The sequence below is a fragment of the Lutimonas halocynthiae genome (genome assembly GCF_030409835.1).
Classification (GTDB): Bacteria; Bacteroidota; Bacteroidia; order Flavobacteriales; family Flavobacteriaceae; genus Lutimonas; species Lutimonas halocynthiae.
Genome location: NZ_JAUFQO010000001.1, coordinates 57,672 through 519,044 on the forward strand (window position 1 = coordinate 57,672; position 461,373 = coordinate 519,044).

General features: G+C 35.6%; 415 protein-coding genes and 4 tRNA genes (1 of these 419 cut by a window edge). 227 read left to right on the forward strand and 192 right to left on the reverse strand.

The window, feature by feature from the left end:
* Nucleotides 1-24 precede the first annotated feature (24 nt).
* Nucleotides 25-663 (forward strand): polysaccharide deacetylase family protein, encoded by a 639-nt coding sequence (locus QWY87_RS00245; RefSeq protein ID WP_290287213.1) that lies wholly within the window; start codon nucleotides 25-27, stop codon nucleotides 661-663.
* 218 nt (nucleotides 664-881) lie between these two features.
* Here the strand turns inward: QWY87_RS00245 and QWY87_RS00250 are convergent, their stop codons facing one another.
* Complete coding sequence (locus QWY87_RS00250) at nucleotides 882-1,178, reverse strand: thioredoxin family protein (protein WP_290287216.1); 297 nt, start codon at nucleotides 1,176-1,178, stop codon at nucleotides 882-884.
* Between the two features lie 151 nt (nucleotides 1,179-1,329).
* Between QWY87_RS00250 and polA the strand changes: the two genes are divergently transcribed.
* The 12 genes from polA (at nucleotide 1,330) to QWY87_RS00310 (ending at nucleotide 15,613) form a co-directional block, all read left to right on the forward strand.
* The gene (polA, locus tag QWY87_RS00255) at nucleotides 1,330-4,164 is read left to right on the forward strand and encodes a DNA polymerase I (RefSeq protein ID WP_290287218.1); all 2,835 of its coding nucleotides are present in this window, start codon (nucleotides 1,330-1,332) and stop codon (nucleotides 4,162-4,164) included.
* A 293-nt stretch (nucleotides 4,165-4,457) separates the two neighbouring features.
* Nucleotides 4,458-4,913 (forward strand): 50S ribosomal protein L13, encoded by a 456-nt coding sequence (gene rplM, locus QWY87_RS00260; RefSeq protein WP_290287219.1) that lies wholly within the window; start codon nucleotides 4,458-4,460, stop codon nucleotides 4,911-4,913.
* Nucleotide 4,914: 1 nt separating this feature from the next.
* A complete protein-coding gene (gene rpsI / locus QWY87_RS00265) occupies nucleotides 4,915-5,301 on the forward strand; it encodes a 30S ribosomal protein S9 (protein ID WP_290287221.1) in 387 nt (128 codons plus the stop codon).
* A 157-nt stretch (nucleotides 5,302-5,458) separates the two neighbouring features.
* A complete protein-coding gene (gene rpsB, locus QWY87_RS00270; protein ID WP_290287223.1) occupies nucleotides 5,459-6,307 on the forward strand; it encodes a 30S ribosomal protein S2 in 849 nt (282 codons plus the stop codon).
* A 46-nt stretch (nucleotides 6,308-6,353) separates the two neighbouring features.
* Nucleotides 6,354-7,172 carry a translation elongation factor Ts gene (gene tsf / locus QWY87_RS00275; RefSeq protein WP_290287224.1) on the forward strand — a complete coding sequence of 273 codons (819 nt, stop codon included), beginning with the start codon at nucleotides 6,354-6,356 and terminating at the stop codon, nucleotides 7,170-7,172.
* 190 nt (nucleotides 7,173-7,362) lie between these two features.
* Nucleotides 7,363-8,070 (forward strand): UMP kinase, encoded by a 708-nt coding sequence (gene pyrH / locus QWY87_RS00280; protein WP_290287226.1) that lies wholly within the window; start codon nucleotides 7,363-7,365, stop codon nucleotides 8,068-8,070.
* A gap of 12 nt (nucleotides 8,071-8,082) precedes the next feature.
* Nucleotides 8,083-8,637 carry a ribosome recycling factor gene (gene frr / locus QWY87_RS00285; protein WP_290287228.1) on the forward strand — a complete coding sequence of 185 codons (555 nt, stop codon included), beginning with the start codon at nucleotides 8,083-8,085 and terminating at the stop codon, nucleotides 8,635-8,637.
* A 100-nt stretch (nucleotides 8,638-8,737) separates the two neighbouring features.
* Nucleotides 8,738-11,107 (forward strand): efflux RND transporter permease subunit, encoded by a 2,370-nt coding sequence (locus QWY87_RS00290; RefSeq protein WP_290287230.1) that lies wholly within the window; start codon nucleotides 8,738-8,740, stop codon nucleotides 11,105-11,107.
* Between the two features lie 15 nt (nucleotides 11,108-11,122).
* Nucleotides 11,123-11,983: a glucose-1-phosphate thymidylyltransferase RfbA gene (rfbA, locus tag QWY87_RS00295; protein WP_290287231.1), complete on the forward strand. Its 861-nt coding sequence runs from the start codon at nucleotides 11,123-11,125 to the stop codon at nucleotides 11,981-11,983.
* 54 nt (nucleotides 11,984-12,037) lie between these two features.
* Nucleotides 12,038-13,471 carry an asparagine--tRNA ligase gene (gene asnS, locus QWY87_RS00300; protein ID WP_290287232.1) on the forward strand — a complete coding sequence of 478 codons (1,434 nt, stop codon included), beginning with the start codon at nucleotides 12,038-12,040 and terminating at the stop codon, nucleotides 13,469-13,471.
* 75 nt (nucleotides 13,472-13,546) lie between these two features.
* Nucleotides 13,547-15,001 carry an RNA polymerase factor sigma-54 gene (gene rpoN / locus QWY87_RS00305; RefSeq protein WP_290287233.1) on the forward strand — a complete coding sequence of 485 codons (1,455 nt, stop codon included), beginning with the start codon at nucleotides 13,547-13,549 and terminating at the stop codon, nucleotides 14,999-15,001.
* A 3-nt stretch (nucleotides 15,002-15,004) separates the two neighbouring features.
* Entirely contained in the window at nucleotides 15,005-15,613 is a 609-nt protein-coding gene (locus QWY87_RS00310) for a phosphatase PAP2 family protein (RefSeq protein ID WP_290287235.1), read from the forward strand.
* On the opposite strand, the gene QWY87_RS00315 is transcribed toward QWY87_RS00310, so the two are convergent.
* From QWY87_RS00315 to QWY87_RS00340, 6 genes are all read right to left on the reverse strand, one after another.
* Nucleotides 15,601-16,257: a porin family protein gene (locus QWY87_RS00315; protein WP_290287237.1), complete on the reverse strand. Its 657-nt coding sequence runs from the start codon at nucleotides 16,255-16,257 to the stop codon at nucleotides 15,601-15,603. The genes QWY87_RS00310 and QWY87_RS00315 overlap by 13 nt on opposite strands.
* A gap of 109 nt (nucleotides 16,258-16,366) precedes the next feature.
* A complete protein-coding gene (locus QWY87_RS00320) occupies nucleotides 16,367-17,407 on the reverse strand; it encodes a DUF1611 domain-containing protein (protein ID WP_290287239.1) in 1,041 nt (346 codons plus the stop codon).
* A complete protein-coding gene (locus QWY87_RS00325) occupies nucleotides 17,404-18,600 on the reverse strand; it encodes a M20 family metallopeptidase (RefSeq protein ID WP_290287240.1) in 1,197 nt (398 codons plus the stop codon). The genes QWY87_RS00320 and QWY87_RS00325 overlap by 4 nt, the downstream gene beginning before the upstream one ends.
* An 18-nt stretch (nucleotides 18,601-18,618) precedes the next feature.
* Nucleotides 18,619-19,233: a flavin reductase gene (locus QWY87_RS00330; protein ID WP_290287241.1), complete on the reverse strand. Its 615-nt coding sequence runs from the start codon at nucleotides 19,231-19,233 to the stop codon at nucleotides 18,619-18,621.
* A gap of 159 nt (nucleotides 19,234-19,392) precedes the next feature.
* Nucleotides 19,393-21,702: a sodium-translocating pyrophosphatase gene (locus QWY87_RS00335; protein WP_290287243.1), complete on the reverse strand. Its 2,310-nt coding sequence runs from the start codon at nucleotides 21,700-21,702 to the stop codon at nucleotides 19,393-19,395.
* 127 nt (nucleotides 21,703-21,829) lie between these two features.
* On the reverse strand, nucleotides 21,830-22,357 hold the full coding sequence (locus QWY87_RS00340; RefSeq protein ID WP_290287245.1) for an inorganic diphosphatase: 528 nt from the start codon (nucleotides 22,355-22,357) through the stop codon (nucleotides 21,830-21,832).
* 211 nt (nucleotides 22,358-22,568) lie between these two features.
* On the opposite strand from QWY87_RS00340, the gene QWY87_RS00345 reads away from it, so the two are divergent.
* The 15 genes from QWY87_RS00345 to QWY87_RS00415 all read left to right on the forward strand — a co-directional run bounded on the left by QWY87_RS00345 (nucleotide 22,569) and on the right by QWY87_RS00415 (nucleotide 38,643).
* Nucleotides 22,569-22,823: an autorepressor SdpR family transcription factor gene (locus tag QWY87_RS00345; RefSeq protein WP_290287246.1), complete on the forward strand. Its 255-nt coding sequence runs from the start codon at nucleotides 22,569-22,571 to the stop codon at nucleotides 22,821-22,823.
* Between the two features lie 2 nt (nucleotides 22,824-22,825).
* Nucleotides 22,826-23,476 (forward strand): SdpI family protein, encoded by a 651-nt coding sequence (locus tag QWY87_RS00350; protein WP_290287248.1) that lies wholly within the window; start codon nucleotides 22,826-22,828, stop codon nucleotides 23,474-23,476.
* Nucleotides 23,477-23,520: 44 nt separating this feature from the next.
* Complete coding sequence (locus QWY87_RS00355) at nucleotides 23,521-23,970, forward strand: GNAT family N-acetyltransferase (protein ID WP_290287251.1); 450 nt, start codon at nucleotides 23,521-23,523, stop codon at nucleotides 23,968-23,970.
* Nucleotides 23,971-24,166: 196 nt separating this feature from the next.
* Nucleotides 24,167-25,636 (forward strand): serine hydrolase, encoded by a 1,470-nt coding sequence (locus QWY87_RS00360; RefSeq protein WP_290287254.1) that lies wholly within the window; start codon nucleotides 24,167-24,169, stop codon nucleotides 25,634-25,636.
* Between the two features lie 100 nt (nucleotides 25,637-25,736).
* Nucleotides 25,737-27,227 carry a YfcC family protein gene (locus QWY87_RS00365; protein ID WP_290287256.1) on the forward strand — a complete coding sequence of 497 codons (1,491 nt, stop codon included), beginning with the start codon at nucleotides 25,737-25,739 and terminating at the stop codon, nucleotides 27,225-27,227.
* Nucleotides 27,228-27,431: 204 nt separating this feature from the next.
* Complete coding sequence (locus tag QWY87_RS00370; RefSeq protein WP_290287258.1) at nucleotides 27,432-28,247, forward strand: 3-keto-disaccharide hydrolase; 816 nt, start codon at nucleotides 27,432-27,434, stop codon at nucleotides 28,245-28,247.
* 10 nt (nucleotides 28,248-28,257) lie between these two features.
* Nucleotides 28,258-29,595, forward strand: a complete 1,338-nt coding sequence (locus QWY87_RS00375; protein ID WP_290287260.1) for a Gfo/Idh/MocA family protein — start codon at nucleotides 28,258-28,260, stop codon at nucleotides 29,593-29,595.
* 192 nt (nucleotides 29,596-29,787) lie between these two features.
* Complete coding sequence (locus QWY87_RS00380) at nucleotides 29,788-30,411, forward strand: SGNH/GDSL hydrolase family protein (RefSeq protein ID WP_290287261.1); 624 nt, start codon at nucleotides 29,788-29,790, stop codon at nucleotides 30,409-30,411.
* Nucleotides 30,412-30,489: 78 nt separating this feature from the next.
* Nucleotides 30,490-32,481: a sialate O-acetylesterase gene (locus QWY87_RS00385; protein WP_290287262.1), complete on the forward strand. Its 1,992-nt coding sequence runs from the start codon at nucleotides 30,490-30,492 to the stop codon at nucleotides 32,479-32,481.
* 6 nt (nucleotides 32,482-32,487) lie between these two features.
* Nucleotides 32,488-33,474 (forward strand): aldo/keto reductase, encoded by a 987-nt coding sequence (locus tag QWY87_RS00390; protein ID WP_290287263.1) that lies wholly within the window; start codon nucleotides 32,488-32,490, stop codon nucleotides 33,472-33,474.
* A 30-nt stretch (nucleotides 33,475-33,504) separates the two neighbouring features.
* Complete coding sequence (locus tag QWY87_RS00395) at nucleotides 33,505-34,197, forward strand: HAD family hydrolase (protein ID WP_290287265.1); 693 nt, start codon at nucleotides 33,505-33,507, stop codon at nucleotides 34,195-34,197.
* A 46-nt stretch (nucleotides 34,198-34,243) separates the two neighbouring features.
* Complete coding sequence (locus tag QWY87_RS00400; protein ID WP_290287267.1) at nucleotides 34,244-35,674, forward strand: amidohydrolase family protein; 1,431 nt, start codon at nucleotides 34,244-34,246, stop codon at nucleotides 35,672-35,674.
* 10 nt (nucleotides 35,675-35,684) lie between these two features.
* Nucleotides 35,685-36,704: an SMP-30/gluconolactonase/LRE family protein gene (locus QWY87_RS00405; protein WP_290287270.1), complete on the forward strand. Its 1,020-nt coding sequence runs from the start codon at nucleotides 35,685-35,687 to the stop codon at nucleotides 36,702-36,704.
* Nucleotides 36,705-36,848: 144 nt separating this feature from the next.
* A complete protein-coding gene (locus QWY87_RS00410; RefSeq protein ID WP_290287273.1) occupies nucleotides 36,849-37,373 on the forward strand; it encodes a lipocalin family protein in 525 nt (174 codons plus the stop codon).
* A gap of 22 nt (nucleotides 37,374-37,395) precedes the next feature.
* Nucleotides 37,396-38,643 carry a serine hydrolase domain-containing protein gene (locus tag QWY87_RS00415; protein WP_290287275.1) on the forward strand — a complete coding sequence of 416 codons (1,248 nt, stop codon included), beginning with the start codon at nucleotides 37,396-37,398 and terminating at the stop codon, nucleotides 38,641-38,643.
* Between the two features lie 41 nt (nucleotides 38,644-38,684).
* On the opposite strand, the gene QWY87_RS00420 is transcribed toward QWY87_RS00415, so the two are convergent.
* Nucleotides 38,685-40,517 carry a pyruvate kinase gene (locus tag QWY87_RS00420; RefSeq protein ID WP_290287276.1) on the reverse strand — a complete coding sequence of 611 codons (1,833 nt, stop codon included), beginning with the start codon at nucleotides 40,515-40,517 and terminating at the stop codon, nucleotides 38,685-38,687.
* 241 nt (nucleotides 40,518-40,758) lie between these two features.
* Here QWY87_RS00420 and QWY87_RS00425 point away from each other — a divergent pair, with 241 nt between their 5' ends.
* Nucleotides 40,759-41,034: a hypothetical protein gene (locus QWY87_RS00425; protein WP_290287279.1), complete on the forward strand. Its 276-nt coding sequence runs from the start codon at nucleotides 40,759-40,761 to the stop codon at nucleotides 41,032-41,034.
* Nucleotides 41,035-41,217: 183 nt separating this feature from the next.
* On the opposite strand, the gene QWY87_RS00430 is transcribed toward QWY87_RS00425, so the two are convergent.
* The 3 genes from QWY87_RS00430 to QWY87_RS00440 all read right to left on the reverse strand — a co-directional run bounded on the left by QWY87_RS00430 (nucleotide 41,218) and on the right by QWY87_RS00440 (nucleotide 44,137).
* On the reverse strand, nucleotides 41,218-41,808 hold the full coding sequence (locus tag QWY87_RS00430) for a hypothetical protein (protein ID WP_290287281.1): 591 nt from the start codon (nucleotides 41,806-41,808) through the stop codon (nucleotides 41,218-41,220).
* Nucleotides 41,809-42,095: 287 nt separating this feature from the next.
* A complete protein-coding gene (locus tag QWY87_RS00435; RefSeq protein ID WP_290287282.1) occupies nucleotides 42,096-43,514 on the reverse strand; it encodes a M48 family metalloprotease in 1,419 nt (472 codons plus the stop codon).
* 62 nt (nucleotides 43,515-43,576) lie between these two features.
* The gene (locus tag QWY87_RS00440; RefSeq protein WP_290287283.1) at nucleotides 43,577-44,137 is read right to left on the reverse strand and encodes an HdeD family acid-resistance protein; all 561 of its coding nucleotides are present in this window, start codon (nucleotides 44,135-44,137) and stop codon (nucleotides 43,577-43,579) included.
* 426 nt (nucleotides 44,138-44,563) lie between these two features.
* Here QWY87_RS00440 and QWY87_RS00445 point away from each other — a divergent pair, with 426 nt between their 5' ends.
* The 9 genes from QWY87_RS00445 to QWY87_RS00485 all read left to right on the forward strand — a co-directional run bounded on the left by QWY87_RS00445 (nucleotide 44,564) and on the right by QWY87_RS00485 (nucleotide 55,615).
* Entirely contained in the window at nucleotides 44,564-45,547 is a 984-nt protein-coding gene (locus QWY87_RS00445; RefSeq protein WP_290287284.1) for a helix-turn-helix domain-containing protein, read from the forward strand.
* 411 nt (nucleotides 45,548-45,958) lie between these two features.
* Nucleotides 45,959-46,756 (forward strand): DUF1269 domain-containing protein, encoded by a 798-nt coding sequence (locus QWY87_RS00450; protein WP_290287285.1) that lies wholly within the window; start codon nucleotides 45,959-45,961, stop codon nucleotides 46,754-46,756.
* A 41-nt stretch (nucleotides 46,757-46,797) separates the two neighbouring features.
* Nucleotides 46,798-47,184, forward strand: a complete 387-nt coding sequence (locus QWY87_RS00455) for a CsbD family protein (RefSeq protein ID WP_290287287.1) — start codon at nucleotides 46,798-46,800, stop codon at nucleotides 47,182-47,184.
* Nucleotides 47,185-47,226: 42 nt separating this feature from the next.
* Nucleotides 47,227-47,937, forward strand: coding sequence for an HdeD family acid-resistance protein (locus tag QWY87_RS00460; RefSeq protein ID WP_290287288.1), 711 nt, complete (start codon nucleotides 47,227-47,229; stop codon nucleotides 47,935-47,937).
* A gap of 102 nt (nucleotides 47,938-48,039) precedes the next feature.
* Complete coding sequence (locus QWY87_RS00465) at nucleotides 48,040-49,212, forward strand: BamA/TamA family outer membrane protein (RefSeq protein WP_290287289.1); 1,173 nt, start codon at nucleotides 48,040-48,042, stop codon at nucleotides 49,210-49,212.
* 15 nt (nucleotides 49,213-49,227) lie between these two features.
* The gene (locus QWY87_RS00470) at nucleotides 49,228-50,232 is read left to right on the forward strand and encodes a SphA family protein (RefSeq protein ID WP_290287290.1); all 1,005 of its coding nucleotides are present in this window, start codon (nucleotides 49,228-49,230) and stop codon (nucleotides 50,230-50,232) included.
* A 37-nt stretch (nucleotides 50,233-50,269) separates the two neighbouring features.
* Complete coding sequence (locus tag QWY87_RS00475; protein ID WP_290287291.1) at nucleotides 50,270-51,781, forward strand: arylsulfatase; 1,512 nt, start codon at nucleotides 50,270-50,272, stop codon at nucleotides 51,779-51,781.
* 156 nt (nucleotides 51,782-51,937) lie between these two features.
* Nucleotides 51,938-53,584 (forward strand): ABC1 kinase family protein, encoded by a 1,647-nt coding sequence (locus QWY87_RS00480; RefSeq protein WP_290287293.1) that lies wholly within the window; start codon nucleotides 51,938-51,940, stop codon nucleotides 53,582-53,584.
* Between the two features lie 855 nt (nucleotides 53,585-54,439).
* Nucleotides 54,440-55,615, forward strand: a complete 1,176-nt coding sequence (locus QWY87_RS00485; RefSeq protein ID WP_290287295.1) for a tyrosine-type recombinase/integrase — start codon at nucleotides 54,440-54,442, stop codon at nucleotides 55,613-55,615.
* A 693-nt stretch (nucleotides 55,616-56,308) separates the two neighbouring features.
* Here QWY87_RS00485 and QWY87_RS00490 read toward each other — a convergent pair.
* On the reverse strand, nucleotides 56,309-56,698 hold the full coding sequence (locus QWY87_RS00490) for a hypothetical protein (RefSeq protein ID WP_290287297.1): 390 nt from the start codon (nucleotides 56,696-56,698) through the stop codon (nucleotides 56,309-56,311).
* A gap of 992 nt (nucleotides 56,699-57,690) precedes the next feature.
* On the opposite strand from QWY87_RS00490, the gene QWY87_RS00495 reads away from it, so the two are divergent.
* On the forward strand, nucleotides 57,691-58,242 hold the full coding sequence (locus tag QWY87_RS00495) for a hypothetical protein (protein ID WP_290287299.1): 552 nt from the start codon (nucleotides 57,691-57,693) through the stop codon (nucleotides 58,240-58,242).
* A gap of 256 nt (nucleotides 58,243-58,498) precedes the next feature.
* Nucleotides 58,499-59,146, forward strand: coding sequence for an NUMOD4 motif-containing HNH endonuclease (locus QWY87_RS00500; RefSeq protein ID WP_290287301.1), 648 nt, complete (start codon nucleotides 58,499-58,501; stop codon nucleotides 59,144-59,146).
* A gap of 118 nt (nucleotides 59,147-59,264) precedes the next feature.
* Here QWY87_RS00500 and QWY87_RS00505 read toward each other — a convergent pair.
* Nucleotides 59,265-59,348 (reverse strand) — tRNA-Leu (locus QWY87_RS00505).
* 212 nt (nucleotides 59,349-59,560) lie between these two features.
* Between QWY87_RS00505 and QWY87_RS00510 the strand changes: the two genes are divergently transcribed.
* From QWY87_RS00510 to QWY87_RS00525, 4 genes are all read left to right on the forward strand, one after another.
* Nucleotides 59,561-60,502, forward strand: a complete 942-nt coding sequence (locus QWY87_RS00510; RefSeq protein ID WP_290287303.1) for a ribose-phosphate pyrophosphokinase — start codon at nucleotides 59,561-59,563, stop codon at nucleotides 60,500-60,502.
* A gap of 19 nt (nucleotides 60,503-60,521) precedes the next feature.
* Entirely contained in the window at nucleotides 60,522-61,166 is a 645-nt protein-coding gene (locus QWY87_RS00515; protein WP_290287305.1) for a 50S ribosomal protein L25/general stress protein Ctc, read from the forward strand.
* A 126-nt stretch (nucleotides 61,167-61,292) separates the two neighbouring features.
* Nucleotides 61,293-61,859, forward strand: a complete 567-nt coding sequence (gene pth / locus QWY87_RS00520; protein WP_290287307.1) for an aminoacyl-tRNA hydrolase — start codon at nucleotides 61,293-61,295, stop codon at nucleotides 61,857-61,859.
* Nucleotides 61,860-62,536: 677 nt separating this feature from the next.
* Nucleotides 62,537-63,076, forward strand: coding sequence for a pyridoxamine 5'-phosphate oxidase family protein (locus QWY87_RS00525; RefSeq protein ID WP_290287309.1), 540 nt, complete (start codon nucleotides 62,537-62,539; stop codon nucleotides 63,074-63,076).
* Between the two features lie 27 nt (nucleotides 63,077-63,103).
* Here QWY87_RS00525 and glmS read toward each other — a convergent pair whose 3' ends face one another.
* The 3 genes from glmS to QWY87_RS00540 all read right to left on the reverse strand — a co-directional run bounded on the left by glmS (nucleotide 63,104) and on the right by QWY87_RS00540 (nucleotide 67,521).
* A complete protein-coding gene (gene glmS / locus QWY87_RS00530; protein ID WP_290287311.1) occupies nucleotides 63,104-64,957 on the reverse strand; it encodes a glutamine--fructose-6-phosphate transaminase (isomerizing) in 1,854 nt (617 codons plus the stop codon).
* Between the two features lie 109 nt (nucleotides 64,958-65,066).
* The gene (locus QWY87_RS00535; protein ID WP_290287314.1) at nucleotides 65,067-66,683 is read right to left on the reverse strand and encodes a DUF4270 domain-containing protein; all 1,617 of its coding nucleotides are present in this window, start codon (nucleotides 66,681-66,683) and stop codon (nucleotides 65,067-65,069) included.
* 28 nt (nucleotides 66,684-66,711) lie between these two features.
* The gene (locus QWY87_RS00540; RefSeq protein WP_290287315.1) at nucleotides 66,712-67,521 is read right to left on the reverse strand and encodes a glycogen/starch synthase; all 810 of its coding nucleotides are present in this window, start codon (nucleotides 67,519-67,521) and stop codon (nucleotides 66,712-66,714) included.
* Between the two features lie 102 nt (nucleotides 67,522-67,623).
* Between QWY87_RS00540 and panC the strand changes: the two genes are divergently transcribed.
* The 6 genes from panC to QWY87_RS00570 are packed head-to-tail and all read left to right on the forward strand — an operon-like array spanning nucleotide 67,624 to nucleotide 73,614.
* A complete protein-coding gene (gene panC / locus QWY87_RS00545; RefSeq protein WP_290287317.1) occupies nucleotides 67,624-68,466 on the forward strand; it encodes a pantoate--beta-alanine ligase in 843 nt (280 codons plus the stop codon).
* Nucleotides 68,467-68,499: 33 nt separating this feature from the next.
* Entirely contained in the window at nucleotides 68,500-68,850 is a 351-nt protein-coding gene (gene panD / locus QWY87_RS00550; RefSeq protein ID WP_290287319.1) for an aspartate 1-decarboxylase, read from the forward strand.
* Between the two features lie 3 nt (nucleotides 68,851-68,853).
* On the forward strand, nucleotides 68,854-69,825 hold the full coding sequence (locus QWY87_RS00555) for a lysylphosphatidylglycerol synthase transmembrane domain-containing protein (RefSeq protein WP_353959138.1): 972 nt from the start codon (nucleotides 68,854-68,856) through the stop codon (nucleotides 69,823-69,825).
* A gap of 35 nt (nucleotides 69,826-69,860) precedes the next feature.
* Nucleotides 69,861-70,775, forward strand: a complete 915-nt coding sequence (locus QWY87_RS00560; protein WP_290287321.1) for a GYDIA family GHMP kinase — start codon at nucleotides 69,861-69,863, stop codon at nucleotides 70,773-70,775.
* Nucleotides 70,772-71,992, forward strand: a complete 1,221-nt coding sequence (locus QWY87_RS00565) for a BaiN/RdsA family NAD(P)/FAD-dependent oxidoreductase (protein ID WP_290287323.1) — start codon at nucleotides 70,772-70,774, stop codon at nucleotides 71,990-71,992. Before QWY87_RS00560 ends, QWY87_RS00565 begins: the two co-directional genes overlap by 4 nt.
* Before the next feature lie 53 nt (nucleotides 71,993-72,045).
* On the forward strand, nucleotides 72,046-73,614 hold the full coding sequence (locus QWY87_RS00570) for a M20/M25/M40 family metallo-hydrolase (protein ID WP_290287325.1): 1,569 nt from the start codon (nucleotides 72,046-72,048) through the stop codon (nucleotides 73,612-73,614).
* A 28-nt stretch (nucleotides 73,615-73,642) separates the two neighbouring features.
* On the opposite strand, the gene arsB is transcribed toward QWY87_RS00570, so the two are convergent.
* The 7 genes from arsB to QWY87_RS00605 all read right to left on the reverse strand — a co-directional run bounded on the left by arsB (nucleotide 73,643) and on the right by QWY87_RS00605 (nucleotide 77,453).
* Entirely contained in the window at nucleotides 73,643-74,674 is a 1,032-nt protein-coding gene (arsB, locus tag QWY87_RS00575; RefSeq protein WP_290287327.1) for an ACR3 family arsenite efflux transporter, read from the reverse strand.
* The gene (locus tag QWY87_RS00580) at nucleotides 74,674-75,291 is read right to left on the reverse strand and encodes an arsenate-mycothiol transferase ArsC (protein ID WP_290287328.1); all 618 of its coding nucleotides are present in this window, start codon (nucleotides 75,289-75,291) and stop codon (nucleotides 74,674-74,676) included. The genes arsB and QWY87_RS00580 overlap by 1 nt, the downstream gene beginning before the upstream one ends.
* A gap of 15 nt (nucleotides 75,292-75,306) precedes the next feature.
* Entirely contained in the window at nucleotides 75,307-75,849 is a 543-nt protein-coding gene (locus tag QWY87_RS00585; RefSeq protein WP_290287330.1) for a DUF6428 family protein, read from the reverse strand.
* Nucleotides 75,850-75,890: 41 nt separating this feature from the next.
* Entirely contained in the window at nucleotides 75,891-76,361 is a 471-nt protein-coding gene (locus QWY87_RS00590; protein ID WP_290287332.1) for a GNAT family N-acetyltransferase, read from the reverse strand.
* 31 nt (nucleotides 76,362-76,392) lie between these two features.
* The gene (locus tag QWY87_RS00595; protein WP_290287334.1) at nucleotides 76,393-76,725 is read right to left on the reverse strand and encodes an ArsR/SmtB family transcription factor; all 333 of its coding nucleotides are present in this window, start codon (nucleotides 76,723-76,725) and stop codon (nucleotides 76,393-76,395) included.
* A 66-nt stretch (nucleotides 76,726-76,791) separates the two neighbouring features.
* Entirely contained in the window at nucleotides 76,792-77,028 is a 237-nt protein-coding gene (locus tag QWY87_RS00600) for a hypothetical protein (RefSeq protein ID WP_290287336.1), read from the reverse strand.
* A 74-nt stretch (nucleotides 77,029-77,102) separates the two neighbouring features.
* On the reverse strand, nucleotides 77,103-77,453 hold the full coding sequence (locus QWY87_RS00605; protein WP_290287338.1) for a MotA/TolQ/ExbB proton channel family protein: 351 nt from the start codon (nucleotides 77,451-77,453) through the stop codon (nucleotides 77,103-77,105).
* 194 nt (nucleotides 77,454-77,647) lie between these two features.
* Between QWY87_RS00605 and QWY87_RS00610 the strand changes: the two genes are divergently transcribed.
* The 5 genes from QWY87_RS00610 to QWY87_RS00630 all read left to right on the forward strand — a co-directional run bounded on the left by QWY87_RS00610 (nucleotide 77,648) and on the right by QWY87_RS00630 (nucleotide 82,572).
* Nucleotides 77,648-78,724, forward strand: a complete 1,077-nt coding sequence (locus QWY87_RS00610) for a sensor histidine kinase (RefSeq protein ID WP_290287340.1) — start codon at nucleotides 77,648-77,650, stop codon at nucleotides 78,722-78,724.
* Nucleotide 78,725: 1 nt separating this feature from the next.
* Nucleotides 78,726-79,442 carry a LytR/AlgR family response regulator transcription factor gene (locus QWY87_RS00615; protein WP_290287343.1) on the forward strand — a complete coding sequence of 239 codons (717 nt, stop codon included), beginning with the start codon at nucleotides 78,726-78,728 and terminating at the stop codon, nucleotides 79,440-79,442.
* Between the two features lie 34 nt (nucleotides 79,443-79,476).
* Nucleotides 79,477-80,568 carry a diphosphomevalonate decarboxylase gene (locus tag QWY87_RS00620; RefSeq protein ID WP_290287346.1) on the forward strand — a complete coding sequence of 364 codons (1,092 nt, stop codon included), beginning with the start codon at nucleotides 79,477-79,479 and terminating at the stop codon, nucleotides 80,566-80,568.
* 119 nt (nucleotides 80,569-80,687) lie between these two features.
* On the forward strand, nucleotides 80,688-81,614 hold the full coding sequence (locus tag QWY87_RS00625; protein WP_290287348.1) for a mevalonate kinase family protein: 927 nt from the start codon (nucleotides 80,688-80,690) through the stop codon (nucleotides 81,612-81,614).
* Nucleotides 81,615-81,627: 13 nt separating this feature from the next.
* Entirely contained in the window at nucleotides 81,628-82,572 is a 945-nt protein-coding gene (locus QWY87_RS00630) for a geranylgeranylglycerol-phosphate geranylgeranyltransferase (RefSeq protein WP_290287350.1), read from the forward strand.
* Here the strand turns inward: QWY87_RS00630 and QWY87_RS00635 are convergent.
* Nucleotides 82,562-82,702, reverse strand: a complete 141-nt coding sequence (locus QWY87_RS00635) for a hypothetical protein (protein ID WP_290287353.1) — start codon at nucleotides 82,700-82,702, stop codon at nucleotides 82,562-82,564. The genes QWY87_RS00630 and QWY87_RS00635 overlap by 11 nt on opposite strands.
* Nucleotides 82,703-82,816: 114 nt before the next feature.
* Here QWY87_RS00635 and QWY87_RS00640 point away from each other — a divergent pair, with 114 nt between their 5' ends.
* Nucleotides 82,817-83,719, forward strand: a complete 903-nt coding sequence (locus QWY87_RS00640; protein ID WP_290287355.1) for a pseudouridine synthase — start codon at nucleotides 82,817-82,819, stop codon at nucleotides 83,717-83,719.
* Nucleotides 83,720-83,793: 74 nt separating this feature from the next.
* Here the strand turns inward: QWY87_RS00640 and QWY87_RS00645 are convergent, their stop codons facing one another.
* From QWY87_RS00645 to QWY87_RS00660, 4 genes are all read right to left on the reverse strand, one after another.
* The gene (locus QWY87_RS00645; protein ID WP_290287357.1) at nucleotides 83,794-86,337 is read right to left on the reverse strand and encodes an alpha-amylase family glycosyl hydrolase; all 2,544 of its coding nucleotides are present in this window, start codon (nucleotides 86,335-86,337) and stop codon (nucleotides 83,794-83,796) included.
* Between the two features lie 67 nt (nucleotides 86,338-86,404).
* Nucleotides 86,405-87,715, reverse strand: coding sequence for a SusE domain-containing protein (locus tag QWY87_RS00650; RefSeq protein ID WP_290287359.1), 1,311 nt, complete (start codon nucleotides 87,713-87,715; stop codon nucleotides 86,405-86,407).
* A 20-nt stretch (nucleotides 87,716-87,735) separates the two neighbouring features.
* On the reverse strand, nucleotides 87,736-89,646 hold the full coding sequence (locus QWY87_RS00655; protein ID WP_290287361.1) for a RagB/SusD family nutrient uptake outer membrane protein: 1,911 nt from the start codon (nucleotides 89,644-89,646) through the stop codon (nucleotides 87,736-87,738).
* A gap of 11 nt (nucleotides 89,647-89,657) precedes the next feature.
* On the reverse strand, nucleotides 89,658-92,561 hold the full coding sequence (locus QWY87_RS00660; protein ID WP_290287363.1) for a SusC/RagA family TonB-linked outer membrane protein: 2,904 nt from the start codon (nucleotides 92,559-92,561) through the stop codon (nucleotides 89,658-89,660).
* 403 nt (nucleotides 92,562-92,964) lie between these two features.
* Between QWY87_RS00660 and QWY87_RS00665 the strand changes: the two genes are divergently transcribed.
* The 8 genes from QWY87_RS00665 (at nucleotide 92,965) to QWY87_RS00700 (ending at nucleotide 104,841) form a co-directional block, all read left to right on the forward strand.
* Complete coding sequence (locus QWY87_RS00665) at nucleotides 92,965-94,002, forward strand: LacI family DNA-binding transcriptional regulator (RefSeq protein ID WP_290287365.1); 1,038 nt, start codon at nucleotides 92,965-92,967, stop codon at nucleotides 94,000-94,002.
* Nucleotides 94,003-94,205: 203 nt separating this feature from the next.
* Entirely contained in the window at nucleotides 94,206-95,555 is a 1,350-nt protein-coding gene (locus tag QWY87_RS00670; RefSeq protein ID WP_290287367.1) for an MFS transporter, read from the forward strand.
* Nucleotides 95,556-95,558: 3 nt separating this feature from the next.
* Nucleotides 95,559-96,212, forward strand: coding sequence for a beta-phosphoglucomutase (pgmB, locus tag QWY87_RS00675; protein WP_290287370.1), 654 nt, complete (start codon nucleotides 95,559-95,561; stop codon nucleotides 96,210-96,212).
* 11 nt (nucleotides 96,213-96,223) lie between these two features.
* Complete coding sequence (locus QWY87_RS00680; RefSeq protein WP_290287372.1) at nucleotides 96,224-98,527, forward strand: glycoside hydrolase family 65 protein; 2,304 nt, start codon at nucleotides 96,224-96,226, stop codon at nucleotides 98,525-98,527.
* 19 nt (nucleotides 98,528-98,546) lie between these two features.
* Nucleotides 98,547-100,409: a glycoside hydrolase family 13 protein gene (locus tag QWY87_RS00685; RefSeq protein WP_290287375.1), complete on the forward strand. Its 1,863-nt coding sequence runs from the start codon at nucleotides 98,547-98,549 to the stop codon at nucleotides 100,407-100,409.
* A gap of 49 nt (nucleotides 100,410-100,458) precedes the next feature.
* Complete coding sequence (locus QWY87_RS00690) at nucleotides 100,459-101,262, forward strand: alpha/beta hydrolase (RefSeq protein ID WP_290287377.1); 804 nt, start codon at nucleotides 100,459-100,461, stop codon at nucleotides 101,260-101,262.
* Nucleotides 101,263-101,279: 17 nt separating this feature from the next.
* Nucleotides 101,280-102,950 carry an alpha-amylase family glycosyl hydrolase gene (locus QWY87_RS00695; RefSeq protein WP_290287379.1) on the forward strand — a complete coding sequence of 557 codons (1,671 nt, stop codon included), beginning with the start codon at nucleotides 101,280-101,282 and terminating at the stop codon, nucleotides 102,948-102,950.
* Between the two features lie 7 nt (nucleotides 102,951-102,957).
* Nucleotides 102,958-104,841, forward strand: a complete 1,884-nt coding sequence (locus QWY87_RS00700) for an alpha-amylase family protein (protein WP_435389474.1) — start codon at nucleotides 102,958-102,960, stop codon at nucleotides 104,839-104,841.
* 55 nt (nucleotides 104,842-104,896) lie between these two features.
* Here the strand turns inward: QWY87_RS00700 and QWY87_RS00705 are convergent, their stop codons facing one another.
* From QWY87_RS00705 to QWY87_RS00765, 13 genes are all read right to left on the reverse strand, one after another.
* Nucleotides 104,897-105,319, reverse strand: a complete 423-nt coding sequence (locus QWY87_RS00705) for a hypothetical protein (RefSeq protein WP_290287383.1) — start codon at nucleotides 105,317-105,319, stop codon at nucleotides 104,897-104,899.
* 63 nt (nucleotides 105,320-105,382) lie between these two features.
* Nucleotides 105,383-105,826, reverse strand: a complete 444-nt coding sequence (locus tag QWY87_RS00710; RefSeq protein WP_290287384.1) for an Hsp20/alpha crystallin family protein — start codon at nucleotides 105,824-105,826, stop codon at nucleotides 105,383-105,385.
* 142 nt (nucleotides 105,827-105,968) lie between these two features.
* Nucleotides 105,969-106,475, reverse strand: coding sequence for a nicotinate-nucleotide adenylyltransferase (locus QWY87_RS00715; protein WP_290287387.1), 507 nt, complete (start codon nucleotides 106,473-106,475; stop codon nucleotides 105,969-105,971).
* 532 nt (nucleotides 106,476-107,007) lie between these two features.
* Nucleotides 107,008-107,394, reverse strand: coding sequence for a hypothetical protein (locus tag QWY87_RS00720; protein WP_290287389.1), 387 nt, complete (start codon nucleotides 107,392-107,394; stop codon nucleotides 107,008-107,010).
* Nucleotides 107,395-107,396: 2 nt separating this feature from the next.
* The gene (locus QWY87_RS00725) at nucleotides 107,397-108,242 is read right to left on the reverse strand and encodes a universal stress protein (RefSeq protein ID WP_290287391.1); all 846 of its coding nucleotides are present in this window, start codon (nucleotides 108,240-108,242) and stop codon (nucleotides 107,397-107,399) included.
* A gap of 84 nt (nucleotides 108,243-108,326) precedes the next feature.
* Nucleotides 108,327-109,358 carry a response regulator gene (locus tag QWY87_RS00730; protein WP_290287393.1) on the reverse strand — a complete coding sequence of 344 codons (1,032 nt, stop codon included), beginning with the start codon at nucleotides 109,356-109,358 and terminating at the stop codon, nucleotides 108,327-108,329.
* Between the two features lie 40 nt (nucleotides 109,359-109,398).
* On the reverse strand, nucleotides 109,399-110,643 hold the full coding sequence (locus QWY87_RS00735) for a PAS domain-containing sensor histidine kinase (RefSeq protein WP_290287395.1): 1,245 nt from the start codon (nucleotides 110,641-110,643) through the stop codon (nucleotides 109,399-109,401).
* Nucleotides 110,644-110,754: 111 nt separating this feature from the next.
* Entirely contained in the window at nucleotides 110,755-111,624 is an 870-nt protein-coding gene (locus tag QWY87_RS00740) for a toxin-antitoxin system YwqK family antitoxin (protein WP_290287397.1), read from the reverse strand.
* 151 nt (nucleotides 111,625-111,775) lie between these two features.
* Complete coding sequence (locus QWY87_RS00745) at nucleotides 111,776-111,985, reverse strand: hypothetical protein (protein ID WP_290287398.1); 210 nt, start codon at nucleotides 111,983-111,985, stop codon at nucleotides 111,776-111,778.
* Nucleotides 111,986-112,068: 83 nt separating this feature from the next.
* Nucleotides 112,069-112,521, reverse strand: coding sequence for a GNAT family N-acetyltransferase (locus tag QWY87_RS00750; protein ID WP_290287399.1), 453 nt, complete (start codon nucleotides 112,519-112,521; stop codon nucleotides 112,069-112,071).
* Nucleotides 112,522-112,541: 20 nt separating this feature from the next.
* Nucleotides 112,542-113,816, reverse strand: a complete 1,275-nt coding sequence (locus QWY87_RS00755) for a cryptochrome/photolyase family protein (protein ID WP_290287400.1) — start codon at nucleotides 113,814-113,816, stop codon at nucleotides 112,542-112,544.
* 11 nt (nucleotides 113,817-113,827) lie between these two features.
* Nucleotides 113,828-115,252, reverse strand: coding sequence for an SDR family oxidoreductase (locus QWY87_RS00760; protein WP_290287401.1), 1,425 nt, complete (start codon nucleotides 115,250-115,252; stop codon nucleotides 113,828-113,830).
* A 10-nt stretch (nucleotides 115,253-115,262) separates the two neighbouring features.
* Complete coding sequence (locus tag QWY87_RS00765) at nucleotides 115,263-115,790, reverse strand: PH domain-containing protein (protein ID WP_290287402.1); 528 nt, start codon at nucleotides 115,788-115,790, stop codon at nucleotides 115,263-115,265.
* Between the two features lie 174 nt (nucleotides 115,791-115,964).
* Here QWY87_RS00765 and QWY87_RS00770 point away from each other — a divergent pair, with 174 nt between their 5' ends.
* On the forward strand, nucleotides 115,965-118,160 hold the full coding sequence (locus QWY87_RS00770; RefSeq protein ID WP_290287404.1) for a penicillin acylase family protein: 2,196 nt from the start codon (nucleotides 115,965-115,967) through the stop codon (nucleotides 118,158-118,160).
* A 9-nt stretch (nucleotides 118,161-118,169) separates the two neighbouring features.
* Nucleotides 118,170-119,219 (forward strand): ATP-grasp domain-containing protein, encoded by a 1,050-nt coding sequence (locus tag QWY87_RS00775; protein ID WP_290287406.1) that lies wholly within the window; start codon nucleotides 118,170-118,172, stop codon nucleotides 119,217-119,219.
* 10 nt (nucleotides 119,220-119,229) lie between these two features.
* On the opposite strand, the gene QWY87_RS00780 is transcribed toward QWY87_RS00775, so the two are convergent.
* On the reverse strand, nucleotides 119,230-119,436 hold the full coding sequence (locus QWY87_RS00780) for a helix-turn-helix transcriptional regulator (protein ID WP_290287408.1): 207 nt from the start codon (nucleotides 119,434-119,436) through the stop codon (nucleotides 119,230-119,232).
* Nucleotides 119,426-119,902, reverse strand: coding sequence for a hypothetical protein (locus QWY87_RS00785; protein WP_290287410.1), 477 nt, complete (start codon nucleotides 119,900-119,902; stop codon nucleotides 119,426-119,428). Before QWY87_RS00785 ends, QWY87_RS00780 begins: the two co-directional genes overlap by 11 nt.
* A 176-nt stretch (nucleotides 119,903-120,078) precedes the next feature.
* Between QWY87_RS00785 and QWY87_RS00790 the strand changes: the two genes are divergently transcribed.
* Nucleotides 120,079-120,888, forward strand: a complete 810-nt coding sequence (locus QWY87_RS00790; protein WP_353959141.1) for a M48 family metallopeptidase — start codon at nucleotides 120,079-120,081, stop codon at nucleotides 120,886-120,888.
* 13 nt (nucleotides 120,889-120,901) lie between these two features.
* On the opposite strand, the gene QWY87_RS00795 is transcribed toward QWY87_RS00790, so the two are convergent.
* The 3 genes from QWY87_RS00795 to QWY87_RS00805 all read right to left on the reverse strand — a co-directional run bounded on the left by QWY87_RS00795 (nucleotide 120,902) and on the right by QWY87_RS00805 (nucleotide 124,656).
* Nucleotides 120,902-121,957: a VOC family protein gene (locus QWY87_RS00795; protein ID WP_290287412.1), complete on the reverse strand. Its 1,056-nt coding sequence runs from the start codon at nucleotides 121,955-121,957 to the stop codon at nucleotides 120,902-120,904.
* 25 nt (nucleotides 121,958-121,982) lie between these two features.
* A complete protein-coding gene (locus QWY87_RS00800; protein ID WP_290287413.1) occupies nucleotides 121,983-122,777 on the reverse strand; it encodes an SDR family NAD(P)-dependent oxidoreductase in 795 nt (264 codons plus the stop codon).
* 166 nt (nucleotides 122,778-122,943) lie between these two features.
* On the reverse strand, nucleotides 122,944-124,656 hold the full coding sequence (locus QWY87_RS00805; RefSeq protein ID WP_290287415.1) for an amidohydrolase: 1,713 nt from the start codon (nucleotides 124,654-124,656) through the stop codon (nucleotides 122,944-122,946).
* Nucleotides 124,657-125,001: 345 nt separating this feature from the next.
* On the opposite strand from QWY87_RS00805, the gene QWY87_RS00810 reads away from it, so the two are divergent.
* Nucleotides 125,002-125,730 (forward strand): SdiA-regulated domain-containing protein, encoded by a 729-nt coding sequence (locus QWY87_RS00810; RefSeq protein ID WP_290287416.1) that lies wholly within the window; start codon nucleotides 125,002-125,004, stop codon nucleotides 125,728-125,730.
* Between the two features lie 148 nt (nucleotides 125,731-125,878).
* On the opposite strand, the gene QWY87_RS00815 is transcribed toward QWY87_RS00810, so the two are convergent.
* Both QWY87_RS00815 and QWY87_RS00820 read right to left on the reverse strand, forming a co-directional pair.
* Nucleotides 125,879-127,027: a N(5)-(carboxyethyl)ornithine synthase gene (locus QWY87_RS00815; RefSeq protein ID WP_290287418.1), complete on the reverse strand. Its 1,149-nt coding sequence runs from the start codon at nucleotides 127,025-127,027 to the stop codon at nucleotides 125,879-125,881.
* A gap of 256 nt (nucleotides 127,028-127,283) precedes the next feature.
* Nucleotides 127,284-127,356 (reverse strand) — tRNA-Phe (locus QWY87_RS00820).
* A 99-nt stretch (nucleotides 127,357-127,455) separates the two neighbouring features.
* On the opposite strand from QWY87_RS00820, the gene QWY87_RS00825 reads away from it, so the two are divergent.
* The 12 genes from QWY87_RS00825 to QWY87_RS00880 all read left to right on the forward strand — a co-directional run bounded on the left by QWY87_RS00825 (nucleotide 127,456) and on the right by QWY87_RS00880 (nucleotide 145,545).
* On the forward strand, nucleotides 127,456-128,187 hold the full coding sequence (locus tag QWY87_RS00825) for a type III pantothenate kinase (RefSeq protein ID WP_290287421.1): 732 nt from the start codon (nucleotides 127,456-127,458) through the stop codon (nucleotides 128,185-128,187).
* On the forward strand, nucleotides 128,184-129,452 hold the full coding sequence (gene bamG, locus QWY87_RS00830) for a BamG family beta-barrel-assembly machinery protein (RefSeq protein ID WP_290287423.1): 1,269 nt from the start codon (nucleotides 128,184-128,186) through the stop codon (nucleotides 129,450-129,452). Before QWY87_RS00825 ends, bamG begins: the two co-directional genes overlap by 4 nt.
* An 18-nt stretch (nucleotides 129,453-129,470) precedes the next feature.
* Nucleotides 129,471-130,955: a tetratricopeptide repeat protein gene (locus tag QWY87_RS00835; protein ID WP_290287426.1), complete on the forward strand. Its 1,485-nt coding sequence runs from the start codon at nucleotides 129,471-129,473 to the stop codon at nucleotides 130,953-130,955.
* 8 nt (nucleotides 130,956-130,963) lie between these two features.
* The gene (gene lptC, locus QWY87_RS00840; protein WP_290287428.1) at nucleotides 130,964-131,530 is read left to right on the forward strand and encodes an LPS export ABC transporter periplasmic protein LptC; all 567 of its coding nucleotides are present in this window, start codon (nucleotides 130,964-130,966) and stop codon (nucleotides 131,528-131,530) included.
* A gap of 196 nt (nucleotides 131,531-131,726) precedes the next feature.
* Nucleotides 131,727-132,986, forward strand: a complete 1,260-nt coding sequence (locus QWY87_RS00845; protein ID WP_290287430.1) for a hemolysin family protein — start codon at nucleotides 131,727-131,729, stop codon at nucleotides 132,984-132,986.
* A 95-nt stretch (nucleotides 132,987-133,081) separates the two neighbouring features.
* The gene (locus QWY87_RS00850) at nucleotides 133,082-135,217 is read left to right on the forward strand and encodes a peptidylprolyl isomerase (RefSeq protein WP_290287432.1); all 2,136 of its coding nucleotides are present in this window, start codon (nucleotides 133,082-133,084) and stop codon (nucleotides 135,215-135,217) included.
* Between the two features lie 164 nt (nucleotides 135,218-135,381).
* Nucleotides 135,382-136,791: an OmpA family protein gene (locus QWY87_RS00855; protein ID WP_290287434.1), complete on the forward strand. Its 1,410-nt coding sequence runs from the start codon at nucleotides 135,382-135,384 to the stop codon at nucleotides 136,789-136,791.
* An 80-nt stretch (nucleotides 136,792-136,871) separates the two neighbouring features.
* On the forward strand, nucleotides 136,872-139,643 hold the full coding sequence (locus QWY87_RS00860) for a PD-(D/E)XK nuclease family protein (RefSeq protein WP_290287437.1): 2,772 nt from the start codon (nucleotides 136,872-136,874) through the stop codon (nucleotides 139,641-139,643).
* A 23-nt stretch (nucleotides 139,644-139,666) separates the two neighbouring features.
* The gene (locus QWY87_RS00865; protein WP_290287439.1) at nucleotides 139,667-140,509 is read left to right on the forward strand and encodes an alpha/beta hydrolase family protein; all 843 of its coding nucleotides are present in this window, start codon (nucleotides 139,667-139,669) and stop codon (nucleotides 140,507-140,509) included.
* A gap of 253 nt (nucleotides 140,510-140,762) precedes the next feature.
* On the forward strand, nucleotides 140,763-141,674 hold the full coding sequence (locus QWY87_RS00870; protein WP_290287440.1) for a DUF4412 domain-containing protein: 912 nt from the start codon (nucleotides 140,763-140,765) through the stop codon (nucleotides 141,672-141,674).
* A gap of 242 nt (nucleotides 141,675-141,916) precedes the next feature.
* Nucleotides 141,917-142,888, forward strand: coding sequence for a ribonucleotide-diphosphate reductase subunit beta (locus QWY87_RS00875; RefSeq protein ID WP_290287442.1), 972 nt, complete (start codon nucleotides 141,917-141,919; stop codon nucleotides 142,886-142,888).
* 257 nt (nucleotides 142,889-143,145) lie between these two features.
* Nucleotides 143,146-145,545 (forward strand): ribonucleoside-diphosphate reductase subunit alpha, encoded by a 2,400-nt coding sequence (locus QWY87_RS00880; protein WP_290287444.1) that lies wholly within the window; start codon nucleotides 143,146-143,148, stop codon nucleotides 145,543-145,545.
* A 113-nt stretch (nucleotides 145,546-145,658) separates the two neighbouring features.
* Here QWY87_RS00880 and QWY87_RS00885 read toward each other — a convergent pair whose 3' ends face one another.
* Nucleotides 145,659-146,006, reverse strand: a complete 348-nt coding sequence (locus QWY87_RS00885) for a carboxypeptidase-like regulatory domain-containing protein (RefSeq protein ID WP_290287447.1) — start codon at nucleotides 146,004-146,006, stop codon at nucleotides 145,659-145,661.
* Between the two features lie 149 nt (nucleotides 146,007-146,155).
* Here QWY87_RS00885 and QWY87_RS00890 point away from each other — a divergent pair, with 149 nt between their 5' ends.
* Complete coding sequence (locus QWY87_RS00890) at nucleotides 146,156-147,913, forward strand: Na/Pi cotransporter family protein (RefSeq protein WP_290287449.1); 1,758 nt, start codon at nucleotides 146,156-146,158, stop codon at nucleotides 147,911-147,913.
* A 37-nt stretch (nucleotides 147,914-147,950) separates the two neighbouring features.
* Here the strand turns inward: QWY87_RS00890 and QWY87_RS00895 are convergent, their stop codons facing one another.
* Nucleotides 147,951-150,209 (reverse strand): inorganic phosphate transporter, encoded by a 2,259-nt coding sequence (locus QWY87_RS00895; RefSeq protein WP_290287451.1) that lies wholly within the window; start codon nucleotides 150,207-150,209, stop codon nucleotides 147,951-147,953.
* 188 nt (nucleotides 150,210-150,397) lie between these two features.
* On the opposite strand from QWY87_RS00895, the gene QWY87_RS00900 reads away from it, so the two are divergent.
* A complete protein-coding gene (locus tag QWY87_RS00900; protein ID WP_290287453.1) occupies nucleotides 150,398-151,741 on the forward strand; it encodes a deoxyguanosinetriphosphate triphosphohydrolase in 1,344 nt (447 codons plus the stop codon).
* 10 nt (nucleotides 151,742-151,751) lie between these two features.
* Here QWY87_RS00900 and QWY87_RS00905 read toward each other — a convergent pair whose 3' ends face one another.
* Both QWY87_RS00905 and QWY87_RS00910 read right to left on the reverse strand, forming a co-directional pair.
* Nucleotides 151,752-153,056, reverse strand: coding sequence for a DUF3078 domain-containing protein (locus QWY87_RS00905; RefSeq protein ID WP_290287454.1), 1,305 nt, complete (start codon nucleotides 153,054-153,056; stop codon nucleotides 151,752-151,754).
* Between the two features lie 22 nt (nucleotides 153,057-153,078).
* Complete coding sequence (locus QWY87_RS00910; protein ID WP_290287455.1) at nucleotides 153,079-154,929, reverse strand: 1-deoxy-D-xylulose-5-phosphate synthase; 1,851 nt, start codon at nucleotides 154,927-154,929, stop codon at nucleotides 153,079-153,081.
* Between QWY87_RS00910 and murI the strand changes: the two genes are divergently transcribed.
* Entirely contained in the window at nucleotides 154,924-155,712 is a 789-nt protein-coding gene (gene murI / locus QWY87_RS00915; protein ID WP_290287457.1) for a glutamate racemase, read from the forward strand. The two genes, QWY87_RS00910 and murI, sit on opposite strands and share 6 nt — an antisense overlap.
* Before the next feature lie 2 nt (nucleotides 155,713-155,714).
* A complete protein-coding gene (locus QWY87_RS00920; RefSeq protein ID WP_290287460.1) occupies nucleotides 155,715-156,164 on the forward strand; it encodes a nucleoside deaminase in 450 nt (149 codons plus the stop codon).
* On the opposite strand, the gene QWY87_RS00925 is transcribed toward QWY87_RS00920, so the two are convergent.
* Nucleotides 156,161-156,394, reverse strand: a complete 234-nt coding sequence (locus QWY87_RS00925; RefSeq protein WP_290287462.1) for a hypothetical protein — start codon at nucleotides 156,392-156,394, stop codon at nucleotides 156,161-156,163. The two genes, QWY87_RS00920 and QWY87_RS00925, sit on opposite strands and share 4 nt — an antisense overlap.
* Before the next feature lie 73 nt (nucleotides 156,395-156,467).
* On the opposite strand from QWY87_RS00925, the gene glpQ reads away from it, so the two are divergent.
* Nucleotides 156,468-157,433 carry a glycerophosphodiester phosphodiesterase gene (glpQ, locus tag QWY87_RS00930; RefSeq protein ID WP_290287465.1) on the forward strand — a complete coding sequence of 322 codons (966 nt, stop codon included), beginning with the start codon at nucleotides 156,468-156,470 and terminating at the stop codon, nucleotides 157,431-157,433.
* Here glpQ and QWY87_RS00935 read toward each other — a convergent pair.
* Nucleotides 157,423-159,210, reverse strand: a complete 1,788-nt coding sequence (locus QWY87_RS00935; protein WP_290287467.1) for a chloride channel protein — start codon at nucleotides 159,208-159,210, stop codon at nucleotides 157,423-157,425. The two genes, glpQ and QWY87_RS00935, sit on opposite strands and share 11 nt — an antisense overlap.
* 104 nt (nucleotides 159,211-159,314) lie before the next feature.
* Nucleotides 159,315-161,063 (reverse strand): aspartate--tRNA ligase, encoded by a 1,749-nt coding sequence (aspS, locus tag QWY87_RS00940; RefSeq protein WP_290287470.1) that lies wholly within the window; start codon nucleotides 161,061-161,063, stop codon nucleotides 159,315-159,317.
* Nucleotides 161,064-161,239: 176 nt separating this feature from the next.
* Here aspS and rsmI point away from each other — a divergent pair, with 176 nt between their 5' ends.
* Genes rsmI through QWY87_RS00955 form a run of 3 tightly spaced genes read left to right on the forward strand, consistent with a single transcriptional unit; the run spans nucleotide 161,240 to nucleotide 163,456 of the window.
* A complete protein-coding gene (gene rsmI, locus QWY87_RS00945; RefSeq protein WP_290287472.1) occupies nucleotides 161,240-161,938 on the forward strand; it encodes a 16S rRNA (cytidine(1402)-2'-O)-methyltransferase in 699 nt (232 codons plus the stop codon).
* A gap of 25 nt (nucleotides 161,939-161,963) precedes the next feature.
* Nucleotides 161,964-163,001 carry a dipeptide epimerase gene (locus tag QWY87_RS00950; protein ID WP_290287474.1) on the forward strand — a complete coding sequence of 346 codons (1,038 nt, stop codon included), beginning with the start codon at nucleotides 161,964-161,966 and terminating at the stop codon, nucleotides 162,999-163,001.
* A gap of 26 nt (nucleotides 163,002-163,027) precedes the next feature.
* Nucleotides 163,028-163,456 (forward strand): OsmC family protein, encoded by a 429-nt coding sequence (locus QWY87_RS00955; RefSeq protein ID WP_290287475.1) that lies wholly within the window; start codon nucleotides 163,028-163,030, stop codon nucleotides 163,454-163,456.
* Between the two features lie 27 nt (nucleotides 163,457-163,483).
* Here QWY87_RS00955 and QWY87_RS00960 read toward each other — a convergent pair whose 3' ends face one another.
* The 3 genes from QWY87_RS00960 to QWY87_RS00970 all read right to left on the reverse strand — a co-directional run bounded on the left by QWY87_RS00960 (nucleotide 163,484) and on the right by QWY87_RS00970 (nucleotide 166,228).
* Nucleotides 163,484-164,266, reverse strand: coding sequence for a polysaccharide biosynthesis/export family protein (locus QWY87_RS00960; protein ID WP_290287476.1), 783 nt, complete (start codon nucleotides 164,264-164,266; stop codon nucleotides 163,484-163,486).
* Nucleotides 164,267-164,339: 73 nt separating this feature from the next.
* Nucleotides 164,340-165,683, reverse strand: a complete 1,344-nt coding sequence (locus QWY87_RS00965) for a UDP-glucose dehydrogenase family protein (protein WP_290287477.1) — start codon at nucleotides 165,681-165,683, stop codon at nucleotides 164,340-164,342.
* Between the two features lie 2 nt (nucleotides 165,684-165,685).
* Entirely contained in the window at nucleotides 165,686-166,228 is a 543-nt protein-coding gene (locus QWY87_RS00970; RefSeq protein WP_290287478.1) for a UpxY family transcription antiterminator, read from the reverse strand.
* Nucleotides 166,229-166,367: 139 nt separating this feature from the next.
* On the opposite strand from QWY87_RS00970, the gene QWY87_RS00975 reads away from it, so the two are divergent.
* Both QWY87_RS00975 and QWY87_RS00980 read left to right on the forward strand, forming a co-directional pair.
* Nucleotides 166,368-167,462 (forward strand): glycosyltransferase, encoded by a 1,095-nt coding sequence (locus QWY87_RS00975; protein ID WP_290287480.1) that lies wholly within the window; start codon nucleotides 166,368-166,370, stop codon nucleotides 167,460-167,462.
* Nucleotides 167,449-168,564: a glycosyltransferase gene (locus tag QWY87_RS00980; RefSeq protein ID WP_290287481.1), complete on the forward strand. Its 1,116-nt coding sequence runs from the start codon at nucleotides 167,449-167,451 to the stop codon at nucleotides 168,562-168,564. The genes QWY87_RS00975 and QWY87_RS00980 overlap by 14 nt, the downstream gene beginning before the upstream one ends.
* Nucleotides 168,565-168,570: 6 nt before the next feature.
* Here the strand turns inward: QWY87_RS00980 and QWY87_RS00985 are convergent, their stop codons facing one another.
* Nucleotides 168,571-169,230 carry a cell division ATP-binding protein FtsE gene (locus QWY87_RS00985; RefSeq protein WP_290287482.1) on the reverse strand — a complete coding sequence of 220 codons (660 nt, stop codon included), beginning with the start codon at nucleotides 169,228-169,230 and terminating at the stop codon, nucleotides 168,571-168,573.
* A 348-nt stretch (nucleotides 169,231-169,578) separates the two neighbouring features.
* Here QWY87_RS00985 and QWY87_RS00990 point away from each other — a divergent pair, with 348 nt between their 5' ends.
* The 3 genes from QWY87_RS00990 to QWY87_RS01000 all read left to right on the forward strand — a co-directional run bounded on the left by QWY87_RS00990 (nucleotide 169,579) and on the right by QWY87_RS01000 (nucleotide 175,765).
* On the forward strand, nucleotides 169,579-170,868 hold the full coding sequence (locus QWY87_RS00990; RefSeq protein ID WP_290287483.1) for a peroxiredoxin family protein: 1,290 nt from the start codon (nucleotides 169,579-169,581) through the stop codon (nucleotides 170,866-170,868).
* Between the two features lie 136 nt (nucleotides 170,869-171,004).
* Nucleotides 171,005-174,022, forward strand: coding sequence for a tetratricopeptide repeat protein (locus QWY87_RS00995; protein WP_290287484.1), 3,018 nt, complete (start codon nucleotides 171,005-171,007; stop codon nucleotides 174,020-174,022).
* 21 nt (nucleotides 174,023-174,043) lie between these two features.
* The gene (locus QWY87_RS01000) at nucleotides 174,044-175,765 is read left to right on the forward strand and encodes a TonB-dependent receptor (protein ID WP_290287485.1); all 1,722 of its coding nucleotides are present in this window, start codon (nucleotides 174,044-174,046) and stop codon (nucleotides 175,763-175,765) included.
* 6 nt (nucleotides 175,766-175,771) lie between these two features.
* Here QWY87_RS01000 and rfbB read toward each other — a convergent pair whose 3' ends face one another.
* Genes rfbB through QWY87_RS01015 form a run of 3 tightly spaced genes read right to left on the reverse strand, consistent with a single transcriptional unit; the run spans nucleotide 175,772 to nucleotide 179,070 of the window.
* Nucleotides 175,772-176,830, reverse strand: a complete 1,059-nt coding sequence (gene rfbB, locus QWY87_RS01005; protein ID WP_290287486.1) for a dTDP-glucose 4,6-dehydratase — start codon at nucleotides 176,828-176,830, stop codon at nucleotides 175,772-175,774.
* 31 nt (nucleotides 176,831-176,861) lie between these two features.
* Nucleotides 176,862-177,878 carry a UDP-glucose 4-epimerase GalE gene (gene galE, locus QWY87_RS01010; RefSeq protein ID WP_290287487.1) on the reverse strand — a complete coding sequence of 339 codons (1,017 nt, stop codon included), beginning with the start codon at nucleotides 177,876-177,878 and terminating at the stop codon, nucleotides 176,862-176,864.
* A gap of 43 nt (nucleotides 177,879-177,921) precedes the next feature.
* Nucleotides 177,922-179,070, reverse strand: coding sequence for a DegT/DnrJ/EryC1/StrS family aminotransferase (locus QWY87_RS01015; protein WP_290287488.1), 1,149 nt, complete (start codon nucleotides 179,068-179,070; stop codon nucleotides 177,922-177,924).
* 93 nt (nucleotides 179,071-179,163) lie between these two features.
* Between QWY87_RS01015 and QWY87_RS01020 the strand changes: the two genes are divergently transcribed.
* From QWY87_RS01020 to moaC, 7 genes are all read left to right on the forward strand, one after another.
* Nucleotides 179,164-180,411, forward strand: a complete 1,248-nt coding sequence (locus QWY87_RS01020) for a 3-deoxy-D-manno-octulosonic acid transferase (RefSeq protein ID WP_290287489.1) — start codon at nucleotides 179,164-179,166, stop codon at nucleotides 180,409-180,411.
* Between the two features lie 25 nt (nucleotides 180,412-180,436).
* The gene (locus QWY87_RS01025; RefSeq protein ID WP_353959144.1) at nucleotides 180,437-181,072 is read left to right on the forward strand and encodes a Crp/Fnr family transcriptional regulator; all 636 of its coding nucleotides are present in this window, start codon (nucleotides 180,437-180,439) and stop codon (nucleotides 181,070-181,072) included.
* A gap of 63 nt (nucleotides 181,073-181,135) precedes the next feature.
* Nucleotides 181,136-181,693, forward strand: a complete 558-nt coding sequence (locus QWY87_RS01030) for a YeeE/YedE family protein (protein WP_290287490.1) — start codon at nucleotides 181,136-181,138, stop codon at nucleotides 181,691-181,693.
* 9 nt (nucleotides 181,694-181,702) lie between these two features.
* A complete protein-coding gene (locus QWY87_RS01035; protein ID WP_290287491.1) occupies nucleotides 181,703-182,116 on the forward strand; it encodes a DUF6691 family protein in 414 nt (137 codons plus the stop codon).
* Nucleotides 182,117-182,203: 87 nt separating this feature from the next.
* Nucleotides 182,204-183,196 carry a GTP 3',8-cyclase MoaA gene (moaA, locus tag QWY87_RS01040; protein WP_290287492.1) on the forward strand — a complete coding sequence of 331 codons (993 nt, stop codon included), beginning with the start codon at nucleotides 182,204-182,206 and terminating at the stop codon, nucleotides 183,194-183,196.
* 8 nt (nucleotides 183,197-183,204) lie between these two features.
* Nucleotides 183,205-184,413: a molybdopterin molybdotransferase MoeA gene (locus QWY87_RS01045; RefSeq protein ID WP_290287493.1), complete on the forward strand. Its 1,209-nt coding sequence runs from the start codon at nucleotides 183,205-183,207 to the stop codon at nucleotides 184,411-184,413.
* Between the two features lie 13 nt (nucleotides 184,414-184,426).
* The gene (moaC, locus tag QWY87_RS01050; RefSeq protein ID WP_290287494.1) at nucleotides 184,427-184,900 is read left to right on the forward strand and encodes a cyclic pyranopterin monophosphate synthase MoaC; all 474 of its coding nucleotides are present in this window, start codon (nucleotides 184,427-184,429) and stop codon (nucleotides 184,898-184,900) included.
* 72 nt (nucleotides 184,901-184,972) lie between these two features.
* Here the strand turns inward: moaC and QWY87_RS01055 are convergent, their stop codons facing one another.
* On the reverse strand, nucleotides 184,973-185,512 hold the full coding sequence (locus QWY87_RS01055) for a hypothetical protein (protein WP_290287495.1): 540 nt from the start codon (nucleotides 185,510-185,512) through the stop codon (nucleotides 184,973-184,975).
* A gap of 368 nt (nucleotides 185,513-185,880) precedes the next feature.
* Here QWY87_RS01055 and QWY87_RS01060 point away from each other — a divergent pair, with 368 nt between their 5' ends.
* From QWY87_RS01060 to QWY87_RS01070, 3 genes are read left to right on the forward strand one after another with little or no spacing between them, the layout of a single operon-like run.
* A complete protein-coding gene (locus QWY87_RS01060; RefSeq protein ID WP_290287496.1) occupies nucleotides 185,881-186,996 on the forward strand; it encodes an NTP transferase domain-containing protein in 1,116 nt (371 codons plus the stop codon).
* 11 nt (nucleotides 186,997-187,007) lie between these two features.
* Complete coding sequence (locus tag QWY87_RS01065) at nucleotides 187,008-188,084, forward strand: HesA/MoeB/ThiF family protein (RefSeq protein ID WP_290287497.1); 1,077 nt, start codon at nucleotides 187,008-187,010, stop codon at nucleotides 188,082-188,084.
* 31 nt (nucleotides 188,085-188,115) lie between these two features.
* Nucleotides 188,116-189,885 carry a MutS-related protein gene (locus QWY87_RS01070; protein ID WP_290287498.1) on the forward strand — a complete coding sequence of 590 codons (1,770 nt, stop codon included), beginning with the start codon at nucleotides 188,116-188,118 and terminating at the stop codon, nucleotides 189,883-189,885.
* On the opposite strand, the gene QWY87_RS01075 is transcribed toward QWY87_RS01070, so the two are convergent.
* The gene (locus tag QWY87_RS01075) at nucleotides 189,886-190,311 is read right to left on the reverse strand and encodes a molybdenum cofactor biosynthesis protein MoaE (protein WP_290287499.1); all 426 of its coding nucleotides are present in this window, start codon (nucleotides 190,309-190,311) and stop codon (nucleotides 189,886-189,888) included.
* Between the two features lie 8 nt (nucleotides 190,312-190,319).
* Nucleotides 190,320-190,562, reverse strand: coding sequence for a MoaD/ThiS family protein (locus tag QWY87_RS01080; protein ID WP_290287500.1), 243 nt, complete (start codon nucleotides 190,560-190,562; stop codon nucleotides 190,320-190,322).
* 229 nt (nucleotides 190,563-190,791) lie between these two features.
* Between QWY87_RS01080 and QWY87_RS01085 the strand changes: the two genes are divergently transcribed.
* The 8 genes from QWY87_RS01085 (at nucleotide 190,792) to QWY87_RS01120 (ending at nucleotide 202,679) form a co-directional block, all read left to right on the forward strand.
* Nucleotides 190,792-192,408, forward strand: a complete 1,617-nt coding sequence (locus QWY87_RS01085) for a 4Fe-4S dicluster domain-containing protein (protein WP_290287501.1) — start codon at nucleotides 190,792-190,794, stop codon at nucleotides 192,406-192,408.
* A gap of 43 nt (nucleotides 192,409-192,451) precedes the next feature.
* Entirely contained in the window at nucleotides 192,452-195,355 is a 2,904-nt protein-coding gene (locus QWY87_RS01090) for a molybdopterin-dependent oxidoreductase (protein WP_290287502.1), read from the forward strand.
* Between the two features lie 47 nt (nucleotides 195,356-195,402).
* Nucleotides 195,403-196,434, forward strand: coding sequence for a TlpA family protein disulfide reductase (locus QWY87_RS01095; protein WP_290287503.1), 1,032 nt, complete (start codon nucleotides 195,403-195,405; stop codon nucleotides 196,432-196,434).
* A 140-nt stretch (nucleotides 196,435-196,574) separates the two neighbouring features.
* Complete coding sequence (locus QWY87_RS01100) at nucleotides 196,575-198,296, forward strand: SulP family inorganic anion transporter (RefSeq protein ID WP_290287504.1); 1,722 nt, start codon at nucleotides 196,575-196,577, stop codon at nucleotides 198,294-198,296.
* A 55-nt stretch (nucleotides 198,297-198,351) separates the two neighbouring features.
* The gene (locus QWY87_RS01105; RefSeq protein ID WP_290287505.1) at nucleotides 198,352-200,085 is read left to right on the forward strand and encodes a SulP family inorganic anion transporter; all 1,734 of its coding nucleotides are present in this window, start codon (nucleotides 198,352-198,354) and stop codon (nucleotides 200,083-200,085) included.
* 82 nt (nucleotides 200,086-200,167) lie between these two features.
* Nucleotides 200,168-201,589, forward strand: a complete 1,422-nt coding sequence (locus tag QWY87_RS01110; protein WP_290287506.1) for an MBL fold metallo-hydrolase — start codon at nucleotides 200,168-200,170, stop codon at nucleotides 201,587-201,589.
* Nucleotides 201,590-201,672: 83 nt separating this feature from the next.
* Nucleotides 201,673-202,092 (forward strand): rhodanese-like domain-containing protein, encoded by a 420-nt coding sequence (locus QWY87_RS01115; protein WP_290287507.1) that lies wholly within the window; start codon nucleotides 201,673-201,675, stop codon nucleotides 202,090-202,092.
* A gap of 11 nt (nucleotides 202,093-202,103) precedes the next feature.
* Nucleotides 202,104-202,679 carry a Tll0287-like domain-containing protein gene (locus tag QWY87_RS01120; protein ID WP_290287508.1) on the forward strand — a complete coding sequence of 192 codons (576 nt, stop codon included), beginning with the start codon at nucleotides 202,104-202,106 and terminating at the stop codon, nucleotides 202,677-202,679.
* A 40-nt stretch (nucleotides 202,680-202,719) separates the two neighbouring features.
* Here QWY87_RS01120 and QWY87_RS01125 read toward each other — a convergent pair whose 3' ends face one another.
* The 7 genes from QWY87_RS01125 to QWY87_RS01155 all read right to left on the reverse strand — a co-directional run bounded on the left by QWY87_RS01125 (nucleotide 202,720) and on the right by QWY87_RS01155 (nucleotide 208,399).
* Nucleotides 202,720-204,903, reverse strand: a complete 2,184-nt coding sequence (locus QWY87_RS01125; protein ID WP_290287510.1) for a TonB-dependent receptor — start codon at nucleotides 204,901-204,903, stop codon at nucleotides 202,720-202,722.
* A 217-nt stretch (nucleotides 204,904-205,120) separates the two neighbouring features.
* A complete protein-coding gene (gene arfB / locus QWY87_RS01130; RefSeq protein ID WP_290287511.1) occupies nucleotides 205,121-205,525 on the reverse strand; it encodes an alternative ribosome rescue aminoacyl-tRNA hydrolase ArfB in 405 nt (134 codons plus the stop codon).
* 30 nt (nucleotides 205,526-205,555) lie between these two features.
* Nucleotides 205,556-206,152: an AAA family ATPase gene (locus QWY87_RS01135; protein ID WP_290287512.1), complete on the reverse strand. Its 597-nt coding sequence runs from the start codon at nucleotides 206,150-206,152 to the stop codon at nucleotides 205,556-205,558.
* On the reverse strand, nucleotides 206,122-206,745 hold the full coding sequence (gene pnuC, locus QWY87_RS01140; RefSeq protein WP_290287513.1) for a nicotinamide riboside transporter PnuC: 624 nt from the start codon (nucleotides 206,743-206,745) through the stop codon (nucleotides 206,122-206,124). The genes QWY87_RS01135 and pnuC overlap by 31 nt, the downstream gene beginning before the upstream one ends.
* A complete protein-coding gene (locus tag QWY87_RS01145; RefSeq protein ID WP_290287514.1) occupies nucleotides 206,729-206,989 on the reverse strand; it encodes a thiamine-binding protein in 261 nt (86 codons plus the stop codon). Before QWY87_RS01145 ends, pnuC begins: the two co-directional genes overlap by 17 nt.
* On the reverse strand, nucleotides 206,973-207,707 hold the full coding sequence (locus tag QWY87_RS01150; protein WP_290287515.1) for a phosphoglycerol geranylgeranyltransferase: 735 nt from the start codon (nucleotides 207,705-207,707) through the stop codon (nucleotides 206,973-206,975). Before QWY87_RS01150 ends, QWY87_RS01145 begins: the two co-directional genes overlap by 17 nt.
* Before the next feature lie 62 nt (nucleotides 207,708-207,769).
* Nucleotides 207,770-208,399: a 4'-phosphopantetheinyl transferase family protein gene (locus tag QWY87_RS01155; protein WP_290287516.1), complete on the reverse strand. Its 630-nt coding sequence runs from the start codon at nucleotides 208,397-208,399 to the stop codon at nucleotides 207,770-207,772.
* A 55-nt stretch (nucleotides 208,400-208,454) separates the two neighbouring features.
* Between QWY87_RS01155 and ahcY the strand changes: the two genes are divergently transcribed.
* The 6 genes from ahcY (at nucleotide 208,455) to QWY87_RS01185 (ending at nucleotide 213,978) form a co-directional block, all read left to right on the forward strand.
* Nucleotides 208,455-209,771 carry an adenosylhomocysteinase gene (ahcY, locus tag QWY87_RS01160; protein WP_290287517.1) on the forward strand — a complete coding sequence of 439 codons (1,317 nt, stop codon included), beginning with the start codon at nucleotides 208,455-208,457 and terminating at the stop codon, nucleotides 209,769-209,771.
* Nucleotides 209,772-209,861: 90 nt separating this feature from the next.
* Nucleotides 209,862-210,659, forward strand: coding sequence for a universal stress protein (locus tag QWY87_RS01165; protein WP_290287518.1), 798 nt, complete (start codon nucleotides 209,862-209,864; stop codon nucleotides 210,657-210,659).
* A 21-nt stretch (nucleotides 210,660-210,680) separates the two neighbouring features.
* Nucleotides 210,681-210,754: transfer RNA gene (locus QWY87_RS01170), tRNA-Ala, on the forward strand.
* 614 nt (nucleotides 210,755-211,368) lie between these two features.
* Nucleotides 211,369-212,115, forward strand: coding sequence for a hypothetical protein (locus QWY87_RS01175; protein ID WP_290287519.1), 747 nt, complete (start codon nucleotides 211,369-211,371; stop codon nucleotides 212,113-212,115).
* Nucleotides 212,116-212,342: 227 nt separating this feature from the next.
* Nucleotides 212,343-212,810 carry a cold-shock protein gene (locus tag QWY87_RS01180; RefSeq protein WP_290287520.1) on the forward strand — a complete coding sequence of 156 codons (468 nt, stop codon included), beginning with the start codon at nucleotides 212,343-212,345 and terminating at the stop codon, nucleotides 212,808-212,810.
* A gap of 118 nt (nucleotides 212,811-212,928) precedes the next feature.
* Nucleotides 212,929-213,978, forward strand: a complete 1,050-nt coding sequence (locus QWY87_RS01185) for a bestrophin family protein (RefSeq protein ID WP_290287521.1) — start codon at nucleotides 212,929-212,931, stop codon at nucleotides 213,976-213,978.
* 44 nt (nucleotides 213,979-214,022) lie between these two features.
* Here the strand turns inward: QWY87_RS01185 and QWY87_RS01190 are convergent, their stop codons facing one another.
* The gene (locus tag QWY87_RS01190; RefSeq protein WP_290287522.1) at nucleotides 214,023-214,955 is read right to left on the reverse strand and encodes a helix-turn-helix domain-containing protein; all 933 of its coding nucleotides are present in this window, start codon (nucleotides 214,953-214,955) and stop codon (nucleotides 214,023-214,025) included.
* Between the two features lie 76 nt (nucleotides 214,956-215,031).
* Here QWY87_RS01190 and QWY87_RS01195 point away from each other — a divergent pair, with 76 nt between their 5' ends.
* Nucleotides 215,032-216,696, forward strand: coding sequence for a sulfatase-like hydrolase/transferase (locus tag QWY87_RS01195; RefSeq protein WP_290287523.1), 1,665 nt, complete (start codon nucleotides 215,032-215,034; stop codon nucleotides 216,694-216,696).
* Between the two features lie 24 nt (nucleotides 216,697-216,720).
* A complete protein-coding gene (locus QWY87_RS01200; protein ID WP_290287524.1) occupies nucleotides 216,721-217,812 on the forward strand; it encodes an ABC transporter substrate-binding protein in 1,092 nt (363 codons plus the stop codon).
* Nucleotides 217,813-217,854: 42 nt separating this feature from the next.
* Here the strand turns inward: QWY87_RS01200 and QWY87_RS01205 are convergent, their stop codons facing one another.
* The 3 genes from QWY87_RS01205 to QWY87_RS01215 form a co-directional block, all read right to left on the reverse strand.
* Entirely contained in the window at nucleotides 217,855-218,598 is a 744-nt protein-coding gene (locus tag QWY87_RS01205; protein WP_290287525.1) for a protein phosphatase 2C domain-containing protein, read from the reverse strand.
* Nucleotides 218,599-218,683: 85 nt separating this feature from the next.
* Complete coding sequence (locus tag QWY87_RS01210) at nucleotides 218,684-221,026, reverse strand: serine/threonine-protein kinase (RefSeq protein WP_290287526.1); 2,343 nt, start codon at nucleotides 221,024-221,026, stop codon at nucleotides 218,684-218,686.
* Nucleotides 221,026-221,589 carry a sigma-70 family RNA polymerase sigma factor gene (locus QWY87_RS01215; protein ID WP_290287527.1) on the reverse strand — a complete coding sequence of 188 codons (564 nt, stop codon included), beginning with the start codon at nucleotides 221,587-221,589 and terminating at the stop codon, nucleotides 221,026-221,028. Before QWY87_RS01215 ends, QWY87_RS01210 begins: the two co-directional genes overlap by 1 nt.
* A 244-nt stretch (nucleotides 221,590-221,833) precedes the next feature.
* Between QWY87_RS01215 and QWY87_RS01220 the strand changes: the two genes are divergently transcribed.
* Nucleotides 221,834-222,667: a hypothetical protein gene (locus QWY87_RS01220; RefSeq protein WP_290287529.1), complete on the forward strand. Its 834-nt coding sequence runs from the start codon at nucleotides 221,834-221,836 to the stop codon at nucleotides 222,665-222,667.
* A 118-nt stretch (nucleotides 222,668-222,785) separates the two neighbouring features.
* Here the strand turns inward: QWY87_RS01220 and QWY87_RS01225 are convergent, their stop codons facing one another.
* The gene (locus tag QWY87_RS01225; protein WP_290287530.1) at nucleotides 222,786-223,163 is read right to left on the reverse strand and encodes a hypothetical protein; all 378 of its coding nucleotides are present in this window, start codon (nucleotides 223,161-223,163) and stop codon (nucleotides 222,786-222,788) included.
* A 231-nt stretch (nucleotides 223,164-223,394) separates the two neighbouring features.
* Here QWY87_RS01225 and QWY87_RS01230 point away from each other — a divergent pair.
* Nucleotides 223,395-223,469: transfer RNA gene (locus QWY87_RS01230), tRNA-Val, on the forward strand.
* A gap of 203 nt (nucleotides 223,470-223,672) precedes the next feature.
* Here QWY87_RS01230 and QWY87_RS01235 read toward each other — a convergent pair.
* Both QWY87_RS01235 and QWY87_RS01240 read right to left on the reverse strand, forming a co-directional pair.
* Complete coding sequence (locus QWY87_RS01235; protein ID WP_290287531.1) at nucleotides 223,673-224,539, reverse strand: tyrosine-protein phosphatase; 867 nt, start codon at nucleotides 224,537-224,539, stop codon at nucleotides 223,673-223,675.
* 96 nt (nucleotides 224,540-224,635) lie between these two features.
* Nucleotides 224,636-226,351, reverse strand: coding sequence for a sulfatase-like hydrolase/transferase (locus QWY87_RS01240; RefSeq protein ID WP_290287532.1), 1,716 nt, complete (start codon nucleotides 226,349-226,351; stop codon nucleotides 224,636-224,638).
* Between the two features lie 79 nt (nucleotides 226,352-226,430).
* Here QWY87_RS01240 and QWY87_RS01245 point away from each other — a divergent pair, with 79 nt between their 5' ends.
* Nucleotides 226,431-227,384: a helix-turn-helix domain-containing protein gene (locus QWY87_RS01245; protein WP_290287533.1), complete on the forward strand. Its 954-nt coding sequence runs from the start codon at nucleotides 226,431-226,433 to the stop codon at nucleotides 227,382-227,384.
* Here the strand turns inward: QWY87_RS01245 and QWY87_RS01250 are convergent.
* The 4 genes from QWY87_RS01250 to QWY87_RS01265 all read right to left on the reverse strand — a co-directional run bounded on the left by QWY87_RS01250 (nucleotide 227,334) and on the right by QWY87_RS01265 (nucleotide 231,508).
* Nucleotides 227,334-227,561 (reverse strand): MFS transporter, encoded by a 228-nt coding sequence (locus tag QWY87_RS01250; protein WP_290288015.1) that lies wholly within the window; start codon nucleotides 227,559-227,561, stop codon nucleotides 227,334-227,336. The two genes, QWY87_RS01245 and QWY87_RS01250, sit on opposite strands and share 51 nt — an antisense overlap.
* A gap of 100 nt (nucleotides 227,562-227,661) precedes the next feature.
* Nucleotides 227,662-228,987 carry a xylose isomerase gene (xylA, locus tag QWY87_RS01255; protein WP_290287534.1) on the reverse strand — a complete coding sequence of 442 codons (1,326 nt, stop codon included), beginning with the start codon at nucleotides 228,985-228,987 and terminating at the stop codon, nucleotides 227,662-227,664.
* A 19-nt stretch (nucleotides 228,988-229,006) separates the two neighbouring features.
* On the reverse strand, nucleotides 229,007-230,494 hold the full coding sequence (locus QWY87_RS01260) for a xylulokinase (protein ID WP_290287535.1): 1,488 nt from the start codon (nucleotides 230,492-230,494) through the stop codon (nucleotides 229,007-229,009).
* 3 nt (nucleotides 230,495-230,497) lie between these two features.
* Nucleotides 230,498-231,508 carry a GntR family transcriptional regulator gene (locus QWY87_RS01265; RefSeq protein ID WP_290287536.1) on the reverse strand — a complete coding sequence of 337 codons (1,011 nt, stop codon included), beginning with the start codon at nucleotides 231,506-231,508 and terminating at the stop codon, nucleotides 230,498-230,500.
* 530 nt (nucleotides 231,509-232,038) lie between these two features.
* Here QWY87_RS01265 and QWY87_RS01270 point away from each other — a divergent pair.
* Nucleotides 232,039-232,377 (forward strand): hypothetical protein, encoded by a 339-nt coding sequence (locus tag QWY87_RS01270; RefSeq protein ID WP_290287537.1) that lies wholly within the window; start codon nucleotides 232,039-232,041, stop codon nucleotides 232,375-232,377.
* Between the two features lie 327 nt (nucleotides 232,378-232,704).
* Here the strand turns inward: QWY87_RS01270 and QWY87_RS01275 are convergent, their stop codons facing one another.
* From QWY87_RS01275 to QWY87_RS01285, 3 genes are all read right to left on the reverse strand, one after another.
* The gene (locus QWY87_RS01275; protein ID WP_290287538.1) at nucleotides 232,705-233,772 is read right to left on the reverse strand and encodes a phosphotransferase; all 1,068 of its coding nucleotides are present in this window, start codon (nucleotides 233,770-233,772) and stop codon (nucleotides 232,705-232,707) included.
* 1 nt (nucleotide 233,773) lies between these two features.
* Complete coding sequence (locus tag QWY87_RS01280) at nucleotides 233,774-234,682, reverse strand: nucleotidyltransferase family protein (RefSeq protein ID WP_290287539.1); 909 nt, start codon at nucleotides 234,680-234,682, stop codon at nucleotides 233,774-233,776.
* A 78-nt stretch (nucleotides 234,683-234,760) separates the two neighbouring features.
* Nucleotides 234,761-235,651 carry a LysR family transcriptional regulator gene (locus tag QWY87_RS01285; RefSeq protein ID WP_290287541.1) on the reverse strand — a complete coding sequence of 297 codons (891 nt, stop codon included), beginning with the start codon at nucleotides 235,649-235,651 and terminating at the stop codon, nucleotides 234,761-234,763.
* Nucleotides 235,652-235,729: 78 nt separating this feature from the next.
* Here QWY87_RS01285 and hutH point away from each other — a divergent pair, with 78 nt between their 5' ends.
* A complete protein-coding gene (gene hutH, locus QWY87_RS01290) occupies nucleotides 235,730-237,277 on the forward strand; it encodes a histidine ammonia-lyase (protein ID WP_290287542.1) in 1,548 nt (515 codons plus the stop codon).
* 10 nt (nucleotides 237,278-237,287) lie between these two features.
* Nucleotides 237,288-239,312, forward strand: a complete 2,025-nt coding sequence (gene hutU / locus QWY87_RS01295) for a urocanate hydratase (protein WP_290287543.1) — start codon at nucleotides 237,288-237,290, stop codon at nucleotides 239,310-239,312.
* A gap of 44 nt (nucleotides 239,313-239,356) precedes the next feature.
* Here the strand turns inward: hutU and QWY87_RS01300 are convergent, their stop codons facing one another.
* The 4 genes from QWY87_RS01300 to QWY87_RS01315 form a co-directional block, all read right to left on the reverse strand.
* Entirely contained in the window at nucleotides 239,357-239,998 is a 642-nt protein-coding gene (locus QWY87_RS01300) for a thioredoxin family protein (protein ID WP_290287544.1), read from the reverse strand.
* Between the two features lie 4 nt (nucleotides 239,999-240,002).
* Nucleotides 240,003-240,515, reverse strand: coding sequence for a TlpA disulfide reductase family protein (locus QWY87_RS01305; protein ID WP_290287545.1), 513 nt, complete (start codon nucleotides 240,513-240,515; stop codon nucleotides 240,003-240,005).
* A 100-nt stretch (nucleotides 240,516-240,615) separates the two neighbouring features.
* Nucleotides 240,616-241,992, reverse strand: coding sequence for a sensor histidine kinase (locus QWY87_RS01310; protein WP_290287547.1), 1,377 nt, complete (start codon nucleotides 241,990-241,992; stop codon nucleotides 240,616-240,618).
* A gap of 4 nt (nucleotides 241,993-241,996) precedes the next feature.
* Complete coding sequence (locus QWY87_RS01315) at nucleotides 241,997-243,376, reverse strand: sigma-54-dependent transcriptional regulator (protein WP_290287548.1); 1,380 nt, start codon at nucleotides 243,374-243,376, stop codon at nucleotides 241,997-241,999.
* 426 nt (nucleotides 243,377-243,802) lie between these two features.
* On the opposite strand from QWY87_RS01315, the gene QWY87_RS17885 reads away from it, so the two are divergent.
* The 4 genes from QWY87_RS17885 to recJ all read left to right on the forward strand — a co-directional run bounded on the left by QWY87_RS17885 (nucleotide 243,803) and on the right by recJ (nucleotide 250,145).
* The gene (locus tag QWY87_RS17885; RefSeq protein ID WP_290287550.1) at nucleotides 243,803-245,062 is read left to right on the forward strand and encodes an efflux RND transporter periplasmic adaptor subunit; all 1,260 of its coding nucleotides are present in this window, start codon (nucleotides 243,803-243,805) and stop codon (nucleotides 245,060-245,062) included.
* 10 nt (nucleotides 245,063-245,072) lie between these two features.
* Nucleotides 245,073-245,768 carry an ABC transporter ATP-binding protein gene (locus QWY87_RS01325; RefSeq protein WP_290287551.1) on the forward strand — a complete coding sequence of 232 codons (696 nt, stop codon included), beginning with the start codon at nucleotides 245,073-245,075 and terminating at the stop codon, nucleotides 245,766-245,768.
* 16 nt (nucleotides 245,769-245,784) lie between these two features.
* Complete coding sequence (locus QWY87_RS01330; protein WP_290287552.1) at nucleotides 245,785-248,190, forward strand: ABC transporter permease; 2,406 nt, start codon at nucleotides 245,785-245,787, stop codon at nucleotides 248,188-248,190.
* Nucleotides 248,191-248,444: 254 nt separating this feature from the next.
* On the forward strand, nucleotides 248,445-250,145 hold the full coding sequence (gene recJ, locus QWY87_RS01335; RefSeq protein ID WP_290287553.1) for a single-stranded-DNA-specific exonuclease RecJ: 1,701 nt from the start codon (nucleotides 248,445-248,447) through the stop codon (nucleotides 250,143-250,145).
* A 4-nt stretch (nucleotides 250,146-250,149) separates the two neighbouring features.
* Here recJ and rpe read toward each other — a convergent pair whose 3' ends face one another.
* The 4 genes from rpe to rpsO form a co-directional block, all read right to left on the reverse strand.
* On the reverse strand, nucleotides 250,150-250,806 hold the full coding sequence (gene rpe / locus QWY87_RS01340; RefSeq protein WP_290287554.1) for a ribulose-phosphate 3-epimerase: 657 nt from the start codon (nucleotides 250,804-250,806) through the stop codon (nucleotides 250,150-250,152).
* A gap of 87 nt (nucleotides 250,807-250,893) precedes the next feature.
* A complete protein-coding gene (locus QWY87_RS01345; protein ID WP_290287555.1) occupies nucleotides 250,894-251,757 on the reverse strand; it encodes a sigma-70 family RNA polymerase sigma factor in 864 nt (287 codons plus the stop codon).
* 141 nt (nucleotides 251,758-251,898) lie between these two features.
* A complete protein-coding gene (locus QWY87_RS01350) occupies nucleotides 251,899-254,124 on the reverse strand; it encodes a polyribonucleotide nucleotidyltransferase (protein WP_290287557.1) in 2,226 nt (741 codons plus the stop codon).
* Nucleotides 254,125-254,368: 244 nt separating this feature from the next.
* Entirely contained in the window at nucleotides 254,369-254,638 is a 270-nt protein-coding gene (gene rpsO, locus QWY87_RS01355; RefSeq protein ID WP_290287559.1) for a 30S ribosomal protein S15, read from the reverse strand.
* 202 nt (nucleotides 254,639-254,840) lie between these two features.
* Between rpsO and QWY87_RS01360 the strand changes: the two genes are divergently transcribed.
* The gene (locus QWY87_RS01360) at nucleotides 254,841-255,719 is read left to right on the forward strand and encodes a hypothetical protein (RefSeq protein WP_290287560.1); all 879 of its coding nucleotides are present in this window, start codon (nucleotides 254,841-254,843) and stop codon (nucleotides 255,717-255,719) included.
* A gap of 62 nt (nucleotides 255,720-255,781) precedes the next feature.
* Here QWY87_RS01360 and accD read toward each other — a convergent pair whose 3' ends face one another.
* The 3 genes from accD to tamL form a co-directional block, all read right to left on the reverse strand.
* A complete protein-coding gene (gene accD, locus QWY87_RS01365) occupies nucleotides 255,782-256,642 on the reverse strand; it encodes an acetyl-CoA carboxylase, carboxyltransferase subunit beta (protein ID WP_290287561.1) in 861 nt (286 codons plus the stop codon).
* Nucleotides 256,643-256,767: 125 nt separating this feature from the next.
* Nucleotides 256,768-257,835 (reverse strand): class II fructose-bisphosphate aldolase, encoded by a 1,068-nt coding sequence (gene fbaA, locus QWY87_RS01370; RefSeq protein WP_290287562.1) that lies wholly within the window; start codon nucleotides 257,833-257,835, stop codon nucleotides 256,768-256,770.
* Nucleotides 257,836-257,889: 54 nt separating this feature from the next.
* Nucleotides 257,890-260,412 (reverse strand): translocation and assembly module lipoprotein TamL, encoded by a 2,523-nt coding sequence (tamL, locus tag QWY87_RS01375; protein ID WP_290287563.1) that lies wholly within the window; start codon nucleotides 260,410-260,412, stop codon nucleotides 257,890-257,892.
* Between the two features lie 39 nt (nucleotides 260,413-260,451).
* Here tamL and QWY87_RS01380 point away from each other — a divergent pair, with 39 nt between their 5' ends.
* Entirely contained in the window at nucleotides 260,452-261,174 is a 723-nt protein-coding gene (locus QWY87_RS01380) for a TrmH family RNA methyltransferase (RefSeq protein ID WP_290287564.1), read from the forward strand.
* On the opposite strand, the gene kdsA is transcribed toward QWY87_RS01380, so the two are convergent.
* Genes kdsA through gldA form a run of 3 tightly spaced genes read right to left on the reverse strand, consistent with a single transcriptional unit; the run spans nucleotide 261,175 to nucleotide 264,139 of the window.
* Entirely contained in the window at nucleotides 261,175-261,993 is an 819-nt protein-coding gene (gene kdsA, locus QWY87_RS01385) for a 3-deoxy-8-phosphooctulonate synthase (RefSeq protein ID WP_290287565.1), read from the reverse strand.
* A gap of 42 nt (nucleotides 261,994-262,035) precedes the next feature.
* A complete protein-coding gene (locus QWY87_RS01390; protein WP_290287566.1) occupies nucleotides 262,036-263,235 on the reverse strand; it encodes a porin in 1,200 nt (399 codons plus the stop codon).
* Between the two features lie 10 nt (nucleotides 263,236-263,245).
* Nucleotides 263,246-264,139 carry a gliding motility-associated ABC transporter ATP-binding subunit GldA gene (gene gldA / locus QWY87_RS01395; protein ID WP_290288017.1) on the reverse strand — a complete coding sequence of 298 codons (894 nt, stop codon included), beginning with the start codon at nucleotides 264,137-264,139 and terminating at the stop codon, nucleotides 263,246-263,248.
* Between the two features lie 323 nt (nucleotides 264,140-264,462).
* Here gldA and QWY87_RS01400 point away from each other — a divergent pair, with 323 nt between their 5' ends.
* From QWY87_RS01400 to upp, 6 genes are all read left to right on the forward strand, one after another.
* On the forward strand, nucleotides 264,463-265,299 hold the full coding sequence (locus tag QWY87_RS01400; RefSeq protein WP_290287567.1) for a prephenate dehydratase: 837 nt from the start codon (nucleotides 264,463-264,465) through the stop codon (nucleotides 265,297-265,299).
* 2 nt (nucleotides 265,300-265,301) lie between these two features.
* A complete protein-coding gene (locus QWY87_RS01405) occupies nucleotides 265,302-266,450 on the forward strand; it encodes a pyridoxal phosphate-dependent aminotransferase (RefSeq protein WP_290287568.1) in 1,149 nt (382 codons plus the stop codon).
* Nucleotides 266,447-267,304, forward strand: a complete 858-nt coding sequence (locus tag QWY87_RS01410; protein ID WP_290287569.1) for a prephenate dehydrogenase — start codon at nucleotides 266,447-266,449, stop codon at nucleotides 267,302-267,304. Before QWY87_RS01405 ends, QWY87_RS01410 begins: the two co-directional genes overlap by 4 nt.
* 2 nt (nucleotides 267,305-267,306) lie before the next feature.
* Nucleotides 267,307-268,386 carry a bifunctional 3-deoxy-7-phosphoheptulonate synthase/chorismate mutase type II gene (locus QWY87_RS01415; RefSeq protein WP_290287570.1) on the forward strand — a complete coding sequence of 360 codons (1,080 nt, stop codon included), beginning with the start codon at nucleotides 267,307-267,309 and terminating at the stop codon, nucleotides 268,384-268,386.
* A gap of 68 nt (nucleotides 268,387-268,454) precedes the next feature.
* Nucleotides 268,455-269,183 carry a glycosyltransferase gene (locus tag QWY87_RS01420; protein ID WP_290287571.1) on the forward strand — a complete coding sequence of 243 codons (729 nt, stop codon included), beginning with the start codon at nucleotides 268,455-268,457 and terminating at the stop codon, nucleotides 269,181-269,183.
* A gap of 25 nt (nucleotides 269,184-269,208) precedes the next feature.
* Entirely contained in the window at nucleotides 269,209-269,859 is a 651-nt protein-coding gene (upp, locus tag QWY87_RS01425) for a uracil phosphoribosyltransferase (RefSeq protein WP_290287572.1), read from the forward strand.
* Between the two features lie 2 nt (nucleotides 269,860-269,861).
* On the opposite strand, the gene QWY87_RS01430 is transcribed toward upp, so the two are convergent.
* Nucleotides 269,862-270,782: a DUF6427 family protein gene (locus QWY87_RS01430; RefSeq protein WP_290287573.1), complete on the reverse strand. Its 921-nt coding sequence runs from the start codon at nucleotides 270,780-270,782 to the stop codon at nucleotides 269,862-269,864.
* Between the two features lie 126 nt (nucleotides 270,783-270,908).
* On the opposite strand from QWY87_RS01430, the gene QWY87_RS01435 reads away from it, so the two are divergent.
* The 4 genes from QWY87_RS01435 to QWY87_RS01450 all read left to right on the forward strand — a co-directional run bounded on the left by QWY87_RS01435 (nucleotide 270,909) and on the right by QWY87_RS01450 (nucleotide 273,064).
* The gene (locus QWY87_RS01435; protein ID WP_290287574.1) at nucleotides 270,909-271,106 is read left to right on the forward strand and encodes a DUF6341 family protein; all 198 of its coding nucleotides are present in this window, start codon (nucleotides 270,909-270,911) and stop codon (nucleotides 271,104-271,106) included.
* A gap of 23 nt (nucleotides 271,107-271,129) precedes the next feature.
* Complete coding sequence (gene trmB, locus QWY87_RS01440) at nucleotides 271,130-271,801, forward strand: tRNA (guanosine(46)-N7)-methyltransferase TrmB (protein ID WP_290287575.1); 672 nt, start codon at nucleotides 271,130-271,132, stop codon at nucleotides 271,799-271,801.
* A 51-nt stretch (nucleotides 271,802-271,852) separates the two neighbouring features.
* Entirely contained in the window at nucleotides 271,853-272,188 is a 336-nt protein-coding gene (locus tag QWY87_RS01445; protein WP_290287576.1) for an MGMT family protein, read from the forward strand.
* 96 nt (nucleotides 272,189-272,284) lie between these two features.
* The gene (locus tag QWY87_RS01450) at nucleotides 272,285-273,064 is read left to right on the forward strand and encodes a THC0290_0291 family protein (protein WP_290287577.1); all 780 of its coding nucleotides are present in this window, start codon (nucleotides 272,285-272,287) and stop codon (nucleotides 273,062-273,064) included.
* Here QWY87_RS01450 and QWY87_RS01455 read toward each other — a convergent pair.
* Both QWY87_RS01455 and QWY87_RS01460 read right to left on the reverse strand, forming a co-directional pair.
* Nucleotides 273,061-274,206 (reverse strand): cystathionine gamma-synthase, encoded by a 1,146-nt coding sequence (locus QWY87_RS01455; RefSeq protein WP_290287578.1) that lies wholly within the window; start codon nucleotides 274,204-274,206, stop codon nucleotides 273,061-273,063. The two genes, QWY87_RS01450 and QWY87_RS01455, sit on opposite strands and share 4 nt — an antisense overlap.
* A gap of 10 nt (nucleotides 274,207-274,216) precedes the next feature.
* Nucleotides 274,217-274,672: a DinB family protein gene (locus QWY87_RS01460; protein ID WP_290287579.1), complete on the reverse strand. Its 456-nt coding sequence runs from the start codon at nucleotides 274,670-274,672 to the stop codon at nucleotides 274,217-274,219.
* A 64-nt stretch (nucleotides 274,673-274,736) separates the two neighbouring features.
* On the opposite strand from QWY87_RS01460, the gene QWY87_RS01465 reads away from it, so the two are divergent.
* Together QWY87_RS01465 and QWY87_RS01470 are read left to right on the forward strand one after the other, a co-directional pair.
* Nucleotides 274,737-275,084 (forward strand): arsenate reductase family protein, encoded by a 348-nt coding sequence (locus QWY87_RS01465; RefSeq protein ID WP_290287580.1) that lies wholly within the window; start codon nucleotides 274,737-274,739, stop codon nucleotides 275,082-275,084.
* Nucleotides 275,085-275,129: 45 nt separating this feature from the next.
* On the forward strand, nucleotides 275,130-276,827 hold the full coding sequence (locus QWY87_RS01470) for a hypothetical protein (protein WP_290287581.1): 1,698 nt from the start codon (nucleotides 275,130-275,132) through the stop codon (nucleotides 276,825-276,827).
* Here QWY87_RS01470 and QWY87_RS01475 read toward each other — a convergent pair whose 3' ends face one another.
* Nucleotides 276,828-277,517 (reverse strand): DUF8457 domain-containing protein, encoded by a 690-nt coding sequence (locus tag QWY87_RS01475; protein ID WP_290287582.1) that lies wholly within the window; start codon nucleotides 277,515-277,517, stop codon nucleotides 276,828-276,830.
* Between the two features lie 148 nt (nucleotides 277,518-277,665).
* Between QWY87_RS01475 and QWY87_RS01480 the strand changes: the two genes are divergently transcribed.
* From QWY87_RS01480 to mscL, 3 genes are read left to right on the forward strand one after another with little or no spacing between them, the layout of a single operon-like run.
* Nucleotides 277,666-278,289: a thymidine kinase gene (locus tag QWY87_RS01480; RefSeq protein ID WP_290287583.1), complete on the forward strand. Its 624-nt coding sequence runs from the start codon at nucleotides 277,666-277,668 to the stop codon at nucleotides 278,287-278,289.
* Nucleotides 278,279-279,379, forward strand: a complete 1,101-nt coding sequence (alr, locus tag QWY87_RS01485; RefSeq protein ID WP_290287584.1) for an alanine racemase — start codon at nucleotides 278,279-278,281, stop codon at nucleotides 279,377-279,379. The genes QWY87_RS01480 and alr overlap by 11 nt, the downstream gene beginning before the upstream one ends.
* A 45-nt stretch (nucleotides 279,380-279,424) precedes the next feature.
* A complete protein-coding gene (gene mscL / locus QWY87_RS01490; RefSeq protein WP_290287585.1) occupies nucleotides 279,425-279,835 on the forward strand; it encodes a large conductance mechanosensitive channel protein MscL in 411 nt (136 codons plus the stop codon).
* Nucleotides 279,836-279,838: 3 nt separating this feature from the next.
* On the opposite strand, the gene QWY87_RS01495 is transcribed toward mscL, so the two are convergent.
* The 9 genes from QWY87_RS01495 to QWY87_RS01535 all read right to left on the reverse strand — a co-directional run bounded on the left by QWY87_RS01495 (nucleotide 279,839) and on the right by QWY87_RS01535 (nucleotide 287,963).
* The gene (locus QWY87_RS01495; protein WP_290287586.1) at nucleotides 279,839-280,381 is read right to left on the reverse strand and encodes an MOSC domain-containing protein; all 543 of its coding nucleotides are present in this window, start codon (nucleotides 280,379-280,381) and stop codon (nucleotides 279,839-279,841) included.
* Nucleotides 280,382-280,383: 2 nt separating this feature from the next.
* Entirely contained in the window at nucleotides 280,384-281,889 is a 1,506-nt protein-coding gene (locus QWY87_RS01500; RefSeq protein WP_290287587.1) for a GH3 family acyl-acid amido synthetase, read from the reverse strand.
* 40 nt (nucleotides 281,890-281,929) lie between these two features.
* The gene (locus QWY87_RS01505; RefSeq protein WP_290287588.1) at nucleotides 281,930-282,787 is read right to left on the reverse strand and encodes a M23 family metallopeptidase; all 858 of its coding nucleotides are present in this window, start codon (nucleotides 282,785-282,787) and stop codon (nucleotides 281,930-281,932) included.
* 84 nt (nucleotides 282,788-282,871) lie between these two features.
* On the reverse strand, nucleotides 282,872-283,450 hold the full coding sequence (gene nadD / locus QWY87_RS01510; RefSeq protein ID WP_290287589.1) for a nicotinate (nicotinamide) nucleotide adenylyltransferase: 579 nt from the start codon (nucleotides 283,448-283,450) through the stop codon (nucleotides 282,872-282,874).
* Nucleotides 283,451-283,468: 18 nt separating this feature from the next.
* A complete protein-coding gene (gene gmk, locus QWY87_RS01515; protein WP_435389481.1) occupies nucleotides 283,469-284,044 on the reverse strand; it encodes a guanylate kinase in 576 nt (191 codons plus the stop codon).
* A 2-nt stretch (nucleotides 284,045-284,046) separates the two neighbouring features.
* Nucleotides 284,047-284,898, reverse strand: coding sequence for a YicC/YloC family endoribonuclease (locus tag QWY87_RS01520; protein WP_290287590.1), 852 nt, complete (start codon nucleotides 284,896-284,898; stop codon nucleotides 284,047-284,049).
* Nucleotides 284,899-284,972: 74 nt separating this feature from the next.
* Complete coding sequence (locus tag QWY87_RS01525) at nucleotides 284,973-285,866, reverse strand: DMT family transporter (RefSeq protein ID WP_290287591.1); 894 nt, start codon at nucleotides 285,864-285,866, stop codon at nucleotides 284,973-284,975.
* A gap of 100 nt (nucleotides 285,867-285,966) precedes the next feature.
* Nucleotides 285,967-286,575 (reverse strand): superoxide dismutase, encoded by a 609-nt coding sequence (locus QWY87_RS01530; RefSeq protein WP_290287592.1) that lies wholly within the window; start codon nucleotides 286,573-286,575, stop codon nucleotides 285,967-285,969.
* Between the two features lie 110 nt (nucleotides 286,576-286,685).
* On the reverse strand, nucleotides 286,686-287,963 hold the full coding sequence (locus tag QWY87_RS01535; RefSeq protein ID WP_290287593.1) for a hydroxymethylglutaryl-CoA reductase, degradative: 1,278 nt from the start codon (nucleotides 287,961-287,963) through the stop codon (nucleotides 286,686-286,688).
* A 264-nt stretch (nucleotides 287,964-288,227) separates the two neighbouring features.
* Between QWY87_RS01535 and QWY87_RS01540 the strand changes: the two genes are divergently transcribed.
* The 5 genes from QWY87_RS01540 (at nucleotide 288,228) to QWY87_RS01560 (ending at nucleotide 296,286) form a co-directional block, all read left to right on the forward strand.
* Nucleotides 288,228-290,432: a S9 family peptidase gene (locus QWY87_RS01540; protein WP_290287595.1), complete on the forward strand. Its 2,205-nt coding sequence runs from the start codon at nucleotides 288,228-288,230 to the stop codon at nucleotides 290,430-290,432.
* A 14-nt stretch (nucleotides 290,433-290,446) separates the two neighbouring features.
* On the forward strand, nucleotides 290,447-291,850 hold the full coding sequence (locus QWY87_RS01545; RefSeq protein ID WP_290287597.1) for a peptide MFS transporter: 1,404 nt from the start codon (nucleotides 290,447-290,449) through the stop codon (nucleotides 291,848-291,850).
* Nucleotides 291,851-291,914: 64 nt separating this feature from the next.
* Nucleotides 291,915-293,690: a peptide MFS transporter gene (locus QWY87_RS01550; RefSeq protein ID WP_290287599.1), complete on the forward strand. Its 1,776-nt coding sequence runs from the start codon at nucleotides 291,915-291,917 to the stop codon at nucleotides 293,688-293,690.
* Nucleotides 293,691-293,798: 108 nt separating this feature from the next.
* Nucleotides 293,799-294,347, forward strand: coding sequence for a thioredoxin family protein (locus QWY87_RS01555; RefSeq protein WP_290287600.1), 549 nt, complete (start codon nucleotides 293,799-293,801; stop codon nucleotides 294,345-294,347).
* 79 nt (nucleotides 294,348-294,426) lie between these two features.
* On the forward strand, nucleotides 294,427-296,286 hold the full coding sequence (locus QWY87_RS01560) for an ABC-F family ATP-binding cassette domain-containing protein (RefSeq protein WP_290287601.1): 1,860 nt from the start codon (nucleotides 294,427-294,429) through the stop codon (nucleotides 296,284-296,286).
* An 11-nt stretch (nucleotides 296,287-296,297) separates the two neighbouring features.
* Here QWY87_RS01560 and QWY87_RS01565 read toward each other — a convergent pair whose 3' ends face one another.
* The 3 genes from QWY87_RS01565 to QWY87_RS01575 all read right to left on the reverse strand — a co-directional run bounded on the left by QWY87_RS01565 (nucleotide 296,298) and on the right by QWY87_RS01575 (nucleotide 301,386).
* Nucleotides 296,298-297,023: a 3'-5' exonuclease gene (locus QWY87_RS01565; RefSeq protein ID WP_290287602.1), complete on the reverse strand. Its 726-nt coding sequence runs from the start codon at nucleotides 297,021-297,023 to the stop codon at nucleotides 296,298-296,300.
* Between the two features lie 64 nt (nucleotides 297,024-297,087).
* On the reverse strand, nucleotides 297,088-299,901 hold the full coding sequence (locus QWY87_RS01570; protein ID WP_290287603.1) for a TonB-dependent receptor: 2,814 nt from the start codon (nucleotides 299,899-299,901) through the stop codon (nucleotides 297,088-297,090).
* 90 nt (nucleotides 299,902-299,991) lie between these two features.
* Nucleotides 299,992-301,386 (reverse strand): beta-helix domain-containing protein, encoded by a 1,395-nt coding sequence (locus QWY87_RS01575; RefSeq protein WP_290287604.1) that lies wholly within the window; start codon nucleotides 301,384-301,386, stop codon nucleotides 299,992-299,994.
* A 197-nt stretch (nucleotides 301,387-301,583) separates the two neighbouring features.
* Here QWY87_RS01575 and QWY87_RS01580 point away from each other — a divergent pair, with 197 nt between their 5' ends.
* The 3 genes from QWY87_RS01580 (at nucleotide 301,584) to QWY87_RS01590 (ending at nucleotide 303,802) form a co-directional block, all read left to right on the forward strand.
* Nucleotides 301,584-302,270 carry a response regulator transcription factor gene (locus QWY87_RS01580; protein WP_290287605.1) on the forward strand — a complete coding sequence of 229 codons (687 nt, stop codon included), beginning with the start codon at nucleotides 301,584-301,586 and terminating at the stop codon, nucleotides 302,268-302,270.
* 195 nt (nucleotides 302,271-302,465) lie between these two features.
* Entirely contained in the window at nucleotides 302,466-303,326 is an 861-nt protein-coding gene (locus QWY87_RS01585) for a sensor histidine kinase (RefSeq protein ID WP_290287606.1), read from the forward strand.
* Between the two features lie 125 nt (nucleotides 303,327-303,451).
* The gene (locus QWY87_RS01590; protein ID WP_290287607.1) at nucleotides 303,452-303,802 is read left to right on the forward strand and encodes a toxin-antitoxin system YwqK family antitoxin; all 351 of its coding nucleotides are present in this window, start codon (nucleotides 303,452-303,454) and stop codon (nucleotides 303,800-303,802) included.
* A 10-nt stretch (nucleotides 303,803-303,812) separates the two neighbouring features.
* Here the strand turns inward: QWY87_RS01590 and QWY87_RS01595 are convergent, their stop codons facing one another.
* From QWY87_RS01595 to rnpA, 5 genes are all read right to left on the reverse strand, one after another.
* Nucleotides 303,813-304,880, reverse strand: a complete 1,068-nt coding sequence (locus tag QWY87_RS01595; protein ID WP_290287608.1) for a glycosyltransferase — start codon at nucleotides 304,878-304,880, stop codon at nucleotides 303,813-303,815.
* Nucleotides 304,881-304,923: 43 nt separating this feature from the next.
* Nucleotides 304,924-306,198, reverse strand: a complete 1,275-nt coding sequence (gene purD, locus QWY87_RS01600) for a phosphoribosylamine--glycine ligase (RefSeq protein ID WP_290287609.1) — start codon at nucleotides 306,196-306,198, stop codon at nucleotides 304,924-304,926.
* Between the two features lie 86 nt (nucleotides 306,199-306,284).
* Nucleotides 306,285-307,958, reverse strand: coding sequence for a DUF6909 family protein (locus QWY87_RS01605; RefSeq protein WP_290287610.1), 1,674 nt, complete (start codon nucleotides 307,956-307,958; stop codon nucleotides 306,285-306,287).
* A complete protein-coding gene (locus QWY87_RS01610) occupies nucleotides 307,945-309,579 on the reverse strand; it encodes a S41 family peptidase (RefSeq protein WP_290287612.1) in 1,635 nt (544 codons plus the stop codon). Before QWY87_RS01610 ends, QWY87_RS01605 begins: the two co-directional genes overlap by 14 nt.
* 10 nt (nucleotides 309,580-309,589) lie before the next feature.
* Nucleotides 309,590-309,970, reverse strand: coding sequence for a ribonuclease P protein component (rnpA, locus tag QWY87_RS01615; RefSeq protein ID WP_290287613.1), 381 nt, complete (start codon nucleotides 309,968-309,970; stop codon nucleotides 309,590-309,592).
* Between the two features lie 108 nt (nucleotides 309,971-310,078).
* Here rnpA and QWY87_RS01620 point away from each other — a divergent pair, with 108 nt between their 5' ends.
* The 20 genes from QWY87_RS01620 (at nucleotide 310,079) to QWY87_RS01715 (ending at nucleotide 328,784) form a co-directional block, all read left to right on the forward strand.
* Nucleotides 310,079-311,257: an acyl-CoA dehydrogenase family protein gene (locus QWY87_RS01620; RefSeq protein ID WP_290287614.1), complete on the forward strand. Its 1,179-nt coding sequence runs from the start codon at nucleotides 310,079-310,081 to the stop codon at nucleotides 311,255-311,257.
* Nucleotides 311,258-311,301: 44 nt separating this feature from the next.
* Complete coding sequence (locus QWY87_RS01625) at nucleotides 311,302-312,096, forward strand: hypothetical protein (RefSeq protein ID WP_290287615.1); 795 nt, start codon at nucleotides 311,302-311,304, stop codon at nucleotides 312,094-312,096.
* Nucleotides 312,097-312,176: 80 nt separating this feature from the next.
* Nucleotides 312,177-313,685, forward strand: coding sequence for a M61 family metallopeptidase (locus tag QWY87_RS01630; RefSeq protein ID WP_290287617.1), 1,509 nt, complete (start codon nucleotides 312,177-312,179; stop codon nucleotides 313,683-313,685).
* 60 nt (nucleotides 313,686-313,745) lie between these two features.
* Nucleotides 313,746-314,960 (forward strand): NADH:flavin oxidoreductase, encoded by a 1,215-nt coding sequence (locus QWY87_RS01635; RefSeq protein ID WP_290287619.1) that lies wholly within the window; start codon nucleotides 313,746-313,748, stop codon nucleotides 314,958-314,960.
* Between the two features lie 62 nt (nucleotides 314,961-315,022).
* Nucleotides 315,023-315,370: a TfoX/Sxy family protein gene (locus tag QWY87_RS01640; protein ID WP_290287621.1), complete on the forward strand. Its 348-nt coding sequence runs from the start codon at nucleotides 315,023-315,025 to the stop codon at nucleotides 315,368-315,370.
* 12 nt (nucleotides 315,371-315,382) lie between these two features.
* The gene (locus QWY87_RS01645) at nucleotides 315,383-315,904 is read left to right on the forward strand and encodes a GNAT family N-acetyltransferase (protein ID WP_290287622.1); all 522 of its coding nucleotides are present in this window, start codon (nucleotides 315,383-315,385) and stop codon (nucleotides 315,902-315,904) included.
* On the forward strand, nucleotides 315,901-316,551 hold the full coding sequence (locus tag QWY87_RS01650; protein WP_290287623.1) for an HAD family hydrolase: 651 nt from the start codon (nucleotides 315,901-315,903) through the stop codon (nucleotides 316,549-316,551). Before QWY87_RS01645 ends, QWY87_RS01650 begins: the two co-directional genes overlap by 4 nt.
* A gap of 80 nt (nucleotides 316,552-316,631) precedes the next feature.
* Nucleotides 316,632-317,246: a COG3650 family protein gene (locus QWY87_RS01655; RefSeq protein ID WP_290287625.1), complete on the forward strand. Its 615-nt coding sequence runs from the start codon at nucleotides 316,632-316,634 to the stop codon at nucleotides 317,244-317,246.
* A 16-nt stretch (nucleotides 317,247-317,262) separates the two neighbouring features.
* Nucleotides 317,263-317,748, forward strand: a complete 486-nt coding sequence (locus QWY87_RS01660; RefSeq protein WP_290287626.1) for a GyrI-like domain-containing protein — start codon at nucleotides 317,263-317,265, stop codon at nucleotides 317,746-317,748.
* Nucleotides 317,749-317,763: 15 nt separating this feature from the next.
* Nucleotides 317,764-318,300, forward strand: a complete 537-nt coding sequence (locus tag QWY87_RS01665; RefSeq protein WP_290287627.1) for a Crp/Fnr family transcriptional regulator — start codon at nucleotides 317,764-317,766, stop codon at nucleotides 318,298-318,300.
* A 54-nt stretch (nucleotides 318,301-318,354) separates the two neighbouring features.
* Nucleotides 318,355-318,900 (forward strand): DinB family protein, encoded by a 546-nt coding sequence (locus QWY87_RS01670; RefSeq protein ID WP_290287628.1) that lies wholly within the window; start codon nucleotides 318,355-318,357, stop codon nucleotides 318,898-318,900.
* Between the two features lie 122 nt (nucleotides 318,901-319,022).
* The gene (locus tag QWY87_RS01675) at nucleotides 319,023-320,000 is read left to right on the forward strand and encodes an NAD-dependent epimerase/dehydratase family protein (RefSeq protein ID WP_290287629.1); all 978 of its coding nucleotides are present in this window, start codon (nucleotides 319,023-319,025) and stop codon (nucleotides 319,998-320,000) included.
* A complete protein-coding gene (locus QWY87_RS01680; RefSeq protein WP_290287630.1) occupies nucleotides 319,997-320,746 on the forward strand; it encodes a DUF1295 domain-containing protein in 750 nt (249 codons plus the stop codon). The genes QWY87_RS01675 and QWY87_RS01680 overlap by 4 nt, the downstream gene beginning before the upstream one ends.
* A 23-nt stretch (nucleotides 320,747-320,769) precedes the next feature.
* Nucleotides 320,770-321,201 carry a DUF4174 domain-containing protein gene (locus QWY87_RS01685; protein WP_290287631.1) on the forward strand — a complete coding sequence of 144 codons (432 nt, stop codon included), beginning with the start codon at nucleotides 320,770-320,772 and terminating at the stop codon, nucleotides 321,199-321,201.
* Between the two features lie 172 nt (nucleotides 321,202-321,373).
* Nucleotides 321,374-322,741 (forward strand): FAD-binding oxidoreductase, encoded by a 1,368-nt coding sequence (locus QWY87_RS01690; RefSeq protein WP_290287632.1) that lies wholly within the window; start codon nucleotides 321,374-321,376, stop codon nucleotides 322,739-322,741.
* Nucleotides 322,742-322,913: 172 nt separating this feature from the next.
* Entirely contained in the window at nucleotides 322,914-325,115 is a 2,202-nt protein-coding gene (locus QWY87_RS01695) for a glycoside hydrolase family 3 C-terminal domain-containing protein (RefSeq protein WP_290287633.1), read from the forward strand.
* A gap of 68 nt (nucleotides 325,116-325,183) precedes the next feature.
* On the forward strand, nucleotides 325,184-326,572 hold the full coding sequence (locus tag QWY87_RS01700) for an ADP-ribosylglycohydrolase family protein (RefSeq protein WP_290287634.1): 1,389 nt from the start codon (nucleotides 325,184-325,186) through the stop codon (nucleotides 326,570-326,572).
* A gap of 32 nt (nucleotides 326,573-326,604) precedes the next feature.
* Nucleotides 326,605-327,183: an O-methyltransferase gene (locus QWY87_RS01705; RefSeq protein ID WP_290287635.1), complete on the forward strand. Its 579-nt coding sequence runs from the start codon at nucleotides 326,605-326,607 to the stop codon at nucleotides 327,181-327,183.
* Between the two features lie 124 nt (nucleotides 327,184-327,307).
* Nucleotides 327,308-327,910: a short chain dehydrogenase gene (locus QWY87_RS01710; protein ID WP_290287636.1), complete on the forward strand. Its 603-nt coding sequence runs from the start codon at nucleotides 327,308-327,310 to the stop codon at nucleotides 327,908-327,910.
* Nucleotides 327,903-328,784, forward strand: coding sequence for a polysaccharide deacetylase family protein (locus QWY87_RS01715; protein ID WP_290287637.1), 882 nt, complete (start codon nucleotides 327,903-327,905; stop codon nucleotides 328,782-328,784). Before QWY87_RS01710 ends, QWY87_RS01715 begins: the two co-directional genes overlap by 8 nt.
* Here the strand turns inward: QWY87_RS01715 and QWY87_RS01720 are convergent.
* Genes QWY87_RS01720 through porZ form a run of 3 tightly spaced genes read right to left on the reverse strand, consistent with a single transcriptional unit; the run spans nucleotide 328,781 to nucleotide 334,297 of the window.
* The gene (locus QWY87_RS01720) at nucleotides 328,781-331,234 is read right to left on the reverse strand and encodes a TonB-dependent receptor plug domain-containing protein (protein WP_290287638.1); all 2,454 of its coding nucleotides are present in this window, start codon (nucleotides 331,232-331,234) and stop codon (nucleotides 328,781-328,783) included. The two genes, QWY87_RS01715 and QWY87_RS01720, sit on opposite strands and share 4 nt — an antisense overlap.
* On the reverse strand, nucleotides 331,221-331,946 hold the full coding sequence (gene recO, locus QWY87_RS01725) for a DNA repair protein RecO (protein ID WP_290287639.1): 726 nt from the start codon (nucleotides 331,944-331,946) through the stop codon (nucleotides 331,221-331,223). The genes QWY87_RS01720 and recO overlap by 14 nt, the downstream gene beginning before the upstream one ends.
* An 11-nt stretch (nucleotides 331,947-331,957) precedes the next feature.
* Nucleotides 331,958-334,297 carry a type IX secretion system anionic LPS delivery protein PorZ gene (gene porZ / locus QWY87_RS01730; protein ID WP_290287640.1) on the reverse strand — a complete coding sequence of 780 codons (2,340 nt, stop codon included), beginning with the start codon at nucleotides 334,295-334,297 and terminating at the stop codon, nucleotides 331,958-331,960.
* A gap of 98 nt (nucleotides 334,298-334,395) precedes the next feature.
* Here porZ and QWY87_RS01735 point away from each other — a divergent pair, with 98 nt between their 5' ends.
* Complete coding sequence (locus QWY87_RS01735) at nucleotides 334,396-334,779, forward strand: hypothetical protein (protein ID WP_290287641.1); 384 nt, start codon at nucleotides 334,396-334,398, stop codon at nucleotides 334,777-334,779.
* A gap of 5 nt (nucleotides 334,780-334,784) precedes the next feature.
* Here the strand turns inward: QWY87_RS01735 and QWY87_RS01740 are convergent, their stop codons facing one another.
* The 6 genes from QWY87_RS01740 to QWY87_RS01765 all read right to left on the reverse strand — a co-directional run bounded on the left by QWY87_RS01740 (nucleotide 334,785) and on the right by QWY87_RS01765 (nucleotide 345,269).
* Nucleotides 334,785-337,688, reverse strand: a complete 2,904-nt coding sequence (locus QWY87_RS01740; protein ID WP_290287642.1) for a DUF8428 domain-containing protein — start codon at nucleotides 337,686-337,688, stop codon at nucleotides 334,785-334,787.
* A gap of 245 nt (nucleotides 337,689-337,933) precedes the next feature.
* Nucleotides 337,934-338,494: an OmpH/Skp family outer membrane protein gene (locus tag QWY87_RS01745; RefSeq protein ID WP_290287643.1), complete on the reverse strand. Its 561-nt coding sequence runs from the start codon at nucleotides 338,492-338,494 to the stop codon at nucleotides 337,934-337,936.
* Between the two features lie 236 nt (nucleotides 338,495-338,730).
* Nucleotides 338,731-339,636, reverse strand: a complete 906-nt coding sequence (locus QWY87_RS01750; protein ID WP_290287644.1) for a class I SAM-dependent methyltransferase — start codon at nucleotides 339,634-339,636, stop codon at nucleotides 338,731-338,733.
* A 25-nt stretch (nucleotides 339,637-339,661) separates the two neighbouring features.
* Complete coding sequence (gene mnmG / locus QWY87_RS01755) at nucleotides 339,662-341,530, reverse strand: tRNA uridine-5-carboxymethylaminomethyl(34) synthesis enzyme MnmG (protein ID WP_290288022.1); 1,869 nt, start codon at nucleotides 341,528-341,530, stop codon at nucleotides 339,662-339,664.
* Between the two features lie 41 nt (nucleotides 341,531-341,571).
* Nucleotides 341,572-341,985 (reverse strand): rRNA maturation RNase YbeY, encoded by a 414-nt coding sequence (ybeY, locus tag QWY87_RS01760; protein WP_290287645.1) that lies wholly within the window; start codon nucleotides 341,983-341,985, stop codon nucleotides 341,572-341,574.
* A 2-nt stretch (nucleotides 341,986-341,987) separates the two neighbouring features.
* Nucleotides 341,988-345,269: a coiled-coil domain-containing protein gene (locus QWY87_RS01765; RefSeq protein ID WP_290287646.1), complete on the reverse strand. Its 3,282-nt coding sequence runs from the start codon at nucleotides 345,267-345,269 to the stop codon at nucleotides 341,988-341,990.
* 80 nt (nucleotides 345,270-345,349) lie between these two features.
* Between QWY87_RS01765 and QWY87_RS01770 the strand changes: the two genes are divergently transcribed.
* Nucleotides 345,350-346,264, forward strand: coding sequence for a cation transporter (locus QWY87_RS01770; protein WP_290287647.1), 915 nt, complete (start codon nucleotides 345,350-345,352; stop codon nucleotides 346,262-346,264).
* 3 nt (nucleotides 346,265-346,267) lie between these two features.
* On the opposite strand, the gene QWY87_RS01775 is transcribed toward QWY87_RS01770, so the two are convergent.
* The 9 genes from QWY87_RS01775 to QWY87_RS01815 all read right to left on the reverse strand — a co-directional run bounded on the left by QWY87_RS01775 (nucleotide 346,268) and on the right by QWY87_RS01815 (nucleotide 358,465).
* Nucleotides 346,268-347,716, reverse strand: a complete 1,449-nt coding sequence (locus QWY87_RS01775; protein ID WP_290287648.1) for a hypothetical protein — start codon at nucleotides 347,714-347,716, stop codon at nucleotides 346,268-346,270.
* A gap of 16 nt (nucleotides 347,717-347,732) precedes the next feature.
* On the reverse strand, nucleotides 347,733-348,878 hold the full coding sequence (locus QWY87_RS01780) for a BamA/TamA family outer membrane protein (protein WP_290287649.1): 1,146 nt from the start codon (nucleotides 348,876-348,878) through the stop codon (nucleotides 347,733-347,735).
* 38 nt (nucleotides 348,879-348,916) lie between these two features.
* The gene (locus QWY87_RS01785) at nucleotides 348,917-350,071 is read right to left on the reverse strand and encodes a hypothetical protein (RefSeq protein ID WP_290287650.1); all 1,155 of its coding nucleotides are present in this window, start codon (nucleotides 350,069-350,071) and stop codon (nucleotides 348,917-348,919) included.
* 69 nt (nucleotides 350,072-350,140) lie between these two features.
* Entirely contained in the window at nucleotides 350,141-350,923 is a 783-nt protein-coding gene (locus tag QWY87_RS01790) for a hypothetical protein (RefSeq protein ID WP_290287651.1), read from the reverse strand.
* 142 nt (nucleotides 350,924-351,065) lie between these two features.
* Nucleotides 351,066-352,910 (reverse strand): amidohydrolase, encoded by a 1,845-nt coding sequence (locus QWY87_RS01795; protein ID WP_290287652.1) that lies wholly within the window; start codon nucleotides 352,908-352,910, stop codon nucleotides 351,066-351,068.
* Between the two features lie 114 nt (nucleotides 352,911-353,024).
* A complete protein-coding gene (locus tag QWY87_RS01800; RefSeq protein WP_290287653.1) occupies nucleotides 353,025-354,863 on the reverse strand; it encodes an amidohydrolase in 1,839 nt (612 codons plus the stop codon).
* A gap of 5 nt (nucleotides 354,864-354,868) precedes the next feature.
* The gene (locus QWY87_RS01805) at nucleotides 354,869-356,596 is read right to left on the reverse strand and encodes an amidohydrolase (protein ID WP_290287654.1); all 1,728 of its coding nucleotides are present in this window, start codon (nucleotides 356,594-356,596) and stop codon (nucleotides 354,869-354,871) included.
* Between the two features lie 319 nt (nucleotides 356,597-356,915).
* Nucleotides 356,916-357,602, reverse strand: coding sequence for an SGNH/GDSL hydrolase family protein (locus QWY87_RS01810; protein ID WP_290287655.1), 687 nt, complete (start codon nucleotides 357,600-357,602; stop codon nucleotides 356,916-356,918).
* The gene (locus QWY87_RS01815) at nucleotides 357,599-358,465 is read right to left on the reverse strand and encodes a hypothetical protein (protein ID WP_290287656.1); all 867 of its coding nucleotides are present in this window, start codon (nucleotides 358,463-358,465) and stop codon (nucleotides 357,599-357,601) included. Before QWY87_RS01815 ends, QWY87_RS01810 begins: the two co-directional genes overlap by 4 nt.
* Nucleotides 358,466-358,549: 84 nt before the next feature.
* Between QWY87_RS01815 and gltX the strand changes: the two genes are divergently transcribed.
* Nucleotides 358,550-360,082 (forward strand): glutamate--tRNA ligase, encoded by a 1,533-nt coding sequence (gltX, locus tag QWY87_RS01820; RefSeq protein WP_290287657.1) that lies wholly within the window; start codon nucleotides 358,550-358,552, stop codon nucleotides 360,080-360,082.
* 3 nt (nucleotides 360,083-360,085) lie between these two features.
* Here the strand turns inward: gltX and QWY87_RS01825 are convergent, their stop codons facing one another.
* Complete coding sequence (locus QWY87_RS01825) at nucleotides 360,086-360,634, reverse strand: acyl-CoA thioesterase (protein ID WP_290287658.1); 549 nt, start codon at nucleotides 360,632-360,634, stop codon at nucleotides 360,086-360,088.
* The gene (locus QWY87_RS01830) at nucleotides 360,627-360,998 is read right to left on the reverse strand and encodes a 6-phosphogluconate dehydrogenase (RefSeq protein ID WP_290287659.1); all 372 of its coding nucleotides are present in this window, start codon (nucleotides 360,996-360,998) and stop codon (nucleotides 360,627-360,629) included. The genes QWY87_RS01825 and QWY87_RS01830 overlap by 8 nt, the downstream gene beginning before the upstream one ends.
* Before the next feature lie 120 nt (nucleotides 360,999-361,118).
* Here QWY87_RS01830 and QWY87_RS01835 point away from each other — a divergent pair, with 120 nt between their 5' ends.
* Nucleotides 361,119-362,030 (forward strand): SPFH domain-containing protein, encoded by a 912-nt coding sequence (locus tag QWY87_RS01835; RefSeq protein WP_290287660.1) that lies wholly within the window; start codon nucleotides 361,119-361,121, stop codon nucleotides 362,028-362,030.
* 77 nt (nucleotides 362,031-362,107) lie between these two features.
* On the opposite strand, the gene QWY87_RS01840 is transcribed toward QWY87_RS01835, so the two are convergent.
* The 3 genes from QWY87_RS01840 to rnr form a co-directional block, all read right to left on the reverse strand.
* A complete protein-coding gene (locus tag QWY87_RS01840) occupies nucleotides 362,108-362,299 on the reverse strand; it encodes a twin-arginine translocase TatA/TatE family subunit (protein ID WP_290287661.1) in 192 nt (63 codons plus the stop codon).
* A 50-nt stretch (nucleotides 362,300-362,349) separates the two neighbouring features.
* Nucleotides 362,350-363,018: a head GIN domain-containing protein gene (locus QWY87_RS01845; RefSeq protein ID WP_290287662.1), complete on the reverse strand. Its 669-nt coding sequence runs from the start codon at nucleotides 363,016-363,018 to the stop codon at nucleotides 362,350-362,352.
* A gap of 81 nt (nucleotides 363,019-363,099) precedes the next feature.
* Nucleotides 363,100-365,244, reverse strand: a complete 2,145-nt coding sequence (gene rnr / locus QWY87_RS01850; protein ID WP_290287663.1) for a ribonuclease R — start codon at nucleotides 365,242-365,244, stop codon at nucleotides 363,100-363,102.
* Nucleotides 365,245-365,350: 106 nt separating this feature from the next.
* Between rnr and QWY87_RS01855 the strand changes: the two genes are divergently transcribed.
* From QWY87_RS01855 to QWY87_RS01870, 4 genes are all read left to right on the forward strand, one after another.
* Nucleotides 365,351-366,259: a diacylglycerol/lipid kinase family protein gene (locus tag QWY87_RS01855; RefSeq protein ID WP_290287664.1), complete on the forward strand. Its 909-nt coding sequence runs from the start codon at nucleotides 365,351-365,353 to the stop codon at nucleotides 366,257-366,259.
* 752 nt (nucleotides 366,260-367,011) lie between these two features.
* Nucleotides 367,012-367,446 (forward strand): ribose 5-phosphate isomerase B, encoded by a 435-nt coding sequence (gene rpiB / locus QWY87_RS01860; protein ID WP_290287665.1) that lies wholly within the window; start codon nucleotides 367,012-367,014, stop codon nucleotides 367,444-367,446.
* Between the two features lie 9 nt (nucleotides 367,447-367,455).
* A complete protein-coding gene (locus QWY87_RS01865; protein WP_290287666.1) occupies nucleotides 367,456-368,364 on the forward strand; it encodes a cation diffusion facilitator family transporter in 909 nt (302 codons plus the stop codon).
* Between the two features lie 11 nt (nucleotides 368,365-368,375).
* Nucleotides 368,376-368,819 (forward strand): GNAT family N-acetyltransferase, encoded by a 444-nt coding sequence (locus tag QWY87_RS01870; protein ID WP_290287667.1) that lies wholly within the window; start codon nucleotides 368,376-368,378, stop codon nucleotides 368,817-368,819.
* A gap of 32 nt (nucleotides 368,820-368,851) precedes the next feature.
* On the opposite strand, the gene QWY87_RS01875 is transcribed toward QWY87_RS01870, so the two are convergent.
* Nucleotides 368,852-369,196, reverse strand: a complete 345-nt coding sequence (locus tag QWY87_RS01875; protein WP_290287668.1) for a hypothetical protein — start codon at nucleotides 369,194-369,196, stop codon at nucleotides 368,852-368,854.
* 412 nt (nucleotides 369,197-369,608) lie between these two features.
* On the opposite strand from QWY87_RS01875, the gene recA reads away from it, so the two are divergent.
* Entirely contained in the window at nucleotides 369,609-370,613 is a 1,005-nt protein-coding gene (recA, locus tag QWY87_RS01880; RefSeq protein ID WP_290287669.1) for a recombinase RecA, read from the forward strand.
* A gap of 65 nt (nucleotides 370,614-370,678) precedes the next feature.
* On the opposite strand, the gene QWY87_RS01885 is transcribed toward recA, so the two are convergent.
* Genes QWY87_RS01885 through QWY87_RS01895 form a run of 3 tightly spaced genes read right to left on the reverse strand, consistent with a single transcriptional unit; the run spans nucleotide 370,679 to nucleotide 373,789 of the window.
* Nucleotides 370,679-371,422: a uroporphyrinogen-III synthase gene (locus tag QWY87_RS01885; RefSeq protein ID WP_290287671.1), complete on the reverse strand. Its 744-nt coding sequence runs from the start codon at nucleotides 371,420-371,422 to the stop codon at nucleotides 370,679-370,681.
* An 11-nt stretch (nucleotides 371,423-371,433) separates the two neighbouring features.
* On the reverse strand, nucleotides 371,434-372,096 hold the full coding sequence (locus QWY87_RS01890) for a DUF4271 domain-containing protein (protein WP_290287672.1): 663 nt from the start codon (nucleotides 372,094-372,096) through the stop codon (nucleotides 371,434-371,436).
* Nucleotides 372,097-372,109: 13 nt separating this feature from the next.
* Nucleotides 372,110-373,789 (reverse strand): ArnT family glycosyltransferase, encoded by a 1,680-nt coding sequence (locus tag QWY87_RS01895; protein WP_290287674.1) that lies wholly within the window; start codon nucleotides 373,787-373,789, stop codon nucleotides 372,110-372,112.
* Nucleotides 373,790-373,854: 65 nt separating this feature from the next.
* Between QWY87_RS01895 and QWY87_RS01900 the strand changes: the two genes are divergently transcribed.
* Genes QWY87_RS01900 through QWY87_RS01910 form a run of 3 tightly spaced genes read left to right on the forward strand, consistent with a single transcriptional unit; the run spans nucleotide 373,855 to nucleotide 376,363 of the window.
* Nucleotides 373,855-374,586 carry a polyprenol monophosphomannose synthase gene (locus tag QWY87_RS01900; protein ID WP_290287676.1) on the forward strand — a complete coding sequence of 244 codons (732 nt, stop codon included), beginning with the start codon at nucleotides 373,855-373,857 and terminating at the stop codon, nucleotides 374,584-374,586.
* Nucleotides 374,587-374,591: 5 nt separating this feature from the next.
* Nucleotides 374,592-375,935 (forward strand): dihydroorotase, encoded by a 1,344-nt coding sequence (locus tag QWY87_RS01905; protein ID WP_290287678.1) that lies wholly within the window; start codon nucleotides 374,592-374,594, stop codon nucleotides 375,933-375,935.
* Nucleotides 375,935-376,363 (forward strand): DUF4296 domain-containing protein, encoded by a 429-nt coding sequence (locus tag QWY87_RS01910; RefSeq protein WP_290287680.1) that lies wholly within the window; start codon nucleotides 375,935-375,937, stop codon nucleotides 376,361-376,363. The genes QWY87_RS01905 and QWY87_RS01910 overlap by 1 nt, the downstream gene beginning before the upstream one ends.
* Nucleotides 376,364-376,366: 3 nt before the next feature.
* Here the strand turns inward: QWY87_RS01910 and QWY87_RS01915 are convergent, their stop codons facing one another.
* Entirely contained in the window at nucleotides 376,367-377,368 is a 1,002-nt protein-coding gene (locus tag QWY87_RS01915; protein ID WP_290287682.1) for an SDR family oxidoreductase, read from the reverse strand.
* Between the two features lie 122 nt (nucleotides 377,369-377,490).
* Between QWY87_RS01915 and tyrS the strand changes: the two genes are divergently transcribed.
* Entirely contained in the window at nucleotides 377,491-378,786 is a 1,296-nt protein-coding gene (tyrS, locus tag QWY87_RS01920; protein WP_290287683.1) for a tyrosine--tRNA ligase, read from the forward strand.
* Between the two features lie 66 nt (nucleotides 378,787-378,852).
* A complete protein-coding gene (locus tag QWY87_RS01925) occupies nucleotides 378,853-379,224 on the forward strand; it encodes a YrdB family protein (RefSeq protein ID WP_290287684.1) in 372 nt (123 codons plus the stop codon).
* A gap of 52 nt (nucleotides 379,225-379,276) precedes the next feature.
* On the opposite strand, the gene QWY87_RS01930 is transcribed toward QWY87_RS01925, so the two are convergent.
* The 6 genes from QWY87_RS01930 to QWY87_RS01955 form a co-directional block, all read right to left on the reverse strand.
* Nucleotides 379,277-379,453, reverse strand: coding sequence for a hypothetical protein (locus QWY87_RS01930; protein ID WP_290287685.1), 177 nt, complete (start codon nucleotides 379,451-379,453; stop codon nucleotides 379,277-379,279).
* 236 nt (nucleotides 379,454-379,689) lie between these two features.
* Complete coding sequence (locus QWY87_RS01935) at nucleotides 379,690-379,857, reverse strand: hypothetical protein (protein WP_290287686.1); 168 nt, start codon at nucleotides 379,855-379,857, stop codon at nucleotides 379,690-379,692.
* A gap of 4 nt (nucleotides 379,858-379,861) precedes the next feature.
* Nucleotides 379,862-380,038: a hypothetical protein gene (locus QWY87_RS01940; protein ID WP_290287687.1), complete on the reverse strand. Its 177-nt coding sequence runs from the start codon at nucleotides 380,036-380,038 to the stop codon at nucleotides 379,862-379,864.
* A gap of 64 nt (nucleotides 380,039-380,102) precedes the next feature.
* Entirely contained in the window at nucleotides 380,103-380,468 is a 366-nt protein-coding gene (locus QWY87_RS01945) for a DNA-binding protein (protein ID WP_290287688.1), read from the reverse strand.
* A 25-nt stretch (nucleotides 380,469-380,493) separates the two neighbouring features.
* Entirely contained in the window at nucleotides 380,494-382,671 is a 2,178-nt protein-coding gene (locus tag QWY87_RS01950) for a peptidase domain-containing ABC transporter (protein WP_353959148.1), read from the reverse strand.
* Between the two features lie 10 nt (nucleotides 382,672-382,681).
* Entirely contained in the window at nucleotides 382,682-383,815 is a 1,134-nt protein-coding gene (locus tag QWY87_RS01955) for an HlyD family secretion protein (protein WP_290287689.1), read from the reverse strand.
* 263 nt (nucleotides 383,816-384,078) lie between these two features.
* Between QWY87_RS01955 and QWY87_RS01960 the strand changes: the two genes are divergently transcribed.
* The 12 genes from QWY87_RS01960 (at nucleotide 384,079) to QWY87_RS02015 (ending at nucleotide 392,752) form a co-directional block, all read left to right on the forward strand.
* The gene (locus QWY87_RS01960) at nucleotides 384,079-384,630 is read left to right on the forward strand and encodes a VanZ family protein (protein WP_290287690.1); all 552 of its coding nucleotides are present in this window, start codon (nucleotides 384,079-384,081) and stop codon (nucleotides 384,628-384,630) included.
* Between the two features lie 83 nt (nucleotides 384,631-384,713).
* On the forward strand, nucleotides 384,714-385,148 hold the full coding sequence (locus QWY87_RS01965; RefSeq protein WP_290287692.1) for a VOC family protein: 435 nt from the start codon (nucleotides 384,714-384,716) through the stop codon (nucleotides 385,146-385,148).
* Nucleotides 385,149-385,173: 25 nt separating this feature from the next.
* Complete coding sequence (locus QWY87_RS01970) at nucleotides 385,174-385,683, forward strand: lactoylglutathione lyase family protein (RefSeq protein ID WP_435389482.1); 510 nt, start codon at nucleotides 385,174-385,176, stop codon at nucleotides 385,681-385,683.
* Between the two features lie 73 nt (nucleotides 385,684-385,756).
* A complete protein-coding gene (locus QWY87_RS01975) occupies nucleotides 385,757-386,224 on the forward strand; it encodes a DUF6265 family protein (protein ID WP_290287694.1) in 468 nt (155 codons plus the stop codon).
* A 39-nt stretch (nucleotides 386,225-386,263) separates the two neighbouring features.
* The gene (locus QWY87_RS01980) at nucleotides 386,264-387,055 is read left to right on the forward strand and encodes a 3-keto-disaccharide hydrolase (protein ID WP_290287695.1); all 792 of its coding nucleotides are present in this window, start codon (nucleotides 386,264-386,266) and stop codon (nucleotides 387,053-387,055) included.
* Nucleotides 387,056-387,074: 19 nt separating this feature from the next.
* Complete coding sequence (locus QWY87_RS01985; RefSeq protein ID WP_290287696.1) at nucleotides 387,075-387,887, forward strand: sterol desaturase family protein; 813 nt, start codon at nucleotides 387,075-387,077, stop codon at nucleotides 387,885-387,887.
* Between the two features lie 33 nt (nucleotides 387,888-387,920).
* Nucleotides 387,921-388,787: a 3-keto-disaccharide hydrolase gene (locus QWY87_RS01990; protein ID WP_290287697.1), complete on the forward strand. Its 867-nt coding sequence runs from the start codon at nucleotides 387,921-387,923 to the stop codon at nucleotides 388,785-388,787.
* On the forward strand, nucleotides 388,784-389,731 hold the full coding sequence (locus QWY87_RS01995) for a TolB family protein (protein ID WP_290287698.1): 948 nt from the start codon (nucleotides 388,784-388,786) through the stop codon (nucleotides 389,729-389,731). Before QWY87_RS01990 ends, QWY87_RS01995 begins: the two co-directional genes overlap by 4 nt.
* Before the next feature lie 97 nt (nucleotides 389,732-389,828).
* On the forward strand, nucleotides 389,829-390,284 hold the full coding sequence (locus QWY87_RS02000; protein WP_290287699.1) for a hypothetical protein: 456 nt from the start codon (nucleotides 389,829-389,831) through the stop codon (nucleotides 390,282-390,284).
* 40 nt (nucleotides 390,285-390,324) lie between these two features.
* Entirely contained in the window at nucleotides 390,325-390,732 is a 408-nt protein-coding gene (locus tag QWY87_RS02005; protein WP_290287701.1) for a hypothetical protein, read from the forward strand.
* A gap of 3 nt (nucleotides 390,733-390,735) precedes the next feature.
* Nucleotides 390,736-391,065, forward strand: coding sequence for a cupin domain-containing protein (locus tag QWY87_RS02010; RefSeq protein WP_290287702.1), 330 nt, complete (start codon nucleotides 390,736-390,738; stop codon nucleotides 391,063-391,065).
* A gap of 103 nt (nucleotides 391,066-391,168) precedes the next feature.
* Entirely contained in the window at nucleotides 391,169-392,752 is a 1,584-nt protein-coding gene (locus QWY87_RS02015; RefSeq protein ID WP_290287703.1) for a beta-N-acetylhexosaminidase, read from the forward strand.
* Here the strand turns inward: QWY87_RS02015 and QWY87_RS02020 are convergent.
* The 7 genes from QWY87_RS02020 to QWY87_RS02050 all read right to left on the reverse strand — a co-directional run bounded on the left by QWY87_RS02020 (nucleotide 392,736) and on the right by QWY87_RS02050 (nucleotide 399,304).
* Entirely contained in the window at nucleotides 392,736-393,377 is a 642-nt protein-coding gene (locus QWY87_RS02020; protein ID WP_290287705.1) for an O-methyltransferase, read from the reverse strand. The genes QWY87_RS02015 and QWY87_RS02020 overlap by 17 nt on opposite strands.
* Nucleotides 393,378-393,386: 9 nt before the next feature.
* A complete protein-coding gene (gene cls / locus QWY87_RS02025; protein WP_290287706.1) occupies nucleotides 393,387-394,853 on the reverse strand; it encodes a cardiolipin synthase in 1,467 nt (488 codons plus the stop codon).
* 117 nt (nucleotides 394,854-394,970) lie between these two features.
* On the reverse strand, nucleotides 394,971-395,720 hold the full coding sequence (locus tag QWY87_RS02030) for a succinate dehydrogenase/fumarate reductase iron-sulfur subunit (protein ID WP_290287707.1): 750 nt from the start codon (nucleotides 395,718-395,720) through the stop codon (nucleotides 394,971-394,973).
* Between the two features lie 49 nt (nucleotides 395,721-395,769).
* Nucleotides 395,770-397,683: a fumarate reductase/succinate dehydrogenase flavoprotein subunit gene (locus QWY87_RS02035; protein WP_290287708.1), complete on the reverse strand. Its 1,914-nt coding sequence runs from the start codon at nucleotides 397,681-397,683 to the stop codon at nucleotides 395,770-395,772.
* 3 nt (nucleotides 397,684-397,686) lie between these two features.
* On the reverse strand, nucleotides 397,687-398,379 hold the full coding sequence (locus QWY87_RS02040) for a succinate dehydrogenase/fumarate reductase transmembrane subunit (protein WP_290287709.1): 693 nt from the start codon (nucleotides 398,377-398,379) through the stop codon (nucleotides 397,687-397,689).
* A gap of 85 nt (nucleotides 398,380-398,464) precedes the next feature.
* Nucleotides 398,465-398,725: a hypothetical protein gene (locus tag QWY87_RS02045; protein WP_290287710.1), complete on the reverse strand. Its 261-nt coding sequence runs from the start codon at nucleotides 398,723-398,725 to the stop codon at nucleotides 398,465-398,467.
* 9 nt (nucleotides 398,726-398,734) lie between these two features.
* Nucleotides 398,735-399,304: a sigma-70 family RNA polymerase sigma factor gene (locus QWY87_RS02050; RefSeq protein ID WP_290287711.1), complete on the reverse strand. Its 570-nt coding sequence runs from the start codon at nucleotides 399,302-399,304 to the stop codon at nucleotides 398,735-398,737.
* Between the two features lie 125 nt (nucleotides 399,305-399,429).
* Between QWY87_RS02050 and QWY87_RS02055 the strand changes: the two genes are divergently transcribed.
* The 5 genes from QWY87_RS02055 to QWY87_RS02075 all read left to right on the forward strand — a co-directional run bounded on the left by QWY87_RS02055 (nucleotide 399,430) and on the right by QWY87_RS02075 (nucleotide 405,084).
* The gene (locus tag QWY87_RS02055; protein WP_290287712.1) at nucleotides 399,430-400,089 is read left to right on the forward strand and encodes a succinate dehydrogenase cytochrome b subunit; all 660 of its coding nucleotides are present in this window, start codon (nucleotides 399,430-399,432) and stop codon (nucleotides 400,087-400,089) included.
* Nucleotides 400,090-400,100: 11 nt separating this feature from the next.
* Entirely contained in the window at nucleotides 400,101-402,104 is a 2,004-nt protein-coding gene (locus QWY87_RS02060; RefSeq protein ID WP_290287713.1) for a fumarate reductase/succinate dehydrogenase flavoprotein subunit, read from the forward strand.
* A 9-nt stretch (nucleotides 402,105-402,113) separates the two neighbouring features.
* Entirely contained in the window at nucleotides 402,114-402,854 is a 741-nt protein-coding gene (locus QWY87_RS02065; RefSeq protein WP_290287715.1) for a succinate dehydrogenase/fumarate reductase iron-sulfur subunit, read from the forward strand.
* Between the two features lie 245 nt (nucleotides 402,855-403,099).
* A complete protein-coding gene (locus QWY87_RS02070; RefSeq protein WP_290287716.1) occupies nucleotides 403,100-404,257 on the forward strand; it encodes a methionine aminotransferase in 1,158 nt (385 codons plus the stop codon).
* 29 nt (nucleotides 404,258-404,286) lie between these two features.
* Nucleotides 404,287-405,084, forward strand: a complete 798-nt coding sequence (locus tag QWY87_RS02075) for an amidohydrolase (protein ID WP_353959149.1) — start codon at nucleotides 404,287-404,289, stop codon at nucleotides 405,082-405,084.
* Here the strand turns inward: QWY87_RS02075 and QWY87_RS02080 are convergent.
* The 9 genes from QWY87_RS02080 to QWY87_RS02120 all read right to left on the reverse strand — a co-directional run bounded on the left by QWY87_RS02080 (nucleotide 405,081) and on the right by QWY87_RS02120 (nucleotide 418,718).
* A complete protein-coding gene (locus tag QWY87_RS02080) occupies nucleotides 405,081-405,692 on the reverse strand; it encodes a lysophospholipid acyltransferase family protein (RefSeq protein ID WP_290287717.1) in 612 nt (203 codons plus the stop codon). The genes QWY87_RS02075 and QWY87_RS02080 overlap by 4 nt on opposite strands.
* Nucleotides 405,693-405,872: 180 nt before the next feature.
* On the reverse strand, nucleotides 405,873-406,307 hold the full coding sequence (locus tag QWY87_RS02085; protein WP_290287718.1) for a hypothetical protein: 435 nt from the start codon (nucleotides 406,305-406,307) through the stop codon (nucleotides 405,873-405,875).
* A 103-nt stretch (nucleotides 406,308-406,410) separates the two neighbouring features.
* Nucleotides 406,411-409,185 carry a TonB-dependent receptor gene (locus QWY87_RS02090; protein WP_290287720.1) on the reverse strand — a complete coding sequence of 925 codons (2,775 nt, stop codon included), beginning with the start codon at nucleotides 409,183-409,185 and terminating at the stop codon, nucleotides 406,411-406,413.
* 120 nt (nucleotides 409,186-409,305) lie between these two features.
* Nucleotides 409,306-410,874, reverse strand: coding sequence for a glucose-6-phosphate isomerase (gene pgi / locus QWY87_RS02095; protein ID WP_290287722.1), 1,569 nt, complete (start codon nucleotides 410,872-410,874; stop codon nucleotides 409,306-409,308).
* Nucleotides 410,875-410,897: 23 nt separating this feature from the next.
* Nucleotides 410,898-412,166: a M23 family metallopeptidase gene (locus tag QWY87_RS02100; RefSeq protein ID WP_290287723.1), complete on the reverse strand. Its 1,269-nt coding sequence runs from the start codon at nucleotides 412,164-412,166 to the stop codon at nucleotides 410,898-410,900.
* A gap of 75 nt (nucleotides 412,167-412,241) precedes the next feature.
* Nucleotides 412,242-413,063: a DUF3108 domain-containing protein gene (locus tag QWY87_RS02105; RefSeq protein WP_290287724.1), complete on the reverse strand. Its 822-nt coding sequence runs from the start codon at nucleotides 413,061-413,063 to the stop codon at nucleotides 412,242-412,244.
* A gap of 33 nt (nucleotides 413,064-413,096) precedes the next feature.
* Nucleotides 413,097-415,127: a protein-disulfide reductase DsbD family protein gene (locus QWY87_RS02110; protein WP_290287726.1), complete on the reverse strand. Its 2,031-nt coding sequence runs from the start codon at nucleotides 415,125-415,127 to the stop codon at nucleotides 413,097-413,099.
* The gene (gene tilS / locus QWY87_RS02115) at nucleotides 415,124-416,458 is read right to left on the reverse strand and encodes a tRNA lysidine(34) synthetase TilS (protein WP_290287727.1); all 1,335 of its coding nucleotides are present in this window, start codon (nucleotides 416,456-416,458) and stop codon (nucleotides 415,124-415,126) included. Before tilS ends, QWY87_RS02110 begins: the two co-directional genes overlap by 4 nt.
* Nucleotides 416,459-416,573: 115 nt before the next feature.
* The gene (locus tag QWY87_RS02120) at nucleotides 416,574-418,718 is read right to left on the reverse strand and encodes a carboxy terminal-processing peptidase (protein ID WP_290287728.1); all 2,145 of its coding nucleotides are present in this window, start codon (nucleotides 418,716-418,718) and stop codon (nucleotides 416,574-416,576) included.
* 238 nt (nucleotides 418,719-418,956) lie between these two features.
* Between QWY87_RS02120 and surE the strand changes: the two genes are divergently transcribed.
* The 3 genes from surE to lpxB are packed head-to-tail and all read left to right on the forward strand — an operon-like array spanning nucleotide 418,957 to nucleotide 421,146.
* Nucleotides 418,957-419,727: a 5'/3'-nucleotidase SurE gene (gene surE / locus QWY87_RS02125; protein ID WP_290287729.1), complete on the forward strand. Its 771-nt coding sequence runs from the start codon at nucleotides 418,957-418,959 to the stop codon at nucleotides 419,725-419,727.
* Entirely contained in the window at nucleotides 419,727-420,005 is a 279-nt protein-coding gene (locus QWY87_RS02130; RefSeq protein WP_290287730.1) for a hypothetical protein, read from the forward strand. Before surE ends, QWY87_RS02130 begins: the two co-directional genes overlap by 1 nt.
* Nucleotides 420,006-420,036: 31 nt before the next feature.
* On the forward strand, nucleotides 420,037-421,146 hold the full coding sequence (lpxB, locus tag QWY87_RS02135) for a lipid-A-disaccharide synthase (RefSeq protein ID WP_290287731.1): 1,110 nt from the start codon (nucleotides 420,037-420,039) through the stop codon (nucleotides 421,144-421,146).
* Between the two features lie 38 nt (nucleotides 421,147-421,184).
* On the opposite strand, the gene QWY87_RS02140 is transcribed toward lpxB, so the two are convergent.
* Both QWY87_RS02140 and QWY87_RS02145 read right to left on the reverse strand, forming a co-directional pair.
* A complete protein-coding gene (locus QWY87_RS02140) occupies nucleotides 421,185-422,078 on the reverse strand; it encodes a hypothetical protein (protein ID WP_290287732.1) in 894 nt (297 codons plus the stop codon).
* Between the two features lie 63 nt (nucleotides 422,079-422,141).
* Nucleotides 422,142-423,479 carry an MATE family efflux transporter gene (locus tag QWY87_RS02145; protein WP_290287733.1) on the reverse strand — a complete coding sequence of 446 codons (1,338 nt, stop codon included), beginning with the start codon at nucleotides 423,477-423,479 and terminating at the stop codon, nucleotides 422,142-422,144.
* A gap of 70 nt (nucleotides 423,480-423,549) precedes the next feature.
* On the opposite strand from QWY87_RS02145, the gene QWY87_RS02150 reads away from it, so the two are divergent.
* The 6 genes from QWY87_RS02150 to QWY87_RS02175 are packed head-to-tail and all read left to right on the forward strand — an operon-like array spanning nucleotide 423,550 to nucleotide 430,517.
* Nucleotides 423,550-425,574: a ComEC/Rec2 family competence protein gene (locus QWY87_RS02150; RefSeq protein WP_353959153.1), complete on the forward strand. Its 2,025-nt coding sequence runs from the start codon at nucleotides 423,550-423,552 to the stop codon at nucleotides 425,572-425,574.
* Between the two features lie 52 nt (nucleotides 425,575-425,626).
* A complete protein-coding gene (locus QWY87_RS02155) occupies nucleotides 425,627-426,634 on the forward strand; it encodes a sugar phosphate nucleotidyltransferase (RefSeq protein ID WP_290287734.1) in 1,008 nt (335 codons plus the stop codon).
* A gap of 2 nt (nucleotides 426,635-426,636) precedes the next feature.
* Nucleotides 426,637-427,614, forward strand: coding sequence for a tetratricopeptide repeat protein (locus QWY87_RS02160; RefSeq protein WP_290287735.1), 978 nt, complete (start codon nucleotides 426,637-426,639; stop codon nucleotides 427,612-427,614).
* Between the two features lie 10 nt (nucleotides 427,615-427,624).
* Entirely contained in the window at nucleotides 427,625-428,392 is a 768-nt protein-coding gene (gene lolB1, locus QWY87_RS02165) for a lipoprotein insertase outer membrane protein LolB1 (RefSeq protein WP_290287736.1), read from the forward strand.
* Nucleotides 428,389-429,651 carry a murein hydrolase activator EnvC family protein gene (locus QWY87_RS02170; protein ID WP_290287737.1) on the forward strand — a complete coding sequence of 421 codons (1,263 nt, stop codon included), beginning with the start codon at nucleotides 428,389-428,391 and terminating at the stop codon, nucleotides 429,649-429,651. Before lolB1 ends, QWY87_RS02170 begins: the two co-directional genes overlap by 4 nt.
* Before the next feature lie 17 nt (nucleotides 429,652-429,668).
* On the forward strand, nucleotides 429,669-430,517 hold the full coding sequence (locus QWY87_RS02175) for a fructosamine kinase family protein (RefSeq protein ID WP_290287738.1): 849 nt from the start codon (nucleotides 429,669-429,671) through the stop codon (nucleotides 430,515-430,517).
* 6 nt (nucleotides 430,518-430,523) lie between these two features.
* Here the strand turns inward: QWY87_RS02175 and QWY87_RS02180 are convergent, their stop codons facing one another.
* Entirely contained in the window at nucleotides 430,524-431,033 is a 510-nt protein-coding gene (locus QWY87_RS02180) for an acyl-CoA thioesterase (RefSeq protein ID WP_290287739.1), read from the reverse strand.
* Between the two features lie 62 nt (nucleotides 431,034-431,095).
* Nucleotides 431,096-432,019, reverse strand: a complete 924-nt coding sequence (locus QWY87_RS02185; RefSeq protein ID WP_290287740.1) for an HU domain-containing protein — start codon at nucleotides 432,017-432,019, stop codon at nucleotides 431,096-431,098.
* Between the two features lie 116 nt (nucleotides 432,020-432,135).
* Between QWY87_RS02185 and dprA the strand changes: the two genes are divergently transcribed.
* Complete coding sequence (dprA, locus tag QWY87_RS02190; protein ID WP_290287741.1) at nucleotides 432,136-433,239, forward strand: DNA-processing protein DprA; 1,104 nt, start codon at nucleotides 432,136-432,138, stop codon at nucleotides 433,237-433,239.
* Nucleotides 433,240-433,254: 15 nt separating this feature from the next.
* Here dprA and QWY87_RS02195 read toward each other — a convergent pair whose 3' ends face one another.
* On the reverse strand, nucleotides 433,255-433,605 hold the full coding sequence (locus QWY87_RS02195; protein ID WP_290287742.1) for a hypothetical protein: 351 nt from the start codon (nucleotides 433,603-433,605) through the stop codon (nucleotides 433,255-433,257).
* Nucleotides 433,606-433,795: 190 nt separating this feature from the next.
* Here QWY87_RS02195 and kbl point away from each other — a divergent pair, with 190 nt between their 5' ends.
* The 4 genes from kbl to radA are packed head-to-tail and all read left to right on the forward strand — an operon-like array spanning nucleotide 433,796 to nucleotide 437,643.
* Nucleotides 433,796-434,989 (forward strand): glycine C-acetyltransferase, encoded by a 1,194-nt coding sequence (gene kbl / locus QWY87_RS02200; RefSeq protein ID WP_290287743.1) that lies wholly within the window; start codon nucleotides 433,796-433,798, stop codon nucleotides 434,987-434,989.
* Nucleotides 434,990-435,025: 36 nt separating this feature from the next.
* Nucleotides 435,026-435,481, forward strand: coding sequence for a 6-pyruvoyl trahydropterin synthase family protein (locus QWY87_RS02205; RefSeq protein WP_290287744.1), 456 nt, complete (start codon nucleotides 435,026-435,028; stop codon nucleotides 435,479-435,481).
* Nucleotides 435,482-435,512: 31 nt separating this feature from the next.
* Nucleotides 435,513-436,262, forward strand: coding sequence for a UDP-2,3-diacylglucosamine diphosphatase (locus QWY87_RS02210; protein ID WP_290287745.1), 750 nt, complete (start codon nucleotides 435,513-435,515; stop codon nucleotides 436,260-436,262).
* 19 nt (nucleotides 436,263-436,281) lie between these two features.
* Nucleotides 436,282-437,643 (forward strand): DNA repair protein RadA, encoded by a 1,362-nt coding sequence (gene radA / locus QWY87_RS02215; RefSeq protein ID WP_290287746.1) that lies wholly within the window; start codon nucleotides 436,282-436,284, stop codon nucleotides 437,641-437,643.
* 9 nt (nucleotides 437,644-437,652) lie between these two features.
* On the opposite strand, the gene mmuM is transcribed toward radA, so the two are convergent.
* Together mmuM and QWY87_RS02225 are read right to left on the reverse strand one after the other, a co-directional pair.
* Complete coding sequence (mmuM, locus tag QWY87_RS02220; protein ID WP_290287747.1) at nucleotides 437,653-438,573, reverse strand: homocysteine S-methyltransferase; 921 nt, start codon at nucleotides 438,571-438,573, stop codon at nucleotides 437,653-437,655.
* Nucleotides 438,574-438,592: 19 nt separating this feature from the next.
* Nucleotides 438,593-439,423 carry a DUF695 domain-containing protein gene (locus QWY87_RS02225; RefSeq protein ID WP_290287748.1) on the reverse strand — a complete coding sequence of 277 codons (831 nt, stop codon included), beginning with the start codon at nucleotides 439,421-439,423 and terminating at the stop codon, nucleotides 438,593-438,595.
* Between the two features lie 86 nt (nucleotides 439,424-439,509).
* Between QWY87_RS02225 and QWY87_RS02230 the strand changes: the two genes are divergently transcribed.
* Nucleotides 439,510-439,848, forward strand: a complete 339-nt coding sequence (locus tag QWY87_RS02230) for a toxin-antitoxin system YwqK family antitoxin (RefSeq protein ID WP_290287749.1) — start codon at nucleotides 439,510-439,512, stop codon at nucleotides 439,846-439,848.
* A gap of 10 nt (nucleotides 439,849-439,858) precedes the next feature.
* On the opposite strand, the gene QWY87_RS02235 is transcribed toward QWY87_RS02230, so the two are convergent.
* Entirely contained in the window at nucleotides 439,859-440,911 is a 1,053-nt protein-coding gene (locus QWY87_RS02235) for an endonuclease/exonuclease/phosphatase family protein (protein ID WP_290287750.1), read from the reverse strand.
* A gap of 147 nt (nucleotides 440,912-441,058) precedes the next feature.
* On the opposite strand from QWY87_RS02235, the gene QWY87_RS02240 reads away from it, so the two are divergent.
* Together QWY87_RS02240 and QWY87_RS02245 are read left to right on the forward strand one after the other, a co-directional pair.
* Nucleotides 441,059-443,857 carry a peptidase associated/transthyretin-like domain-containing protein gene (locus tag QWY87_RS02240; RefSeq protein WP_290287751.1) on the forward strand — a complete coding sequence of 933 codons (2,799 nt, stop codon included), beginning with the start codon at nucleotides 441,059-441,061 and terminating at the stop codon, nucleotides 443,855-443,857.
* Entirely contained in the window at nucleotides 443,854-445,242 is a 1,389-nt protein-coding gene (locus QWY87_RS02245) for a DUF5689 domain-containing protein (RefSeq protein WP_290287752.1), read from the forward strand. Before QWY87_RS02240 ends, QWY87_RS02245 begins: the two co-directional genes overlap by 4 nt.
* 20 nt (nucleotides 445,243-445,262) lie before the next feature.
* Here QWY87_RS02245 and QWY87_RS02250 read toward each other — a convergent pair whose 3' ends face one another.
* Nucleotides 445,263-446,207 (reverse strand): endonuclease/exonuclease/phosphatase family protein, encoded by a 945-nt coding sequence (locus QWY87_RS02250; protein WP_290287754.1) that lies wholly within the window; start codon nucleotides 446,205-446,207, stop codon nucleotides 445,263-445,265.
* A 76-nt stretch (nucleotides 446,208-446,283) separates the two neighbouring features.
* Between QWY87_RS02250 and hflX the strand changes: the two genes are divergently transcribed.
* A complete protein-coding gene (gene hflX, locus QWY87_RS02255) occupies nucleotides 446,284-447,507 on the forward strand; it encodes a GTPase HflX (protein ID WP_290287755.1) in 1,224 nt (407 codons plus the stop codon).
* Here the strand turns inward: hflX and QWY87_RS02260 are convergent.
* The 5 genes from QWY87_RS02260 to QWY87_RS02280 all read right to left on the reverse strand — a co-directional run bounded on the left by QWY87_RS02260 (nucleotide 447,504) and on the right by QWY87_RS02280 (nucleotide 451,005).
* The gene (locus QWY87_RS02260; protein ID WP_290287756.1) at nucleotides 447,504-448,580 is read right to left on the reverse strand and encodes a CNNM domain-containing protein; all 1,077 of its coding nucleotides are present in this window, start codon (nucleotides 448,578-448,580) and stop codon (nucleotides 447,504-447,506) included. The two genes, hflX and QWY87_RS02260, sit on opposite strands and share 4 nt — an antisense overlap.
* A 90-nt stretch (nucleotides 448,581-448,670) precedes the next feature.
* Entirely contained in the window at nucleotides 448,671-449,594 is a 924-nt protein-coding gene (locus QWY87_RS02265; protein ID WP_290287757.1) for a DUF3078 domain-containing protein, read from the reverse strand.
* Nucleotides 449,595-449,656: 62 nt separating this feature from the next.
* Nucleotides 449,657-450,166, reverse strand: a complete 510-nt coding sequence (locus QWY87_RS02270) for a DUF2480 family protein (protein WP_290287758.1) — start codon at nucleotides 450,164-450,166, stop codon at nucleotides 449,657-449,659.
* Nucleotides 450,167-450,189: 23 nt separating this feature from the next.
* The gene (locus QWY87_RS02275; RefSeq protein ID WP_290287759.1) at nucleotides 450,190-450,510 is read right to left on the reverse strand and encodes a DUF59 domain-containing protein; all 321 of its coding nucleotides are present in this window, start codon (nucleotides 450,508-450,510) and stop codon (nucleotides 450,190-450,192) included.
* A gap of 72 nt (nucleotides 450,511-450,582) precedes the next feature.
* Nucleotides 450,583-451,005: a SufE family protein gene (locus QWY87_RS02280; protein WP_290287760.1), complete on the reverse strand. Its 423-nt coding sequence runs from the start codon at nucleotides 451,003-451,005 to the stop codon at nucleotides 450,583-450,585.
* Nucleotides 451,006-451,047: 42 nt separating this feature from the next.
* Between QWY87_RS02280 and QWY87_RS02285 the strand changes: the two genes are divergently transcribed.
* The 3 genes from QWY87_RS02285 to QWY87_RS02295 are packed head-to-tail and all read left to right on the forward strand — an operon-like array spanning nucleotide 451,048 to nucleotide 454,381.
* Nucleotides 451,048-451,977, forward strand: a complete 930-nt coding sequence (locus QWY87_RS02285; protein WP_290287761.1) for a PfkB family carbohydrate kinase — start codon at nucleotides 451,048-451,050, stop codon at nucleotides 451,975-451,977.
* 12 nt (nucleotides 451,978-451,989) lie between these two features.
* A complete protein-coding gene (locus tag QWY87_RS02290) occupies nucleotides 451,990-453,882 on the forward strand; it encodes an amidophosphoribosyltransferase (protein WP_290287762.1) in 1,893 nt (630 codons plus the stop codon).
* Between the two features lie 22 nt (nucleotides 453,883-453,904).
* Complete coding sequence (locus QWY87_RS02295; RefSeq protein ID WP_290287763.1) at nucleotides 453,905-454,381, forward strand: hypothetical protein; 477 nt, start codon at nucleotides 453,905-453,907, stop codon at nucleotides 454,379-454,381.
* A gap of 1 nt (nucleotide 454,382) precedes the next feature.
* Here the strand turns inward: QWY87_RS02295 and QWY87_RS02300 are convergent, their stop codons facing one another.
* From QWY87_RS02300 to QWY87_RS02320, 5 genes are all read right to left on the reverse strand, one after another.
* Complete coding sequence (locus QWY87_RS02300) at nucleotides 454,383-454,811, reverse strand: DUF6646 family protein (protein ID WP_290287764.1); 429 nt, start codon at nucleotides 454,809-454,811, stop codon at nucleotides 454,383-454,385.
* Between the two features lie 697 nt (nucleotides 454,812-455,508).
* A complete protein-coding gene (gene amaB / locus QWY87_RS02305; RefSeq protein ID WP_290287765.1) occupies nucleotides 455,509-457,062 on the reverse strand; it encodes an L-piperidine-6-carboxylate dehydrogenase in 1,554 nt (517 codons plus the stop codon).
* 180 nt (nucleotides 457,063-457,242) lie between these two features.
* Entirely contained in the window at nucleotides 457,243-458,496 is a 1,254-nt protein-coding gene (locus tag QWY87_RS02310; protein ID WP_290287766.1) for an outer membrane beta-barrel protein, read from the reverse strand.
* 16 nt (nucleotides 458,497-458,512) lie between these two features.
* A complete protein-coding gene (locus QWY87_RS02315; RefSeq protein WP_290287767.1) occupies nucleotides 458,513-459,055 on the reverse strand; it encodes an RNA polymerase sigma factor in 543 nt (180 codons plus the stop codon).
* Nucleotides 459,024-459,482, reverse strand: coding sequence for a hypothetical protein (locus QWY87_RS02320; protein ID WP_290287768.1), 459 nt, complete (start codon nucleotides 459,480-459,482; stop codon nucleotides 459,024-459,026). The genes QWY87_RS02315 and QWY87_RS02320 overlap by 32 nt, the downstream gene beginning before the upstream one ends.
* A gap of 102 nt (nucleotides 459,483-459,584) precedes the next feature.
* Between QWY87_RS02320 and QWY87_RS02325 the strand changes: the two genes are divergently transcribed.
* Nucleotides 459,585-460,553 carry an acyl transferase gene (locus QWY87_RS02325; RefSeq protein WP_290287769.1) on the forward strand — a complete coding sequence of 323 codons (969 nt, stop codon included), beginning with the start codon at nucleotides 459,585-459,587 and terminating at the stop codon, nucleotides 460,551-460,553.
* Here the strand turns inward: QWY87_RS02325 and QWY87_RS02330 are convergent.
* Both QWY87_RS02330 and QWY87_RS02335 read right to left on the reverse strand, forming a co-directional pair.
* The gene (locus tag QWY87_RS02330) at nucleotides 460,550-461,122 is read right to left on the reverse strand and encodes a phosphatase PAP2 family protein (protein WP_290287770.1); all 573 of its coding nucleotides are present in this window, start codon (nucleotides 461,120-461,122) and stop codon (nucleotides 460,550-460,552) included. The genes QWY87_RS02325 and QWY87_RS02330 overlap by 4 nt on opposite strands.
* Before the next feature lies 1 nt (nucleotide 461,123).
* Nucleotides 461,124-461,373 carry the 3' portion of a Sec-independent protein translocase subunit TatA/TatB gene (locus tag QWY87_RS02335; RefSeq protein WP_290287771.1) on the reverse strand. It continues 35 nt past the right edge of the window, so the window shows 250 of its 285 coding nt (coding positions 36-285); the start codon falls outside the window, past its right edge — the gene reads right to left on this strand; it ends in the stop codon at nucleotides 461,124-461,126.

The window sequence follows — 461,373 nt, forward strand, 5'->3', positions numbered from 1 at the left end:
CATGTTTTTAATACATAATATCAAATGAGATCTTATCTTGTAAAAACACCTAGATTGGTGCAAAAATTTTTTAGTAATTATTCATGGCGAATCAAAACGAATGAAAAAGAGATTTATCTCACATTTGACGATGGTCCGGTACCTGAATTTACACCCTGGGTTCTTGAAACGCTTGAAAAATTTAATGCCAAGGCTACTTTCTTTTGTGTGGGTGAGAACATTAAAAAATACCCTCATATTTACCTGGAAATAAAGGATAAAAACCACAGCATAGGTAATCACACCTTTAATCATTTACAGGGATGGAAAACACCAACTACTAAATATGTGAAAAATATTCTAAAAGCTGAATCCTATCTGCAGGATGCTTCAGATAAACAGGGCAATAAGCTTTTTAGACCTCCTCATGGTAGAATAAGACCCATGCAAGCCAGAATACTTCGTAAAAAAGGGTATAAAATTATTATGTGGGACGTTTTAAGCGGTGACTTTGACCAGGGTCTGAGCAAGAAAGCCTGTTTGGAGCATACAATCAAACACATTAATAATGGTAGCATTGTCGTTTTTCACGACAGTGATAAATCATTTAAAAACCTTGATTATGTACTTCCCAAGGTATTAGAACATTTTACACAGAAAGGATATAAGTTTAAGGCTCTTTGATAGAGTTGGCCCGATAAGTATTGGTTTAATCCGCCTGGCGGCGAGGCAGGGATTGGAGATTTTTAATCTAAGATTTTATATCTAAACAGAGGTAGTTGCTGCTTTTTTAATCCTAAATCTTTCTTATAAATAATGTTTGATATTCTGTAGAAATAGAATATCAAAAATCTTAAATCGACAATCTTCAATCTTCAATCTTCAATCTTCAATCAACTGAATCAAACATACTGTTCCACCAGACTAATCAAAGTATTAGCGTCTTGTTGCCCGGTCTGTCGCCATTTCATTTCGCCATTCTTATAAATAATGAATGTAGGGTTGCCTTTAATACGCAAGGCTGCTGCCAATGTCTCGTTTTTAGAGACATCAATCTTTACAACTTTTGCCTTATCTCCAAGCGCTGCAGCTACATCACGCAGAATAGAGTGCAAATTCGTATTTTCTCCCTCCCAGTCTGCGTAAAAATCGATCAGGGTGGGGATTCTTGAACCAATTAATTCTCCAAACTTAGTCATACTTAAGTTTTTAATTCTATACTTACAAATATAGTATTTTATCTAACAAAATTTATAAAGTCCAAAAAATTAACGATTTAGCAATTATTTTAATATTTTTTCAAACGACATATACAAATTTGTACTTTTACATTGATCTAAACTATTTTTAATGGCCGAACAAAAAAGACTTTTTTTACTTGACGCTTTCGCCCTGATCTTTCGGGGTTACTATGCTTTTATTAAGAATCCTATAATCAATTCAAAAGGAATGGATACCTCAGCCATTATGGGGTTCACAAATTCTCTTTTAGATGTAATCAGGCGTGAAAAACCGGATCATTTGGCAGTAGCCTTTGACAAAGGCGGTTCACACCAAAGAACTGAAGCATTTCCTGAATACAAGTCAAACAGACTAGAAACACCTGAAGCGATCAAAATTGCAGTTCCCTACATACATGAAATCCTTAAGGCCATGCATATTCCCATAGTTGAATTAGAAGGATATGAAGCCGATGACCTCATTGGAACCTTATCAGTTCAGGCAGAAAAGGCAGGTTATAAAACATTTATGGTGACACCCGATAAAGACTTTGCTCAGTTGGTCACAGAAAATGTTGTGATGTATAAACCGGCACGAATGGGTAACGGCATTGAAATTTGGGATGTTGATAGGGTAAAAGAAAAATTTGAAATTGAGGATCCAAAACAAGTGATCGATTTTTTAGGTATGATGGGGGATTCAGTTGATAACATTCCCGGCTTACCTGGAGTAGGTGAAAAGACCGCCAAAAAATTTCTCAAACAATACGGCAGCATGGAAGTGCTGCTCGAAAACACGCATGAGCTGAAAGGCAAAATGAAAGAAAAAGTTGAGGCTAATAAAGAATTAGGAATTCTTTCAAAAGAACTCGCCACCATTATGCTTGATTGCCCTGTTGAATTTCATGAAGAAAATTTTGAATTGAATACGCCTGATATTGAAAAAGTTACAGAGATATTTCAAGATCTTGAATTCAGAAGGGCTCTGGAAAATTTACAAAGAATCTTTAAAACAGATCAATATGTTGAGATTCCTAAAACGGTTACTGAGAAAGTTACAACTACAGATCCTGAAACAGGTCATCAACTCGACATGTTCTCAGCAGCAGTAGCAGCGAATGAATCAGCCACTTCAGCGCAATCCGGTGGATACCAAAAAGCAGAAAATAAGGATCATTTTTATCAATCTGTTGCTACAGAATTTTCACAACAATTATTGCTTAAAAAATTACTGAAGCAAAACTCGGTATGTTTTGATACAGAAACCACAAGTTTAAACACGCTTGAAGCAAAACTAGTAGGAATCGCTTTTTCATATGAAAAGGGGAAAGGATATTATGTTCCTGTTCCTGAAAATAATGAAGAAGCTCAAATCGTTCTTGAAAGGTTTAGACCTTTCTTTTCAGATGAAAAAATTGAGAAAATAGGCCAAAACCTGAAATACGACATCAAGGTTTTGAAAAATTACGCAATGGATGTAAACGGGCCTTTGTTCGATACCATGATTGCGCATTATTTGATCAATCCTGATATGAGACACAATATGACAGTCTTATCGGAGACCTATTTGCACTATACACCTATCCCTATAGAAGCGTTGATCGGGAAAAAAGGAAAGAACCAAGGATCGATGCGAGATGTTGCTCTTGAGGAGCAAACCGAATATGCTTCGGAAGATGCTGACATCACATGGCAGTTGAAACAACTGTTTGAAAAAGAATTAGAGAAAAATTCATTGACCAGCTTATTTAAAGATATCGAGATTCCTTTGGTCGATGTGCTTGCTTCTATGGAAATGGAAGGCATCAATTTGGATAAGAATTTCCTTAAGTCTTTATCAAGCGACCTAAGTCATGATATAGAACATTTAGAAAATTTAATATACAAAGAAGCCGACACAGATTTCAACCTTGCTTCTCCCAAACAATTAGGTGTGGTTCTCTTTGAGAAAATGAAATTAATTGAAAAGCCCAAAAAGACAAAAACAGGTCAGTATGCTACAGGTGAAGAAGTGCTTTCTAAACTGGCAGCCAAACACCCCATTGTAAAGAATATACTGGAATGGAGAGGCCTCGTTAAATTGAAAAACACCTACATCGATTCATTACCTAACGAAGTGAATGCCACTTCTGGAAGAGTCCATACCACTTATAGTCAAATTGTAGCTGCTACCGGCAGATTGAGCTCGAACAACCCTAACCTGCAGAATATACCCATAAGGACTGAGCGGGGGAAACAGGTGAGAAAAGCCTTTATTCCAAGAGATAAAAATTACACTCTTTTAGCTGCAGATTATTCTCAAATTGAACTAAGACTTATTGCCGAAATGAGTGGCGATGAAGAAATGAAATCTTCTTTTATAAGAGGAGAAGACATTCACAAATCTACAGCAGCCAAAGTTTTTCAAGTGGCATTAGATGAAGTAACAAAAGAACAACGAAGTTATGCAAAGACGGTTAATTTTGGAATCATCTATGGCGTCTCTGCTTTTGGCTTGAGTCAACAAACTGATTTGAGCAGGTCTGAGGCCAAAGAATTAATCGAAACCTATTATGAAACCTACCCCACCTTGAAGTCATATATAGCAAAACAAATTGACTTTGCAAGAGATCATGGCTATGTTGAAACCATTCTTGGAAGGCGGAGGTATCTAAAAAATATAAATTCCAGAAATGCTATAGTTCGTTCGGCTGATGAACGTAATGCAGTTAACGCCCCTATTCAGGGAAGTGCTGCTGATATTATCAAAATAGCAATGATTCAAATTCATAAACTGCTAAAAACAGGTGCTTACAAATCAAAAATGTTATTGCAAGTTCATGATGAATTGGTCTTTGATATACATTGTGATGAAATGGATATTTTAAAACCGATTATTCAAGATACAATGGAAAATGCATATAAAATGTCTATCCCTTTAACCGTTGATCTGGGTCAGGGAAACAATTGGCTTGAAGCGCATTAATTACTGAAGGGTTCGCAGGTGAAGGCCTCACCTGCGAACCCTTCAGTTCTCAACCCCTCAGTTCTCACCCATTCAATGATTGGGAGTGAAACCACGGTCTTTTATTATTGTATTTCAGGATCATTGTTAAATATGGTTTGAAATTCTCCCTATTGGTCTAATTCTAAATAATTTGGACTCAACTTCTCTTTAATAAAATATCCCAATATCGTGCTTGCAGAATAAATAAATAGTTGTACTTTTGCAAACTCTTTGAACTGAAGAGAAGGAATGTTTAATTTTAATAAATACGTGTGAACACATTAAGTTACAGAACAGTATCAGCCAACAAAGCGACCGTGAACAAGGAATGGCTAGTGGTAGATGCTGAAGGAGAAGTGTTAGGGCGTTTGGCCTCAAAGGTTGCAAAACTTATCAGAGGGAAACACAAACCTAACTTTACACCTCACGTTGATTGCGGTGACAATGTAGTTATCATCAACGCTGAGAAGATCAAATTAACCGGAAACAAATGGAATGACAAAACTTACGTTCGTCATACTGGATACCCGGGTGGACAGAGAACGCTTTCTGCTATTGAATTATTTGGGAAAAGCCCAAGTAGAGTTGTAGAAAAAGCTGTAAAAGGTATGTTACCTAAAAACAAACTTGGAAGTGCCTTGTTTAGAAACCTTTATGTATATACTGGAGGTGAACATCAACAAGAAGCACAAAAGCCAAAAGTTATTAACCTAAATGATATCAAGTAATATGGAGACTATTCACAAAATTGGTAGAAGAAAAACCGCTGTTGCTAGAGTATATCTTTCAGAAGGAAAAGGAAATATCACTGTAAATGACAAATCTTATGATAGTTATTTTACAACTGATACACTTAAATACAAGGTTCTTCAACCTTTAACTCTTACTGAAAATTTAGAAGCTTATGATATTAAAGCTAAGGTATTTGGTGGAGGAATTACAGGACAAGCTGAGGCTATCCGATTGGCTATTACCAGAGCTTTAGTTGAGATTGATGCAGAACACAGAACGGTTTTAAAGCCTGAAGGTTTACTTACAAGAGATCCAAGAATGGTTGAACGTAAGAAATTCGGTCAGAAGAAAGCTCGTAAGAAATTCCAATTCTCTAAACGTTAATATTGGAAACTTATTCAATTTGTTTTGGATAAGAAGAGAAAAGTAAAAAAGAATAAAACAGTTGTCGTACAAGTCTAGCATCCAAATAATTAAGATCCATAATTTATCATGACTACTTAATTATTGCGAAAACCCACGGAACGTAAACTAAAACAAAATGGCAAACATAGAAATAAAAGATTTAATTGATTCTGGTGTACACTTCGGACACCTTACAAGAAAATGGAATCCAAACATGGCTCCTTATGTTTATACTGAGCGTAAAGGAATTCATATCATCGATTTATACAAAACTGCTGCAAAAATTGACGAAGCCGGTTCAGCTTTAGGAAAAATTGCAGCTTCTGGTAGAAAAATATTATTTGTTGCTACCAAAAAACAAGCAAAAGACATCGTTTCTGACAAAGCAAAAGAAGTTAACATGCCTTTTATCACTGAGCGTTGGCCAGGTGGTATGCTAACTAACTTCGTTACAATCAGAAAAGCCGTTAAAAAAATGGCCTACATTGATAGAATGAAGAAAGATGGTTCTTTTGAAGCATTATCAAAAAGGGAAAAACTACAAATCAATCGTCAAAGAGCAAAACTAGAAAAGAATTTAGGTTCTATTGTAGATATGACGCGTTTACCAGGTGCAATTTTAATAGTTGATATTAAAAGAGAGCACATCGCAGTTGCTGAAGCACAAAAATTAAACATTCCAATTTTTGCGATGGTCGACACGAACTCTGATCCAAGACCAATTGATTATGTAATTCCTTCAAATGATGATGCATCCAAATCAATTGAAAAGGTACTTTCTTATCTAACTACAGCAATCACTGAAGGATTAGCTGACAGAAAGAAAAGTAAAGAACAGGAAGCCGCTCCAGCTGCTAAAGCTGCTGCTGCAACTCCAGTTGCTCCGGCAGAAACCGTAGCCCCTGCAGAACCTGTAGCTCCTGCAGTGAAAGCAACAGAAGAAGTTGCCCCTGAAACTGCTGAAGCACCAAAGGAAGAAAAATAATTGTAGAACTTGTTATTAATGCAATAACGATTAAACATAGAATAAGATGACGAAAATAACAGCTGCTGAAGTAAATAATTTAAGAAAAACTACCGGTGCAGGTATGATGGACTGCAAAAAAGCCTTAGTAGAGGCTGAAGGTAATTTTGATTTAGCTATTGAAATTTTACGTAAACAAGGTCAAAAAGTTGCTGCCAAGAGAGCAGACAGAGAATCAACTGAAGGTGCTGCAATTGCAATAGTAAATGCAGACAACACTGAAGGTGCTGTAATTGTTTTAGGTTGTGAAACTGATTTCGTTGGTAAAAACGAATCTTTCGTAAACCTAGCCAAAGAATTAGCTCAAAGAGCATTAAACAGTTCTTCTAAAGAAGCGTTAATGAATGCTGATTTTGGCGGGATTACGGTTCAGGAAAAATTGATTGAACAAACAGGTGTAATCGGTGAAAAAATTGAGCTTTCTGCATTTGAAAAAATATCTGCTCCTTTTGTAGGATCTTATATTCATTCAGGAAAGATCGCTACGATAGTTGGTTTATCTGCTAAAGTTGATGGTGCTGAAGAAGTTGCTAAGGATGTTGCTATGCAAGCTGCTGCAATGAACCCATTAGCGCTTAACGAAAATAGTGTTGATCAATCAGTAATTGACAAAGAAATCGAAATTGCAAAAGATCAATTACGTCAGGAAGGTAAGCCAGAAGCTATGCTTGATAAAATCGCTGAAGGAAAAATTAAGCGTTTTTTCAAAGACAATACTTTGGTAAATCAAGATTTCATTAAAGACAGCAAAGTAAGTGTTGCCAAATACGTGAAGTCTATTGGCGATGTTGAAGTTGTAGATTTTAAAAGAGTAGCCTTAGGTTAATCTCTTTAATCATATTATATAAACCCTGGATTTATCCAGGGTTTTTTTTTGCTTTAAACTGAAGCTTATTCTTTATAACTGACAGAAAGCATATCTAATAAGCGTCTATATTGTCAGTATATTTTATCTTAATAACTTGAATTTATCATTGGTATAATTTATTATATTTGCACATCTCACAAAGTTATCTATGAAATATAAAAGAATTCTTTTAAAGTTAAGTGGTGAAGCCTTAATGGGCGACAGAAACTACGGTATCGATCCGGTTAGACTAGCCGAATATGCCTCAGAAATAAAAAATATTCTAGCTAAAGGTATTGAAGTTGCCATCGTTATAGGTGGTGGTAACATCTTTAGAGGCCTTGCCGGAGCCAGCAATGGGATGGACAGGGTTCAAGGAGACTATATGGGAATGCTCGCTACCATTATTAATGGGTTAGCATTGCAAAGTGCCTTAGAAGAGGCTGATTTACAGACTAGACTACTTACTTCAATAGAAATGAAACAAATTGCAGAACCCTTTATTAAAAGAAGGGCTGTAAGACATTTGGAAAAAGGCCGTGTTGTAATTTTTGGCGGAGGAACCGGAAACCCTTATTTTACTACTGACACCGCTGCAGTTTTAAGAGCTATTGAGATTGGTGCTGATGTTATCATTAAAGGAACGCGTGTAGATGGTATTTACACATCTGATCCTGAAAAAGATGCCTCGGCAATTAAATTTGAAAATATTACCTTTAAGGAAGTCATGAGCAAAGATCTGAAGGTTATGGATATGACAGCATTTACATTGAGTGAAGAAAACGATCTGCCCATCATTGTCTTTGACATGAACAAAAAAGGAAACCTGATGAAAATTGTCTCAGGTGAAAATGTTGGAACATTGGTTAATTCATAAATCTTTATTATCATGAATGAGGAAGTTCAATTTATTATCGATTCGACTAAAGAACAGATGGAAAGCGCTATCCATCATTTAGAAGCAGAATTTGTAAACATCAGAGCTGGAAAAGCAACTCCGTCTATGTTAAGTGGTGTAAAAGTTGAGTACTATGGCTCTTTAACCCCCTTAAGTCAGGTGGCAAATGTGAACACTATTGATGCGCACACAATTACTGTTCAACCTTGGGAAAAGCAACTCATCCCAGAAATTGAAAAAGGCATACTTACCGCAAATCTTGGGTTTAATCCTATGAATAATGGTGAGAGCATTATTATCAATGTTCCCATCTTAACCGAGGAAAGAAGAAGAGAATTGGCTAAACATGCCAAATCTGAAGGTGAACATGCTAAAGTTAGTATTCGAAATGATCGAAAAGATGCCAATAACGAATTGAAAAAATTGGATATTTCGGAAGACCTTCTTAAGAACACTGAACAAGATGTTCAAGATTTAACTGATGAATACATCAGAAAGGTTGATGATCTTTATATCATTAAGGAGAGAGAAATCATGAAAGTTTAATCAGATTATTCAATTATCAACTTTTTGGTTTAACCAGGCTCAAAAATTTCAAGATAATGTTGATTACAAATAAGGCTGTAAGCTTTAAATACCTTTATTTATGAATTTTTGGCAAGTTGTATCCCGGTTTATCCTAAAGCAAAGAATTTTTATTCTTATTGTTCTTGCGCTGGTTACGGTTTTCCTTGGAACGAAGATTCAGAATATTAAATTTTCACATTCCGAAGCGAATCTTCTGCCCAGAGATCACGAGGAAAATATTAAATATGACCACTTTCTTGACATCTTTGGTGAAGAAGGGAACATGATCATATTGGCAGTTCAGGATTCCAGTTTATTCCAAGTCGATAATTTTAATAAATGGAATGAATTCTCCCATAAACTCGACTCCTATCCAGAGGTTGATTTTTCAGTTTCGATCGGGGACATTAAAAAACTCAAGAAGGATAAAAAAAATCAAAAATTCATCACAGAACCGATCTACGAAAACGTACCTCAGTCTGATGAAGAAGTGGCCGCAATCCGAGACGAATTATTTGAAAAGCTTCCTTTTTTTGACAACCTCCTCTTTAATAAAGAAACAGGCACCGTTCAAACGGCAATTTATCTTGACAAGGCTATTGTCAATACTAAAAAGAGAGAACGCTTTGTTTTTGAAGTACTGAATCCTTACGTTGAGGCCTTTGAAAAGGATACTGGCTTAGATGTCAGGGTATCTGGAATGCCTTATATCCGAACCATGAATGCCCAAAACATCATAGATGAAATTGGTATTTTTGTCGGTCTCGCTTTGTTTGTTACTTCGCTTATTTTTTGGTTGTTCTTCAGGTCATACAGGGCCACATTTATCACGATGACAGTTGTGAGTATAGGGGTTGTATGGGCTTTAGGATTTATTGGCTGGTTCGAATATGAAATATCTGTTTTAATGGCGCTTATTCCTCCCTTAACCATTGTTATTGGAGTTCCAAATGCCATCTTCCTGATCAATAAATACCAGCAGGAGGTTAAAAAACACGGAAATCAAGCCAAGTCATTACAACGTGTCATTTCAAAGATTGGGAACGCAACCTTGATGACCAACATAACCACGGCATCTGGTTTTGCCACATTTATTTTTACAAATAGCCAGTTACTAAACGAATTTGGTATTATAGCTTCTATCAATATATTGGCCATTTTTGTCTTGTCTTTATTGATCATTCCGATCATTTATAGTTTTATGCATAAACCCAAGGACAAGCATCTCCGTCATCTTGAAAGAAAATGGATTGATGCTATTGTCAATTGGATGGAAAATACGGTAAGACATCATCGAATAGCCATTTATGTTTCTACCGTATGTATTATTGTAGCAAGCATCATTGGTGTTTATATGATCCGGGTCTCAGGAAGTTTAATTGAAGACATGCCTAAAGGAAAGCAATTCTACAAGGATATTGTCTTCTTCGAACAGGAATTTGGCGGTATTATGCCTTTGGAAATTTTAATTGATACCAAACGAAAAAATGGTGTCATGAGTCTTGCTACTTTAAAACGGATGAACAAGCTAGATGAAGAGATTGAGGAAATTCCTGAATTGTCAAAGTCTCTTTCAATCTTGAACATGGTAAAGTATTCTAAGCAGGCGTTTTATAATGGTAACCCAAAGTATTATCAACTTCCTACTGAGCAAGAAAAAAACTTTATTCTTGCCTATACTAAAAACTCCGATGCTACATCTGATCAATTAAAGAATTTTGTTGATTCAACAGGTCAGTATGCAAGGATAACAACCTTCATGAAAGACATCGGGACCGAGAGAATGGAGAATATTGAAAATCGTATTCAAACAAAGGTTGATCAGGTTTTTCCGAGCGAACGTTATGATGTTTCTCTCACAGGAAAAGCACTCGTTTTCTTAAAAGGAACGAATTACCTTGTTAAGAACCTGGTGATTTCACTGTCATTAGCCATTTTTCTGATCTCTTTATTCATGGCTTGGATGTTCAAGTCTTATAAAATGATCATCATATCACTGGTTCCAAATATCCTGCCCTTGTTGATTACTGCGGGATTAATGGGTTATCTCGGTGTTCCGATAAAACCTTCAACTGTATTGGTATTTAGTATTGCCTTTGGTATCTCGGTAGATGATACGATTCATTTCCTGGCCAAATACAGGCAAGAACTTGTTGCGCATAAATGGAATGTCAGAAAATCAGTATATGCAGCATTGAGAGAAACCGGAGTGAGTATGTTCTACACATCCATTGTTTTGTTTTTCGGATTCCTTGTTTTCACCGTATCAAGTTTTGGTGGAACAATTGCCCTTGGTGGTCTGGTTTCCGTGACACTGCTTTTTGCAATGGTGTCTAATTTATTACTGTTGCCATCGTTATTACTTTCATTAGAATCGAGAATAGCGAACAAAAAAACACTAAAAAAACCAGCTATTTCTATCATCCCAAAAGAAGATGAAGAAAACTAAAATTATCAATACACTATGAAAGGAATTATTCTAGCAGGAGGAAGTGGAACAAGATTACACCCTTTAACGCTGGCCGTGAGCAAGCAGTTAATGCCGATTTATGACAAACCAATGATCTACTACCCTCTTTCGGTATTGATGTTGGCCGGCATAAATGAAATTCTGATCATTTCTACACCTAATGACCTTCCTTTATTCGAAAGGTTATTGGGAGATGGTAAAAATTTGGGATGTCGATTTGAATACGCAGTTCAGGAAATTCCAAACGGTCTGGCCCAGGCGTTTGTAATAGGTGAAAGTTTTATCGGTGACGATGATGTGGCACTTATACTCGGGGATAATATCTTTTATGGTGCTGATTTAGAAAGAAGACTGAAAAAAGCAGCTTCTCCTGAAGGTGGTGTTGTTTTTGCCTATCATGTCAATGATCCTGAACGTTATGGAGTTGTTGAGTTTGATGATGATTTTAAGGCAATCTCCATTGAAGAAAAGCCAGACAAGCCTAAATCAAATTATGCTGTTCCAGGTGTTTACTTTTACGACAATACTGTGGTGGCCAAAGCTAAAAATGTCAAGCCTTCAAAAAGAGGTGAATATGAAATAACGGACATTAACAATGCCTATCTTGAGGATGGTAATTTGAGAGTAGCCCAGTTGGGTCGTGGAACGGCCTGGCTTGATACAGGAACCTTCTCCTCACTGATTCAGGCACAACAGTTTGTACAGGTTATCGAAGAAAGACAAGGGCTTAAAATCGGTTGTATCGAAGAAATAGCCTATAGAAAAGGGTTCATTAGCGCGGAGCAACTAAAGGCGGTGGCAGAACCATTGTTAAAAAGTGGTTACGGTCAATATTTACTGGAAATATTAAAATAATTAAACTTTCCCAATTTTAACGCTTTACGTATCTTTGCCACCAAAATTTTAAGGATGCAAAACTTAAGCATAGCTGAATTATTAGAGGCTAAACATATATTACAGGAAATTCAAATTAAAGGATGGGTTAAAACATTTAGAAGCAACCGATTTATTGCTTTAAACGATGGCTCAACTATCAAAAACATTCAATGTGTTATTGATTTTGAAAACACTCCTGAAGAAGTATTGAAACAGATCAATACAGGAGCTGCTCTTGATATTAAAGGGGTTTTGGTAGAAAGCCAGGGAAAAGGACAATCTGTTGAAATTCAAGTGTCAGAAATCATCATATTGGGTGCTTCCAACCCAGATGAGTATCCGATTCAACCTAAGAAACACAGTATGGAATTTTTGCGTGAAAATGCGCATCTAAGAATTCGTACCAATACTTTCAGTGCAGTAATGCGCATTCGATCAATATTGTCTTTTGCAATCCATCAGTATTTTATCACTAACGGTTTTCATAATTTTCACGCCCCGATCATTACAGGATCAGATGCAGAAGGAGCCGGTGAAATGTTCAGCGTTTCAACCTTAGACAAAAAAAATCCACCCCTGACAGAAGACGGAAAAATAGATTTTAAGGAAGATTTTTTCGGTAAGGAAACAAATCTAACTGTTTCCGGGCAACTAGAAGCAGAGACCTATGCTATGGCCTTAGGAAAGGTATATACATTCGGACCAACGTTTAGGGCTGAGAACTCAAACACTTCCAGACATTTGGCTGAATTTTGGATGGTTGAACCTGAGGTTGCATTCAATGATCTTGACGCAAACATGGACCTAAGTGAAGATTTTATCAAATATATTCTTGGCTATATTTTGGAACATTGTAAGGACGATCTTGAATTTCTTGAAAAAAGACTGATCGACGAAGAAAAAAGCAAGCCTGCTATTGAGAGAAGTGACATGCCTTTAAGGGAGAAATTAAAGTTTGTTATTGACAACAATTTCAAAAGAGTGAGCTACACCGAGGCCATTGATATCCTTAAAAATTCCAAACCGAATAAAAAGAAAAAATTCAAATTCCCTATCAATGAATGGGGTGCTGATCTTCAAAGCGAACATGAAAGATTTTTAGTTGAAAAACACTTCAAATCACCGGTGATTTTATTTGACTACCCGGCAAACATCAAAGCATTCTATATGCGTCTGAATGACGATGGTAAAACGGTAAGAGCCATGGATGTGCTATTTCCTGGGATTGGAGAGATCGTTGGGGGAAGCCAAAGAGAGGAAAGACTGGATGTGCTGATCGAAAAAATCAAGGCACTAGGAATTGATGAAAAGGAACTTTGGTGGTATCTTGATTTAAGAAAATTTGGAACTGCAGTTCATTCCGGTTTTGGCCTGGGATTTGAAAGAATGGTGCAGTTCGCCACAGGTATGGGCAACATAAGAGACGTGATTCCGTTCCCTAGAGCACCTCAAAGTGCTGAATTCTAGTGGTTGTTTGTTAATTGTGCTACAATCCTTTTAGAAGTTCTTTTTTTGTAACTTAGGATGGAAGTAAAATTTCGTATGTTAAGACAAAGTTTACAACAAAAATTACAACAGAAATTATCGCCTCAACAGATTCAATTGATGAAGTTGATACAATTACCTACGCAGGCTTTTGAACAAAAGCTCAGTCAGGAAATTGAGGAAAATCCTGCGCTGGAAAGCGGTAAGGAAGCAACAGATGAATTTCAGGATTCAAATGAGGAGGATTATGATGATACCGGGACCGAAACCATTGAGACGGATATAAACATCGATGATTATCTGAGTGATGACGAGATTCCAAGCTACAAGTTACAAGCAAACAATTACAGCAGTGATGACGAAGACAATCGAATTCCTTATTCTGGTGGCATCACTTTTAACCAACATTTAAGCAACCAACTTCATACTTTTAGTCTTGACGCTGAGCAAGAGTATATTGCTGAGTTTATGGTAGGCTGTATTGATGACAATGGCTATATAAGACGTACTATTGAAGATATTATTGATGACCTGGCCTTTTCGGAAAACATTTATACAACACCTGAAGCAGTTGAAAAAATATTGTTTCTGGTGCAACAATTAGATCCGGCAGGAGTAGGAGCCAGATCTTTAAAAGAATGTTTGATTCTTCAATTAGATCGAAAAGAAGAAAATAAAGAACGTGTCTTGGCCAAAGAAATTCTAAATACCTCTTTTGATCAATTTGTTAAAAAACACTATGCCAAATTAGCGCAGAAGTTCAACATTAACATGGAAGAGCTCAAGGGAGCAATCAAGGAAATCGAGAAACTAAATCCTAAGCCGGGAGGAGCCTTCTCGGGTAATTTGACTTTAATAGAACATATAGTTCCAGACTTTACCATACGGATAAATGAAGGTGTTTTAGAATTGAGTTTGAATGCCAGAAACGCCCCGGATCTGCATATATCAAGAGAATATGATAATATGCTTAAGGGTTATTCAGAATCTAAGGATAAATCAAAATCTCAAAAAGATGCGGTTCTTTTTATCAAGCAAAAATTAGATGCCGCGAAATGGTTTATCGATGCCATTAAACAAAGACAACAAACGCTGATGATAACAATGAATGCTATCATGCATTATCAACAGGAGTTTTTGCTCACCGGTGATGAAAGGAAATTGAGACCGATGGTCTTAAAAGACATTGCTGATCAAATTCATATGGATGTTTCAACCGTGTCAAGGGTTGCAAATAGCAAGTATGTTGATACGCCTTATGGCACGAAATTGGTTAAAGAGTTTTTCTCAGAATCGATGAAAAATGATCAAGGTGAAGACATCTCAACACGAGAAATCAAAAAGATTCTTCAGAATGAGATCGAGAAAGAAGACAAGAAGAAACCGCTTACAGATGAAAAATTATCAAGCGTATTAAAAGAAAGTGGCTATCTTATCGCCCGAAGAACGGTTGCTAAATATCGTGAACAATTGGATATTCCGGTAGCCCGACTTAGAAAAAAGATTCTTTAGTATATGTTTATATATAAACTCATCTCTTATGTATTTCACCCATTGTTGTTTTCATTTTTGGGAAGCTTCCTGTATTTATATCTGAGCCCGAAACATATCCTAAAAGAACAAGAATATATCATTTTGCTCATTGTTTTTGTGAGTACTTATATCATTCCCATACTCTTACTGGCCATATTGAAAAGGTTCAACATGATCAGTGATTATCACCTGAGAAATATTGAAGAACGAAAATTTCCTGTTCTATTTTTTATAATGCTTTCATTTCTTCTTGGGCGGGCAATGGTTAGCACCCAGATAGCTGATTTATTAGCTTTTTCCTTTTTTGGTGTCGCCTTTGCGCTGAGTTTTACCTATTTATTATTTAATATTAAGATCAAAACCAGCCTTCACACTTTAGGAATTGGCGGTATCATTGGATTTGTAATGGTGATGAGTTACGAATACCGATTAAATTTTAATTCGCTGCTGGCAGGATTATTTATTCTCGCTGGATTGATAGGCGTTTCCAGACTGGCCTTAAATGCGCACAGACCAAAAGAAGTTTATATTGGGTTTGTTCTAGGGCTCATTTCACAAGTCATAAGCTTTCAGATTTATCAGAATATATAGAATATAAGGCCTATTCTGAAGTCACTAATATTGATGTCATAATTGTTCACTCCTGTTTCGTTGAACAAGTTGTTTAAACCGTAATACAAGTGTAAATTCCATTTATTATAACCGGCAGAAAAAGTCAGTCCGTAAATGAAATCATTAATCTCGATAATTTCACTCACGTCAAAATCTTCCGTTTTGCCAAAACTTGTATTGTTTGCGAAAACGTAGGCTAATTTTATTCCAGGATAAAATCGCCAAAACTTATATTTCAATGCGGTTGAATTTCGAAACCTTAATTCAATTGGCAGCTCAAGGGTATGCAATATGATTTTATTGTTTTTAAGCTTTACTTCCGTTTCATTTGGGGTAGCTACGTCTAATTCAACATTAAAATAATAATTATTAAAGCCATATCCAAGGCCTGCGCCTAATCCTATGTTGCGCTTCTTACTCAAAGGAAAATCTTTGATAAAGCCCCCGCCAAGTCCAAAGGAGAAACCAGATTGAGAAATCCTATCCGGTAAATTTAACATATGAATATAAGTAAGGTTGAAATATAACTGGTCTTCCAGATACTTATTATCCACAAAAGTACTGTCTTTCTGAGCTTGAATAAAACCGGTAAAAAGTAGGAATAATATGGCGATCTTACGCATAGCACTTTATTGAGAAAATCAAAGGTAACTTATTTAAAGTAGAATTCCCAAAACCAGTTTTAGGCTTTATTATCACACAAAAAATATAGAATGTTATATAATTCAATGCTTAAAAAGCTTTGGTCATTTTATGTAATGACATGCCCAATTTTTCTGAAAGAATTCTCCTCAGTTCTTGCGCCGTTTCAGGATCAATCAAATTCAGTGCCTTAACCCCACAAAGTTTTTCTATCAAATCAGAACCTGCATAGGTATTTGTTGCAATACCACTAACGATATCAGGTCTAAGTTTAAAACTTTTCATTACCCCATAAACTGCGTAAGGGTCAGAAGCACACAATACTGTGCATTTAATACAGTCTTTAAGTTCTTCAAAAGCAATATCTCCGTTATAAGGTTCTAAGGGAGAAGCGCCCAACTCAATTACGGCTACATCTGCCTTTATTTCATAAATCTGACTCAATAGCTGTCTGAGTTTTTTTCTGAATTTTTCTCTTGGATAGATCGATGATGGCAAACCAATATCTACAAAATCAAAAATATGACTGGCCCCTACGTCTTTTAAAGATAAAGTATCCCGAAACCTGCTGGCTCCTGTCAATTTACCTGCTACAATTTTGAGGCCAGCTCTTTTTAACTGATTCACAATAATTCTGGCTACAGTGGTTTTCCCTGCAGACATTGACGTACCAACCAACAAGATCACAGGTAGCTCGAATTTTTTATAAGGGACTTTTGCTACAAAATCATCCATTTTACAAACCTCTTCATCTCTGATGACATGACCTGCGTATTCTATTTCAATTAAATTCGGAAGGTAAACCGATTTAGAAGTGCACTTGCCAAGCAAACCTCCTCCAGTGAGCAAATGCATTATACCATCCTCTTCTACTTCTCTCCATGAACCTGTGGCCTCCAGGGTTGCATATCGTTCTCCTAATGCACCCACCACCAGATCCTCTTTCATAAAGCTTCGCATCCTTCCGTTAATCAGCTCTATCTTCATTCTATCGTCACCAGGGTTGGTGATTTTACCCACCACGTAGTCACCCGTCTTCCATTTGATTTTTTCAAGTTTCTTGACTTCAAAGGGCCTTTTATCCAAGTCGCTTATTCTTAGTAGGGATGAAAATATATAATTTGAATTCATGCTATTTTATTTTTAGGTTCTACTCTCAATTCTTCTTCAATATTCTCGGCTGACAATAACATAGCAAGCAAGGTTGTTCTTTCAATTAGTTTGTCTTTGAAAATAAATTCATGCCGAGCATGGGCTCCATCTCCAACAGTACCAAGCCCGTCAAGTGTTGCGGTATATAAACTCGTTGTATTACCATCTGATCCGCCTCCTGCTGTGGCCTGATCAAGCGTCAAACTCATGTTTTCAGCTATATCCCTGGCCAATAACCATAACTTTTGATTCCTTAGGGTCCTTTCCATTGGTGGCCTTCCAAATCCTCCATCAATTTTAAGGCTTACTCCTTTATGCTTTGGTTTTAAGTTGAGGATTTCCCTTTCAATAAAGGAAGCATCTTCCATATTGTGAACCCTAACATCCACTATTGCTTGACTTTCTTCAGCAATTACATTGGCTGATGATCCACCCTGTATCATTCCAACATTCACCGTGATTCCCTTTTTGAAATCATTTAGCTTGAAAAGATCCTGAATATGATGGGACAACTCTATTATGGCACTAACTCCTTCATCTGGATTAAGACCTGCATGTGCAGGCTTGCCTGTTACATTAAGCGTGAATTTTCCTATCCCCTTACGTGCGGTCTTTAACTTCCCTTCAAATCCAAGAGGAGGTTCTAGAATAAACGCCCTACAGGCTATTCTCGCAATTCTCTTAATCGTATTTGACGATTCGAAACTTCCAATTTCTTCATCTGAATTAATCAGAACCATGGGACTCACATTGCATTCTATTTCCAGTTCTTTAAGTGCCTTTATCGCGAATATCATTTGCGTGATCCCCGCTTTCATATCAAATACGCCAGGACCAGACAACCTCTCTTCTGAATCATGAATCGGCATGTTTTCTAGGGTGTGTTTTTTCCAAACTGTATCGCAATGCCCCACCATCAATTGAACAGCTGCTCCTTTTTTATGCGTTTTGGGCCTTGCATAAAGAAAACCTCCCGTTTTCTTACCAGGAAAAACCTGTGCCTCAAAACCAAGAAATTCAAGCGTTTCCTTTAAAATTTTCATGATTTCTTTTTGGGATTCAGGATCATGAGAAGGGCTTTCACATGTCACAAGTCTTTTTAAAAAGTCGATCATTTCTTCTTGATGCGCTTTTAAAAATGCTTCAATATGTTTAGCGGTAGTAACCTTCATGCCAAACTGTTTTTTGCCTTATCTCTTAAAATCTTTTGGATAAGGATAACTCAATGTTTCCTTAATACTCGCGAATCTTCCTTGTGCTATATAAGCCAGTAAAGGATGATCATAAATCTGTTTTTGGTTCCCCTCGTTTGATACGATTTTATAATTCTTATGAACCTTAGCTTTATTAATCTTTCCGGTTATCAAACTATAGTCATCAAAGCCATCTATTATTTTATAAGAACTGCAATCGAGCATTACATAGGAATCTCTAAGAAAAATGGCTCCCCCATCATCACTTGTCACGGTTGGAATTTGATTTGTAATTTCTGTTGGAAAATCTTTAACTGCACATCTGGGCATTGCAGCTAAAGATGACAATAAGATTTGATCTGGTTTTACAAAACTGACTGAAAACCGTTGACTCTTTTTGATATTGTGATAAGTATTGTGTCGTGGTGTGCAAACAAAGCCAAAAAAATCTGAGAAGCCCAGTGGAGTGGCCATATGTTTAGGGGCGAGATCAAATCCATTGTCTTCTTTTGTGCCAATAACTACCAATGGAGCTACTGTATAAAAGTGTTCCCAAATTGATTCTTTAACATCTAAAGAAATGAAATCTTTAAAAGGATCTTTTTCTTGCATAATACTGCTTCATTTTAATCAAAACCCTATGACTTAAAGTTAGTGAAAAAGACAGCTTAAAACAACTTTTACGACCCTTAATTTACCAATGACATAAACGCAAAAAAAAGATGTCAACCTATGGCTGACATCTTTTTAAATGATTAAAAAAAGGGTTATTTACTCCTTTTCATTATTTTCAGTAGTAACAGCTTCTTCTGATACTTGTTCAATCTCTTCAGTGCTCGCTTCTTCTAGCGTGATAGTAGTTTCATCTGTTACAACTGTTCCTTCAGCAGATTCTGAAACAACAACTTGTTCAGTGATGGTTAATGATTCCATATTGTGCGCTGTAACAGCTTCAGCATCTAAAGCGATACTTGGGGCTATTACCAATGCCACTACAGACATTAACTTTAAAAGAATGTTTAATGAAGGGCCAGAAGTATCTTTAAAAGGATCTCCTACAGTATCACCTACTACGGCTGCTTTATGTGCCTCAGTACCTTTTTTACCTTGCTCCTCTATCATTTTTTTAGCATTATCCCATGCACCACCGGCATTAGATTGAAAGATTGCCATAAGCACACCACAGGTTGTTACACCGGCTAATAAACCACCTAGCATTTCCGCACCACCAATAAATCCGATGGCTACAGGCACAGCTAAAGCTAATAAGCCAGGAAATACCATTTCTTTAATAGACGCCTTTGTCGATATTTCAACACATTTATCATATTCAGCATAGCCATCAGCTGCATCGAAAATAGCACGCTCTTCTTTTGAAGCCTTTGACATATCTGAATCATGTTTTCTCATTACTTCGAGGGCAGCCTTTAATTGAGGAATATCCCTAAACTGTCTTCTTACTTCTTCAATCATTGCCATAGCTGCTCTACCAACAGCATTCATTGAAAGGGCTGAGAATACAAACGGAAGCATCCCTCCCACTAATAAACCTGCCATAATCTTTGGTTGCGAAACGTCAATAGCAGTTACGTTAGCCGTTTTCATAAAAGCAGCAAATAAAGCTAAAGCAGTCAAAGCAGCTGACGCGATGGCAAAACCTTTACCAATGGCAGCAGTTGTATTTCCAACAGCATCCAGTTTATCTGTACGTTCACGAACTTCTTTTGGTAACTCGGCCATTTCAGCAATACCTCCGGCATTATCAGAAATTGGACCATAAGCATCTACAGCCAATTGAATTCCAGTATTTGCAAGCATTCCAACCGCAGCAATAGCAATTCCATATAAGCCTGCAAAATGATGCGATACCATAATCGCCGCTGCAATTAATAAAATTGGAATAGCCGTTGACATCATCCCAACACCTAAACCTGCAATAATATTTGTAGCAGCTCCTGTTTCAGATTGCTTCACAATTGACATTACTGGTTTTCCACCAGTTCCAGTATAATATTCGGTTATTTTTCCTACGCAAAATCCTGCAACCAAGCCAGCCAAAGTAGCATAAAAAACACCCATAGCACCGAAGGGCAAGCCTTCAACGCTTTCAGGGATCATTTCCTGAATAAGGAAATAAGAAGCTACAATCATTAAAAATCCAGATCCAAATTCTCCAAGATTCAACGCATGATGTGGGCTGCCACCGTCCTTAACTCTTACAAAGAAAGTACCTATAATTGACATTAATATACCTACAGCAGCTAAGACTAATGGTAAATAAACAGCTCCTAAACCATCAAAACCTGGCGTTATGATGAAGGCTCCCAATACCATTGTTCCAATAATAGAGCCAACATATGATTCGAATAAATCGGCACCCATACCAGCAACATCTCCTACGTTATCACCAACATTATCTGCAATTGTTGCAGGGTTCAATGGATGATCTTCAGGAATTCCTGCTTCTACCTTACCTACAAGGTCAGCACCAACATCAGCAGCTTTAGTGTAAATACCTCCACCAACTCTTGCGAAAAGAGCGATAGATGATGCTCCTAAAGAGAAACCTGAAAGTACATTCAATACCATTGGAATATTTTCTTCACCTGGCCACATTCCTTGATAGATCATAAACAATCCGCTCAGACCTAAAACGCCAAGACCAACAACTCCAAGACCCATTACAGCTCCTCCTGCAAAAGCTACTTCCAGTGCTTTGCCTAAAGATGTTCTAGCTGCTTGTGTTGTTCTAACGTTAGCTTTTGTTGCGGCTTTCATTCCTATGAAACCGGCCAAAGCGGAGCAAATTGCTCCTACAATAAATGAAATTGCAACCATCCAATGAGATCCTTCCTCATTTGCTCCTTTAAAATAAAGCAATACAGCTACTGCGACTACAAAAATCGCTAATATTCTATACTCCGCTTTTAAAAACGACATGGCCCCATCAGCTATGTGTTTTGCAATTTTTACCATTTTTTCATTCCCCGCGTCTTGTTTAGCAACCCATGCATTTTTTGCGAATACAAATACAAGAGCCAAAATGCCAAACAACCACAAATAATTTACGATTAATTCCATTTTTAGTGTTAGTTTTTTAAGTGATTTGTTTTTTAAAGTGGCTAAATGTAAGCAATATTGAGAGATAAAAAAAACCACCATTAACAAATGGTGGTTCCTGTATTATATTCTAAAAGAAGCTTCTTAATTAAATAGTAAACGTTCTTTTTTTCTTATGCTCACTGTCATCATAACGCTTTACACATTCGGTATAAATTTTAACGGCCTCTTCAGCATTTCCCCATCCTCCAGTATCAACTTTTTTCTTTTCTAAATCCTTATAAACCTTGAAAAAATGTTCGATTTCTTTTAATCTGTGTGGATTCAAATCAGAGATATCCATTCTCTTATTGTAAATTGGATCATCAACAGGAACGCAAATTATTTTTTCATCTGGCCCTTTTTCATCCGTCATATGAAATACACCAATAGGTCTGACTTCCATAACTACCATAGGGTAACTAGGTTCAGCACATAATACCAAAACGTCTAAAGGATCCTTATCAAGTGCCAAGGTTTCTGGAATAAAACCATAATCACCAGGGTACATCATTGATGAGAACAACATTCTATCAAAGCGAATTTTATGTAACGTAAAATCGTATTCGTATTTATTTCTACTTCCCTTTGGAATTTCAATCAGAACATCAAATGTGACTTTTTTCTTAGCACTCATAAATTAATTTTTTTTGCAAAAATACAACTTTCAATGACTTTCTCGAATGAATTGTGCATAAATTGAGGCTTTTCATACTTATTAAGCGAAGGAAACTGCCAATTTTATAAGGTTATAGGCACAGATTAAATAATCGTTAACAATTTTTTTTTAAAAACATTTGCTCAAATTAAAAAGTATTTAGATATTTGTCTAAATAACTAAATATAGTATGAACTCTTTATTTAAAGCACTTAATGATGAGACACGAAGGCAGATTATTGAATTACTAAAAGATGAAGACCTGAATGCCGGAGAAATCTCCAATCACTTTAATATGTCAAAGCCAAGTATATCACATCATTTAGACATTCTAAAAAGAGCCGATCTCATTACAAGTGAGAAAAAAGGACAATTCATTCAATATTCTCTTAATACCAGCATATTAGAAGATTTACTTTCGTGGATACTCACCCTAAAAAAATAATTATGAAATTCAACTTTCAAAAAGAAGCGCCCCTTATCGCAATTGTATTTGCGCCATTTATTTATCTGGCTTATCTATGGAACAAATTACCAGATACTGTTCCACTTCATTGGAATATTGAAGGGGAAATTGATGATTATGGGGATAAATCAGAACTAATTCTCATCCCAATTTTACTGCCGCTTTTAATCTATATCATCTTTACTATTGTTCCCATGATAGATCCCAAAGGCAAGATCAATAAGATGGGAAATAAATATTTCACTTTGAAAATGGCTATGACCATTTTTATGTCCGTTTTGGCCATGATCATTATCTATTCCGTAAAAAATGAAACCCTTTATAACCCCAATTATATTGTTCTTTTAATGGGTGTTCTTTTTGTGATTTTGGGCAATTATTTCAAAACTTTAAGAGCTAACTATTTTATTGGCATCAAGACGCCCTGGACTTTAGAAAATGAAACCGTTTGGAAAGAAACGCATAAACTCGCCGGTAAAATCTGGTTTATAGGCGGGTTTATAGTAATCTTAAGCAGTTTGTTATTAAATCAAAAAACTAATTTTAGCATTTTCATAGCTATTACAATTATCATCAGCCTTGTGCCAGTTATTTATTCTTTTTTTAAATACAAAAGTCTTGTAAAGTCATGATACAAACATTGCACTCCAATTAAGCCATAACTCCCTACTAATCGATGATAAAACCCTTAGATCAAAAACAAATTGACATCAGTGAAAAGATTTATGACATTTTCCAGGTGTCTTACGCAGTCGAAGCAGCGCTTTTAAAATGTGAAGATTTTCCTCCTTTAAACAGGTCTGTTGAAGCAATTCAATCAAGTAAAAGTACTTTTTATGGGTACTTTACGCATCAGTCTATAGCGGCCGTAATGGAATTGGAAGAGAATCCAAATCATATACATGTTAGAAGTTTAACCGTTGATCCGAAATATTTTAGACAAGGTATTGGTTTTAAAATGCTACAGTATGTACTAGATAATTTTAGCGCCGAGTTAATTTCAGTTGAAACAGGTCATGACAACCATCCTGCGGTTCAATTCTATCTCAATTTTGGATTTAAAAAAAATAAGGTCTGGATGACAGAGTTTGGCATTGAGAAGATATCATTTATACTAACTCGATAATTCTGAGATTGTTTTAAATAAATTAAATCAAAATCCTTCTTGGCAAGATAAAGCTGCATAATCACGAACCAATACTCCACTAAAGCATTTTTATTTGTAACGTAAATGCAATTAATCAGTCAAACAATACACTATAGAGAGATGCCTGAAATTATGATGCATCTTTAAAATTAAAAACTAACTAATTCTAAACCAAATGAAATCTATTCAAAAATCAAGTGCGATTCTAACCTTCTTTATTCTCATTTTTGGCTTACTTACAATTAACGTATCCGCTCAATCCCATAAAAGCAAAATTGATGCCCTGCTCAAAAAATATAAAGAATACGAACAGTTTAACGGCTCAGTATTGGTTGCAGATCAAGGAAACCTCATCATTAATGGCGGTTATGGAATGGCCAATATGGAATGGGGTATAGATAATGATGCCGATACCAAACACAGACTAGGATCGATAACAAAGCAATTTACATCAATGTTAATCATGTTGTTGGTTGAAGAAGGGAAGTTAGATTTAAGTGTTCCCATTACTACTTATTTGACAGATTACCCTAAAACAACGGGCGATAAGATCACCATTCACCATTTACTCACACATTCTTCAGGAATTCCAAATTATACCTCTTTTCCAAATTTCTTTAATGAAAAGAGTCGTAATCCATATGAAGTTGATGTGTTTATCAAAGAATTTTCAGATATGGCTCTTGAATTTGAGCCGGGTAGCACGTATAAATACAGTAATTCTGGTTACTTCCTCCTTGGAGCTATTGCTGAAAAAGTGACCGGTAACACTTATGAACAAGAATTGGACGACCGAATATTTACTCCTTTAAAAATGGCAAATACAGGTTTTGATCACCATGCTACTATTTTGAAAAAAAGAGCAACTGGGTATCAGAAAAATGGCAGTAATTATTCAAATTCAGATTATTTAGATATGTCAATCCCGTATGCAGCCGGATCATTGTATTCTACAGCTGATGATTTATACATCTGGGACAAATCTCTTAGTGAAGGTCTATTATTATCTGAAGAGAATTATAAAATCATGATGACAGGGTATATCAAGGCCTGGGGCGGATCTTATGCCTATGGCTGGGGTGTTCGTAATGTGTATTCTGAAAAGAAAAAAGATAGCGTGATGGAATATTCTCATGGTGGCGGGATCAACGGATTTAACACATTAATCACTCGCGTTCCTGCTGAAAAAAACGTTGTTATTCTTTTGAATAATACTGGAGGTGCACCTTTAAATGAAATCACTGTAGCGATCAATGCGATTTTAGACGACAAACCATATGATTTACCAAAAATGTCTCTTGCAGATGCTTTACTCGAAACATTTAATGATGATGGGATTGACAAAGGAATGGCCCAGTATGACGAACTCAAAAATCACAATGAGTATAATTTAGATGAAGGACAAATGAATCGCGCCGGATATAGCTTGTTACAATCAGGTAAAGTGAAAGAGGCTATTGCTTTATTTACTATTAACGTTCAGGAATTTCCTGAATCATCTAACCCTTATGATAGCTTAGCTGAGGCGTATTTGGCAGATGGGCAAAAAGATTTGGCTCTTAAAAATTATAAGAAGGCATTTGAAATGGATCCAAAAAATGAGAATGCCAAAAAAATCATAGATGAACTTGAAGCCAATAAATAGTATTGGTGAATTGCTTTTATAGGCTGAAATATTTCTTGTATAAAAATGTATCTTGCATGGGACCAAATTGATTTTAGCTAATCAAAGGAATTCCCATAAAATGAAGAAATTTAAATTTCCAACAGCCCAAACTATTCTAATTATCATCGCTGGTTTGGTGACCCTACTAACCTGGATAGTCCCGGCCGGCGAATATGATAGTTTAAGTTATGATGCGGATAGTAATTCCTTTGAAAGAAGCAGCTCTCAGGGAACCACCAGCCTTCCTGCCTCTCAGGAGACACTCGAATCATTACAAATCAAGATTCCATTAGAGAAATTCACTAATGGCGACATTTATAAACCGATTAGTATTCCTGATACTTTTAAAAATTTGGAATCTAAACCCCAAGGTTTTGCTGCCTTCGTAAAATCTCCAGTAAGAGGGATTATCGAGGCTGCAGATATTATTTTTCTGGTTTTAATTATTGGTGGACTCATCGGAATTATGAACACTACAGGTGCTTTTGATGCCGGGATTTCGTGGCTTGGAAGAGCGTTAAATGGCAGGGAGTACTTACTAATTATTCTTGTAACTACATTGATTGCTGCTGGAGGGACTACTTTTGGTCTGGCCGAAGAAACCATGGCCTTCTTTCCTATATTGATTCCCGTTTTTCTAGCTGCAAAGTATGATGAAATGGTAGGCTTGGCCTGTATATTTTTAGGCTCTGCAATTGGTTCGATGTGCTCTACAATAAATCCATTTTCTGTAATTATCGCCTCTGATGCCGCAGGAATCAATTGGACAACCGGGCTCACTGGTAGAATCATCATGTTATTGACCTGCCTTATCATCACGATTATCTACATTTTGAGATATGCGAAACGCGTAAAAAACGACCCAACTAAGTCACTTATATATGAAGAAAAGAAAAACCTAAAACACGATTTTAAATCTCATGATGAATCGCTCAAACTGACAACAAGATTAAAGCTAATTATCCTGATCTTCTCTATGAGCTTTGTTGTTATGATAGTGGGCGTTTCGATACTAGACTGGTGGTTTGTTGAAATGACCGCTACATTTCTCGTAGGCGCGGTTCTTATCGGTTTTGTAGGAAGGATAAAGGAGACTGTGTTTGTAGATGCCTTTTCAAAAGGTGCAGCTGAATTACTAAGTGTGGCATTTATCATTGGTATCGCCAGAGGCGTTTCTGTGATTATGGACGATGGACTTATCAGTGATACCATGTTATATTATGCAAGTTCTATGACAGAAGGAATGAACAAAGGAATTTTTACAAATGCCTTATTGTTCATCTATGGTGGCTTATCCTTTTTTATCCCCTCTTCATCTGGAATGGCTGTTTTAACCATGCCTATAATGTCTCCATTGGCCGACACGGTTGATATTGGCCGAGAAGTTATCGTAAACTGTTACCAATACGGGATGGGCTTGTTTTACCTTTTCAATCCAACGGGTCTTATCTTAGCCTCCTTGGCCATTATAAAAGTTGGTTATGATAAATGGTTGAAGTTCGTTACACCACTGGCTATCATACTCACTTTGGTCACTATGGTGTTTTTGACCATATCTGTCTATCTATAAGTAATATGAAAGCAGTTCAAGCTCAACAACACTATCGCTTAAATGAGCTTGTCGCTTAACCTTATAAATCTGTTATTCGACCCCTGACAACTGGAGTCTAGCATATAAGGGTCTAATTATGACCCATTAAGGATTATTTTTTTGATTTTGATTTGTACTTTTACAAATAGAAGCATATCATTTTAATAAAAACAATTTATAATTATGAATAAATTTCTTGCCATTATTATATTGATCACCTTTTCTTTTGCCTGTAAAAAAGAGCAGAAAAAAGTGGCGGATGACCTTATAGATACTAACCTTGAGGAAGCTAAAATTGAAAAAGAATCTGGTGAATGGATCTATTTACTTGATGGAAACTCTACAGATGGATGGAGAGCCTATAATGGTGATGCGTTACCTCCAGGCTGGATCGTGAAAGACAGTGTTCTTACTTTTGATACAGAACTTGGTATGGAACAAGACTATACAGGAGGTCAAGATATCATTTATGCCAATGAAGAATTTGACAATTTTGAATTATATGTTGAGTGGAAAATCCCTGAAGGAGGAAACAGTGGGATTTTTTATCATTTAAAAGAAGGTATTCCTGATGCCGGGCCACCAGACATCTCGCCCGAATATCAGCTAATTGACGATGCAAATTATGCTTCAATTCACGACCTAACTTCGTATAACGAAAGTATGGGAGTTAAGGAGAATCTTGCTGATTTACAGGATTGGCAAAAAACTGGTTCTGACTATGCCATGCATCCTGCAGATGCATCACAAAAAGTATTATATCCTGTTGGAGAGTGGAATACAACCAGAATTATCTTCACACCTGAAAAAGTGGAGCATTGGCTTAACGGAAAAAAGTTGCTAAGCTTTGTTCCCTGGTCTGATGAATGGCAGACAAAAAAGAATGCCGGAAAATGGAAGGATGCTGACTTGTACGGTTCTTTTAAGTCAGGGTATATTGGGTTTCAGGATCATTCGAGCCCCATATGGTTCAGAAACATAAAAATTAAAAAACTTTAAAACTACATCAATGAAAAAAAGAGACTTTTTAAAGAGTACAGCAGCTTTGACAATGGGGGCATTCTTGCCTTCTCCCCTTTGGGCCATGTCAAAAAACGATACATTAAGAACTGCCCATATCGGCTTAGGAATTCAAGGGATTGCTGACCTTAAAGCTACAGCTGCCCATTCAGCAGTTAATGTAGTAGCACTTTGTGATGTAGATTCTAAAATGCTTGCTGCTGCCAAGAAGATGTATCCTGAAGCAAAGGTTTATGCGGATTACAGAATCATGTTCAAGGAAATGGAGAAAGATATTGACGCGGTAATTGTGTCTACTCCAGATCATACACATGCCCCTGCTTCAATGATGGCCATGGAAATGGATAAACCTGTTTATTGTCAGAAGCCATTGACGCATCATGTTGCTGAAGCCAGAGCTATGAGAAAAATGGCAAGCAAAAAAAACTTGGTAACCCAAATGGGAATTCAGGTGCATTCGTTTTATGATTATAAACTTGCCACTATTCTCATTCAAAGTGGTATCATTGGGAAAGTTAAAACAGTTAGGGCGTGGTCACCAAAAAATTGGGGATATGATGGACCGGAACCTCAAGGATCAGATCCTGTTCCAGATAATCTAGACTGGAATCTTTGGTTGGGTACTGCTGCTGAAAGAGACTATAAAGAAGGTTATTACCACCCTAGTAACTTTAGAAAAATACTTGACTATGGTTGCGGAACTTTAGGAGACATGGGCGTTCATATTTTTGATACACCTTATAACGCATTACAACTAGATGTGCCAAGAACCATTACAAATAACTGTAGAGAACCTAACGGCTTTGGATTTCCGGAAAATAATATTGTAACCTATGAATTTCCTGGAACCGACTATACAGCAGATACTTTAACCTGGATTTGGAATGATGGTCCTGGTGCTCCTCAATCACATGAGGATCTGAACCTGCCAAATAACGATGAATTACCTGAACAAGGTGCCATGTTTATTGGAGAAAAAGGAAGTTTATTATTGCCTCATTTTATGCAACTGCCAAGACATATTGTTGATGGAAAGTATGTTGAATTAGACCTTTCTCTGGTAAAAGACAAAGATGAATTAGGTCCTCCAACAAGTGATTATGGAAAAGAAAGTAACAAACATTATCATCAATTTGTGGACGCCTGTTTAGGTAATGCAGAAACCAGTGCGCCTTTCTCTTATGCGTCAAGATTAACAGAAACAATCCTACTGGGTGTGATTGCCGGAAGATTTCCGAACAAGACCTTGCATTGGGATAATGACAAAGCCAGATTTGCAGAGGAAGAAGCCAATGCTTTCTTAGATGCTCCATATAGAGAATTTTAATAGCTATATGCCTTAACATTTAAGGTCAGCTCTTTAATAAAGAAAGGCGTATGAACTAAGAGTTCATGCGCCTTTCTTAGATATAATAATCATTTATGAATTTACTGATTCTTAGCCTTTCTGACGAATGTAGCTATGGCTAGCAAACCTGTTGAATCAACCTTCATTTTTTGGAGGACTTAAATTGAGGAAATGAATACATACAAAGTATATTTAATTCTTTTTGCCACTCTTTTGATACTTGTGACGCCTTTAAAGGCTCAGGAAAAAACTGCATTAAAAGATTACAAAGTTCTCTTTGTTGGCAATAGTCTTAGTTACAGTAATAATTTACCATTATTGGTTTCACAGGCAGCTAGTGATAAAGACATTATCATTTCAACAGAAATCCTGGCTAAGCCAAATTATGCACTTGTTGATCATTGGGACGAAGGGGAATTACAAGCTAAAATTAGAAGTAAAGCCTTTGATTTTGTCATTGTACAACAGGGCCCTTCATCACAGCCCGAAGGCAGAAAATTATTATTTAAATCGATAAAAAAGTTGCATCAAATCTGTGAGGAAAATCAAATTAAGCTTGCCGTATTCATGGTTTGGCCCTCAAAACAATACTATCAGACTTTCGACAAGGTGATCAAAAACCATCGTGAAGTTGCTGAAAAATACAATACCATATTATGCCCTGTTGGTGAAATTTGGAAAGCGCATTTCGATAAAACCAACGATTTTGAATACTATAGCAGCGACGGTTTTCATCCTTCGCTAAAAGGTAGCCAGGTTGCTGCTCAAATCATTGTTGACAGCCTTTTTGAATAGTAATAATTCCAATAAATCAAGGCCCGCATCTATCAGATGATTTCTTACCTTTATAAACAACTTTAACTACAGCTAAAAATGAGATCCTCTTTTCTTTATTCGATTCTTGCTATGTCTCTAATCTTTTATTCTTGCGAACAAAAAGAGAAAATCGATTTACAAATACCCTATCTTTTTTCAGACCATATGGTTTTACAGCAAAATGAAAAAGTTTCAATTTGGGGTCAGTACAATCCGAACGATAAAATTGAAATTAAAGGTAGCTGGGGTGAAAAAGCGATAACTCAAACTGATGAAAATGGCGACTGGAATTTAAAAATTCAAACTCCTAAAGCAGGAGGTCCATTTACAATGAATATTACGACTGCTGACAGCACAATTGTCTTGAATGATATTCTGTTCGGAGAAGTTTGGCTTGCTTCAGGGCAGTCAAATATGCAGATGCCTTTAAAAGGATGGCCTCCTAATGATGTGATTAAAGACTCAAAAAATGAAATTGCTTCGGCAGCACATCCTGAAATTCGAATGTTTACGGTTCCTATGACGCTCTCACTGGTGCCTCTTGATGATATAAAAGGGGAATGGCTAGCCTCCTCACCAGAAACAGCAGGTGACTTCAGTGCAACGGCCTATTTCTTTGCAAAACGCTTACAAGAAGAACTCAAGGTTCCAATTGGTATCATTCATAGTAGCTGGGGAGGAACACCGGCAGAATCCTGGGCAAGCGAAGCGAGTCTAAGAAAACTCGGTGATTTTGATGATGCGTTAGATCTTGTAAAAGATCCTAAAACTTTTGAAGTTGTAGATAATTGGTTTGGTCAATTTCCTGCTCAGGACTTTCCTGAAACAAAGGAGCAATGGGAACAAATGGATTTCGCTGACATCGACGCAGCGAAACCAGAATTTGATGATTCCAATTGGACTAATATCGAAATTCCCGGCCCTATAGATCTCATGAAAAACGGTGCTTTCGACGGTGCGGTCTGGATTAGAAAAGAGTTTGAAATATCCGATACCTCTTCAGACTATTTACTACATATAGGCGCGATAGACGATATGGATGCCACTTATATCAATGGTGAAAAAGTTGGTGGTCTTGTGGGAAATGGATTTTGGAATGTACCGAGAGAAATGACAGTGCCTAAAAACCTGTTAAAAAAAGGGCAAAATTCAATAGCCATCAGGATTATTGATACAGGAGGCGGTGGTTCAGTAGATGGACCTGTTGAATTGAAAAACAAAGACGGTAAAACGATTAATTTAGCAGGAACCTGGAAATACCTTGTTATTGCTGAGATTTATCTAGGAAAATTTTATGGATATGGCCTCAAGAATTCAATTGAGAGCCGTCCGGAGGTGATGCAATTAAATCCTTATATCCCAAGTGTTTTGTATAATGCCATGATCAACCCATTAGTGCCCTATTCTATTAAAGGAGCCATTTGGTATCAAGGAGAAAGCAATGTGGGTAGAGATGCGCAATACAGGCGTCTTTTTCCAACCATGATAAATGATTGGCGTGAAAAATGGCAGGTTGAATTTCCTTTTTACTTTGTTCAAATCGCTCCTTACAACTATAGCCCTGATCCTGCTTCACATGTTTCCCAGAAACTTCGTGAGGCCCAGCGCCAAACTTTGAGTACCCCTAAAACCGGAATGGTTGTGACCCTTGATATTGGAGATGTTACAAATATTCATCCTGCCAACAAACAAGATGTAGGATCTCGATTGGCTGGTCTGGCACTTGCTAATGATTATGGAAAAGAGCTTATGCCATCAGGACCACTTTATAAAAGCATGTCAATAACGGGCAATAAAATAGTCCTTGAATTTGATTATGCTATGAACGGATTAATGGCTGGGGAAGATGGCTTATCAGGTTTTGAAATCGCCGGAGAAGATAAAGTCTTTTCTAAAGCAGCAGCTTCTATTGTGAACAATACAATAGTACTCACAGCTAGCGGAATTGATACACCGCTGCATGCCAGATATGCGTGGCGCGATAACAGCACAGCAAGTTTATTTAACGCAGAAGGGCTACCCGCTTCTTCATTTTCAACAAAAAACTAAAAAAAAATGGAATATAGAACACTTGGTAAAAACGGACCAAAAATATCGGAAGTTGGCTTAGGTTGTTGGCAACTTGGCGGAGATTGGGGTGACCCTTTATCTGAGGAAACCGGATTAGGAATATTACAAGAAGCTGTTAAGCAAGGAGTCACTCTTTTTGATACTGCTGATGTATACGGTGGTGGCAAGAGTGAATCTCTAATCGGAACGTTTCTTAAAACAGAAAAAAAACCGCTTACCATAATCAGCAAATTCGGAAGGGGAAATGGAGTGTACCCCGATAATTATTCTGAAAAAGTATTGTTCGAATCAGTTGAAAATTCTCTAGAAAGACTCGGTCTCAATTCTCTGGATCTGATACAACTGCATTGTGTGCCACAAGAGATATTAGTTGATGGCGCTATTTTTACCTGGCTAAGAAAGCTTAAAGACCAAGGTTTGGTCAAAAATTTCGGAGCCAGTATTGAAACCATTGAACAAGGCCTGATCTGCATGAAACATGAAGATTTATTATCCCTACAGGTAATTTTCAATATATTCAGGCAACGCGTGGTTACTGAACTACTTCCTAAAGCTTTGGAAACCGGCACTGGGATTATTGTCAGGTTACCCCTGGCCAGTGGCTTGCTTTCAGGAGCCTATAATGCTTCCACTCGATTCTCAGAAAATGACCATAGAAATTACAATCGTGACGGGCAAGCTTTTAATGTAGGGGAAACCTTTGCAGGACTTGAATTTAACAAAGGCTTGGAAATTGTTGACATCCTCAAAAAAGAATATTTACCAAAGGATTTACCGATGGCACAGTATGCACTTCGTTGGATTTTAGACCACCCTGCCGTTAGCTGTGTTATTCCTGGTGCCAGCAAGGTTGAACAAGTAAGATCAAATGCTGCGGCTTCGTCCTTAGCGCCTCTAGGAGATCGCACTCATGATGCCTTATATGAATTATATCAAAATGACATTGATCAATATATAAGAGGTGCATATTAATCGTACTTTAGAAATGGTAACAAATACAAAATGAAAAACATAAAAGTAATAGCCTTTGATGCAGATGACACGCTTTGGGTTAATGAACCCTACTTTAGGGAAGCGGAAGAAAAATTTAGCAACCTCTTAGAAGATTATTTACCGCATCATAGCGTACAAAAAGAACTGTTTAAAACTGAAATAGACAATCTAGGTTTATATGGTTATGGCGTTAAGAGTTTTATGTTAAGCATGGTAGAAACTATCGCTACGATAACTGATAATAAGGCAGACATAAAGCTTGTCAACAAAGCCCTTGACATAGGAAGAGAATTATTGAACAAACCCGTTATAATGCTTGACGGTGTTGAAGATGTCTTAAAGAGTTTAAACGGCAGCTACAAGCTTGTTATGGCAACTAAAGGCGACCTGTTAGATCAGGAACGAAAATTAATTAAGTCGGGGCTTGAAAAACACTTTCATCATATTGAAATCATGAGTGATAAAAAAGTGAGCGATTATGCCAAACTATTAAAGCATCTTGACTGCAAACCTGAACATTTTTTAATGATTGGCAACTCTGTTAAATCAGATGTGATGCCTGTGCTTGAATTGGGTGGCCATGCCATTCATGTTGCCTATCACACCACCTGGGCTTATGAAAAAGTTGATATCAAAATAGATAACCCTAAGTTTTTCGAGGCTGAAACTATTCAACATGTTGTAACTTTTTTAGAATCTTGACCTCTTATCTTGAAAATAATAGTAAATCAAAATCAGTATTATTTCTATGAAAATTATAAAACGTATCCTTATTGGCATACTTATCCTTATCACTTTAATTGTGCTTACCATTGTGGTTTTTTATGTGCTTGATACCTCTCGAGCTTCCTATCTTAAAACTAAAAATATGGAAGCCCCTTTGTCAAATGAATATTTGATAAAAAATGTCAATGTTATACCGATGACTAAAGACACAGTCTTAGCTAATAAAATGGTGCATATCAAGGCTGGCAAAATCTACAATGTTGACGATACGATTGAAGGGCAAGGTTTAGAGATAATAGATGGTCAGGGGAAATTCTTATCACCGGGTCTCATCGATATGCACGTTCATGTTTGGGATCGTTTTGAATTAGGTCTGTATTTGGCAAATGGGGTTACAACCGTTCGTAATCTTTGGGGTGTACCCCTGCATTTAAGGATTAAAAATGAACTTGCTGATGATGAACTAATTGGGCCTATGTTTTACACGTCAAGCCCGAAGTTAACGGGGCCTGATGATCTTGGCGACGATAAAGTCCAGATTCAATCTGTTGAACAAGCCAGAGCACTCATCCAGGATTATGATAAAAGGGGCTACGATTTTATAAAGACTTACGCAGGCATTACAGAACCCTTATTTGAGGCAATTGTTGAAGAAGCCACCTCTTTAGATCTTGATATTGTCTCCCATCCCAGTTTTCAAATGACCTATAGTAAAAACTTTATTGATCAGGTGGCTACCATTGAACACGCCGAAGATATAGTACAACAGCCTTTAAATTATCAATTGGACTCTGTAAAACTAGATTCAGTAGTAGCTTTAATGGCGACCTCGAAGGTGAATTTCAGCCCTACCTTATCTGGTTTCTATAATATTTACAGGATGTTGACCGAGGATGATCTGCTACAGAAAAAAAGTATAGGCTATATCAACCCCTTATTCAAATCGGTTGACACTGAGGTGCAAGTAGCCCGATGGCAGGGAGAAAAATCTCGCGATCCGGAAGTTGTGGAGCGAATCCTAACGCAACATAAATTTCATCTATATATCATAAAAAAACTTCATGAAGCGGGTGTGAACATTGTATGCAGTACTGATGCCGGAATTGCCATAGGTGCTCCTGGGTATTCCATTCATCAAGAAATGCAACACTATAGCGACGCAGGCCTTACTAATTACGAGGTCATCAAAACTGCAACAGTGAATCCAACAAGAGTTCATAAAGAATTTGAGGATATGGGGACCATTGAGAAAAGCAAATGGGCTAACCTCATTCTTTCTGATGAAAATCCGCTGGAAAACCTTAATACACTTAAAGAGCCGCACTGGGTTATGATTAAAGGCAGGCTATTGGATGGTAAAACCCTTGATACTTTTAAAAACAAGGCATTTGACAGGAATAATCTGACTTCTACAGCCTTGTATTGGATTGAAAATTTATGGATAGAACGTTAAAAATATAATCATGAAGAAAAGTTTATTTATGTTATTTGGGATCTTGTTACTATTTAGCTGCAAGGAAAAAAACACTAAGGTAGAACCCTTAATAAACTATTTGGAAGATGGCTCGATTGAAGTAATTGACGATGAATTACTTAAAATAGTAAATCCTGAAAACCGTCTGGAAATACTTTCAGAAGGGCATGACTGGACAGAAGGTCCGCTTTGGATCGAAGCTCAAAAAACGCTTTTATTTACTGATATTCCGCGAAATGCAGTCTACAGCTGGAACGAAAACACTGGCGTGCAGGTTTATCTTAAACCCTCTGGTTTTACGGGAGAAAATTTTCAAGGTTCAGAACCAGGAGCCAATGGCTTACTGCTTGACCCGAATGGCAATTTAATTTTATGTCAGCACGGAAACAGACAAGTGGCCCGCATGATCAACCCTACAACTGATCCAAAACCTGAGTATGTTGCTTTAGTCGAAGCATTTGACGGCAAGAGACTGAATAGTCCGAACGATGGTGTTTTTGATTCAAAAGGCAACCTTTATTTTACAGATCCACCCTATGGATTACCAAAGCGAATGGAAGATCCATCAAAAGAATTGAAATTTCAGGGTGTCTATAGATATGACGCTTCAGGAGATCTTCATATCATGGATGCTGAATTAAGCCGTCCGAATGGTATTGCTTTTTCTCCGGATGAAAAAACCTTATATGTTGCCAATTCAGATCCTGATCAGGCCATCTGGGTAGCTTATGGACTTGATGAAGAAGGAGGCATACTCTCCAAACGCATATTTTATGATGTCACTGCCTTAACTTCCAAAGAGAAAGGATTACCCGATGGATTAAAAGTGAATGATGCTGGATATTTGTTCGCAACCGGTCCGGGAGGTGTCTTGATCTTCAATCCGGAAGGAAAAAGATTGGGAACGATCAGAACCAATCGAGCCACGTCGAATGTGGCTTTGAATTCAGATCAAACTGAATTGTTTATTACAGCTGATTCATATGTGTTGAAAGTAAGTTTAAATTAATTACATAACGTTTTTGCTATGTTTATTCTATAGAAAAGTATTCGATCAAAACATTAACAAATTGATCAACTAAAAATGAGTTTGCTCGTTGCAGGCGTTTCAACGAATGATTAACTTTAGTTTTTTGAATCTAAACAGAGATCGATGTATAAAACAATTGGCTTCATATTACCATTCCTTTTAATTGCGGCTTCTGGGTTTTCCCAGTCACTGCAAACCGTAGATACGGTAGATTTAGATAAATATGCCGGAACATGGTACGAAATTGCCGCTTTCCCTCAACGTTTTCAAAAAGGTTGTCATGGCACTACTGCCACCTATTCCAAGACATCAAAAGACTATATCATCGTTAAAAACAAATGTAGAAAAGACAGCCTGAATGGCAAGGAGTCTTCAATTAAAGGAAAGGCTTTTATTGATCCAGGAACAGGAAATGCGAAACTAAAAGTTCAATTTTTCTGGCCCTTCAAAGGCAAATATTGGATTATCGATCTGGCTGAGGATTATTCTTATGCCGTTGTAGGTCACCCTGATCGTAACTACCTCTGGATTCTTTCAAGAACCCCACAAATGAAAGAAGGATTGTATCAAGAAATTGTGGCCAGAATAGCCAAAAAAGATTTTGATGTGTCCCAACTTGTGAAAACAGTACAAGCCATTCATAATTAAAACAAAACTCCCTGATAAGAAAATGAAACGTATTCTCAAAATAACCTTTATCCTATTATTCACCGGGTTCTGCACATATGCTCAAAATGATGCTGAAACCGCAACAGATATGGTCTCAAATCAAAAGAATTTAGATTCTTTGACACTGGAATTAGAAAAAATATACGCCCGAGGTCATATCAACGGATTTGGAGTTGCCATGGTGAATGAAAATGAAACTATCTATGAAAAAGGGTTTGGTTTTGCTGACAAAACTACAGAGAAACCTTATTCAAATCATACGATTCAAAACATAGCCTCTATTTCAAAAACTTTTTTGGGTCTTGCCTTATTGAAGGCCCAGGAATTAGGCAAACTACATTTAGATGAACCTATTAATAAATACTTGCCTTTTAAGGTACAAAATCCCTATTATCCTGAAGAAGAAATTACAATACGGCAATTAACAACGCATACTTCAAGCATTACCGATTCAAAGTATTACGATCAGAAGTCATATGTTTTAAAGGAAGTACAGGATAATGAAAGCCTTCAAAAATCAAAGCGGCCCGCAAATTTCAATGATCCTGAGGCATTCACTTCTATGGGTGTTTTCTTGAAAAAAAGCCTTGACAAAGATGGCGAATGGTATATCAAAAAAAGCTTCTTAAAATCTAAACCAGGTGCGCAATTTGAATATTCGAATGTAGGCGCAACCTTGGCTGCTTATGTACTTGAATTAGCTACTGATGAAAGCTATGATCAGTTTTCTAAAAAACACATTTTAGAACCGCTTCAAATGAATGATTCCGGATGGTCATTTGAAGAGATCGACATGGAGCAGCATACTGTGATGTATGAAAATATCAACCAAGCTTTACCTTTTTACAAACTTATTACTTACCCTGATGGAGGCTTAATTACTTCTGTACATGACATGGCCTTATACCTTAAAGAGTTGATTAAAGGTTATGACGGAAAGGGAAGCATTTTGTCTAAAGAGAGTTATCAGGAATTATTTAAAGAACAACTGAATGATTCTCATTTTGAAGAAAGAGATGCCGATAATCCTTATAATGATGAGTATAATATGGGTGTGTTTATGGGTTCTTCTGCCAAAGGAAATATAGGACATTCTGGTGGAGATCCTGGTGTGACAAGCCTTATGTTCTTCAATCCTGAAGCCAAAACCGGGCAATTATTTTTTGTCAATACCGGGATGGATGATGAAGGTTTTCAAGAATTTATAGATGTTTGGCTCAAGTTGGAATCTTATCGAAACAAGTTATAGTAAAGATTCATTAAAAAGCCTCTTATGCTTGCCGCCTTCTTTTAGATATTTTCGGCAAACTCAAGTTTAGGTAGTAGGGTCATTTTTTTCTTTTGAATTCTCTGCATCTTACGAATTACTTTGTCAAGCATTCTAACTGCCTTTTCTATATAAGGTCCTTTATTTAGCATGACACAATCTGCACGTTGAGCCATAGCCACGTCTGTAATTTCTGCTCTTGTTGGGATTCCTTTTTTTGCCAAATTCTCTAAAACCTGTGTCGCCCATATATCGGGTAAATGCGCTGCATCACAAAGCTGTAATATTTCTTCCTGGATAATCGCAAAATTTTTCCATCCGGCTTCTATAGCTAAGTCTCCTCTGGCGATCATCACACCAACAGGGTAATTTTCCATTGCTTTTAACAATATACTAGGTAAATTTCTATAAGCTTCTTTGGTTTCAATCTTTAAAATGATACCCATTTTCGCCTTTAACTTTTTTAATTCATCGAGTAATTCCTCAACATCTTGTTTGTTGTTAACAAAAGAAAAATTAACGGCGTCTGCATGCCTGGCCACAAACTTTAAATCTGTTTTATCCTTTTTGGTTAATCCGCTTACGCCCAGATCACTATTTGGGAAATTTATCCCTTTATCGGCTTTCAATTTTCCTCCTTTTTTCTTCGCATTGGTTATTCCAATAATCAAATGATCAGGATAGATTTCTTTTACTAGCCCACCAATTTTACCATCATTAAAATAAACCTCTTCACCTGACTTTACAGTATCAAATATCTCAGGTAAAGTACAAGAAATATGAGCCAATTCTATTAGATTACCCTCATGATCATATATTGCAGGTTCGCCTAAAATGGCTTTTTTATCTAACCTCAACAAATCACCTTCAAATAAAAAGATAACTTCTTCCAAAGGCAACAATTCTTGAACTGAATGTATTTCAGAAGTTGATTTCTTTTCTAAAAACACATTTAATAAAGTTCCTGTAATGACAAAAGCCGAATCACTGCACGATCCCCAACGACCTCTATCCTCTTTCCCCTTGATCTTAATTTTACATTTTTTATCACGCGAATCTCTAAAAATAATATAGGAACCTTTTTTAGTCTTTCGAAGCCATTTTTTGTTTACAGGAATAACAGCATCAACTTCTTTATTCAGAGGGGGCCTGACGCCGTAAGGAGCCAACCATATCTTAGCTGGTTCTATTACCTGACCCAATGTATTTTTTTTTGGCTTAATGTGAATGACTTTGGGCCCTGGTTTCATTTTACCTGTTCTCAACTTTGGACCTGCCAAATCCATCATAATTTTGCAGTGTTCTTCATTTGCCTTAATGTTGTCTATGATCTGTTTCCAAATAATTTCATCATCGTGCGCACAGTTTATTCTGGCGCAATCCATCCCCAGTTTTAAAAGCGTTTTTGTAAATTCTATATGATTTGCGGCATCCAAAGGTTGGGTAACTAAAATGGCTGTTTTTCTTTTATTTCTTATTTTTCCAAAAAGTGCTTGGTAATTATTTTTCAGAATTTTTTTAACCTCTTTATTATTGATATGCTCCTGTTCTTCCTCAATTAATTCATTATGCATCAAACTGTTAATCACAGTCCTGAAATTCAACATATTGTATAAAATATTATTTTGAGACTCGAGCGTAAATGGCAACCCTAAATCCTCTAATTTATCCTGGAAAATATTGATATTGAAGGAGCGCAGCGCCAAATAATGTACTAAATTTTTTGCGCTTTGCGCATAATTTGGATGTACACTGCTCAGTTGGTCCTCGTACTTGTGCTCAAATTCAGAAATTCTGTCAATTACTGAATCCAATGCAACAAGGATTTCTTGTAATTTGTCTCTTTGAAAAAGCATTACCAACAATTTAATTGTTCCCTAAAGTTACTAAGCTTTTTTTAATTTTATCGGTATTCTCATGATTATTTACCTCTTAATAAGAGCTTTAAGAGGATGTCTTTATACACCTTTGAAATTAAGATATAGGATACACAAAATGTAGCTTGAACTTTTCAACAACAAAAAATTAGTTTAACTTAGATTATTCTTGTGAAAGCATGATAAATCTGCCAATACAGTGAAACTTAAATAATCCTCAATGAAGACATATTATGAGATAAATACCTCAGGGATTAATGAATTAGCTGAAAGTAAATTCATACAGACTTATGATGAAACACAAAATCTTTATCTCTTGGATTTACAGGTTGAAGATCGACATGATTTATATGATGAACTAAAGGCTTTTGACATCAAAAAAGAAATTTTGGAATATGCGCAAAACCCTTCGCAACATATTCGCTTTGAAACCATCGATGCGATAACCTATGGAGAATTGGCCTTTTTTCAGAAAAGAGCAGTCTCCCTCAATTGAATTTATAGGTATCATAGCCAGAAAAAAATGGTTGGTTTGATTAATAGAATGGCTTTTTGATAGCAAAAAACTTGTTTCAATAATAACAAACCAAGACAGAAGGAGATAGACAAGCATCCTAACTTCACACATCTTTATTAAGTTTGTCTGAAATCAGGATGAATATTATTAAAGTGTATAAGGCTAAACCTCCTCCAAAACCACTCGAGCTGTATCGGTAACAATGATCATTTGCTTATCTGTAACAGAGAATTTTGCATTGGTCACATAGTCCTTACCTGTAAAAATGATGACGTCATCCACGATAGTATAACTTTCACTAAATGTCTCGCTTTTACCATCTTTGTTCAATACTATGGTTATTGCCTTTCTATCCGATTGAAAGGAAATAATCCAGGAAGCAAAATCATTCTCGCTCTTTGTCTCGTCAACGATACTGACTACCTTCCATGAACTGCCATTCAATACACCCGTACTCTTCGGTTTTGAAACTGGTTGAGGGACGGGTTGGCTATTTGCTTTCTCCATCATTCTTAATTCTCTTTCTTTTTGATCTTGCCTGACTTTTTTGTCATCAGCTGAATCAGCCATCAAGCCAACACCTCCACCTACTAATGCACCTGTGGCAGCTCCGTCCCAGCCTCCTACAAGACCTCCAATGAGTGCACCAGAAACTGCTCCATCCGCTGTTTTTGTACTTCCACATGAAGTGATCATTAATGATACGATGATTATCAAACTTACTCTTACTAATAGATTCTTAATTGTTTTCATTTTATACTATTTATCAGGTTAAATTATGCTTATACCTATACAAGGGAAGAAAGTAGGTGAAAACCCTAATGAGATGAAAAAAAAGTTCAGGAATAACAGAAATTGAATCAAAATATTCTGTTGGTTAGGGCTTCACTATAACCGTCCAATTGCTGTGAAGCCCTGACTATGGACGGTTTTAAAAATTATATTCTTACAGCAGAGAAAGAAAGCAAGCTTTTTGAATAAATATGCCCCTTGAAACCAAATTATTTCAAGGGGGCATATTCTCAATTGTTGCAGTCTTATTACTTTATTGCATAGGGATATTCACGTACTATTTTTACGAGTTCTCCATGTTTGAATTTTTCATTCTCCGACTTTGAATTAATAATCCGAGTCAGTTCCAAATTTAGCAGGTTTCCAGTTCGCTTGCTTAATTGCTCAATGCTTTCATTATTTTTAGCTTCAACGGTTCGCATAAAATTGATAGTAAAAGACTCTTTTTCCTCTTTATTTAATGCTCTCAGACTAGCTGCCGTAGCCTCAAGGTCAGATTTGTGCGTATCTGGTCCTATCCCTATTAACTTGAAGAGTTTTCCATCAAGAGGAACCCAAAGTATATAGGCATACATATTTATGCCCTCTACCTTATCTGCAAAAGACACCAAATAACCTTCAGTATTATTATTTAGATAAGGCGCTGCATCAATCATTTTTGACTCATATTCAGATTCCATGTTTTGAATGAAATATTCTCCCGCTTCTTTGGGGTCCACAAAATTTCCTTCAATAGAAACAAATGCCGCTCCTTGTTTGTCAGGACTATATCCTGCGACTTTCGATGGTTCGTTGTCTATTTGCCAATTAGAAGGAAAACGAATTCTAAAATTTAATGTAGGGTGAAGAAAGCTGTTATCACGAATAATTCCGGCCTCAGGGCTGTTTCCAAAAATGATACTATCCATTTCCTTCAAAAAATGAGCTGAAATTGGTTTCGCTTTCTTGGCTTCAATTTTAGAAATGGTTTTTTCAATGGCCTTCGCTCGATCAGGAGTATACGGATGATCGTTGAAATAGCTCTTTTCTTCTGACCTGCCGGTGGCAGCTTCAATAGATCTTGACATTCTGTTTAAGGCCCCAATCATGGCTTCCGGGTCATAACCTGCTCTGGCGGCGAGTTGTGTTCCCTGGTCGTCTGCTTCCGTTTCAAATGATCTTCCATAGGAAGCAAAAAGTAATTTATTTGAAGTTTCTATAGGGGCCGTTAGGAAATCTCCAAGATCTTTGTTCATAACACCAATTAAATTCCCAGGAACTTCTAACAATTTTGGCAGGATGCTTTTTTTCATTTGCTGGATGGTGTGCCGGTTGTTGGAATGTATGATCTCATGCCCGATAATACAGGCGAGCTCATCTTCACTTTCAAGAATTGGAATTAAGCCAGTCGTTATAAACAAATGACCGCCAGGCAAAGCAAAAGCATTTGGTGACATATCAGGTACAAGATGAATCTCGTATTCAAAAAGCTGTTTGTCAAGTTTAGACACCAATCTTGCCGTTACTTCACGTATGTACTTGGTCTTGGCCTCATCGTCATAGATTCCCATTTGAGCTTTTACCATTTCGGCATTTTTGGCACCAAGAGCTTTGTCTAATTCCACATTTTGACCTTGTAATGGGCTGAGCCATACAAGTAGCAAAAGGGCAAATAATATTATTCTCATATTAAATTTTTTCTGATATTGAATAAAAAATGAATGTTTCGTGTAGATAGTTTTCAAAGGCTTCAGCTAACCACCTCTGCTGTTTTTTTAATCGCCTTACCTGAAAGAAATAAAGTCAATCCATCCAATGCTAATTTGATACCTAAATAAATCCCGATAATATAATTACTGGATTCAGGCCATCTTGTGAAAATCATGATTCCTAAAATTAAGGTGATAATCCCGCTTATCAGCAAAAAGAATCCACCACCGATCGGCATCAATGAGAAGGAATAAATGACATTTGTGATTCCATCAATTATAAAGTAAACGGCCATAACCATCGTGAGTACTTCTAAGCCCGACTCAGGATTCATGATTATATAAATTCCGGCCAGAACCATAAATATGCCATATAAATATCTCATGAGAAGTGATCCCATTGAAGGTGAAAGTATGGCAAAAATAATTCTCAGAATCCCTCCTATTAATAGAAAAGAACCGATTATCATTACCGTGAATTTGCCAAATCCAAAAGGATAAACAATGGCAATAATTCCTATAACAAGTAAAAGAAGGCCAAATTGTATCGCAAATTTAGATCCTTTTATAATTTCATTCTGTAAGGTTGGTTGTGATTCCATTTTTTTAGGTTTAAGGTTGGTTAAAAGTTCTTCAGGTAAGATCTAAACAAATCATTTGATAAGAATATTTACCCAATTTTAATGGTTATTAAAAAGTAAATAAAGGTAAGCGATTTTATTTTAGGCAAACAAACAACTCAATACAATTAGCTTCTACAAAAGATATATTAGATAAGATTATTTTACATAACATACTGTATTTGAATATATAACGCAAGTAACTATGATTTAATTAAATCGTTAAAACAATATTGAATGAGTGACTTTATTAATTTTGTTTATATTTGCGAAGAATATGTTAGACATTTTGCGTCTGATTCTAGAGATTTTAATTGTCGTCAAATTTTCTTTTTAGATTAAGTTCAAAAGGTTAAAAATTATTGTCCAATGTTTCTCAAGGATTTTTAATCAATATATTCCCATTGGATGAAAACAAATTACCATGTTTACAATCAGTCATTTTTAACTCCCCTATTGCAGGGTTTTAGTAAATCTGGTGCAAATATTAACACCACTGCGAGTAAATCCTTGATCAAAAAAATTGATTTTGAACGAGAAGGCGCATATATCCCAATGAGTATTCTTTACGAGTTTCTTATTAATTTAAGTGAAGATCACGATGTCAACAACCTTGCGAATGAATTCTACATGCAAATGAACTTTAATGAACTAGGAGAATACGGAGAGTTTATTTCCCAATGTAATGACATGCTTACTGTGATCTTAGATGGTATTAGATACGAATCTATTTTCCAGACGAACACTAGAATGAATTTAGAAGTGAAAGGTCCTATGACTAGATTCTCTCAAATGCACATCGACCCCAATTCAAAAGGCAGAGAGTTTGCAGAGGATATTGCTTTCATCATGGCATTAAAGGGTTTTAAAATGGTACTAGGGAAAGACTGGAATCCCAAAATTCTTCATGTGCCCCGAACTTCTGTAAATTGGATTGACAGATTAATTGATGTAAGAAAAGTTAATATTACTTATTCTAATCCTTATTATGCCTGGGATTTTGATTCAAAATGGCTTTACTCTAAAAACCATACAACATCAAAAGATGTCGCAGCTCCATTAATTAGCAATTCAACTACTTCTGAAAGGATCATTAAAATACTTGATAGTTTTAAGACTGGGTACTTTCCAACTTTAGTAGATTTTTCTGATTTTTTCAACGTCTCACAAAGAACGGTTGTTCGCTCTCTTCAGCAAGAGGGTCTGAAATACTCCGCTTTATTAGAAAGAAGCTTATTCAAAAAATCATTAGAGATGATCAATGATGAGAGTATATCAATCAATGAAATAAGTGATTCTATTGGATATGCAAATGCTCAGAACTTTATACGGGCATTCAAAAAATGGACAAATACTACTCCGAATGAGTATCGGAAACTACTAATTGCATAAGTGATTTTAGTTGCTAACTCGTTCAAAAGCCATTTTGTCTTAAAATGATTATTGTAGGAATTTATTAATCCTCGTATATTAGATGACTCTGTTACAAGGCATTACCAACAGAGTAATTTGTGCATTAAAATTAAGCTCCATGAAATCATTGAAAAAGCCAACTTAATTTTTCAAAAGCTTTATGCGCGGATTATATTCGAAAAACAGATATAATTATTGCCATGAAGATCGAAAATTTTCAAAGTTACTTGAATTTGGCCCCTTCTTATTTTACTAAGCTCAGCTCAACAGCTTTTTTATAAATACAATGTTATGAGCTTATAAACTAAGAAAACCATTGACAGAACTGTTATTTAATAGTTGGTTTTAATTAGTTGTAAGAGCCCCTAAAATTTAACCTAAACATTTACCATGAACAAAATGATTATCACAGTTTTCGACTCAGAAAGCGAAGCTGCAAAGGGATTAGAAGCATTAAAAGGATTGAACAATAATGGAGACATCAGCATTTATGCTGAAGCTGTACTTACAAGAAATGAAGCCGGTGAAATTGCATTAAAACAGGGATCCGATCAAGGCCCTATCGGTACTGCTGTTGGTGCATTGTCAGGAGCACTTATTGGTATGATCGCAGGCCCTGCGGGCATGATGGCTGGTACCATCGCAGGAATGTATGGCGGTATGTTTTATGACCTTGACAATTCTGTAGTAGACACAAACTATATAGACGATATATCCAAATCTTTAGAGGAAGGTAAAACAGCCATCATAATTGATGCTGAGGAAGAATGGACTGCGCCATTGGATGCAAAAATGCAAGAAGTTGGCGCTACTGTCTACAGAAAAAATAAATCTGATATCATTAATGACCAATATCAAAGAGAAGCGGAAGAACTTCAAGCTGAATTAAATGAATTGGAAAATGAAATGAAGGAAGCTAATGAAGACATGAAAGCAAGTATTCAAAAACAAATTGACAAAAATAAAGCCAAAAGTGAAGCCCTGAACACTAAAATTAAAGCAAAAATAGATCACAATAAAGCTGTAAGAAAAGTAAAAATAGAAAAACTTAAGAGTCAAATTTCTGAAACTCATGAAGGCAATAAGCAAAAACTTGACAAGAGAATGGATAAGTTAAAAGCCAATCACAAAGATTCTAAAAAGAGACTTGAAAAAGCGGTTAAGAAGCTAAAGGCATCTTTGGTTTAAGAAAATTAACAATCTAAAAAAACGAGTAAAAATTTACAATTATGAATAATGAACAATTAGATGGAAAACTAACTCAAATTAAAGGTGATGCCAAAATATGGGTAGGTGAGTTAACGAACAATCAAAAAATGCAGTTAGACGGAGCGACAGATAAAATCAAGGGCGGTATCCAGGAAAAAAATGGTGACATCAAGGCGCAAATTCAAGGAGAATTGAAAAAATTTGAAGCGGCAAAGGCTGTGTTTGAAACACGGACTGAAGAAGTGAACACAGATATTAAAAATAAATGGAACAAACTCACTCATGATGATGTTCAAAGTATCAATGGAAGTTTTGAATCTTTTTCAAATCTAATCAAAGAAAAATATAACAAAACCAAAAATGAAGCTGACCAAGATGTAAGGGAGTTTATGTCCAAATTCAAATAAGAATTAATATTTAAAATTTAATTAACCTTAAAATCTATAACCTTGTCAAACTTAATCTCACAAACCGTATCAACAATAAAGAACTGGTGGCTCTTTTTAATTTCAGGGGTTCTATTTATCGCAGGAGCATTTTATGTTTTGCAGACACCTAAAGAAAGTTATGTAGCCCTGTCTTGGCTCTTCAGTATACTTGTGCTTGTCAATGGGCTCTCAAATGTTTTCTTTTCAATCGCCAATCGTGAATACCTGAAAGGCTGGGGCTGGTATCTTGCCAGTGGTATCTTTGAAATCCTATTTGGCATTCTTCTTTTAAAATATCCAGGTGTTTCAATGGTGATTCTACCTCTTTTCGTAGGCTTCTGGTTGCTTTTCAGAGGTATTCAAACCATTTCTAGCGCATTGGAATTAAAGGGTTATGGTATCTTGAATTGGGGCTGGATTATGCTACTTGGAGTTGCCATTACAATTTTTGCAACCTTCATGGTTCTATTTCCTTTATTTGGATTCTATAATATCATCTATCTTACTTTTCTGGCTTTATTCCTCACCGGAGTTTCGAATATCATGATTGCATTAAAACTGAAAAAAATCAAATCAAAAACACTTGATAAAGTAACAGAGTTCAAAAAAGCAATCAAAAGTGATCTAAAAGAATTAAAAAAACAAGTCATCAAAGCTTACGAGGAAGCTCCTGAGGCTGATAAGAAAAAAATTGATGCAGCCTTTGATGCATATGAAAAAGGCATGAACTGAAAAATTAGTGATTCATAACCTGGAATTATAATAATGAAAGAATTCAAATGATTTCATAAGGCTGGGACTCGATTTTACTTCAACAAACCTAACCTTAAAAACATGATAAATAAATTTATAACCCTCTTCATTCTCTTATTGTTGCTGTCTAATGTGATGAATGGCCAAACAGAAAAGCAACAGAACAAGGAGGATAAAAAAGCAAGAAAAGATTCTATTAAGGCTGTTAAAGTGGCCGAAGGCCGTTCGTTGATATCACCCTTGCTGGTTCCGGGATATACGCCTGAATTAGGAGCTTTGCTGGCAGTTGGAGGTTTATGGAGTTTTAAAACCGATCGAGATGATGATGAAATTCAACGGTCATCCATGCCTTTTACGCTTTCTTATACATCAACTGGGGCAGTCGTTTTTAATGCAAAACCAACCACATTCTGGTTAAAGGACAAATTGAGGATAACCGCCGATCTTTGGTATAAGAATATGCCTGACAATTATTGGGGCGTAGGAGCTGAAAATGCAATTAATACGCAGCAAAGTGATAGCACTACTGCTTACCAAAGGGAATGGTGGTGGATTAACCCACAGTTTTTGTATCAATTCAAAGAAAATTATTTTGCCGGACTAAATGTAGATTACAATTATACCAAAGGATCAGATCCAAGTGAAGGTGTTGCGGAAGATCCAAATTACCAAGTCTTTAATGACCGACCGCTCAATTCTGGATTAGGACTAATTCTTAGGCATGACAGCAGGGATATTCCGGTAAATGCCTGGGAAGGGTTTTACCTGGATGTATCGGCAACTGCTTATTCGACAGCCTTTGGAGGTGATAATGACTACCAGATTTTTTTAATTGATTATCGACAATATGAGCAAGTAGGTAAGCCCGGACAAACAATGACCTGGCAGGTTAAAGCCAGATTGGGTAATGGAGACATCCCTTATGGAGAAATGGGTCAACTGGGTAATCCTTTTGATTTGCGTGGATATACCTGGGGAAGGTTCAGAGACAAGAGCCTATTTTTCGTGATGCCTGAGTATAGGCATACATTTTATAAAAATGACGGAAAGATTAGTAAGCATGGAGCTGTAGCATGGGTAGGAACAGGTACCGTCTGGGATTTTGACAAAGTCGATTCTCAAAACATGGAATGGCTGCCAAATTTCGGGGTTGGTTATCGCTTTGAATTACAACCTCGTATGAATTTAAGATTAGACGTTGGTATTGGTCAGGAATCTTCTGGTATTTACTTCAACTTTAATGAATCTTTTTAAATCACAAATTGTTCAATGCCTCAAAGTTCTAACAAATATCGTTTTTTTAAAATTTACCTAAGCATTGCAGTCATTGGGTCTTGTTCCTTGGATTTGTTTGGACAAGTATCTCCATTTCAAAGTGGAGCTTATTTGCCAGGGATTATTGGCGTTAGAGATTATTCCTATCCGGAATTTAAGGGCATTACACTTGTTGACTACAACTTAGGAATAAATGCCAATGAGCTTACGGATCAAAACGGTGACCCACTGTCTCTTGATCAAAACTTTCCTGGACTAGATTCTCCAAATTTAGAAGTGGCTGCTTCTGGTTATATAAACAGCCTGATGATGAGTTACACTTCAGAGCCAATAAAATTTCTTGGAAATGCCAGATATATGGGGTGGATCAACCCAAGCTTTGTAACGGTCAATGTTCGGGTAAAAAATTTCTCTGCAACAAATTCTGATATTTTAATTCAGGCTGGTGATTCAGGTTTTGGAGATTTAAATATAGCACCACTTTATTTATCCTGGCGGTTGGAGAAATTTGATATCACTGCTGGTTATTTATTTACAGTTCCTACTGGTCGGTATGAAGCCGAAGCAGATGACAACATCGGAGTGGGATTTTGGTCGCATTCCTTTCAGGCCGTTGCTTATTATTATTTAGCAGATAAAGCAACAGCATTCATGTTATCCCCTACATATGAAATTCATGGTAAAATCAAGGATTCTGATGCCAAACCCGGGTCAAGGTTTGCTTTGGAATACGGTATTAGTCAATACTTCTCTGAAAGGTTTGAAGTAACCGTGCAAGGTGGGCATGCATGGCAAATTGGAGATGACACAGGAGATGATATCTATTGGGACGCATCTTATAAAGATCAACTTAGTACGGTGGGTATAGGTCTTGGATATTGGCTTGTTTCAAACAGGTTCTATGGTAACTTGAAAGGATCAACGACCTATTTGACCAAACAACATTTTAACGCTAATGCAATTCAATTGCAATTAATATATACAATACCATTTAATTAAATATTTTGAATATAATTATTAACCTAAATAAAAAACAATGAAAAAAATTAATTTACTCTTGAGCTTATTGCTCTTAGTAGCATTTTCTATAAATGCTCAAAAATCAAAAAAGCCAAATATTTTGGTCATCATGGGGGATGATGTTGGAATCCCTAATTTAAGTACCTATGGCCAAGGAATGATGGGTTATCAAACACCAAACATTGATCAAATTGCCAATGAAGGAGTAAAGTTTACTGATTATTATGGCGAGCAAAGTTGTACAGCAGGAAGATCTGCTTTTATTACGGGGCAGCACATCATCAGAACCGGACTTTCAAAAGTTGGCCTTCCGGGCGCACCAGTTGGAATACAGGATCAAACGGCTACTTTGGGCGAAATGTTGAAAGCCTTAGGTTATGCCACCGGCCAATTCGGTAAAAATCACTTTGGCGATCAGGATCGATTCTTGCCTACTAAACATGGATTTGACGAATTCTTTGGAAACTTATACCATCTTAATGCAGAGGAAGAGCCAGAGTCTGAAAACTGGCCAGCTGATGATGGAAATGGACGGGTACCAAGACCCAGAGGTGTCATAAAATCTTTGGCGGATGGTCCTATTCAAGATACTGGGCCTCTAACAAAGAAGAGAATGGAAACAGTTGATCAGGAATTTATGGCAGCAGCTTTCGATTTTATGGAAAGAAAAACAAAAGAAGGTACGCCTTGGTTTACATGGATGAACACTACTGGAATGCATTTTTGGACACATATTGATGATGAGTGGAAAGGAAAGTCAGGTTTAAATGCATACGCTGATGGAATGTTACGTTTAGATGACGTGGTTGGAAAATTTTTATTAAAACTAAAAGAATTAGGGGTTGATGAAAACACCATAGTAATTTTCACAACGGATAACGGAGTTCATCAAGCTACCTGGCCTGATGCAGGTGTAACATGGTTTCATGGTGAAAAAACAACCAACTGGGAAGGTGGATTTAGAGTGCCCGCTATGGCGAGCTTTCCTGAAAGATATGGTATTAAACCCGGAACTATTATCAATGATGTCACTTCACATTTAGATTGGGTACCAACCTTACTTGCTGCTGCAGGGGGGTCTGATATTCCAAATAAACTAAAAGCAGGCACCTTCCAATCAAATGGTAAAACCTTTAAAAATCATTTGGACGGACACAATATGTTACCTTTATGGAGCGGTCAAACCGAAAAGAATCCGAGAGAATACTTTATCTACGGAACAGATGCTGCAGAAATTTCAGCCATTAGATTTGGTGATCGATGGAAGGCAATGTATATGGAGCAAAAAGCCATTGGTCAAGAGGTCTGGATTTATAAATTAGAATCTTTAAAAGCCCCTTTACTGTTTGATTTAAGAATGGACCCTTTCGAAAAGGCAAGAGAAACCAATTCTTATCAAGACTGGTATGCACGAAATATCTTTATGTTTGGATGGGCAGGAAGTTATGTCGTGGAATTCAAGAAAACGTTTAAAGAATTTCCTCCGGCACAAGCTCCAGCAACCTGGAATGTTACTGAGATGAATTAAAGATTTCAATTTGTATCATGAATTAAAAGGCCTTATTTTCAAGAATAAGGTCTTTTAAAATTTAAAATGATGTGCCTATCGAGTCAAACTGACGCTATAGACAACTTTTTTATTTTAGAAATTTGTATTAAATATTAATTTACCAACACCTCTAATATGACCACAGCAAGTGATATTTTCAAAACAACAAGATTTCAAGAAATAGTTGGCACAATGGCCAAATACGGATTGGCTGACTGGCTTCAAAATGCAAAAATAGAATCTATTAGCGATTATTTAAAAACATCTTCAGGGAAGGATATCAGAAACTTTAGCAAGCCCGAAAGAGTAAGACTGGCCTTGACTGAACTGGGTACAACCTTTATTAAATTTGGTCAAATACTAAGTACGAGATCAGATCTTATCGGAACAGAACTTGCTCTAGAATTAAGTCAGTTGCAATCAGACACCCAGGCTGACGGAATCGCAAAAGTCAGGAAACGTATTAAAAAGGAATTCGGTGTTAAGAAGATAGATGAAATATTTGCCACTTTCACAACCAAACCCATCGCTTCAGCAAGCATCGCACAGGTGCATATGGCCAGTTTAAACACAGGCGAAAATGTTGTTGTAAAAGTGATGCATGAAGGTATTGAAGAAACAGTACTTGAAGATCTTAAAATCTTAGAGAAACTTTCAAAGTTAGCACAGAAACATGGTGGAGCAATCAAATATGCACAACCCGAACTTTTGGTGAAATTGTTCAACAAGACCATGAAGGATGAATTAGATTTTAGAAAAGAGCTTAATAATATTGAAACCTTTAGGAATAACTTTTCAGAAGATAACAGGGTTGAATTTCCCTTAACTTTTCCTGAAAAATCTGGCAGAACGGTATTAACAATGTCTTTCTTAGAAGGCAAGTCTTTAAGCAAAGTTAAAGAATTGGATTGGTCAGCTGAGCAAAAATCAAATTTCGCAGAAGAGAGTGCCGACGTTTTTATGGAAATGATGTTCAGGGATTTATTTTATCACGCGGATCCACATCCAGGAAATTTACTCATCCAACCAACGGGAAAACTAGGCGTTATTGATTGTGGAATGGTTAATAAACTAGATGGGAAAAGTCAAAAAACATTCGAAGAGCTGATTATTGGCGTAGCAGAAAAAGACGCTGAACACATTAAAAATACGATTTTAGGAATGTGTACATTCCCAAACGGGGTTGATTATGATACCCTTACTTTTCAAATAGACGAATTTATTCAACGGTTTTTAAGCCTTCCATTAAATGAATTTGATATGAGTGAGGCCATTAAAGAAGTTACCGGAATTATTCAACAGCATCGTATCACAATCCCTGCTAACATGTCAAATTTATTGAGGGTAGTAACATTGCTAGAAGGTTCGTCCAGATTATTAAATCCTGATTTCAACATTGCTGTCCTTTTCGAAAAGTACCAAGTTAAGATCATGCAAAGAAGATATGCTCCCGATGTGATGATCAAGAAAATTGCTAAAAATATGCATCAATGGCAACATGTTGCAGAATCTCTTCCAAAAGCAATTGATAAAGCAATTCACAAAATAGGTAGTGATAATTTCCAAATAAATATGGAGCATAGAAACCTTGAGAAATCAGTCAATAGAATTGTCATGGGGCTTATTTCAGCTGCGATATTTCTTGGTTCTTCCGTTTTGATGGCTTTTAAAGTACCCCCCACAATTGATGGAAACTCTGTCATAGGGATCATTGGACTAATATTTGCATCCATTCTTGCGATCAGCCTGATTATTCAAATTCAAAAGGAAAATAAAAGTTGATTTAAGACAAAAAGATTCATTGGCTATGGCTAATGTTCACTTCAAGCTGAGCCCTCCAAAGGCGGGTAAACTTTGAAAACCAAAAATAATAATCGCTTCACTTCGCTCCAAAAAGAAAGCGAGCTTCCGAAATAAAAAAGAACAACAAACTTATTTTTGGTGGGATTCATTGACTAACGTCAATGTTCCCTTCAAGCTACGCCCTCCAAAGGCGGGTAAACCAACCTTCGGCGGGTAAACTATACTGCAAGTCAGGGCTTCACTATATCCGTCCAGTTGCTGTGAAGCCCTGACTAAGAAAGGTTTTCCAAATTATATTTTTATAAAAGTGAAAGAAAGCGAGCTTCTCAAATAAAAAAGAACAACAAACTTATTTTTGGCGGGATTCATTGGTTTCACCAATGTTCCCTTCAAGCTACGCCCTCCATAGGCGGGTAAACTTTGAAAACCAAAAATAATAATCGCTTCGCTTCGCTCCAAAAAGAAAGCGAGCTTCTCAAATAAAAAAGAACAACAAACTTATTTTTGGCGGGATTCATTGGTTTCACCAATGTTCCCTTCAAGCTACGCCCTCCATAGGCGGGTAAACTTTGAAAACCAAAAAAAATGAACAATTCACTTACTTCTGAAAAAAAAAGCGAGCTTTCTTTTCAGAAGCCCGCTCTTGTTCAACCATTTTTTTTGGTTTGTTGTACCTTGGGTGGGAATCGAACCCACACGATCTTGCAATCACTGGATTTTGAATCCACTGTCTATCAATATGTTAACAATTTCAGTGCACGGTTGATAACTACTTAATCCAAAATTGTAGGTACAACGGTAGGTACAATTATCTTTATGTTAAAATCAATAATTATGGCATCAGTAACATATAGATTACGTGGAGGTAAAACACTGTATTGCAGGTTTATAAATGGTAGAGAAACAACTATAACACTCCGGTTACCCTTTAAAATAAATCCTCTAGAATGGTCTCAGAAAAAACAACAAATTAAATCCGTAGGTACAGAATATCAGATTGAAATCAATAATAAACTCATAGAGTATAAGACCTTTCTTTTAAACGAATCAGCTATAGCGATTGCTAATGGTCAACGAATTGATATCGTTTTGATAAAGCATTTACATAACCAATTTTTTAACCCTCCAGTACCAACCGAAGACTACACCTTCTATCAGTATATAGAAAAATACATATCAATTAAAGGAAGAAATAAGCATTTAGACTCTCTAAAATATTGGATAAATAAAGCTGAAAATGTAAAACTATTAGAAGTTAATTACAACTGGATTCAAAACTTTGCAGATTCTAAATTTAAAGATGGTTATGCGGAAAGTACCATTGGAAAGCAAGTCCAACTCATCAAAAATGTTATAAAATTTGCTGAACAAAACAATGTGAAAATAAATAGTAATATCTATGACTTTAAAGCCCCTTCCCCAAAGTCCCTTAACACCTATTTAAACAGCCAAGAGCTTGAATTGATATTCAACTATAATTGTAAAACCGAAAGGCTTGAAAACGTAAGAAGACTTTTTTTAGTTGGATGCACTACTGGGTTAAGAGTTTCAGATTTAATGAAAATTAAAAACTTCCCTATAAATGATAATTTCATTGAAATAACTTCCCAAAAGACTAACCAACCGTTACTTATTCCTATTGACCCAAGAGTCAAAGACTATATTCCAACCTTACGCCCTTTATCACATCCTGTTTTCAATAGATATATTAAAGAGTTATGTGAATTAGCAAAGATTAATAAGCCTATTAAAGGTTATGCAAGAGGAAAAGGTAACAAACGACTATTAGGTGTCTACCCAAAATTTAAGCTTATAACGTCTCATACTATGAGGAGGTCATTTGCTTCAAATCTTTATGGAAAAGTCCCTACAGTGGTTATTATGGCTATTACAGGGCATACTACAGAGAAGAGTTTCCTGACATATATCAAAAAACCTCAACGTGATTTTGCTGAAAGATTGAAGGAATATTATTTTGAAAAAGAAGAGGGGGAGAGACGGATTGCATAAATTTTACAGTCTTAATCCCAATAAAATCAAAGGCTCAGTATATCGGTATTCATAAAAAAAAGAAGTCAGTTTCTTTATTTTTCCTTGTGATGGTAATCTGAGCTATTGCCTATACTCATTGTTGCCTTTAGTTATTTCATGTTTACTTATTAAAATCATTCTGCACAAAAGTATTGAGTAAATGATGATTTCCACCAAGCTAAAAATTCATTTCATTCAACGCTTTTTTGATTCTGAATGAGAATCGGAAATATTATAAAACCTTTTAGTCATACTCTTAAAAACAAGAAATTGCGAAAAACCTAAAAATAAAGACATTGGAATTAAAGCAATAGGTATTTTCAATCCATAATTCTGAAATTGTCTTTCTGAATTAACTATTACATTTTCTTTTTCATCAAATGTAGCCAAATCGTTATGATCTTTTTCCCAATAGAAATACATTAAAATGTTTAGGCAGATATAAATAATCAATGATATGATTAAAGAGGATTTTATTTTATTACTAAAAAATTTATTCAGCATTTCATTTTTTCATTAAAGATTATTTTTTGGTAATTAATGGCAACGGTGTGGATATGAGCAGTAGCTCTCCCCCAATGTTGATTTATTTCTATTTGTTTATTCTTACTTTGATTTTAGTTGTGTTACGAATTGAAGCTATTGCTTATATGCGTTGTTGGCAAACGTTTTTTAACTCCAATCAACATTCAGTTTTTTCAATTCAATTTTAAGCTCTTCAAGAGATCTCTCATCAATTAAGTCAATATTGATTGTTAGTTTCTTTGTTTCTGATTTTAGAATATATTCTCCCGCGAAATGTTTGATTTGTTTAATTTCCTTTAAGTTCATTTCCTTTCCTAACGGCCAATTTTGCTTAATTACTCCATTCTTAATTGTTAAGTATTTTCTATTTTTTTGATTAAAATATAATGCAAAATAGACCCCTGACAGCACAAACCAAGCATAATTAAATGGATTTGAATCTTCAATAAAAATCGCCTGAACTGCACCGAATATTAGCCAAACAACTCCTAAAATCAGATTACTATTTACTATCTTTTTTCTGTAACGTATTTTCATTGTTTAATGTTTGCCAACTAGTTAATAAACGCTATATAGTGTTTATCTGCAATTACAATCACCCTCTGCTATCCCTTGTTATCATTTAGTTTAGATTCAATTAAAACTTCAAAAAGGCTTTTAATATTTGCAATAAAAAACTGACCTGAACATTTTATCAGTCGATTTAGAGAGTACTAAAAGTATGATAATTATTCCTGAATTTTAAGAATCAAATATACTAATTCGCATATGAATGATGCATGACATATATCAACTCCAATCTTAATTTTGAATGCTTTAAATATAATTGTACTGTTATGTTTTACCCCCGCTCGAGAAGAGCGTTATATTACTACATGCCAAACTACTTTCCATGGCTTCATCAACTTCCTCCATCTAAATCACAATTAAATAGACAATACTTATAACGGAGAGGGGCGTTAATAAGAAAATGGGTGTAAGTGACTGAAATACTGCAAATAAAGGACTGAATATTGGCTAAAAAGGGGGTTGAATTTCCTTAATCGCTCTTTTTGGCTTTTTTACATTTCTTTATTGTATTGATAATGTGCGATTTACAAATCATGTGAAACCAAATATACCGAGCTCCTTTAATCCTTTATTCAATCATTTAAACATCCTATCATTTTAGTAACTAATAAATAAGCATATCGTATGCGCTCCTTTAAGGATTATATATAAAGAATCGGTTCTTTACCAGAATCGAACCTAATCAATAGAATAAGGTGTTTCCGAATATAATTAGGTTTTTTGTGCCAACCAATGTACCAACATTCTTTATTTATTAGGAATTTTGATTAATTCTCAAAAAAAATGATGACTACACAATGTATATGGATTTTTTCTCGTTTAAGTAGGTAAGCGTTCATTGCATTTATATTTCTTCAATAATGTAGAAATTAATATGAGAGCATTGCATTAAAGCAATGACTAATCTTGAGCAGTTAATGCTAATAGAAATAAAATATTAATTTAAAAACATTAGAAGAATGAAAAAGAAAATTACACATGTATCAAAAAAAGGATTTAATCAAAGCTCTAAAATTATTGCCTATAAATTGGGAATCAATGCTTCCATTATTTTAAGTAATTTAATCTACAAACACAATTACTGGTACGATGAAAACAAATTAAAAAATATTGACGGGGAGTATTATTTCTACATCACTTATATCAATTTACAAGCTGAAACGACTCTTAATCAGTCTGCAATCAAAAAGGCTATCAAAGCATTGAAAAATGCTGACTTAATTAATGTCAAAAGAAAGGGAGTCCCTGCAACTAATCATTATTGTCTAAATCAAAAAGCTATTGACAACTTTGAATCCAAGTATGAATTTGAATACCTGTCTTGGATAGAAACTATAAATAATAGTGCCAAAAAAGATAGAAATAGATTTACTTATCAAAGTAAAATTAAAAGGTCAAGTCAAACTTTAGCTTCTTCTCTAAAAAATGTTACAGAAGATTCGGAAATGGCAATGATTAGTCAAATAAGAAATGCCATGGGTCAGGAAACTCATTTTTCAGGACTAAACTAAAATGACTTTTTAAGACTTAAATGTATTCCAGTTGGTAATTTTTACCCTATCTCTTATTTATTATAGTATTATTTATTTCTTGTTATTAGTTACAGTTAAATAATTAAAATCTAGATGTATAAATTTCAACTAACTGAGAGTAAAATTTAGTCTTAAATCGGCAACCTTTAATTAGACTTATTGAATAGACTCTAGTTTATTATTCTATTCTCAAATAAGTTCTTTGAAAAATTTCATAAATCAAAAATTCCATGCTATGATTAATATTATAACCACAGAAATATATCGAACTCAATTCACAAAAGAAGGAAAAACCTCATCAATCGAAACCTACAAAGATATCTTAGGCTATGAAGGTCATTATCAAATTTCCAACTTAGGAAATATCAAATCCTTAAAAAGGAATTGTGAAAATGTACTAAGTCCCAGTGTTGATAATACAAAAGGATATTATCGCATTTGTTTATACAAAAAGGGCAAAAGAAAATCCTATTATGTGCATCAACTTGTAGCGATTGCCTTTTTAAATCATGTTCCTAATGGAAATGGTCTTGTCGTAGACCATATAAACAATGATAAATCCAATAACAAGGAAGACAACCTTCAAATCATTTCAAATCGAGAGAACCTCTCTAAAGACAAATGGAGACATAATCCGTCAAGTTCTTATATTGGTGTCTCCTTGCATCTATTAAAGAAAAAATGGGAGTCTCGTATTGAAGTAAATGGAACATCCCATCATCTAGGGTCATTCAAAAAAGAATATGAAGCAGGGTTAGAATATTATATGGCTTTGAAACATATAAATAACCACTCAAATCTAGAAGACTTCAATTTTAAACCTAAAAGAAAAGGTAAATTTGTTCATATTGGTAAGACACAGCTAGAAATGAACTTCTGTTAATTCTAAACGATTCCAGAAGCAAAAAGTTATTAACAAGGAGGTAGGTACAACGGTAGGTACAGAACATAAAAAAAGTCACCTAACAAATTGAATGTTAAGTGACTGATTATGAGCTTTGTACCTTGGGTGGGAATCGAACCCACACGATCTTGCAATCACTGGATTTTGAATCCAGCGCGTCTACCAATTCCGCCACCAAGGCCTATTCTAGTAGTCCTATTAAGAATAGCAATGTGTTTCTTCAAAATAGGGATGCAAATATAATCTTTTTGTTCAAAATTGCATACATTTTTTCAGGTATTTCATTTCAAAACTATGGCAGTATTTCAAGTCTTAAATCTATAGTTTAATCAAAATAATTAATTAATTTTGCATACGCAATAATTCACACAAAATCCTTAAAAACAAATCTTTATGCAATCTGAATCACTAACACCAAAAATTTTCGCTTCTTCACAAAGTAAAGTATTAGCCGAAAAAATTGCTGAGGCCTATGGTATGCATCTCGGAAATGTTAGAAAAACGATGTTTAGCGACGGTGAATTTCAAGTTTGTTTTGAAGAATCGATTAGAGGAAGAAGAATATTCTTGATAGGCTCGACAAATCCTCCTAATGACAATTTAATGGAAATGCTGTTAATGATAGACGCTGCAAAAAGAGCTTCTGCCAGACATATTACAGCAGTTATGCCCTATTTCGGATGGGCTCGTCAGGATAGAAAAGACCAACCTCGTGTACCTATTGCTGCCAAAATGGTTGCCAAAATTCTACAAGCTGCTGGCGCAACAAGAGTAATGACAATGGATTTACACGCTGATCAAATTCAAGGATTTTTTGAAATCCCTGTGGATCATTTGTTTGCATCTACCATCTTTTTACCTCATGTTGAAGCTATGAATCTTGACAATATTACCATCGCTTCACCTGATATGGGTGGTTCTAAAAGAGCCTATGCCTATTCCAAGTTTCTTAAATGCGAAGTAGTGATTTGCTACAAACAAAGAAAAAAGGCAAATGTGATAGATACCATGGAAGTAATTGGGAATGTTGAAGGTAGAAATGTGATCCTTGTAGATGACATGGTTGACACTGCCGGAACCTTAACAAAAGCCGCAAATATTATGATGGAAAGAGGTGCTATTAGCGTTAGAGCGATAACAACGCATGCAATTCTTTCAGGAAAAGCTTATGAAAGGATAGAAAGCTCTGATTTAAAGGAACTTATAGTCACTGATACGGTGCCATTAAAACAACAGAGTTCTAAGATAAAAGTTGTAACTTGCGCCCCTTTATTTGCGGATGTGATGAAGATGGTTCAGTCCAATACATCGATCAGCGGTAAATTTATAATGTAAACTAAATAAATATAAAATAATGAAATCGATTACAATCAAAGGATCTAAAAGAGAAAGCGTGGGCAAGGTATCTACCAAAGCCTTACGTAATGCTGGAAAGGTTCCTTGCGTATTATACGGAGGAGACCAAGCATTGCATTTTGCAGCAGATGAACTAGCGTTCAGCAAATTGGTATATACTCCAAATGTATATACTGCAACGATTGAACTTGAAAGTGGTGAAAAATTGAAAGCAATTTTACAAGACATTCAATTCCATCCAGTTTCTGATAAAATTCTACACGTAGATTTTTATGAGTTATCTGAAGACAAAGAAGTTACTATGGACATTCCATTAAGACTTATTGGAAATTCTCCAGGTGTATTGCTAGGTGGAAACTTACGTAACCCTTTTAGAACATTAAGAGTAAAAGCAATTCCATCAAAATTGCCTGACTTTATTAATGCAGATATTTCTGAGATACAAATCGGAGATAAATTAACAGTTGCCGATCTTTCTACAGGTGATTTCGCAATTCTTCATCCTGACAATACAGTTGTTGTTCAGGTTAGAGTTTCTCGTCTTGCTGTTGAATCAGAAGATGAAGACGACGATGCTGAAGGAGAAGTTGCTGAAGGAGCAGAAGGAGAAGCTAGTGCAGAAGCTGCACCAGCCGCTGAATAAATCTCAACTTATCAGTTATAAAAAAGCTTTCCATAATTCGGAAAGCTTTTTTTTTATCTTTACAATATGAATTTCTTACAAAAACTAAGGTTTGTTTTTGAATCAAAAAATAATATTGAACCAGACATGAAAAAATACCTAATTGTTGGTCTTGGTAATATTGGCGAGAAATATCACAATACCCGTCATAATATTGGTTTCAGCGTATTAGACTCACTTGCTAAAAAGGAGCAAATTACATTTGAGACCAAAAAGCTTGGTGACATTGCCCGTTTCAGATATAAGGGAAGAACCTTCATCCTTTTGAAACCCAGCACCTTTATGAATCTCAGTGGAAAAGCACTTCATTATTGGCAAAAAATTGAGAACATCCCTCTTGAAAATGTTCTGGTTATTACCGATGATTTAAATCTTCCTTTCGGGACTTTAAGACTCAAGGCAAAAGGCAGTGCAGGAGGCCATAACGGTTTGACCAATATCAATGAAGTCATACAAACCCAAAACTATGCGCGATTGCGTTTTGGTATTGGCAGTGAATATGGCAAAGGACGACAAATAGATTACGTTTTAGGCCAGTGGGACAAAGAAGAACAAGAAATCTTAAATGACCGAATAGACAAATGCACCAAAGCAGTTACCTCCTTCGCTTTGGCTGGTTTGGCGAATACTATGAATACTTTTAATGGGAAGTGATGTTGGTTTCTCAAAGTGAGAAACTTTATTTTTGATGCCCCAAAAACGAGCTATACTTGCTTCGTGGCAGATGGATTCATTAAAAAACAAATTTTTTGATATTGTTTTTGTTCTTTTGCCTTGATGCAAAAGAACGAAAAGATCAAGGCTGATTTTATTTTCCTGTGCATCTCTTTAATAATTTTTGGCCAACGCAGCCTAAGTCGTTTCACTCGAAGGCTGCTACCTCTCGCCCTTCTAAAATTATCAGGATGCAATACGGAAAACAAAATAGGCCGCCTCGGATATATAGTAAAACCGTTGATCGGATCGAAGCTTTTGCGTCAGTGTAGTTGTAAAAGCGCGTAAAGAATTTTTGAAACCCTGCCTGTCGGCAGACAGGCTTGGAAAAAATTTAGCGCTTTGATAACGGTTTTTAGGCGTTCGATAGAAAAGCCTAAAAAACACCTCGTAAAAGTTACCTCCTTTTTTTTGGTTCGTTTTTTTTGGAGGAGCAAAAAAAGATGAACAAGTAATAATATTATATCCTTTTTATTTGATAAAGGAAAAAGGGGAAGAAATAAAATATCGCTATTCATCATTACAATCAAAAACCCCTAAATTAGACTAGAAATCATAGCGATAAAATTCAATACCTCTATTGAATTGAAATACTACTATAATAAAAGACAACATAAATGACGCTACAAAAAAAATATTTTAACATCCTTTTCCCAATTCTTCTACTTATATCATTCAATAGTTTCAGTCAAGAAACAGCACTTGAGGAGTTTTCAAAAGAAACACTACTAAGTGCAGCAAGGGATATCATAAAAGATGCTGGTGTTTGTGCCTTGATCACTTTAGACGAGCAGGGGCTTCCTTCTACAAGGGTAATGGATCCATTTCTTCCAGAAGATGATTTCACGGTTTGGCTTGGCACCAATCCACATAGCAGAAAGGTGAAACAAATAAAAAGTAATTCAAAAGTGACCTTGTATTATTTGGATAAAAATTCTTCGGGATATGTGGTGATTCAAGGAACCGCCTCTTTAGTAAATGATCAGGCAAGTAAAGACAAGTGGTGGAAAACTGAATGGGATGCCTTCTATCCAAATAACACAGATGCCTTTCAATTGATAAAAATTTCTCCTGAAAGGCTCGAAGTTATTAGCTATACCCACAATATTATAGGTGATCCTAAAACATGGGAAGTCCCTGTCGTGATCTTTAAATAAATGAAATCGTTTTTCTCTCGAACGGTTCTACTCCACCGTAACCGATTTGGCTAAATTTCTTGGTTGATCTACATTACAATTACGCATTACCGCAATATGATATGATAACAACTGCAATGGAATCGTTGTCAATAAAGGTGAAAACGCTTCTACCGTTTCTGGAATCTCGATTACGTGGTCAGCTATCTTTTTTACGGTAACATCACCTTCGGTTACAATGGCGATAATTTTACCTTTTCTTGACTTTATCTCTTGAATATTGCTCACTACTTTTTCGTAATGACCTTTATTTGTAGCGATTACCACAACTGGCATTCTATCATCAATCAAAGCAATCGGACCATGCTTCATTTCCGCTGCAGGATATCCTTCGGCGTGTATATATGAAATCTCCTTTAATTTTAATGCGCCTTCTAAGGCTACCGGAAAATTAAAACCTCTACCTAAATACAAACAGTTGGTTGAAAGCATGTACTCTTTGGCAATGTCTCTAACGCGATCGTCAATACTTAATAGTTGCTGCACTTTTGCCGGAATTAATTCCAACTCTTGTAAATGCATTCTATAATCAGCGCTTGACATAGTCCCTTTAGCTCTTGCCAACCTCAATCCCATTAATAACAATAATGTGATCTGCGTTGTAAAAGCTTTTGTTGATGCAACACCAATCTCAGGTCCTGCATGTGTATAAGCACCTGAATCATTTTCTCTTGAAATTGAAGAGCCAACTACATTACAAATACCAAATACAAATGCCCCTTTAGATCTTGCCAGCTTAATAGCAGCCAAAGTATCTGCTGTTTCTCCTGACTGAGAAATGGCAATCACAATATCCTTCTCAGAAATCACTGGGTTTCTGTATCTAAATTCCGAAGCATATTCTACTTCAACAGGAATCCTGGCAAATTCTTCAAATATATATTCACCAACAAGACCAGCGTGCCAAGATGTTCCGCAAGCCACTATAATGATTCTATCAGCATTAAGAAAACGCTTCATATTGTTCTCTAACCCGGATAATTTGATAATACCTTCATCAACGAGCATACGTCCTCTGAAAGTGTCTATAATCGCTCTTGGTTGCTCGTGTATCTCCTTCAGCATAAAATGCTCATAGCCTCCTTTTTCAATCTCCTCCAAATTCATTTTTAACTGCTGAATATTGGTGTCAATCAAAACATCATCCTTAATCTTTCTGACTTTTACTTCTCTACCCTTTTTGATGATAGCCATTTCTTCATCTTCAAGGTATATGGCGTCTTTGGTATATTCAAGAAATGGAGAAGCATCTGAAGCAATAAAAAATTCCTGAAAATCTTTACCTATTCCAATGGCAATAGGGCTTCCTAATTTGGCGACTACTATTTCATCCGGCTTAGTTTTATCAAAAACAGCAATCGCATATGCTCCGATTACCTGGTTTAATGCAATTTGAACTGCCTTTCCTAATTTGACGTCTTCTGTCGTTTTGATTTCTTCTATCAAATTGATCAAAACTTCAGTATCTGTATCGCTATGAAATGTATAACCCCTGCTGATCAATTCTTGTTTTATGGTATCATAATTTTCAATGATTCCATTGTGCACGATCACTAAATCACCTGATTGAGAAGTATGTGGATGTGAGTTAAGGTCATTTGGTATACCATGAGTTGCCCAACGAGTATGGCCTATGCCAATAGTTCCGTTTTCAGAGATTTCTTCTTGAACTCTTTCTTCTAAACTTGACACTTTCCCTTTGGTTTTTGCCAGATTCACCTGATTTCCATCAAACAACATCACACCGGCGCTGTCATAGCCCCTGTATTCTAACCTTTTTAAACCATTCATGATAATCGGATAGGCTTCACGATAGCCTATATAACCTGTAATTCCACACATTCTATTTGAGTATTAAAATATTATACAAAACGCAAATCCTGACAACTTATTATCTAGGGTGAGAATTCCTAAAAATTGTCAGGATCTAAATTTTGACGAATTTAGATAATTATTCCGAATAAAATATTTCCAATTTTATCCTTTTTGCGTCATCCGCTGGTAAATTTCCGTGTAAAACGACACCTTTAGGAATATAATTCCATTTCTGAATAATAGTGTCAATATTTTGAGTATTCAGTTCGTCCGTAGCAACACTATTTTTAAGTGCCAATTTAGAAAGTGCAACGGGCTCGTCTCCTTTAATCATCTTAGTAAGATAATCAGTAATTCTAAATTTGTAATAATCTGGATTCCCTTCATCATCATAAACCAGCCTTCCACCAAATACTTCAGGGCCAAATCTAAAATTATAAAAATCATTAATCATTGAATCAAAATCATATTTATATAGGTACAGCCTATCCGGAACAACACTTTGTTCTCCATCTACATAAAAAACCAAATTCGCTTCGTTAATAAGTAAACTCTGTTGTCTTAAAAAATCAAGTGTTTCATCATCAAACATGTCAATGATTACTTCAGAACCAGCGGCTCCCTGAACGTACAAACTGCTTTCTCCATTTTCAGTATCTGGATTAAATAAAGCTTCTTCTACTTTTGAACCAGCATAAGACCTTTCATAATAACCAGTACTAACGCCACCAAAAGAGTAAATTTGTCTTTGCTTTGTCTTTACTATTACATCCGACTCTCCTGTTACACCGTTATTATTAAGATCTTCATCTGCACCTTCAGTAGTTAAAACGTCATTCGTATAATAAATACTCATTGATCCATTAAAGGCTGGTATGTTAATCAGCGATCCATCAAAACCATCTGCATCTATATATAAGCCTCTAAAATACCGAACAAAATTATCGTTACTTAGAAAATCCGAAGGATTGTTATGGTTAATAAATCGTTCCGTAAAAAACTGCTCATCCAGATCAAACTTCATCGATGGTGATGAATTGGGTGATTGAATCGTATCTATATCGTCAACAGTACTTGGGTCACCATCTAAATACCTTCTTTCAACATACAAAACTGTATCATTTCTATTGGGTTTGAACATGCCCTCATGTAACTTGTCATTTTTAACATATTCTTTATCAGAATAATACTTATTTGACTGCGTCGGATCGTCAGGATCCAGTGAATTCAAAAAAGTTCCTAATTCAAATACGGCAATTGAAAACTCCAGGTCTTGATTTCCATAAATAGAGTCTAAACTAAAGTTTGGAACCTGAATGGTATCACCGTCATCATCCAATATTGGTGCTCCAGATATCGGATCTACCGCATCCTGGTCACCATCTCTTGTAGAAAAGTATGGGATGTCGAGTACTACCCGATCGATTATAGCATTATCCCCAAAATCAGCGCCAAAGGTTGGCAAATATACTTGCGATATTTGGTCACTTTTTAACGTTCCAAAGTTGGAGTTGCTATTAACACCCAATAAATACAATGGGTTGTATGAAGGGTCGTTATTATCGACCCTAGATGAATCGATATTCCGATGATATGCAACTACCTCAAGAATCGTATCCCCTATATTAAAGGGTCTTTGACCCGTAAGATCTACTCCAATATCTTCGAGATCTTGTTCACATGAAATTATTCCTAATAAAAATATGATTCCTACACCAATATTTCTAAAAATGGCAAATTTTTTAGATGACATAAATTATTCTTGAATGTTAAAGCAATATTTATAAAACTTTATTGAGATAAAAGTCGGAATACGCTTCGGTAAATCCTTCTATCGGTTGGTAGTCGAGTACAGGAATGTCAAGTTTGTCTATCGCCGCAGAGAGATCATCATTTAGTTCTTCACTCCCTTTAATAACAGCGTCAGAGTTTTCCATGGCAATTTTGACAAAACTATCACCATTTCCTTTCGAAAATGACCCTAATTTATCCTCGGAAATCTGATCAAACTTAATCTTATTAATCAGTCCCTGACCATCTAAAACACCTGCATTTTGGTAATTAAATGCCGAAGTGACGATCTTGCTATCTGCAAATAAAGGATCGTTTTTGTAATATTCTCTTAAATATAGTGGTAGCAAAGAAGCCATCCATCCATGAATATGAATAATATCAGGAGACCAATTTAATTTTTTTACCGTCTCTACAACACCCTTGGCAAAAAATATTGCTCTTTCGTCATTGTCAGCGAAAAGGTTTCCTTCTTCATCATAAAAAACTGCTTTTCTTTTGAAATACTCTTCGTTATCGATAAAATAAACTTGCATTCTTTCTTTAGGAAGTGAAGCAACTTTAATGATCAATGGCATATCCATGTCATTGATTATCAAGTTCATACCAGACAATCTTATTACTTCATGCAACTGATGTCTCCTTTCATTGATCACTCCAAATCTCGGCATGAACATCCTTATTTGCGCACCTTGATGATGCATTTCCTTTGGAACTTCAAATGCCATTTTTGACACTTCAGTTTCGGGTAAATAGGGGGTTAATTCAGACGAAATATAAAGGATTCTCTTATCTTTCATTTATCATTCTATTTTGGATCGGTGCAAAATTACGAAATTATATGCGAAATTCGAATTAAAATCTTAAGTTTGAGGCTCCAATTAACAATATTTAACAGCAAAATGGAGGTTTTCAAAACCATAAAATCTCTTCAGCAATCATTATCTCTTAAAGATGACCATTTAACTTTAGGATTAGTACCTACTATGGGTGCGCTTCACGAAGGCCATCTTTCAATAGTAAGGAGAGCCAAGGAAGAAAATAATTTGGTTGTTGTGAGCATTTTTGTCAATCCTACTCAGTTCGATAAAAAAGAGGATTTAATCAATTACCCAAGTACAATTGACGCCGATCTTGAGGCCTTAGAATCATTGGGTTGCGATTATGTATTCACCCCAACTGTTGAAGAAGTATACCAAGGGGATACGCGATCTGAAGCATTTAGTTTTGACGGACTCGATAGCGTGATGGAGGGTAAACACAGACAAGGTCACTTTGACGGAGTAGCTACTATTGTTAAAAAACTATTTCAGATCACCAAGCCGGATAAAGCATATTTCGGAGAAAAAGATTATCAACAACTTTTGATTATAAAGAAAATGGTTGATTTAGAATCTATTCCGATTGTCATCGTTCCTGTTCAAATTTATAGAGAAATAGATGGTTTGGCAATGAGCTCAAGAAACACAAGACTTACTGAAAATCAACGCAATGCAGCTCCTGAAATTTACCAGACTTTATTAAAAAGCAAAAAAATATTTAACAATAATGATCTTGACAGTGTTAAAAGTTTTGTTAAAAATGAGTTTATACAAAACAAGGACCTTCAATTAGAATATTTTGAAGTAGCTGATACAGAGTCGCTTAGAATCGCCACAGAAATCTTGCCTCATAAAAAATACAGAGGGTTTATCGCGGTTTTTGCCGGGTCGATCAGATTAATAGACAATATCGCTCTAAATTGAGTAACTTTGCACGGTTAAAATTCTAAGCAAAAAATGAATATTGAAGTTGTAAAATCAAAAATACATCGTGTAAGAATTACAGGGTCTGATTTGAACTATATTGGAAGCATCACAATCGATGAAGATCTTATGGATGCGGCTAATATTATTGAAGGAGAAAAAGTGCACATTGTTAATATAAACAATGGTGAAAGACTAATAACTTATGCTATTAAAGGAGAGAGACAAAGTGGTGATATAGTCCTTAACGGGCCAGCCGCTAGAAAAGTAGCTAAAGATGATATTATCATTATCATATCTTATGCTATGCTTGAATTTGAGGAAGCCAAATTGTTCAAGCCTTCTATCATTTTTCCGAATGAAAAAGATAATTCATTGACATAGTTTTTGAAAATCAATTCTAAAAAGATCATTTTTACCTTACTCCCTATTGCTTTGGGGGTTTTTCTCATTTGGTATTCTCTTTCAAAATTGAAGCCCAACGATATAGAAGCTATTAAAACTTCTTTTAAAACTGCTAACTATTGGTGGGTTGCCTGCTCTTTATTCTTAGGAATTCTAAGTCACTTGTCGCGGGCATACCGATGGCAATTTATGCTTGATCCTCTTGGATACAAACCCAAGTTTGCGAATAATGTTATGGCTGTTTTGGTTGCCTATCTGGTAAATTTAATCGTTCCTCGAGCCGGAGAAATTGCAAGAGCTACGACTGTAGCAAAATATGAAAACATACCATTTGAAAAAGCATTTGGAACCATCGTATCTGAGAGAGTAGCGGATGCCATCATGTTATTAAGTATTATGGCACTGGCTTTTGTATATCAAACAGAGCTTCTTTCGAGTTACCTATTTAGTAAGGAAGATTCTGGAACGGGCTATACTTGGTACATTCTGGGAATTCTGGGAATAGCTGGAGCGATATTTATATGGGTTCTAAGGAAATCTAAGAATCCTATGGTCCTAAAAATTCAGACTTTTATTCAGGGCTTGATTCAAGGCGTCATTAGTATATTTAGGATGAAAAAGAAATGGGCCTTTATCTTCCATACGGTCTTTATTTGGGTTATGTATGTCTTAATGTTTTACGTCGTGACCTTTGCATTACCAGAAACGACTCATTTAGCCTTTGGAGCCATTATTGTTGGTTTTGTAGTTGGAGGCCTAAGTATGGCATTAACCAATGGAGGTCTGGGTACCTACCCTATCTTTGTGGCCAGCGCGCTGACACTTTATGGAATTGATGAAAACCCGGCTCTGGCCTTTGGCTGGATTATGTGGACGGCTCAAACAATGATGGTACTTTTCTTTGGTGGCTTGTCATTCTTGATTCTACCGATTTATAATAAAGACAGAGCGTAGCCATTTTTAGAAAACTTGAATATTTGATTCATACAATGCATAAATTCTATAGTAACGGAAAATTATTGTTAAGCGGTGAATACCTGATTCTTGATGGTGCCAAAGGCTTAGCACTTCCTACACTGTATGGACAAGAGTTAAATGTAGAGAGAACTGAGCGGGAAAACACACTGAGCTGGACGAGTATTGATGAAAAAGGAGCCGTCTGGTTTAAAGCGCAATACAGCCTGCCAGAACTGACACTTTTAAGTTTCGACGGAGATAGAAAAGTGGCTGAAACCCTTCAGAAGATCCTTTTGCAGGCAAAAATAACAAATACAGCCTTTTTGAATGATGCGAATGGTATTCAAGTAACTACTAAATTGTCTTTCTCCAGAAACTGGGGCTTAGGAACTTCTTCTACACTTATCAATAATATTGCCCAATGGGCCAAGGTCGATGCTTTTGACCTTTTATTCAACAGCTTTGGAGGCAGTGGTTATGACATCGCCTGTGCGCAGCATGATCAAGCCATTACTTACCAACTTAAAGACAATACTCCTTCAATTGAAACAGTAGTTTTTGACCCTTCATTCAAAGACCAGCTTTATTTTGTTCATCTCAATAAAAAACAGATAAGCAGTGAGAGTATCAAAGCTTATAAAAGCAATAAGTTTGATGAAAAAGCTGTTCAAAGAATTACGGAGATTTCAAAGAGTCTTTTAATAGCAAACACGCTTTCTGATTTCAATGCGCTTTTGAAGGAACATGAATCAATCTTATCATTAATTCTAAAAGAACAAACAATACAGCAAAGGCTTTTTTCAGATTTTAAAGGGCAAATTAAAAGTTTGGGGGCCTGGGGTGGTGATTTTATTCTTGCCACTGGTGACCATACAACAACTGATTATTTTAGCTTAAAGGGGTATCAAACTGTTATTCCTTATGCATCGATGATAAAAACAATATGACAGATTCTAAAGAAGTAATTATTATTGGAGGAGGCGCAGCTGGTTTCTTTGCAGCCATAAATATGGCTGAATCTAATCCTGATTTAAAAGTTACTATTTTAGAAAAAAGTGGGAAAGTGCTTCAAAAAGTTAAGGTTTCAGGTGGAGGAAGATGTAATGTGACCCATGGCTGTTTTGATCCAAAAGAACTTATTGAGTTTTACCCACGAGGTAAAAAAGAATTACTCGGCCCGTTTCATTCTTTTATGACAGGTGACACCATTGAATGGTTTGAGAGAAAGGGTGTCCCTCTAAAAATTGAAGACGATCTTAGGATGTTTCCTGAATCAAACTCATCACAAACTATTTTAGATTGTTTTACTGAAAGTGCTGAGCAGGCAGGTGTAAAAGTCATGCTGAATGAAAACGTAATGAAAATTAGTAAAGCCGACGAGCAATTCATTATTGAAACTAAGAATGCACATTTCAAAGCTGACTGCTTACTCATTGCGTCTGGAGGGAATTCTAAAATCTGGGAGATTATCAAAAGCCTCGGGCATAAGATTATCGAACCTGTTCCCTCTCTGTTTACATTTAATATAAAGGATCCTATTCTTGAAGATATTCCAGGCATATCGGTACCTGATGCACATATCAGTATTGAAAGCGGACTTTACGAAAGTAACGGCCCTCTTTTGATCACCCATTGGGGGCTCAGTGGGCCAGGGATTTTAAAATTATCTTCACTTGCCGCGATTCATTTAGCGCGATTGAAGTATCAGTTTTCAGTGACTGTTAATTGGCTCAATGTGCCATATTCAGATGTATTAGAACATCTAAAAGCCCAAAAAAATCATAGCCCAAAAAAGAATGTGCTTCTTAAATCTTGTTTTGAACAAATTTCTAAACGACTTTGGTCAAAGCTTGTCAATTCAGCCAAAATAAATTCAAATCAAAATTGGTCAGATCTTTCTAATAAGCAGTTAGAAAATCTTGCTGAAAAACTCACCAAAACAGAATTCACCTCACACGGAAAAACAACCTTCAAAGAGGAGTTTGTAACAGCTGGAGGGGTAGATCTAAAAGAGATTAATTTTAAACGTTATGAAAGTCGTATACTCCACAACTTGTTTTTTGCGGGTGAGGTGCTCAATATAGACGGATTAACTGGAGGGTTCAATTTTCAAAATGCCTGGACTGGAGGATATATTGCCGCCAAAGCTATTGCCGATCAATAGATTATGATTGTTAGGTCTTTTTGTTATATTTATAGAAATCAAAAAACCTAATCATGCTTACACAATCTTTTCGCATCTTATGCTGCATTTTATTTCTGAATAGTTCACTCTTTGCCCAAGAAAATGCCTTGGCGAAAATTAATACTGAAGGGTTTCAAAATTCTCAAGTATTTCAACTTGTTGAAGAATTATCTGATTCTTACGGACCAAGACTTACAGGGACACGTCAGTATTATAGCGCTGCGCAATGGGCAAAAATAAAATTGGAAAGCTGGGGTCTCAATAAAGTTGAACTAGAACCTTATTGTGACGACTGTTTAGGTTGGGATCTTAAATCATTCAATATTGAGGTAACAGACCCTTCGTATATAAAGATTGAGGCTTATCCTTACGCCTGGACAAAAGATTCCCAGGGTGCTCAAGAAACTGAAATCATATTTATTGAGAATGTTAATGATCTGGAACAGGTTAAAAAAAATTGGGGAGGAAAGTTAAAGGGAAAAACGGTGCTTTTGGGTAAAAATATCCCAAAACTCAAAGGCTCAACATCTGGTAATAACATTATGTTAGATCCACTAAGCTCAAGACATTCAGAAGAGGAATTAACAGAAGCTGAGGGTAGTTTAGTTCCTAATCCAGATAATCCTTTAGGTCCATCTATGGGTAATGTATCCTTGCCCCAAATGCTTGCTTTTATGGATAAATTTCTAGCTTCAGAACGACCTTTGTTTGAATTTCTTGAAAAAGAAGGCACCTTAGCTGCCTTAGGAACAACAAACCTTCATCCGGGTATATTGCACCCAAGTGGAACATATAATAATAGAGAAGGTCAAAAACAAGGAATCCCATACTTTGCTATTTCCGTTGACGATTTTGGAAGGATTAGTCGCATGATCAAAAAAGGCACCACCCCGAAAGTAAAGTTTCATTTGGATTCTGAATTATACCTTGAACCTGAAAATAATGTAAATATTATTGGAGAAATTACCGGGTCAGATCCCAAATTAAAAAATGAAATTGTTATGATTGGTGCCCATTTTGACACCTGGCACGCGTCTTCAGGTGCTACTGACAATGGTGCAGGTAGTGCCGTCATGATGGAAGTAATGAGAATTCTAAAAGCCTCGGGCGTAAAACCCAAACGAACTATCAGAATTGGTTTATGGGGAGGTGAAGAACAAGGCTATATTGGTTCTTTAGCCTATGCCGAAAATCATTTTGGAAAGGTAGCTGATGATAAATTTAAAAAAGAATCGGAGCAGGTTTCAGTATACCTCAATATGGATAATGGAGCCGGTATGATGAAAGGTATATATCTTCAGGGGAATGAAGCAGTAAGACCTGTTTTTAAAGAGCTTCTCAAACCTTATGCCAGATTGGGAGTCGATCATCTAACAATTCAAAACACGAACTTTACAGATCATGACGTATTTAATCACTATAATATTCCTGCCTTTCAAATTATTCAGGACCCCTTGAATTATCAATCGGTTACCCATCATACCAATATGGATGTATTGGAATATGTCCCTGAGAAAGACCTCATGGTCAATGCAACTGTTTTGGCAGGATTGGTATATCAAATTGCACAACGTCCTGAAAAACTACCTCGCAAGCGTTAGGATTAAAGATTATTTTGAATGGATTGATTTAGAAATATTTCTTTTTTAACCAAAAAGAAACCTTTACCAACAAAATTAGTGCCGGGACCTCTACCAGAGGACCAATGACACCTGCAAAAGCTTGTCCAGAGTTTAAACCAAAAACTGCTATTGCAACAGCAATTGCCAATTCAAAATTATTACCTGCTGCGGTAAATGCAACAGCTGCCGTTTCATCATATTTGGCTCCTACTCCCTTGGTCACGAAAAAGCCAATAATAAACATTAGACTAAAATAAATAAGTAACGGTATTGCAATAATTACAACGTCCATTGGAATTTCTACGATTAACTCCCCTTTTAAGGAGAACATAATCACAATCGTAAACAATAAAGCAATTAAGGTTAAAGGAGAAATGGTTGGAATAAACTCTTCAGCATACCATTTTTCACCCTTAAGTTTTACTAAAATCAACCGACTCAATATTCCTGCTAGAAAAGGTATTCCCAAATAAATAGCAACACTTTCTGCAATTGTCCCAATTGAAATATCAACAATGGCTCCTTCAAATCCAAAATAAGGAGGCAAAACAGTTATAAATATCCATGCATAAAAACTATATGCAAAAACTTGAAAAATACTATTTAATGCGACCAAGCCTGCACCGTATTCACTGCTTCCATCAGCTAGGTCATTCCAAACCAGCACCATGGCGATACAACGTGCCAACCCGATCAAAATCAATCCCACCATATATTCAGGATAATCTCTTAAAAAGGTAATGGCAAGAATAAACATTAACACAGGTCCTATGATCCAATTCAATAACAAAGAAATTGAAAGAATTTTTGTGTTTTTGAATACTTTGGGAAGTAGAGAATATTTGACTTTTGCCAAAGGCGGATACATCATTAAAATCAATCCAATAGCTATCGGTATATTGGTTGTACCAGAACTGAATGAATTTACAAAGTCCGGAAAAGTTGGTATGAAGTAACCCAGACCCACCCCAATAGCCATTGCTACAAAAATCCATAGCGTTAAATTTCTGTCGAGAAAACTTAGCTTTTTTGATGCCATTATGATTGAATTTTAGAGAAAACGTAGAACATTTCAGTTGCTATTTGCATACTTCTTTCGGCATATTTATTAGTCTGAATCGGGGTATTATCATATGCTTTTGGATCTTCAAAAGTAATGGGTACCCTTGTTTCTGCACCCAAAACAATAGGGCATCCTTCATTGGCTTGAGAACATGTCATCACAGCAGCAAACTTAGACTTAGGATTGAATTCATCATCTAGTTTTTTAGAAAAACCAATAACAGGGTGCTCATTCTCCGAATATTTAATGCTATAAACAGGATTGTTACCCTCGGATAATTTTTTAATCTCAAATCCTACGCTTTTCAAAGTTTCTGCCACCATTGGAAACAAAGCTGTTGCTTCTGTTCCTCCAGAATAACAAAATACATTTTTGATATTAAAATAATAACTAAAGGTTTGAGCCCATACCTGTGACAAGTGACTTCTCCTTGAATTATGCGTACAAATAAAATTGATATTGATCGTTTCTTCTGTTTTAGAATATTCAGAAATATAATCGATTAGCAGCTGAAGCGTTTGCTTTCTCTCAACAGGTATCCTTTCAATATTTAAAGTAGAAACGAAGATATCCAGTTCTTCAAATAATGCCATAATTATGATTAATTTTTAACAACATCCACTATTGGGATTACATGAAGAAGCTTCTTGTAATTCCGAAAGTTTGGCTTTTGGTTTTTGCTGGTCAAATATAGGACTTTCTGTATCGATTTCAACCCCAGATATTCCGCAAACGTCATTCGCTTTACATCTCGTTGCCTCTGAAAACAGATTTATATAAACTCTTTTCTCATCAAATTCTATATGTTTTACCGGCATCACAGCAGTGGCAAAAGTATCATTTCCATATTCCATTTTTAAGTCAGTATCCTTTTTTATAGCTTTAATACTATCGACTCTATTTATAATAGCTAAGATCTTATCTGTTGTCATATAATCTCTCTTGCCCAGTTCAGTTGGACTTTCCCATAACTGAAAATGTGTCTCTTCCCAAAAATTAGTCTTACCTCCACAATCAGTCGTATCAAATTGTACATTTTTTACTTCTGTTAAATGATAATTGGCACCAACTAATTTATCCTTGGTATAAGAAAATAATAATTCTTTATTTTTTTGTTCTTCTAGTACTTTAATAAATTCACTTACTTTCATAATCTTCTATTTTATGTGTTATTATTTTTTATGGTTGCTTCTCAACCTGTTTCTTTACTCCGTTTCTCCATCAGTATATTATCCTTCCAGACACCATGTAACTGACCTATTCTTTCCCTAAAACCAATTTTTCGAAATCCTAGTTTCTCATGCAAACTAATACTCGCAACATTCTCAGGAAATATTCCAGATTGAAGTGTCCAATAGCCCTGCGCTTCACTTTCATCTATCAATCTGCTTAACAAACGCTCTCCTATCCTATTCCCTCTGGCCTCTTCGGCTATATAGACACTAACTTCTACCACACCTCCATATACACATCTTGAAGAAACTGCTGATAATGCTGCCCAGCCTAGAACCTTTTCTCCTTCCCTGGCAACCAATCTGCAAGAATCAACATGATGCTGATTCCAGTAGTCCCATTCAGGAACTTCTTGCTCAAAGGTGGCCATTCCAGTTTCTATCCCTTGTCGATAAATTCCGGATACTGCTGGCCAATCTGCCTTCTTCATTTGTGTTATTTGAATCGTTTTCATTTTCAAATCAGCAACAGTTAATCTTTGAAAAATCTTCTTTAAACAAGCTACTAAACAAGTTCTGAGCTAATAGCCAATTCTCAGTATTGATGCAATACTTTACTTTTGGAGGATCAACTTCACCTATAATAAGTCCAGCATCTTTCAATTCCTTTAAATGTTGTGAAACGGTAGATTGTGCCAAAGGCAATACTTCAAGCAAATCACCTGTAAAACAGCAACTCTGGTTACTCAAATGTTTTAGGATAATAATTCTAGCCGGATGCCCTAATGCTTTTGCAAATTTTGCAAGTAAAGCGGTATCATCAGAATAGTTAAAATCTTTTGCTGATCTTTTCATAATGCTCTCTTATTGTTCATCGCAAATGTACGATGAAACTAATTATAAAAAAAATTATTCTATAACTTATTTAGCAACTTCACCTCGATGAGGCATCAATGCATCACGATATTTAATCATATCTTCCTCTTTAACAGTGATATAGGCGATACAATACAATTCATTGACGGGTTCAATATCCGTCTCAAAAAAGAAAAGTTTATCCTTCACCGCAAACTCTTCGAGGTGAATCACATGGTGTTTGGCTATCTCGAGGGCTTCCGGTCCTCTAAAATCCCAGATCAGTTTAATTTTTCTTTCCATGGTTCTGTTTTACGCAAAGATATTCATTCTGCTTATCAAAATGAATATCTTTTATATTTAGAAAAATGTGCGCTTTAGTCCTTCTTTATCCATGTCAGGATGATGATACCTAATCTTCCCACGAGAAAAGTAAACATCCCTAAAACAGGTGCAAGAAAAGCGACCTTCAATCCGCCGGCCAATACGGCAGGTAAAACTTCTCCAGCAGATTCAATAGCATCAAAAGCACTAATCAAGCCAATGATCTGGCCCAAAAATCCCCATACAATTGCAAACAAGGCAATAGAGCTTATCAAACTCATGGTTTTTTCAACTGAACCTTTTTGCACAAATGCCTTTACAATAAGAATAATTATTAAAATAAGGATAAAAAACAGTGGATACATAAAAAATGGTCCCCCTTCATTCAAACGATCAAATATCATAATGTATAGTTTAAGATTAATTGATTCAAATGTAATAGAAAGATCGAATCGACTTAAAGAATTGCGACGGATGGTTCATAACATGCTTGATTCAACTAAAATAAGTAGTAATTTGCATATTCTTTTATTAAAATGGTAGAATCCTTATCAAATAGTGTCATCCAACCTATTAATTGTACTATTTCAAATAATATATGCAACTTGCAGCCATGAATCTTGCCAAACTAATCAATTCAAAATTCATTTCGATACACCTCTTGTTCTGGATAGGCGTATGGTTTTTCTATGTGTATTTTTTCAGCTACAATTCTACGGATTCTAATTTTGTCACCTGGTTTTCAGCTTTTCTCATCCCTGTGACAATGATCACTACCTATTTTGTGGTGTATTACCTTATTCCCACCTACCTGCTGACCAAGAAATATTTTCTTTTCTCATTATACAGTATCTATACAGTGATCCTTTCAACCTGGCTCATTTTAATGACCATCTTTGCCAGTTTGCTCTTTTTGTCTAATTTAAATGTAGACAAAATGCCTCCAATGAGCAGGAACTACATCTTTGTGCTTATTCTGGTTTATCTAGTGGTACTTCTGGTTAGTTTTGTCAATCTTCTCAGTCATAATTTTGCGACTGAATCAAAGAATAAGGAGTTACAAAACAAAATTCTGGAAACCCAACTGCAGATTAAAGACCAGGAATTGCAGTATCTGAAAAAGCAAATTCATCCTCATTTCTTATTTAATACACTAAATACAATCTATGGTTTTGCGCTAAAGCAATCTAAGAACACGCCAGATATTATTTTAAAGCTTTCCAATTTATTGGATTATATCCTCTATCAAGTGAACAAGCCCAAGGTAAGTTTAAAGGAAGAAATCATGCACTTGCAAGAATATATTGCCTTAGAGCGTATCAGATTCCAGGACACACTAAAGATATCCTTTACCTCAGATGAACTCTTTGAGGAAAAACAAATACCGCCCATGCTCTTAATACCTTTTGTTGAAAATGCATTTAAACACGGTAATTTAATCGATGGGTTTTTACAGGTAAATATTCTTATCGAAGTTGATGATGATGCTCTTCGGTTTGTCATCAAAAATACCGTAAAACAAGATCAAGGTCATGAAACAAAAACCGGAATTGGTCTTGAAAACATAAAGAAAAGATTGGATTTAATCTATCCTAATAACTATAACCTACAAATCAATCTTGTTGAAGATTGGTATATTGTAGAGCTTTATATTGAAAATATAAATAGCTTCTAACATGGCAAAAACCATAAATTGTATCATCGTAGATGACGAGCCGATGGCTCGCGAAATACTCGAAAATCATTTAAAAAGAATTGATTCAATTCATATTGTAGGTTCTTGTAAGAATGCTGTTGAAGCCTTTAATTTATTGAATTCCGAGAATATTGATTTGATTTTTCTGGATATTAATATGCCTGAAATATCTGGGCTGTCCTTTGCCAAGTCAATCAATAAAAAAATTAAAATCATTTTTACCACCGCCTACAGGGAATACGCTTTAGACGGATTTGATCTAAAAGCTGTCGATTATTTACTCAAACCGATTTCTTTTGAAAGATTGTTTCAATCAATCCATAAATTTAAAAATGAGAGTTTATCATTTAGACAAGATGAAGCGCGAGACATCCCTGATGAAAATGCCGATTTTTTCTTTGTAAGATCTGACAGGAAAATGATTAAGATTGATTTTTCAGAACTTGATTATATTGAAAGTTTGGCCGATTATGTCAAGATCCATTCTAATGACAGGGTGATCATAACCCGAGAAACCATATCAAGTATTGAGGCGAAACTTCCGAAAAAAGACTTTCTTCGAGTTCACCGCTCATATATCGTCTCGATAAACAAAATTGAATCCTTCACAAATGAATTTATAGAAATTCACAACAAGGCGATTCCAATTAGCCGGAGTTATAAAAATGATGTTAAACATAGATTAGATAATGTTTAGCTAAAGAATTATCTTTGCCAAAACCAAAATAATTTTGATCGAAAAGAAATTTATTTTTGAGCCCAGCCATAGCGATTCTCTCACAGAGGGCAGTGTCACATGGCAGAGTCCTAGCAATATTGCGCTAGTGAAATATTGGGGAAAAACAGATCCGCAAATTCCTAAGAATGCTTCTATTAGCTTTACTTTATCAAATTGCCATACAACTACTACTTTAATCTATACTCCTAAATCAGCACCTTCTAAGTCATTTGATTTTAATGTGTTTCTCGATGGAATTGAAAAACAAGATTTTGCTCCAAAGATTGAAGAGTTCTTTAAGCGAATCGAGATATACCTTCCGTTTATTACTGATTACACTTTTGAAATTCATACAGAAAATTCATTCCCACATAGTAGTGGTATTGCATCAAGTGCCAGCGGAATGAGCGCCTTATCGCTTTGTCTGATGAGCATTCAAAAAATCGTTGATCCCAATATTTCTGAAAGTGATTTCATAGAAAAAGCCTCCTTTCTTGCCCGATTGGGTTCAGGAAGTGCCGCAAGAAGTATTGAAGGACCCTTGGTTGTTTGGGGAGAACATTCAAATATATTTGGAAGTAGTGACTTGTTTGGTATAAAATACCCTGACGCTATTCATCAGGTTTTTACCACTTTTAATGACACCATTTTACTGGTTGACAAAGGCGTGAAACAAGTGTCTTCGACCATAGGACATAAATTAATGTTGGATCATCCCTTCGCCCAAGCCAGATTTGATCAGGCAAAAGACAATATGAGCAGGCTTATTCCAATTTTGGAAAAGGGAGACCTTGATGCTTTTATTGATATTGTAGAAAAAGAAGCATTATCTCTTCATGCCATGATGATGACATCTGATCCGTATTTTATTTTAATGAAACCGAATACCTTAGAAATTATTGAAAGCATCTGGGCCTTTAGAAAAAGCTCTGGCTGCCATATTTGTTTCACTCTGGATGCAGGAGCTAATGTTCATGTATTATTTCCGGAAAGAGATAAAAAACGTGTTGACGAATTTATTAAAGAAGAACTTGCCGGATATTGCCAGAATAAACAATTCATTAGTGACCACGTTGGATCTGGGGCAAAATCAGTTGCTTCTTAAGGAAATGAAGAAATAATAAATCGTTACACAAGTTTTATAGAATTTATGCGTTTATTATCAAGTACATAGATATAAACTATTTTTCTATTATATTTGTACCCAATTTATATATGGACGCAATGAATGGCCCACTTTTTTACGCTAAGATCCTTTTGTTTGGAGAATACGGCATTATAAAAGACTCAAAAGGTCTGGCGATACCATATAACTCTTATCAAGGAGCTTTAATTATTTCTGACGATACGACAGAAAAAGCTAAAGATTCAAATCGAAAACTAAGTGAATTCTATTTGTATCTCTCACAATTAAAAGATCCTGAAATTCAGCTAAGACTTGACGAACTTAAAGTTGATATAGATCGTAATATGCATTTTGATTCCAGTATTCCTCAAGGATATGGAGTTGGAAGCTCCGGCGCCTTAGTAGCGGCGATTTACGACAAGTATGCTGATGATAAAATTACCGTTCTTGAAAATCTTACAAGAGAAAAATTACTTAAATTAAAATCGACCTTTTCTAAAATGGAATCATTTTTCCATGGGAAGAGTTCAGGCTTAGATCCGTTAAATTCATATTTAAGTCTTCCGATCTTAATTAAATCTAAAAATAATCTTGAAGCTACCGGTATTCCATCTCAAAAGGAAGGAAAAGGAGCTGTTTTTCTTTTGGATTCTGAAATGATAGGTGAAACCCAACCTATGGTCAACATCTTTATGAACAAGATGAAGAATGAAGGATTTAGAAATATGATAGATCGTGACTTTGCAAGACACACTGACAATTGCATTGATGATTTTTTACACGGAAATGTAACATCATTATTTGGAAATGTAAAAAAATTGTCGAAGGTTGTATTGAAACACTTTAAACCGATGATTCCAGATTCTTTTCACCAACTGTGGAAAAACGGAATCGAAACTAATGATTACTATCTGAAGCTTTGTGGTTCAGGTGGAGGTGGTTATATTTTAGGTTTTACTGAAGATTATCAAAAGACCAAAAAACTACTTGAAGACTATAAACTGGAATTAGTTTATAGGTTTTAACCATTCCTAAACTATGGTTGATGTTACTAAAGGGCAGGTTCAAAAACCAAAACCCAAAAAACAGTATTCGCTTTTCTTTAAGTTTTTAAGCTTACTTTCAGTAGTAAGAGGCTATAATATTGCCATAATTGTTTTGGCTCAATACCTTGCCGCTATCTTTATTTTTTCACCTGAAAAGTCTTTGGGGGATGTCATTTTTAATCTTGACTTATATTTTCTGATCCTAGCAACAATTTGCGTCATAGCATCTGGTTATATTATCAACAACTTTTATGACAGCAAAAAAGACCTGATCAATAAGCCCATTAAATCTAAGATCGATAGTATCGTTAGTCAAAAAATCAAACTACGAATCTACTTCTTCTTAAATTTTGTTGGTGTAGTGTTTGGTTTCCTGGTGTCTTGGCGGGCAGCCTTGTTTTTTTCTGTTTATATCTTTTTAATATGGTTGTATTCCCATAAGCTGAAAAAGTATCCTCTTACAGGCTTGTTCTCAGCCTCAATTTTGTCAATTTTACCATTTTTTGCCATTTTTATTTACTACAAGAATTTTTCTGAGATCATTTTTACGCATGCTGCTTTTCTCTTTTTTGTTCTAATGATCAGAGAATTATTAAAAGATCTTGAAAATATTAAAGGAGATATTGTTCAGGATTATAAAACCATACCCGTAACATATGGGGAGCATTTTACGAAGATTCTCATCACCTTGCTTGTGCTGCTCACTATGAATCCGGTATATTTTCTTTGGGAATACCCTGAAATTGGTATGATGAAGTATTATTTCTATCTGGTAGGAATCGTCTTCGTTATATTCCTGGTATTTCTATGGAAAGCAAACACCAAAAGAGATTATGTCATTCTTCATAATACCATTAAGCTCATCATCATTATAGGCGTCCTAAGTCTTATGCTCATCGACACCTCAGTGATTATCAAAAGAATTCTTAAAGTCTAGACTTTTCTAAGAAGCCCACTCTTAATACAAACCCGCAAGACGTAGCCATAATAATAATGGCAATTTGTAAGGCTCTTCTCCACCAACTATCCTTCTTGGTCTTTTTACTTTTTAGTTCCGCTTGTTCCATAATTCAGTTTCATTTACTCAAGTCTGAATAAGTTACGAATTTTTTAATTAAGGTTATTGACGGATAATCAACTACTTATTGAAATGATTTCGTACTTTTGCAAAAAATTTACAAATGACCGCAAAAAACAACTCGTCGAGAGGACGACAGGAGCGAGGATCTGGCAGTACTGAAAAAGGAAGCCAATCAAAATCATCCTATTCAGGATCTTTTAAGGGAAAATCAAAGGATAAAAACTTCAGACCACATCCCGAAAAAGTAAAATCTTTCAAAAAAGGACCATCTAAACTGCCGAAAAAAGCGGAGTCAGATGAGATTCGTTTAAACAAGTACATCTCTAATTCAGGCGTTTGTTCTCGAAGAGAGGCAGACACTTATATAAGTGCCGGAAGTGCTACAGTTAACGGTAAAATAATTACCGAAATGGGTTATAAAGTGAAGCCCACTGACGAAGTTCGATTTGATGATGTGCTTATTACTCCGGAGGCTAAACGATATGTATTGTTAAACAAGCCAAAGAACTATATCACAACGATGGATGATGAAAGAAACAGGAAAACAGTAATGGAACTGATTCACAGGTCTACCAAAGAAAGGATTTATCCTGTTGGAAGGCTGGATAGAGAAACAACTGGTCTTCTATTGTTCACAAACGATGGTGATATGGCTAAAAAGCTTACGCATCCGAAGCATAACGTTAAAAAACTATACCACGTAACACTTGACAAAAAACTCTCAATGGTTGATCTGCATAAGATTGCTGAGAATTTTGTTTTAGATGGTAAAATGGTTTTTGTTGACAAAGTCTCATACATCGAAAACAAACCAAAATTCGAGGTGGGTATTGAAATTCATTCTGGAAGAAATAGAATCGTTCGTAGAATCTTTGAACATTTTGGATACAACGTCATCAAACTTGATCGTGTTATTTTCGCAGGCCTGACCAAAAGAAATCTTGGTCGTGGTGTATGGCGTCATTTAAACGAACAGGAAGTCAATAATTTGAAAATGATCTAATCTTTTTGGATTTAATTATATAAAAAAAGACTGCTTTTCAGCAGTCTTTTTTTATTCATTCTCACGAACAAATATTACTCAACAATTAACCTTTTGGAGCTGGTTCCTAACTCTGAACTAATTCTTAACAAGTAGATCGAAGGGGTTAAGAACGAAGCATCATAATCCTGGTCAGGATAAAAATCTCCCGAAAAACTAGTGATCAATCTACCTGTGTGGTCATAAACCTCTACTTTTTGTACGTTTTTATTTATTCTAAAAGTACTTGTCGCCGGATTCGGATAAATATTCAATCCGCTCAAAGGGTCGTACTCCTGAACTGGTAAAGTAACCTGACTACTTCCATAAACTATGAATTCTCCAGGCTGAAGCGATATCAATTGATTAACGTTTGTTACGTTCAGTTCACCATTGTCATTTAACAAATCATACCAGGTACCTGTTTCTTGAAAAGCAGGATTGATACTTTGGGTTTTAACCCCAAAATTACCTATTACATTCACATACTTTAAGCTGGCTCCATTGTTATCGTTTGTCAGCTGAATTTTTTTTAGACCAGTTGTAGCATCTGCATCAACCGTGAAATCAGCTGTTTGAAAAATATCTTCCTGTAATCTAAGCTTGATCAAATCGGCCCAGGCATCATAAATTGCCTTTCTTTCAGGATCTTCAAAATAATCCCATTTAATAGGCTTATTGGAAACCCTACAGTCTGGATTAATCGTTCCGTTAGGGCAATAGTTAATACTATAGTCATATCCTAATTCTCCAAACTGCCAAATCATTCTAGGACCAGGAACTGTAAAATAGAAGGCTCCTGCAATCTTTTCTCTATCTAAAGCTGTTGATAGGTCTTTTACACTATAACTGCCTTCAGCATTTCCGAATTCAAGATTTTTAACCATGAGTCTTTCCTCATCATGGCTCTCCATATAAGCTACATTAGCTGGAACTGTCCAGTTTCTGTTTTTATAATCGATCCATGAAAAATCAGATTTACCACTTTCGTGATAACCCATTGTGCTTTCATTATAAGGTTCAGTTAATTTGCTCCACATCATAATTCCTTTCCCTTCATTGAGTCTGTATTCAACCCATTGTGTCTCTTCAGCATTGGTGCCTAGATGTTCAAAGATGATATAGAATTCAGAATTTATGGCCCATTGGTAATCTGCATATTCTTTTAATACCGCTACCCTGTCGGCCTGAGCTGCATTGGTACAAGATTCACTACCTGTACAATTTTGTGTAAAGCCTTTGGTAAGGTCCCAACGGAATCCATCAATTCGGTATTCATCAATCCAATATTGAGTGGTTCTTTTTACATAATCTCTTGTGGCTTGTTTGCTGTGATTGAAATCATTAAAAACACTGTAGGAATGGGTGGCGACCTGATTAAAAAACGGGCTGTCTGCACTGGCCTGACCTCCATAACCACCTTCTGAAGTGTTCCACATCCGATAATAAGGATGCTGACCTGTAGCATGATTATAAACTACATCTAGAATTACAGCCATATTACGATTGTGACATTCATCTATAAGCTGCTTAAATGCTTTTGGGGTACCGTAGTATTTATCCAGGGCCATATGAAACGATGGATTGTATCCCCATGATTCATTCCCGTCAAATTCACTTACAGGCATCAATTCAATTGCATTCACACCTAGGTCTTCTAAATAATCTAATCGGGCCTTAAGCGCATCAAAACTATGTAATGCATCAAAATCACGCAATAGTAATTCATAAATCACAAGATCTGTTTTCTCAGGTAATTCATATGTGTTTGTTTGCCAGTTAAAATCATCATCCCCGGTTCTCAGTAAAGTAACTGCATGAGAAGTACTTCCCGTTGGATATTCTGGTAAATTAGGGTAGGTAATGTCTTCAATAAACTGATCGTTTGACTGATCTAAAATTGTAGTTGAATAAGGGTCTGCTATCCTGATTTTTCCATCGACAAAGTATTGAAATTTATGATCAAACTTTGGTGTCAAACCCGTAATTTCAATCCAAAACCTATTTTTAGCACTATCTTTTTTTAATAAATAGGCAGCTTCTTTTTCCCAATTGTTAAAATCTCCTATCACATAGACAAATTCCTTCATAGGAGCGTACAAAACAAGTGTGACCTTGGTATTGTCATTTTGATCTAAGTTGATCCCATCAAGCATCCCTGACGGAACAGGAGCCTCTGTAACTGGAGGTACATCGATAGTACCTACCAATACAACATTATCCTGGGATTTTTTATCTCCATCCCCATTTTTGGCCTTAACCAGAAAACCAATGCTCTCTAAGCCTGTACGGTTATAAAATTCTTTAGGTATAAATGAAATTGAATAGGTTCCGTCGCCATTATTTGTCAATTTTTGTGCCTCATTTGAGCTTGTCCAGATTCCGTTATTCGGGGCGTCCGCTTGAACTCCATTAGCTGTAGACCATGCCCATAAATAAACATCTGAAACGCCCCATACTGCAGGGTTAAAATCAGAAGCTGTTATGGTAATTAATTCATCCTCTTCAAAAGTAGATGGGACAACTGTAAAAGTGACTTCAAGTTGCTGAGAGAATATTGAACTAGAAATTAAAAAAATAAAAAGTAGAAGTTTTTTCATGCTTTATCTTATTAAATTGAAAAAAAGGGCTGTCAAAAACAGCCCTTTTTAATCCTTACAATCATATTTATTTCTTCGTCATAGTGTATGTAGGAACACTAGGGTTGGTAAAGTCGAGCATGATATCATAAGTTCCCGCTACTGAAGGAATATTATTATCATCTACTTGATCCAAAATATTATCCAACTCAAAGTCTCCATAATTATTTCCCCAATCATTATTGGTTCTAAATTTGATCTCTCCGTCTAGAATTGGTACACCATAGGCATGGTAAATTCCTTCATTACAATAGTCTGGAGTAAAAGGGAAATCAGGTGTGGCACCCCAATCGTTATATCCTGAACCAACTACACCCCAAATATCTGTTTTTTCAATAGTGTAAGTAGATGCATTGAAATCAACAACGATCTGATAGTATCCAAGGGTAACTGGGATATCTCCTCCGTTTGCCTGTAAATTACCATCTGCTCCGTCTGAACCTAAATTCACAGCCCAGTCATTATTCTGGCGAATTTTCCATACGCCTTCATTCAATTTCACTACAGCTTTCCAAGTATCAGAACAAGAATCATACATCAATGGTACATCTGGTCCGTCCCATCCATTTGGCGTGGCACTACCCACTAAGCCCCATGAATAAGCTTCTATAGCATAGGTCAATTTGTCCTCATCAAAAGTGATTTTGTAGGTACCGGCAGTCACTGCAATATTATCACCACCTTCTACTAAGTTAACTCCATCACTAGATCCGTAATTTAAGGTCCAGTCGTTGTCTTGTCTGATTTTCCATTCACCATCAACCATATTGATATAGGCCACATTGATACCAGGCTCACTTGTTTTAAAGAACGGTGTATCTGGTCCGTCACCCCAACCATTAGGAGTAGCACTTCCTACGACACCCCAAGTAGTTGTAAGATCAAGTACGCCTGAATAAGCAGTTGCAGTCAAACTAGAAACATCAGAAGCTCTTCTGTATTGCTTTGACATAATGATATCTATCTTAACTTCTAATTGAGTGGCGTCATCTGGTTCTGCCCCTAAATTCAAGAGAATCTTATTTAAATCTTCTGTATTAAATGATTTCTCTAAAGCTGAACCAGCTGAAACAGTTTCTGGGCTTGTAAAATCACCTCCTGAAATGTCAAACAGCACATTATATTCTGCCGCTGCATTATATCCGAAATCCGGTTGGGTCCATGTAACTTTTAAAGCTTCGGCCCCTTCGTTAGCTTCTTCTAAAACAATATTGTCTGATGAGAGGCTTACAGCAGTTGTAAAATCCTCGTTGATCACAACAATATCATCCTTTTCACAACCTACGATCAACGCAGAGAAGGTCAGTAAGAACAATATTTTATTTATATATTTTTTCATGATATATCTGTGTTTTTAAATTAATAACCTGGGTTTTGCGTCAAAGATGGATTTGCAATGATATCAGATGAAGGAATTGGATAAATATCTCTGAATTTTTCAGTAGTTTTTCCTTCCATGATTCCACCTTTCCAAGGCCATACTCCATTTTCAGTGAATTCGTTGAACCTCACTAAGTCAGTTCTTCTATGTCCTTCCCAATGCAATTCTCTTGATCTTTCAGAAAGAATAAAATCTAAAGTCAAATCTGTTGCATCGATATTTCCAGCTGTATTTCCAAAAGCTCTTTCTCTAACCATATTTACATAATTAGCAGCTTCACTGGCACTTCCTCCTCCACCTCTTAAAAAGGCTTCAGCATACATTAAATAAACATCTGCCAATCGAAACATTGGAAAATCTACATCTACAAAATCTCCAGCACCGTCTGATCCTTGGTTTCCGTTAACATCTACATTTCTGAATTTTTCTACAGCATAACCGTTTGAGAAATTAAATGGGTCTTCAATTTCAAGAGTTTGATCTTCTGTAAAGAAGTTTGCTCTTGTATCTCCAACGGGAGTTATTGAATATGTTGAATTTGCAGTGTTCAAAGAGATAAAATAACCTCCATCTTCTGCAATGGCAATATTATCACCTCCTGGTTCTAGGCTTCCATCAGCACCAGTATCACCAAGGTTAACACCCCAGTCATTATCAAATCTAAACTTCATTTCACCAGCTACCAATTGAGCAAAAATACCAAATTGGTCAGTTCCTGATTCATACATGATCATATCTGGTCCGTCCCAACTATTAACAGTTGAACTTCCAACAAGGCCCCATTTTGAAGCTGGCCCAATGGCAGCATTTAAAGCATCAAGATCTATTCCTGAATCAAATTGGAATACGAGATTCTTAGTGGTTCTGATACCACCCCAACCTCCGTTGACGCCAAATTCAGCAGCATTCATTTTTCCTCCAATAGCCGCATGCGTTAAGAAAGTTGTTCCACCATATCCAGTTGTATTTAAACCATCGAAACGAATTGGGAAAATGATTTCATTTTCTGATCCGTTGATATCATTGTCTGCAAGGAACAAGTCTGTATAGTTATCTGTTAATGAATAACCTGAATTGATAACCTTATTGATGTATTCCATTGCATCTGCTGATCCGTCAACACCAGTATATACTTGAGAATTCAAATACAACTTCGCCAACAACATCCATGCAGCACCTTGATCAGCTCTTCCATAATCGTTTTGACGTGCACCCAATAAGGTAGGTTCAATCGCCTTTAATTCTGCAACAATCCATTCAAAAACAACCTCTCTTTTGGCTTGTTCCGGGAAAAAGTTTCCAACAGGATCCTCTTCAGTTACAAAAGGAATATCTCCATAAAAATCAATAGCATGCCAATAACTTAGTGCTCTCAAAAATCTGGCTTCAGCCTTAAATATTTGAATTTCGGCTTTTAGCGTGCTCTCTACTCCTCTACTATCAAGTTTCTCATCAGTAGTTTCTCTTAAATATTGATTCGCAATACCAATTTGAAAGTAAATTCTATCATACATGGCTCTGACAAATTCATTACCTGAAGTCCAAACATGGTTATGAAGGTCATGGATCGTTCCATCATTCCAAGCGATTATAGCCTCATCCGTATTCAACTCCTGGTGTTTCCAAAATTGACGTGTGTAATTTGAGAAACCTTCATCAATTCCTTGAATATCAGGTCTACCTGCCGGTCCTTCTTGTCCACTTACCGCAAGACCTGCATATACTCTTGCAAGAAATTCAGTGTAAGCTTCAGGATCTTCAAAGGCCTGGCTTTCGGTTAGTTCAGTTACAGGTTGTTTGTCTAATGCATCTTCACAGGAAACAAATCCCATCGCAAGCATTAAAGCGACAATACCTACTTTAAATTTTAAGTTTTTAAATATTTTCATCATCAATGCTTTTAAAAGTTAATATTAAATCCAAGTAAGAAAGTTCTTGGTCTTGGATAAAAATTATTATCTATACCTCCACTTATTTCAGGATCCAATCCATCGTATTCAGTAATCGTAAATACGTTTTGAACAGTAGTGTAAAGTCTAAAGCCAACTGCTCCTTCTTTTAGGTTTTGGAAAGTGTAACCTAAGGCAATGTTATCCATCTTTAAGAAAGAAGCATCTTGAATATAGTAATCTGACCACAATTGTTGTGTGTCAAACCCCGTTTCTAAAATAGATGAGTGAACATTTCTCAGTGTTTCCAACTCATATACTGCTCCATAATACCCTCTTGAAGATCCTACGTTATTATATGCATAATTTCCTAGAGAAGCTCTCATCGTAAATGACAAATCAAAATTCTTATAATTCATATAAGATGAGAAACCAAATAAGTAATCAGGATTAGGATTCTTATAGATTCTTTTATCTGAATCGTTAATCACACCATCGCTGTTTTGATCGACATAAACACCTTCTAAAGGAGTTCCAATTTCATCATAAACCTGTTCGTAAACAAGGTAGGAAAATTGTGGATATCCTACTTTATGTGTTTGAACTGTGTTACCAACACCTCCACTAATTCCCCCTTGAGCTATTCCAGGAGATTCAGGATCTTCAACATTGTTCAGTTTTTTGATTTCATTACTTAACCAAGTTGCGTTAAAATTAACGTTCCAAGTAAAATTCTCTCTTTGAAAGATATCTGCGTTTAAAGTAAATTCAACCCCTTGACTCGAAAGATCACCAATATTTGTGTATAAATTATTGGTTAAGTTAGAGCCTGCAGGTGGTGCAATGGTACTTAAAATATCAGATGATTCTCTTTTAAAATATTCTATAGAACCAGTAAGCGCATCATTTATAAAGCCGTAGTCTAAACCAATATTATACGTATCAGACTCTTCCCATTTGATATTTTTATCATAACCTTCAGGTCTTAATGTATAATGGTATTCAGATCCGAATGGATATCTTACGCCTGCATCTCCAGGTGTGTAAATTGGTAGGTAGCCAAAATCTTTATCAATTTCTTGCTGACCTGTCTGACCAAATCCTAATCTCAATTTCAAAGTTGATACTGTCTCAGAATCTTTTAAGAAATCTTCTTCAGAAATATTCCAGGCTAAAGCTCCAGAGAAGAAGTTTGCCCATCTGTTTTCAGGAGCAAATCTTGAAGATCCATCTCTACGATAAGTGGCAGTCACTAAATATTTATTATTATAAGTATAATTTACACGGGTAAATAATGATTGCAGGGCATTTAATGAAACTGTTCCAAAATTACCGGTTGCTGGGCTACCTAAACCATCTTGGGTTACGTTGGTATCTTCACGATAAAAATCTTGAAATGAATGACCTACCATAACGTCAAGTTTATGTTTGTCATTAAAAGTATTCACATAGTTCAAATACACATCAGCCAAGGTGTTCCTCTTTAGGTTGGTCCATTCTCTAACAGAACCATTATCATTGAAACCTGATGCAGATTCAGGAGGAACAATAAAGTATCCTCGACCTTCTGAATAATCAAAACCAAGGTTCACAACCATATTCAATCCGTCTAAAAATCCAAATTTATAGTCAAATTTAGCGTTCCCACTATACCTCTCAGTATTCCCGTCATTAATATTCTGTAGCACTTGACCTACTGGGTTTCTTGGCGCCAACGTATTTACACTTCCGTCATTATTTAACCACTCCCAATAACCTCCAAATTCAGGCTGTCCGCTATAAACTGGTTTTGTAGGATCGAATGATACCGAACTTCCAATAGCGCCATCATCACCAAAACTATCACTTACCCACGATCCACGCAGGTTAAAATCCATTTTTAGTGAATTATCAAACAAATTTTGTCTGAAATTCAAAGAGATACTAGGTCTTTTAAAATCATTCGTCTTTAAAATACCTTCTTGATAATTATATCCAAACGCAACTCTATAGGAACTGTTATCAAAACCTTCTGATAAGATCAGGTTGTTATCTGTACCAAAAGCTGTTTGATAAATCTCTTCTTGCCAGTTTGTGTTTTCACCCGTTAGCAAAGCCGCCGCATCTGGATTATTTAAACTAAGTACAGCTGCTCTGTATTGATCTGGATCAAGAACATCAACAGTATTAGATTTAACACCAACAGAAAATTTACTATCTAATTCAACTCTAAAATCTGAATTCATTCTTCCAGATTTAGTCGTTATAAGAATAACACCATTGGTTGCTCTCGAACCATAAATGGCTGTTGCCGATGCATCTTTTAAGATGTTAAAACTTTCAATATCATTTGGATTGATAGAATTTAGTGCCGGTCCTTTTTGATCGATCGGTACTCCATCAATTACGTATAGAGGACTGTTAGTTCCCAAAGATGAAACACCACCCCTGATTTTTACAGTTCCTGATTCACCTGGTCGACCACTAGGAGGTGTAACATTTACCCCTGCCGTTTTACCTGTAATCAATTGTTCAGGTGAAGCAATAGCCCCAACGTTAAATTCTTTTTCACTTACTTTTTCTACAGCTCCTGTTGCGTCTTTCTTAGTTGTTTGTCCATAACCAATAAGAACTACTTCATCAAGGCTCTCTGCAGATTCCTGCATTACTACTTGCATGTTTGCACTCGCTGTAACTTCTAAATTGGAATATCCAATAAAAGAAAATACTAAAACTGTATTTGCATCAACTTCAATTTCGAAATTTCCATCGAAATCAGTTGCAGTTCCCTGTGTTGTACCCTGTACAATTACAGATACGCCAGGAAGGTCTATTCCTTGGTCATCTTTTACATTACCTTGAATGAGGTCTTGAGCAGACACCAACATTGGTAATGAAAACAAAATCGCAAAGACTAATTGTCTAATTTTTTTCATAAAAATGAATTTAGTTATTAAGCATAATGATTTGTAATTAAACTTGCTGTTTATTTAATATTTCACTCGCCGAAGTTACTTTGTTAACACCATTTTAACATAAAAATGGAGGCGCTAAATTTTCACGAAAACGTTTTCGTGTTGATAAGTTTAATTACGAAAACGTTAGAGTAGTTTTCCTTGAAGCCTTGCTGCTGTTAAGAATTTAAGAATTTGAGCTCCAATTATTAATAATCTGTTAAAAAAAATCTCTTTTAATGCGCAATCGATAGCTGACTATCTAAATATTTTTTTCACCCATATTATTTGATTACTTTTATAAACAGAATTAGCCCCCAAAAAATTTAATTTATCATTAACTTTATTTAAGCCTGGAACTAGGTTAATTCCACCTTTGCAGTATATGAAACAAAAAATAACACTTAAAAAAATAGCCAAAGAATTTGGGGTTTCAATTTCAACTGTTTCCAAAGCACTAAAAGATAGTCATGAGATAAGTCAAGAGCTTAAAAACAAGATACAGGCATTCGCTACATATTATCATTACAAACCAAATAGTTTAGCCCTAAACCTAAGGAATCAGAATACCAAAACTATAGGGGTTATCATTCCTGAAATAGTCCATCATTTTTTTACTACAGTCATTACAGGAATAGAAAAATTAGCCAATGATAAAGGCTATAATGTGATGATTTGCTTGTCAAATGAATCATATAAGAAAGAGGTACTAAACCTTCAAATGCTTGCTAGCGGAGTGGTAGACGGCATTATCGCATCAGTTGCAAAGGAAACCGAAGAAAAAGATGATTACAGACATTTTAACGAGTTGATCAATAATGGAATCCCGCTGGTTATGTTTGACAGGGTTGTAGATGAAATCAATTGTAGTAAGGTAATTGCTGATGATAAAGGAGGAGCCATTTTAGCTACCCAACAATTGATAAAAAATGGATGTAAACGCATCGCTTTATTAACCACACCCGATTATGTTACTGTGGGAAATGAAAGAAGAGAGGGCTATCTCATGGCGCTAAACGATCATAACATGGCAGTGGATCACGATTTGATTATTAAAATTGATGATAAACTAACCATAGATGAGCAATTATCTGTTCTTTTTGAGGATGGTAATTACCCTGACGGGATATTCGCAGTAAACGAGATCTACGCCGCAACAGTGATGAAAGTAGCCCGAGGATACGGTTATAATGTTCCAGAAGACATAGAGGTAATTGGCTTTACTGATGGATTGATTTCTGAATTCACAACGCCCTCTTTAACTACTGTAGCCCAGCACGGCAGAACCATGGGTAGAAAATCTTGCGAGTTATTATTAGACGAGATTGATTCTCAAGACACTGAATATCAATATAAAACAAATTTGATCAAAACGGATCTAACTATTAGAGACTCAACTAAAAAAGTTCAGCTTCACAATTAATAAATTAATTTTATATATTTGTCGCATATTAGTAAATATTTCACGACTTGCTAATTATTTAATTCTTCACATAATTGGGTCTGGTTTATATCAGTCCTTATTCGATTTTATTTTGCAGGATTTTTGGCTTGGATGGGCATATGAATAGTAGTATTCAATTTAATTCAGTTTAATAATTTCATTTCACCAATTAAAAATACATTATGGAAAAAAGACGTCTCAGTTTTTGGGAAATCTGGAATCTTAGTTTTGGATTTCTGGGTATTCAAATGGGTTTTGCCCTTCAAAATGCAAATGCTTCTAGGGTATTACAAATATTTGGTGCTGATGTCCACGAACTAGGTTGGTTTTGGATTGTGGCTCCCTTGACAGGATTGATCGTACAACCTATTATCGGTTATTATAGTGATAAGACTTGGACCAGGCTTGGAAGAAGAAGACCATTCTTTCTAACTGGAGCTATTTTAGCTTCTTTTGGTTTGATACTCATGCCAAATGCGGATATGTTTACAGCATTTATGCCTGCCTTATGGGTTGGTGCTGGAATGCTCATGATCATGGATGCTTCTTTTAATATCGCTATGGAACCTTTTAGGGCCCTTGTAGCAGATGTATTGCCAAGTGATCAAAGAACCTTAGGATTCAGTGTTCAAACAGTGTTAATCGGAATTGGTGCCGTTATAGGCTCCTGGTTGCCATATGTGTTGACCAATTGGGTTGGAATTTCTAATACCGCAGAACCCGGTAAGGTTCCTTTGAGTTTGATGCTCTCCTTTATCATTGGGGCAGCAGTTCTAATCATTAGTATTCTGATCACCGTCTTTACAACAAAAGAGTATTCACCTGAAGAAATGGAGTTGATAAATGGAATCGACACAGAAGAAAAGGTAGAAGAATCAAGTATCCTCAATATTTTTACTGATTTTAAGAATATGCCTACTACCATGAAACAATTAAGCTGGGTGCAGTTTTTTTCATGGTTTGGATTATTTGGCATGTGGGTTTTCTCAACCCCTGCCATTGCGCATCATGTTTATGGTTTGCCTTTAGAAGACACCCACAGTACAACTTATCAAAATGCAGGGGACTGGGTAGGAATATTATTTGGAGTTTATAACCTCATATCAGCAATTTATGCCTTCTTCCTTCCTGCCATTGCTAAAAAAATAGGTAGGATAAAAACACATTCTCTTTCATTAATCATCGGTGGACTTGGATTTATTTCAATTTATTTCGCACCAGACCAATATTGGTTATTGATTTCAATGGTTGGTATTGGAATAGCATGGGCAAGTATTTTGACAATGCCATACGCCATTCTAGCCGGCTCAATTCCGCCAAGAAAAATGGGAGTTTACATGGGGATATTTAATTTTTTCATTGTACTTCCACAAATTGTTAATGCATTAATCGGAGGTCCGATTGTAAAATATCTATACGGTGGAAATCCTATTTATGCGCTGGTTATGAGTGGTGCCTCGTTTTTGATCGCCGCAATATTGGTTTTCAAAGTAAAAGATGTAGATGATAAAGTAATACTCAAAACAGAATAAAACATGACTAAAAAAGCCATCATATTTGATTTAGACGGTGTAATAGTAGATACGGCAAAGTATCACTATTTAGCCTGGAGAGAACTAGCAATTCAATTGGGCTTTGATTTTTCCGAAGCGCAAAACGAACAGCTAAAAGGTGTAAGTCGTGTTCGATCACTTGAAATACTCCTCGACATAGGAAATGTGCAACTTGAGGAAGAACAAAAGACAAAATTATTAATTGAAAAAAATGCACAATACCTGGAATATATCGCAGAAATGGATCACACGGAGATCCTGCCAGGCATAGATGACGTTTTACATTATTTAAAACTTAACAAAATCCCGTTTTCATTAGGTTCAGCTAGTAAAAATGCTCGTTTGATCCTTGAAACACTTGATTTATTAAACCTTTTCGACGCTATTGTTGATGGTAATGATGTTAGCACAGCAAAACCAGATCCTGAAGTTTTTCTTATAGCGGCACAAAAATTAGGTGTTGAACCAGATAACTGTATTGTTATTGAAGACGCACAAGCTGGAGTTGAAGCGGCAAATAAGGCCAATATGCTAAGCGTTGGAATTGGTGATAAGGAAATTCTAAAAGAAGCTGATTATGTATTAAACAGTACAGCTGAATTGACTATTGATTTTTTACAGAAGTTGATTGATTAAACCAAAATACTATGAATTTAGATTATATAAAACCCGACGAGTGGAAAATAATTGAGGAAGGGTTTGACAAAGAAAACATAACGGCATCTGAAAGTATTTTCAGTATTGGTAATGGTGCCATGGGCCAAAGGGCTAATTTTGAAGAGCATTACAGCGGAGAAACATTTCAAGGAAGTTATATTGGAGGTATCTATTATCCTGACAAAACCAGAGTTGGTTGGTGGAAAAATGGTTATCCTGAATATTTCGCTAAAGTGCTCAATGCACCAAACTGGATTGGTATTGATGTCAAAATTAACGGGAAGCAACTCGACTTAAATACTTGTAGAGTGATTGATTTTTCTCGGGAACTCAACATGAAAAACGGCGTTTTAACGCGTTCTTTCATCGCTGAATTTGACGATGGTGACAGTGTAAAAATTCAGTCCACAAGATTTTTGAGCATGACTAGTACGGAGGTTGGAGTCATTAAATACAGTGTTACTCCTATCAATTTTAAAGGAGAAATAGAATTTTCTCCTTACCTGGATGCTGGAATTATAAATGAAGACTCCAATTACGATGAATTCTTTTGGGAAATTCTAGATAAAATAGAAACCATTGATGCGGGATTCATTTTGTCAAAAACACTGAAGACTGGTTTTTTGGTATGTACGGCAATGAAAGTTGAATTGGTACTAAACGATTACATCGTAAATATTGATAAAGAATCTCAGATTACTGATAAAAAAATAACCAATACTTACAAAACTGAAGTAAATAGTGGAGATACATTTTCGATAGTTAAATATGGTGGCTATACACAAGGAATGAACCATCCTGATGCGGAACTTTTAAATGTGTCTAAGCGAAGATTAAATGAAGCAGTTGAATTAGGTTTTGACGCCTTACTTGAAAAACAAAATAAAGCTTGGAACAAAATTTGGGATACCGCAGACATTATGATCTCCGGAGATATCAAAGCCCAACAAGCCATAAGGTTTAATATTTTTCAGTTAAATCAAACTTACTCGGGTGACGATTCAAGACTTAATATTGGCCCTAAAGGCTTTACAGGAGAAAAATACGGTGGAAGTACCTATTGGGATACTGAAGCTTATTGTATCCCATTTTATATGAGTACCAAGGATAAGGATGTAGCGAAAAACTTATTGATTTACCGATATAATCAATTGGACAAGGCTATTGAAAATGCTGAAAAATTAGGCTTTTCTAAAGGTGCAGCCCTTTATCCAATGGTCACTATGAATGGTGAAGAATGCCATAATGAATGGGAAATCACTTTTGAAGAAATTCACAGGAACGGTGCCATGGTTTACGCCATCTATAATTATGTAAATTATACAGGTGACAAAGATTATATTGCTTCACATGGAATGGAAGTAATTATTGCCATTGCAAGATTCTGGAGTCAAAGAGCTACTTTTTCTAAGGATAAAGATCAGTTTGTCATCTTAGGTGTAACCGGCCCTAATGAATACGAAAATAACGTCAATAATAATTGGTACACAAATTATCTGGCAAAATGGTGTTTGGAATATGCTCTTGAGAATATTGAGTTTTTAAAAGATCAATTCCCTGAAGATTTTGTGCGTATTGCAGAAAAGGTTAAGTTTAACGAAACCGAGACCCAAACATGGGAAAATGTTGCGGCCAAAATGTACTTCCCTTATAGTGAAAAGCATGGGGTATATCTTCAGCAAGATGGTTTCCTTGATAAGGAATTAATTCCTGCAGATCAATTACACAAATCAGAACGACCCATCAACCAAAAATGGTCATGGGACAGAATATTAAGATCCCCTTATATCAAGCAAGCGGATGTTTTACAAGGGTTCTATTTCTTTGAAAATCTTTTTGACAAAGATGTTCTTGAAAAACATTTTGACTTTTACGAACCGTTAACGGTCCATGAGTCATCCTTGTCTCCATGTGTGCATTCAATTCTTGCTTCAAAGCTGGAAAGAACTGAAAAGGCCTATGAAATGTACCTGAGAACTTCAAGACTTGATCTTGATGATTACAATCATGAAGTACATGAAGGGCTGCACATAACAAGTATGGCCGGAACCTGGCTTTCTATAGTTCAAGGTTTTGGAGGCATGAGGAATTTCAATAATACCTTGTCCTTTGATCCGACTATTCCGAAAAACTGGAAATCATATTCCTTTAAAATTAAATACAGGGATCATACGATTAAGGTGTTTAAAAATCATGAGGGATGTAAATTCTATAATGAATCAGATACGCCGATAGATATTATTGTCTCTAATCAACAAGTCACGATTCAGAATAAAGATTTAGTGGTCCTTTAGTCAATTTAAAACAGATTCTATGAAGCATATTATTTTTCTACTGGCATTGTTTTACAGCATTTCAGTTTCATCGCAAATTGAAAGGGTTGAACCCCCAAACTGGTGGGTTGGTTTTAAAGATTCTAAGCTGCAGCTTTTGGTTAAAGGAAATGATATTTCAGCATTGACTCCTGAAATTGAATATGCTGGTGTGCGTATCCAAAAAGTTCATAAGGCAAAAAGTCCTAATTACCTTTTTATCGATCTTCAAATCGACTCGGATGCAAAACCTGGAAGTTTTACTATTGTATTTAATGCAAAGGGCAAGAAGAAGTTAAAACATGAGTATACCTTAAAGGAAAAACAGAAGCCATCTGATCAATATATTGGTTTCGATAGTTCGGATGTAATTTATCTCATTACACCTGATCGTTTTGCCAATGCAAATCCTGATAATGACATTATTGAAGGCTTAAAGGAGACTGCGATTGATCGCAAGGATGATTATGCCAGACATGGAGGAGATATTCAAGGTATAACTGAACATGTTGATTATATTTCTGAAATGGGCTTTACGGCAATTTGGTCTTGTCCATTGCTCACCAATGATATGGATAGCTATTCTTATCACGGTTATGCCATAACAGATCTTTATGAAATTGACCCGCGATTTGGAACAATGTCAGATTATATTGAACTCTCAGCAAAGGCGAATCAAAATGGGGTGAAACTTATTATGGACCAGGTAGCCAATCATTGCGGAAGTGAACATTGGTGGATGAAAGACCTTCCATTTGAAGATTGGATCAATAACCAGACTAACTATGAGGCTGGGAAAAAAACAATATATTCTAATCATCGCAGAACCACTAACCAAGACATCTACGCTTCAAAAATTGATGCAATCGGTATGACCGATGGATGGTTTGTAGATTCAATGCCAGATTTGAACCAGAACAATCCGTTTATGGCGACCTATCTTATCCAGAATAGTATCTGGTGGATAGAATCAGCTCAATTAGGGGGAATCAGACAAGACACCTATCCTTATCCTGACAAAGTTTTTATGTCTAACTGGGCAGGTGCGATCATGAACGAATACCCTAATTTTAGTATTGTTGGTGAAGAATGGAGTTACAACCCATTACTTGTTGGTTATTGGCAACAAGGCGCTAAGAATCATGATGGATATGAGTCAAATTTAAAATCTACCATGGATTTTCCTATGCAGAGAAAAATCGTTGAGGCGCTTAAGGAAGATGAAAAATGGGACAAAGGATTGGTTAAAATCTATGAAGGACTTGCAAATGATTTTCATTACCCAAGCCCAAAAGATATCATGGTTTTTCCTGACAACCACGATATGGATAGAATTCATACCCAGTTTGATGAAGACCCTGTATTGACAAAGATGGCCATGGCCTATTTCCTGACACTTCCTCGAATTCCACAGCTTTATTATGGAACAGAAATCCTGCTGCAAAATACCGCTAAACCTGGGGATCATGGTTTGATAAGAACTGATTTTCCTGGAGGATGGGATGGAGATACTACAAATGCCTTTACAGCCACCGGACTCAGCGCTGTGCAACTTGACATGCAACAATATCTAAAGACTTTACTTCAATTTAGAAAGAACAGTACGACAATTCACGAAGGAAGAACTATTCATTTTTCACCAGAGGATGGTGTATACCTGATGTTCAGAATCATGGATGACAACATCGTTGTTTTAATATTAAATAAAAACGATGAAAGTTACGTGTTAGACCTCACTAAATTCAAAGAAATTGGATTGGAAGAGAAAAAACTAAAAGATGTAATAACAGGAAATGAAATCCTTTGGAAAGACAGCCTGAATCTGGAAGAAAAAGGAGCCACAATTTTAACAACTTTAAAATAACATGGCATTCAGAAGTTCAAATAGGATCTTCATTAGCATAATTTTCTTGATGACCGTCAACTTTTTGTTGGGCCAGAATAATTCTACTGCAAATCAAAATGTGGTTGTCCTTAACGATGCTTTTGAAATGGCCTCCTTAGACACAACCAGGAGAATTTGGATCTATCTGCCTGCTGATTATCAATCGAGTCAAGAGAAATATCCAGTTCTTTATATGCATGATGGGCAAAACCTATTCGATGATGAAACTTCCTATGTTGGAGAGTGGGGTGTTGATGAATCGCTTGACAATTTAGCCATTGATGAAAATATTAATTTAATCGTGGTAGGAATAGACAATGGAGGAATTCAAAGAATGGATGAATATACACCATGGTTGCTCAAGAATTACGATTCTAAGCCAAAAGGAGAAGCTTATATCAATTTCATCGTTCAATCATTAAAACCCTATATCGATAATCATTTTCGCACCTTGCCAGGAAATGAAAATACAGGTATCATGGGCAGTTCATTGGGAGGTTTGATCTCACATTATGCCGTTTTAAAACACCCCAATATCTTTGGGAAAGCTGGAATTTTTTCACCTTCTTTTGAAATGGCACCGGATAGTTTTCAGTTCACCGAAGCACATTGTAAAAATGTAAATTCTATGCTTTATTTCATGGCAGGTGACTCCGAATCTGGTGAAATGGCTCCCTTAATGTTAAAAATGGTTGATAAATTGCATGAATGTGGTTATCCTGCTGCTAATATTTACTCGAAAGTTGTTGAAGGTGGAGAACACAATGAAAAATTATGGCGAGATGGATTTAAAGACGCCATTCGCTGGTTGTATGGAAAAAATAATAATTAATAAAATTTAAAGCAAACATGAATAAGAAGCTATTAATTTTCGGATTGACCCTGCTATCAATAATCACTGCCTGTAAAGAGGCAAATCAGGAAACAGTAACAGCTGCTCCTGAAGTTCCCTTCTATTGGGAAAATGCAAGCATTTATTTCTTGTTGACTGACCGTTTTAACAATGCTGACACCAGTAATGATGTCAACTTTGATCGAACACTCGAAACAGCGCCACTAAGGGGTTTTAAAGGTGGAGATATTAAAGGAATCACTGAAAAAATAACTTCAGGATATTTCAATGACTTGGGTGTCAATGCGATTTGGTTTACACCAGTAGTGGAACAAATTCACGGAGGAACGGATGAAGGAACCGGTTTTACTTATGCTTTCCATGGTTATTGGGCAAAAGACTGGACGGCTTTAGATCCAAATTTCGGAACCATGGAAGACCTGGCAAACTTAGTTGAAGTGGCCCATGACAACGGAATTCGCATCCTAATGGATGCCGTGATTAATCATACAGGCCCAGTGACAGAGCAAGATCCTCAATGGCCGGATAATTGGGTAAGAACAAGCCCTAAGTGCGAGTTTAATTCTTATGAAACCGCTGTTCATTGCGCTTTGGTTGAAAATCTGCCTGATATCCTGACTGAATCCAATGACAATGTTGAACTTCCTGAGTCATTGATTGAAAAGTGGAAAAGTGAAGGACGTTACGAGCAGGAAATGAAAGAGCTTGATGCTTTTTTTGAAAGAACGGGTTATCCAAGAGCACCGCGATTCTATATCATTAAATGGTTAACTGATTATGTCAGAGAATTTGGAATTGATGGCTATAGAGCAGATACAGTAAGGCATATTGAAGAAGATGTTTGGACTGAATTCAAAAACGAATGTGAAATCGCTTTCAGCACATGGAAGCAGCAAAATACATCAGCGGTTTTAGATAACAATGATTTTTATATGGTTGGTGAAGTCTATGACTATGACATTATTTCTTCTGGCAAGCGCTTTGATTTTGGTGACGTTAAGGTGAATTATTATGACCATGGATTCGACAGTATGATCAATTTTGAATTCAAAAAAAGTGCAAACGAAGACTATGAAAAAATGTTTTCAACCTATAGCACTATTTTAAATGATGAAACCAATGGTTTTCAGGTCTTAAATTACCTCACCTCACATGACGATGGTTCACCATTTGATAAGACCAGAGAAAAAACCTATGAAACAGCCAGTAAGCTCCTGTTATCACCAGGAACTGCCCAAATCTATTATGGAGACGAATCGGCAAGAACACTTATCGTAGAAGGAACTCAAGGAGATGCAACCCTTCGATCTTTTATGAATTGGAAGGATATTGAATCAAACGATGAAACAAAAGCACTTTTGACGCACTGGCAAAAGCTAGGTATTTTCAGAAGTAATCATCCATCCATTGGAAAAGGTAAACATCAGATGATCAGTGAGGCTCCTTATATCTTTCAAAGAACATTTAACAAAGATGATTTTAGCGATGCAGTAGTCATAGGTCTTGAATTGGAAAAAGGAATCAAAAATATTGCCGTTGGAGAAGTATTTGAAGAAGGAACTCAATTAACTGATGCCTATTCTAATGTCTCAGCAAAAGTTAAAAATGGATCAGTGAGTTTGGATACACCATTTTCTATAGTATTATTGGAAAAAAGAAGTCAATAGTCAAATCATGATGAAATATTCTCAAACCCTTTTATTATTGTCAATATTCGGCTTATTTTTCAGCTGTGAAAAAGAACCAGTTTCAAAAACCCCTGAAATGACGAAAAAAGAACATAAAAAAGTAATATATCAGGTATTTACGCGCCTGTTTGGAAACGAAAACACAAACAATAAACCTTGGGGTACGCTCGAGGAGAATGGCGTAGGGAAATTTAACGATTTTACGGATGAAGCCTTATCCGAAATTCGTGAACTGGGCGTTAGTCATATTTGGTATACTGGTGTATTACATCATGCCATGGTAACAGATTATTCGAGCTATGGGATCTCAAATGATGATCCAGATATAGTTAAAGGAAGGGCCGGCTCTCCTTATGCAGTAAAAGATTATTACAGCGTTGATCCAGACATGGCTGTTGATCCTTCAAAAAGAATGGAAGAATTTCAAGCGCTGATTGACAGGACTCACGAACAAAATATGAAAGTTATCATTGATATCGTTCCTAACCATATCGCTCGAAAGTATGAAGGGATGAACAATCCTGAAGGCATTTCAGATTTTGGGGCACATGATGATACGAGTCAAGCCTATAAAAAAGACAATAACTTTTACTATATCACCGGAGAATCATTCAAGGTACCCAATTGGAAAGGAGGTTACCAGCCTTTAGGAGGTGAGGCCCACCCTATGGCAAATGGAAAATTCGATGAAAATCCTGCAAAATGGACCGGAAATGGATCCAGATTAGCGCAACCAGACCAAAACGACTGGTATGAAACAGTAAAAATTAATTACGGGGTAAGGCCTGATGGAACAAAAGATTTTGACTCACTTCCTGATGGTTTTAACAAATTAGCTTATCAGGATCATTTTGATTTCTGGAAAGATAAATCTGTTCCTGATTCGTGGATTAAATTTAGAGACATCGCCCTTTATTGGCTGGAAAAAGGTGTTGATGGTTTGCGATATGATATGGCCGAAATGGTTCCTGTTGAATTCTGGAGTTATATGAATTCATCGATCAAAGTAAAATATCCAGAAGCCCTTTTGCTAGCTGAAGTTTATAACCCAGGTCTTTATAGAGACTATATCCATTTGGGAAAGATGGATTACCTATACGATAAGGTTGGGTTCTATGATAGTATAAAACATATTGTTCAAGGTCATGGATGGACAGATCATATTCCTAAAGTTCAGGAAGAAATCATGGATATTGAGCATCATATGCTTCACTTTCTGGAGAATCATGATGAACAACGAATTGCCAGTCCAGACTTTGCCGGATCAGCTGAAAAAGGAAAGCCGGCAATGGTTGTCAGCACTACCATAAGCAGCTCACCTACTTTGGTGTATTTTGGGCAAGAAGTTGGAGAACCCGGAAATGAGAACGCTGGCTTTGGTTCACCTACCAGAACCTCTATTTTTGACTATATTGGTGTTCCTCATTTTCAACGTTGGACAAATCATAAACGCTTTGATGGCGCTGGTCTTTCTAAAGAAGAAAAAGATTTACGTAGCTTTTATAAAAAATTACTCCGATTTAGCCTTAGCAGTGAAGCCTTGATGGGAGCATATCGCGAAATTCATTACTTCAATAAAGATCAAAACCCAGACTATGACCATAGGGTGTTTTCTTTTGTTAGATGGTCAGAAAATGAACAAGTCATCATTGTTTCAAATTTTGACACAGGGAATCAATACGATCTGGATCTGATCATTCCGGAGGAGATTATTAACATCTGGAACCTTAAGGATGGTTCATATTCAGCAATAGACCAGCTCAATGAAACAACAGAAAGAACTATGCAGGTTAACAACAAAACAGGGAGAATTAAAATACAATTAAAGCCTCTTGAATCAAATATATTTAAACTCAAAAAAAATGAATAGGCCATTTTAAAAAAACAACCTATTCATTCATAGTGAGGGGGATATAGAAGTAATTTTATTGCTTATTAATTAATAACTTTTGTTTATGGGCAATCATGATATCCTTGACTAGTCCAAAAATTTTCTTTTTAACGTATCTGAATTTTAAAGAATAGTTTTCAAAATCTGTTTGAATGATACGCTGTTTTTTTAGCGAATCTGAGATTATATTTGTTTTTTTATCATCCAAGGAATTAGCAATCTGCTTATTGAATAATTGCACTTCTGTCATAAGATCGCTCCCTAAATGCTCAACTTCTTTAAGTTTTTTTATCAACTTTCTAGTGGTATCATATAAATCAGGTGCGCTTAATTCAAGAAAATGTGAACTAAGTAAATGTTCTAAAAATGACTGTTCATCCTTCATGAATTCCAATTCGTTCATGCGTGCTACGGATGTTTCATGAAGCTCATACAAGGTTTCGACTTTATCTTTCATAATATGCTTCTAATAATTAATGAATTAAGTAAAATAGGGAGCCTAGACTCCCTATTCTAACGATCAATGAACTTCAATGACTCGTTTTGGAGTAATTTCATCTATATGAACTTTATTCAAAACTAATTTCAAGATACCACGTTTGTAAGTCGCATCGATCATTTCTTCTTCATTCACATTTTCTGGTAATGTAAATGATCTTAAGAACGAATTATAATTAAACTCTTTACGAGTATAATCTTTCTCTTCTTCTTTGATTTCTTCGCTATTTTCTGCGGATATTTTCAACAATCCATTTTCAATGGATATTTCAAAATCTTTTTTGTTAAATCCTGGGGCGGCCATTTCAATTTCAAAGTGGTCTTCAGTTTCTTTAACATTCATTGCTGGGATCCATTTGTCTTCTAGCATAAAGTCATTGGTAAGCAGTCTGTCAGAACCTAATAGGTCTGTAAACATGCTGTCATACCGAGGTAGTCTGGGTTTTTTAAATTTTACAAGTGTCATGACAAAACATTTAAATTAATAACACATTAAAGCTATTTTTATTAGCGCTCGTCTGCAATGATTCTAATCAATCAAATTAATGATTCTAATCAAAAAAAGTTGCCCCGAAGGGCAACTCAATTTGAGCTCAAAATATCCCCTTTTATAGGAATACACCATCATCATCAACTTTTACTCTGATTCTTTTTTTACCGTTTTCAAGAACGATCTTATATTGCTTATTAGTTCCTGAATCTGCGTCATAATTCACTTTGTAGACATCCTTGGCAATCTTCCATCCAGGGAATCTTTCAGCGACTGACTCAGCTACATTATTTGGTAAAGCCACGTTATTAAATTTTTCAACGGTATAAAGAATTTTACCATCCTTATCATAAGCGGCTACAATTCTTCCATCAGGTATATAGAAATACACTTTATAGAAATCGTTTCCATCTTCGTAAAATTCTGAACTTCTAACGTCAAATTTTGCCACCATATCTTCAAGCAGTTTAACAGATACTGCGGCTTCTGTATTATCTATGCTGTTAAGGTATTTATAATTTGTGGCACGAACCTCTACTTCTGGTAACATGCCATCATTAATAACCTGAGCGTAGAATTGGGTGCTTAATCCAATAGCTAATAATCCTAACAATAATTTTTTCATGATGCTTTGGTTTTAATTAATACTGCTACTTCTAACTATAAAATTACTTGTAGAAATAAGAACCCGCAATGACGACGCTCAAAGGAAACAATGATTCTTATCAAAAATAAATGGCTAAAAAGGGATCTCAATAGGAAACTGGTTTAAAAGAAATAGCATAAAAGACTCAAGAGAAGATAAGAAAGCGAATATGATGTTGGTATTTAATCAAAAAAAGAACAGGAAGTGTTTAACTTCCTGTTCCCTCTCAAATCAAAAATACCTTTTATAATTTAAAAATATCCTTCACTAATTCCTTATCAATTCCTAATCAGAAAACAGATATTCGATAAGCTATAAAACCTACCTTTGATTTTAAAGACCCTACAGGTATCTACCTGAGCTGCCTTCTTAATGCTTCATAGAATTTGTTCCATTAAATGAGTGAGTAAATCATTCTTTCATTTAATACACCAAATTTATAATAGTAAATAAAGCAAATCAATGACGTAGATCAATGATTTGCTTGATTCTAATCAATTATCATATTCTTTTAATAAGGAACCCAGCCGTAGGCTTGATTCAACAAAGTCAAACCAACAATAAACATCAAAAACAGAAAAAACTGAAACCATTTAAAATCAATTTTTCGTGCCCACTTATAAGCAAACTCCGGAAAAGCAAATTGACTAATTCCCTTAATTAAACTAAACCAACCGAATAGGGTAATAATGACCCTCCAGTCTTTGACCCATAAATTATGGACCAGAATATTCAATAGACCAATAATTATCCCCAGGAAGGCCAAAATAATAATGAACTTATCGTCTTTCGCAAAAGAAAACATTTGTTTGATTCTTTTGGGATAGATCATAAAAAGTAAAAAAAATATGATAAAAAACCATCCCCAGAATTTGGCTAAAAATATAGAACTGACCATTTTCAATCATTTAAATGATGCATAACAAATAGAGGGATTTTGGCATGAAAACTAAGGGCCCTTACTTTGGGTTTAAAAAATAATCTTTCAAAAAAGTTATAATGTCTGGCCATTATAACTATCATGTCAATATTGCCTCTGCTTTGTGTAAAACAATTAAGTCCTTCTTCAAAATCACTATTAGAAAGTGTATGGCAACTATGTTGTACGTTCACCAAATAGGATTCCAGTTTTCTTTTATTACGCATCTGTGTTTCACTCAATTCATCCTTATCGCTAAAATGAACTATTCTAACAATGGCATCATTCAACTCAGCAAGATTTACCAATGGTACCAAATCATTAAAATCATAGTCAATAAGATAGTCAGTAGGAAAAACAAGCTCTTTAGGTGGCTTGAACTCATTATGTTCTGGCACAGCAATCACATGGCAAGAGTTTCTCATAATGACATCGCTTGCATTACTTCCCATGAAAATTTCTTTGGCTCCTGATGCACCTTTTGTACCCATGATGATCAGTTCGATATCTTTTTCCTTAACTACCTGCTCTACAGCTAAGCTAAACAGGTTATAGTCAGTAATTGCTTCAAAACTATGGTTTTCGTTTTGTGGAATTCCTTCAATTAATTTTTCTATTTCTTTTCTGGAATTTTCGTACATCTCATCCTCCACCAAAGCCAAGTTCGAAGCATTCTGATCCATTAATTCTTCATTAGTCAAATAAGGAATCCTAAAAACATTCAACATATAAAAGGTACAGGGAATATCTTTAAATAGTCTCGTGGCATATTGAATTGCATTAATAGAAATCGGTGAAAAATCGGTGGGCAATAGTATTTTTTTCATGATCAATATTTTAATTTTCACTTAAAAATAATAATATGCTTTGGCTCTTACATTGACAAGAATCAATAGCTGCCTTGATTAAGGTCATCGGATTCTTTGCAAACCTTCATGGTCAAGAATTTGAATTTCATTCTTAAAGGTTTCTATTAGCTTTTCTTCTTTAAAATCAGTCAAAGTTCTAGTAAGTGTTTCTTTTGCAATTCCCAGATAACTGGCAAGATCTGATCTGCTGATGTCAACAGTTTTTTTAAGTCCTACTTTTCCATGCAAATATAAGATAGCATCAGCCGTCTTACTGCGAACCGGGTCGTATACCAAGTGCAGTAAATGATGCTTCACATACTCAAGATCAGCTGAAAGAAGGTCCATGAAATTCAATCCTAACTTGGGATTGGTTTTAATCAGTTCAAATAATTCATGCTTCTGTATCCTGATCAGTGAGGTATCTTTAATCGCCTCGGCATTTTCGGTATATGGTTTATTCTCTAGTAGTGAAGTGAAGCCAAAAAAGCTTTTATCGAAAAAAATCTCCGTGATTAATTCTTTCCCTTCCTGATTCGTTTTAAAAGTTTTTACTTCTCCTTTTAGAATATAAAAAATATGATTACTTATGTTTCCTTCACAATAAATTGTTGTTCCTAGCTTATACTCCATTATCTCCTTATGATGAAAAGCTTTCTCAATTTCATTGATCTGCCACTTCTTGATTACCTCAGATTCCTTTGTTGGATCAGCAGCCAATAAATCACGTCTTTTCAATCTGGATGCTACCGCACTGAGTAATTCTGATTCCTCAAATGGCTTGGTAATATAATCAGAGGCCCCGAGATCCATACCTCTTCTTACGTCATCGTGTTTGGTTTTAGCAGACATAAAAATAACAGGGATTTTTTGCAGTAATTTATTTCTCATTATAATCTGCAATACTCCATAGCCATCCAATTCAGGCATTAATATATCGCAAATTACAAGATCAGGTTTGAAAAAGTTTGCTTTTTCAATACCGACCTTTCCATTTTCTGCTGTGATAACATCATAGTTGGCCAATTGTAATATTTCGGCTGTATTCTCCCTTACAATTTTATCATCCTCGATAATTAATATCTTTTTTTTCATCATAACCTAGTCTTAAACCAATTATCAAAAAACAAGTTTGTTAATTAACTTTATGAACCAATGGAAGTTTAATCGTTACTGTAGTGCCTTTATACTCTTCACTTTTCACCTCTACTGACCCATTAAGTTTCTCCATGTGCTTTTTTACAATATTCAAACCTATTCCAGTTCCCTTGATATGAAGCACATTTTTAGCCCTGTAAAACCTGTCGAAAATAAATTCCTGTGCATCTACTGGAATTCCAATACCCTGGTCTATAATAGCTATTTTCAAATTTTTACTTTTCTCTGTCTTAATTTTGATTGTTGAATCCTTTTCAGAATATTTTATTGCATTATAAAGTACGTTCCGAATAATGATGTCAATTACTTTTCTGTCTTGCATTAATTCAATGGATTCCTGGCAAGTTTCAAGCTCAATTCTTTGTCCCTCTTTGAGAATGATATTTGCATCCTCAATAAGCCTGTTGAGCAATTCACATATCTTGAATCTTGACAACTGGAAAAAATAATTATCGCTTTCAGTTTTTTCGAGAAACAGAAAATCATCAAGTATGCTGTTTAATTGATTTACCAAGGTTTTAATGGTGCGGGTATGCGCATGTATCTTTTCTTTTGAATTGATCTCATTGTACTTATCGATAAGACTTGCCGATGTTAAGATACCGCTCAGTGGTGTCTTAAATTCATGTGAAGCCAATGACATAAATTTGGTTTGCATGGCATTGAGTTCTTTCTCCTTTTCAAATGCTTTTTTCGCACTTTTTTCAGCTAAGATCCTTTCTTTTATTTCCTCCTTTAGCTTCAAATTGGATCTTTCCAGATCAGTCACTACACGAATTAATTGAACAGTTTGTTGCTTAACCTCCTTTTCAAGAATTTTGTTTTTCTCCTTTATTTGAATCTCGCTCTGTTTCCTTGTTCTAATGTCCGAAATAACAGCCTTTGCAAAAAATGCTCCCTCATGGATAAAGTGATTTAAACCTATTTCCAGATCTAGAATTGAACCATTTTTGTGCATGCCAAAAAACTCACGCCCTTTACCTTTTTTATACTTTTTAGGAAATTTTACATAGGTATTGAAATGCTCGAAATGAGCTTTGTGTAGCGACTTTGGAATGAGGAACTCAATTTTTTGACCTATTAATTCCCTTTTTTTATACCCAAAAATCTCTTCTATGGCAGAATTGATCATCACTATTCTACCTTCTTGATTTGCTATACAAATCCCTTCAACAAGAGAGTCAAAACAAATTTTATAAAAAACTTGATCACTTTTTACCATGAGACCCGTTTCTTAAAAATTAAGAATGTAAGTTACGAAAAAAGTGAATTGATTTTAGCTATTTCGCAGGATATGTGCCTATTACATATTGATTCTAAATAAGTGATTCAACTACAGAGAACTGATCTCTTGGCCATTTTTATAGGTTGCTTTATTTACCAATCGACCGTCTTCATCGTAGCTTTCAAATTCACCACTTAAACGACCATCTTTAAAATAACCTTTCCTTTTTAATTTTCCATTCTCATGGAAAATCTGGAAAGGTCCATTTTCTCTGCCTTGAGAATAAAATCCTTTTCTCTTTAATTGCCCATTCTCATGGTACATGCTGAATTCTCCTTCTTTTTCACCATTTTCATACTCCGTTTTAACATAGAGCATCATGTCTTCGTAGTAATTTTCATAAGAGCCGCTGAGCAAGTCATTTGAATACGTAGCACTTTCCTTTAAATCACCATTCTCATAATACCTAACAGAAGGTCCTTCTTTTAATCCATTGCGATAATTGACAATTGATTTGGCTTTACCATTTTCATAATACTTCTTTTGTACGCCATCAAAACTTCCTTCAATATGATTCCCTTCAGCTTCTTTCTGTCCGCTTTTATAAAACATCAGTAAAGCCCCATGGTATTTACCTTCTTTAAAACTAGTTCTAATAGCTAATTGCCCATTATCATAGTACTCTTCGTAGGCCCCATTATACTTGTCATCCTTAAAAGTAGTCTTCCTTTTAAGCTGTCCATTTTCATAATAAAGTTCGTAGGGTCCGTTTTTTTTACCTGCCTTGACAGTGTATTTGAGCTTAGGAAGGACATAATTTTCATACACTATCCCTTCAAATTGAGCATCATTGGCAAAAAGCAGCGTTTTACCATTTACATTCCTTTCTTCTATTTCCGAAATATGTATTTTCTCTTGAGCTTCTAACATCGTAACCCACAAAAACACAAGAAAAAGTATACTAATTTTTTCTTTCATTACATCAAGATTAATTTCACCAAACCGCTCAAAAATAAAGAATTATCCCGAAACATAAAATTGTTATAACAGCTTACTTATTATTTGTTTTAAACAAAATGGCTGAAAATGAGCTTATTGGCACTCATCTGATAGATGTAAAAAAATGTTTTTATTTTCTGAATCTCGAAATTTTAAGTAAATCAATACTTGATTTCGATATAATAACAAGACCCATTAAAAGAATAACACAAACAAAACCCCTTGCAGTAGAGGCGATTAAGCCCAATTCCGGAGCATGAAACTGTATTAAAGCCTCAAATATTAAAAACAACCCTATTATAAAGGTCATACCGATTAAACTCTTGAAAATCTCTTTCATCATTTCTGGTATTAGATTATAAATACAATCCAAATTTATACCTATAATGATGACATTACGCCGACATTCTATGTCTTGTTGACTCAATTCACTACTTTTTCAAAACAAATACTGTTCTCTATTCCTTTATACGGACCATAATTTGAGATTTTTAAATACCCTTTTTTCTCATACAGCGCTATAGCTTCTGGCTGTCTTTTCCCAGTTTCTAACCTACATTTATGGAAACCTAGCTCTCTGGCCCAATTTTCCAATTCAGTCAAGATGATTCCCGCAATACCCTTACCTCTCTGATTGTAAATCACATACATTCTTTTGACTTCAACAGCTTCATCGGTTAATTTCTTTATCGCTCCACAACCTACCGGAATATTATTTTCAATGGCGATTACGGCATGTTTTAAATCGGCTATTGCATTGAATTGATCATAAAAGGAATGATCCTCTCCATCTCTTTCAGCAAGCTCAGCATCTAGTAATCTTACCAATTCTATAAAATCTTTATTACTAGAATCTGTTCTTAATAATTTAATCATCTTACTAATTCATCTTTTGTTCACTCAAGACCCAATTTATAAACTTTTAATGCCCTTTCTCTTGCAAGTTTATGATCTACCATCGGTTCAGGATAATCAAATGTTTCATATTCCGGGATCCATTTTCTTATATAAACGAGTTCTTTATCAAATTTTCTAATCTGTTCACTAGGATTAAATATTCGAAAATAGGGTGCTGCATCGCAACCTGTTCCAGCTGCCCATTGCCAGTTTCCATTGTTAGAAGACAGTTCATAATCCAATAATTTTGAAGCAAAGTAGGCTTCTCCCCAGCGCCAGTCAATCAGCAGATGTTTGCATAAAAATCCGGCGGTTACCATTCTAACTCTATTATGCATATAACCCGTTTCATTCAATTCTCGCATACCTGCGTCTACCATTGGAAAACCTGTTTTACCAGATTTCCATTTTTCAAAATCTTCCTGATCATTTCTCCAAACAACGCCATCGTATTTCGATTTAAAATTCTCAAATACTACTTTTGGGTAATGGAAAAGAATCTGCATAAAAAACTCTCTCCAGATCAATTCACTCAAAAGCACTGGGCTTGATGACATCATTTGGGTAGTGAGTTCCCGGATACTAACTGTTCCAAATCTTAGATGTGGTCCAAGATTTGTACCTCCATCTTTCGAGGGATAATTGCGTTCTAACTCATAGTCAGCAGCAACAGACAAGTCATAATCCTTGACTTTGATTTTACTTTTTGAAAAACCAAGAGATTCAAGGCTAGGAAAAACAGTCTGTTGCGAATGAAATTTCTTAAAATCAATAATTCCATTCGAAGGGATCTCTTGGTATTTTTTTAGCCACTTGTTTTTATATGGCGTAAACATATGATAAGGCAGGCCATTGTCTTTAAGAATTTCCCCTCCCTCGAAAATTACCTGATCCTTAAATTGATGAAAACCTATTGATTTCTGCTTCAATAATTCAGCAACAGCAGTATCTCTTTTAGTAGCATAGGGTTCATAATCCTTATTCACATATACACCCGAAATTGATTCCTCATTTACTAACTCATTCCAAATATCTAATGGGTCTCCTTTTAGAACTAAAAGACCACTTCCATGAGCTTTGAGTGTTTTATCAATTTTAAATAAGCTTTCGTAAATGAATCCTACTCTTGGATCATCTTCTGGCAATTCGTTGATGATTAATTCATCAAATATAAAAATTGGGATGACCTCCTCATTTTCAGCCAATGCCTTTAATAGTCCTGTATTATCGTCTAATCTTAGGTCTCGACGAAACCAAAATACTGCTTTACTCATCGTTTACATTATTACTTGGGAGTAGAAGCAATACGCCTCAACATCCCATTAAAAATAAGGCCATGGAAAGGATATACAGCATACCAGTATAGGCGACCAAGCAAGCCAACAGGCCTGAAAGTTGCTGTTTGAACAAGAGAATTATTTTTTAATCTAAATTCCAACCATGCTTCTCCAGGCAACTTCATTTCGGCAAACAAAAGCAATCTTCCTTCTTTTTTATTAGCATACAAAACCCTCCAAAAATCAACAGCATCACCTGAATTCAATTCTATTTCACTCGTTCTTCCTCTTCTTAGTCCAACGCCGCCAACTAGCTTATCAAGGAACCCTCGAAATTTCCATAACCAATTGCCATAATACCAACCATTTTTCCCCCCTATTCTCCAAATTCTTTCCAATGCAGCATCAAAATCATCATAGGGCATTGCTCTTTGATCTCTAAAACATCCAAAAGACGGAACATTAATAAAATCTGAAATATTCATCTTCATATTCCCGCTACTCAGCGCATCTTTCCAACTCGAAACAATCTCATTACTCTCAATTCTATTAAAAGCCTTTTCCAATGACTCCCTATAGCCTATAGGTTTAATATCCAATATTTTTGCCCAATCATTATTTCTACAAATTACTTCTATTTTCATGCTATTGACCAATGCAATCGCCAAATTATAAGAGGTAGAAGTAACAAAATACAGCCAATATGAAGAAAGTCTAGGCGTCATTACCGGAACAATATAAATATGCCTTTTTAAATTTCTAACACGACCAAATTCAAGCAACATTTCCTTGTAACTTAATATGTCAGACCCTCCGATGTCAAAATCCTTGTTATAGCCTTTTTCATTGAACAAGGTCTTCACCAGAAACTGAACTACATCAGCTACACCAATGGGCTGGCATTTCGTGTCAAGCCATTTTGGCGTTATCATTACCGGTAATTTTTCAACCAGATCTCTGATAATTTCAAAAGAAGCGCTTCCAGAACCTATTATAATTCCTGCCCTTAAAGTGGTCAGCGCATAATTTCCTTTAGACAATTCTTTCTCTACATTCTTTCTGGATGACAAGTGTTTTGATAATCCTTCCGCATTAATAATCCCACTTAAATAAACCACATGTTTTACCTTAGTGGTATTCATCGCTTCCTTAAAATTAAGCGCAGATTCAAGCTCTAATTGCTCATAGTTTTTTGAAGAAGACATAGAATGAACCAGATAATAGGCACCATCTATATTTTCTGGAATATTTGTCATGGTTGATTTGTCCAACAGATCTAATTGTATGATCTCAATCTTTGGTTTTAATGACTCAGGCGGGTTAAATCTCTTTAAGTCTCGCACGCAACAAATCACTTCATGTCCGTTTTCCACCAAAACCGGCAGCAATCTCTTTCCTATATAACCGGTGGCACCTGTCAGAAGTATTCTCATTTCTATTTATTTATTTTTCCGCTTTAAAATCTTTCAACAGATCGCGGATTTCGCGAAGAACTGCTAAGGATTCATCTTTATCATTCGATGAACTTTCTATATTTGGTTTTCTTACAAGTACCTCCCTTTGATCTAAAACTTTTTGTTTAAATTTTTCTGCTTCATTGATGCCAATTAACTTCATATCACTTCCGTGAGGATTACTACTCCCGGCTGTTTCTATTTTTAGTACTCGAAGCTCCAATAAATTCAATATTGGATTTTCAATAAAAGTAAGGTCTTGAATATTCTCAAGTGGTATTGTCTTTTCAACTCTAAAAAAAGCACCCTTACTAAAGATTAAATGTTGTGTAGTTAATTGACATGTTAGGTTCTCATAATATCTTTTGCTATAATATTGACCAAACCCTAATAGCCATACTATCAAAACAGGTATTCCAATAATTGAGATTAAAAGAAAAAATCCAACAACCAACAGGATGTAGGTTTTAATTTTTAAACTAAAAACTGCTTTTTGAATTATTCTTGCTGCTTCCATCCCAAACTTATTCGTCTTGTATTGATTTGTATAAAAATAGTGAAATAATTCCAACGGTTCCTGTAAATAAAAAGCTATTCTTCTTCTATTTAAAAGGGAGAAGCCGATTGGTCTATCGAATCATAAAAAATTTATCTTTGCTTGTAAGAAGCAATTTCAAAACTCATCTCGAATATGAAAAAATTATTTGTCATTTTGTTCTTAAGCATTTGGAGTTGTGCTCCTAATCAACAAGAGAGTTCACAAAAAAAAGATTTAAACCGCTGGCGGGAACAGGCTAAAAATGTAGAAATCATCAGGGATGATTTTGGTGTTCCTCATGTTTATGGAAAATCAGACGCGGATGCGGTATTTGGCTTGCTATACGCACAATGCGAAGATGATTTTAATCGGGTTGAGCAAAACTATATATGGGCAATTGGTCGTTTGGCCGAGATTCAGGGAGAGGAAGCCATCTATAGTGATTTGAGAGCTAGATTATTTATGACCCAGGAAGAAGCTGTTCGCAACTACGAAAAAAGCCCTGAATGGTTACAAAAGTTATGTATCGCCTTTGCTGATGGTATCAATTATTATTTGGCTACACATCCGGAGGTTGAACCCAAACTTTTAAATCATTTTGAACCCTGGATGCCATTCTATTTTAGTGAAGGTTCGATAGGTGGTGATATTGAAAGGGTTTCTACAAAAAAGATGCAAAAATTCTATGAACCTGCCAGTGAGAGCAGGCTTGCCGAAGTTCATGACGGAATGCTGAGGTTAAAATACGGAGATCTTCAAGGATCAAATGGTTTAGCGATTTCAGGCCAACTGACCCAGTCTAAAAACGCGATGTTATTGATCAATCCGCACACATCATTCTTCTTCCGAGGTGAGGTTCATGTGGTCAGTGAAGAAGGGCTTAATGCCTATGGCGCCGTAACATGGGGTCAATTTTTTGTTTACCAGGGTTTTAATGAAACAACCGGATGGATGCATACCTCCACAGGAACTGATATCATTGATGAATTTGAAGAAACAATATTAGAAAGTGCTGATGGCCCACTTTACATATATGGAGATGAAAAGAGAGAGATTGAAAAAGTCGCTGTAACCCTAAACTATTTATCGGAGGAAGGCTCGAAGGAAAAATCCTTTGTCGGATTCAGATCTCATCACGGGCCGATTACGCATGCGAATGAAGATAAATGGGTGGCTACTGCCTTGATGTGGAAACCGATAACTGCTTTACAACAGTCTTTTATAAGAACCAAGCAGCAAAATCATAAAAGTTTTAAGGAGATGATGGACCTGCGAACCAATTCTTCTAACAATACTGTTTTTGCCGATGCAGAAGGGAATATTGCTTATTATCATGGTAATTTTATTCCTAAAAGAAATCTCAATGTAGATTATACAAAACCTGTAGATGGCAGTGACCCTGATACTGACTGGAAAGGATTACATGAGGTAGAAGAAAATATTCTTATTGTCAATCCTGATAATGGATGGATACAAAATTGCAATTCCACTCCTTTCAGCGCAGCTGGTATAAATAGCCCTAAACGTGACGATTATCCTAGTTATATGACTTCTTTTCCTGAGAACTATAGAGGTATTCATGCCATCGCATTGTTGGAACAGGCCCGAGACCTGACATTAGACAAGCTAATTGATTTGGCATATGACCCCTATTTACCTGGAGCGGAAGCATTGATCAAAGGTCTTTTAGAAGCCGGGAAATTAACAGATAATTTAAATGCAAAGCAAAAAGCCGTTTTAGAGATGCTGGGTTCATGGAATTTTAGAGTTGATGAAAATTCTATCCCAATGACCTTAACGCAGTATTATCTGAATACCTATTTGAATTCTGGTAAGGTGCAATATAACAGGAAGGGGTTTATCAAAATGATAAGTTATATGGCCAGTGAGTCGTCACCTCAAGAACGCTTAGACATTCTCTCTAAGGCTATAGATCAACTTGAAACAGATTTTGGAAAGTGGCAAACACCTTGGGGTGAATATAACAGATACCAAAGAATCAATGGTGATATCGTTCAGAAATTTAATGATAGTCTTTCGAGCCTTCCAATAGGTATGGCGAGTGGCTATTGGGGTGCTTTGGCATCATTTGGCACCAGGAAAGGAGAAAATACCAAACGTATTTACGGTGTTGGCGGCAACAGTTTCGTTGCAGTTGTTGAATTTGGAGATAGAGTCAGCGCCAAGACCTTGTTAGCCGGGGGGCAAAGCGGTGATCCAGAATCTGTCCATTTTGACGACCAGGCTGAGCGTTATGCCAAGGGCCAATTTAAAACGGTTGCTTTTTATAAAGAAGATGTCCTCAAAAGAGGAGTTAACACCTACCATCCTGGAGAAATTATAAAATAAATAATCCTATTGAAAAAAATAGCCATCCTATATCAAGCTGGCCCTGCTCCAACAATGGAGGGCGTTACGAAACCCATGAAACAAGGAGGTTATTCAGATAGTGGGGCTGATCTTGCCTTTGCCTTGTCAAAATCAGAAAAAATGGTCGTAACCCCGATAAATACACCACGAGAAAATGTGGATTTGGATTGGGTGTTTCCGGATACAGAAGATGGTATCAACTCAGCCCTCGATCAAAAAGTCGAAATTCTTTGGTTAAATACGGTGCTATACGCTGATCATCCCATCCAGAAATTTAAAAATAAAGGGCTTGAAATAATAGGTCAGGATGCTGAGATGGTTGAGATATATGATAATAAATGGACCACTAATCAATTGCTAAGTAAAAACAACATTCCCATTCCTGAAGCTTTTATAATTCACAAAGACACTACAAATCTTAGCAAGATCCCATTCTCATTTCCTTTAATCCTTAAACCGATAAGAGGCAGAGGTAGTCAAGGCGTAACATTTATTGAAGGGGAAAAAGAACTTAAATCAGGGCTGGAAAATTTGTTTGAATCAAAACTATTTGGAACTTCCGTTTATGCCGAATCTTACTTATCAGGAAATGAAATTACCGTCACTATAATGCCTCCAGGCAGCTACAATTTGAACGGTAAAAAGCAATTATTAAAAAAACATTGGTGTCTCCCACCTGTTTTACGTTATAACCATCAAAATGGTATTGCGCCCTATAGCGGGAATGTCGCAGTCATTCATAATTCAAAGGTTTTATCAGCCAAAGAGCGAAAGGAATCTAATATTCAGAAAGTGTTATCTCAATGTGCACAAGCTGCCTCCATTTTAAAGGTGAAAGCGCCAATAAGAATCGATTGTAGGGCAAATCAAGCTGGCGCATATTATTTATTTGATCTCAACCTAAAACCTAATATGACTGGTAACATCAGAATAGGCAGGAAAGATCAAAACAGTCTAAGTGCTCTAGCTGCATCGGCTATGGGCTGGTCTTACACTGATTTGATCATGAATATTTTTGATCAAAAATGGTCGTTTTAACTTGAGCTTATTATTCCCAGTCCTGGTTTTCTAAAACAAAAATTTTATCAACCTCTGTCTCAAAAATATTGGCAAGTTTAAGTGCCAAAACTGTTGATGGTACATACTTACCCAATTCCATAGCGTTGATGGTTTGCCTGCTTACTTTGGCCAATTTTGCAAGTTCTGCCTGCGTTATATTCTTTTTGGCCCGTTCTACTTTTATACTATTCTTCATGGCTCATGTTTTTATTTAAAGTTCTCACTTGCCAGTTGAACCTAATTATAAAGAAAAGAAGGATGGTAAACATGTTGCAGATCATTACCCAAAAAAACGAAATACCAAATACAAATAGCATTGAAAACAAAAGGACAGCATAGTTTGCATAAGTGGCCCACACCAAAGAATCCAGCCTGATTTTTTCTATCAATTCATCTTCTTGCTTTTCCTTTGAAAAAGCAACCATTAAAAAACAAATGATAAGTGCAACACCAATGATCTCATTGAGAATATTATTTTCAGTCAATCCAAACATAAATTTTTCTCCAAAGATTTCATCTACAAATAATGCAGGCACTTCAAAATCTAAAAATTCTGGTTCAACATCAAAATTAATGATAAACCAGCCAGCGATCATTAACGGTATGAGTAACATAAGCCCTATTCGCTTGTAAGGGTGTGGAAATAAGTAATTCAGTTTCATCTTTTTATTATTTAGAATATTCAAATGTAAGAAATATTTATCATAATGTAAAGAATATTTTACATTATGTAATAAATTTAAGACTTTTGGTTTTTAAAATTGTCTGCAACTTTTTACCGAATTCCTTCCTGAAACCTTAACTTTGCTCAGATTTGAAGTCTTAAACTATCTATAAAATGATGCGAAAAACGCTGACTTATTTTTTAACCTTATTTCTTGTAATAGCTTGTAGCACTGTACCTATTACTGAAAGAAAGCGTGTTAACATCGTAGACGATGCCGAAATTCTGCCTGCAAGTTTTGCCCAATATGATACTTTTTTAAAAGAAAATAAGTTGTCGACGAACAAAGAAAAGACTCAGGAAATTCGAGAGATTGGTCAAAGAATTTCAAAATCTGTTGATCGCTTTATGCGAGCCAACGGCATGATCGAAGAAGCAAATCAGTATAAATGGGAATTTAATCTTGTTGAAGATGAGCAAATGAATGCCTGGTGTCTTCCTGGTGGTAAGGTGGTTTTTTATACTGGGATTTTACCTGTTTGTGCCAATGAAGATGGAATTGCAGCGGTCATGGGCCATGAAATTGCGCATGCCTTTGCTAAGCACGGCCAAGAAAGAATGACCAGTTCTTATGGACAACAATTGGGAGGAGTCGCAGTTGCCTTAGGTACTTCAGGGCAAGACTATGAAACACAAGTGCTTTGGAATAGTATTTATGGAATCAGTTCTCAGGTAGGAATGCTTGCCTATAGCAGAACACATGAAAAAGAAGCTGATAAACTGGGTATGGTCTTTATGATCATGGCCGGTTATGACCCAGAAGAATCCATAGATTTATGGAAAAGAATGAAAGCTGATTCTAAAGGAGGTGCTCCACCAGAATTTTTAAGCACCCACCCTTCTCATGATACGAGAATCGCCGATTTACAAAGATACCTTCCTGTGGCAAGAATGAATGCCAGAGAATATGGAATTGATGAATAAATCTAGTAGCTTACTATTTGACTCTCTTAAATCGAAATAGCCTTAAGATCCAATTTGGCAGGGGGTGATTTCCTCTTTTTCTAAAATCGATATACCAGCCAAGTTTTTTTATCAATGGAATCTTATGTGTTTCAACGAATTCTATTAATGTCCCTTCTGGAGCTTGTATATAAGCAAAATTTCCTGCCGCATCACCCATATCAAAGGTATCCATTGCCCTGGCGCTATCAACAGTAAACGGAAATCCATTGGCCTCAGCCTTTTTTCTTAAGCCATCCATATCATTAATATCATAACACAAATGGATAAAACCTGGATCGCCCCAGATTCGACCTTCGTATATCTTTTTGGGCTCTCTGTCTTTCACTTGAACCAACTCAATTTCAGATTTTCCAAAGAGCGTACTAAAAGCGCCGTTCTTAACATCTGTATGACGTAATAATACCCTTCTAAATTCTTGCTCTCCTCCTGGAATTTTTGCAAAATCATCAAAAACTTCGGTCTCGTCATAAACCACCTCATCAAAGCCTAAGATGTCTCTATAAACAACTAGGCTCTCCTCAATATTGTTTACGCCAATAACAGTTCCAAAAACGCCACCATTGACTGAATTCTCTTTTTTAAACACTACTGGGTGTTCCTTCACTTCCCATAGATTATCATAAACATCTTTTAAATAGAAATGTTTAACATTAGCAGGTGTTGTAGAAATTTTACCCAGCAAATTCAATCCAGATTCTTTATATTTCTGATAAGCAGCGTCAATATTATCGGTTTTTAAAATCCCGATATTTATTCCCAAATCTCCAAGCAGAATTGGTGTGGTGATTTTAGCCGGTTTTTTATCGGTATGCTGCCAGATTTCAAATCCTCCACCGCCTTCCATATTTAAGGCTAAAATTGCATGTCTAGCTCTTGACTTCCCTTCTGTATGTTTAAGCATTAGTTCAGCCACGGCTTCTTCGTCGAACATCAGAATATCCATAGAAAAGTGCTCTCGATACCATTTCCAGGCCTCATGCACATCTTCTACTCCCACTCCCAATTGTTGAATTCCGTTAATTTTCATGTCAATTATACCTTTTTAGCTTTAATTAGAGGGGCTCAACCTTAGTTGACAAATAATAATACAATCTAGGAAAAAACCTCCGTATATGAACCATTATTAATTCACTTCCTCCTACTAATATTTCTTTTTTTTCCTTTTCTAATCGCTTTACAATTATCCCTGCGGCTTTTTCAGCCGACATTCCTTTATCCTGTCCTGCATCCATTTTGTTATGCGCATTTCCATCCTTATCTAAGGCGTTCACAGAAATATTTGTCTTTATCCGACCAGGAATAATCATTGATACCAACACACTATTTGAAACATTTTCAGCTCTTAAGCTTTCAAAAAAACCATGTAAAGCGTGCTTTGAAGCGGCGTATGACGAACGATAAGGAAATCCAAATTTTCCAACAATACTGCTCGTTACTCCAATCTGACCACCACCATTACTAATCATAACAGGCAGGACTCTTTTAGTCAGCTCAATGGTTCCAAAAAAATTCACTTCAAAAATTTTTCGATCAACAGAGATGGCTGTATCACTGACATAAGACCGTTGGCTTATTCCTCCGAAATGATATAAGCCATCAATATTGGTTTCATTTTCTAATACCCTATTTGCCGCTTTCTCAATAGATAAGGCATTCCCTAAATCAAAAGGTATTACAGAGGTGGTACTTCCGTTATTTTCACAGATAATTGCAACTTTCTCTAAGTCTTCCTTTTTTCTTGACGAAAGAATTAAATGGCATCTCTTTAAAGACAGTTCAATGGCAACAGCCCTTCCTATTCCTGAAGAGGCTCCTGTAATCCATAAAGTTTTTCCAGTAATTTGCATACAAGTCTTTTCAGAAAGCGACGAAGATAGCAGTAAAATTCTATTTTGCTAAATTTGTTTAGGAAAGAAAAAAGAATATTTCTACGCGTCTCATATTAACGAGTAAATCCATTTAAACTTAATAAAACTATACGAGCCTTTATTTTATTAGCCTTGTTGAATACCGCTATTTCTTAAAAATTGTTTTTCCTTCTTTTATGGTTTCAAGTACTGTAATATCTCTAATTTCCATCGGCTCAACCTTTAAAGGATTATGGTCTAAAATAACCAAATCCGCTAATTTCCCTTTAGCCAATGAACCTTTTATGTCTTCTTCAAAATACTGATAAGCTGCATTTGAAGTAATTGCTTGTAAGGCCTGATATGCCGTTACTCTTTCTTCAGCACCAATGATTTCACCATTTCTTGACACCCTATTTACAGCGGTCCATACTACCATCATTTGGTCAATAGGTGCTACATTAAAATCGGTATGGTTTGTTGGTTTTAACCCTTTTTCAATAGCTGTTTTCATTGGACTAATAAACGAAGCTTGTTCTAATCCTCTGTTTTTAATGTGGGCATCCGCAAAGAAGAAGGTATGCTCAGTGTAAAGCGATGGAATCATTTTGTATGCTACAAATTTATCAAGTTGGTCTAGGCGAACAAATTGCGAATGAATAATTGTGGTTCTTCGTTCTTGAGACAGGTTGTCGCTAGCGGCAAATTCATGTGCTTTAATACACATATCTATAGCCCCGTCTCCATTGGCATGAAAAGTAGATTGTAATCCCTTGTCATATATGTTTTTCAGCATTTGATTAACCTCCTCTTGTGAAAAAGTTGATTCTCCCAGCCAGTTTTCCTCTCCACTTGGGCCTCCAGTTAAATATGGAGTTGTGAATAATGCGGTTCTTCCCTGTGGGGAGCCATCTATTGTTATTTTTATACCACCTAATTTAAAGTGCTTATTGTATTTGCCGAAATCTTCAGCTTTATATATTTTAAAAATGGTATCAAATTCAGTTATAAACGGATAGGAAACAACATCAATAAATAAGGCATTATTATCTGCTCCTTTTTGAATAATTTCAACATCACCTATGTGAGAAGCCCCTTCTTGGGCTGTTGTAATTCCTGCGGATGCATAAATCATTTGACCATCTTTAAGTTGCTGAACCAATTGTTGGTCTGTTGGTTTGGGTAAGTTGGCGAAAATAGGTAAAAACGCGGTTTCCATAATGAGACCGTAGGGTTCATTTGTTCCTGGTTTTCTGACAATGATTCCACCTGGTGGTGTCTTTGTTTCAGATGAAATACCGAAATACTCCATAGCTTTTGAATTCAAAACAGCTCCATGCAATGATACGTGAAATACCATAACAGGATTATTTGGAAATGCTTCGTCCAAGGAGTCACGATTTAACAACTTACCCTCTGGCATAACCGTGTCATCATAGCCATAACCCATCATCAGTTTGCCCTCTGGAATATTTTTTTCCGTTTTTAGATTTGATAAAGCCTTAATCACCCCTGTCACATCATCAGCCTCACCAACAGGTGATGGCGAGCAGTTGGCTTGAGAACTCATGCCCAAAGAGTTTATAAAATGACTATGCGGGTCAATAAAGCTTGGCATTAAAGTGTTTCCCTTTAAGTCAATCATTTTATGGCCTTGCCCAGCTACAGTCATTGCTTCATCTGATGAGCCTACAAAAACAATACGCCCATCATTTATAACAAGTGCCTCAGCATACTGAGCTGTGTCACCTTCCATGGTAAGAATATCACCTCCAAAATACACTGTAGCATTGTTTTCTATTTCTTTTTTATTAGTTTCCTTGCAGGAGAATAAAAAAACAATCCCCAAAATTAGTAGTATACTTTTCTTTATTATCATCTATCTATTTTTATATGATTGCGAATGGTTTCAGCTCTAAGCAATTCTTTGACCTATTTAGGCCTCAATTTCATTTGCTGTAAATACAGTAGCATGTCTTATTAAAAACACTTTAAGCCTTAAAGATAATTAAATCTATTGGCATTGCTATCAGCAAACATGCAAGTATCATGATAAGTACTGAAGGAAAGAATCATATTAAGCCCAATAAAATTAATATCTTTAAGATCATTAAATAAAATAAATAGAGAACGAACCTTTGGGCAAATTATAAAGAAGAAAAGTGATGTGAGATCAATTTCATTCTTTTGGAAGCGCTGTAAACCGCAAACTCATCAGAATCATATGCTATTATTAAAAAAAACAATAATTATTTTTATCGGAATAATTATTTCTACATCGTGCGATGCTTATAAGAACACTAAATTAGAGTTAGAAGCTTCATATAAAATTGACGTTTCAGAACCTTCCGGTTTGTCAGTTAATAATTCAGGTACAGCATTATATACAGTTAGTGACAGAACTTCAACTGTTTATAAATTATCAATGACAGGGGATATTATTGAAACATATGATTCTAAGGGATCTAATCTCGAGGGGGTTTCAACCTATACAGAAAATAAGCTTTTATTAGCAGAAGAATCAAAGAAGAAAATTGTTGTTTTAGATATGCTAACAGGAAAATCTTCAAAGCATAAAATTAAGTATAAAAATAAAGATCGAAATAGCGGAATTGAAGGAGTTACTTTTGATAGCAATAGCAATACCATTTTTATTTTGAATGAAAAAAAACCAGGGAAATTAATGAGACTTCGCAATGACTTTTCTGTTTTAGCAATGCATGATCTTAATTTTGCAGCCGATTATTCAGGTATTTTCTATGAAAACACTACTAATCTACTTTGGATTCTCAGCGACCAAAGCAAAACAATAAACAAATGTACTTTAAGTGGTGAATTGATCGAGTCTTTTAATATTATGGTAGCACAACCTGAAGGCATTGCTGTTACAGACAACTATATTTACATAGTTTGTGATACAAACGCCAGATTATATGTCTACAAAAAGCCATAGGTTTATTAAACTATAAATTTATTAGAAACTGTATTTCCTCAGAAAAAAGAGGTGTCATTGAGAAGTAAACCTTTATTAAAAACTAGAAAAAACCCATAATTCTCCAAAGAAATATGGGTTTCAAATTTTACAAGGAACAATTGCAACATTAAGTCGCTGCCGAAAGTTCAAGATGTGGATATTCTTTTGACCTATTTTGAAAAGTTGTTATTTTTGGATTTTGAATAATGCCATCTTTAATCTCAATAGCGCGTCGGATGGTTTCACTTTTTTTCCAACTTTCAGGACCTTTCATTATGAAAGGTAAATAAGGAGTTAAACTGTTAGATATTTCCCAAGTGGCCGCATTCCATAAATATGAAGGTGAATGATCTACGGCATAATAAAATACTTTTCCTACCTGAAAAATCGGTGTCTCAAAATTTGTTGGCTTGGCAAATGAAAAGCCCATACCTTCATCGCAACTGATATCTACAATTAGACAACCTGGCTTCAGTCGATCATTTTGATCTTCCGGCACAAACATCAAAGGATGGTCGGTATCCTGAAGCTTACCATTGACTATAATATCTGCATCAATCAATTCTTCAACAAATGGACGCGGAAGGTGATCAGGGTGGAGAGACATGAGATTACCATTTTCATCTTCCTCAAATTGATAATAATTGACTCCGGCCATTTGATCGGCAACTAGAAAATAGTTTCGTTGGGTAAACACTGAAATATCTTGTATGCCTCGGGCTTGCAAGGCGCGCACGGCACCTCTGCTTACCGAACCGAAACTGATCACAACTGCTTTGCGAACTGGTCCGTAGTTTCCGTCAATTCCTACCAGATTCATAGCGTGGTTTACACCCGCATATCCTGCTATTTCATTATTTTTCTGAAAGATATGCATTTGCCAATCTCCGTGTGATGACCAGCGATGCATTGCCTCCCAGGCAATAAGCGTAAGTTTTCGATCAATAGCTGTTTGCGTAATTCCTTTTTGCTGCACGCAATGCGGCCATCCCCAATGGATGGTCCCTTCTTTCATATCATCAAAATCTGCTTGTACTGGTTTAGCCAGTAAAACAATATCGCAGCTTTTAAAAAGCTCCTCCCTACTAAGAACGCCTGCGGATAATGTAGAGAGTTTGTCGTCATCCATTCCAAATGGTAAGCCATAGCCTTCTTCAAATAGCAATTGGCTTCTGACCTCTTTATCTATCCAATTCAAATGACCTGGGTGAATGGGTACTCGTTTTTCCTGTTTTTTTCTAGAAGTTCCGAAAACACCTACTGTAAGTAAACTCATTGGTTTTTGTTTTATATTTCCTTTGACAAGTAATCTTAAAAGTGTCTAGATAATTTTGCCATCCTGCATATCAGGAACTCTATAAAGGTAGGTAAAACTGAAGGTATCCCAATGATTTTCCCTTTCTCATTTTAAAGAAATGCGGAGGGATAAATCTATTATAAAAATCATCAAACTTCTGTGATAACCGAAGCATTACTTACTATTTTGGAAAGAAAAAACCCTTAATTCAGCAACTGAATTAAGGGTTTTAAAGTGGTGCCTCCAAGAATCGAACTAGGGACACATGGATTTTCAGTCCATTGCTCTACCAACTGAGCTAAGGCACCATCGCTTTGAGCGGCTGCAAATATAAATTTATTTTTTATTCTTTTCAAAACAATTCATTAAAATTTCTATTGTACTTTCGCAATTCATTTCTTCCACCCATGAATTTAGTTATTGATATAGGAAACACACAGGTTAAAGTTGCTGTTTTCGAGCAGACAATTCTGCTTCTTAAGGATCAATTTCAACAAAACGAATTAATATCAGGTCTTCTTGATATAACCGAACAATACGATATCAAAAACGGGATCATTTCACATGTTGCAGGTCTTGATCAAGATATGTTGGAAGAAATAAAGAGCTTGGTTGGTAATTTGACTGAACTCAATCATGAGACAAAAGTTCCTTTTTTTAACAATTACCTCACACCCAAAACTTTAGGGGTAGATCGTTTGGCCTTAATTGCAGCGGCCAACGCTCAGTTTCCTCATAAAAATGTATTGGTAATTGATGCCGGATCTTGCATTACTTATGATTTTCTTGACGATTTGAACACCTATAATGGCGGATCAATATCTCCAGGAATCGAGATGCGTTATAAAGCTGTAAATCACTATACAGCAAATTTACCTTTGTTAAACAAAGCGGAAGTAATTCCAAGCCTTGGCAATTCAACTGAAAATGCCATTCATAATGGCATATTAAATGGCGTTATTAAAGAAATAGAAGGAGTGATAAGCCAATATTTAGCTAAAAATCAAAAATTAACAGTAGTTTTAACAGGAGGGGACACAATTTTCTTGGCAAAAAACTTAAAAAGTAGCATATTTGCCATTCCAAATTTTTTATTGGAGGGATTGAATAGTATTTTGATACATAATATAGACGAATGATAAAAGATATAATAGTAATTGCTATTCTTTTTATATCAACACTAAGTTTTTCACAGGCAACCAATTCATCTCCTTATTCTTTATTCGGAATCGGAGATCAAGCACATCTAAAAACGGTTGAGGAAATTTCGATGGGACAGATGGGTGGAGTATTAAATAGCGAATATCAATTGAGTTTTACGAATCCTGCTTCTTATGGATCGTTGAAATGGACAACCTATGTCTTCGCTGGGGGAAATAAAACTAACAATGTAGACGACGGAGAGAATAAGCAAACCAGCTCCGCAGCTGCACTTAGCTATATTGCTTTAGGTATTCCGATTCGTGGAAACCAGGGCCTTGTTATGGGTCTTCAACTCAATACGGCTGTAGGATATTCTCTGGTAGATCAGACTTTTGATGCTGACGGTGAATTGGCAGAAATTGACAGGTATTATGGAAATGGTGGGACAAACCGGGTTTTTCTGGGTTATGGTTATCAATTTCCGCATAATATCTCCCTGGGAGTTGAACTAGCGTATGTTTTTGGTGGGATAGATAATAATGTCTTGAATAGAAGGAATAATGTACAATTGGCAACGCAACATTTAACTGATTCTAGAATTACAGGAACTTCAGCCAAAGTAGGACTTCATTACGGTCCGAAAATTTCAGAAAACCTTAGGGTTAAATTCGGAGTGGCAGCTGATCTTGAATCTACTATGAATGAAGATGGTAATATTTTGTTATATACTATAGTAAACGATGAAGATGCAATCGGAATCCCTGTAGATACTATATCGAGCTCTGAATATAAAGCCACCATAACTTCTCCTCTAAAAACGGCAATTAGTGCTGGAATTGGTGAAGATAATAAATGGTTTATTGGGGCAGAATATACTTTTCAAAATCCTTTAGAATTAAGCGGCGGGATTTATGAAGATGTTGACTTTTATCGTTATGAAAATTTTTCAAACATCTCTGTTGGTGGTTTTTATACACCAAACCTGATGTCGCTTAGCAGTTATTTTAACAGGGTTACTTATAGGGCAGGATTCAATTATCAAAAGACTGGTTTGGTCGTAAATGATACAGACATTAATGAGTATGGCATATCTTTTGGTGTAAGTTTACCTATGGGTTTAAAAATATCTAACGTAAATTTGGGTTTTGAACTGGGAAAAAGAGGGACAACAGATAAAAGCTTAATCGAAGAAGATTTTTTCAATTTCAGATTGAGTTTATCACTTAATGATAAGTGGTTTAGAAGACAAAAAATTTATTAATATTAACAAATCTTAAAAATGAAATTAGCAAAGACGGTATTGATTGTAGTGATCCTTTTCCTTTCAGTGGGAAGTTTTACTGTGTATGGGCAAGACAAGTATGGTAGCGAACCAGACAAGTGTAAAACCAACCTGTCTCTCTTCCATGAGGCGGTAAAAATGGCAAACTATGATGCTGCTTATGAACCGTGGAAATGGTGTGTTGAAAATTGTCCGCAAGCTTCAAAAATCATTTATAGCGATGGGTTAAAGATGGCTGAAGCTAAATATGATGCTGCTGCTGCTGCAATACCCGTTAAAAAAGGCGAAAAAATTGAAACCAACGACTATATCGTAAAAGTTGGCAAAAAGTATTATGACAAGTCTAAGTTAAATAAAGAGGAAATGTCAAAATACGCAATCGAAGTTATTTTGGTTTATAACCTAAGAGTGAAAAATTTTCCTGAGAATCTAGGTAAAGTTTATAGTGATTGGGCAAACTTTCTATTCAAAAGAGCCGTGTTAGAAGATTTAATTCTAAAAGAAGAGATCTTTGATAAATTAAGCTTGTCATTTAAAGCTGATCCTACTGGGATGAGTGTTAAGAATCTTGGTAAATATTTCCAAACAGTTACAGATATTGAAAAAGATGTAAATCCTCAATTGGTTTTTGACACCTATGATGATATCAATGAAGCTGTTGGAATGAAGATGGATAAATATTCTCGTGAGCTGGATGTTATAAATGCTAAATTGGATAAAGGCGGCGAGCTTACAAAAAAAGAGAAAAGTCAAAAAAGAGCAAGAGAAGTAAACCTAAGAGCCTTAGGACAGGTTGAAGGATATCTTGACAACACTTTAACTGAGGTTGCAACTTGTGATAGACTGATACCTTTATATAAAGACAATTTTGAAAAAAATAAAAACAATGCTACTTGGTTAAAAAGAGCTGTTTCAAGATTGAATCAAAAAGAATGTACTGACAATCCTATCTACCCTTCAATGGTAGAAGCCTATGTTAATGCAGCTCCTTCATCAGATGCTTTTGTATTTTATGCTGGAATCTTAATGGAACAAGGTGAATCAAATAAGGCTATTGAATATTTCAATAAAGCAATTGATCTTGAACCAGACAATTATAAAAAAGCCAAATACTATTACAGAGTGGCGTTGATCTTTAAAAAGAAGGGATCAAGATCAAAAGCAAGAGAATATGCAAGACTTGCTATCAAAGAAAGACCAAGTATGGGAAGCGCTTATTTGTTAATCTCTAACCTTTATGCTTCTAGTGCGAACACTTGTGGTACAGATGAAATTTCAAAAAGAATGGTTTATGTAGCTGCTGCTGATAAAGCCAAACAAGCAAAAGCTGCGGATCCTGGAATTACTTCAACTGCAAACAAATACATAAAAAGTTATATGGCCAGTGCACCTTCTAAGAAATTGGTTTTCACTGAAGGACTTACTTCTGGAGCTACACATAAAGTAGGATGCTGGATTAATGAATCAGCTAGAATACCATAATATATTGAATGGCTAAAAATATTTCATATCGCTTAATAAACATTGCTACTATACTTATAGTAGCAATGTTTTTTTCTTGTGGTAATGACATTAAAGAAGTTCAAGATTTTTTAGCTGAAAAAAACCTTCCCATCGGTGCTGCTAAAAATGTACACCTTATTCATACCGACTCTGGTAAAGTAATGACAATTTTGACGGCTCCGGTAATGCATGATTTTTCAAACAGAGAAGACCATCCATACACGCTTTTTCCTGATGGGGTGAGGATTGTAAGTTTTGATGAAAAGGGTGACTCTGTAATACTGACGGCAGGCTATTCAATTTCCTTTGCCAATACAAATATCTCAGAAGTCAAAGACAGCGTAAAAGTGGTTAACCCGGCCGAAAAAACAAAATTATTCACCGACCAGCTTTTTTGGGATTCAAATGAACATTATATTTATACTGAAAAAAAATTCACATTGATCACCAAATTTGATACTATTCATGGACAAGGATTTGAATCTAATGAAGATTTGACCAGGGTTAACATGAAGTCAATCAAAGGCAGTGTTTATGTAGACGAATCACCTTAACTATGGCTAAATATTTTAAAATTTTTGAAATTGGTTATCTTATCCTTGCGATAATACTAATCGTTGAGTCTGTTCTTATGTGGAATTCAGAACCTAATAAAGCATATATTTTTTTAGCTTTATCAGTACTAGCCGTTTTCATGTATTTCTTTAGAAAAAAATACCGTAAACGTTTTGAAAAACACGAACGAAAAGAATGATCATAATACTTGTTATCATATTTATTTCGGTATTGTTATCAGCTTTTTTTTCTGGTATGGAAATTGCCTTTATCTCTTCGAACAAAATGCAACTTGAACTTGAGAAGAAAAAAGACACCCTACACGCTAAAATATTAAAACGACTTACTCAAAAACCTTCTAAATTTATTACTACCATGTTGGTAGGTAATAATATTGCTTTGGTGGTCTATGGATATTTCATGGGAGATCTCTTAATGGGCTTCTTTCACGATGTTATCAACAATGAATTTTTACTTTTGCTTACCCAAACCTTTATCTCTACCATTATTATATTAATTACAGCTGAATTCCTGCCAAAGGCTGCGTTTAGAATTTATGCCAACGAAAGTATGAGGTTATTTGCCTTTCCTGCTTATTTTTTCTATTTGCTTTTTTATATTATCTCAAGGTTCATTACCGCCATTTCTGATTTTTTCTTACGTATATTTTTCAATACCAGGGAAGATCAGGTTCAACTTGCTTTTTCTAAAGCTGAATTAGGGCACTATATTGATGAGCAACTTGAGTCTGCAGAAGATGAAATCGATTCAGAGATCCAGATTTTTCAAAATGCGCTTGAATTCCATAATGTTAAGGCCAGGGAGGCCATGATTCCAAGAACAGAAATCATAGCTGTTGAGGTACATGATTCTCCAAAGAATTTAAAACAACTTTTTAACGATACCGGGCTTTCAAAAATTATGGTTTACAATAACTCTTTGGATGATATAATTGGCTATGCTCATTTTTTTGATCTCTTTAAGAAGCCGAAAAATATTAGATCTATTCTTTTACCTATTGAGATTGTTCCAGAAACCATGATGATTCATGATATCCTTAATGATCTGATTCTTAAAAGCAAAAGTGTTGCTATCGTACTTGATGAATACGGAGGAACTTCCGGATTAATTACTATTGAAGATATTATTGAAGAACTATTCGGGGATATTGAAGATGAACACGATTCTATTACCCTGCTAGAAGAAAAAGTAAATGACAGAGAATACAAATTCTCAACTAGACTGGAGGTAGATTATATCAATGAAGTTTACGATCTTGAGCTAACTAAAGATAGTAACTATGAAACACTTGGCGGACTTATTGTAAATCATACTGAAAACATCCCTTCTACTGGTGAAATCATTCAAATTGACAACTACCAATTCACCATCCTAAAAGAATCTGCTTCTAAAATCGAAGAGGTCTATTTAAAAGTTTTATTTAAAGACACATAGCCCCATTTTAAGCCTAAAAAATTAGTCTTAAACTCCTTTCATTATTAAAAGGTAAATTGTATTTTCGCAACCTAAAATTTTTAATAGAAAAGAAAATGGCTGTATTATCGAAAATTAGAGAGAGATCATTATTTTTAATCATAATAATCGCATTGGCATTGTTTTCATTCGTATTAAGCGGATTATTCGATGGAAACTTATTTAACAAAACCGCTACGAGTATTGGTGAAGTCAATGGAGAACCTATTTCAAGAGAAGAATTTGCCCAGCAGGTAGAGTTCAATAGAAGCAGGTCTAATGGAAGGTCTTCAAACACACAAAATGTGAATAATGCTTGGAATACTCTAGTTCGTGAAAAAGTATATCAGACTCAATTAGAAAAATCTGGCGTTGTTGTTGGAGAGAAAGATGTTTGGGACGCTATGGTAGCACAAATATCTTCTCAGAATAGCCCTCAGTTTGCTAATGAAGCCGGGTTTTTTGATCCTGAAAAATTGAAAGAATATATTGCCACTTTACAAGATAATTCAGAAGAAGGAGAAAGTGGTTCTGCTGCTTGGTTAAGTTGGATTAACTATGAAAAAGGAATCAAAAAAAATCTAGAACAAACTACATATAATGCCCTGATCAGAGCTGGATTAGGTAGCACATTGAGTGAAGGAAAAAGAGATTATTATTTTCAAAACACGAGCGTCGACTTAGATTATGTTTACGTTCCTTTTAACAGTATTGCGGATAGCCTTGTTTCTGTAAATACGGAAGAGATAAAAACGTATATCAAAGCGCACGCTAAAGCATATACAGTTGAGGAGTCTAGAGACATTCAATTTGTTCAATTTAAAATTGAGGCAACTGAAGAAGATGAGAAGGCAATTCAACAAGAATTAATTCAAATGATTGAAGATCGTGAAGAATATAGTAATGCTGCGAAGGCAAACGTTACCGTTCAAGGATTCAAAAATGCGGTTGACATGAATGAATTCAATGCTGAAAATGAATCAGACACTCCTTATGATGCTAACTACTATAATGAAGTAGCGCTAGCCATAAACGCGCCAGATACGCTGTTCAATTTAGATCAAGGAACAATTTATGGCCCTTATAAGGATAAAGGGTTTTATAAATTATCTAAAGTAACCGGTATCAAACAATTGCCTGACTCGGTAAAAGCGAGTCATATCCTAATCTCATTTGCTGGTAGCGCCACTGCCGACGCAAGTATCACTAATTCTCCTGAAGAAGCTGAAAAAGTTGCGGATAGTTTACTGTCAGTGCTTAAAGCCGACCCAAGTAAATTTGAAGAATTAGCAGAAAACTTATCAGTTGATAAAGTTTCTGGTGCAAAAGGAGGAGATTTAGGTTGGTTTGTTTACAGAACAATGATCCCTGAATTCAGAGATTATAGTTTTGAAAACGCGGTTGGCGATATGGGAGTTGTAAAATCTCAGTTCGGTTATCATGTTATTCGCATTGAAGAACAAAAAAACAAACAAAAAAACGTTCAAATCGCTACTTTCTCAAGAAAAATAGACCCATCAGAAACAACTGAAAACAATGTTTTTGAACTAGCAGAAACTTTTGCCGCTGATCTTTCAGCTGGAAAAGACATCAATGAACTAGCAAAAGAAAAGGGATTTTCAGTAAGACCTGTCTTAAGTCTTGAAGTATTTGATGACAATATAGCTGAATTAGGTTCTCAAAGACAAATAGTTCGTTGGACATTTGAAGATGCTACAGAAGTTGGTGGCATCAAAAGATTTGATCTTGACAATGGTTATGCAGTAGTGAAATTGTCTGCAAAAAATAAAGCAGGATTATCCGGAAAAGGTCAAAATGTAAGAAATATCGTTCTCAATGAAAAGAAAGCTGCATTAATCAAAGAAAGATCTACCGGGTCAACTCTTGATGAAATAGCTACTCAGAACAACGTTACAAAGAGTAGTAGTTTGGCAGTTTCAAATACCAGCCCTGTATTTGCAGGTGTAGGGAGATTTGTTGATATATCAGGTGTTGTTACTTCTTTAGAGGAAAATCAACTGGCAAAAAACATTATTGGGAAAAGTGGTGTTGCTTTTGCGACAGTCACTAAAAAGACCTTGCCTGCTGAATTACAAAATTACAATGGAAATAAAAAGAATTTGGAGCGTACGTTATCGGGTAGAAGTTTACTCATTTTTGAAGCCCTAAAAGAGAATGCTGACATTGTAGATAATAGAGCGGTTTTTTATTAGAAATTTCCGCCGATTGCTTTTATTATCTGCCACTTTGAAAGTAGAGAAATAAAAAAAAAATGCTTAAAGTGAGTTATTTGGCAAGTTTTTATATATTTGTTAAATATTACTTAAAATTTAAGCTTACTTAACAATTAAAAGATTATAATTTAAAATTGATTACAATGAAACATTTAAAACGAGTATTATTAATCGCATTGGTTGTTGTTTTTGCGAACAATATTAGTGCACAGGATAAAGATAATCGGTGGATTATTGAGTTGGGAACCAACGCGGTTGACTTCTATCCTACCGGAGCAGATACAGATAGTGCTCCTATTGCTACACCATATGATGATGGTGATGATCCTATGGCCGTTGGTGGTTTTGGTGAAGATTTTTTCAACACTGACCATTGGAATACAGCTGGGCTTCTTTCTAGCCTAAGAGTAGGTTACTACGTAGGTAGTGGTTTCTCTGTTGGATTAACTGGATCTTACAACAAAATCACTAAAATTGGTGATGTAAGAGTTAGTAGTATGACTTATACAGCTGCTGATCTTGATGTTAAATTTGGTTTTGTAAAAGAACCAACATGGATTGATCCATACATCTTCGCTGGTGGTGGTTACACTTGGTTAGAAGGAGAAGGAAACGGAACAGCTAATGCTGGTTTAGGTTTGAATTTCTGGTTTAGCGAAATGTTCGGTGTTAATGTTCAAACAAAATATAAGCATTCTTTTGACGAAGATGTTTTATTACCTCACTTCCAACATTCTGCAGCCTTAGTATTTAAATTTGGTGCACGTGATGCTGATGGTGATGGAATTTATGACAAATATGATGCTTGTCCAGAAGTTGCTGGTTTAGAAGCTTTCAATGGTTGTCCTGATACTGACGGTGATGGAATCCAAGATTCTGAAGACGCTTGTCCTACAGAAGCTGGTTTAGCTGAATTTAATGGTTGTCCTGATACTGACGGTGACGGTGTACCAGATAAAGATGACGCTTGTCCAACTGAAGCTGGTCTTGTTGAATTAAACGGATGTCCTGATAGAGATGGTGACGGTGTTGCAGATAAAGATGACAGATGTCCAGATGTTGCTGGTCCTGTTGAAAATGAAGGTTGTCCTTGGCCAGATGCTGACGGTGACGGTATCCCAGACAAAGATGACGAATGTCCAAATATTGCGGGTGTTGCTGAAAACAATGGTTGTCCAATAGTTTCTGCTGAAGTTCAAAAAGAAATTACAGATTTAGCAAGAGCGATTTACTTCGTAACTGGTAGTTCTAAATTTACAGATGAAACTGAAATCAGAATGGAGCAGGTTAGTAAAATTGTTAACCAATACCAAAACTTAAGATTTGATGTTGAAGGTCATACTGATAGTACTGGTAGTGATAAAATTAACAATAAATTGTCTCAAGCAAGAGCTGATGCAGTTAGAGCCTACTTAGTTGATAAAGGTTTCCCTGCTGACATGATCACAGCTAAAGGATTTGGTTCTGCAAGTCCAATTGGAGATAACAAAACAAGTAAAGGAAGACAGCAAAACAGAAGAGTTGAAATATTCTCTGAATACGCTGAAAGATAATCTATCTTAGATATTAAAAATAAAACCATCGGTCATTTGATCGATGGTTTTTTTTATGCAATAATGTTTACATTTGAACTATGCAATCCTTCCTGTTAAAAGTAGTTTCTGAAGTATTAAAAGATCGGCACCCTGTTTCAGATATCACATTTGTACTTCCTAATAAAAGATCAGGTATCTTTTTAAAGACACTATTAAAGGAACAGCTTCATGAGGTTACTTTTTTACCACGAGTACTAAGCATTGAAGATTTCGTCAAAGAAATAACAGGTTTTGAAATCTTGGATACTGTCAACCTCTTATTTGAATTCTATGGAATTTACAAAGAGAATACAGCTCAACATGAATGTGATAGTTTTGAAAACTTTTCCAAATGGGCCAGCATTCTGATACAAGATTTTAATGACCTTGACAGTAATTTATTTGATACAGCATCGATTTTAAAATATCTCGGTGAAACAAAACGCATCGAGCAGTGGTTCCCTGATGAGCCCTCAGCAAGCCCTATGGTTGAGAAGTACTTATCATTCTTTGAGAAGATTATCACCTATCATTCCGCATTTAAAAAGCATCTTTTAGCAAAAAACACAGGTTATCAAGGGCTCGTGTATAGGCTAGCCTTGGAATATTTGCCTACTTTTAAATCAGAGAACGCTAATCATAAGTTCGTTTTTGCAGCCTTCAATGCGCTTAATAAAGCCGAAGAAGAAATCATTCAAGATTTGTTGGTAAGTGAGCTAGCCTCTATTTATTGGGATCATGATGAATTTTACGAAAAATCGAATAATCAATCAGCTCAATTTTTTAAAAAATACCAAAGATCCTGGCCTTATTATATCTCAAATGATTTTAAATGGAAAGAATCAAACATTAATACCCCAAAAACAATTCATTTTCACGGCTTACCCAAAAACATAACGCAAATAAAACATGTTGGGTCACTGTTAAAGGAACTTCATGCGGCAGGAGACATTGAAGACACTGCCGTTATCCTCGGAAATGAAAAATTGCTTCCTTCACTTTTGAATTCGATGCCCTTGGAAATTGCCAAAGCAAATATCACAATGGGTTATGAATTACAGAATATTTCTTTAAGCTCTTTTTTTCAGGCTCTTTTTAATTTACATTTAAACAAGACCAAATGGAAAAAAGAACAAACATACTACTATAAAGATCTTACGGCACTTTTAAACGATCCATTTTTAAAAAGTCATTGGATAAAGCATCCACAAGTTGAGATGCGCTTAAAATCCATTCTTTATACAGAAAAAACGATCTTTATCCCTGAAGCCAAAATCTTGTCTCTTGTAGAAGATTGTGAAGACCTTCAACAACTTTTCAATCTTATTTTTAAAGGTTGGGATCAACCGATTGATTTAATCATCAACAGTATCATTCAAATAATTGATGTTTTTAGAAAATCCAAGGATCAGAACAACCTTCATATTGAGTATTTATTCAGATACAATGATATTTTTATTCAACTGTCGAATCTCAACAAAGACTATGGCTTTATTGATAACCTTAGTTCCCTTTATCAAATATTTCAGCAAATACTTAAAACTGAAAAACTATCATTTCAAGGGGAGCCTCTCGAAGGACTTCAAATCATGGGCTTACTTGAATCCAGAGGACTTGATTTTAAGAATATCATTATCTCTTCGGTAAATGAAGGGTTCTTGCCTGCTTCAGGAACAAACAATTCCTTTATTCCCATGGATATCAAATTCGAAAAAAAAATTCCTACTTTTTTTGAAAAGGATGCCATATTTTCATTTCACTTTTTCAGGCTTTTTCACAGGGCTGAGAATGTATATTTGATCTACAACAATATTACAGATGATTTTGGTTCGGGGGAGCCAAGTCGTTTTATCAGACAATTGGAAGTAGCAAAGGCATTAGGGCAACTTGATCAGGTGACTTTTAAAAAGAAAACAATTCACCCTAAGCTTCAAGCTGATCCTACCCACTTAAATTCAATAGACAAGAATGAATCGATTGTTTTAAGGTTAAAGGAAATTGCATTAAAAGGGTTTTCCCCTAGTTCTTTGACCAACTATATCAGAAACCCTTTAGATTTTTACAAGAGAAGTATTCTTGGTATCAAAGAATTTAAGGAAGTAGAAGAAACTATTGCCGCAAATACGTTCGGAACGATAATTCATGACACTTTAGAGCAATTGTATACGCCTTATGTAAATCGTTTTTTAAAAACAGATGATATAAAACAAATGATTCAACATGTCGATGAGCACGTGAGTCAGCAATTCAGTAAAAGTTTTTCATTGACTTCTATTACCTCTGGAAAGAATTTTTTGGCCTTTGAAATTGCGAAACAATTTATTTTAAATTTCCTGGAATTTGAACTAAGTGAACTGAAAAAAGGTAAAAACATTAAACTTTTAGGACTTGAAATACCCATTAGTATGCAACATCAGGTTAAGGGTCTTGATTTTAAAGTAAAATTGAAGGGGAAAATTGATAGAATAGATCAGGTGGATGGTTCAATAAGAATAATGGATTATAAAACCGGAAAGGTTTCACCTACACAACTTAAAATCAAAGATTGGAGCCTTTTAGGTTCTGAAGAAAAATTTTCTAAGAGTTTTCAGGTCCTTACCTATGCGTACATGTATTTAAATCAATCAGACAGACCAATAGACGAGCTCAACTTGCAAAGCGGCATCGTTTCACTCAAAAACCTTAAGGCTGGGTTTATGGCCTTTGGAGGAGGTCAAATTACAGATGAAATTCTAAAATCATTTGTGCTTGAACTCGACAAGTTAATATTGGAACTATTTAATACGCACACTCCTTTTCTTGAGAAAGAACTACCCATTTTTAATTATTGAATAAAAACTTTTTAAACACAAAAATGAATACGATCAAAAATATAGAAATCCAAGGCAGGCATAATAAACCAATTTTAGCAGATGTTTACTTCAAAAAAAATGAGGCCCCAAAGAATATCGTTATTTTCTGTCATGGTTATAAAGGCTATAAAGATTGGGGTGCATGGAATCTGATTGCCGAGTCATTCGCCGAACAGGATGTTTTCTTTCTTAAAATGAATTTCTCACATAATGGTGGTACCAAAGAACAGCCAATAGATTTTCCTGACCTGGAAGCCTTTGGACAAAATAATTTCATCAAAGAATTAGATGATTTAGACAGTGTCATATCATGGGTCTATAATTCTAAAATTTATGAAAACGAGATTAATAAACAAAGTATTACCTTAATTGGTCATTCACGAGGCGGAGGCATTGTACTCTTAAAATCCGCATCAGATAAACGCATCTCAAGAGTGATCACCTGGGCCGGTGTTTCGGATTTTGCCAGCAGATTTCCAGTTGGTGAGCAACTTGAATCATGGAAAGAAAACGGGGTAGCTTATGTCACAAACGCACGAACCAAACAAGAAATGCCTCATTATTTTCAGTTTTATACCAATTTTAAAGAGCATGAATCTTCGCTCACCATAAAAACGGCAGTCAATTCATTATCTATCCCATATTTAATTCTACATGGAAGTAAAGATGAAACGGTATCATTGAAAGAAGCCCAGCTTCTTAATTCCTGGAATCCTAAAACACAACTTTCCGTGATTGATGACGCAAATCATTCATTTGGGAGTGCTCAGCCCTGGGAATCCTCATCAATACCTGAACATTTGTCATTGGTTCTTGAAAAATCTGCCAACTTCATAAACGCTTAGTTTATCCATCGTTTCCTTATTATTTTTAAAATAATTTCGATTTGATGTTTACCTCAAAGGACTACTGTGCACCAATCAATGCACTTGAATAAAATTTGAGTCAAAATATAAACCTAAGAGTATTTTGGATGTATTGTTTCTCTTGATAAAAGAGAATCATCAAGGAAGGGCCTGATAATAGGGCCCTTTTTAGGTTAAAGTCGTTCTTTTTCTTAACTTTATAGATGAAGTCAAACCCCCAAACCTATTTATTATGAGACTTTACAAATTGATTAGCCTATCCCTTTTGATTAGTATTATTTCTATCAATAACCTCGAAGCACAATTACTTAAAAAGCTTAAGAAAAGAGTTCAGGAAGCAACCGAAGAGGTTGTCATTGAAAAAGTAGCGGAGAAATCCGCCCAGGAAACTGGTAAAGCTATGGACAGTCTTTTGAATATAGATCCTGAATATCAATCTGATTACCAAAATCAATTAAATCAAATGATGCTTGCAGGAGGTGAGTCTATACCTGTAGAAGATTCCTATGCATTTGATAAAAAAGTAATGTATAAGATGGAAATCACTGGAAATGACAAACCTTCCATCGTAAATTATGAAATGTGGTTTTCAGATAATTCTGAATATATGGCAACTCGAGTTCAGGGTAATGAATCTCCTGATTCACGTGATATGCCAAGTTCAATGTTGAGTATTTTAGATGAAAAGAACAAAGCCATGATTGTAATTATGAAAGAGCAAAAAATGGCACAGGTTCTTTCAATGGACAAAATAAAAAATATTGCAATCGAAGAGAACGAAAAGGATTCTGTTCAAACTGATTTCAACTCTATTAAAAAAACTGGTAGAACGAAGAAAATTCTGGGTCATACATGTGACGAATTTATCTCTACCAATGAATCAAATACATTTTCTTTCTGGGTAACCGAAGATTTAGAGCTGTTTCAAAAGAATATGTTTTTCAACCTCAGTAAGTCATTGGGAGGGAATTCATTTAATACAATTCCTGAAGAAGCTAAGGGTTTTATGATGGAAATGCACTATGAGAATTCAGAAAATAATGAAACAACTACCATGACCGTAATTGATATTCAATCCATAAAAAACACAATTAATATGAATGAATACCAACTTATGAATCTTGGTCAATTCATGACAAAATAACTTAATTCGAAGAAATAATTTTTATTTTTATTGGTAAACACCTGTTCTTTTGGGAAGTACCTCTCTTGACTTATTTTCAATTCTTCATGCCAAAAGGGCCTAAAAAATACTTCTTAACTACTGTGTTAAAAACTTTCACATCAATGTGAATAACTAAGATTTTATATTCAAACAAAATGTGGAATCTTTGCCACATAATTCTCCCAATTATTTATTCATCATTTAAATAACAACCCAATAATATGTCAAATATTGAACCTATTTTACGTCCTAACAAAGACAGATTTGTCATTTTTCCAATTCAACATAACGATATATGGGACTGGTACAAAAAACAAGAAGCTTCTTTTTGGACAGCTGAAGAAATAGATTTAGAACAAGATGTTATTGATTGGGATAACAAACTAACAGATGATGAAAAGTACTTCATTAAGCACATTTTAGCATTTTTTGCAGCTTCTGATGGTATAGTTAATGAAAACCTTGCGGAGAATTTTGTGAGCGAAGTTCAATATACCGAGGCCAAATTCTTTTACGGATTTCAATTGATGATGGAAAATATTCATTCAGAAGTTTATTCTTTATTGATCGATACGTATATAAAAAACGAAAGTGAAAAAAATGAGCTTTTTAAAGCTATTGATGTATTTCCTGCGATCAAAAAGAAAGCTGACTGGGCTTTAAAATGGGTTGACAGTGATAGTTTTGCTGAAAGACTTATTGCTTTTTCGGCTGTTGAAGGAATATTCTTTTCCGGAAGTTTTTGTTCCATTTTCTGGATGAAAAAAAGAGGCCTTTTACCTGGTTTAACCTTTTCGAACGAATTGATTAATCGTGATGAAGGTTTACATTCAGATTTTGCTGTATATCTACATCAAAATCATATCATGAATAAAGTGCCTAAAGAAAGAATTACTGAAATTCTTGTAGATGCATTGAATATTGAAAGAGAATTTATTACTGAGTCTTTACCGGTTAGTTTGATCGGTATGAATTCAAAACTAATGACGCAATATCTTGAATTTGTTACTGACAGATTATTGCTTGAATATGGCTGTGAAAAAGTATATAATGCTACAAATCCTTTTGATTTTATGGAAATGATCTCCTTGGAGGGCAAGACCAACTTCTTTGAAAAAAGAGTTTCAGAATATCAAAAGGCCGGCGTAAAATCAGGCGGAACGGGAAGTATATCTTTTGATGCCGATTTTTAATCAATCAAAAATATTTTAAAAACTTTTAAAGGTAATTTGTTGACAGCTAGTGATTTATATAATTATTAACGATGAATTGTTAACAATATCTTAAAGTATTTACAGAATCGACTTGAGTTTATTCTATTTTAGAACTGATCAAAAGTCTATTCAAATTCAATGTAATATCGGTTTCAGATATTACAATATTAAACGAGTAATGTGGGCTCATGACTAAGGCATGAGAGTAACTAACCTTAAAAAAACATAATAAATAAATGTATGTAGTAAAGAGAGACGGCAAAAGAGAACCGGTAATGTTTGATAAAATTACCGCAAGAGTTAGAAAATTATGCTATGGATTAAATGATTTAGTGGATCCCATCAAAATTTCGATGAGGGTTATTGAAGGGATATATGACGGAGTTACGACTTCTGAATTAGACAACCTTGCAGCCGAGATTGCAGCCACTTTAACTACTACTCATCCAGATTTTGCAAAAGTTGCAGCGAGAATTGCTGTTTCCAACTTACATAAAAGCACAAAAAAATCATTTAGTGAAACTGTAAAAGACTTACATGTTTATGTAAATCCAAGAACAGGTAAGAAGGCTTCCATGATCGCTGAAGATGTTTATCAAATCATCATGGATAATGCTGATAAACTTGATTCGACTATTATCTATAATAGAGATTTCGGTTATGACTTCTTTGGATTCAAAACCTTAGAAAGATCTTATTTGCTAAAGATCAATGGTGAAATAGTTGAAAGACCTCAGCACATGTTAATGAGAGTTTCAATTGGTATTCACAAAGAAGATATTGATGCGGCCATCGAAACATACGAACTGATGAGTAAACGCTACTTTACTCATGCTACGCCTACTCTTTTCAATGCCGGTACTCCTAAACCACAAATGTCATCATGTTTCCTTTTGCAAATGCAAGATGATAGTATTGACGGAATTTACGATACACTCAAACAAACAGCCAAAATATCTCAGTCAGCAGGAGGCATAGGCCTTTCTATTCATAATGTAAGAGCTACTGGATCGTATATTCGAGGTACAAATGGAACTTCAAATGGTATTGTTCCTATGCTTAAAGTTTATAACGATACTGCGAGATATGTTGATCAAGGTGGTGGAAAACGAAAAGGTTCTTTTGCTATTTATCTTGAACCATGGCATGCAGATGTATTCCAATTTCTTGATTTAAAAAAGAATCATGGAAAAGAAGAAATGAGGGCAAGAGATTTGTTCTTCGCTATGTGGGTGCCAGATTTATTCATGAAGCGTGTAGAAGAGAATGGAGAATGGACCCTTATGTGCCCTAATGAATGCCCACATCTTTTTGATACTTATGGGGATGAATTCGAAAAGCTATATACGGGGTATGAAAAAGTAGGAAAAGGAAGAAAGACCATAAAAGCAAGGGAACTTTGGGAAAAGATTCTCGAAGCTCAAATTGAAACTGGTAACCCTTATATGCTATACAAGGATGCAGTTAACAGAAAATCGAATCATAAGAACCTGGGAACAATTCGTTCTTCAAACTTATGTACCGAAATTATGGAATACACTGCTCCTGATGAAGTTGCAGTATGTAATTTAGCTTCAATCGCAATTCCAATGTTCATCTCTGAGGATGCGAATGGTGTGAAATTTTTTGATCATAAAAAATTATTCAAGGTTACTAAAAAAGTGGCTAAGAATTTAGATACGGTAATCGATCAGAATTATTATCCTGTACCTGAAGCTGAAAATTCTAATATGCGTCACAGACCTGTTGGAATTGGAATTCAAGGATTAGCTGATGCTTTTATATTACTTAGATTACCATTTACAAGTGAGGAAGCTAAAAAACTAAATCAAGAAATTTTTGAAACCATATACTTTGCTTCACTGACAGCTTCAATGGAATTGTCAAAAGAGAAAGAACCATATTCAACTTTTAAAGGCTCTCCAATTTCTCAAGGTGAATTCCAATTTAACATGTGGAACATCAATGAAGATGAGTTAAGCGGAAGATGGGAATGGAAAAAACTGAGAAAAAACATTATGGATCATGGGGTGAGAAACTCTTTATTAGTAGCTCCAATGCCTACTGCTTCAACTTCTCAAATTCTAGGGAATAATGAAGCCTTTGAACCATATACATCAAACATATATACAAGACGTGTACTTTCAGGTGAATTCATTGTTGTCAACAAACACTTATTAGAAGATTTGGTAAATCTAGGCCTGTGGAACAATGACATGAAAGAAGAAATCATGCGTGCTAACGGATCTATTCAACATATTGAATCTATTCCTCAAGATTTAAAAGATCTTTACAGAACAGTTTGGGAAATGAGTATGAAAGACATTATCGATATGGCTCGCCATAGAGGTTACTTTATTGATCAATCTCAATCATTAAACCTATTCATGCAAGATCCTGATTATGCCAAATTGACTTCTATGCATTTCTATGCCTGGAAATCTGGATTAAAAACAGGGATGTACTATTTGAGAACAAAATCTGCAGTAAATGCCATTCAGTTTACGGTATCTAAAAAAGCTGATGCATTACCTGCCGGGGCTGTTGAAGAGAAACCATTGACTGGTGAAGAACTCAAAGAAATGGTCATTAAATCTAGAGAAAACCCTGATGATTGTCTCATGTGTGGATCTTAAATTTTAAATCTACTTTATAAAAAAAAGGAATCTGTTTAGATTCCTTTTTTTTATTTCAACTTTTAAGAAAAACTAGACTGCTTATACTTTTATAATTATCTTCTTGTTTTTTATTATTCCTGTTCTTCAATTGTTGCTAAATCATAGCTTAACCTTTTAGATCTCATCACTACAGGCTCTAACAATACATTCTTGTTTTTTATATTTACCTTTTGTAACTCCGCAGATTCATATCCAATAAAATCAACAACCAAAACATAGTCTCCATTCAATAAGGATAATTCAAAATTTCCATTTATATCAGTCTCTGTGCTGATATCTAAACCTTTCACCTTAACAGTTGCGAATACCATTGGTGCATTATCACTTGCTGCATCAAGCACATTTCCTTGTACCTTGATCTTTTGGGCCACAGCAATACTACAAGTTAAAAAGGCTAGAATTAGTGTTATTTTTTTCATCATAAATCTTATGATGCAAAGAAATGGTTTTTTGAAATTTTCAATGTTATCCCATTGTTAAGGAATCATAATAAATACGTTAATATATTTTGACACAGGGTTGTTAAATAGTGAGGTAATTAGTATGTTTATGATTGAAAATCAGCTTTATGATTAAAAGATGGATCTTTCTGATCGTTCTAATCATCCTTGCTATCGTCTTATTCTTCAATCCTAATTTTAAGACAATAGCAGCCGGAGTGTCTATTCTATTGTTTGGAATGATCACTTTGGAAGAGGGTTTTAAAACATTTACAAAAGGACCACTCAAAGCAATCCTGCGAAAAGCAACTGATAAACTGTATAAAAGTATTTCATTAGGAGCCATCGTTACGGCCTTTATACAATCAAGCTCGCTTGTGTCAGTGATTACAATATCGTTCATTAGCGCGGGCCTAATCACTTTAGCTGGCGGAATCGGTCTTATTTTTGGAGCCAACATCGGTACAACTGCAACCGCTTGGCTGGTAGCTGGCTTCGGATTAAAAGTTAAAATCTCAATTCTGGCGATGCCGATGCTCATATTTGGTATCATTTTCTCTTTCCAAAAAAGCGCAACATTCAAGGGTCTTGGCAATATACTAACCGGACTAGGGTTCTTTTTTCTTGGAATCTTTTTTATGAAAGAAGGTTTTGATGTTTTCAGTCAAGATTTTGATCTTACCATTTATGCCGTGCCGGGATTCTTAGGTATTATTATTTATACCGGAATTGGCATCTTTATAACAACAGTTCTCCAATCGAGTAGTGCTTCTTTAGCCCTAATTCTTACTGCATTATCAGCCGGTCAGATCGAATATGAAAATGCCTTAGCGCTGGCCATTGGAACGAACATCGGAACTACCATAACCGCACTGATCGGTTCTGTAGGATCTAATATTGCCGGAAGAAGATTAGCCTTAGCGCACCTTATCTTTAATTTAGTTACCGGTTTAGTAGCACTGGCATTTATTAACCCCCTAAGGCGATTAGTTGATCAACTTTCAATCGGTTTTGGCATTGCTGCAGATGATTTCACGCTCAAATTAGCCCTATTTCATACCATATTTAATGTGTTGGGAGTATTAATTATGATTCCATTAATTAAGAAACTGGAACGCTTCCTTCTCCGCTTTGTTAAAGACAATCGTGTGAAAGATATCGATGAACCCAAATTTCTTAACGAGTCTGGTCTGGAATTCCCTGGAACTGCCATTTCCTCTTTAGAAAATGAGACGAAATATCTATTTGAAAATGCTGTTTATGAAATTGTTACGCATGCCCTTAATATGCATCGCAGTGATATTTCATCGGATCTCAAGCCCAAGGAACTCGTCAAAAAATCAACAAAAGAGATCGATATAGACGTAAGAGATTTATACGTACATAAAGTGAAAACTATTTATGGTAAAATTCTTGAATTTGCTACAAGAACCCAAACTGAATTAGAACTTAACAAGGCTCAAAACAAGAGAATCTCAGAAATTAAAATTGCAAACCGAAAAATGGTGGAAGTTATTAGGGATGTAAATGAATTGAGGCGTAATGTGAGCAAGTATACTCATTCTGACAATAAATATATTAAAAAAGAGTACAATGGATTCAGAAGACAAATAGTAAAAGTTTTTCGTGCTATATATACATTTAAAATAGATGAAAACAGAGAAACCAGCTATGCTGAACTCGTTGATATGAGAAAAAAGGCCAAAGAAAAATCAAAACGCGGCAGTAATCATATCAATAATCTTATTCGAAAAAATCTGATTTCTACTAATATGGCATCCTCAGTGGTGAATGATCACGACAATGTAAATGATATAATAAAAAAACTGATTGAAGTAGGTCAATTACTGTATACAGAAAAAGATAGTATACTAGAAGTTAACTAGTCCATTCGATTATTAAATTAAAGCCTTTTATAAAGAGCTACTCGACATGATTTCTTCCATCATGCTCGTCATAATACAAGTTAAGAATATGCATACAAGCCTCAATTAAATCCTTGGTTTCTAACAATATGATGAAGTAAAGTGTCGTATTCTTTGGACTTGTAGAATCACTTTCTCTTGTTCGCTCTACCTGCTTCTGAATAGATTCCTTAACCTCTTCTAATAATGCTTTTTTTGAATCGATAATATCTGGTACAATCCTGTCAAAAGTTCTCGAATCAAACACCTCACTGATTCTAGCAAACAACGCGACTAATTTTTCATTAATATCAAGGAGTTCTTCTGTTTGTTTTTTCTTTAATTTTTTATGATGATTGTTAACATGCTTATGACTTACTTTCGCAATAAGACTTGATGATTGCGTCACATCCTGCAGGCTTCCAATTATATCAATATAAAACTTACTGGCTCCTAGATATGAATCATCGAGATCCTTAATAAAGTAAAAAATATTATTCTGAAGGTCTTCTACTTCTGATTCAAGTTTCACAACAGAATCTTTGGCTTTTTTTAGTTTATCTACATCCTGATCGATCAAGGCTTTTATCGTTGTTGTGTTTATTTTTCCAACGCGTTTTAACGCTTTTGAAATATTATCAGCACTTTCTTCAATTACACCGTGTATTGAACCACTTTCAGCCTTGTTTAAAGTATCTTCTGTTCTTAACTCTCTTGATTTTCTAATATGCTTAATGTAATTTCTGGAAAGTAATAATACAGCCAATAAAAGCAAGACTGCAATCATTGTAGGTCCACCCAAATGAATAAGGTAAGCTACAGTGCCTGCAGCTAAAAAGGCTACAATTGCAGTAAAAAACCAACCGCCAATTACATTGAGTACACCCGCCACTCTGTATACTGCGCTTTCGCTTCCCCATGCCCTATCGGCCAAAGAAGTTCCCATGGCAACCATAAAGGTCACATAGGTCGTGGAAAGAGGCAATTTCATAGATGTGGCAATTGAAATCAATACACTGGCAACCATCAGGTTTACCGCAGCTCTAACCATATCAAAGGCAGGAAGTTCATGACTTTTATCCTTTGTAAGTTTAATAACGGGTTTCGTAAATTGCTTGTCAATTTTGTTCAATATTGGTTTAGGTATTACCGTGCTCGAATATTGAGAAATCATCATGGTCAACTTCACTAAGTTTCTAGACAACCAATGCGGTTCAAATCGCTCTTTCGTATCTTCTTGACTAGAAAGATCAATTGATGTTTTAACTACATTTTTTGCCTTACTTGACAACCATAAAGTAAGGACCATAATCAGCCCTGCCGCTACAAGAAACAAGGTAGGTGTAGGCACCTTTTTACTGAGCACACCCATACTAAATTCAGTGGCCGGAATTCCTGAAGCACTCCAGGCCTCATAAGATTGCCATGCAGCAATAGGAACCCCAATAAAATTCACCAGATCATTACCAGCAAAGGCCAAAGCAAGTGCAAATGTACCGATGATAATAATTACCTTATAAATGTTTAACTTAAATACTACAACAGAAATATAGGAAAGTAGTGTCCAGATTATAAAACTTACGCTCACAATCATTAGGGTCTTCCCCTCTATCATTGGTTTGATATTTGCGTAATAATCTGTTCCTTTTAAACCTTTAATAAATATAAAATAGGTTATCGCCGCTAAGGCAAATCCACCAAAAACTGCTCCTACCCATTTTGCCTTTTTCTCAAAATCAAATGAAAGTAAAACCCTTGAAATATACTGAACAATCGCACCTACCGAAAAAGCCACTACCACAGAGAGTAATATTCCTAAAATGATCTCTGTTGCCTTTTCTGTGTTGATATAATTTATTACATCTCCAAAAGAGCCATTATCAGCCCCTATTTTGATCAAGGCCATGGCTACGGCTGCTCCTAACAGTTCAAAAACTATTGAAACTGTTGTTGATGTGGGCATCCCGAGGGTATTGAAAAAATCGAGTAATAGTATATCGGTAATCATTACCGCCAGGAAAATGATCATTATTTCATTAAAATAAAACTCGCCAGGAACAAATATTCCCTTCCTTGCTACCTCCATCATTCCACTTGAAAAGATGGCTCCAAAAGCAATCCCAAGACTGGCAACAATCATAATAGTTCTAAAAGAAACCGCCTTAGAACCAAGAGCTGAATTCAAAAAATTAACGGCATCATTACTGACACCTACCACTAAATCAGCCACGGCCAGAACGATTAAAGCCACGATCATTAAAAAGTAAATATTCTCCATTATTTTTTAAGGTCTAATTAGACTTTAAATATAAAGCAGAATTCATTACAATTGTCAAATTTTTAAAATATTGTTCAAATCCTATATTATATGACGTTATAAGTCCTTTGAAAACTTATTATTTTAGGCCTTATTCCATCCTTGAAATATTCAAAATAATGTATCTTTCACTCCTAAAAAATAAAAGCATGAATTGGGAAAAGTTACTCTCTTTGAAAAGATTTGGGGATCAATCTGACAGAAAAAGAATTGATCAAGATGAAGCCCGTTTAGGTTTTGAAGTAGATTTTGATCGAATTATTTTTTCTGATTCATTTAGAAGCTTGCAGGATAAAACCCAGGTTGTACCACTTTCAAAAACTGATTTTGTACATACAAGGCTAACACATAGTCTCGAAGTTTCAGTGGTGGCAAGATCTTTGGGTCGCACAATTGGTAAATATGTTCTTGATAAATACCCTGACTTAAAAGTAAAGGGATATCGTTCAAATGACTTTGGAGCCATTACCGCAGCAGCGGCTTTGTCTCATGATATTGGGAACCCCCCATTTGGCCACAGTGGAGAAAAATCGATTGGAGAGTACTTCGTTTCTGGCAAAGGCCAGCATTTTAAATCACAATTAAGTGCTAAACAATGGCAAGACCTGATCGATTTTGAAGGCAATGCCAATGGATTTAAAATCTTATGTGAATCTGTTAATAATATAAAAGGAGGTCTTCGTCTGTCTTATGCCACTTTAGGAGCCTTTATAAAATACCCTAAGGAATCGCTTCCTAAAAAACCTACCAGGCATATTGCAGACAAAAAATATGGTGTCTTTCAATCTGAACTCGATTTCTTTAAAGAATTGGCCTTTGAGTTAGGATTAAAAAAAACAGGTAACGATAAAGATGTCTCCTTTAGCAGGCATCCATTGGCTTATATAGTTGAAGCAGCTGACGACATTTGCTATACCATCATTGACTTTGAAGACGGCATAAATCTAGGATTGATTTCTGAAGATTATGCATTAGAATACCTCATCAACCTGGTGCGAGACACGATTAATACCAAAAAATATAATTCTTTACAAAACACCCAAGATCGCATTAGTTATCTGAGGGCCCTGGCAATAGGGAATTTAATTCAAGAGGCTGCCAGAATTTTTATTGCAAATGAAGAAGAAATTCTTGAAGGCAACTTTCATCATTCATTACTTGAAAAATGTAAGTATGAAGCTCAAGTAAATGATATTATTAAACTTAGCGTCGAAAAAATCTACCAGAGCAAAGAGGTCGTAGAAAAAGAAATAGCCGGTTATCAGGTTATTGCTGATTTATTACAAGTGTTTCTTAAGGCTGTAAATAATAAGCATGAGGGTACGCAATCAAATTATGATAAATTGGTTTTAATGCTTTTACCCGATCGCTATAAACAAACTTCTGATGATCTCTATAAAAGGATTTTAAGCATTTGTAATCTTATTGCTAATTTTTCGGATAGTTATGCTATTTTATTGCATAAAAAAATCAAAGGAATTGATTTGAATTAGGGCTTATTGATTAGAAATTATAAATTATTCCAATTCCTAATTGCTGTTTCAATTGGACACGAGCACCTGAAGTGATCACTTCTCCGTCTTCGTTAGTCTCCTTTATTTTAATGTCATCATCATATATCAAATGGCTTCGAAAGCTCGCCTGGAATAGTTTATTGATCTTAAACTGAAAACTCAAAATCCAATCAACATCAATATTTCCAAATTCATTGATATAATCTGAATACAAATCAAGATTGTTTACCATGGCTACGTTTTTAAAAATCTCCTTTTCCCATTTGGTCTGGATCAAAACTCCTAGTTCATGTCGAGAACGTTCTCCTGGTTTCACTCCAAATGCGCCCTCGTTTGACAGCTTCTCATCCAAGACATAGGTTGACTTCAAAGTAAGTGGCGACATATAAATTGAGAAGAGTTCTTCTCTTAAATTATAGCGACCTCCAACTCCTAAATGAAAATAGGCCGGAGCAAAAAACCTTGAAATAGGATCTTCATCATCTGGTTCGTTATAACCATCAGTAAATTGGGTTCTAAAACTGACTTGTGCTGTATAATACCAATTTGAAACAGTATCCTTTCTATAACCAAAAGATGATGCTATTCTAATTTCATCATCCGTTTTAATCAAACCCGTGTTCTGTTGATTATTCAGCCCATATCTTGCCGATACTTCGTTATTCCAAAGCGTATATAGTTTTTCGTACAATCTTGCGAATTCAACTTTAAATAATCCGGAAATTGAATTCACACCACCTGCATTCCAATTGACAAAAGCCACTTCATTAAGATCAAATCCAATACTGTTTTTATGTTTCCACCATACAGGTACAACCACTTCTTTTGTTCTTTTGATGCTTACCAATTCTATGGCATTTGAAAAGCCTATCGTATCAATACCATAGGTTTTCATTTTGGAAAAATATTCGATCTTTTTAGGTATAGGAACATACATTGTATCGAGGGAGTACTCATCAATCACCATCCTATATTTCGGAGTAATAATTATATCTCTGCCATAAGCATTCGTTTTACTTGAATCGATTTCAATATGATAATAAGGACGTAATAAAGAGTCTAATAAAGCCCTTTCAATGGATATCATTTTTGGTTTAGCTAAAGAATCTACTTGTATGCTATCCAATACCCCATCATTTCTGGGATAATCTTTAGTTGAAATAAATGAGCTGTCAAGACTTTGGACCAAAGCCATGGTATCAATTGCTACAGCGACCTTGACCGAATCTTTGACCTGCGCATTAACTGTTGAAACAACTAATAGAAAAAAACATATTTTGATTGTTCTAATCATTCAGAAAAATAGAAAAGCGAATTTAACAATTTTCGCCGTTTATTATATTGTCAATTTGGATTTCAATACTTTTTTCATCCAGACCTACTTTCCTGTTTAACTGATCTATATTACCATGTTCAACAAACAAATCTGGTATACCCATGTTTTGTATTTGAACATTTATTCCTGTTTTACCATTAGCATGTGCTAAAACAGCTTCGCCAAGCCCACCCCTGACTACTCCTTCTTCAATTGTAATTATATGACCATAGCCAGCATAAATCTGAGTTAATAGGTCTTCGTCAAGTGGTTTGGAAAAACGCATATCATAATGACCCAAGTCTAAATATTTATCTTTTTTACATAATTTTCTGATCACTTCACCAATAGGGCCAAGTGTCAAAATAGCAATATTTTTTCCTTTTCTGATAGTTCTTCCCTTACCAATTTCTATCGTTTCAAACTTTTTTTTCCAGTCTGATTTACTACCTCTCCCTCTTGGATATCTTATAGCTATAGGTCCGTTTAAACCTGATTGAACACTAAATAAAATATTTCTTAATTCAATTTCATCCATAGGAGAAAAAACGCTCATATTTGGGATGCAACTTAAAAATGCTATGTCAAACACACCATGATGCGTAGGACCATCCTCACCTACTAATCCTGCTCTGTCAATACAAAAAACGACTGGTAAATTCTGTAAGGCAACGTCATGAATAATTTGGTCATAGGCTCTTTGAAGAAAAGTTGAATAAATAGCACAGAAAGGCAGCATACCTTGGGTAGCCAATCCAGCAGCTAATGTAACAGCGTGCTGTTCTGCTATGCCAACGTCAAAAGCTCTTTCCGGAAATTTTTCTATCATATACTTCAAGGAGGAGCCCGTTGGCATGGCTGGTGTAATACCAACAATTCTTTTATTTTTTTCAGCCAACTCAACCAATGTTAAGCCAAAAACATCTTGAAACTTTAAGGGTAAATCCAGTTCATCTTTACTGATCAGTTCGCCTGATACCTTATCAAATGGTCCTGGTGCATGGTAAGTGACTTGGTCATTTTCGGCATTTCGTAGCCCTTTGCCTTTTTTGGTAATAACATGAAGTAATTTAGGGCCAGCAACCGTTTTAAGTCTCTCTAGCTCTTCAACTAACAAATTTATATTATGTCCGTCAATCGGCCCTGAATAGGATAAGTCAAGTGCCTCAAATAAATTCTTTTGATGGGTATCCACTCCTTGTTTTACCGAGGTGAGGTAATTCTTCAAGGCGCCTACATTCGGGTCTATACCCATCTCATTATCGTTTAAAATGATGAGTAAATTGGAATCGGCAACTCCAGCGTGATTCAATCCTTCAAATGCCATTCCGCTGGCAATACTGGCATCGCCAATAACCGCAATATGCTGCTTATTTGTTTCGCCCTTTAGTTTTGAAGCAATAGACATGCCTAAGGCGGCAGAAATAGAGGTTGATGAATGTCCTGTACCAAATGCATCATACTCATTCTCTCCTAACTTCGGAAAACCTGATATCCCTCCAAACTCTCTGTTTGTATGAAACAATTCTCTTCTTCCTGTCAAGATCTTATGCGGATATGCCTGATGACCAACATCCCAAACCAATAAATCATCAGGAGTATCAAATACATAGTGTAAGGCAATTGTCAACTCAACAACTCCTAAACTGGCCCCCAGATGTCCTTTTTTAACTGAAACAATATCAATAATAAAATCCCTAAGTTCCTTAGCTAAAGGACTGAGTTCACCAAGCGATAATTTCTTTAAATCACCTGAATTGTTGATATTTTCTAAATGTTTTTTGGTCACGAATACAAAACTACAATTATCTTTGGTGGAGCCAAAACAATAAGTTTTATATATTTTATGCATAAGAGCCCAATCGGAATTTTTGACTCTGGAGTAGGAGGATTAACTATTTATGAAGAGATCCATAGACTGCTTCCTCATGAAAATATTATATATCTGGCTGATAGTAAAAATGCGCCCTATGGTGAAAAATCCAAAGAAGAGATAATCGCTATTAGCGTTAAGAATACAGAATTTCTATTATCTCACGACTGCAAATTGATTGTTGTTGCCTGTAACACCGCCTCGACTAACGCGGTCAAATTTTTGAGAGAAAATTACGATATACCTTTTATACGCGTTCAACCTGCCATCAAGCCTGCTGCATTAAAATCTAAAACTAAAGTTGTAGGAATTCTTGCTACAAAAAGCACCTTGAATAGTGAGTTGCTCTTTGAAACTTCCCAGCGTTTTGCGCAAGGTGTTGATGTAGTTGAAAAAGTGGGAGAAGGTCTTGTTAGCCTTATTGAATCTGGCGATATGCATTCTCCTGAAATGACGGATCTGTTGAATAAACATATCCAACCTATGTTGGAAAAAAATATTGATCATCTCGTATTAGGCTGCACTCATTATCCATTTCTGACTGATCAAATTAAAGAAATCGTTGGTGATAAAGTTGGTATAATCGATTCAGGCGAGGCAATTGCAAGACAAACAAAAGTTATTCTGCAGGGAGAGAATTTGATAAATCCGGAGTCAGGAGAGATCAACAGGGTATTTTACACGAATAAAGATCCTCAGGTCATGCAAAAAATTCTGGATGAATTTGATGAAGGGTTTAAAGCCATTAAAACTGATTTTTAATCATGGATAGTCCTTTTACACATGAATATTTTATGAAAAAAGCTTTTATCGAAGCCGAAAATGCTTTTGATAAAAACGAGGTGCCCATTGGTGCCGTTATAGTGATCGGTGACAAAATTATAGCAAGAGCGCATAACCTCACTGAAACTTTAAATGATGTTACCGCTCATGCAGAAATGCAGGCCTTTACAGCAGCTGCAGATTATTTAGGTGGGAAATATTTAAAAAAATGTACCCTTTATGTAACCATGGAGCCCTGTCAGATGTGTGCTGGTGCAAGTTACTGGACACAGATAGATCAAATTATCTTTGGGGCCTATGATCCACAAAGAGGTTATCAGCGTCATAAAACAATGTTACATCCTAAAACGACTGTTATTGGTGGTGTGATGGAAAAAGAATGTAGTGAAATTATTAGTCGATTTTTCATTCAGAAAAGAAACTTGAACTAGTCTTCCTTTTTCTTATCTGGAGGGTTGGCAAAATCCTTAAAGGAGTAATTTCTTAAATCTTTATCCCTATACCTGGAATAGATAAACAGTGGCATGAGAATAAATGCAAACAACACCACGCCAAATCCAATGAATTTCTCTCCGGTACCTGAGGCCTCAAGATTTAAATAATAGCCAAAACCTATCAATATCAATACAGCAATCAACAATAATCTCAATACAATTTTCATCTATCCATTTATTTTGCAGCTAAATTACAAAATGTCTTATCTTTAAATTAATATTATTTCAGAATTGATAAATTTGTCTAGATACCTTATAACCGTTCTATTAATCTCATTATTATCTTGTAATATGCCATCAAAAGATGCATCTGATAAAATTGTCGTTGCACATAGAGGTGCCTCTGGCTATGTTCCTGAACACACTATGGAGTCAAAGACCATGGCGCATGCAATGAATGCAGATTATATTGAACAAGATTTGGTACTCAGTAAAGATGATGTCCCTATTGTAATTCATGATATTTATCTGGGAGAGGTTACCAACGTGGCTTCATTATATCCAGACATGTCAAGAAAAGATGGTCGGTTTTATGTAATTGATTTCACTTTTGCCCAATTAATGACGCTTTCAGTGAATGAGCGCATCAACTATAAAACAAAAAAAGCAGTTTTTCCAAATCGATTTCCTTTAAAAGAATCTAGTTTTAAATTGCATAGCCTTCAGCAGGAAATTGAGGTCATTCAAGGATTAAACAAGAGTACTGGAAAAAATATTGGTATTTATCCTGAGATTAAAAATCCTTCTTTCCATAAAGAACAAGGAAAAGACATATCCAAAATTGTACTTCAAATATTGAGTGATTACGGCTATAGGGAAAAGTCAGATGCGTGCATTTTACAATGCTTTGACGCCATGGAATTGCAACGAATTCGTGAAGAATTGAAATGTAATTTATTTCTGACTCAATTACTTGAATTCCCGGAAGGTTCTGAGCATTTAGAAAAGTATGCAAGCTATGCTGATGCTATTGGCCCGTCTATAGAGCAACTGCTTCTGGCTGGAATGGGAAAAACTAAAGGAAATTCATTGGTTGATAAGGCTCATGAGCTGAATTTAAAGGTTCATGCCTATACCTTTAGGCAGGATGAGCATCCTAATTTCGATGATTTTGAAGCTTTGCTGCAGTTTGGTTTTTACGATATCAATCTGGATGGAGGGTTTACTGACTTTCCAGATACCGTAATCAACTTTCTTAAGGAGTAACTTGGATAAGTTGTCTTCTATAAGCCGTTAGCAATTTTGACTTGGAAATAAACCCGTGATATATTCCATTTTTGACAACTGGTAGGTTCCAAGCTCCGGTTTCTTTGAATTTATTCATGATTACTGACATGTTATCACGCTCATAAAATATGATATCAGGAGCACTATGCATCAATTCTTCAACATGAATCTTGTCATACATGCTTTGGTCAAACATGATACTTCTAATATCGTCAAGTAATAAAATTCCTAAGAATTCATTTTCATCATTAACTACCGGAAAAATATTTCTTTTAGATTTAGTAACAGCTTTGTTGAGCATTTCGCCTAGACTATAATCAGGTTTAATCACTATAAAATCTCTCTCCACAAGCTTGCCTTTCTGCATCATCATTAACACATTCTTGTCTTTATCGTGAGTTAATAATTCTCCTTTTTTCGCCAATTCCATTGTATAAATTGAGTTTGATACATAATAGCGGGTCATGGAAAAAGAAATTGCCGACACAATCATTAAGGGCACAAATAATTCATAACCTCCGGTTATTTCAGCTATCAGGAAAATAGCAGTCAATGGCGCGTGCAAGACCCCAGCCATGAGACCAGTCATGCCAATCAAAGTGAAATTAGATTCTGAGATGCTCATATCCCACCCAAGGTTGTTTACTATCTTGGCATAGACATTCCCAAGTGCGCTTCCCATTACCAAAGTTGGAATAAAAATACCCCCAACTCCACCAGCAGAGAAAGTAACAGTCATGGCAACCGCTTTAAACACTGTTATACCAAAAAGAAGCATGATAACCAACCAAATATTCTCTTCAACCACCTCGATAAAAGGAATATCCCCAATGGCTTTTAAATGGTTTCCCGCAAGCAAATTATTGATAAGCTCAAAACCTTCACCATAAAGAGGAGGAATAAAAAACAACAAAACGCCTATTATAACACCTCCAATCAAAAGCCTTTTTACTGAGCTTTCAATTTTATCAAACAAACCAGTTATCCAAAAATACATTTTAGAAAAGTATACGGATGCTATTGCCGAGCCAATCCCTAAAACCACATAAAAGAGGAGGTCATGCATAGAAAATTTATCTTGAATCTCAAATCTAAATAACACTTCCGAGCCCAGAAAAAAGTATGAAGTTATTACCGCTGAAACCGAAGCAAGTAAAAGGGGTATCATAGACGCAAACGCCAGGTCAAGACTGAAAATTTCTACTGCAAAAATAACTGCCGCAATAGGAGCCTTAAACATTGAGGCAACGGCACCTGCTGAAGCGCAACCAATTAACAAAGTCCTGTTTCTTGCACTTGTGTGAAAAAATTGTGCAATATTTGACGCAATGGCAGCACCGGTACTTATAGCCGGTCCTTGCAACCCCACAGAACCTCCAAACCCAACAGTTAATGGCGCCGTAATTAGAGATGCATACATTTTATACCTTTCGATAAGCCCCTTCCTTTTAGACAATGAAAACAGCGTCGAAGGAATGGCGTGCCCAATCTTCTTTGGGATCAGATACTTCTGAATCAAAAAAACAAGTACCAAGCCTATCAATGGAAATACAAAATATAAGGAATGATGGTAATCAACAATCATTTTACCTTGTAAAATTGATTGGATAAAATGTGTCAAATTTTTAATTAATACAGTCCCTAGTCCTGCTAAAAAGCCAACCAATATACTCAAAGAATAAATAAATTGCTGGGTTGTAAAATGCTTATACCTCCATTTAAAAAATCTTCTTCTCAGCTTTTTTATATCAGGCATAATATTTATAAATGGGTAGTGTAATAGTTTTTAAAAGTAATAATTAAAACTTAGTCAAAAGAAAATCCGAAACGCTCATTTCGGATTTTCTCATTTAGCACTTATTATAAGTTAATTTTTAGATGCAACTCTTTAAGTTGATCATCATCAATATTAGATGGGGCATCGATCATCACATCTCTTCCAGAATTGTTCTTAGGAAAGGCAATAAAATCCCTGATTGTTTCTTGACCACCCAAAATAGCAACCAATCTATCAAGTCCAAAAGCCAGTCCACCATGAGGCGGTGCACCGTATTCAAATGCGTTCATTAGAAACCCAAACTGATCTATAGCTTCTTCTTTCGTGAATCCTAATAAATCAAACATTCTGGCTTGTGTTTCTTTGTCAAATATTCTAATGGAACCTCCACCAATTTCATTTCCATTAAGAACCATATCATAGGCATTTGCTCTTACTTTCCCAGGGTCACTTTCAAGTAAATGCATGTCTTCAGGTTTAGGTGATGTAAAAGGATGATGCATCGCATGATAACGCTCACTGTCTTCATCCCATTCTAATAGTGGAAAATCAACCACCCATAAAGGAGCAAATTCATTAGATTCTCTCATACCTAATTGTTCAGCCATTTCCATTCTCAATGTACTTAGCTGCGTTCTTACTTTATTTACATCTCCTGCCATAACAAGCAATAGATCTCCTTCTTTGGCATCCAGCCTGTCTGCCCATTGCTTTAATTGGTCCTGGTCAAAAAACTTATCTACTGAAGATTTAAAAGTCCCGTCTTCGTTGAATTTAACCCAAATCAATCCATTGGCTCCGATCTGTGGCTTTTTTACAAAGTCAACGATCTTGTCCAACTGCTTTCTTGAATATCCAGCACATCCTGGAACTGCAATCCCTACGACCAATTCTTGCGAATCAAAAACACCGAATCCTTTCTCTTTTGCAAGATCATTTAATTCACCAAACTTCATGTCAAATCTAATGTCAGGCTTATCATTACCATAAGTCCTGATAGCTTCCTCGTAAGTCATTCTTGGGAATTCAGCTATATCCACACCTTTAATTTCTTTCAATAAATGTTTAACAAGACCTTCAAAAGTGTTTAAAATATCCTCTTGTTCAACAAAGGCCATTTCACAATCTATCTGTGTAAACTCTGGTTGCCTGTCTGCTCTTAAATCTTCATCTCTGAAACACTTAACAATTTGAAAATATTTGTCTAGCCCTCCAACCATTAATAATTGTTTAAAAGTCTGAGGTGATTGAGGCAAGGCGTAAAACTGACCTTCATTCATTCTAGATGGAACAACAAAATCCCTCGCTCCTTCAGGCGTTGATTTTATCAAATACGGTGTCTCAACATCAATAAAACCTTCTTTTGAAAGATAATTTCTTACTTCCATGGTAACTTTTGAACGAAAGATTAAATTCTCGCGAACCGGATTTCTTCTGATATCCAAATACCTGTATTTCATTCTTAGCTCATCACCACCATCTGTTTCGTTCTCGATGGTAAAAGGTGGTGTTTTTGATTTATTGAGAACTATTATCTCTGTAACCAAGATCTCGATATCTCCAGTTGGCATTTGATCATTTTTGGCTTCCCTTTCAATCACCTGACCTTTCACTTGAACCACAAATTCGCGTCCTAAAGATCTAGCTTGATCAACAATTCCGGCATCCGTTCTTTCTCCATCGAAAATTAACTGAGTGATTCCGTATCTATCTCTTAGATCAACCCAAACCATAAAACCCTTGTCTCTCACTTTTTGAACCCAGCCTGATAAACAAACTTCTTGTTTGGCGTTGTCAATTCTTAACTCTCCATTATTATGACTCCTGTACATATTTTTTCAATTTATTGAAGCTGCAAATTTAATCAAATAGTAAACAGTTGCCGACTTTTTAAAACAATTTTTAATCTGATTATATAACATTATAATTTGCTCAAATTATTGGAGAAATGATCTAAACAATGTCAATTGCTTGCAATTAACTTTATATTTGTATAAAACTCATTTCATTGGATACCAACACTAACGACAGCTCAAAACTATATCTTGTTCCCACTCCTATTGGCAACCTTGAAGACATCACCTTACGGGCCATAAGGATATTAAAAGAGGTTGACGTCATTTTAGCAGAAGACACAAGAACTTCCGGGAAATTACTCAAACATTATAGTATTGAAACTCCAATGCTTTCGCACCATATGCATAATGAGCACAGAATGGTAGATCGCATTGTTGACCGTATTGAAGCAGGTGAAACTTTTGCCTTGATATCTGATGCGGGAACACCCGCAATTTCTGATCCTGGGTTTTTACTTTCAAGGGCCTGCATTGAAAGAGGCATTGAAATAGATTGTTTACCTGGTGCAACAGCCTTTGTTCCTGCTCTTGTGAATAGTGGCTTGCCAAATGAAAAATTTGTTTTTGAAGGTTTTCTTCCTGTAAAAAAAGGGAGGCAAACGAGATTAAAGCTACTAGCTGAGGAAACGAGAACCATTATTTTTTATGAATCTCCTCATAAGCTTGCTAAAACACTTGGTCATTTTGAAACCTATTTTGGAGAAAACAGATTGGTTTCTGTATCTCGAGAAATAAGTAAAATTTACGAAGAAACAAGAAGAGGAACTGTCAAAGAAATTAAAGAACATTTTACTGATCATCCACCTAAAGGAGAGATCGTGATTGTACTTAAAGGGAACACGAACAAATAATAACTGGATATTTTTATCCGATAGCATGCATCTGATTCTAAGAACATATAATTTAAAGCTCGAACATACTTTCAGGATTTCTCGTCAATCATACGACAGTAAAACTGTATTAATTCTTGAGCTTCAAGATGGGAACTTCTCTGGATATGGTGAAGCATCTGAAAACCCATATTACAATCATACGGTCGACGACATGATTCATGACTTATCAGCTATCAAAGAAGAAATTGAATTGGATTTAGGAGAATCTCCCGAAGACTATTGGCATAGAATTTATCCCTTATTAAAAGATAATATGTTCGCCTTATGCGCTCTCGATATAGCATACAACGACTTATACGCTAGAAAAAAAGGAAAGAAACTATTCGAATTATGGAATTATAAAATTAATAAGAATCCGCTTTCAAATTTTACGATTGGCATAGACAGTATTGATAATATGATTGCCAAGATGCAAGAAACGCCTTGGCCCATTTATAAGATTAAACTCGGTACTAAGGATGATATTAAGATCATTAAAGCACTAAGGAAGCATTCAGATGCTGTTTTTCGAATAGATGCTAATGGCGCATGGGGCGTTGATGAAACACTTAAAAATGCTATTACTTTAAAAGGTTTGAGGGTAGAGTTCCTGGAACAACCAGTCTCAGCAGACGATACCAAAGGAATTCGGTATGTTTATGAAAAATCTGTATTACCCATCATAGCAGATGAAAGTTGTCAGATTGAATCAGACATTGATGCTTGTTTTAAACATTTTCACGGGGTAAATATCAAATTAGTAAAATGTGGTGGCCTGACACCTGCCCGACGCATGCTCGAACGCGCCAAAAAATTACAAATGCAAACCATGGTTGGATGCATGACCGAATCATCAATTGGTATTTCTGCCATTGCACATTTGTTACCCGCTTTAGACTATGTTGATATGGACGGTGCTTTATTATTGCGTAAGGATATTGCTACTGGAGTGACTATAGAAAATGGAAAGGTTTTTTATTCCGAAATAAATGGCACTGGAGCCACATTGATAAATTGGGAAACCCTAAAAAAAATAGATTAAATCACATATAAAAACGTAAATAAAACATGACACAGACAATTAAAACTCAATGGGAAGGAAACATGCTTTTCAATGCAGATACACTTGGAGGAAATTTTAAAATAGATGCAGCAGAAGAATCTGGTGGCGAGGGTAAAGGGGTTAGACCTAAAGCATTAATGCTGACTTCTCTAGCAGGTTGTACGGGAATGGATATCATTTCGTTATTGAAAAAAATGAGAGCTGAAGTTGATGATTTAGACATCAATGCCTCAGGTGAGCTCACTGATGAGCACCCAAAAATTTACAATAAAGTAACGCTTGAATATATTTTTTATGGAACAAACCTTAAGAAGGATAAAATAGAAAAAGCGATAGAATTATCAGCTGAAAAGTATTGTGGTGTTATGGAAATGTTTCGTCAGTTTGCCGAAATCACTACCATAATAAAGTATGAAGAAAAAAAGAGCTCCTAAGTTAGGAGCTCTTTATGTTTTATTTTATTATTCTCTAGCATTCAGTATGGTAACTACCAAGGCCGTCATAGAAATTAAGAGTCCAAGGGATGATAAAAGCACACCTGTCTGAGCTCCAATTGCTGAGTTCTTAGCTCTTGTTTTATTCGGTTCCACATAGACTACGTCATTTTGAGATAAATAATAAACCGGAGAATTAAATAAATCATCTGATTTCAAATTCACCCTCGTATAGGTTTTTTTACCGTCGTAATCCTGAATGACCAATACATTCTCTCTCTCTCCATAAATAGTCAAATCACCTGCCAAAGACAAGGCTTCTATAAGCGTAATTCTCTCATTTGTGGCTGTAAAAGTTCCTGGTCTGGCTACTTCTCCCAACACGGTTATTCTATAATTTACGGTCTCAATATCTACTATTGGGTCCTTAATATAATCGGTTAGTTTTTCTTGCAACATTGTAGTTGCTTGTGATCTGTTCAATCCTGCCAGTTTTAGCTTTCCTAAAACAGGAAAATTGACATTACCATCTGGGTCAACCCTATAGGTTTGAATTCGCTCCCTTCCTCTAGCATCTAAAATATCAAGTGATACACTTACTGAAGATTTGTTAAATGGCCTGGCAGCTTCTGCATCCAAGGCGTTTACAATAATTACTAGTTCATCATCAACATGATATGTTGGGGAATAACTATCTAATCCAATTGCATTATCAGTACTATTCATACCATTAAAATAGACAACATCATCCTTGGTTGCACAAGAATACATCAAGCCTATAAACAATAATAAAGCAATAATTTTTTTCATAACGAGGGGTTTTTTAAACGAATATACTTATTTATTTTAATTGTGCAAACCTAGACTATTAATATCAAGTACCTTAGGCATTTACAAATTGAGCTTTCTTTCCTATTTGATAATACTCAAAGCCCAAACTCTCCAATCTCAAATGAGAATATTGATTTCTACCATCGAAAATGATTGGATCAATTAGTTTCATTTTTAATTCTTCAAAATCCGGGGATCTGAATTCTTTCCATTCCGTCAGTAAAATCATGGCATTTGCATCAGCCAGCGTTTCATACTTAGAATTGAAATAACTGATATTTGGCGTGTCTTTAAGATAAAATGACTCAGCTTCATGCATGGCTTTTGGATCGTAGGCCTTAATGGAAGCGCCTCTTCTAACCAATTCATTCGCAATATAAATAGCTGGAGCTTCACGCATATCATCTGTTCCCGGCTTAAAAGCCAAGCCCCATATAGCAAATGTCTTACCAGACAAATTTTCTCCAAAACGGCGTACTACTTTCTCAGCAATAACTAATTTTTGTTTATCATTAACCGACTCAACAGAAGTTATCAATTCAGCTTGATAGCCGCTATTTTCAGCAATTTTTTTCAAGGCTTTGACATCTTTAGGAAAACACGATCCTCCATAGCCACTCCCTGGATAAATAAAGCTATAACCTATTCTCGAATCAGAACCAATACCAATACGCACTTTATTGACATCGGCATCAACCAACTCACAAATATTTGCAATCTCATTCATAAATGAAATTTTTGTTGCCAACATTGCATTTGCCACATATTTAGTCATCTCAGCAGATCTGATATCCATCTCAATCATCCTGTCATGATTGTGTGTAAAAGGAGCATATAAATCTCTCATCGTCTCAAAAGCACTATCATCATCGGCACCAATCACAATTCGATCAGGTTTCATAAAATCATTGATAGCAGCACCCTCTTTTAAAAATTCTGGATTTGAAACCACATGAAAATCAATAGCAACATCTCTTTTTTTGAGCTCTAACTCAACCTGATCTGTTACTTTGTCAGCAGTTCCTACTGGAACTGTTGATTTGTCAACAATTACCAAGGGGTTTTTCATTTTTTGCCCAATTTCTGAAGCAACGCTCAAAACATATTGCAGATCAGCAGAACCATCCTCTCCCATAGGAGTTCCTACAGCTATAAAAACCACTTTAGAATTTTCTAATCCATCTTCAAGATTCGTACTAAAAGTCAAATCTCCAGATTTAACATTATTCAATACCATATCCTCTAAGCCTGGTTCATAAATAGGAATAATTCCTTTTTTGAGTTGATCAATTTTATCCTCATCAATATCAATACAAGTTACCTTATTTCCCATTTCAGCAAAACAGGTTCCGGTAACCAATCCGACATATCCGGATCCTACGACAGTTATATTCATCTTTATACTTTTGCGGTTTCCCTTTTTTCAATTTTTCTTAAAAAACTCAGTGGTATGTTTACATTAAAACAACTTCCTAAAGAGTCAATTTTTACAACCACTCTGTGATTTTTTCCTTCTCTTATACATGTAGCAATTAAACCCATAAATGGTCCATTTATTACTTCAACAGCATCACCACTAAAAACATTTACACAATTGGAAATTTCATGGTTCTCCGATGTTCCAGTCAAAATTCTGAGGTTTTCAATTTCAACAGCCCTTATCTTGGCAGGTTTTCCCAAATGCTTCAACACATTTACAGTGCCTTGAATTGGCAGTGTCATATATAGATCTTTTTCAAGCATCTTGACAAAAACATAGGATGAAATCAAAGGTACTTCAATACTTTTTTTACGATCACTCCATTGTCTTACAGTTTTGATCATGGGTAAAAAGACTTCAATATCATGATCTAACATTCTTTGATAAACCTTTTTCTCTGATCTTGGCTTCGTGAAAATAGCATACCAATTAGGCTTCTCTTCATTTTTATTCAAATTCATACATCAAATTGTTAGTTGAACAAAGCTTGTTTATTTGGTCATTTTTGAATCGACGAACAAATATAATATTTAATATATTTACGCTGCAACTTTAAGCCACAATTATCAATCCAATTAATCGCTGTTAATCCCTTATCTATTGAACAGAATTATCATATCTGTAACCAACGATTTAGCAACAGATCAACGTGTTATTAAAACCTGTGATTGTTTTAACGAACTGGGTTATGATATATTGTTAATTGGAAGAAAATTGAAAAACAGTCCCGAACTTAAGTTTCCGTTTAAAACTATTCGCTTTAAACTGCTATTTAATAATGGGTTTTTATTTTATGCAGAATATAACCTTAGGCTATTTGTTGAACTTCTATTTAGGAAAAAGACTGTATTATACGCCAATGACTTAGATACCTTGCTGCCTAATTATTTAATTAGCCGATTATCTTCTTCAAAATTAATCTATGACAGTCATGAATATTTTACCGAGGTCCCGGAATTGATCACCAGACCTCGAGTCAGAGCATTTTGGCTAAAAATTGAAAAATATATCTTTCCAAATTTGAAAAATGTGGTCACTGTAAACCATAAAATTGCTGAGATTTATAAAAACAAATATAAAGTGCCTGTTACGGTGATCAGAAATATTCCAAAGCCCTATGCCATAAAAAAAACGGATTCATTTTCTATTATAGAAAAGGGGCAGAAATTCATTATTTATCAAGGTTCCTTAAACCTGGGCCGCGGATTGGAGTTAATGATTGATAGTATGCTGCATTTAAAAGGCTATAAACTTTTGATTGTAGGAGACGGAGATATATCAGGCAAGTTGAAGAATCAAGTAGAAAGATTACATTTGCAAGATCAAGTAGTTTTTTTAGGGAGAATACTCCCAAACAAGCTAAAAATCATAACCAGACAAGCTGAATTAGGTTTAAGCCTGGAAGAAGATTTGGGCCTGAACTACCGCTATTGTTTGCCTAATAAAGTTTTTGACTATATCTATGCTGGAATTCCAATATTGGTTTCTGACCTTCCTGTTTTGAAGGAGTTATTAGGAGAAAATAAGATTGGCACCTTTCTGCGAGATCGAAGTCCTGAGGTATTAGCTGCTCAGATAGAAAACATGGTTTTAAATAAACATGAATTTTCAAATGGGATTGAAAAAGCAAAAGCCAAGTATAATTGGAACAATGAACAAAAAACACTAGTTAATTTTATCAATGAAATTGAATAAAAAATTACATATAATTTGTTTTGACGTGCCTTTCCCTCCCACGTATGGTGGTGTCATTGACGTGTTTTATAAAATTAAAGCGCTTGCAGAGAATGGGGTTGAAATCTATTTACATGTTTTTTACTACGGTAGAAAGCAACAGGATGTTTTGAACAAATATTGTAAAGAAGTAAATTATTACAAAAGAAATACCTCATGGCTCAACGGACTAGGATTGTTGCCTTATATTGTAAAATCAAGAAAAAGTGATGCATTGACCAAAAATCTGGAGCGCGTAAACGCCCCAATTCTTTTTGAGGGCTTACATACCACCTTTTTATTAAAAAACAAACGATTCAAAGACAGGAAACTCTTTGTCAGAACCCATAATATAGAGCACTTGTATTATAAACAGCTTGCTAAAAATGAGTCAAATGTTTTTAAAAAATTGTTTTATTCGATCGAAGCAGTTAAACTAAAATTCTATGAAAAAAACTTAAAGCATTCAAATATTATTCTTTCTCTTTCAAAACATGAAACAACGTATTTTGAAAAAAAATTCGGAGAAAAAGTGATGTACTTACCAGCATTTCATCCAAGTGATGGATATCACGAATTATCAAAGAAAGGTTATTTTGCTTTATACCACGGAAATTTAAGTGTAACTGACAATATGAAAGCTGCTTTACTGTTGATTGATGCTTTTAAACCTCTCGATTATCCTCTTGTTATTGCGGGTCAGACATCAGACAAAAAATTTCATTCAAAAATTGACCAGCATAAAAATATAAGTTTTATTGAATTGAAAGACGAGGCACATTTATTTGAGCTTTTAAACAGGGCTCATGTGAATGTTTTATATTCCAGTAATAATTCCGGTCTTAAATTAAAATTAATAAACGCGCTTTTCCAAAGCAGGTATGTCATTGCCAACAATAACATTGCCGATGGTTCCGGATTAGAATCACTCTGTAAAATAGCCAATAACAAAGCTGAAATAATAAATCAATTATTAAAAATAACTGAAAAAGATTTTCCTGATGAAGACATCGCCGCAAGAAAGGACTTATTAAAGTTATATGATAAAAACGTCAATGCGCAAATACTGATTCATGAATTGTAATCAGGATCAGACTACTTCAAAAATTTTGCCGCCTTCACACTTTATAGTTTTATGAGGAAATTTTAAAATAAGTGCATAATCATGCGTGGCCATTAAAATCGTAATTCCGGCCTTATTGATTTCTTCCAGAACATTCATGATCTCAACTGAAGTTTTAGGATCTAAATTTCCTGTTGGCTCATCTGCCAATATCATTTCAGGTGTATTTAACAAGGCTCTTGCAATGGCTACACGTTGTTGCTCTCCTCCTGAAAGCTGATAAGGCATTTTAAAACCTTTGGTTTTCATATCGACCTTTTCAAGAACTTCATTGATTTTAACCTCCATTTGGTTCTTTCCCTTCCAACCGGTAGCTTTTAAAACAAAAAACAAATTCTCATAAACAGATCTGTCATTTAACAATTGAAAATCCTGGAAAACAATGCCAATTTTTCTTCTCAAAAATGGAATATCCTTCTCCTTTAGCTTTCTAAGGTCAAATTCTACAATTGAACCTTGACCAATTTGCAATGGCAGATCTCCATAAAGCGTTTTCATTAAACTACTCTTACCACTTCCTGTTTTTCCAATAAGATAATTGAAATCTCCCTTTTTAATATCCAGATTGATATCAGACAAGATTAAGTTTTCTCTTTGAAATATTGACGCGTCTTTTAATTGAAGCATTTTTTATTTTTTGATGATACAAACGGTTGTTTTTTATGCCCTTTAGGCTAATTAACGACTAAAGATTGACAAACTTAATGTTTAAATTTGAAATAGTAAAGCTCCATAAATGTATAAAAGTAATTACCATGATTATATCGGTTCCATATCTTTTATGAATAGAGATTCATTACTAAATTCGTGGTGAATTTTCGACTGAACATATTAAAGAATGGAAGAATGCTCAAACCATAACTTGAAACTAAGCTATCTTTGTTAGAACTTTTAACAAAATTTTTAAAAATAAAACACTTCTTAATTTGAGAGGAAGTATTAATATTAACGGCTCAATGGAAAAATTACTGCCCAATGATGATTAAAATTAAAAATTTTAGGAATAGCTTATTGAATAATGACTTTATTACCTTGATTAAGAAGGGTTTAAAAACCCTGTTCGGCTTGAGTATACTTGTTGGAATATTTACTTCCTGTGAGAATGTTAATCCTGAATTAGGCCTAAAACAGGGTGTTTGGAGAGGTCAGATTTCAACACAAGGAAATGATATCCCCTTTAATTTTGATGTTCAAAAAGAAGATGGGGCATATCAAATACAACTCATCAACGGGCTTGAAAAATTGGATATCGATGATATTGACATTCTTGAAGATTCCTTATTTTTTGACATGCACATTTTTGATATCAGTGTGAAGGCCAAAATTTATAATGATAGCCTAGTTGGAACTTATACAAAAAATTATGCCGAGAACTATGTGCTACCATTTAAAGCATTTCACGGTAAAAAGGGGCGATTTGATAATATTAGTAGTTCAAATATATTCGACGGAAGTTGGGAAACCATTTTTACGGACAAAGAGGGAAAGGAAATTTCAGCAATAGGAATCTTTAAAAAGGAAGGTGAAGCCTTTAGAGGAACTTTTTTGAGCAAAACAGGTGACTATAGGTATTTAGATGGTTACACGGTTAAAGACACCATGTATCTCTATACTTTTGATGGAAATCATATTTATAAATTTCGAGCTTATAAAGAAAATGATTCCATTTTAAAAGGAGAGTATTGGTCTGGAAAAACCAGTTACAAAACATTTGTTTCTGTAAAAAATGATACGGTTGCCCTACCTGACCCAAATAGTTTAACCTATTTAAAAGATGGTTTTGATAGAATTGAATTCTCTTTTCCTGACCTTGATGGAAACCTTATTTCCCCACAGGATGAAAAATACAAAGACAAAGTTCTTATTGTTCAGATTTTGGGTACATGGTGTCCAAATTGTATGGATGAAACCAGGTTTTTAAGTGACTGGTATAACAAAAATCAGTCTAAAGGGGTAGAAATAATTGGTTTGGCATATGAAATCAAGCCTGAATTTGAATATGCCCGTGAAAGGGTATTGAGTATGAAAGAAAAATTAAATGTTCCTTATGATTTTGTGATTGCCGGCACTTCATCTACAAAGTCCGCTTCCGAATCACTACCCATGCTTAATAAAGTGATGTCATTTCCGACTTCTATTGTTATTGATAGAACAGGAAAAGTAAGAAGGATTCACACCGGTTTTTCAGGCCCCGCAACGGGGAACCATTACGAGGAGTTTGTTGACGATTTTAATCAATTCATGAAGGATATTATAGACGAATGATCCTATATTTTAAGAAAAAACCATGACTTTTCAACAATCTGTTTAACTAATCAACAATTTTACAATTTATTTCTTATTTGACGTTAGCTAAATAATCTATGTGCTATTTTTGATTTTTTATAACGGATTCCATTCAATGAAGTTACTCAAAGTATTCATTTTTTTCATGTTTTTTACTGTTTTTCAAGCTCAGGCTCAGAAATCAATTATTTACACTCATGAACTGGTGGAATTCAATGATGCCATGCGCCTCTACTCTGGTAAAGACTATGTAGCATCACAATTAATTTTTCACAGAATAAAAAATAGCTTTGATGAAGCTTCAGAATTAAAGGCCCGATCGTATTATTATGAGGCTTTTTGTGCCATTCGCTTAAAACAGAAAAATGCGGATGATCTGATGAATGCTTTTTTTGAAAAATTTCCAACTAGTACAAAGAGAAATACAGCTTTTTTAGAAGTAGGTGATTATTATTTTAACAACCGTAGCTATGCCTATGCTTTAAAATGGTTTAATAAAATCAATGAGAATAACCTAACGTTATATAACCAAGAAGATTTTAATTTCAAAAAAGCCTATGCTTTGTTTGCTGTGGGCAGTTTTGCCAAATCAAGAACGTATTTCTCAAAGCTTCTCGATTCAGACAAGTATGGGGCTCAAGCCAAATATTATTATGGCTATATGGCCTATCAGGATGATGACTATTCTGAAGCAGACAAATACCTGAATCAAGTAGCAGATAATAAAGGATTTGATGATGATATTCCATATTACATGGCAAATATTAAATTTAAGACCGGTAAATTCCAAGAGGCTATTGACGCAGCCCTGCCTTTACTGGAAAAATCTAACGGTATTCAACAATCAGAGCTTTCCAAAATAATTGGTGAGAGTTATTTTAACTTGAATGAATTTGAAAATGCTACTCCCTATCTTCTTGATTATAAGGGAAAAAAAGGGAAATGGAATAATACCGACTACTATTTATTAGGCTATGCGTATTATCAGCAAAAAGATTATGATGAAGCTGTACTATGGTTTTCTAAAATCATTGACGGTAACAACGCTGTTTCACAAAATGCATATTACCATTTAGCAGAATGTTATTTAAAAAGTGATAAAAAACAGGAGGCCCTGAATGCTTTTCGAAATGCCAAGCAAATGGATTTTAATGCAGATATTAAAAAAGATGCCTGGTTGAATTATGCCAAACTCAGTTATGAATTAGGCAACCCTTATAAAAGTGTGGCGGAGGTCATTCAAGAATATTTAGCGGCTTATCCTGACGAAATTGATCAAGCTGAGGTCAAGGATTATTTAATCAGTGCTTATATCTCCGCCAATGATTTTGAAGGAGCTTTAACCTATCTTAAAAATGTTGATTCAGAAGACAATGATGCTTATCACAAAGTGGCCTTTTTATATGGTATACAACTATTTAAGGATCAAAGGTTTGAAAGAGCTATTGAAAATTTTAACCTTTCCATAGGAACCTCATCAAATTCGATTTACCAGGCTAGATCATTATTCTGGAAGGGAGAATCACTTTACAGGTTAAAGAAATTTGAAGAGGCCTTAACAAGTTTTAAGGCATTTTCAGATATGGATGAAGCCAAAGAGACTAAGGAAAACGCCACAGTGCTATATCATATGGCCTATACCTATTTCCAGATGAAGGATTACAATCAGGCAGGTGGTCATTTCAATGAATTTTTGGCCATCTCTATTGACCAAAACCTTGCCAGGGACAGTTATTTAAGACTGGGCGATTGCTTTTTTGCTTTAAGCGGCTATTTTAAAGCGATTCCTGCTTATCAGAAGGTTATTGATGCGAATGAAGCTGACGTGGATTATGCGCAACTGCAGATTGCCTTCTGCCATGGGTATATGGGCGAAACTGAAAAAAAGATAAATTCCCTTATCAACTTTACAGAAGTTAATCTAAAATCAACCCTGCGTGATGACGCTTTTTATGAACTTGGAAATTCATATGTTAAACTCAGTAAGAATAATGAAGCGCTCGCAGCCTATGATGAAGTTGTCACAAACTACAGAATGAGTTCTTTGGTTTCAAAATCATTATTGAAACAAGGCCTCGTTTATTTCAATTCTGATCAAAATGATCAGGCGCTTGAAAAATATAAAAAAGTTGTTAGTGTCTATCCCGGAACAGATGAAGCAAAAGAAGCAATAGCCAATGCCAAACAAATCTATGTGCAACAAGGACGCGTTGATGAATACGAAAGATTTATTAGAAATGTAGATTATGTGAATGTAACGGATGAGGAAATTGACAATACCATGTTCGCCTCGGCTGAGCAATTTTATTTGACGAATAATCTGGAAAAAGCAATTGAATCATTGCGAAAATACGAAGAGAGATTCCCCGCAGGTGCAAATGCCTTAACCGCCAATTTTTTCTTGGCGGATGCATTGAACAGAACTGATCAGCTGGAAAAAGCTGTGCCATATTATCAATTTATTTTAGACAAAGATAAAAACCAATACACCGAAAGGTCTTTAGTGAATGTGGCATCTTATTATCTGGATAATGAGAATTGGGAGCAGGCTATGGTGCTACTTTCCAGATTAGAAAAAGAGGCTGAAACTGAACAGAATATTCTTTTTGCCCAGAGCAACCTTATGAAAGGAAACTATGCGATTAAAAATTTCACTTTGGCAGAAGCATACGCTGACAAAGTAATGGAGCATCCTAAATTAGAACCTAAAATACTATCAGATGCTCAAATAATTATTGCGAGATCTGCATTTGAAACAGGAGATTTACTGAAGGCTCAGGATGCATTTAAAGTAGTCGAAGAAACAGCAACAGGTGAATTAAAGGCAGAAGCCGTTTATTATGATGCCTACTTTTTAAATGAAGAAGGAAATTATAAATTATCTAATGTATCGGTTCAAAAATTGGCCTCTGATTATTCTCCTTATCGTTATTGGGGTGGCAAAGGGTTGATCATTATGGCTAATAATTTTTACGAGCTTGAAGATGCCTACCAGGCCACTTATATTCTTGAAAGTGTGATTCAGAAATTTTCTGAATATGAAGACCTTGTTGAATCGGCAAGAACTGAATTGAATCGCATAAAAACGCTGGAATCAAAAACCAATTCGTCAGTGATAATTGAAAAGGGATAAGTCAAACAGGAACTAAACAAAATGAGTAGATATAAAATATTCTTTTTACTGCTAATGATCAGTAGTCTGGCTTTTTCTCAAAAAAAGAAAAAAGAGCGGATCGCTACTGAAGAAATAAATGTTGTAAAACCATTTTCTCCAACAGTTTCCGAAGCTTTTAAAATAAACATTGAACCTGAGATCGATAGTGTAGATATCGGTGGTAAAAAAGAAATAAGCTATTCTATAAATTCTATACCCGTAGCCTCGACTTTTACGCCCGCAAAAGGGAAAGCAAAAACGCTTAAAAGAGTCCCTAAAGAAAGATTTTACAACAATTATATATCGGCGGGTTACGGTAACTATAGTACCCCAATAATAGAGATCTTTGCACATAGTAATTCATCGAATTACAATGATTTTGGTGGTTTTTTAAATTATCATTCTTCCGGAGGTGGTATAGATGGCTTAGTGTTAAACGATGATTTTACAGATTTTGATATTGACCTCTATTACAAGCAGTCTGAAAGAATGTTTGATTGGAAAGTTAAAGGAGGATTTGACTATTTATCCACAAACTGGTACGGATTATCAGATGAAATAAATTATTCAGAATTGACTATTAATTCAATTGAAGAAAGTCAATCTTACACTAATATATCCTTGAGTGGTGAAATAGAATTTTTTGATTCCTTAATCCATACAGGGGATGTTTCAATAAACAGATTTTCAGATAAATTTAATAGCGGAGAGAATCATCTTGATATTAATGCCATCATAGATTTTCCTATAGGAAGAGAATTAATGTATTCTGAAATTAGCTTTGAATTGTTGAATGGTAAGTTTGAAAACGATTTTTTTCAAACTGATAAAATAGATTATACTTATTTCAATATTGGTTTTAGCCCTAATTTTGAAGTTTTACGAGATAATCTAACAGTGAATCTTGGAGCTCGATTATATTATAGCATCACTAATAATTTTGATGGCAGCAAGTTCTATTTCTATCCAAACATAACTGCCTCATATAATATTAGCGAAGAGGCATTGATCGCCTATGCAGGTGTTATTGGTGACCTGGAACAAAACAGTTATGAAAATTTCGTCTACGAAAACCCTTTTGTTTCACCAACTTTATACATCCAAAGGACCAATCAGCAATATAACGCCTATGCAGGAATCAAGGGCCTTTTAAACTCTAAGATCCGTTTCAACCTAAAAGCAGCCTATATCAACGAAGAAGACAAGCCTCTATACAAATTAAACCCATCCCTTACAGATGGAAGTAATGAGGTAACTGAAGGCTATCAGGCGGCGAATTCTTTTCAAGTGATTTATGATGATGTGAATACAATTTATTTTAATGCTGAAATAATTTTTGATTTATGGGAAGAATTCAAATTTGGTGGAAATCTGGATTTCAATTCTTATAGCTTGAAAAATGAAGATCACGCATGGAATTTACCCCTTATGAAAGCCACCTTACTGGCAAAATATACAAGAAAAAAATGGAGTGCCGGAGCCGATTTATTCTTTTCATCAGATAGAAAAGATGAATTATCAATTATCCCGGATACGAATATAAGGGTCACCAATTCAGCCTACTTTGACATCAACTTAAATGGTATTTACAATATCGATGATAAATTCGACATCTTTGTAAATGTCAATAATATACTAAGCAATAACTATCAAGTATATACAAACTTTAAAGTACAAGGCTTGCAAGTATTCGGTGGCGTAAAATACAAATTTGATTTCTAAAAAATATTAGCTATACATTTTATCATAATAATCTTGGTATGCACCCGTAGTAACATTTTTTAGCCATTCATCATTCGCTAAATACCAATCTAACGTTTTTTCAAGCCCCTCTTCAAAAGTTACGCTTGGTTTCCATCCTAACTCCTTATTGATCTTATTTGCATCAATGGCGTATCTTCTATCGTGCCCTGCTCTATCTTTTACATAGGTAATTAACTTTTCTGAATTGCCTTTTGGACGATCTAACTTTTCATCCATTAATTGACATAACAGTTTTATCAGATTCAAGTTTGTCCATTCATTAAAACCTCCAATATTATAAGTTTCTCCTACAGTTCCTTGATGAAATATTTGATCAATTGCAATGGCATGGTCTTCTACATAAAGCCAATCGCGTGTATAGTTTCCATCTCCATATACAGGAAGCGGTTTAGACTGTTTGATATTATTGATAAAAAGAGGAATCAATTTTTCAGGAAATTGATTTGCTCCATAATTATTCGAGCAATTGCTAATTACAAACGGCAAGCCATAAGTGTTACCATATGCCCGAACAATATGATCCGAAGCCGCTTTAGAAGAGGCATAGGGTGATTGAGGATCATAGGAAGTTGTTTCTGTAAAAAGCCCTGTTTTCCCTAAAGAACCATAAACTTCATCGGTAGAAACATGATAAAACAACTTTCCCTCATAAGCATCCTTATGCACTTCTCGGAATGCATTCAAGAGGTTAGCCGTTCCTAAAACATTTGTTTCTATAAAGTCATTTGGATTCGTAATAGAACGATCAACGTGGCTCTCAGCGGCTAAATGTATAACCGCATCAAATTCATGCTCTAAAAACAATTTCTTTATGGAATCCGCTTCATTAATGTCAGCCTTTATAAAATTATAATTTCCAAAGGACTCAAGATCCTTAATGTTTTCAAGATTGCCTGCATAGGTCAAAGCATCCAGATTATATATTGCATAATCAGGGTGTTTTGTGACAAAAAGGCGCACCACATGAGACCCAATAAATCCAGCACCTCCTGTAATCAAAACTTTTTTATTTGATTGATCCATCTTTATAATTAGCGTTAAACTATGGTGTTTATTAAACTTGTTTTAATTGCCATTGCCAGGCAGAGCGCAAAGCCTCTTCCAGGCCGAATTCAGCCTTCCAACCCAATTCTTCATTGGCCAATTTAGTGTTGGCATAAGCAGAAGTAACATCCCCCTCTCTTCTGTCAACAATCTTATATTTTAAAGCGATATCATTAACCTTTTGGAAAACGTTTATAACGTCTAAAACCGAACTACCGGTGCCGGTTCCAACATTAAAATACTCCATTTTAGTTTTGTTCTTTCCCTCTAATAATCTTTGTAAGGCACAAATATGTGCCTTTGCTAAATCGACTACATGGATATAATCTCTAACTGCAGTACCATCAGGGGTTAGATAATCATCTCCAAAAACTGACAATTCTTCTCTTAAACCTGCTGCTGTTTGCGTTACATAAGGGATCAGATTCTGAGGAACCCCTAAAGGCAATTCTCCAATAAGAACACTATCATGAGCCCCAATTGGGTTAAAGTACCTCAAGGCTATGGCTGTAATATCATTCACTTTTGTCAGGTCGTGAATAATCTCTTCCCCTATCTGTTTGGTGTTTCCATAAGGCGACTCCGCTCTTTTAACAGGAGCATTCTCAGTAATGGGCAGTTCATCAGCTTGCCCGTAAACCGTACAGGAAGAACTAAATATCAAATGAGGTACATTATTGTCAGCCATATTTTTCAACAGGTAAACAAGCGTAGCTATATTATTTTCATAATACTTTATGGGGTTTTCTACGCTTTCTCCGACTGCTTTTGAGGCTGCGAAATGAATAACGCCATCGATTTTATGCTCTTTAAAAAAGGAAGCCACAGCTTCTTTCTCTTTCAAATCTAATTTCACAAACTCAGGACGAATATTCGTAATTTTTGTTATCCCGTCAAGAACTTCTATTCTTGTATTCGAAAGGTCATCAATAATAATTACTTCATAACCTTCCTTTTGCAATTCAACTACTGTGTGAGAACCAATAAATCCCAATCCTCCAGTTACCAATATCTTATTTCCTTTCATTTCATTTTTTTTAAGTGCCAATTGATTTTATCAACATTATTCTTTATCCCACAAAATCTATTATGGTCTGAATAATCAAATCCTGTTGCGCCTTTTCTAATTCTGTATGCATTGGCAACGATATAACCGTATTGATCAAATCATTAGTTACTTTAAACTGCTCCTCTTTATAGCGATCATCAACATAGGCCTTTTGACTGTGAAGTGGCACCGGATAGTAAATAGCATTTGGAATACCTTTATCCATCAAATGCTGATGCAGTGCATCTCTTTTGCCATTTGTAATCTTCAAAGTATATTGATGAAAAACATGACAGTTACAGGTGTCACAAATTTCACCGCATTTTTCAGTAGTAGGTGTGACAATATTTGGATTACTCTTAAATCCATTATTATAGTATCGCGCTGCATTTCTTCTTGATGAACAGTAATCATCCAAATGAGGTAACTTCAATCTTAAAACTGCTGCTTGAATACTATCTAATCTTGAATTTACGCCAACAACATCATGATAATATCTTCTATACATTCCATGATTAACCATCCCTCTGATCACATGAGCTAATTCATCATCATTGGTAAAAATTGCACCACCATCTCCATAACAGCCTAAGTTCTTAGAAGGAAAAAACGAAGTTGTACCAATAGTACCTATAGTTCCTGCTTTTTTTGTTGTTCCATCACTAAAAGTGAAATCTGCACCTATCGCCTGAGCTGTATCTTCAATTACATATAGCTTATGTTTCTCAGCTATTTTTAAAATGGCTTCCATATTGGCAACCTGACCAAACAAATGAACTGGCACAATTGCCTTTGTTTTAGGTGTAATAGCGCTCTCCAATGCCTCAAGGTCAATATTAAAACTGTGTGGATCTACATCAACCAAAACAGGAGTCAACTTGAGCAGGGCGATAACCTCAACCGTTGCTGCAAAAGTAAAATCAGCCGTGATCACCTCATCACCTTGTTCCAATCCTAGGCCCATCATCGCAATTTGCAATGCATCAGTACCGTTGGCACATGGTATTACATGTTTAACACCCAAATATTTCTCAAGCTCTGATTGAAAATTTTTAACTTCCGGGCCATTAATAAAAGCGGCTGAAGCCACAACATCATTAATCGCTTTATCGACTTCTGGTTTGATTTTTTCGTATTGACTTTGCAAGTCAACCATTTGGATTTTCTTCATTTTGGTCAATTTTAATTCTTATTTCAGCATTTAGCCTGACAAAAATACAAATAATTTGCCCGCTCTTACACTAAATTTATAATTTAGCGGCAAATGAATAACCTATATAATTTTGTTATTTCCCTTGCGGGAATTGTCCTTAAAATACTGGCTGTTTTTAATAAAAAAATAGCCCTATTTGTCAATGGACGCAAACAAACCTTTTCGAGGTTGCAATCACAAATCAAGCCCAATGATAAAACCATTTGGATTCATTGTGCTTCTTTGGGTGAATTTGAACAAGGCAGGCCCATCATAGAGAAATTGCGAAAATCCAAACCTTCTTATAAAATCGTCTTGTCTTTTTTTTCTCCTTCGGGATATGAAGTAAGAAAAGACTATGAAGAAGTTGATATCGTTGTTTACCTCCCGCTTGACAGTGCGAAAAATGCCAAAAAATTTATTGATCTGGTGCAACCATCTTTGGCAATTTTTGTGAAATACGAATTTTGGCCAAATATCCTCAAGGAACTAAAAAGAAATTCAATACAAACTATTTTGATTTCAGGTATTTTTAGAGAGGATCAAATATTTTTTAAATTCTATGGAGGCTGGATGAAAAACTCACTTCATTCATTTTCTCATTTCTTTGTTCAAAATGAAAATTCCCAAAAACTATTGCAAACTATTGGGGTTGATAAAGTAACAATCAGCGGCGATACCCGATTTGACAGCGTCAATACAATTTTAGGGCAAGAGAACAGACTTGATTTTCTAGAAGATTTTGTTAAAGGCAAACAGGTCTTGGTTGCCGGAAGTACCTGGCCAATTGATGAATCCTATTTGATCAGTTTTCTGAATATGAAGCAAGCAGAAAATTTTAGATGCATAATTGCGCCACATAATATTAATCCAAAGGAGATTGAAAAACTAAAGAATAACATACATCTTGAAACTGCTTTGTATTCAGAAGGGCAAATTAATAAAACCGCTAAAGTCTTTATTGTAGATACCATTGGCATCTTGACAAAAATATACAGCTATGCAGACATGGCTTATGTTGGAGGCGGTTTTGACAAAGAAGGTGTTCACAATGTGCTTGAACCTGCCGTTTTTAGCATTCCATTGGTAATAGGTCCGATTTATGATAAATTTGAAGAAGCAAAAGAACTTGTTGCCCTTAATGGGTGTTTAGTAGCCTCTGACGAAATTCAGTTATTTGATCACCTCAATGAACTAAATAATAATGAAAATTATCGTTTAAAAATTGGAAATATTGCCGGTTCCTATATCAAAAACAATATAGGTGCTACTGAAATAATTTTAAATTATATTGAACAACAACTTGGGGATAATTCATAAATTGTAACTCTAAATACTTGAAAAAATGATCAGAGAAAAGCTGGAAGAATACTACAACGTTGTTTTTGAAAAAGAATTACTTGATGAAATCTCAAAAGTAGGTACATATAAAAAAGTAAAAGAACATGATTTGTTACTTGATATTGGTGACACCTTTCATCATATCCCTTTAATTCTAACCGGGGCGATAAAAATTAGCCGTGAAACTAAAAACGGTGATGAAATTGTACTTTATTTTCTGGAAAGAGGAGACACTTGTACCATCACTTTCGGTAGTGGAATCCAAAGTCACAAAAGCAAGGTTCGCGGGATTGCTGAGAAAGATTCTGAACTTATATTTATTCCGGTTGAAAAACTCGAAGAATGGATGATCAAATACGCTTCCTGGAGAAGTTTTGTAATTGATAGTTACGATATACGACTTAATGAAATGCTGGAAGCAATTGACACCCTGGCTTTTTTGAAAATGGATGAGCGATTATACAAATACCTCATCGATAAGGTTCAGATTATGAGAAGTACTGAATTAAATACTACACATCAGGAAATTGCTGTAGATTTAAATACTTCTCGTGTTGTGGTTTCTAGATTGCTCAAACAACTTGAGAATGAAGGTAAGATTAAGTTGTTCAGAAACAAAATTGAAATTTTAGATTTTTAGTGTAACAATTGTTACCTGATTCGAAGGCTAATAAATTATTTTTACAAATAAGAAAGAAATATTATGGATTTTATATTACAACCTTGGGCTTGGTATGTCGCAGGACCCTTAATCGCCTTTTGTATGTTTCTGATGTTTTTCTTTGGAAAGAAATTTGGCGTATCATCTAATCTTGAGACAGTTTGCGCCATGGGTGGAGCTGGTAAATTAGTGGATTTTTTCAAGTTTGATTGGAGAAAAAACAAATGGAATTTGGTATTTGTTGTCGGATTGATCTTTGGAGGATTTATTTCTGATCAGTGGTTAACTCCCGATGACTCCGTTGCCATTAGTGCTGCAACAGTGCAAGATTTAGCTGAGATTGGAATTGAAAATGCCGGGGCAAGTTATCTTCCAGATGAGATCTTTAGTATGGAAGCCATGCTTTCTGTCAAAGGGTTTTTAATACTCCTTATTGCTGGTGTTCTAGTTGGATTCGGATCAAGGTATGCGGGGGGTTGTACCTCCGGACACGGGATTGTTGGTTTAAGCAGTTTGTCGATGGAATCATTTATCGCTGTTGGAGGATTTTTTATTGGAGGCCTAATCATGACCTGGCTCATTTTACCTTATATTTTTTAAGCTGATCATATGAAATATATAAAATATTTACTTGTAGGAATATTATTCGGAATTACGTTGAGTAAGGCTGAAGTAATCTCTTGGTATAGGATTTACGAAATGTTTAAGTTACAATCATTTCACATGTACGGAGTTATTGGATCGGCTGTCGTAATAGGCATCGTTTTGATGTATTTATTCAAAACAGAAAAGCTCAAGACACTATACGGGACTCCAATTGTTGTAGAGCCTAAGAAAAAAGGGATCTCTAGAAACCTTATTGGAGGAATTATTTTTGGCCTGGGTTGGGCACTAGGTGGTTCTTGTCCCGGACCTATGTACATCCTTCTTGGTAAAGGTGTTGTTGCTATTTTGGTCGTTTTATTTGGCGCCCATCTTGGAGCATTCTTATACCACGCTGTTAAGCATAAAATTCCGCATTGATTTATAGCTCCAAATTACTTTTAAGACAATCAAGACAGGTATTGCAGTCATTTTCGTAAATTTAACAACAATCTCCTTTATACATAAATGGATAAATTAATTGACAAACACGGTAGACAGATCAGCTATTTACGTCTTGCGGTAACTGACAGATGTAATTTGCGTTGTCAATATTGTATGCCTGAAAATGGAATTGATATTGTTCACAGAAATGAGCTGCTTACGTATAAGGAAATGTATAGAATCACAAGGGTTTTAAGTGAACTTGGCGTTGATAAAGTTCGTCTGACAGGAGGAGAGCCATTTGTGAGAAAGGATTTTATTAGTTTTTTAGAATCTCTGTCGTTCAATAAAAGCCTTAAAGAGATAAATATCACCACAAATGGCGCCTTAATTTCAAAACATATTGACAAACTTGAAGAGATTAAAATCAATGCTGTGAACCTAAGTATTGATAGTCTTGACAGAAAGAAGTTTTTTGAAATTACAAGAAGGGATGTATTCCCTCAGGTTTTTGAGACCTATCAAGACCTGCTTAAAAGTAATTTAAAGCTTAAACTAAATGTTGTCATACAATCCGGAGTCAACACAGATGAAATCATTGATTTTATTGAGTTGACCAAAAATGATAAGGTCTCTGTTAGATTCATTGAGGAAATGCCTTTTAACGGCAAAGGTCAAAGACAGGTAAGAGAAGTTTGGAATTACAACAAGATTCTTAAAACAATCAATTCACATTATTCAGATGTCGAGACATTGATTTCACAGAAATCATCTACTTCAAAGAATTTTAAAATAAATGGTTATAAAGGTACATTCGGAATCATCCCTGCCTTTACAAGAACGATTTGTACTGACTGTAATCGGATACGAATTACTGCTACTGGATTATTTAAGAACTGCTTGTTTGATGATGGCGTTTTTAACATTAAGAATTTTATCAGAAACGGAGCAAGTGACGACGAACTTAAACAGTTGTTTATTTCAACTGTCCAGCAGAAACCTGAAAATGGATTCATCGCTGAGGCGAATCGCAAGAACACAAAAGTTTCAGAGAGTATGTCTACCATTGGTGGTTAATAAAAATTATGAAAAATTCAGAATCTTTTATTTCAGTTAAAGAAGCAATAGATTTCGTGTTGAACGCTGCAGAATCTTTCGGGACTGAATCTATAGAATTCAATAAGTCTCTTGGAAGAGTGCTAAAAGAAACGGTTAAAGCAGATCGCGAAATGCCTCCTTTTGATCGTGTCAGCATGGATGGAATTGCTATCAACTTTGAAGCTTTTCAAACCGGGCTTAGGTCTTATCCAATTGAAGCTATACAGGCGGCCGGAAGTGAACAATTAAGCCTCGAGCATAAGGAGCATTGTTTAGAAGCGATGACAGGTGCTATGCTGCCTCAAGGGACGGATACAATTATTCCTTATGAACTTATCAATATTGAAAACGGAATAGCACATGTACAAGTAGAAGAAATCAAACATTTTCAAAATATTCACAAAAAGGGATTAGACCGAAAAAAAGATGCTGTTCTCATTTCAAAAGACACCATAATTACTGCTGCCGAAATAGGTGTATTAGCCACTGTTGGTAAAACAACTATTGAAGTTGCTAAACTTCCAAAAATAGCCATTGTTTCAACCGGTGACGAATTAGTGGATGTTTCTGAAATTCCCGCAGCTTATCAAATACGAAAAAGTAATGTGCATACATTGGCTGCTGCATTGCGTGGTTTTGAATTAAACCCTGATTTATTTCATATCACTGACGACAAAAATAAATTGCGAGAAAAAATAAAATCTTTACTTGAGAACTATGATGTTTTGATGTTCAGTGGTGCCGTTAGCAAAGGAAAATTTGATTATTTGCCAGAAATTTTACAGGAACTTGCTGTGCAAAAATTATTTCATAAAGTAAAGCAAAGACCAGGTAAACCCTTTTGGTTTGGGAAGAAAGAACAAACAACAATTTTTGCATTTCCCGGCAATCCGGTATCTACCTTTGTCAGTTGCCTGAAATATTTTATTCCATGGCTGCTTAAAAGTTTAGAATTAGGTCCAGAAAAAAAGGACTTCGCAGTGTTAGCGGAAGATTTTTATTTCAAACCTGAGCTGACTTATTTTTTACAAGTTAAAATTAAAAATGAAGCTGGTGTTTTATCTGCATTTCCAATTGCAGGAAACGGATCAGGTGATTTGGCCAATTTAACTCAAAATGATGCTTTTATGGAGCTGCCTTCTGATAGAACAGATTTTAAAAAGGGGGAAGCTTTTCCAATCATAAAATACCGTTAATAAAATACTTGATTTGAGTAAATTTTCACATATAGACGACGACAACAAGCCTAAAATGGTCAATGTTATTGACAAAACAATAACTAAAAGAAGGGCATTGGCCCAGGCTAATATGTTTTTAGGGAGAGAAATTATTTCTTTATTGAATGGCAAAGAAATAAACACAAAAAAGGGGCCCGTTTTCCAAACGGCAGTGATTGCAGGAATTCAAGCGGTTAAAAAAACTGCTGAGCTGATACCAATGTGTCATCCACTCCCTCTCGATGGTATTACAATTGATATTGCTTTTTTAGATGAAGAGAACATCAATATTAGCTGCGCAGTTGAAATGGAAGGGAAAACTGGGATAGAAATGGAAGCTTTAACCGGCGCCAGCGTCGCAGCACTTACTGTTTATGATATGTGTAAAGCTATCTCTCAGAAAATGATCATCAAAGAAGTCAAGCTATTAGAAAAAACTGGTGGAAAAAGTGACATAAAGAAATAAAGTTTCTTTCAAAAGAATCAAAGCCAATGAAAATTAATTCATTGGCTTTTTTCATGGTCATTAGAGGTTTAATTATGGATCTACAGTTATTGTAGCTTCGTATTGAACCTCAACAACGAAATCCATTGGTCCGTTATCACATAATGCATTTCCTTCATACTTCACCATTATTGTGTTTCCAGCTTTCAAGGCGTTTCCAATTCTGTTCAATTCTGCTACTTCCTTAATTTCATAAACAGTTCCATTATCGGCTTCTGTTTTAACTGTAAACGCATTCGTCAAGGCCACTTGATTGTGTGCACTAAAAGAGGCGTCTACCTGACCATTCTCGTCACCTACAAAGTTGATAATCTTATAACTCAATTTGGTAAGCTTGACCGACTTTATTTTATTAAGATGGTTTTTAGTATCGCTATTTTCGATGCTAATGGATGCATCGCTTGAAAAAGAAACCCATTCTCCATCAGTCTGATCAACCTTAACCGGGATATTTTCAGTTTCCTTAAGACTTACATCAAAGTCTGGTAGAAGTCCGACTACGTCATCTTCATCGCAGGATGAAAAACTAAGGCAGGCGCAACATATGCAAAGAGCTATTAATCTTCTTTTCATGATTTTAAATTTTAAGTTATATTAATTTGGAATGTTGAATATTTTAATGACTTTCTAATGAAATACCTATTTCATAGATTGACCATTTTTATTCTCGAGAAACTATGGCTGGCTTTAGGCAAATGAAACCAGCCCAATACAGGATCGAATGTATGTAACAAAGATTTTTAATGAAGATTTCATGTCGAGGGAGACTTGGTTTTATAATTCCTTGTTTGAACACATTAAGTTACAAAAAAATAACCAAATTGTTGCGTAACTATGGTCACTAAAACGGAAAGATTCATCCATAAATTTTCGGAATGCGCATTATTAAGTATTTTAGCAATTGTAAGCAATTCCAATTCGTAAATTCAAGATTTAATATCATGAAAAAACATACTAAACACGCCAAACTAACGAGGCGAAATTTTGGTCACATGGCTCCTTTCGAAATCTCAATCCTGGGCACCAAATGTTCAATTATTAAGGAATTGGTAAAAGAAGTATCCAAAAAAATCAACTCTAGATATAAGTTGGCATATGCTGATGCCTCTCATAACAAAGACACTGTTGCACCGAATTATGATGAATATACATTTCACCATTCTGGTAGTTTAAAAGTAGACCAGGCCTACCAAATGAACCCAAATACAGATCCTATATTGTTCAGCGATTACGATCTATTGTTTATAAATGGCAATCATTATCAAGGTAAAAAACAAATACTCATCCTGGATGACGAAAAAGAAGCTTCAGTATTAAAGAGAATAGAGCAACTTGGTGACATCGCTTTTCTGCTAAATTTAAATCACAGATCAGAAATTTTTCCTTTTCTCATTGAAAAGAATCCTAAAATATCAGATTTAGAAGTTTATTCTATTCACGATATTGAACAGATAAGCGATCATATTTTACAGTTGATAGAACATAACAGACCTCCACTTCAAGGCTTAGTACTCGCAGGAGGGAAAAGCATTAGAATGGGTACCGACAAAGGTCTATTAGATTATTTCGGCAAGTCACAAAGAGTCTATTCGATCGAAATGTTAGAGCGATTAAATTTAAAGACATTTTTATCGGTTCGAAAAGAACAAAATCTCGATCAAAAAAATGTGATTGAGGATGCGTTTTTAGGGCTTGGCCCTTTTGGAGCTATTTGTTCTGCATTCCAATACAATCCCAATGTGGCCTGGCTCGTAATTGCTACTGATCTTCCATTTGTAGATGAGAAATTGATTCGACGCTTATTGGAAGAAAGGGATCCAAGCAAAGTAGCCACTGCAATCAAAGGTAAAGGGAAAAAATTCCCTGAACCGCTTATCACAATTTGGGAACCCAAGGCCTATCCGATTATGCTGCAATTCTTGGCAAAAGGGGTTTCGTGCCCAAGAAAGGTTTTGATAAATACTGATGTCCTTCACGTTGAAGTGGAAGATGAATTTATTCAAAATGTCAATACTCCTGAAGAATATTCGGCCGTAAAAAAAGAATTGCACAAATAGTGTTTAAGAAAATGGATAAGGAGAAAATGTTCATAAGGCAAACCACCCTGCCAGAGGTTGGTTTAAAGGGTCAGGAAAAATTATCAAATGCTAAAATTGCTATTATTGGCTGCGGTGGTCTTGGTAGTGCTGCTGCTGTATATCTTGCAGCAACAGGAATTGGCCAGATTCACTTGATTGACTATGACAAGATTGATGTCAGTAATTTACATCGACAGGTATTTTATAAATTAGAGGAGGTAGGGAAATCGAAAGCCAAATCACTTGCCAAGCATATAGAAAGTATTAGTTCTTTTGTCTCTGTCAGCATACATGAAGAACCCATCAACAAATATAACATCACTGAAGAATTAAAGAATTATTCGATTATTCTCGATTGTACCGATAGCCTTCCAACGAAATATTTATTGAATGACTATTGTGTTCTAAACAATAAAACATTGGTTTATGGTTCACTTTATAAACATGACGGATACGTAGCCGTTTTTAATGCAGATTCGAAAGATGGCCGAACGGCCCATCTTAGGGATGCCTTTCCGGAAATGTCTAAAAAGCACGTTCCCAATTGTTCTGAAATTGGGACACTAAATCCAATTGTTGGTATAATCGGATTAATGCAGGCCAATGAGGTGATCAAAATAATAACAGAAACAGGGACCCTGCTCATCAACAAAATTCTCATTTATAATTCAATGGATAATTCCCAGTTTATTATGAAGCTAAAATCAGCTTTTTCTAAAGATAGGGTCGCAGCAATTTATAATAATGAAAATTATTTTGATGCAAGATGTGAGTTGCAGGATGAGGGTTTACTCATAGAAGCAAATCAATTGAGAAATAAATTACCGGATGGAAATATCAAAATTATTTCTGTCATTGCCGACACAAATTTTCCGATACCATTCTCCGTTGATCTTAGCATGCCAAATTCAAAATTTGATGCGGCAAAATTAGCGCCTTTTATGAGCAATGAAATTGTGGTTGTTTGTCAAAAAGGCATTTCAAGTTATGCCACAACTAAAAGAATAAGAAAAGAGTTTTCCGGGCTAAAGGTATTTAGCCTCAAGAACGGTCTTGAGAATTACTAATCATACTGAGCAAATAATAATATTCAAGTCTATGTCAAAGCCTCTTAGCTTTTATCAAGAAGAAAAATCCAAGTTTGAGCAGCAGCGAGATCAGCTTCGTAAGAAATCTAATCTTTACAGCATTTTAAGAATAATTTTATTTCTTATTGTCTTACCGGCCGCTTATTTGAGTTATGATGAAACACGCTTATTTCTCGGAGTTCTGGCAACTGGATTTACCGGATTTATGATCATGGTTATTAAACATCAAAGTCTGCGAACCCAAAGAATCTTATCGGAACACCTTATTGCTATCAATTCAATTGAAATTGACGCATTAAACGGCAAATACGATTCCCTACCTACTGGTTCTGAATTTACAGACCCGCATCATTATTTCAGTAATGATGTTGATCTATTCGGAAATGGTTCATTCTTTCAATACATCAATAGAACAGCTACCTCTTCAGGTCGCAGATCATTAGCTAGAATTTTGACAAGTAATGATATCGAAGATATAGCAGCGAAGCAGGAAGTCATAAAAGAACTATCAGAAATGCCTCAGTGGCGGCAACGCTATTTAGCTTTGGCAAAAATGGTTAAAACAGAAACTGATCATAAGATCATTGTTTCATGGATTCACAACTACAAGTCATTTCTTCCTTCATTGATGAAATACTTACCCATGCTTTTTAGCCTTATATCCTTGGTATTACTATTACTGGTTTCATTGGGTCAAATTTCTTTCTTTTTATTGGCTGGTTGGTTTTTTGTAGGATTGCTAATCACTTTGCCTTATTTCAAAAGAGTGAACCATTTATATCTAGAAGCTGGTCAGATCAAACACACTTTTAAGCAGTATCATACCTTGTTAAATGAAATTGAAAACTTAAAATTAAAAGCTTCTTTTGCCATCAAACAGCAAGATAAAATTCAATCTTCAAACAAAAAGGCATCACTTATTTTTAAAGAATTCTCTAAAATTCTAGATGCCTTTGATCAAAGAAATAACATGCTTTTTGGAATTCTTGGCAATGGATTATTCCTATGGGACCTTCGCCAAACTTACAAAATAGACAAGTGGATATCTGTCTATCAAAACCAGGTTGAAAACTGGTTCGATGTGATTTCCTATTTCGATGCCCAAATTTCTTTATCAAATTATGCTTATAACCATACCGATCATCATTTCCCTGAAATAAAATTAAAAGAATATGGGATCAGTGCTGAAATGCTGGGTCATCCTTTACTTGATAAAGAAGTGCGAATTGATAATGATTTTTCTATTGCGGAAAAAGATTTTCAAATCATAACCGGAGCCAATATGGCTGGTAAAAGTACTTTCCTGCGAACCATATCCTTAAGTCTAATCATGTCTAATTCAGGCTTACCTGTATGCGCCAAGAAAATGAGTTATTCCCCAATTAAACTAATTACTAGCATGAGAACGACTGATTCTTTAGCGGAAGAAAGCTCTTATTTTTATGCAGAAATTGTCAGATTGCGCTTCATTGTTGACCAAATGAAGGATGATAAATATTTTATTATTCTAGACGAGATCTTAAAAGGGACAAACAGTAAAGACAAGGCCATTGGCTCTAAAAAGTTTGTTGAAAAACTGGTTAAATCAGGTTCGACAGGAATCATCGCAACGCATGATTTAAGCTTGTGTGATATTGAACAAGAATATCCTCAGATTCACAACAAATATTTTGATGCTAAAATCAATAATGAAGAATTGGTTTTTGATTATAAATTAAAAGCTGGTATCTGCACGAATATGAATGCTTCTTTTCTCTTAAAGAAAATGGAAATAATTTGATCATGGGTGAGAATTGACCCAAATCTCTCCATCTTCAAAAAACTCCTTTTTCCAGATTGGCACCGTCTCTTTTAAAGTATCGATAGCATATTGACATGCCTTAAATGCGGCCTCTCTGTGTGCAGAAGAGACTGCAATGATTACCGGAACCTCGCCAATTCCCAATGCCCCTGTTGCGTGGTGTATGGCAATTTTATGAATGCTAAACTTTTCAATGGCTTTACTAGCGATAACCTTCATTTCTTTTATGGCCATAGGTTCATAGGCTGAGAATTCCAACTTAAAAACCTCTTTGTTTTTTGTGCTGTTTCTCACGGTTCCTACAAACAAAGAAATACCTCCGCAGCTATCGTCTGAAACAAAGTCGTAGCATTCTTGAAGAGATAACTCACCTTCTTTCAGTTTTATATAAATTGAATTCTCCATATATTAGATTAACCACCACTAACCGGCGGAATAACCGCAACAGTGTCATTTTCAACTATGATCAAGTCTTCTTCAGCATAGGTTTCATTCACAGCAATCGAGAATGAATCCATTTGAGAAAATAAGGGATATTTATCTTGTAAAACTTTTCTAAAAGCACTTACTTTCAGGTCTTCATTAACTTCCAAAAAGGTGCTAGTTTCACTGGCTAAATCTTTCGCCATCCCAAAAAAAAGAATCTTAAGCTTCATAATTGAATTTTATCAAAAATAACCAATACCTTTAAGAGGAAAAAATTAATTTAAGGCAGATTATTCTTTAGTCAAACCATTCTCTTTAAGTAACTAATGTTACAACTTAAAACCTGCATTTGACTAAATTTGGTAACAGTACCCAGAACATCCTTTCAAAAGTTCTTGAACTTGTTCTTTATTTCCTAGTTAATTAGGATTTCACAATAATTATGAAGCCATTGCGCATATGAAATACGGATTTATTATTGACAACAGAAAATGTATCGGTTGTCATGCGTGTACTACCGCTTGTAAAAGTGAACACGACGTACCCATAGGGGTCAACAGGACCTATGTAAAGCAAGTTGAAAAGGGAGAATTCCCAAATACCAGAAGGATTTTCTCAGTGATGAGATGTAATCACTGTACCGATGCTCCATGTGTAGAAATATGCCCTGTTGAGGCGCTGCACACCAGAGAAGATGGGATTGTAGATTTTGATAATAATCGATGTATTGGATGCAAGTCATGTATGCAAGCATGCCCCTATGATGCACTTTATATTGATCCTGACAATAAAACCGCAGCAAAATGTAATTATTGCGCTCACAGAGTTGAAGTGGGTAGAGCTCCTGCTTGTGTAGATGTCTGTCCTGAGCACGCCATTATTGCTGGAGACATGGATAATCCAGAAACGGAGATTTCTATGCTGCTAGCCAGAGAACAAGTCATGGTTAGAAAACCTGAAAAAGGAACGAAACCAAACTTATTTTATATCGATGGTGATTACCAATCTTTGGATCCTGATACTACGGATAGTTCTGGTCCTGGATTATGGAACTCTCAAGCAAGGGGAGTTGGGCATTATGCAAAAGCCGCTGAAAAAATGATGCATACTAATGACGATATTAATTTATTACAGATGAGTATCGATAATGACCTGGAAGCAGCCTACCATAAGAATGAAACAGAGAATCCTAATTATATTGATGTACTTAATGGCAAAGCCCGAAGAGTATATGACACACCTGATAAGGGAATTTTATGGGGTTGGGAAGTATCTGCCTATGTCACGACCAAGGCAATTGCTGCCGGTGCCTTTTTAATTCCTCTTTTAGCCATAGTCCTTGGATATGAAGTTTCTAATACGATCAAATTGGTATCTGTAGGAATATCCTTATCCTTTTTAGGACTTACAGGACTGTTTTTAGTCATGGACCTTGACCGCCCGGATAGATTTTTAAACGTCTTATTAAGACCTCAATGGAATTCATGGCTTGTTAAAGGCGGGTATACCATATCAATCTTTGGCTTACTCATGACCATATGGGGAGTCGCTACATTTTTTGAATGGGACATCCCTGAAAATTTATTGTTAGGCGTAACTGCTGTATTTGGTGTGATCCTGGCTATCTACACTGCATTTTTATTTGCTCAAGCAAAGGGAAGAGATTTTTGGCAAAGCCCTACCTTACCATTGCATATGTTGGTTCATAGCGTTCTTGCCGGTGCTGCTGTTTTTGCTGTCTTGGCCGTCGTAATGCAACCTGAAAGCTGGATGGAAATTTTAGGCGCTGTAATTTCTATTTCGCTAATTGTTAATTTGTTTACACTCATTTCAGAGCTGACCATTACACATCCAACAAAAGCAGCGAAAAAAGTGGTTCATATGATCCTAAAAGGAAGGTATCAAGGCTTGTTTTGGTTAGGAACCATAATTCTAGGAAACGTTTTACCATTGATTTTAATTCAATTTTTACCTGGTCAATTATCTTTGGCAGTGGCTGGAATTTTAATACTCATAGGTATATATGTTACTGAAAAAATTTGGGTTGAGGCTCCGCAAAGAATACCTCTCGCCTAATTATTTAAAAAATTAAAGATTTAGAACCAATAATATTAAGATTATGGGCTACAAAAAAGCATCCTTTATAGAAAATCTGGCCGAGAAAGTTGGTCTTATTCCTGACCTACATAAGGAAGGGTACCAGAAACATGATGCTGATATGCGTCATTTTACAGATGAAGAAGTTGCTGCCATGTATGAAAATTTTCCTCCTCCGGAGAAATGGAATGATTGGATAGAATATGATCCAAAAGCCTGGCCTAACAAAAAGAAGACCAATTATCAAATTGTTCCTACCACTTGTTTCAACTGCGAAAGTGCATGCGGATTAACAGCTTTTATTGATAAGTCTTCAGGTGAAATCAAAAAGTTTGAAGGGAACCCATATCATCCTGGCAGTCGCGGAAGAAATTGCGCAAAAGGACCTGCTACTATCAACCAAGTGACTGATCCTGATCGTATTTTATTCCCTTTGAAGAGAAAAGGTAAACGCGGGGAAGGTGAATGGGAAAGAATCTCATGGGATGAAGCCTTAGATACAATCGCTGACAGAATTAGAAAAGCACTAAAAGAAGAAAGACATAACGAGATTGCCTACCACGTTGGAAGGCCTGGACATGAAGGATTCATGAATTGGGTTTTACCATCTTGGGGTATTGACGGTCATAATTCACATACTAATATTTGCTCCTCTGGTGCAAGGTTTGGTTATAATATTTGGTACGGTTATGACAGGCCGTCTCCTGATCATGCTGAAGCCAAATTTATATTGTTAATCTCAGCACATTTGGAATCGGGTCATTATTTTAACCCACATGCCCAAAGAATCATAGAAGGGAAAATGAAAGGAGCCAAACTGGCTACCATGGACCCAAGATTGTCTAACACGGCTTCTATGAGCGACTATTGGTTGCCATCATATCCGGGAACTGAAGCGGCTGTTCTATTAGCGATGGCTTTGATTATTCTACAAAAAAAATTGTACAATAGGTCCTACCTTGAAAACTGGACAAATTGGCAAGAATACTTGGAAGCCAAGCATCCTGAAAAAGAAGTATCCTTCGAAAATTACATCGATGCAATGATAGATGAGTATAAAGAATTTACGCCTGAATTTGCTGAAGAAGAGTCAGGGGTAAAGGCTGAAATGATACGAGAAATTGCGGTGAAAATTGGTGAAGCCGGAGAGCGATTCGCAAGTCATAACTGGAGAAGCGCAGGCGCATCAAACCTTGGAGGATGGGCCGTTGCCAGATGTTTGCATTTTTTGACTGTACTTACCGGAGCTGTTGGAGCTAAAGGAGGTACTTCTCCTAATTCATGGAATAAATTTAAACCGGAAGTTCCGAATCCACCAAAGCCACAAAAAAAATGGAATGAGTTACATTTCCCTAAAGAATATCCATTAGCCTTTTTTGAAATGAGTCAGTTATTACCTCACTTCCTTAAAGAAGGACGGGGTAAAATGGATGTCTATTTTTCACGTGTATTTAATCCTGTCTGGACCTATCCTGATGGCTTTACATGGATGGAAATGTTTATGGATGAATCTAAGTTCGGCCTTCATACTGCCATGACACCTACTTGGAATGAAACGGCCTTTTTTGCCGACTTGGTATTGCCAATGGGCTTAGCGCCTGAAAGACATGATATCAATTCATATGCGACCCATGGGGGAACCTGGGTGGCGTTTAGACAACCGGTATTAAGAGAAGCGGCAAGAAGAAATGGGAAACCTGTTGAATATACATATGAAGCCAATCCTGGAGAAGTATGGGAAGAAGATGAATTTTGGATTGAATTAAGTTGGAGAATTGATCCGGATGGAAGTATGGGAATTCGCAAACACTTTGAATCTCCAAAACGTCCAGGTAAAAAAATTACGATCGAAGAATACTATCAATATATATTTGAAAGAATCAAAGGCTTGCCTGCTGCTGCTAAAAAAGAAGGCATATCGGAATTTGAATATATGTCAAAATACGGTGCCTTTGAAATTGAAAAAGGCGAGTCTTACAAAATGAATGAAAACCTTTTGACAAAAGAACAGTTAGAGGGATCTGAAGTTGATAAGAAAAATGGGGTCGTTAGAAAGAAGGGCAAAGATATTGGTGTCATGATTAACGGGCAGGCAATGGTTGGTTTTCCTACCCCGTCGAGGAAAAACGAATTCTATTCGCAAACCATGGTTGACTGGAATTGGCCTGAATATTCAACACCAACTTATATCAAAAGTCATATTCACAACGATGTATTAGACAAATCTAAAGGGGAATATGTGCTTGTCCCTACTTTTAGGTTACCAACCCTTATTCATACAAGGTCTGGAAATGCTAAATGGCTCGTTGAAATCTCAAATAGAAACCCTATCTGGATGCATCCTGAAGACGCGGCCAAATGGAATTTTAAAACTGGAGATTTGGTTAAATTGAACACAGACATTGGCTATTTTATAGACAAAGTATGGGTAACCCAATCTATGAAGCCAGGTGTTGTGGCTTGTTCACATCATATTGGAAGATGGAGAAGAGAACAGGATACTGTAGGGAATCGATGGGCAACCAATACGGTAGACATTGAAAACAAGTCGTCAGGAAAATGGAAAATGACCACAAAACGAGGAATTAAGCCTTTTGAATCAAGTGATAGAGATTCAAAAAGAATCTTTTGGAAAGATGGAGGTGTTCATCAAAACATAACACATGCAGTACATCCAGACCCGATCAGTGGTATGCATACCTGGCATCAACGTGTCAGAATAGAAAAGCCAGGGGCAGATGATCAATATGGTGATATTTTTGTGGATACTAATAAATCACATGAAATATACAAGGAGTGGTTAGCTATGACAAGGCCGGCTCCAGGCCCTGATGGTCTCAGAAGACCGCTTTGGTTCAAAAGAGCCTTTAAACCTGATGAATCGACCTATTATATAAAAGACGTTAAAAACGATCCTAAGGAGTAGAATAAATTTTATCTTTGGCTGCAAAAAGTTAAATTTAAATAATGAAAATGAAAAAAATTGTCTATTTCTTGCTTGTCTTGACTATTATGTCTTGTCAAAATGAACCAAAAGATTATGTTTCTATCTCTGGTCAGATAACTGATAAGAATAGTGATTCAGTTGTAATCAGAAACCGTACATATTCCAAGACCATTGCCGTTAATGAAGATGGATCATTCAGCGATACTTTAAAGGTTGAGACCGGAACCTATTCTTTTTATGACGGTGGTGAGTCAACTTCAATATTTCTAAAAAATGGCTACGATCTGACTGTTACTTTAGACACTAAAATGTTTGATGAAACAGTTAAGTATACCGGAAATGGTGCTGAGCAAAGCAACTTCTTGGCTGAAAAATCTCTTTTACAAGAAAAGATGCTTGATTTGGATGAACTGCTATTATTAGATTCTATCAGTCGTGAAGAAAAATTTGTTTCAATAAAAACTGCACTTACAGAATTTTACAATGCTGACAAGAGTATTGACACGTCAATCGTCAATAGTAGTTTGAAAAGTATTGATCCAATGTTAAGCTCTTACAGAAGATACATTGACGCTGATTTAGCAATGAAAAGAGACCTTCCGAAAGGAGCTCCTTCTCCCACATTTGAAAATTATGAAAATTTCAATGGTGAGACAACATCCCTTTCAGATCTTAAAGGCAAGTATGTTTATATAGATGTTTGGGCAACTTGGTGCGGACCTTGTAAAGCTGAAATTCCATCTCTTAAAAAAGTGGAAAAAGATTATCACGGAAAAAACATTGCCTTTGTAAGCATGTCAATAGATGATGACAGATCACATGGTGGGTCATGGGAAAAAGCGAATGAAGATTGGAAAAAAATGGTCAGTGAAAAAGAACTTGGAGGGATTCAGATTTTTGCCCCGGAAGGTTGGCAATCAGAATTTGTTAAAAACTACAAGATTAATGGAATTCCGCGTTTTATTCTTGTTGACCCTGAGGGAAACATTGTAAGCGCTAGTGCTCCAAGACCATCTAGTGATGAGCTTATAAAGCTATTTGACGAAGAAAACATATAACAATTTTAATTGTTAGAAGGAATCTCATTTGATGTTTCTTTAGGGATAAAAATATATAAGATACATTTCCTTTGAATAATATTTCAAAGGAAATGTTATCTTTATTATTCTTAGTTTTTTTTAATCAAGATATATCATAAATGCTACAGCGAATATTTCCATTTTTAGCTTGGTTGCCATTGGCAAAGAAATCATGGAAAGATGATCTGATAGCGGGAATTACAGGAACAGTTATTGTAATTCCTCAGGCCGTGGCTTTTGCAATCATTGCAGGTCTCCCTCCTGTATATGGTTTCTACACTGCTATGATTACACCCATCATTGCAGCTTTATTTGGTTCTTCATATCATCTTATTTCTGGTCCTACTACTGCTATTTCTATAGTCGTTTTTGCTACTGTTAGTCAAATGGCTGACGCCACGACCGACGTCGAAAATTATGTAGCCCTGACGCTCGTTCTTACATTTATGGCTGGAGTTATTCAGTTCGCAATGGGATTGGCCAGAATGGGTAAACTCGTCAATTTTGTTTCCCACTCTGTGATTATTGGTTTTACGGCAGGCGCCGGGGTATTAATTGCTTTTAAGCAACTGCAACATGTATTCGGACTTGAAGTCGAAAGAGGTAGTTCTTTTTATACCATTTTAAAAACGATAGTTTTAAATATTGATCAGACAAATTGGTATGTTTTTGCAGTAGCTATTGGAACAATGCTCATTGCCATTATTGTCAAAAATTTTGTAAAACCGCTCTCAAGATTTTATATGCTTATTGCCATGGTGCTTGGTAGTGTTCTGGCCTATTTCTTGGGCGGAGAGGCAAATGGTATAGAAAATGTCGGTAAGATTCCATCCAACTTACCTCCTTTTGGCATCCCCTCCTTTTCAATTACAAACATTAGAGAACTTAGTACAGGTGCACTTACCCTGGCATTGCTCGGATTAATTGAAGCAGTAGCCATCGCCAGATCTATCGCTTTGTCTTCTCATCAAAGAATTGACGGAAATCAAGAATTCAAAGGACAGGGCTTATCAAATATAGTTGCCAGTTTTTTCTCAAGTTATATGGGGTCAGGCTCTTTTACAAGATCAGGAGTCAATTATCAGGCAGGAGCTAAAACACCGATGTCAGCCATCTTTGCTGCTGTTTTTTTAATGTTTGTTTTGCTATTGTTCTCTCAATATGCCTCTTATCTTCCTAAATCAGCTATGGGAGGTATCATTTTACTTGTGGGCTATAACCTCATTGATTTTCATCATATCCAACAGGTGTTCAAAAGTAGTGGAAGGGAATTAATCGTTTTAGGGACTACGCTGTTTGGAGCATTGTTCTTTGAACTGGAAACGGCTTTGTTCTCTGGTATAGGGCTTTCTTTATTCTTTTATTTAGAAAAAACAGCCAAACCGAATATTGCTATTCTTGGCACTACAAAGACACACAGGTTTATAAATATTATTAGAGACCCAGATGTTAAAGAATGTCCTCAATTAAAAATTGTCAGGATAGATGGTTCCATCTATTTTGGCGCATTAGAGGTAGTTTCTGATTTTTTCTCAAACCTCTATGAAAAAGGAGATGTAAAACATGTATTGATTGTTGCTAAGGGTATTAATTTCATAGATCTTGCCGGTGCTACTTGGCTCTCTTATGAAGCTAAAAAATGGCAAGATAGAGGTGGAGGGCTCTATTTCAGTGGTCTAAAAATAGTCAGTCAACAGATATTGAAAAAAGGAGGTTTTAGAAATGAAATTGGGGAAGAAAATTTCTATGTCGATAAACCTAGTGCCATCAATGATATCTTTAACAAGTTGGATAAAGACATTTGCGCCAATTGTAAAGTTCGTATCTTTCACGAATGTTAATACTTACAGTTTAATTCATTTAATTAATTCACAACTACTTTATAATTAATTGTTTATGCATTTGAAAAAGCATATTCCCATCCTTGAATGGTTACCAAATTATAAGAAATCCTGGTTGAAGAGTGATCTTTTTGCCGGTTTGACTATCGGTGTTATTCTGATTCCTCAAGGTATTGCCTATGCAATTATCGCCGGACTGCCCCCTATTTATGGTCTTTATACCGCAATGATCCCTCAAATTGTATACGCCTTTTTAGGAACATCCAGACAATTGGCCATAGGCCCTGCTGCCATGGATTCTTTAATCGTCGCTTCAGGAATTGGTATGTTAGCAGCCATAGGTTCAGAACACTTTATTGTTCTTGCCGTTTTATTGGCCTTTATGGTAGGGTTTATTCAAGTCTTGTTTGGTGTTTTTCGTCTCGGATTTTTAGTCAATTTTTTATCCAAACCTGTTATTAGTGGATTTACTTCTGGTTCTGCAGTCATAATTGGTATGAATCAAATGGGTAATCTACTCGGTATTGATTTGGAAAGAAGCAATCGGGTGCAAACTTTACTATTTGAAATCTTTGAAAAAATATCGCATATACACTGGCCCACAACATTAATCGGTATTATCTCAATTCTCGTTATTATCGGTATTAAAAAAGTCAGCAAAAAAATTCCTGCTTCATTAGTAATTGTTGTATTGGGGATCTCATTTGTTTATTGGCTGCATTTAGACATGCAAGGCGTCACGATTCTTGGAGAAATTCCAAGAGGTTTACCTTCTTTTGTAATTCCTACTTTCGATAAAGCCTTTATCGAAGAATTATCTGGACTAGCACTTACCTTAGGACTTATCGGATTTATGGAAGCTATTTCTATCGCAAAATCTATTGAAGTAAAACATAATAATTATAATGTTGAGGCCAATAAAGAACTGGTTGCTTTGGGTTTTAGCAATATGGTTGGCTCCTTCTTCCAAACCTATCCAGCCACAGCTGGATTTGCCAGAACTGCTGTAAATGATCAATCTGGAGCAAAAACGCCCCTTTCGTCTCTTTTTGCCGCATTGATAATTGGCTTATCACTCCTTTTTCTTACACCAGCATTTTTCTTTCTCCCCAAAGCTGCATTGGCAGCCGTTATTATTGTAGCGGCTTTTGGTTTATTAGATTTCTCTATGCCCAAAAATTTATTGAATTATAACAAGAGAGATTTGATCATTCTAAACAGCACCTTGCTGATCACTGTTTTTGTTGGAATTAAAGAAGGAATTCTTTTTGGGATAGTGCTTTCATTAGTGATGCTGATCTACAAAACAACTAAACCACATATGGCAATACTGGGTAATGTTCCAGGAACTCACTTCTACAGAAATATAAAACGATTCAATGATGTGATCATTCAGGATGAAATACTTATTGTGCGGTTCGATGCACAATTATATTTTGCCAACACAAGTTATTTCAAGGATAAGCTTAAACAATTTGCAAGAGAAAAAGGACCCAAATTAAAACTGATTATTATTGACGGAGAGAGTTTAAATGCCTTAGACAGCAGTGCAATTTATACGCTTGATGAAATTCATGACTTTTTCTCCTCAAAGGGCATAACCCTTGTTTTTACCGGTTTAAAAGGCCCTGTTAGAGATACCTTGGTGCAATCTAAACTAATGAAAAAAATTCGGTACGATCATTGCTTTATGAGTAATGACGAAGCAGTAAAATGTTTTAAGGAAAATTGTTTTGAACTACCTAAAGGGTATAGTTATCAAGAGTATACAAAACAATCTAATAGATAAACAGCAACTCATCCATGGTAACAAGAGTTACATATGATAATTCTTCAATTACTAACTTTGAGTGAATTTAAAATAAAAAACAATGAAAGTAGAACAATTATTTACAGGATGCCTTGCGGAAATGGCTTATTATATTGAGTCAAATGGAGAAGCTGCTGTTATTGATCCTCTTCGTGAGACCGAACCATATTTAAGGATGGCGGAGGCTGATAATGCTAAAATAAAGTATGTGTTCTTAACTCATTTTCACGCGGATTTTGTGTCAGGTCAATATGACTTAGCTCAAAAAACCGGAGCTAAAATTATTTTTGGGCCAAATGCTACGGCTGAATATGATATATATAATGCAAAAGATGGTGAAGAATTCCCTCTTGGTGAAGGTAAATTAACCTTATTACACACGCCTGGGCATACCATGGAATCTTCTTCATATTTGATTACTGATGGTGATGGTAACACTCCTTATGTATGTACTGGTGATTGCTTGTTTATAGGTGATGTTGGAAGACCAGATCTTGCTGTTAAACAAGGTAAACTGACAGAAAAAGATTTAGCTGGATTCTTATTTGATTCACTTCGAAATAAGATCATGACACTTCCTGATGATATCATCGTTTATCCAAATCATGGTGCAGGTTCAGCATGTGGAAAAAATATGAGTAGCGAAACTTTTGATACTTTAGGAAATCAAAAGAAAACGAATTATGCGCTTCGTGCGGATATGACTAAGGAGGAATTTATTACCGAAGTGACTACTGGTTTAAAACCCCCGCCACAGTATTTTCCGAATAATGTTAGGATGAATAAAACAATCAATACTAGTATTGAAGACATCTTACATAAAGGTACAACACCTCTGGATGCTGCAACTTTTAAAGAATTAAGCGAGCAAAAAGATATTCTGGTTGTTGACACCCGTAATAAAGAATTATATGCCGAAGAAGGAACAGTTCCCGGAGCCTGGTATATAGGTATTGATGGTAGTTTTGCTCCATGGGTTGGAGCGCTTATAAGAGACATCAACCAGAAAATTATTTTTATTGCTGATAGTGAAAACAGAGTGAGTGAAATCGTAACACGCTTCTCAAGAGTAGGTTATGACAATACCTTAGGTTATTTAGAAGGTGGATTATCAAATTGGAAAAGCCATGGGTATGAAGCAGATATGATTGGATCAATTTCTGCGCATAAATTTGCTGAAAAACTGGCGAAAGGTGAAATGGAGAAGCCTGTTGATGTGCGTAAAGAATCAGAGTACTTATCAGAACATGTTGTTGGGGTAGAAAATTTCCCATTAGATTTTATCCACGATAATTTTTCTGAGATAGATACTGAAAAAGAATATTTTTTACACTGCGCGAGTGGTTATAGATCTCTGGTAGCAGCTTCCATTTTTAAAGCTAATGGAGTTGAAAAGGTAACGGATGTTCGAGGCGGTTTTAAGGATCTCAAGGAAACTGAAGCTCCTATGACAGATTATGTATGTCCTACTACATTATTATAATATAGATTGATTAGGTATTAAAGGGAGTTTTGGCTCCCTTTTTTTATGTAACATTGTATTATTAAATTTAAAAATCAGGCATCATGAATATTAAAAAGTCACATTATTTATTTATCGGATTGTTATGGATTAGCTTATTATCATGCGGGCAGAAGCAAAAAGAAGGTTCAACAGATCAGGACTCTGCCTCAAAAATTTCCTTAATATCTCCTTCAGAATTGAATAAGGCCAACAATGATATTCTTTTAATCGATGTCAGAACTCCAGGAGAATATGCTTCAGGACACCTTGAAAATTCAATTAATATAGATTACAAAGCTGATAATTTTAAAGATTTAATCGGCGAGCTTGACCCAAATCAAGAAGTTTATGTTTATTGTAAGGTTGGGGGTAGAAGTGCAAGATCAGCAAAGGTGATGAAAGAAATGGGGTTTAAAAAGGTCTATGACTTAGATGGAGGTATTAATAGCTGGGAAAAAGATGGTTTTAAAATAGTTAAATAAAACACTTAAGCATGCATAAGTTATCTGCGATTCTGCTTCTTTCAGTTCTTTTTACGTCCTGTCAAACTTCATTGTCTGAGAAAGAAACTAAAATGTATTTAGAAAAGGGATTATCAATTTCTAAAAGTACAGGTAAAGAATTATCCGGAACACTCACAAGTAAAATGAAGTCTGGTGGGGTTATAGAAGCCTTAGCGTTTTGCAACGCTGCTGCACTGCCCCTAACCCAGCAAATGTCAGATAAGCATGAGGTTCTGATAAAAAGAACTTCGCTCAAAACTAGAAATTCGTTAAATAAACCTACTGAGAATGAAATATTAATTCTCAAAGCATTTCAGGTTAATTTAGATAAGGGTGGCGTTCTTGAACCTAAGGTTGTTTTAGATCAAAATGGAACTCCAAATTATTATGCCCCAATTATTGTAGAACAGAAATGTTTAAAGTGTCATGGCACACTTAATAAAGAACTCTCCAAATCGACTGATTCCATCATTAAATCATATTACCAGGATGATTTGGCCACAGGATATAGTGAAGGAGATCTAAGAGGCATATGGAGCATTTCCTTTAAAAAATCAAAATCTTAAACCTTTTAATTTTTTATATCATTTTTGTAAGCTCTACCGATTAAAACTTAAGATTCACTCCTAATAAAAAATTCAATTCAGCTTGTGGATAATAGCCTGCTCCTGTAATAGTGGTTACCTGATCAGGATCTGTCCAGGTGTCATCATAGGTATAGAAATAACCATTCGAAACATATTTCACATTGAATAAGTTATTTACAAGACCAGTAAACACCACTGACTTAAACAATTTTTCAGTTTTGATTTCATAGCTAACCTGAAGGTCATTTACAAAATAAGCATCTAATTTTGAAGCCTCCAATTCGATATTACTCATATACTGGTCTCCAACATATTTAGATAATAAACTAATTTGAAAACTCTCTGTTGGTTGGTATCTGATATTACTCGCAGCAATAAAATTTGGAGAATAAGCTAAATCCGTATTCCCAAAATTGGTCAATTCGCCGTCAAACTCATAATATTTGTCAATATTCTTATTGGTGCTAACGGCAAGATTTGGTTGCCAAATAAATTTCTCGGAAAATCTTACAACAGCATCTATTTCCAAGCCTAATCTGTAACTATTCCCAATATTATCTGCAATTGGGTTTCCTACATCATCGATAGTTCCGGTCAAAACCAGTTGATCAACATAGTTCATATAGTAAATATTTGTCTTTAATCTGAAATTTGTCGTGCTGTAATTCCATCCCAATTCAAAATCATCAAGAGATTCTGGTTTTACGTCATTATTGGCGAGATAGTCAGCTCTTTTTGGTTCTTTATGTCCTTTTGCATAAGACAAGAAAAAACTACTCTTATCCATAAAATAACTCACACCAAACTTTGGATTAAAGAAATTATTCTCGTCTTTGATATCTATTGTCACAGGGCCTTCATCAGTTCCTAAAACCTCATAATCAACATATCTGTATTGAAGATCCCCAAATAAACTCCAGTTCGTATTCAAGGCATAGTCGGCCTTGGCGTACATATTGAAATCCGTTTTCTTACCCGTATTATCATAAAATCGCTGATCGATGCTTTCACTACCGTATTTTGCCCATTTCACTTCGCCAAAATGATCACCATCGTATTGGTTAAACGCTCCGCCAAGTATGAAATTCACCTTTTCAAAATTCTTTAATACAGAGAAAGTAGTTCCATAGAAATCATTATCCAACCACTTTCGTTGAACCAGATCAGTAGTGTTTATCTCTTCTCCATCCACATTTATCGGGTCAAACCCGTAAACCTCAAAATCAGCATCGTTTTCATACTGTTCGTAAAAACCCCTTCCATAAGTATAATGCAATGCCAGATTTCCTGTCCATTCATTTCCAAAATCATGATTAACGTGTAATTGATAATGATCTTGTTTATAATCATCAACTTGATTTTGGTAATAGCCGTTCAGTTCACCGTTTTCATCATATATTTCTCCGGCAGGGTTATAGGTTCTGTCTGTTTCTAAAGTTTCTTCATCTATACCGTACCAAGCCTGATAAGTAACCTCATGACCTCCAAAGGCAATAGCTTTGATCAGTGTTTTTTCACTAAAAATACTTGCCGAAAGATAAACTGAACGCAAGTCAGCGGCAGCACGGTCAATATATCCATCTGACTGAATTGTTGAAACCCTTCCGGTAAATTCTGAATTAAATTTGCCTTTGCTTTCAATAATTCCCGATCCGAATTGTGCATTTGCCTTAAAGGTATTATATGATCCTCCTGAGAAACCGACTTCAGCAAATGCCTTTTCTCGAATTCCATTTGTTGAAAGACTCAGACTTGCACCAAAAGCGCCTGCCCCGTTTGTTGAAGATCCAACACCTCTTTGGAGTTGCATACTTTGGGTCGAACTGGCAAAATCAGGAAGGTTTACCCAAAAAACACCATGTGATTCACTGTCGTTCAAAGGGACGCCATTAATCGTTACGTTAACTCTGGAAGCATCACTACCCCTCACTCTGATTCCGGTATAACCAATTCCGTTTCCCGCATCTGAGGTGCTTACCACATTTGGAAGAAAATTTAACAATACTGGAATATCCTGGCCCAGGTTTCGAGATTCAATTTCTTCTTTTGTTACATTAGATTGTACAAAAGGTGCCTTTTCATCAACTCTTGTTGCCTTTACCAAGACCTCGTCAAGATCAATAGTGTCTTTTAAAATACTCTGTTCTTGCGCGATTGATACAAATCCTATGCACATGGCGCAAATAAAAATAATTCGTTTCATTTCATTACCCATTTCGGGGCTATTTAATTAATGAAAATCGAATAAAAAGAGGTGAAATTCGAATTGATGATTTTTTGCTATTCTAAAAATCATTTTCCTAAACAGCATTACCTGTTCCAGGTTCAATGGGTTTAATCTCAGCCTATATTTGGCACCCCTTTTAAGATTGTTGCAAATGTAAACAACAATTACTAATTAAAAAATCATTTTTAAACTATTAATCCCACTTGGGTTTTTGTCGAAGAGACTTTTTTAATCCTCGCTTTTTTTTAGCTTCCAGACGTCTTGCTTTCTCACCCTTACTAACTCTGGTAGGGACTCTTTTCTTTTGCTTTTTTAAAGTTTCCTGCAATAAAGTAATAAAGCGATTCGTGACAATTTCTTTATTTTTATGTTGACTTCTACTTTCGTCACATGTTAAAATTAATTGTTCACGACTATTTAATCTTCCTGTCAGTTTTTGGACTAATCTTTCTTTTTCCGCGTCAGAAATTGATTCAGAATCAGGAATATCGAACATCAGTACAACCTTTGAGGAAACCTTATTAGCGTGTTGCCCTCCAGGTCCTCCTGATCTAACTGCAGTAAATGAAATCTCTTTTAAAATTTTTTCAACGTTCATATCATTACACAAATTATCCCATCAAACTGTTTATAAGCCACTTGAATAACGATCCAGATTCTCTCTGTTTAGCAACAACTTATCAATGGCCGCCGTAGCCAATTTCATTCTTTCTTTAATACTTCCATCGAGCTTGATAAAGGGTCTTTTATATTTTATCAATGTATTCTCAAAAGCCTGAAACATTTCTTGTCTTTGATCTGGTCGATCTCTTAAATCGTCGGCTTCCCAAGGGGTGTCAATATTTGTCAAAAGATATAAATCATATTGATTCTTTAAGGCGTATTTATCAAGATTTGGATGCACAAAACCACCATAGTACTCCTCAGAATATACTTTGGTCTCGAGCAGGTCAGTATCACAAATTAGAATTCTGTCTGCTTTTAAAGCCAATTCATTCTCTAATGCTATCTGACCTCTTGCTATGGGAATTAAATCAGCATCTTCACAGGTCTTCCTTTCATTATTCCATTTATCCTGCAGGTATTCTCTTGCATATTCAGCAACCCAAACCGTATTATAATGTTTTGCCAGCAGTTCTGACATTGTTGTTTTTCCAGTTGATTCCGGACCAAACAATACGATCTTAATCAAGTTTACTGGATGCTGTTCAAGTGTTTTTTCCATGCGATATATCCATAAATTGCAATAAATGTAAATCCTAAATACTGTATACTGGTAAAGGCTAATCCCTTATAAAGATACAAAGGAACAGAAATGATATCTCCTATGATCCAATAGATCCAGTTTTCTAATTTTCTTTTTGCCATGAGCCACATCCCTACAAAAAAGACTGCGGTGGTTATTGTGTCAACATAAGCCGTCCAGTTATTCCATTTATCATTGTAATAATAAACAATAAAAACAAAAACTATCGTCGCAAAGAAAATAAAAACTGACTGTTTTTTCTCTTTGGAATTGGTCCTACTAATCGGTGTAACATGAGAGGAGTCAACTTTTCTTGTCCAGATATACCAGCCATAAACACTCATGATGAAATAATAGCCATTAATCATCATATCGCCCAAAAGGCCCCAGTGAAAAAGCAAATAAACAAAAATTGAAGTGCTGATCATTCCGGTGGGAAACACCAAAATTTTATTCTGTTTAGAATACCATACAGACAAAAACCCAAATATCACGGCAACAATCTCTAATACGATATCTAGCGTTTGGTAATCCTGGTATTGGTCAAATAGGTATTCAATAATCTGGTGCATGCTGACTTCTGTCGTCGGTGACGATTTTTAAGATAAAAACACAGTTTTTTTCATTGAGTAATGAACTGTGAATATTCGAATTCACAAAAGCCATAACTTCCTCATAAGGACCAAAAATCTGTGTGCTCAATCCATTTTCTTCAACACGAAAAGAAGACTCTCTTAAGGTCTTAATAAATGCAATGATTGGTTTTTCAAAGTCTTTATGCAATGGATACATTGATATATCAATGGATATGTTCATTCTTCGTAAAATTTATGAGTAAATTACTGTTTTCTTCAAATGCTGTTCCAATTACAACAAGGTCTGCTCCGTTATCATAAGCCTCTTGTAATTCCTTTTCTGATCTGATCCCTCCTCCCACTATCAATGGAATAGAAATGGTTTCTTTAACAGCTTTAATAACTTTAGGTAAGACAGGGTTCGCAGCCCCACTTCCGGCCTCGAGATAAATTACCTTATTACCCATGTACATCCCTGCGATAGCTGTTCGGGTTATTTGTTCAATATCTTGAGCTAACAGCGGCTTGGTTCCGCTTACTTTTTGGACTGCTGTTTCCTTTCCTCCGTCTATCAAAATATACCCGGTAGGGATGATTTCCAGATTGGTGTTTTGAATATGTGGTACAGCCTTAACTTGTTGGTTAATCAAATATTCAGGATTCCTACCAGAAATAAGAGATAAAAATAATACCCCATCTGCATGTGGTGTAATCTGTTCAAAATTTCCTGGAAATAAGACTATTGGCAAGGACGTTTTCTTTCTCAAGTTTAAAACGAGCTCATCAGTTGCATTTTTAGGGACAGTACTGCCTCCAACAAAAATCAGGTTGACAGTTGAGTCATTCACTTTCAACATTAAATCATTCAACATCTCCTGATTCAATTTATCAGGATCCAAAAGAATAGCGAGTAGCTTTTTACCCTCCTTCATTGCCGATAAAAAATAATCGTAAATCATGATCACTCAACGCTTCTATTCTATTCTAAATTTGTCATTTATTAATAAACAACTACTGCACTCTAATGCTTCTCCAAAGCATATACTAAAGTAAAACCCTCCTCAAAAAATTCGAATTTTATTTCGTATTCTTTCTTCCAGCTGCCAAAGATAACCCTTCCTGTTGACCTACCCTCTGCAAACAAAAAAGGATTGATTCCTATATGGTCATGAAAACTTAAACCTCCATATGGATACGTCTTATACATTGACTCTTTAGCGCCCCAAATAACAGTCAATTGTTTCACCAGATCCTCGTCTGAAAGCGAATCGACTTCAGTATTAACAAATCTATGATGTATATTAACTATTTTTTCTCTGTTCTTTTCTATATCAATTCCAGCTTCCTTATCACTGATCAAAATAGCGGCAAAATTAAATGAATGTGTTATTGAGATATGCTTTTCATCATCTAAAAACGGTTTCCCAAATTCATTATAGGAAAGGTTTAAGTCTTGATAACCAGCATGTTTTAATAATTTTCTGACACTTAAAAATCCTTTTTGATGCAATTCAGATTTCATGCCATTTAATCTGGTTAGGCTATGCTCCTGAAGCAGTAAATCAGTTTTTAATTCATCCAAGGACTCCTCAATTTTCCAAACATAAATCGTCGTTCCATTTTGAGAAGTAATGGTTTTATAAATTGGCATACAATTTTTAATAGGTATTTCGTATTTTTGCAAACTCTAAACAAATATAAAAATTATGAGTTCAGAAACATCGACATACGTCAAATATAAAGTGAAAGACATCAATCTTGCTGATTGGGGTAGAAAAGAAATTGAATTAGCCGAAGCAGATATGCCAGGTTTAATGAGTCTTCGTGAAGAGTTTGGTAGTGACCAACCTTTGAAAGGAGCAAGAATTGCTGGTTGTTTACACATGACTATTCAAACAGCGGTTTTAATTGAGACACTTATTGCACTTGGTGCAGAAGTAACCTGGAGTTCTTGTAACATTTTTTCAACGCAAGATCAAGCAGCGGCTGCCATTGCAGAAGCAGGAGTATCTGTTTACGCTTGGAAAGGTCTAACGGAAGAAGAGTTTGACTGGTGTATTGAGCAAACCTTATTCTTTGGTGAAGACAAAAAGCCTTTGAATATGATCCTGGATGATGGAGGAGATCTTACAAACATGGTATTAGATAGATACCCTGAATTAGTAAAAGACATTAAAGGTTTATCTGAAGAAACAACCACTGGAGTACATCGTTTGTACGACAGAGTGAAAGCAGGAACCTTACCAATGCCCGCTATTAACGTAAATGATTCAGTTACTAAATCTAAATTCGACAACAAATACGGATGTAGAGAAAGTGCTGTTGATGCAATTAGAAGAGCTACAGACACAATGATGGCTGGAAAAGTTGTTGTTGTTGCAGGATACGGAGATGTAGGGAAAGGAACAGCGGCCTCTTTCAAAGGAACAGGAGCTCGTGTAATCGTAACAGAAATTGACCCTATTTGTGCGCTTCAGGCGGCCATGGAGGGCTTTGAAGTAAAAAAATTAGACAATGTTATTGATAAGGCAGATATCGTTATTACAACAACTGGTAATAAAGACATCGTACAAGAAAGACATTTCAGAGCTATTAAGGATAAAGCCATAATCTGTAATATTGGACATTTTGATAATGAAATCGATATGGCCTGGTTAAATGGTAATTATGGAGACACTAAGGTTGAAATCAAACCACAAGTGGATAAGTATACGATTGATGGAAAAGAATTATTGATTTTAGCAGAAGGAAGATTGGTGAACTTAGGTTGTGCAACAGGTCATCCAAGTTTTGTTATGAGTAATTCATTTACAAACCAGACTTTAGCTCAACTTGAATTATGGAATAATTCAGATAAATATGAGAATAAAGTTTATATGCTTCCTAAGCACTTAGACGAGAAAGTAGCCAGACTTCACCTTGCAAAAGTAGGTGTTGAATTAGAAGAATTACGTAAAGATCAGGCAGACTATATCGGAGTCAAAGTAGAAGGTCCATTCAAACCAGAATACTACCGTTACTAATCATTCCAGTTCTTAAAAAATGAAAACTTCTGAGTATTAACTTGGAAGTTTTCTTTATTTTTAGCCCTATCTATATTTAAAATATATCCAATGAAAAATATACTAGTTCCAGTTGGAAGTAATGATCACGCCGTAAATACACTTCAATACGCTATTGATTTTGCCGAAGCTGTCGAAGCAAAGATTTACCTTGTACACGTTTACAGCAGTCCTAAAATAAGCGGTAGCATTCTAAAAGTAGATCAGATCATTGAAAGAGATAGCAAAGCGGTTTTAAAAGACCTTATAAAAAATGTGGATCGAAAAAATGTGGAAATCATCACCAGTACCCTGAAAGGCTATTCGGTTATTGATACTTTAAAGCAACTCAATAAGTTACTTCAAATTGATTTGATTATCGCCTCAACCAAGAACGACGGGGCAGATGAAAATATCTTTTTAGGAAAAATTACAGGTAATATTATTAAAGATACGAAGGTTCCTGTCTTAATCATTCCTAAAAAAGTTACATTCAAGCCCATCAAAAAGATTCTGATGACTATTAAATCGGGTTCTATAAAATCTGTATCCACTTTAGATTTATTAGTGAAAATAAAAAACACTTTTTCATCAACCATTCATCTTTTACAGGTAAAAACTCCGAAGCTTGATGCCAAAGACCTTCCTTTGAATGATGTGCTGGAGAGTCATATTGATAAATTAATTCCAACTACAAATGCAACGGTCTTTCAAGGAGTTTTAGAATTCTTACATGAGGAAAATCCAGATATGCTTTGCGTTATTCGCAGAAAAAGAGGGTTTTTCAAAAAATTATGGGAGAATGACAGGGTCAAAAAAGTTAATTTTGATAGCAGTATTCCCTTGCTTGTTTTAAAAGGAATGTCGTAATTTGTCTTCTCAAAAATTTTTGGGGTTATAGCTCAGTTGGCTAGAGTGCTTGACTGGCAGTCAAGAGGTCCGGGGTTCGAATCCCCGTAGCTCCACAAGCTAAAAGAAAAGTCTTCGATAGAAGGCTTTTTTTTATTTCCAAGAATTTTGGCGAAGCAACGCTTCAAGTTAAAATTCTTGGAAATAAAAAAGGAGCTCCTGAAAGGGAGCTTTTTCTTTTTTGTTGTTAGGGGCACCCTTTTTGGGATCAACGCAGTTAATCCTTCTTAAACCAGATAACCAATCACAATTAATAAAGCCACAAAACAGGCAAAGCAGCATTTTCTTTTAGCTTGTAAGGAGCCCCTATTAGGGATCAACGCAGTTAATCCGTCTTAAACCAAATATCCAATCAATTAATAAAGTCACAAAACAGGCAAAGCAGTATTTTCTTTTTTGTTGTTAAGAGCACCCTTTTTGGGATCAACGCAGTTAATCCACAAACCTTAAAACTTAAATTACGTGCTAAGATGTTAAATAGCTGCCCAGCAATTTGCAGATTTATTTGCAGAATGGGAGATCTTTGGGATCAACGCAATTAATCCTTTCAAAAGAAAAATGAGTGCGTGATTAATCAATAATAGAAAAAATTATTTCACCCTCATTTTTTAAACCATCATACTTGATTCACAATTTTTTTATGGGTAACTTAAACGTCTATTCATAGCAGATGAATTCCAAAGAACAAATTTCTGAAAAAAAATGCCCTTCACCCAGTAAAGGAATTCTATCCAATATAGTAAATTTCTTCATAAACAAACCAAAGTATGATACCTTCATCAAATTTGATTCATCAGAAGAGCGCTATCAATACAATAAAAGGATCATTCAAAGAATCGGGATTGATTCCAATCAGTACTCTGTTTTAAACATCAATAAAATTGGTATAGATGCCCCGGTCAACAACATCTTTAATGAATTAATCCTTTTTGACGGTAATCCGCGCTGTTGGCCAAATCATATTGCGAAGGTAGATCGAATTAATAATGATTTCAAAAACATACGAATACTTCCTTTTGGTTGGAAACGTTATCCTTTCAAATCAATGAAAAGCTTCTTTGGCATTCCCTTAATTCCTTTGTTTCTTCTGAATGCAATTAGGGTAAAAGAAGTTCCTGATAGTTTTGACTTTGACAATGCCCGCTATGTACTCTATGAATGCTCTGGAGGTTATCCGATAGGATTTTTAGCCATCTATATACGATCCTCAATTCCAGAAATGGGTGAGACTTCCAAATCGCAATTAGTTTTTGGCGTAGGCTTCAATTTTTTTGGTCGAAAAGAATGGCAGGGTAAACGTAAGTTTGTGAGCGCCATCTGGGAATCGGTACACAACCGAGTTACTGCAAATGTCCTAAACCGAATAAAACGATTGAGCGAATGGCGACTTGAAAACATGCTTGAAAATCAAAATTAACCTCCTGAGAATAATGTTTCAAAAACTAGTGGTCTTAAATCAGACTTCCGAAAACCAATTTATGCCGAAGAACAATTTTTAGACTTCTAAATTCCGCTTTATGCTTAAAATGACAATGAAATGATTAAAATTTGAATGAAAACACAATTATTTGAGGTATTTTCATTATAATTAGATAGCTTTGAAAAATAATTACCATTTTTGGTAGAAACATATTAAATAAAAGAATGGCAAAATCGCAGCAAACATTTAACAAGAGTGAAAAGGAGAAGAAACGTTTAAAAAAACGTGCCGACAAGAAAAAGAAAATGGATGCTCGCAAGGCTGAAGCGAGAGAAAATGGAAAAAAGGGAATTGAATTTGCCTATGTTGATCATAATGGTCATTTGACCGATACGCCACCTGATCCTTCCAAAAAAATAAAGGTTGATGCAGGAAGCATAGAAATCAGTATTCCAAGAACTATGCCTGGAGATGAAGTAGAGATAGATCCTATTAGAAAAGGATCTGTATCATTTTTTGATTCTTCCAAAGGTTTTGGTTTTATAATTGATGCTGAAAATTCTGAAAAATATTTCTGTCACGTAAGTGGTTTAATTGATGAAATTGTAGAAAATGATAAAGTTACTTTCGAACTTGAAAGAGGAATGAAAGGAATGAATGCTGTTAAGGTTACTTTGATAAAAGCTTCTTAACAACCTGATTAAAAAAAATACAAAGCCGCTTTGCGGCTTTTTTTCTGCTCAATTGTTAAGAAAATCAAGCCCTATATTTGTCTATCTAAGAGAATCTCATATTTTTAAATAAAAAAGAATGTACAAACAGAGAAGATTTCCGTTTAAAAATGTTTTAATCTGGACAAAAAGAGAGCTAATTTTCTTTATCATAATGGCAACAGTCTTTACTATCTTATACGAATTATTAGCAGTAAAATGGCTGCAGGTTCCTTTTACTCCTGTGGCACTTGTGGGTACTGCAGTTGCATTCATGATTGGTTTTCAGAACAATGCTGCTTATGATAGAATCTGGGAAGCAAGGAAAATTTGGGGAGGTATTGTCAATACATCAAGATCATTAATCATTACGGTAAAAGACAGCTTTTACATGCATCGGGTTGAATCAAATAAGGATGAATCTGAGGTTATAAAGATAATCACTAACAGACATATTGCCTGGTTAACAGCATTGCGTTATGCGATGAGGACCAAAAAGCCTTGGGAGGCTTCTTATGAGTCAATGCATAAGAAAGAAAAGTTCACTTATCAAGTTCCAGAACATGAGTCTCCTCTAGAAGATGAGATTAAGCCTTATTTATCAAAAGTAGAATATGAAAAAGTCATGGCGGCGGCTAATAAACCTAATGCTATTATCAGTCTGCAATCAAAACATTTGAGGACATTAACCGATGAAAAAAAAATATGGGACTTCTCGCTTTTAAATTTGCAACAAATGCTACAAGAGTTAACTTCACTTCAAGGCAAGTCAGAACGAATCAAAAACTTTCCTTACCCTAAACAATATGCCAGCATTGGCTACCACTTTGTACATATTTTTATGTGGTTGATTCCTATGGCCATTATTCCTGCTTTTTCCAGAATAGGTCTTGAAATAGCCGATGTAAATCCATTTGTTGGGACGTATTTTGTTTGGCTAAACATCCCTTTTACTGTAGTAGTTATTTGGGTATTTAATACCATGCTCCGAATTGGTTTGGCCGGAGAAAACCCCTTTGAAGGGTCTCCTAATGATGTGCCTATTTCTAATATTGCAAGAGGGATCACTAGAGATATATTACAGATCATTGATGAAGATCCAAAAGATATTCCGGAACCATTCACCAATACCAATTATATTGATATGTAGCGATTTTTCAATGGAATCGGCATTAATTTAATTCTTTAATCTTTTTAGCTATGTGGCTTTCTTAAGGTTTCCGAAGGTAGTTCTCCAAAGAGCTTTTTATAATCTCGACTAAATTGCCCCATGTGCCAAAAGTTGTATTCACTGGAAATTTTAATAAGTGTACTCTTTTCCTTATCCATTTTCAGCATCTTTCTAACTTCATTTAACCGAAGTGCAGTTAAATATTTTTTTGGAGACATATCGTATTTTTTCCTGATCAATCTTCTAATAGTTCGTTCTGGAATATTTGTTCTTTCACAAATCTGATGTAAGGAGGTAACATTCGTAATATCACTATGTATATAATCTATAACCTGAGAAAATCTGGAGAATGTAAGGTCATCATAAGGTTTTTCAGGCAATGTACAGACCAAACAATCAATTAAAAGGCTAACTAACTTGTTCTCAATTAATTCTATCGCAACTTTTTCCGACAAATCTGTAACTTGAATTGCAAATAAAACCAATTGTCTCAACTCCTCTAGTTTAGACTCATCCACATGCAATAACTCTTCTTTCTTTAGTTTATCTATTAATTCTGAATGCCCTTTAATTTGACATAAGCTAGTAAAGAAGTTTTCTTCAACAGAAACTGGTATTCCGTTAAATCCTGATCCTGTAACGCTTTGGTGTTCATTGTTCCAAATGACACCGATCATTCCCTTTTTCATTTCATGCCTCTTCCAAGTAAAGGCTGTTTTTGGATCCCAAATGGTAAAGGTTATAAATCCAGGAACACCCGTTCCTAACTGTAATACCTTTCTATTGATTTCAAAACTATTTAGCATTACATTGGGCGTTTTAACAATAGCTACCTTTCCATAAAAAGCTCCAGATTCTAAAATCTTCTCCTCTACTTGGGCCACAGTGAACATATCAGAAAATTCATCGTAATGATGCGATGAAAATTGTAGTCTCTGTATCGAATTATCCTTCACTTGGCCGTTTTTTGATAGTCTATCGATGCTAAGGTAGTAATTTTGACAGATTCTAAATAACACATAAAAATATAGTATGAAAAACATAATTCTTTTAGTGGCAATTTTTTGTTTCACGACATCATTTATGAATGGGCAAAACAAGATTATTCACGATGCTGAATATTACGTTATCGAAGCTCAAAACGGTGAAAGATGGGCGGCAGACGATAAAACTATCGATGCAAAACTAAAGGAGGTTCGAAAGAAAAATGGAAATCAAGCACCAAACATCATCTATATCTTACTGGATGATATAGGTTTTGGCGAAATTGGAAAACCTGATTTAGATGTAATTAGAGGATATAGTACACCACGTATTAGTTCATTAGCAAAAGAAGGAATGAGTATCCAACGTATGTATACCGAGCCTTCTTGTACGCCAACCAGAGTCGCAATGATGACAGGGAGGCTTCCTACACGCACGGGTATTGTAGAAGCTAAGGTTGTTGTTTGCGGAGAAGGTTTACCTGCCGAAGAAGTGACAATTGCCGAGGTTCTTAGGGATGCTGGGTACAATACAGCTCATATTGGTAAATGGCATATGGGAGATATTGAACAGTGTTTTGCAAACAATCAGGGTTTCATGCATGCAGAATTCCCAATTCACCAACAAGCTCAATTGGCTTTAATGAACAAAGATGCAGAATATGCAGGTATTGTTCAAGGTATTCAAACGGATAACCTGGCCCAGACTTTTACATTAGACAATGGATTTGTACCTGACCCAAGCGACATGGTGACAGGAGTGGAATTAAGAGATGGGAAACTTTATGAAGTAGATTTAACTGCCGGTGAAAAATGGACACAGGATAAATACAGAAAAATGAACCAGCGGTATCAGGATCATGCCATAGAGCAGATTCAGATACTGTCTCAAAAGGACGAACCTTTCTTTTTAAATTACTGGCCACTATTCCCTGTGACTTTTACCTTGACTGATATTGAAGAATTTAAAACACTTAACGGTGGATCAATGGCAGAATCAATTGTTCAAATTGACGAATGGGTTGGAGATATTATTGATGAAGTAGATAAATTAGGTATTGCCGAAAATACTGTGATTGTAGTGATGGGAGATAACGGACCCTTCATGCAATACTTGAGAAGTTCCGGACAATCAGACAGGATTTACCGAGGAGGCAAGGGTGAGCACCTGGAAGGTGGCGTTAGAGCGGATGCCTATGTCAGATGGAAAGGAACCATTGAAGCGGGAAGTTCTGCTATGGACATTTTTCATGTGAGCGACTTATACACAACTTTCGCGCGTCTTGGGAATGCAACAGACTATATTCCACGAGATCGCATAGTAGATGGGATAGACCAAACGGCGGTTTTATTGCTAGGTGAAACCAATGGAAGAAGAGATTATATTTTTAATTACGAAGAATACAGCCTTAAATCTGTAGTGAAAAATAAGTTTAAAATGCATCTTCCTCCTCCAGGTACAAATGCTATCCTTACTTCTCAAATATTTGATCTCTACAGAGATCCTCGTGAATCAAGACCTGAAAGTACCATTTTACTGAGCCCATGGGCAGGAGGTTCATTTGGTGGTATGATCGAACGTCATCTGAAAAATAAAAAGAAATATCCTGACAGACCGATGACCCATGCTGATCCTTACGAAGGAATTGAAAACTTAAGACCTGAATCAAAAAAGCTTGTGGATACGTTTCATGGTGCAGGATCTCATGAATAGTGTTGAATTAAAAAATTAGAATTTATGAAGAGTTTAATTTCTGCAACGCTAGCTATTTGTCTTACAGTCTTTATCATGGGTTGCAATGAATCACCTCCTGTAAAAGAAACCAATACTAAATTAGAACTTAAACTAGCAGGTTACGATTATGACCGTGTTAGTGCTATAAGAGATGGAAAAGTATCTATAGAAGGTGCTGATGTCAACTTTGAGGTGAGCAATATTTATGCGATGAACAAAACCACTTTTGGGCCAGAACAAAAATTTGAAGTAGTTGAAATCGGATTAATACCCTATATCTCGAGGTACATCAACGAAGGTTTTAGTGATTATACTTTAATCCCCGTATTTATTTCAAGGACTTTTCGTCATCGAAATATCTATGTACACGCAGATTCAGGTATTGAAACACCTGAAGATCTGAAAGGAAAAAGAATAGGGACACCTGGTTATGGAATGAGTGCAAATACTTGGATTAGAGGCATGCTTTTAGACGAGTATGGTGTAAAAGCAGATGATTTTCAATGGATCGAATCTGATAAAAGCTCGGATGGAAAGGAGCTAAATTCTGGTTTTGCTAAGTATTACTTTGGCGAAGACTTCCCTTTAACAAAAGGCCCGGAAGGAGTTGATGAATCTGAGTTATTACTCAGTGGTCAATGCGATGCTTTAATTACGGCCATAACTCCAAAAGCATATTTGGATGAAAACCCTAAGATCAGACAATTATTCCCAAAAGCCAGAGAAGTAGAGGCCGCCTATTTTAAGATGACGGGTATGTTTCCTATTATGCATGCAATAGCGATAAAGAAAACCGTTTTAGAGGAAAATCCTTGGCTGGCTAAAGCTGTGTTTGAGATGTATTCTGAGGCAAAAGATATTGCTTATAAGAATCTAGAATCTACCACAGTTGTAAGAACATCCTTACCTTGGGCTAAAGATGAGTTTGAAAGTACTGTTGAATTAATGGGTGATAATTACTGGAAATATGGAATCGAAGATAATCGTAAAGAACTTGAAGCCATCATGCGCTATGTTTATGAGCAAGGTTTGGTAAAGCGTCAGATTCCATTTGAAGAGTTATTTGATACCTCTACTTTGTCTTTAAAAGAATAGCGTTTGATTCCATTTGGATAGACGATTCATTCTTTTGAAATTCTATAAATTAATTATTAAACGAATGATGCCAATATCGTCATGAGGAATAAAACCCTTATTGAGAAAGTCCTGATATGTATTTTGTAAGAAACAATCTTCGAAACGCTCTGGTTTTCCAATTAGAAATATCGCTCTAGGATCAACAGCTGCATTTTTATGCTTAGTTCCTTTTTTCAGCTTGTCAATACCATCAGTAGAAATTGAAATGTCTCTTACTTCCTTAAAAGACCAGGTTTGAATCTCGTTGTCCTTGACATCTTCGAAACTATCCCCTAAATGATATCCCAAAAAATTTGGAATGTTGTTTTGATCTATTTCAGTTATTTCATTATTTACAGCAAAAAGACCATCCCCACTCATCTTAATACAAGCGATGCGCTTCTTTTTATCAATGACCAACAGAACGATCGTTGCTAATAACTCTTCTCTTTCAAGAAAGAATAACTTTTTTGCTCTTTTTAAATCCTCGAAAAGTTGTTTAAAGAAGAACTCAGCGATTGCTTCTAAAGCCATTGTTTTCAAATCAAAATCCTCCATAATTGCCTTCAATTGAGGAAGCATTCTACTTGATTTATGAAGAGATTTAGCATATAAAGCAGCTGTGAATTGACTATCTTTTGCCGAGGAGCACCCATCCATAACGGCACAAACCATAATGTCTTTCGTTAAGGATTGCGTGTACAAAAAATCCTCATTAAAGTTTTTATGGTGTATTCCTCTGTGAAGAAGGGTTGAAATTTTCATGTGAGTCTATTTACCTACTTTTATATAAAAGGGAATAAACAAGCTAAAATCCCTAATTGAGCCCCTATATTTATCAAGAGTATTCCTAAGAATAGGCATCGTATTCTTTCCACCACTTTAAAGCATCATGACGATCCCAGGGGAATTCTTTATGTTTTATTTCAAAAAAATCAATTAATTGGTCAATATGAGCCGGTCTTTTTTGAGGATCAAATCGTATACATTCTGCTAAAAAATCTCTTAAATCAGCAGGTACATCTTTTCTTTCAATCAATTGGTTTCTAAATTCTCCATGTAGTGTTTCTTCACCTGACAACATTTTTTGAGACACCAATTCCAATAAATACTGCCCACTAAATAAATACATCCCTAATGCACCAATAGAATAGATATCAACGCGCTGGTCTGCATTAAATGGATCACGAAGTCGTTCAGGAGCCATAAACATCGGCGTACCTCCTATCCTGTTTATCTGTGTTTGCTGTGAAATAGTAGCATCCACTTCCTTCACTAAACCAAAGTCGAGTAATTTAACCACATCAACAGCGCCTCCTTGATTACAGAGCATCACGTTCATTGGTTTTATATCCCGGTGCACCAAACCTTTTTCATGTGCCTCCTTTAACGACAGACAAATGTGATATAGAATATAAACACCTCTCGCAACAGATATGTCATTTTTCGAATTGACTATTTTATCTAAAGAAACCCCGTTGAGGTATTCCATCACATAGTAAAAGTCTTTCGTTTCTGTAATACCATAATCATAAACCTTGATGGTGTTTGGATGTGATAAAGAAGATGTGATCTTGACTTCCTTTTCAAAGCGGTCGAGCATATCAGTATTTACAAAATTGCTTTTTAATATTTTAATAGCCACCGGGTTTTTAAGGAAGGTGTGTTCAGCCTTATATACCTGACCAAATCCTCCTTCACCAATTTTTTCACGTAGTTTGTATTGTCCTAATATGCTAAAGTCTTCTACTTTTTTTCCTATTCTGGCAATTCGAACATTCGAATTAAATAGTAAAAAGGAAAGAACTAGAATAACAATAAAAAAGGATGCGAACGTATATTTAAAATAAACCAGAGAGGCCAGCGCCTCAGTATAATCTTCCTCAGTGATGACCCCAAAATTATATTCCGGAAGCCATACAGATGCCCCTATGACCTCTATTCCTCTATAATCACGGTAAGGAGTCATCAAATCTCCACTATAAGTCGTATCTCCTGTGGCCAACTTGTTCAAGGCCAAATCTACTATTCTTGTATAAGGCTGCTCCACACTCTTCGTTTCGGGGATACTGCCATCCATTACATCAAAACCAGGGTCCCTTAACTCAATATTATAAATAGTTTCTGCCAGCGTATCGTGTTTTAATAAGTATGTCTGACGCAACTCCTTTGTAAACCTGCTTGAAGAAAGCATTTTTCCTACATCATTAAAAGCATAAGTTTCACTCGTCGCACCATGTTTTGATAGCCTAAAGATATTTGAAAAGCTATATTTAGCTTGATAGGAACCAACTAGAATTGCAATGACTTGTTCATTCTTGTTAAAAATCGGACATAAAAAATTTACCCAAGCCTCTCTGTGAACATTTTCACCGTAAACATTAACAAAATTGTTGACCAAATCATAATTGTTGACCGGCGGTATAAAAACGATTTCCCCATTTTTCGCTTTCAAATAATCCTTGTAAATTATTTCCCCAAGATCTTCATTCAATTGTGCTGTAATTCCAGTAGAATCGACCAGTGAATTTCCCAAAAGAATTTTTGGACTAGCATTACTCAGCATACTGATCAATCCATATTTCGTTCTTTTGCCTTCCTTTTGAAACCATTTGGTAGCTTCTCTGGCCACTTGAGAACTCCTAAGTAATTCATAAGTTTCATCTAAGTTTTCAAGACTATCAATAGCTATTGCATAGTTGATTAGCTCCTCATTTAAGGCAATCGCCTGTATTTTATTTTTTTCGTTGATGATCCAGCGCTCAAAAATCTCTGTTGTAGTAGCTAGCAATGCTTTTTTTACTTCTCTCTCAGAATCTAAAATATTGTTACGGATATACATCCCAGAAATGAATCCCGCGCCAAGCAAAATACACAGAAATAATAGTACCAATACAAGTCTATTGCGCTTATTCCCGAACAAAATTTTAGTCCAATTACTAACAACTTTTGATCGGAATACTGAGTCCTTTCTACCAACAAGTTTGGTCTTATCTTTAACTTTGTGAATCGAAGGAGCTACTTCCTTTGAATCTTCTTCTTGCATTTCATCATAAAGCGAGACGACTTCCTTTTTCAATAAGGCATCCTCAGCGCAAAACTGGTCAATTTTACGCAGGCCTTCCTCGTAAGGCAGGTCTATAACTTTCGCTAATATTTCTGAAACTTTTTGGTGGAAATCTTTATTATTCATTAAATATCGCTCTTCATAAATTTTTTGAGCCAGGCCTTAGCCACTCTCCAATCAATCTCAATAGTCTTGATAGAAACTCCCAATTCATCAGCTATTTCTTGCATTTTCATACCGCCAAAAAATTTTAATTCAACCACCTTAGCTTGTCTTTCATGGATTTCTTCTAGTTTTTCGAGTGCTTCATCTAATGACAAAATCACCTCATCCTTTTCGACACTATAAGTCAATGCCTCTTCTAAATCGAGTTTCCTTTCACCTGACCCTCTTTTTTGCGCATTTTTATGCCTGGCATGATGCACCAAAACACGTCTGATAGCCTGCGCACCAACCGCGTAAAAATGGGAACGACCTTTCCAGTCTATCTGATCCTGATCCACTAGACTCATATAGGCTTCATTTACTAATATAGTGGGTTGTAAGGTATGTCCTGCTCTTTCTCTTCTGTATAACTTCTCGGCAATGTCATGAAGGTTGTCATACACTAATGGGTACAAATCAGCCGTTTTGTTCTTCGTGCCAATATTATTAAGTATTTGAGTGACTTCACTTTTTTTATTATCCATATATCAATCTATTCAACCAAATTTCAATTTTAAAGGTAACAAATATAGCCTAATTCGACTTTACTCTACATATGAATTCTCATTTCCGAAATTATTAACAGCACTTAAAGTGCTGTTAATCTATAAGTTGAAAATTCTATTTAAACAAACATCTTCTCCAATTAGGGTTTATGAGTACTCTTTGCCCTGTTACTTATGAGAGACATAAAAACTCAAACAAATTATACATAATAAAATAGAAAACATGAAAACAAGAAATCAAATTTTAACAGTACTTATGGCGGTCATCATTAGTTTTTCTGCCTTAGCAAACAACATTGTCGTTATTGAAAAGAATGGACAAGAATCAACATTAGAGATAGAAAAAAATGACATTCGTGGCAAGGGTATTAAATCAGGAAATGAAGCGATGCTTTATTTTGAAAATATCAAAGAAGTGAGCACAAATAGTTTTGATGTATATGAAAAGCTGGTCACCAAAACTCAAAAAAACTATAATCACTTAAAAGTGGAATTTACTGGAGACGGAAACCTTCATGCACTTCAACTAGAAAAATTGAGAAAGAAAAGAACCGGAGCTGATGTGACAAGAGCCGCTGGAGGTGTAATGACCATTTTAGGAGTTCTTTCAGGAGATAGAGGTCTTACTGCGGCTGGACTAGCAACAAATGCAGCCGGTAGAATTGCGAGAGATCTTAATGACGACAAAACATCTAATACCCAAACAGCCATGCTAAACGAATTGGACGAAAGAACCAAAGCTGCAGAGGCTAAAAATGAGGAAGTTGAATTAAAGAAGGCCTATGGAGATGAAAATATTGAAGGTTTAAAAGCATTAATAGACAAGAACTATGACAGAGCTTTAGCTTTGGCCAATGTGGGAGAAACTTCAGATGTAGAAGATCATAAGATTGCAGCGGTGTACTTAAAAGCGATGATTGCAGCTGATCAAAACAATGAAGAACAAGAAGAAATCGAATATAACAGAATGGCTGAAATTGACTCAGAAATTAATGATGCGAATGAGGCTAAAAACGAAATCGCTGGTTTAATGGAAGAAATGGCAGCATTAAGATAAATAGTAGCAAAGTAAACTCAATATAAAATTAAAAACCGAAGAGAATCTCTTCGGTTTTTTTATTTGTAAATCAGGTCATTTCGTAAAAGAAAAAACTCTTTTCGAAAGAAAAGCTTTTTTACATTCCAGCCATTTTCATCACCTTATTCAGCATTTCTGGATTGTTCGCGATATAATCAACAGCTGCCGTTGTTAAGGCGCTATCTCCTAAAACAGATTTAATGATTCCATCCAAAGAATCCTTATTATCTGTAATGATTTTTGATATTGCATTTGTAGTTTCTGGGTTCTCTTTCAAGTAGTCTACAGTCTCCTTTTGTAATCCTTCATCCTTCGACAAAGCATCTGTAATTTGCTTTTCTAATTCAGGATTTTGATCAGCAGCAGCCTCCATGCCAACTTTTTTAACATCATCTGTGCTCACTGAAGGCATCGTTTGTGCCGAAATAGAAGCAGAAAAAGCCATAACAAATACTAATAGTAATAAACGTTTCATAATTTTAAATTTAGGGGTTAAGCGAACAAAAATAAGAGTCAAAACCGTTTAAAAACTGAAGTTTTACTTTCCAATTCATTATTTACATCAAATTTCTTCAATGCTAATCTTTTTTGCCATTTTTAATTTCGAATAGCATCATCCTCTTTATTCTAAAAAACTCCAAACTAGATTCTAAATGTCAATTAGATTTTATAAAAAATTTGTAGTTTTGACAACTCTAATTTAAAGGGGTCATTAACTCAGTTGGTTCAGAGTGTTACCTTGACAGGGTAGAAGTCACTGGTTCGAATCCAGTATGACCCACATCAAATAGAATCCCGGTGCCGTAGGCACTGGGATTTTTATTTTCACGCCGCTGAAAGTTCACTTTCAAAAGGCTTTGAAAATAAAAAATCCCCTATCCTGGCAAAGCCAGGATATAGGGATTCTATTTGCAGAAGCGGTTCTCATCTGGATCACGCCAGTAATCCTTGCCCAAGGAAATAATGATATATTGATGTAATGATTTACTTCAATAAGTTACTTTTCACCTTTTCGATAGTTAAGGAATCAACTCCTATGGAATTTAAATAATTCTGGATGTTGCCATATTCGTTTTCAACGGCTTCTTTTGTACCCTTGATGTAATTTTCATTTAACTGATAAAAGGCCTTAATATTCTCAAGGTTTTTTGCTTTATCCACAACGTCAGGATTGTGCTCTGCCAATTCATTCAGAGCTTTAATTCTTGCATTGCTTTCTTCTTTCCGGTAGATATTTGAAAGCATATACTCCGAGGCAATTGTGTCCCATGGAACATCTAAAGCCATCATTAATAATGCGGTGGCAGTTCCGGTTCTGTGTACACCATGAGAACAATGAAAAACAACAGGGTAACTATCAGCATCAGCTAAAACTTCAAAAAAACCTTTATAGGCCTCTTTGCCAACATCAACCAACAGCGCATGAATATTATAATTCAACTCAATTGGTACAGCAGCGAAATTCCCGGTCTGACGAGCTTCGAGTATCTGTTCTGCTTCTTGGTTTTCACCGGAAATTGGTAAGAAAACTGATTTTGTACCGCGTGGTAAAATGTCTTCTCCTCTCACCTTGCGCTCTTCCTCTGTCAAGAAATTAACTACCGTTTTTATGCCAAGTGAATCTAAAATCTGAACATCGCTATTACTGCAGGCTGACAATGTTCCAGAACGATAGACCATTCCTGATTTAAGCGATTTACCATTTCCGGTGGTATGATTCCCTATGTCTCGAAAATTGGACTGACCTTCTAGTTCAATATGTCGTAGAAAGATATCATTTGTGTCTTTTTCTTTTTTGGACTGACATCCGATTAAGGTTAAAATAAGAAGTGTAAAAATTGTATTTCTCATAGATTTCTTAAATTACACGATAGATGTTGAAGTGTTAATAACAAAACGGCTACTACAAAATGATTGCAGTAGCCGTTTCCTTTATTCATTATTGCTTTATTCATTATCGAACCAAAGCTGTTCTGTATTCTCCCATTCATCAAGATGTTTTATAAACTCTCTTGGGTCAAAAGGCAGATCTTTTGGATCAATTCTGGGCTCTGAAGCTGCTTTTACTTTTGGAGATGGATTTTCTAATCCTTTAAAAGGGAAATCACGGGTCTGTGGTCTGTCTGGATATTTCTCTTTCCACAATTCGTGGCGAATTTTCATTTCCATAAACATACCCTTAGTAGTGAAACCTGGTAGCATTTTACCATTTACTTCTCTTGGATCGTTATATAAATCATAGAAAGCTGCACCACTTAATCCTGGTAGTTCGCCCATCCAATGACGCTTAAACCTGCCTTTTACAGTGGCAGCATGAAAAGGGCCAGTGTAGATAAATACATAATCTCTTCTTCCATATCCATCACCATTCAGCAATAAGGATGTTTGATCCAATCCGTCGATAATTCTATCTGTAGGGATATATTGTTTGGCCCCACCCAAATTAGCAAAGGTTGTAAACAGGTCAGTTACATGAATCATATCACCCACAATTTGACCTTCATCAATCACACCTTTCCACTTCGCAATAGCCGGTACACGCACGGCACCTTCGGTAAAGTCACCCTTCCCTCCTCTGTATAAATGCTCAATAAAACCTGGAGGGCCATTATGTGTCATAGGGCCATTGTCGGCCATTAGGATAACCAATGTGTTTTCTTCAAGACCAAGTCTTTTCAATTCGTCCATGATTTGTCCGACGTATCCATCAACTTTTACGTAGCCTTCCTGAACAGGTGCTCCACTGGTTGTGTTGTTTGGAGTTCCGGGCTGATTGCCGAGGAATGATTGCATAAGCGGCCAGTAAGCAATATAAAACGGCTTCTTTTCTTCTTTGTTTTTTGCCATAAAAGCTTTGGCCCTTTTCACACATTCAGGATCGAGTTTGTAATAATCATCGTCGGTTTCTGTGTTTCCCCATTCTTTGGCTTTCCCACCTTTTTTGGCTTCTAAGGCCCAAACAAATCCATCAGGAATCCATCCCTCATCCAAAGTGTATTTGTCTTCAGGGTACATATCCGGATACATACTGGTAGGATATAAGGCCGCTTGTTGTCCGCGCCTAACGTATAAACTGGGTACCTGGTTGTACGGTGTCCATAATGCTTCGTCAAAACCTTGTGTATGCATATAACTTGACTCTACATCACCCAGGTGTGCTTTTCCATAAAAAGCTGTTGCATATCCGGCTTCGGAAAGTACTTCTGCCATAAATACTTCTTCATCGGCGATTCCGCCGTATTCATAAGGAAATGCTACGGTTGTCATTCCGCTTCTTACCGCATGTCGCCCTGTAATGGCAGCAGCCCTTGTTGGGGTACAAGAAGGTTCCGTATACATACGGGTAAAAAGAATCCCTTCTTCTGCAACCTTATTCATTACAGGAGTTTCAAATCCTCTGTTTTTTTGAAGTGCAGGGATGCCAATTTCACCAACAGGCATGTCGTCCCACATGATGTGAATGATATTAGGAGGAGTGCCATATTCCTTTCTCAGTTCTTTGAGTTTCTTTTGAAGTGCTTCATCTTCAGCAGCCCATATTTCGCCATGCTGCGCTTCAAGAATGTAATACTCAGCATCATGGATGATCTCCTTTTGGCCAAAAGCCATAATGGAGATTCCCATGAATAAAGCTAATACATAACAATTCATGCTTGATTTCATTTTCTTATTATTTTTCGTTATTTTTAATTTTACAAATATAACTTGTTTATTAATTGAGTTTTATCAAAAATCCGCAGAATTGCATTTTTACGCTTCTTCATTTCTAGATATCGATTTGCTGAAAGATTCTGTTATCAAATGGAATTTAGAAGTGTTTCCTCTCGAGGTTACATCAATATGTTATGACATTAAACAGGCCATAAGTCCGAAGTTTTTAATTGGAGAAGGCAATTTTTCCTGCAAAACCGAGCAACGTGGCGCCACTCCAAAAGGATTTAGAACCTTTGTAATTCCAGCTAAAGACAGTGTTGAATATTGTTGGCGTGGGAGGAAATTACGTGGCAATAATTTATCCCTATTTCCAGAAAATGGTGAATTGCATAGCATATCAAATCACACGTTTCATGTGTATACTGTCTCTTTTCATCAATCTTTAATCAATGCGGAATGCAACATTTTAGGAAGTAAAAGACTGGACCAATCTATTAAAGGAGAAAAAGTTTGGGAAATTGAGAAGCATACAATGGGTTTGATACGTGAATTGGCTCGGAACATTATTTTACAATCTTCTTTAAATAAATATCCCTATTATTTGCAGCAAATGCTTCTTAGAGAAATACTTCTTATCATAAGAGATAGCGAAGAGAGACGACCTTTACCCCTGCAACTAAAAAAGCATAAAATTCTTAAAAAGGCAACAGATTGGATGAGGGAAAGAACAATTCAACCCGTTCCACTGTCTCAATTATATCAGGAGTTATCGGTAAGCGAGCGAGCTGCACAAATCGCATTTAAAAATCAGTTTGGGCTATCATTGAAAACGTATTACAAAAATTACCGATTAATGAGGATTCACCAAGCCTTAAAAAAGGAGAATGGTGAAAATTTTATTTCTGATGTGGCTTCAAGTTTTGGATATTGGCACATGGGCCAGTTTTCTAAAGACTACAAAAATCTCATTGGAGAATTGCCATCAACAACCTTAAATAAAGGAAATACTAATGCGTGGCTGAAACAACAAAACGGAAGCTAAAATCAAACCTTTTTTCCGGCCCAGTTTCCTACTGATAAGGCCACCAGAAATACCTCCAATAATACATCCTATTAAAGCACTTGAAACAACTAGGCCTAATCGCGCATTTGCGGCGCTTTCGCCTAAGCCAAAAGGCAATACAAAGAAACTTTCTAAAGAACTTACGGTTCCCGAAATAACAGCAGTGTCATAACCAAATAATAAACCTCATAAGATTACCACTAAAGATAATTTAATTAAATATGTGGAACTCGTTGAATTTTTGATTATCTATTAATTAGATGTATTGATTGATAATGTTTTCGAATAATTCTTGCTTGCCGCTTTTTAATGATAACTCTCCATTTTCCTGTGCAATTTTATACAAGTCTTGCATTGATAGTTTACCATTTTCAAAAGCTTTCCCATTACCAGCATCAAAAGAAGCATAGCGTTCTTTTCTCAAGTTATCATAGGGAGAAGAAGTGATTATTTTATCTGCAATTAACAAGGCTCTGGCAAAAGTGTCTGCGCCACCAATATGGGCAAAGAAAATATCCTCTAAATCAGTTGAATTTCTTCTGATTTTTGCATCAAAATTCACACCACCGCCTTGCAAACCACCAGCTTTAAGAAATACCAACATGGCCTCAGTAGTTTCCTGAATATTATTTGGGAACTGATCTGTATCCCAACCATTTTGGTAATCACCCCTGTTCGCATCCAAGCTCCCTAACATTCCTGCTTTTGCAGCGGTTTCAATTTCGTGCTGAAAAGTGTGTTGCGCTAAAGTAGCATGGTTCACTTCAATATTCATTTTAAAATCTTTATCCAAACCTTGCTCTCTTAAGAACCCGATAGCCGTGGCCGAATCAAAATCATATTGGTGCTTCATTGGCTCCATTGGTTTCGGTTCAATAAAGAAATTTCCTTTAAATCCTTGAGCACGGGCATAGTCACGAGCCATTCTTAAAAATTGCCCCAAATGATCTAGTTCACGACCCATATCAGTATTCAACAGTGACATATAACCTTCTCTACCTCCCCAGAATACGTAGTTTTCACCACCTAGTTTGATGGTTGCATCTAAAGCCAGTTTAATCTGACCACCTGCTCTGGCAAGTACATCGAAATCAGGATTCGTTGCTGCCCCATTCATATAGCGTGGGTTGGAAAAACAATTGGCAGTTCCCCACAATAATTTAATACCCGATGCCGCCTGCTTATCCTTTATATAATCTGTAATTGCTGTCAATCTATTCTCAGATTCGGCAAAGGTTGCGCCTTCCTGAATTAAATCGTAATCATGGAAACAGAAATAATTAAAACCCATTTTACTAATAAACTCGAAAGCTGCGTCTGCCTTATCTTTAGCTGCCTGAATTACATCACTTGATTGATCCCAGGCAAAATTCTGCGTTCCTGGGCCAAATGGATCGCCGCCTTGCCCACAGAATGTGTGCCAATAAGCGATTGCAAACTTAAAGTGTTCGCGCATAGTTTTCCCGGCAACCACTTGCTCAGGGTTATAGTATTTATAAGCAAGAGGGTTGTCAGATTCCTTACCTTCAAAATTAATTTCTCCTATACCTTTAAAGTATTCTTTGTTTCCTAAACTTGCCATTTGTTCTGTTTTTTAGATGTTATTTATGATATTGATTTTCTAAATCCTGCTTCCAAATTTCATAGAATTCAGTATAATTTTTTTTATCTTTTAAGGGATGATAAGTCATCACATGCTCATTGTCTGAAAAAGCCTCGTTCAAGGTTTTAAAGGCGCATGAACTTACCCCTGCCGCTCGAGCTGCTCCCACAGCACCTGTCGTGTCAATAATATTTATGTCAGCCCCTACTAAGGTTGCAATCGTATTTGAAAATATTTCAGACCTGAATAAGTTATCATTTCCAGCTCTGATCACAGAAAGATCAACACCATCATTTTTCAAAATATCTATCCCATAAACAAAGGAAAAAGCAATCCCCTCCAAAGCAGCTCTGAACAAGTGTTCTTTTTTATGCAAATTAAAATTCAGATTTGAAATACGCGCTCCTTTGTTTTGGTTATTCAACATACGCTCTGCACCATTACCAAATGGTAAAATTCGCAAGCCGTCAGAGCCAAAAGGAACCGATGCTGCCAACTTATTCATATCATTATAAGAATCATTCGTATTGGCCATATTTTGCTTCATCCAACTGTACTGAATTCCAGCGCCATTTATATTCAAAAGTTTACCAATTCTCGGTGCTTCTTTTGTGTAATTAACATGAGCGAAACTGTTGATTCTTAAACTTTCCTGAGTTTTTGTACTATCAGTAATAGCATAAACAACCCCTGAGGTGCCGCCAGTAGCTGCGATTTCACCGGGTTCAAAAGCATTTAAAGACAAAGCATTATTGGGTTGGTCTCCAGCTCTGTAAAGAACAGGAATGCCTTCAGGCAACCCGATTTCGTCAGCAGCCTTTTTTGTCACTTTTCCTTGATCTGAAAATGTTGGAACGATTGTAGGAATTACATCAGTACTGATCCCCATATAATCAAAAAGCCAATCTGCTGGCCGGTTTTCTTTGAAATCCCACATGATCCCTTCTGACAAACCAGAAATAGTTGTTGTAGTTTCACCAGTTAATCTCATGGCGATATAATCTCCAGGCAATAACAACTTATCTACCTTATCATAAATTTCGGGTTCATTTTCTTTGACCCATTTTAGCTTTGACAAAGTAAAGTTACCTGGTGAGTTTAATAAATTCGAAACACATCTATCCTCTCCAACTCCTCGAAATGCTTCATTTCCTATTTCGACAGCCCTACTGTCACACCATATTATCGATGGTCGTAAAACTTGCTGATCGCGATCAACAATCACCATACCATGCATTTGATAGGAAATACCTATTCCTTTAATATTTTGTGACGACACACCAGTTTGAGCCAGTAATTTTTGCGTGACTTGGCAACAATTTTTCCACCACAAATTAGGGTCTTGTTCGGCCCATCCTGTCTGTTCAGCAAAAATTGCCATTTCCTCTTCAGGATAGTTGGTTACGCCTATGGTTTTCCCTGTGCCGGACTCTATCAAAGCTGCTTTGACTGATGAACTTCCTAAATCAAATCCTATGTAATACATAATTTATAATGATTCTCTTACTATTAGTTTTGTTTCTATATATTCTTGAATAGATTGGTCATTCATAATAAACTCGGCTGCCTTTGTTCCTAAGGCTTTAAAATCTGTCGAAACAACTGAAATTCCTTTGTATATAAATTCTTTCATTGGGGTTTCGTTATATGACAAAAATCCTACATCAACTCCTGGCTCAATATTTTTCATCTTACATTGTTCCAGAAATATGCCTAATACCCGATCACTTACACTGATGTAAGCAATATCTTTTTGAATATCATACTTATTTGGATCAGTAAGCACTTTGAAATCAAATCCAAAATCAGCGCAAAACTTTTCAAAAAACAATATAGTTTCTTTTGGGTGCTCGGTATAATTAGGGAAGAGAAGGTGTATTTCTTTGTACTTCCTAAACAGATGAGTCACTTCTTCTAAAGAAGTGTAAAATGCCTTACCAAAGTCCTGAAAGACATAATTACTTTCTTTATCAGCATAGACATTCCAATCAATCAACAGTAGTTTATCCTTGTTAATTTTGGAAACAACTGAAGGAACTTCCTTATGGTCAAAATTCATGACCACATATTTATAATACTTCCCTAAACTATTGTTCAGAATAGTTTTAAAATTATCAATGTTATAGTGATGAAACTGAACATCTGTAATGTAATGAGTAGGAAGGTTATTTATAAATGAATGGTACAAAACCTCCTTGTATGCTTTAAAAGTATCCAATACCAAAAGTATTTTTCTAGTATCACTCGATACATAATAGCCCTTGTTTGGCACGGATTCAATCACATTATTTTCTTTCAACAAAGAATAGGCCTTAAAAACCGTATCCCTTGACAAACTATGTGTTTTACAAATACTGTTTACTGAAGGAAGCAAATCCCCATTTGAAATAACACTATTTGAAATAGCATTATTAATGGAATTCACTATCTGCTGATATTTAGGAATATCGCTATCATGTTGTATACTTAAAAAGCTTGTATTTGTTATATTTTTAGTCATGCTGTTCTGGTCTGGTATGCAATACTAAAAATTATTTTAAAATCATGCAAAATTTTAACAAATATATTTTTGTCGTTAACAGTTCAAACTACAATTTAAGTTCTATTTTTTTATTAAAACTTGCCAGCGAACCTGCTAATCATCAGTTCTTTTCCAATTGGAAAGAGCCTCTAAATAATAATAATCAGCATAGTTTAAAGGTTTATCATTTTCTTCCCCAGTATGGATGTTACCAACAGAATTCCTTTTCACCCAAAACCATCAATAGTTTGTTTTTATATCGAAATTAGATCATGAAATAATCTAATTAACTTTAAAAAGGCTGTGAAAACAAAAAGACCAAGTAAAACGGAGTCATAGGATTTATCCACCATGGGTGGGCGGGTTTGCAAAAGCGTTTCTCATCTGGATCTCGCCAGTAACCCACTTTCTTTTTATAGCGTACAATAAAACAGCGCTTTAATCGGTTTTATACCTTGTATACATGTAAAAATTTAAACGCATTAGATTTGATAAAAAAATTACTTAAAATGAAAAAAATATTTCTTATTGTCTTGCTATTTGCAGGATTTACTGCTCAAGCTCAGATTGTAGATGGAATTCCATTGTCTGAAATCAAAATTGAATTTGTACAAATTTGGATCACCCAATCCAAATCCGGGTCAAAGGTCTATGTAGATTATGGTCAGGAACGCAAGCGTCTTTATGGCGATCATAACCTGACTGATGAAGACGAAAAAGATATTGAAACACTTAGCCACGTGCCACTCATTAACCAAATGATTGGTTTAGGATATGAAGTTATGGACATTACTTCCTTGAGAGATGACAATGTAAGCACACTACTCTATTCGTTTCGGAAAAAATAATTGATTTTATTGATTACGTGGCAAACTCCTGATAATCATTTTATTATATAATAAAAAACCCGAGTGAATTATCACTCGGGTTTTCTGATTTAAATCTATTCTGTTTTTATTCTAATTGAAACTTACCATCACTCATACATCGTTGGCACATCATTAATTAGTAAGAATGGAAGTGCTATGACTAGTAAAACTCCTAGGAACATAGCGGCTATTAACTCAAAAAAATTTCTCATGGTTATTGTTATTGTTAGAAGACTTCAAAGGTACAACTTATTTGGATACCTTAACATGATGAATATCATTATCTTAGGTAATCAAAAATTAAATCTAACTCACGATTCCCATTTCTTCTTCAAAGCTCTCGATTAATTTAAACTGATTCTTGGCTCTTACCAGATTATGCTCAGGATAATTTATCTTATAGTATTTGTCTCCATTTAGATAATCGGTTAGAAAACGAATTCCCATAATAAAAATCATGGTCTTGGCTCCTAGAGGCAAGTACTGCTTTTCCAAATCCGAAATTGATGTGTTCATTTTTTCGAGAAACCCTTTCCTGTACGCCTCATAAAATTCCCCATTGAAATTAACTCTGTCAAGGTCTTTCTCATCTTCGGCAGCAGTATTGCATATGGTTCTAATGGCGTCTCCAAAATCATAGTGAATGATTCCAGGCATGATGGTATCCGTATCGATCACGCAGAGGCCTTTCCCTTGCATATCAAACAGCGCATTTGAAATTTTAGTGTCGTTATGCGTTACACGAAGTCTAATCTTTCCTTTTTCTTTTAGATCCTGTAAAATGTGCATTTCTTTCTTTAACCCCTTTACTCTTTTGATAAGATGTGCTGATAAAAACAATCTTTGTTCAGAAGCATCGATTAACGAAGCCTCAAATTGAGAAAATCGAAAAGACATATCATGAAATTGAGGAATCACTTCTATAAGTTCAGAAGCATTGAAATCTTCTGTTAAATTCAAAAATTCACCAAATAACTTCCCTCCTTCATAGGCAATACTGGCATCTGTAACAATTTCAAAAGTTTGGCTATTGTCTATATAGATCATCCCATTCCAAAAATCCCCATTCTTGTCTTTAAAAAAATAGCTTCCTGAAGTACTTGGCAGAAAAGTTAAAACGCTTCTCTCAATTATCTCCTGACTTGATCCTGACATCTTTTTATGAAGATGTTTGCTCACCAGGGTCTTATTCCTTATTAAACCGGGAACATCCTTAAAAACCGCATTATTAATTCTCTGAATAATATATTGCTGGCCTTCTCTGGGTTTTACCAAATAAGTATCATTAATATGTCCTGAGACCAATTCACTAATAGAAATTATTTCCTTTTCAGGAAGAAAGGCATCCAGGATCTCTTTTGAAAGATTTGACATACTACCAAAGGTGTGTTGGATAGATTCCTTGTTTTTTTAATTGCTGAATTTCCTTTTCAACAGATTGTTTGTCTTCTTTATAAGTCACTCCAAACCATTTTGCATCGGAAGTCAGTACTTTCACAGAACCGGTTCCATTTTCCAGATAACCGTTTACAATTAACGGAATGAAATATTCGGCTTTTAAATTGTCTTTGTTCTCTTCTAAAAAGGCCTCAAATAAAGATTCGGTATAATCAAAACATCGCGGCGTAAATCCCCAAAAATTCATAGATACAACCGTGTTTTTATCTATTGGAATAAGGTTGCTCTTATCATCTTTTCGCACGAGTTGCCCATCAATTGTTTCAATATGGGTTCTTTCTACAACATTTGTCAAGAATCCCTTTTCATCCACAGTACATTCCCCTCTCGACACAAAGCCGTGCTCTGAAATAGTGTTTTTAAGCCTATAGGCCATCATGCTAAATTCATGAGAAGTTTTGTCAATAGACTGTAAGTATTTTGCCATAGACTTAAAGGCTTCTCTACCATAAAAATCATCGGCATTGATAATGGCAAAATTTTCTTTGACAGCATCCTTCGCCATTAACATTGCATGCCCCGTACCATAAGGCTTGACGCGATCTGGATTAAAATATTTTTCTGGCACTTTATCAATTTCTTGAAAGACATATGCTACTTCCGCCTTCCCTTCAAGTTTTTTATCTATTTCAGCGCGAAATTCTACCTCAATACTTTTTCTTATTATAAAAACAAATTTCCCAAATCCGGCCTCTAAGGCATCGTAAATTGAAAAATCGATTATGGTATCTCCTTCTGGAGTAAATGTATCTAATTGCTTTAATCCTCCGTATCTGCTTCCTATTCCTGCCGCAAGAATTACTAAGGTTGGTTTATTTGTACTCATGTTATAAATTTTGAAGCGAATTTAATAAAGAATTAGCATTCTAAGTCTGGAATTTGATTTAAATACCAATTATAGAATTCATTTTCTCATAGATATTTTCGAAAGAATTTTTCCCAAAATTGGATTCCTGTTAGACTTGTTCCAGGCAACGGATAAAACAGTTCGTTGTGGCATTTGATTAAGCTCAATAAATTTCACTTTCATATCGTAGCCCAACTTTAAAGAACTCGGCACAATTGAAAGACCTAAATTATTTTCTACCAACCTGAATATCGTACTTGCATGTACTGTATTATGAGAAATAATGGGCTGGAAACCACTTTGCTTAAAAATCTCCATCACTTGTTCATAATAAGCAGGACTATAGGATGGATCAAATAAAATAAAATCTTCGTTTTTAAATTGAGTCAAACTGTTAAGATCTATATTTTCGAGTTCATAATTTTCAGGAACTACCAATGAAAAAGTGTCTTCAAAAACAGGGCGTATGTCAAGTCCTTTAGGTACTTTCTCTAGCCTTACAAAGGCAAGGTCAACATCATTCAATAAAAGCGCGTCTATCTGTTCCGGGTTTTCCATTTCCCGAAGACTGTAATGAATATTAGGATGATCTTCCCTTATTTTTAAAATGAGTTCAGGTATCACATTTTGCATGGCCGACCCTACATACGCAAAACTAATTTGGCCTTCCATACCCTCGTGGATTAACTGGGCATGATCAAAGGTGTCTTCCACATTTTTAAAAATCAATGCGACTTCCTCCTTCAAATATTTTCCCGCTTTTGTCAAAGTAACCCGTTTGTTTGTTCTTTCAAATAATGGAAAGCCAAGTTCTTCCTCCATTTGCTTTATCTGTCGACTCAAACCAGGCTGGGAAACAAAAAGTTTATCGGCGGCTTTTCGAAAGTGAAGTTCTTCTGCAACTGCAAGAAAATAACGCAAATGTCTAAACTCTATTTGATGCCTCATAGTTATCTATAATTGATTGTAATGGTATTATTAAGCATCAAATATAATCGTAAATTTGATAAAATCAAATTTATAAAAATGTTCGAATACGGATTGGATCATCTTACAGTAGGCCAGTTAATTTCTATACTAAATGGAGATTTAAAAGCCGTTATTACAAGTGAAGTCAAAGACAGTATCAATAAGTCTCATGAAATAGTTTTAAAAACGGCCTTAAAAGATAAGGCTGTCTACGGCATCAATACCGGTTTTGGACCCTTATGTGATACGATCATCTCTAAAGATGATACCACCGAATTGCAACGAAAAATCTTACTGAGTCATTCAGTGGGTGTCGGAGCGCCTATTGACAAAGACCTCGCTAAACTCATGTTGATATTAAAAATGCATTCCTTGGCACAAGGCTTCTCTGGAATATCTATGGCTGTATTAGAAAGAATTCAATGGCATATCGAGAATGATGTCATTCCGATTGTTCCTGAACAAGGTTCAGTGGGCGCATCCGGAGATCTGGCCCCTTTATCTCACCTTTTTCTCCCACTCATTGGAGAAGGGAAAGTTTTTTATAAAAACAAGATTCAAAAAACAAAAAAAGTCCTGGAAAAGGAAGGTTTAGAAGCCTTGCAATTACATCCCAAGGCTGGATTGGCCTTGATCAATGGGACTCAATTTATTCTGGCTCATGCAGTAATGTGCGTAGACAAACTGTACAATTGTCTCTCTCATGCCGATCTTATCGGAAGCCTAATGATTGAAGGGTTAATGGGCTCACAAATGCCTTTTCACGAAGCCCTTCATAAAACAAGGCCTTTTAAGGGAAATATGCATGTTGCAAAAAGAATCAGTCAATTTCTTCAGGGATCTGAAATAGGTAAATCACATTTATTTTGTGGAAAAGTACAAGATCCTTACTCTTTGAGATGTATGCCACAAGTTCATGGAAGTTCAAGAAGTGCCTGGCTTCATCTAAAGGAAAGTGTTGAAATAGAACTCAATTCTGTCACAGACAATCCTGTTATCATTTCTGACGAACTCATTATTAGCGGAGGGAGTTTTCACGGACAACCCCTGGCATTACCTCTCGATTATGCCTGTTTGGCTGCAGCTGAATTGGGAAGCATATCTGATCGAAGAACCTACCTCTCTCTTGAGGGGAAATACGAAGGAACCCCCAGACTGCTGATGAAAGACACCGGTTTGAATTCAGGTTTTATGATACTCCAATACACCTCTGCCGCGCTCGTGAGTGAAAATAAAGGCCTTTGCTTCCCTTCAAGTGCTGATAGTATTCCAACCTCTTTAGGTCAGGAAGATCATGTGAGTATGGGATCGATTGGGGGAAGAAAAGCCCTTCGCGTTATTGATAATCTTGAAAAAATACTTGCCATTGAATTATTATGCGCTGCCCAGGCGCTCGACTTTAGAAAACCGCTGAAATCTAGTGAAGTACTTGATGATGTACACGATACTATACGAGAAAAAATAACCTTCGCGGAAGAAGACAGAATTTTTTCAATCGATATTGAAAAAGCAATTCAATTGATCAAAGACCGAGAGCTGTTAGAAACCGCCTCATTTCACAGTGACTCCTTCAGCGAATTCGATAATTTATTTGAATCATATTAACCGGATTAAGATGATAAATACAACATACAATACAGATTTTCAAAAGGAAATTCAACAGGGTATACCAGCCCAATTACCTGTAAAAAAGGCTTATCCAAAGGGAGTGAATCAGGCTCCAAAAAGAAAAGATATCCTTAACCAGGATGAAAAAAAATTGGCCATTAGAAACGCTTTACGATACTTTCCTGCTGACTGGCATGAAGAATTGGCAAAAGAGTTTTTAGCAGAACTAAATACCTTAGGCCGTATTTACATGCATCGTTTTAAACCTTCTTATAAGATATTTGCCCGTCCAATAGAGGCATATCCGGCAAAAAGCAGGAAAGCAGCGGCCATTATGTTAATGATTCAAAACAATCTGGATCCTGCCGTTGCGCAGCATCCTGAAGAATTGATTACCTATGGTGGTAACGGAGCCGTTTTTCAAAATTGGGCGCAGTACCTACTCACGATGCAATATTTATCTGATATGACAGATGAACAAACCCTTCATATGTACTCCGGACATCCGATGGGCTTATTCCCATCAAGTAAGGATGCTCCTATGGTTATTGTTACCAATGGTATGATGATTCCTAATTATTCAAAACCCGATGATCTTGAAAAATTCAATGCCCTGGGTGTTACCCAATACGGTCAAATGACAGCAGGGTCATTCATGTATATCGGTCCGCAAGGGATTGTTCATGGAACAACAATTACCCTTATGAATGCTTTTAGAAAAATTCTTAACAAAGGAGAAAGCTCAAAAGGAAAAATATTTTTAACCTCTGGTTTGGGAGGCATGAGTGGTGCACAACCTAAAGCAGGTGATATTACGGAGTGTATCACCGTATGTGCTGAGGTGAACGAAAAAGCAGCTGTAAAAAGACATGAACAGGGATGGGCGAGTATTCTGATCAAAGACATGGATGAATTGGTCAAAAGGGTAAAGATGGCTCAGCTTAACGAAGAAATACTTTCCATTGCTTTTCACGGTAATATTGTTGATGTCTGGGAAAGGTTTGACAAAGAAAATGTTTTTGTTCATGTAGGGTCAGATCAGACTTCATTGCATAATCCCTGGTCAGGAGGTTATTATCCAGCAGGTATTTCTTTTGAAGAAGCCAATGAACTTATTAGCAATGACCCTGATTTATTCAAAGAAAAAGTACAGGAATCTCTTAGACGACAGGCCGACTCGATCAACAATCACGTAAAAAAAGGAACCTATTTCTTTGACTATGGCAATGCCTTCCTTCTTGAAGCATCTCGCGCCGGTGCAGATGTTATGGGGGATAAGCCTGGTCAATTTAGATACCCAACTTATGTTCAGGACATTCTAGGGCCTATGTGTTTTGATTATGGCTTTGGACCTTTTAGATGGGTGTGTACATCAGGAAAAGCAAAAGATCTGGATATATCTGACCAAATTGCCATGGACGTTCTCACTGAAATTCAACAAACTGCTCCAGAAGAAATTCAATTACAAATGAATGACAATATCATTTGGATTAAAAACGCCAAGGAAAATAAATTGGTTGTAGGATCTCAGGCACGTATTCTATATGCCGATGCTGAAGGTCGCGCAAAAATAGCTTCTGCATTTAACAAAGCAATTGAAAAAGGTGACATTTCTGCCCCCATTGTTCTGGGCAGAGATCATCATGATGTTAGTGGTACAGATTCTCCTTACAGAGAAACAAGTAACATCCATGATGGTAGTCAGTTTACTGCAGATATGTCGATACATAACGTCATTGGCGACAGTTTCCGAGGAGCCACCTGGGTGTCTATCCACAATGGTGGAGGCGTTGGCTGGGGAGAAGTAAGCAACGGTGGTTTTGGGATGGTTCTTGACGGATCAGTTCAAACAGAAAATCAACTAAGATCTATGCTGTTTTACGATGTGAATAACGGTATTGCCAGAAGGAGTTGGGCAAGAAACAAAGAAGCACTGTTTGCCATTAAAAGAGAAATGGACAGATCTCCGAATTTAAAGGTCACGCTGCCTAATTTGGTTGATAACAATGTATTAAACGATTTGGACATATAAAAAAACGCCCATTAATATAATGGGCGTTTCCTATTTCCTAGCAACTATTTTTTTATTGAACAGCCTATAGCCTTTGTGCTAGCGACTTCAATTGGTATGCCTTTGGTTAAAGCGTCTACAGCATTTTCTACAAATTTCGTTTTTACCGCTCCGGAATTTCTGGCACTATCATCTATTGATCCAATATACCTAACTATAAGCTTATTATCCTCTTTGTTTAAGACATATACATGTGGCGTTTTTGAGGCACCATATTTAGGGTACACTTTTTGGCCATCATCAAATAAATAAGGGAAATTAAAACCCTTCTCCTCGGCTCTTACCTTCATGAGTTCATAACTGTCTCCACTTGATATTTTCGGATTATTTGGATTGATCGCGATTACAGGATATCCCTGATCCATATATTTTTCGTTTAAGGCAATAATTCGATCTTCATTGGCCACCGAAACCGGGCAGGTATTACAAGTGAAAATAACAATGAATCCTTTGGCCTCTTCAAAATCAGCAAGTGAAACCATCTTCCCATCCACATTCTTCAGCTCAAAATCTTCAGCCACATCTCCGATTTGATAGCTCATTATTATTTTTGAAATTCCAGTATCAACTCCGGTGAAAGCAAAAATGGAGAAAACAGTGGAAAAAGCGACTACACATAACAACAAAAAATAATGCTTGTTTTTCATAATACTATAGGTTTTTAAAATTCAATATTTCGTTTTCTAATTCTTTCTCGCTAAATGACTGCTCATAGAATTTTCTTTTTGAGCCTTTTATCATGAGTGTGGCGGGAATAGCTCCAGACCAGGTTGAATCAACCTTGGGAATCCATTCATTTTCGTGTGGATCATCTAACAATATCACTTGAGATTGGATGGAATTCTTTTTTACGAAGGGTATTAACTGGCTTTCAAGTTTATTCGTAAAATCCAGGCTAAGCAAAATTACCTTGACATCTTCCTTGTGCATTTTCTGAGCAGCTTCAAAATAGGGAAGTTCCTGAATACAAGGTTTGCACCATGTTGCCCAGAAATTAATTATATAAATTTGGTCTTCATCTTCTTCTAAAAAGAGCTCAAATTCTTCAAAGCTATACACTTCAATTTCATCATTTACAGTTTGTTTTGAACTAATCTTTTCAGCGTCATGCTTCTTACACGAAAGGAAGGCAAACAAGCTCAGGATGATGATATAATATTTCATTTTTGACGGATGTATACCAACAAATTTAAATAATCATCTAAGTCAAAAAAGTCATAATTCGTTTTTTATCAAAACTTTAACTATGTCAAATGCAAAAAAATTAGTTTTTAAAAATCAATGTAAATGTAGTGTTTACGCCTACTTCAGAGCTTACCAGTAAATTTCCTCCGTGCTTTTTCATAATGTTTTTAGAAAGGCTTAAACCGATACCAGAACCATTTTTCTTTGTCGTATAAAAAGGTATAAATATCTGATTCATGATATTTTCTTCAATCCCTTTACCATTGTCAGAAACTATTAGTAAAGTTTTTTCCTGCTCAACAATACAGCTAATTTTTATTAAAGGATTGTTCACCCCTTCCAAAGCATGGATACTATTATTAATCAAGTTAATTAACACTTGTTCAATTAATTTTCTGTCAATTCTGATTGTCGCATTGGCAGGAATCGGAAGAATTTTTATCTCAACCTTAGCCTCTTTTGCATTGTTAGACATCAATACAAATATTTCGGATAGAAATTGCTTGACATTAACAGGATGAAGTTTCGGAATAGGAACATTTGATATGGTCCGATAATCTTTCACAAAAACCAGAAGCCCATCAGATCTTTTTTTAATAGTTGATGCGGCCATATTAATATCGCGAATATCTTCATCATCAATGTCTTCCAAATTTATTGGGCCGCCGCCTTCTCCTTCTGTCATTGATTTTATGGTAGATGCCAAAGAGCTGACAGGGGTAAAAGAATTTAGCATTTCATGAGCCAAAATTCTGATCACATTGTGCCAGGCTTCAATTTCTTTTTGCTCAATTTCAGAACGGATATCCTGAAAAGCAATAATCAAATATGGCGCGTTAAGTAATTGTATTTCAATTACTTCTAAAGAAAGTTGTTTTCTGATTAGGTCATCCCCAAAATCTACAAGAGACTTACCACCGCCTGACAATTTCTTAACCTCCTTTTCAAACCAAGGTAGGTTTTTCGCTATCCTGTGCCAATATTTATGCTGAGGCTGTTGTAAAATATCACAGGCAGCTTTATTCAAAAACAAGAGTTCAGAATCGGCCTGTTCTTTAAACAAATCATCCTTTCTAATGGATATGATTCCAAGGTTAACATGTTCAAGGATGTATTTAAAATACTTGTATTGGGCCTCTTTCTCAATTTTATTTCGCTTAAATATTTTTATGATCAAATTAAAGTCGTCATATACTTTTGCAAAAGAGTCACCCTTTTTGGAAGGTGAAAAATATACTGAATAATCTTCTGTTTTTAAGGCATCAAGAAATTTTACCAAGGAATAATTTGTGTTGTTTACATAGCGAATTAAAAAATATACCTGCAACAGTATCATGAAGGCCATCCCTGCGCTACTAAACCAAATGTTTCGAACCAAAAAATAGGAAAACAGGACGCAAAATAATAGAATCACAAAGATTCTGGCGGTTACTTGTATGGTAAATCTTTTGATCAAATTCTTATAAATTAAATTTTTCTAAACGTCTATACAACGCAGCTCTGGTCAAGCCAAGTTCTTTAGCTGCCTTTGAAATATTCCCCTCATGTTTATCTAAAGCCTTTTCAACCAATAACTTCTCAATATCCTGAAGATTAAGGTTATCAAATTTCTCAATACCATCATTCGCAGCCGGTCTGCTGGATAAATTAAAATCTGTAATTCTTATCTCATGTCCGTCAGACATAATAACACCTCTTTCGATAGTGTGCTGCACTTCTCTTATGTTTCCAGGCCAATGATGCTCATCCAGTATTTTTAATGCATCTTCATTTATCTTTAAATGAGACTTGTGGTATTTCGTTCTGAAATTTTCTAAAAAATGATTTACAAACTCCTTAATGTCTTCAGGTCTTTGTCTAAGTGAGGGAATTTCTATTTCAACGGTGTTAATTCTAAACATGAGGTCTTGTCTGAATTTACCTTTTGACACCCATTCATTCAATGGCGCATTTGTAGCAAATAACAAACGTGCATTAAACGGCCTTTCTATTCCTTCCCCTAAGCGTGAAACTTTTTTGTCTTGCAATACGGTTAAAAGCTTAGACTGCAAATTATATGGAAGATTTCCGATTTCGTCTAAAAACAAGGTTCCGTTTTCTGCCAATTCAAACCTGCCAGGCTTGTCTTCATGCGCATCCGTGAAGGCTCCTTTTTTATGTCCAAACAATTCGCTTTCAAATAAGTTCTCTGATAAAGCGCCCAGATCAACATGTATAAAAGGGCCGTTTTTAACAGATGATCTTCTGTGAATCTCTCTTGCCAGGTGTTGTTTTCCGGTTCCGTTCTCACCTAAAATCAGCATATTGGCATCAGTCTGGCTCACCTTATCAACTACCTTCATGATTTTTTGCATGGCTGATGAACTGCCTATAACAGGGCCAAATTTTTGAGAAATATTTCCTTCTAATGCATCATTAGCGGATTCAAGCAAACTGACTTTCTGCTTGGTTTTGCTAAGTTCAAGTCCGGCGTTAATCGTTGCTAAAAATTTCTCGTTTGTCCATGGTTTTAAGATGAAATCAAATGCTCCTTCTTTTATGGCATCAACAGCTAACTCCACTTCTCCATAGGCCGTCATTAAAATTACAACCATCTGAGGTCTGATACCAATGATATGTTTTAACCAATACATCCCTTCTTTACCATCATTAAATCCTATGCGATAGTTCATGTCTAAAATGATCACATCTAAGGCCTCTGTCGAAAGTAATTGATTGAGTTCTTTGGGAGAATTTCTTGTAAGAATATTCGTAAAATGCTTCTTTAATAACAATTTAGCGGAAAGAAGAACGTCTTCGTCATCGTCAATAATTAAGATCGTTGCCTTTGATTTTGCCATTGGAAAATTAGAAATTTTAAATTTCATCTAAAGTACAAAATGTTCAATAACGGACAACTATATGTTCGAAAATGAACAGTTCTTAATTTTCTTAAAATATATAAAACATTGTATATAAGCATTTTATGATAAATAAAAATTGCGGCATAAGGATTGAACATTGTTATACGAACCCCAAAACAATGAATCATGATCAGCATATTAGTTAATATCGTAATCAGCATCATAAACATCCTTCAGGCGATTATTCTTTAAGCAAAGGATCCAAATCAAAAAACCCTCTAAATAAAATATTATGAAAACTATACTATATAACACCACAACGGAATCTCGAAATCACGAATTTCATTTACAGCTTAGAAACAGTAAAAGAGTTCAATGGTCAGCCTATAGAAATTATATTCATTAGGACACAAATTTTTAATAATGAGACAAATTGGTATGGATAAAAGGATTGAAAAAAAGAAGTGGACCAGAAAGAAAATAATGTATATCGCTGGTGCTGTACTTTTTATATTACTTATGTTTTTTGGTTTTAAATCATTTAACAAGAAAACATATAAAGTAAAGGCTTCAAGGTTAACTGTAAAAGAAGTTATTGAAGGGCCGTTTCAAGATATGATCTTAATAGAAGGTGATGTTGAATCAATAAATTTAGTATTGGTCAATACGCTTGAAGGTGGCTCAGTAAAAGAAATTTTTGTAGAAGATGGCGTTTTCGTTGAAAAAGGAACCCCTTTGCTTCAATTGAGTAACCCTTCTGCTACATTGGGATATCTCAATCAGGAAACTGCAATTATTGAGCAAATCAATAATCTTAGAAACTTGAGGTTATCCTTAGAAAAGAACCAAAGGAATTTAGATGAAGCCCTTATCGATTCTGAAAACAAACTTTCTCAAACCACGCGAAGGTATAAAACCGATTCTGTTCTGTATGCAAAAGATGTCATCGCGAAAAATGACTATATCGATGTCAGGGAGAGTTACAAATACGAAAAAGAAAAAAGAAACTTACTCAGTAATAACGTCAAAAAAAGTAGTCAGGATAATAAAGTTCAGATTCAGCAAATCAATCAATCTATCAACATGATGCAACGCAATCTTGAAATGATCCATGAAAACATTGAAAAAATGCTGGTTAAGGCACCGGTAAGTGGTATGCTTTCGTCATTTAATACTGTTATTGGTGAAACATATGGTCGTAATGAAACGGTTGCAAAAATTGATGTCCAAAGCGGGTTCAAAATTAAAGGTCAGGTTGACGAGTACTATTTAAGCTCAGTAAAACCAGGTCAATTAGCTAGATTTTCTTTTAACGGCCAATTGATAGATCTTAAAGTTAAGAAAGTAATTCCTGAAGTGATTAACAGAAGGTTTGAGATAGAGCTCATATTTGTTAATGACATCCCTGAAGATATAACCATAGGGCAATCTTTACAGGTCAGGCTCGAACTTTCAAAGGCACAAGAGTCTTTAATGATCTCAAGAGGAAACTATTTTCAGGCCTCAGGCGGGCAATATGTCTTTGTGCTCGATGATCAAGGAGAAGCTCATAAACGCTATATCAAATTAGGGAATCAAAATCCAAGTTATTATCAGGTTCTCGACGGTTTGGTAAAAGGAGAAAAATTCATTTCTTCCTCTTATCAGGATTTTAAAAATTACGAAACAATAGAAATCAATTAAATCTAACAAAATGATCAAATTAGAAAATCTTAGCAAAGTATATCGAACTGAAGAAATTGAATCAACTGCACTTAACCAGGTTTCTTTTGAAATCGAAAAAGGAGAATTTGTTTCAGTAATGGGTCCTTCAGGTTGTGGAAAATCTACCCTTTTGAATATCATTGGAATGCTGGATAAACCTGAAAGTGGTAGTTATACATTTTTAGATAAAGAAGTCAGTGGCCTTAATGAAAAAGGCAGGTCAGCTGTTAGAAAAGAAAACATTGGTTTCATTTTCCAAAACTTTAATTTGATTGACGAACTAACAGTATTCGAAAATATCGAGCTTCCATTGATCTATAATAAAGTGAGTGCTTCTGAACGAAAAGAAAGAGTGAATAAACTTATTGAAAAAATTGGGATTTCACATCGTTCTTCACATTTTCCTCAACAACTATCAGGTGGACAGCAACAAAGAGTTGCAGTGGCCAGAGCCTTAGTTACCAGACCTCCGCTAATCTTAGCAGATGAGCCTACAGGGAATCTTGATAGTTCTCATGGAAATGAAGTGATGGAATTATTATGTGAACTCAATGAGGCAGGAACTACCATTATCATGGTGACTCACTCCTCTCATGATGCCAGTTACTCTCAGAGAGTTATCAATCTTTTAGACGGTCAAGTTGTATCTGAAAAAAGATCTAAACTAAGTCAAGCCGCTGTTTAACCATAAATCTAATCAAATGCTTAAGAATTATTTTAAAGTCGCCTTTAGAAGCCTTAATAGAAATAGAGTCTATGCTTTTATCAATATTCTAGGACTTGCTCTTGGATTAACTGTCAGTATACTGGTTTTTATGTTTGTAAAAGATGAGACGAGTTATGATAAACATTGGTCAGGCTCAGAACTAATTTACAGAACCGGGATCAAGGCAGATATGATGGGTCAGAAAATGGATGCTCCGGTTTCACCAAGCCCGATGGCTCAGGCGTTGAGAACAGAATTTAACGCTGTTGAAGCCGCAACCAGGATCAATCCAGTTCGTCAAGAAATAATGATGCGCCATGAACAAACCAAAGTTTATATTCAAAAAGGAGTTTCGGTTGACAGCACTTTTTTCAGTGTATTTGATTACGATTTTGTGCATGGCGACCCAAAAACTGCCTTAAATGAACCAAATGCTATTGTACTGACAGAAGAAACGGCTAGTAAACTATTTGGTGATAAAAGTGCAATGGGAGGTGTAGTAAATTACGACAACCGACAAGATTATATTGTCAAAGGTATTGTCAAAGCACCTCGAGGGCATGCTCATTTCCAATTTGATATGTTCGTGGCTGACAATAGTATTAGGAATATCTGGATCAGTAACAATTACTTTACTTATGTAAAACTAAAAGAAAATGCAGATTTTGCTTCATTTGAATCTGAAATGAAAGAAAATTTCAATAAAAAAATTGAACCAAATGTCGAAGCTTTTCTTAAAGTTACAATGGAAGAATTCTTTGAAAGTGGCAATAGTTACGAATACCAATTACAGCCCTTAGAAAGCATTCATCTTTACTCGCATAAAGATTGGGAAATTCAACAAAATGGAAATATCATATATGTATATGTCTTTATAGGAATTGCATTACTCGTAATTCTAATAGCAGGGATAAACTTTATGAACCTTTCAACTGCCAGATCAGGAAAAAGAGCAAAAGAAGTTGGGGTAAGAAAAGTTTCAGGAGCCTCAAGAAATATGTTAATATTTCAATTTTTAACTGAATCTATTATCCAAAGTTTTCTAGCGCTGTTTCTGGCTTTTATTTTGGTAGAATTGTTTATACCAGGCTTTAATAATGTCATGGATACTAATTTATATTTATTCAACGATTACCTCGCACAAACAATAGGATTTAGTGTTTTGGTTACCATATGCTATGGGCTTTTTGCCGGAAGTTATCCAGCATTTTTCCTCTCAGGGTTCCAGCCAGTATCCGTTTTAAAAGGAGATTTAACAAAAACAAAAGGAGGGGCTTTACTCAGAAAATCTCTCGTAGTCACTCAGTTTGCCGCTTCAATTATTTTGATCATTGGTATGATTATTATCTTTCAACAAATCTCTTACCTACATAATAAGAATATTGGATTTGAAGGAGATCAGGTGCTTATCGTTCCTATTCAGACCGATCAAATGACTGAAAATTTTAGAAGCTATAAAGATATCTTTTTAAAAAACAGTGCCGTACATAGTATCTCCAGAGCCTCATATTTTCCTGGCGACACGCCAAATCAGAACATGTATGTTCTTGAAGGAACTGAAGAACAATTGCCGCTTTGGAACATGGAAGTCGATTTCGATTTCTTTAAAACGCTTGATGTGCAATTATCAGAGGGAAGATTCTTTGATATAGAAAAAGACAATGATTCGATTCCATCATATATTTTAAATGAGACAGCCATTAGGAACTTAAATCTCGAAAACGCAGTTGGAAAAAGAATGGGAAATTATTTTAACCAGCAAGGAGATCTCAGATATGGAAACATAGTAGGAATTGTAAAAGATTTTCATATTGAAGGGTTCGATCAGCCGATAAGACCAATGATTCTTTCGATAAGCAATAACGTTTGGTTTACAGCATTTAAAATTTCACCAGATAATATGAACACTACAATTGCTTTTATTGAAGAAGAGTGGAATAAACTAGAACCATCTCATCCTTTCCGATATACTTTTTTGGATGAGAAATTCGGATCCATGTTCAAACAACAGGAAAACTTTGGTACCATGTTTCTATATCTAACCATATTGGCTATTATCATTTCATCAATGGGATTATATGGCTTGGCATCTTATACTGCCGAACAAAGAACAAAAGAGATAGGTGTAAGGAAAGTTTTAGGAGCCTCTGTAGGGCAAATCATGAATATGCTTAATAAAGATTTTATAAAACTTGTATTGATTGCAAACATTTTTGCCTGGCCAATAACGTTTCTTTTGGCTAAAAACTGGCTGTCAAATTTTTCGTATCAAATTGATATGCCAATTTTACCTTATCTGTTTGCTACTTTAATTGCCTTAATCATTGCATTGCTCACTGTTAGTACTCAATCATATATTGCTGCTAACTCTGACCCTGTTGATGCATTGAAATACGAATAACAAATACAATCAATTCAAAATTAATTAGTGTCTAATCGAAAAAATGATCAAGTTAAAGCTTGATCATTTTTTATTATATCCGGAAAGAGAGGAATTTTTATTTGGTATATTTCACTTTAGGTTGACATGTGATGTAATTTTACACAAAAAATTGATTTGGATTATCGAGATTTGTAATCCCATAAGGTATTTTGAATTGCAGTAGATTCACCATCTTATTATACTATTAAAATGATCAAAAACGACTTCAATAAATGCGTTGGACATTAAAAGACAAGCCTGATTCGAATATAACAGAACATCTATCCAAAACTCTTGGAATTGATTTAGTTTTGAGTAGCATTCTGGCCCAGAGAGGTATAGAAAATTTTGACAAGGCTAAATATTTTTTTAGACCCTCCTTGCAAGCGCTTCACGATCCTTTTTTGATGCAGGATATGAAAATTGCGGTTGAGAGAATCATAGAAGCGATAAACCAAAACGAGTACATTATGATCTATGGAGATTATGATGTTGACGGCACTACTGCGGTCTCCCTTGTCTTCGGATATTTAAATTCGAAATATGAAAATATTACAACTTATATTCCTGACCGATATAAAGAAGGGTATGGTATCTCTTACGACGGAATAGATTTTGCAGATGATAATGACATAAGTCTGATCATAGCTCTAGACTGTGGCATCAAAGCATTGGATAAAGTGGATTATGCTAAAGAAAAGGGTATTGATTTTATTATTTGTGATCATCACCGTCCTGGGGATGAACTTCCTAAGGCTATAGCAGTTCTTGATCCGAAGAGAGAAGATTGCTCATACCCATATGATGAATTATGTGGCTGTGGTATTGGTTTTAAACTCATTCAGGCTCTGGGGCGAGAATTTGGAGATACTATAGAAGAACTAATACCTTATCTTGATCTCGTGTCAACGGCTATTGCAGCAGATATCGTGCCGCTTACTGGCGAGAATAGGATTCTAAGTTATTACGGATTAAAGGTAATCAACGGCGAGCCTCGCCCAGGTATAAAGGCATTAATACATCAGATCAAAAAAGAAACATTAGACATTACAGATGTAGTATTTATTATCGCTCCAAGAATTAATGCCGCTGGCAGAATGAAACACGGCTCTTATGCTGTTGAACTGCTCACCGAGCAAGATTTTGACAAAGCCATGGAAATGGCAAAATCTATCGAATCTTATAATGCAGATAGAAAAGAGCTGGATAAAAGTATCACCAAAGAAGCTTTAGAGCAGATAAAGCACAATAAGGAAGAACAGTATTTCTCAACAGTTGTTTATGATGAAAACTGGCATAAAGGTGTTATTGGCATTGTAGCCTCCAGATTGATTGAACAATATTACAGGCCCACCTTGGTCTTTACCAAAAGTGGTGATAAATTAGCTGCTTCAGCTCGTTCTGTGAGAGGTTTTGACGTGTACAATGCCTTGGGTGAATGCAAAGACCTGATAGAGCAATTTGGGGGCCATAAATACGCAGCTGGCCTTACCCTTGATCCTGACAATTATAAATCTTTTAAAAAGAAATTCGAATCAGTCGTTGAACAAAGTATTCCTGCAGCATTACGTGAACGACAAATCATTATTGATTCAGCAATTTATTTGTCTGATATAAATGCTAAATTTTTTAGAATCTTACAACAATTAGGGCCTTTCGGACCACTTAATATGAAACCCGTTTTTATGGCTGTAGGCCTAAGAGATAATGGATATGGCAAAAGAATAGGCGCTGATGGTGATCATCTAAAACTTCAAATCATATCAGGCACCGATCAAAAAACGTATAATGCAATTGGATTTGGTTTAGGGGATAAAATTGATTTGGTTTCAAATGGTGATCCATTCAAAGCCGTGTTTACCATCGAAGAAAATCACTGGAATGGGATTACAAGTCTGCAGCTAAATCTGAAAGACTTAAAACTGGAAGGCTAATCAATTACCACTTGACGTCTTTAAGATTTTTTATGGTTTGAGACGGATCATTACTGTTGAACACAAAACTACCCGCCACTAATGCTGTAGCCCCTGCTTCCAAAAGTTTTGGAGCATTTTTATCATTCACGCCACCATCGATTTCAATAACAGCTTTTGAACCTGACCAATCAATCAATTCTTTTAATTGAGCGATCTTTTTATACGTATTTTCAATAAAGCTTTGACCACCAAACCCAGGATTTACACTCATAAGCAATACCAAATCTAAATCTTCAATAATATCTTCAAGTACAGCCACCGGAGTGTGGGGATTCAGCGATACGCCTGCCTGCATTCCTTCTTGTTTTATGGCCTGCACTGTTCTATGCAAATGCTTGCATGCCTCATAATGCACCGTTAAAATATCAGCCCCTGCCTTCTTAAAATCTTTGATAAATCTATCTGGTTCAACAATCATCAAATGTACATCCATTGTTTTCTCTGCATGTTTGCTAATTGCCGAAATGACTGGCATTCCAAAAGAAATATTTGGAACAAAAACCCCGTCCATTACATCAATATGAAACCAATCGGCTTCACTTTGATTAACCATTTCAATATCTCTTTGCAAATTGGCAAAATCAGCTGCCAGAATAGAAGGTGCTATGATGTGCGACATAAAATTTAATTTATTGCAAAACTAACACAAAAAATAAAAAGCCCGCGATTAATCGCAGGCTTTTTAAAAATCTATTTGTTTCAAATTTTAACCAAGATAGGTTCTAAGTATCTTGCTCCTCGAGGTATGCTTTAATCTTCTAATCGCTTTTTCCTTTATTTGTCTCACTCTTTCACGAGTTAAGTCAAAAGTTTCACCAATTTCTTCAAGCGTCATTGGATGTGCATCACCTAAACCAAAGTAAAGTTTTACCACATCAGCTTCTCTTGGAGTTAGGGTTTCTAAGGCTCTTAAGATTTCTACTTTCAGTGATTCGTGCAATAAACTTTTATCCGGATTTGGTGATTCTCCAGAGTTCAATACATCATATAAATTAGAATCTTCTCCTTCAATAAGAGGTGCATCCATAGATACGTGTCTCCCTGAATTCTTCATTGATTCCTTAACATCGCTAACGGTCATGTCTAATTCCTTAGCAATTTCTTCAGCAGAAGGTGGACGTTCATTTTCTTGTTCCAATCGAGCAAAAGTCTTATTGATCTTATTGATTGAACCAATCTTATTCAACGGTAGTCTTACAATTCTCGATTGCTCCGCCAAAGCTTGTAATATAGATTGTCTAATCCACCAAACAGCGTATGATATAAATTTAAATCCTCTGGTCTCATCAAATCTTTTTGCTGCTTTGATCAATCCTAAATTTCCTTCATTTATCAAATCCGGTAAAGTAAGGCCTTGATTCTGGTATTGTTTAGCCACAGAAACAACAAACCTTAAATTCGCTTTGGTTAATTTCTCCAACGCTATCTGATCTCCTTGTTTTATTTTTTGTGCCAATTCAACTTCCATGTCGGCTGTAATCAAATCAACCTTACCAATCTCTTGCAAATACTTGTCCAAAGAAGCAGTTTCACGATTCGTAACCTGCTTCGTTATTTTTAGTTGTCTCATTAAATAATTGGAGTTTTAGTTTAAAAAGTTTTGTCGTGTATTAGTTTATACGTACGAAATACGTTAAATGTTACAAAAGATCAAAAAAAAACCTCAAAAATTTAATTTTGAGGTTTTATATTTAATTATGAAAAAGAAAGTTTAGTCTCTTTTTCTATCGTCTCTGCGATTATCACGTCCGCGATTATCACGTCCACGATTATCACGTCCTCTATCATTTCTTTCTCTTGGTGGTCTTTCAACAAAACCTTCTGGTTTTGGTAAAATTGCCTTACGAGATACTTTTTCTTTACGCGTTCTTGGATCTTGTCCAAAATACTTCACATCAAAAACGTCTCCCATATTCACAACGTCAGAAACATTTTCTGTACGTTCCCAAGCCAATTCACTTACGTGCAATAAAACCTCGTTTCCTGGAGCATCCATATATTCTACAACAGCACCAAAATCAAGCATTTTAATAACTTTTACTTCGTAAACGCTACCAACAGTTGGTTTGAATAATAAAGAATCTATTTTTGCCATAACTGCATCAATTCCAGCGCTACCTACACCTAAAATTTCAACAATACCTTCTTCAGTTACTGGATCCTCGTTAATAACGATTGTTGTCTCAGTTTCTTTTTGCATTTCTTGGATTACTTTTCCTCCAGGTCCAATTAAAGCACCAATAAATTCATTAGGAACTCTACGTGTAACCATTGTTGGAGCATGCTCTTTAACTTCAGTATTAGGAGCAGAAATAGTATCTGTGATTTTACCTAAAATATGTAAACGACCTTCACGAGCTTGTTTTAGCGCATTTACTAAAATCTCATATGATAAGCCTTTAATTTTAATGTCCATTTGACAAGCAGTAATTCCTTCAGAAGTCCCAGTTACTTTAAAGTCCATATCACCTAAATGATCTTCATCACCTAAAATATCAGATAAAACCGCATAACGATCACCATCAGAAATTAATCCCATAGCAATACCAGAAACAGGACGTTTCATTTGCACCCCAGCATCCATTAATGCCATTGTACCAGCACAAACCGTTGCCATAGAAGAAGAACCGTTAGATTCTAACACTTCAGATACAACACGCACTGTATAAGGGCAATCGTCAGGAATCATTCCTTTTAATCCACGTTGCGCTAAGTTACCATGACCAACTTCTCTTCTAGAAGTTCCTCTTAATGGTCTAGCTTCACCTGTACAAAAAGGAGGGAAGTTATAATGTAAATAGAAATTTTCTTCGCCTTCATGAGATGGCATATCTATTTTGTTTGCATCTCTAGAGGTACCTAAGGTAACTGTTGCTAGAGCTTGTGTTTCTCCACGCGTAAAAATTGAAGAACCATGTGTAGATGGTAAATAATCAACCTCACACCAAATTGGTCTGATTTCATCAGTTTGTCTTCCGTCTAAACGCAAACCTTCGCTCAATGTTAATTCACGAACGGCCTCTTTTTCAGCTTTTCTGTAGTAACCTCCAACAAGGTGACCAAACTCTTCCATCTCCTCTTCAGTAAAAGATGCTTTCACTTCTTCTTTTACTTCTGCAAATGCATTACTACGCTCTACTTTAGAAGTTCCCTTCTTAGCAATAGCATAACATTTATCGTAAGCTAAATCGTGTATTCTTTTTTGTAAATCTTCATTTTCTTCAGCAGTATCATACTCGCGAACTTCTTTTTTACCAAAAGCTTCTGCTAAACGTAATTGAGCAGCAATTTGAACTTTAATAGCTTCGTGAGCAAATTTGATAGCATCAGCCATTTCTTCTTCAGAAATTTCATCCATCTCACCTTCAACCATCATTACTGAATCAGCTGAAGCGCCAATCATCATCTCTAAATCAGATTCTGCTAACTGTGTTCTTGTTGGGTTAATTACAAATTCACCATTAACACGACCAACTCTGGCTTCAGAAATGGCACATTCGAATGGGAAATCTGACAATTGAATAGCTGCAGATGCTGCTAAACCAGCCATAGCTTCAGGCATAACATCATCATCATGAGACATCAATTGAATCATCACTTGTGTTTCTGCTTGATAATCTTTCGGGAATAACGGACGTAAAACACGGTCTACTAAACGCATTGTTAAAACTTCACCGTCACTTGGTCTCGCTTCTCTTTTAAAGAAACCGCCTGGATAACGTCCTGCAGCAGCAAATTTCTCTCTGTAATCTACTGTTAATGGCAGAAAACCAAGATCTTTTTGTTCGTAATTGGAAACAACTGTACATAATAACATACATTTTCCTGATTGCACAACAACGCTTCCATGAGCTTGTTTTGCTAATTTTCCGGTTTCAATAGAAATTTCTCTACCGTCTCCTAGGTCAATGACCTCTCTAAAAACTTTTGGTTTCATAATTTTTCTTTAGAATTCACTTCATAGAAGCAAATAAATTAATTCATGGTTAAACTTGTAGTTGTGTTGTCATGCCTCTGAATTCGAGGTCATAGTTTGCCAATGAATTACTCTAGTTTCCATTTCTTTGTCTCAAAGAATGGGTTTTCGGAATTAGATAACGAAAGTAAACAACTTTTAGTCTAAATCCTAACAGTACTATAAAAGTAAAAATAAAAGAGAGGCATAATGCCTCTCTTCAATTTTATTTTCTTAAACCTAATTCTTTGACAATCGCACGATATCTTACAATATCCGTTTTTATCAAATAGTTTAAAAGATCTCTACGTTTTCCAACCAATTTCACCAACGATCTTTGAGTATTAAAATCTTTACGATTATTCTTCAAATGATCAGTTAAATGAGAAATTCGGTGAGTAAATAAAGCAATTTGTCCTTCTGAAGAACCAGTGTCTGTAGCAGATTTTCCGTGTTTTTCGAAAATCTCTTTCTTTTTTTCTGTACTTAAATACATGCTAACATTAAAGTTTAAATTAATAATTTTTATGTACTATTTATTAAATAGGCCGCAAAGATACTAATGTTTATTTGAATCGCAACATTTTAATTTAACATCTTTTTTTTCAGGCATTTAAACCCTTTTACTATTTCATAGTCTTACCATAATAAAAACCAATTAAGACAGTTATTATTAATATTGTTAATCCTATTATCCTATGAAAAATCAAATTTATCAGTACTTCAACAAAATCTTATACTTGGCCTTCGGCATACTTTTTATAACTGCAAGTTGCGACACTAATGATGGTATTTCGGATGCAGAGAGCTCTGCCCTAATTCAGAGTGAAGCCGCTGATGTTTTAGAAATTGAAAATATTGAAGAAAGTATCGATGATATGATAGAAAGTCTATCATTCGATCTGGATCAAGTTGATTTACTAAAAAATAACAACTCAAAATTGTTTGTTAATCCACATAAAATTCCTGAATGTGCAACTATTTCCGCAAGCATTAGCGACAATACCATTATGTTAACTTTAGATTTTGGAGCCGCATGTCAAACCGAATTTGAAAATGTTTTAGGAGGTAAGATACATATTCAAATAGTTCATAATGCCGATGAAGGAAAAATGATGATAGAACATACTTTTGAAGATTTCACTTTTAATGACAAGCAATTAGAGGGTACGGTAACAAAAGAAAGGAACAAAAGGGTCAAGGCTACACCTTCTTATTCAATTATTCATAAAGAATTAAAAATTACCTGGGAAAACGAATCCTTCAGCCTGATCAAGTCTGACCGAAAAAGAGAATGGATCGAAGGCTTTGACAATCAAGTTTGGTCGGATAATGTATATCTCATTACAGGAAATAGCAATATCACTCAGAAAAATGGAAAAACAAAAACCATATTAATTACCGAAGCTTTGAGACGTGAAGCTTTCTGTAAAAATATTGTTAGTGGAAAGCTCGAGATAACTAAAGATGGTGCATCATCAATACTTGATTATGGAGCAGGAGAATGTGATGACCTGGCTACCTTAACAATTGGAGGCATTGAAACAATAATTGAATTAAAAAGAAAACATAGGTAAAACAAGAGCAAATAAAAAAGCCTCCATTTTCAAGGAGGCTTTTTTATTTATAATTGATCCCACTACTTTCGTATAGGGTTATTTCCAATCAAATCAAGATATAAGTTTATCTCCTTTTTTAGGTCCTTTCTTGTTACAATCTTATCTAAAAAACCATGCTCCAATAGAAATTCGGAACGTTGAAATCCGTCAGGAAGATCTTTCCCGGTAGTATCTTTTACAACTCTTGGACCCGCAAACGCAATCAGCGCATTAGGTTCTGCGATATTAATATCTCCCAGCATCGCATAAGAAGCTGTGGTTCCTCCGGTTGTTGGATCTGTACACAATGAGATGTATGGAATTTTCGCTTCTGCCAATTGGGCTAATTTCGCTGATGTTTTAACCAGTTGCATCAATGATAGCGAAGCCTCTTGCATTCTTGCACCACCAGATTTTGAAATCATTAAAAACGGAATTTTGTTTTTAATAGAATAGTCAATCGCTCTGGCAATTTTTTCACCTACTACACTTCCCATTGAACCTCCAATAAAACTAAAGTCCATGGCAGCAATTACTAAGTTCTTACCTAGTGATTTTCCAACAGCCGTTCTTACTGCGTCGTGTAAATTGGTTTTCTTTTGTGCTTCTTTAACCCTATCAGTATACTTTTTCGTGTCAACAAATTTCAAAGGATCTTTTGAACTTAATTTAACATCAAGTTCCTTGAATTTATTGTTATCAAATAATATTTCAAAATATTCAGCACTACCAATTCGCACATGATAACCATCCTCCGGACTGACATATAAATGTGTCTTTAAATCATCCGAATCTATGATTTTACCACTTGGTGTTTTATACCATAACCCCTTTGGTGTGTCTTTCTTCTCATCAGTGGGAGTATGGATTCCCTTATTCTTTCTTTTAAACCAAGAACTCATATGTGTTTATTTTACATTGTCATTATAAAGACGACAAAGATTATAAAAATTAAGTTAATGTGACAAGTTAGAAAAAAAAACGGAGCACCTCTTTTAGAAAGTACTCCGTTTATTTATCTGTAATATTATAACGTATCTACGTTGTTAAGGTCTTTAAACGCTTGTTTGATTCTTTCTTTGAAAGTATCTTCTCCTTTTCTTACCCATACTCTTGGGTCATAGAATTTTTTATTAGGAGAATCTGCACCGTCAGGATTTCCAATTTGTCCTTGAAGATATTCAGATTTATCTGACATATAATCTCTAACTCCTGCCATATAAGCATATTGCAAGTCAGTATCAATATTCATTTTAATTACTCCATATCCAATTGCTTCTCTGATTTCTTCTAATGAAGAACCTGATCCACCGTGGAAAACAAAATCAACAGGATTCTTACCTGTGTTGTATTTCTTCTCAATATATTTTTGAGAATTATCAAGAATTTTTGGCGTAAGTTTCACATTTCCTGGCTTGTATACACCGTGCACATTTCCAAAAGAAGCAGCAACAGTAAAACGAGGACTTACTTTTAGTAATTCTTCATATGAATAAGCAACTTCCTCAGGCTGAGTATATAGTTTAGAAACATCAACATCAGTATTATCCACACCGTCTTCTTCACCACCTGTAATACCTAATTCAATTTCAAGCGTCATATCAATCTTGTCCATACGCTCAAGATATCTTTTACAGATATCAATATTTTCTTCAATTGGTTCTTCTGAAAGATCAATCATGTGTGAGCTAAACAATGGAACTCCATTTTCTTTATAAAATTCTTCACCAGCATCAAGTAGTCCATCAATCCAAGGAAGTAATTTCTTGGCACAATGGTCTGTATGTAGAATAACCGGCACATCATAAGCTTTAGCCATTACATGAACATGCTTTGCTCCTGCAATTGCACCAGCTACTGCTGCTTTCTGACCTTCGTTACTCAATCCTTTTCCTGCGTTAAAATGCGCTCCTCCATTTGAAAACTGAACGATTACCGGGGCGTTCAATTCTTTGGCCGCCTCAATAACTGCATTAATTGTACTTGAACTGATAACATTGGCAGCTGGCAATGCAAAACCTTTCTCTTTAGCTAATTGAAAGATCTCTTGTACCGTATCACCGGTGGCTACTCCTGATTTGATTTTTTGTGACATATTATTTGGTTTTTTTGTAAATAACTAGTCGTCAAAAGTACGAAATTCTAATGACTAGAAAGGATAATTTATTCCAATATTGTAGACGGCATTCCCAAAATTATAATTAACAAACCATCTATTGCCTGATGGTAAATAGGGCTCATAGGTTTTAAAACCAATGTCAAATCTGAATACTAAAAACCCAAAATCATACCGAAGACCAAATCCAGAGCCAACCGCAGTGTACTTTAAAGAACTTAAACTTGTGAATTTTCCTTCTTCTGTTATCAAGTTTGAATCTGTAATATCCCAAATGTTACCTGCATCAATAAACAACGCACTATTGAATTTATTTGTCAGCTTGAATCTGTATTCGATATTTCCTATGACTTTAAAAGTCCCTACTTTATATTCTAGATTATTCAATTCACCTCCTGGCCCCAAATCAAAAGTTCTCCAGGCTCTCATCTCATTACTACCTCCCGCACTATAACTTCTACTAAATGGTACATTTGAAGAATTTCCATAAGGAATCGCGGCACCCACAAAAGTCCTGAACACCAAAATGTTCTGATCTCTTAATTCCCAATATTTCTTATATTCAAATTCAACTTTAAAATATTGAGCAACAGGAACATCCAGAAAAGTCCGTTGACCGAATTCATTTTTATTTTGAAAAACAAGACTCGTAAACGTACCTGAAGAAACGACCCTGGTTGTAAAATGTGAAAAATTATTATCATTTACATTCTCGCGCGTATTGTAAATAAAGGAGTATCCTATTATGGGCACAAAAGAATCTTCTATCAAAATAGATCTCCTCTCGTCTACATCTGACACGGTATCATAATCATCCGGATATTCTTCTTCGTTTGTTGGATCGTCCAAGAACGTATCAATGAAACCAATAAAAAAGTCATTATTCCCCGCCTCATTATCAGGTAAACTTAAGCCATAAACCGACTCTGATACATCATTTAGTTTCTGATATTCTGAATCGTATATCGGGAAATAATTATCGATATTTTGGTTTTTTATATAAGAGGCATTAAAAAGATCAAACCTATGGCCTACTTTTTTCGAACTTTTCCAATTATAGGCCATCCCGGCAGTCGTTGTTTGCCTGTCAAGTCCCACGTTTTTTTGAAAACTTAAACTGGCATCAAAATTTGTTGTAGGCGCCATATATTTCGGGATGATATTCGATGTGTTAAACGGAAATAATATTCTGGGAAAACGCAAAGAAGCTCCTGTCAAAACCTCCCAGCCATTAAAAAAATTATCACTGTTAGAGGCATCATTCGCCAGATTGAAGAAAGAACCTTGAAAAGTCAGCTCCATAATTTCAGAGCCTTTGAACATGTTTCTGCCTAAAAAAGAAAATTTACCTAAAACCCCAAATGGTTTTATGTTAGAAGTTGTTGCATCCAGATCTACTGTAATGGCATATTTCTTAAGCGGATTCAGGTATATGTCAGCTGTAAGAGATTCATCTTCGTTTTCTAAATATGATATATCAACTGATGACGAAAATGTTCTAAGGTTTCTGATATAATTCTGAGTTTGTGCTTTTTCAGAATCCTTATATAGCCCGTCTGGCGTGATGAATAATGAATTAACCAAGTACTTTGGCTTAAACTTCATTTTATCAAAACTGTAAAAGTTATATCCGTTATAACTTGCTGAATCTTTGATTTTTTTACCCCTATTCTTTACAGAAAAGTCAGTATAAACATTGACTCTTTTAACAACTTGTGCTTTATACGGTTCTTTAATTAGGGTGTCATTTTTAGTGACGAGTCTGTTTGGAATTTTCAATAAAACATCCTTCTTATAAGTTTTTTTGATTGAATCCGTCCAGAAACCCATACTGTAATTAGTAAAATGATAAACTCCTGAATTTCGAAATAAAGTAACAAGTCTTGACTCTTCTTTTTCAAAATCCTCAAAAACAAATGGTTTTCCTTTTTTTATGAAGGAGTTTGCCCTGTTTTGAATATATAATGAATCTAAGACCGGAGATTCAATTTCTGTGCTAACAGAATCTACATAATATTGATTGTTGGTATTCACATTATAATCCACAGCCAGTTCCTTTTCTCCAACTTCTCTGGTTGAATAATCAACTTCAGCTTCGAAAAAACCTACGGAAATAAAATAATCTTTAAGGGTATTAGCAGAACTTCTAGCCTTTGAGTCATCAAAAATAACAGGAGATTCTCCCTTGTTCAAAAACCAATTATTCACGCTTTTTTTATTGTTATAAATAATAAAAGTCTGTTTTTTCGAAAAAATACTTTCGTAACGGTCATATTTTTTGGGATGATTCGCAATCCATTCATCAAATGTCATATCAAAATCAGGATCACCAAAATTGTAAAAATATAAGGAAAGTGGCATTCCTAAAGCCCTGCGATTAGGTTTCTGAGCCAGATAACTATCAATTTTTGGTTCTTTGTTCTTCTCTCCATTAATCAAGACAACATTTTCTTTGAGCAAATTTTCGTTTTCTTGAACATATTTAATACTATTGCATGACACCAATTGCATAAGTATCAATACTAATAACAGTATTTTGGTGAAAGAAGAAGGCAATAGCAGGGTTTTAATTTATTCAAAAGTAACACTATTTACATGTTAAGCAAAAATCAGTTAAAGTTTATACGGAGTTTGAAGAAAAAAAAGTTCCGACAGACACATCAATTGTTTTTAGCTGAAGGAATTAAAGTAGTTGAGGAACTTATAAAATCACCCTTTCTCGTTTATCAGCTATATGCTACTGAATCCTATTCAAATACCTTAAATGTTTTTGATATACAACTGATTAGTGATAAAGAACTGGGTTTGGTAAGCGATTTTTCAAGTCCAAATCAAATCCTTGGAATTTTTGAAATTCCCAAGTCCAAAGATTTGGTTAAAGAAGGAATAACGGTAGTACTTGATGAGATCAATGATCCGGGTAATTTAGGGACCATCATTCGATTATGTGACTGGTTTGGAGTTACGCAATTAGTTTGCTCAGAAAATACAGTTGACTGTTATAATCAGAAAGTGGTTCAGGCAAGTATGGGATCTCTAACCAGGGTGTCAGTTAATTATGTTGACTTGGTAACCTATTTAGCTAACGAAAAAAGAACTATTTATGGTACTTTTCTTAAGGGCGAAAACATTTATGCGAGTAAATTAGAAAAAAATGCTGTGATCGTTTTAGGAAATGAAGCAAATGGGATTTCAAAGGAAATAGAACAATTAGTTCATAAAAAAATTACAATCCCTCAGTTTGGTGAACAACAAAACACAGAAAGCCTTAACGTAGCGATGTCAACAGCCATCGTATTAAGCGAATTTAAACGATAATTAAAACTGATTGATCGTCTTTCTAATGGCTACAAGCTTGGTAAGCAAATCCTCTAAATAATCAAGTTTCAACATATTAGCACCATCAGATTTAGCTACTTTAGGGTCGTGATGTGTTTCAAGAAAAATTCCGTCTACACCCACGGCTATGCCAGCCTTAGCAATAGTTTCTATAAGTTCAGGTTTTCCTCCGGTAACGCCGCTGCTTTGATTTGGTTGTTGTAATGAATGTGTAATATCTAAAACAGTTGGAGCGTATTTTTGCATCGCTGGAATTCCTCTAAAATCAACGATCATATCCTGATACCCAAACATGGTTCCCCTATCAGTTATCATAGCCTTGTCATTACCAGAATCATATACTTTTCTCACCGCATGTTGCATTGCTTCTGGGCTCATGAATTGCCCTTTCTTCAGGTTAACTGTTTTTCCGGTATTCGCCGCTGCAACCACTAAATCGGTTTGTCTTACTAAAAAAGCCGGGATTTGAAGGATGTCAACATAAGCTGCTGCCATCAAAGCATCATTTTCCGTATGAATATCAGTAACTGTTGGAATGTTGAATTCTTTCGAAACCTTTCCAAGAATCTTTAACGCTTTTTCATCTCCAATTCCGGTAAAGCTATCTATTCTTGAACGATTTGCCTTTTTAAAGCTTCCCTTAAAGACATAAGGAATTTTTAGTTTATCTGTAATACCAACCACCCTTTCTGCAATTCTCATTGCCATTTCTTCACCTTCAATGGCGCAGGGCCCAGCAAGAAGAAAAAAATTATTTTCTGAAAGATGTTTTAAATTAGGTACTTGAGATAAATCCATGAATTAAAAGTTTTTGCAAAGATACATTTAAGTTGCTAATTCTTAAAAAATGGAGACGTCCCATTGGACTCGTACCATGTGATCTATATTGTCTTCTATAGTGAATTGGTTAAACTGCAGATATGAATAATCAATAGTCAGTTTGTTTTTGTGACCCTTGAAAAACCAATTTAACCCAAATGTATATTCATAATTATTGTTCCCTGAAATATCCGTGTCAGGATCATAAAAAGCTTGACGTGCAAACACCTCAAGCGGTTTTGGAAACTTATCAAAAAGATAATGAAAGAAATAACCTACTTGAAAATAATTTCCCATCAGAAGGGTTTCTTCAAGGTTAACTTTGTCATCTATATTTTTGAAATGCAATTCCTGATCAAAACTTAACCCTCTATATTTAAAGGCAGTTTCAAACATAAATTGATCTACTTTGTACTGTCCGTCAACTCCTGGTTCATAACCATATAACTGCCCACCTCCACTTGTTGAGAATCTGGTATATTTTGAGGTATTGGTAACTGCGGCAATCGCTACCGAACTGACGAATTTTTCATGGAACTTTAAATCAGATCCTGAAAAACCCAATTCCTTTCCGTTCGGGTTCCATTGTAGCCTCATCATATACATCAGGTTATCATCGTCTCCCACAGAACCTCCCCGGCCACTACCTGTCAATATTTCTGCCCAATAATTAAAATTAGCCGCTCCTCCGCCATCAAGGTTTCCATATAGAGAAACACCTTGTTGTCTGTCTATTGTAAATACCCTATTGATCAATGAACGCTCCAGACCGGTTTGTTTACCAGAGGAGATAATCCTTTCACGAGAATACCTTGCCTTCCATTGTCCAACTCGAAATTTTAAGTAAGATAGTTTTTCAATCTGAGCCCTGAAATCGAGTAAATTCCCACCCCTTACATCTTGTTCCAGATAAAAATTATATTCAGGTCTGCCTACATAGCCCCCGAATTTGATCCTGGCCCGACTAATCCCCATATTGATGTCGTCATCACTAAAATCGTCCTCATTCGTAGGAAAATTATTATGTGGGTAAGACGCTCGAAATTGACCTCTAAAATCAATGTAGAACATATATTTGTCTTGATCAAAGTGGAATTCAAATCCCTTCCCCTTTTTTAAATAAAAATCTTTTATCTCATCGGTTTTCTTTTCTTCTTCCTGTGAATAAGAATTAGCAAAGCAAAAAACACTAAAAACGACAATAATAACTATACGACGCATATTCAATTTATTAATTAGTTAAGTTTTGGAAAAGCGATTCCAAGCTAATGACTTTTCGGTTTAACTGTAAGGTTCTTAAGCCATTATTATGTGCAAAATCAAAGACCTCAGCACGCATGTCGCTTTCCACATCAAATACCAGGTTCCAGTGATTACCTTCAATATTATTTGCTTCTCTGAGATTTGGCAGTTTCAATAATATCTGTTCTTCAACGTTTAGATCGAATTCCACCTGAATGATTTGATTTTGATCTTGTAAAAGATCCTCCAGCTTTTTATCAGCAACAATGTTTCCTTTATTTATTATGATTACCCTGTCACACATGGCCTCAACTTCCTGCATGATATGTGTTGATAAAAGAATGGTTTTCGTTTTGCCAATCGCTTTAATCAAATCCCTGATATCTTTAAGTTGGTTCGGATCAAGGCCAGTAGTCGGCTCATCAAGGATCAGAACCTCTGGGTCATGCAATAATGCAGCAGCAAGACCAACACGTTGTCTGTATCCCTTTGACAATTGAGCGATTTTCTTTCCTTTAATATCAATTAAACCTACTTGATTAATCACCTCCTCTATTCTTTCTTTGCCAATTTTATGAATATCCGCATGAAATTTTAAATATTCTCTCACGTAAAAATCAAGGTAGAGCGGATTGTGTTCAGGTAAATAGCCAACTGATTGTTTCACTTCTATTCCTTTGGATTTTATATCAAATCCATTAACAAATGCCACACCACTGGTTGGTTCAACATAAGTTGTAATGATTTTCATCATGGTCGATTTTCCAGCACCATTAGGTCCTAAAAATCCGACAATCTCTCCAGATTCGATTTTAAAACTAACCTCATTTAGAGCCCTTTGTGAGCTATATTCTTTTATTATACCGTCAACCTGAATAGACATATGAAAAATTGGAATTTCAATATGCAAATAAACGAATTTTTGTCATATTCGCTCTGATTTAGAAGAATTTTAAGCCCATAGTATAGTTATTATTGAAGAATATTCAATCTTTTTTAAAAAACACTTGCAATTGGAAAATTAATTCATAGATTTGCTGCCTAATTTTGATTTTAATGACTATATCTGTACAAATTACTAACTGGTTTTACTTTTATTTTTTTACAAAATAAAAGAAGAGACTTTTGATGTATAGATCAATTATAATAACATATTAAGTCTCGTTTTAACGAGGCTTTTTTTTTATGTGTAACTCAAAAGAAAAAATGAAGATCGCAATTCAGGGTATAAAAGGTTCTTTCCACCATATCGTCGCCAATAAATATTTTGGTGAGGATATTGAATTAGTGGAATGTATGTCTTTCACTGATATCCCTACCTTGTTGAATGAAGACAAGGTGGATAGTGCTGTAATGGCTATTGAAAATTCGATTGCCGGAGCTATTCTTCCGAATTATTCTTTGATAGATGAGTTTGACTTGAGTATTGAAGGTGAGGTATATATAAATATTCACCATCACCTGATGGCACTGAAGGGGCAAAAAATTAGCGATATTAAGGAAGTTTGGTCGCATCCTATGGCACTGTTACAGTGCAGAAAGTTTTTCAGGAACAGACCTGAAATAAAACTGATAGAAGATAAAGATACAGCAGAAGTAGCAAAAAGAATCCAAGACAATAAAATTAAAGGTGTGGCAGCTGTTGCAAGTAAAATGGCCGCAGAAATGTATGGATTAGAGATAATTGAAGATGATATACAGACCATTAAAAACAATTCAACTCGATTCTTTGTTCTTAAAAAAAACAACGATAGCCCTTATCATCCTAGTAAGCTTGGTTCTATAAAGGATAAGGCTTCGGTTAAATTTGTGACCAAACACGATGCTGGAAGCTTGGCTGAAATACTAGATATTTTTGGGAAGCATGACCTGAATTTGACCAAAATTCAATCACTTCCGATAATAGATAAGCCTTGGAATTATGCCTTCTTTATCGATTTGGTCATCGATGATTTTGTATTGTATAAAAATGCATTACATCTCATTTCAAAGAAAGTCACACACCTGGAAGTATTGGGTGAATACCATCAAAATAGATTATAAGCATGTTATCTAAAGCGAAAAGATTAAATGACGTTAAAGAGTATTACTTCTCCATTAAATTGAGGGAAGTCAGAGCGCTTATTGATCAAGGCAAGCCCATCATAAATCTAGGTATTGGTAGTCCGGACCTTTCTCCACCTGAATCAGTGATACATGCCTTGAAAAATGCAGATACACATGGGTACCAAAGTTATCAAGGACTTCCTGAGCTTAGAAAGGCGATAGCTTCTTTTTATGCAAAAAACTATAACGTAGATCTAAATTTTAAAAACCAAATATTGCCTTTAATGGGGTCTAAAGAAGGAATTCTTCATATTTCAATGGCGTTTTTAGACAAAGGTGACAAGGTGCTTATCCCAAACCCTGGTTATCCAACCTACGAATCAGTTACCAGATTATTAGAAGCAGAACCCTTATTGTATAATCTTAAAGAAGAAAATCAATGGTGGCCTGATCTTAAAGAAATTGAAAAGAATGACTTGAGCCATGTAAAAATCATGTGGGTCAATTATCCTCATATGCCTACAGGCAGCAATGCCAATGAAGAATTATTCAAAGAATTGATTGCTTTCGGTAAAAAGCATCAAATTTTAATCGTTAATGACAACCCGTATAGCTTTGTTCTAAATGACGAACCAAAAAGTATTTTATCTATAGAAGGAGCAAAAGAAATCGCAATTGAATTGAACTCTCTCAGCAAAACTTTTAACATGGCTGGATGGAGAGTAGGTATGGTGGTAGGTGATGAAAACTATTTGGACGCGATTCTTAAGGTTAAAAGCAATATGGATTCAGGGATGTTTTACGGCATTCAAAAAGGAGCAATTGAAGCCTTAGGTTTGTCTTCACACTGGTTTGATGATATGAACCAAATATATAGAGATAGAAGAGACGTTATTTGGAAGATATGTGATGCATTAAATTGTACTTATGACGAAGAAAGTTCTGGCTTATTTGTTTGGGCAAAAATCCCAGCAGGCAAAAAATCGGAAGAAATAACAGATCACATTCTTTATAATCATGATGTCTTCATTACGCCAGGAACAGTTTTTGGAGACCAAGGCGAAGGATATATCAGGTTCTCCCTTTGTATTGATGAACAGAAAATCTTGGAAGTCCTTGAACGGTTAAAAAAAATGGAACTGTCATGAAAAAAATAGCAATCATTGGACTAGGTCTGATTGGAGGATCATTAGCTCTTGAATTAAAAAAGAACTCATGGGCAACGATCTATGGAATCGACAAAAATCCTGAACATGTTAATAAAGCCTTGGAATTAGGAATTATTTACCAAAAGGCAGGTTTGGAAATAATCCCAGAAATGGATGTTGTAATTATTGCAGTACCCGTAAATATAATTCCTGATTTATCAGTCAGTATATTAGATCATATCGGGGAAAACACCTTGGTGTTTGATGTGGGATCAACAAAATCTGCCGTTTGTGATGCGATAAGAAACCATAAAAGGAGACAGAATTTTGTGGCCTTACATCCTATTGCGGGAACAGAGTTTTCTGGCCCTGAAGCAGCCATTTATGATCTTTTTACTGATAAAGTAAATATTATTTGTGAAAGAAAATTAAGTAGCTCAACCATGGTGGACCGCGCGATTGATATTTTTGAGAACCTCAAAATGAAAAACGTGTTTATGGAGTCTGCTACCCAGCATGACACACATATTGCCTATGTTTCACACCTTTCTCATATTAGCTCCTTCATGCTTGGCAAAACTGTGCTTGAAATAGAAAAGGACGAAAAGAACATCTTTAATATGGCCGGTAGTGGATTTGCTTCTACTGTTAGATTGGCCAAAAGTAATCCGGAAACCTGGACTCCTATTTTTTTACAAAATCGGGATAACTTATTAAAGTCACTTGAAGAATATATTAAAAACTTAAATCAATTTAAAGATATCTTAACTAGAAAATCAGCCGATGACGTTTTAAACATCATGCAAAACACAAATAGAATCAAAGACGTTTTGGCCGGAATTAAACATGAATGATAATGGAAAACAAAAATTTTAGAACATGGTTGGATGCGATGGAATTAGCGCATCCCCTAGTAATAGCAGGACCATGTAGTGCAGAAAGTGAAGAGCAAGTGCTTGAGATCGCCCATGAGTTAAAAAACACAGACGCTACAGTTTTTAGAGCTGGTGTATGGAAACCCAGAACAAGACCTGGTTCCTTTGAAGGAAATGGCGCTATCGCATTGCCTTGGTTGAAAAAAGTTAAAGAAGAAACAGGCTTGTTAACCGCCATAGAAATTGCCAATGCGCAACATGCAAAATTAGCGCTTGAATTTGACATCGACATCCTTTGGATTGGCGCTCGTACAACTGTAAACCCTTTTGCCGTTCAAGAAATTGCTGATGCAATTCAAGGAACTGACAAAATCGTATTGGTAAAGAATCCTATAAACCCTGATTTGGCCCTTTGGATTGGAGCCATTGAAAGGTTGCATAAAAAAGGTGTTACAAATTTAGGGGCTATTCATAGAGGGTTTTCTTCTTTTAGGAAATCAAACTATAGAAACATCCCAAGTTGGCAAATACCTATTGATTTAAAAAGTAAGTACCCAACCTTACCGATCATAAATGATCCGTCACATATTTGTGGAAATCGAACTGGACTATTTGACGTTTCTCAAACAGCGCTTGATCTTAAAATGGACGGACTTATCATTGAAACACATTGTGATCCTGACAAAGCCTGGAGTGATGCTCAACAGCAGATTACTCCGTCCCGATTAGTTGAAATTATGGAGGGCTTAAAAGTTAGAAAGCCTCGTTTTGAACAAGAAGAATCACTTTCAAAGCTCAGTGCGCTGCGTAAAGAGATCAATGCTAAAGATGAGCAGTTGTTAGAAACACTTTCTGAAAGAATGCAAATCGTAGAGAACATTGGCAAGGCAAAAAAAGAGAGCAATGTTGCTGTTCTTCAAAATGCAAGATGGAATGAAATTCTTGGTAAAGTAGTTGAAATAGGAGGCGAGCAAGGCTTGTCAAAAACTTTCATCGAAAAAATCTTTAAAGCGATCCACCAGGAATCTATCGCACATCAGGAAGAAATAATCAACGGTTAATTCGATTAACTTTTGATAGATTATTCTTTGGGATTCTTATCTTTGACAAAGAATCCCAAAGATTAATTATGTCTGAAAAATATATTTTTTGTATGAAATGGGGCACTTTATATAGTGCTGAATACGTGAATAAATTATATTCGATGGTAGAACGAAATTTATCTTATGATTTTAAGATGGTTTGTTTTACTGACGATGAGGTAGGAATAAGAAAAGAAGTTCAGTGTTTTCCTATTCCTGAAATTGATCTTCCGGGCAACTTACCTGAAAGAATGTGGAAAAAACTAACCACGCTTAAAAAAGACCTTTATGGCCTTCAAGGAACTGCCTTGTTTTTAGACCTGGATATCGTTATAATAGATAATATTGATTGTTTTTTCGAAATTGAAGGTGCTTTTAGAATCATAAAGGATCCTGATATGAAGTATTGGAGAATTACCGGTAATTCTTCCGTTTACAGATTTGAAATAGGTAAACATGGTTATGTCTTCGACGAGTTTATTTCAAATTTCGACAACATTAGAAAAGAACACAGAAATGAACAAGAATATTTGACGGCAGCCATTCATGAGAAAAATTTATTACAATATTGGCCCAAAGAATGGTGCCCAAGTTTTAAATACGATTGTCACTCCAAAATTCCATTTAACTTTTGGAAAGTTCCAAAGATCCCCAAGGATTCAAAAATCATCATCTTTCACGGTGAGATCAACCCACACAAAGCTATCAAAGGCGGTTGGGGAAAACCTTATAGGTATGTAAGACCTGCGCCGTGGGTTGCGGACTATTGGAAATAATAACAATTTAATTTTTCAAACAAGAATGATCGTACATAATTTAGATACTTCCAATTCAGTATTGAACCATTTTATTTCAGAAATCAGAGATGTTAAGGTTCAGAAAGATTCTATGAGATTCAGGAGGAATATTGAAAGAATAGGTGAAATATTGAGTTATGAAATGAGTAGGGAATTGAAATTTCATACCAACAAAGTAGAAACTCCTTTAGGGCTGAAAAATGTTCCTTGTGTTTCTGACGAGCTGGTTCTTTGCTCTGTACTGAGAGCCGGACTCCCTTTACATCAGGGTGTTTTAAACTATTTCGATCAAATTGAGAACGCTTTTATTTCGGCATACAGACAGCATACTACCGCTGAAGATTTTGAAATCAAAGTAGAGTATTTAGCTTCGCCTTCATTAGATGGTAAAACCTTGATCTTGGTTGATCCAATGTTGGCAACTGGCAGCTCATTAGTTGCAGTTCAGAAGGCATTAAAAAAGATGGGTGAGGTTAAACAAATTCATCTGATATCAGTCATTGCTGCTCAAGAAGGAATTGATTATGTTTCTGAGCATTTTCCCGAAAATAGTCATCTTTGGGTTGCTACTGTTGATCCGGAATTAAATTCTAAAGGGTATATCGTACCCGGCCTAGGTGATGCCGGAGATTTGGCATTTGGCAATAAATTATAAGCTCAAATAAATTTGAGGAAGAAGGTCAGAATAAAAATATAGATAATCATCTCTTTAATCCAATATCTATTGATTACCTGCAAGTAATTTGCAAATAATACGCTTAAAGGAAAGAATAAATAAATAAGCTCAGAACCATTCTTATTTGGTGAAATCAATACCAATATCAATGAAATCCCAATATGAGTAATCAACAAAGACCAGGTTGCCTTAAAATCAATTTTTGCTAACAATGACCTTTTAGTTGTAGGATAAATTGCCACTAAAGATAATGCCCCAATCAAAATCATAGGAATGAGAAAACTAGACGAGTTGTACTCACTAAGACTCAAATCAAAATTGAGGGTCCACAAATTATAAAACCGATCTAGATCGTCAAAGGCTAATAAATAGGTGTAGGATAAAAAAATTGGAGTCATCACTCCAATAATAGGAATCATAAAGTTGCGCCATTCAATCTTTCTAAAGATGACAATTGCCGCATATAATAATATCAAGTAGATCAAACTCAATACATGAAATAAACTCGCAATTCCAATCCAGAATGCGGCATCAAAAACTTTTTCTTTTATTTCAATAGAAGATCTCAGACTGTAAATTCTTCTGAAGGCAAAAAGTAAAATGAAATTGGAAACATAAATTCCTTCAGAAATAAACGAATTTGGAAAAAAACTAGTTAACATGATGTAAAACAAAATAGCATAAGAATTGTCTTCTGTCAAAGAGTTTTTACGAATGATAAAATTTAAAACAAATACAATTAAAATTGCAAAGAAAAGAAAGAGTCCATTCTTAACAAAAAAGTAAAGGTTAAGCGGTTCGGCATTTGTTTTTATAAGGGTCAATAAAAAAATGATAAACACCAAGACAGCAAGCACCAAAAAATTTATTGGCTTGGTTTTATTAAAAAAATTGGCAATCATGATGATATTTTTTAATTTTGCCCCGAGTAAATGCTAAACTCAACTATATTTGCTACAAGATTAAGCTAATGTAAAAACTTTTACAACATAAGCCTTAAGGTTTAAGTTGATTTTAAAAAATTAAATATGATATCAAATAATTTATTCAGAGCTATTGGAGAATTCTTTTCAGAAATACTCTTCACACCTTATGATGCTATAAGATCAATTGACGGCTGGTGGACTACGAATATTTTTAACACTGTTCTTTTTATAATTACTTGCGGTTTATTTATCTACTGGCTGGGTCAACTTCAAAAATTTAGAAAAACCAAAACAGAGTAAACATTTTATAAATTCATTTTCCTTTGGGTAGTAAAAACAAATTAAAACGATTCAGGGATAACGAATCTTTTGAAAACGTAATTCAGCCGAGTCGTGAAGAAGTGCTTGAAGGCTTTTCTTTAAAAGGACAATGGCATTCTTTTTTTAAAAACAAGAATCCAATTGTATTAGAATTGGGATGTGGTAAAGGTGAATATTCAGTATCTCTTGCTGAAAAGTATCCAAACAAAAATTTTATTGGAATTGATATAAAAGGTGCCCGATTCTGGAGGGGAGCCAAGACAGCTATTGATAATAAATTAGAAAATGTTGCTTTTTTAAGAACCCAGATAGAGCTTATCGATAATTGTTTTGCTGAAAACGAAGTGTCTGAAATCTGGATTACTTTCCCAGATCCTCAGATAAAGTACAAGAGAACCAAACATCGTTTGGTAACGAAGCCATTTTTGGAAAAATACCAGAGCATCTTGTCCGAAGAAGGAATTGTTCATCTTAAAACTGATAGTGAGTTTTTACATGGTTACTTACTTGGATTACTTCATGAAGGAAATCATGAAGTTCTTCATGCCAATCACGATATCTATAATAGTAGTAGTCCTCCAGAAGAGGCCACTGCGATCCAGACATTTTATGAAAATCAATACCTTGAAGTCAAAAAAGCGATCACTTATATCAGGTTTAGAACCAAATATTGATTTTAATTTTAGTTTTATTAAATTAAATCAATCTCAAAATTAAAAATTAAGTTGCAAGAAGATGGATTTTTTCAAAAGGTTTATGAGGTCACCAAACAAGTTCCGTTTGGTAGGGTAACATCGTATGGTTCCATTGCCAAATTTCTAGGTACTCCACGATCTGCAAGAATGGTTGGGTGGGCATTAAACGCCTCGCATTTAGATGATTCTATCCCGGCGCATCGCGTAGTGAATAGACTGGGTTTACTATCGGGAAAACATCATTTTAAAGGTTCAAATTTGATGCAGCAACTATTAGAAAATGAAAATATTAGGGTTGAAAATAATCAAGTTGTTTCGTTCAAAGATATTTTTTGGGACCCAAATATTGAATTATTACAACAATAAATATTAATATTTTGAGTTTTTTGTTTTGAAAAGAAAGAATTAAGAGATTTCTTTTTTATATTTGTGCTAAATTGTACCTAAAATTTTAACTAAACCATGAAGAAACTTTTACCTAAACTTTGTGTATTAATACTTTTCTTCTTTTTCACTAATGCTAAAGCTCAAACAAGTTTTAGTAGTGAAGTAGGTGTATTTTTCGGTCCCGCAATGTTTCAAACTGACATGGGTCTAAGTACAGAATTTGCTGCACAAAACCAAGCTACCCTAGCATTTGGGCTTTCCTATTATCTAAAATTTTTTGGAAGTCAGTACAACTGGCGTAGTGGCTCTTCCTATTTCGGGGAACACTTTAAGTTGAAGGCTGAGCTATCTTACATGAATAATACCAATGTGGGCTTTGAACCTGCTGGGAGTTCAGTAAAGCTTGATGCCATGAAGGCTCAGATAAAATTGTATAATGCTGGCTTAAATTTAGAATATTATATACTTCAACTAGAAGATTATGCTTCTTTTTATAAAAGTTCGGGATCTATAAACCCTTTTGTTACGATTGGTGTTCATTATAGTTACTCACAACCGGATATCCTTGTAGATGATGTCTCTTTAAAAGGAAAAGAAGAGCCTTATACTGATTTAATAGATAAATGGCAGGAAAACGCCGTTTTTCTTGAGCCAGAAAACATATTTTCTGCCTCAGCAGGTGCTGGTGTTCGTTTTGGCTTAGAACAGGTTGATTTCAGTTTAGAAGGTAGATACCAGTATTATTTTTCTGATGTGGTTGAAGGTTTAAATGCAGCGGATGATCCTGCTAATACAAGTAATGACTCTATGGTGTTCTTTACTGCTGGCGTAATTTACGTCTTCGGTAAAAACTAAACCAATTGTAAGGCATTTTCCAAATCAGCAAGAAGGTCTTTTTCGGCTTCTATTCCAACACTTAGTCTGATCAAAGAATCGATTACTCCAATTTTTTCTCTTTCCTCTTTTGGTATTGAGGCATGTGTCATACTTGAAGGATGACCACTCAATGATTCCACTCCTCCTAAGGATTCAGCAAGGGTAAATACCTTAAGATTCTCAAGAATTTTGATGGCGTCCTCATATTTATCACCTTTAAGACTAAATGACAACATTCCTCCAAAGTCTTTCATTTGAGATTTTGCTATGTCATGATTAGGATGTTCTTCAAAACCTGGCCAATACACCTTACCTACTTTAGGATGCGACTTTAAATAATGCGCTACAGCCGATCCGTTTTCACAATGCCGTTGCATACGAACATGAAGGGTTTTTATACCTCTCAAGACCAAAAAACTATCCATTGGTCCACAAACTGCACCACTTGCATTTTGAATAAAATATAATTTTTCTGAAAGCTCTTTGTCTTTAACAATCAATGCACCCATAACCACATCAGAATGACCCCCTAAATACTTCGTTGCCGAATGCATTACGATATCTGCACCAAGATCCAATGGCTTCTGTAAATAAGGCGTCGCAAAGGTATTGTCAACTACTAATAATATATTTTTATTACGCGAAAGCGCTGCGCATTTTCTAATGTCAATAATGTTCAACATAGGGTTCGTTGGAGATTCAACCCAAATTATTTTTGTTTTATCGTTAATACATTTTTCAATATTATCAATATTATCCATCCCTACAAAATGAAATTTGATTCCAAATTTCTTAAATATAGACGAGAAAAGTCTAAAAGTCCCTCCATACAGATCATTTGTTGAAATGACCTCATCTCCGGGCTGTAATAATTTCATAATAGCATCAATAGAAGCCAAACCTGAAGCAAATGCCAGGCCATAATTTCCGTTTTCTATGCTCGCTAACGAGTTTTCCAAAGCTGTTCTTGTAGGGTTTCCGGTTCTTGAATATTCATATCCTTTATGATCTCCCGGGGAAACCTGTGCATAAGTTGAAGTCTGATATATTGGAGGCATCACGGCTCCTGTACTTGGATCGTGCTTTTGCCCCCCATGAATCACTTTAGTATTAAATTCCACTAGCTATAAATTAAACGATTTTCATTAAAGAAAGTACTATTCCCAAGTGAATTCCATCATGGAATGTACTAAAAGCAATTGCATCCTCAACACTCTTTAATTCTATTCCAGTACTTGTCATGTAGGGTGTAAAGTTTACAAAAAGACCATTGTCAAAGTCTTCTTTAGTTTGAGTCATGGCAGCTACTAAATTATCCTTCACATATTGTATATCCGAAGGCTCAACTTCAGTAATGGCTGTAGCCCCTTTCCCGTATTTACTAACCAAGTCTTGGTCAATTTTGATTTCAAGACCTGACAATTTATAACAAAGAAGTTGTTGTGTAACCAATAAGTGCGCAATATTCCAGAAAATTGAGTTTTTAAATTTTTCTGGTATATGAACAAGTTTCTCGTATGACTTTGATTCTAAAATATTTAGCAATGATACCCTTGTGAATAGAGCCGTTTCAATTAGTTTTTCCATCTGTTTAAAAATTATTTAAAAATAAGTAACTTTAAGCTTAGACAATCTCCTATCACTAAAATAAATGAAAAAAATATACTATTTACAAACTTGTGACACTTGCAAAAGAATAATGAAGTCCATTTCACTTGATGGTTTTGAGTTTCAAGAAATTAAAACTCAAGCAATAACATCGACACAACTTGAAGAAATGCAGGGACTTTCTGGAAGCTATGAGTCTCTTTTTAGCCGAAGAGCCAAAAAGTATGCAGCCATGGGTCTAAAAAATGAAGTGTTAAAGGAACTTGATTATAAACAGTTAATTTTAAGCGATTATACGTTCCTTAAACGTCCTGTCATTATATTTGATAATCAGATATTTATTGGAAGTGACAAGAAAAATCTGACCCTGTTAAAAGAATCTATTAAGTAAAATTATACCAATGCTACATCTTTCGAAACACTTTTCGCTGTAATCATGGTATTCAAAAAGAAATACAAAATTGCAGTTGGTATAATCCTTGGGCTTGCGCTATTGGTATTATTAGCAAGTGTTGTTGTATCAAGAATCGTTTCTTCAAAAGTAACGGACTTACTGAAACAACAGAATATAGAAAACCTCCATTTATCTATTGAAAGAACCAAGTTTAGTCTATTTGACCGGTCGTTGGTTTTTTCTGAAATTCATTTAGGTCCAACAGACTCATCAATGGTCAAATTGAAAAATAACGAACTGGGAAAACAATCTTTACAAAAGCTTTCTATTTCGAGACTTAAACTAAGAGGCATACAATTATCTCCCTTACTATTTAATAAAGAACTGCGGATTAATAAAATAATAATTGATGATCCTTTGTATCAGCAAATTTCAAATGGTAAAAAGCAGGCATCAAACACTAAAAAAGAATCAATCGAACTTGATTCCATTCATCTGGAGCTCTTAGAAGGTTTTCAACTTGATCTGGTTAAGATTACAAATTTAAAAGTGCAACTTATCGATATAAATACGAATAAGATTACATTCGAGAATCAGCCACTTAATTTTGAAGTAACCGGCTTTAAATTAGAAGAATTATCTGAAAATTATTTTAAATTATTACCGGTCTCGGAATCTTTTGAAATGACCAGGATCAAAGTTGATTTTCCAAACATAAAGTATAGTTTTTCAATCGATGCATTAAAATACTATTTTGGAGAGGATCATTTGCAGATTAACAATCTTAAATACAAACCTCTTGTCAACAAACTGACTTTGGCCAACTCATATATCTATAATACCGAAGTATATGATATCAGCATAAAAGACCTGAAAATTTATAATTTTGACCTTGAAAAAGCTTTTGAAAAAAAAGGACTCTTCATGGACAGTATTAAGATGTCAAAAATGTCAGTGGAAATCTTTAAAGATAAAAGGAAGCCATTTGACTTGAACAAACGGCCAAAGTTTCCTCATCAATTACTTAAAGAAATGAAAATGCCGCTTCTTATTCATAAAGTTTCATTAGAAAAAAGTGAACTGGTTTATGAAGAAAAGCTAGAGAATAGAGACATTCTCATGAAAGCCACGTTGAAAGACTTAAACATTAATATTTTTAATGTCTCTTCTATTAAAAAATATCGTGAGGTGCCAATGAAAATCGATTTAAGCTCCAAATTCATGGGAAAAGCTGATTTGCATATTGACATGCTATTGCCACTTACCGACAACCAGGATACCTTTTATTTTAGTGGCTATTTAGGCCCCTCATCAATGACTTTTTACGATTCCGCTATAATTCCTGCACTAGGTCTAAAAGTGCTAAATGGGAGGATTAAGAGCCTGTACTTTCAGGCAACAGCCGACAACTACACTTCTCAAGGAACAATGAAATTAGAATACTATGATCTGGAGGCTGAAGTTTTCAAACCAAAAAAAACCGAGAAAAATGGTTTTCTAAGTTGGTCGGTTAACAATTTAATCCACAAATCTAATCCTGGAAATAATGGTGAGCTCCGAGAAGCAACAATGAAGTTTGACCGCGTTTTGTATAAAGGATTTGGAAATATTTTATGGAAGACCGTACAAAACGGAATTGTAAACACCATTGCACCATTCGGAATGACAACGGAAAAAGAAGCGAAAAAGAAAAAAAGACAATTAAAGCGTGAAAAAAGAAGACAAAAGAAAAACAACTAATTATAGAAATTTTCTTTCAATTAGCGTGATCATTCTTTCCTCAAGTTCTTCCTTACCTTTCCAATTATAGTTAGGCTTAACCTGGTATTGAAAATAATTCAAGGCTTCCTTTTTAGTTTCAAAGCCATTAAGTTTTGTCAGCGCCGTATTAAAGTCAGATTGACTAAAATTAAATAGCTTATTAACAAAAGCGATTCTATCATTTAGACCTACTTGTATGCTACTTCCAACTAATTTATCGTTTAATGATAGTTGTCGAGGCTCCTCTTTTTTTGTTTGAAACAAGTTTTCAGTCTCATCTAGAGAAACTGTATCTCTAAACTCAGCTTTTTGACTCATATCTTCCTTGATCCCGTCAAATGTAGGAACAAACAAATCATTTAGGCTCAAAGGTGGTTCCTCTTCATCAATTGTTGGCGTTTTTGGTTCTTCTGCAATCTCCTCTTTAAGATCCTTCTTTTCAACAGGGCTTAATGTCTCTATTTCCAGTTCTATTTTGAGTTCTTCAATCTGCTCGATAACTGCTACAGAATCATCTTGGTTCGATTCTTTCTCTAAATGATCCAGGACCAATAGTTTTTCATATAAAATTCTTGCCTGATTGAGCTTTGACTCGACATCAGAAATTTGCTCCTCCTTTAAAATCGACTCGGCTAGTATTCGTAGATCTTCGATCAAATTATTCAACATCACTATAAATTTAGGCAGGTACTAATCACTATTTGAGAAAGATACAAAATTAACATTTTCAAAAGAAAATACTACTAAAGAATTTCATTACTTTTGTTATAACTTGCAAGCTAAATATTGCTTTTTAGTCAATGACAACACGTCTTAGATGTTTTTAGAAAATACAGTAAATCATACAGAAAAATTTGGTTGGATCGAAGTGATCTGTGGTTCCATGTTCTCGGGTAAAACTGAAGAACTTATACGTCGTTTGAAAAGAGCTCAGTTTGCAAAGCAGAGTGTCGAAATTTTCAAACCTGCCATAGATACTAGGTACGCTGACGAATTAGTTGTTTCTCATGATGAGAATGAAATACGATGTACTCCGGTGCCTTCTTCTGCAAATATCAGACTTTTAGCCAATGAAATAGATGTTGTTGGTATTGATGAAGCTCAGTTTTTTGATGATGAAATTGTAAATGTGTGTAATGATTTAGCCAATAGAGGAATCCGGGTAATCGTAGCCGGACTTGATATGGATTTTAAAGGCAAACCTTTTGGCCCCATGCCAGCTCTTATGGCTACCGCAGAGTATGTGACCAAGGTTCATGCTGTCTGTACCAAAACAGGAAATTTGGCTCACTTTAGTCATAGAACAATTCCCGATGAACGACTTGTCGTTTTAGGAGAAGTACATGAATATGAACCGCTGAGCAGGGCTGCCTATTATAAAGAAATCCAAAAGGAAAAGCAAGAGAAAGAAGAATTAACTAAGGGGTCCAATGAACAATAATCCAACTGTTTTAGAGATTGACTTATCTGCTATTGAACACAACCTTAATTTTTTTCGTTCGAAACTACATAAAGCAACAAAAGTTCTTGCTGTAGTTAAGGCTTCTGCTTATGGTTCTGACCCGCTAATCTTGTCCAATTTTCTTGAGCAGCAACACGTAGATTATTTTGCAGTTGCCTATGCAGATGAAGGTATCACATTAAGAAAAGCAGGTATAAAAACACCTATTTTAGTGTTGCATCCCCAGATAAATAATTTGGAGCTTCTAATTGAATATAACTTAGAACCTAATTTGTATAGCAAGAAGATTTTTCTGTATTTCCTGGACTTAGCCAATAGATTAAAATTGACTGCATATCCCATGCATTTAAAATTTAATACCGGTTTAAACAGGCTTGGTTTCAAAAGTTCTGATACAGATTTTCTCTTGGAACAATTAAAAAATCAAGATTCTGTCTATCTATATTCTATCTTTTCACATTTAGTGGCTTCAGAAGACTGTAATGAAAAAGAATATTCTATAAATCAAATAAAAGAATTTAAATCTATTTCTGATTCTTTAGTCTCTGTTTTAGGCTATCGGCCTGTCATGCATATGAGTAATACTTCTGGAATCATAAATTATCCTGAGGCTCACTTCGATATGGTACGGTTAGGCTTAGGATTGTTTGGGTTTACAAATGATCCAAAGCTTAATTCCAACTTAAAAAATGTGCTTTCTTTAAAAACGGTCATCTCACAGATTCATCAAGTTGATATAGGCGAAAGTGTTGGATACAATCGCGGGTTTATATCTCAAAAAGAGATGAAGACGGCTACCTTGCCTATTGGTCATGCTGATGGGTTTTTTAGAAGCTTTGGTCAAGGTAGGGCATCAGTTGAAGTCAATGGACAAAAAGCGCCTATTATTGGAAATGTTTGCATGGATATGGTGATGATTGACGTGTCCAATATTCAATGTGAAGAGGGTGATCAAGTAATCATTTTTGATAGCCAACAAGATATTCTGGATTTAGCAAATGCCGCCTCCACAATTAGTTACGAAATACTTACCTCATTTACCAATAGAATTAAGCGCATTTCTATATAGTATTTTTGCTATCTTCGCTCCAACACAAATCTTAATTTAAAAATCATGCTTAAAGAATTTAAAGAATTTGCCTTAAAAGGCAGTCTGTTAGACATTGCTGTTGGTTTTGTAATGGGTGCCGCTTTTAAAAGTGTTGTCACTTCCTTTACTGCTGGTATCGTCTCTCCATTAATTGGTCTTCTGTTCAACTCTGATCTAAAAGATTTAAAATGGATTGTTAGAGACGGCATAGCCAATGCAGAAGGGGTCATTGAAGGTACAGTAGCTGTATTGTATGGTGATTTCATCACAAACGTAATCGATTTTATTATCGTCGCTTTTGTAATGTTCCTCATCGTAAAAGCAGTTAATAAACTGAAAAAAGAAGAAGAAGAAGAAGAAGCTCCAGCACCACCAGCTGGTCCTAGTCAAGAAGAACTTCTCGCAGAAATTAGAGATCTTTTAGCTAAAAAATAGGTCTTATTTTTTAGATCTAAAAACTTCAGCTATAGAGGGTGAGTCCTGAGCTTTTTCAATTAGCTTAAACTCATCGTCTATAGCTACTTTTCCAGTTTGCAATATTCTAAAATAAATGCCGCTTTTGGTGGTATTCCAAAACTGTTTTATCACTGCAGGGTCATTGAACCTTGTGCCTAACTTATAACAGGGCTGTCTCGGTTTTGTCACTTGAATAATCGTTTCCCCTAGTTCATACATATCCCCTACATGAATCTTTGTTTCATCTAGATTAGAAACAGTGAGGTTCTCCCCAAAAAAACCATTGCTAAAATTTAATAAAGGATACAGTTCTTTCCAAAACCGGTAGTGATTATAGCCATAGGCATAAACCGCCTGGTCTATTCCTCCGTGATACTTCCTGTCTATTACTGAATCATTTTCTACATCTTCCTTATCTAAAAAGATTGGTCCAGCCACACTAGTTTTATAAATACCTGTAGTAATCGTTTTCCCTCTCCAGGAAATCTCAATTGGCTTGGAAATATTTAAGGATATGACTTTCATTTTTATACAAGTACTTGAAGCTGATCCGCAATTTTTCTATCGTTGGCAAGTCTTGGGATCTTATTTTGCCCTCCCAATTTCCCAACTGATCTCATGTATTGGTCAAACCCATTCTTTTGAACTTTACTTATTTTTAGTTCTTGCAAAATATTACCTTGAATTAAGTCAAAATAATATGTGTTTTGCCGTTGCATTTCTTCATCAATCATTTTTGAAAACTCGATCATATTTTCAGGTTCATTCTCGAATTCAATAAACCATTCATGATAGGGTAATTCTCCTTCAATTGGATTTACCTGCGGTGCAACCGTAAATTCCTTGATTTGAATATTTGTATTCGCACTAGCTATCTGCATCGCTTGTTCAACTTCCTTGCCGATAACGTGTTCACCAAAAGCGGATATAAAGTGTTTGATCCTGCCTGTTACGATAATTCTAAATGGGCTTAATGATGTAAAGGCAATCGTATCGCCAATATTATAACTCCATAAACCTGCGTTTGTAGAAATGATCAACACGTAATTCACCCCAATTTTTACATCTTCTATGGTGATTCTTTCAGGTGACTCCTTATAAAAATCTTCGGATGCTATAAACTCATAAAAAATGCCACTATTCAACAGAAGCAACATCCCCTTGTCAGAATCATTTGTCTTATTCTGTTTATCCTGATAGGCGAAAAAGCCCTCCGATGCCGGAAATAATTCAATAGAGTCCACTTTTTTCCCGATGAGCTGTTCCATGTTCTGGCGATACGGTTCATAATTGACCCCACCATAAACAAATAAATTAAAATTTGGAAAGATCTCTGAGATCTTTTTTCCCTGGTCTTCAATAAGTTTTTCAAAATACATCTGCACCCAGGAAGGAATTCCGCTAATCAAACGCAAATCCTCAACCGCAGTTTCCTTAACGATAGCATCTACTTTTGATTCCCAATCGTCAATGCAGTTGGTTTCCCAAGAAGGTAACCTGTTTTTTTGTAAATATTTCGGAACATAATGGGCAACTATTCCTGATAACCTTCCGGTTTGAACCTTATTTGAATCATCAATCTCAGGTGATCCTTGTAAAAATATCATTTTCCCGTCTACAAAATCTGCATTACCTGTTTCAGCAATATACAAAAGTAAAGCCTCCTTAGCTGCTGCAATTTGGTAGGGCATCGATTCTTTTGTGATCGGAATGTATTTAGCACCTGAAGTTGTTCCAGAGGTTTTCGCAAAATATAAGGGCTTACCCTTCCATAAAACATCCAGTTCTCCCTTTTGAATATCACTAATATAACCTTTCAAGCCCTCATAATCTCTCACAGGAACAAGCTTCTTGAAATCTTGATAGCTCGAAATAGTCTCGAACTTATGATCTCTTCCGAATTTGGTTTTGCTGGCTTGTGAGATCAATTCCTTAAACACTTTATTTTGCGTGTTTATTGGGTCTTTAGCCCAGGTATATACTTGTCTGGAAATAATTCCAGCGTAAATTTTTGCAAAAAATGATTTTAACACGAATTGAAAATCTTAAAATTAATAAGCAGAGATAGCTGCCTTAGTCAAAATTTATATAATTGGTTGGGTTAACCGGGTAGCCATCATTCCATAATTCAAAATGAAGATGTGCTCCTGTTGAAAACGCCCCTGTCGAGCCGGCACTGGCAATTGCCTCTCCCGATTTTACTAATTCTCCCTGTTCCTTATAAATAGAAGAATTATGCTTATAAATTGATGTAAATCCCTGCCCATGCTCAATAACGATCACATAGCCGGTATCTGCCGTAAATCCTCTAAAAATAACCGTTCCATCTGCAATAGCTTTTACAGGCGTATCTTGATCAACTGCTATATCCACTGCAAAATGCTTCTCCTGGTCGTCATATTGTTGTGTTATTTGTCCTTTAATCGGTGTGGAGAATACAATATCTGTGCTCTTTTTAGCCTGTTGGAAAACACTAAACCTGTCCATTTGCTCAACCTCCTCCCGGAACATTGAATCCACAGGTGAGGGTGCAAAATCAATTTCATCTATCTGGAATTGCCTTAGAACCGAGTCTTTATTAAATGTTACCCTTTTGATCTCGCCTTTAAGAACTTGTTGAATATTTTCAATGTAAAGATCATTTACGGATAAAGCCTGGTTTAGCGAATCAACTTTATACACCAAATCTGTAGTTTCTTTCTGTAATTCAGTAGATGAATAGCCTTGAATATATTCTTTTAGAGGTGTAAGCGTAATAAAAAGGATGGTTAAACTAATCAGCAGGACAGAAAAAATCCCACCAAAAATAAAAGCGTTCAAACGATTGAGTTTGAACGAAAAACGCTCTTCAAAAGTATCTTCATTTAAAACAACAAAACGATACTTAAAAGTCAGTTTTTCTTTAATTATTTCTTTTCTGCTTTTCTCCATTGTTAGGCTTTCCAGACAAATATACAATGTTTTTAAGTTCTCAATTGAACCCAAAAATGTTTTTAATTAATGAAATGTAATCTTCTATTTGTAAAAATTCATTTCATCCAAATAAGTCCAGGCCTTATGCGGAATGAGAGGTTGTATTTCTTTACGCTCCTTAATAGCCTTTCTGATAAATGTAGAAGAAATTTCAACGATTGGAGCCTCAATAAAATGAACTTTTTCATGTGTAAAAAGTTCCGGCTTATCAGATATTTGAGATACTCTTGGATAAACATAAAGTTCGTGATGCTCTAATATAGTTTCGTAATTCTTCCACTTTTTAAATGAAATTAAATTGTCAAGACCCATAATCAGATTAAATTCATGATCCGGATATTTTTCCACAAGATGAACTAAAGTGTTTATGGTATAATTGGGCTGTTCTAATCCAAATTCAATATTACTTGGTTTAATCTTTGGATAGTCTTCGGTTGCTCTCAAAACAAGTTGAAAACGATGGTGGTCTTCCAAAAGGCTCTTTTTCTTTTTAAATGGACTGTGGGGGGTAACAACCAGCCAAACTTCATCAAGATCAGAATATTCAGCGATATGATTTGCTATAATCAGATGACCAACATGAATAGGATTAAAGCTGCCAAAAAAAAGTCCAATTTTCATATTTACATTTTTATAACGCTAAGAAATAAAATGCTCAACAAGACCTTCGGCCTTAACTTGCGCTTCACTCAGTTTGTCATTTACGAGAATCACGTCAAACTTATCTGCAAAAGCTAACTCCCGTTCTGCTTTAGCCAGTCTTTCTATAATTTTTTCTTCACTATCAGTTTTACGAGACCTTAAACGAGTCTCCATAACTTCTATCGACGGTGCTTTTACAAATACCGCCAAAGTTTTGTCCGGAAACTTATCTTTAATTCTTAGTCCTCCAACTACATCAATATCGAAAATAGCATGTTTCCCTTCTGACCAAATACGTTCCACTTCTGATTTTAGCGTGCCATAAAAATTATCATGATATACTTCCTCCCATTCCACAAAATCATTTTGTTCAATATGACTTTTAAACTTTTCCGGGCTAATAAAGTAATAATCTTTACCGTCAATTTCCTGACCTCTTTTCTCTCTAGAAGTAGCAGAAATTGAAAAATCAAGATTGAGATTCTTCTGTTTTAATAAATGATGTACTATAGTGGTTTTTCCTGAACCCGACGGTGCTGAAAAAACAATTAACTTTCCTTTATCAATGTCCATTTTTACAAAACATTTAGCAATTGCTCTTTTATTTTTTCTAATTCATCTTTCATCTCCACGACTGCTTTTTGCATGGGTGCAAAGTTAGCCTTAGATCCAATTGTATTAATTTCTCGTCCTATCTCCTGTGAAATAAAACCAAGCTTTTTGCCATTTGAAACATTCACTTCAAGTTCCTGAATAAAATAATTTAAATGGTTGGTAAGTCTTACTTTCTCTTCAGTAATATCTAGTTTTTCCAGATAGTAAATGAGTTCCTGTTCAAAACGATTTTCATCAACTGTTTGTTCGAGGTCTTTAATTGACTTTTTCAAACGTTCTCTAACCTGATCAAGTCTATCAGCATCCAGGCTGATCACCTCTTCCAACTTCTGTTGTAATATCGCTATACGATGTTCAAAGTCATTTCTCAATTCTTTCCCCTCTGACAATCTATATTCTTGTAAATTATCAATTGCTTCCTGAATTCCCTTTTGAATAATTCCCCATTCTTCAACATCAAATTCTTCTCGTTCCGTTTTTAAAACGTCAGGTAGTCTCATAGCAATTGATAATATATCAGTCTCTTTGTGTATAGACTCTAGTTGAGATATATAATTTGCAACTACTTCTTTATTGATCTTGGTTGACGTTTCTACTGCAGTTGATTCAATATAAAATGACATATCAACTTTTCCGCGAACTAAATTGCTCGCAATAAGCTTTCTAACTTCAATTTCCTTTTCTTTATACACGCCTGGAAACCTGGTATTTATATCTAAATTCTTACTGTTTAGCGATTTAACCTCAAGGCTTATTTTTTTGGTGTCAAGTTGAATTATGGCTTTCCCATATCCGGTCATGGATTGTATCATCTTATTCCTTTAAATTTCAGCAAAGTTAGTAATAATAATATCTATTTCTCATTCAGAGAACCATTATAATCATGTCAATCCAAAGCCTCCTTTGGCTTGCGTGTAACCAAGTACACACCAATAAAAATGAGGATAGTAGAACCTATCTTTATAAGGTTCAATGAATCACTTCCAACCAGAAGCGCATAGCTACTTGCAATTACGGGCTGAAGGTAAATAAAGATACTCAGCGTTGTGGGCTTCAACTCTTTAATCGCAAAGAGGTTGAACATATAGGTCATAAAAGAAGTAAATACGATAATAAAACCAATCCTGTAGATTATAGGTAAGGGCAAACTCTCCCAATTGACAACACTCAATTCGGAAAACCCAAATGGAATAACCATAAATAATCCGATGAGGTACAACCATTTTGCCAAAGTAATTGCATGGTATTTTTTCGTCAAATTCTTAATAAGAATCAAGTATAAGGCGTATGAACTGGCATTGACAAGAACAAGTAAATTCCCTAATGAGGCATTACTTGCAGACCCTATATCTTTTCCAAAAATTATTAATAATACTGCTCCAAATAAGCCAATAAAGATTCCCAGCAGTTTTTTCTTAGTGGCCTTTTCATTTAATAAAAAGGATGAAAATATCAGAACGATGATTGGAGAACAAACCATGATTACAGAGGCATTGATGGGAGTGGTCATACTCAGTCCTTTAAAAAAGGAAAGTTGATTCAATGCGATGCCAAATATGGCTGCTAAGAGCAAGCGCGGGTAATCTTTTACTTCAATCTTTTCCTTTTTTAGAAATATCCCAACACCCCAAAACAAGAGCGTAGCCCCAAGTACTCTCAATAAAATAAACCCAAATGGCTGAATATATACAGGCATTACTTCTTTGGCCACAGTAAAACTAATGCCATAAATAAGCGCAGCAAGAAAAGCGAGTAAAAAAGCTATATTCCTGGATTTCATTAGACTAAATTGTGTTCTTATTGGTTTAGGATATTCCCTAAAATAGTAGCCACGGAGATTCTCTCCGTGGCTACTTAAAATGTTAAAAAAATAAGATTACTTATTTTCCTTCTGTGTATCGTTTGTTTACTTCTTCCCAATTGATCACGTTGAAAAAAGCATTGATATAATCAGGTCTTCTGTTTTGGTAATTTAAATAATAAGCGTGCTCCCAAACATCTAATCCTAAGATTGGAGTTCCTGAACAGCCCATTTCAGGCATTAAAGGGTTGTCTTGGTTAGCAGTAGAACAAACTTCTACTTTACCGCCTTTATGAACACATAACCATGCCCATCCTGAACCGAATCTGGTTGCAGCAGCTTTAGAGAAAGCCGTTTTAAATTCTTCAAAAGATCCAAATGCATCATTAATCGCGTCAGCAACAGCTCCTGTTGGTGCTCCTCCTCCGTTTGGTGACATCACTTTCCAAAATAAATCATGATTATAATAACCACCTCCATTATTTCTCACAGCTCCATTTGCTAAATCAAGATTCCCAAGGATGTCTAATATAGATTTTCCTTCTAAATCAGTTCCTTCTATAGCGTTGTTCAAATTGGTTGTATAACCGTTGTGGTGTTTTGAATGATGTATTTCCATCGTTCTTGCGTCAATATGTGGCTCTAATGCATCATATGCATAAGGTAATTTTGGTAATTGGAATGACATAATATATAGTTTTTAGAAGTTATTTAATTTTTATCAAAGATACATAATCCTAAAGGCAGATGTCAAGCTATCAAATAGAAAAATTTTATGAATCTATAGCTTCATGCTATTTAATGACCGGTTCTTATTTTATGCAAACACTCTGCCACAGCACTATGAGACACTGCATTTTTTTTAAATTCTTGAATTATCAGTTCTTTTTCATGAACATTTGCCTCCAGCTGATTTAAAATATTCATAAGGTGCATTTTCATATGACCTTGTTGAATTCCTGTTGTTGTAAGGGCTCTTAAGGCAGCAAAATTCTGTGCGAGACCTGCAACTGCAACAATTTGCATCAATTCAGAAGCATTGGGGCCTTGAAGAATTTCCATAGATAACTTTGCCAAAGGGTGTAGCTTCGTTAAGCCGCCTACAGTACCTAAAGATAAAGGAATTTCTATCCAAAACTTAAACTGACCATCCTCAATTTTCGCATGAGTCAGGCTCTTGTATTTTCCATCCTTTGCGGCATAAGCATGTGCGCCAGCCGCTACAGCCCTAAAGTCGTTTCCTGTAGCCAGCACTACAGCATCAATTCCATTCATGATCCCCTTATTGTGGGTCACTGCTCTATAAGGCTCAATCTTAGCGATTTCAACTGCCTGAACAAATTTTTGGGCATATAAGTCGGCATCTTCCTCGAAAAAATCTTCTATGCTACAAGAAACCTCCGCTCGGACTAAACATTCGGGAACATAATTTGAAAGTATGCTCATGATTATTGATATCCCTTCTTTTTCAAATGCGCTTGCTATGGCTTCTAAACAAGAATTAATAAAATTGGCACCCATGCTATCACCCGTCTCGAACTTGACATGTAGTTGAAAATAATCCTCGAGTTCTTCAGTCTTATCTCTGAGTTCTATATCAACAATACCGCCACCTCTCTTTCTCATATTTGATGTAATATGATCAGTGGCTATAATTAAATCATCTTTAATGCTTGAAAAATACTGTCTCAGTTCGCTAACATTTCCCTTATAAGTAAAATGAACCTGCCCTATCTTTGTTGTTGAAATCACATTGGCAATAAAACCTCCTTTAGTACTCCAAAACTTAGCTGTAAGGGCCGCAGCTGCAACCACCGAACTTTCTTCTATAGCCATGGGAATTGCAAGTGACTTTCCGTTGATGATGAAGTTAGGAGCTATGGCATAAGGCACATAAAAATTACTGATCGTATTTTCAATAAACTCATCATGAAGTTGCTGAAGTTTAGCGTCTTGATTTTTATACTGCTCAAGGGTTTCAATTCCTTTTTTTTTGTCCTGGAAATAATTTTCAGCAAGCCAGTCAATTTTTTCAGACTTGCTTAATTTAGAAAACCCAGTAATCACTTTTGACATATTCCATTTTTTTGCATAACAAAGATAGTCAATAGCCGAATAATAAATTAATAGATATTCTGCAACAAAAATCACAAGAAAATGAACGAATTTCAAGTTTAAAATAGATTGCTTAAACAGATCGTTAATCTCATCCATTATCCTTAGATAAAATGTAGTTTCTTAGCTAAGAATCTATCCGTAAAACAGTAAAAATTCTTTCTAAAAAAGAATTGATTTCATATATTTTCCGTAAACTTGGTTTTTTTAAATTCAGTTATTTTTATGAGGGTATATTTTCTTCTATTCGTTATACTTGTTCAGCCTATTTTTTCACAAGAAAAAGAAATTACTTTAGAAGACATCTGGGCGAAAAATGCTTTTGCCACACAATCTCTTGAAGCTTTTCAGTCGATGAAAAATGGAGATTTCTACACGATTCTAAACCATAATTCTTATGGTACTTACATGGATAAATATGATTACAAAACACTTGAAAAAGTTGAAACTGTTGTCTTAGGAAAAGATTTAGATGGTATCAAGTTTTTTGATGCCTATACATTCAGTGAGGACGAACAAAAGTTAATTATTGGTGTTAACCTTGAGCCAATTTACAGACGTTCCAAAATTGGAAAATATTATGTCTACGACTTGAACAGTAAATTGCTTGAATTAATCGTTGACAAGAATATCCAGGAACCAACCTTTTCTCCAGATGGAAGTAAAGTGGCTTTTGTACATGAGAATAATTTATACATCAAGGATTTAAAAACAAAAGAGATTTCACAGATAACTACAGATGGTGAAAATAACAAGATCATCAACGGAATCACTGACTGGGTCTATGAAGAAGAATTTAGCTTTGTTCGCGCTTTTGAATGGAATGCTTCTTCAGATAAAATTGCATTTATTCGGTTCGATGAAACTGAAGTTCCTGAGTTCTCAATGGATACTTACGGAACCGGACTGTATCCGGCAGATCAAACTTTTAAATACCCTAAAGCCGGAGAAAACAATTCGCTAGTATCACTTCATATTTATGACCTGAGTAAAAAAGAGAATTTTCAGGCGAATATTAAAGCATTTGAACAGTATTATATTCCTCGTATTCAATGGACAAAAGAGGCAAATATATTGGCTGTAACGACTATTAACAGACACCAAAATAATTTGAATCTTGTGTCATTTAATGCAAGTTCAAATGAAGCATCTCTTCTTCTTAATGAAACTGATGCAGCCTATGTTGATGTAACCGATGATTTGACATTCTTATATGATAACAGCTTTATCTGGAGTAGTGAGAGAGATGGATTCAATCACTTATATGTTTATGACAAGAACGGGAAGCTGCAAAATCAAATTACAAGCGGATCTTGGGAGGTTACCAAATACTATGGTTTCGATAAAAAAACCAAAAAAATATTTTATCAATCTACTGAAGAAGGGTCAATAAACAGAAGTATCTATTCAATTGATATTTCCGGCAAGAAAAAGAAAAAGCTAAGCAAATATATCGGAACGAATTCAGCGGCATTCAGCAATAGTTTGAACTACTTTGTGAACACCTATTCAAGTTCTACAAACCCAACGGTTTTTACTTTGGTAGATGCTAAAACCGGAGATGAACTAAAAGAGATCAAGAACAACCTGAATCTGGCGGAGAAATTAACAGCCTATGATTTACCGGTAAAAGAATTTAGCACCATTAAAACCGCCAATGGCGAGTTTAACATGTGGATGATGAAACCGAAAGATTTTGATCCAAATAAAAAATATCCAATGCTGATGTTCCAGTATTCTGGTCCTGGTTCACAACAAGTTGCCAATAGATGGCACAATGCATGGCGACATGATTATTGGCACATGATGCTAAGTCAGAAAGGTTATGTCATTGTTTGTGTTGATGGGAGAGGCACTGGTTATAAGGGAAGGGATTTTAAAAAGGTAACTTATAAAGAATTAGGAAAATACGAGATCGAGGATCAGATTGAATCAGCTAAAGAATTAGGAAAAAGAGCTTACATCGATGAAAATCGAGTCGGTATCTGGGGATGGAGTTACGGTGGTTTTATGAGTTCTCTTGCCATTACCAAAGGAGCTGATGTTTTTAAAATGGCCATAGCTGTTGCACCAGTTACATCCTGGAGATATTATGATTCGGTCTATACTGAAAGATACATGCAGACTCCACAAGAGAATGCTGCCGGCTACGATGACAATTCACCTGTCAATTTTGCTGACCAACTAAAAGGAGATTATTTACTGATCCATGGCACGGGGGATGACAATGTGCACGTTCAGAATTCAATGCAAATGATCAATGCCCTGGTTGGAGCCAATAAACAGTTTGATTATTTCACTTATCCCGATAGAGCTCATGGTATTTATAAAGGTAAAAACACCCGATTACACCTTTTCAAAAAAATGACTACTTTTATTGACCGCTCTCTGGGAGATTCAGAAGAAAAAAAAGAAAATTTAATCGACTAACTTAAACTATATATATGACTGCCATAACAAAATCACCGGAGCAAAGAGAATTTCTTGGGCATCCTGTAGGGCTTTTTATTCTTTTTTTTACAGAGATGTGGGAGCGTTTTTCTTACTACGGAATGAGGGCCATTCTCGTTTTGTATTTGGTAAGGTCTACTACAGACTCTAATGCTGGGCTAGGTTGGACCAACTCAGAAGCTTTGCAACTTTATGGATGGTACACGATGTTGGTTTATGTGGCATCGATTCCCGGAGGATGGATAGCTGATAATGTTTTTGGACAGAAAAAATCAGTTTTGTATGGTGGTATACTTTTGGTTGCCGGACACAGCATACTTGCAATTGAAGAACTATGGGCCTTTTATACAGGGCTTGGTTTGATCATTGCCGGAGTTGGGATGCTAAAACCGAATATCTCAACCATGGTAGGAGGGCTTTATAAACAAGGCGATATTAGAAGAGATAAAGGATTTACGATATTTTATATTGGTATCAACGTTGGGGCATTTCTTTCAAGTCTTATCGTAGGAACTGTAGGAGAAGTCTATGGGTGGCACTATGGGTTCGGTCTTGCCGGAATAGGTATGGCTCTAGGCTTGATTCAATATCTTGTAGGACAAAAATATTTAAAAAGTGTCGGTAACTTTTTAGGAACCTCTCAAAATGAAGAAGACAGAGATTCTTTAAAAAGACCATTGACAAAAATTGAAAAAGACAGGGTGATTGTATTGATCCTGTCTTTTTTAATGGTAATCGTTTTCTTTGGCGCCTTTGAACAGGCGGGTGGTTTAATGAACCTATATGCCTCTGAAAAAACAAATAGAATGCTTTCATTTTCTTTACCCTTTATAGGTAACGAAGTACCCGCTTCATGGTTTCAATCATTAAATGCTATGTTCATCATTTTCCTTGGTACAGCTGTAGCCGCTTATTGGGCAAAACGTAAATTAAAAGGCCGAGAAGCATCTTCATTGTTCAAAATGATCATGGGATTGGTCATCATGGGAGCAGGTTTCTTTTTTATGACAGGTGCTACACTTGAGTTTGAACGTTCAGGTTCTTCTGCAATGTATTGGTTGGTATTGGCTTATTTATTGCACACCATTGGTGAATTAAGCCTTTCTCCTGTTTCACTTTCATTTGTAACTAAATTGGCGCCTGCAAAATACGCTTCCTTGATGATGGGACTTTACTTTGCTACCACAGGCCTTGGAAATAAATTAGCTGGATTACTTGGTGAGTCAGCTTCTCAATTTGGTGAGTTCTCTGTTTTTACAGGAATCGCATTATTTTGTATCCTTTTTGCTTTACTGATTTTTGCATTCTTTAAAAAATTAAAAGCACTTACCCATGGCGCAGAAGATGATGAACATGAAGTTACCGAAGAAGAAAAAGCAGTTTTGACAAACAATTGATTACAAACCCCTTAAAAGAATGATATTCTTAAAGGGGTTTTTTAATATTCCAAATATTTAATTTATGAACACTGATATAGAAAATCTATTTAAGGACAAGGTCTTAGGGCACCCGGCGGGGTTATTTGTTTTATTTTTTACTGAAATGTGGGAACGTTTTTCTTTCTACGGTATGAGAATTTTATTGGTCTTGTTTTTAACTGCCCCATTAGTAGGGGATAATCCCGGGTGGGAATGGCCAAGAGAACATGCCTTGGCTTTAATAGGCACCTATGCTTCATTGCTATATTTAACGCCAATTGTCGGCGGATTTATAGCAGACAAGTATACAGGATATAAATGGGCGGTTGTAATTGGCTGTGTTATTATGACCCTTGGTCATCTATCCATGGTCTTTGAAACACAATTTTCGTTATATCTGGGACTGGCATTACTGGTTATAGGAACGGGTTTCTTTAAGCCTAATATTACATCCATTATTTCGACGATGTACAAGGGAAAAGAGACCAAAAAGGACGGTGCTTACACTATCTTTTATATGGGAGTAAACGCTGGTGCTTTTTTCGGTATGATGCTTTGTGGTTATTTGGCAGAAAATTTAGGTTGGAGTTATGGCTTTGGTTTGGCAGGAATTTTTATGTTTTTAGGGATGCTTCAATTCTTAATGGCTAAAAATTTATTTGGAAATATAGGGGAAAGACCTAGTGTAATAGCTGCATCAGAAAAAATAAGAAAAGAGACTGAAACGGTTGAAATTAAATCTGAAAAAGCAGAAAAATTAAATCCTTTTACTTCTCTTGATAAAATACTTGTCACGCTTTCAGCTTTATGTGGGCTGCTATATTTGTTTAATGACCCAATGTCAAAAGTAAGTGAGTCGGGTTTCCTTAACTTCTCCTTAGGTGGTTACAATGGGTCGACAGTAACAGTATTATCAGGATTAGTTATGTTTCTATACCTCTTGGTTTCCAGAGTAAGCAGATACGAAAGAGTAACTAGAGATCGCATCATAGCAGTAGCAATTTTTGGACTTTTTACTGTATTCTTTTTTGCCGCTTTTGAACAATCTTTAGGTTCCATGACGATTTTTGCAAGAGACTATACAGCGAGAAATTTAACCGGGGCATCTGCAATGATTTTCAAAATAGTAGATTCAATACTAACGGTTGGCCCTTTGGCGATTATAACTTGGGTACTATTTTTGTTGTTTAAAAAAACCTATTCTAAAATTCCTTATTCAAACATTATTTTAGGTATTGCTTTTTTAGGGCTATGGCTAATTGTGAGTTGGAAAATTAATAGAGAGTTTAGTAAGGACACCACAGAAGCTCCGGCATCTTGGTTTGGTATATTAAATTCGTTTTTTATCATCACACTTGCACCATTCTTTTCAAAATGGTGGGAAAGTAAATACAATCCAAGTGCTGCTATGAAATATGGACTAGGGCTTATATTACTTGGGCTAGGGTTTGCAATTCTTGCTTTTGGTACTGCGAGTATTCCATCCGGAGCCAAAACTGCTTCGGTAAGTATGATTTTCTTAATCCTTGCGTATTTATTACATACCATGGGTGAACTCTGTCTCTCGCCAGTGGGGCTCTCTTATTTAAGTAAGCTCGTGCCTTCTCGTATGATTGGATTTATGTTTGGTATCTGGTACCTGGCTATAGCAATTGGTCAGAAGACTGCCGGGACTATGGGTGGTTTAATAGACAAAATTTCTGAGGAGTATTCATTGAGTTCGTTCTTTTTGATCTTTACTATTATTCCTATTGCAGTTGGTTTTATATCCATTCTGCTGAACCCAATACTAAAAAAATTAATGCATGGTGTAAAATAATTTCGACCAGATTTTGTTTCATTAACATAACCTTTAACAAATTTTAAGGACAGATTATGTAATTTTGCAATAATCAAAGCTACTAAGGCAATGTATAATTTGAATAAAATGAAGAAGACCTTTTTAATTTTGGCCCTGGTAATAACTACCATTTCGGCGCAATCTCAGAAGAAAAAAATCAATTGGATGAGTCTTGAAGAAGCAGTTGCTGCTCAAGCTGTTAGTCCAAAAAAAATCATTATGGATGTCTACACATCCTGGTGCGGACCTTGTAAAATGCTCGATAAAAACACCTTCCAGAATCCGGATGTTGTTCAGTATGTCAATGAAAATTATTATGCAGTAAAATTTAACGCTGAAAGTAATAAACCTATTAATTTCAAGGATCAGGTATTTGGCAATCCTAATTACGATCCAGGCAGGAGTGGCAGAAATGCGCAGCATGAGCTTGCAGGAGCCTTAAAAATAACCGCTTATCCAACCATAGTGTTCTTTAACGAAAATGGTGATACCTTGCTCCCTGTTCCGGGATATAAAACCCCGAACCAGTTGGAATTGTATTTGAAACTCTTTTACAATGACGACCATCAAAGCATCAACACCCAAGAACAATGGGATGAATATCAAAAAGATTTCGTTTCGCAGTTCAAAGGGTAGTTTCGAATAAATTTATTTCTCTTGGATCTTTGTGATGTAACGCGCATTCAAGAATAACCATTGTTAAATTATCACCCAAGTGAATTATTTATCCGTTGAGAATATTTCAAAATCTTTTGGAGACAGAGTACTATTTGAAGACATTTCTTTTGGCATCAACAAAGATCAGAAAATTGGATTTGTTGCTAAAAATGGAACTGGCAAGACAACCATATTAAAGATTATAGCTGGCGATGACAGCCCTGATTCCGGGAATATTATCATTCGTAAGGATATAAAGGTGGCTTACCTGTCTCAGAAAGAAGATCTCAATGAAGAACTAACTGTAGAGCAAACCATTTTTGATTCTGACAATGACACTTTAAAAGTGATTGAGCTCTATGAGCATGCCTTAACCAATCCAGAAGATGCAGAAGCATATCAAAAGGCTTTTGAATTGATGGAGCAAAAGAATGCCTGGGATTTTGAAACCCAATACAAACAAATTCTTTTCAAATTAAAACTAAATGACCTGCAGCAGAAAGTATCTTCACTTTCAGGAGGTCAGAAAAAAAGATTGGCATTAGCCATGATTCTATTAGAGCAACCCGATCTTCTTATTTTAGATGAGCCTACTAACCATCTCGATCTTGAAATGATCGAGTGGCTAGAACAACATTTAAAAAAGGCCAATACAACGCTATTTATGGTTACCCACGACCGTTATTTTCTCGACAGAGTTTGTAATGATATACTTGAGCTGGACCATGGAAAAATATACCGGTATAAAGGTAATTACTCTTATTATCTCGAGAAAAAAGAAGAGCGAATTACGGCAGAGCAAACCACTGTTTCTAAGGCAAAAAATCTTTTTAAAAAAGAATTAGATTGGATGCGCAGGCAACCTAAAGCCAGAACTACCAAATCTAAATCACGAATTGATGACTTCCATCAAATCAAAGAAGTTGCGCATCAAAGAAGAAAAGACCATCAGGTTCAACTAGACATCAAAATGGAAAGGCTGGGCAGTAAGGTTGTCGAGTTACACCATGTTTCTAAAGCATTTGATGAAAAATTACTGATCAATAAGTTTGATTATGTTTTCAAAAGAGGTGAGCGAATTGGTATTATTGGAAAAAACGGTACTGGTAAATCTACTTTTGTCAACATGATTACCGGAGGTCTTGCGGCTGATTCTGGAAAAGTAGTTATCGGTGAAACGATCAAGTTTGGTTATTATTCTCAAAGTGGAATTAAAATTAAAGAAGGGCAAAAGGTTATTGAGGTGATAAAGGAATATGGTGAATACATTCCTCTGGGTAAAGGCAAGGCCATTAGCGCCGGGCAGCTACTTGAACGATTTCTTTTTGATCGTAAAAAGCAATATGATTTTGTCGAAAAGCTTTCAGGAGGAGAGCTGAAAAGATTATTTCTCTGTACTGTCTTGATACAGAATCCAAATTTTTTGATTCTTGATGAACCTACGAATGATCTTGACATTATAACTTTGCAGGTCTTAGAGAACTTTCTATTGGATTTTCCTGGAAACCTTCTTGTAATCTCACACGACAGGTATTTTATGGATCGAATTGTTGATCACCTGTTTATTTTTGAAGGAGAGGGTGTTATTAATGGCTTTCCTGGTAACTATACTGATTACAGAATTTATGAAGATTCCAAACCTTCGGAAGGCAATCAGAAAGTAAAAAAAGAAGATACTAGAAAGACAGCAGTCAATACTGGCCAGCTTTCTCATTCAGAAAAAAGAGAGATGGGTAAACTTGAAAAAGACATCGCCAATCTTGAGAGAAAAAAAACAGCGATTGAAACAAAGTTCTCAAACAACGAAGTGAGCCCGGAAGAGATTGAAGAGACCTCTTTAAACTTACAAAGCCTCATTGGAGATTTGGAAACAAAAGAAGAAAGATGGCTTGAGCTGTCAATGAAAATGGAATCCTAGACGATCATTATTTAGCTCTCATATTCGATAGAAAAACACTGATCGAATTCTTTCGATATTCCTTTTAATCTCAAAAAAACTTTTAAAACACTAATCGTATCCCGCTCACAATATTTAACGATTCGATCCAAATCATTCTCCTCATAATAAGCATTTCGAACCTCACTGCCCGTAAGGTCAGTCTTTGGAGATGGAATTCCCAGAACCGATGTCATCAGATCAAGCGAAGTGTAGTGTTTATAATCCCCAAACTTCCATAAGTCCATTGTATCTATATGTCTCATTTGCCAAGGTTTTTTGCCAAACAAGTTCAAAATTTCTGGTAAAGGGATCTGATTAATGATCATTCTCCTTGCTAAATATGGAAAGTCAAACTCCTTACCATTATGGGCACATTGCAAATGAGACTGGTTGTTGAAGTTCTTGTTAAGGTATACATTAAACTCTTGTAATATTTGATGCTCATCATGCCCGAAAAAGGATTTTAAGACTAACTCTGAGCCTTTATCGCTTTTTCTGACACATACTGTAGAAATGCAAATGATCTTGCCAAACTCTGCCCAAATACCTGCATTTTCATAATACTCAGAAGCAGAGATCTCATCCTTTCTTTGAAATCGAGTCTTTTTCTCAAACAAAGCCTGATCAGAAGTAGCTAAATTTTCCAATTTCCTTTTTAATGGTACTGTCTCAATATCCAAAAACAATATTTTATTCAAAAAACCCTTGCGATCCATATAGTATTGGTTCGCAAGGGTAGAAAAAGTAAACTGTCTTGAACAGTATTGGTATTGATTTGAATTAGAACCTGTACGTATATCCAAGAGATATTCCTCTTCCTGGGCTTAGACTTGAAAATATTTGATCCTGTGCCTGAAAAGATTGGTATCTGGCCTCTACAGTACTATCTAAAATGTTCTTCACCGAAAAACTGATATTAGACCTTAGGTCTTCTCCGAATGATTTGTTCAATATAAAATCCAAACTTTGAAAAGGCATGGTATAAGCATCAGGTACATCACCGGTTCCTACTACCTGAAGCGTTTTTCCCTGCACGTTATAATACAGGCTAGTCTGCCAACCAGCATCGTTTGCATAATTCAGTCCAAAGTTAATAAGATAAGGAGACTGACCCTGCATATCTCGTGTGTCACCTATAGTCTCTCCATCTCTTAAACTCAAAGTTCTTCTTTCCAATTCAGCATCTGTCATTTCTAATTCTGATTTAATCAAAGAGAAATTAAGATTGACGCTAAAGTCTTCAAGCTTATCTATAATAAAACCAAAATTCTTTCTTATTTCAAATTCAGCTCCATAGACCGTTGCTTTACCCGTATTCAGAGGAATAAACTGATCTGAGGCAGATAAGAAATAAGACATTTCTATAGGATCTTTAAAGTTCTTATAAAAAGCACTTATGGCAAACATCTGAGCCTTATCTCCAAAGTGCTCCCATCTTAAATCCAGGTTGTTTACATAGGTGGGTTGCAGTTCAATATTACCATTGAAGGTCGTACTTGAAATAGGGTCAAATATTTGTGTGATTGACGCTTCTTTAAAAGAGGGTCTTGCTGTGGTTCTTCCATATGCAAGCCTTAAATTGGATGCATCAGTAAGGGCATAAATAAAATTGGCAGATGGGAATAAATCTGCTTTGTCTAAAATCTTCTCATTATCTAATATGATATCTCCCTGGTTATTTGTTCCAGTATAATACAAATCAAATTTTTCAAATCGCAATCCTATGATAGACTTTAATTTGTCTGTAATTTGAAATTCTTCAGACGCATATACTGCGGCAATATTTTGAGTTGCATCAAATGTATTGGCAGGCTCAAAATTTCCTTCGGCATAAGTTCCTTTTTGTGTATTGACCGTCCAAATGTTTTGAGGGTCTAATAACCGGTCTGCGTCTCCTTCAAATTCCTGACCCGTTCCGCCCTGTATTCTCAGCTGGTATGAATCAATTGAAAAATCTCTTTGCTTGTACGTATAATTTCCTCCAAACAATAATTTTGCCTTTTTATTAAACAAATCATGTCTTTTGGTAAAATCCAATTTACTTACTAAATTGATCTCTTCAAGATCCCTCCAGATTCGTTGAGGGCTACCTGCAGAACTAGGACTAATAAAATATACATCCTCATCAGAATCATACTCAAAAGGGGTTACTCTAACGTCTTTATCATTGATCTTTGAAATCGTTGGAGCAACTTTCCATTCAATATTCCATGATCCATCGTCATTTGAATGCTTACCGTTTAACAGGATGTTCGTAATTTGACTTTGCTTGTATTCTAAATTATCCTTGAAAATTGTAACCGCATCTGAGAACAGCAATTCCTGTCTTAAGTAACCAGCACTTGAGATACCATTTTGAATATGAAGTGCCGATAACCTATACTTACTTTTATCTGTTTTGAAAGTCAAACCTGCCATCACGTTCCAAAGCACGTTATTTTTTGCTAAGTTTCCTTTTTGAAGTTTATCAGGGTCCAATTCATTAACGCTTTTGTCTTCTGATTTTCTCCAGTTTCCGTTTTGAATATCTTCATAGAGTATAAATTCATTTCTATAAGAAGCAACTGCCTGATACCCTAACTTATTTCCTTGTCCTACATCATAAAGGTTACCTGCTGAAAATCCAAAGTTTGTATTTAAGAAACTACTTTCATTTTGAGCTGCCATCTCTGGCTCAAATTGTGATGTCCAATAAGACGTTGCTGGATTGTTGTCTGATGGAGGTGGAATTGTGATATCACGAGGAATTGGCCTTGCTCTTTTTCCACTATCAAAACCTAAAGGATCTGACTTACTTCCGTTATAGCTTAAATAGTCAGAACTAAAGTGCATGTTTGGATTATACTCTGCGCCAATTGAAATGCTATATTCCTCTTTGTTCGGGAAATCTTTAGTAATAATATTTACAACGCCTCCTGTAAAATCAGCAGGATAATCAGCTGTAAATGATTTAACAACTTGAATATTATCCAAAATATTGGTAGGAAAAATATCCAATTGAATTGTATTTCTATCTGGATCTAAACCTGGGATATCCACACCGTTTAAAATTGATTTGGTATAACGATCTCCAAGACCTCTTACATATACATACTTTCCTCCTTGAACCGAAACACCTGGAACGCTTTTTACGGCAGTTGCAGCCTTGCTGGCACCAATTTTACTAAAGGTCTGGGCAGAAATTCCATCGAGAAGATTGACCGATTTTTTTTGTACGTTCAAAATGGAAGCCTCTGTATTTTCAGCCGTGGTTGCCTTTACGATCACTTCTTCCAATTGATTTGAAAGCGGTCCGATACTCGCATTTACAATAATGGCTTGATCAGCTACAATACTGACTTCTGAAATTTCTACAGTTTCATATCCAATAAAAGAAAACAGAACCGTATAAACTCCCTCTTCCAGTTTTAAACTGTAGTTTCCTTCAAAATCTGTTGTTGTTCCTGTTCCAGTCTCTTTAATAATGACATTGGCAAAAGGAAGTATATCGTTATATTCCTTATCCATTACTTTTCCTGCTAATTCACCCGTTTGAGCAAAGCTTAAATTATTGAATAAAGCAAAAATAATCAGGTATAAAAATTGTTTCTTCATTACTATCTTTCTAATCTGTTTTGTATAACAATTGCCCATCCTCTGAAAGATGAGCAATTGGAGTGTTTTGTTCGTTGGTTTCGTAATTTGTTAAAATGCCCCTTTCGCTTTGGCATAAGTCCAGTTAAAGACTGACACATCGGCTCCTACAGTTTGGCTGCCTTCCACAACTTCAGTTGTCCAGGTTGCTGCTCTTTCAGTAAAGTCAGGGTTTAGTATAATTTTTGATTCCGTTTCGTTTCCATCAGCGTCTTTAGCAACTTTTTCAACAAATATGCTATTGTCAAATCCTGCTACTTCCCAACCTGAGAAAGTCAACTTTCCGTCTAAAAAGTTTTGAGATACACCATTGTTATCCAATTCAACATCAGATGTTTCTTTAAATCCATAAGCATAGATGTTATTTGTTGCACCCATAGCCCTACTTCTGTAATCTGCATATTCACCTCCTGGCGTTGAAGCATTTCCTTTTATTGTGGTATTGCTAATTGTAAATTGAGCCTCATATGCGCCTTCAGGTCCATCAACCTCGAAGGCATGATCTGAAGTTTCACCCAAAACAACCAAAGAATTATTAATGGTACCTCCATAAGCTTGATCAATGTCTAAGGCGTCATCTCCTTGAGCCCAAACCAATAGATTTGACGCATCAACCGTTCCGCCGAAAAATTCAAAACCATCATCAAAATTCGCAACAACTTCTATGTTTTCAATAACGGTTCCTCTTCCTACTGCGCCTAAGGTTAAACCATTGATCTCATTTCCTTCTCCAATCAAAGCCCCTCCATGACGGATCGACACATATGAAAAGATTCCAGAATTATCATCATCGTCATCACCCCCGTATAAACCAAAAGTATCACCTGCTGGAATTCCTTCTATTTGTACCTCAGTTACATCTCCTTTAAAAGAACCTTTAGCATATCCTAAGATTAATACACCACCCCAAAGGCCATTGTTACTTTCATTCAAATTAGTTCCTGCTTGTTGGCCAACAGCAATATTATCATCAATAGAAGTGAAAATAATTGGCTTTTCAGAAGTCCCTTCGGCCATTATTTTAGCTCCACGAGCAACAATTAAGGCAGAAGCTAGTGAGCCTGTGCCTTTTTGGCCCTTAATAATAGTTCCTGGTTCAATCGTAAGTGTTACACCATCATCCACTACTACTTTTCCTGCTAAAACATATACGTTATTTGCTGTCCAGGTTTGGTCAGCTAAAATTTCTCCGGATATTGTAATGATGCCTGTACAAGGTTCACAATTAGAACCTCCGCAATCTACACCTGTTTCATCACCGTTTTTGATACCGTCATCACAAGTTGCACAAGGAACACAAGATCCTCCGCAATCAACACCTGTTTCATCACCATCCTTGATACCATTAAAGCAAGAAACACCACCAGCGTTCGTCTCATCATCACAACTTAAAATTGATAAAGTCAGACTGGCTAATATCAAACTAGATAGAATAAATTTTTTCATTTTAATTTTTTTAGTTTTAATTGATTTTATTTTTACAGGACAAAAGTCAGCTTCATATGTTATAGGAATGTTAAGTTCGATTTAATAGTCAGTCAAATAAAAGTGTTGAATGTGTTACTATATTAAGTTATTGTTAACAAGGGTAATCGCAGTGAAAAATGTCTATTTTTGCATCATAAAACTTAAATAATAATCCCATGGATAATGGATCAATAAAGATTCTTTTGGTTGATGATGAACCTGATATTCTTGAAATAGTCGGCTTCCATTTAAAAAAAGAAGGCTATCAAGTGTTTAAAGCTTCCGAAGGAACCGAGGCTGTAGCAAATGCTAAAGTGATTCAACCGCATCTTATTTTACTTGACATCATGATGCCTGAAATGGATGGCATAGAAGCTTGTGAAAAAATTCGACAAATTGAAGGTCTTGAAAATGTCTTGATTGCCTTTTTTACTGCCAGAGGAGAAGATTATTCTCAAGTAGCGGGGTTTGAAGCCGGAGCTGATGACTATATCACCAAGCCGGTAAAACCAAAAGTTTTGGTTAGTAAAGTAAAAGGATTGCTAAGAAGATTTTATACCAAGGAAGAAATTGAAGAAAACACGCTTTCATTTGATGGTATCATTATAAACAAAGATCAATACTATGTGGAGGTTGATGGCAAAGAAATAACGCTTCCTAGAAAAGAATTTGAATTGTTATCTCTTTTGGCTAGCGTACCCAATAAAGTTTTTAATCGCGAAGTTATTTTAAGAACTGTTTGGGGACAAGACGTGGTCGTTGGAGGTAGAACTATCGATGTGCATATTAGAAAGTTAAGAGAAAAAATCGGAGATGATTTTATCAAAACTATCAAAGGAGTAGGCTATAAATTTGTAGTTTAATAAGATCTTCGAGTATATTTGAGAATGAATTTGACCAATCTTCAAAAACAAGCTCTACGAACAGCTCTTGCAAGCCTTATTAGTCTTCTGGTTTTTGTTGCGATTTTATACTTTTTATTAGAAGTCAATCTGCTGAATCTTATTGTCTTAGGTTTTGTCTTTTTCGCCACATCCTACCTTATCTATTTCTTTGGAATGAAGAAATTCATTGAGATTCAATTGGGCCGTGTTTATGAATCAAATCTATTTGATAATGCACCCTCATTGAAAGCTGATCTTGATGATGTTGATTTCGAAAACTTCATTGAAAGAATCAGAAATTTTGCTGAAACCAAACACAAAGAGATTGAACAACTGCATAATAGGGATGATTTCAGACGTGATTTTATCGGTGATGTTTCTCATGAATTAAAAACACCTCTTTTTACAGCCCAAGGCTACCTAATAACTGTTTTAGATGAAGATCTTGAAGATCCGGCATTGGAGAAAAAGTATTTGGGAAGGGCCAACAAAAGCATTGAGCGTCTCACCTATATTGTAAAAGACCTTGATATGATCGCCAAGCTGGAATCAGGAATGAAACTTGAGCAATCTAAATTTAATATCATCGCGACGATCAATGATGTTTTTGAATTATTGGAGATAAGAGCCAGTAAGAAAAATATTACCTTGGCTTTTAATGAAGTGTATGACTATCCAATTCTTGTCAAAGCGGATAAGGAAAAAATTGAGCAGGTTATCATCAATTTACTTACAAATTCAATAAAGTACGGCAACGTAAATGGAAGTACATTGATTAATGTTAGCACTCATTCAGCACATCAGGTAGTAGTTAATGTGATTGATAATGGTGTGGGAATAGATTCTAAAAACATCCCCAGATTATTTGAAAGATTTTATCGTGTAGATAAAAGCCGATCAAGAGATCAGGGAGGTTCAGGTTTAGGTCTTGCCATCGTAAAGCACATCATTGAAGCCCATGAACAAGAAGTTTTGGTGAAGAGCACAGTTGGTGAAGGATCTACTTTTTCCTTTACCCTGAACAAAGCTAATTAAGAAGATAAAAATTCCGATACTGCACTTTAAGCTGGTTTTTGACCTAATTCCAATGTTAAGAAATTGTAAACTTATTGTGCAGTAAATGTTAATTTTATACTTTTAAGGTATCAAAACAGATAAAAATGAAAAAGTTGTTCGCCTGCATGTTATTTTTCCTACTCGTGCTAAATGTATCATTTGCCCAAGGAGTAGAACCAAAGTTTGAAAAAGAAAATGATTTAGTTAAAGCCACTTATTATCATGATAATGGTATGGTAAAAGAAGTCGGGTTTTTCAAAGAAGACAAACTCCATGATAAATGGATATCTTATAATGAAGAAGGAAAGATAAAAGTTGTTGCCATGTATAACAATGGCCTTAAAGATGGAAAATGGTATTTGGTTGGTGAAGAAACTGTGAAAGAAGTTACTTATAAATCAAATAAAGTGGTTAAAGTTGAAGAAGTCAATGCGGCTGAACTATCTTTTATATAAAAATATTTACCTATTTAAAAACATCAAATAGCGATTTGTCGAAATCCTTATTTGGTGTTTTTTTATGCCCGAACCCTTTGTATTCACTTCCATCATGTAGTTTGTCTACATCAAATAAATGCTGTTCAGCATAGTCAGAAATACCTCGGCTTTGAAAATGTCTTGCCAAATACTCTTGCTCAAATTGTCCTGGAGTTGGGATAAAAAATGTTTTTGCTCCCAGCGCATCGAGATCCATAATATTGCTATAACCTGATCTTGACACAATCAATCTACTGCTTTCTATACTATCTCTAAGTTCATTTTGAAGCATGAAATTTACGAGGGTCATATTTCCGATGCATCGGCTATTTTGCTTGTCCTCAATGATACCCCTAATGATCAGGCTCTTGCCCGAAAACAACTTTAACTTGTCTAACAATTTTTTTTCAAGGAGACTTCTTTGTGGTTCAGGTCCGCTCAACACAGCTAGTAAGTCCCACTTTTTTTTCATTTGCTTTTTTTCAAATCGACTCAAGGGACCTATATACTTGACAAAACCTGTTTTATCTGCAGATTTTGACATGTCACCTGCCAGTTCATTTGTGCTATAATCCGGCACCCAGCATTGGTCAAATTTTGAAATAAGCTGTTGATGTAAAGTTGTGCTTATAATACTAGTTGAGCCACTTAAAACCTTTAATTGATGCGTTATATAAACACTTGGAACTTTTTCTGATCTTAGGCCAAATCGATTATCTGATATTATGCCGGCCAAATTTTCTTTTTGATGAATTTCCGCAACTCTTGCCTTCTCCTGCGCTATTGTTTTTATTAATTTAGGCGCCTGTGAAAGCAACTTATACTTCAAAAAGCTCCCGTTCTTAGCGTATTCAACACTAGTTGATGGAAGTTCGTAAAAAGCTAAGGACGGATATTCTTTTCTTAAAAGACTTAATGACATACCATCGCCTGCTAAAATAGGTTCAAAACCATTTTTCTGCAAGGCATCGATAATTGGAATGCACCGTGCAGCATGACCCAGCCCCCAATTCAAAGGAGCCACTAAAATTTTTTTATGTGGATTAAAATCTATCAATTAGATATATGTGGCAAAAGAGCCAAATCGCAAAAAAATAGCATTATTTCAGATCGAAACCGATGTCTTTTCTGAAATTCATTTTATCAAAATGAATCTTTTCAATATTTTGATAGGATTGTTTCAATGCCTTTTCAAAATCATCTCCGTAGGAGGTGACTGCTAACACCCTTCCTCCGCTCGTTTTTACTGTTGTTCCGTCTAGTTTGGTTCCAGCGTGAAAAACGATTGAGTCATTTACATTCTCAAGTCCTTTTATTTCCATTCCCTTGTCATAGGCTTCAGGATACCCTCCTGATACCATCATAACTGTGGTCGTAGATTTGTCCATTACTTTAAGGTTAAAACTGTCTAGTTTCTTATCGGCTGTAGCGCTTAAAAGTTCTACAAAATCAGATTCAATTCTAGGAATAACAACTTCCGTTTCCGGATCACCCATTCTTACATTATACTCTATCACAAAGGGTTCATTATTAACCTTAATCAAGCCAATAAAAATAAAACCTACATATGGAATATTGTCTTTTTTTAAGCCTTCAACAGTTGGAACTATAACTCTTTCTTCAACCTTTGAGAGAAATTCCTCATCAGCAAAAGGAACAGGTGAAATAGCACCCATGCCGCCTGTATTTAATCCAACATCTCCTTCTCCAATACGTTTGTAATCTTTCGCATTAGGTAAAATGACATAGTTTTCACTGTCGGTTAACACGAACGAACTCATTTCAATTCCGTCTAAAAACTCTTCAATAACAACTTTAGAACTTGCTGCTCCAAATTTCTGTTGAGCGAGCATTTCTTCTAATTCCTTTTTAGCTTCATTGAGATCATTAAGAATTAACACCCCTTTACCAGCAGCCAAACCATCCGCTTTAAGCACATAAGGTGGCTTTAGCGAATCAAGAAATTCATACCCTTCTTCTAGGTTTGCAACGGTAAAACTTTTGTATTGAGCAGTAGGAATATTGTGCCTGTACATGAACTCCTTAGCGAATTCTTTACTTCCTTCTAATTGTGCCGCATACTTTTGCGGGCCAATCACTGGAACCCCCTTTAGATCACTATCATTCAAAAAGAAATCATGAACGCCAAGAACCAACGGATCTTCAGGCCCAACGATTACCATTTTGATGTTATGATCAAGTACAGCTTTTTTAACTTGTTCAAAATCATTTGGGTTGATCGCTAGATTTGTTCCGTATTCAAGTGTTCCGGCATTTCCTGGAGCAATAAAAAGAGCACCACATTTAGCGCTTTGAGCTAATTTCCAGGCAAATGTACATTCTCTACCTCCCGATCCTAAAATAAGTATGTTCATGTATGCAGTATTTATGGCTGCAAAAATACTTTAAAAAATTCTATTTAGAATGATTCGGACGCCGATTTAAACCATGAGATGATTTTTTAAAAGATCTGTTCTAAAATTTTCTGTGTGATCAGATAAGTAGGTTTTACACCTGATGTTCCGAGGCCTCCTGAAGCCAGTGTGCTTCCTGTTTCTAATGGATTATCAGAAGCGTAATAAGCATATCTCACTTTTATATCGTTCTTGATATTGCCTCTTATTTTTGAAGCAGACTGAATTGCTTTTTGATAATGAGCTCCTTCCATTTCAAGTCCAATTACTTTCCAAGTAGAATTATAGAAGAATTCTAATATGTCTCTGTTTTGCAAAGAGGTTCCTAGAACGGTAATCATAGAGCCTTCGTAAACGCCTAAACCTCCATCTTGCAAGTCTTCTGCCTTGAGCTCGTTATGAAAAGGATAATTGTCAGCAGTTCCCTCAAAAATATGCGATGTTGGAATCATAATGTCTCCCTTGATCCCTTCTAAAATACCAGCTTTCCCCATCACTGAAACAGACTCAATATTGAGGTGTTTTGCATCTCCGGAAGCTAATCTATACGGTTTTAAAAGCTCATCAAGCGTTTCATAAGCCTGTTCTCCAAAGGCATAATCCATTACAATAATAACCGGTCTTTCACCTGTTGAATGTTCGATCTTATAGGACGTCAATTCCAGATCAATTTTTTCTGTATCAATGATCTGCACATCTATATTGGCACCTGTTGTATCTTTAATAAAAGTCAAGCCTTTTTTCGCGGCCCCCTTTTTAATAATTCTTCTGAGTTCTTTATTCTCTTCGTCCCCTATCAATTCAAATAAGGAAATTCCTTTGTTTGACTTAGCTTCTTTCGGCAGAAACATTGGGCCATAAATAGAATTCATGACGCTATGCATATTCGCACTAATCACATGAATGGGTCGATCTAATAAATCTCTATTAGACAATTCATTTTTTATATTTTCAGCCCAAATTTCACCAGATATATGATGGCCAATACGCTCCCTTAGTATTGGGCTAAAAGTAATTTCATGGTTTTGATCTTCTAAAATTTCATTCAGAGAGAGTTTGCCCATCCAATAAATAACTTGAAACAACCTGTTAGGTGACTGAGGTAAAGCAAAATTATCATCTGCTTTCTTAATTTCTTCGTAGCTCCTACCTAAAAAAGTAGATAAATGAGCCAAGAGTACTTCCCTCTCATTTTCATTGACTTTTTTGTTTTTGAGCACTACCTCTTCAAGATGCTTCCATTCTCTAATGGTATGGCCTTCATCATTGATTAATACCTTGTTCGCAATTTTTTTTGCCTCAATAAACATAAAGGTCAAATGCGTTAAAATATCATAAATGTCAGATCTTCCTCTGGTTATTTCAATGTTCATTTGATCACGGTCAATTCGGTAGCAATTTCTTCTTCTTTTGGAAGGAACGATCTTTTTAAAATGAGAGTTTCCTAAACCCTCATCTGCTATAAGGCTAATATAACGGCATTCTGCAATTCCTTCCGGCAATCTGTCTATGATGTACAACAGGCCTTCTAACTCGGTTATTTCCTGACCTATTGAGCCATATATTTCAGGCTGTAGAACCAATAATTCATTGATAAGCGTATTTCCAGAAACACCCATGGGTTTGTAAAATCCCCGAATGAACAAGTGGCGCATTGTGATATAAATTCTTTCAATGGCATTCGTTGAAATTTGCGCTTTGGTCCGTTTAATTTTTTCCATTCAATAATATACTTCTGTATTGTTCGTCATTTTCAAGTACTGAAATAGCCTCTTTGATAAAAGGACTAAATGCAATATGGTTTTGGTACTCTCCTTTTTTAAAATAGTAACGATTTATAATTTCATCACTAAGCAATTCTTTGATGCTTTCTTTATTCTTGTTTAATTCTTCAATTTTTTGTTTTTGTAATTGCTGCACTAAATCTTCATAAGAATTTTTTATCCCTTTCGAAAGCGCTTCTTTTTCTGAAAGTTCAAAGGCCTGTTCAAATTTCTTTTCAGTCTTAGTTTCAAAATTAGAACTTCCTTCCTCAACAAATGAAATAAAGTCTTCATATTCTTTATCTTCAAAAATATATGCTTCTGGAGCTGCAATACTCGGGTTTTCAAGATAGTAGACCGATGCAAAATTAAAAATCGCATCAGATCTTAATAAAGCCTCTGTTGATTCTGTCAATTCTGGTTTTTCAATTTCAATATCAGGAGATATACCTCCTCCATCATAAACAGTTCGTCCGTTTTTAGTCTTAAAGGCATTTCTATTCTCTTCCGCAAATTTTGGAACGTCATCCCCATCTCTATGGGTATAATCCAATTCCTGGATATTTCTTCCACTAGGGGTGTAATATTTCGAAATCGTTAATTTTAATTTGGTACCGTAGGTAAGGTTTCTATAACGTTGCACTAAACCTTTACCAAATGATCTTTCTCCTAATATAACGGCCCTGTCAAGATCTTGTAAAGATCCTGCAACAATCTCTGAAGCCGAAGCAGACCTTCCATCGATAAGCACTACAATTGGCATATCGAGATCAATAGGTTCATACCTTGTTCTATAAATTTCGCTCCATTTTTTTAACTTGGCCTTGGTACTAACAACAACCTCGTTTTTTGGCACAAAGAAATTCGTAATGTTGATGGCTTCATTTAACAATCCCCCTGGATTGCCTCTTAAATCAAGGATAAGTTTATTCATTCCCTTTTCCTTCAGGTCTGCAAAGGCTGACTTCACAGATGCTGAAGCCTTGTTGTTAAATTTGTTAAACGCAATATATCCGATCTCATCACTTACCATTTCAAAGTGAGGAACAGGGTTAACCAAAATTTTCTCTCTCTTAACGGTAAAATCCAATGTTTCTTTTTGTCTTTTAATAACCAACTTTACTGTGGTGTCAGGCACTCCTTTCAACAGTGCCGAAATTTGATCACTATCATAGTCATCTACTAAAATGTCGTCAATTTTTACAATTTCATCACCTACTTTAATGCCTTCTTCCTCAGCAGAATACCCCTCAAACACTTCTGATATGACCAGTTTTTTATCATAATAATGTGACTCAGCGCCAATTCCACTGTATTCTCCTGAAGAATTAATCTTTACCTCTTCTACCCCTTGCTCATCGTAATACCTCGTATAAGGATCAAGGTCTTCGAGCATTTCATTGATTGCCTTCTCTGTTAATTCAGCAGGGTTAATTTCATCGATATAATATAGGTTCAACTCTTTGAATAAAGTTGTGTAAATTTCCATTTGCTTAGCAACCTCGAAAAAATCGGATTTAAAAGCCACTAAAAATGAGCTCATAATTACCAGACTTCCGATCACTATTCCTCTTTTCATTCCTTTCATCTTAATGAGATTTTTGTTTTTGTAAAAACTTTTGAATCAAATCAATCATTTTCTCTTCCATTTTTTGATATGATACTTCGCTTTTCGCTTGATATATAAACATCAGAATATGCTTTTTAGTATCATCATCGTTGTAAATCAAGTATTTATTTTTCCTGTAAGATTCTCGCATCAATCTCTTGATTCGATTCCTATCTACAGCACTCTTAAAATTTCGTTTGGAAACCGATACCCCTGCTTGAACTTTGAAGGGGGAGTCATGGTCATTTTCAAGATAGACCATTTTCAAGGGAAACACTGAAGCTGATTTGCCTGAGGCAAACAATTCTGTGATAAGATTTTTCTTTTTTAGCTTCTCTTCCTTACTAAACGTGTTCCGCATAGAGGCCAAAGTTAGTCATTTATTTTTTATGTATTTAAAAGTTTAAGGCACTTGTTTTTATCAAACCAATAATTGTAACTTTGCTTTTTTATCAAAACAATAAAAGCTATGGCTGCAGATCAATTTCAAGCTCCCGATTATTTTCTATTGGATGATTTATTAACTGAAGAGCATAAACTTGTAAGAGATGCCTGTCGTGAATGGGTAAAGCGCGAAGTTTCACCAATAATTGAGGATGCCGCCCAAGACGCGAAATTTCCTCATCAACTATTAAGTGGTTTAGCCGAAATCGGCGCATTCGGACCTTATATTCCTGAAGAATATGGTGGCGCCGGACTCGATCAAATTTCATATGGCCTCATTATGCAGGAAATTGAAAGAGGTGATTCTGGCATTAGATCAACCGCTTCGGTTCAATCATCACTTGTGATGTATCCCATATGGAAATATGGAGACGAGGCTCAAAAAAACAAATATTTACCTAAACTTGCTTCTGGTGAAATGATCGGTTGTTTCGGTCTTACTGAGCCTAACCACGGATCTAATCCAGGAGGAATGGAGACCAAGTACAAAGATATGGGCGACCATTATTTATTGAATGGTGCTAAATTATGGATCTCTAATTCACCCTTCGCTGATATAGCAGTTGTGTGGGCAAAAAATGAAGAAGGAAGGATTCATGGTCTAATCGTCGAAAGAGGCATGGAAGGTTTCTCAACACCAGAAACACATCATAAATGGTCACTGAGAGCTTCAGCCACCGGAGAATTGATTTTTGACAATGTAAAGATCCCAAAAGAAAACCTGCTTCCAAATAAAAGCGGTTTAGGAGCTCCACTTGGTTGTCTTGATTCTGCAAGATATGGTATTGCATGGGGTGCTATCGGAGCTGCTATGGACTGTTATGATACGGCTTTAAGATATGCCAAAGAAAGAATTCAGTTTGGCAAACCAATTGCCGGTTTTCAATTGCAACAAAAGAAGTTAGCCGAAATGATCACTGAGATTACAAAGGCACAATTGTTAACATGGAGATTGGGTGTTTTAAAAAATGAAAACAGAGCTAGTTCAGCTCAAATTTCTATGGCCAAAAGGAATAATGTTGAAATGGCATTAAATATTGCACGAGAGGCAAGACAGATCCTAGGTGCAATGGGTATAACGGGTGATTTTTCTATCATGAGACATATGATGAATCTTGAATCGGTCATTACTTATGAAGGAACGCATGATATTCATCTGCTCATAACAGGAATGGACATTACAGGGATTCCCGCCTTTAACTAGTCGGTTAAAACCCTTATCGTAATACGCTACAAAAATACCAACTTATGAAAAACTTTCTTATTTTTCCATTAGTGTTGTTGTTCTATGCGTCAAATATGGAATATGCTGAAAACCTAAGCAATTCTCAAGCGTCGAACTCCAAACAAAAAATAAATTATTCTGAAGCTACAATTGGGCTTCAGGGTGCATGGACAAGTTCCGAAACGAATGAAATAGGAGACGATATAACGATAACCACCATTGTTATGGATGGATATCTTGCTGAAACTTTTTATAATAAAAAGACCAACGAGTTTGTTAAAACCTTTGGTGGTTACTGGACTGTTAAAGACAGCGTGTTTTCATTAACCCAAGAATTTTCGTCTAGTGACAGCTCATCTGTTGGAAAAACAAGAGATCTTATTTTTGATCTTAAAGGAGATACTATAACCTTCAAAGGAAGTGACAAGATTTGGACAAGAATTGACGATGGACAAAAAGGTGATCTCAACGGAGCATGGCTTATATCAGGAAGAGAAAGAGATGGAGATATGTTAAGGCGCAGTCCAGGGGATCGGAAAACAATGAAAATCTTATCGGGTTCACGATTTCAATGGATCGCCTATAATACTGCTACGGGTAAATTTTCTGGAACCGGCGGCGGCACCTACACGGCAAAAAAAGGCACTTATACCGAGCACATTGAGTTCTTTTCTAGAGATAACAGTAGGGTTGGCGCCAGTCTGTCTTTTCAGTATGAAGTCAAGGAAAATGAATGGCATCATCGTGGCTTAAGCTCTAAAGAAAAACCCATTTATGAAATCTGGAGCCCAAGAATCATGCCTCAAAAAGAACCATAAATAATAAAGCGCTAACTAAAAGGTGAGATGTAACCATTTCCTGACCTGCTCGTCATATTAGAGAGACTAAATTATTTCCCATGGATCTTTTTAATAATTCACCGCTAAAAATTCTAACCTTCATCTTTCTTCTGTCGTTGATTCCTTCTAATCAATTATGCGCTAATACTGGTTCAGATTCAACATCCTATAGCATTTCGATCAATAAGAACAACATTAAGAAAGCTATTGTTGAATGTATTGTAAAAATCGAAGATTCTTCTCTCTTCATGAGCTCAATAGGAGCAAATCAATTTCCAAATAGATGGGCCAACTTTATTCATGAACTCAAAGCAACAACTCCTGAAGGAAAACCTGTTGAATTGAAATCCTTAGATGGAGCTAAATGGAAAGTTCATGTATCTGACGGATCCTATGTCAAATTGCATTATGAAGTCCACCTAGATCATGAAGAGCATGAATGGAGCGGAGGTGTTGACGGCGCCGCATATGCCCGTAAATGGGGTGTTTTTTACACAGGTCGGAGCGTTTTTATCATGTCTGGTAAAGAAAAGCAGCATATTAAGGTCCGTTTTTATCTGCCTGAAATCTGGAAAGTTTCAAGTCCATGGCGTATCATTGAAAACCAAGGAAATAGCTACCTTATAGACAATCTTACTTCATTAACTGATTCAATGTTTTTCGCCGGAACGCATGAAGAAATCATTCTTATTAGAGATGATTTTCAATTGATTTTTGCTCTCGGAGGCGATGAAATCGTTAAACAAAAAGAATCATTCTCTAAAATGGCTACTGGCGTTTTGGATTATTATATTGATCTTATGGAAGGCGTTCCAAATCCGTCTCCAGACAATAAATTCAGCAAGTCTATTGTAGTTATTAATTCTTCGTCTAAAACAGACGGTGAAGTTATTGGAAACAATATTAGCATCCTACTTGAAAAGGATGGAGACGAAATGTCAGAACTGATTGGTCGTTTTATATTTGCTCATGAATTTTTTCATCTTTGGAGCGGAAAATCCTTTGCTCCATTGAATGATGATTGTGAATGGTTCAAAGAGGGATTTGCCAATTATTATACTTTAAAATCACTATTTCATATAGGTTATCTCAATAAAGAATCATACCTAAAAGTGTTGAATGACTTTTTCTATCAGCGCTATATTACTGATAAAGGAACTGGCAAGTTATCAATGATAGATGGAGCGCTAAAACACGATCATTGGGGCTTGATTTACAGTGGTGGTTTCTTTATTGGTATCTCTCAGGATATGCTAATACGCTCTTCCACTGCCAATCAAAGCAGTATTGATGATGTTATGAGAATCTTATTTAAAAAATACGGAGGAACTAACGAAGGCTATACCTTAAGCGAACTACAGAAATTAATGTCTGAAGCAAGCGGAAAAGATCAAACAGCTTTTTTTAATACCTATATTCAAGGCGTTGCAAAAATACCCTTGGATCATTATTTAAATATGGGAGGGTTTGATGCTATTGAGGAAAACGGAAAACTTTTGGTTTCTTTAAAGAAGGATGCGATTCCAACTGAAAAACAAATTAGTGATGGCTTATTCGGTATAAAATAATTCAAAGTTCTTGACTCGTACTTATGCTTAACTTAATTTAGCAGGAGAACTATCCAGCTAATGCAAAATAAAACTATAAAGGAAGGAGCTATTACGAATGCATTCTCTGCTAAAAACATAGGATCATCAGGGCTTAGACTCAAAAATTCTTTTATAAAGTCAGCCACATTTGAAGGAATGTACAGCGATGGTATTCCAAACCAGCAACTTATTGATCATCATGTTGCCTTAGCAAAAGGTGGTGTGGGTATGACCACTGTTTCATATGGAGCCGTCTCAGCCGATGCCAGAACCTTCGACACCCAAATGTATGTGAACGACGAAAGCTTAAAAGCTTTAAAAGTATTGGCTCAAAAAGTGCATGAGGCAGGAAGCAAGGTCTCAATCCAACTAACCCATTGTGGTTATTTTTCAAAAAACAAAAAGGCAACAAAAATTCTGGCTCCCAGTAAATTATTTAATGCCTATGGAGCCTTATCAGGTCTGGCCTATTCTCAAGCCATGACTGAAAGTGATATGGAACATATTATCGACGACTTTGTTAAGGCTGCCATAAATTTAAGATCGATAGGTTTTGACGCTGTTGAAATACATATGGGTCACGGGTATTTATTGAGTCAATTTTTAAGCCCCTTAACAAACAAAAGGGATGATGTTTATGGCGGGAATGTCATTAACAGGAGTCGATTTCCTTTAAGGCTGGTTGCTAAAGTTATATCGGCAGTGGGTTTAGATTTTCCGGTATTGGTAAAATTGAACCTGCATGACGGTTTCAAAAAAGGATTCTCGTTAAATGATTGCATTCATGTTTCAAAAGAACTTGAAAAAATTGGTTGTTCCGCTATAGTTCTGAGTGGAGGTTTTACAAGCAAAACACCTTTTTATCTGATGAGAGGAAAGGTTCCGCTTAAAGGCATGATTAAAAATGCCAGCTCTATAGCTGAAAAACTAACAATGGCTCTCTTTGGGCCCTTAATCATTAAAGCATACCCATTTAAAGCAAATTTTTTCTTAGCTCAGGCTATCAAAGTGAGGCAAGCTGTTGGTCTAGACCTGGTCTACCTTGGCGGAGTTGATTCAAAACAGGGTATCGAAAAGATATTAGAAGCAGGGTTTAATTTTATTGCCTTGGCAAGGCCTCTGATTCATGACCCGGCATTTCTGAATAAAATCAATCAAGGACTTATTGAAAAAAGCCTGTGCAACAGATGTAATGAATGTATTGTTGAAATGGATAGAGAAGGAATTAAGTGTGTTTTGGACTCCGCAGGTTAGCTATTTCCTAAGATTAAATCGTATTTTAGTTTGTAGGAATTTTACGATTAAAGAATTATAAAATGGCTTTTAGTGAATTTTTAGCAGATAGAGTGCGGCAAAGACTCCTTAACAAAGGACAGGTTGAAGAAAAGAAAATGATGGGAGGTCTGATCTTTATGGTCAATGATAAAATGTGTATTGGTATTGATATTGATAAAAAAACACAAGATGACAGGCTCATGGTTCGTGTTGGGAAATTACCTTATAAAGATTTATTACAAAAAGATGGAAGCCGTCCCATGGACTTTACAGGCTCTGTAATGAGAGGCTTTCTTTTTATTGACCCCGAAGGATTTGACAAAGAGAAAGACCTGGATTTTTGGGTCCAAAAAGCCTTAGAATTCAATAAATTGATTATTAAAAAATAAGACGGTATCTAAATGAATCTCATCTTCAAAAAAGCTCTAATTGATGAAATAGACCATGCCTTGGAGTTGTTTAAATTAGCTAGCCTATCGCTTGGTGAAAAAAAAGTGAGTCAGTGGAGTTACTGGTCAGACCCTCCTGAAGAAAAAATTACCTGGGTAAAAGAAGGATTCGACAAAGGTGAATTCTTTTTTGTTTATAATGATAGTGGTATCAAGGTAGCTATGTTTAGATTACTGCAAAACGACACATTATATTGGGGTGAAAAAGGGCTGGAAAATAATGTTAAATATGTCCACTCTTTAGTTGTTCGGCCTGACTTTTCTGGATTTGGAATCGGAAAGATGGTTATGCTGAAGCTTCTTGAAAACATGAAATCTGAAGGCGTAAAAAAATTTCGACTTGATTGTGATGGCTCCAACCCAAGACTATGTCAATATTATGAATCATATGGCTTTAAAAAAGTCGGAGAAAAAGAGACCCCTTATGCCATCAATAACCTATATGAAATGTCACTAAATAATGATAGGTTTTGAATTATAAAGACGAACATACAGGTCCGGATGCCTTAATATTCGATATGGATGGAACCCTTTGGGATGCAGTGGAAACATATACCCTGGCATGGAATGAATATTTTAAAAAACATGGACTTACAACTTTCCTGACAAAGGCCGATTTAGATTCTTTGATGGGTTTGGAAGAAGAAAAATTTCTTGAAATAGTACTTCCTGATTTCACTCATGAAGATAGAAAATCCTGCTATAAAGCAGTGATACAGTTGCAATATGATCTGATAGATGAAATTGGTGGTGATATTTATGCCGGCGTTCAGAAGTACCTGCCTTTACTGCATAAAAAGTACCAACTGTTTATCGTAAGTAATTGCCCAAAAGACACGATTCATCATTTTATGAAATTTGCCGAAATTGAGCATTTAATTACAAGCTCTCTTTCTCATGGGCAAAATTATAAACCCAAACATGAAAACATATCAAGCCTGGTAACTAACTATAATTTGAAGAAGCCTCTATATATAGGCGATACACAAGGAGATATGATACAAAGTGAAAAAGCTGAAGTTCCATTTGTTTTCATGACCTATGGATTTGGTACTTGCGACACCTTTGAAAAAAGCTTTGATGACTTTGAAGCATTTGCCTTATACTACTTAAATCACTAAATTCGGGTTTCAATGTTTTGACGGGTTTGTTGCCGCTCAAAACGCCAATAAATCAAAAAGAAATTCATAAATATCTAACTATGAAAAATATTTATATGCTTTTGCTGAGCCTGGCCTGTCTTTCGGTATCATGCAAGAATGAGCTCCAAAAATCTGATGAATTTAAAGTTAAAAAAGCCTTGGATTCGGTTTCAGAAGTCATTTCAGTTGAAGCAGCAAAACCTTCTTTTGTTGCCCAATCTACAGATCAGCAAACTGCCGATAATATTAAAAACTTTTTAGTGAATGATTATTTGAAAGAAGAACTTTCTCTTTTAACAGCTAATGATAGAAAGTTTCAATTTTATAAAATTGATCTTAATGCGGATGGAAAGGATGAAATATTTGTTCGTTTTATGACCTCATATTTTTGTGGGTCAGGAGGCTGTACTTTTTTATTGTTAGATCAATATAGCGAAATTATCACCCGGTTTTCAGTAACCAGAGCGCCCATTTTTGTAGAACCTTCAAAAGTGAATGATTGGGCTTTATTACTTGTTAAGGATTCAGGAGTTTTTAAAGAACTAATATTTCAAGATGGTTCATACCCATCCAACCCATCAGTTTTACCAAAGGCACCTTATGATGCTCCTAGTGGCCATGCTCAGGTCATGTTTCATGATGAGCTTTATGAATCTAAGACGTTTGAGTTTTAAAAATTAACCTTAACTAATGTTTGATAGAATAGAAAAACTTGAAAAGAAATTACTTTGCGGACTTTCTTTAAAGATGTCCTTTACTGATAATAAAACTTATGAGTTATGGAGTTCATTTATGCCATTGAGAAAGAAAGTTACAAATGCCGCTTCCACTGATTTATATTCTATGCAGATCTATGGAGAAATTCTTGATTACAACAAGCTAAACCCTACGAGCACCTTTACGAAATGGGCAGCAGTTGAAGTTAAAGATCATTCAAAAATACCTGAAGAGTTATTCCCATATGAATTAAACGAAGGCCTATATGCCGTGTTTATCCATAAAGGAACTCCCCAGGATTTTCCTAAAACTTTCGCTTATATTTTTGAAAATTGGATACCAAATTCAAAGTACGAAGTTGATTACAGAGAGCATTTTGAGTTAATTCCTGAAACCTACAAACCTGACGATCCGAATGCAAAAGAAGAGGTTTGGATTCCAATTTTAGAAAAAACATGATTGTATTTAGATTTTATGGATATCATTAAAGAACTCGTAACAACTATTTCAGAAGCTTCATTGTGGGGAGATCCCATGTGCCTTGAACGCAATGAATATTTAATATCGGAAGGAAACATAGAAACTGCCTTGTACTTTATTAATAGCGGAAGCCTAAGAATATTTATGCTAGACGAAAATGAAGAACATACGATTCGATTTGGATACAAAGACTCTATTATTACTGCTCTTGATTCTTTTGTTAAAGGAGGAAAAACATCGTTCTACATTCAAGCCCTAAAAAAAACCTCGTATAAGTCAATTTCTAAAATTGATTTTAATGCCTTGATGAATAAAAACAGCAGAAATAAAGACCTTTGGAAAAAGCTTTTAGAGGCTTTTGTAATTCAACAAATGGAAAGGGAGACCGATTTGCTGACCTCTTCTCCGGAGGCAAGGTATCACAGGGTTCTTAAAAGAAGTCCTCAAGTATTTCAGGAAATACCACACAAATACATTGCTTCTTATTTAAGAATGAGCCCGGAAACGCTATCGAGACTTAAAAAATCTTGATTCAAATCAATTTTAATCTGACTCTTTTAGCGCATTTTTATCAAAACTTAAATTATGAAATGTAATACTATAGATTTAATTAATGATTTGACAGAAAGAACTTTAAAAATTCAATCTGGCTTAAAAAATCTAGAGGCTTTCTCTACAGATGATCTTAATAAAAGGGACCATCCAGATGCTTGGAGTGCCTTTGAATGCATAGCCCATTTGAATATTTATGGAGATTTCTATATTCCTGAAATAACAAAAAAAATAGCACAATCCAATAGGCTAAATCCTTCACCAGTTTTTAAAAGCGGTATTCTCGGTAATTATTTCGTAAAAATGGTTGGCCCGCTTGATGCATCGAAAAAGATGAAGACACTATCTTCTGCTAATCCACTTGGAAGTACATTAGACATATCAACATTGCATAAATTCGATAACCAACAAAGTGCCATGTTGGAAATACTTAAAAATGCAGCTTCAGTTGATCTAAACAAAACAAAAACCGGAATAAGTATAGCCCCATGGATCAAAATAAAACTCGGAGATACCCTTAGGGTTGTAATTCTTCATAATCAAAGACATATGGAACAGGCCTTACGCGCAACTAATTAGGTTTAATACCAGCAATAAAGAAGGATATTAAAACAGTTTTTTTATCTTGCCATGAGGCAAGGGGTCTTGGTCTGAACGAACCATGAGCATTTAGCCTAAAAAGCAAATACATATTGAATTAGTTGGTAAAGCAAAAAACGATATCAGTAACTGGAGGAACCGGACATTTAGGAATAAACCTCATCAAGGAGCTCTTGCGAAAGGGATTTATTGTAAAAGCTTTGATTAGACATTCATCCTTTCCTATGATTCATGAAAATTTGACCTGGATTGAAGGTGACTTGAATAATTTGGCTTCTCTTGAAAAATTGATAGATAAATGCGAGGCCATTATCCATTCTGCCAGTGCAATTTCATTGGGTGAAAAAAAACAAGAACTGGTCTATGAAGTCAATGTCACAGGAACAAGAAACCTTTTGGCAACTTGTTTGCATAAACCAATCAGGTTCATATATATCAGCTCTTCAACAGTCGTTGAAGATCCTATAAATGATGAAGTCTTCAATGAAAACCGTTCTTATAAAACTGATAAATCTTTTTACTATGCCTGGACAAAAGCGATGGCTGAAAAAGATGTCCTGAAATATGAAACAGAGCATAATTTAGATGCTTGCATTGTCAGATCAACCGCTATTATAGGCCCGGAAGATTATGGCCCTTCTCCTTTTGGAAGAACCATAGAAGATTTGAATCTAGGGAAGTTGCCTTTTATTACGAAAGGAGGCTACAATATGATCGATGTAAGAGACCTGTCTACAACAATTATATCATCAATTTCAAGAGGCAAAAAAGGTGGTATCTATTTAGTTGGAGGCGAATATGTGAGTCTTGAAAACTTGGCTAAAATGGCGAATAAGAGCAAAGTTCCCAGGGCATTGTCAATCGATTTCTTAGTCAAAATACTACCCTTAATTCGGGTATATGAAAAATTCATTCCTTTAAAATGGCCTATTAGCAAGGAGAGTTTAAGCACCTTAAAAAATGCCCCAAAAAAAATGGATTGCTCAAAAGCTAAAACAGAACTCGGTCATAAAAACAGACCAGTTGAAGAGAGTGTAAATGACCTTGTAGCATGGTTCCATAAAAACAACAGGTCATGACTTTAACCACTTTAAATATCATTTGTGTTATTTGGGCATCGATTGGAATTGGCTCTTTTGTCTTATTACAGTTTGTAACGGCACCATACGGAAGACATGTAAAAAGTGGCTGGGGGCCGCAAATTTCGAACAAGCTGGGCTGGATATTTATGGAAGCGCCTTCATTTTTTATTATTCTTTATTTTTATTTGAGTTCTGACCAGAGCTTATTCGCAAGTATGTTATCCCTTATATGGCTTCTGCATTATTTCAACAGAACTTTTATTTATCCTTTTCGAATCAGGACCAAAGGCAAAAAAATGCCCCTGCTTATTGTTGGATCCGCTATTTTTTTTAATTGTATCAATGCAGGTCTCAATGGTTATTTTCTGGCCAATTTTGAAAATTACAGTACTGAATCATTTTATCAACTAAACTTTATAATAGGTGTTTTACTATTTATAATAGGGTTTATTATCAATCAAAAAAGTGACCATATTCTTATTCATTTGCGAAAACCTGGAGAAACAGGCTATAAAATTCCACAAGGATTTCTTTTTAATTACCTCTCCTGTCCTAACTTATTTGGGGAGTTAATACAATGGACCGGTTTTGCTTTAATGGCATGGAACCTGCCCGCTCTCACCTTTCTTGTCTGGACTTTTGCTAACTTAATCCCCAGAGCATTAGGGCATCATGAGTGGTATAAGAAACAATTTCGTGATTATCCAGCAAAAAGAAAAGCAGTGCTCCCAGGAATTTTGTAACTTATAGGATTGAACTTTAAGAAATGAAACCTGCTATCATCGAGTTACTAGTATTATTTGTTATGTATTCGGGTTCTAGCTTTGCACAAGATATTAACGAATTCCAGTGGAAAAATCGCTTGGTGATTCTTGCTACGCACTCAATCGACAACAACAGTTATAAGGCGCAGATAAATTCATTAAAATCTGACCCTGAAGGTCATGACATAAGAAAATTACTCATTATAACAATCGTTCCTGGCTATCAATCATTTGGTCTGACTACCAATACGCGTCAAGCTATTGATTCTAGTTATGAAAAGTTTCTTTTAAAAAATGACCCGTTTATGTTTTATTTAGTGGGTCTTGATGGTGGCGTGAAACTCAGCTCCCCAGATATCATCAGTAATAAGGAATTATTCCAAATAATTGATGTTATGCCAATGAGACGCCTTGAAATAGACGATAAAAATTAGTCTTAAGAGCGATCATCTTTAAGGTGATAATTCAAAAGTTTACTTGTTTTTTTATGTTAGCATGTTGCAAACGAATCATTTGTGGTATTAAATGATTCAAATTTTGAATTATTCAAGTAAATAAGACTGTAACTTTAGTTCACCCTTTTAACCTAATCTAAAAATCAAACTTATGGAAGCCAAATTTGAAGAGTTTAAAGCTCAAATTCGTGGAGAAGTAATTCTTCCGGATAACGAAAATTACGATGAATCAAGAAAAGTATACAACGGGATGATCAACAAGCATCCTGGCATGATTATAATGTGTGTAGATGTTGCCGACGTCATTGCATCGGTAAACTATGGTCGAGACAACAATATATTAGTTGCCGTTAGAGGTGGAGGCCATAATGGTGGAGGTCTCGGCATTTGTGACGATGGTATGGTAATTGACCTTTCAGGTCTTAAATTTGTACGGGTCAATACAGCTGATAATACAGTGAGAGTCGGAGGTGGCAACATCTGGGGCGAAGTAGATCATGCTACGCATCCATTCGGGCTTGCCGTACCGGCAGGCATCATTTCTACTACTGGAGTTGGCGGTCTTACGCTAGGTGGTGGCGTTGGGCATTTATCTCGAAAATACGGACTCACTATTGACAATTTACTTGAAGCTGATATGGTATTGGCCGATGGATCTGTTGTAACAGTAAGTGCCGATCAAAATGAGGATCTTTTTTGGGCCATTCGTGGTGGTGGTGGTAATTTTGGAATCGTGACTTCATTCAAATTTCAAGCCCATCCTGTCAAAACAGTGATCGGCGGACCAACCTTATGGCCAATAGAACGAACAGAAGAGATCATGGAATGGTATCATGGTTTTATACATAATGCCGAAGAAGACCTTAACGGATTTGTAGCGACAATGATCATTCCCGGACCTCCATTTCCAGATGAACTTCATCTTAAGAAATTCTGTGGTATTGTATGGTGCTATACTGGTGATCCTGAAAAATTCAATGAACTATTTAAGCCTGTTCTTGAAAAAAACCCCATATTTCAACACGTAGGAGAAATGCCTTACCCATCGGTACAAACCTTATTTGATGGCCTTTTCCCTAAAGGACTACAATGGTATTGGAGAGCTGATTTCTTTACCGATTTAGGTCCTGAGGCTAGAGCAGAACACAAAAAGTATGGTTCAATGATTCCTACGCCGCTATCACAAATGCATTTGTATCCCATTAGTGGGGCAGCAAGTAGACCAGGTTTAACAGATACACCCTGGGCTTATAGAGATGCTAAATATGCAGGCGTTTTTGTCGGTGTTGATGCTGATCCTGCTAACGCAGAAAAAATAACAGACTGGGCTAAGAGTTACCAGGAAGCGCTGCACCCTTATTCATCTGGTGGTGCCTATACTAACTTTATGATGGATGAAGGTCAAGAAAGAGTTCGTGATAGTTACAGACAAAACTATGATCGTTTGGTCAACATAAAAACCGAATACGATCCGGGTAATTTATTCAGAGTGAATCAAAATATCAAGCCCAAATCTTAGGCTTTTCCCCTGCCTATTGAAATTTTTATTTTTGGCGGAAAAGGGAATTAAGGTATACTGCCTTGGTTCCCTTTTTTAATCTAAATTTTTCATGAACATCGTATAAAGTTCATTTTGTTATTTGCTTTTTAAGAGAGACAATTCTTATCTTTATTTTTTCAATTAAAAACATATGATTTCTCTTAATATTAAAGACCGCTTTGGCTTATTGCTGTGTTTATTTTTTTTCGCTGGAATTCTAACCTCGTTTGGACAAGAAAGTACTTTTAAAGACACCAAATTACCCATAGATAAGCGAGTCAGCCTACTCTTAGATGAATTAACCCTTGAAGAAAAAGTTTCGCAAATGGTCAATAGTTCAGAAGGAGTAGATCGATTGGGAATACTTCCTTATGATTGGTGGAATGAAGCGCTTCACGGAGTTGGAAGATCTGGTAAAGCAACTATTTTTCCACAAGCAATTGGAATGGCAGCCACTTTTGATCCAGACCTCATTTATCAGGTATCTAAAGCCATTTCAGACGAGGCAAGAGCTATGTTCAATGCTGCGCAAGAAGTTGGCAATTACAATCGATATACCGGCCTTAGCTTTTGGACGCCTAATGTAAATATATTCAGAGATCCTCGTTGGGGAAGAGGACAGGAAACCTATGGAGAAGACCCTTTCTTAACTGGATTGCTCGGCACTTCTTTTGTCAGAGGCTTGCAAGGAGATCATCCAACCTATCTTAAAACGGCGGCCTGCGCCAAACATTATGCCGTGCATAGTGGCCCTGAAAAACTCAGACATGAATTTAATGCGAAGGTCAGTCAAAAAGATCTTTATGAAACTTATCTACCTGCATTTGAACAGTTAGTGCAGGCTAATGTTGAGTCAATCATGTGTGCTTATAACAGAACAAATGGTGAACCCTGCTGCAGTAGCAATACACTTTTGAATGACATTTTGATAGAAGATTGGAACTTCAAAGGGCATGTCTTAACGGATTGTGGTGCTTTAACAGATTTCTATTCTGACATCGGGCACGGAACCGTATCTACAAAAGCAGAAGCTGCTGCATTGGCCCTAAAAGCTGGCGTGAGCTTAAACTGTGGAGACACATTTTCTGCCCTCACCGAAGCTGTTAACTTAGGCCTAGTGAAAGAGTCTGACATTGATGAACAATTGTTCAAATTACTTAAAACACGTTTTAAACTAGGCATGTTTGATCCTGCTGAAATGAATCCCTATAACGATATATCCTCAGATGTAATTGACAGTAAAATTCACAGAGATCTCGCTTATGAAACAGCTGTTAAATCAATGGTCCTTTTAAAAAATAATGGGGTATTACCCTTGAAAAATAATTTGAAACGATACTATGTTGTTGGACCTAATGCTGCCTCCATTGATGCTTTGCTTGGTAATTATTTTGGTGTGAATCCGCAATTGGTCACTTTTCTCGAAGGAATTAGCTCAAGGGTGGCTCTTGGAAGCCAAGTACAATACAGTCCTGGTACAACGCTTGATCAGCCAAACATTAACCCTATAGATTGGAGCTCAGGAGGCGCAGCAGATGCAGATGCCACTATTGTAGTAATGGGATTGACAAGACATATTGAAGGCGAAGAAGGGGAGTCTATTTCTTCTCCATATTCTGGAGACAGGTTAGACTATGACATTCCAAAGAATCAAATAGATTACTTGAAAAAAATTAAAGGTAATCACGGGAAACCAGTTATCGTAGTTATAACAGGAGGATGTCCTATGAATCTTGCTGAAGTACATGAGATGGCAGATGCTGTTTTGTTTGCTTGGTATCCGGGAGAAGAAGGAGGATCTGCCGCAGCTGATATCTTGTTTGGTAATGTTTCACCCTCCGGAAGACTCCCAATCACTTTCCCAAAGAGCCTGGATCAAATCCCTGCATACGAAGATTACAATATGAAAGGAAGAACATATCGCTACATGACTGAAGAACCGATGTACCCATTCGGCTTTGGTCTTAGTTATGCAAACTTCAATTATTCTAACCTCAATCTTTCCAAAAAAATTAAAAAAAGTGATCATCCAAAAATTTCTTGTACCGTAACGAATAATTCAGAAGTTGAAGGGGATGAAATCGTTCAATTATATGCTTCAGCTAAAATCAAAGGTATAGATAGCCCAAAATTCGCTTTAAAAGCAGTGAAACGGATCCACTTAAAAGCACAAGAGAGTAGGGAGCTTGTTTTTGAGGTCACAGATGAAATGCTTGAGGTTTTTGACCAGGATGGCAAGAAAATAAATCCAAAAGGAGATTTTCATTTCTTTATTAGTGGCAGCCTGCCCACCCAAAGAAGTCAAGATCTTGGCGCAGTTAGTGGCTTAAGAACTATGGTACAAATCAAATAATCCATCGACTCATATTTAAAATAATTGTCTTTTTTTAACTCAACAAGCTTATTCTTTAGCAACATACTATGTCTAAAATAAAATACTTCATTACCGGTTTATTCCTTCTAGGTCTATTTCTAAACTCGTCTTGTCATTCAGGTAAGAAGCATGAGGTGGAAGCTAAAAACAATAAAATTCTAAAAGATTCCAGCCTAATTTATGGAGCTTACACAGGCAATGAATCTGATCTAAAAATATCTAGGTCTGCTTACAAAGAACAACTTTACGGATTCTGGCTGGGTCAATGCATAGCAAATTGGACCGGTTTGGTAACTGAAATGGACAAAATAGGAAATGTTGGTGAAATTAAAACCGGCAAATTCTATACAAGAGATGATTGGGGGAAAAAAGACCAACCCAGTATTTGGGCTGAAGGAGTTCCCAGTGACTTATCTGAAAATATAGACTTTGTCCTTAGGGGCCCTGACAGTATTTGGGGAGCTGATGATGATACAGATATTGAATATATGTATCAACACCTTCTTTATAAGAACAAAACAAGTCTGCTAAGCCCTGAACAAATTAGTGAGGGGTGGTTAGAACATATTCGCTCAGAAGAAGAAAACTATTTGTGGGTATCAAACCAAACAGCCTTCGATCTTATGGTAAAAGGAATGCTTCCTCCTGAAACGAGTTTACCTGAGCACAATGAAAATTACATGATGATCGATGCGCAACTCACCACAGAAATATTTGGGTTATTTGCTCCGGCAAGGCCTGATATTGCTATAGAAATGGCTACTTTACCCATTAGAACCACGGCGTATCTGGATGCCGCATGGATCTCAGAGTTTTACGTGAGAATGTACGCCTTATCTTCTTCTGTAGAAAAAGAAAAAACCATGAAGCAAAAAATCCATTGGATGGCTGAAGAAGCAAGAAGGGGCATTCCAGAATCTTCCTATGCTGCCAAAATGTTCGATTTTGTAAAACTGCAATATGAGAACGGAGTACCATGGGAATCGGCTAGGGATCAAGTTTATCAGCGCTATCAGGTTGAACAACAAGACGGGTATGACATTAGCTCAAAGAATTTATATTGCAATGGATGCTTTGCTTCTGGGATTAATTTTGCCGCAAGCATCGTAAGTCTGCTATATGGAGAAGGCGATTTCAAAGAAACGATAAAAATCGGTGTATTGGCTGGATGGGATTCTGATAACCCAACAGCAACTTGGGGTGGCTTAATCGGTTTCATGATAGGTAAAGAAGGGGTAGAAAAAGCTTTTGACCAAAAATTTTCGAATCGTTTCAATATCCACAGAACAAGACAAAACTTTCCAAACAATGGCATTGATAATTTCGATGACATGGCTAAAAAAGGAATATTCATAATTGACCGCGTTGTTCAAGAACGTATGAAAGGCGGAGTTGATCTTGAAAATGACCAATGGCTTATTCCTTTGGCCAAATAAGCTTTTAAACTATATATTTTATTAAAACAACTATGAACGACATAATTTCTGCAGGCCTGCCATTGGCCTATGAAGATTTATTAGCAAAATGTAAAGAAATTGGTTTTACCATGCCCTCCGATCTTTATATTGGTTCCTTATTAAAAACATTAATTTGTTCAAAACCCAAGGCCAACATTCTTGAATTAGGCACAGGTATAGGCTTAACCTTATCTTGGATGATAGACGGAATGGATTTGGATTCAACGATTTATTCGGTGGATAATGACCCTCAGCTCATCAGAATAGCGACAGATTTCTTTGGTGAAGATAAAAGAGTTAATTTGATTTGTGAAGATGGGTCAGCATGGATAAAAAATTATTCGGGAGACTTATTTGATTTGATCTTTGCGGATGCCTGGCCCGGAAAATACAGCGATTTAGACTTGACTTTGGAATTGTTAAAACCTGGTGGCTTTTATATCATTGACGACATGCTCAGCCAGCCTAATTGGCCGGAAGGACATCAGGAACTCGTTTATGAATTAATAGGCGTACTCGAAAACAGAAAGGACCTTCAGCTTACCAAAATGAATTGGTCTACAGGGATTATTATAGTGGTTAAAAAATAATCGATTGACTCTTGAAATATCACATGCCATAAATTCAACTTTTGATTATCTTTAAGCAAGTCTAACAAAATATAAGATTATAAAGTCTCAAAAATTCTTAGATCTCATAAAATATTAATCATTTATGAAAATATTAATCATTGGTGGCAACGGAACAATAGGCCGAAAAGTATCATCACATTTAAACGAGAAACATGAAGTTCTCATTGCAGGAAGAACAAGTGGAGACTATTTAGTAGATCTTACAGATATAAACTCAATACGGAGTACACTCGCTTCAATCCCCTCGTTAGACTCTATTATTTGCATTGCTGGTGAGGCCAAATGGGATGACTTTAAAGACTTGAGTGAAGAGGATTTCTATATAGGGATCAGAAGTAAGCTAATGGGACAGGTAAACCTTGTCCGTGTTGGCCAGGACTATTTAAAATCCAAAGGTTCCATAACGCTATCGACAGGTATTCTTGCAGATGATCCGGTTATTAAAACGACTAGTGCGGCTATGGTTAACGGAGGTTTACACAGTTTTGTTATGGCTATTGCTCTTGAAATAGAAAATGAACTCAGAGTTAACGTTGTCTCCTTAGGTGTTGTGGAAGATGCTTATGAAAAATATAAAGGTTTTTTTCCAGGACATAATCCTGTTCCTATGAATAAGGTTGTCAATGCCTATGTAAGGAGTGTTGAAGGCAGGGGCAATGGCGAAATAATAAGAGTTTATGAATGAGCAACAAAATCTCTCTCAAAATTTAGGCTATCCAAAAGATACCAAGTTATTAATGATTCATGCAGATGATGCAGGCTTGTCACATGCAGAAAATAAGGCCACTATCAAAGGACTTGAAAAGGGTTCAGTCAATTCTTACAGTATCATGGTTCCTTGTCCTTGGTTCTATCAAATTGCAGTTTTTGCCAAAGAAAATCCCTCTTATGATTATGGGATTCACTTAGCACTTACTTGTGAATGGCAATCCTATAAATTTGGGCCTGTTCTATCTAGCAAAGAAGTTCCAAGCCTGGTAGATAAAAACGGATTTTTCTATAAAAGCAGGAAAGAACTCGTCGATCAAGCTGATCCGGAGGAAGTTAAAATAGAACTTTGTGCACAAATAGACAGGGCAATACATTTAGGCCTCACGCCTTCGCATTTAGACTCACATATGTACAGTCTTGGAGCCTCCGAAGCGCTCTTTAAAGTATATCATGAACTTGGAGAACGATACAATCTGCCAATAATGCTGAATAAGCAATTGACTGAAGAAATGTCTGGCTTAAAAGACCTCTATATGAATTCTTTACACAATGCGATTGTTGATCATGTTCTCCTTGGAAACTACGAAGCTTTTAAAAATGACAGGCTATCAAATTTTTATGAAAATTCCCTAAAAAATCTTCAGCCAGGGTTTAATATTATGCTGATTCACACAGCCTATAATTCAAGTGAAATGAGAAGCATTACTGAGAATCATCCAAATTTTGGAGCAGCATGGAGGCAAATTGATCTGGATTTTTTTACAAGTAAAAGATGTAAAGACATTTTGATAGAAAACCAAATTCAAATGATTACCTGGAGTGATATTAAAAGTCTTTATTATTCTTAAAAAGTTCCGATTACAGTAAATGAAAAGTTTCGGCCAGGAGCGCTTATTGCAGAGGCAAACTCTTTATAATGAACATCTAAAATATTATCTACATTGATCAGCAGATCAACATATTTTGAAGTCTTGAATCTCATATAATAATTCAATGTATACCAAGCCGGTGTTCCATAATACTCTCCTTCTGGAAGCACATATGGTGTTTGTTCTATATTATCGATTCCTTCAGAAATATTATAATCTTCAGCTCTTTTTCGGGTATTAAAAACCATGTTGATACCCGTTTCAATTCTATTTCGGGCATAACCTAGCTCTATGTTTCCAAAAAGTGGAGGAATAGAAGACAATGGCTCATTCGTATCATAAGCTGTCCCTTTCGTATATGTCAAAGATGCTCTGGTGTTCCAGGTATTGGTCAGATTTCCTTTAAAAGTCATTGTTGCACCCGCCAGATATGCGTTACCCATATTTATATTGGCCACGACATTAGCTAATTCACCATCATAAATTATTTCGGATTCGCCATTAATTTCAAAAGGGGCCCTGACTATATAATTATTTAATAAAGTGTAGTAGGTAGTTAAGCCAAAATAGGATTTCTTATCATCAAAGTATTTTATTAAACCTGCTTCAAAATTATACGCAAATTCGGGCTCTAGATCAACGTTTGGGACCGTGACATCTCCATTCTTTTCTCTTACCTTTCCAATATCGTCAATATTTGGTGATCTAAAACCTGAAGATAAGACGCCATTTACCTGCCAATCGTCAGTTGGTCTGTATGCGTATCCTGCCGTAACAGTAACCGAAGTGTTCATCGTTCTGATATCACTATCAGGTAAGGAAATATAAGTGGTATCTATCCATTTGGCCGTTAATACGGTATTGGTGAGTCTTAAGCCTGTATTCAAAGTTGATTTTTTACCTATATCCTGTCTATAACTCGCATAAACTGCAGAGCTCAAATAACTGCTTCCACCATCAGGATATCTTGTTTGAACCACGTAATTGTCTTTCACCCCAATTATTTCATCACCTACAACATCCAGTACTTCTCCTTTGGAGGTAGAATTGACATCATTATAGGCAACCTCAAAACCATAGCCAAAATTTCTTCTGACATTTGGATCAAGGTTTTTGGTGAAATCTCCATTAAGACTATAGACCTGAACTTTTTCAAATTTAGAAGACCTGTCAAAACTATCGAATTTCCGATCAATTCTTGATTCTTTAATATTCTGATAGGCGGCCGTAAAACTCCCTTTATCAAGCCATTTTTTATTGGAGACTACATTGAATTGAGTTGAAAACAAGAACCTGTCCTGAGGGCCATAGTACCATTCGGCAAAACGGAGCATACCATCTCTTCGCTCTGTTAATTTATCAAACCTATTAATTTTTGAAGAACTACTATACTGTAAATTGAACATTAAATCATTACCCTTGTCAAGCGGAATAAAAAGCTTTTGCAGGAAATCGGTTTGTTGATATCCCACATTCCTTTGCACGGTTGGATCTGAATTTAAAACTGGTTCAGGATTATAATAAGTATCTGTATTATCTGAATATTCGTACTGAAGCCCCCAATTGTCAAATCCATGAGGTCTTAAGTTACCCATCCGGAGATCTCCAAACTTACTGTGCGATACGCTGGTAAAAGAGGCAATTTTCTCAAATTGCAATTCTACCGCCGCGCTGAGCGTATTTTCATTATTCACGGTGCTATAACGGCCTAAAACCTCAAGGTTCACATTAGGTCGCTCTGAAGTTTGCGGCTTCCTGGTATAATAATGAATTACCCCTCCAAGGGCATCAGAGCCATAAATAACTGAAGACGGCCCAAAAAGAACTTCTGTTTTGTCTAACATGCTTGGAGAAACTGTGATAGAGTTTTGTAAATGCCCTTTTCTATAAATAGCATTATTCATTCTTACCCCATCCACTACAAGTAGAATTCTATTCGCCTCCATACCCCTAAGTACAGGGCTACCTCCTCCAAATTGAGTTTTTTGAACCTTTACACCTGGAATTTTAGCCAACATGTCTGCAGTGGTTTGAGGAACTGAATTTTGGATATCTTTATTTGAAAATACCGCTATTTCTTCGGCTATTCTGCTCCGTTCAACATCCTCCATAGCAGCAGACAGAAATACTTCTTTTAGGCGTTCAGATTTAAACTGTAAAAAGATGGTCGTAAAATCCCGTTTGATTTGTTTCTTAATGAGCTCCAATTCCACATAACTCACGTGGTGGATGGTTAACAATTCCATCTCTTCAAATTCGCTTAAATCTAGTATCCCATTTCTGTCAGAAATTACTGACTTTGATTGGTCTTCATTAGTCACCTGCACATTAGAAATAGGAAATTCTGAATCTTTATCAACTATGACACATTTTTGCGCATATGAAAAATGCCCAATAAGGACAATTAAGACTACATTAAGAAATTTCATTAAAGACCTCTTTTAGTACTTTTAGTGATCGTGGTTTTTTAAATCCGGGTAAATGAAGTTCGTAATATTCCAAAAGAATATCCAGCACACTCTGTCGGCTTTCTGAATTCCATTTCAATTCTACCATATCATCAAATTTTATGCCGATTAACGATTTGAAAAGAATTAATTTTTTACCGCTAAGAAAACTCCTAAAAGGTTGCGAAATTGTAAAGTTCCCTTCTTCAAGATCAAAGAAATTTGCTGACATCGAACTTGTGTCAGGATAAAAACCTAAATATTTGGTTAACTCAAGGAGAAAGATCAAATGAAAGTTGGCAAACGAATCGTGAAGATCAAGCCATTTCAAAGAAGCCTCTATATACTGAAACTGCAATTGATTTTCTTCCTCTTCTTTCAAGGCATAAGCCAAAACCTCTGCTAAAAACAAAGCTATTGACTGTTTGTATATGTCTGTGGCAAGGGTCTGATACAAGTAATATACACTGGCCTCAGACATTTTATTCAGGTTTCCCTGTTTGTTATGATAAGCTGTTATTTCCAACTGACTTAACGCTTGAAAATAACCTATTTTAAGTTTTTTGCTTTTTGATCTATAAATACTTCTCAGCAAATATGACTTCACCCCCTGTTCAGTCAGACATTTCACGATAAGATCGGCCTCCCCATATTTTATTGAGGTCAATACAATCGCCTTTGTCTTTATCAACATTTACTTGGGAGTTAGTTAATGATTGCTATTTTGGTAGAAGCAGTCTCAGATTTGTCAGGGCTGGTAAGCAGCACAATATACACCCCAGAAGCCACTTTTCGACCCCTTAGATTCGTTTTGTTCCAAATCACTTTTCCGCCTCTTATTTCTTGACCAATATCTACATTGGTTTCATGAACAAGCCGGCCGGCAATATCGAGAATCTTAACATTTGTGCCTTTGGGAAGATGACTACCGTTTCTGCCGTCTATTGTAATAAAATCGTGTTCTTTTTTTGCAGGATTAGGGAAGGCATAGACTTCTTCGAGCGTTTCTCCAAATGGAGCTACTTCACTGTTAAAAGCAACGATACCTTTATCTGTGGCAAAAAACACCTTTCCTGAACTATCGTCGATTCTAATCTTTAATACACTATTTGAAGGTAGCGGTGAATTGTCTTTATTGAAATTATATAAAGTTTGACTTCCTGAAGGGTTTGTTCCTAATACGCCACCTGTGTCTGTTCCAAACCATTTGTTTTCAGCTCCGTCTATGGCTATCGAATTAACTGGTTGTTCTCCTAATAATTTTTTCGGAATCCCATTGTCATCTATAATCACTGGTTGCGCATCATAAATATCAGCGTCGAAAACACTTCCTGCGCCAGCATAAACCACCAACCCTTTTTGTGTACCAATCCACACCCTGTTATTCCTATCCACTGCTAATGTCCTCACATTTATATCTGGTAGCGATCCTTTTGTGCTTTCCGTAATTAAAGCCCTTTTTCTATCTCCAGATTCATTATATACCAAGGCCCCATTCCTTCTTGAACCCATCCATATGCTGCCTGTCTTATCAACTACCAGCTCTGTTAAACCAAGCGCCACAGAATTGGTTATTATTGAACTTAAATCAAATTCATCCCAATTACCATTCGGATCCAATTTCTTCAACCTGTTTGGTACCCAAGAGTTGGATATCCAGAAATTCCCTCTATTATCAAATGCTGCCCCATTAATCCTTATACTTGAATTCGGGTCACCATCCTGATATAAGTCTTCTAAACCACTGTTAGTATCATCCCACAATACAGATGCTTCATCATTTTCTACAACTAACATGCCGCTTCCCCATGAGCTTAGATAGGCCTTGTTATTTATATTTGGATCTAAAGTAACATGCACCAGGTCTTTGGCAGGAAAGTTAGTATCATAGTCAGTATTAATCCAAGCAGCAGATTCTACAGCAGATCCATTAAAATGAGAATAACCCAGCCTTTTCCCTAGAGGAGCGAAAGAAAGGTTATAACCGCCATAAACAACCCAAAGGTTATTGTCAGCTACTTCAATAGAGAACACCTTGTTCGAAGTTGGACCTTCGGGGTGAATTTCCAGGTATTCTGCCTGAAAAAATGATTTTGTCAATATCCCAAAGCTATTTGTTGCTAAATACACATTATCATTTGTGGCATAAGATGTATTGAGCTGAAAACTATAATTTGGTGATGCTTTGGCTTCATAAATCAAATTCAGATCTTTATCAAGCACCATAGCAGATTCCAATAAAGTAACAGTCAAAAACTGATCAGATGACCTGAGGTTTAAAATATTGCTGTTGTAATTTCTTCTTTGAACTAGTCTATCTACTCCAACCAGCTGATATAATAGACTTGAACTAGAGGTAAAAATTACATCGTTAAATACTGAAATTGAAGTAAAATTCCCCAAAAGATCACCTTCTGGTTGTAACCAATTATTATAATCGACTAGATTTGGATCATTAATATCAGCTGAAAAAATTCCCTTTTGAGTTACCGCATAGATTGTTTCATTATTAATGCTTATTTGATTGACAAAGACCGGACCCGAATTCTCATCGATATAAAAAGTGTCTCCAAAATTAAGATTGATTACATCATATTCTACAATTCCAAAAGGGGTAGACAAATACAATATCCCGTTGAACTCAGTGATATGATTAATTTGTTTTTGCCCCGTTATATCAAGTCTTTCTATATCATTGGCTACTGTTATTTTTCCATTTTCATCAATTATTTCAATCAGTCCTGTTTGATATCCAATAATAAATCGGTTTGTGGAGGCGCTATAATAAAGACTCGTTGTTTCCTTTCCTGAAAGACCGTGTACGGAAGAAATTTTTTCCATATAACCAGTTTCTGCATTTTGAATAAAAGCAGCATTATCAGCTATGGCATAAATCCTATTGTCAATTTTGACAAAGTCTTTCACATTATTATAGGAAAAAAAGTCTTCCCAGGAACTACTAAAATCAGTTTGTGATAAAAGTGGCTGGCTAAGCACAAGAAAAAACAAAATGGCAAAAAAGTCTTTTTTAATAAAAAGAGACATAGATCAGATTTTGATCAAAGATATTTATTTCCTCGAAAAAAAGTGTCGATTATATATCTATTCCAATTATTTTTGACTGGATTTTCAATAAGATGCTAATGCAAGACCATATTGCTGTTTCCTTAATCATCTGTTATCTGACTTTGAGTTTTGGATATTCTATTCTTGAAAAAATGATTCAATGGCAAAGCTCAAAGAATTACTATGTAGCTCATTTCAAAAACACCTTTCTTAAGCATCACATTAGCCAAGCTATTGTTTTTGTAATAATACTGGAAATTATCTGTGTAAGTTTGAGTATAATAGGTTTATACAGGCTATTTGTTTCTAATGAATCACAAACCTCATTATGGGGCCTAGCAGCTATGGCTATAACATTAATAGTATTAATGACCGGACAAAGAATAGCCCAGGATTACTCCGGGGCTATGAATATTACGGTGTATTTTATACTTACCGTTATGGGTATTTATATACTTTAGATCTACTAAAAAGAATTCTCTAAATTTAATTTAGTAACAGCCATTAATTCACCTTCTAAAAATACTTTAATCGGGTAAACTCCTTTTTCAAAACTGCCTCCTTTTCTTTGGATAAACATAGTAACATCTACATCATGATTATTATAATTAATAATGGCATGATCAGTGTATTTAGATTCTGTTTCTGTGTTTTTCAAAGTAAAAATTCCTTTTGCTTCTTCCACTTTTCCTTCTGGATTCTGCAATACCAAATGAGCTTCTTTCCTTCCAGAATCTACCTTTTGATTACTCAGTAATTTAAACGTAACTTTTATCAAATCGGTTTTATTGGCACTGTTGGTTTTCTGGTATTTACCATTACCGCTCATTTTCATGGCTGTAATCTCCACATTGTCTACAGTCAGATTCTCTTCCATTTCAACAACCTTAGGCTTGGCATCAGTCTGAGCAACCGCATTGTCAGTTGATGACTTAGGAGCATAGGCTGCCTGTCTTTCGCTTCTGCTTCGAGATCCGTTGATTGAGCTCCTACTGCTGTTTCTAACCATCAGGTCTCTATACTTCTTCTTAAAATGCAGCACGTTGTTTTTATATTCAATAATATTTGACCAACCTGTTTCTTGCATTTCCTCTGCATCAACAATAATCGCGGCAATTTTACCTTTTTGAAATTTTAAAGAATCAGCTAAATTCGGATAATTTGGGATAGCCTCTTCATACTTCTTCTCTAGCTCTGTCAATTGCTCAATCATCTTGATTTTTTCAGTACCTATATAATTAAGCACCTTATTACTCTCAGGATTTGTAGCGACAATTGTCGAATTATAATTAATGACAACAGCTTCTTTAATTTCTTTCTTATCTTCTTTTTCGGAGGAAGCAACTATATCTTGCTCCTTTTCAATTTTCCCGCTATTTACTTCTGTTTTCTCTATTTTATTTTCAGCAACTATGACTTTACTTTCTTCTGGTTTTTCTTCTTTAATTTCCTCTTTTGAAGCGATTGGATTTGCTTCTGCTTTAGGTTTTAATGATGCAGCCAGAGGCGCCATTTTTAAATTAGTTTTTTTAATTTCAGTCGCGTTAATTTGGTGATCCGTAGCGGCAACTTTTACGTTCTCCTCTTTCGCACTCTGTATTGGCTTAACTTCTTCTAATGCTATGGTCTCAACCTCAGCAACTACTTTTTCTTCCTTGGCAACTGGCTTAACTTCACTTAACTCAACTTTCGTTTCTGTTTTAGCCTTTTCTACTTTCTGTGATTTGGCAGCTACAGCTACAGCTGACTTTTTTGGCTGATAGGCAGTTTTTGTTTTTGTCGACCCAGAACTCTTTTTATTTGTTTTGGCTGGGACGTTTAAGAAGTTGAACTCAGTTCTTCTATTCATTTGATGAGATTCTTCTCTACATTCAACACCATTAACACACTGGTTGATCAACTTATCTTCACCATATCCTTTTGATTTGATTCTGCTCTCATCAATTCCTTTTGATTTCAAATATTCAACTGCTGCTTTGGCACGTCGTTTTGAAAGCGCAACGTTATAAGCATCTGTTCCACGTGAATCAGTATAAGACGAAGCCTGAATAACCAGATTATCATTCTGAGTCATAATCTCAGCTATCTTATCCATTTCTCTAGCAGCTTCTTCTGTGATCTGCGCGTCGTCATACTCATAATAGATAGGTGACATTCTATCAACTACAGGCTGTTTCTTTTCAATTTTACTAAGATTCAGATTGGTATGTAAGGCTGAATGGTAATTCTCTTCAAGAATTTCAATTCGTTTTTTATCATCTAAATAATCAGGATTTGAAGCAACTAGTTCGTACTCTTTAGCACATGATACCGTAAATTGATATGTACCATCACTATAGGTTGCAACTGATTCAATTAAGCTTCCATCTATAGAGTATAGATCAACAGTAGCTCCTGATAAAGCTTCGTATGATTGTCTGTCTCTAACTTTTCCGTCAACAGTAATAAAACATTTTCCAGGTCTGACATCTTCCTCTAATGTAAAAGAATAGAGATCATTAAAACCATCTCCTTGAAGACGGTTAGATGTAAAAAATCCCTGGTTATTGTCTTTATTAACGATATAAGCAAAATCATCATTAATACTATTAATAGGTGAAGACAACTCATATACTTCAGAAGTAGCATTATCGAATACTTCAACTGCAAAAACATCTAATTTTCCAAGACCTTTATGACCATTTGAAGAAAAATAAAGAATATTTTCATCTGTTATATAAGGAGTAGTCTCATTTCCATCAGTATTTACAAAAGATCCCAGGTTTTTTGGCTGGCTGTACTCACCTTCAGCTAAAATATCAACAACGAAAATATCTGACATTCCCTTTGAAGGCAATCTGTCAGAAACAAAATACAATTTGCTATCATCTACATTTAATACAGGGTAACCAGTAGATGTCTTCTTTTTATTAAAAGGAAGCTTCTTTGCATTTTTCCAACTTCCGTCGGCTGCAACATCAGCTTTATACAATATGAGTCTCTTGTTCTTTGGTAAGTTCTGCTTCTTTAATTTCTTTTTGTATTTGTTTCTACTGAAGTAAACAGTTCTTCCATCCTTAGAATAAGTAACTCCAGTTTGGTTTACCTTTTTATTAATGTCTTTAGTAACTCTTTTTACATTTTTAATTTCTCCATCAAAATTTATATCTCCTTTATAAAGGTCTTTTCTTGGATTGTAATTTTTTTTAGCGGTAGTTACTTTGTGATCGGCAGAAGTAAATATTAATTTATTCTCATCTAATATGGCAACACCATAATCTGAGTTCTTCTTGTTTACTTCTAAAAATTTAATTTGATACTTCCCGGTCGACTGACCTGCCACTTGTAAAAAACAAGCTAGAAAAAAAATTAATATGAATCCCCTTTTCATAATGTGTATGTTATAATTGTTTGTAATTCAAATATTTAATTGCCAAACTAAAACTGTTTTGATTTTTAAAGTTTTCTAAAACAGGCGCGTTTTTAAACTTGGCAACTTATCAACAGTGTGTTAATAACGCAGAAAAGTCAATAAAATTATATTTGACAGAAATTTTATTGTTGCTGAAAAATCAGAAATAAGAGCAAAAAAAAAGCCCGCAAAAATGCGAGCTTTTAATTCTATCATTTATATTCCTAATTCACCGGAGTTGATTCAGGGGCTGCAACTTCTGTAGCAGGAGCTTCAGAATCATAGTTGCCATTTAATGCTTCAATTACCTGGTCAGTAATATCAAGTGTTTCATCTCCATACAAAACAGTTTTAGTTTGTACAGAAGATCCCAGGATGTAAGTGTATCCATTTGTTTGACCATAGTCAGCTAAAAAAGATTCAATATCGCTATTTATCTTTTCATACTTGGCCTGTCCTTCAGACTGAACCTGCTGCTGTGCCATTTGTTGTTGTTGTTGGAACTGTTGTTGCTGTTGCATCAACTCAGCTTCTTGTTTCTGACGATCAGAAGCAGAGAGCTTGTCTTTGTTTTGCTGATACTCTTGGATCTTTTGTTGCAAAGGCATTGCCATTTGATCTAATTGCTCAGATATTTGCTGTGATTTCACCTTCATTTCTTCTTCCGCTTGCACGGCGCCTTCATACTCTTTCAATATTTCCTCTAGGTCAACATAGGCTATCTTAACCTGATTACAAGATGTTATCAACATCATCAAAGAAAATACTATTGCTAATTTTTTCATTATAATTAATTTTGATTTAGTGTGGCAAATGTAAAATAATGATTCGATTAACAATCAAAAACTTTTATTAATTCAGCAAGGTTCGGTATGATAAGGGATATTTATAGAAATCCTAAGACTATAAAAATGTTTTATGATTTCGAGCCGACATAGCCTTCGTTTAAAAAGACTTCGTTAATCACTCTTTATATCATTGCCTAAAAATTGTTAAAAGCCCTTAAAAGCCCTTAAAATGATTATTTATCGTTTTTTATGATGTATATCAATGATGAGTATTCACCTGTCTTCTTAGCTTTCATGTTTGAGAGGAGCCCTATTTTAAATCCGGAAAACAAATTTGATTTACCCGTTTTATACTTTTCGGACAATAGACTCACATAAAAAGAATCAAAAATAAGTGGCAGTACCTTTTCAATCTTAAAACTATTGCGTTCAAAAATATTTTGAATAGCTTCCTGGCTAAAATGCCACAAATGTCTGGGCACATCATAAGCTGCCCAAAACTCTTTATAATAACTAGCGTCGTAACTTTTATAATTTGGCACAGCTATGATTAAGCATCCATCAACAGTTAGTAACTGTTTTAACCTGCCAACGTATTCTAACAAATTTGGTACATGCTCTAAAACATGAAACATGGTTATCACATCATATCTGTCTTTAGAATCACTTGATAGATCATCTATATCTGAAACGAGAAGTTCTTTTGATGATATTTTTTCACCAGCCAATGCTCTTGCCTTATCACTAGGCTCAACTCCATTTATGCTCCAACCATCATTTTCACAAGCTGATAACAGATCACCAGTACCACAACCTATATCCAAAAGGCGGCCTTTATTACTTGACAGGCCATTGATCATTTTCACTTTTTTCTTTATTGAATAATTCTTTATCACTTGATAAGCCTTATCCATTAGAGAGCGCTTTGAATCAGTATGGGAGATATAGTCTTCACTTTCGTAATAAGAAGAAAGCTTATCAAGAGATGGGCGTGGAGAAGTCACTAAAAGATTCGTACTCGCATCCAATAAAAGCACAAACGTTTCACGTGAAACAGTGTGATCGACACAAGATAAAAATGGTATTAGATCCTTTTCATTTGCATAAGGCTCTATTTGTTTCATTATAGTATCATTCATTTTTTACAAAGCAATTTTGAATAATTTAACGTCCCATATAAACCAACAGTACAGAAACATCACTTGGCGACACTCCTGAAATTCTGCTTGCTTGCGATATGGTTGCTGGCTGAATCTTTGCTAACTTCTCCCTTGCTTCATAGGAGATTGATTTAATTTTTTCGTAATTAAAATTCACTGGAATTTTTATGTTCTCTAAGCGCTGTAATTTGTCAGCAGAATTTCTTTCCTTCTCGATATAACCAGAATATTTAACATGGATTTCTGTTTGTTCTACAACCTCCTCATCAATTTCATGCTCCTTAATAAACTCCATAACTTTAGGAAAACGCTTGACGTCATTAAAATCTAATTGTGGCCTAGAAGCAATTTTAAACATTTTCATTGACTGGCTTACCGCAGCAGAATCCTTTTCATTCAAGATTGGATTTACATCCTCGGGCTTTATACTTGTATCCTTTAAAAACTTGATAAATAAATCAGTCTTTTCTTGCTTCTCAAGTACTCTATTCAAACGCTCTTTAGAAGCCAAACCAATCGCATACGATAAGGGTGTCAATCTCAAATCAGCGTTATCTTGTCTTAATAAGGTTCTGTATTCTGCTCTTGAGGTAAACATCCTATAAGGCTCATCTGTACCCTTGGTAATAAGGTCGTCAATCAAAACGCCTATATAAGCCTCATCTCTTTGTAAGATAAATGGTTCTCTTCCTTTTATATTCAAGGCTGCATTTATTCCTGCCATCAAACCTTGAGCTGCAGCTTCCTCATACCCTGTAGTTCCATTAATCTGACCTGCAAAATAGAGGTTCTTAATAAGCTTTGTTTCTAAAGTATGCTGTAATTGTGTTGGTGGAAAATAATCATATTCTATTGCATATCCGAATCTCAAAAACTTAACATTTTCAAATCCAGCTACCTTTTTTAAAGCTTTGTATTGTACCTCATGTGGCAAGGAAGTTGAAAAACCGTTTACATATATCTCTGTCGTATTCCAACCTTCCGGCTCCACAAACAACTGATGCCTGTCCTTGGTTGCAAACCTATCAATCTTATCTTCTATTGAAGGACAGTACCTTGGTCCAATCCCTTTAATTCTTCCGGTATACATCGGTGAATTTTCAAAACCCTCCCTAAGCAAATCATGAACTTCTGGAGAAGTATAAGACATAAAACAAGAACGCTGTTCTTTTAGATTAGTCGTATCAGTATAAGAAAATTTAGAAGTTACTTCATCTCCTGGCTGCTCTATCATTTTTGAAAAGTCTAAAGACCTGGCATCCACTCGAGGTGGTGTGCCTGTCTTCATTCTTCCAGATTCAAATCCTCTTGCAACCAAATCTTCGGTTATCCCAGTTGAAGATCCTTCCCCTGCTCTACCGCCACCAAAAGTTTTTTCACCTATATGAATTCGACCGTTTAAAAACGTTCCAGCAGTAACTATAACTGTCGTCCCAAAAATCTCAAGACCCAACTGCGTCTTTACACCTATTATCTTTTCTTCATCAAACAACAAACCATTAACAGAGTCTTGAAACATATCAAGGTTATCAGTGTGCTCCAATGTATTTCGCCACTCTTCAGCAAACCTCATTCTATCACTTTGCGCTCTCGGACTCCACATTGCAGGCCCTTTAGATTTATTCAACATCTTAAATTGAATAGCAGTTAAATCTGTTACGATACCACTATATCCTCCAAGCGCATCAATCTCCCTTACAATTTGTCCTTTTGCAATACCACCCATCGCTGGGTTACAACTCATTTGAGCTATGTTCTGCAAACTCATTGTAATTAACAAAGTGTGGCAGCCCAAATTAGCAGCCGCAGCGGCAGCTTCACTTCCAGCATGGCCTCCACCAACAACTATAACATCATACTTCGACTCGAACATATTCATATCTTATTGTTTCACGTGAAACATTTTATCACTTGTTAAAAAGTGCGCAAAGATAGGTAATAATCTTCTTTCGCTCTCATCATCATTTTATCCTCTTCTGACTTGTCTTTGTAACCACAGTAATGCAAGACTCCATGTATCATCACTCTATGCAATTCATCTTTGAAAGACAGGTTCAATTCCTCAGAATTCTCCTTCACTCTTTCATAAGAAATGTATACATCGCCTGAAACAACAATTCCTTGGGTATAATCAAAACTAATAATATCTGTTAATGTATTGTGTTTCAATGTTTTAACATTAATTTCGTGGAGATAATCATCATCGCAAAATATGTAGTTTAACTCCCCTAATTCCTTTTCTTCTGAGTCTAAAGTAAACTGTACCCAATCTGATATCTGTGGCTCATCATCTAAGCTAAACTTACCTACTATTGTATACTCAATCATAACTATGATTTATCTTGTTCAAAATATTCTTTAACTCTTTTTTTATATTCAGGAGACAACTCCAGTCGCTTTCTTCTTAAAGCTTCATTTTCATTTCTAAATTTACTTGCATCCTTTAAATCTTGAATCTCTCGAAATTCATTATCCCTTTCATTAGTCTCTGACTCACGCTTCGTATCTTTATTCCTTTTCATATTCGCATTCTCCAACTCCAATAACTCATGCTCCAATTTTTGCATCCTATCCAAGGTCTCATTAGTAATTCCTTTTTCAAGTAGTATTTTTTCTAACTCCTCCATTTGACTTATGGCAGCCTTTCCTTTTTGACCTCCTCCTCCTTCTTTGTCAAGCATCTTCTGAAGTTCATCTTTTAATATCTTTTGCTCCTGATACATTTGAAACTGCTCACCACTCATAGCTTCTTTACCATTCTTACCCTGACCTTTCTGTGCATCCATTCCCTCCTTCATTTTTTTCATCATTCCCTGCTGCTTTTGAATAATGTCTGGTAAACTAAGCTCTCCTTCTTTCCCTTTACCTTTTCCTGAACCTGGCTTTTGATTTTGCAGATTTTGCAGCATATCACTTAATAAATCAGCTAGGTTATTCGCTGCAGTCATCGTGTATTGTTGATTACTCATTCCCTGTTGAATTCTATTCTCAGCTATATTTTCAAGTGATTTATCCAAATTATAATGTGCGGAACTTAAATCCTCCTGAATCTTAGAACTCAATTTAACCATTCGTAAAGACAGGGCGTAGAGGCTGTCATCAATATGTTCAAAATTCTCTTTTAGCTTAATCTGACCCTTTAATTTCTCAGGAAAATCGGCATTCTTTGAACTTACAGATTCAAAAGAGAGCATTAGATCTTCTTGATCAAGCGAGAATCTTAACAGATTTTTAAGGATCTGTTGCAAGTCTTGAATGTTTTCTTCTAAACCCTGCATTTCCATTTCCATTAAACCCGATTCCATTTTTTTACTCAACTCCTTCATTCTTTCAGAGGCCGCTCTTTGCTTATCCTTAGCTTTCTCTTTTGACTTTCCTCCATCGACATCTTCCTCATTTTCACTTTTTTCTAAGGATTCTTCAGCCTCCTTCATGTCCATTTCTATTAATTTCTCATCGGGCTCACTTTCAAAAATGTCTAAGGGATTCTTTAACTGCTCATTCTGCTCCCTCAGGTCGTTAAAATCTTTTTTGATAGAATCAAATTTTTCATTTAAGCGCTGTTGTTCATCCTTAGAATTTGTTTCTTCTGTACTCAGATCCAATTGCTCCTCTGACAATTCTTTGAGCTTCTCCATAATCTGTACAGATTTTTTCTCAACGTAAAACTGTTTGGTAAGCTCTAAAATTCTTTCAAGTGTTCTTTTCTCTTGTTTACTTTGTTCTTTAAGCTTGTCTATTTTTTCAAGAAGGTCTTCTTTTTGAAGCTTTTCAGCCAAAGCTTCTAATTCTTTAATTAATTCTTCCTTTTCCTTGTAATCACTTAATTCATCCCATCTCTTCTTTAGTTCCTCCTTTTTCTCTGTGAGAGCCGGATCATCTTCATCATTCATTTCGTCAAGATTGTCTTTCATTTTTTCGGCATTCTTGTCCATCATTTCCTGATATTGTTTTTGCCTGTCTAGAAAATCTTCTAATTGTTTCTTATCATTCCAGTCTACATTTTCTTTGTTCTTTAGTTTTTTCGAAAATTCCTCCATCGCCTTTTCAAGCTCTTCACTTGATTCTTTGGTCTTCTGCATGTCTTCTATTCCTTCCTTCTGCTCTTTCAAAATTTCAAACTCCTCTTCTTGTTGGGTTCGATTCTTGTAACTAAATGATCTCGAAACTGTTCTTTTAGGGCCTTTTATGGCGTCATTGTCAAATACCTCGAAGTACACCTCATAGTTATGGCCCTCTTCTAATATAATTCCTTCTGGAAACACATAGAAAAACTCTTCAAAATCACTTTTGTCAACAGGAATTCTTCCTATACTCTGTTTCTCATTACTCAAGTCTTTTGCGACAACTTGCAATCTCGAAATTCCATAATCATCAGTTAATTGACCTAAAAACTGCACCGGCCCTCTCTTAACCGAATCCATGTCAGATTGAACAGCTATTTTAGGATACTCGTCCGCAACAACATCCAATTGATAGCGCAAGGTTTCAAAATCTTTTAATTGTTCATTTGAAGATCTTATTTCATATGCTAAATTTTTTCTTACACTTTTGCTGATAATAAACCTGCCTGTTGAGCCTTGCATCGCCTCATTCTTGTTATCACCTTTTTCATCTAACATTACAAAATCAACAGATTCAGTGTTTTCTGAATCAACTATCCAGGTCACTTGCGTACCAACAGGAATTATTGCATTACCCGTGTTTCCGATTGTATCTAAAGGCTTATTCAAATAGTCAGGGAATTTCAGCTCCATCCTAAAGTTTGTAATTTTAGGAGCAGCTATAACTTTAAGAATATACTCCTTAGAACTTACTGAATTACCTTCAATAAAAAATGTGATATCTTCAATAGGGAACTCAAAATCAAAAGTTGAAATTCCATCTTCTGCTGGAGAGATATACTGACTTTGCCCTTGGTATACGATCCTTATATTCTCTGGAACTATATCGCCAATTGTTCTAAATTTTAAAGTAAACGACGCTTCCTGAACAGTTTCTAGTTTATCATTGATTACTTCAAAATAAAATGGTGCCGGCGGAGCAAAGGCTGTTTGATGATGCACTACCCTATTCAGGCTTTGCGTAAAAATTGAATTATTGCCAGTGATTCCTATAATAAACCAGATAAGTAATGGTATCACTAAATACCGAAGGTGGGTGACATTCTTTTTAAAAACAATGGCTTTTCTAAAGTGGATTGGTTTTAAATCCTTTGATTTTTGCTCAATACTTGCCTCTAGCAATTCATTTTTTAGACCTGTTGACTTTAACTGAATTACATTAAGTAATTTATCGTCAACTTCTTTAAAATGAGTGCCAATAATTCTGGACGCTTCAAGGTCAGAAATTCCCTTTCGAATTCCCAAAAGCTTGAACAAGGGAATCAGTATAAACCTGAATAACAGCAAGGATTCAATACCAATAAAAACCCAAAATAAAATCGTTCTACCTAGTGGTTCTAACCATAAGAAATATTCAATAAAAAGGGTAATAAACAGGTATAGCATCCCAAAAAACAAAAAGAAAATTCCTCCTTTTATAATTTCATTGGTATAATACTTCTTAATGAAGTTTTGTAGCTTACCGTGTATGTCGTTGTAGTAATTCAATATTAATCTCTAAAATTACAATTAATCTTTAAACCTGAGTTCCCTTTAAATTGTATTTTAGTAAAGTGTTAACATAAGAAATGAAACAGAATACAGATTTAATTGAAACCTCAGCCCTTAAAATAGGCGTAGTTATTAATGTTATTATGGCGATAGCTGGCTGGATTGCCTTTTCTGTAACCGGCTCTGAGGCACTGTTATTAGATGGAAATTTCTCATTTATCTCTGCCGTGACCACGGTTGGTGCCATCATCATCATCCATAAAAAACACAAGAGAACCGCTGTCTTCCCATATGGACGGTATTTTTATGAGTCATTCTTTACCCTTTCAAAAGGGATTCTAATTCTAGGGGTGATCATTGCAGCTGTTTTTCAAAATGCCATAAAAATCCTGGAATTTATTGAAGGTAAAGAGCTCGAAAAACTTAAAACAGGCCCTATTGTTATTTATATGGTTCTCATGGTTGTGCTATGCTTCGGATTGGCATTTCTCTACCAGAACAAAAATAAAAAGATCAACTTTAAGAGCAGTATCCTTGCCGTTGAAGCCAAGGCCAGTAAGATAGATGGTTTTATGACGATCGCAGTAGGGGTGGCTCTAGTGCTCACCACCTTTGTTCCAGAAACTTCAAGATTCTCTTTTTTACTGTATATAGGTGATGCCATTATTGTAATTCTGATGGCCATACTGCTTTTAAACACACCGTTTCAAGTCATCAAAGAAGGTTTTATAGAGCTTGGCGGAGGGAGTCTTCAAAATCAAGAATCTGTTAAACAAATCGAAAGTGTTGTCCAAAACCACCTCCCGGATGGATTAGCCATTGATCGCTGTCACATTTCAAAAACAGGTAGCAGCCATTTGGTACTTATTTATGCTACATCAAACGAATCAACCATAGCATTAGACAAGCTTTCGCAATTCAGAAAATCAATACATGAAAACATTGATGTTGATTTTCCAAATTCTGAGGTAGAGATCGTTTTTCGAGATTAAGGCCTACTTGCTATTCGCTGCCTTTTCAATATTTAGATTGATACCAAGTGTAAAACTAAAATTATGATACTGCGTTGATGTGTTGTTTTGTATATCCCCTCGTAAAAAATTTGCCTGACTCGCTGAAGTCATGCTCACAAACTGAGGGTCTGCTTCAGAACTCCCATTCGCATAATCCAGGCCTACTGTGAGGTCCAGCTTTTTATTTGACATCTTGATTCCTGAAGTAATATGATATAAATCCCAATAGGTTATATTCGGAACAAAATCTTCAGCTCTGTCAAGCGCCTCTTCATCAAAAAAGTTCATATCCGTTCTAAAGCTACCAATATAACTGATCCATTCTTTAATTTCATAACGAATTGAAAGCCCTACATTCGTTACACTTTTATGCGCCATTACCGGAATTGCATAGTCTTCAGTAGGCCCGGTAGGATAATCAAGATCAATGCTATTATCATTCTTTTTGATCATTTCATAAGTTTCAATTTTGGCAAACCATTCGGTTGAAAAGCCTACTACGAGTTTTCCAAAATCATATTCTGCACCAAAACTAACTGAAAAAGGTGTCTTATAAACGCCACTGTATTTATCATGAGAATCTGTGCTGCTTACAAGTATGTCTTCATCAGGTAATACAGATACCTGTGACTTGTATGCATAATTGTTTAACAAACCCAAACTTATTGAAGGAGTAGACATAGTCAAGCCTAATTTAAGCTCATCAAGATCGATGTCAATGGCTGGACGAAAAATAAAGCCCATTGTTCTGGCATTAAACTTTTGCTCCTCATTGTTCGAGGTCAAATCTGAAAACTGATTCAAAGGGTTCCCAACCTCATCCTCAGGAAAAGCGCTTGCCACATAACTATCCAAATAGTCTTGAGTTCTGATAAAAAAATACATTCCCAAGCCTAGCCCAATCCTTTCTGTTACTTTATAAGCAAAAGCTCCAAAAACCCAGCTTTCCCTGATCCTGTTATCATATCTCAGTTGACCTTGAAAGATATCTTCTCTGCTGTCTGGACTCAAATAATTCCCTACATTCTCATGTTCAATATTAAAAGACAAATTTGTATTATAACGTGTCATGGCGCCAAAGGCATAAGTCATATCGGGTCGTTTTTTCGACCTTTTCAAATAGGCGATTAAAGATGGCGCTACATCTCCTGAGAAATAGTCTAAATTTATTTCATCTCCTCCGGCGTTCTTTATGTTTAATACATCAATTGAAACGACGTCTGCTTGTCCTTCAAAAAACTCTCCATCTATAAAAGCCAGTGCCCCGGGATTATAATATGCTGCAGCAACATTTCTGATTCCTCCAACTTCTATGCCCCCTTTAAGAGATGAAACAGCCCCAAAATTATGGAACCAATAATGCGTTTCTTGAGACCAAAGATGCGTTGAAAATAGAAGAGTCGTAATTAAAAATACTTTTGATAATTTCATAATAATTAAATACTAATTAACGTGCCCAATTGCTTCCAATTGTTATATTCCAAGCCCAAATCTCTGGGCCTCTTGCAATATCTATTCCCGTATGAAGCCCGTATTGTTTGGCTAAAAAATACCTAAATCCTGCACCTCCTGCCACTTTAACATCTTGGAAAATATCACCATAATTTTTTAACGCTTCTCCGGCACCAATAAACCCAACGGCACTCCACCGTTTTAAAAAGTTCCAACGCCATTCTGTTTCTACCGTATAAACATTGTCGTTTTGATATCGAAGCGCAGGAATACCTCTTAAAGATATAAAGGGTAATTGATAAAAAGGTACATCTCCCCATTTTGACGCCACTTGCAGTCGATAACCGGAAAACACCTTCTCATTAACAGGAGTATAAAAATAAGTTCTGGAATCTAAATTCCCGTAATTGTTATCTCCTCCCAAAGCTTCTGCAAATGCACCAATTTCCAATGATGTTTTTATACCCTTGTTTGGTGTTAAAGAATTATCTCTTCCATCATACATAAAAACAGCATTCATTCCAGCCGTATTCGTGTCAATTTCAAGGACTTCCAACTCTGGAATATCGATACCTGTATTAAAGGCTATCTGATTATTAAAATAAAGGTAATTCAAACCCATAAAAAAAGGGACTTCCTTTTTTACCCGATATAGCAATTCCTGCATGGTGAGGAATCCTTTCATATTAAATCTGTACTCGTTCTGTAGGTTTTCAAATCCTGCACCATAAAAAGTCAAATTAGCCGAAACATAAGCCAATACCCCTAAATATCTAATCCTGTCATTCAAATAAGATCCCTGGTGACCTCCACCAATAAACCATGTCCCGTTAGACGTGTAGGCCCCGGCAGCAAAACTAACCGTTGGTGATAAACCCTTTGCTCCTTTATTTTCAAATGTTTTTCCTTTATGAAAATAGGCTAAGGCTAATCCTCCTCCAAACCCCACAGCTGGTTCTGTAATGATTATTGGTACAGGTAAAAAACCCGTATTGGAATTCAAAAATTCGCTCATATCAACGGCCCCATCATCTTTACTGATAAACATGTCTTTAAAAGTTTGGGCCTGCAAAAAACTACATGAAAAGAATAAGACCAATAGCAGTATCCATAAACTGTTTTTGGGAATGAAATTATTCATAGGTTGTAGCGGTTAGCAGATATAATTCACAAAAGTAATCAATAAGTAATAAAAGCCCTAAGGCCAAAAACAGTATTAACCCTTTCGTTTATGGTGTAATAAGCTTGAAAATTAGGGGCAACATTAACATATGGATTGATAAAGAATCTATAAAACGTATCCAATCCATATTCTTGTTGACCGTTTTTTTCATTTATCATCAATGCAAATCCTGCCTGATCTGCACTTCTCTTAAATGGATCTAAAAATGATAAGCCTGCAACATATGCCGCATTCAACTTATCAATTCTTCCAGAGCCATTCGACAACTTCAAAATCAAAATCATTTTTTCAGTCAATCCTTGATTCGCTGTATATATCCAGCCAGAACCTGATGATTTATTCTCAGTTTCAGACTGGCGGTATACCATAAAGTTATGATCAGAATACAATCCTTTTTTCTGCCCTAATTTAAAGCGTAGGAATCCCATATAATTCCAACTGGTACTTGCAAATTCAGGAAGGTATATATAGTCATTAACAGCTTCATTGTCTACAACCAGGCCTCCAATACTCAAACTTTTAGATATATGATATTCAGAATAAAGTCCCATACCTCCCTCCAGATCAGGTACCGGGTCAGAAGCAGCACTTTTGGCAAAATAATTGTATTTATCCCAACCTGAATAATTCGTAAAAGTGGTTAAAAACAAAGGATCAAACTTACCCAGGGTAATATCCCATTTTTGATCAAACAAAAACATTTCAAAAAAGAAACTTTCAATGCTAAAGTCATGATCAGTAACCGTTGAAGCATTAGGTGATGAAATCATCCCCGTTTTCTTTGAAAAATTACTGGTCGTTTCTCCAGCCCAAAGAGTGCTTTGTTCGAGCCACCCTTGAAAATTTATTTTGATCTTATCATTATCTACCATAAACCAACGATACATCAATCCTAAATCGTGATGTAAATTATAGGCATTATCTGGCTCTCCCGTTCCGTATTGAAACATTGGGGCCAGATAGAAAAACACATCGTGTTTCTTTTGAGAATAGGCCCAACGATCAAACCTGTCAATATGCTTCTTTTCAATAGTATCATTCTCAAGCTTAATTGACTTGAAATTGTTTTCACCTGTGCTTTGCGCAACAATAAAGGTGCTAAAAATCAGCGCTATCAGTAAAACTAAGCTCTTTAAAAACTGATTCTTCATAAAAATTTCTTTAGATATATAAACCCATTAACAATTCATTCAGATTCGTCGAAACGTAAATTTCTGTCATTAAAAAAATATTGTCAAACCAGCACTTACGGTATGGTTTTGGTCTTCGAACTTCCCACTGTAAAAACCTGTAATTTGCATTTTTGGATTGATACTGTAGGATGCAAAAACTTCTTGTTCAAACCTGTCATTTCGTTCATTATTAAAATCATTCATTTTAAAAATGGGAGTGAGCTGCATAAAGAACTTTTCTGAAAATACGATAGGAGTTATAACTTGAAAACTCAAACCATGGGTTGCCTGATCTGCAGAAGGGCTCGGATTGTCATAGACTGGTTTACTTGCGTATTGATATGAAAGTATAGGGAAAAACTGAATCCAATCAGCGGCCATCAAACCAACGGTTAATCCTGGAGAAACTATAAAACGTCCAGATCCAATGCCATCATCAAATGATCCGGTAGGTACAAAGATATCTACAGATGCTCCAAAAGCACCAACAAACTTATCGTAGTTTTTATAAGGTAAAAAGAAATACCGGGCTCTTAGATCTCCAATACCAAATTTCTCAGTACGATCATTATAAAGTAAAGGAACTTCTGCCAAGACCAAATGCGCCTCTGACAAAGCCAAAGTCAATTTTCCTCTATAGCCAAAAACATTCTGATTTTTCTGGCTTGAAAATTCTAAGGTATTATCTAAGAAAGAATAGAAGTTGGTTGGTTTTGAAGCATCAATCGATTCTTCTTCCTGACCAACTGTTGAAGCGTTTTCTTCTTGTGCAGCAGCAAGTAAAGAAGTAAATAAAATTAGTACGAGTAGAAGTTGTTTTAAATTTTTCATTTTTTATGTCTTTATGTTTTTAGTGTCTCTTACTTATACAAGTGCAAAAAGACATCAAAAACCCTAAAAGTTTTTTCTTTTTAACAAAAAGGAAGGAAATACCGCTAATCGATATTTCCTTTCTTGGTGCTAATAAACAGCGTTAATTTCTATGAGAATTTGATCCATGATCACAACCTATCAATTCAGCTGGCATAGGCGCAAAGTGCTCATCACTAACCAGGTTATAAGCTGTTCTATCATCTGCCTTATGGGTATACTCTCCATCCATAATCGTAGCCACTACTTTAATATCTTTAAGTTTATCTGCTCCCACTTCATATGGACTTGCTTCCAGGATCACAAAATCTGCCAATTTTCCTTCTACAATCGATCCTACTTTATCTTCCAAACTCAATTGCCACGCTGCATCAATTGTAATAGCACGAATAGCTTCTTCAACCGTCATAGGTGTACGATTTTCAGGAAAAGCAGTTGCATTAGGATTTGAAGCATCTTTTAATGTCGTTGCACATTGTGCAACAAATAATGGTCCTTGCATGCTAATAGGTGTACTTGGAACATCGGCAGAAATACTCACTGGTACACCATTTCTAGCTAAATGTGGGTATCGTCCTAAAGAAGAATTCACTTGCTCTTCTCCTCTAATTCTAATATTATCTTTATCACCATTACCAAAAGTATTCGTAAAATTTGGTGTAGAGTTTACCGGTATTTTATTGTCAATAATACGTTGTTGATCATCTGGATGAACAAAAATAGCATGGTGCAAAGCACTTCTGTTATCTGCATCAATTTCACGAGCAGCCAATATAGCATCAACGGCAGCTTTTGATGAGCGGTCACCATCAGTATGTATCATCACATCCAAACCTACCTTAGCAGCTTGGGTAACAATTGACATAGTCTCTTCAGGCTGCACATTGAAAGATCCATTCCCATCTGTACCTAGATAGTTTTCAATATGTGGTGCAGTTCCAGCTACGGTATTCCCTTCAGGATGAATTTTAAGGCTCGTAACCATCAACTTGTCAGAGTTGTATTTCTTATTCATTCTAAGACCAAAATCTACAAATTTTTGAGGATCACCAATAGCACTTTTATACATTGGAAGTGCCACTGTACGCATTTTTAAGGTTCCGTTATCCTCTTTTTCTTTTAATAAGTCCATGGCTACCACAAAATCTTTTTCCATCTTATCATGAACATCTTTAATGTTGGGTGTCACAATTCCAGGGCATAAAAAAGTAGTCGTTCCATTACTTGCAGCAGCAGCATATAATTCTTCTGCACTTTCTCTAATCATATTTTCAGGATCCCAGGCAACTTCACCATAAGCTTCAAACCATTGTATTTCAATGGCAATTCCTGTTGGGTTTCCTTCAGCATCTCGCATCCAAAAGGTTACACCCGGAACTGTATCTGGGGTGTCTTTCGTAATATTCGCAGCTGTTAAAGCCGCTGTATTTAACCAGGCATCATGAATGGTATTATCCAAAATAAAGGCCGGTCTGTTAGGTACAGCTGCATCTAATTCCGTAGCAACTGGGTATCCCCCTAACATATTGGTATCCCAACCAATACCTTGAATTACTTTTTTGTCTGGATTGGCTTCAGCATATGCTTTAATCATAGCAAGCGCTTCAGCCCTATCTTTAGCATCATAGATTTGAACGCCTAAAGACACCCATGAAGACGCTATAAGGTGATCATGTGCACTCACAAAGCCAGGCATCATTGTTTTACCTGCCAAGTCAGTGGTTTCAGTACCTTCGCCAATGTAGGCCTGTGCTTCTTCGCTAGATCCTACAAAGACAATCTTACCGTCTTTAACCGCTACGGCCTCTGCTGCAGGTCGCGCTTCATCAACAGTAATCACATTACCATTGGTAAAAACCATATCCGCGGTTTCTTTTTTAGTTTCAGTATTACAACTTATTAGTAAGCTTATAAATAATACTGAGAGTGTTAATTGAATTTTTTTCATGTTAGTTTATTTTTTAAGTATTTAGTGTCTCTTGCTTATAACAGTGTAATTATTAATGAAAAACCCTAATTATTTTTTTATTTATTTAATAAACACTTCAAATAAATTGTTCATTTATAAATGCGATCCATGATTACAACCTTTTAGCGCTGCTGGTATTGGTACAAAATGTTTAGGATGTGTTTTCAATACAGCTTGTTTATCATCTGATTTATAAGTGTATTTGCCATCCATAATAGTACCGATAACCTTGATGTCTTTAATTTTAGTTTCATCCACTTCATAAGGACTTGCTTCTAGGATCACAAAATCTGCGTATTTTCCAACTTCAATTGAACCAATTTTATCTTCCATTCTAATTTGCCATGCCGGGTTAATTGTTACCGCTTGAATAGCTTGGGCTACTGTTAGGGTTTTAGCATCAGCTGGAAATTTTTTAGAATTTTCAAAATCTAATGGATTTCTGAAAGTTACGGCTGTCTGAATTTGTGTTAAAGCGCCAACACTTTCTACAGGTGATGATGGTATATCTGATGAAATACTCACCTTGTTCCCAGCACCAATTACATCAGCATATCTTGCCACATGCGTACTTGTTCTTTCTTTACCTAACATTCTTAGATAGTCCTTATCCTGACTTGCCCAATCTGTTGAGAAAATTGGAGTAACATTCACAGGGATGTTGTGGTCAATGGTTCTTTGTAAGTCAGCAGGGGTCGCGATTTGAAAGTGATGTAAGGCATTTCTTTCATCGGTATTACCGGCTTCTCTTGAGGCAAGAATAGCGTCAATTTTACCTGCCACAGAACCTGATCCTTCAACATGTGTAAATACATCCAATCCAAGAGGGTTTGCAGCCAGAAGCACTTCTTTCATCCGGTCTGGAGAGGTAGCCGAAGCGCCGTAATCATCAGTCCCTTCCCATGGCTCAACCATAAGTACACCTCCTGAACTCCATGTGCCTTCAGGGTGAATTTTAATACCATGAACCCTTAAATGATCTCCGTTATACTTATCAGCAAACTCTTTAACACGTTTGCTAAATTCTATAGGATCAGAATTGGCATCTTTATAAGCTGGTTGGACGAATGACCGTATACCTAATTTCCCTTCATTATCAAGCTTTGTAAGTATTTGCATGGTAATCTCTAAATCATCAAACATACCTTCTGTATTACTGAAATTTGGGGTTACTAGGCCAGGCGTTAACATGGTAGTATAACCTGCTGCTATTGCATTGCTATGCAGAAATTCACGGCTATCTTCTATCATTTTCTCAGGATTCCACATCACTTTCGCATAGGTTGGAAACCAGGCTAGTTCTACTCCAACACCGGAGGGCGTACCTGCGGTATCTCTTACCCAGTATGTTACTCCAGGAACGTCATCAGGTGAATCTTTTGTAATCCCACCAGCCTTCATCGCTTCTGAATTTAACCAGGCATCATGAATGGTAAAATCGAGGAAAATAGCGACTTTGTCAGGAATAAGTTCATCCAACTCTTTTGCTGTTGGAAAACCACCCATCAACGTTTTATTATATCCCATTCCGGTATAATACTCCATGTCTGGATTATCGGCTACATATTTTTTAATTAATGCATAGGTCTCTTCTTTATTGGTCGCTCCGTTTAAATCAAGACCTTGCTTTGTCCATTGGGAAGCGATAATGTGGTCGTGCCCGCTAACAAACCCTGGCATCATGGTTTTACCTGCCAAATCTGTAGTTTCTGTACCTTCGCCTATGTAAGCCTTAGCATCTTCAGAAGAACCTACAAACACGATTTTATTATCCTTTATGGCCACTGCTTCCGCTGAAGGTTGTTCTTCATCAACTGTAATCACATTACCATTGGTAAAAACCATATCCGCAGCTTCCTGTTTTGTTTCAGACTTACAACCAATTAGTAAGGTTATAACTAATACTGACAGTATTAATTGAATTTTTTTCATGATTTTTAATTGTTTTCTCTTTCAAAGGTTGCATTACCTTTATAGTATGTTGCATTAATACTAACTTGACTTATTTCATGTTCTGGCACATCAAACAAACTTTTTTCCAAAGCCACAAAGTCTGCAGATTTACCAACTTCAATTGAACCAAATTCTTTATCACCATTCATTAACCAAGCATTACTAATTGTTGCTGCTTTTATAGCATCTTCTAATGATAGTTTATCTTCATCATGCCCTTGCTGTTTAGCATCTTTTTTCCCTGCTCTTGCTCTACGTACAAACATTTCAATATTATCTAATGGAGCATAACTTGGAAATGTTGTTGCTACAGGATAATCTGAACCAATACCTACTTTACCACCTGCGCTTACTACGCTACCTGCAGGATAAAAAGCATCAGCTCTTTCTTTTCCAACGACATCATAATTAACATCCATCGATGGTCCAGGCATGATCCATAAAGCGCTGAAACTAACCCCAGTATTCGCGTCATTAAAACGCGGCATATCTGCAGGATCAATCATCATAGCATGTGTCATATTTCCTCTTGCTAAACCCTCACCATGCTCAGCAATAGCTGCTTCCATAGCATCTATTACCATATCTATCCCGGCATCACCACATACATGAAAATGCATGTTTACCCCATTTTTATAACATTTGTTAACTAAAGCATTAAATTCATCAATTGGAAACACAGTCATTCCTGTACCTTCATATTTCCCTGAATAAGGCTCTTTTAAGAACCCAGTGCCTGTTTCAATAGAAGCGTCAACATTTATTTTTATAGAGTTTGAATACACATCTTCACTTTTCGAATTATTTATTAAGGCCTGTGCTGCTGCAAAATCATCTTCTAAATTCATTGAATAATGTGACATAGATACACGCATTACAGCACCATGTTTTTTATTAAAACTATTAACTGCATTCATGGCAGGAATAGACTCCGCAAACAATACTCCAGGATCAAATACAGAAGTAAGTCCAACCGCTGGAAATTTAGGAAACGCTTTTGAAACAACGCCTTCCAACCATTCTTCAGAAATATCTCCAATCATTGGAAAATACACTCCAAAATAAGCTGGTATCTCTTCAATAAAACCAGTGGCTTCACCATTGGCATCTCGTTGGTAATAACTTTGCTCCGTCGGATCTGGAGTATCTTTAGTGATATTTGCTACTTTTAAAGCTGCGGTATTTGCCCAGGCCCCATGTCCATCTGAGCGGACAAATAATACTGGAAGGTCTCCAAAGATTTCATCAAGATCCTCTTTTTTTGGTCCTTCTGGCGGAAAATTAGCCAAATGCCAACCATAGGTTATTAATGGTTTTGTTCTCTCTTCAGGTAAAGAAGCAGCAAATTCACGAAGCATTTTATACATTTCTTCATTTGTTTCAGCTGATCCAGTATTGAATTCAGAGGTGAGAACGGATGCCGCTACAGAATGAAAATGTGTGTCAATAAACCCAGGTGTTATAAATTGTCCTTTTAAGTCAACGACTTCTGTGCCTTCTCCCATATAGGCTTTGATTTCTTCATTACTTCCAACTGCCAAAAATTTTCCATCTTTTACCGCAAAGGCATCTACCCACGGTTGTGATTCGTTTACCGTATATACTTTACCGTTAGTAAAAACAGCATCAGCAGCTTCTTTTTTTTTAGTTTCAAAATTGCATGCCATCAATAATGTTAAAAGAAGGACTGTTAAGGGTTTTACCAATTTCATATTAATTAGTTTTAGATTTAACTTGATTATATTCTCTATTTACAATAGGGAACTATGATCCTATTTTTCCTAATCGAAATACAAATCAAGAAAGCGTTTTGAACTAAATACTTTATAAGTATCTGTTAAAGAGTTTTGCTATAATTTATAAGAAAATGTTCAAAGATAAGAATTATCTAGAATCATTCCAGATAATGTCAGATTGCTAAAAGACCATTTCAATGGTTAAATCTGACCTCTGGCAACAAGGAAGGCAAAAACCAGAATCAATTAAAAGTTCAATTTTTAAGCTATTTCATTCATGAAAAAGTAGTACCAACTATTGATTCAAGGCTCTGTCAATGGCTTCAATAACCATTGGTTTCATAATGGCATAACCTTTTGTAGTGGGGTGAACTCCATCTTCTGCTAGTTCTTTTGGTAAGCCATTTTGATCATCTGCCATAGCGCTGAAATAATCCAGGTAGATTAAATCATTTTTTTCGGCATAGTTCTTTAACATGGCATTCAATTGCGGGATCTTTATATTGGGCTCTAAGCCAGGCCTCCAGGCATAATCAAAGGCTGGTAAAACAGATGAAATAATTACTTCAATTCCATTTGCTGTAGCCAACTCAGACATTGAAATAATATTGTCTCTTATTTCCTCTAAAGTCATGGGGCCAGTATTGCCCGCAATGTCATTTGTGCCAGCCAAAATGATTACAACTTTTGGTTGTAAATCAATCACGTCTGCTCTAAAGCGCAACAACATTTGGGGTGTTGTTTGCCCCCCTATTCCTCGGTTGATATAATTTGGGTTTTTAAAAAATTCTGGATCTTTATTGGGCCATCCCTCAGTAATAGAATTACCCATAAACACAACTCTTTTCTCCTCTGGAGAAGGCAATCCTAAACTATTATTTTGTTTTCTAAATCTATTCAAATCGGGCCAATCTTGTGCGTTACTATTCTGGAAAAAGAGGATACTTATTGCTAATGCTACTATTAATTTTATCTTTTTCATTCTTCGTTTCTTATGCTTTCAACTTCTTGTAACAGGAGTTTAACTTCTCTTTCGGCTTCTTCAAACTCCTTTATCTCCGGATCGAATGTAATTAATCTTTCGTATTGATTTTTGGCCTCCAGGGTATCTTCCTTTTCGGCTGCAATCATGGCCTTCAACCAAATTGCCGATAAGCGATAATTCGCATCTTTAGACAATTCTCCTACATTTGCATAGGCTAGCGCTTTTTCATAATTTTTGTCTATCAACTCTATCAAACCATCTACATTCTCTTCACCATATTCCTCTCGCATCAATGCTTCTTCTGATTTCTCATCTTTCGGCTGTTGAAGCTCACCTGCCTCATTTTCTTTAGTTCTTTCATCAAGATCATTCAACATCGCTGTTTGCGTATTTGACGTTCTGTCATCATTGATATCTCTCGCGATACGCCCTGCTGCATTGGTTGCCAATCCGGCTGCAGTCAAACCTCTGTCTCCAGATAACACACCCAGAATTGTCATAATTCCTCCAGCCGCTCTTGTTACATCGGCTCCTGTTCTCTTTTTACTTAATTTCTCCAATTGAAGTGAATAGGCATTCTTATCTCCTGTAAACTCAATCTTTAAATTGGGATATCTATTATCTGCTTTGCGAAATATCTTGTCAAACGCTTCAAAATTATTGGTGCTTATCAACGATAAGTTGGTGTACTTTACCAGTTCTCCATTAGTTAATTTAATACCTTTGCTAGTGGCGGTTTTGTTTCTATATGCCACCTGCTCAGTATCCCCGTTCAGATATACAAGATCAATGATTTGAGCCATTGAAAATTGACATATTAAAAGCATAACAAGTGTCAGCTTAAAACTTTTATCGATCATAATAATCTTTTTGTCAAATATAATAAACTCATGGCTTATTAAAAATCAAGGGAAGGTCTTATCTTTGCGCAAAATTTGCATCAGATGTCAAAACAAGTTAGAGTACGATTTGCGCCGAGTCCAACGGGCCCGTTACATATTGGTGGTGTTAGAACTGCCTTATTCAATTATCTTTTTGCCAAAAAACACAACGGAACTTTCGTTCTTAGAATTGAAGATACTGATCAAAACAGATATGTTGCAAATGCTGAACAATACATAGTTGATGCGTTAGATTGGTCACAGATTCCTTTTGATGAAGGTCCTGGAAAAGAAGGCAACTTTGGACCTTATCGACAATCTGAAAGAAAAGATTTATATCAGAAATACGCTGATCAACTTATTGAAAGTGGACATGCCTATTATGCCTTTGATACGGCAGAAAAACTAGATTTTCACAGAAATGACCACCAGGAAAAAGGAAAAACTTTTATATACAACTGGCATAACAGAGAAAAACTAACAAACTCTTTAAGTCTATCCACCGAAGAGGTTCAAAAGAGAATCGATGCAGGAGAAAAATATGTAATTCGTTTTAAATCTCCCGTTGATGAAATTCTTGAACTTAAGGATATGATCAGGGGAGACATAAAAATAGACACAAATGTTCTAGATGATAAAATTCTTTTTAAATCTGACGGAATGCCTACCTATCATTTGGCTAATATTGTTGATGACCATTTAATGGAGATCAGTCATGTGATCAGAGGAGAAGAATGGTTACCGTCTATGGCTTTACACGTTTTATTGTATCGATCATTTGGGTGGGAAGCTCCTGAATTTGCACATCTACCACTTATCTTAAAACCAACTGGAAAGGGTAAACTAAGTAAAAGAGATGGGGATAAACTCGGTTTTCCGGTTTTTCCATTAGCCTATACCAACGAAGCAACCGGTGAGGTATCTAGAGGCTACAAAGAAGATGGCTATTTCTCGGAAGCTTTTATCAATATGCTGGCTTTTTTAGGATGGAACCCTGGAACAGAACAAGAGCTCTTCACTCTAGAGGAATTAATTGAAGCTTTTGACATTGCTAAAGTAGGAAAGTCAGGATCTAAGTTTGACGCTGAGAAGACCAAATGGTTCCAGCATCAATACCTAATAAAATCAGAAGACAAGGCAATTTCTGAATTGTTTATTCCAGTTTTGGAAAAACACCTTGGCAATTCTTTTGACAAAAACCTGGATGCTGACTATATTGTCAAAGTTGTAGGTCTGATCAAAGAAAGAGCCACTTTTGTAGAAGATCTATGGGAACTTGGTAGTTTCTTTTTTATGGCGCCTGAAGCATATGATGCTAAAGCTGCTAAAAAGAACTGGAAGGAAGGTACAGCTGATCTTATGAATGAATTGACTGAAGTCATTGCTACTATTTCAGATTATACTTCTGAAACGATTGAAATGACCATTAAAGAATGGATCACTTCTAAGGAAATTGGTTTTGGTAAAGTGATGCAACCCTTGAGACTTAGTCTTGTTGGCGCTTTAAAAGGCCCTCATTTGTCTGATATTGCATTTTTGATAGGAAGAGACGAAACAATGGCCAGAATTCGTTCAGCGGTCGAAAAATTAGGATAAAGCTTATAATTCAAGCTTGATATTGTAATTCTTTAATGTTTCAGCATAGTTTTCAGGAATAAAATTTTTCTTACTGAATTCTGTTTTACGATCATTCCTGTTGTTAATATGCTCGATAGATCTGAGAAATCTTCTCAAATCTTCTTTATTTGAAATGATTAATCCTGGAACTTTAGTGCTCTGTCCATTTTTATCTTTTGCTACCATTGAAAAATAGGAGGAATTACAATGTTTTTCTTCTCCCGTCATGATATTCTGCGAAATAACTCTGATTCCTACAACCATTGAGGAATTTCCAACATAATTAACTTTGGCTTTTAAGGTTACCAACTCCCCTACTTCAATTGGATTTAAAAAATCTACCCTGTTAACAGAAGCGGTTACACAATAATGGCTGCTGAATTTTGTTGCTGCTGTAAAGGCTGTTTTATCCATCAAGGATAAAATAAAACCACCGTGAATTTTTCCGCTAAAATTTGAATGCGATGGCAACATGAGTTCGGTAAGCACGATCTCAGATTCTTTTGTTGTTTTAAAAGCTTGCTTAGTCATTATTTAAATCCTTATTGTCTTTGAGTAATTCTACTTCTTTCACATAATACTTTGTGTCTCCAAGCCAGAAGAAGGTTCCAAACCTTTCAATATAAGTTACTTTTACTCTTTTACCTTGAAAATCTTTTAGATCTTGCAAAACTTTAGCATCACTTTTCTGTACTGAAAAATTGAACTGTTGCTCTTCTGAAACGCCTTGGCTCAATCTTCCTTCCCAGGTTTTAACTAGCAATCCTCTTTTAGATATTTTAATAAGTTCTCCTGCTCTGTATCCTTCGCTAAAAGTCACAAAATATATAAAAACAATGTATAGGATAAAAACGATTAATATCGATACTCCGGCATATGTAAGAAATCTTTTCATGTTTGGTTTTTTCTTTTATATCTCAAAAATAGTAAATAAATTTTCCAATTACTTCAATGTCTAATAATGAAATTATTATTCGTAACTTTAGTAATCATTTTTATCTAAAAAATTCTTGTTATGATTACTGCGATTCCCTTTATTTTATTAGCCCTTGTCATTCTATTTTTAGGACTGTTTATGGTCAAACAGCAAACAGCCTACATTATTGAAAGATTCGGGAAATTCAACAGTATACGCTGGGCCGGACTTCAGTTTAAAATACCTTTTGTAGATCGCATTGCGGCACGTTTGAGTTTAAGAATACAACAACTCGATGTAGTTGTTGAAACTAAAACCAAAGATGACGTATTTGTACATCTCAAAATATCTGTGCAATACCAAATATTGAAGGATAAGGTTTACGATGCCTTTTATAGACTACAAAACCCACATGAACAATTAACAGCCTATATATTTGATTTGGTAAGGGCTGAAATCCCTAAAATGATTCTGGACGATGTGTTCGAAAAAAAAGATGAAATTGCCATTGCCGTTAAAAACGATTTAAAACAGGCCATGCTTGATTATGGATATGATATTGTCAAGGCGCTTGTTACTGATATTGATCCGGACTCTTCAGTAAAAGAGGCTATGAATAGGATTAACGCGGCAGAAAGAGAAAAAGTAGCCGCTCAGCATGAAGGAGATGCTCAACGTATATTAATAGTTGAAAGAGCTAAAGCTGAGGCTGAAAGCAAACGTTTACAAGGTAGGGGTATTGCTGATCAGCGTCGAGAAATTGCTAGAGGTCTTGAAGAAAGTGTTGATACATTAAACAAAGCTGGAATCAACCCTCAAGAAGCTTCTGCTTTAATTGTGATTACACAGCATTATGATACCTTACAATCTATAGGAGCAGATAGTAGCTCAAATCTTATTTTATTACCTAATAATCCGAACGCTGCAAGTTCTATGTTAAATGATATGACCGCTTCGTTGCTGGCTGCCAATAAAATAAGGGATATGGACGAAAAGAATAAGTCAAAATAAACCAGTTTATCACAGGAATTAAAACAAAAAACCTCCAATTAAATTGGAGGTTTTTTTATATCCGTAATATTAAGGAATTATTTTTTCTCTTCTGCTTTTTGAGCTTCTTCCTCGTCATTCGTGGCATTTTTGAATTCTTTAATGCCTGTTCCTAATCCTTTCATCAATTCAGGTAATTTTTTACCTCCAAAAAGTAACAAAATGGCTAAACCGATGATAATCCATTGCCATGGACCAACAAAACCTAAAAAAATTGTCTGTAACATCATTATTTTATCATTTAGATCACAAAGTTAATAATTAAATTCTTATTTATTACCTATTGTTTGACATATCCACCTAGTGACTCACTTTTCTTTACTTCTTCAGGATCTCCTACTATGTTTATAATACCACCTGTACTGGCGCTGGCATCAACTAATTTAGAAGCCGATACTTTTGCCATTCCTCCGGTTTTTGCCGAAACATTAGTGTATTCTGTTTCCAGTCTTTCTCCTTTATAAATTCCTCCTGTATTGGATTTTACATTTTGATTCTTTGAAACTCCTTTTAATTTAACTTCACCACCAGTTACAACCGTTACATCGAGTTGATCAGAATCCAATTCTAATACTATTCGTCCAGCTTCCTGTGCTTTACAAGTAATTTTTTCTTGTTTAAAGACTTCATCTGTAAAAATATGTGAACCTTCATTTGCATCAATCAGATTAATTTCATCATTATAATACAAATACACCATCACGTCATCTGCTGAAAAAGTATGGGTAATGCTCATAGAAATTTTTAAAGTACCATTGTTATTTTTAACGGTAACTTCTGATGACCTATTACCATCAATAATCACTTTTGACTCGTCACTTTTTATCAGCTCAACCTGCAAGCCTCTATAGGTTTTTAAACTATGAAAATCTCCAAGATTCATCGTAACTTTTTCCTGGGCGAAACAAAAACTTGTCACAAACATCAGGGTAAAAACTAATCCTTTCATTTAATTATATTTTAATTTAAATATTTATTTAATCTAATAATTCTCTTTATTAGACCCATAAAAACGCTATTTGTTACACCCTTACTCTTCTACTAAATTAAAATCTAGATGCTTTCTTTCAAGATCCGTATTTTTAACTGTAACAGTAACCTGATCTCCTAACTGATACATTCTTTTATCGGCCTGACCTATCAAGGCATATTGCTTCTCATCAAAGATAAAATAATCGCTTCTTATATCTTTAATCCTCACCATTCCTTCACATTTATTTTCAATGATTTCTACATAAATACCCCACTCTGTAACGCCAGAAATTACGCCTACAAATTCCTGATCCTGGTGGTCTTGCATGTATTTTACCTGCATATATTTGATAGAATCCCGTTCAGCCTTACTGGCCATATATTCTCTTTCTGAAGAGTGTTTACATTTCTCTTCATATTTATCAACTTTCACTGAATCACCTCCATCTAAATAATACTGTAACAAACGGTGTGCCATAACATCAGGATACCTTCTGATTGGAGAGGTAAAATGAGTATAATAATCAAAAGCCAATCCGTAATGACCAATGTTCTCAGTGGTATAAATAGCCTTACTCATTGATCTTATTGTTAAGGTCTCAATCATATTAGATTCAGCCTTTCCATGAACATCAGCAAGTAATTTATTAAGCGAATCTGAAGTTGATTCTCTTGAGTTGGTATCTATTCTATATCCAAACTTAGAGATAATGCCTTGCAATAATCCTAGCTTATCAATATTCGGTTCGTCGTGAACCCTGTAGATAAAAGTTTTTTTCTTCTTTCCAATAAACTCTGCTACTTTTCTATTAGCAAGTAACATGAATTCTTCAATAAGTTTATTAGCATCTTTACTTTCTTTCACATATACTCCAATCGGATTCGCATCTTCATCAAGGTTAAACCTGACTTCAGTTTTATCAAATGAAATAGCACCTTCTGCCATTCTTCTTTTTCTTATTTTCTTTGCTAAACCATCCAGGGTTAAAATTGCTTCCTTTATAGATTCATTAACATCTGTTTCATTTCCTTCAATAATTTCCTGAGCATCTTCATAAGCAAATCTCTTATCTGAATATATTACAGTCCTACCAAACCAGGAATCTAATACATGCCCTTTTTCATTCATTTTAAATACAGCCGAAAATGTTAGTTTTTCTTCATTAGGTCTCAATGAACATACATTATTCGATAAAATTTCAGGCAACATCGGAACCACCCTATCCACTAAATAAACTGAGGTAGCGCGCTCATAAGCTTCATCTTCAAGCACCGTCTTCTCTTTGACATAATGAGAAACATCTGCTATATGAATTCCAATTTCGTAATCTCCGTTTTCTAAGACCATAAATGATAAAGCATCATCAAAATCTTTAGCGTCTTTAGGGTCAATGGTAAAGGTAAGGTCCTTTCTCATATCCCTTCTCTTACCAATTTCTTCTTTCGTTATTTCAATTGGAATATTTGAAGCATAGGCCTCAACCTCTTCAGGAAAAGTATATGGTAAACCATATTCGAGTAAAATAGAATGAATCTCAGTATCGTGATCACCTGGTTTACCAAGTACCTGGATGATTTGTCCAAATGGATTCTTTGAATTAGTAGGCCAATCTGTCATTTTAGCCAATACCTTATCCCCATCTTCAGCCTCAGCAAGTTGATCTGACGCAATGAAAATATCTGCATACATTTTATGGTCATCTGGAACCACAAAACCAAATGTTTTATTTTTTTGTAAAACGCCTACAAATTCAGTCTTAGCTCTTTCTAATATTTCTACTATATCACCTTCCTGTTTTTTATTCTTCTTTCTCTTATAAACATATACTTTAACTAAATCACCATTTAAAGCATGGTTTAAATTTCTTGATGGAATATAAATGTCATGTTCCAAATCTTCACATACTACATAAGCATTACCTCTTGATGTGACTTCTATAATACCCTCATAATAATGACTTTGAGCTACTAAAACGAATTTACCTCTTTCTTTTTCTTCTATTCTTTCCTGAATTTTTAAATCTTGTAGTTCTTTAATTATTTGATTCCTTCCATTGGCATCATCGATATCCAATTTAGCTGCAAGCTGTTTATAATTCAATAGCTTATTGGAATTCTGATTAAAAACTTGTAAAATTCTTTTACTTAAATCTTTAATTACGTTTCCTTTTTTCTTGTAAATACTATGTTTCTTTCTTGTCATTAATTCAATATTTCTAATTTTTAAAAGTACGTATTATAATGACAATCAATTCTAAAAAGCATAATAAAAAACAAATCGTAATTTGCATCAATTGAATCACTTACAAATGAAATCTGTTTGGTACATTATTTTCAACCCAGTATCTGGGGGAGGAAAAAATAAAAAAACTATTACAACTATAAAAAAATTACTGGTTAGTCATCAATTACGTTTTGATTTTATATCCACAGAATATACACATCATGAAAAATTATTAGTTGAAAAAGCAATAGTAAATGGTTATCGTAAATTTATCTGTATTGGAGGTGATGGTACCCTGCACCATATGGTAAACGGAATCATGAATCAAAATCAAATTGCAACTGAGAAAATATCTCTTGCTGTTATTCCAATTGGTACCGGTAATGATTGGGTTAAAAATTATAATATTTCATCCAATCCTGCAAAGGCCATTCAAACAATTATTAAGAATAAAGTAATCTATCAAGATATAGGTAGCATCGTGTTTAAAGAATCACAACAAGAAGAATTCTTTATGAATGCAGCTGGAATTGGTTTTGATGCTTTTGTTGTTAAAAACATCGCCTCCTTTTCTAAATGGGGTTCTTTAGCTTATATTTTTGCTGCCTTATCCAGTTTAAAAGTATACCAACCTCATCAATTTATTTTAAAAACTGAAAAGGATAATTTCAATTCTAAAATGTTTTTAATAAGTATTGGTCTATGTAAATTTTCTGGATCTGGAATGCAATTAACTGATTATAAACGCCACGAAAATGGTTTTTTTGATATTACCTATATATCAAATATTAAAATACTACAGGTGATTCGACATATCTTTAAATTGTATTTAGGAGGGATCAATAAAATAAAAGAATCTCAGTGTTTTAGAGAAAAAACAATTAATACTGTAAATAATCATTCTTCGTATATACAAGCTGACGGTGAACTACTTGGGAAAGGAGATGTATCAATAAGCCTTATTCCTAAGGCTATTCAATTTATCATATCATAAAATATTTAAGAATTTTAACATTTTTGTAACATATTCAAAAATGTCTCGTCTATAGAGTATATGAAACCAGTAGTTAAAATAATCATTCTCTGTATTCTTATTTTTGCCCTAAGTATTTTAGCAGCAAAAAAAAGTATAGATTATACTTTTAAAAAAGTAGAATGTAACCAAACAACTCAGACTACATCTTTATATTTTCAATTAACTTCTGATAACATTTAATCATTCATTTTCTTCCTTCTATTTTTTTGTTATTAACAACTATAATATTATTAATAGATTTAATTTAAATTTTAAAAAAAGAAATGATGTGTATTATAGCTTGTTAATACACCCAATAAAAAGATTAAATAAAATTATGAAATATCAGTTTTAAAAAACTATAAACAGTTTATAAAAAACTAAAAGCCTAATAATCAATTTTATTTTTGAGTTATACACAATTTAATATTGTTGTATTAACTGTTTTAAATGTAAAACTAAATTAAAAATATTGATAATAATACTGTTAAAACCTGTTAATAAATAGAGGTGAAATTCTTACAAATAAATTTGTTTGTTTTATTTGTTTTAATCAATAGGTAAATAAGCTTGATTTGCAAAATATATTTATCAGAACTATCGCTAATTTAATCAACAATTAGCTATAATTATAAAGCCTTCCAAATCAGTAGAATGTAAACATTGATTAACAATGCAATAATTTTATGTTTATTACTTGAATAATCTTAATTTTGTTTAAAAATAAAAGGATGAAACTAGCAATTGGAAATGATCACGCAGGGACTGAATATAAGTTTGAAATTGTAGATTATTTAAAAGATAACGGTATCGAGGTTCAAAATTTTGGTACAGATGATAATCAAAGTATGGATTACCCTGACGCCATTCATCCTGTTGCAGAAGCTGTTGAATCTGGCTCAGCTGATCTAGGGATTATTATATGTGGAAGTGGTAATGGAGCTGCAATGACAGCGAATCATCACCAAAAAATTCGCGCAGCTTTATGTTGGAATAATGAATTGGTATCTCTTGCCAGACAACATAATGATGCAAATGTTTTAAGTATACCAGCTAGATTTGTCTCTAAAGAAGATGCTTTACAGTTTGTAAAGACATTTATTAATACTGAATTTGAGGGAGGACGACATCAAAATAGAATAGATAAGATTCCTACTGTTAAATAAAAATTTTCTATGGGTCATCACCACACACATCAACATGGCCAATTGTCTGGAAACAGACTACTTTTTTCAATTGTATTAAACATAATAATTACCGCCTCACAGGTAATTGGTGGAATTATTTCAGGAAGCTTGGCTTTAATTTCAGATGCAGTTCATAATTTATCTGATGTTATATCTTTAATCATAAGCTATGTTGCTAATATTTTAAGCAATAAAAAGAAACAAACTTTACACCAAACTTTTGGATTTAAAAGAGCTGAAATCATAGCAGCTTTTATTAATTCATCTACTTTGATTATCATAGCGGTTTTTTTGGCCATTGAAGCCGTTAAAAGATTAAATGATCCTCGTGAAATTGCTTCTGATTTAGTGATATGGCTGGCTTTTATAGCTATTCTTGGTAATGGTTTAAGTGTCTTATTATTAAAGAAAGATGCCAATCATAATTTAAATATGAAATCAGCATATCTTCACCTGATTACTGATATGCTAACTTCTGTTGCAGTTTTGATAGGCGGTTTATTAATGAAGTATTATCAGATATATTGGCTGGATGCTATATTAACTATTATAATTTCTATCTACCTTCTTTTTATGAGTTGGAGCATCTTTATAGACTCCCTTAAAATACTAATGCTTTTTGCTCCTAAACATCTTGAAATAGAAGCTATTCAGAAGGAGATTATATCAGTCCCGGAGATTGATAATATTCATCATGTACATATTTGGCAATTAAATGATCATGATGTTCATTTTGAGGCACATATAGAGTTTAATAAGGATATTAAATTATCTGATTTCGACCAGATATGTTCAAAAGTTGAGCTCATTTTATTTGAAAAGTTTCACATCAATCACTCCAATCTGCAACCTGAATTTGAAAGAGATGATCACAAAGATTTTATTATTCAGGATTAATTAAAAAGTAAATGAACTGGACACTGAAAAGTTTTAAAGAATTAACCCTTTCTGAATTCCATGATATTATCCAGTTGCGTCTTGATATTTTTGTAGTTGAGCAAGACTGTCCTTATCTAGACTTGGATGGAAAAGATCAAATTGCCTATCATTTTTTTGGAAGAACGGATGAAGGTAAAACAGTTGCTTATACAAGATTATTCGGCCCGGATGAGTATTATAAAGAGGCCGCCATTGGAAGAGTAGTAGTGCATCAAGACTATAGAAAAGATGGATTAGGATTTGAGTTGATGTCAAAATCAATTGAGCAGATAGAATCACTTTATCATACCAAAACTATTAAAATTGGTGCGCAAAGGTATTTAAGAAAGTTTTATGAATCTCTGGGTTTTGAATCAACAGGAGAGGATTATATGGAGGATGGAATTCCACATACATACATGATTATCAAGTAATCAGAGATTATTATTAGAAAAAATTCATCAACTTATTTAGGTTTTTTAGGAAAAAGTAATTGTACTTGTAATCTAAATTGCCAATCACCCCAACCATCAGGTCTAACAGTATTATAATAGGTTTGTGCATTCACATTGATTGGTTGTTTTCCAATTCTAAACACTTTACCAGCTCCACCACCAAAAGGTACGATCCATTGTTCGCCACTTTCGGCATTCCAATTTGCCGTTAAAATAGGTGCAGATACGATATACCAGGCTTTAGGAAGGTTATAATTCACAAAATATTGGAATAAGAACTTGTTTTCTTTGGCGTCACCAAAAGTCCAAACATTATTGATAACAACTCCGGCAACCCACTGATTAATGGTTGTCAATGCCACTACTGATGGGCCAATACCAAATTCTCTTGTTCCAAATTCGTCTGGATTAGAAGCTGTTGGTATTTGAAAGACAGGACCAACTCCCCAGGTAATTTGAGACGCTTTAGTAGGCGCTAACCAAGCTGTATAACTAATATCGCCAATACCAGTTGATGAATTAACACCATCTGAACCATAAGGTTGTGTAATTACAGGAATAATAACTCTATTAATTAAATTTTATTGAGGATTTAGTTTACTTCATAAATCATTTCCTATTAATGAATATTAAGAGAAAAAGAAAAGCCTAATACTTAAAAAGATTGTTAATAATTATGTTGCTCATTATAGGAATTAATACCCCTAAAAATTCCTATTTTAGCTACCGTTCAATAAATAGAAAAACAGATAAATTTTACGACTGATTATGGCAGAAGACAAAGAAAAAGCAGCAAAATTAAAAGCACTACAGTTAACCCTTGATAAACTGGATAAAACCTATGGAAAAGGTTCTGTTATGAAAATGGGAGATGTGCCCTATCAGGATATAGAAGTTATCCCGTCGGGTTCATTAGGCTTAGATCTGGCCTTAGGCGTTGGTGGATATCCAAGAGGAAGGGTAGTAGAAATTTTTGGACCTGAATCTTCAGGTAAAACAACATTGGCTTTACACGCCATGGCAGAGGCTCAAAAAGCAGGAGGAATTGCTGCTTTTATTGATGCAGAGCACGCTTTTGACCGTTTTTATGCTTCGAATTTAGGTGTAGATATTGATAATTTAATCATATCTCAACCTGATTACGGGGAACAAGCTTTAGAAATTGCCGATAACTTGATTAGTTCTGGTGCTGTAGATATCGTAGTCATTGACTCGGTGGCTGCCTTGACACCAAAAAGTGAGATAGAAGGAGAGATGGGTGATTCAAAAATGGGCCTACATGCTCGTTTGATGTCACAGGCTCTTAGAAAGCTTACGGGTACTATCAATAAAACAAATTGTACAGTGATCTTTATCAATCAGTTAAGAGAAAAGATTGGTGTTATGTTTGGTAACCCTGAAACCACTACTGGTGGTAATGCATTGAAATTTTATGCTTCAGTTCGTCTAGATATTAGAAGAAGAACACAAATTAAAGATGGAGACAAGGTTTTAGGTAACAGGGCTAAGGTCAAAGTTGTAAAGAATAAAGTAGCACCACCATTTCAAACTACTGAGTTTGATATAATGTATGGGCTAGGCGTTTCAAAAGTTGGTGAAATACTTGATTTGGGCGTTGAATATGAAATCATTAAAAAAAGTGGCTCATGGTTTAGCTACGGAGACACCAAATTAGGGCAAGGTAGAGATGCTGTTAAGTCACTAATAGGCGATAATCCAGAACTTGCTGAAGAGCTGGAAGGCAAGATAATTGAAGTTATTAAAGCCAGTTAGCAGACTATATATCAAAAAAAAAGCGACTTAATTATAAGTCGCTTTTTTTTTGATTAAGAAGTTAATTATTTATTAGCTTCTTTAATATATTTTTCAAGAGCCATAGTCATTGAAGGCGTTTCCTTTGAAGGAGCAGCAATGTCAATTTGCAGACCAGCTTCTTCTGCCGCTTTTACTGTTGAATTTCCAAAAACAGCGATTCGCGTATCGTTTTGTTTGAATGTTGGAAAATTTTCAAATAAAGATTTTATTCCGCTTGGGCTAAAGAAGACCAACACATCATAAAACACGTTTTGAAGATCAGAAAGATCGCTAATTACAGTTTTGAATAAAATAGCTCTCTTCCAATCTACTTTAAGGCTATCCATTTTATCAATCATGCTCTGTTTTACCATATCAGAACTTGGTAAAAGGAATTTTTCAGACTTATGCTTTTTAATTAAAGGCATAAGATCATCAAAAGTTCTTGTACCAACATAAATCTTGCGCTTTCTATAGACAACATACTTTTGTAGATAAAATGCTACAGCTTCAGACAAACAAAAATATTTCATATCGTCTGGAATAACAACTCTCATTTCATCAGCAAGGCGAAAATAGTGATCAACGGCATTTCTACTTGTAAAAATAACAGCTGAAAATCCTAAGAAATCAATCTTTTGGTTTCTAACTTCTCTGGATGATTCTCCTTCAACATGAATAAACGAGCGAAAATCAATTTTCACTTTTTGTTTATTCATCAAATCAAAATAAGGTGATTGTTCTGCTTTCGGAGCAGGTTGTGAAACGAGTATAGTTTTTACTTTCATATAATTTTGTTTTAATCAACAAACAGTTTATAAAGAACTATAAAGGGGGCTAATTCAAGGGCGCAAAGATACAAAAATAAATAGAACAAATTGTTAAAACTCAATTTTTCGTTTTTGATCAATACAAAGTAACGAAATAAAGCTATTGCAAATGAGGCTACTATGCCGAAAGTTATCAAGAACTTATGAAAAATACCCACGCTGTAATTGGCCAAAACCAACAATGGTAAAACAAGAACAGATATTAAAGCTAAATTACTCATTTTCAAAAAAGTAAAATACTTTTGACCTTCTTCTGCTTCAAAAATAAATGCCAGTAAAACACCAACAAAATAGCGCACGAGGAAATAACCAAAAGTCATTAAAAGAATCTGAAAGAAGAAGTAAAACTGATCGTGATCTGGGGATGATGAAAACGTATTAAATGCAAAATAAAGAAAGAGTGAAATGTTAAAAATGATGATAAAAAAGAAAATGACATGAAAACTATTGAAAACAAGAGGTCTGGTTTTGATGTAATCTGTGTAGTATTTTTCTGAATAAACTAAGGAGAATAATTTAGAAAATCTTTCAGTATAGTTGAATTGTAAAACAGCTATTAATATCAAAACCGCAAGAAAGAACAGCGTCACCCAATCGTTTGTAACGGATATTTTTTCTATGCCTTCAAACATGAGTTAAATTCAATTAATTATTATCGATCTGAACAACAGGTACTTTATTTCCTTGAAAACCTTCCAGTAAATTATAAAACTCAATGGCTACCCTGAATGTTAGTTCTTCATTCTCAGGAAGATCCGGACTAATAAACGTTGCTTCGATTACCCTGTTTTCAAGCGCTTTTAATTCTAGATTGTCATCGATTTGTAATAAAACTTTTGCAATAATATCCTTCTTAGGAGCTTGAAATACGCCGATAAATCGAATGTTGTCAAAAGTAATATTTTTATTATAAGTATTTGTAAAAGTAAATTCAAATTTATTTTGACCTGGCTTCACTATTAATTCTTCAGAGCTTATCACACAATGGGCTTTTTCAAAAGTTTGGTAGTTGCTAATCGATTTACCATATAGATATTTGTTCTTTCTGGTGGCGAGGATTGGTTGATCCTTAACAAAAGGGGTGGCACTATAAACATCTTCTCCTTGCATATTAGCTTCAAAATTAAGAAGGTTATATTGGCTTTTTCTACCTTTTAAAATGCTATACGAATGGGTTTTAATGCCTGTGTAAAAATTATAAAGTGACGCGTTGCTATATGAATTTACAAATACAATAGGTTTACCTTCTGTATTTGTTTTAAGATCAGGAATCCATTGTTCTGATACGTGCGGCTCAAGCACAATAGGTGATATAGAAGGAATCGCGAAGAATAACCTGATGATGATGATAATGGCGAGCTGTGTTCCACCTAAGATTTTCAGCCATCGTCTTGCTTCAGGTTTTTTGATAAAATAAGGGAATGTTAACAATGTTAGCGGAATAAGTATGATAATAACCCACTGTGCTTGTGGCTTACTATTGAATGAACTTATTAAAAAGAAGAGAAAAAAGCCATAAACAATATACTTTAGGGCTCTTTGAAAATCTCCGAGAGCTTTTTGTTTAAAAAAAGCTTTGTATATAACCGGAAATGTTATTCCTATAACGGCAAGCATATTCCCAAGATGAAGAAGCGTTTGGTCTATCTGATAAGAGTGTTTATTTCTTTCTTTTAAGTGATAGAGTATAGAAGGGAAGCCGTTTTCATATTGCCAATAAAGATGAGGGAGGAAAAGAACAAGACCAGTAATACCTGCCATCCAGAATCTGGGTTTTTTTAGTAGCTTCCAATTTGACAATACGATAAACCCAATTACAAGAATACCGTGGTATTTACTATAGAGCATGGCCGCCATGCTAAAACCCAATAACAGGGTGTTGAGGTTATTTTCTTTACTTAAAAATCTTTTGTAGGACAATAAGAACAAGGCGGAAAAGAAAAGCAGAGGTGTGTCAGGCGTCATGATAAAACCAAAAACCTGCCATAAAGCCATTGAAACTACTACTGTAAAAAAGAGCAAAACATGTTGCCATTTTTCCTTGACATCTACCATTAACCAAATAAGCCATAACATGGCGCTAAAACTAAGGGTGCTGAGAATCCTCAATCCCAATTCACCTGTGGCGAATTGATTTCCAATAGCGCCCCAGAGCGCAACCATTGGCGGATGGTCGAAATACCCAAAAGCCAGGTCCTTTGACCAGGTATAATAATAAGCTTCGTCTTGAAATAAGTTTGTAAAATGACTTTGTAATACATTGATTACAGAGAACAAGAGAAGTATCGAAAAAAATAGATACTTAGGATCTTTTAAAATTTTCATTAAGCATATTCTTAACACAAAATTAGCAATAATTTATTTTACCTTTGCCATACAAAATAAGCATTATGCAAGATACCCTAGTAATCATTCCAACATTTAATGAGAAAGAGAACATTGAGAGGATCATAAGGGCTACTTTTTCCCAAACAAAATCGTTTGACATTCTAATTGTAGATGACAGTTCTCCTGACGGAACCGCGGATATTGTAAGGAAACTTCAAGAAGAACACCCCAAAAGCCTTTATTTAGAAAGCAGAAAAACAAAAGATGGCTTAGGACGGGCTTATATACATGGATTTAAATGGGCCATTAAAAGAAAATATGATTATATCATAGAAATGGATGCCGATTTCTCTCATAATCCGAAAGATTTGGTCAGATTATATGAGAAATGTGTTAAAGAGGGAGCTGATGTTTCAATTGGTTCTCGTTATTCGAATGGTGTTAATGTTGTGAATTGGCCAATGAAGCGTGTTTTATTGTCTTATTTTGCCTCTAAATATGTAAGATTTATTACTGGGATGCCTTTTAATGACACAACGGCTGGCTTTGTTTGTTATAATCGAAAAGTGCTGGAAACCATACAGTTGGATAAAATAAAATTTGTGGGTTATGCCTTTCAGATAGAAATGAAATTTAAAGCATGGAAACACGGATTTAATGTTCAAGAGGTTTCTGTGATATTTACTGACAGGACTTTAGGTGAATCTAAAATGAGTAAAACTATTATTACAGAGGCTATATTCGGAATAATAAAAATGAGATTCTCAGGTTTGCCCAAACCAGCAAAAAAGTAAGAAAAATGAAAATGAACACTTTAATAAGAAACGCAAGGCTTGTCAATGAAGGCAAAACCAGCGTTTGTGACGTTTTGATTGAAGGCGAAAAAATCAAACAAATCAGTGATCGCATTGATGATTTTCCTCAGAATACGGCTATTATAGATGCACAGAACAAGCTTTTAATACCTGGAATGATTGATGATCAGGTGCATTTTCGTGAGCCAGGATTAACCCAGAAGGCGAATATTGCTTCAGAATCACGTGCAGCCGTTGCAGGTGGTATTACTTCGTTTATTGAAATGCCAAATACAGTTCCTCAGGCAACCACTCAAGAATTGCTTGAAGATAAGTTCAAAATTGCGGCAAAAGATTCATATGCTAACTACTCTTTTATGATGGGAGGGACAAATGACAATCTCGAAGAGTTGTTGAAAACTGACCCCAAGAATGTAGCTGCTATAAAGTTGTTTTTAGGCTCTTCAACCGGTAATATGTTGGTTGATGATGAAGAAGTGCTAGAGAAAATATTTTCCTCTACAAAATTGCTTATCGCCGTTCACTGCGAGGACGAGACAACCATAAAAAATAATTTAGACAAGCAAAAAAGCATATATGGAGACGATATACCCATAAAACTGCATCCTGTTATCAGAAGTGCCGAAGCTTGCTATAAATCTTCATCAAAAGCCATTGCGCTTGCTAAAAAAACAGGAGCAAGACTACATGTATTTCATCTTTCAACCGAAATTGAAACAGATTTGTTTAGCAATAAAATACCGCTGGAAGAAAAGCAAATTACAGCTGAAGTTTGCGTACATCATTTATGGTTTGAAGAAAAAGATTATGAGCAAAAAGGAACTTTAATAAAGTGGAACCCTGCGGTTAAATCTAAAAAAGACAAAGAAGGGCTATGGAAAGCTTTATTGGATGACAGAATTGACGTTATAGCTACTGACCATGCTCCACATACATTAGAAGAAAAAAATCAAGTATACACTAAGGCTCCGAGCGGTGGCCCTTTGGTGCAACATGCCGTATTAGCTATGTTGGAGGCTGTAAGGGATGATAAAATTAGTGTGGAGAAATTGGTAGAGAAAATGTGCCATAATCCTGCAAAACTCTTTAAAATAGAACAAAGAGGGTTTATAAAAGAGGGTTATTTTGCAGACCTTGTCTTAATTGACACCGAATTGAAACAAACAATTGATAAAGGTAATATTTTATACAAGTGTGGTTGGTCACCTTTTGAAGGCACAACTTTCCATTCAACTGTGACACATACATTTGTAAACGGACATTTAATGTATAATAAAGGAGAATTTAACGATACAATTAAGGGAAAACGTTTAATTTTTAATCGATAATGAAAGTATTTTATTTCTTATTCATGGTTTTTTTAATTTTTAGTTGCACTGATAAAGTGAACTATGAGAAGCCGGAAGACCTTATTGGCAAGGAGGAGATGATTAATCTGCTCTATGATATGCACCTTGCTGTTGGAACTTCTAATATTAAAAATGTTCATTTGGAGAAAAACAGGAATTATATGTCATTGGTGTTCCAAAAATATGGAATTGATAGCACGCAGTTCGCTGCTTCAAATATTTACTATACTTCAAACATCAATGAATATGAGGAAATTTATGAAGAAGTGCAACGGAGGTTAGACACTATTAAGAACTTTTATCAAGATAGAATGGATTCTTTGGCAGGTGAGCAAACTACGCAAAGAAACAAAGCAATTCAGAAAAAAACGGACAGTATAGAAAAGTATCAAAAAAGAAGGAACTAAATCTTACTGTACCAGACTTTGAGCCGTTTTTTGAATACATGATTCCATAGCTTCAAACTCAAAATTTAATTCTTTCTTTATTTTTTCCGCAGTATAAGGATGATCGGCCAATGCTGACCTCGCCGTTCTTTTGGTCAGCAAGGGAGGCGAAAGCGTGATTTTACTTCTTAAAAATTCAATACGCCAGATACATTCACTCATTAATTTGTTAATTCGAACTTTCGGTTTGTTTTTATTGAGCGCTTTTGAGATGGAATAGAGTACTTGTTTATAGCTGAGATTTTCTGATACCACTATAAAGCGCTGGTTGCTTACGTTAGAGTTCATAAGGCGCTGCATTATTTTTACTACATCTTGAACCCCTACGAATCCGGTGATACCTGTAGTATAAAATTTTAAACCTTGTTGAACCTTAGTAAACATACGTCCTGAGCCTTTATGCCAGAAACCAGAACCAATAATGACTCCAGGGTTCACAATAACAACCGGAACTCCTTCTTGGGAAGCTCTCCAAACCTCCATTTCAGCACCATATTTTGTTATGGCGTAGCCACTTTTATCAGTAGCGCTGTTCCAATTATCAGATTCGTCCATGATAACACCTGGCGCTGCGTTTTCAATGGCAGCTACTGAACTGACAAAACACAGCTTTTCAACCTGATTGCAAATACAGAGATTAACAATATTAGTTGTACCCTCAATGTTTATCCTTCTCATTTTCTGATAATCACTCGATAAAAATGATACCAGTGCAGCAGAATGATACACCTGATGCACATTTTCAAAAGCAATTTCAAGTTCAGGCACATCATTAAGGTCAGCCTCAACCCACCTTATTTTATTAAATATGTTATCTGCTTCAGGGCTATAATATTGAAAAACTCTTTTAACAGCATTGAGGTCACTGTTTTTTTGATGAATAGCACGAACACTATCATTTTCAAGTAAAAGATGATATAACAAGTGGGAGCCCACCAAGCCAGTTCCGCCGGTTACCAAAATCATGTTACGAAAATAAACATTTGAATGAAACTATCTGATTCAATGAAGCCTTTATTTATTTGAATTATTATGAGAATTGAATTCAAAGAAGGCGATCTTTTTTATATTTGCTGAAATTTTTTATGATGAAGAAGAATTTCGTTGAAGAGCTTCGTTGGAGAGGACTCCTGCACAATATCATGCCAGGAACAGAAGAGCAATTATTAAAAGAATCAACTGCGGCCTATATTGGTTTTGATCCTACAGCAGATTCTTTGCATATAGGAAGCTTGGTACAAATCATATTATTAATGCATTTGCAACGCTCAGGTCATAGACCAATTGCGCTTGTGGGTGGGGCAACCGGAATGATAGGTGATCCTTCAGGGAAATCGAATGAAAGAAATTTACTCGATGAAGAAACCCTTGCAAAAAATATAAAAGGAGTGAAACAGACGCTTGAAAGATTCATTGATTTTTCGGGTGCTGTTGACAATGCCGCTGAAATGGTAAATAATTATGATTGGATGAAAGACCTTTCATTTTTAGAATTTGCCAGAGATATTGGAAAACACATCACGGTTAATTATATGATGGCTAAAGATTCGGTAAAGAATCGAATCAATTCTGAATCTAAAGAAGGGATGAGTTTTACAGAATTCACTTACCAATTGGTTCAAGGTTATGATTTTCTTCATTTATACAGCCATAAAAATTGTCTTTTACAGATAGGGGGGAGTGACCAATGGGGAAATATCACCACAGGTACTGAGTTGATTCGCAGAAAGGTACAAGGAAAAGCATATGCTTTGACCAGTCCTTTGGTGACGAAAGCAGATGGTACAAAATTTGGAAAAACAGAAGGAGGAAATATTTGGCTTGATACGAAAAGAACTTCTCCTTATAAATTTTACCAATACTGGTTAAACGCTTCAGATGTTGATGCTGAGAATTATATTAAGATCTTTACTTTTCTCGATAAAGACACAGTTGAGAAGCTTATAACTGAGCACAAAGAAGCTCCACATGTAAGGTTATTGCAAAAGAAAGTAGGCGAGGAGGTAACCATCATGTGCCATGGGCAAGAAGCTTATGAAAATGCGGTAAAAGCATCTCAGATTCTTTTTGGAAGATCTACAGCGGATGATTTGAAAACACTTGATGAGCAAACCTTTTTAGATGTTTTTGAAGGTGTCCCTCAGGCTGATATTGACAAAGTCGAACTTGATAACGGATTGAACATTGTAGAAGCCTTGAATGAAAAGTCAGGTTTTTTAAAATCTAATGGTGAAGCCAGAAGAGCCTTAAAAGAAAATTCTATTTCTGTGAACAAGGAGAAGGTTAAGGATGATTTTATGCTTGGAACCAAAGACCTCATCGCAGATAAATTCGTTTTACTCCAAAGAGGGAAAAGAAATTACTTCTTGTTGAAAGTTGTGTAAACGAGTATTTTTTTACATTTAAACCCTTTCGTTAGTAACACGCTATTAACCTAATTACCATTTATCATGGGAAGCCATCCTATTAATCTAATGATTCGGTTTATTCTCGAACTTTTGGCTTTGGCATCAGTGGGTTTTTGGGCCTGGAAAAGCTTTGAAGGTACTTTACAATATATACTTGGTATCGGTTTGCCCATTTTAATGACCATCGTCTGGGGAACCTTCGCCGTACCTGATGATCCAAGCCGATCTGGTAAGGCACCTATACCTGTTTCAGGGGCCTTAAGACTATTGATCGAATTTTTATTTTTTGCTGTAGCTACTTGGGTACTTTATGATCTTCAGCAGATTGAACTAAGTTATATTTTTGGCGGGCTGGTTATTATCCATTATTTGGTTTCTTATGATAGGATTTCGTGGTTGTTGTCAAAAAAATAGTGATGGTTAGAATAGAAAAACTGCCTCGAGAAAAAACGAGACAGTTTGAATTTTAACGATCTGTCAAATGGGTAAGACCATAAGACCAGATGTCATACATTTCTCTAAACCAAGATCCAACCGCATAACCTGCTGCATATGAGCCTTTTGCTGGTTCAGTTCCACCAAAAGTGAAATATAATTCATTTGGTTGAAGTTCAGTCAGTTGGAGTTTATTTAAGTCCGTCATATTTATTTATTTTTTTGATGATTTCGATATAAAATAATTAATCCAGTAAGAAAAAGTAACACACTAATAATGGCATAATACATCATGTTTATACTCTTACTAGTTTTTATTGAGAAAATATAAAAATCCACCTGAGCTTCTGTGAATATTGTGTCAACTAAAAAAACAAGATTTAGAATTCCAACAATTAAAAAAATATATGCGACATTATTCTGCGTTTTCATACTAGCATTTTTTTAAGTTACAGGTTCATTTCCCATAAGGCCATCGTAAATTCCACGATAAAAACTACCTACGGTTAAATAATACCATTTGACGGCCTCTTTGATTGGTCCGCCTCCATGAATATTAATAAGGTCTTGTGATTTTAATTCGATACAGTTTATATAAGATATATTTTCCATATGCCTATCTTGGATTATTCCATCCTTCTAAGAACCATTGACCTGCCTGATCCAGTGCCCTACCCAAACTAACTCCAGTCGTGATAACGCCTAAAACGACTAAAACCGGATGCCCTCCTTTAATATTAGCCAGATCTGTAGTTTTTAACTCCATAATACCATGCTCACTTTGTTGTTTCATAATTTTTGAGATTTAAAATTTAATAAAAATGTTATGCAAATAGTTAATCAAAACAAGGTTACGTCTAACCCACTACGTCTAGTTTTGCCTTGACATAGCAAAGATAATTTTGTGGACTGCAGCTTCCTTGCAGTGAATTAATAAAATTTGATAAGCCCTTGCCTGAATAAATATTCATGAGTTGATCTTCAACCATAACCTGAACGGAAATGTGTATTGTTAATTCATAGTCAAATGTATAGAAGTAAGTTTTTGTTCTGCGATTAAAGGCTATTGGTGCATCTAACTCTCTGAGTTGCTCTAATAGTAAGTAGGTTTGTCTTACGCTAATTCGCAGTTTTTTTGCCAGTTCAGAAGGTGAGCCCGTGCACTCAGATTTTATCAAGCTATGCGCTTTCTTCAACCTTTCCAATTGTTTTAAATTATTCATTTTATAAAGTTTAAGTATTTGGTTCTTATCGGTTTAATTTGACTTCATTAGCACCGACCTGATTTTCCCAAAGATCTCGAAATGCTCCTTTTTTATTGAGTAAACTGCTAGGAGAGCCTTCTTCAATTAAGCTTCCATTCTTTAAAACACAGATGCGATTTACGTGAGATAAATTGACAACTCGATGTGTAATTAGAATAATCGTTTTACCATTATTAATGAGGTCTTGAAGAAGCTCTTTTAGTACTTTTTCGGAAGCACTATCTAGTGATGATGATGCTTCGTCAAAGACTAAAATATCTGGATCTCTATAAAGCGCTCTGGCGATTGTTAACCTTTGCTTTTCTCCTCCTGAAAGGGAGGCCCCGTTTTCTCCTATGTTGGTATTGAAACCCTGAGGAAGCCTATCTATAAAGCTCATGATCTGAAGCATCTTACAAACCTGAATCACTCTTTCCATGTTGGCATTAATTTCCCCAAGCGCAATATTTTGAATAATGTTTCCTTCGAAAAGATGTATGTCTTGAGGTACTATCCCTATCAAGTTTCTGAGACTTCCTTTGTGTAAATATTTCACATCTTTATTTCCAATAAAAATTTGACCTTTTTTTATTTTGTAAAGCCCTTGTAATAAGTTGATTATAGTAGATTTTCCTGAGCCACTTTCACCCACAATGGCCGTTATTTCACCCTGATTAAATTTTAGATTTAAGTCAGTGAAAACCTGAGGGCGATTGCCATAAGAAAAAGACACATTTTTGAAACAAATAGTGGTATTTGTTGAATTTGAGCTTATATGTATTTCTTGATCCGATTCTATTTCCAGGTCAAGAATCTCAAATAACCGATCTGCTGCTATCAATGCGTTTTGAATTATTTTGTTTGATAGTATCAAACCTGAAATAGGGCCTGTAAAGTATCCTAAAATTGCGTAGAAAGAAAAAAGCTCTCCCTGGGTTAGTTCTTTAGCGATTACGTAATACGAACCTATCCATAGCAGTAGTATTGTAAATAAATTTGATATGCTTTGTGTCGAGGTTTGACTAAAAACCTGATTCAAAGACGATTTATAACTTATCTGCAGTAATTTGATGAATTTTCTTTCTGTTTTGGTTTGCATAAAATCATGAAGGCCGAATTGTTTTATTGTGCTAATAGCCGTTATCGATTCGATCAGTTGACTTTCGAGCTCAGCTGATGACTCCATAATGCTTCGTTCTGTTTTTTTATTAAACTGATCTGTAATAAAATAGATGATCAGGTATAGTGGTATGATGCAAAACATAATTAATCCAAGCTTCCAATAATATGTGAACATGAGGAGAAAGGAAAAGACGACGATAAAGAAATTGACCATCAAGGTCAAAGAAGTATTGTTGATGAACAATCTGATTTTTACGGCATCATTAATTCTCGATATAAGTTCACCGATTTGCATCGTGTCAAAAAATTGTTGAGGTAATTGCAAAAGGTGCTGATAGTATCCTAGTATTAATCTGGAGTCTATTTCCTGACCACTTCTAATGAGAAAAATATCCTTAAAAACATTAAGAAAGACCTGTATGAAGAGGAGAATTATCATAACAATACCCATGATATTCAGCAAATCGTAGTTCTTATTTATCAATACATGGTCTGAAATTTTTTGAATATAGATTGAGGTTGAAAACCCCAGAATGGTGTAAAATAAAGAGCCAACTAAGGCCTGTATCAATATGTATTTATGTGGCTTTAACAGATGCCAAAATCTTAATAATATTGACGTTTTGTCATTTTTTTTGATAAAACTGTGATTCGGAACTAAAATGACAAGCACTCCAGACCATTGTTTTTTGAAACTTTCAAGTGGCGTGTTAATGAATGTACCAGGTCCTGGGTCCATTATTCTTATTGATTTTCCATTTAATTTATAGATTACTACAAAATGCTGAAGACCATTTTCGAGATGTAGATGTGCAATAGCGGGTTTTGGAACATGTGATAAAGAGGCAATATCACACTGAACACCTTTTGCATCGAAGCCTAGTTTTTTGGCCCCCTCAATTAATCCAAGAACATTTGTTCCTTGTTTATTAGTACCCGTAAACTGACGTACTTTTGAAATAGGAACCAAAAGACCATAATGGGCAGCGACTGAAACCAGACAAGCCACGCCACAATCAGATATATCGTGTTGTTTTACTTTTTTATTTGATATTTTCAAAGTAAGTGTATTAATACCAGTCATTTAGTTTGTCAAAAAGCAATTGAATCAATGACCTGTTTGCGATGAAAAAACGAGCATTTAAAGTCATTCCTTTTTTTAACTTTCCACGTATATTTTTACCCAGAACTAAACTGCTTTCATTCATACTGCAGATTACTTTATACATTGGCATCTTATTGATGAAGAGGTTGTCATCACTAATCTGAACTATTTTACCCGTCGCAGATCCCCAATAATTGTGATCAAAAGCATCAATCTGGAACGATACAGGATGGTTTTTTTTAATCATTCCAATATCTGTTGGTTTAACATAACATTCAACCAGTAAATCGGTTTTTGGGGAAATGTGAGCTATAGAAGATCCGGTATACAGAAAGTTATTTTTATCAATTCCAACGAGATCCTGAATGGTTCCTTCAACAGGAGCTACTATATAGTGAAGACTTTTGTTTTTCTCAAGTTCCAGTTGTTGAGCATGTAATATTCTGATTTCAGATTGTCTAGTTTGAAGTTCGTTTTGCCAAATCCTTTTTTGTTGACTTCGGCATAAAAGCAAGGCATTTTTTGCTGCCTCAAATTGTTCCAGACTATTTTCAAATTCTTTTTTAGAGATAACACCACGCTTAAAGAGTTGCTCCTGTCGTCTAAGGTCTTTTGTGATCCAGTTTAAATTATCCTTTAGACTTTTGGTTTTATGTTGGTACTCTTGAAGGTGACTTTTATGCAGAGCGCTAACAATGGAATCACTATTATGATATGTTGTTTTAATTAAATATTGAAGATCATGTGTTTTGATTCTCAATGAATCTAATTGATTAGTAAGTCGTTGGATAGCTTTAGACACCTCTCTGTCATCAAGCATTAACAATGTGTCTCCAACATGAACGAATGAATTTTCTTCGATATTAACCTGTTCCACTTTTCCATTTATGGGGCTGTTAATAAGGTTCATTTCTTTTTGGGGACGGATCATTCCGGGAGAGGCAGAATAAAGATCAATATGAATTATTGGAAGGAGGAATGCCAGGATTATTAATCCAATTAGTAATACCGAATAAACGATATGGGATTTTCTAAGAAATCTATGTCTATGATATTCTATTGACTCCGTAATAACTTCTTTTGGAAGGATGTTTTTCATTTCATGTTCGGGTTAGTGGGATATTGACTTTCACAAAATTCCAGAAAACTTCAGGCATTTAGACTCCAACCCGCCTTCAAATAAGTCAGGTTTCTCCGTAATTTATCAGGCTGTTTTTAATTAATATTATTTTTCACTGGGTTGTGAAATTTAAAATTTAAGAATATTAAAGTACCTTTAATGTCAAGTGATAATAAGCTGCCTGTTGCTTAGCTGCCTGATATCCAGGCGTAAAAGAAAAATGATTTAATTTCTCTTATTCAATGACGCTATTTACTTCAAAACTGGAGAAACTACTTTGGCTATTGGCCATTTTAGTTTTTGTCGTCATATTTTCAACATTATTTATCGGCTCACCATTATTAAATCTTTTAAGTAACCAAAATATTCAAGCTGCCATATTCTTAATGGGCATGATACTTATTTCGGCTTTGATTCTTTACCATGGATTGAAACCAACAACAATTAATAATATGACTGGTGTTTATATAGGTTTGGTTGCTGTTTACCTAATGCTTTTTTTGAGATTGGGTCTCTCAGAAAGAACACATTTAATGGAATATAGTGTCTTATCTATATTTATATACCAGGCTTTGAGCGAACGCCTTAAAAACAGCGATAAACCATTTAAACCTGCATTATTTGCGATTCTGATCACGTGTTTAATAGGCACCTTAGATGAAATAATTCAGTTTTTTGTTCCTGAAAGAGTCTTTGACTTAAATGACATATTTTTTAATTGTTTCGCCGCACTTAGTTCAATAGGTATGATTTTATTTTTAAAATGGGTTCATAAGAAAATAAAGAAACCTTGAAATAAAAAAAGTATCTTAGAGAGGTCGCTATTAAAAGACAGATCATTAGTAAGAATCTTGACAATTATATAAATCAGAATAGGATGACAACAATTAATACTTACCTGAGGTTTAATGGAAATTGTGAACCGGCTTTTGAGTTTTATAAATCAGTTTTTGGCGGGGAATTTCAATTTTTAGGGAGGTTTGCAGACATGCCTCCACAAGAAGGGATGCCTCCGATACCGGAGGGTGATAAAAACAAAGTAATGCACGTAACCCTGCCTATAGGAGGTGACACTATTTTGATGGGAAGTGATACCATGGCGCCCTGGAATTCTGATTTTAATGCAGGGAATAATTTCTCAGTTTCAATACATACAGATACCACAGAAGAAGCCGACAGACTTTTTAAAGCACTTTCTGAACAAGGAGCCGTTACTATGTCTATGAACAAGACTTTCTGGGGATCTTATTTCGGGATGCTTAGCGATAAATTTGGCATCAGCTGGATGATCAATGTAGAGTTAAATCAATAAAAATAACAACATTAAAACCTTAATTATGCCTAAAAAAACTTACCCGAAATCATTTTCACACATAGGAATCACGGTTCCTGATATTGGCAAAGCGGTTACATTTTATGAAGAAGTGATGGGTTGGTATGTGATCATGCCTCCTTCAGAAGTTTTGGAAGAAAATGATACAGCCATTGGCCAAATGTGTATTGACGTATTTGGATCAAATTGGGGTTCCTTTGAGATTGCCCATATGTCAACTTCTGATGGGATTGGGGTTGAGCTGTTTTCATTTCCTAATATGAGCGATGAAAAACCAGAGTTTTCACCCTTTAAAACCGGGCTATTTCACTTCTGTGTTCAGGATCCTGAAATTGAAAAATTAACGGATAAGATTGTAGCATATGGTGGCAAACAAAGAATGCCTATTCGAGAGTATTATCCAAATGACAAACCTTATAAAATGGTATATGTTGAAGACCCATTCGGAATTATTTTTGAGATCTACACGCATAGTTATGAATTGACATATTCTTCAGGTGCGTATCAGAAATAGTCATTTTGTAAAATACAACAAAGGCTAATTAACATAAATTCTTATCTTAGGGAAATCAACTAAAACCCCTAAGATGAGAACATTATTGACCCTTCTAACTTTAATTTTTATTAGTGTTTTTTCGAGCCCGGATATAAAAACTTCAAAACTTGCGAAAGACGCTAGTTTTTCATGGCTTCTGGGTTCATGGGAGCGTGTTAATGAGAAAGATGGAAAACAGACTTTTGAGCATTGGAAACAAGCATCTAAGGAACTCTATCTTGGAATGGGCTGTACCTTGAAAGAGGGAGATACCATTTGGAAAGAGACTATTGAACTTAGAAAACTTGGTAAGAATTGGAATTTTGAAGTAAAAGGTAAAGGAGAATCGCAACCAACAGTATTTGCAGTTACCAAAATTGAAAAGGAAGGTTTTGTATGTGAAAACCCTGAAAATGAATTTCCTAAAATAATTAGTTATAAAAAATCCAAAACAGGACTTAACGCGATGATCTCTGGAGGTGGACCAGATATAACATTTGATTTTAAAAAAATTGACTGAAATTGACAACCGAATGAAACCTAAATAATTAAAAAAACCATGAAATTAAAAAATTACTCGATCTCTTTGATGATAGCTTGTTTTTCTGCGGGTCCGATACTTGCTCAGTTTGAGGCTCCTAATACACCGCCTGAAAAGTCACCCATGCCGATGAAGCCCGAAATGACTGAAATATGGGAACCCGAGGTTATAGTAGTTAGCCCTGCTGAGGTGCTGGGGGATGCTCCTTCTGATGCAATTATCCTTTTTGATGGGAGCAATCTTGATCAGTGGGTGAGTCAAAAAGACACTGAGCAGCCCGCTCCTTGGAAGCTGGTTGCAGGAGAATTCTTTGAGGTAGTGCCCAATGCCGGAGGAATTCAAACAAAAATGAAATTTGGTGACTGTCAGTTACATATTGAATTTAGTGCACCCGATAAGGTAGAATTTTCAGGGCAGGGTAGAGGTAATAGCGGTATCTTTTTTCAAAACCGTTATGAATTGCAGGTCCTTGATTCTTATCAGAACCGGACATACAGAAATGGTCAGGCCGGAAGTATTTATAAAGATCATGCTCCTTTAGTCAACGCCATGAAGCCACCTCTTGAATGGAATACATATGATGTAATTTATACGGCTCCCAGGTTTAAAGAAAATGGAGAACTGCATGAGCCGGCAAGAATTACTGTTTTACACAATGGTGTCTTGGTACAGAACAATACAACTATAAACGGTTTAACGCTCTATATTGGTCTGCATCAATATACGGAAGCCCATGAAGAAGATGTCATCTCATTGCAAGATCATGGCACAAAAGCACAGTATAGAAATATTTGGATTCGCAGATTATAGCTTTTTTTACTAATCCCATATGGACACGATCAATACTCTTTTAGCATTTGACACCAATTATATATTGGTTGCACTATTAGTTTTGTTTTTTATGCTGGAAACATTTTTTAACCGCAGCGAACGCGTAGGTTCTAAAATTAACCATCTGATCAATAATGGTTTGTTTCAGCTCCTAGCCATTGCTATTGGGTCAATTTTAGGGTGGATGGCTGTAAGCACCTTTAGTTGGATTGAAGCAAATAATTTTGGCTTGTTCAATCTGATCGACATGCCCTACTGGCTTAAGATTACGCTAGGTGTATTTTTAATAGATTTTGCAGACTATTGGTTCCACATACTAGATCATAAATCACCGCTTCTTTGGAGGCAACATCGGGTGCATCATAGTGATACCCATATGGATGCCAGTACCAGCCTAAGAACATTTCCTACAGAGCTAATCTACTTTTTAATTGGAGAATTGATAATTTCTGTTTTATTTGGAATTGACATTATGTCAATGAGTATCTTTTTCTTTATCCTTGTTCCATTATTCATTTTACACCATACGAGTATCGAGTTTCCTGCGTGGGTTGATCGTGGCTTTGGCTGGCTTTTTGTAACGCCCAATTACCACAAAGTACATCATGAGCAAGATCAATACTATACGGATTCTAATTATGGGACTATTTTTATTATTTGGGACAAGCTATTTGGAACTTTTAAATTCAAACCGGTCTCAGAAATAAAATATGGACTGAAAGAATTTGTCGGGCCTGAAAAGCAATCATTTTTATATCAGTTGAGAAGTCCTTTTCTTTCTACCAAAAAAATTACTGAAGACCATACATAAACAATATATATCCCTCAAAAACCATTTTTCATAATGACTAAATTTTACATATTTCTTCTATTTATTTTTAGCTTTTCATTTCATTATGGTCAAAATTTATCAATCAATTTATTAGATAAGGATTTGTCTCAATGGGATATTTATTTGAGTTATGCCTATCCTGAAGGATATAAAGGGGAGATCCCTAAAGACGCTGAAGGGAATGATCTGTCGCCCATAGGTCTTAATAAAGAAGGATTTGATGTTTTCACGGTGATCGAAGAGGATGGGCAGCCAGTTCTTCGTATCAGTGGAGAAATTTATGGTTGTGTGGCGACCAAATCGGAATTTGAAAATTACCACTTGAAACTTCAGGTAAAATGGGGCGATATCAAATGGCATCCTCGAAAGAAATTATTAAAAGATTCAGGGGTTTTATATCATTCTATCGGTCCGTATGGAGCAGAAAGCTGGAGGTCTTGGATGCTCTCTCAGGAATTTCAGGTGATGCAAGGGCACATGGGTGATTTTTGGAGCCAGGCCAATTCGGCTATTGATATCAGGGCTTATTTACCGGAGTATATTATGAATCCGGTGGCAGATAAAAGTCAACCTTTTTTGACCTTGGGCAGAGGGGAGGAGGTACAAGGCTATTGTATGCGCAGTGCCAATTTTGAAAAGCCTCATGGGGATTGGAATACCTTAGAACTCATTTGTTTTGAAAACAAAAGTATTCACATTGTAAATGGCGAAGTAGTCATGATATTACAAAATTCAAGATATGTAGAAGACGGTAAAAAGATTCCAATGCAAAAAGGAAAAATTCAGCTTCAAAGTGAAGCGGCTGAGGTTTTTTACAAGGAAATTACCATTAAGAAATTGAATATCCTGCCTAAAATCTATGAACAGTACTACAAATGAAATACCCATTTTTATATTTGCTTTTTATGTTCAGCGGGGTTTTTGGTCAGGCACAGAACAATGACATTGTTCAACCTGCTTTTCCGGCATTAGCAGAATACCCTGGCATACGAGATTTCACACTTTCTACTGAAGGAGATGAGGCCTATTTTTCTATACAAAGTCTTCATGGAGAATTATCCTTGATTGCAAGTATTAGGAAGCTTGAAAATGACTGGACTAAGCCTCAAATAGTTTCTTTTTCTGGCAAATACCATGACCTTGAGCCCTTTTTATCTCCTGATAATCTCAGGTTGTATTTTGCCTCATCAAGACCTAAAAATAACGGAAAAGAAGAAAAGAAAGATTATGACATTTGGTATGTTGAAAGGGGGAGTACTGAGGATGTTTGGAGTGAGCCTGTCAATTTAGGCCTACCGGTTAATTCAAATCAAAATGAATTCTATCCTTCGGTTGCTGCAAATAAGAACCTTTATTTTACATCTGATAGGCCAAGCTCTTTGGGCAAGGATGATATTTTTGTTAGCCTTTGGAACGGAAAAGCATATGATGAACCAAAACCACTTGGGGAATCAATAAACTCAGAGGGATATGAATTTAATGCCTATATCTCACCGTCAGAATCCTTTCTTATTTTTAGTGGCTATAACAGAAGTGATGGCCTTGGAAGTGGTGATTTATATATAAGCCATCGAGAAAGGAATTTGTCATGGCGAAAGGCAGTAAATTTTGGATCAGTTATAAATTCTGATAAAATAGATTATTGCCCTTTTGTAGACATAAAAACAAAGACCTTATACTTCACTAGTAAAAGAAGCAGCATTAAACCAGGAACTGTTTTTAACAGCACAGAAGGTCTTTTAATGGAGCTTAATAAGTATGATAATGGACTAAGCCGCTTGTATAAGATTGGTTTAGAAACGATTATACACGTTAACGAATAGACAGAACTTATTTCATTGGGTTTTCATGACAATTCTCACAATAGATTTGAAAGAATCTGATTAATTTTGCCGTCTAAATTTAACCTTAAGATTTACTATGAGAAAAAAGCTGCTCTTAATTGCTGTGATGATTTTGCTATCCTCTCAAGCATGTGATGATAAAGATTGTGAAGACGTATTGTGTTTCACACCTCCGATGCCATTTGCTTTTGAGCTCGTTGACAAAGACACGGGCGAAAATTTATTTACCAATGGCAGTTACGATTCGAATGATATTGAGGTACTAAATGTAAGTGACAATTCTCGAAGAGAATTTGTATTTATTTCAGAAAACGACCTGAATATCATTCAAATAGGATCTATAGGTTGGGATAGTGAAATTGCAGAAGTAGTATTAAAAGTAGGTGATGAAACCATATTAAACTTATATGTAGACAGTGAAAGAATATCTGAAGATTGCTGTAATTTCACCAAATACAATGAAATAAGGATCGATAATGCTGAATATGAACTCGATCAGCAAAGAGGTATCTATACTATTCTTATAGATTAATATTGCCACTATAATTTGTGGTATTTAAAATTAGTAAATAATGGAATTCTTTAGAGTGCTTGAAGTGAAAACTGAAGAAAATGAAATTCAAAAACGTTTCGATTTTCACAATTTGGAATCAATGAGTAATGAACTTTTTTTATTGGAGTTAATCAATAAGAATGAAGCTCATATTGGGAGTTTATGGGGAGAATTCACACTTCAAAGAACAGTTATAAAAGGAGGATTGCGATTTGCATTACTCGAATGTCCAAATGCCTTGGCATGGACAATAACAATTGGATATGACAATGATGAAGGGTCTGTAATGATTCATGCAACGATCAACAGAAAGAAAAAGAATCAGGAATTTATTGATGAAATTGATGAATTTCTTGACGACCATAGCGAGCTTTTAAAAAAGAGCTTTGATGAAAAAAAAGTAGTAACTGGCAATAATAAATTATAAAAAATGGGAAAAAATGAATTTGAAAAGGGAATGAAATTTTCATTTGACAATAGCATTGCCTATGCGGATAAGGCTGTTGTAAGTAAGCATATACTTAAAAAACAAACAGGAAATATTAGCTTGTTTGCTTTTGATAAGGGTGAAGGACTAAGTGAACACACAACTCCTTTTGATGCCCTGGTTATGGTAGTTGACGGTAAAGTTGACATCACAATTGGCGGGACATCACACCTGCTAAAAACGGGTGAATCGATTATCATGCCTGCTAACATATCTCATGCACTAACTGCGGTAGAAAAATTTAAAATGGTTCTTACCATGATCAGAAGCTGATCTATTTGTTTATTTTTAGGCTCTCAAAAACGTATTGATGAAAAACTTATTTGTTTTAGTAGGCCTTGTTTGCTTTTGTAGTTGTTCGAATAAATATCAAGATATGTCGAACGAATCACATGACTATCAAATTATTCCGCAGCCTGAATATCTTAGCATGCAACAAGGGCGATTTTTACTCAATTCAGCTACTAAAATTATTGCTGAAGAAAGCCTGCATAATGAAGCTTCCTATCTTTCGGACCTTCTCGAAGGGGCAACAGGGTTTGATGTAGGTATTTCAAAAGAGACTGAAGAAAAGGGGAATGTCAAATTAGAATTGGATGCTTCAATCAAAAATGATGAAGGATATGTTTTATCTGTTAGTTTTGAGCGGATAATTATTTCAGGAAAGACGGCCCAAGGTATTTTTTATGGAATTCAATCCTTGAGGCAGTTAATGCCTATTGATATTGAATCGCGTCAAACTAAGATTAAGGAATTGACCATTCCTGCGGTGGAGATCAGAGACAGTCCGAGGTTTTCTTATAGAGGGATGCACCTCGATGTAGGAAGACATTTTTTCCCGGTGAGCGATGTAAAGAAATACATTGACTTAATTGCCATGCATAAAATGAACACTTTTCACTGGCACTTAACTGAAGATCAGGGCTGGAGAATAGAAATTAAAAAGTATCCTAGGTTAACTGAAATTGGTGCCTATAGAAAGGGAACTGCAATTGGGCTTGCAGGAACCAGGAATGCACCCTATACATATGATACAATTCCTTATGGAGGATTTTATACTCAGGAGGAAATAAAAGAAGTGGTCGCTTATGCCGGAAAGCAACATATCACAATCATACCTGAAATTGAACTCCCTGGACATTCGTCAGCAGCTTTAGCCGCATATCCAGAATTTGGTAATACCAAAGGACCTTATGAGGTAGCTAAAAGATGGGGCATATTCAAGGAAATTTATGCACCAACAGAAGAGACTTTTGCCTTTCTAGAGGATATCCTTACTGAAGTTATCGGCTTGTTTCCTAGTAAGTTTATCCATATTGGAGGCGATGAGGCCTTGAAAGATGAATGGGAAAAAAGTGCTTATGCCCAGGAAGTGATTAAGCGAGAAGGCTTGAAAGACGAACACGAGCTTCAAAGTTATTTTATAGCCCGAATAGAGAAATTTTTAAATGCGAATGGCAGGGATATTATTGGCTGGGACGAAATTCTTGAAGGAGGATTAGCACCTAACGCAACGGTTATGTCATGGAGAGGAATTGATGGAGGTATCGCAGCGGCTAAACAGGGTCATAACGTCATCATGACACCCGGAACGCATTGCTATTTTGATTATTACCAAGAGGCGGAAGAGAAAAGAATTGAAGAACCGATTACAGGGAGTGTCAGGTTTACTACTGTTGAAAAAGTATATAACTATGAACCCATTCCTGAAGGATTGACTAATGAAGAAGCTAAGTTTATTTTAGGGGCTCAGGGTAATGTCTGGACAGAATATATGCCAACGTATGATATTGTTGAATACAAAGTATTACCAAGAATGACAGCACTTTCTGAAGTAGTTTGGTCATCAAAAGAATCAAGAGACTGGGAAAGCTTTCATAGCAGACTTCAAAGTATGGTTAAAAGGTATGATGCGCTGGGTTATAATTATGCAAAATACAGCATTATTTCACCCGACTAATAGTCAATCCATCTCTGATGGGAAGCAATACAGTTTCTAATCGTATATCTTCGTTCATCATCTTGTTATAAGCAATGAGCGCAATAGTGTCTACATCTTTGGGTTTTGGCGTTTCGGTCACTTTACCGCTCCATAAAACATTGTCTGATAAGATCACTCCACCCGGATTCATTTTATCAATGATAGCTTTGAAGTAATTTCCATAATTGGCCTTATCCGCATCGATAAATACGAGATCAAAGGGCCCTTCTATGTTATTAATAACTTCAAGACCTTCTCCTACATATTGTTTTATTTGGTCCTTATAATTTGAACGGTCAAAGTATTTCCGCTGGAAATCATAGAGCTCCTCGTTGTGATCAATGGTATGCAGCATACCACCTTTTTGTAAGCCTTCTGCCAGGCAAAGCGCTGAATACCCAGTATAAGTCCCTATTTCTAAAATTGATTTAGGCTTGATTAGTTTTGAGACCATTGACAATATCCTTCCTTGAAAATGACCACTGATCATTCTTGGCACTAATGCTTTTTGCCAGGTTTCATTAAATAGTTCCCGGAGAAGTTCTGGTTCTTTCTGAGAATGATCAGAAGCGTATTGATCTATATTTTCGGGTAAAAAATTCATAGTCTTAAATTAAAGTATCGGTGCGATCAGTCTTGCAACGGAGCACAAGACTTTAATATACCAAGGTCTGTTTTTGAGATCTTCAAGTCGCAATTTATAACAATCTTTGAGATCCTCTTCAAAATTGAATCTAAGCTTTTCGGCAAATTCTTTGTCATGTATAAAGGCATTGACTTCAGCGTTCAAACTAAAGCTTCTTTGATCCATATTCGTGCTGCCAACTGTACTGATAAGTGAATCGATGATCATGGTTTTAGAATGCATCATTCCTTTAGTATAAAAATAGACTTCAACACCGCTTAAAAGAAGGCCCTTAAGATAAGTTTGAGAGGCGTAAAAGGCTGTTCGAATATCTGTTTTTTCAGGGATGATAAGCTTGATCTTTACCCCACTTTTAGAGGTTATTTTCAAAGCATTAAAAATTGACTCATCTGGAATAAAATATGGCGTGGTAATCAGAATCTCTTCACGCGCACTGGTGATCATTCCAAAAAAGGCTTCCATAATTGTTTGGTTGTTCTTTCCATAATCACTCCCTAAAATACTAGTAGGGATCTGATTCGTTACCCGATGTTTGTTTTCGTAACGAACCTCATTAAGGTCTATTTTTTGACCGCTAACAAAATACCAATCGCTGATAAAAAGAAATTGTAAGTCTATAACGGCTTCTCCTTTTATCATGATATGGGTATCCCTCCAAAACAATCCTTGCTTATTTGGGTTTATATATTTGTCTTTGATATTGATCCCTCCTAGAAATCCAGTTTCATTGTCAATGACTACAATTTTTCTGTGGTTTCTATAATTAGCCTTATAAGCAAGCCTTGAAAAAAGAACAGGCATATACGGAAAGACCTGTACTCCAGCTGACTTAAGTTTGTTTAATCCACTTCTACTGATAGAGCTACCTACATCGTCATAAATAATTTTAACAAGAACCCCTGCCTTTGCTTTTTCACAAAGAAGGTCAAAAATTTTATTCCCAATCACATCATCTTTTATGATATAGTAATCTAAGTGTATGCTTTTTTGAGCCTTTTGGAGCTCTTTAATTAGTTTAGGAAACTTTTCCTCTCCATTATTTAGAACCTCAATATTGTTATTTTTAGTAAAATTTACCTGTTCAATATTGTAGAAAAGAGTGGGTAACTTTCCATAGGAAGATTTTGGGTTTCGTATAGGCGAGACTTTATTTATTTCGTTGATCTGATTCAAATAAACCTTATCAAAATAACGCTTTTTGGTCAGTATTTTCTTTTTTTGATATTGGGCCCCAAAGAGCAGATAAATAATTACCCCCCCAACAGGAACTAAGAGAATCAAAAAAATATAGGCAAAAGATTTTTCAGGCCTTTTATTATCAAGAATGACGATGATGATAATAAAGCTGATAAAGACATAATAAGCAATCAGGGCGAAAGGCCTAATAGTATCAATATAATCCATAATATCAGAGAAAAAGTCTCGTTTGTTCAAATAGCAAAATGATCTATAGAGAAAATTTGATGCTTGTTTTGATTTACATTAAAGATAAATAATATGATTGAATTTCAGATGAAGGAGATCGTTTAAAAACAAGGCTTTGAATCCTTATTATTCACCAATAAGCATCTTAGATCGATTATATTCATAGTTCATTCGGGCAATATCAATTAAAGGTATTTCTTGCGGGCAAACAATAGCGCAGGCACCTGTATTAGTGCAACTTCCGAATCCTTCCTCGTCATGTACATTGACCATAGCAACTACTCGCTCTGCTCTTTCCAATTTTCCTTGTGGCAGTTTGACAAGATGTGAAACTTTTGCAGATAAGAACAGGGCAGCGGATGAATTCTTACAAACCGCAACACAAGCCCCACAACCAATACATGCCGCACTATCCATTGCTGATGTAGAAATATCATGATGAACTGGTATGCTGTTCGCTTCAGGAGCCATTCCAGTGAATGAAGAAATATATCCTCCAGCCTGTATGATTTTATCGAATGAACTTCTGTCTACCTTCAAGTCTCTAATGATCTTAAAGGAAGCTGCTCTAAAAGGTTCAACAACTAAAATATCACCATCTTTAAATGATCTTAAATGAGTTTGACAAGTTGTATAATGAGCACCTGGCCCATGAGCCTTACCATTAATTACAAGAGAGCATTGACCACAAATACCTTCGCGACAATCATGATCAAATTCAATCGCAGGCTCTCCTTTAACCGATAATTTTTCATTTAGAAGGTCCAAAAGTTCTAAAAAAGCCATGTCTTCGTTTAAACCATCGAGCTCATAAGATTCTAAATTACCTTTACTTTCGGCATTTTTTTGCCTCCATATTTTAAGGGTAAGCTTCATTTCGTTTTAAATTTTAATTATTGTTCATTTGTGGCTCGTGTCTATTAACTTACTTATAAGACCGAACAGCTATTTCGACATCTTCAAATACCAAATGTTCTTTATTCAATTTCCATTTGCTTTCATCTTGCCACTCCCAGGCTGATGAATACATGTAATTCTTATCATCTCTTAAGGCTTCCCCATCAGCAGTTTGATATTCTTCTCTGAAGTGAGCGCCACAGCTTTCTTTTCTATCTAATGCATCAATTGCCATTAATTCAGCTATCTCCAGATAATCAGCTAATCGACCAGCTTTTTCTAATTCGGAATTAGGCCCATCAGCATCACCTGATACCGCAACATTTGTCCAAAATTCTTGACGCAATTTTTTTATTTCTTCAATAGCCCATAAAAGTCCTTTTTCATTTCTAGACATCGCTACTTCCTTAAACATTATTTGACCTAACTTTCGATGGATTTGATCAACTGCAACATTGCCTTTTATACTTAAAATCTTATTGATCTGTTCTTTAACTTGATTTTCAACCTCCTCAAATTCAGGGCTATCAACGGAAATTTTTTCGCTATTTATATCCTCACTTAAGTAATTTGAAATCGTGTTTGGGAGTATAAAATTTCCATCAACAGATGCCTGAAGGAGAGAATTGGCGCCAAGCCTGTTGGCACCATGATCTGCAAAATTAGCCTCTCCAACCGCGAATACACCGGGCAAGGTAGTTTGCAATTCATAATCGACCCATAAGCCACCCATTGAAAAATGAGCTGCAGGTGATATTTTCATAGGTTCGTTGTAGGCATTTATTCCAGTTATTTTTTCATACATCGAAAATAGATTTCCATAACGTTCTGTTATAGCGTCTTTACCTAGGTTGTTGATCGCTGTTTTAAAATCGAGATAGACTGCGTTTTTTAATGGTCCAACTCCATATCCTGCGTCTATTCTTTCTTTGGCCGCTCTAGAGGCAACATCTCTTGGAACAAGGTTTCCAAAGGCCGGATATCTTCGTTCTAAATAATAGTCTCTTTCATCTTCTGGTATATCGATAGGTTTTCTTGATTCATCGGGGTCTTTAGGAACCCAAATTCTACCATCATTTCTAAGAGATTCAGACATCAAAGTCAGTTTAGATTGATGTTCACCAGACTGGGGTAAGGCGGTTGGGTGAATTTGAGTCCAGGAAGGATTCGCAAAAAAGGCGCCTTTTTTATGGGCTTTCCATGTAGCAGATCCGTTAGAATTCATTGCCAGCGTGGATAAGTAAAATAACTTTCCATAGCCCCCTGTTCCAAGAACAACTGCATGAGCTGCATGGCGCTCTATCTCACCGGTAACAAGGTTTCGGGCAATAATTCCCCGCGTTTTTCCATCAATGATTACAAAATCCAGGATTTCACGTCGTTCATATTGTTTTAATTTTCCAACTTTAACCTGCTTCATCATGGCTTGGTAGGTTGCCAACAAAAGCTGCTGTCCGGTCTGACCTCTGGCATAAAAGGTTCTTGAAACCAACACACCACCAAAAGACCTATTGCTTAAATAGCCACTGTACTCTCGGCCAAAAGGAACGCCTTGAGCCACCATATGATCAATTAGCTTGGTAGAACATTCTGCCATTCTGTATACGTTAGATTCCCTAGATCGAAAATCTCCTCCTTTAATCGTATCATAAAACATTCTATAAACATTATCGCCATCGTTCTTGTAATTCTTGGCGGCATTTACCCCTCCTTGAGCGGCTACAGAATGCGCCCTTCTCGCGCTGTCTTGAAAGAAGAAAACTTTAACATTATAACCTAATTCAGCTAGTGAAGCTGCAGCCCCTCCGCCTGCCAGGCCGCCTCCCACAACAATTATATCTAGTTTTTTCCTATTGGCGGGATTGATTAACTTGTTGTGGGCCAAATAATTTTGCCACTTGTCTTTTAAAGGACCATCAGGATTTTTAGCATTTAAGGCCATAGTTTAAATTTCTTTAAAATAAATAATAATTGGAATGATAGCGTATAATAGTGTCAAGATAACACTAAACCAAAGCGCAAAAATTTCAACAAATTTTACAACTCTTTTCTGATGTAAGCCCAATGAAGTATGGGCGCTTTTTATACCATGAATTAAATGAAAACCCATTGCGACGATACTGATAACATAGAGAATAACAAACCACCCTACTTTAAAAGTTTCAACAACTAGGTCATAGAGATCTTCTTCAACCTCCAGAACTTTGTATTTCAGCCAAAACTGGGCCATATGAATCACAATAAAACCGGCAAGAATGGTTCCAAGAATACCCATGTTTCTTGCATACCACGTACTTGAGGCCTTATCGGCTACGACGTAATTGTCGCCTTTTGATTTTCGATTTTGATTGGTGATAATAATGGCGTCAACAATATGAATAATGATTGCTGCATAAAGAATCCATGCGATGATTGAAACTGGCCAGAAATGAACCAGAAAATGTGAGTAGGCATTATACATATCATGTGCATTTGCCACATTTCCCCAAAACTCAATGGGAAAGAATGAATCGGGAATTATCAGTATAAGGTTTCCTAATAGATGGATAACTAAAAAAAAGCTAATGAAAAGACCAGAGATGGCCATCATATTTTTTCTGCTGACTGAACTTTTAAAGAGTCCTTTTTTTTCTTGCATGGTAAGACTTTACGATCTACCATCAAAGATAAAAAAAAACGGTATTGAATATTCAATACCGTTTGCACAATTTTGTTGATTTTATTTAATGTTTTTCCAGTTCCTTATGAACGTTTTTGTCAATTTCTTTTTTCTCATCGTCACTTAACTGCTCTGACCCGCTACAGGGGTTCAAATTTTTCCCAAAAATCTGTGTCATGATATTGTTCTGTTTTGTGTAACTCATGCAAAACTTACACATTAGCAGGTGAAAATTTAGTCTAATTTTATCGTAGATGCTGGCCTCTCCGTATTGATTCTTGTCACAAATTGTTGTAGCCTCGTCGCAATTAATTATAAATCCCATAACCCTTCTTTAATTTTTAAACCACTTTTGTTCCATGCAATTTCTAAGTTGAATCCTAGCCCTATGTATTATTACCCATAGATTTGACGGCGTTATATCAAGTTCATTACAAATTTCTTCTGTCTCATAATTTTGAACAGTTTTAAGCATAAAAACAATTCTGTATTTTTCTGGTAAACTTTGGATACACCCTTCTAATGCACTTTTAAGTTCGTCATTCTCAATATCCTTATCCGCATCATTTCCCCAATTTTGAGGTACCCGCTCTTCAATCCATCGTCCCTTTTTATCGCCGTCTTCATAAAAGTTCATGCGAACCTCTTTTTGACCTTTAGCCGAATTGATCTTGCGATAATGGTCAATGATTTTACGTTTCAAAATTGAAACCAACCAAGTACGTTCAGCAGCTTGCCCACGAAAGTTGTCTTTCCCTTTGATTCCAGAGAAAAAAGTTTCCTGCACCAAATCTTTGGCAAGTTCTTGACCGTCAACTCTGGTAACAGCATAATTGTATAAGTAATCAGCATACAATTCGACCCACTTATCAGGGTTTAATGTATGTTTTTTAGTATCCGGCATGGATTATTTGTTTTTGTCAGCTGTAAATATAAGAATGTTAAGGTATATAAAATAATCACGTCAAATAAGGCCTAAAAAATTATTGTAATTGGTATATTTGTTCTCTATTTTATAAATCAAGTAAAATGAGCGGATTTTTATCTTCATCAATCGCAAGAAAGGTCGCTATGGCCTTGTCGGCACTTTTCTTAATTTTCTTTCTAATAATTCATTTGGCGGTAAATATTACCTCTCTGTTTAGTGAGAATACGTTTAATCAATTGTCCCATTTTATGGGAACCAACCCTCTCATACAATTTGCCTTACAGCCAGTCCTTATTTTCGGAGTGGTTTTTCATTTTGTAATGGGTTTTATTTTGGAATGGAAAAACAAAAAAGCAAGGGGTGTCCAATACGTAAAGTACAATGGAGCAGCCAATTCAAGTTGGATGTCTCGTAACATGATCTATTCAGGTTTGGTAATTTTAGCCTTTATAGTGTTGCACTTTATTGACTTTTGGTTTCCGGAATTAAACCATAAGTATATTGAGGTACTTCCAGAAGATCCAAATAGATACTTCGGAGAATTACAGCATAAATTTGTAAATCCGTTAAGGGTAGGAGCTTATGTAATCGCATTTGTATTATTGGCCTTGCACCTGTTGCACGGGTTTCAATCAGCTTTTCAGTCGGTTGGATTCAACAATAAATACACTCCGGCGTTAAAGTCATTTGGTAAATTCTATTCATTTGTTATTCCATTTGGTTTTATCATCATTGCTTTATATCATCATTTTAACCATTAATCTATTCATTTATGACTAAGTTAAACTCTAAAGTACCAAAGGGTCCAATAAAAGATAAATGGACAACATACAAGGATAATATCGATCTGGTTAATCCAGCGAATAAAAGAAATATAGACATTATTGTAGTAGGTACCGGATTAGCCGGTGGTGCTGCAGCGGCCACACTTGCCGAATTAGGCTATAATGTAAAAGCATTTGCATACCAGGATTCTCCTAGACGGGCACATTCAATTGCTGCTCAGGGAGGAATCAATGCTGCTAAAAATTATATGGGAGATGGTGATTCTAATTACCGTCTTTTTTATGATACAGTAAAAGGAGGCGATTATCGCTCAAGAGAGGCTAACGTTCACAGATTAGCTGAAGTTTCAGGAAACATTATTGACCAATGTGTTGCTCAGGGAGTACCTTTTGCAAGAGATTATGGTGGATTATTAGACAACAGGTCTTTTGGTGGTGTGTTGGTTTCAAGAACTTTTTATGCCAAAGGTCAGACGGGCCAACAATTGTTGTTAGGTGCTTATTCAGCCATGAACAGACAGATTGCCCGTGGTAAGATTGAGATGTTCAACAGACATGAGATGTTGGATGTTGTGATTGTGGATGGAAAGGCCAGAGGAATCATTGCCAGAAACCTTATTACCGGAGAGATAGAAAGACATAGTGCACATGCTGTTGTTATTGGTACTGGAGGATACGGAAACGTTTATTTCCTCTCTACCAATGCTATGGGATCAAATGCTACAGCTGCCTGGAAAATACATAAGAAAGGAGCTTATTTTGCTAACCCGTGTTTTACACAAATCCATCCTACTTGTATTCCAAGATCGGGAGATTATCAGTCAAAGTTGACGCTGATGTCAGAATCGCTGAGAAATGATGGTAGAATTTGGGTGCCTGGTAAAATTGAAGACGCGAAAGCGATTCAAGAGGGAAAAATGAAACCAATTCAAATTGCCGAAGAAGACAGAGATTACTTTTTGGAAAGAAGGTATCCTGCATTTGGTAACCTTGTACCTCGTGATGTTGCTTCAAGAGCGGCCAAAGAGAGATGTGATGCAGGTTTTGGAGTAAATGCAACAGGAGAAGCAGTATACCTTGACTTTGCTGCTGCGATTGAAAGATACGGAAGTGAACAAGCCAAGATCAAACACATTGCAAATCCTTCAAAAGAAAAAATCACTGAATTAGGGGCGGCTATTATTGAGGCCAAGTATGGTAACTTATTCCAGATGTATGAAAAGATCATTGATGAGAATCCATATGTAACGCCTATGATGATTTATCCAGCTACTCACTATACTATGGGTGGTGTTTGGGTTGATTATAACCTGATGACCACAGTTCCAGGGCTATACTGTATTGGAGAGGCTAATTTCTCCGATCACGGAGCCAACAGGCTTGGTGCTTCTGCTTTGATGCAGGGGCTGGCTGATGGATATTTTGTTTTGCCTTATACAATAGGTGATTACTTGTCTGATGATATTCAAACTGGTAAAATCCCAACAGATAGTCCAGAATTTGACGAAGTTGAAAAGGATGTAAAAGAAAGATTAGAATTCTTCATTAATAATAAAGGAACCCATACGGTAGATTATTACCATAAAAAACTTGGAAAAGTGATGTGGGATAAGGTTGGAATGGCACGAAACGCCAAAGGCCTGAAAGAAGCTATTCAAGAAATCCATGATATTAGAGAAGACTTCTGGAAGAACGTCAAGGTTACTGGTGAATTGAATGAGTTGAATCCTGAATTAGAAAAAGCAGGTAGGGTAGCAGACTTCTTGGAACTTGGAGAATTGTTCGCTAAAGATGCTTTGGAAAGAGAAGAGTCTTGTGGAGGTCATTTTAGAGAAGAACACACTACCGAAGATGGCGAGGCTAAGCGAGATGACAAGAACCATGCATATGTGGCAGCCTGGGAATACACCGGAAAACCAAGTGAAGCCATTTTGCATAAAGAAGAGCTAGAGTTTAAAGATATTGAATTGAAAACACGTTCGTATAAATAGAGAGACATTATGAATTTAACGTTAAAAATTTGGAGACAAAACGGGCCGCAAGATAAGGGGCGTTTGGTGGATTACAAAGTAACCGATATTTCAGAGCATATGTCATTTTTAGAAATGATGGATGTGTTAAATGAAAGTTTGGTTGCCAAAGATGAAGACCCTGTCGCTTTTGATCATGACTGTAGAGAAGGAATTTGTGGTACTTGTTCATTGCATATCAATGGAGAGCCACACGGACCAGACAGAGGTATTACAACTTGTCAGTTACACATGAGAATGTTTAATGATGGAGATACTATTTATATCGAGCCATGGAGAGCCAAGGCTTTCCCGGTAATCAAAGATTTAATTGTAGACAGAACTGCTTTTGAGAGAATTCAACAAGCAGGTGCTTATATTTCAGTGAATACTTCAGGGAATACCCAAGATGCCAATTCAATTCCTATTCCTAAACTCGATGCAGATCTTTCAATGGATGCTGCAGCCTGCATTGGTTGTGGAGCTTGTGTTGCCTCTTGTAAAAATTCATCAGCCATGTTGTTTGTTGGCGCTAAAGTTTCTCAATTCGCATTATTACCTCAAGGTAAGGTAGAAGCTAGAGATCGTGTGCTAAACATGGTAAAACAAATGGATGAAGAAGGCTTTGGAAACTGTACCAATACTGGTGCTTGTGAAGTAGAATGCCCGAAAGACATTTCGCTTGAGAATATTGCCAGAATGAACAGAGAATACTTAAAAGCCAGTATTTAGATCACGGCATAAACAACGTTTAGTTGTTTCTTATATAAAAGTAAAACCCTTCAATTTTGAAGGGTTTTTTTATTCTGCGAGCCCCTGACTTAAGTCAGGGGCTCACTTATGTCATGAAATCATAAAAGTAAACACTGTATTAAGAATTATATTAATCATCAAATTAGGTGGTATAATTAGCAGAATTAAGAAGGGATTATATCAAAAAACGGTAATTTAGTGTCAATATTAAATGAACTTTTATAATGCCAACCTTTCAGAACCACATTTCTTCAAAATTACCAGACGCTTCAACAAGTATTTTTGCTGTAATGAGCAAACTTGCCCATGAAGAAAAAGCCATTAATTTGTCACAAGGCTATCCGGATTTCCCTACTTCATCTGAGTTGATAAACCTGGTTAGTGAGGCTATGAAGAATGGCTTTAACCAGTATGCGCCAATGCCAGGAATCTATTCATTAAGAGAAGTGATTTCTGAAAAGATAGCATCGATGTATGGAGCCGTATACCATCCTGAAACTGAAATTACAGTTACGGCTGGAGCTACTCAGGCGATTTTCACCATTATAACGGCCCTTGTGAAAGAAAATGATGAGGTAATCATCTTTGCTCCGGCTTATGACTGTTATCAGCCAGCAATTGAATTGAATGGAGGCAAGGTTATTGAGATCGAGTTAAAATCTCCTGATTTTAAAATAGATTGGAATAAAGTTAAGAACTCGATTAGTGATCGCACAAAAATGATCATAATCAACACACCTCATAATCCTACAGGAACGGTCATGTCAAAAGATGATATGATGGTGCTTGAATCTTTGATAAAAGACACCAATGTTATAGTTTTAAGTGACGAGGTTTATGAACACCTGATCTATGATGGATTGCAGCACCAAAGTATTGCTCGTTTTCCAGGATTGGCTGAACGAAGTTTTTTAGTTGCCTCTTTTGGTAAGACATTTCACAATACAGGTTGGAAAATGGGCTATTGCGCCGGACCAGCCGCTTTGATGACAGAATTCAGAAAGGTGCACCAGTACAATGTTTTTAGCGTAAACCATCCTGTTCAAAAGGCATTGGCGATTTATCTTAAGAACAAGGATAACTATTTGGTTTTACCTGATTTTTTTCAAAAAAAGAGGGACTTGTTTTTGGATGCAATCAAAGATTCTAAGTTTTCATTTGAACCTTCAGCAGGCACCTATTTTCAATTGTTAAGATATGATAAAATCAGTGATGAAAATGATGTGCAACTTGCAAAGCGTTGGACAAAAGAACATAAGATAGCCTCCATCCCAATTTCTGTATTTTATGGAAATAAATTGGACCATAAAGCATTGAGATTTTGCTTTGCCAAAAGTGATGAAACCTTGTTAAAGGGAGCGGAAGTTTTAAACAGTTTATGAAATAAAGATTTTTAATATCTCGATAAATAATGATGCATACGAAAGAAGGTTCTTTAAAGTTAGGTTTAGTTCAAACAGATAATACCTGGCAAGATATTGACGCCAGCCTGGCACATCTTTCAATTAAGATGGATAAGATTGACAACTCTGTAGATGTAATTATTTTGCCTGAATTGTTTTCAACTGGTTTTACTATGGAAGCTGAAGGGGTAGCAGAGGCCATGGACGGAAAAGCTGTAAAATGGATGCGGGCACATGCCAAAGAGAAACAGAGCCTGGTGATAGGGAGCTTATTGATTGTTGAATCAGGCACATATTATAACCGTTTGATCGCTGCTTTCCCAGAAGGAAAGACAGAATCGTATGATAAGCGTCATTTGTTCTCTTTTGCTGGGGAAGATGCTGTTTTTACCGCCGGAGAAGAACGGCTTATAATTAATTATAAAGGGTTTAAAATCTGCCCTTTGATATGTTATGATCTCAGGTTTCCTGTTTGGTCCAGAAACACCGAAGAAATCGATTTGCTTATCTATGTGGCCAATTGGCCCGATGCGCGAATGCTGGCATGGGATACCCTTTTAAAAGCAAGGGCTATAGAGAACCTTTGTTATGTGGCGGGTGTCAATAGAGTAGGAGTTGATAACAACAAACTTGTTTATGTTGGCCATACTTCGGCATATGACGCAATGGGAGCGTCGCTCATGGCATCTAAGCCGTCTCAAGAAGCAATTTACTACGCCACCTTAGAAAAAGCGCATATCGCATCTGTAAGAGATAAATTTAGCTTTTTGGATGACAGGGATCGCTTTGAAATAAAACAGGATTAACTATTCGGATTTAATTTTTGTAGGGCTTCTTTTATTGCTCCCTCAGTTTTTTCAAATAGTGCTTCAAAAGACATTGAATCTGACTTGATGGGTTCATGGGCCTCCATGGTAACTTTAATTCCAACACCTAAGGGAAAAGATCCTTTGCGGACCAACCTCCAGGAATTATTAATAGACAACGGGATGATATAAGATGATGGTGCTTTTTTGACCATCATTTTTAAGCCGCTTTCTCGGAAAGGTTTTGGAATCGCAATTTTACTTCTTGTTCCTTCCGGGAAAATCACTGCTGTAAGATTTTCTTTTTCTATTTTCTCCCCAAATTCCATCAAGGTACTGATCGCTTGTCTCCGATCGCTTCTGTCGATCAAGACATTGTCTCCATGTCTTAAATTATAAGAGACGCTTGGGATTCCTTTGCCCAATTCTTTTTTGGAAACAAAGTTTGGAAAGTTTTTTGAAAAGTACCTATACATCGGTGGGATATCATAGGTACTTTGATGATTTGATACAATAATTAAGGGAGCATCCTTAGGAATCTCATACTTATTGATGAATTTGATTCTCGAGAATAAAAAAAACAAACTCCAGGTTATTCCAATATTCATAATAATCACACTTGCCCTATGTGCTTTTCTGCCGAATATATTAAAACAAACCCATTGAATAGGATGAAAAATCAGGAGCAATAATCCAAAAACCAGGTAATGAAGAACCGATAAAGGATATGATATTATTTTTAAAAAATAGGTCATAAAAAAGCTCCTTAAATTAGTAAAGGGATATTCTTAGAATGAAAGCCATTGACTCCATGGGATCCTGCTCAAAACAAATAACAGGCCAAGACCATAGTACAAAGCAATGGTCTTAAATTTGCCCTTATCGGTATTTTGTTTTTTATGCTTGGAAAAACCCATAGTGATTAATGTTATCGCTAGGATCATCATTAGTGGATGTTCTACAACGAATAATCTGATTGCTGGTTCTTTCATTGCAGCACCCATTCCATTGTCAAGAACATATTCGAACTGAGCAGATACAAAAAATGCAATAAACCCAATAATCAATTGTATGTGAGCAACAATAAGTGTAAATAAAGAAATTCTGAGGTCTTTATCTGTAAACTCTTTTTTAGAATTAAGGCCGATAATGGCATTTACCACAGCAAAGATCAGTATGATCAGTGTAATATAGGCCCAGCCTGAATGTAACATTTTAATCATGATAAATTATTTTTATTAGTCTGGTAAAAGTAATCAAAAAAAAAAACCTACACTTTAAAACATTTCAAAGTGTAGGTTTTATAATATTTAAAGAAACAGTTTCTTAGAATCTGAATCTTATAGCAGAATTCCAAGATCTACCCCAACCAAAAAATACTCTGTTTCCAGTGTCTACACCTTTCCATTGTTGACCTGTGGCACTTCTGTCTCCTTCGAAATAATTTGTTTCAGATTCTGAAATATATAATTCGTCAAAAACGTTATTTACATTTACACTGAATTCAAGTGATTTACTTCCTTTAAGTTCCCAGTTGTATGCTAATCTAGCATCAACAAGATTAAAAGAAGGTAGCTTAAGCGCACCATTGTTAACAGGATCATCGAAATCCGTAACATTGAAATCAGCATACAAATTACTTGCAGTTCTCCAGTTTAAACCAGCTCTAAATCCTTTAAGGAATCTATAGTTTAAACCAAGTGCAGCAGTCGTTTGAGCTGCATCACCTACTTTTACTCCATCTAAATATAATGTTGCGGTACCAACTTGTTCCTGACTTTCGTTAAAAATTGTGGCATCAGCATCACCTACATATTCCCAGTTACCAAATGAAGCCATACCAGTAATGTCTAAATTGTCAAGAATTTTGTAGACAAAATCAACTTCAAAACCAGTGTGCACTTGTTTAACTCCTTGATAGTTCGCCGTACCTCTGAAATCAATCGTTTCTCCTGGGTTATCAGGATCTGGGATAGGAATGTTTACTCCATCAGATTCGAATCTGTCAGCCCATTCTGTTCTGTAAATGTTGGCATTTGCAGAGAATTTTGCACTTCTGTATCCATATCCTAATTCCAAGCCAATAATTTTTTCATTTACTAGATCTGGATTCAAATTGTTACCAAAGTTGATGAATACTGCATCAAACTTAGGTTGCTTAGAATAGTAACCTGTATTAAAAAATACATTATGGTTGTCATTGATATTATAGTTGATACCACCTTTAATGTTTCCACCAGCCATATTTTCTTTTTCAGATTTTTGATTTTCAGGAGTTTCATTGAAATATTCAACTCTTTGGAAACCTTGATTTGAGAAAGATCCTTGAACAAAAGCAGAGATTTTTTCATTAGTGTATTCAACTTGTCCAAATAAACCAGTCCAGTTTACAAGACCATCATTATAGTAGTCAATCTTTTCTTGACTATCAATGTCATCCCATGGATTCCAATTTGGTGAAGCCTCTACAAAATCTTCAGGCTCAATTACGTTTGGTCTGTCATTGATATTGTCATAATCGATATAATTATCAGCTCCTAATACGTCATTTACAGTTCTATAGTGAATCCCTTTATAAGTTCTTAGATCAGCTCCAACGTCAAAACTCCAATTTTCATTGATATCATCATGGAAGTTAATGATTGATCCGTACCAGTTATGAGAGTTCATAGACGCTCTTCTTGAGATACCGTTGTCTGATCCATTTCTACCACCGCCATCAGGGTGACCATTGTTACCAGTGTTTGAAAAAGCACCGTTGAATTGAGTTCTGTCATCACCAAAACCATTTACTGATTCACCACTGTTCCAAGCTGCAATATTATCAACAGGAATTAACCCAGCAGGTGTTTTTAACTGAAACTGACGTTTACCATTGATTCTACCTATTTCACCGGTTCCACCACCACGACCCCAAGAGCCATAAACTACAGTAGATAATCTCATTTTTTCATTAAGAACCCATTCCCAGTTCAAAGACATTACAGGTTTGTGGTAAAAGTTTCTTCTGAAACTATATTCTTTTCCATCTAACATACCCCAGTCACCATTATATTTTCCGTTTGGTGTTGTTGCATCCGGATCAGGTCCGTTTTTCTGATATAATTGGTGATCAGCTATAGAAGGTGCAAAACTTTTTTGATGGTGCCATTGTGGAGCACCAGTAAAAATAAATTGCAGGTCATGCTTATCATTTATTTTATAACCTAATCCAATGAAATAGTTGTTCCCTTGGTATTTTGTTCCATCTACATAACCATCACCTTGTGAATGGCTGATCAATACACTTGCAGAGAACCCGCTTTTCATTAATCCAGTATTGTAAGAACCTAATACTTTCATAGAATTGTCATTCCCAAAAGTTGTTGCGAAAGTTCCTCCTTGGCGCGCTGTAGAAGTTTTTGTAACAATGTTAATTGTTCCACCAACAGCTGAGATTGCTAATTTTGAAGAACCAAGACCACGTTGAACTTGCATCGTTGTAGTCACATCGGCTAAACCAGCCCAGTTAGACCAGTATACCCAACCATTTTCCATGTCGTTTACCGGTTGACCGTTGATCATTACCGCAGTGTTGGCTTGATCAAATCCACGAATATTAATTCTTGAATCACCCCAACCACCACCTTGTTTGGTAGCATATACAGAAGGAGTTAAGTTTAAGATTTCAGGAAGTTCTTGAGTTCCTAAATTTTGCTGAATGTCAATCGCTTTAATTGTAGAAACAGCAACAGGAGTTTCACGATCTTTAGCAAGGTCAATAGTTCCAGTAATAACAACTTCATCTAAGACATTGGCATCACTAGATAAAGTGATTGTTCCTGCATCGATATTCTGCCCACTAGTAGCAGTAAATGCAAATTTTGTTGTAATCATTCCAACAAAAGAAATTTCCAAGACGCCTTCTCCTTCTTGAACTTCAATGGAAAAATTTCCATCAAAATCAGTTGAAGAACCATTAGGCGTTCCTTTTTCTAAAACATTCGCCCCTGGAACAGGTCCATTGGCATCAACAACAGTTCCGCTAACTGTAGTCTGAGAATAAATAACTGTGGTCATTAAAAATACAACAACAGTCAAAAACTTTTGAAAGGTATTCATAAGTAGTTTAATTTGAGTTAATAACTGCTGCAAAACTAATATAAAAAACCAAAAGCTTTGTTAAAAAATTGTGATTTATTTTAACATAAATTAACACTAAATTAACCGGTAATCAGTGAATTACTTAATCAATAATTTATTTGCTAATTCTTTGCCTAATTCCACACCAAATTGGTCAAAACTATAAATATTCCAAATAATTCCTTGAACAAAAGTCTTGTGCTCATATGAAGAAATCAAGGCTCCAAGACTTCGAGGGCTTAATTTTTTCATTAAAAAAGCATTAGAAGGTCGATTTCCATCGAAAACCTTAAAGGGTAACAAGGCATTAATCTTCTGAACGTCACCTGTAAATTTCATATCAAGATGTACTTCCTCAGCTGTTTTTCCTGCATAAAGTGCTTCTGCTTGTGCATAGAAATTGGCCATCAGTTTTTGATGATGATCAACATTACCATATAAAGATTCTTCAAATCCTATAAAATCTACGGGGATCAATTTAGTCCCTTGGTGCACCAGTTGCATAAAAGCGTGCTGCACGTTTGTTCCACTATTTCCCCAAATGATATTACCAGTTTGGTATGTTACTTTATCACCGTTTCGATCAACTGATTTACCGTTACTTTCCATTGAAAGTTGTTGTAAAAAAGGAGCGAGTTTTTCTAAGTATTGGGTATAAGGAATAACTACTTCAGATTCTGAGCCAAAGAAATTATTATACCAAATGCTGATAACGGCCATTATTACAGGAATGTTATCCTCAAATTCAGTGTTTTTAAAATGCTCATCCATTGCATAGGCGCCGTCAAGAAACTTCTTGAAATTATCAAAACCTACCGCCAAGCTGATTGAAAGCCCCACAGCGCTCCACAATGAGTAGCGACCACCGACCCAATTCCACATGGTGAATATATTTTCTTCTGCAATTCCGAAGCCTTTGACTTTATCGAGGTTTGTAGAAACCGCAACAAAATTATGTTGGATATCTTCTTCAGTAGCCGATTTAAGAAACCATTTTTTAATAGTTTCAGCATTGGTAAGGGTTTCCTGAGTAGTAAAAGTTTTAGATACAATGACGAATAGGGTCGTCTCAGGATCTAGTTCTTTTATAACTTCCATTACATGATCACCATCAATATTAGAAACAAAATGCGTCTTAAGATGGTTTTTATAATAATGAAGTCCTTCAACAACCATATTAGGACCTAGGTCAGAACCTCCAATACCAATATTGACTACATCGGTAAAAGCTTTTCCACTATATCCTTTGAATTCACCTGAAACTACCTGATTTGTAAAGCCCTTGATCTTTTCCAACGTCTGATGAACCTCAGGCATGATGTCTTGTCCGTCAACGAGAATGGGCTTATTATTGATATTTCTTAAGGCTGTATGTAAAACAGCTCTGTTTTCTGTAACGTTAATTTTATCGCCTTCAAAATATTTTGCAATCGCGTCATCCAGCTTACATTCTTTTGCAAGATCTAGCAATAGATCCATAGTTTCCTTTGTCATTCGGTTCTTTGAAAAATCAAAATTAAGATCTTCAAAGTTGCGTGACATATTCTTTTTTCTATTTGAATCTTCAAGGAATAAAGACTTCATTTGAACGTCTTTTATTTCTTCAAAATGATCTTGGAGTCCTTTCCAGGAAGCTGTGCTTGTTGGATTGATATTTAATAATGACATGATAAGTTCTATTTAAGTGTTTTTTATTGAGCCAGCAGATTAGCGGCAACCTCAGTTTCAATATAACTGTCAGGGATGTCGTCTAGTTTTTGTTTTAACGGAGCTATATAGGTAAAATAATCACCCTTTAGATGCTCTTTAATTGGTTCAGCAGAAGGAAGTTTTTGTTTAAATGGATCAACTTGTTTTCCGTTTTTCCAAAAGCGATAACAAACATGAGGTCCGGCAGTATTTCCGGTCATACCAACATATCCAATAACATCTCCTTGTTTTACATAAGCACCTTTTTTAACAGCGCGTTTCTTCATGTGTAAATATTGAGTGCTGTAGGTTGAATTATGTTTTACTTTGACATAATTACCATTACCTCCTTTGTATCTTGATTCTATTACGGTACCGTTAGCGGTGCTCATTATAGGAGTTCCAACATTAGCGGCAAAATCTGTACCTCTATGCGCCCTTACTTTGTTTCCGTAATATTTGATTCTTCTTTTGAGATTATATCTTGATGAAATACGACTAAACTTTATGGGAGATTTTAAAAACTGTCTTCTCAGTGTTTTAGCTTTATCATCGTAATAATCGTTGATGTTTTTAGTAGAGTCTGTAATGAAATTGAAGGCATAGATAGGATTATCTTTATGCACAAAATAGGCGGCCTTGATATTTCCTATCCCTACAGGAATAGTGTCGTTGATATATTTTTCTTCATAAATCAATTTGAATTGATCCCCTTTTTGTAAATGAAAGAAGTCAATGGTCCAGGCATAAATATCACTCATTTCATGAGCAAGAATATAATTTAAATTCTGTCCTTCAATAGCTTCTGACAAGGAAGACTCAATAATTCCAGAGGCCATTTTTTCAACGATTTTCACTTCTTTATGACCAAATTTGGTATGTATAGAGTCAGTGAAATCAACGATGAGGTATTCAACTTTATTGGGCTGGTAAATAAAAACCTGGGCACGCTCCGTTGAATCATTCTTAGCTAAAATGGTATAGGGTTTGCCAGCGCGTAATTTTCTAATGTCAAAGGTATCTCTGGCGGCAGTGGCTATCTTGTATATCTCGGGATAATCTATATGGTGTCTATCAAGGATCTCGCCAAAACTTTCTCCACTTTGAATCGTGTCTTTAATAACCTTATAGTCATTTAGAATATATCCAAACTCCTCAAAAATTATTGGTTTTTCCTCTTCTACTGCTTCTATTTCTGAGATGTCTTTAACATCTTTCTGACAAGAATAAAGAAGGATGAAAGCCAGAATTAATAATATGCTTCTATTCACGTTTGAATTATTTTCTTACAACGCTGCAAATTTATCGAATTTGTTAAATAAATGGCACTAAGAAGCGTTAAAAAATCAAGGAAAGGGATGAACCAATCCAGAATATTGAATTAATTCAGCTTTTGCAGAGCCAATAAGCAAGGAAGCTTTTATTTTTAGCGGAATTTTATTTTCATCATCACTGATCCAAAGCGTTACATTTTCTTCATCTTTAAAGACCCTCCCTTTCAAAACCAAGGGCCTTATTTTAATCGCATCAATCTTTCCGAAATCAGTTTTTATTATTTCTCGGTCTAAAACAACCACCTTAATTGGATTCATTCTACCATCAAAAAACATATTAACATCAATTGAATCATTCTCTTTCAACTGAGAAAAATCGATGTTTCTCATATAATAGAATGAGGATAACATGTCTTGAACATCGTTTTCAATGAAATAAGATGATTTCGTCGCTCTTTTATGATTAACCTCTCGGGCTTCTTTTTTATCAAAATCAAAAAACACCTCTTTATCCTTGGTGTAACCACCTTCATTAATTTTTCTTATAAAATGATTTGGTTTTATGTTCGCTGCGCTAAAATAGCTCTCATAAGTATCTTCAACTTTGAATAAAAAGCCGACCATCCCTGTTGTCCACCCTTTGCCGACAGAATGAATAAGAGAATCGCTCTTTTCATGATCTTCCTTTAATTCGACAGTAGCAAAACCAGCATTTAACAGGCCATAGTGAATCTTATATTTAAGAAACTCTCCGGGCTGAAACGAGTTGTCTCCGCTCTGTGCGGATGCAGACAAACAAAACAGCAAAAGGAAAATGGGTAATATCTTTTTGATATACTGCATCCTCATATTCTCAAAGGCTTTTATTAAATAAAATTTATAGATGAAAGCCAATATATCAAATTTTGTACCAATAATTTAAAAGAGCTATTCTTTAAAATTTCCAATTCCTTCTTGAAGCCAGGCCAAATAAGTATCAATATCAGGGTTGTAGGCTGAGTACGCATTGAGATTATTACCTTCAAGGTCAATCAATACATAATATGGCTGAGCATTTGCCTTGTATTTATTGATTTGAAATTCACTCCATTTCTTGCCAATAGTAGTTACTTTTTTCCCATTGATCGCAGAAGTATAATGCTCCTCTTCAGGCAAGGTTCTTTTATCATCTACATATAGGGAGATCAAAACAATATCATTTTTCAGTACCTGCAAAACGCGGGAATCAGACCAAACTCTTTCCTCCATTTTTCTACAATTAACACAGGCATGCCCGGTAAAATCGATCATGACGGGTTTATTGACTTTCTTAGCATAAGCCATTCCTTTGTCATAGTCATAAAATGAGATGATATCATGTGGGCCTAAATGCGCATCTTCCGGAATTTCAAGTGTGCTACCTGCTCCTCCATCACTTAGCTTGGTATAACCAACACCATACGATGATTCACTATAATGCATCGGTGGTGGAAATCCACTTATCAATTTTAATGGTGCTCCCCATAGTCCTGGAATCATATAAATTGTAAATGACATAACGATGAGCCCTAAACTTAACCGACCTACTGAAATAAATGGTAAGTCAGAATCATGTGGTAATTTAATCTTGCCAAATAAATAAAGTGCCAATGCTCCAAATATGGTGATCCAAATGGCTATAAAAACCTCTCTTTCAAGCCAGTGACCTTGCAAAACTAAATCTGCATTTGAAAGGAATTTGAAAGCAAGTGCCAATTCTAGGAAACCTAAGAAAACTTTTACTGTATTTAACCAACCTCCTGATTTGGGAAGCGAATTCATCCAGCCAGGAAAAGCGGCGAATAATGAAAAAGGAAGGGCAATAGCCAATGAGAAACCAAGCATACTGATGATGGGTGCCGTACCTCCTTGTGCTGCAGCTGCAACCAATGCCGTTCCTACTATAGGCCCGGTACAAGAAAATGAAACAATAGCTAATGCCAGTGCCATAAAGAAAATACCGATTAAACCTCCTCGGTCTGCCTGAGAATCTACTTTGGTACCCCAACTGCTTGGTAATGTGATTTCAAATGCTCCCAGAAAGGAAACTGCAAAAACCACGAGCAATAGAAAGAATAACAGATTGAACCATACATTAGTCGATAATGCATTTAAAGAATCTGCTCCGAAAAAGTAGGTTACAACTGTGCCTAGAAAGACATATAAAATAACAATGGAAGCTCCGTAAAGAATCGCATTCCGAATACCGATAGCCCTGGTTTTACTTTGTTTGGTAAAGAAACTTACCGTCATCGGGATCATTGGGAAAACACAAGGTGTTAGAAGTGCGGCAAAGCCAGCAAAGAAGCTTAAGATGAACAATGTCCATAAACTTTTCCTTTTTTCTTTTTTGGTTTCACCTACAATTTTCTCATGACTTATAGTTTTAGCTTGGTCTTCAGACTCATCGGCTATATTGCTTTGTTGAAGGAATGAGTTCTCAGTGCTCGTAAGCGCTTCATCGCTTAGGGGTTCTGCTCCAAGTCCTTCAACTTCGAAAGTCAAATCAACTTCTGTAGGTGGCAGGCAATTGGTATCATCACAAACCATAAATTCCAATACGCCGTTAATAGTCAGTTTTTCACTGCTTAATAACCTGATCTTCTGTTTAAAGACTGCCTGAGATTCGAAATATTTAATGTCCATATCAAAGACATTATCATATTCTTCATGCCCTTTCCCTTCTTGAACGCTCCCAATAAGCTGGTATTTACTATCGTCTACCGGTATTTTAATCGTGGTTGGAATAGGCCCTCCTTCAGGTACATCTTGGGAATATAAATGCCACCCTGCCTCAATACCCGCTGTGATCAAAAGATTAAACTCGGAGTCGTTTATTTTTTCAACGGAAGTGCTCCAGGTAACCGGATTATGAATCTGTGCGTTAGTTACTGATCCGATAAGGAATATGAAAATGAATAACTTTGAAATGAATTTCATGTTTGTACAGTTGCTTTTATAATATGTATAGTTTTATCGGTAATCTTATAGCGATCATCCATTCTCTTTCCAATCACCCAGATCACATCTGAACCTGAACAAAGTAACCAAATATTTTCCTTTTGTAAAAGGGAGTATTTTTCATCCTTGAAAAATTTACTCAGCTTTTTTTTGCCCTTCATTCCGATTGGGTAAAAGTAGTCGCCTTTTTCCCATTTTCTTACGTATAAGGGATATGTTAACAGATTTTTATCAAAATGTGCCGTATCCGTGCTATAATTTAGGCCTTCAAAGTTAGTAGAGGTTAGGTCTTCGAAGTGAATCGAAATATCGTTTAACTGAAATAACTTATCAGTTTCATCGACCTGATGAATAGTAGCAGCCATATTTTTGGTTTGCACCTGACTTAGCAAGAGTTGCTCTCGATGTTTTACCAAACGATGTGTTTTTGACAGCACCTGTTTTCCGGATTGTCCTGATAGAAGCGTAATAATATCTTCTATCTGTTGAAACCCATAAGGGTTGAAAATTTCATAAAGATAAGAAGGCTTATCAGAGAATTTCAAAAGCGCATTGATATTAAAAGTTATAATAGAATTGTCTTCATTTTTCTCGACTACACTTTTATGAATCTGCTTTATGCTGTCATTTACAATTTCTTTTGTGCCTTGCAGATTGTTGATTGTAGTATTAAAGGAATGTAAAAAAGAGGGGTTTATTTCTTTTAAAATGGGCACTAATTCATTTCGAATTTTGTTTCGGAGGTATTTATTATCCTCATTGCTGAGATCTTCACGCCATTTAATTTGTTGGTCTTTAGCATAAATGTGAATGTCATCCTTTGAGAAAGGCAACAAAGGCCTTCTGATATTTCTGGTCTTTTCTGGAATGCCCGTAAGACCCTCTAGCCCGGTTCCCCTGGATAAATTGATCATAAATGTCTCTACATTGTCATCAGCATGATGCGCTGTTAAGAGAAAATCATAGCCGCCCTCTTTTAAAACATCATCAAACCAGTTATATCGAAGTGCTCTGGCTGCCATTTGAATTGAAGTCTTTTCCTTTTGGGCATATGCTATGGTATCAAAGTTTATCAAATGTAAATGACTCTGGGTTTTTTTTGCTTCTGATTTTATGAAGGCTTCATCCTTATCAGATGCGTCTCCCCTTAAATTAAAATTACAATGGGCTAAAGACAGGTCATAGTCTAGTTTGATAAGCAAATCATATAAGACCATACTATCAATTCCTCCAGAAACAGCAAGTAGTAATTTTTTGCTTCTTAGCTCAGGGAAACTTTCCTGTAAGTGTATTTTAAAACGATTGAACAAAGACGCTTATTTGGTATTAGTTTGTCGCAAATTTAAAATATTTACGAAAAGAAATAAAAAAAGTCCTTAGCAAACATATAGAGTTCGATAAGGACTTTTAAAATGTTTTCAAAATCTAGTTTTTAACAACTAGATTTTTGTTGATTTCTAATTCTGAAAGTACAGTCAAGGCCTCTTCTACATAGATGTCTTTCTTTAAGCTATTATGCCAGATTTCTCTCTTTTTAGCTAGGATTGAATCTTGAGCCATTAATTGTACTTCGTAAGTAGGAGAGTCAAACTCTAGATTACTTTCATAAAGCGCAATGTCGCCAAAAGCTTTATTTTCTTCTTCTCTTTGCTCTATTTCCTTTTTAAATTTCTCATAGTTCAAATTAACTATCGTATTATCACGTCCATCTTTTAACCACCTCGCGTTTTCATCAATAATTATAAAATGAGGATTGTCACCAATTCTCTTTTTACTGTCATTAACTACTGCATGGAAATTTTCATAAACATCAAGAGGCGTATATTCAGCTGGTTCAATTTTGTCCCAACTTAGCGGATTTTTTTCGTCGCGCTCACCAATTTCAAAATAAGTGTATTTATCTGGCATAGCAATGTCACTAACAACCCCTTTCAATTGAGTTGAGCCACCATTGATACGATAGAATTTTTGAATCGTCATTTTTAATGCACCCAAATCTTTATCGTATTTAAAGTAATTGTTCAATGGAAGAACGTTTTGAACCGTTCCTTTTCCAAAGGATTGTTTACTCCCTATGATAACAGCTCTGTTATAGTCTTGCATAGCAGCAGCAAAAATTTCAGATGCAGAAGCACTTAATTCATTTACCAATACTACTAATGGGCCATCCCATTGGATTTTTTTATCCTTGTCAGATCTGATATTTGGTTTTTCACCGCGATACTTAACTTGAACAACAGGGCCGTCACTTATAAAGAGACCTGCAATTTCTATTGCAGTTTTTAAAGAACCACCTCCATTATTTCGAAGGTCAATTAACAGACCTTCAACGTTTTCTTCTTTTAGTCTTGCGATTTCCTGCTCCATGTCTGTAGCAGAATTTCTGAAGTTTCTTTCATTGAAATCAATATAAAACTTTGGAAGGTTAATCAAACCAAACTTACGGTTATCAACTTCTACCAAACTAGATTTTACAAAAGTCTCTTCTAATTCAACAATATCTCTAATAATTGATATCACCTCAACAGAACCGTCTATCTTCTTAACAGTCAGTTTAACTTCTGTTCCTTTTTTTCCTTTTATGAATTCAATAGCATCATCAAGTCTCATCCCAACAATGTCTACAGGTAATTCTTCACCTTGACCCACTTTTAAGATCAAATCTCCCACTTCTAAGTCTCCACCTCTCCAGGCAGGTCCTCCTGAAATCAGCTCCGCAACGCGCGTATAGTCGTCTCTTTTTTGTAAACGGGCTCCAATTCCTTCCAATTTTCCAGCCATACTAATATCAAAACGCTTTTTATCTTTCGGCGCGAAATAATTTGTATGCGGGTCAAATTGAATTGTCATTGTGTTGATAAAGATGGCAAACCAATCTGTATCATCCAGTTCAGACATTAAGGTATAAAGATCATCCAGACTTTTCAAAGCCGCTTCACGTGATTCTATTTCAAGGTCTTCAAAAGACTTTAGCGTTACAGCCTCCTCAGCTGGAACTTCTGTTTCTTCAGAACTTGATTCATCGGTATTGGCCATAGATTCCTGAAGTTGAATCTTTTCATGTAATCTTGATAAAGTACTTACTTTTAATTGCTTATGCCAATTTTTAATGAGTGCTGTTTGATTAAGGGAATATTCCTTTTTATCGTAGTCAACATCAAAATTATCTTCTTTATTGAAATCAAAAGGTTTTTGAAGAATCTCTCTATAATAATTTTGAGATTCAAGGACCCTTTGATCAAACCTTTCCATCACCACATTGTAAAATGTAAGATCTTCACTTTTGATCTGATCATCTATCAACGTTTTATATTTGGAAAATTCTTCTATATCACTTTGAACAAAAAAGCGTTTGTAAGGATCTAAAGCATCTATAAAATCAGTAAAGACTTTTTCAGAAAAATCATCATTAATCAAATGAGGTTCATAATGACCTTGCTTTAAGGCATAACGCACTAATCCAATTAATACTTTATCCTTTTCCGGATCTGGTTTATTCGTTATTTGAAATCCAAATAACATTCCGGCCACAATTATGATGGGTAAAATAATTTTATACTGTTTCTTCATAAAGAGGGAAATTTTATTCATTTACTCGCTGCATAGGGTTCTCATCTATCACACAATATACTAAAAAGCGCATTTTTCGTTACGCAATTAACGACAATTCTGACAAATGTCTGCAAATTTCATTAAAACAGAACACAATAGTAGCTAATAATTAGTGATTTGGCTCATAATTAAATGTTAAACATAAAACTGAGACGGTAACGCCAAAAGTTTTATTTTTGTTTTAAATTCTAATATTATGCAAAAACGGCCCTTGATTCTGGTGACAAATGACGATGGCATTACAGCACCTGGAATAAGAACTTTAATCTCCGTAATGAATGAAATTGGAGATGTAATTGTAATTGCTCCTGACAGTCCACAAAGCGGAATGGGTCATGCTATAACTTTGGATTCAACGATTTATTGTGATGCAGTAACCATAGATGATGGACCTCAATTGGAGTATCGTTGTTCGGGAACACCAGCTGATTGCGTTAAAATGGCGATTAGTGAGATTTTGAATAAAAAACCTGACCTCTGTGTATCCGGCATAAACCATGGTGCAAACAGCTCTATCAATGTAATTTATTCAGGCACGATGAGTGCCGCTATTGAAGCTGGTATAGAAGGTATACCGGCCATTGGATTTTCTCTTCTTGATTATTCCTGGAATGCTAATTTTGACAACCTCAGAGCTGAGGTAAAAAAAATAGCACTTAACGTCATTGAAAGAGGCCTTCCTGATGGCGTCGTATTAAATGTAAATTTTCCAAAAATTGACACTGAAGTATTTAAGGGAGTTAAGATATGCAGACAAGCAAGAGCTAATTGGGTTGAAGAATTTGATAAAAGGGTGAACCCTCAAGGGAAAGAGTACTATTGGTTAACGGGTAAGTTTGTTAACATGGATAATGGAGAGGATACTGATGTGTGGGCCCTGGAGAATGATTATATTGCGGTGGTGCCGGTTGGATTCGATCTAACGGCGCATCATTTTTTACCTGCTTTAAATAACTGGAAATTGTAATGAAAAAAGAAATATTAATTGGTTTCGCAATTGGGCTGGTCGCTACGGCTTTTGGGTTTTATATTTATGTAGAGTTTGTATCTACGTATAGTTTTGATGAAACATTAAAAATCCTTGACGAAGGAAACCTATATGGAAAAGTGCTTGGTTTAGCAGCTATTCCGAACCTATTTGTGTTTTTCATCTTTTTGAAAAAGAAACAGGATTTGCGTGCAAGAGGCGTTTTACTGGCTAGTTTTTTTGTCGCTTTTTTGATTTTAGTCAGTAAATTTTTATAGTCTAAAGGATAGAAATTAAAATTAGAAAATATTGAAATACTATATTATTTCAGGGGAGGCATCTGGTGACCTTCACGCTTCAAATCTGATGAAATCTTTAAAAGTTGAAGACAGTCATGCTGAATTCAGGTTTTGGGGAGGAGATTTGATGCAGGCGGTTGGCGGAACTTTGGTAAAGCATTATCGCGATCTTGCTTTTATGGGTTTTGCCGAAGTAGTGATGAACCTTAGAACAATATTGAGTAATATCAAATATTGTAAAAAAGACTTACTTGAATACGCCCCTGATGTATTGATATTAGTAGATTATCCGGGATTTAATTTAAGGATAGCAGAATTTGCTAAAAAGAATGGGATCACGGTTCATTATTACATTTCCCCACAGATTTGGGCCTGGAAAGAAAACAGGATCAGCAAAATTAAAAGAGATGTTGATCAAATGTATGTAATTCTTCCTTTTGAAAAGGAATTCTATGAAGGCAAACATAAATTTCCGGTACATTTTGTCGGCCATCCCTTATTGGACGCCATAGCAAATAGGAAGCCAATAAACCCTGCAAAATTTGCGAAAGATAATGGCTTAAATGACAAACCAATCATAGCGCTTTTACCTGGTAGTAGAAAGCAGGAAATAACTAAGATGTTATCCGTAATGCTCCAAATGGCGCCTAAATTTCCGGATCATCAGTTTGTAATTGCCGGGGCGCCTAGCCAAGAACTCTCTTTTTATATGACATTTTTGAAAGATGAGAATGTAGCCATCGTAGAGAATAAGACCTATGATCTGTTATCTGTTTCTTCTGCGGCATTAGTAACTTCAGGAACAGCAACCCTTGAGACGGCTCTTTTTAAAATTCCAGAAGTAGTGTGTTATAAAGGAAATGAAATTTCATACCAGATAGGCAAACGGCTGGTAAATGTAAAATACATTTCTCTTGTCAACCTTATTCTTGATAAAGAAGTGGTTACCGAATTGATTCAAGATGAATTCAATGAAACCAATCTTGAGAATGAATTGTTCAAAATTCTTGATCACAAGGAAAGAGAAATAATGTTTGACCATTATTACGAACTCGAACAAGTCTTAGGCGGCAAAGGAGCAAGTGCTAATACCGCAAAATTGATCATTAAATATTCTTAGAAAGAATAAAAAAGCAACCTTTATTTAAAAGCGTTCTTCTATTCACACAAGCCTTCGAATGCATCTTTAATGTCACCAGGTGTATTTCTGATTTTCATAAAAGTTCCCATGGTTAATTCGGGCCAGTGCAACGCGAGTCTATACCTTCCATGCAACATTGTTGCAGTATTACCTTGAAGGATTATCTCATAAGGTAAAGCAGCAAGATGGGTCTCTCCAATGATAGGAAGAAAATATTTTTCACCTTTTTCGTCATCCAAAAATCCAATACCAAATACAGCCACTTTTTCTTCTGGAAATGTAAGATTGTAAACCAATTCGGTTCCGCCTTTTTTTGATTTCAAATTTCTTTCTATTGTTTTTAGGCCTTCCTCAAAGCTACTGAACTCTTGTAATTCGACAGGATCTGTGAAATAGGGCATCATCATTTTATAATGGTATTCTCTCAAATCTTCAGCCGTCATGGCGCCTCCAAAACCAGTGTTTTTATCACCTAAAGGAGAAAGTGCTGCAGCGACGTCTGTTGCTATTTTTTCAAGTCCCTTGCTATGACTGTCATAGGAATTCATAAAATAGGCCTGGAAAAGATACTCCGGATTTAAATAGCTGATGGTGGTTCCAGGACCGTCGCTTTTGAGTCCTATTTTTAAGGCAGCCGCTAAAGCGCCTCTATCTTTTATTTTCAAAGCAATTTCTTTTAAATCTGCTCTGGTATACACAATTACTTTTAGTGTTTCGTTGTTTTCGACATGGTATTGCCCGATAATCTCGAATCCTGCTGCTCGCATCTTATCATTGATAGTTTTTTCAGTGTCTTCGAGTGAATTAGGACTTTCTCCAACGAGTATATATGGACTTATTTCTTGGGCTATGCCCGTTGTTGAAATGAAAAGGCTAATTAAAGTAAGCTGAAGGAAAAGTAATTTTTTCATGACTGTTTGCTTAAAATTTTTGATAAAATTAGTCAATGAAAACGTCTAAAAACCTAACTTATATCATGTTAGCGGTTTTGGTGAGAATCGCTTATTAAAAATGACTACGAGTATGCCACCACGCAGCAGCATCCACACAAAAAACGCGATCCATATGGCGTATAGTTTTAGATCAAAATGATCACCGAGAAGCAGGGCAGGTATAAATCCTAAAAAGGTTGATGCCAATAGCGTATTTCTAAGGATAACGGCTTCGGCTAATCCTTTAAAAATACCATCAAATACAAATGCTACAGCGTTGAACGGTTGCATGATGATGACAATCCAAAATATGCTATAAAACAAAGAAAGCACCTCAGTATCTTGGCTAAAGAGTAATCCGATATCTTTATACCAGATGAAGCACATACTCCCGAGAAAAATTGAGACTACAAATGTGTAAACATTAAGTTGACGGCTTAGCTTCCAGATTTGCGAATAATTTTTTTGACCCAAAAATTTGCCTGACATAATACTTCCTACACTCGCATAACCATCTATAAAAAAAGCAAAAAACAGCCATATTTGGAAGGCTATGGTTTGGGCAGCAATAAAGTTTGCTCCATATTTCGTTGCATAGGCATTTGCTAAATACAAGGCAAGATTAAGGGATAGAGCCCTTACAATTAAATTTAAACTTAAGGATAGCAATCGTTTGATCTCAGGATGAAAAGGGAAATTTAATTTTAAGGAAAAAGGGGTTTTGGTAAGCAAAAGAATGAGCGCCATTATTGTCATCACTCCTTGTGCAATAACACTGGCCCATGCAGCTCCTTCAACTTGAAGTGCGGGAATGTAATCTTCAATGCCAAAAACCAAAATAAAATCGAGTACGATATTTAAAGATGCTCCTATAATGCTTATGATCATGGGCCAAAACGTATTTTGAAGGCCTCTGAAAACACCGAATACTGAAAAAACAAAAAGCGTAAAAGGAAGACCGATCGCCCTAATTTTGTAATAGGAGACTGATTGTTCAAGGATCAAACCACTGGCATTGTACAATTCAAATATATTTTGAATAAAAAAAACGGTTAATCCATAAATTACAAAACTAAGCGCAACATTAATTGCAATTATCTGAGCTGGAAGTTGTTGAATGTCTTTTAAATTATCAGCGCCATAATATTGTGCTATGATAGCTGAAATAGCCGATCTTGTCTGGGCCAGTATCCAAACGATGGCAGAGATAAACGAACCGGCAATTCCTACTGCAGCTAAAGCTTGTGTTGGATTAAGATCAATATATCCTACGATCGCAGTATCAGTAATCGACAACAGGGGCTCAGCAATTCCTGAGATGATAGCAGGAATTGCCAGTTTGTTGATTTGGCGAAAGGAAATTTTAGGTATTTTATTCAATGAATAAATGTTTACATAAACGAAAATAAAACAATTAAATCGGAAACGAGTTTGTCTTGATCGATTTAAAATTTCTTCCCTTACATTTTTCTTTTTTTCTAATAATTGGCATAGCCATTGGTTTTTTTTTGACTTTTCATTTGTCTTTATTTCTGTAGTTATAATTTTATTATTTTCTGCCTTGATTATTGCCTATTTAACGGAAAATAAATCATTCAATCCCCCATATTTATTTGTGATTCTTTCATTTTTGTTAATGACTTTTTTGGGAATCACAATCAGCACAAGGTCAAAACCTCATCATATCAGGGCTCATTTTTCAAATCATTATGTACAGGGTTCATTATTAGAAGTTAAAATTCTTGAAAAGTTAAAAAACAATGATTTTTACATGAGTTATTTGGGAGAAATTATTGGAGTCAATCGGTTGAGGTCAGAGGGTAAAATAATGATAAGAGTCGCTAATAAAGATTCATTGAAACCATTGCAATTAGATGAGGTACTAGTCACTGCTCAAAAGCTGTTAAGGTTTAAAGAGCCCTTGAATCCAGGAGAATTTAATTTTAAAGAATACGCCAGAAGGAAAGGGCTATTTTATCAATTAACTTTAGATAATGGGGAGTTTTTCGTGGCCAAAGATGAACAAATGGGTATTCGATCGAAGGCCTTGATGCTAAGAGAGCAGATGCTAAGATCATTAGTCAAACAAGACTTTTCTCCTGAAGAGTTTATGATTATCGAAGCCTTATTATTAGGGAGAAAGAATGATCTCGCTAAAGAAATAACTGAAAAGTATAAGAATGCCGGTGCTATGCATATCCTGGCCATATCTGGTTTACATATTGGTATTTTGTTGATGATATTAAATATAATTCTGAAGCCTATTGAAAAAATCAAGCATGGTAAAAAAGCCAAACTCTTTTTACTGCTGCTGTTTTTATGGTTTTTTGCTTTGTTATCCGGACTGTCGCCTTCAGTGGTTCGATCTGTTTTAATGTTCAGCATTTTATCTATAGGAATTGTTACAGGACGATCGTCAAATCTTAATCATTACTTATTTGTATCGCTGTTTTTAACTTTATTAATTGAGCCTCTTTTTATTTTTGATCTTGGGTTTCAGTTGAGCTATGTTGCCCTTATTTCTATTATTGGGATTGGTCCAATTATCAAAAACCTATGGACGCCAAAACATAAATTACTGCGTTATTTTTGGGCGCTTTTTGTAGTTTCTTTAGCTGCTCAGCTTGGAATTTTGCCTTTAAGCCTGTATTATTTTCACCACTTTTCAGGTGCATTCATGCTGTCTAGCTTGATTGTTATTCCAATACTAGGCCTTGTTTTGGGAGGGGGATATATGATGATATTTTTAGATCAAATCAATTACTTACCAAAAATGTATGTAGGAATTTACAGTTACTTGATTGAATCAATGAATAGGGTTATTGACTTAATCGGAAATATAGAAATCTTAATATATAGCGGTATTTACTTTAATCTTTTTCTGGTTATACTTTGCTATATCCTCATCTATTATATAGTCAAATTCATTAAACTTCGATCAATTGAGCAGCTTATTAAACTGTGCTTTTGTTGTATGGTTATTTTTTCTTTTTTGTTATTTGAGTACAAGATGGGTCAATCAAAATCAAATTTTATGGTGTTCAATAAATATAAGGAAAGCCTGTTTTTTAAGAGATCAGGGAATGATCTTACTATTTATGCAAGCCCTGAGAATGGAACGGTGCATTTTGAGAAGAAGATAGAAGATTACAGTACGCAACATTTGAATTTGACCTTGAATCATGCAGAGGGGATAAAGCATTTTTATAAGTTTCAAAATAAACACATCATGGTGATTGATCATGAATCGATAAAAACAGATTTTGGATTTGAACCAGATATTCTTGTATTGATTAAATCGCCAAAAATAAATTTGAATCGATTGTTAATGAAGATACATCCTTCAGTAATCATAGCTGATGGTTCAAATTACCAAACCTATAAGTCACTTTGGAAGAAATCGGCAAAAGCAGCAGGTGTAATATTTCATGATACCTCTAAAGACGGGGCATTCATCCTTTCTGAAGAGTCTTAGTCCTCTACAATTTTATGTATATTTGGGCGTTTAAGAGAAAAAGTAGTTTTACATGAAAATTATTGTCCCTATGGCAGGTATTGGTTCTAGACTAAGACCGCATACGCTGACTATTCCAAAACCATTGACACTGATTGCCGGAAAACCTATTGTCCAACGATTGGTTGAAGACATCGTAAAAGTTGTTGATCAAAAAGTTGAGGAGATCTCTTTTATAATAGGTCCATCCTTCCCAAAGGATACAGAAGAAAAACTTATGGCAATAGCCGAAGGTCTTGGAGCCAAAGGGAAAGTATCTGAGCAAGAACAGGCGCTTGGTACTGCTCATGCAATTCAATGTGCTAAAGAATCTTTAGAAGGACCTTGTGTTGTTGCATTTGCAGACACTTTGTTCAAAGCAGATTTTACACTTGATGGAGAAACAGACGGGGCAATTTGGGTTAAGCAAGTTGATGAGCCTAGCGCATATGGTGTAGTGAAACTTCAGGATGGAATTATTACCGACTTTGTAGAAAAACCGGATGAATTTATTTCTGATTTGGCCATTATTGGAATCTATTATTTTAAAAGCGGAGAAATTCTTAGAGAAGAAATACAGTATTTAATTGACAATAATATTTTAGATAAAGGAGAATTTCAGTTAACCAATGCGCTTGAAAATATGAAGCAAAAAGGTTTAAAGTTTGTTCCCGGACAAGTTAGTGAATGGATGGATTGTGGAAACAAAGAAATCGCCTTAGACACAAATAGTAAAGTCTTGAAATTTTCAAAGGAGGCAGGAGAAGAATTAGTTTCTAAAAATGTAATGCTAGAAAATTCTGAGATTATTGAGCCTTGTTATATTGGCACTAATGTCGTATTGAAGAATAGTACTATAGGGCCAAATGTTTCTTTAGGCGATGATAGTGTCGTAGAAAATTCTCATATTGTCGATTCACTAATCCAAACCAATACAACTATAAAAAACGCTAATTTAAAAGAAGCAATGATTGGTAATAATGCCTACTTTGATGGAGAGTTCAAGTCAATTAGTATAGGTGATTATTCAGTTTTGAAATAAGGATGAAGAATGTCAGTCGACATATAATTATATTAACAGGAGCTTTGTTATGCTCCTTTTTTGCTGTTAGCCAGGAGGACGTTGCTTCAAGTGAAGAAATGCTTGTTGAGCAACAGAACATCAATTTTCAAACTTTCTTTTTTGAATCGCTACAACAAAAGTCAATAGGGAATTATGACAAAGCGGTTTATGCACTTGAGGCATGTAACAATATTGAAAAGGAAAACATTGCCGTTTTATATGAGCTTTCAAAGAATTATGCCTTATTATTCAAATACACTGAAGCAGAATACTATATTTTAAAAGGTCTGGAAAAGGATCCTAAGAATTTATATATGCTGAGACATCTTAAGGACATAAAGACCAAGCAAAATGATTATATGGGCGCCATTAAGATTCAAAATAGAATCATCAATATAAAACCTGAGGAAGAAGCTGATCTGGTTATATTATATATTAAAGCTGGCGAAATTGAGAGTGCAACAAACCTTTTGAAAGAACTGGATGAAAAGCATAAATTACCAGAAGGGCTTAAGTCGTTAAAGGAATCACTTGTTCAGGATGTTAACGGGCCTACAGATCAGGCACCTGAACCAATTCTGGAAGAAATACCAAAGCGAAAAGTTGATGTTCTCAAAGAGGAGTACAATTTGAATAAGGATTATACAACATTAAAGTTGCTTCTTGAGAGACAACTGAAGACCAAACAGTATTTAGACCTTCTTAAAGACAGTGAAGAGGGCTTGTCTTTATTTCCGTCGCAGCCTTTTTTATATTTAATGAATGGGAAAGCCCTAAACAGTTTAAGAAAGTATAATGAGGCAAAACAAACCTTAGAAGAAGGTTTAGACTATATTATTGACGATGATAGCTTGAAAGCTGATATATTTGAAGAAATAAGTTTAAGTCATAAGGCCCTTGGGGATAACAAGAGTGCTTCTGAATATTATAAACGAGCCATAGAACTGAGAGGCAAATAAAATAAAAAGTGTGAATAGAATTTTTACTTTATTGATTATTGTTTTGTTTTTAGCTTCCTGTAAGGCTGGTAAAGTTTCTGATAAAAGTATTGCTTATTTACCCGCAAAGACTATTGTAAAGAATAATAGGGAAGCAGCGTTTAACAAGGAATCAGTGAAGGCTTCAATGACCATTAAATATAAAGGTAAGGAAGAATTACCTAATATTAATGCTTCTCTAAGAATGGTAAAAGATTCGATTATTTGGTTCAATTTTTCCAAACTCGGATTTCCAGTTGCAAAACTAAAAATCACACCTCAAGAAGTAAAATTTTATGAAAAAATAGGGAAAACATCCTTTAATGGAGACTTTAAACTTATTAGCAAATGGCTGGGTACAGAGTTTGATTTTGTAAAGATTCAAAATCTCTTTTTAGGAGAAGCAATTCTAAGTTTAGAAGACGAAAAATACCAGGTTAGCGTAAAGGATAGTAAATATGAATTGCTTTCAAAGAAAAGAAATCCTATTTTTGATATTAAATATTGGATAGACCCTCTTGATTTTAAAGTTGTAAAGGAAGAGATAAGCCATGTTGAAAAGAATCAAAATTTAACAATTTTATACAAGGATTTTCATAAAATTAGTGAATCTTTGTTCCCGAAAGGGTTTATGATCAGCGCAGTGTCAGATGACATGACCACGATCATAGATGTAAATTACAAAAACGTGCAATTTAATGTCCCTTTGAAATTCCCCTTTGAAATACCTGCGGGTTATAGAAATATAGAACTTGAATGATCTCACTTCGGGCCAACATAGAGGAATACAAACTTCCTGCATATTCTTTGATCGATTTTCGGTCGTTAATACTTATACTCTTATTTCTTATATTTTTGCCATTTTCTGCCGTTTCTCAGAGCAGACAAGAACTAGAAAAACAACGTGTTAAACTGCAAAATGAAATAAAGGAGATCAATACACTTTTATTTCAATCCCAGAAAAAAGAAAAAACTTTATTATCTGATCTCTCTGATATCGTTCAGCGAATCGGTGTGAGAACAAAATTGATCAATACAATTAATGAGGAAACGAACCAGTTGAATATTGAGATCAAGGAGAATGAAAGACAGGTAAGATTGCTAGAAGAAAGGCTTGAAATCCTAAAAAAGGATTATGCCAATATGGTGGTGCAGTCATACAAGAGTAAAACCAAGAATAGCCGCTTAATGTTTTTGCTTTCTTCAGAGAGTTTTTTACAAGCCTACAAACGACTTGACTATCTAAAACAATATGCTTCTTACAGAGCCAGGCAAGGAGAAGAGATCAAGATAGAAACGGTTAAGCTTGAAAATTTAACTGATTATTTGGTTGAAACACGAAATGAAAAAGAAGAATTGATTGCCATAAACCTAAAGGAAAAAGACAGTATCAGTGAAGAAAAGAAGTCACGAGAGGGATTGGTAAAATCAGTTAAGAATAAAGAAAAAAAATATATTGCTCAAATAAATAAGAAGCAAAAAGAGGAAAGAGAAATTGATGCTAAAGTTCAAAAACTGATTGCTGAAGCTATCGCAAAATCCAATAAGGAATCTAATGTTAAAAGTTCTGGTTTTGCTTTAACACCAGAAGCGGTTGCGCTTGAAAGAGACTTTATTTCGAATAAAGGAAAACTTCCGTCTCCTGTTGAAAGGGGTGTAATTGTAAGGCGTTATGGTAAACAATCACATCCTACCTTAAAAGGGATAACAATTGAAAGTAACGGTATATTTTATGCCACCGAAAAAGATGCTAACGCGCGTGTAATCTTTGATGGAAAAGTCTTGGCCATTCAGGTACTCCCTGGGAAAAAGAAGGCCATACTGGTTCAGCACGGGAATTATATCTCCGTATATAAGAATTTAGATAACGTGACAGTTCAAAAAGGAGATTTGGTATCTACCAAGCAGCAATTGGGAAAAATCCATACAGATAAATCTACAGGGAAAACGATTTTAGCTTTTGTACTGTTCAAAGAGATTCATAGGCAAAACCCAGAAGAATGGGTTTATAAAAATTAGAACCATAGCAGCTGATCATGATTGTTAAAAGAATCATTGAACAAAGACTATCCACAACTATTTTTTCTATTTCAAGACTTTCTGGTGGAGACATTAACAGCGTTTATTTTTTAAAAACTGCTAAAGGAAATTTTGTTGTAAAACTCAATGACAAAGAGAGATACCCAAACATGCTCAAGAAGGAAGCAAAAGGTCTTGAATTACTTCGAAAAGGAGGCATAAGCACGCCAACTGTTGTCGATCAATTTGATGAAGGTGATAGTCAGTTAATCATTCTAGATCATATTGAATCAGAGACGCCTACTAAGAAGTTTTGGCTTCGATTTGCCGATGATTTATCAAAGCTTCACCAAAATGGCAATCCATATTTTGGACTCGATCATCATAATTACATTGGCTCTTTACATCAAGATAACGATGCGAAGCCTTCCTGGGAGAAATTCTTTGTTGAGAAGAGGCTTGTGCCCTTGATCAAAATGGGCTTTGACAAAGCATTATTAGCTAAAGGTCATTTGGCAAAGTTTGAAGACCTCTTTAAGATGCTAACAGATTTGATACCGGCTGAAAAGCCAAGTCTATTGCACGGAGACCTTTGGTCAGGAAATTTACTCTGTGGTCAAGGACAAGTACCCGTGTTCATTGATCCTGCTGTGTATTATGGGCATAGAGAGGTTGATATCGCCATGACTAAAATGTTTGGCGGTTTTGATCCTGTATTTCTTTCTCATTACCACGAGATCTATCCTTTAGAAAAGGGGTGGGAAAAACGCATAGAAATTCACAACCTCTATCCTAATCTGGTTCACCTTAACCTATTTGGAAAGTCTTATTTGAGTGGAATTGAAAGCGTATTAAACAAAATATAAATGAGCCTAGAAAAAGAGTGCTTTAAGTTCAGTAGCGTCTTGCGGGTCCATTTTTTTAGAAAGGACCAGACTTAGTTGTTTTCTTCTGAGAGCTCCTTCATACCTTTCTTTTTCTAATTCAGTCTGAGGAATAATTACAGGTACTTTTACAGGTGTACCTGTTCTGTCAACAGCCACAAACGTATAAATACCTTCATTTACCTTTGTTTTTTCGCCTGTTTCTCTATCCTCCATCCAAACATCCACAAAGATCTCCATTGATGTATTAAAAGACCTGGAGACTTTAGCTTCGATTGTAAGAACACTTCCTACAGGAACGGCTTTCGAAAAAACAACATGGTTAACAGATGCGGTCACTGTAATTCGATTGCAATGCCTTCTGGCTGCAATACTTGACGCTCTGTCCATTCTGGCCAAAAGTTCGCCACCAAATAAATTATCTAAAGGATTGGTTTCTCCGGGTAATACAAGATCTGTCATTACAGTTAGAGAATCGTTTGGGGTCTTGCTTTGCATGATAAACGTGGGTGAACTAAATTAGTAAAATGAGTTTATTTAAATAAGAGATTGAAGAAAAATCAAAAATCCTGAATCAGTAACCAAGAATCTTTAGCTACATTTTTTCTGATTTCAGATAAATTTTCAAGAGCATCATCTCTGTCTGAGAAACTACCATAAGAAACAACGGTAAGATTCCATTTGTTAACTCCAAGGATTCGGGCTTCATATCCCTCTTGAAGCAATTGATTAACCTTGCGATTGGCGTTATCTGGAAATCTAAATGCTCCAGCAATAACATGAAAACTTTTCTTAGCGCTAGTTGACACTTCAAGATTTAAAGTTGGAAGCGGCTTTGCAATCATAAAGGTTGCATTTTCAATTTTGTCTTCCATCAAATCCTGTTGCTTTTGTGCTTCGACCAATTGATTTTCCTGGATATAGTTTTGGTAATATTTTCCGGCAAAACCTATGGCAGACAGACCAATGACGAATACTGCGGCATATTTAAGATAATTAGGCGCTTTTTTCTCTCTTAAAGGAATCACTTTTGGAGCAATGACTTCCTTATCCACTTTAACTGCAGATTCTCTTTCAATTTCACTTCGAACAACATTAGACAAGCCAAATGATGAAGTCAGATAATTGATTTTTTCCTGTGGTTCAAAATGAAGTTTTGAATTAAATAAATTGAAAGCTCCTAATCCATTCAAAGTAAGCTCCTGATTTTTCACTTTTTCATTCCAGGCATCGATCTCGAATTGAATATAGTTCAAGGCACATTCGTAAGAAATATTATCAACTGATGCGATATAATTAGCCAAAAGCCCATCATTGTTGGTTAGATGACTATTGAATGTAATCTGTTTATAGGGAGGATGCAGCGTGTTATTCGAAGCATCAATTCTAGCCGATTTTGTATTGGTTACGAAACCTCCAAACTTAGGAACGATAACACATTCATATCGATATAGAAGATCACTGATGTAATTCGCTAGATTCAAGGATTAAGGGAGTTTAGTTTTACTTAAACAAATCTAAAAAAAAACATTCAAGGTTGACATTACTTATTCCATTTTTATTAACAAAAGCATGCACAATTGAAAACCAATCTCTTAACATGAAAAAAGATGACATTTTATATTATTTAGCCCTTCAATCAGTAGAAGGAATCGGGCCTGTTAATGCCCGAAAACTCATAGAACATTGCGGCGGAGCAAGACAAGTTTTGGAAGAGAGCCAGAAAAAAATTGGAAGGATTAGGGGTATTGGTCCAAAGATTTTAAGACGATTAAATGACCCAACGATCTTCAAAACAGCTGAAAAAGAACTTCGCTTTATCGAAAAACACAAAATAACCGCTTTAAGTATTGACGAACAGATGTATCCGTCTAAACTTAAGCATTGTCAGGATGCGCCTTTGGTATTGTTTCAAAAGGGCAATTTCGATATCCGAAAAAAAAGAATCATCAGTATTGTAGGAACCAGAATGATGACCCAATACGGTAAACAGTTTTTGAATGAATTTATACAAGATCTTGTCAAACACGATCCGATTATTATAAGTGGCCTAGCCTATGGAATAGACAGCTGTGCACATCATGAATCCATACAGAACAATTTGACCACTGTAGGGGTTTTGGCACATAGTCTTGATCAGGTTTATCCAAAAGCGCACTACAGATTAGCCGAGAAGATGTTAGAAAATGGAGGGTTATATTCCGAGTTTTGGTCAGGAACGGCTCCTGAAAAAGTCAATTTTGTGAAGCGAAACAGGATTATAGCTGGTATCTCTGAGGCGACCATTGTTGTAGAATCTGCCAACAAAGGAGGGTCATTGATTACTGCGGAAATTGCTGCATCCTATAATCGGGACGTTTTTGCTGTGCCGGGGCGCGTAAAGGATAAATTCAGTACGGGCTGTAATATGCTTATCAAGAGTAATAAGGCAGCGATGATCAGCTCTGTGAAAGACCTTGAATACGTTTTAGGATGGAATGCCATTGAAATAAAATCAAAACCGATTCAAAAGTCACTCTTTGTCAAATTAGAAAAGAATGAGAAAATGCTTTACGATCATTTAATCAAATCGAAAAAAATACTACTGGATGAATTGTCTTTAGAGATTGGCCTTAGTATTCAATCAACTTTGATGCTATTACTTCAATTGGAGTTAAAAGGTCTTGTGAAATGCCATCCTGGAAAATGGTATGAGGCAATTTGAAAGTATGTTTTGTGGCTACGAATTTGCGTTTTCAAAATAAAGAACAATGGCCTCTTTCATTAGCACCGATTGCTCGCCTCCCTTCAAAGTAGGTAGCTCATCAATGACATCATAATGTGGCCAGCCATCTTCATCAAAATAATTAAATTCGTAATAGCCAAAAGGTTCAAGCAATTTGCAAATGGCAATATGCATAATATTCAGTTTTTCGTCTTTACTGAATTTCTGATAGCCTTTTCCTAACTCCTGAATACCAATAAGGTATACAATTGAATCAAGATCCATTTTTTCACCGCCGCCAAATTTTTCTGAAATACTATTTTGGATCTCTTCCCACTGCATTTTCACTTTTTCATCCCTGGCCATAAGTATATTTTAGAAACCAAAAATACTAATTACGAAATACAAATACCCCATAATTTCATACTTTTGCCAGAGTGCATTAAACTGAATAACTTGTTATTCACAAAAGGGCGATTCATAGAAGCGGTATCAGGTAAGATATTGTTGAGTTTCTCAAATCCGTTAAGCAAAATTCTTTAAACCAATCATTGCCATGTATAATAAAATGAAAGATCATCTAGTCAAAGAATTAAAATCTATCGAAGATGCAGGTTTGTATAAAAAAGAACGAATCATTACTAGCGCTCAAGATGCAGTGATTAAAATCTCTACAGGAGAGGAGGTCATAAATTTCTGTGCCAATAACTATTTGGGACTATCAAATAATGCTGAGGTCATACAAGCTGCAAAAGACACAATGGATCTTCATGGCTATGGGATGTCTTCAGTTAGGTTTATCTGTGGAACACAAGACATTCACAAGCAATTGGAGAAAAGGGTTGCAAACTTTTATAAAACAGAAGACACTATTTTATATGCAGCTGCATTTGATGCTAATGGAGGTGTTTTTGAGCCCTTATTACAAAAAGAGGATGCCATCATTTCGGATTCTTTAAACCACGCATCGATAATTGATGGCGTGAGACTCTGTAAAGCAGCAAGATATCGCTATGCCAATAACAATATGGAAGATCTTGAAAAACAACTGATCGAAGCGAATAAACAAGAACATCGTTTTAAGATTATTGTTACAGATGGTGTATTTTCAATGGATGGAATTGTAGCCCAGCTTGATAAGATATGTGATCTTGCAGACAAGTATGATGCCCTTGTTATGGTGGATGAATGCCATGCAACCGGATTTATCGGTAAAACCGGACGAGGCACCGTCGAACTCAAAAATGTGATGGGAAGGGTTGATATTGTAACCGGAACATTTGGGAAAGCTCTTGGAGGTGCTATGGGTGGATATACAACAGGCCCTAAAGAAATAATTGAGATTTTAAGACAGAGATCCAGGCCTTATCTATTTTCTAATTCGCTGGCACCAGCTATTGTTGGAGCTTCTTTGAAAGTGTTTGACCTCATTGAGAACGACACGAGTTTAAGGGATAAACTTGAAGAAAACACGAACTATTTTAGAACGAACATGGAAGCAGCAGGATTTGACCTTGTGGGAGCAGATGCAGCTATTGTTCCGGTGATGTTATATGATGCTAAATTATCCCAGGATATGGCTAATGCTTTGCTAGAAGAGGGTATTTATGTGATTGGATTCTTTTTTCCTGTTGTCCCAAGAGACAAAGCGAGAATCAGAGTTCAATTAAGTGCGGCCCATACCAAAGCCCATTTAGATAAAGCCATTGCTGCTTTTATAAAAGTAGGAAAGGCATTAAAAGTAATTTAATAAAGAGATCAAAAAGATTATCATAATAGAGAAAGCATGAATAAAATAAGAATTACCAAACATTTTGATTTTGAATCAGCTCATGCCTTGTATGGTTATGATGGAAAATGTAAAAACATTCACGGTCATAGTTATCATTTGCACGTCACGGTTATCGGTGAACCGATAACCGATTCAGAAAATCCGAAAAATGGAATGGTCATGGATTTTGGCGACCTTAAGGTTATTGTAAAAAAAGAAATCGTTACTAAGTTTGATCATGCTGTGGTTTTGAATGAGAATTCACCTCATAAAGAATTGGCCAATACGATTAATGATTATTCGCATAAAGTTGTCTTAGTTCCTTACCAACCTACAAGTGAGAATATGTTGTTGGATTTTTCGGAACGCATTCAAAGACAATTACCTCAAAATGTTTTGTTACATTCGTTAAAATTATATGAAACGGCGAATTCATACGCAGAATGGTTTGCTGATGATCAAATCCAATAAGCGCTTAAAGTATTGAAAAAGAAGGCAAGGAATGAGTGACAAACAAAAAATATATTTTGCTTCTGACCAACATTTCGGTATTCCGGATTTTGAAAGCAGCAAGTTGAGGGAGAAGAAGTTTATGTCTTGGCTGGATGAGATAAAATCAGATGCCAAGGCGATTTTTTTACTTGGTGACTTGTTCGACTTTTGGTTTGAGTATAAAACAGTTGTCCCTAAGGGTTTTGTGAGGGTCTTAGGAAAGATAGCAGAACTAAGAGACAGTGGGATCCCTATTTATTTTTTTGTTGGAAATCATGACCTTTGGATGATAGATTACTTTGAAACTGAATTAGGTATTCCGGTTTTCCATCGCCCCAAAGAATATGAGTTTGAAGGAAAGACATTCCTAATTGGTCATGGAGATGGATTAGGGCCTGGTGACAAAGGATATAAAAGAATGAAGAAAGTGTTTTCGCATCCACTTTCAAAATGGTTTTACAGATGGCTGCATCCTGATATAGGAGTCAAATTGGCTCAATATTTATCGACTAAGAATAAACTGATTTCAGGGGATGAGGATATTAAATTTTTAGGCGAAGACAATGAGTGGTTAGCCCAATATGCCAAGAGAAAATTAGAACAGAAACACTATGATTATTTCCTGTTTGGTCATAGACATATGCCTATGGAAATCAAGGTAGGTGAAAACAGTACTTATATCAATACAGGAGATTGGATTTCGCATTTCACTTATGCCGTTTTTGACGGGAAAGAACTTGCTTTGAAAACATATCAATAAATACTTTTTATAACGTTTTATGGCCAAAACCAAAACAACTTTTTTTTGTCAAAATTGTGGAGCACAGTTCCCTAAATGGATAGGAAAATGCAATTCATGTAATGAATGGAACACCATAGTTGAAGAAGTAATTCAAAAGGAAGAAGCTAAATCCTGGAAGAGTCCTAATACAGAAAGAAAAGTGACAAAAGCCTTGAAATTAAAGGAAATAACTGCTGTAAATGAGGAGCGAATAGGCACTTTTAACAATGAATTAAATCGAGTGTTAGGAGGAGGTTTGGTCAAAGGATCTGTGGTTTTGTTAGGAGGTGAGCCAGGAATTGGTAAATCGACCTTATTACTTCAGATTGCCTTGAGAATGAAGAATAAAGTGCTCTATGTTTCTGGTGAGGAAAGTATGACCCAGATTAAGCTTAGGGCTGATCGCTTGAAGAATTCTAATGAGAATTGTTTAATCCTTACCGAGACAAAAACCCAGCACATTTTTAATGTTGCACAAGAAACAGCTCCCGATGTTATCGTTATTGATTCCATTCAAACCCTGCACACAGAATATATTGAGGCATCACCTGGCAGTATTTCTCAGATTAGAGAAACTGCCTCAGAACTAATTAAGTATGCAAAAGAGACCGATACACCTGTTGTGTTAATTGGTCATATCACCAAAGAAGGAAATATTGCCGGGCCAAAGATTCTGGAGCATATGGTAGACGTGGTTTTGCAATTTGAAGGAGATAGAAATCATACCTACAGAATACTAAGAGCGCAAAAGAACAGATTTGGATCAACAGCTGAACTGGGGATTTATGAAATGCAGCATACAGGATTAAGAGAAGTAGATAACCCTTCTGAAATTTTGATTTCAGAGAAAGATTCAGACCTTACAGGGACGGCAATTTCAGCAACCCTTGAAGGGATGAGACCGTTGATGATTGAGGTACAATCTCTTGTCAGCACTGCTGTTTATGGTACGCCACAAAGATCATGTACTGGATATAATATTAAAAGGCTCAACATGCTTTTAGCAGTCTTAGAGAAAAGAGCAGGATTCAAATTAGGAGCCAAAGATGTCTTTTTGAATATTGCGGGAGGATTAAGAGTGGAAGATCCTGCGATTGATCTGGCTGTAGTATCTGCCGTACTTTCTTCGAATAGTGAAATTTCAATACCCCAAAATATCTGCTTTGCTGCAGAGGTAGGCCTTGCTGGTGAAATAAGGGCTATTTCAAGGGTTGAGCAAAGAATTCAAGAGGCTGAAAAACTAGGTTTTGAGAAGATTATACTGTCTAAATTCAGCAAAATCGCGAAAAAGAATTATAAGATCGAAATTATTAAAGTAAGCAAGATAGAAGAGGTGATAAAAGTACTATTTCAGGTATAAAAACTATTATTATAAAGGGCTTTGCTGCTGAAAAAGTTTACTAATTCGGGAGATATGCTCTGGCCCAATCCTGCAACAACCTCCGATAATATCGGCCCCTTTTTCATTCCATTCAAGTGCCATTTTTTCAAACCCTTTAGGGTCAGTTACGCCAAACCATGATTTGGATTTAACATGGTAAACTTCTCCAGAGTTAGGATAAACGATAATTCTTTTATCAGGAGCATACTTTTTCAAAGCACCTATGATTTCTGTGATATATTTTGGGGCAGTGCAATTAACACCAATGGCGAATACAGCTGGATGATTGGCAAACAGCGCAGCGGCTTCGCTGATTTTATGACCATCATTTAAGTAAATTTCATCTCTGCACGAGAAGGATATCCAACTTGGTTTGGAAGATGCATTGAGCAATTCTGACAACACCCTTAATTCTTGTAGACTTGGGATGGTTTCAAAAGCAAAAAAATCAGCATTACTTGGTTGTAATAAATCAATTCTGGATTTATGGAAAAGATGCAAGTCTTCATCGCTAATACTATAGGCTCCTGTATATTCAGATCCATCGGCTAAAAAAGCCCCATAAGGCCCCATGCTGGCAGCAACATATATAACAGGACTATTGTGCGCTTTATCTATAAATAATTGACGCGCTTTTAAACATAATTCAAGTGATTTCAAGATGAACAGCTCTGCATTTGTTTTGCGATGCCCTAAGCGCAGATATCCTTCTATAGAAGCCTGGTAACCCGAGCTCGTAATGCAAGTTGCTCCAGCCTCAAGATAGGCCATATGGGCCTCAATGATAAGCTCCGGATTTGTTTGTATCAAGAGAGCCGTCCAAAGAGGATGCTCAAGATTACAGCCCATTGTTTCAAGAACATTTGATAGCCCGCCGTCAAGTACCATAGGATAAGATAGCTGTTCCATATTGAAAATTTATTAGGTGTTAATCCTTTGATATTACTTCAGTACTCCACCCATCATATTGACCCTTTGACGAAACAGATAGGCTTCTCATCATGGTTGTTAGTTTATAAATGGAAAAGGGATCTATAGAGTCTTGACGTGAAACTGTAAGTTGATAAGGCAAAGATTTGTCTTTTTTATAGGCAATAGAGTCAAGAGAAAATTCAAGTTTTGTTAAGGTTTTGCTCAGGCGGTTTCTTTTTTCCACATCTTTAAAATAGAGCCAATGGTTAACTTTTCTAAGTCCTTTAAGGTCATCACCCTGAAGAACTAAATCGTGAAGGTAGTCTTGATCAACTAAAAACTCGGCAGAAAAATCCTGGGGATAAAGATAATTATGGTAATAATCCCATGACTTATCTCTTTTGATTTCAACATAGGGTTTAATTTTCGAGAAGTTGCTTTTAAACATTCTGGTTAGTTCGCTTCTAAGGCCCACGGTATCCTTGACATAAAAAATGTCAAATCCCATACATTGATAGGTTATAAAACCAACTAATCTATTTGGAGTGATCTTATCAATAATAATAGCGGCTGAGTCTGAAACTGATAAAACATCCTCCAGGCCCTCTTCAGAAGGAAATCCATTTTTTAAACATTTTGGGAACTGCCCTCCGACTACCAATAAATTTTTATAATTAGGCTTAGCAAGGTCAAGGCTTAAATCTAATGTGATTGACATGACACCTTGCTTTTTCATCGTTACAAATTCGATCCAGTCATCCTGAGCAAAAGAGGAGATTGTAGAACTGAAATAGAACATCAGCGTCAAAAAGAATATAGTCAATTTTTTAAAGGATAATAAGCTCAATCGTAAGGGTTTAAATTATGATTAAAATCATAGGAAAAAAACGTAAAGCGACCTATATTTATTCAGGGCTTTAAAGAACTAAATTAATGAAAAAGATAATCATTTCCTTATTCTTTGTAATTTCTTGCAATTTTACTTTTTCCCAAGAAACAAAGAACCAAAAAATAGAACCCATTGGAGATCTGCTGGAAGTTACGATCTATTATGATGATGGAGCTATTATGCAACATGGCTTTATGACTAAAGAACACGAACTACACGCGTCCTGGGAAAGTTATTACGCTAATGGCAATAGAAAATGTGTCGCTATTTATGACCATGGTAAAAAAGTAGGTACCTGGTATTATTGGTTCATGGATAAAAAGACCAAAGTAGTTTACGAAAACAATGAAATTGTAGAAGTGGAAGAGATGGACATTGAATAAATTCTTTACGTTATTTGTCGGAAAAGGGTTTAATTAATTGCACATAAACAGGGAAATGATCGCTGTAACCTCCAGCGTAGCGATTGTTTTCGAAACTTCTCAAGGGGTAACCTTTGTATTTTCCTTTTTGCGAGATTAAATAGGATGGGTTATAAATACCAGCCCGATAAAACACATATCCATTGATGCTGCTGTTATCACTTTTTAAATTTGATGAAAGTATAATTTGATCAAATAGATGCAGGCCATCCCTGTATGACATTGAATTCCATCCTTTTTTAAACATGACTTCCATAGGGTTGAAAAATGGGTACAAGACATTGTTTTCTGCCTGTATGGGTTTTAGGAGGCCTTTTTTGATACTCTTGTCAATCGGGTCATCATTAAAATCTCCTAAGATTAATATTTTTGCCTCAGGATTTGCTAAGGTGATGCTATCAGTCAATTGCCTTACCAAATATGCGGTTTTCATTCTTTTGGTTTCGCTCCTGGATTTGCCCCCTCTCCGGGAAGGCCAATGATTCACAATGATGTGTATTTCGTCATTGTCCAGAATTCCATTTACGTAAAGAATATCTCTGGTATAAATTCTTTCGCCCCGCTCGTTCCATAATCTCACTTCTATGAATTTGGTTTCTAATGGCAGAAAATCTGCTTCTCTATAAAGTAAAGCCACATCAATGCCTCTTCTGTCAGGAGAATCTTTTTGTATAATTTGATAGGCAAAATTTTGCAGTTTGATTGTATGAACTAAATCATCAAGAACTTTAAAGTTTTCAATTTCTGCCAAGCCTATGATGCATGGACCAGAATTGATCTTGCCTGAGCCAATTTCTGATATCACTCTAGCCGTCTTATTGATCTTTTCTATATAGTCTGTCTTTGAATAATGATTTTTACCATTGAGTGTATAATCTTCATCAAAGGTTAACGAATCGTCAACAGTATCAAATAAGTTCTCAACATTATAAAAACCAATTGTTTTGATATGATACTTCTCTGAATTTTGCCAGTTTGTTTGAAAACTAGCAATAAGAAATATGATGATGAAAAAGAATCTCATTAACACTGATGATTAAGTTCTTTATATATATCCAATCCTTTCGAAAGTCAACATCTTAAGCCAGTTAATACTGCTTTATAAAAGACTGTTTACCTTATTTATTAATTGACATCAAAAGAATAAGAATGAATCAGTTAACACATGTTTATGAATATAAAACCCCTATTTGGCCTTGTTATTTATTTTCTAATTGGGTTAACGGTTAGAGGTCAGATAAAAATCAAGGGGAGGTTTGTAGATCATGCTTCCAGTAACTATTTAGAGCATGTAAGTATTCAAATTGAAAACGAATCTGAAATACAATTTACCGATCGTGAAGGCTACTTTGAAATGAATACACTCCTCGAAAAGAAAGCAGTGCTTGTCTGTAAGTTAGAGGAATATGAAACGTTGAGAATTCCATTACAATTATCAATTTATCAGGATAATGTAGACCTGGGTTTTATATCTCTTATTAGTTTAAAGAAGACGGTTTCTAATAAGGCTTGGTTTGAACTGAGTCAAGAAGAGGTAGAGGGAGGGTCTAATGAAATAGATAATATTTCGGTCTTACTAACTGCCGGGAAGGATGTTTTTTCAAGAGCTGCGGCCTATGATTTTGGGAGTAATTTTTTCAGACCCAGATTTCTTGGCTCGGAACATGGAATTGTGATGCTCAATGGTGTTGCGTTGAATAAAATAACTTCTGGCAGGCCTGAATGGAGTAATTGGGGGGGCTTAAATGATGCCTTGAGAAAACAAGAACAGTTTGCTGAGATGCATGCCACAAATTATGGCCTTGGCGGAATGGCAAAAAGTATAAATATGAATAGCGAAGCGAGCAGACAAAATAAGAGTATCAAGTTTTCAATGGCAGTAGCTAATAAAAATTACCAAAGTAGGATGATGCTCACATATGCTACTGGTCTTTTAAAGAATGGCTGGGCATTTATGTTTTCAGGATCTTTCAGGAAGGCAGATGAAGGATTTAGACGAGGAACTAATTATGATGCGAAATCATTACTTGTTTCAATTGACAAAGAATTTGGTACAAGACATCGATTGAATTCAAGCCTAATTTATGCCGATAACTTACGAGGTAAATCATCACCTATGACGCAAGAAGTATTTGAGTTAAAAAGCAATGTGTATAATTCTTATTGGGGCTATCAGTTGGACGCAAAAAGGAATTCTAGAGAAAAAAGAATTCTAGAGCCCATATTTCAATTGAATCATGATTTTAGGCTAAATGAAAGGCTGAGAATTCAGTCACATTTGACGTATCAATTTGGTCAATCGAGTGCAAGCAGGATGGATTATGGCGGACATTCCTTATCGTATAATTCTGAATTTTTAACTGGAGGAGGAAGCAATCCTGATCCTTCTTATTATCAAAAATTACCCAGTTATTTTTTGAGAGATTCCTCGAATCCTAATTATACAAAAGCTTATTTAGCAGAAAAAGAATTTAAAAACAATGGGCAGATAAAATGGGAAGAATTATATGAGGCAAACCTCAACCAACCAGAAGGTAAAAACGCTATTTATGCGTTATATGATGACAGGCAAGACAGTGAATACCTGTCTTTAAAAACAAATTTTTCATTTGACTTTAAAAGTAATTTTTTGTTTGAAGGCTCATTGTACACGAGTAGATTCTCCTTTGAAAATTATGCCTTTATGAAAGACCTAATGGGAGGGGCAGGCTATCTTGATATAGATTCTTTTGCAGATGACCTGAATGAAGCCCAAAACGATCTGAAAAACCCAAATAGAATTGTCGAAGAAAAAGAGAAATTCAGATATCACTATACATTGCAAGCGAAGGAGTCAAGAATATTTTTGAAGACAAGTCATTCCTCAAAGAAAAGCAATGTTTTTTTGGGGGTGGAATTGGCTTTGACTGATTACCAAAGAAATGGTATTTATGAAAACGGAGCGAATCCTGGGAGCGCCTCTCTAGGGAAAAGCAGCCCACTCAGTTTTATAACATCAGGGGTAAAAGCAGGGTTCTCGTATAGGTTTACAGGAAGGCATATATTGTTGATCAATGCGAATTACCTTGAAAATGCTCCGACAATTAAAAACGCATTTTCAAATGTCAGGGTTAGCAATGACCTTGTCAAAGACCTAAAGTCAAATGCTCTATATGGCATTGATCTTAAATATATGTGGAGGCATCCGGTAATTCAGGCAACACTTTCTGGATACTTATTGAAACTGACTGGTTTAACGAATATTTCGTTCTACTATGCAGATGGCCTGACTGGTTTGGAGAATCAAGAGAGTAGTGCCTATGTACAAGAGATTCTTACAGGAATTGATAAGCAGAATGTCGGATTGGAATTCGCTATCGAAGCACGTATTTTAGCAAATGTTAAACTCAGGGGAATTGCTGCGATAGGGAATTCAATATATGCTTCAGATCCTGAACTATACCTTACTTCTAATTCAATTGAAGGAGCCTTGGATCTTGGAAAATCTTTTTTAAAGGGATACTATGCTTCTGGCGGACCCCAAAAAGCATTTTCCTTTGGATTTGAGTATTCTAGCCCTAAGTATTGGTGGCTTAGTTCAAGCTTTAACTTTTTTGACAAATCCTTTATTTCAATCGCTCCCATAGCAAGAACTAGAAATTTTTTTCTCGACTCTGATGGCTTGCCAATTAATGGAATCGATCCTGAAATTACAAAAGGTCTGCTGAAGCAAGAATCATTAAAGCATTATATGACGCTAAATCTTGTAGGGGGCAAATCCTGGAAGATTAAAAATTGGTATGTAGGCTTTTTTGCCTCTTTAAATAACCTCATGAATTCCGTTTATAAAACGGGTGGATATGAACAATCCAGAAATGCCAATTATCGCACTTTACTAGAAGATAAAAATAGAGAAAAGCCTTTGTTTGGGCCTAAATACTGGTTTAGTTATGGAACTACTTTTTTCACTTCAATGTATATCAGAATATGAAAAACCCACTTGGAATAGCTTTGTGGTATCTGTATTTATCCTCCTTTTTAGGATGTGTTGAGCTACAAGAAATTTCTGTTAGCGACATAGAAATAGTGGAGCCTGAGATCAATGAAACAAGTAACATAGCAGCGGTTATTTCTGCATACAAGCAATCAGAACTTACTACGTATACATTTGACAAAGATGATCAAACAGTAATCAGTTGTTATGTGATTTCTAGTGATGAAGCAGGAAATTTTTATAAAACTTTAGTAGTTCAAGACCTGGCAGAAAATCCCTTGAATGGTTTGGAAATAAAAATAGATATGAGATCGTATTATGCCAAATACAATTTTGGCAGAAAACTATATATCAATTTTGCTGGTTTAGGCATAACAGAGGTTAATGGGAAGTTTATTGTCGGTTATCAAGTAAGAGATAGGTTGGAAGATATTCCAGCGGCATTATTAGATAGGTTTATTGTTAGATCAACGGAGTCAGTTGAAATAGTGCCTCAATCAATCGATTTAAAGGATTTTTCAAGTAATATGATCAATCGATTTATAGCACTTAAGAACGTTCAATTTTTAGAATCTGATCTCGGTAAATCGTTTGCATCAGAGGCTTATGATAAATTTAATGGGGAGAGAATAATCGAGCAATGCAATACCTTGGCAAAGACCTATCTATTTACAAGTACTTATTCTAATTTCAGCTCGTATTTATTGCCGTCAGAAACTTTTCATTTACTGGGGGTATTGAGTTCAGACTACTATTCAGGCAGTATTAATTTGACTTTAAACTCTCCTGAAGACCTTACATTAACAAATGATCAGCGTTGTGATCCGATACTATTTGAGTGTGAAGAAATTACTTCGGAGGAGGGAAGGAGCGTAATCTTTTATGAAGATTTTGAAGCCTTGAAAACAACAGCTGATATTGAAAAAAATGGTTGGAAAAATATTAATGTCAATTTTGGCAATGAGAGATTTAGGAAAAGAAGCCGTAATGAGAATAGTTTTGTTCAAGTTTCTGCATATGATTCAAATGAATATGTGATGGATGTATGGCTCATAAGCCCTGAGATAGATTTGTCTGGTCTAAAAGGGGCCTATTTTTCTTTTGACACAAGAGCTACATTTGAAGAAGGGTCGGTGCTTACCGTTTGGTTTAGCACAGATTTTATAGAAGATTTTAATGAGTCAAGTTGGCATCAATTGAAAGGCGAAATCTCTATTGGGTCTCGTGATGGTAGTAATGCTATTTTTCTTAACTCAGGCGCAATTCCAATTGGCTGCATTCAAGAAAAAATTCATTTGGGATTTCGATATTTGGGAGCTGATCCCGGAGTATCTACTACCTATGATCTTGATAATGTTTTGATTTTAGGAGTTGAAAATTAGAAGAAAAGAATTTCTCCTTTTTAATCAATCAGTTCCTGTGTCGAATTGAAATATATAAATACAGGAAAATGATCGCTATAACCTCCTTGATAATAACTACCTAAAAAGGTTCTTTTTGGGGAGCCTCGATACCTACCTGATTTTTGAATCAGACAGGGCTCAACATATATTTGAGTAGATTGATAATCAAACCAATTGGCTTCACTTAGTTGATTATTAAAAAGAATTTGATCAAACATGATCCATTTTCCTTTGAATTTAACCGATCCCTTTTTTAGTTTTTGAAAGATTTCCATTGGGTTAAAAAACCCTTTTTCGGCGTACGCTTGTAGGCTTTCACTTAAGGGTTCATCATTAAAATCACCCATGATGATAATTTTAGCTTCCTCTTCTTCTTTCTTAATTTCTTCAATAATATTTTGGACCACTATTGAGGCACTCATTCTTTTGTGGTTCGTTTTACTGGTTCCATCAGTTCTTGACGGCCAATGGTTGAGAATTAGGTGTATGGGTTTGCGAAAAAGCAATCCACTAACATGAATAATATCTCTGGTACTTTCCCCATCTATTTGTGGCTCAAAGTTGACCGAAATGGCCTTATCATCAGTTATTTGAAAATGTTTCTTTTGATATAACAAGGCAACGTGTATGCCTCTTTTATCAGATGACTTATGAAATACATAACCATAGTCATAGCTTTTTAATGCCTCTGATTGAATTAAATCTTCAAGACAAGATTCGTTTTCCACTTCACACACTCCAATTAATACTGGTGGTGTTTCACTACGAATTAAACCAATTTTTGAAATTGTATTTGCCAGATTATCAATTTTTTGACGATATTTAATGTCATCCCAGTTATAGATACCATCTGGAGTGAAATCCTTGTCAAGGGTATTGTCATTTTCTAAGGGATCAAAGAGGTTCTCAAGGTTGTAAAAGGCTATAGCAAAGGTTTGTGACATAGAAATTTATAGAAGGAATGTCCAAAATAGGAAAAAATCAATTAGATTAGAATAAAAAGGGTTGTAAATTTGCGATATGTTAGAAAAGAGGGATTCAAAAATTGAAAACGTTGTATTGGTGGGTGTGATCACCCAAGAACAGAATGAAGAAAAATCTAAAGAATATTTGGATGAGCTTGAATTCTTGACTTATACGGCTGGAGGAGAGGTTGTAAAGCGCTTTGTGCAAAAACTTGAATTCCCGCATCCAAAGACCTTTATTGGTTCCGGAAAATTAGAAGAAGTAAGGTCTTATATCGAAGATGCTGGAATTAAAACTGTGATTTTTGATGATGAATTAAATCCAGCTCAATTGAGAAATGTCGAAAAAATTCTTGACTGTAAGGTGCTTGATCGAACGAATCTTATACTAGACATATTTGCTCAAAGAGCCCAAACGTCTTACGCAAGAACTCAGGTGGAACTTGCTCAATGTCAATATTTGCTTCCAAGACTTACAAGAATGTGGACTCACCTTGAACGTCAAAAAGGAGGGATTGGTTTAAGAGGCCCGGGTGAAACAGAAATTGAAACAGATAGAAGGATTATTAGAGATAAGATTTCTTTATTAAGAAAAAAATTAAAGAAGATTGACAAGCAAATGGCGATGCAGAGGAAGAATCGCGGTAAAATGGTCAGAGTGGCGCTTGTGGGTTATACCAATGTTGGGAAATCGACGCTTATGAATGTGATCAGTAAAAGTGAAGTGTTTGCCGAAAACAAGCTATTTGCTACTTTGGATACTACTGTAAGAAAAGTAGTCATAAGAAACATTCCATTCTTGCTTACTGATACCGTTGGGTTTATCCGAAAGTTACCTACTCAGTTAGTAGAGTCTTTTAAGTCTACGCTGGATGAAGTAAGAGAGGCTGATCTTTTATTACATGTAGTTGATATTTCACACGCTAGCTTTGAAGACCATATTGATTCAGTCAACAAAATTATAAGCGAGATCACGCCCGAAAATGAGGATTCAGATAAGCCGACAATAATGGTTTTTAACAAGATTGATGCATTTGAGCATGAAACGATTGATGAAGATGATTTAACAACAGAACGCAGTAAGGAGCACTATACGCTTGAAGACTGGGAAAAAAGCTGGTATGCCAAAATGGGAAAACATTGTGTTTTTATTTCAGCCTTGAACAAAGACAATTTAGAAGAGTTCAAAAAAATGGTTTTTGAAGAAGTCAAGAAAATTCACATCACCAGATTTCCATATAATGACTTTTTGTACCAGGAGTATGAGTCAGAGAGCTAATCTTTTTTATTCGACTCGTCATCAATGATTCCCAAACGTTTTGCTCTTATTTTCCATAGTTTGCGAGCCAATACTTGAAGATCTTCATCTCCGTCGCTCTCATCAACGATCTCAAATCCGAGTAAGGTCTCAATGATATCCTCCTGCGAAACAATGCCACTTACTGTGCCAAATTCGTCAACAACAATGGCGATATGCTCTTGTTTATCAATTAGTTGATCAAATAATTTCTTAATAGGGGTCTCCCTGTTTGAAACAAATATTTCTCTTGAAATACTTTTTAATTCCATGTCTCCTTTACCATCGATAATCGATTCGAACAATTCATCTTTTAAAAAATAACTAGAGATATCATCAGGTGAATCTTTGTAGATCGGTATCCGCGAAAATTTGAGCTTGGGATTTTTATCGTAAAAGTCTCTGATTTTCATTTGTTCATGAGCTGTTTTAATCACCGTTCTTGGCGTCATGATATCTTTTACAGCCATGTTTCTAAAATCAATAATGTTCTTGATCACCTGACTTTCAGATTCCTGAAATACACCTTCTTCCTGCGCAATATCGGCCATGGCATGGAAATCTTCTCGACTCACGTTTGTGTCATGTTCGCTTTTACCAACGATCCTTGTTGTAAATTCGAGCAACCACAAAATACCGGTATATTTCAATGGAAACATCAAAAGCACAATCATTTTAGTTGAAAAATTCGCCAGGCTTTTCCAATAATTAGCACCTATTGATTTTGGAATTATTTCGGATAAAACCAGAATAAGGAAAGTCATAAGGGCAGAAACAATACCCAAGGCGTTATTTCCTGAGCCAAAAGTTTTTTCTGCCTGAACCCCAACTAGAATTGCCCCAACAGTGTGGGCAATGGTATTGATAGTTAAAATCGTAATTAAGGGCTGGTTAATTCTTTCCTTAAGCTTCTTTAAGATTTTTGCATACGATTTGCCTTCATTTATCTTCACAGTAATAAAAGTGGGTGTAACACTTAAAAGAACTGCTTCAAGAATTGAACAGAGAAAAGAAAAACAAATTGATAGAACTCCGTATACGATTAATAACGTCATTTATCTTTTTTTAGACTAATGTATAAATTAAATTTCGTGCTAAAAAGGTAGACAAAATCTTTGAGTTGTTATAAAAATACGCAAAAACTATTAGTCAAGCGTAATGTTTAAACCAAGTAACCAATACGACTGCAAGTCATTATCAATTGAATCAAAAGTAGCGTCAGGATCTGAATCCAAGGCATAATTAAGTGCTTCTTGCTTGTTCTTTCTCAATCCAAAATCAAATCCTACACCCAAAGACTTCCAGAATGTATAACTAAATGAGTTGGTCCATGTATAATTTGAGTATTCAGAACCTTCATAACTCATAAATACAGATAAGTTAGATTTCAGATTTATACCTTTAAAACTTTTGGTATAATCAGCTACTACCTTAGCACCAAAAGTAGAATCATATTGAGAATCTCCACTACTGAATACAAAATTGTAGTTGGCTGGATGAATCACCACAACTAAATTTTCGATAGGAGTCCAGGTTCCACCCACACCAATATCTAGGAATCCTGGATCGTTGAAATTATTAACCAAGGTTGACCTGTATTCCATCAAAGCAGATACGGCAAATGTCTTTGAGACTTTATATCCATATAATGAACTAAGGCTGAAAACATCAGTTGACACTTCATAGGCGTCACTATCTGAATCATCATCTTTGTCATCAAATTTTACCCAACCAATATTTATATTCGTTGCGTTCTTCCAGAAAAATTTGTCTTCAATTAAATCAGCATAGGCATTAATATTGATACCAAAATTACCGACAGATGAGTTAGGAGTTTCTTTTGAATACCAATTATTAAAGCCAGAAACGCTACCGCCAATGGTTCCTGTTGCTTTTAAGCGCCAACCGGGTAAGGCATCTATTTCGCCTTGAATGGCATCAGCTTTTCCTTGAAGGACAGCAATTGAGTCGTTTTTTACTGCTTGTAAGGCTTTGAGTTCTTCTTTTGTTTGTGCGTTTAAACTACTAAATCCAATAATAAAGGATAAGGCTAGTATAAATTTTTTCATGGGGGAAAATTATTAGGTTTATAAGCGGCAAAAATAATCAAAATAGAGGAGAAACAATAGTACTATGATTTCTTTTTGAATAAAGGTACACTTGAGCAGGCTTCACCAAACATTAATGATTTTACTACAGGCACCAACCTTTGAGTTAGTTGGGCGTAAGCTGAATTTGGAATGTTTTTCTCAGAGCAACCCTTGATAATAACTGGGGCCCCCTCGAATTGGTCAACTGGAATAGTTGCTATAACCTCTTGAAAAATTATATTTTCAAGAAGTTCCAGATCACCTATCACAAATTTCTTTGCAAATGGGGTCAATGAAGCACTAATAAGCAGATAAGCCCAGGAGGGAATAATTGCGTCAGTAGAACATACAACAGCAACATAACTATTGAGATAAGCACTCCAGTCATGTTCCTTTACCGATTCTCTAAAATCCTTTTCTTTTAAAATGATTCCTTCAAATAACCAATCACTAATATCAAGTTTCACTCTGTCCCCGGATGGATAGTAATCCTCCAGATCGAGTGTTATTAGTTTGCTGTTTGCAACTCTATTGATTATTTCTCCTGACATTAATTTTTATTTTGAGATGATATTTATAAAAAACCGAGTTCTAATTTGGCTTCTTCACTCATCATATCTTGTGTCCAGGTAGGGTCGAAAGTGATTTCTACCTCTGCATTTCTAACTTCTTCAATTGATCTTATTTTCTCCTCTACTTCCATAGGAAGCGTCTCTGCTACCGGGCAATTAGGGGAAGTCAATGTCATTAAAACCTTAACATCGGTTTCTTCATTGACAAAAACATCATAAATCAATCCTAATTCATATATATCTACCGGAATTTCAGGATCAAATATAGTTTTGATCATTTCCACAATCTTTTCTCCTAGATCTTCCTTTGTTTTTTCGTTCATGGCGGTTCTTTAAAATCATTCTAAATAAGGGCAAAGATAAGCTAATGCATATTCACAACAAAATATCAAGTACTAGGAGTTTTTCGATTTATAGGCAAGGGCAAAGAGCTTTATTTGTTTTACCATTGACAAGAGTCCATTGGCACGCGTTGGAGATAAATGTTCCTTTAAACCAATTTCATCAATAAAATAGGGGTCATTATTTAAAATGTCATCAGGGCTTTGATTATTATAAACCTTCAAAAGCAGTGAAATAATTCCTTTAGTAAGAATGGCATCGCTATCAGCTGTAAATTGCAGTTTTCCGTCAATATCGTCGGCATGTAGCCAAACTTTTGATTGACAGCCCTTTATGATATTGTCGTCTGATTTGTTGCCTTCGTCAATTTGAGGAAGTGATTTGCCGTTTTCTATAATGAACTCATAGCGTTCCATCCAATCATCGAATAGATCGAAGTCCTCGATAATTTCTTCCTGTAATTCTTTAATAGTCATTTTTTAAACTTATTTTTGCAAAAATAAGTAATTTGAATTGATATGGGAAAACTATTAATCGTTGGAACTGTTGCATTTGATGCAATTGAAACACCTTTTGGTAAGACAGATAAGATTTTAGGCGGGGCTGCCACGTATATTGGTATGTCGGCTTCCTATTTTGGATTAGACGCTGGAATTATTTCGGTTGTAGGAGGAGATTTTCCTGAGAAATATTTACAAATGCTTCGTGACAGAAATATTGATTTGACTGGAGTTGAAGTAGTCAAAGAAGGGAAGACTTTTTTTTGGAGCGGAAAATATGATTATAATCTGAATACAAGAGATACGCTAATTACAGATCTTAACGTTTTAGCAGACTTTAATCCTGTAGTACCTGAGAATTATGAAGATTGCGATTTTTTAATGCTAGGAAATTTACACCCGGCAGTGCAAATGTCTGTGATAAATCAGATTCCGAATAGGCCTAAATTGGTTGTACTTGATACCATGAATTTCTGGATGGATAATACCATGGACGAATTGATGGAGGTTATTGCAAAAATTGATGTCATTACGATAAATGATGAAGAGGCAAGACAGCTTAGTGGAGAGTACTCCCTAGTTAAAGCAGCTCAGAAGATACATGCAATGGGCCCTAAATATGTGGTAATTAAAAAGGGAGAAAACGGCGCTCTATTGTTTAATAACGGAGATGCTTTCTTTGCCCCTGCGCTTCCATTGGAAGAAGTTTTTGATCCAACTGGAGCCGGTGACACTTTTGCCGGAGGGTTTATTGGTTATTTAGCCAGTACTCAGGATATTTCATTTGAGAATATGAAAAGGGCTGTAATCTATGGTTCAAATTTTGCTTCATTCTGTGTTGAGAAATTTGGAATTGAAAGAATGGAGAACCTAAATAGGGATGAAGTTCAACAAAGGTTGAAACAATTCAAAGAACTAACTCAATTTGAAATAGAATTAACACACTAATAGTCAAAGGAAATGAGTGATGCTTTAAAACATGAATGTGGAATTGCAATGGTAAGATTGCTCAAACCTCTTCAGTATTATAAAGACAAATACGGGACTGCTTTTTATGGGATAAATAAGATGTACCTGTTAATGGAAAAGCAACATAACAGGGGCCAGGACGGTGCCGGTTTTGCAAGCATCAAATTTGATGTTGAGCCAGGTACAAGATATATTAGCAGGGTTAGATCGAATGAGCAACAACCGATTCAAGATGTTTTTGCCAAGATTAATTCTCGTCTTAACGATTTATTAGCGGAGCATCCAGATAAGGCGAATGACCTGGATTGGCAATTGGCAAATATGCCTTATTTAGGAAATATTTATTTAGGCCATGTTAGATATGGCACCTTTGGGAATAACAGTATTGAAAGTGTTCACCCTTTTTTAAGGCAAAACAACTGGAAGCATAAAAACCTTATCGTTGCTGGAAATTTTAATATGACTAATTCAGGAGTTCTGTTAAAAGAACTTATAGAATTAGGACAGCATCCAAAAGAAAATACCGATACCGTAACCGTTATGGAGAAAATTGGTCACTTCTTGGATGATGAGGTTTTAGATCTGTATTATAAATTCAAACAAGAAGGAATTAATAAAAAAGAAGCTTCGCCACTTATAGCGAAGGAATTAGATGTTCAAAGAATATTATCAAGAGCATCTAAAAACTGGGATGGAGGTTATGCCATGGCAGGAATGATAGGTCACGGTGATGCCTTTGTGTTGAGAGATCCTGCAGGAATACGTCCCGCTTACTTTTATCAAGATGATGAGGTGGTTGTTGTTGCTTCTGAAAGACCAGTTATACAGACCGTTTTTAATGTCGATTTTGACGATGTCAAAGAAATTGAAAGAGCTCATGCTTTGATTATTAAGAAAGATGGAACTGTTAGTATGAAGCAGGTCATGGACCAGCTTCCAAAAAAATCATGTTCTTTTGAAAGAATTTATTTTTCAAGAGGAAGTGACGCTTCTATATATCAGGAAAGGAAAAAATTAGGAAAGTATATTTTTCCGAAAGTTTTGGAGGCGATTAATAATGACATTTCGAATTCAGTTTTCTCATATATCCCTAATACTGCTGAAACGTCTTTCTACGGAATGACTGAAGCTGCCGAGGAATACTTAAATCAACATAAGCTCGAAACCATTTTAAACGGTAAAAAGAATATTTCTGCACAAAAGTTGACAGAGATTCTTTCAGAGCGTCCTAGAATTGAAAAAATTGCCATTAAAGATGCCAAACTAAGGACTTTTATTACAGATGATAATAGCAGGGATGATCTGGTTGCCCACGTTTATGACGTGACTTATGGAGTGGTAAAACCAAATGATAACCTGGTTATTATTGATGATAGTATTGTTAGAGGGACCACGCTTAAAAAGAGTATTATTAAAATTTTGGATCGGTTAAACCCTAAAAAAATAATCGTAGTTTCTTCTGCACCTCAAATTAGATACCCTGATTGTTATGGGATAGATATGGCTCGAATAGATGAATTCATTGCCTTTAAAGCGACCTTAGAATTATTAAAAGATACAGACCAGTATCATTTAATTGAAGAGGTTTATAATAAGTGCAAGGAAAGTCAGCATGAAGAGCGTCCTGAAAATCATGTAAAGGAAATCTATGCGCCATTCACAGCGGAGCAAATTTCTGATAAAATTGCAGAACTTTTGAAAACGAAGCAAATCAATTCGGAGGTAAAGATCATTTTCCAATCCATTGAAAATTTACATAAAGCTTGTCCAAATCATACCGGTGACTGGTACTTCACTGGAGATTTTCCAACTCCAGGAGGAATGAAGGTCGTAAACAAGGCTTTTATGAATTTTTATGAAGGGAAAAAAGAAAGGGCATATTAACATATATTAATTGAGTAACCTGATGAAATCATTCAACATCTATTTATTTTCATTTGTTCTTTCTGTAATCCTAATAGGATGCAAAAGTCAAAGTTTAGAGACTTCAGCACCTTTTGATATTGTTGAAAAAACTTATTTTTATTGGGTAGGAGGCCAAAAGGGAACACAAGGAACTACAATAACCTTTAAGGGTAAGACCACCTCTACAAACATCTCTTTTTCAAAAGTATATTTTCAGAATCACGAGTACGATGTTAGTCCTGAATTCAATAGCTATGGCTTTACCATTCAAGGAAACTTTGCTAAGTTTAGAGAAAGGGAGAATGTGATGCATAAAGACCCAGCAGAAGAGTATGGCAATAAACCAGCTACTCAGGATAAAAAGATTCCATTTGATATTGAGGATGATGAGGCGATTTTACTGTACTCTGTCAATGGACTTGAAGGATATCATAAAATCACAGGCATCAAGCAGCTAGATAAGGTTTATATGCCTTGATTTAGACGTTAAAACTTATACCTACGGATCCATTGTTACCAAGTTCGGCAAATAAGCCAACTTTCTTGGTGATAAAGTATCGGAATCCAATATATCCGCCAACACCTATTTTTTCACTTGATAAATATCCAATTTCAATACCAGGGTATAAGTCAAATTTACAAGACATGTCAAAAGCAATACCGAGATGAACTTGGGTTCTGGCATAAATAAAGTAGTCATTTTCGTCATCATTAAAATAGACACTTGCTCCTGCACCTATCGCAAAAAGTTCACTTAAACCATAGTCATAAGTTGCCCTGACACCATTTCCGTAGCCATAAGCTTCATAACCAATATTAATTTTAGTATCGCCTTTTCCGTCAAAAGATTGGGCATAAATTGAGACTGGACCCAGTAGAATACACAGGGTAATAATTATTTTTTTCATAGCAAAAGTTTAAAGGATTAAACTCATTAAATAATAACGTAAATCTGTCCAGAATAGTATATTTTTTTAGCCCTTTTTTTACCTGCTCGGCTGGCAGAAAAATTGCGCCGCATTCGTATCATAGAGAGAGGTTAAATTGTCTGATATAATAGGCGAATAAATATATATTCGTTAAGAATATTTTGAGATATGGCTTTGATTTATTGGCGTAAGGATTAAATTTATTCACGACTAATCAACTATTATTTAGTGGTTTGTAGTGTTTAATGATAAAATGCCACCTATAAATTTTAGTATTAAATTAACATTTTTGTAGAGATTTTATTCTGAAGTTGGCACGAATATTGATTTGTTTAAGAATGTGAAAAGATTGGTTTTATTTTGCAAAAATAAATAGATAAACTTTAACATTTGATTGTGATAATTTAGAAAAAGAAGCATTTATTTTGTAATAGCTATTTAGAGCCAAAAAGTTGTCATGCTGGTCTTTTGAGACAACTAAAAAATTGAAATAAGATTGAAATTTCATTGTAAAGACAACAACAAAAGGAAACAGATTGCGTTAGAATTATATTAGGATAGAAAAAACGCTTTAAAAATATTTAAAATAAGGTTTGGTTAGTTGATTTTGGTTGATTTATTTCAACCAAATGTCGCCCCGAGGGATCGGGGCGATTTTTTTTGGTATATCCCGATGTTAGAGATCAAATTTTATCCCTTGCGCTAAAGGTAAGTCTGCAGTGTAGTTTATCGTATTAGTTTGTCTTCTCATATAGACCTTCCAGGCATCTGATCCTGATTCACGACCTCCACCTGTTTCTTTTTCACCTCCAAAAGCACCTCCGATTTCAGCACCAGAAGTTCCAATATTCACATTAGCAATACCACAATCAGAACCGGCAACTGAAAGAAACATTTCAGCCTCTCGCAGGTTATTTGTCATAATGGCCGATGAAAGACCTTGTACAACTCCATTCTGAAGTGCTATGGCATTCTGTAATTCTCCTGAATACTTTAAAAGATATAATATAGGGGCAAATGTTTCGTGTTGTACAATGTTAAATTTGTTATTAGCCTCAGCAATTGCCGGTTTAACATAACAACCGCTTTCATAACCTTCTCCATCTAAAACACCGCCTTCAAGTAATAAATTCCCTCCTTCTTTAACAACTTCTTCAATCGCTTTTTTATACATATTAACAGCATCAACGTCAATCAATGGGCCAACATGATTGTTCTCATCTAGAGGGTTTCCAATACGCAATTGAGAATAGGCTTCAACTAAAGCATCTTTAACTTTATCATAAATGCTATCATGAATGATTAGCCTTCTGGTTGAAGTACATCGTTGTCCTGCTGTTCCAACGGCTCCGAAAACGGCCCCAATAATAGTCATTTTAATATCCGCATCAGGGCTCACAATGATGGCATTGTTCCCTCCCAATTCTAAAAGTGATTTTCCAAGTCGTCCGGCAACTTTTTGAGCAACGATTTTACCCATTCGAATTGAACCAGTAGCAGATACCAATGGCACTCTTTGATCAGAGGTCATCATTTCACCAACCTTGTAATCACCATTAATTAAGCAAGAGATACCTTCTGGTAAGCCGTTGGCTTTAAAAACTTGTGCTGCAATATTTTGACAGGCAATTCCGCAAAGTGGTGCTTTCTCACTAGGTTTCCACACACATACATCTCCGCAAATCCATGCCAAGGCTGTATTCCATGCCCAAACTGCAACGGGGAAGTTAAATGCTGAAATGATACCAACTATACCTAAAGCATGATACTGTTCATACATTCTATGCCCAGGGCGCTCGCTGTGCATTGTCAGTCCATGTAATTGTCTGGATAGTCCAACTGCAAAATCACAGATATCAATCATTTCCTGAACTTCTCCCAAACCTTCCTGAAGACTTTTTCCCATTTCGTATGAAACCAGTTTTCCAAGAGGGTCTTTTAACTCTCTTAATTTATCACCAAACTGCCTCACCACTTCTCCTCTTTGAGGAGCCGGTACTTTTCGCCATTCAAGAAATGCATCGCTTGCAGTGGACAAAACATTTTCATAATCCTCAGCGGTGGTAGTTTTAACTTTTGCTATTAGCTTACCATCAACTGGTGAAAAGGAGGATAAGAGTTCTCCATTGGAGAAAAAATTTGATCCTGTGGAACTCCCATCATTGATTTCTATTACGCCTAATTGAGCCAAGGCCTCCTTGATTCCATAATCAGTTGCGACTAATCCCATACTTTTATTTTTTATATTATTAATTGTCCTTAAAGTCTACATCCCTAAGATGTATAGAAATGTAAAATTAATAGGATTTAGCGTAAGAATTCGCTATTATTTATAAATATTTAAAATCAATGTAAGAAAAATAAGAATTTCTTAATTAGAGAGGGATAAGTGAATTGAAGAAACAAGCTATTAAAACTTGTAATTCAAGCCTGAATAAAGACCAAAATAGTAAGGTCTGAAATTCCCGGAATTACCCGAATAAGTATTGAATTGATACTTAAACATAGGTGCTACATTTAAATACCAGCTTTTACTGATTTTATAATCAAGATCGACACCGACATTTCCACTAAAATTAATGTCGTTTAAGTTATTAGCGCCCCCCAAATCAGTCACGGATGTAGGAGTTATCATTGAGACTGAATTATTAGATAAAATAAGGGTACTAAAACCACCAACCAGGTTCAGTCCTATTTTTTTATCGTAAAGATTGTATTTCATTTCAATCGGTAATTCAAAATATTCAATCGACTGATTTAATTCTCCACTAACGCTTGATTTATTGAGTTCATTACTACTACCACCAGCTGACTTATTTACAGGGGTCAGAATCACACCCGGCTTGTCGGTATTGATATTGTTAAAGGCGCTTTTGGATGAAGAAATTACGGCATTTACATCTTGTGTATTATAGGCTAATTCAACCTTGTTAACACCAGATTGAATAAAGAATTTATTTGAAACCTGGTAATTTACTTTTACTCCAATAGAAAGCGCGTTATCTGAGCTTTTCGAATTGTTTGTTAAATCATCATTTAATGGAGATCCATTTTGGAGAGAATTATAATAGACTGGAGCAACAGTTGGTCCTACAGACCATTTTTTGTCGATGGTAGTATTGCGGGTATTAATTTTCTCAGGAATTTCGTCCATTCGGTCAGCAATCGATTGAGATTCATTTATGTTATCAAGAAAATCATCCTTATCCACGACGTACTTATCTTCAATACTAGAATACATTGAAGCTATTTCATTGTCGGTTACGATTACCTTATTATTCGGTTTTTTAATAAATATGGGTTTACCTGATTTTCTGTTGATTTTTACTTCATCTGAATTTTCAGCCAATTCAGTAGAAGGCTTGACAAAAACAGGAGTTAAAGGAGTTTCTTTTTTATTATCAACATCCTTTGTTTCTGATTCACTTAACGGTTGGCTAATTGCCGGAACCGCATCATTGTTAAGAAAGAACAAGCCAGCTGTAATTACAGCGGCAAACATTACGGCAATACCACTTAGCCTTTTCCAAAGAGCAATTGGAGGCCTTGCAGTTTTACCATTTAATGAGCCTTCAATTTTATTCCAAACTCGCTTACTTGGATAAATTTCCAAATCTTTTAAGTTTTCTTGAAAAACCCTGTCTATGTTTTTTCTTTCTAACATTTACTTTTAAGATTGTTTAAAACAACCCTGCATTTTTTTGTTGCTGACTTAATTCAACTTTTTCTTTTAAAATTAATCTTGCACGAGACAAGTTTGATTTTGACGTTCCCTCTGCTATATGAAGCATATGGGATATTTCTTTATGAGAAAAACCATCTAAGACATAAAGGTTAAATACCATTCTGTATCTCTCAGGTAATTCCTGAATAATTTTCAATAAATAATCAAGTGAAATATCACTTTCATTTATTTCAACTTCAACTTCTTCCGGATAATTTTCTTCAACCAAGTTCAACACCTTCTTTTGACGATATGTCTGTAAGGCTGTATTGATTACTATCCTCTTCATCCACCCTTCAAAGGAACCCTTGAAGCGAAACTGATCAATTTTTTTAAAAATAGTGATAAAAGCTTCTTGTAAATTATCTTCAGCTTCTTGCTGTGTCTTGGAATATTTCAAGCATATAGCAAATAGCTTACCAGAGAAAAGGTGGTATACCTCAGACTGGGAGATGATATCTCCGTTTTTACATTTTAATATGAGTTTCTTTAAACTCATTGGCTTTTTCTTCACTTAAATTAATTACCGGGACCTCTATGGTTAAATAAATAGGGTCTCCATTATCATCATCTCCTTGCCAGAATCTGAAAATATACGGGCTCTTCTGTAAAGCATGAACTTTAAAGGTGAGCTCTTGTTCAAGATCTATGGTTTCACAATCGTTACTTTCAATAACAAGTGAAATCACAGCTACATTTCTTGCATCTAAATCATATTCATATAGTATATCACTATTGACATAACAGTCATTAGGTACTATATATTTTACAGAGAGATCATAGACTTCTCCGTGAATAAACTCTTCTGGTACCAGGGCATCTTCAATAGGCAGCAACTCATAATGGTACGCATAGCTGTCATCATCCGAGCAGGACACCATCAATATAACGGCAAAAATTACGAAAAATATCTTTTTAATGACCATTATTTAACAAAAAATCAAGTTACTGGTACTTTTAAAGATGCCTATTTGGTAATTGGTTGCGTAAAAAAGGGCTATTTTTGCTAAAAAAGGAAGCCTTTAGACATGGATTTATTCAATACCCCAAATTTTCAAAAGTTTGAGCTTGAGGCCATGAAAATATTTAAGTATCAAGCCACAAACAATAAAATTTACCGTCGTTTTATAGACCTATTGGGCATTGATTTTAAACAAGTTGATCGCTTGCAAAAAGTTCCTTTCCTTCCGATTGAATTTTTTAAATCTCATGATATTCTTTCTACAAATAACCCGATTGAACAGGTATTTACCAGTAGCGGCACAACAGGAATGATGCCGAGCCGTCATTTGGTCACAGACTTGAAAGTTTATGAAGCAAGTTTCAGAAAAGGCTTTGATTATTTTTATGGAAGTATTGAAGATTATACGGTTCTAGCCCTACTTCCTGGGTATTTAGAGAGAAAAGGCTCGTCTTTGATTTACATGGTTGATGATCTGATTAAAAAAAGTAATTCTAAACACAGTGGGTTTTATTTGAATGAACTGGACGCTTTAGCAGATATATTGATCGAGCTAGATGAAAAAGGGGAGAAGATACTCTTGATAGGAGTAACCTACGCTTTACTTGATCTTATTGAAAAGCGAGATTTTCAGCTTAACAATACCATAATCATGGAGACTGGAGGGATGAAAGGAAAACGAAGGGAACTTGTCAGGACTGAATTACATGAACTGCTCTCCAATGGTTTTGGTGTAGCACAGATACATTCTGAATATGGTATGACAGAATTACTCTCCCAGGCCTATTCTTTAGGCGACGGCGTTTTTGAAACCCCACCCTGGATGCATATTCTTATAAGAGACACGGAAGATCCTTTTCAAGAGCTATTGACCGGTAGAACAGGAGGAATCAATGTAATAGATTTAGCGAATATTAATTCCTGTTCATTTATTGCGACACAAGATCTTGGAAGAAAGGTTGGCGAAAATAAATTTGAGGTCTTAGGTAGATTTGATCACTCGGATATTCGCGGTTGCAACTTAATGGTTGTTTAGTATTTTTTTTCTATCCAAAGGAGTAAGGGCAGGCTAATTTTATAAAACAGATAACCGATCAGTAAGCCTAAAATTGCCCCGGTAAACACATCCAATGGGAAATGAACACCAATATACATACGGCTGTAAGAAAACAAGACAGGCCAGATGAAAAACAAGATGGTATAGTTATAATGTTTCCTCAGTGTCAAATACATAAATAAGGTAATCGCCGAAGAGGTTGTGGCATGACCTGAAACGAAGCTAAAACTTGTATTGTTTTTAAGAATTCTAATCACTTCATTGATTGAAGGATCTCTGTTCGGTCTAAGTCTTTCAAAGTAATTTTTTAGGAAAACGGTGAATTGATCTGAAAAAGTGACAAGTAAGGCCGCCAATAGCATTAAACCAATTGTTTTTTTCCAGCCAAAACTTTTAAAAATGAGGTATAAGAATAATAGATAAAGAGGAATCCAACTCAATTGATTGGTTACTAAAAGCCAAAAACTATCCCAGTTTTCTGTTCCAAAACTATTGATAAGGACCAATAGATCTTTATCATATTGAATAAGTTTATCTAAAAAATTCAAGTTATAAATTTCTTTTTATTGGTCCGGTCATGTCATCTATATTGTCCTGAACCTTGGTCTTGATCTTCTTAATATCTTTTTGAATATCGCTTGTAAGACTAGCGTCAATCCCTTGTTTTTTAGCACTTTCAGTGATTTCTTTCTTTACTTCGTTTGTAGCACTTTTCAATTGCTGCATACCCTTTCCTAGGCCACGAGCAAGCTCAGGTAATTTGTCAGCACCAAAAAGCATCACGACGATAACAAGGATG

Excerpts from the sequence above, each read along its gene's own strand:
- QWY87_RS00245 (WP_290287213.1), top strand. The coding sequence starts at position 25 with ATGAGATCTTATCTTGTAAAAACACCTAGATTGGTGCAAAAATTTTTT.
- QWY87_RS00250 (WP_290287216.1), bottom strand. The coding sequence starts at position 1,178 with ATGACTAAGTTTGGAGAATTAATTGGTTCAAGAATCCCCACCCTGATC.
- polA (WP_290287218.1), top strand. The coding sequence starts at position 1,330 with ATGGCCGAACAAAAAAGACTTTTTTTACTTGACGCTTTCGCCCTGATC.
- rpsI (WP_290287221.1), top strand. The coding sequence starts at position 4,915 with ATGGAGACTATTCACAAAATTGGTAGAAGAAAAACCGCTGTTGCTAGA.
- rpsB (WP_290287223.1), top strand. The coding sequence starts at position 5,459 with ATGGCAAACATAGAAATAAAAGATTTAATTGATTCTGGTGTACACTTC.
- tsf (WP_290287224.1), top strand. The coding sequence starts at position 6,354 with ATGACGAAAATAACAGCTGCTGAAGTAAATAATTTAAGAAAAACTACC.
- pyrH (WP_290287226.1), top strand. The coding sequence starts at position 7,363 with ATGAAATATAAAAGAATTCTTTTAAAGTTAAGTGGTGAAGCCTTAATG.
- frr (WP_290287228.1), top strand. The coding sequence starts at position 8,083 with ATGAATGAGGAAGTTCAATTTATTATCGATTCGACTAAAGAACAGATG.
- QWY87_RS00290 (WP_290287230.1), top strand. The coding sequence starts at position 8,738 with ATGAATTTTTGGCAAGTTGTATCCCGGTTTATCCTAAAGCAAAGAATT.
- rfbA (WP_290287231.1), top strand. The coding sequence starts at position 11,123 with ATGAAAGGAATTATTCTAGCAGGAGGAAGTGGAACAAGATTACACCCT.
- asnS (WP_290287232.1), top strand. The coding sequence starts at position 12,038 with ATGCAAAACTTAAGCATAGCTGAATTATTAGAGGCTAAACATATATTA.
- rpoN (WP_290287233.1), top strand. The coding sequence starts at position 13,547 with ATGTTAAGACAAAGTTTACAACAAAAATTACAACAGAAATTATCGCCT.
- QWY87_RS00310 (WP_290287235.1), top strand. The coding sequence starts at position 15,005 with ATGTTTATATATAAACTCATCTCTTATGTATTTCACCCATTGTTGTTT.
- QWY87_RS00315 (WP_290287237.1), bottom strand. The coding sequence starts at position 16,257 with ATGCGTAAGATCGCCATATTATTCCTACTTTTTACCGGTTTTATTCAA.
- QWY87_RS00320 (WP_290287239.1), bottom strand. The coding sequence starts at position 17,407 with ATGAATTCAAATTATATATTTTCATCCCTACTAAGAATAAGCGACTTG.
- QWY87_RS00325 (WP_290287240.1), bottom strand. The coding sequence starts at position 18,600 with ATGAAGGTTACTACCGCTAAACATATTGAAGCATTTTTAAAAGCGCAT.
- QWY87_RS00330 (WP_290287241.1), bottom strand. The coding sequence starts at position 19,233 with ATGCAAGAAAAAGATCCTTTTAAAGATTTCATTTCTTTAGATGTTAAA.
- QWY87_RS00335 (WP_290287243.1), bottom strand. The coding sequence starts at position 21,702 with ATGGAATTAATCGTAAATTATTTGTGGTTGTTTGGCATTTTGGCTCTT.
- QWY87_RS00340 (WP_290287245.1), bottom strand. The coding sequence starts at position 22,357 with ATGAGTGCTAAGAAAAAAGTCACATTTGATGTTCTGATTGAAATTCCA.
- QWY87_RS00345 (WP_290287246.1), top strand. The coding sequence starts at position 22,569 with ATGAACTCTTTATTTAAAGCACTTAATGATGAGACACGAAGGCAGATT.
- QWY87_RS00350 (WP_290287248.1), top strand. The coding sequence starts at position 22,826 with ATGAAATTCAACTTTCAAAAAGAAGCGCCCCTTATCGCAATTGTATTT.
- QWY87_RS00355 (WP_290287251.1), top strand. The coding sequence starts at position 23,521 with ATGATAAAACCCTTAGATCAAAAACAAATTGACATCAGTGAAAAGATT.
- QWY87_RS00360 (WP_290287254.1), top strand. The coding sequence starts at position 24,167 with ATGAAATCTATTCAAAAATCAAGTGCGATTCTAACCTTCTTTATTCTC.
- QWY87_RS00365 (WP_290287256.1), top strand. The coding sequence starts at position 25,737 with ATGAAGAAATTTAAATTTCCAACAGCCCAAACTATTCTAATTATCATC.
- QWY87_RS00370 (WP_290287258.1), top strand. The coding sequence starts at position 27,432 with ATGAATAAATTTCTTGCCATTATTATATTGATCACCTTTTCTTTTGCC.
- QWY87_RS00375 (WP_290287260.1), top strand. The coding sequence starts at position 28,258 with ATGAAAAAAAGAGACTTTTTAAAGAGTACAGCAGCTTTGACAATGGGG.
- QWY87_RS00380 (WP_290287261.1), top strand. The coding sequence starts at position 29,788 with ATGAATACATACAAAGTATATTTAATTCTTTTTGCCACTCTTTTGATA.
- QWY87_RS00385 (WP_290287262.1), top strand. The coding sequence starts at position 30,490 with ATGAGATCCTCTTTTCTTTATTCGATTCTTGCTATGTCTCTAATCTTT.
- QWY87_RS00390 (WP_290287263.1), top strand. The coding sequence starts at position 32,488 with ATGGAATATAGAACACTTGGTAAAAACGGACCAAAAATATCGGAAGTT.
- QWY87_RS00395 (WP_290287265.1), top strand. The coding sequence starts at position 33,505 with ATGAAAAACATAAAAGTAATAGCCTTTGATGCAGATGACACGCTTTGG.
- QWY87_RS00400 (WP_290287267.1), top strand. The coding sequence starts at position 34,244 with ATGAAAATTATAAAACGTATCCTTATTGGCATACTTATCCTTATCACT.
- QWY87_RS00405 (WP_290287270.1), top strand. The coding sequence starts at position 35,685 with ATGAAGAAAAGTTTATTTATGTTATTTGGGATCTTGTTACTATTTAGC.
- QWY87_RS00410 (WP_290287273.1), top strand. The coding sequence starts at position 36,849 with ATGTATAAAACAATTGGCTTCATATTACCATTCCTTTTAATTGCGGCT.
- QWY87_RS00415 (WP_290287275.1), top strand. The coding sequence starts at position 37,396 with ATGAAACGTATTCTCAAAATAACCTTTATCCTATTATTCACCGGGTTC.
- QWY87_RS00420 (WP_290287276.1), bottom strand. The coding sequence starts at position 40,517 with ATGCTTTTTCAAAGAGACAAATTACAAGAAATCCTTGTTGCATTGGAT.
- QWY87_RS00425 (WP_290287279.1), top strand. The coding sequence starts at position 40,759 with ATGAAGACATATTATGAGATAAATACCTCAGGGATTAATGAATTAGCT.
- QWY87_RS00430 (WP_290287281.1), bottom strand. The coding sequence starts at position 41,808 with ATGAAAACAATTAAGAATCTATTAGTAAGAGTAAGTTTGATAATCATC.
- QWY87_RS00435 (WP_290287282.1), bottom strand. The coding sequence starts at position 43,514 with ATGAGAATAATATTATTTGCCCTTTTGCTACTTGTATGGCTCAGCCCA.
- QWY87_RS00440 (WP_290287283.1), bottom strand. The coding sequence starts at position 44,137 with ATGGAATCACAACCAACCTTACAGAATGAAATTATAAAAGGATCTAAA.
- QWY87_RS00445 (WP_290287284.1), top strand. The coding sequence starts at position 44,564 with ATGAAAACAAATTACCATGTTTACAATCAGTCATTTTTAACTCCCCTA.
- QWY87_RS00450 (WP_290287285.1), top strand. The coding sequence starts at position 45,959 with ATGAACAAAATGATTATCACAGTTTTCGACTCAGAAAGCGAAGCTGCA.
- QWY87_RS00455 (WP_290287287.1), top strand. The coding sequence starts at position 46,798 with ATGAATAATGAACAATTAGATGGAAAACTAACTCAAATTAAAGGTGAT.
- QWY87_RS00465 (WP_290287289.1), top strand. The coding sequence starts at position 48,040 with ATGATAAATAAATTTATAACCCTCTTCATTCTCTTATTGTTGCTGTCT.
- QWY87_RS00470 (WP_290287290.1), top strand. The coding sequence starts at position 49,228 with ATGCCTCAAAGTTCTAACAAATATCGTTTTTTTAAAATTTACCTAAGC.
- QWY87_RS00475 (WP_290287291.1), top strand. The coding sequence starts at position 50,270 with ATGAAAAAAATTAATTTACTCTTGAGCTTATTGCTCTTAGTAGCATTT.
- QWY87_RS00480 (WP_290287293.1), top strand. The coding sequence starts at position 51,938 with ATGACCACAGCAAGTGATATTTTCAAAACAACAAGATTTCAAGAAATA.
- QWY87_RS00485 (WP_290287295.1), top strand. The coding sequence starts at position 54,440 with ATGGCATCAGTAACATATAGATTACGTGGAGGTAAAACACTGTATTGC.
- QWY87_RS00490 (WP_290287297.1), bottom strand. The coding sequence starts at position 56,698 with ATGAAAATACGTTACAGAAAAAAGATAGTAAATAGTAATCTGATTTTA.
- QWY87_RS00495 (WP_290287299.1), top strand. The coding sequence starts at position 57,691 with ATGAAAAAGAAAATTACACATGTATCAAAAAAAGGATTTAATCAAAGC.
- QWY87_RS00500 (WP_290287301.1), top strand. The coding sequence starts at position 58,499 with ATGATTAATATTATAACCACAGAAATATATCGAACTCAATTCACAAAA.
- QWY87_RS00510 (WP_290287303.1), top strand. The coding sequence starts at position 59,561 with ATGCAATCTGAATCACTAACACCAAAAATTTTCGCTTCTTCACAAAGT.
- QWY87_RS00515 (WP_290287305.1), top strand. The coding sequence starts at position 60,522 with ATGAAATCGATTACAATCAAAGGATCTAAAAGAGAAAGCGTGGGCAAG.
- pth (WP_290287307.1), top strand. The coding sequence starts at position 61,293 with ATGAAAAAATACCTAATTGTTGGTCTTGGTAATATTGGCGAGAAATAT.
- QWY87_RS00525 (WP_290287309.1), top strand. The coding sequence starts at position 62,537 with ATGACGCTACAAAAAAAATATTTTAACATCCTTTTCCCAATTCTTCTA.
- glmS (WP_290287311.1), bottom strand. The coding sequence starts at position 64,957 with ATGTGTGGAATTACAGGTTATATAGGCTATCGTGAAGCCTATCCGATT.
- QWY87_RS00535 (WP_290287314.1), bottom strand. The coding sequence starts at position 66,683 with ATGTCATCTAAAAAATTTGCCATTTTTAGAAATATTGGTGTAGGAATC.
- QWY87_RS00540 (WP_290287315.1), bottom strand. The coding sequence starts at position 67,521 with ATGAAAGATAAGAGAATCCTTTATATTTCGTCTGAATTAACCCCCTAT.
- panC (WP_290287317.1), top strand. The coding sequence starts at position 67,624 with ATGGAGGTTTTCAAAACCATAAAATCTCTTCAGCAATCATTATCTCTT.
- panD (WP_290287319.1), top strand. The coding sequence starts at position 68,500 with ATGAATATTGAAGTTGTAAAATCAAAAATACATCGTGTAAGAATTACA.
- QWY87_RS00560 (WP_290287321.1), top strand. The coding sequence starts at position 69,861 with ATGCATAAATTCTATAGTAACGGAAAATTATTGTTAAGCGGTGAATAC.
- QWY87_RS00565 (WP_290287323.1), top strand. The coding sequence starts at position 70,772 with ATGACAGATTCTAAAGAAGTAATTATTATTGGAGGAGGCGCAGCTGGT.
- QWY87_RS00570 (WP_290287325.1), top strand. The coding sequence starts at position 72,046 with ATGCTTACACAATCTTTTCGCATCTTATGCTGCATTTTATTTCTGAAT.
- arsB (WP_290287327.1), bottom strand. The coding sequence starts at position 74,674 with ATGGCATCAAAAAAGCTAAGTTTTCTCGACAGAAATTTAACGCTATGG.
- QWY87_RS00580 (WP_290287328.1), bottom strand. The coding sequence starts at position 75,291 with ATGGCATTATTTGAAGAACTGGATATCTTCGTTTCTACTTTAAATATT.
- QWY87_RS00585 (WP_290287330.1), bottom strand. The coding sequence starts at position 75,849 with ATGAAAGTAAGTGAATTTATTAAAGTACTAGAAGAACAAAAAAATAAA.
- QWY87_RS00590 (WP_290287332.1), bottom strand. The coding sequence starts at position 76,361 with ATGAAGAAGGCAGATTGGCCAGCAGTATCCGGAATTTATCGACAAGGG.
- QWY87_RS00595 (WP_290287334.1), bottom strand. The coding sequence starts at position 76,725 with ATGAAAAGATCAGCAAAAGATTTTAACTATTCTGATGATACCGCTTTA.
- QWY87_RS00600 (WP_290287336.1), bottom strand. The coding sequence starts at position 77,028 with ATGGAAAGAAAAATTAAACTGATCTGGGATTTTAGAGGACCGGAAGCC.
- QWY87_RS00605 (WP_290287338.1), bottom strand. The coding sequence starts at position 77,453 with ATGATATTTGATCGTTTGAATGAAGGGGGACCATTTTTTATGTATCCA.
- QWY87_RS00610 (WP_290287340.1), top strand. The coding sequence starts at position 77,648 with ATGCAACTTGCAGCCATGAATCTTGCCAAACTAATCAATTCAAAATTC.
- QWY87_RS00615 (WP_290287343.1), top strand. The coding sequence starts at position 78,726 with ATGGCAAAAACCATAAATTGTATCATCGTAGATGACGAGCCGATGGCT.
- QWY87_RS00625 (WP_290287348.1), top strand. The coding sequence starts at position 80,688 with ATGAATGGCCCACTTTTTTACGCTAAGATCCTTTTGTTTGGAGAATAC.
- QWY87_RS00630 (WP_290287350.1), top strand. The coding sequence starts at position 81,628 with ATGGTTGATGTTACTAAAGGGCAGGTTCAAAAACCAAAACCCAAAAAA.
- QWY87_RS00635 (WP_290287353.1), bottom strand. The coding sequence starts at position 82,702 with ATGGAACAAGCGGAACTAAAAAGTAAAAAGACCAAGAAGGATAGTTGG.
- QWY87_RS00640 (WP_290287355.1), top strand. The coding sequence starts at position 82,817 with ATGACCGCAAAAAACAACTCGTCGAGAGGACGACAGGAGCGAGGATCT.
- QWY87_RS00645 (WP_290287357.1), bottom strand. The coding sequence starts at position 86,337 with ATGAAAAAACTTCTACTTTTTATTTTTTTAATTTCTAGTTCAATATTC.
- QWY87_RS00650 (WP_290287359.1), bottom strand. The coding sequence starts at position 87,715 with ATGAAAAAATATATAAATAAAATATTGTTCTTACTGACCTTCTCTGCG.
- QWY87_RS00655 (WP_290287361.1), bottom strand. The coding sequence starts at position 89,646 with ATGAAAATATTTAAAAACTTAAAATTTAAAGTAGGTATTGTCGCTTTA.
- QWY87_RS00660 (WP_290287363.1), bottom strand. The coding sequence starts at position 92,561 with ATGAAAAAAATTAGACAATTAGTCTTTGCGATTTTGTTTTCATTACCA.
- QWY87_RS00665 (WP_290287365.1), top strand. The coding sequence starts at position 92,965 with ATGAAACAAAAAATAACACTTAAAAAAATAGCCAAAGAATTTGGGGTT.
- QWY87_RS00670 (WP_290287367.1), top strand. The coding sequence starts at position 94,206 with ATGGAAAAAAGACGTCTCAGTTTTTGGGAAATCTGGAATCTTAGTTTT.
- pgmB (WP_290287370.1), top strand. The coding sequence starts at position 95,559 with ATGACTAAAAAAGCCATCATATTTGATTTAGACGGTGTAATAGTAGAT.
- QWY87_RS00680 (WP_290287372.1), top strand. The coding sequence starts at position 96,224 with ATGAATTTAGATTATATAAAACCCGACGAGTGGAAAATAATTGAGGAA.
- QWY87_RS00685 (WP_290287375.1), top strand. The coding sequence starts at position 98,547 with ATGAAGCATATTATTTTTCTACTGGCATTGTTTTACAGCATTTCAGTT.
- QWY87_RS00690 (WP_290287377.1), top strand. The coding sequence starts at position 100,459 with ATGACCGTCAACTTTTTGTTGGGCCAGAATAATTCTACTGCAAATCAA.
- QWY87_RS00695 (WP_290287379.1), top strand. The coding sequence starts at position 101,280 with ATGAATAAGAAGCTATTAATTTTCGGATTGACCCTGCTATCAATAATC.
- QWY87_RS00700 (WP_435389474.1), top strand. The coding sequence starts at position 102,958 with ATGATGAAATATTCTCAAACCCTTTTATTATTGTCAATATTCGGCTTA.
- QWY87_RS00705 (WP_290287383.1), bottom strand. The coding sequence starts at position 105,319 with ATGAAAGATAAAGTCGAAACCTTGTATGAGCTTCATGAAACATCCGTA.
- QWY87_RS00710 (WP_290287384.1), bottom strand. The coding sequence starts at position 105,826 with ATGACACTTGTAAAATTTAAAAAACCCAGACTACCTCGGTATGACAGC.
- QWY87_RS00715 (WP_290287387.1), bottom strand. The coding sequence starts at position 106,475 with ATGAAAAAATTATTGTTAGGATTATTAGCTATTGGATTAAGCACCCAA.
- QWY87_RS00720 (WP_290287389.1), bottom strand. The coding sequence starts at position 107,394 with ATGGTCAGTTCTATATTTTTAGCCAAATTCTGGGGATGGTTTTTTATC.
- QWY87_RS00725 (WP_290287391.1), bottom strand. The coding sequence starts at position 108,242 with ATGAAAAAAATACTATTGCCCACCGATTTTTCACCGATTTCTATTAAT.
- QWY87_RS00730 (WP_290287393.1), bottom strand. The coding sequence starts at position 109,358 with ATGAAAAAAAAGATATTAATTATCGAGGATGATAAAATTGTAAGGGAG.
- QWY87_RS00735 (WP_290287395.1), bottom strand. The coding sequence starts at position 110,643 with ATGGTAAAAAGTGATCAAGTTTTTTATAAAATTTGTTTTGACTCTCTT.
- QWY87_RS00740 (WP_290287397.1), bottom strand. The coding sequence starts at position 111,624 with ATGAAAGAAAAAATTAGTATACTTTTTCTTGTGTTTTTGTGGGTTACG.
- QWY87_RS00745 (WP_290287398.1), bottom strand. The coding sequence starts at position 111,985 with ATGAAAGAGATTTTCAAGAGTTTAATCGGTATGACCTTTATAATAGGG.
- QWY87_RS00750 (WP_290287399.1), bottom strand. The coding sequence starts at position 112,521 with ATGATTAAATTATTAAGAACAGATTCTAGTAATAAAGATTTTATAGAA.
- QWY87_RS00755 (WP_290287400.1), bottom strand. The coding sequence starts at position 113,816 with ATGAGTAAAGCAGTATTTTGGTTTCGTCGAGACCTAAGATTAGACGAT.
- QWY87_RS00760 (WP_290287401.1), bottom strand. The coding sequence starts at position 115,252 with ATGAGAATACTTCTGACAGGTGCCACCGGTTATATAGGAAAGAGATTG.
- QWY87_RS00765 (WP_290287402.1), bottom strand. The coding sequence starts at position 115,790 with ATGGAAGCAGCAAGAATAATTCAAAAAGCAGTTTTTAGTTTAAAAATT.
- QWY87_RS00770 (WP_290287404.1), top strand. The coding sequence starts at position 115,965 with ATGAAAAAATTATTTGTCATTTTGTTCTTAAGCATTTGGAGTTGTGCT.
- QWY87_RS00780 (WP_290287408.1), bottom strand. The coding sequence starts at position 119,436 with ATGAAGAATAGTATAAAAGTAGAACGGGCCAAAAAGAATATAACGCAG.
- QWY87_RS00785 (WP_290287410.1), bottom strand. The coding sequence starts at position 119,902 with ATGAAACTGAATTACTTATTTCCACACCCTTACAAGCGAATAGGGCTT.
- QWY87_RS00790 (WP_353959141.1), top strand. The coding sequence starts at position 120,079 with ATGATGCGAAAAACGCTGACTTATTTTTTAACCTTATTTCTTGTAATA.
- QWY87_RS00795 (WP_290287412.1), bottom strand. The coding sequence starts at position 121,957 with ATGAAAATTAACGGAATTCAACAATTGGGAGTGGGAGTAGAAGATGTG.
- QWY87_RS00800 (WP_290287413.1), bottom strand. The coding sequence starts at position 122,777 with ATGCAAATTACTGGAAAAACTTTATGGATTACAGGAGCCTCTTCAGGA.
- QWY87_RS00805 (WP_290287415.1), bottom strand. The coding sequence starts at position 124,656 with ATGATAATAAAGAAAAGTATACTACTAATTTTGGGGATTGTTTTTTTA.
- QWY87_RS00810 (WP_290287416.1), top strand. The coding sequence starts at position 125,002 with ATGCTATTATTAAAAAAAACAATAATTATTTTTATCGGAATAATTATT.
- QWY87_RS00815 (WP_290287418.1), bottom strand. The coding sequence starts at position 127,027 with ATGAGTTTACTTACAGTAGGTGTTTTCGGAACTTCTAGAAAAAAACAG.
- QWY87_RS00825 (WP_290287421.1), top strand. The coding sequence starts at position 127,456 with ATGAATTTAGTTATTGATATAGGAAACACACAGGTTAAAGTTGCTGTT.
- bamG (WP_290287423.1), top strand. The coding sequence starts at position 128,184 with ATGATAAAAGATATAATAGTAATTGCTATTCTTTTTATATCAACACTA.
- QWY87_RS00835 (WP_290287426.1), top strand. The coding sequence starts at position 129,471 with ATGAAATTAGCAAAGACGGTATTGATTGTAGTGATCCTTTTCCTTTCA.
- lptC (WP_290287428.1), top strand. The coding sequence starts at position 130,964 with ATGGCTAAAAATATTTCATATCGCTTAATAAACATTGCTACTATACTT.
- QWY87_RS00845 (WP_290287430.1), top strand. The coding sequence starts at position 131,727 with ATGATCATAATACTTGTTATCATATTTATTTCGGTATTGTTATCAGCT.
- QWY87_RS00850 (WP_290287432.1), top strand. The coding sequence starts at position 133,082 with ATGGCTGTATTATCGAAAATTAGAGAGAGATCATTATTTTTAATCATA.
- QWY87_RS00855 (WP_290287434.1), top strand. The coding sequence starts at position 135,382 with ATGAAACATTTAAAACGAGTATTATTAATCGCATTGGTTGTTGTTTTT.
- QWY87_RS00860 (WP_290287437.1), top strand. The coding sequence starts at position 136,872 with ATGCAATCCTTCCTGTTAAAAGTAGTTTCTGAAGTATTAAAAGATCGG.
- QWY87_RS00865 (WP_290287439.1), top strand. The coding sequence starts at position 139,667 with ATGAATACGATCAAAAATATAGAAATCCAAGGCAGGCATAATAAACCA.
- QWY87_RS00870 (WP_290287440.1), top strand. The coding sequence starts at position 140,763 with ATGAGACTTTACAAATTGATTAGCCTATCCCTTTTGATTAGTATTATT.
- QWY87_RS00875 (WP_290287442.1), top strand. The coding sequence starts at position 141,917 with ATGTCAAATATTGAACCTATTTTACGTCCTAACAAAGACAGATTTGTC.
- QWY87_RS00880 (WP_290287444.1), top strand. The coding sequence starts at position 143,146 with ATGTATGTAGTAAAGAGAGACGGCAAAAGAGAACCGGTAATGTTTGAT.
- QWY87_RS00885 (WP_290287447.1), bottom strand. The coding sequence starts at position 146,006 with ATGAAAAAAATAACACTAATTCTAGCCTTTTTAACTTGTAGTATTGCT.
- QWY87_RS00890 (WP_290287449.1), top strand. The coding sequence starts at position 146,156 with ATGATTAAAAGATGGATCTTTCTGATCGTTCTAATCATCCTTGCTATC.
- QWY87_RS00895 (WP_290287451.1), bottom strand. The coding sequence starts at position 150,209 with ATGGAGAATATTTACTTTTTAATGATCGTGGCTTTAATCGTTCTGGCC.
- QWY87_RS00900 (WP_290287453.1), top strand. The coding sequence starts at position 150,398 with ATGAATTGGGAAAAGTTACTCTCTTTGAAAAGATTTGGGGATCAATCT.
- QWY87_RS00905 (WP_290287454.1), bottom strand. The coding sequence starts at position 153,056 with ATGATTAGAACAATCAAAATATGTTTTTTTCTATTAGTTGTTTCAACA.
- murI (WP_290287457.1), top strand. The coding sequence starts at position 154,924 with ATGCATAAGAGCCCAATCGGAATTTTTGACTCTGGAGTAGGAGGATTA.
- QWY87_RS00910 (WP_290287455.1), bottom strand. The coding sequence starts at position 154,929 with ATGCATAAAATATATAAAACTTATTGTTTTGGCTCCACCAAAGATAAT.
- QWY87_RS00920 (WP_290287460.1), top strand. The coding sequence starts at position 155,715 with ATGGATAGTCCTTTTACACATGAATATTTTATGAAAAAAGCTTTTATC.
- QWY87_RS00925 (WP_290287462.1), bottom strand. The coding sequence starts at position 156,394 with ATGAAAATTGTATTGAGATTATTGTTGATTGCTGTATTGATATTGATA.
- QWY87_RS00935 (WP_290287467.1), bottom strand. The coding sequence starts at position 159,210 with ATGCCTGATATAAAAAAGCTGAGAAGAAGATTTTTTAAATGGAGGTAT.
- aspS (WP_290287470.1), bottom strand. The coding sequence starts at position 161,063 with ATGTACAGGAGTCATAATAATGGAGAGTTAAGAATTGACAACGCCAAA.
- QWY87_RS00950 (WP_290287474.1), top strand. The coding sequence starts at position 161,964 with ATGCATCTGATTCTAAGAACATATAATTTAAAGCTCGAACATACTTTC.
- QWY87_RS00955 (WP_290287475.1), top strand. The coding sequence starts at position 163,028 with ATGACACAGACAATTAAAACTCAATGGGAAGGAAACATGCTTTTCAAT.
- QWY87_RS00960 (WP_290287476.1), bottom strand. The coding sequence starts at position 164,266 with ATGAAAAAAATTATTGCTTTATTATTGTTTATAGGCTTGATGTATTCT.
- QWY87_RS00965 (WP_290287477.1), bottom strand. The coding sequence starts at position 165,683 with ATGAATATAACTGTCGTAGGATCCGGATATGTCGGATTGGTTACCGGA.
- QWY87_RS00970 (WP_290287478.1), bottom strand. The coding sequence starts at position 166,228 with ATGAATTTGAATAAAAATGAAGAGAAGCCTAATTGGTATGCTATTTTC.
- QWY87_RS00980 (WP_290287481.1), top strand. The coding sequence starts at position 167,449 with ATGAAATTGAATAAAAAATTACATATAATTTGTTTTGACGTGCCTTTC.
- QWY87_RS00985 (WP_290287482.1), bottom strand. The coding sequence starts at position 169,230 with ATGCTTCAATTAAAAGACGCGTCAATATTTCAAAGAGAAAACTTAATC.
- QWY87_RS00990 (WP_290287483.1), top strand. The coding sequence starts at position 169,579 with ATGATGATTAAAATTAAAAATTTTAGGAATAGCTTATTGAATAATGAC.
- QWY87_RS00995 (WP_290287484.1), top strand. The coding sequence starts at position 171,005 with ATGAAGTTACTCAAAGTATTCATTTTTTTCATGTTTTTTACTGTTTTT.
- QWY87_RS01000 (WP_290287485.1), top strand. The coding sequence starts at position 174,044 with ATGAGTAGATATAAAATATTCTTTTTACTGCTAATGATCAGTAGTCTG.
- rfbB (WP_290287486.1), bottom strand. The coding sequence starts at position 176,830 with ATGGATCAATCAAATAAAAAAGTTTTGATTACAGGAGGTGCTGGATTT.
- galE (WP_290287487.1), bottom strand. The coding sequence starts at position 177,878 with ATGAAAGGAAATAAGATATTGGTAACTGGAGGATTGGGATTTATTGGT.
- QWY87_RS01015 (WP_290287488.1), bottom strand. The coding sequence starts at position 179,070 with ATGAAGAAAATCCAAATGGTTGACTTGCAAAGTCAATACGAAAAAATC.
- QWY87_RS01020 (WP_290287489.1), top strand. The coding sequence starts at position 179,164 with ATGAATAACCTATATAATTTTGTTATTTCCCTTGCGGGAATTGTCCTT.
- QWY87_RS01025 (WP_353959144.1), top strand. The coding sequence starts at position 180,437 with ATGATCAGAGAAAAGCTGGAAGAATACTACAACGTTGTTTTTGAAAAA.
- QWY87_RS01030 (WP_290287490.1), top strand. The coding sequence starts at position 181,136 with ATGGATTTTATATTACAACCTTGGGCTTGGTATGTCGCAGGACCCTTA.
- QWY87_RS01035 (WP_290287491.1), top strand. The coding sequence starts at position 181,703 with ATGAAATATATAAAATATTTACTTGTAGGAATATTATTCGGAATTACG.
- moaA (WP_290287492.1), top strand. The coding sequence starts at position 182,204 with ATGGATAAATTAATTGACAAACACGGTAGACAGATCAGCTATTTACGT.
- QWY87_RS01045 (WP_290287493.1), top strand. The coding sequence starts at position 183,205 with ATGAAAAATTCAGAATCTTTTATTTCAGTTAAAGAAGCAATAGATTTC.
- QWY87_RS01055 (WP_290287495.1), bottom strand. The coding sequence starts at position 185,512 with ATGAAAAGAAGATTAATAGCTCTTTGCATATGTTGCGCCTGCCTTAGT.
- QWY87_RS01060 (WP_290287496.1), top strand. The coding sequence starts at position 185,881 with ATGAAAAAACATACTAAACACGCCAAACTAACGAGGCGAAATTTTGGT.
- QWY87_RS01065 (WP_290287497.1), top strand. The coding sequence starts at position 187,008 with ATGGATAAGGAGAAAATGTTCATAAGGCAAACCACCCTGCCAGAGGTT.
- QWY87_RS01070 (WP_290287498.1), top strand. The coding sequence starts at position 188,116 with ATGTCAAAGCCTCTTAGCTTTTATCAAGAAGAAAAATCCAAGTTTGAG.
- QWY87_RS01075 (WP_290287499.1), bottom strand. The coding sequence starts at position 190,311 with ATGGAGAATTCAATTTATATAAAACTGAAAGAAGGTGAGTTATCTCTT.
- QWY87_RS01080 (WP_290287500.1), bottom strand. The coding sequence starts at position 190,562 with ATGAAGCTTAAGATTCTTTTTTTTGGGATGGCGAAAGATTTAGCCAGT.
- QWY87_RS01085 (WP_290287501.1), top strand. The coding sequence starts at position 190,792 with ATGAAATACGGATTTATTATTGACAACAGAAAATGTATCGGTTGTCAT.
- QWY87_RS01090 (WP_290287502.1), top strand. The coding sequence starts at position 192,452 with ATGGGCTACAAAAAAGCATCCTTTATAGAAAATCTGGCCGAGAAAGTT.
- QWY87_RS01095 (WP_290287503.1), top strand. The coding sequence starts at position 195,403 with ATGAAAAAAATTGTCTATTTCTTGCTTGTCTTGACTATTATGTCTTGT.
- QWY87_RS01100 (WP_290287504.1), top strand. The coding sequence starts at position 196,575 with ATGCTACAGCGAATATTTCCATTTTTAGCTTGGTTGCCATTGGCAAAG.
- QWY87_RS01105 (WP_290287505.1), top strand. The coding sequence starts at position 198,352 with ATGCATTTGAAAAAGCATATTCCCATCCTTGAATGGTTACCAAATTAT.
- QWY87_RS01110 (WP_290287506.1), top strand. The coding sequence starts at position 200,168 with ATGAAAGTAGAACAATTATTTACAGGATGCCTTGCGGAAATGGCTTAT.
- QWY87_RS01115 (WP_290287507.1), top strand. The coding sequence starts at position 201,673 with ATGAATATTAAAAAGTCACATTATTTATTTATCGGATTGTTATGGATT.
- QWY87_RS01120 (WP_290287508.1), top strand. The coding sequence starts at position 202,104 with ATGCATAAGTTATCTGCGATTCTGCTTCTTTCAGTTCTTTTTACGTCC.
- QWY87_RS01125 (WP_290287510.1), bottom strand. The coding sequence starts at position 204,903 with ATGAAACGAATTATTTTTATTTGCGCCATGTGCATAGGATTTGTATCA.
- arfB (WP_290287511.1), bottom strand. The coding sequence starts at position 205,525 with ATGAACGTTGAAAAAATTTTAAAAGAGATTTCATTTACTGCAGTTAGA.
- QWY87_RS01135 (WP_290287512.1), bottom strand. The coding sequence starts at position 206,152 with ATGGAAAAAACACTTGAACAGCATCCAGTAAACTTGATTAAGATCGTA.
- pnuC (WP_290287513.1), bottom strand. The coding sequence starts at position 206,745 with ATGCACCAGATTATTGAATACCTATTTGACCAATACCAGGATTACCAA.
- QWY87_RS01145 (WP_290287514.1), bottom strand. The coding sequence starts at position 206,989 with ATGAACATATCCATTGATATATCAATGTATCCATTGCATAAAGACTTT.
- QWY87_RS01150 (WP_290287515.1), bottom strand. The coding sequence starts at position 207,707 with ATGATTTACGATTATTTTTTATCGGCAATGAAGGAGGGTAAAAAGCTA.
- QWY87_RS01155 (WP_290287516.1), bottom strand. The coding sequence starts at position 208,399 with ATGCCAATTTATAAAACCATTACTTCTCAAAATGGAACGACGATTTAT.
- ahcY (WP_290287517.1), top strand. The coding sequence starts at position 208,455 with ATGAGTTCAGAAACATCGACATACGTCAAATATAAAGTGAAAGACATC.
- QWY87_RS01165 (WP_290287518.1), top strand. The coding sequence starts at position 209,862 with ATGAAAAATATACTAGTTCCAGTTGGAAGTAATGATCACGCCGTAAAT.
- QWY87_RS01175 (WP_290287519.1), top strand. The coding sequence starts at position 211,369 with ATGAATTCCAAAGAACAAATTTCTGAAAAAAAATGCCCTTCACCCAGT.
- QWY87_RS01180 (WP_290287520.1), top strand. The coding sequence starts at position 212,343 with ATGGCAAAATCGCAGCAAACATTTAACAAGAGTGAAAAGGAGAAGAAA.
- QWY87_RS01185 (WP_290287521.1), top strand. The coding sequence starts at position 212,929 with ATGTACAAACAGAGAAGATTTCCGTTTAAAAATGTTTTAATCTGGACA.
- QWY87_RS01195 (WP_290287523.1), top strand. The coding sequence starts at position 215,032 with ATGAAAAACATAATTCTTTTAGTGGCAATTTTTTGTTTCACGACATCA.
- QWY87_RS01200 (WP_290287524.1), top strand. The coding sequence starts at position 216,721 with ATGAAGAGTTTAATTTCTGCAACGCTAGCTATTTGTCTTACAGTCTTT.
- QWY87_RS01205 (WP_290287525.1), bottom strand. The coding sequence starts at position 218,598 with ATGAAAATTTCAACCCTTCTTCACAGAGGAATACACCATAAAAACTTT.
- QWY87_RS01210 (WP_290287526.1), bottom strand. The coding sequence starts at position 221,026 with ATGAATAATAAAGATTTCCACCAAAAAGTTTCAGAAATATTAGCGAAA.
- QWY87_RS01215 (WP_290287527.1), bottom strand. The coding sequence starts at position 221,589 with ATGGATAATAAAAAAAGTGAAGTCACTCAAATACTTAATAATATTGGC.
- QWY87_RS01220 (WP_290287529.1), top strand. The coding sequence starts at position 221,834 with ATGAAAACAAGAAATCAAATTTTAACAGTACTTATGGCGGTCATCATT.
- QWY87_RS01225 (WP_290287530.1), bottom strand. The coding sequence starts at position 223,163 with ATGAAACGTTTATTACTATTAGTATTTGTTATGGCTTTTTCTGCTTCT.
- QWY87_RS01235 (WP_290287531.1), bottom strand. The coding sequence starts at position 224,539 with ATGAGAAATACAATTTTTACACTTCTTATTTTAACCTTAATCGGATGT.
- QWY87_RS01240 (WP_290287532.1), bottom strand. The coding sequence starts at position 226,351 with ATGAAATCAAGCATGAATTGTTATGTATTAGCTTTATTCATGGGAATC.
- xylA (WP_290287534.1), bottom strand. The coding sequence starts at position 228,987 with ATGGCAAGTTTAGGAAACAAAGAATACTTTAAAGGTATAGGAGAAATT.
- QWY87_RS01260 (WP_290287535.1), bottom strand. The coding sequence starts at position 230,494 with ATGTATTACATAGGATTTGATTTAGGAAGTTCATCAGTCAAAGCAGCT.
- QWY87_RS01265 (WP_290287536.1), bottom strand. The coding sequence starts at position 231,508 with ATGACTAAAAATATAACAAATACAAGCTTTTTAAGTATACAACATGAT.
- QWY87_RS01270 (WP_290287537.1), top strand. The coding sequence starts at position 232,039 with ATGAAAAAAATATTTCTTATTGTCTTGCTATTTGCAGGATTTACTGCT.
- QWY87_RS01275 (WP_290287538.1), bottom strand. The coding sequence starts at position 233,772 with ATGTCAAATCTTTCAAAAGAGATCCTGGATGCCTTTCTTCCTGAAAAG.
- QWY87_RS01280 (WP_290287539.1), bottom strand. The coding sequence starts at position 234,682 with ATGAGTACAAATAAACCAACCTTAGTAATTCTTGCGGCAGGAATAGGA.
- QWY87_RS01285 (WP_290287541.1), bottom strand. The coding sequence starts at position 235,651 with ATGAGGCATCAAATAGAGTTTAGACATTTGCGTTATTTTCTTGCAGTT.
- hutH (WP_290287542.1), top strand. The coding sequence starts at position 235,730 with ATGTTCGAATACGGATTGGATCATCTTACAGTAGGCCAGTTAATTTCT.
- hutU (WP_290287543.1), top strand. The coding sequence starts at position 237,288 with ATGATAAATACAACATACAATACAGATTTTCAAAAGGAAATTCAACAG.
- QWY87_RS01300 (WP_290287544.1), bottom strand. The coding sequence starts at position 239,998 with ATGAAAAACAAGCATTATTTTTTGTTGTTATGTGTAGTCGCTTTTTCC.
- QWY87_RS01305 (WP_290287545.1), bottom strand. The coding sequence starts at position 240,515 with ATGAAATATTATATCATCATCCTGAGCTTGTTTGCCTTCCTTTCGTGT.
- QWY87_RS01315 (WP_290287548.1), bottom strand. The coding sequence starts at position 243,376 with ATGGCAAAATCAAAGGCAACGATCTTAATTATTGACGATGACGAAGAC.
- QWY87_RS17885 (WP_290287550.1), top strand. The coding sequence starts at position 243,803 with ATGAGACAAATTGGTATGGATAAAAGGATTGAAAAAAAGAAGTGGACC.
- QWY87_RS01325 (WP_290287551.1), top strand. The coding sequence starts at position 245,073 with ATGATCAAATTAGAAAATCTTAGCAAAGTATATCGAACTGAAGAAATT.
- QWY87_RS01330 (WP_290287552.1), top strand. The coding sequence starts at position 245,785 with ATGCTTAAGAATTATTTTAAAGTCGCCTTTAGAAGCCTTAATAGAAAT.
- recJ (WP_290287553.1), top strand. The coding sequence starts at position 248,445 with ATGCGTTGGACATTAAAAGACAAGCCTGATTCGAATATAACAGAACAT.
- rpe (WP_290287554.1), bottom strand. The coding sequence starts at position 250,806 with ATGTCGCACATCATAGCACCTTCTATTCTGGCAGCTGATTTTGCCAAT.
- QWY87_RS01345 (WP_290287555.1), bottom strand. The coding sequence starts at position 251,757 with ATGAGACAACTAAAAATAACGAAGCAGGTTACGAATCGTGAAACTGCT.
- QWY87_RS01350 (WP_290287557.1), bottom strand. The coding sequence starts at position 254,124 with ATGAAACCAAAAGTTTTTAGAGAGGTCATTGACCTAGGAGACGGTAGA.
- rpsO (WP_290287559.1), bottom strand. The coding sequence starts at position 254,638 with ATGTATTTAAGTACAGAAAAAAAGAAAGAGATTTTCGAAAAACACGGA.
- QWY87_RS01360 (WP_290287560.1), top strand. The coding sequence starts at position 254,841 with ATGAAAAATCAAATTTATCAGTACTTCAACAAAATCTTATACTTGGCC.
- accD (WP_290287561.1), bottom strand. The coding sequence starts at position 256,642 with ATGAGTTCTTGGTTTAAAAGAAAGAATAAGGGAATCCATACTCCCACT.
- fbaA (WP_290287562.1), bottom strand. The coding sequence starts at position 257,835 with ATGTCACAAAAAATCAAATCAGGAGTAGCCACCGGTGATACGGTACAA.
- QWY87_RS01380 (WP_290287564.1), top strand. The coding sequence starts at position 260,452 with ATGTTAAGCAAAAATCAGTTAAAGTTTATACGGAGTTTGAAGAAAAAA.
- kdsA (WP_290287565.1), bottom strand. The coding sequence starts at position 261,993 with ATGGATTTATCTCAAGTACCTAATTTAAAACATCTTTCAGAAAATAAT.
- QWY87_RS01390 (WP_290287566.1), bottom strand. The coding sequence starts at position 263,235 with ATGCGTCGTATAGTTATTATTGTCGTTTTTAGTGTTTTTTGCTTTGCT.
- gldA (WP_290288017.1), bottom strand. The coding sequence starts at position 264,139 with ATGTCTATTCAGGTTGACGGTATAATAAAAGAATATAGCTCACAAAGG.
- QWY87_RS01400 (WP_290287567.1), top strand. The coding sequence starts at position 264,463 with ATGAAGATCGCAATTCAGGGTATAAAAGGTTCTTTCCACCATATCGTC.
- QWY87_RS01405 (WP_290287568.1), top strand. The coding sequence starts at position 265,302 with ATGTTATCTAAAGCGAAAAGATTAAATGACGTTAAAGAGTATTACTTC.
- QWY87_RS01410 (WP_290287569.1), top strand. The coding sequence starts at position 266,447 with ATGAAAAAAATAGCAATCATTGGACTAGGTCTGATTGGAGGATCATTA.
- QWY87_RS01415 (WP_290287570.1), top strand. The coding sequence starts at position 267,307 with ATGGAAAACAAAAATTTTAGAACATGGTTGGATGCGATGGAATTAGCG.
- QWY87_RS01420 (WP_290287571.1), top strand. The coding sequence starts at position 268,455 with ATGTCTGAAAAATATATTTTTTGTATGAAATGGGGCACTTTATATAGT.
- upp (WP_290287572.1), top strand. The coding sequence starts at position 269,209 with ATGATCGTACATAATTTAGATACTTCCAATTCAGTATTGAACCATTTT.
- QWY87_RS01430 (WP_290287573.1), bottom strand. The coding sequence starts at position 270,782 with ATGATTGCCAATTTTTTTAATAAAACCAAGCCAATAAATTTTTTGGTG.
- QWY87_RS01435 (WP_290287574.1), top strand. The coding sequence starts at position 270,909 with ATGATATCAAATAATTTATTCAGAGCTATTGGAGAATTCTTTTCAGAA.
- QWY87_RS01450 (WP_290287577.1), top strand. The coding sequence starts at position 272,285 with ATGAAGAAACTTTTACCTAAACTTTGTGTATTAATACTTTTCTTCTTT.
- QWY87_RS01460 (WP_290287579.1), bottom strand. The coding sequence starts at position 274,672 with ATGGAAAAACTAATTGAAACGGCTCTATTCACAAGGGTATCATTGCTA.
- QWY87_RS01465 (WP_290287580.1), top strand. The coding sequence starts at position 274,737 with ATGAAAAAAATATACTATTTACAAACTTGTGACACTTGCAAAAGAATA.
- QWY87_RS01470 (WP_290287581.1), top strand. The coding sequence starts at position 275,130 with ATGGTATTCAAAAAGAAATACAAAATTGCAGTTGGTATAATCCTTGGG.
- QWY87_RS01475 (WP_290287582.1), bottom strand. The coding sequence starts at position 277,517 with ATGTTGAATAATTTGATCGAAGATCTACGAATACTAGCCGAGTCGATT.
- QWY87_RS01480 (WP_290287583.1), top strand. The coding sequence starts at position 277,666 with ATGTTTTTAGAAAATACAGTAAATCATACAGAAAAATTTGGTTGGATC.
- alr (WP_290287584.1), top strand. The coding sequence starts at position 278,279 with ATGAACAATAATCCAACTGTTTTAGAGATTGACTTATCTGCTATTGAA.
- mscL (WP_290287585.1), top strand. The coding sequence starts at position 279,425 with ATGCTTAAAGAATTTAAAGAATTTGCCTTAAAAGGCAGTCTGTTAGAC.
- QWY87_RS01495 (WP_290287586.1), bottom strand. The coding sequence starts at position 280,381 with ATGAAAGTCATATCCTTAAATATTTCCAAGCCAATTGAGATTTCCTGG.
- QWY87_RS01505 (WP_290287588.1), bottom strand. The coding sequence starts at position 282,787 with ATGGAGAAAAGCAGAAAAGAAATAATTAAAGAAAAACTGACTTTTAAG.
- nadD (WP_290287589.1), bottom strand. The coding sequence starts at position 283,450 with ATGAAAATTGGACTTTTTTTTGGCAGCTTTAATCCTATTCATGTTGGT.
- gmk (WP_435389481.1), bottom strand. The coding sequence starts at position 284,044 with ATGGACATTGATAAAGGAAAGTTAATTGTTTTTTCAGCACCGTCGGGT.
- QWY87_RS01520 (WP_290287590.1), bottom strand. The coding sequence starts at position 284,898 with ATGATACAATCCATGACCGGATATGGGAAAGCCATAATTCAACTTGAC.
- QWY87_RS01525 (WP_290287591.1), bottom strand. The coding sequence starts at position 285,866 with ATGAAATCCAGGAATATAGCTTTTTTACTCGCTTTTCTTGCTGCGCTT.
- QWY87_RS01530 (WP_290287592.1), bottom strand. The coding sequence starts at position 286,575 with ATGTCATTCCAATTACCAAAATTACCTTATGCATATGATGCATTAGAG.
- QWY87_RS01535 (WP_290287593.1), bottom strand. The coding sequence starts at position 287,963 with ATGTCAAAAGTGATTACTGGGTTTTCTAAATTAAGCAAGTCTGAAAAA.
- QWY87_RS01540 (WP_290287595.1), top strand. The coding sequence starts at position 288,228 with ATGAGGGTATATTTTCTTCTATTCGTTATACTTGTTCAGCCTATTTTT.
- QWY87_RS01545 (WP_290287597.1), top strand. The coding sequence starts at position 290,447 with ATGACTGCCATAACAAAATCACCGGAGCAAAGAGAATTTCTTGGGCAT.
- QWY87_RS01550 (WP_290287599.1), top strand. The coding sequence starts at position 291,915 with ATGAACACTGATATAGAAAATCTATTTAAGGACAAGGTCTTAGGGCAC.
- QWY87_RS01555 (WP_290287600.1), top strand. The coding sequence starts at position 293,799 with ATGAAGAAGACCTTTTTAATTTTGGCCCTGGTAATAACTACCATTTCG.
- QWY87_RS01565 (WP_290287602.1), bottom strand. The coding sequence starts at position 297,023 with ATGGATCGCAAGGGTTTTTTGAATAAAATATTGTTTTTGGATATTGAG.
- QWY87_RS01570 (WP_290287603.1), bottom strand. The coding sequence starts at position 299,901 with ATGAAGAAACAATTTTTATACCTGATTATTTTTGCTTTATTCAATAAT.
- QWY87_RS01575 (WP_290287604.1), bottom strand. The coding sequence starts at position 301,386 with ATGAAAAAATTTATTCTATCTAGTTTGATATTAGCCAGTCTGACTTTA.
- QWY87_RS01580 (WP_290287605.1), top strand. The coding sequence starts at position 301,584 with ATGGATAATGGATCAATAAAGATTCTTTTGGTTGATGATGAACCTGAT.
- QWY87_RS01585 (WP_290287606.1), top strand. The coding sequence starts at position 302,466 with ATGAAGAAATTCATTGAGATTCAATTGGGCCGTGTTTATGAATCAAAT.
- QWY87_RS01590 (WP_290287607.1), top strand. The coding sequence starts at position 303,452 with ATGAAAAAGTTGTTCGCCTGCATGTTATTTTTCCTACTCGTGCTAAAT.
- purD (WP_290287609.1), bottom strand. The coding sequence starts at position 306,198 with ATGAACATACTTATTTTAGGATCGGGAGGTAGAGAATGTACATTTGCC.
- QWY87_RS01605 (WP_290287610.1), bottom strand. The coding sequence starts at position 307,958 with ATGGAAAAAATTAAACGGACCAAAGCGCAAATTTCAACGAATGCCATT.
- QWY87_RS01610 (WP_290287612.1), bottom strand. The coding sequence starts at position 309,579 with ATGAAAAGAGGAATAGTGATCGGAAGTCTGGTAATTATGAGCTCATTT.
- rnpA (WP_290287613.1), bottom strand. The coding sequence starts at position 309,970 with ATGCGGAACACGTTTAGTAAGGAAGAGAAGCTAAAAAAGAAAAATCTT.
- QWY87_RS01620 (WP_290287614.1), top strand. The coding sequence starts at position 310,079 with ATGGCTGCAGATCAATTTCAAGCTCCCGATTATTTTCTATTGGATGAT.
- QWY87_RS01625 (WP_290287615.1), top strand. The coding sequence starts at position 311,302 with ATGAAAAACTTTCTTATTTTTCCATTAGTGTTGTTGTTCTATGCGTCA.
- QWY87_RS01630 (WP_290287617.1), top strand. The coding sequence starts at position 312,177 with ATGGATCTTTTTAATAATTCACCGCTAAAAATTCTAACCTTCATCTTT.
- QWY87_RS01635 (WP_290287619.1), top strand. The coding sequence starts at position 313,746 with ATGCAAAATAAAACTATAAAGGAAGGAGCTATTACGAATGCATTCTCT.
- QWY87_RS01640 (WP_290287621.1), top strand. The coding sequence starts at position 315,023 with ATGGCTTTTAGTGAATTTTTAGCAGATAGAGTGCGGCAAAGACTCCTT.
- QWY87_RS01645 (WP_290287622.1), top strand. The coding sequence starts at position 315,383 with ATGAATCTCATCTTCAAAAAAGCTCTAATTGATGAAATAGACCATGCC.
- QWY87_RS01655 (WP_290287625.1), top strand. The coding sequence starts at position 316,632 with ATGAAAAATATTTATATGCTTTTGCTGAGCCTGGCCTGTCTTTCGGTA.
- QWY87_RS01660 (WP_290287626.1), top strand. The coding sequence starts at position 317,263 with ATGTTTGATAGAATAGAAAAACTTGAAAAGAAATTACTTTGCGGACTT.
- QWY87_RS01665 (WP_290287627.1), top strand. The coding sequence starts at position 317,764 with ATGGATATCATTAAAGAACTCGTAACAACTATTTCAGAAGCTTCATTG.
- QWY87_RS01670 (WP_290287628.1), top strand. The coding sequence starts at position 318,355 with ATGAAATGTAATACTATAGATTTAATTAATGATTTGACAGAAAGAACT.
- QWY87_RS01680 (WP_290287630.1), top strand. The coding sequence starts at position 319,997 with ATGACTTTAACCACTTTAAATATCATTTGTGTTATTTGGGCATCGATT.
- QWY87_RS01685 (WP_290287631.1), top strand. The coding sequence starts at position 320,770 with ATGAAACCTGCTATCATCGAGTTACTAGTATTATTTGTTATGTATTCG.
- QWY87_RS01690 (WP_290287632.1), top strand. The coding sequence starts at position 321,374 with ATGGAAGCCAAATTTGAAGAGTTTAAAGCTCAAATTCGTGGAGAAGTA.
- QWY87_RS01695 (WP_290287633.1), top strand. The coding sequence starts at position 322,914 with ATGATTTCTCTTAATATTAAAGACCGCTTTGGCTTATTGCTGTGTTTA.
- QWY87_RS01700 (WP_290287634.1), top strand. The coding sequence starts at position 325,184 with ATGTCTAAAATAAAATACTTCATTACCGGTTTATTCCTTCTAGGTCTA.
- QWY87_RS01705 (WP_290287635.1), top strand. The coding sequence starts at position 326,605 with ATGAACGACATAATTTCTGCAGGCCTGCCATTGGCCTATGAAGATTTA.
- QWY87_RS01710 (WP_290287636.1), top strand. The coding sequence starts at position 327,308 with ATGAAAATATTAATCATTGGTGGCAACGGAACAATAGGCCGAAAAGTA.
- QWY87_RS01715 (WP_290287637.1), top strand. The coding sequence starts at position 327,903 with ATGAATGAGCAACAAAATCTCTCTCAAAATTTAGGCTATCCAAAAGAT.
- QWY87_RS01720 (WP_290287638.1), bottom strand. The coding sequence starts at position 331,234 with ATGAAATTTCTTAATGTAGTCTTAATTGTCCTTATTGGGCATTTTTCA.
- recO (WP_290287639.1), bottom strand. The coding sequence starts at position 331,946 with ATGTTGATAAAGACAAAGGCGATTGTATTGACCTCAATAAAATATGGG.
- porZ (WP_290287640.1), bottom strand. The coding sequence starts at position 334,297 with ATGTCTCTTTTTATTAAAAAAGACTTTTTTGCCATTTTGTTTTTTCTT.
- QWY87_RS01735 (WP_290287641.1), top strand. The coding sequence starts at position 334,396 with ATGCAAGACCATATTGCTGTTTCCTTAATCATCTGTTATCTGACTTTG.
- QWY87_RS01740 (WP_290287642.1), bottom strand. The coding sequence starts at position 337,688 with ATGAAAAGGGGATTCATATTAATTTTTTTTCTAGCTTGTTTTTTACAA.
- QWY87_RS01745 (WP_290287643.1), bottom strand. The coding sequence starts at position 338,494 with ATGAAAAAATTAGCAATAGTATTTTCTTTGATGATGTTGATAACATCT.
- QWY87_RS01750 (WP_290287644.1), bottom strand. The coding sequence starts at position 339,636 with ATGAATGATACTATAATGAAACAAATAGAGCCTTATGCAAATGAAAAG.
- mnmG (WP_290288022.1), bottom strand. The coding sequence starts at position 341,530 with ATGTTCGAGTCGAAGTATGATGTTATAGTTGTTGGTGGAGGCCATGCT.
- ybeY (WP_290287645.1), bottom strand. The coding sequence starts at position 341,985 with ATGATTGAGTATACAATAGTAGGTAAGTTTAGCTTAGATGATGAGCCA.
- QWY87_RS01770 (WP_290287647.1), top strand. The coding sequence starts at position 345,350 with ATGAAACAGAATACAGATTTAATTGAAACCTCAGCCCTTAAAATAGGC.
- QWY87_RS01775 (WP_290287648.1), bottom strand. The coding sequence starts at position 347,716 with ATGAAATTATCAAAAGTATTTTTAATTACGACTCTTCTATTTTCAACG.
- QWY87_RS01780 (WP_290287649.1), bottom strand. The coding sequence starts at position 348,878 with ATGAATAATTTCATTCCCAAAAACAGTTTATGGATACTGCTATTGGTC.
- QWY87_RS01785 (WP_290287650.1), bottom strand. The coding sequence starts at position 350,071 with ATGAAGAATCAGTTTTTAAAGAGCTTAGTTTTACTGATAGCGCTGATT.
- QWY87_RS01790 (WP_290287651.1), bottom strand. The coding sequence starts at position 350,923 with ATGAAAAATTTAAAACAACTTCTACTCGTACTAATTTTATTTACTTCT.
- QWY87_RS01795 (WP_290287652.1), bottom strand. The coding sequence starts at position 352,910 with ATGAAAAAAATTCAATTAACACTCTCAGTATTATTTATAAGCTTACTA.
- QWY87_RS01800 (WP_290287653.1), bottom strand. The coding sequence starts at position 354,863 with ATGAAAAAAATTCAATTAATACTGTCAGTATTAGTTATAACCTTACTA.
- QWY87_RS01805 (WP_290287654.1), bottom strand. The coding sequence starts at position 356,596 with ATGAAATTGGTAAAACCCTTAACAGTCCTTCTTTTAACATTATTGATG.
- QWY87_RS01810 (WP_290287655.1), bottom strand. The coding sequence starts at position 357,602 with ATGAAAAAGATAAAATTAATAGTAGCATTAGCAATAAGTATCCTCTTT.
- QWY87_RS01815 (WP_290287656.1), bottom strand. The coding sequence starts at position 358,465 with ATGATCGATAAAAGTTTTAAGCTGACACTTGTTATGCTTTTAATATGT.
- gltX (WP_290287657.1), top strand. The coding sequence starts at position 358,550 with ATGTCAAAACAAGTTAGAGTACGATTTGCGCCGAGTCCAACGGGCCCG.
- QWY87_RS01825 (WP_290287658.1), bottom strand. The coding sequence starts at position 360,634 with ATGACTAAGCAAGCTTTTAAAACAACAAAAGAATCTGAGATCGTGCTT.
- QWY87_RS01830 (WP_290287659.1), bottom strand. The coding sequence starts at position 360,998 with ATGAAAAGATTTCTTACATATGCCGGAGTATCGATATTAATCGTTTTT.
- QWY87_RS01835 (WP_290287660.1), top strand. The coding sequence starts at position 361,119 with ATGATTACTGCGATTCCCTTTATTTTATTAGCCCTTGTCATTCTATTT.
- QWY87_RS01840 (WP_290287661.1), bottom strand. The coding sequence starts at position 362,299 with ATGATGTTACAGACAATTTTTTTAGGTTTTGTTGGTCCATGGCAATGG.
- QWY87_RS01845 (WP_290287662.1), bottom strand. The coding sequence starts at position 363,018 with ATGAAAGGATTAGTTTTTACCCTGATGTTTGTGACAAGTTTTTGTTTC.
- rnr (WP_290287663.1), bottom strand. The coding sequence starts at position 365,244 with ATGACAAGAAAGAAACATAGTATTTACAAGAAAAAAGGAAACGTAATT.
- QWY87_RS01855 (WP_290287664.1), top strand. The coding sequence starts at position 365,351 with ATGAAATCTGTTTGGTACATTATTTTCAACCCAGTATCTGGGGGAGGA.
- rpiB (WP_290287665.1), top strand. The coding sequence starts at position 367,012 with ATGAAACTAGCAATTGGAAATGATCACGCAGGGACTGAATATAAGTTT.
- QWY87_RS01865 (WP_290287666.1), top strand. The coding sequence starts at position 367,456 with ATGGGTCATCACCACACACATCAACATGGCCAATTGTCTGGAAACAGA.
- QWY87_RS01870 (WP_290287667.1), top strand. The coding sequence starts at position 368,376 with ATGAACTGGACACTGAAAAGTTTTAAAGAATTAACCCTTTCTGAATTC.
- recA (WP_290287669.1), top strand. The coding sequence starts at position 369,609 with ATGGCAGAAGACAAAGAAAAAGCAGCAAAATTAAAAGCACTACAGTTA.
- QWY87_RS01885 (WP_290287671.1), bottom strand. The coding sequence starts at position 371,422 with ATGAAAGTAAAAACTATACTCGTTTCACAACCTGCTCCGAAAGCAGAA.
- QWY87_RS01890 (WP_290287672.1), bottom strand. The coding sequence starts at position 372,096 with ATGTTTGAAGGCATAGAAAAAATATCCGTTACAAACGATTGGGTGACG.
- QWY87_RS01895 (WP_290287674.1), bottom strand. The coding sequence starts at position 373,789 with ATGAAAATTTTAAAAGATCCTAAGTATCTATTTTTTTCGATACTTCTC.
- QWY87_RS01900 (WP_290287676.1), top strand. The coding sequence starts at position 373,855 with ATGCAAGATACCCTAGTAATCATTCCAACATTTAATGAGAAAGAGAAC.
- QWY87_RS01905 (WP_290287678.1), top strand. The coding sequence starts at position 374,592 with ATGAAAATGAACACTTTAATAAGAAACGCAAGGCTTGTCAATGAAGGC.
- QWY87_RS01910 (WP_290287680.1), top strand. The coding sequence starts at position 375,935 with ATGAAAGTATTTTATTTCTTATTCATGGTTTTTTTAATTTTTAGTTGC.
- QWY87_RS01915 (WP_290287682.1), bottom strand. The coding sequence starts at position 377,368 with ATGATTTTGGTAACCGGCGGAACTGGCTTGGTGGGCTCCCACTTGTTA.
- tyrS (WP_290287683.1), top strand. The coding sequence starts at position 377,491 with ATGAAGAAGAATTTCGTTGAAGAGCTTCGTTGGAGAGGACTCCTGCAC.
- QWY87_RS01925 (WP_290287684.1), top strand. The coding sequence starts at position 378,853 with ATGGGAAGCCATCCTATTAATCTAATGATTCGGTTTATTCTCGAACTT.
- QWY87_RS01930 (WP_290287685.1), bottom strand. The coding sequence starts at position 379,453 with ATGACGGACTTAAATAAACTCCAACTGACTGAACTTCAACCAAATGAA.
- QWY87_RS01935 (WP_290287686.1), bottom strand. The coding sequence starts at position 379,857 with ATGGAAAATATATCTTATATAAACTGTATCGAATTAAAATCACAAGAC.
- QWY87_RS01940 (WP_290287687.1), bottom strand. The coding sequence starts at position 380,038 with ATGAAACAACAAAGTGAGCATGGTATTATGGAGTTAAAAACTACAGAT.
- QWY87_RS01945 (WP_290287688.1), bottom strand. The coding sequence starts at position 380,468 with ATGAATAATTTAAAACAATTGGAAAGGTTGAAGAAAGCGCATAGCTTG.
- QWY87_RS01955 (WP_290287689.1), bottom strand. The coding sequence starts at position 383,815 with ATGAAAAACATCCTTCCAAAAGAAGTTATTACGGAGTCAATAGAATAT.
- QWY87_RS01960 (WP_290287690.1), top strand. The coding sequence starts at position 384,079 with ATGACGCTATTTACTTCAAAACTGGAGAAACTACTTTGGCTATTGGCC.
- QWY87_RS01965 (WP_290287692.1), top strand. The coding sequence starts at position 384,714 with ATGACAACAATTAATACTTACCTGAGGTTTAATGGAAATTGTGAACCG.
- QWY87_RS01970 (WP_435389482.1), top strand. The coding sequence starts at position 385,174 with ATGCCTAAAAAAACTTACCCGAAATCATTTTCACACATAGGAATCACG.
- QWY87_RS01975 (WP_290287694.1), top strand. The coding sequence starts at position 385,757 with ATGAGAACATTATTGACCCTTCTAACTTTAATTTTTATTAGTGTTTTT.
- QWY87_RS01980 (WP_290287695.1), top strand. The coding sequence starts at position 386,264 with ATGAAATTAAAAAATTACTCGATCTCTTTGATGATAGCTTGTTTTTCT.
- QWY87_RS01985 (WP_290287696.1), top strand. The coding sequence starts at position 387,075 with ATGGACACGATCAATACTCTTTTAGCATTTGACACCAATTATATATTG.
- QWY87_RS01990 (WP_290287697.1), top strand. The coding sequence starts at position 387,921 with ATGACTAAATTTTACATATTTCTTCTATTTATTTTTAGCTTTTCATTT.
- QWY87_RS01995 (WP_290287698.1), top strand. The coding sequence starts at position 388,784 with ATGAAATACCCATTTTTATATTTGCTTTTTATGTTCAGCGGGGTTTTT.
- QWY87_RS02000 (WP_290287699.1), top strand. The coding sequence starts at position 389,829 with ATGAGAAAAAAGCTGCTCTTAATTGCTGTGATGATTTTGCTATCCTCT.
- QWY87_RS02005 (WP_290287701.1), top strand. The coding sequence starts at position 390,325 with ATGGAATTCTTTAGAGTGCTTGAAGTGAAAACTGAAGAAAATGAAATT.
- QWY87_RS02010 (WP_290287702.1), top strand. The coding sequence starts at position 390,736 with ATGGGAAAAAATGAATTTGAAAAGGGAATGAAATTTTCATTTGACAAT.
- QWY87_RS02015 (WP_290287703.1), top strand. The coding sequence starts at position 391,169 with ATGTCGAACGAATCACATGACTATCAAATTATTCCGCAGCCTGAATAT.
- QWY87_RS02020 (WP_290287705.1), bottom strand. The coding sequence starts at position 393,377 with ATGAATTTTTTACCCGAAAATATAGATCAATACGCTTCTGATCATTCT.
- QWY87_RS02030 (WP_290287707.1), bottom strand. The coding sequence starts at position 395,720 with ATGAAGCTTACCCTTAAAATATGGAGGCAAAAAAATGCCGAAAGTAAA.
- QWY87_RS02035 (WP_290287708.1), bottom strand. The coding sequence starts at position 397,683 with ATGGCCTTAAATGCTAAAAATCCTGATGGTCCTTTAAAAGACAAGTGG.
- QWY87_RS02040 (WP_290287709.1), bottom strand. The coding sequence starts at position 398,379 with ATGCAAGAAAAAAAAGGACTCTTTAAAAGTTCAGTCAGCAGAAAAAAT.
- QWY87_RS02045 (WP_290287710.1), bottom strand. The coding sequence starts at position 398,725 with ATGGGATTTATAATTAATTGCGACGAGGCTACAACAATTTGTGACAAG.
- QWY87_RS02050 (WP_290287711.1), bottom strand. The coding sequence starts at position 399,304 with ATGCCGGATACTAAAAAACATACATTAAACCCTGATAAGTGGGTCGAA.
- QWY87_RS02055 (WP_290287712.1), top strand. The coding sequence starts at position 399,430 with ATGAGCGGATTTTTATCTTCATCAATCGCAAGAAAGGTCGCTATGGCC.
- QWY87_RS02060 (WP_290287713.1), top strand. The coding sequence starts at position 400,101 with ATGACTAAGTTAAACTCTAAAGTACCAAAGGGTCCAATAAAAGATAAA.
- QWY87_RS02065 (WP_290287715.1), top strand. The coding sequence starts at position 402,114 with ATGAATTTAACGTTAAAAATTTGGAGACAAAACGGGCCGCAAGATAAG.
- QWY87_RS02070 (WP_290287716.1), top strand. The coding sequence starts at position 403,100 with ATGCCAACCTTTCAGAACCACATTTCTTCAAAATTACCAGACGCTTCA.
- QWY87_RS02075 (WP_353959149.1), top strand. The coding sequence starts at position 404,287 with ATGATGCATACGAAAGAAGGTTCTTTAAAGTTAGGTTTAGTTCAAACA.
- QWY87_RS02080 (WP_290287717.1), bottom strand. The coding sequence starts at position 405,692 with ATGAATATTGGAATAACCTGGAGTTTGTTTTTTTTATTCTCGAGAATC.
- QWY87_RS02085 (WP_290287718.1), bottom strand. The coding sequence starts at position 406,307 with ATGATTAAAATGTTACATTCAGGCTGGGCCTATATTACACTGATCATA.
- QWY87_RS02090 (WP_290287720.1), bottom strand. The coding sequence starts at position 409,185 with ATGAATACCTTTCAAAAGTTTTTGACTGTTGTTGTATTTTTAATGACC.
- pgi (WP_290287722.1), bottom strand. The coding sequence starts at position 410,874 with ATGTCATTATTAAATATCAATCCAACAAGCACAGCTTCCTGGAAAGGA.
- QWY87_RS02110 (WP_290287726.1), bottom strand. The coding sequence starts at position 415,127 with ATGAAATTCATTTCAAAGTTATTCATTTTCATATTCCTTATCGGATCA.
- QWY87_RS02120 (WP_290287728.1), bottom strand. The coding sequence starts at position 418,718 with ATGAAGAAACAGTATAAAATTATTTTACCCATCATAATTGTGGCCGGA.
- surE (WP_290287729.1), top strand. The coding sequence starts at position 418,957 with ATGCAAAAACGGCCCTTGATTCTGGTGACAAATGACGATGGCATTACA.
- QWY87_RS02130 (WP_290287730.1), top strand. The coding sequence starts at position 419,727 with ATGAAAAAAGAAATATTAATTGGTTTCGCAATTGGGCTGGTCGCTACG.
- QWY87_RS02140 (WP_290287732.1), bottom strand. The coding sequence starts at position 422,078 with ATGAAAAAATTACTTTTCCTTCAGCTTACTTTAATTAGCCTTTTCATT.
- QWY87_RS02155 (WP_290287734.1), top strand. The coding sequence starts at position 425,627 with ATGAAAATTATTGTCCCTATGGCAGGTATTGGTTCTAGACTAAGACCG.
- QWY87_RS02160 (WP_290287735.1), top strand. The coding sequence starts at position 426,637 with ATGAAGAATGTCAGTCGACATATAATTATATTAACAGGAGCTTTGTTA.
- QWY87_RS02170 (WP_290287737.1), top strand. The coding sequence starts at position 428,389 with ATGATCTCACTTCGGGCCAACATAGAGGAATACAAACTTCCTGCATAT.
- QWY87_RS02175 (WP_290287738.1), top strand. The coding sequence starts at position 429,669 with ATGATTGTTAAAAGAATCATTGAACAAAGACTATCCACAACTATTTTT.
- QWY87_RS02180 (WP_290287739.1), bottom strand. The coding sequence starts at position 431,033 with ATGCAAAGCAAGACCCCAAACGATTCTCTAACTGTAATGACAGATCTT.
- dprA (WP_290287741.1), top strand. The coding sequence starts at position 432,136 with ATGAAAAAAGATGACATTTTATATTATTTAGCCCTTCAATCAGTAGAA.
- QWY87_RS02195 (WP_290287742.1), bottom strand. The coding sequence starts at position 433,605 with ATGGCCAGGGATGAAAAAGTGAAAATGCAGTGGGAAGAGATCCAAAAT.
- kbl (WP_290287743.1), top strand. The coding sequence starts at position 433,796 with ATGTATAATAAAATGAAAGATCATCTAGTCAAAGAATTAAAATCTATC.
- QWY87_RS02205 (WP_290287744.1), top strand. The coding sequence starts at position 435,026 with ATGAATAAAATAAGAATTACCAAACATTTTGATTTTGAATCAGCTCAT.
- QWY87_RS02210 (WP_290287745.1), top strand. The coding sequence starts at position 435,513 with ATGAGTGACAAACAAAAAATATATTTTGCTTCTGACCAACATTTCGGT.
- radA (WP_290287746.1), top strand. The coding sequence starts at position 436,282 with ATGGCCAAAACCAAAACAACTTTTTTTTGTCAAAATTGTGGAGCACAG.
- mmuM (WP_290287747.1), bottom strand. The coding sequence starts at position 438,573 with ATGGAACAGCTATCTTATCCTATGGTACTTGACGGCGGGCTATCAAAT.
- QWY87_RS02230 (WP_290287749.1), top strand. The coding sequence starts at position 439,510 with ATGAAAAAGATAATCATTTCCTTATTCTTTGTAATTTCTTGCAATTTT.
- QWY87_RS02235 (WP_290287750.1), bottom strand. The coding sequence starts at position 440,911 with ATGAGATTCTTTTTCATCATCATATTTCTTATTGCTAGTTTTCAAACA.
- QWY87_RS02240 (WP_290287751.1), top strand. The coding sequence starts at position 441,059 with ATGAATATAAAACCCCTATTTGGCCTTGTTATTTATTTTCTAATTGGG.
- QWY87_RS02245 (WP_290287752.1), top strand. The coding sequence starts at position 443,854 with ATGAAAAACCCACTTGGAATAGCTTTGTGGTATCTGTATTTATCCTCC.
- QWY87_RS02250 (WP_290287754.1), bottom strand. The coding sequence starts at position 446,207 with ATGTCACAAACCTTTGCTATAGCCTTTTACAACCTTGAGAACCTCTTT.
- hflX (WP_290287755.1), top strand. The coding sequence starts at position 446,284 with ATGTTAGAAAAGAGGGATTCAAAAATTGAAAACGTTGTATTGGTGGGT.
- QWY87_RS02260 (WP_290287756.1), bottom strand. The coding sequence starts at position 448,580 with ATGACGTTATTAATCGTATACGGAGTTCTATCAATTTGTTTTTCTTTT.
- QWY87_RS02265 (WP_290287757.1), bottom strand. The coding sequence starts at position 449,594 with ATGAAAAAATTTATACTAGCCTTATCCTTTATTATTGGATTTAGTAGT.
- QWY87_RS02270 (WP_290287758.1), bottom strand. The coding sequence starts at position 450,166 with ATGTCAGGAGAAATAATCAATAGAGTTGCAAACAGCAAACTAATAACA.
- QWY87_RS02275 (WP_290287759.1), bottom strand. The coding sequence starts at position 450,510 with ATGAACGAAAAAACAAAGGAAGATCTAGGAGAAAAGATTGTGGAAATG.
- QWY87_RS02280 (WP_290287760.1), bottom strand. The coding sequence starts at position 451,005 with ATGACTATTAAAGAATTACAGGAAGAAATTATCGAGGACTTCGATCTA.
- QWY87_RS02285 (WP_290287761.1), top strand. The coding sequence starts at position 451,048 with ATGGGAAAACTATTAATCGTTGGAACTGTTGCATTTGATGCAATTGAA.
- QWY87_RS02290 (WP_290287762.1), top strand. The coding sequence starts at position 451,990 with ATGAGTGATGCTTTAAAACATGAATGTGGAATTGCAATGGTAAGATTG.
- QWY87_RS02295 (WP_290287763.1), top strand. The coding sequence starts at position 453,905 with ATGAAATCATTCAACATCTATTTATTTTCATTTGTTCTTTCTGTAATC.
- QWY87_RS02300 (WP_290287764.1), bottom strand. The coding sequence starts at position 454,811 with ATGAAAAAAATAATTATTACCCTGTGTATTCTACTGGGTCCAGTCTCA.
- amaB (WP_290287765.1), bottom strand. The coding sequence starts at position 457,062 with ATGGGATTAGTCGCAACTGATTATGGAATCAAGGAGGCCTTGGCTCAA.
- QWY87_RS02310 (WP_290287766.1), bottom strand. The coding sequence starts at position 458,496 with ATGTTAGAAAGAAAAAACATAGACAGGGTTTTTCAAGAAAACTTAAAA.
- QWY87_RS02315 (WP_290287767.1), bottom strand. The coding sequence starts at position 459,055 with ATGAGTTTAAAGAAACTCATATTAAAATGTAAAAACGGAGATATCATC.
- QWY87_RS02320 (WP_290287768.1), bottom strand. The coding sequence starts at position 459,482 with ATGGTCATTAAAAAGATATTTTTCGTAATTTTTGCCGTTATATTGATG.
- QWY87_RS02325 (WP_290287769.1), top strand. The coding sequence starts at position 459,585 with ATGGATTTATTCAATACCCCAAATTTTCAAAAGTTTGAGCTTGAGGCC.